421 protein-coding genes, 8 tRNA genes and 1 other RNA gene (1 of these 430 running past the window's edge) are annotated in these 456,931 nt (G+C 62.8%); 252 read left to right on the forward strand and 178 right to left on the reverse strand.

What is annotated here, in order from left to right; genetic code table 11:
• The 5 genes from DKW65_RS03925 to DKW65_RS03950 form a co-directional block, all read left to right on the forward strand.
• Positions 1-277 carry the final stretch of an MFS transporter gene (locus tag DKW65_RS03925; RefSeq protein ID WP_111656035.1) on the forward strand. It extends 1,298 nt beyond the left edge of the window, so the window shows 277 of its 1,575 coding nt (coding positions 1,299-1,575); the start codon falls outside the window, past its left edge; it ends in the stop codon at positions 275-277.
• Between the two features lie 55 nt (positions 278-332).
• A complete protein-coding gene (locus tag DKW65_RS15800) occupies positions 333-1,367 on the forward strand; it encodes a hypothetical protein (protein ID WP_162925688.1) in 1,035 nt (344 codons plus the stop codon).
• A gap of 63 nt (positions 1,368-1,430) precedes the next feature.
• On the forward strand, positions 1,431-2,042 hold the full coding sequence (locus tag DKW65_RS03940; protein ID WP_111656038.1) for a hypothetical protein: 612 nt from the start codon (positions 1,431-1,433) through the stop codon (positions 2,040-2,042).
• Positions 2,043-2,068: 26 nt separating this feature from the next.
• Entirely contained in the window at positions 2,069-3,040 is a 972-nt protein-coding gene (locus DKW65_RS03945; protein ID WP_111656039.1) for a hypothetical protein, read from the forward strand.
• A gap of 12 nt (positions 3,041-3,052) precedes the next feature.
• Positions 3,053-3,469, forward strand: a complete 417-nt coding sequence (locus tag DKW65_RS03950; RefSeq protein ID WP_111656040.1) for a hypothetical protein — start codon at positions 3,053-3,055, stop codon at positions 3,467-3,469.
• 91 nt (positions 3,470-3,560) lie between these two features.
• Here DKW65_RS03950 and DKW65_RS03955 read toward each other — a convergent pair whose 3' ends face one another.
• Both DKW65_RS03955 and DKW65_RS03960 read right to left on the reverse strand, forming a co-directional pair.
• A complete protein-coding gene (locus tag DKW65_RS03955; RefSeq protein WP_111656041.1) occupies positions 3,561-4,001 on the reverse strand; it encodes a hypothetical protein in 441 nt (146 codons plus the stop codon).
• Positions 3,988-4,794 carry an SDR family NAD(P)-dependent oxidoreductase gene (locus tag DKW65_RS03960; RefSeq protein ID WP_111656042.1) on the reverse strand — a complete coding sequence of 269 codons (807 nt, stop codon included), beginning with the start codon at positions 4,792-4,794 and terminating at the stop codon, positions 3,988-3,990. Before DKW65_RS03960 ends, DKW65_RS03955 begins: the two co-directional genes overlap by 14 nt.
• A 165-nt stretch (positions 4,795-4,959) precedes the next feature.
• Between DKW65_RS03960 and DKW65_RS03965 the strand changes: the two genes are divergently transcribed.
• Complete coding sequence (locus DKW65_RS03965; RefSeq protein WP_111657507.1) at positions 4,960-5,877, forward strand: glutathione S-transferase family protein; 918 nt, start codon at positions 4,960-4,962, stop codon at positions 5,875-5,877.
• Here the strand turns inward: DKW65_RS03965 and DKW65_RS03970 are convergent.
• The 3 genes from DKW65_RS03970 to DKW65_RS03980 are packed head-to-tail and all read right to left on the reverse strand — an operon-like array spanning position 5,874 to position 7,314.
• Positions 5,874-6,257, reverse strand: coding sequence for a hypothetical protein (locus DKW65_RS03970; RefSeq protein WP_162925689.1), 384 nt, complete (start codon positions 6,255-6,257; stop codon positions 5,874-5,876). The genes DKW65_RS03965 and DKW65_RS03970 overlap by 4 nt on opposite strands.
• Before the next feature lie 57 nt (positions 6,258-6,314).
• A complete protein-coding gene (locus DKW65_RS03975; RefSeq protein WP_111656044.1) occupies positions 6,315-6,860 on the reverse strand; it encodes a DUF1415 domain-containing protein in 546 nt (181 codons plus the stop codon).
• Positions 6,853-7,314 (reverse strand): MOSC domain-containing protein, encoded by a 462-nt coding sequence (locus DKW65_RS03980; protein WP_111656045.1) that lies wholly within the window; start codon positions 7,312-7,314, stop codon positions 6,853-6,855. The genes DKW65_RS03975 and DKW65_RS03980 overlap by 8 nt, the downstream gene beginning before the upstream one ends.
• Before the next feature lie 105 nt (positions 7,315-7,419).
• On the opposite strand from DKW65_RS03980, the gene dbpA reads away from it, so the two are divergent.
• The 8 genes from dbpA to DKW65_RS04020 all read left to right on the forward strand — a co-directional run bounded on the left by dbpA (position 7,420) and on the right by DKW65_RS04020 (position 16,057).
• Positions 7,420-8,802: an ATP-dependent RNA helicase DbpA gene (gene dbpA, locus DKW65_RS03985; RefSeq protein WP_111656046.1), complete on the forward strand. Its 1,383-nt coding sequence runs from the start codon at positions 7,420-7,422 to the stop codon at positions 8,800-8,802.
• Between the two features lie 12 nt (positions 8,803-8,814).
• The gene (locus DKW65_RS03990; protein WP_111656047.1) at positions 8,815-9,510 is read left to right on the forward strand and encodes a class I SAM-dependent methyltransferase; all 696 of its coding nucleotides are present in this window, start codon (positions 8,815-8,817) and stop codon (positions 9,508-9,510) included.
• A gap of 96 nt (positions 9,511-9,606) precedes the next feature.
• A complete protein-coding gene (locus DKW65_RS03995) occupies positions 9,607-10,155 on the forward strand; it encodes a type 1 glutamine amidotransferase domain-containing protein (RefSeq protein WP_111656048.1) in 549 nt (182 codons plus the stop codon).
• Positions 10,156-10,236: 81 nt separating this feature from the next.
• On the forward strand, positions 10,237-11,361 hold the full coding sequence (locus tag DKW65_RS04000) for a hypothetical protein (protein WP_162925690.1): 1,125 nt from the start codon (positions 10,237-10,239) through the stop codon (positions 11,359-11,361).
• A gap of 61 nt (positions 11,362-11,422) precedes the next feature.
• Positions 11,423-12,457 (forward strand): helix-turn-helix domain-containing protein, encoded by a 1,035-nt coding sequence (locus tag DKW65_RS04005; RefSeq protein ID WP_162925691.1) that lies wholly within the window; start codon positions 11,423-11,425, stop codon positions 12,455-12,457.
• A 159-nt stretch (positions 12,458-12,616) separates the two neighbouring features.
• Complete coding sequence (locus DKW65_RS04010; protein ID WP_111656051.1) at positions 12,617-14,350, forward strand: DUF1566 domain-containing protein; 1,734 nt, start codon at positions 12,617-12,619, stop codon at positions 14,348-14,350.
• 399 nt (positions 14,351-14,749) lie between these two features.
• Positions 14,750-14,989: a CopG family ribbon-helix-helix protein gene (locus DKW65_RS04015; protein ID WP_111656052.1), complete on the forward strand. Its 240-nt coding sequence runs from the start codon at positions 14,750-14,752 to the stop codon at positions 14,987-14,989.
• A gap of 369 nt (positions 14,990-15,358) precedes the next feature.
• The gene (locus DKW65_RS04020) at positions 15,359-16,057 is read left to right on the forward strand and encodes an ImmA/IrrE family metallo-endopeptidase (RefSeq protein WP_111656053.1); all 699 of its coding nucleotides are present in this window, start codon (positions 15,359-15,361) and stop codon (positions 16,055-16,057) included.
• Positions 16,058-16,274: 217 nt separating this feature from the next.
• On the opposite strand, the gene DKW65_RS04025 is transcribed toward DKW65_RS04020, so the two are convergent.
• On the reverse strand, positions 16,275-16,565 hold the full coding sequence (locus DKW65_RS04025; RefSeq protein WP_211315735.1) for a nucleotidyltransferase family protein: 291 nt from the start codon (positions 16,563-16,565) through the stop codon (positions 16,275-16,277).
• Positions 16,566-16,788: 223 nt separating this feature from the next.
• On the opposite strand from DKW65_RS04025, the gene DKW65_RS04030 reads away from it, so the two are divergent.
• The 4 genes from DKW65_RS04030 (at position 16,789) to DKW65_RS15805 (ending at position 22,334) form a co-directional block, all read left to right on the forward strand.
• Positions 16,789-17,940 (forward strand): alkane 1-monooxygenase, encoded by a 1,152-nt coding sequence (locus tag DKW65_RS04030; protein ID WP_111656054.1) that lies wholly within the window; start codon positions 16,789-16,791, stop codon positions 17,938-17,940.
• Between the two features lie 352 nt (positions 17,941-18,292).
• Positions 18,293-19,657, forward strand: coding sequence for a hypothetical protein (locus tag DKW65_RS04035; protein ID WP_111656055.1), 1,365 nt, complete (start codon positions 18,293-18,295; stop codon positions 19,655-19,657).
• Between the two features lie 152 nt (positions 19,658-19,809).
• Positions 19,810-21,669: a 3'-5' exonuclease gene (locus DKW65_RS04040; protein ID WP_111656056.1), complete on the forward strand. Its 1,860-nt coding sequence runs from the start codon at positions 19,810-19,812 to the stop codon at positions 21,667-21,669.
• Between the two features lie 161 nt (positions 21,670-21,830).
• Positions 21,831-22,334, forward strand: a complete 504-nt coding sequence (locus tag DKW65_RS15805; protein WP_162925692.1) for a hypothetical protein — start codon at positions 21,831-21,833, stop codon at positions 22,332-22,334.
• 117 nt (positions 22,335-22,451) lie between these two features.
• Here the strand turns inward: DKW65_RS15805 and fadA are convergent, their stop codons facing one another.
• The 3 genes from fadA to DKW65_RS04055 all read right to left on the reverse strand — a co-directional run bounded on the left by fadA (position 22,452) and on the right by DKW65_RS04055 (position 26,936).
• The gene (gene fadA / locus DKW65_RS04045) at positions 22,452-23,627 is read right to left on the reverse strand and encodes an acetyl-CoA C-acyltransferase FadA (protein ID WP_111656057.1); all 1,176 of its coding nucleotides are present in this window, start codon (positions 23,625-23,627) and stop codon (positions 22,452-22,454) included.
• 23 nt (positions 23,628-23,650) lie between these two features.
• Positions 23,651-25,801: a fatty acid oxidation complex subunit alpha FadB gene (gene fadB / locus DKW65_RS04050; protein ID WP_111657509.1), complete on the reverse strand. Its 2,151-nt coding sequence runs from the start codon at positions 25,799-25,801 to the stop codon at positions 23,651-23,653.
• Between the two features lie 199 nt (positions 25,802-26,000).
• A complete protein-coding gene (locus DKW65_RS04055; RefSeq protein ID WP_111656058.1) occupies positions 26,001-26,936 on the reverse strand; it encodes an alpha/beta hydrolase in 936 nt (311 codons plus the stop codon).
• Positions 26,937-27,028: 92 nt separating this feature from the next.
• On the opposite strand from DKW65_RS04055, the gene DKW65_RS04060 reads away from it, so the two are divergent.
• On the forward strand, positions 27,029-27,652 hold the full coding sequence (locus DKW65_RS04060; RefSeq protein ID WP_111656059.1) for a TetR/AcrR family transcriptional regulator: 624 nt from the start codon (positions 27,029-27,031) through the stop codon (positions 27,650-27,652).
• Positions 27,653-27,664: 12 nt separating this feature from the next.
• Here DKW65_RS04060 and DKW65_RS16020 read toward each other — a convergent pair whose 3' ends face one another.
• From DKW65_RS16020 to DKW65_RS04075, 3 genes are read right to left on the reverse strand one after another with little or no spacing between them, the layout of a single operon-like run.
• Entirely contained in the window at positions 27,665-29,851 is a 2,187-nt protein-coding gene (locus DKW65_RS16020) for a hypothetical protein (protein WP_211315736.1), read from the reverse strand.
• On the reverse strand, positions 29,848-31,251 hold the full coding sequence (locus tag DKW65_RS04070) for a hypothetical protein (protein WP_111656060.1): 1,404 nt from the start codon (positions 31,249-31,251) through the stop codon (positions 29,848-29,850). Before DKW65_RS04070 ends, DKW65_RS16020 begins: the two co-directional genes overlap by 4 nt.
• A 55-nt stretch (positions 31,252-31,306) precedes the next feature.
• Positions 31,307-32,782 carry a hypothetical protein gene (locus DKW65_RS04075; RefSeq protein ID WP_111656061.1) on the reverse strand — a complete coding sequence of 492 codons (1,476 nt, stop codon included), beginning with the start codon at positions 32,780-32,782 and terminating at the stop codon, positions 31,307-31,309.
• A gap of 180 nt (positions 32,783-32,962) precedes the next feature.
• On the opposite strand from DKW65_RS04075, the gene DKW65_RS04080 reads away from it, so the two are divergent.
• The 4 genes from DKW65_RS04080 (at position 32,963) to recJ (ending at position 38,267) form a co-directional block, all read left to right on the forward strand.
• Positions 32,963-33,691, forward strand: coding sequence for a LuxR family transcriptional regulator (locus DKW65_RS04080; RefSeq protein ID WP_111656062.1), 729 nt, complete (start codon positions 32,963-32,965; stop codon positions 33,689-33,691).
• A 152-nt stretch (positions 33,692-33,843) separates the two neighbouring features.
• Positions 33,844-34,509 carry a response regulator gene (locus tag DKW65_RS04085; protein ID WP_211315737.1) on the forward strand — a complete coding sequence of 222 codons (666 nt, stop codon included), beginning with the start codon at positions 33,844-33,846 and terminating at the stop codon, positions 34,507-34,509.
• The gene (locus tag DKW65_RS04090) at positions 34,509-36,488 is read left to right on the forward strand and encodes a sensor histidine kinase (protein ID WP_162925693.1); all 1,980 of its coding nucleotides are present in this window, start codon (positions 34,509-34,511) and stop codon (positions 36,486-36,488) included. Before DKW65_RS04085 ends, DKW65_RS04090 begins: the two co-directional genes overlap by 1 nt.
• Before the next feature lie 51 nt (positions 36,489-36,539).
• Positions 36,540-38,267 carry a single-stranded-DNA-specific exonuclease RecJ gene (gene recJ, locus DKW65_RS04095; RefSeq protein ID WP_425451912.1) on the forward strand — a complete coding sequence of 576 codons (1,728 nt, stop codon included), beginning with the start codon at positions 36,540-36,542 and terminating at the stop codon, positions 38,265-38,267.
• On the opposite strand, the gene DKW65_RS04100 is transcribed toward recJ, so the two are convergent.
• Genes DKW65_RS04100 through DKW65_RS04155 form a run of 12 tightly spaced genes read right to left on the reverse strand, consistent with a single transcriptional unit; the run spans position 38,264 to position 49,255 of the window.
• On the reverse strand, positions 38,264-40,009 hold the full coding sequence (locus DKW65_RS04100) for a complex I subunit 5 family protein (RefSeq protein ID WP_111656065.1): 1,746 nt from the start codon (positions 40,007-40,009) through the stop codon (positions 38,264-38,266). The two genes, recJ and DKW65_RS04100, sit on opposite strands and share 4 nt — an antisense overlap.
• Positions 40,006-41,511, reverse strand: a complete 1,506-nt coding sequence (locus DKW65_RS04105; RefSeq protein ID WP_111656066.1) for a complex I subunit 5 family protein — start codon at positions 41,509-41,511, stop codon at positions 40,006-40,008. The genes DKW65_RS04100 and DKW65_RS04105 overlap by 4 nt, the downstream gene beginning before the upstream one ends.
• Positions 41,508-42,938 carry a complex I subunit 5 family protein gene (locus DKW65_RS04110; RefSeq protein WP_111656067.1) on the reverse strand — a complete coding sequence of 477 codons (1,431 nt, stop codon included), beginning with the start codon at positions 42,936-42,938 and terminating at the stop codon, positions 41,508-41,510. Before DKW65_RS04110 ends, DKW65_RS04105 begins: the two co-directional genes overlap by 4 nt.
• Entirely contained in the window at positions 42,935-43,243 is a 309-nt protein-coding gene (locus DKW65_RS04115) for an NADH-quinone oxidoreductase subunit K (RefSeq protein WP_111656068.1), read from the reverse strand. Before DKW65_RS04115 ends, DKW65_RS04110 begins: the two co-directional genes overlap by 4 nt.
• A complete protein-coding gene (locus DKW65_RS04120; RefSeq protein ID WP_111656069.1) occupies positions 43,240-43,482 on the reverse strand; it encodes a hydrogenase subunit MbhD domain-containing protein in 243 nt (80 codons plus the stop codon). Before DKW65_RS04120 ends, DKW65_RS04115 begins: the two co-directional genes overlap by 4 nt.
• Before the next feature lie 14 nt (positions 43,483-43,496).
• Positions 43,497-43,946, reverse strand: coding sequence for a monovalent cation/H(+) antiporter subunit G (mnhG, locus tag DKW65_RS04125; RefSeq protein ID WP_111656070.1), 450 nt, complete (start codon positions 43,944-43,946; stop codon positions 43,497-43,499).
• Complete coding sequence (locus tag DKW65_RS04130) at positions 43,936-44,211, reverse strand: monovalent cation/H+ antiporter complex subunit F (RefSeq protein WP_111656071.1); 276 nt, start codon at positions 44,209-44,211, stop codon at positions 43,936-43,938. Before DKW65_RS04130 ends, mnhG begins: the two co-directional genes overlap by 11 nt.
• The gene (locus DKW65_RS04135; RefSeq protein ID WP_111656072.1) at positions 44,208-44,681 is read right to left on the reverse strand and encodes a Na+/H+ antiporter subunit E; all 474 of its coding nucleotides are present in this window, start codon (positions 44,679-44,681) and stop codon (positions 44,208-44,210) included. Before DKW65_RS04135 ends, DKW65_RS04130 begins: the two co-directional genes overlap by 4 nt.
• Positions 44,678-46,183: a Na+/H+ antiporter subunit D gene (locus DKW65_RS04140; RefSeq protein WP_111656073.1), complete on the reverse strand. Its 1,506-nt coding sequence runs from the start codon at positions 46,181-46,183 to the stop codon at positions 44,678-44,680. Before DKW65_RS04140 ends, DKW65_RS04135 begins: the two co-directional genes overlap by 4 nt.
• The gene (locus tag DKW65_RS04145; protein WP_111656074.1) at positions 46,183-46,530 is read right to left on the reverse strand and encodes a Na+/H+ antiporter subunit C; all 348 of its coding nucleotides are present in this window, start codon (positions 46,528-46,530) and stop codon (positions 46,183-46,185) included. The genes DKW65_RS04140 and DKW65_RS04145 overlap by 1 nt, the downstream gene beginning before the upstream one ends.
• On the reverse strand, positions 46,527-46,952 hold the full coding sequence (locus DKW65_RS04150; RefSeq protein ID WP_111656075.1) for a Na+/H+ antiporter subunit B: 426 nt from the start codon (positions 46,950-46,952) through the stop codon (positions 46,527-46,529). The genes DKW65_RS04145 and DKW65_RS04150 overlap by 4 nt, the downstream gene beginning before the upstream one ends.
• Entirely contained in the window at positions 46,949-49,255 is a 2,307-nt protein-coding gene (locus DKW65_RS04155) for a putative monovalent cation/H+ antiporter subunit A (protein WP_111656076.1), read from the reverse strand. Before DKW65_RS04155 ends, DKW65_RS04150 begins: the two co-directional genes overlap by 4 nt.
• Before the next feature lie 236 nt (positions 49,256-49,491).
• Between DKW65_RS04155 and DKW65_RS04160 the strand changes: the two genes are divergently transcribed.
• The 7 genes from DKW65_RS04160 to DKW65_RS04190 all read left to right on the forward strand — a co-directional run bounded on the left by DKW65_RS04160 (position 49,492) and on the right by DKW65_RS04190 (position 56,006).
• Positions 49,492-52,281 (forward strand): monovalent cation/H+ antiporter subunit A, encoded by a 2,790-nt coding sequence (locus DKW65_RS04160; RefSeq protein WP_111656077.1) that lies wholly within the window; start codon positions 49,492-49,494, stop codon positions 52,279-52,281.
• The gene (locus DKW65_RS04165) at positions 52,281-52,649 is read left to right on the forward strand and encodes a Na+/H+ antiporter subunit C (RefSeq protein WP_111656078.1); all 369 of its coding nucleotides are present in this window, start codon (positions 52,281-52,283) and stop codon (positions 52,647-52,649) included. The genes DKW65_RS04160 and DKW65_RS04165 overlap by 1 nt, the downstream gene beginning before the upstream one ends.
• Positions 52,646-54,148: a monovalent cation/H+ antiporter subunit D gene (locus DKW65_RS04170; protein ID WP_111656079.1), complete on the forward strand. Its 1,503-nt coding sequence runs from the start codon at positions 52,646-52,648 to the stop codon at positions 54,146-54,148. The genes DKW65_RS04165 and DKW65_RS04170 overlap by 4 nt, the downstream gene beginning before the upstream one ends.
• A complete protein-coding gene (locus DKW65_RS04175) occupies positions 54,148-54,639 on the forward strand; it encodes a Na+/H+ antiporter subunit E (RefSeq protein WP_111656080.1) in 492 nt (163 codons plus the stop codon). The genes DKW65_RS04170 and DKW65_RS04175 overlap by 1 nt, the downstream gene beginning before the upstream one ends.
• A complete protein-coding gene (locus DKW65_RS04180; protein ID WP_111656081.1) occupies positions 54,636-54,905 on the forward strand; it encodes a K+/H+ antiporter subunit F in 270 nt (89 codons plus the stop codon). Before DKW65_RS04175 ends, DKW65_RS04180 begins: the two co-directional genes overlap by 4 nt.
• Positions 54,902-55,237 carry a Na+/H+ antiporter subunit G gene (locus DKW65_RS04185; RefSeq protein WP_342767588.1) on the forward strand — a complete coding sequence of 112 codons (336 nt, stop codon included), beginning with the start codon at positions 54,902-54,904 and terminating at the stop codon, positions 55,235-55,237. Before DKW65_RS04180 ends, DKW65_RS04185 begins: the two co-directional genes overlap by 4 nt.
• A 145-nt stretch (positions 55,238-55,382) precedes the next feature.
• Positions 55,383-56,006, forward strand: a complete 624-nt coding sequence (locus tag DKW65_RS04190) for an outer membrane beta-barrel protein (protein WP_111656082.1) — start codon at positions 55,383-55,385, stop codon at positions 56,004-56,006.
• A gap of 22 nt (positions 56,007-56,028) precedes the next feature.
• Here the strand turns inward: DKW65_RS04190 and DKW65_RS04195 are convergent, their stop codons facing one another.
• Genes DKW65_RS04195 through arsC form a run of 9 tightly spaced genes read right to left on the reverse strand, consistent with a single transcriptional unit; the run spans position 56,029 to position 64,159 of the window.
• Positions 56,029-57,372 carry a DUF58 domain-containing protein gene (locus DKW65_RS04195; RefSeq protein ID WP_111656083.1) on the reverse strand — a complete coding sequence of 448 codons (1,344 nt, stop codon included), beginning with the start codon at positions 57,370-57,372 and terminating at the stop codon, positions 56,029-56,031.
• On the reverse strand, positions 57,369-58,343 hold the full coding sequence (locus DKW65_RS04200; RefSeq protein ID WP_111656084.1) for an AAA family ATPase: 975 nt from the start codon (positions 58,341-58,343) through the stop codon (positions 57,369-57,371). The genes DKW65_RS04195 and DKW65_RS04200 overlap by 4 nt, the downstream gene beginning before the upstream one ends.
• Positions 58,340-59,644: a DUF4350 domain-containing protein gene (locus DKW65_RS04205; RefSeq protein WP_111656085.1), complete on the reverse strand. Its 1,305-nt coding sequence runs from the start codon at positions 59,642-59,644 to the stop codon at positions 58,340-58,342. The genes DKW65_RS04200 and DKW65_RS04205 overlap by 4 nt, the downstream gene beginning before the upstream one ends.
• Entirely contained in the window at positions 59,641-61,146 is a 1,506-nt protein-coding gene (locus DKW65_RS04210) for a DUF4129 domain-containing protein (RefSeq protein ID WP_111656086.1), read from the reverse strand. The genes DKW65_RS04205 and DKW65_RS04210 overlap by 4 nt, the downstream gene beginning before the upstream one ends.
• The gene (locus DKW65_RS04215; RefSeq protein WP_111656087.1) at positions 61,143-62,135 is read right to left on the reverse strand and encodes a stage II sporulation protein M; all 993 of its coding nucleotides are present in this window, start codon (positions 62,133-62,135) and stop codon (positions 61,143-61,145) included. Before DKW65_RS04215 ends, DKW65_RS04210 begins: the two co-directional genes overlap by 4 nt.
• Positions 62,135-62,824, reverse strand: coding sequence for an RDD family protein (locus tag DKW65_RS04220; protein ID WP_111656088.1), 690 nt, complete (start codon positions 62,822-62,824; stop codon positions 62,135-62,137). Before DKW65_RS04220 ends, DKW65_RS04215 begins: the two co-directional genes overlap by 1 nt.
• Positions 62,825-62,848: 24 nt before the next feature.
• Positions 62,849-63,196 carry a DUF2069 domain-containing protein gene (locus DKW65_RS04225; RefSeq protein ID WP_111656089.1) on the reverse strand — a complete coding sequence of 116 codons (348 nt, stop codon included), beginning with the start codon at positions 63,194-63,196 and terminating at the stop codon, positions 62,849-62,851.
• Position 63,197: 1 nt separating this feature from the next.
• Complete coding sequence (gene wrbA / locus DKW65_RS04230; protein ID WP_111656090.1) at positions 63,198-63,809, reverse strand: NAD(P)H:quinone oxidoreductase; 612 nt, start codon at positions 63,807-63,809, stop codon at positions 63,198-63,200.
• Positions 63,806-64,159: an arsenate reductase (glutaredoxin) gene (arsC, locus tag DKW65_RS04235; protein WP_111656091.1), complete on the reverse strand. Its 354-nt coding sequence runs from the start codon at positions 64,157-64,159 to the stop codon at positions 63,806-63,808. Before arsC ends, wrbA begins: the two co-directional genes overlap by 4 nt.
• 61 nt (positions 64,160-64,220) lie before the next feature.
• Between arsC and DKW65_RS04240 the strand changes: the two genes are divergently transcribed.
• The 5 genes from DKW65_RS04240 to DKW65_RS04260 all read left to right on the forward strand — a co-directional run bounded on the left by DKW65_RS04240 (position 64,221) and on the right by DKW65_RS04260 (position 69,248).
• Positions 64,221-65,543, forward strand: a complete 1,323-nt coding sequence (locus DKW65_RS04240; protein ID WP_111656092.1) for a YihY family inner membrane protein — start codon at positions 64,221-64,223, stop codon at positions 65,541-65,543.
• Positions 65,536-65,820 carry an acylphosphatase gene (locus DKW65_RS04245; RefSeq protein WP_111656093.1) on the forward strand — a complete coding sequence of 95 codons (285 nt, stop codon included), beginning with the start codon at positions 65,536-65,538 and terminating at the stop codon, positions 65,818-65,820. Before DKW65_RS04240 ends, DKW65_RS04245 begins: the two co-directional genes overlap by 8 nt.
• On the forward strand, positions 65,817-66,701 hold the full coding sequence (locus DKW65_RS04250) for an alpha/beta fold hydrolase (protein ID WP_111656094.1): 885 nt from the start codon (positions 65,817-65,819) through the stop codon (positions 66,699-66,701). The genes DKW65_RS04245 and DKW65_RS04250 overlap by 4 nt, the downstream gene beginning before the upstream one ends.
• Before the next feature lie 73 nt (positions 66,702-66,774).
• The gene (locus DKW65_RS04255; protein ID WP_111656095.1) at positions 66,775-68,295 is read left to right on the forward strand and encodes a fumarate hydratase; all 1,521 of its coding nucleotides are present in this window, start codon (positions 66,775-66,777) and stop codon (positions 68,293-68,295) included.
• 77 nt (positions 68,296-68,372) lie between these two features.
• Complete coding sequence (locus DKW65_RS04260) at positions 68,373-69,248, forward strand: hypothetical protein (RefSeq protein ID WP_111656096.1); 876 nt, start codon at positions 68,373-68,375, stop codon at positions 69,246-69,248.
• A gap of 6 nt (positions 69,249-69,254) precedes the next feature.
• Here the strand turns inward: DKW65_RS04260 and DKW65_RS04265 are convergent, their stop codons facing one another.
• From DKW65_RS04265 to DKW65_RS04285, 5 genes are all read right to left on the reverse strand, one after another.
• A complete protein-coding gene (locus DKW65_RS04265; RefSeq protein WP_111656097.1) occupies positions 69,255-69,968 on the reverse strand; it encodes a gamma-glutamyl-gamma-aminobutyrate hydrolase family protein in 714 nt (237 codons plus the stop codon).
• Positions 69,941-70,951: an amidoligase family protein gene (locus tag DKW65_RS04270; RefSeq protein ID WP_162925694.1), complete on the reverse strand. Its 1,011-nt coding sequence runs from the start codon at positions 70,949-70,951 to the stop codon at positions 69,941-69,943. The genes DKW65_RS04265 and DKW65_RS04270 overlap by 28 nt, the downstream gene beginning before the upstream one ends.
• Before the next feature lie 84 nt (positions 70,952-71,035).
• Complete coding sequence (gene recQ, locus DKW65_RS04275; protein ID WP_111656099.1) at positions 71,036-72,868, reverse strand: DNA helicase RecQ; 1,833 nt, start codon at positions 72,866-72,868, stop codon at positions 71,036-71,038.
• Positions 72,869-72,972: 104 nt separating this feature from the next.
• The gene (locus tag DKW65_RS04280) at positions 72,973-73,695 is read right to left on the reverse strand and encodes a hypothetical protein (protein WP_162925695.1); all 723 of its coding nucleotides are present in this window, start codon (positions 73,693-73,695) and stop codon (positions 72,973-72,975) included.
• Between the two features lie 18 nt (positions 73,696-73,713).
• Positions 73,714-74,595, reverse strand: a complete 882-nt coding sequence (locus DKW65_RS04285; protein WP_111656101.1) for a metal-dependent hydrolase — start codon at positions 74,593-74,595, stop codon at positions 73,714-73,716.
• A gap of 150 nt (positions 74,596-74,745) precedes the next feature.
• On the opposite strand from DKW65_RS04285, the gene DKW65_RS04290 reads away from it, so the two are divergent.
• Positions 74,746-75,780, forward strand: coding sequence for an AraC family transcriptional regulator (locus DKW65_RS04290; RefSeq protein WP_111656102.1), 1,035 nt, complete (start codon positions 74,746-74,748; stop codon positions 75,778-75,780).
• 52 nt (positions 75,781-75,832) lie between these two features.
• On the opposite strand, the gene DKW65_RS04295 is transcribed toward DKW65_RS04290, so the two are convergent.
• Together DKW65_RS04295 and DKW65_RS04300 are read right to left on the reverse strand one after the other, a co-directional pair.
• The gene (locus DKW65_RS04295) at positions 75,833-76,498 is read right to left on the reverse strand and encodes a hypothetical protein (protein WP_111656103.1); all 666 of its coding nucleotides are present in this window, start codon (positions 76,496-76,498) and stop codon (positions 75,833-75,835) included.
• Between the two features lie 95 nt (positions 76,499-76,593).
• Positions 76,594-78,630: a hypothetical protein gene (locus DKW65_RS04300; protein ID WP_111656104.1), complete on the reverse strand. Its 2,037-nt coding sequence runs from the start codon at positions 78,628-78,630 to the stop codon at positions 76,594-76,596.
• Positions 78,631-78,841: 211 nt separating this feature from the next.
• Between DKW65_RS04300 and DKW65_RS04305 the strand changes: the two genes are divergently transcribed.
• Together DKW65_RS04305 and DKW65_RS04310 are read left to right on the forward strand one after the other, a co-directional pair.
• On the forward strand, positions 78,842-79,015 hold the full coding sequence (locus DKW65_RS04305; protein ID WP_111656105.1) for a DUF6435 family protein: 174 nt from the start codon (positions 78,842-78,844) through the stop codon (positions 79,013-79,015).
• A 105-nt stretch (positions 79,016-79,120) separates the two neighbouring features.
• Positions 79,121-79,495 (forward strand): DUF6746 family protein, encoded by a 375-nt coding sequence (locus DKW65_RS04310; protein WP_211315738.1) that lies wholly within the window; start codon positions 79,121-79,123, stop codon positions 79,493-79,495.
• Positions 79,496-79,569: 74 nt separating this feature from the next.
• Here DKW65_RS04310 and mltF read toward each other — a convergent pair whose 3' ends face one another.
• Positions 79,570-80,925, reverse strand: a complete 1,356-nt coding sequence (mltF, locus tag DKW65_RS04315; RefSeq protein WP_111656106.1) for a membrane-bound lytic murein transglycosylase MltF — start codon at positions 80,923-80,925, stop codon at positions 79,570-79,572.
• A gap of 289 nt (positions 80,926-81,214) precedes the next feature.
• On the opposite strand from mltF, the gene DKW65_RS04320 reads away from it, so the two are divergent.
• From DKW65_RS04320 to DKW65_RS04330, 3 genes are read left to right on the forward strand one after another with little or no spacing between them, the layout of a single operon-like run.
• Entirely contained in the window at positions 81,215-82,276 is a 1,062-nt protein-coding gene (locus DKW65_RS04320) for a methyltransferase domain-containing protein (RefSeq protein ID WP_111656107.1), read from the forward strand.
• A gap of 36 nt (positions 82,277-82,312) precedes the next feature.
• Complete coding sequence (locus DKW65_RS04325; RefSeq protein ID WP_111656108.1) at positions 82,313-83,230, forward strand: radical SAM protein; 918 nt, start codon at positions 82,313-82,315, stop codon at positions 83,228-83,230.
• Complete coding sequence (locus tag DKW65_RS04330; protein WP_111656109.1) at positions 83,227-85,374, forward strand: FAD-dependent oxidoreductase; 2,148 nt, start codon at positions 83,227-83,229, stop codon at positions 85,372-85,374. The genes DKW65_RS04325 and DKW65_RS04330 overlap by 4 nt, the downstream gene beginning before the upstream one ends.
• An 18-nt stretch (positions 85,375-85,392) precedes the next feature.
• Here the strand turns inward: DKW65_RS04330 and DKW65_RS04335 are convergent, their stop codons facing one another.
• Together DKW65_RS04335 and DKW65_RS04340 are read right to left on the reverse strand one after the other, a co-directional pair.
• Positions 85,393-86,637 (reverse strand): NADH:flavin oxidoreductase/NADH oxidase family protein, encoded by a 1,245-nt coding sequence (locus DKW65_RS04335; RefSeq protein ID WP_111656110.1) that lies wholly within the window; start codon positions 86,635-86,637, stop codon positions 85,393-85,395.
• 96 nt (positions 86,638-86,733) lie between these two features.
• A complete protein-coding gene (locus DKW65_RS04340) occupies positions 86,734-87,096 on the reverse strand; it encodes a PA2779 family protein (protein WP_162925696.1) in 363 nt (120 codons plus the stop codon).
• Positions 87,097-87,261: 165 nt separating this feature from the next.
• Here DKW65_RS04340 and DKW65_RS04345 point away from each other — a divergent pair, with 165 nt between their 5' ends.
• From DKW65_RS04345 to DKW65_RS04360, 4 genes are all read left to right on the forward strand, one after another.
• Positions 87,262-87,903, forward strand: coding sequence for a TetR/AcrR family transcriptional regulator (locus tag DKW65_RS04345; protein WP_111656112.1), 642 nt, complete (start codon positions 87,262-87,264; stop codon positions 87,901-87,903).
• Positions 87,904-87,916: 13 nt separating this feature from the next.
• Positions 87,917-89,617: an acyl-CoA dehydrogenase family protein gene (locus DKW65_RS04350; RefSeq protein WP_111656113.1), complete on the forward strand. Its 1,701-nt coding sequence runs from the start codon at positions 87,917-87,919 to the stop codon at positions 89,615-89,617.
• 77 nt (positions 89,618-89,694) lie between these two features.
• Entirely contained in the window at positions 89,695-90,564 is an 870-nt protein-coding gene (locus tag DKW65_RS04355) for a Dyp-type peroxidase (protein WP_111656114.1), read from the forward strand.
• Positions 90,565-90,582: 18 nt separating this feature from the next.
• Positions 90,583-91,116, forward strand: coding sequence for a DUF2058 domain-containing protein (locus DKW65_RS04360; RefSeq protein ID WP_111656115.1), 534 nt, complete (start codon positions 90,583-90,585; stop codon positions 91,114-91,116).
• Between the two features lie 3 nt (positions 91,117-91,119).
• On the opposite strand, the gene DKW65_RS04365 is transcribed toward DKW65_RS04360, so the two are convergent.
• The 10 genes from DKW65_RS04365 to map all read right to left on the reverse strand — a co-directional run bounded on the left by DKW65_RS04365 (position 91,120) and on the right by map (position 104,195).
• On the reverse strand, positions 91,120-91,521 hold the full coding sequence (locus DKW65_RS04365) for a hypothetical protein (protein WP_111656116.1): 402 nt from the start codon (positions 91,519-91,521) through the stop codon (positions 91,120-91,122).
• 633 nt (positions 91,522-92,154) lie between these two features.
• Positions 92,155-93,861 (reverse strand): amidase, encoded by a 1,707-nt coding sequence (locus tag DKW65_RS04370; RefSeq protein ID WP_111656117.1) that lies wholly within the window; start codon positions 93,859-93,861, stop codon positions 92,155-92,157.
• Positions 93,862-94,281: 420 nt separating this feature from the next.
• Complete coding sequence (locus tag DKW65_RS04375) at positions 94,282-95,871, reverse strand: aldehyde dehydrogenase family protein (protein ID WP_111656118.1); 1,590 nt, start codon at positions 95,869-95,871, stop codon at positions 94,282-94,284.
• A gap of 89 nt (positions 95,872-95,960) precedes the next feature.
• On the reverse strand, positions 95,961-96,311 hold the full coding sequence (locus DKW65_RS04380; protein ID WP_111656119.1) for a hypothetical protein: 351 nt from the start codon (positions 96,309-96,311) through the stop codon (positions 95,961-95,963).
• A gap of 25 nt (positions 96,312-96,336) precedes the next feature.
• Positions 96,337-97,491, reverse strand: a complete 1,155-nt coding sequence (gene dapE / locus DKW65_RS04385; RefSeq protein ID WP_111656120.1) for a succinyl-diaminopimelate desuccinylase — start codon at positions 97,489-97,491, stop codon at positions 96,337-96,339.
• Between the two features lie 11 nt (positions 97,492-97,502).
• Positions 97,503-98,537, reverse strand: coding sequence for a 2,3,4,5-tetrahydropyridine-2,6-dicarboxylate N-succinyltransferase (gene dapD / locus DKW65_RS04390; RefSeq protein WP_211315739.1), 1,035 nt, complete (start codon positions 98,535-98,537; stop codon positions 97,503-97,505).
• Positions 98,538-99,067: 530 nt separating this feature from the next.
• Positions 99,068-99,415, reverse strand: a complete 348-nt coding sequence (locus tag DKW65_RS04395; protein WP_111656122.1) for a Spx/MgsR family RNA polymerase-binding regulatory protein — start codon at positions 99,413-99,415, stop codon at positions 99,068-99,070.
• A gap of 14 nt (positions 99,416-99,429) precedes the next feature.
• A complete protein-coding gene (gene dapC, locus DKW65_RS04400) occupies positions 99,430-100,614 on the reverse strand; it encodes a succinyldiaminopimelate transaminase (RefSeq protein ID WP_111656123.1) in 1,185 nt (394 codons plus the stop codon).
• Positions 100,615-100,625: 11 nt separating this feature from the next.
• Complete coding sequence (locus tag DKW65_RS04405) at positions 100,626-103,334, reverse strand: [protein-PII] uridylyltransferase (RefSeq protein ID WP_111656124.1); 2,709 nt, start codon at positions 103,332-103,334, stop codon at positions 100,626-100,628.
• 84 nt (positions 103,335-103,418) lie between these two features.
• Positions 103,419-104,195, reverse strand: coding sequence for a type I methionyl aminopeptidase (gene map / locus DKW65_RS04410; RefSeq protein ID WP_111656125.1), 777 nt, complete (start codon positions 104,193-104,195; stop codon positions 103,419-103,421).
• A 300-nt stretch (positions 104,196-104,495) separates the two neighbouring features.
• Here map and rpsB point away from each other — a divergent pair, with 300 nt between their 5' ends.
• The 29 genes from rpsB to DKW65_RS04555 all read left to right on the forward strand — a co-directional run bounded on the left by rpsB (position 104,496) and on the right by DKW65_RS04555 (position 134,964).
• On the forward strand, positions 104,496-105,254 hold the full coding sequence (gene rpsB, locus DKW65_RS04415) for a 30S ribosomal protein S2 (protein ID WP_111656126.1): 759 nt from the start codon (positions 104,496-104,498) through the stop codon (positions 105,252-105,254).
• Between the two features lie 93 nt (positions 105,255-105,347).
• A complete protein-coding gene (gene tsf, locus DKW65_RS04420) occupies positions 105,348-106,229 on the forward strand; it encodes a translation elongation factor Ts (protein WP_111656127.1) in 882 nt (293 codons plus the stop codon).
• A gap of 200 nt (positions 106,230-106,429) precedes the next feature.
• Entirely contained in the window at positions 106,430-107,182 is a 753-nt protein-coding gene (gene pyrH / locus DKW65_RS04425) for a UMP kinase (RefSeq protein ID WP_211315740.1), read from the forward strand.
• Between the two features lie 29 nt (positions 107,183-107,211).
• Entirely contained in the window at positions 107,212-107,769 is a 558-nt protein-coding gene (frr, locus tag DKW65_RS04430; protein WP_111656129.1) for a ribosome recycling factor, read from the forward strand.
• Between the two features lie 110 nt (positions 107,770-107,879).
• A complete protein-coding gene (gene uppS, locus DKW65_RS04435; protein ID WP_111656130.1) occupies positions 107,880-108,626 on the forward strand; it encodes a polyprenyl diphosphate synthase in 747 nt (248 codons plus the stop codon).
• Positions 108,620-109,441, forward strand: coding sequence for a phosphatidate cytidylyltransferase (locus tag DKW65_RS04440; protein WP_111656131.1), 822 nt, complete (start codon positions 108,620-108,622; stop codon positions 109,439-109,441). Before uppS ends, DKW65_RS04440 begins: the two co-directional genes overlap by 7 nt.
• A gap of 2 nt (positions 109,442-109,443) precedes the next feature.
• A complete protein-coding gene (gene ispC, locus DKW65_RS04445) occupies positions 109,444-110,631 on the forward strand; it encodes a 1-deoxy-D-xylulose-5-phosphate reductoisomerase (protein WP_111656132.1) in 1,188 nt (395 codons plus the stop codon).
• A complete protein-coding gene (gene rseP / locus DKW65_RS04450) occupies positions 110,625-111,947 on the forward strand; it encodes an RIP metalloprotease RseP (protein ID WP_211315741.1) in 1,323 nt (440 codons plus the stop codon). The genes ispC and rseP overlap by 7 nt, the downstream gene beginning before the upstream one ends.
• Entirely contained in the window at positions 111,944-114,292 is a 2,349-nt protein-coding gene (gene bamA / locus DKW65_RS04455; protein WP_111656133.1) for an outer membrane protein assembly factor BamA, read from the forward strand. Before rseP ends, bamA begins: the two co-directional genes overlap by 4 nt.
• Before the next feature lie 24 nt (positions 114,293-114,316).
• The gene (locus DKW65_RS04460; protein ID WP_162925697.1) at positions 114,317-114,817 is read left to right on the forward strand and encodes an OmpH/Skp family outer membrane protein; all 501 of its coding nucleotides are present in this window, start codon (positions 114,317-114,319) and stop codon (positions 114,815-114,817) included.
• Positions 114,818-114,821: 4 nt separating this feature from the next.
• Positions 114,822-115,832 (forward strand): UDP-3-O-(3-hydroxymyristoyl)glucosamine N-acyltransferase, encoded by a 1,011-nt coding sequence (gene lpxD / locus DKW65_RS04465; protein WP_111656135.1) that lies wholly within the window; start codon positions 114,822-114,824, stop codon positions 115,830-115,832.
• 109 nt (positions 115,833-115,941) lie between these two features.
• Positions 115,942-116,379: a 3-hydroxyacyl-ACP dehydratase FabZ gene (fabZ, locus tag DKW65_RS04470; protein WP_211315783.1), complete on the forward strand. Its 438-nt coding sequence runs from the start codon at positions 115,942-115,944 to the stop codon at positions 116,377-116,379.
• Between the two features lie 9 nt (positions 116,380-116,388).
• Positions 116,389-117,156 (forward strand): acyl-ACP--UDP-N-acetylglucosamine O-acyltransferase, encoded by a 768-nt coding sequence (gene lpxA / locus DKW65_RS04475; RefSeq protein ID WP_111656137.1) that lies wholly within the window; start codon positions 116,389-116,391, stop codon positions 117,154-117,156.
• The gene (lpxB, locus tag DKW65_RS04480) at positions 117,156-118,310 is read left to right on the forward strand and encodes a lipid-A-disaccharide synthase (RefSeq protein WP_111656138.1); all 1,155 of its coding nucleotides are present in this window, start codon (positions 117,156-117,158) and stop codon (positions 118,308-118,310) included. Before lpxA ends, lpxB begins: the two co-directional genes overlap by 1 nt.
• Entirely contained in the window at positions 118,307-118,957 is a 651-nt protein-coding gene (gene rnhB / locus DKW65_RS04485) for a ribonuclease HII (RefSeq protein ID WP_111656139.1), read from the forward strand. The genes lpxB and rnhB overlap by 4 nt, the downstream gene beginning before the upstream one ends.
• Positions 118,950-122,456, forward strand: coding sequence for a DNA polymerase III subunit alpha (gene dnaE, locus DKW65_RS04490; RefSeq protein ID WP_111656140.1), 3,507 nt, complete (start codon positions 118,950-118,952; stop codon positions 122,454-122,456). Before rnhB ends, dnaE begins: the two co-directional genes overlap by 8 nt.
• 112 nt (positions 122,457-122,568) lie before the next feature.
• On the forward strand, positions 122,569-123,540 hold the full coding sequence (locus DKW65_RS04495) for an acetyl-CoA carboxylase carboxyltransferase subunit alpha (RefSeq protein WP_111656141.1): 972 nt from the start codon (positions 122,569-122,571) through the stop codon (positions 123,538-123,540).
• 17 nt (positions 123,541-123,557) lie between these two features.
• Positions 123,558-124,895 carry a tRNA lysidine(34) synthetase TilS gene (gene tilS / locus DKW65_RS04500; RefSeq protein ID WP_111656142.1) on the forward strand — a complete coding sequence of 446 codons (1,338 nt, stop codon included), beginning with the start codon at positions 123,558-123,560 and terminating at the stop codon, positions 124,893-124,895.
• A gap of 255 nt (positions 124,896-125,150) precedes the next feature.
• Positions 125,151-126,794, forward strand: a complete 1,644-nt coding sequence (locus tag DKW65_RS04505) for a CTP synthase (RefSeq protein WP_111656143.1) — start codon at positions 125,151-125,153, stop codon at positions 126,792-126,794.
• A gap of 2 nt (positions 126,795-126,796) precedes the next feature.
• Positions 126,797-127,654 (forward strand): 3-deoxy-8-phosphooctulonate synthase, encoded by an 858-nt coding sequence (gene kdsA / locus DKW65_RS04510; RefSeq protein ID WP_111656144.1) that lies wholly within the window; start codon positions 126,797-126,799, stop codon positions 127,652-127,654.
• 17 nt (positions 127,655-127,671) lie between these two features.
• Entirely contained in the window at positions 127,672-128,964 is a 1,293-nt protein-coding gene (eno, locus tag DKW65_RS04515) for a phosphopyruvate hydratase (RefSeq protein ID WP_111656145.1), read from the forward strand.
• Positions 128,961-129,293 (forward strand): FtsB family cell division protein, encoded by a 333-nt coding sequence (locus tag DKW65_RS04520; protein WP_111656146.1) that lies wholly within the window; start codon positions 128,961-128,963, stop codon positions 129,291-129,293. The genes eno and DKW65_RS04520 overlap by 4 nt, the downstream gene beginning before the upstream one ends.
• Positions 129,280-129,984: a 2-C-methyl-D-erythritol 4-phosphate cytidylyltransferase gene (ispD, locus tag DKW65_RS04525; RefSeq protein ID WP_111656147.1), complete on the forward strand. Its 705-nt coding sequence runs from the start codon at positions 129,280-129,282 to the stop codon at positions 129,982-129,984. Before DKW65_RS04520 ends, ispD begins: the two co-directional genes overlap by 14 nt.
• Positions 129,981-130,475 carry a 2-C-methyl-D-erythritol 2,4-cyclodiphosphate synthase gene (gene ispF / locus DKW65_RS04530; protein WP_111656148.1) on the forward strand — a complete coding sequence of 165 codons (495 nt, stop codon included), beginning with the start codon at positions 129,981-129,983 and terminating at the stop codon, positions 130,473-130,475. The genes ispD and ispF overlap by 4 nt, the downstream gene beginning before the upstream one ends.
• Positions 130,472-131,500, forward strand: a complete 1,029-nt coding sequence (truD, locus tag DKW65_RS04535) for a tRNA pseudouridine(13) synthase TruD (RefSeq protein WP_245932390.1) — start codon at positions 130,472-130,474, stop codon at positions 131,498-131,500. The genes ispF and truD overlap by 4 nt, the downstream gene beginning before the upstream one ends.
• Positions 131,497-132,180 (forward strand): protein-L-isoaspartate(D-aspartate) O-methyltransferase, encoded by a 684-nt coding sequence (locus tag DKW65_RS04540; protein WP_111656149.1) that lies wholly within the window; start codon positions 131,497-131,499, stop codon positions 132,178-132,180. Before truD ends, DKW65_RS04540 begins: the two co-directional genes overlap by 4 nt.
• Before the next feature lie 18 nt (positions 132,181-132,198).
• Positions 132,199-133,128, forward strand: a complete 930-nt coding sequence (locus DKW65_RS04545; protein WP_245932391.1) for a DUF368 domain-containing protein — start codon at positions 132,199-132,201, stop codon at positions 133,126-133,128.
• 65 nt (positions 133,129-133,193) lie between these two features.
• The gene (locus DKW65_RS04550) at positions 133,194-134,042 is read left to right on the forward strand and encodes a peptidoglycan DD-metalloendopeptidase family protein (RefSeq protein WP_211315742.1); all 849 of its coding nucleotides are present in this window, start codon (positions 133,194-133,196) and stop codon (positions 134,040-134,042) included.
• Positions 134,043-134,046: 4 nt separating this feature from the next.
• Complete coding sequence (locus DKW65_RS04555; RefSeq protein WP_111656151.1) at positions 134,047-134,964, forward strand: cation diffusion facilitator family transporter; 918 nt, start codon at positions 134,047-134,049, stop codon at positions 134,962-134,964.
• 415 nt (positions 134,965-135,379) lie between these two features.
• On the opposite strand, the gene rnt is transcribed toward DKW65_RS04555, so the two are convergent.
• A complete protein-coding gene (gene rnt, locus DKW65_RS04560; RefSeq protein ID WP_111656152.1) occupies positions 135,380-136,054 on the reverse strand; it encodes a ribonuclease T in 675 nt (224 codons plus the stop codon).
• A 160-nt stretch (positions 136,055-136,214) separates the two neighbouring features.
• Between rnt and DKW65_RS04565 the strand changes: the two genes are divergently transcribed.
• The 4 genes from DKW65_RS04565 to DKW65_RS04580 all read left to right on the forward strand — a co-directional run bounded on the left by DKW65_RS04565 (position 136,215) and on the right by DKW65_RS04580 (position 139,974).
• A complete protein-coding gene (locus DKW65_RS04565; protein ID WP_111656153.1) occupies positions 136,215-137,435 on the forward strand; it encodes an argininosuccinate synthase in 1,221 nt (406 codons plus the stop codon).
• 108 nt (positions 137,436-137,543) lie between these two features.
• Positions 137,544-138,023, forward strand: a complete 480-nt coding sequence (locus tag DKW65_RS04570; protein WP_245932392.1) for an ATP-dependent zinc protease family protein — start codon at positions 137,544-137,546, stop codon at positions 138,021-138,023.
• Complete coding sequence (gene rimK, locus DKW65_RS04575) at positions 138,020-138,928, forward strand: 30S ribosomal protein S6--L-glutamate ligase (RefSeq protein ID WP_111656155.1); 909 nt, start codon at positions 138,020-138,022, stop codon at positions 138,926-138,928. The genes DKW65_RS04570 and rimK overlap by 4 nt, the downstream gene beginning before the upstream one ends.
• Positions 138,925-139,974: a succinylglutamate desuccinylase/aspartoacylase family protein gene (locus tag DKW65_RS04580; protein ID WP_111656156.1), complete on the forward strand. Its 1,050-nt coding sequence runs from the start codon at positions 138,925-138,927 to the stop codon at positions 139,972-139,974. The genes rimK and DKW65_RS04580 overlap by 4 nt, the downstream gene beginning before the upstream one ends.
• A gap of 14 nt (positions 139,975-139,988) precedes the next feature.
• Here the strand turns inward: DKW65_RS04580 and DKW65_RS16110 are convergent, their stop codons facing one another.
• The 3 genes from DKW65_RS16110 to DKW65_RS16025 all read right to left on the reverse strand — a co-directional run bounded on the left by DKW65_RS16110 (position 139,989) and on the right by DKW65_RS16025 (position 141,640).
• On the reverse strand, positions 139,989-140,111 hold the full coding sequence (locus DKW65_RS16110; RefSeq protein WP_281271650.1) for a hypothetical protein: 123 nt from the start codon (positions 140,109-140,111) through the stop codon (positions 139,989-139,991).
• A 94-nt stretch (positions 140,112-140,205) separates the two neighbouring features.
• On the reverse strand, positions 140,206-140,847 hold the full coding sequence (nth, locus tag DKW65_RS04585; protein ID WP_111656157.1) for an endonuclease III: 642 nt from the start codon (positions 140,845-140,847) through the stop codon (positions 140,206-140,208).
• 262 nt (positions 140,848-141,109) lie between these two features.
• Positions 141,110-141,640 carry a BrnT family toxin gene (locus DKW65_RS16025; protein WP_211315743.1) on the reverse strand — a complete coding sequence of 177 codons (531 nt, stop codon included), beginning with the start codon at positions 141,638-141,640 and terminating at the stop codon, positions 141,110-141,112.
• Positions 141,641-141,764: 124 nt separating this feature from the next.
• On the opposite strand from DKW65_RS16025, the gene DKW65_RS04600 reads away from it, so the two are divergent.
• Positions 141,765-142,622, forward strand: coding sequence for an HAD family hydrolase (locus tag DKW65_RS04600; RefSeq protein ID WP_111656158.1), 858 nt, complete (start codon positions 141,765-141,767; stop codon positions 142,620-142,622).
• Here the strand turns inward: DKW65_RS04600 and DKW65_RS04605 are convergent.
• Positions 142,612-143,241 (reverse strand): glycine zipper 2TM domain-containing protein, encoded by a 630-nt coding sequence (locus DKW65_RS04605; protein WP_111656159.1) that lies wholly within the window; start codon positions 143,239-143,241, stop codon positions 142,612-142,614. The two genes, DKW65_RS04600 and DKW65_RS04605, sit on opposite strands and share 11 nt — an antisense overlap.
• 222 nt (positions 143,242-143,463) lie before the next feature.
• On the opposite strand from DKW65_RS04605, the gene DKW65_RS04610 reads away from it, so the two are divergent.
• Positions 143,464-143,865 (forward strand): DUF1330 domain-containing protein, encoded by a 402-nt coding sequence (locus DKW65_RS04610; protein ID WP_111656160.1) that lies wholly within the window; start codon positions 143,464-143,466, stop codon positions 143,863-143,865.
• Positions 143,866-143,868: 3 nt separating this feature from the next.
• Here the strand turns inward: DKW65_RS04610 and DKW65_RS04615 are convergent, their stop codons facing one another.
• Genes DKW65_RS04615 through rsxA form a run of 6 tightly spaced genes read right to left on the reverse strand, consistent with a single transcriptional unit; the run spans position 143,869 to position 149,968 of the window.
• A complete protein-coding gene (locus DKW65_RS04615; RefSeq protein WP_111656161.1) occupies positions 143,869-144,594 on the reverse strand; it encodes an electron transport complex subunit E in 726 nt (241 codons plus the stop codon).
• Positions 144,591-145,268: an electron transport complex subunit RsxG gene (rsxG, locus tag DKW65_RS04620; RefSeq protein WP_245932393.1), complete on the reverse strand. Its 678-nt coding sequence runs from the start codon at positions 145,266-145,268 to the stop codon at positions 144,591-144,593. The genes DKW65_RS04615 and rsxG overlap by 4 nt, the downstream gene beginning before the upstream one ends.
• The gene (gene rsxD, locus DKW65_RS04625; protein WP_111656162.1) at positions 145,268-146,287 is read right to left on the reverse strand and encodes an electron transport complex subunit RsxD; all 1,020 of its coding nucleotides are present in this window, start codon (positions 146,285-146,287) and stop codon (positions 145,268-145,270) included. Before rsxD ends, rsxG begins: the two co-directional genes overlap by 1 nt.
• Complete coding sequence (gene rsxC, locus DKW65_RS04630) at positions 146,287-148,803, reverse strand: electron transport complex subunit RsxC (RefSeq protein ID WP_111656163.1); 2,517 nt, start codon at positions 148,801-148,803, stop codon at positions 146,287-146,289. Before rsxC ends, rsxD begins: the two co-directional genes overlap by 1 nt.
• Positions 148,800-149,387, reverse strand: coding sequence for an electron transport complex subunit RsxB (rsxB, locus tag DKW65_RS04635; RefSeq protein WP_111656164.1), 588 nt, complete (start codon positions 149,385-149,387; stop codon positions 148,800-148,802). Before rsxB ends, rsxC begins: the two co-directional genes overlap by 4 nt.
• Positions 149,384-149,968: an electron transport complex subunit RsxA gene (rsxA, locus tag DKW65_RS04640; RefSeq protein ID WP_111656165.1), complete on the reverse strand. Its 585-nt coding sequence runs from the start codon at positions 149,966-149,968 to the stop codon at positions 149,384-149,386. Before rsxA ends, rsxB begins: the two co-directional genes overlap by 4 nt.
• Positions 149,969-150,224: 256 nt before the next feature.
• Between rsxA and DKW65_RS04645 the strand changes: the two genes are divergently transcribed.
• The 4 genes from DKW65_RS04645 to nhaD all read left to right on the forward strand — a co-directional run bounded on the left by DKW65_RS04645 (position 150,225) and on the right by nhaD (position 157,153).
• The gene (locus tag DKW65_RS04645) at positions 150,225-151,718 is read left to right on the forward strand and encodes an amidase (RefSeq protein WP_111656166.1); all 1,494 of its coding nucleotides are present in this window, start codon (positions 150,225-150,227) and stop codon (positions 151,716-151,718) included.
• Positions 151,715-153,871: a molybdopterin oxidoreductase family protein gene (locus tag DKW65_RS04650; RefSeq protein WP_111656167.1), complete on the forward strand. Its 2,157-nt coding sequence runs from the start codon at positions 151,715-151,717 to the stop codon at positions 153,869-153,871. Before DKW65_RS04645 ends, DKW65_RS04650 begins: the two co-directional genes overlap by 4 nt.
• Before the next feature lie 61 nt (positions 153,872-153,932).
• Positions 153,933-155,555: a BCCT family transporter gene (locus DKW65_RS04655; RefSeq protein ID WP_111656168.1), complete on the forward strand. Its 1,623-nt coding sequence runs from the start codon at positions 153,933-153,935 to the stop codon at positions 155,553-155,555.
• A gap of 149 nt (positions 155,556-155,704) precedes the next feature.
• Positions 155,705-157,153 (forward strand): sodium:proton antiporter NhaD, encoded by a 1,449-nt coding sequence (gene nhaD / locus DKW65_RS04660; RefSeq protein WP_111656169.1) that lies wholly within the window; start codon positions 155,705-155,707, stop codon positions 157,151-157,153.
• Positions 157,154-157,161: 8 nt separating this feature from the next.
• Here the strand turns inward: nhaD and DKW65_RS04665 are convergent, their stop codons facing one another.
• The 3 genes from DKW65_RS04665 to DKW65_RS04675 form a co-directional block, all read right to left on the reverse strand.
• Complete coding sequence (locus DKW65_RS04665; RefSeq protein WP_162925698.1) at positions 157,162-157,905, reverse strand: hypothetical protein; 744 nt, start codon at positions 157,903-157,905, stop codon at positions 157,162-157,164.
• 94 nt (positions 157,906-157,999) lie between these two features.
• Complete coding sequence (locus DKW65_RS04670) at positions 158,000-158,296, reverse strand: sll1863 family stress response protein (RefSeq protein WP_111656171.1); 297 nt, start codon at positions 158,294-158,296, stop codon at positions 158,000-158,002.
• A gap of 68 nt (positions 158,297-158,364) precedes the next feature.
• A complete protein-coding gene (locus DKW65_RS04675) occupies positions 158,365-159,096 on the reverse strand; it encodes a glycerophosphodiester phosphodiesterase (protein WP_111656172.1) in 732 nt (243 codons plus the stop codon).
• Positions 159,097-159,180: 84 nt separating this feature from the next.
• Here DKW65_RS04675 and DKW65_RS04680 point away from each other — a divergent pair, with 84 nt between their 5' ends.
• The 3 genes from DKW65_RS04680 to DKW65_RS04690 all read left to right on the forward strand — a co-directional run bounded on the left by DKW65_RS04680 (position 159,181) and on the right by DKW65_RS04690 (position 160,699).
• Positions 159,181-159,477, forward strand: coding sequence for a hypothetical protein (locus DKW65_RS04680; RefSeq protein ID WP_111656173.1), 297 nt, complete (start codon positions 159,181-159,183; stop codon positions 159,475-159,477).
• A gap of 82 nt (positions 159,478-159,559) precedes the next feature.
• Positions 159,560-160,453, forward strand: coding sequence for a universal stress protein (locus tag DKW65_RS04685; RefSeq protein WP_162925699.1), 894 nt, complete (start codon positions 159,560-159,562; stop codon positions 160,451-160,453).
• Positions 160,454-160,549: 96 nt separating this feature from the next.
• Positions 160,550-160,699 carry a DUF3096 domain-containing protein gene (locus tag DKW65_RS04690; RefSeq protein WP_111656175.1) on the forward strand — a complete coding sequence of 50 codons (150 nt, stop codon included), beginning with the start codon at positions 160,550-160,552 and terminating at the stop codon, positions 160,697-160,699.
• Positions 160,700-160,720: 21 nt separating this feature from the next.
• Here DKW65_RS04690 and pyrC read toward each other — a convergent pair whose 3' ends face one another.
• Complete coding sequence (pyrC, locus tag DKW65_RS04695; RefSeq protein ID WP_111656176.1) at positions 160,721-161,758, reverse strand: dihydroorotase; 1,038 nt, start codon at positions 161,756-161,758, stop codon at positions 160,721-160,723.
• 136 nt (positions 161,759-161,894) lie between these two features.
• On the opposite strand from pyrC, the gene DKW65_RS04700 reads away from it, so the two are divergent.
• Complete coding sequence (locus DKW65_RS04700; protein WP_111656177.1) at positions 161,895-162,392, forward strand: hypothetical protein; 498 nt, start codon at positions 161,895-161,897, stop codon at positions 162,390-162,392.
• A gap of 10 nt (positions 162,393-162,402) precedes the next feature.
• Complete coding sequence (locus DKW65_RS04705) at positions 162,403-163,527, forward strand: PQQ-dependent sugar dehydrogenase (protein ID WP_211315744.1); 1,125 nt, start codon at positions 162,403-162,405, stop codon at positions 163,525-163,527.
• A gap of 29 nt (positions 163,528-163,556) precedes the next feature.
• On the opposite strand, the gene DKW65_RS04710 is transcribed toward DKW65_RS04705, so the two are convergent.
• Genes DKW65_RS04710 through coxB form a run of 4 tightly spaced genes read right to left on the reverse strand, consistent with a single transcriptional unit; the run spans position 163,557 to position 167,893 of the window.
• A complete protein-coding gene (locus tag DKW65_RS04710) occupies positions 163,557-164,360 on the reverse strand; it encodes a cytochrome c oxidase assembly protein (protein WP_245932394.1) in 804 nt (267 codons plus the stop codon).
• On the reverse strand, positions 164,353-164,700 hold the full coding sequence (locus DKW65_RS04715; RefSeq protein ID WP_111656179.1) for a hypothetical protein: 348 nt from the start codon (positions 164,698-164,700) through the stop codon (positions 164,353-164,355). Before DKW65_RS04715 ends, DKW65_RS04710 begins: the two co-directional genes overlap by 8 nt.
• Positions 164,700-167,180: a cytochrome c oxidase subunit I gene (ctaD, locus tag DKW65_RS04720; protein ID WP_111656180.1), complete on the reverse strand. Its 2,481-nt coding sequence runs from the start codon at positions 167,178-167,180 to the stop codon at positions 164,700-164,702. Before ctaD ends, DKW65_RS04715 begins: the two co-directional genes overlap by 1 nt.
• The gene (coxB, locus tag DKW65_RS04725; RefSeq protein WP_211315745.1) at positions 167,177-167,893 is read right to left on the reverse strand and encodes a cytochrome c oxidase subunit II; all 717 of its coding nucleotides are present in this window, start codon (positions 167,891-167,893) and stop codon (positions 167,177-167,179) included. The genes ctaD and coxB overlap by 4 nt, the downstream gene beginning before the upstream one ends.
• A gap of 45 nt (positions 167,894-167,938) precedes the next feature.
• On the opposite strand from coxB, the gene DKW65_RS04730 reads away from it, so the two are divergent.
• Positions 167,939-168,415: a DUF2231 domain-containing protein gene (locus DKW65_RS04730; RefSeq protein WP_111657519.1), complete on the forward strand. Its 477-nt coding sequence runs from the start codon at positions 167,939-167,941 to the stop codon at positions 168,413-168,415.
• A 5-nt stretch (positions 168,416-168,420) separates the two neighbouring features.
• Here DKW65_RS04730 and DKW65_RS04735 read toward each other — a convergent pair whose 3' ends face one another.
• Positions 168,421-168,864, reverse strand: coding sequence for a CopD family protein (locus tag DKW65_RS04735; protein WP_111656181.1), 444 nt, complete (start codon positions 168,862-168,864; stop codon positions 168,421-168,423).
• Positions 168,865-168,989: 125 nt separating this feature from the next.
• On the opposite strand from DKW65_RS04735, the gene DKW65_RS04740 reads away from it, so the two are divergent.
• On the forward strand, positions 168,990-170,207 hold the full coding sequence (locus DKW65_RS04740; protein ID WP_111656182.1) for a lytic murein transglycosylase: 1,218 nt from the start codon (positions 168,990-168,992) through the stop codon (positions 170,205-170,207).
• On the forward strand, positions 170,207-171,667 hold the full coding sequence (gene sbcB, locus DKW65_RS04745; protein WP_111656183.1) for an exodeoxyribonuclease I: 1,461 nt from the start codon (positions 170,207-170,209) through the stop codon (positions 171,665-171,667). The genes DKW65_RS04740 and sbcB overlap by 1 nt, the downstream gene beginning before the upstream one ends.
• Here sbcB and bamJ read toward each other — a convergent pair.
• Positions 171,655-172,365, reverse strand: coding sequence for a BamJ family beta-barrel-assembly machinery protein (bamJ, locus tag DKW65_RS04750; RefSeq protein WP_111656184.1), 711 nt, complete (start codon positions 172,363-172,365; stop codon positions 171,655-171,657). The genes sbcB and bamJ overlap by 13 nt on opposite strands.
• 145 nt (positions 172,366-172,510) lie before the next feature.
• Between bamJ and idi the strand changes: the two genes are divergently transcribed.
• A complete protein-coding gene (idi, locus tag DKW65_RS04755) occupies positions 172,511-173,041 on the forward strand; it encodes an isopentenyl-diphosphate Delta-isomerase (RefSeq protein ID WP_111656185.1) in 531 nt (176 codons plus the stop codon).
• Between the two features lie 15 nt (positions 173,042-173,056).
• Here the strand turns inward: idi and DKW65_RS04760 are convergent, their stop codons facing one another.
• The 7 genes from DKW65_RS04760 to DKW65_RS04785 all read right to left on the reverse strand — a co-directional run bounded on the left by DKW65_RS04760 (position 173,057) and on the right by DKW65_RS04785 (position 182,792).
• Entirely contained in the window at positions 173,057-173,692 is a 636-nt protein-coding gene (locus DKW65_RS04760; RefSeq protein WP_211315746.1) for an RpnC/YadD family protein, read from the reverse strand.
• Between the two features lie 507 nt (positions 173,693-174,199).
• Positions 174,200-175,750: an alkyl hydroperoxide reductase subunit F gene (gene ahpF / locus DKW65_RS04765; RefSeq protein ID WP_111657520.1), complete on the reverse strand. Its 1,551-nt coding sequence runs from the start codon at positions 175,748-175,750 to the stop codon at positions 174,200-174,202.
• A 17-nt stretch (positions 175,751-175,767) separates the two neighbouring features.
• Positions 175,768-175,953 carry a hypothetical protein gene (locus DKW65_RS15810; RefSeq protein WP_162925700.1) on the reverse strand — a complete coding sequence of 62 codons (186 nt, stop codon included), beginning with the start codon at positions 175,951-175,953 and terminating at the stop codon, positions 175,768-175,770.
• Positions 175,940-176,497, reverse strand: a complete 558-nt coding sequence (ahpC, locus tag DKW65_RS04770; protein WP_425451940.1) for an alkyl hydroperoxide reductase subunit C — start codon at positions 176,495-176,497, stop codon at positions 175,940-175,942. Before ahpC ends, DKW65_RS15810 begins: the two co-directional genes overlap by 14 nt.
• A gap of 255 nt (positions 176,498-176,752) precedes the next feature.
• Positions 176,753-177,811, reverse strand: coding sequence for a patatin-like phospholipase family protein (locus DKW65_RS04775; RefSeq protein WP_111656187.1), 1,059 nt, complete (start codon positions 177,809-177,811; stop codon positions 176,753-176,755).
• 4 nt (positions 177,812-177,815) lie between these two features.
• A complete protein-coding gene (metG, locus tag DKW65_RS04780) occupies positions 177,816-179,876 on the reverse strand; it encodes a methionine--tRNA ligase (RefSeq protein ID WP_111656188.1) in 2,061 nt (686 codons plus the stop codon).
• A gap of 75 nt (positions 179,877-179,951) precedes the next feature.
• A complete protein-coding gene (locus tag DKW65_RS04785; RefSeq protein ID WP_111656189.1) occupies positions 179,952-182,792 on the reverse strand; it encodes a hybrid sensor histidine kinase/response regulator in 2,841 nt (946 codons plus the stop codon).
• Between the two features lie 153 nt (positions 182,793-182,945).
• On the opposite strand from DKW65_RS04785, the gene DKW65_RS04790 reads away from it, so the two are divergent.
• On the forward strand, positions 182,946-184,382 hold the full coding sequence (locus tag DKW65_RS04790; RefSeq protein ID WP_111656190.1) for an alkaline phosphatase D family protein: 1,437 nt from the start codon (positions 182,946-182,948) through the stop codon (positions 184,380-184,382).
• 620 nt (positions 184,383-185,002) lie between these two features.
• Positions 185,003-185,290: a DUF2288 family protein gene (locus tag DKW65_RS04795; protein ID WP_111656191.1), complete on the forward strand. Its 288-nt coding sequence runs from the start codon at positions 185,003-185,005 to the stop codon at positions 185,288-185,290.
• Positions 185,291-185,312: 22 nt separating this feature from the next.
• On the opposite strand, the gene DKW65_RS04800 is transcribed toward DKW65_RS04795, so the two are convergent.
• Positions 185,313-185,972, reverse strand: coding sequence for a glutathione S-transferase family protein (locus DKW65_RS04800; protein WP_111656192.1), 660 nt, complete (start codon positions 185,970-185,972; stop codon positions 185,313-185,315).
• Positions 185,973-186,023: 51 nt separating this feature from the next.
• Between DKW65_RS04800 and DKW65_RS04805 the strand changes: the two genes are divergently transcribed.
• Complete coding sequence (locus tag DKW65_RS04805; RefSeq protein ID WP_111656193.1) at positions 186,024-186,683, forward strand: alpha/beta family hydrolase; 660 nt, start codon at positions 186,024-186,026, stop codon at positions 186,681-186,683.
• Here DKW65_RS04805 and rimI read toward each other — a convergent pair.
• From rimI to DKW65_RS04825, 4 genes are all read right to left on the reverse strand, one after another.
• Positions 186,670-187,782: a ribosomal protein S18-alanine N-acetyltransferase gene (rimI, locus tag DKW65_RS04810; RefSeq protein ID WP_111656194.1), complete on the reverse strand. Its 1,113-nt coding sequence runs from the start codon at positions 187,780-187,782 to the stop codon at positions 186,670-186,672. The genes DKW65_RS04805 and rimI overlap by 14 nt on opposite strands.
• Complete coding sequence (locus DKW65_RS04815) at positions 187,779-188,888, reverse strand: DUF2817 domain-containing protein (protein WP_111656195.1); 1,110 nt, start codon at positions 188,886-188,888, stop codon at positions 187,779-187,781. The genes rimI and DKW65_RS04815 overlap by 4 nt, the downstream gene beginning before the upstream one ends.
• Before the next feature lie 84 nt (positions 188,889-188,972).
• A complete protein-coding gene (locus tag DKW65_RS04820) occupies positions 188,973-189,509 on the reverse strand; it encodes a YaeQ family protein (protein WP_111656196.1) in 537 nt (178 codons plus the stop codon).
• Positions 189,510-189,512: 3 nt separating this feature from the next.
• The gene (locus DKW65_RS04825) at positions 189,513-189,998 is read right to left on the reverse strand and encodes a hotdog fold domain-containing protein (RefSeq protein WP_111657521.1); all 486 of its coding nucleotides are present in this window, start codon (positions 189,996-189,998) and stop codon (positions 189,513-189,515) included.
• 124 nt (positions 189,999-190,122) lie between these two features.
• Here DKW65_RS04825 and DKW65_RS04830 point away from each other — a divergent pair, with 124 nt between their 5' ends.
• Together DKW65_RS04830 and DKW65_RS04835 are read left to right on the forward strand one after the other, a co-directional pair.
• The gene (locus DKW65_RS04830) at positions 190,123-190,932 is read left to right on the forward strand and encodes an acyl-CoA thioesterase domain-containing protein (RefSeq protein ID WP_162925701.1); all 810 of its coding nucleotides are present in this window, start codon (positions 190,123-190,125) and stop codon (positions 190,930-190,932) included.
• A gap of 12 nt (positions 190,933-190,944) precedes the next feature.
• Positions 190,945-191,685 carry an O-methyltransferase gene (locus tag DKW65_RS04835; RefSeq protein ID WP_111656198.1) on the forward strand — a complete coding sequence of 247 codons (741 nt, stop codon included), beginning with the start codon at positions 190,945-190,947 and terminating at the stop codon, positions 191,683-191,685.
• 1 nt (position 191,686) lies between these two features.
• On the opposite strand, the gene DKW65_RS04840 is transcribed toward DKW65_RS04835, so the two are convergent.
• The 3 genes from DKW65_RS04840 to DKW65_RS04850 all read right to left on the reverse strand — a co-directional run bounded on the left by DKW65_RS04840 (position 191,687) and on the right by DKW65_RS04850 (position 195,778).
• Positions 191,687-193,666 (reverse strand): transglycosylase SLT domain-containing protein, encoded by a 1,980-nt coding sequence (locus DKW65_RS04840; RefSeq protein ID WP_162925702.1) that lies wholly within the window; start codon positions 193,664-193,666, stop codon positions 191,687-191,689.
• Positions 193,667-193,769: 103 nt separating this feature from the next.
• Entirely contained in the window at positions 193,770-194,756 is a 987-nt protein-coding gene (locus tag DKW65_RS04845) for a class I SAM-dependent methyltransferase (protein WP_111656200.1), read from the reverse strand.
• Positions 194,757-194,794: 38 nt separating this feature from the next.
• Positions 194,795-195,778 (reverse strand): NAD-dependent epimerase/dehydratase family protein, encoded by a 984-nt coding sequence (locus DKW65_RS04850; protein WP_111656201.1) that lies wholly within the window; start codon positions 195,776-195,778, stop codon positions 194,795-194,797.
• Positions 195,779-195,933: 155 nt separating this feature from the next.
• Between DKW65_RS04850 and DKW65_RS04855 the strand changes: the two genes are divergently transcribed.
• Both DKW65_RS04855 and DKW65_RS04860 read left to right on the forward strand, forming a co-directional pair.
• The gene (locus tag DKW65_RS04855) at positions 195,934-196,416 is read left to right on the forward strand and encodes an FKBP-type peptidyl-prolyl cis-trans isomerase (protein WP_111656202.1); all 483 of its coding nucleotides are present in this window, start codon (positions 195,934-195,936) and stop codon (positions 196,414-196,416) included.
• 64 nt (positions 196,417-196,480) lie between these two features.
• A tRNA-Gly gene (locus DKW65_RS04860) sits at positions 196,481-196,554 on the forward strand.
• 10 nt (positions 196,555-196,564) lie between these two features.
• On the opposite strand, the gene DKW65_RS04865 is transcribed toward DKW65_RS04860, so the two are convergent.
• From DKW65_RS04865 to DKW65_RS04885, 5 genes are all read right to left on the reverse strand, one after another.
• Complete coding sequence (locus DKW65_RS04865) at positions 196,565-198,859, reverse strand: hybrid sensor histidine kinase/response regulator (RefSeq protein ID WP_111656203.1); 2,295 nt, start codon at positions 198,857-198,859, stop codon at positions 196,565-196,567.
• Positions 198,860-199,016: 157 nt separating this feature from the next.
• The gene (locus DKW65_RS04870) at positions 199,017-200,489 is read right to left on the reverse strand and encodes a DUF3336 domain-containing protein (RefSeq protein ID WP_111656204.1); all 1,473 of its coding nucleotides are present in this window, start codon (positions 200,487-200,489) and stop codon (positions 199,017-199,019) included.
• A gap of 97 nt (positions 200,490-200,586) precedes the next feature.
• A complete protein-coding gene (locus DKW65_RS04875) occupies positions 200,587-201,618 on the reverse strand; it encodes a M14 family metallopeptidase (RefSeq protein ID WP_111656205.1) in 1,032 nt (343 codons plus the stop codon).
• The gene (locus tag DKW65_RS04880) at positions 201,611-203,071 is read right to left on the reverse strand and encodes a glutamate-cysteine ligase family protein (RefSeq protein WP_111656206.1); all 1,461 of its coding nucleotides are present in this window, start codon (positions 203,069-203,071) and stop codon (positions 201,611-201,613) included. The genes DKW65_RS04875 and DKW65_RS04880 overlap by 8 nt, the downstream gene beginning before the upstream one ends.
• Before the next feature lie 24 nt (positions 203,072-203,095).
• Complete coding sequence (locus DKW65_RS04885; RefSeq protein ID WP_111656207.1) at positions 203,096-203,815, reverse strand: SIMPL domain-containing protein; 720 nt, start codon at positions 203,813-203,815, stop codon at positions 203,096-203,098.
• A gap of 103 nt (positions 203,816-203,918) precedes the next feature.
• On the opposite strand from DKW65_RS04885, the gene apbC reads away from it, so the two are divergent.
• Together apbC and dcd are read left to right on the forward strand one after the other, a co-directional pair.
• Complete coding sequence (gene apbC, locus DKW65_RS04890; protein ID WP_111656208.1) at positions 203,919-205,013, forward strand: iron-sulfur cluster carrier protein ApbC; 1,095 nt, start codon at positions 203,919-203,921, stop codon at positions 205,011-205,013.
• Positions 205,014-205,360: 347 nt separating this feature from the next.
• Positions 205,361-205,930 carry a dCTP deaminase gene (gene dcd, locus DKW65_RS04895; protein WP_111656209.1) on the forward strand — a complete coding sequence of 190 codons (570 nt, stop codon included), beginning with the start codon at positions 205,361-205,363 and terminating at the stop codon, positions 205,928-205,930.
• 24 nt (positions 205,931-205,954) lie between these two features.
• Here dcd and DKW65_RS04900 read toward each other — a convergent pair whose 3' ends face one another.
• The 4 genes from DKW65_RS04900 to purM are packed head-to-tail and all read right to left on the reverse strand — an operon-like array spanning position 205,955 to position 209,129.
• Entirely contained in the window at positions 205,955-206,746 is a 792-nt protein-coding gene (locus DKW65_RS04900; RefSeq protein WP_245932395.1) for a DUF3108 domain-containing protein, read from the reverse strand.
• A 10-nt stretch (positions 206,747-206,756) separates the two neighbouring features.
• A complete protein-coding gene (locus DKW65_RS04905) occupies positions 206,757-207,485 on the reverse strand; it encodes a DUF3108 domain-containing protein (RefSeq protein ID WP_111656210.1) in 729 nt (242 codons plus the stop codon).
• Positions 207,400-208,086, reverse strand: a complete 687-nt coding sequence (purN, locus tag DKW65_RS04910; RefSeq protein WP_111656211.1) for a phosphoribosylglycinamide formyltransferase — start codon at positions 208,084-208,086, stop codon at positions 207,400-207,402. The genes DKW65_RS04905 and purN overlap by 86 nt, the downstream gene beginning before the upstream one ends.
• On the reverse strand, positions 208,083-209,129 hold the full coding sequence (gene purM, locus DKW65_RS04915) for a phosphoribosylformylglycinamidine cyclo-ligase (RefSeq protein ID WP_111656212.1): 1,047 nt from the start codon (positions 209,127-209,129) through the stop codon (positions 208,083-208,085). The genes purN and purM overlap by 4 nt, the downstream gene beginning before the upstream one ends.
• Positions 209,130-209,329: 200 nt before the next feature.
• On the opposite strand from purM, the gene DKW65_RS04920 reads away from it, so the two are divergent.
• The 4 genes from DKW65_RS04920 (at position 209,330) to sthA (ending at position 217,027) form a co-directional block, all read left to right on the forward strand.
• Positions 209,330-210,439 carry a DUF2066 domain-containing protein gene (locus DKW65_RS04920; protein ID WP_162925703.1) on the forward strand — a complete coding sequence of 370 codons (1,110 nt, stop codon included), beginning with the start codon at positions 209,330-209,332 and terminating at the stop codon, positions 210,437-210,439.
• A gap of 12 nt (positions 210,440-210,451) precedes the next feature.
• Positions 210,452-211,135 (forward strand): DnaA regulatory inactivator Hda, encoded by a 684-nt coding sequence (gene hda, locus DKW65_RS04925; RefSeq protein ID WP_111656214.1) that lies wholly within the window; start codon positions 210,452-210,454, stop codon positions 211,133-211,135.
• A gap of 120 nt (positions 211,136-211,255) precedes the next feature.
• On the forward strand, positions 211,256-215,545 hold the full coding sequence (locus DKW65_RS04930; RefSeq protein ID WP_162925704.1) for a CSLREA domain-containing protein: 4,290 nt from the start codon (positions 211,256-211,258) through the stop codon (positions 215,543-215,545).
• Between the two features lie 84 nt (positions 215,546-215,629).
• The gene (sthA, locus tag DKW65_RS04935) at positions 215,630-217,027 is read left to right on the forward strand and encodes a Si-specific NAD(P)(+) transhydrogenase (protein ID WP_111656216.1); all 1,398 of its coding nucleotides are present in this window, start codon (positions 215,630-215,632) and stop codon (positions 217,025-217,027) included.
• Between the two features lie 4 nt (positions 217,028-217,031).
• On the opposite strand, the gene smrA is transcribed toward sthA, so the two are convergent.
• Entirely contained in the window at positions 217,032-217,631 is a 600-nt protein-coding gene (smrA, locus tag DKW65_RS04940) for a DNA endonuclease SmrA (protein ID WP_111656217.1), read from the reverse strand.
• A 95-nt stretch (positions 217,632-217,726) separates the two neighbouring features.
• Here smrA and DKW65_RS04945 point away from each other — a divergent pair, with 95 nt between their 5' ends.
• Positions 217,727-218,053 (forward strand): PilZ domain-containing protein, encoded by a 327-nt coding sequence (locus DKW65_RS04945; RefSeq protein ID WP_162925705.1) that lies wholly within the window; start codon positions 217,727-217,729, stop codon positions 218,051-218,053.
• Between the two features lie 9 nt (positions 218,054-218,062).
• Here the strand turns inward: DKW65_RS04945 and DKW65_RS15815 are convergent, their stop codons facing one another.
• Positions 218,063-218,239, reverse strand: coding sequence for a hypothetical protein (locus DKW65_RS15815; protein WP_162925706.1), 177 nt, complete (start codon positions 218,237-218,239; stop codon positions 218,063-218,065).
• A 168-nt stretch (positions 218,240-218,407) separates the two neighbouring features.
• Between DKW65_RS15815 and DKW65_RS04950 the strand changes: the two genes are divergently transcribed.
• The 3 genes from DKW65_RS04950 to DKW65_RS04960 all read left to right on the forward strand — a co-directional run bounded on the left by DKW65_RS04950 (position 218,408) and on the right by DKW65_RS04960 (position 221,247).
• Entirely contained in the window at positions 218,408-219,856 is a 1,449-nt protein-coding gene (locus tag DKW65_RS04950) for a phospholipase D-like domain-containing protein (protein WP_111656219.1), read from the forward strand.
• 23 nt (positions 219,857-219,879) lie between these two features.
• Complete coding sequence (locus DKW65_RS04955; RefSeq protein ID WP_162925707.1) at positions 219,880-220,398, forward strand: hypothetical protein; 519 nt, start codon at positions 219,880-219,882, stop codon at positions 220,396-220,398.
• A gap of 135 nt (positions 220,399-220,533) precedes the next feature.
• A complete protein-coding gene (locus DKW65_RS04960) occupies positions 220,534-221,247 on the forward strand; it encodes an START domain-containing protein (protein ID WP_162925708.1) in 714 nt (237 codons plus the stop codon).
• 18 nt (positions 221,248-221,265) lie between these two features.
• Here DKW65_RS04960 and DKW65_RS04965 read toward each other — a convergent pair whose 3' ends face one another.
• Together DKW65_RS04965 and DKW65_RS04970 are read right to left on the reverse strand one after the other, a co-directional pair.
• Positions 221,266-221,445, reverse strand: coding sequence for a PLDc N-terminal domain-containing protein (locus DKW65_RS04965; protein ID WP_111656222.1), 180 nt, complete (start codon positions 221,443-221,445; stop codon positions 221,266-221,268).
• A gap of 118 nt (positions 221,446-221,563) precedes the next feature.
• A tRNA-Arg gene (locus tag DKW65_RS04970) sits at positions 221,564-221,640 on the reverse strand.
• A gap of 79 nt (positions 221,641-221,719) precedes the next feature.
• Between DKW65_RS04970 and DKW65_RS15820 the strand changes: the two genes are divergently transcribed.
• Together DKW65_RS15820 and DKW65_RS04980 are read left to right on the forward strand one after the other, a co-directional pair.
• Positions 221,720-223,063, forward strand: coding sequence for a TIGR04283 family arsenosugar biosynthesis glycosyltransferase (locus tag DKW65_RS15820; protein WP_162925709.1), 1,344 nt, complete (start codon positions 221,720-221,722; stop codon positions 223,061-223,063).
• Positions 223,064-223,083: 20 nt separating this feature from the next.
• On the forward strand, positions 223,084-223,458 hold the full coding sequence (locus DKW65_RS04980; protein ID WP_111656223.1) for an Hpt domain-containing protein: 375 nt from the start codon (positions 223,084-223,086) through the stop codon (positions 223,456-223,458).
• Positions 223,459-224,040: 582 nt separating this feature from the next.
• Here DKW65_RS04980 and fdxA read toward each other — a convergent pair.
• The 4 genes from fdxA to DKW65_RS05000 form a co-directional block, all read right to left on the reverse strand.
• Entirely contained in the window at positions 224,041-224,364 is a 324-nt protein-coding gene (fdxA, locus tag DKW65_RS04985; RefSeq protein WP_111656224.1) for a ferredoxin FdxA, read from the reverse strand.
• A gap of 156 nt (positions 224,365-224,520) precedes the next feature.
• Entirely contained in the window at positions 224,521-227,088 is a 2,568-nt protein-coding gene (gene mutS / locus DKW65_RS04990; RefSeq protein ID WP_111656225.1) for a DNA mismatch repair protein MutS, read from the reverse strand.
• Between the two features lie 138 nt (positions 227,089-227,226).
• Entirely contained in the window at positions 227,227-229,020 is a 1,794-nt protein-coding gene (locus DKW65_RS04995; RefSeq protein WP_111656226.1) for a sensor histidine kinase, read from the reverse strand.
• Complete coding sequence (locus tag DKW65_RS05000) at positions 229,020-229,670, reverse strand: response regulator (RefSeq protein WP_111657523.1); 651 nt, start codon at positions 229,668-229,670, stop codon at positions 229,020-229,022. The genes DKW65_RS04995 and DKW65_RS05000 overlap by 1 nt, the downstream gene beginning before the upstream one ends.
• A gap of 148 nt (positions 229,671-229,818) precedes the next feature.
• Between DKW65_RS05000 and DKW65_RS05005 the strand changes: the two genes are divergently transcribed.
• The gene (locus DKW65_RS05005) at positions 229,819-231,819 is read left to right on the forward strand and encodes a hypothetical protein (protein WP_111656227.1); all 2,001 of its coding nucleotides are present in this window, start codon (positions 229,819-229,821) and stop codon (positions 231,817-231,819) included.
• Positions 231,820-231,836: 17 nt separating this feature from the next.
• Positions 231,837-233,981, forward strand: a complete 2,145-nt coding sequence (locus tag DKW65_RS05010; RefSeq protein ID WP_162925710.1) for a hypothetical protein — start codon at positions 231,837-231,839, stop codon at positions 233,979-233,981.
• 55 nt (positions 233,982-234,036) lie between these two features.
• Here the strand turns inward: DKW65_RS05010 and DKW65_RS05015 are convergent, their stop codons facing one another.
• From DKW65_RS05015 to DKW65_RS05050, 8 genes are all read right to left on the reverse strand, one after another.
• Positions 234,037-234,561, reverse strand: a complete 525-nt coding sequence (locus tag DKW65_RS05015; protein ID WP_111656229.1) for a GNAT family N-acetyltransferase — start codon at positions 234,559-234,561, stop codon at positions 234,037-234,039.
• A 58-nt stretch (positions 234,562-234,619) separates the two neighbouring features.
• On the reverse strand, positions 234,620-234,889 hold the full coding sequence (locus tag DKW65_RS05020) for a type II toxin-antitoxin system TacA family antitoxin (protein WP_162925711.1): 270 nt from the start codon (positions 234,887-234,889) through the stop codon (positions 234,620-234,622).
• Between the two features lie 140 nt (positions 234,890-235,029).
• A complete protein-coding gene (locus DKW65_RS05025) occupies positions 235,030-236,064 on the reverse strand; it encodes an alcohol dehydrogenase catalytic domain-containing protein (RefSeq protein WP_111656231.1) in 1,035 nt (344 codons plus the stop codon).
• Positions 236,065-236,083: 19 nt separating this feature from the next.
• Positions 236,084-238,090 (reverse strand): acyl-CoA synthetase, encoded by a 2,007-nt coding sequence (locus DKW65_RS05030; RefSeq protein WP_211315748.1) that lies wholly within the window; start codon positions 238,088-238,090, stop codon positions 236,084-236,086.
• Positions 238,087-239,046 (reverse strand): fumarylacetoacetate hydrolase family protein, encoded by a 960-nt coding sequence (locus tag DKW65_RS05035; protein WP_111656232.1) that lies wholly within the window; start codon positions 239,044-239,046, stop codon positions 238,087-238,089. The genes DKW65_RS05030 and DKW65_RS05035 overlap by 4 nt, the downstream gene beginning before the upstream one ends.
• A gap of 15 nt (positions 239,047-239,061) precedes the next feature.
• Positions 239,062-240,135, reverse strand: coding sequence for a VOC family protein (locus tag DKW65_RS05040; RefSeq protein WP_111656233.1), 1,074 nt, complete (start codon positions 240,133-240,135; stop codon positions 239,062-239,064).
• Positions 240,135-241,112, reverse strand: coding sequence for a phytanoyl-CoA dioxygenase family protein (locus tag DKW65_RS05045; RefSeq protein WP_111656234.1), 978 nt, complete (start codon positions 241,110-241,112; stop codon positions 240,135-240,137). The genes DKW65_RS05040 and DKW65_RS05045 overlap by 1 nt, the downstream gene beginning before the upstream one ends.
• Positions 241,113-241,140: 28 nt before the next feature.
• Positions 241,141-241,995, reverse strand: a complete 855-nt coding sequence (locus tag DKW65_RS05050) for a lysophospholipid acyltransferase family protein (protein ID WP_245932396.1) — start codon at positions 241,993-241,995, stop codon at positions 241,141-241,143.
• Between the two features lie 146 nt (positions 241,996-242,141).
• Here DKW65_RS05050 and DKW65_RS05055 point away from each other — a divergent pair, with 146 nt between their 5' ends.
• The gene (locus DKW65_RS05055; RefSeq protein ID WP_162925712.1) at positions 242,142-243,722 is read left to right on the forward strand and encodes a bifunctional 3-(3-hydroxy-phenyl)propionate/3-hydroxycinnamic acid hydroxylase; all 1,581 of its coding nucleotides are present in this window, start codon (positions 242,142-242,144) and stop codon (positions 243,720-243,722) included.
• Positions 243,723-243,804: 82 nt separating this feature from the next.
• A complete protein-coding gene (locus DKW65_RS05060; protein ID WP_111656235.1) occupies positions 243,805-244,443 on the forward strand; it encodes a TetR/AcrR family transcriptional regulator in 639 nt (212 codons plus the stop codon).
• 20 nt (positions 244,444-244,463) lie between these two features.
• On the opposite strand, the gene DKW65_RS05065 is transcribed toward DKW65_RS05060, so the two are convergent.
• The 3 genes from DKW65_RS05065 to DKW65_RS05075 all read right to left on the reverse strand — a co-directional run bounded on the left by DKW65_RS05065 (position 244,464) and on the right by DKW65_RS05075 (position 245,655).
• Complete coding sequence (locus DKW65_RS05065; RefSeq protein ID WP_111656236.1) at positions 244,464-244,739, reverse strand: type II toxin-antitoxin system RelE/ParE family toxin; 276 nt, start codon at positions 244,737-244,739, stop codon at positions 244,464-244,466.
• A gap of 3 nt (positions 244,740-244,742) precedes the next feature.
• The gene (locus DKW65_RS05070) at positions 244,743-245,021 is read right to left on the reverse strand and encodes a type II toxin-antitoxin system RelB/DinJ family antitoxin (protein ID WP_111656237.1); all 279 of its coding nucleotides are present in this window, start codon (positions 245,019-245,021) and stop codon (positions 244,743-244,745) included.
• Between the two features lie 76 nt (positions 245,022-245,097).
• The gene (locus tag DKW65_RS05075) at positions 245,098-245,655 is read right to left on the reverse strand and encodes a TetR/AcrR family transcriptional regulator (protein WP_111656238.1); all 558 of its coding nucleotides are present in this window, start codon (positions 245,653-245,655) and stop codon (positions 245,098-245,100) included.
• Positions 245,656-245,774: 119 nt separating this feature from the next.
• Between DKW65_RS05075 and DKW65_RS05080 the strand changes: the two genes are divergently transcribed.
• Positions 245,775-246,692 carry an alpha/beta hydrolase gene (locus DKW65_RS05080; RefSeq protein ID WP_111656239.1) on the forward strand — a complete coding sequence of 306 codons (918 nt, stop codon included), beginning with the start codon at positions 245,775-245,777 and terminating at the stop codon, positions 246,690-246,692.
• 39 nt (positions 246,693-246,731) lie between these two features.
• Here the strand turns inward: DKW65_RS05080 and DKW65_RS05085 are convergent, their stop codons facing one another.
• Both DKW65_RS05085 and DKW65_RS05090 read right to left on the reverse strand, forming a co-directional pair.
• Positions 246,732-247,715, reverse strand: coding sequence for a lipase secretion chaperone (locus tag DKW65_RS05085; RefSeq protein ID WP_111656240.1), 984 nt, complete (start codon positions 247,713-247,715; stop codon positions 246,732-246,734).
• A 95-nt stretch (positions 247,716-247,810) separates the two neighbouring features.
• Positions 247,811-248,770 (reverse strand): helix-turn-helix transcriptional regulator, encoded by a 960-nt coding sequence (locus DKW65_RS05090; RefSeq protein ID WP_111656241.1) that lies wholly within the window; start codon positions 248,768-248,770, stop codon positions 247,811-247,813.
• A 128-nt stretch (positions 248,771-248,898) separates the two neighbouring features.
• Here DKW65_RS05090 and DKW65_RS05095 point away from each other — a divergent pair, with 128 nt between their 5' ends.
• Positions 248,899-249,525 (forward strand): glutathione S-transferase family protein, encoded by a 627-nt coding sequence (locus DKW65_RS05095; protein ID WP_111656242.1) that lies wholly within the window; start codon positions 248,899-248,901, stop codon positions 249,523-249,525.
• 51 nt (positions 249,526-249,576) lie between these two features.
• On the opposite strand, the gene DKW65_RS05100 is transcribed toward DKW65_RS05095, so the two are convergent.
• Positions 249,577-250,911 carry a sphingomyelin phosphodiesterase gene (locus tag DKW65_RS05100; RefSeq protein ID WP_111656243.1) on the reverse strand — a complete coding sequence of 445 codons (1,335 nt, stop codon included), beginning with the start codon at positions 250,909-250,911 and terminating at the stop codon, positions 249,577-249,579.
• Between the two features lie 296 nt (positions 250,912-251,207).
• On the opposite strand from DKW65_RS05100, the gene DKW65_RS05105 reads away from it, so the two are divergent.
• Entirely contained in the window at positions 251,208-252,452 is a 1,245-nt protein-coding gene (locus tag DKW65_RS05105) for an oxygenase MpaB family protein (protein ID WP_111656244.1), read from the forward strand.
• A gap of 7 nt (positions 252,453-252,459) precedes the next feature.
• Here the strand turns inward: DKW65_RS05105 and DKW65_RS05110 are convergent, their stop codons facing one another.
• From DKW65_RS05110 to DKW65_RS05125, 4 genes are all read right to left on the reverse strand, one after another.
• Entirely contained in the window at positions 252,460-253,353 is an 894-nt protein-coding gene (locus DKW65_RS05110; protein WP_111656245.1) for a bestrophin family protein, read from the reverse strand.
• A complete protein-coding gene (locus tag DKW65_RS05115; protein ID WP_111656246.1) occupies positions 253,350-254,969 on the reverse strand; it encodes a glutamate synthase-related protein in 1,620 nt (539 codons plus the stop codon). Before DKW65_RS05115 ends, DKW65_RS05110 begins: the two co-directional genes overlap by 4 nt.
• Positions 254,970-255,052: 83 nt before the next feature.
• Positions 255,053-255,673: an isochorismate family cysteine hydrolase YcaC gene (gene ycaC, locus DKW65_RS05120; RefSeq protein WP_111656247.1), complete on the reverse strand. Its 621-nt coding sequence runs from the start codon at positions 255,671-255,673 to the stop codon at positions 255,053-255,055.
• 39 nt (positions 255,674-255,712) lie between these two features.
• Positions 255,713-256,573: a pirin family protein gene (locus DKW65_RS05125; RefSeq protein ID WP_111657527.1), complete on the reverse strand. Its 861-nt coding sequence runs from the start codon at positions 256,571-256,573 to the stop codon at positions 255,713-255,715.
• Positions 256,574-256,699: 126 nt separating this feature from the next.
• On the opposite strand from DKW65_RS05125, the gene DKW65_RS05130 reads away from it, so the two are divergent.
• Positions 256,700-257,614 (forward strand): LysR family transcriptional regulator, encoded by a 915-nt coding sequence (locus DKW65_RS05130; protein ID WP_111656248.1) that lies wholly within the window; start codon positions 256,700-256,702, stop codon positions 257,612-257,614.
• Positions 257,615-257,631: 17 nt separating this feature from the next.
• Here the strand turns inward: DKW65_RS05130 and DKW65_RS05135 are convergent, their stop codons facing one another.
• The 3 genes from DKW65_RS05135 to DKW65_RS05145 are packed head-to-tail and all read right to left on the reverse strand — an operon-like array spanning position 257,632 to position 259,561.
• Positions 257,632-258,444: an SDR family NAD(P)-dependent oxidoreductase gene (locus DKW65_RS05135; RefSeq protein ID WP_111656249.1), complete on the reverse strand. Its 813-nt coding sequence runs from the start codon at positions 258,442-258,444 to the stop codon at positions 257,632-257,634.
• 48 nt (positions 258,445-258,492) lie between these two features.
• Complete coding sequence (locus DKW65_RS16135) at positions 258,493-258,657, reverse strand: helix-turn-helix domain-containing protein (protein ID WP_425451915.1); 165 nt, start codon at positions 258,655-258,657, stop codon at positions 258,493-258,495.
• Positions 258,605-259,561, reverse strand: coding sequence for an AraC family transcriptional regulator (locus DKW65_RS05145; RefSeq protein ID WP_162925714.1), 957 nt, complete (start codon positions 259,559-259,561; stop codon positions 258,605-258,607). Before DKW65_RS05145 ends, DKW65_RS16135 begins: the two co-directional genes overlap by 53 nt.
• Before the next feature lie 190 nt (positions 259,562-259,751).
• Here DKW65_RS05145 and DKW65_RS05150 point away from each other — a divergent pair, with 190 nt between their 5' ends.
• The 7 genes from DKW65_RS05150 (at position 259,752) to DKW65_RS05180 (ending at position 266,610) form a co-directional block, all read left to right on the forward strand.
• Positions 259,752-260,276, forward strand: a complete 525-nt coding sequence (locus DKW65_RS05150) for a CinA family protein (protein ID WP_245932397.1) — start codon at positions 259,752-259,754, stop codon at positions 260,274-260,276.
• A 145-nt stretch (positions 260,277-260,421) separates the two neighbouring features.
• Positions 260,422-261,465 (forward strand): recombinase RecA, encoded by a 1,044-nt coding sequence (gene recA / locus DKW65_RS05155; protein WP_111656251.1) that lies wholly within the window; start codon positions 260,422-260,424, stop codon positions 261,463-261,465.
• 32 nt (positions 261,466-261,497) lie between these two features.
• A complete protein-coding gene (locus tag DKW65_RS05160; protein ID WP_111656252.1) occupies positions 261,498-261,983 on the forward strand; it encodes a regulatory protein RecX in 486 nt (161 codons plus the stop codon).
• A 77-nt stretch (positions 261,984-262,060) separates the two neighbouring features.
• Complete coding sequence (gene alaS, locus DKW65_RS05165) at positions 262,061-264,667, forward strand: alanine--tRNA ligase (RefSeq protein ID WP_111656253.1); 2,607 nt, start codon at positions 262,061-262,063, stop codon at positions 264,665-264,667.
• 112 nt (positions 264,668-264,779) lie between these two features.
• The gene (locus tag DKW65_RS05170) at positions 264,780-266,012 is read left to right on the forward strand and encodes an aspartate kinase (protein ID WP_111656254.1); all 1,233 of its coding nucleotides are present in this window, start codon (positions 264,780-264,782) and stop codon (positions 266,010-266,012) included.
• A gap of 214 nt (positions 266,013-266,226) precedes the next feature.
• Complete coding sequence (gene csrA, locus DKW65_RS05175; RefSeq protein WP_111656255.1) at positions 266,227-266,415, forward strand: carbon storage regulator CsrA; 189 nt, start codon at positions 266,227-266,229, stop codon at positions 266,413-266,415.
• 105 nt (positions 266,416-266,520) lie between these two features.
• Positions 266,521-266,610: transfer RNA gene (locus DKW65_RS05180), tRNA-Ser, on the forward strand.
• Between the two features lie 182 nt (positions 266,611-266,792).
• Here DKW65_RS05180 and DKW65_RS05185 read toward each other — a convergent pair.
• The 8 genes from DKW65_RS05185 to DKW65_RS05220 form a co-directional block, all read right to left on the reverse strand.
• Positions 266,793-267,641: a glutathione S-transferase C-terminal domain-containing protein gene (locus DKW65_RS05185; RefSeq protein WP_162925715.1), complete on the reverse strand. Its 849-nt coding sequence runs from the start codon at positions 267,639-267,641 to the stop codon at positions 266,793-266,795.
• 182 nt (positions 267,642-267,823) lie between these two features.
• On the reverse strand, positions 267,824-268,159 hold the full coding sequence (locus tag DKW65_RS05190; protein ID WP_111656257.1) for a winged helix-turn-helix transcriptional regulator: 336 nt from the start codon (positions 268,157-268,159) through the stop codon (positions 267,824-267,826).
• 463 nt (positions 268,160-268,622) lie between these two features.
• Positions 268,623-269,546 carry an SDR family NAD(P)-dependent oxidoreductase gene (locus DKW65_RS05195; RefSeq protein WP_111656258.1) on the reverse strand — a complete coding sequence of 308 codons (924 nt, stop codon included), beginning with the start codon at positions 269,544-269,546 and terminating at the stop codon, positions 268,623-268,625.
• Positions 269,543-270,205: an SRPBCC family protein gene (locus tag DKW65_RS05200; protein WP_111656259.1), complete on the reverse strand. Its 663-nt coding sequence runs from the start codon at positions 270,203-270,205 to the stop codon at positions 269,543-269,545. Before DKW65_RS05200 ends, DKW65_RS05195 begins: the two co-directional genes overlap by 4 nt.
• Positions 270,206-270,295: 90 nt before the next feature.
• Complete coding sequence (locus DKW65_RS05205; protein ID WP_111656260.1) at positions 270,296-270,757, reverse strand: MarR family winged helix-turn-helix transcriptional regulator; 462 nt, start codon at positions 270,755-270,757, stop codon at positions 270,296-270,298.
• A 25-nt stretch (positions 270,758-270,782) separates the two neighbouring features.
• Positions 270,783-271,229, reverse strand: a complete 447-nt coding sequence (locus DKW65_RS05210; RefSeq protein WP_111656261.1) for an acyl-CoA thioesterase — start codon at positions 271,227-271,229, stop codon at positions 270,783-270,785.
• Between the two features lie 12 nt (positions 271,230-271,241).
• Complete coding sequence (locus DKW65_RS05215; protein ID WP_111656262.1) at positions 271,242-272,387, reverse strand: iron-containing alcohol dehydrogenase; 1,146 nt, start codon at positions 272,385-272,387, stop codon at positions 271,242-271,244.
• Positions 272,388-272,394: 7 nt separating this feature from the next.
• Entirely contained in the window at positions 272,395-272,736 is a 342-nt protein-coding gene (locus DKW65_RS05220; protein ID WP_111656263.1) for a hypothetical protein, read from the reverse strand.
• A 121-nt stretch (positions 272,737-272,857) separates the two neighbouring features.
• On the opposite strand from DKW65_RS05220, the gene DKW65_RS05225 reads away from it, so the two are divergent.
• From DKW65_RS05225 to DKW65_RS05235, 3 genes are all read left to right on the forward strand, one after another.
• Positions 272,858-273,502: a hypothetical protein gene (locus DKW65_RS05225; RefSeq protein ID WP_111656264.1), complete on the forward strand. Its 645-nt coding sequence runs from the start codon at positions 272,858-272,860 to the stop codon at positions 273,500-273,502.
• Positions 273,503-273,592: 90 nt separating this feature from the next.
• Positions 273,593-274,081, forward strand: a complete 489-nt coding sequence (locus tag DKW65_RS05230; RefSeq protein WP_162925716.1) for a hypothetical protein — start codon at positions 273,593-273,595, stop codon at positions 274,079-274,081.
• A complete protein-coding gene (locus DKW65_RS05235) occupies positions 274,078-274,590 on the forward strand; it encodes a hypothetical protein (protein WP_111656266.1) in 513 nt (170 codons plus the stop codon). The genes DKW65_RS05230 and DKW65_RS05235 overlap by 4 nt, the downstream gene beginning before the upstream one ends.
• Positions 274,591-274,594: 4 nt before the next feature.
• Here DKW65_RS05235 and DKW65_RS05240 read toward each other — a convergent pair whose 3' ends face one another.
• Both DKW65_RS05240 and DKW65_RS05245 read right to left on the reverse strand, forming a co-directional pair.
• On the reverse strand, positions 274,595-275,440 hold the full coding sequence (locus tag DKW65_RS05240; protein ID WP_111656267.1) for a hypothetical protein: 846 nt from the start codon (positions 275,438-275,440) through the stop codon (positions 274,595-274,597).
• Positions 275,440-276,783 (reverse strand): CHASE2 domain-containing protein, encoded by a 1,344-nt coding sequence (locus DKW65_RS05245; RefSeq protein WP_111656268.1) that lies wholly within the window; start codon positions 276,781-276,783, stop codon positions 275,440-275,442. The genes DKW65_RS05240 and DKW65_RS05245 overlap by 1 nt, the downstream gene beginning before the upstream one ends.
• 168 nt (positions 276,784-276,951) lie before the next feature.
• On the opposite strand from DKW65_RS05245, the gene DKW65_RS05250 reads away from it, so the two are divergent.
• The 20 genes from DKW65_RS05250 to DKW65_RS05320 all read left to right on the forward strand — a co-directional run bounded on the left by DKW65_RS05250 (position 276,952) and on the right by DKW65_RS05320 (position 293,523).
• On the forward strand, positions 276,952-279,066 hold the full coding sequence (locus tag DKW65_RS05250; RefSeq protein WP_162925717.1) for a caspase family protein: 2,115 nt from the start codon (positions 276,952-276,954) through the stop codon (positions 279,064-279,066).
• Between the two features lie 127 nt (positions 279,067-279,193).
• Entirely contained in the window at positions 279,194-280,249 is a 1,056-nt protein-coding gene (locus tag DKW65_RS05255; protein ID WP_111656270.1) for a hypothetical protein, read from the forward strand.
• Positions 280,250-280,733: 484 nt separating this feature from the next.
• The gene (locus DKW65_RS05260; protein ID WP_211315749.1) at positions 280,734-281,129 is read left to right on the forward strand and encodes an ankyrin repeat domain-containing protein; all 396 of its coding nucleotides are present in this window, start codon (positions 280,734-280,736) and stop codon (positions 281,127-281,129) included.
• Positions 281,130-281,190: 61 nt separating this feature from the next.
• Positions 281,191-281,577: a hypothetical protein gene (locus DKW65_RS05265; protein WP_111656271.1), complete on the forward strand. Its 387-nt coding sequence runs from the start codon at positions 281,191-281,193 to the stop codon at positions 281,575-281,577.
• A 78-nt stretch (positions 281,578-281,655) separates the two neighbouring features.
• Complete coding sequence (locus tag DKW65_RS15825) at positions 281,656-281,982, forward strand: hypothetical protein (protein ID WP_162925718.1); 327 nt, start codon at positions 281,656-281,658, stop codon at positions 281,980-281,982.
• An 82-nt stretch (positions 281,983-282,064) separates the two neighbouring features.
• Positions 282,065-282,343 (forward strand): hypothetical protein, encoded by a 279-nt coding sequence (locus DKW65_RS15830; protein WP_162925719.1) that lies wholly within the window; start codon positions 282,065-282,067, stop codon positions 282,341-282,343.
• A 160-nt stretch (positions 282,344-282,503) separates the two neighbouring features.
• On the forward strand, positions 282,504-282,995 hold the full coding sequence (locus tag DKW65_RS15835; RefSeq protein WP_162925720.1) for a DUF4401 domain-containing protein: 492 nt from the start codon (positions 282,504-282,506) through the stop codon (positions 282,993-282,995).
• Between the two features lie 52 nt (positions 282,996-283,047).
• Positions 283,048-284,193, forward strand: a complete 1,146-nt coding sequence (locus DKW65_RS15840; protein ID WP_162925721.1) for a hypothetical protein — start codon at positions 283,048-283,050, stop codon at positions 284,191-284,193.
• Between the two features lie 603 nt (positions 284,194-284,796).
• Positions 284,797-284,985 (forward strand): transposase, encoded by a 189-nt coding sequence (locus DKW65_RS16040; RefSeq protein WP_111656273.1) that lies wholly within the window; start codon positions 284,797-284,799, stop codon positions 284,983-284,985.
• A complete protein-coding gene (locus DKW65_RS16045; protein ID WP_111656274.1) occupies positions 284,982-285,164 on the forward strand; it encodes a hypothetical protein in 183 nt (60 codons plus the stop codon). The genes DKW65_RS16040 and DKW65_RS16045 overlap by 4 nt, the downstream gene beginning before the upstream one ends.
• A gap of 11 nt (positions 285,165-285,175) precedes the next feature.
• Positions 285,176-286,018 (forward strand): IS3 family transposase, encoded by an 843-nt coding sequence (locus DKW65_RS05285; protein WP_245932491.1) that lies wholly within the window; start codon positions 285,176-285,178, stop codon positions 286,016-286,018.
• A gap of 59 nt (positions 286,019-286,077) precedes the next feature.
• The gene (locus DKW65_RS15845; RefSeq protein WP_162925722.1) at positions 286,078-287,067 is read left to right on the forward strand and encodes an MlaD/PqiB family protein; all 990 of its coding nucleotides are present in this window, start codon (positions 286,078-286,080) and stop codon (positions 287,065-287,067) included.
• Between the two features lie 68 nt (positions 287,068-287,135).
• Positions 287,136-287,897 carry a glutathione S-transferase family protein gene (locus DKW65_RS05290; protein WP_111656276.1) on the forward strand — a complete coding sequence of 254 codons (762 nt, stop codon included), beginning with the start codon at positions 287,136-287,138 and terminating at the stop codon, positions 287,895-287,897.
• A gap of 211 nt (positions 287,898-288,108) precedes the next feature.
• Positions 288,109-288,480, forward strand: a complete 372-nt coding sequence (locus DKW65_RS05295; RefSeq protein WP_111656277.1) for a hypothetical protein — start codon at positions 288,109-288,111, stop codon at positions 288,478-288,480.
• Positions 288,481-288,619: 139 nt separating this feature from the next.
• On the forward strand, positions 288,620-289,459 hold the full coding sequence (locus tag DKW65_RS05300) for a CvfB family protein (protein ID WP_111656278.1): 840 nt from the start codon (positions 288,620-288,622) through the stop codon (positions 289,457-289,459).
• Positions 289,460-289,525: 66 nt separating this feature from the next.
• Positions 289,526-289,768: a hypothetical protein gene (locus tag DKW65_RS05305; protein ID WP_111656279.1), complete on the forward strand. Its 243-nt coding sequence runs from the start codon at positions 289,526-289,528 to the stop codon at positions 289,766-289,768.
• 74 nt (positions 289,769-289,842) lie between these two features.
• Entirely contained in the window at positions 289,843-290,760 is a 918-nt protein-coding gene (locus DKW65_RS05310; RefSeq protein ID WP_111656280.1) for a type II toxin-antitoxin system HipA family toxin, read from the forward strand.
• Between the two features lie 143 nt (positions 290,761-290,903).
• Positions 290,904-291,914 (forward strand): hypothetical protein, encoded by a 1,011-nt coding sequence (locus DKW65_RS05315; RefSeq protein WP_111656281.1) that lies wholly within the window; start codon positions 290,904-290,906, stop codon positions 291,912-291,914.
• 257 nt (positions 291,915-292,171) lie between these two features.
• On the forward strand, positions 292,172-292,633 hold the full coding sequence (locus DKW65_RS15850) for a hypothetical protein (RefSeq protein ID WP_162925723.1): 462 nt from the start codon (positions 292,172-292,174) through the stop codon (positions 292,631-292,633).
• Positions 292,634-292,746: 113 nt separating this feature from the next.
• Complete coding sequence (locus DKW65_RS05320; RefSeq protein WP_111656282.1) at positions 292,747-293,523, forward strand: hypothetical protein; 777 nt, start codon at positions 292,747-292,749, stop codon at positions 293,521-293,523.
• Positions 293,524-293,660: 137 nt separating this feature from the next.
• Here the strand turns inward: DKW65_RS05320 and DKW65_RS05325 are convergent, their stop codons facing one another.
• Positions 293,661-294,509 carry a hypothetical protein gene (locus DKW65_RS05325; RefSeq protein WP_162925724.1) on the reverse strand — a complete coding sequence of 283 codons (849 nt, stop codon included), beginning with the start codon at positions 294,507-294,509 and terminating at the stop codon, positions 293,661-293,663.
• 35 nt (positions 294,510-294,544) lie between these two features.
• Positions 294,545-295,450 carry a hypothetical protein gene (locus DKW65_RS05330; RefSeq protein ID WP_111656284.1) on the reverse strand — a complete coding sequence of 302 codons (906 nt, stop codon included), beginning with the start codon at positions 295,448-295,450 and terminating at the stop codon, positions 294,545-294,547.
• A gap of 180 nt (positions 295,451-295,630) precedes the next feature.
• On the opposite strand from DKW65_RS05330, the gene DKW65_RS05335 reads away from it, so the two are divergent.
• Together DKW65_RS05335 and DKW65_RS05340 are read left to right on the forward strand one after the other, a co-directional pair.
• Complete coding sequence (locus DKW65_RS05335; protein WP_111656285.1) at positions 295,631-302,797, forward strand: CHAT domain-containing protein; 7,167 nt, start codon at positions 295,631-295,633, stop codon at positions 302,795-302,797.
• A gap of 133 nt (positions 302,798-302,930) precedes the next feature.
• On the forward strand, positions 302,931-303,437 hold the full coding sequence (locus tag DKW65_RS05340) for a porin family protein (protein ID WP_162925725.1): 507 nt from the start codon (positions 302,931-302,933) through the stop codon (positions 303,435-303,437).
• A 71-nt stretch (positions 303,438-303,508) separates the two neighbouring features.
• Here the strand turns inward: DKW65_RS05340 and DKW65_RS05345 are convergent, their stop codons facing one another.
• Positions 303,509-305,968, reverse strand: a complete 2,460-nt coding sequence (locus DKW65_RS05345; RefSeq protein ID WP_111656287.1) for an acyl-CoA dehydrogenase — start codon at positions 305,966-305,968, stop codon at positions 303,509-303,511.
• Positions 305,969-306,107: 139 nt separating this feature from the next.
• Between DKW65_RS05345 and trxA the strand changes: the two genes are divergently transcribed.
• The 3 genes from trxA to DKW65_RS05360 all read left to right on the forward strand — a co-directional run bounded on the left by trxA (position 306,108) and on the right by DKW65_RS05360 (position 309,832).
• On the forward strand, positions 306,108-306,989 hold the full coding sequence (trxA, locus tag DKW65_RS05350; RefSeq protein ID WP_111656288.1) for a thioredoxin: 882 nt from the start codon (positions 306,108-306,110) through the stop codon (positions 306,987-306,989).
• Between the two features lie 155 nt (positions 306,990-307,144).
• On the forward strand, positions 307,145-307,528 hold the full coding sequence (locus DKW65_RS05355; RefSeq protein WP_111656289.1) for an SCP2 sterol-binding domain-containing protein: 384 nt from the start codon (positions 307,145-307,147) through the stop codon (positions 307,526-307,528).
• A 150-nt stretch (positions 307,529-307,678) separates the two neighbouring features.
• Positions 307,679-309,832 carry an acetyl-CoA hydrolase/transferase C-terminal domain-containing protein gene (locus tag DKW65_RS05360; protein ID WP_245932398.1) on the forward strand — a complete coding sequence of 718 codons (2,154 nt, stop codon included), beginning with the start codon at positions 307,679-307,681 and terminating at the stop codon, positions 309,830-309,832.
• A gap of 30 nt (positions 309,833-309,862) precedes the next feature.
• Here the strand turns inward: DKW65_RS05360 and DKW65_RS05365 are convergent, their stop codons facing one another.
• Both DKW65_RS05365 and DKW65_RS05370 read right to left on the reverse strand, forming a co-directional pair.
• A complete protein-coding gene (locus DKW65_RS05365) occupies positions 309,863-310,369 on the reverse strand; it encodes a DUF4282 domain-containing protein (RefSeq protein WP_111656290.1) in 507 nt (168 codons plus the stop codon).
• Positions 310,363-311,409, reverse strand: coding sequence for a DUF2804 domain-containing protein (locus DKW65_RS05370; RefSeq protein ID WP_111656291.1), 1,047 nt, complete (start codon positions 311,407-311,409; stop codon positions 310,363-310,365). Before DKW65_RS05370 ends, DKW65_RS05365 begins: the two co-directional genes overlap by 7 nt.
• A 271-nt stretch (positions 311,410-311,680) precedes the next feature.
• Between DKW65_RS05370 and DKW65_RS05375 the strand changes: the two genes are divergently transcribed.
• The gene (locus DKW65_RS05375) at positions 311,681-313,282 is read left to right on the forward strand and encodes a GMC family oxidoreductase (RefSeq protein WP_111656292.1); all 1,602 of its coding nucleotides are present in this window, start codon (positions 311,681-311,683) and stop codon (positions 313,280-313,282) included.
• 430 nt (positions 313,283-313,712) lie between these two features.
• Here the strand turns inward: DKW65_RS05375 and DKW65_RS05380 are convergent, their stop codons facing one another.
• Positions 313,713-314,408, reverse strand: coding sequence for a hypothetical protein (locus tag DKW65_RS05380; protein ID WP_111656293.1), 696 nt, complete (start codon positions 314,406-314,408; stop codon positions 313,713-313,715).
• 214 nt (positions 314,409-314,622) lie between these two features.
• Here DKW65_RS05380 and DKW65_RS05385 point away from each other — a divergent pair, with 214 nt between their 5' ends.
• The 4 genes from DKW65_RS05385 to DKW65_RS05400 all read left to right on the forward strand — a co-directional run bounded on the left by DKW65_RS05385 (position 314,623) and on the right by DKW65_RS05400 (position 317,501).
• Complete coding sequence (locus DKW65_RS05385; protein ID WP_111656294.1) at positions 314,623-315,102, forward strand: type III secretion system chaperone family protein; 480 nt, start codon at positions 314,623-314,625, stop codon at positions 315,100-315,102.
• Positions 315,103-315,115: 13 nt separating this feature from the next.
• Positions 315,116-315,775 carry a 2OG-Fe(II) oxygenase gene (locus DKW65_RS05390; RefSeq protein ID WP_111656295.1) on the forward strand — a complete coding sequence of 220 codons (660 nt, stop codon included), beginning with the start codon at positions 315,116-315,118 and terminating at the stop codon, positions 315,773-315,775.
• 157 nt (positions 315,776-315,932) lie between these two features.
• A complete protein-coding gene (locus tag DKW65_RS05395; RefSeq protein WP_111656296.1) occupies positions 315,933-316,388 on the forward strand; it encodes an Hsp20 family protein in 456 nt (151 codons plus the stop codon).
• Positions 316,389-316,982: 594 nt separating this feature from the next.
• Entirely contained in the window at positions 316,983-317,501 is a 519-nt protein-coding gene (locus DKW65_RS05400; RefSeq protein WP_111656297.1) for a hypothetical protein, read from the forward strand.
• On the opposite strand, the gene gap is transcribed toward DKW65_RS05400, so the two are convergent.
• Positions 317,483-318,505, reverse strand: a complete 1,023-nt coding sequence (gene gap / locus DKW65_RS05405) for a type I glyceraldehyde-3-phosphate dehydrogenase (protein WP_111656298.1) — start codon at positions 318,503-318,505, stop codon at positions 317,483-317,485. The genes DKW65_RS05400 and gap overlap by 19 nt on opposite strands.
• 136 nt (positions 318,506-318,641) lie before the next feature.
• Here gap and ffs point away from each other — a divergent pair.
• From ffs to DKW65_RS05430, 5 genes are all read left to right on the forward strand, one after another.
• An RNA gene (ffs, locus tag DKW65_RS05410) (signal recognition particle sRNA small type) lies at positions 318,642-318,738 on the forward strand.
• A 66-nt stretch (positions 318,739-318,804) separates the two neighbouring features.
• Positions 318,805-320,673 carry a DNA polymerase III subunit gamma/tau gene (dnaX, locus tag DKW65_RS05415; protein WP_111656299.1) on the forward strand — a complete coding sequence of 623 codons (1,869 nt, stop codon included), beginning with the start codon at positions 318,805-318,807 and terminating at the stop codon, positions 320,671-320,673.
• On the forward strand, positions 320,663-320,983 hold the full coding sequence (locus DKW65_RS05420) for a YbaB/EbfC family nucleoid-associated protein (RefSeq protein ID WP_111656300.1): 321 nt from the start codon (positions 320,663-320,665) through the stop codon (positions 320,981-320,983). The genes dnaX and DKW65_RS05420 overlap by 11 nt, the downstream gene beginning before the upstream one ends.
• A 10-nt stretch (positions 320,984-320,993) precedes the next feature.
• Positions 320,994-321,596, forward strand: a complete 603-nt coding sequence (gene recR, locus DKW65_RS05425; protein ID WP_111656301.1) for a recombination mediator RecR — start codon at positions 320,994-320,996, stop codon at positions 321,594-321,596.
• A 90-nt stretch (positions 321,597-321,686) separates the two neighbouring features.
• Entirely contained in the window at positions 321,687-322,835 is a 1,149-nt protein-coding gene (locus tag DKW65_RS05430; protein ID WP_111656302.1) for an acyl-CoA dehydrogenase family protein, read from the forward strand.
• Positions 322,836-322,905: 70 nt separating this feature from the next.
• On the opposite strand, the gene DKW65_RS05435 is transcribed toward DKW65_RS05430, so the two are convergent.
• On the reverse strand, positions 322,906-323,913 hold the full coding sequence (locus DKW65_RS05435; RefSeq protein WP_111656303.1) for a putative solute-binding protein: 1,008 nt from the start codon (positions 323,911-323,913) through the stop codon (positions 322,906-322,908).
• A 177-nt stretch (positions 323,914-324,090) separates the two neighbouring features.
• Positions 324,091-325,014 (reverse strand): esterase/lipase family protein, encoded by a 924-nt coding sequence (locus DKW65_RS05440; protein WP_111656304.1) that lies wholly within the window; start codon positions 325,012-325,014, stop codon positions 324,091-324,093.
• A gap of 139 nt (positions 325,015-325,153) precedes the next feature.
• Here DKW65_RS05440 and DKW65_RS05445 point away from each other — a divergent pair, with 139 nt between their 5' ends.
• On the forward strand, positions 325,154-326,209 hold the full coding sequence (locus tag DKW65_RS05445) for a lipase secretion chaperone (RefSeq protein WP_111656305.1): 1,056 nt from the start codon (positions 325,154-325,156) through the stop codon (positions 326,207-326,209).
• A 47-nt stretch (positions 326,210-326,256) separates the two neighbouring features.
• Here DKW65_RS05445 and DKW65_RS05450 read toward each other — a convergent pair whose 3' ends face one another.
• On the reverse strand, positions 326,257-327,213 hold the full coding sequence (locus DKW65_RS05450) for an esterase/lipase family protein (protein WP_111656306.1): 957 nt from the start codon (positions 327,211-327,213) through the stop codon (positions 326,257-326,259).
• 143 nt (positions 327,214-327,356) lie between these two features.
• A complete protein-coding gene (locus DKW65_RS05455) occupies positions 327,357-328,244 on the reverse strand; it encodes a helix-turn-helix transcriptional regulator (protein WP_162925726.1) in 888 nt (295 codons plus the stop codon).
• A gap of 360 nt (positions 328,245-328,604) precedes the next feature.
• On the opposite strand from DKW65_RS05455, the gene DKW65_RS05460 reads away from it, so the two are divergent.
• The 6 genes from DKW65_RS05460 to DKW65_RS05485 are packed head-to-tail and all read left to right on the forward strand — an operon-like array spanning position 328,605 to position 337,686.
• Positions 328,605-329,420 carry a hypothetical protein gene (locus tag DKW65_RS05460; RefSeq protein ID WP_162925727.1) on the forward strand — a complete coding sequence of 272 codons (816 nt, stop codon included), beginning with the start codon at positions 328,605-328,607 and terminating at the stop codon, positions 329,418-329,420.
• On the forward strand, positions 329,417-331,078 hold the full coding sequence (locus tag DKW65_RS05465; RefSeq protein WP_111656309.1) for a GH3 family acyl-acid amido synthetase: 1,662 nt from the start codon (positions 329,417-329,419) through the stop codon (positions 331,076-331,078). Before DKW65_RS05460 ends, DKW65_RS05465 begins: the two co-directional genes overlap by 4 nt.
• Positions 331,066-332,148, forward strand: coding sequence for a hypothetical protein (locus tag DKW65_RS05470; RefSeq protein ID WP_111656310.1), 1,083 nt, complete (start codon positions 331,066-331,068; stop codon positions 332,146-332,148). Before DKW65_RS05465 ends, DKW65_RS05470 begins: the two co-directional genes overlap by 13 nt.
• A complete protein-coding gene (locus tag DKW65_RS05475) occupies positions 332,145-333,239 on the forward strand; it encodes a hypothetical protein (RefSeq protein WP_111656311.1) in 1,095 nt (364 codons plus the stop codon). The genes DKW65_RS05470 and DKW65_RS05475 overlap by 4 nt, the downstream gene beginning before the upstream one ends.
• Positions 333,236-334,441 (forward strand): efflux RND transporter periplasmic adaptor subunit, encoded by a 1,206-nt coding sequence (locus tag DKW65_RS05480; RefSeq protein WP_162925728.1) that lies wholly within the window; start codon positions 333,236-333,238, stop codon positions 334,439-334,441. Before DKW65_RS05475 ends, DKW65_RS05480 begins: the two co-directional genes overlap by 4 nt.
• The gene (locus DKW65_RS05485; RefSeq protein ID WP_245932399.1) at positions 334,438-337,686 is read left to right on the forward strand and encodes an efflux RND transporter permease subunit; all 3,249 of its coding nucleotides are present in this window, start codon (positions 334,438-334,440) and stop codon (positions 337,684-337,686) included. Before DKW65_RS05480 ends, DKW65_RS05485 begins: the two co-directional genes overlap by 4 nt.
• A gap of 78 nt (positions 337,687-337,764) precedes the next feature.
• Here the strand turns inward: DKW65_RS05485 and gpmA are convergent, their stop codons facing one another.
• Both gpmA and DKW65_RS05495 read right to left on the reverse strand, forming a co-directional pair.
• Positions 337,765-338,517: a 2,3-diphosphoglycerate-dependent phosphoglycerate mutase gene (gene gpmA, locus DKW65_RS05490; RefSeq protein ID WP_111656313.1), complete on the reverse strand. Its 753-nt coding sequence runs from the start codon at positions 338,515-338,517 to the stop codon at positions 337,765-337,767.
• Between the two features lie 114 nt (positions 338,518-338,631).
• A complete protein-coding gene (locus DKW65_RS05495; RefSeq protein ID WP_211315750.1) occupies positions 338,632-339,708 on the reverse strand; it encodes an SMP-30/gluconolactonase/LRE family protein in 1,077 nt (358 codons plus the stop codon).
• Positions 339,709-339,815: 107 nt separating this feature from the next.
• Here DKW65_RS05495 and rnd point away from each other — a divergent pair, with 107 nt between their 5' ends.
• The 5 genes from rnd (at position 339,816) to DKW65_RS05520 (ending at position 342,479) form a co-directional block, all read left to right on the forward strand.
• Positions 339,816-340,901 (forward strand): ribonuclease D, encoded by a 1,086-nt coding sequence (gene rnd, locus DKW65_RS05500; RefSeq protein ID WP_111656314.1) that lies wholly within the window; start codon positions 339,816-339,818, stop codon positions 340,899-340,901.
• Positions 340,898-341,194: a YcgL domain-containing protein gene (locus tag DKW65_RS05505; protein WP_245932400.1), complete on the forward strand. Its 297-nt coding sequence runs from the start codon at positions 340,898-340,900 to the stop codon at positions 341,192-341,194. The genes rnd and DKW65_RS05505 overlap by 4 nt, the downstream gene beginning before the upstream one ends.
• Positions 341,187-341,624 carry a YcgN family cysteine cluster protein gene (locus tag DKW65_RS05510; protein ID WP_111656315.1) on the forward strand — a complete coding sequence of 146 codons (438 nt, stop codon included), beginning with the start codon at positions 341,187-341,189 and terminating at the stop codon, positions 341,622-341,624. The genes DKW65_RS05505 and DKW65_RS05510 overlap by 8 nt, the downstream gene beginning before the upstream one ends.
• A gap of 70 nt (positions 341,625-341,694) precedes the next feature.
• Complete coding sequence (locus tag DKW65_RS05515) at positions 341,695-342,018, forward strand: hypothetical protein (RefSeq protein WP_245932401.1); 324 nt, start codon at positions 341,695-341,697, stop codon at positions 342,016-342,018.
• The gene (locus DKW65_RS05520; RefSeq protein ID WP_111656316.1) at positions 342,015-342,479 is read left to right on the forward strand and encodes an HIT family protein; all 465 of its coding nucleotides are present in this window, start codon (positions 342,015-342,017) and stop codon (positions 342,477-342,479) included. The genes DKW65_RS05515 and DKW65_RS05520 overlap by 4 nt, the downstream gene beginning before the upstream one ends.
• Here DKW65_RS05520 and DKW65_RS05525 read toward each other — a convergent pair.
• The 4 genes from DKW65_RS05525 to DKW65_RS05540 form a co-directional block, all read right to left on the reverse strand.
• Positions 342,472-342,651, reverse strand: a complete 180-nt coding sequence (locus DKW65_RS05525) for a hypothetical protein (RefSeq protein ID WP_111656317.1) — start codon at positions 342,649-342,651, stop codon at positions 342,472-342,474. The two genes, DKW65_RS05520 and DKW65_RS05525, sit on opposite strands and share 8 nt — an antisense overlap.
• A 109-nt stretch (positions 342,652-342,760) precedes the next feature.
• Positions 342,761-344,908 carry a TRAP transporter large permease subunit gene (locus tag DKW65_RS05530; protein ID WP_111656318.1) on the reverse strand — a complete coding sequence of 716 codons (2,148 nt, stop codon included), beginning with the start codon at positions 344,906-344,908 and terminating at the stop codon, positions 342,761-342,763.
• Between the two features lie 232 nt (positions 344,909-345,140).
• Positions 345,141-346,157 carry a putative solute-binding protein gene (locus DKW65_RS05535; RefSeq protein WP_111656319.1) on the reverse strand — a complete coding sequence of 339 codons (1,017 nt, stop codon included), beginning with the start codon at positions 346,155-346,157 and terminating at the stop codon, positions 345,141-345,143.
• A gap of 60 nt (positions 346,158-346,217) precedes the next feature.
• Positions 346,218-347,249, reverse strand: coding sequence for a hypothetical protein (locus tag DKW65_RS05540; RefSeq protein ID WP_162925729.1), 1,032 nt, complete (start codon positions 347,247-347,249; stop codon positions 346,218-346,220).
• 225 nt (positions 347,250-347,474) lie between these two features.
• On the opposite strand from DKW65_RS05540, the gene DKW65_RS05545 reads away from it, so the two are divergent.
• Positions 347,475-348,842, forward strand: a complete 1,368-nt coding sequence (locus DKW65_RS05545) for an ABC1 kinase family protein (RefSeq protein ID WP_111656320.1) — start codon at positions 347,475-347,477, stop codon at positions 348,840-348,842.
• 179 nt (positions 348,843-349,021) lie between these two features.
• Here the strand turns inward: DKW65_RS05545 and DKW65_RS05550 are convergent, their stop codons facing one another.
• The gene (locus DKW65_RS05550) at positions 349,022-350,182 is read right to left on the reverse strand and encodes a putative solute-binding protein (protein ID WP_111656321.1); all 1,161 of its coding nucleotides are present in this window, start codon (positions 350,180-350,182) and stop codon (positions 349,022-349,024) included.
• A 257-nt stretch (positions 350,183-350,439) separates the two neighbouring features.
• On the opposite strand from DKW65_RS05550, the gene DKW65_RS05555 reads away from it, so the two are divergent.
• Positions 350,440-352,956, forward strand: a complete 2,517-nt coding sequence (locus DKW65_RS05555) for a penicillin acylase family protein (protein WP_111656322.1) — start codon at positions 350,440-350,442, stop codon at positions 352,954-352,956.
• Between the two features lies 1 nt (position 352,957).
• Here DKW65_RS05555 and DKW65_RS05560 read toward each other — a convergent pair whose 3' ends face one another.
• The 5 genes from DKW65_RS05560 to DKW65_RS05580 all read right to left on the reverse strand — a co-directional run bounded on the left by DKW65_RS05560 (position 352,958) and on the right by DKW65_RS05580 (position 357,866).
• On the reverse strand, positions 352,958-354,160 hold the full coding sequence (locus DKW65_RS05560) for a putative solute-binding protein (protein ID WP_111656323.1): 1,203 nt from the start codon (positions 354,158-354,160) through the stop codon (positions 352,958-352,960).
• A gap of 190 nt (positions 354,161-354,350) precedes the next feature.
• Positions 354,351-355,139: a YciK family oxidoreductase gene (locus tag DKW65_RS05565; protein ID WP_111656324.1), complete on the reverse strand. Its 789-nt coding sequence runs from the start codon at positions 355,137-355,139 to the stop codon at positions 354,351-354,353.
• A gap of 33 nt (positions 355,140-355,172) precedes the next feature.
• Positions 355,173-355,829, reverse strand: a complete 657-nt coding sequence (locus DKW65_RS05570) for an HAD-IA family hydrolase (protein WP_111656325.1) — start codon at positions 355,827-355,829, stop codon at positions 355,173-355,175.
• Positions 355,826-356,548, reverse strand: coding sequence for a bifunctional 2-polyprenyl-6-hydroxyphenol methylase/3-demethylubiquinol 3-O-methyltransferase UbiG (gene ubiG / locus DKW65_RS05575; protein ID WP_111656326.1), 723 nt, complete (start codon positions 356,546-356,548; stop codon positions 355,826-355,828). The genes DKW65_RS05570 and ubiG overlap by 4 nt, the downstream gene beginning before the upstream one ends.
• On the reverse strand, positions 356,541-357,866 hold the full coding sequence (locus tag DKW65_RS05580; RefSeq protein ID WP_111656327.1) for a TRZ/ATZ family hydrolase: 1,326 nt from the start codon (positions 357,864-357,866) through the stop codon (positions 356,541-356,543). The genes ubiG and DKW65_RS05580 overlap by 8 nt, the downstream gene beginning before the upstream one ends.
• Positions 357,867-358,008: 142 nt before the next feature.
• On the opposite strand from DKW65_RS05580, the gene gyrA reads away from it, so the two are divergent.
• The 21 genes from gyrA (at position 358,009) to DKW65_RS05685 (ending at position 381,450) form a co-directional block, all read left to right on the forward strand.
• Positions 358,009-360,732 (forward strand): DNA gyrase subunit A, encoded by a 2,724-nt coding sequence (gene gyrA / locus DKW65_RS05585; protein WP_111656328.1) that lies wholly within the window; start codon positions 358,009-358,011, stop codon positions 360,730-360,732.
• A gap of 4 nt (positions 360,733-360,736) precedes the next feature.
• Positions 360,737-361,816 (forward strand): 3-phosphoserine/phosphohydroxythreonine transaminase, encoded by a 1,080-nt coding sequence (gene serC / locus DKW65_RS05590; protein ID WP_111656329.1) that lies wholly within the window; start codon positions 360,737-360,739, stop codon positions 361,814-361,816.
• On the forward strand, positions 361,809-362,909 hold the full coding sequence (gene pheA, locus DKW65_RS05595; RefSeq protein WP_111656330.1) for a prephenate dehydratase: 1,101 nt from the start codon (positions 361,809-361,811) through the stop codon (positions 362,907-362,909). The genes serC and pheA overlap by 8 nt, the downstream gene beginning before the upstream one ends.
• A gap of 33 nt (positions 362,910-362,942) precedes the next feature.
• Entirely contained in the window at positions 362,943-364,043 is a 1,101-nt protein-coding gene (gene hisC / locus DKW65_RS05600; RefSeq protein ID WP_111656331.1) for a histidinol-phosphate transaminase, read from the forward strand.
• Positions 364,040-366,319, forward strand: a complete 2,280-nt coding sequence (locus tag DKW65_RS05605; protein WP_111656332.1) for a bifunctional prephenate dehydrogenase/3-phosphoshikimate 1-carboxyvinyltransferase — start codon at positions 364,040-364,042, stop codon at positions 366,317-366,319. The genes hisC and DKW65_RS05605 overlap by 4 nt, the downstream gene beginning before the upstream one ends.
• Positions 366,319-367,011, forward strand: coding sequence for a (d)CMP kinase (gene cmk / locus DKW65_RS05610; protein WP_111656333.1), 693 nt, complete (start codon positions 366,319-366,321; stop codon positions 367,009-367,011). The genes DKW65_RS05605 and cmk overlap by 1 nt, the downstream gene beginning before the upstream one ends.
• A gap of 123 nt (positions 367,012-367,134) precedes the next feature.
• A complete protein-coding gene (gene rpsA / locus DKW65_RS05615; RefSeq protein WP_111656334.1) occupies positions 367,135-368,814 on the forward strand; it encodes a 30S ribosomal protein S1 in 1,680 nt (559 codons plus the stop codon).
• Positions 368,815-368,883: 69 nt separating this feature from the next.
• Positions 368,884-369,252, forward strand: coding sequence for an integration host factor subunit beta (gene ihfB, locus DKW65_RS05620; RefSeq protein WP_111656335.1), 369 nt, complete (start codon positions 368,884-368,886; stop codon positions 369,250-369,252).
• Between the two features lie 11 nt (positions 369,253-369,263).
• Positions 369,264-369,503: a hypothetical protein gene (locus tag DKW65_RS05625; protein WP_111656336.1), complete on the forward strand. Its 240-nt coding sequence runs from the start codon at positions 369,264-369,266 to the stop codon at positions 369,501-369,503.
• Entirely contained in the window at positions 369,500-370,675 is a 1,176-nt protein-coding gene (locus tag DKW65_RS05630) for a lipopolysaccharide assembly protein LapB (RefSeq protein WP_111656337.1), read from the forward strand. Before DKW65_RS05625 ends, DKW65_RS05630 begins: the two co-directional genes overlap by 4 nt.
• Positions 370,676-370,734: 59 nt before the next feature.
• On the forward strand, positions 370,735-371,436 hold the full coding sequence (pyrF, locus tag DKW65_RS05635) for an orotidine-5'-phosphate decarboxylase (protein ID WP_111656338.1): 702 nt from the start codon (positions 370,735-370,737) through the stop codon (positions 371,434-371,436).
• 102 nt (positions 371,437-371,538) lie between these two features.
• Positions 371,539-371,829, forward strand: a complete 291-nt coding sequence (locus tag DKW65_RS05640) for a ComEA family DNA-binding protein (RefSeq protein ID WP_111656339.1) — start codon at positions 371,539-371,541, stop codon at positions 371,827-371,829.
• 282 nt (positions 371,830-372,111) lie between these two features.
• Complete coding sequence (locus tag DKW65_RS05645; RefSeq protein WP_162925730.1) at positions 372,112-373,605, forward strand: capsule assembly Wzi family protein; 1,494 nt, start codon at positions 372,112-372,114, stop codon at positions 373,603-373,605.
• A 22-nt stretch (positions 373,606-373,627) separates the two neighbouring features.
• Positions 373,628-374,746: a polysaccharide export protein gene (locus DKW65_RS05650; RefSeq protein ID WP_111657537.1), complete on the forward strand. Its 1,119-nt coding sequence runs from the start codon at positions 373,628-373,630 to the stop codon at positions 374,744-374,746.
• Positions 374,746-375,174, forward strand: a complete 429-nt coding sequence (locus DKW65_RS05655) for a low molecular weight protein-tyrosine-phosphatase (RefSeq protein WP_111656341.1) — start codon at positions 374,746-374,748, stop codon at positions 375,172-375,174. The genes DKW65_RS05650 and DKW65_RS05655 overlap by 1 nt, the downstream gene beginning before the upstream one ends.
• 12 nt (positions 375,175-375,186) lie before the next feature.
• Entirely contained in the window at positions 375,187-377,370 is a 2,184-nt protein-coding gene (locus DKW65_RS05660; RefSeq protein WP_111656342.1) for a polysaccharide biosynthesis tyrosine autokinase, read from the forward strand.
• A gap of 144 nt (positions 377,371-377,514) precedes the next feature.
• Positions 377,515-378,027 (forward strand): transcription/translation regulatory transformer protein RfaH, encoded by a 513-nt coding sequence (gene rfaH / locus DKW65_RS05665; protein ID WP_111656343.1) that lies wholly within the window; start codon positions 377,515-377,517, stop codon positions 378,025-378,027.
• A 14-nt stretch (positions 378,028-378,041) separates the two neighbouring features.
• Positions 378,042-379,070: a dTDP-glucose 4,6-dehydratase gene (rfbB, locus tag DKW65_RS05670; RefSeq protein WP_111656344.1), complete on the forward strand. Its 1,029-nt coding sequence runs from the start codon at positions 378,042-378,044 to the stop codon at positions 379,068-379,070.
• Positions 379,057-379,947 carry a glucose-1-phosphate thymidylyltransferase RfbA gene (gene rfbA, locus DKW65_RS05675; protein WP_111656345.1) on the forward strand — a complete coding sequence of 297 codons (891 nt, stop codon included), beginning with the start codon at positions 379,057-379,059 and terminating at the stop codon, positions 379,945-379,947. Before rfbB ends, rfbA begins: the two co-directional genes overlap by 14 nt.
• On the forward strand, positions 379,944-381,080 hold the full coding sequence (rffA, locus tag DKW65_RS05680) for a dTDP-4-amino-4,6-dideoxygalactose transaminase (RefSeq protein ID WP_111656346.1): 1,137 nt from the start codon (positions 379,944-379,946) through the stop codon (positions 381,078-381,080). Before rfbA ends, rffA begins: the two co-directional genes overlap by 4 nt.
• 22 nt (positions 381,081-381,102) lie before the next feature.
• Positions 381,103-381,450, forward strand: coding sequence for a MarR family EPS-associated transcriptional regulator (locus DKW65_RS05685; RefSeq protein WP_111656347.1), 348 nt, complete (start codon positions 381,103-381,105; stop codon positions 381,448-381,450).
• Between the two features lie 5 nt (positions 381,451-381,455).
• Here the strand turns inward: DKW65_RS05685 and DKW65_RS05690 are convergent, their stop codons facing one another.
• A complete protein-coding gene (locus DKW65_RS05690) occupies positions 381,456-382,238 on the reverse strand; it encodes a hypothetical protein (RefSeq protein ID WP_111656348.1) in 783 nt (260 codons plus the stop codon).
• 134 nt (positions 382,239-382,372) lie between these two features.
• Between DKW65_RS05690 and DKW65_RS05695 the strand changes: the two genes are divergently transcribed.
• From DKW65_RS05695 to DKW65_RS05825, 28 genes are all read left to right on the forward strand, one after another.
• Positions 382,373-383,761, forward strand: a complete 1,389-nt coding sequence (locus DKW65_RS05695) for an MBL fold metallo-hydrolase RNA specificity domain-containing protein (RefSeq protein WP_111656349.1) — start codon at positions 382,373-382,375, stop codon at positions 383,759-383,761.
• Between the two features lie 138 nt (positions 383,762-383,899).
• Positions 383,900-384,880, forward strand: a complete 981-nt coding sequence (locus tag DKW65_RS05700; RefSeq protein ID WP_111656350.1) for an HD domain-containing protein — start codon at positions 383,900-383,902, stop codon at positions 384,878-384,880.
• Positions 384,881-384,909: 29 nt separating this feature from the next.
• A complete protein-coding gene (locus DKW65_RS05705; protein ID WP_162925731.1) occupies positions 384,910-385,887 on the forward strand; it encodes a nucleotidyltransferase family protein in 978 nt (325 codons plus the stop codon).
• Positions 385,888-386,108: 221 nt separating this feature from the next.
• Positions 386,109-386,306 carry a helix-turn-helix transcriptional regulator gene (locus DKW65_RS05710; RefSeq protein WP_111656352.1) on the forward strand — a complete coding sequence of 66 codons (198 nt, stop codon included), beginning with the start codon at positions 386,109-386,111 and terminating at the stop codon, positions 386,304-386,306.
• The gene (locus DKW65_RS05715; protein WP_111656353.1) at positions 386,290-386,694 is read left to right on the forward strand and encodes a hypothetical protein; all 405 of its coding nucleotides are present in this window, start codon (positions 386,290-386,292) and stop codon (positions 386,692-386,694) included. The genes DKW65_RS05710 and DKW65_RS05715 overlap by 17 nt, the downstream gene beginning before the upstream one ends.
• A gap of 363 nt (positions 386,695-387,057) precedes the next feature.
• On the forward strand, positions 387,058-388,452 hold the full coding sequence (locus DKW65_RS05720) for a flippase (protein WP_111656354.1): 1,395 nt from the start codon (positions 387,058-387,060) through the stop codon (positions 388,450-388,452).
• The gene (locus tag DKW65_RS15855; RefSeq protein ID WP_162925732.1) at positions 388,445-389,584 is read left to right on the forward strand and encodes a hypothetical protein; all 1,140 of its coding nucleotides are present in this window, start codon (positions 388,445-388,447) and stop codon (positions 389,582-389,584) included. Before DKW65_RS05720 ends, DKW65_RS15855 begins: the two co-directional genes overlap by 8 nt.
• Before the next feature lie 17 nt (positions 389,585-389,601).
• Positions 389,602-390,759, forward strand: coding sequence for a polysaccharide pyruvyl transferase family protein (locus DKW65_RS05725; RefSeq protein WP_111656355.1), 1,158 nt, complete (start codon positions 389,602-389,604; stop codon positions 390,757-390,759).
• Between the two features lie 9 nt (positions 390,760-390,768).
• On the forward strand, positions 390,769-391,944 hold the full coding sequence (locus tag DKW65_RS05730) for a glycosyltransferase family 4 protein (protein WP_111656356.1): 1,176 nt from the start codon (positions 390,769-390,771) through the stop codon (positions 391,942-391,944).
• Positions 391,945-391,946: 2 nt separating this feature from the next.
• Positions 391,947-392,696: a hypothetical protein gene (locus DKW65_RS05735; RefSeq protein ID WP_111656357.1), complete on the forward strand. Its 750-nt coding sequence runs from the start codon at positions 391,947-391,949 to the stop codon at positions 392,694-392,696.
• A 37-nt stretch (positions 392,697-392,733) separates the two neighbouring features.
• Positions 392,734-393,411, forward strand: coding sequence for a sugar transferase (locus tag DKW65_RS05740; RefSeq protein ID WP_111656358.1), 678 nt, complete (start codon positions 392,734-392,736; stop codon positions 393,409-393,411).
• 14 nt (positions 393,412-393,425) lie between these two features.
• Positions 393,426-394,229, forward strand: coding sequence for an aldolase/citrate lyase family protein (locus DKW65_RS05745; RefSeq protein WP_111656359.1), 804 nt, complete (start codon positions 393,426-393,428; stop codon positions 394,227-394,229).
• Positions 394,216-395,202 (forward strand): D-2-hydroxyacid dehydrogenase, encoded by a 987-nt coding sequence (locus tag DKW65_RS05750; RefSeq protein ID WP_211315751.1) that lies wholly within the window; start codon positions 394,216-394,218, stop codon positions 395,200-395,202. The genes DKW65_RS05745 and DKW65_RS05750 overlap by 14 nt, the downstream gene beginning before the upstream one ends.
• A 131-nt stretch (positions 395,203-395,333) precedes the next feature.
• Positions 395,334-396,227: an alpha/beta hydrolase gene (locus DKW65_RS05755; protein ID WP_111656361.1), complete on the forward strand. Its 894-nt coding sequence runs from the start codon at positions 395,334-395,336 to the stop codon at positions 396,225-396,227.
• Positions 396,228-396,287: 60 nt separating this feature from the next.
• Complete coding sequence (locus DKW65_RS05760) at positions 396,288-396,932, forward strand: type IV toxin-antitoxin system AbiEi family antitoxin domain-containing protein (protein WP_111656362.1); 645 nt, start codon at positions 396,288-396,290, stop codon at positions 396,930-396,932.
• Entirely contained in the window at positions 396,929-397,756 is an 828-nt protein-coding gene (locus DKW65_RS05765; protein ID WP_245932403.1) for a nucleotidyl transferase AbiEii/AbiGii toxin family protein, read from the forward strand. Before DKW65_RS05760 ends, DKW65_RS05765 begins: the two co-directional genes overlap by 4 nt.
• The gene (locus DKW65_RS16115) at positions 397,740-398,492 is read left to right on the forward strand and encodes an ElyC/SanA/YdcF family protein (RefSeq protein ID WP_111656363.1); all 753 of its coding nucleotides are present in this window, start codon (positions 397,740-397,742) and stop codon (positions 398,490-398,492) included. Before DKW65_RS05765 ends, DKW65_RS16115 begins: the two co-directional genes overlap by 17 nt.
• 49 nt (positions 398,493-398,541) lie before the next feature.
• The gene (locus tag DKW65_RS05775; RefSeq protein WP_111656364.1) at positions 398,542-399,882 is read left to right on the forward strand and encodes a UDP-glucose dehydrogenase family protein; all 1,341 of its coding nucleotides are present in this window, start codon (positions 398,542-398,544) and stop codon (positions 399,880-399,882) included.
• Positions 399,879-400,892, forward strand: a complete 1,014-nt coding sequence (locus tag DKW65_RS05780; RefSeq protein WP_111656365.1) for an NAD-dependent epimerase — start codon at positions 399,879-399,881, stop codon at positions 400,890-400,892. Before DKW65_RS05775 ends, DKW65_RS05780 begins: the two co-directional genes overlap by 4 nt.
• Positions 400,852-402,009 carry a hypothetical protein gene (locus DKW65_RS05785; protein WP_162925733.1) on the forward strand — a complete coding sequence of 386 codons (1,158 nt, stop codon included), beginning with the start codon at positions 400,852-400,854 and terminating at the stop codon, positions 402,007-402,009. The genes DKW65_RS05780 and DKW65_RS05785 overlap by 41 nt, the downstream gene beginning before the upstream one ends.
• Positions 402,002-402,772, forward strand: a complete 771-nt coding sequence (locus DKW65_RS05790; protein WP_111656367.1) for a class I SAM-dependent methyltransferase — start codon at positions 402,002-402,004, stop codon at positions 402,770-402,772. The genes DKW65_RS05785 and DKW65_RS05790 overlap by 8 nt, the downstream gene beginning before the upstream one ends.
• A gap of 24 nt (positions 402,773-402,796) precedes the next feature.
• Complete coding sequence (galU, locus tag DKW65_RS05795) at positions 402,797-403,678, forward strand: UTP--glucose-1-phosphate uridylyltransferase GalU (protein ID WP_111656368.1); 882 nt, start codon at positions 402,797-402,799, stop codon at positions 403,676-403,678.
• 19 nt (positions 403,679-403,697) lie between these two features.
• Positions 403,698-404,984: a UDP-glucose dehydrogenase family protein gene (locus tag DKW65_RS05800; RefSeq protein WP_111656369.1), complete on the forward strand. Its 1,287-nt coding sequence runs from the start codon at positions 403,698-403,700 to the stop codon at positions 404,982-404,984.
• A complete protein-coding gene (gene pgi / locus DKW65_RS05805; RefSeq protein WP_111656370.1) occupies positions 404,981-406,594 on the forward strand; it encodes a glucose-6-phosphate isomerase in 1,614 nt (537 codons plus the stop codon). The genes DKW65_RS05800 and pgi overlap by 4 nt, the downstream gene beginning before the upstream one ends.
• Positions 406,595-406,638: 44 nt before the next feature.
• Complete coding sequence (locus DKW65_RS05810; protein ID WP_111656371.1) at positions 406,639-408,018, forward strand: phosphomannomutase/phosphoglucomutase; 1,380 nt, start codon at positions 406,639-406,641, stop codon at positions 408,016-408,018.
• Between the two features lie 92 nt (positions 408,019-408,110).
• Positions 408,111-409,025 carry a sulfate adenylyltransferase subunit CysD gene (cysD, locus tag DKW65_RS05815; protein WP_111656372.1) on the forward strand — a complete coding sequence of 305 codons (915 nt, stop codon included), beginning with the start codon at positions 408,111-408,113 and terminating at the stop codon, positions 409,023-409,025.
• Positions 409,025-410,683 (forward strand): sulfate adenylyltransferase subunit CysN, encoded by a 1,659-nt coding sequence (gene cysN, locus DKW65_RS05820; protein ID WP_111656373.1) that lies wholly within the window; start codon positions 409,025-409,027, stop codon positions 410,681-410,683. Before cysD ends, cysN begins: the two co-directional genes overlap by 1 nt.
• Before the next feature lie 303 nt (positions 410,684-410,986).
• Positions 410,987-412,861, forward strand: coding sequence for a polysaccharide biosynthesis protein (locus DKW65_RS05825; RefSeq protein WP_245932404.1), 1,875 nt, complete (start codon positions 410,987-410,989; stop codon positions 412,859-412,861).
• A gap of 6 nt (positions 412,862-412,867) precedes the next feature.
• On the opposite strand, the gene uvrB is transcribed toward DKW65_RS05825, so the two are convergent.
• On the reverse strand, positions 412,868-414,907 hold the full coding sequence (gene uvrB / locus DKW65_RS05830; protein ID WP_111656375.1) for an excinuclease ABC subunit UvrB: 2,040 nt from the start codon (positions 414,905-414,907) through the stop codon (positions 412,868-412,870).
• 79 nt (positions 414,908-414,986) lie between these two features.
• On the opposite strand from uvrB, the gene DKW65_RS05835 reads away from it, so the two are divergent.
• Together DKW65_RS05835 and DKW65_RS05840 are read left to right on the forward strand one after the other, a co-directional pair.
• A complete protein-coding gene (locus DKW65_RS05835; RefSeq protein ID WP_111657539.1) occupies positions 414,987-416,171 on the forward strand; it encodes a pyridoxal phosphate-dependent aminotransferase in 1,185 nt (394 codons plus the stop codon).
• Positions 416,172-416,239: 68 nt separating this feature from the next.
• Positions 416,240-416,315: transfer RNA gene (locus DKW65_RS05840), tRNA-Asn, on the forward strand.
• Positions 416,316-416,738: 423 nt separating this feature from the next.
• Here DKW65_RS05840 and DKW65_RS05845 read toward each other — a convergent pair.
• From DKW65_RS05845 to DKW65_RS05865, 5 genes are all read right to left on the reverse strand, one after another.
• The gene (locus DKW65_RS05845; RefSeq protein WP_111656376.1) at positions 416,739-418,448 is read right to left on the reverse strand and encodes an amino acid ABC transporter ATP-binding/permease protein; all 1,710 of its coding nucleotides are present in this window, start codon (positions 418,446-418,448) and stop codon (positions 416,739-416,741) included.
• Positions 418,445-420,169 carry a thiol reductant ABC exporter subunit CydD gene (cydD, locus tag DKW65_RS05850; protein WP_111656377.1) on the reverse strand — a complete coding sequence of 575 codons (1,725 nt, stop codon included), beginning with the start codon at positions 420,167-420,169 and terminating at the stop codon, positions 418,445-418,447. Before cydD ends, DKW65_RS05845 begins: the two co-directional genes overlap by 4 nt.
• 81 nt (positions 420,170-420,250) lie before the next feature.
• Positions 420,251-421,255, reverse strand: coding sequence for a cytochrome d ubiquinol oxidase subunit II (cydB, locus tag DKW65_RS05855; protein WP_111656378.1), 1,005 nt, complete (start codon positions 421,253-421,255; stop codon positions 420,251-420,253).
• A gap of 3 nt (positions 421,256-421,258) precedes the next feature.
• A complete protein-coding gene (locus DKW65_RS05860) occupies positions 421,259-422,680 on the reverse strand; it encodes a cytochrome ubiquinol oxidase subunit I (protein WP_111656379.1) in 1,422 nt (473 codons plus the stop codon).
• Positions 422,681-422,842: 162 nt separating this feature from the next.
• Positions 422,843-424,384, reverse strand: a complete 1,542-nt coding sequence (locus DKW65_RS05865) for an Ig-like domain-containing domain (protein WP_162925734.1) — start codon at positions 424,382-424,384, stop codon at positions 422,843-422,845.
• A gap of 200 nt (positions 424,385-424,584) precedes the next feature.
• Here DKW65_RS05865 and DKW65_RS05870 point away from each other — a divergent pair, with 200 nt between their 5' ends.
• From DKW65_RS05870 to cmoB, 13 genes are all read left to right on the forward strand, one after another.
• Complete coding sequence (locus tag DKW65_RS05870) at positions 424,585-426,051, forward strand: alkaline phosphatase PhoX (protein ID WP_111656381.1); 1,467 nt, start codon at positions 424,585-424,587, stop codon at positions 426,049-426,051.
• Between the two features lie 173 nt (positions 426,052-426,224).
• Complete coding sequence (locus DKW65_RS05875) at positions 426,225-427,775, forward strand: hypothetical protein (RefSeq protein ID WP_111656382.1); 1,551 nt, start codon at positions 426,225-426,227, stop codon at positions 427,773-427,775.
• A gap of 76 nt (positions 427,776-427,851) precedes the next feature.
• Positions 427,852-427,928, forward strand: a tRNA-Val gene (locus tag DKW65_RS05880).
• 254 nt (positions 427,929-428,182) lie between these two features.
• Positions 428,183-428,683, forward strand: coding sequence for a translation initiation factor IF-3 (gene infC, locus DKW65_RS05885; RefSeq protein WP_425451941.1), 501 nt, complete (start codon positions 428,183-428,185; stop codon positions 428,681-428,683).
• Positions 428,684-428,759: 76 nt separating this feature from the next.
• On the forward strand, positions 428,760-428,954 hold the full coding sequence (gene rpmI, locus DKW65_RS05890; RefSeq protein WP_008735164.1) for a 50S ribosomal protein L35: 195 nt from the start codon (positions 428,760-428,762) through the stop codon (positions 428,952-428,954).
• 50 nt (positions 428,955-429,004) lie between these two features.
• Positions 429,005-429,364, forward strand: a complete 360-nt coding sequence (gene rplT, locus DKW65_RS05895; protein ID WP_111656384.1) for a 50S ribosomal protein L20 — start codon at positions 429,005-429,007, stop codon at positions 429,362-429,364.
• Between the two features lie 108 nt (positions 429,365-429,472).
• On the forward strand, positions 429,473-430,492 hold the full coding sequence (gene pheS / locus DKW65_RS05900) for a phenylalanine--tRNA ligase subunit alpha (RefSeq protein WP_111656385.1): 1,020 nt from the start codon (positions 429,473-429,475) through the stop codon (positions 430,490-430,492).
• A gap of 27 nt (positions 430,493-430,519) precedes the next feature.
• The gene (gene pheT / locus DKW65_RS05905) at positions 430,520-432,898 is read left to right on the forward strand and encodes a phenylalanine--tRNA ligase subunit beta (RefSeq protein ID WP_111656386.1); all 2,379 of its coding nucleotides are present in this window, start codon (positions 430,520-430,522) and stop codon (positions 432,896-432,898) included.
• A gap of 28 nt (positions 432,899-432,926) precedes the next feature.
• On the forward strand, positions 432,927-433,229 hold the full coding sequence (ihfA, locus tag DKW65_RS05910; protein ID WP_111656387.1) for an integration host factor subunit alpha: 303 nt from the start codon (positions 432,927-432,929) through the stop codon (positions 433,227-433,229).
• Positions 433,210-433,566, forward strand: coding sequence for a MerR family transcriptional regulator (locus DKW65_RS05915; RefSeq protein ID WP_111656388.1), 357 nt, complete (start codon positions 433,210-433,212; stop codon positions 433,564-433,566). Before ihfA ends, DKW65_RS05915 begins: the two co-directional genes overlap by 20 nt.
• Before the next feature lie 75 nt (positions 433,567-433,641).
• Positions 433,642-433,718, forward strand: a tRNA-Pro gene (locus DKW65_RS05920).
• 100 nt (positions 433,719-433,818) lie between these two features.
• Positions 433,819-434,544, forward strand: coding sequence for a carboxy-S-adenosyl-L-methionine synthase CmoA (cmoA, locus tag DKW65_RS05925; RefSeq protein ID WP_111656389.1), 726 nt, complete (start codon positions 433,819-433,821; stop codon positions 434,542-434,544).
• Positions 434,541-435,533 carry a tRNA 5-methoxyuridine(34)/uridine 5-oxyacetic acid(34) synthase CmoB gene (gene cmoB, locus DKW65_RS05930; RefSeq protein ID WP_111656390.1) on the forward strand — a complete coding sequence of 331 codons (993 nt, stop codon included), beginning with the start codon at positions 434,541-434,543 and terminating at the stop codon, positions 435,531-435,533. Before cmoA ends, cmoB begins: the two co-directional genes overlap by 4 nt.
• A 17-nt stretch (positions 435,534-435,550) precedes the next feature.
• On the opposite strand, the gene DKW65_RS05935 is transcribed toward cmoB, so the two are convergent.
• Positions 435,551-436,210 carry a diguanylate cyclase domain-containing protein gene (locus DKW65_RS05935; protein ID WP_162925735.1) on the reverse strand — a complete coding sequence of 220 codons (660 nt, stop codon included), beginning with the start codon at positions 436,208-436,210 and terminating at the stop codon, positions 435,551-435,553.
• A 243-nt stretch (positions 436,211-436,453) separates the two neighbouring features.
• On the opposite strand from DKW65_RS05935, the gene DKW65_RS05940 reads away from it, so the two are divergent.
• The gene (locus DKW65_RS05940; protein WP_111656392.1) at positions 436,454-436,771 is read left to right on the forward strand and encodes a hypothetical protein; all 318 of its coding nucleotides are present in this window, start codon (positions 436,454-436,456) and stop codon (positions 436,769-436,771) included.
• A gap of 15 nt (positions 436,772-436,786) precedes the next feature.
• On the opposite strand, the gene DKW65_RS05945 is transcribed toward DKW65_RS05940, so the two are convergent.
• Positions 436,787-437,575 carry a hypothetical protein gene (locus tag DKW65_RS05945; RefSeq protein WP_245932405.1) on the reverse strand — a complete coding sequence of 263 codons (789 nt, stop codon included), beginning with the start codon at positions 437,573-437,575 and terminating at the stop codon, positions 436,787-436,789.
• Between the two features lie 240 nt (positions 437,576-437,815).
• Between DKW65_RS05945 and DKW65_RS05950 the strand changes: the two genes are divergently transcribed.
• Together DKW65_RS05950 and DKW65_RS05955 are read left to right on the forward strand one after the other, a co-directional pair.
• The gene (locus DKW65_RS05950) at positions 437,816-439,036 is read left to right on the forward strand and encodes a DUF445 domain-containing protein (protein WP_111656394.1); all 1,221 of its coding nucleotides are present in this window, start codon (positions 437,816-437,818) and stop codon (positions 439,034-439,036) included.
• Between the two features lie 185 nt (positions 439,037-439,221).
• On the forward strand, positions 439,222-439,668 hold the full coding sequence (locus DKW65_RS05955) for a phasin family protein (protein ID WP_111656395.1): 447 nt from the start codon (positions 439,222-439,224) through the stop codon (positions 439,666-439,668).
• 583 nt (positions 439,669-440,251) lie between these two features.
• On the opposite strand, the gene DKW65_RS05960 is transcribed toward DKW65_RS05955, so the two are convergent.
• The 9 genes from DKW65_RS05960 to DKW65_RS06000 all read right to left on the reverse strand — a co-directional run bounded on the left by DKW65_RS05960 (position 440,252) and on the right by DKW65_RS06000 (position 452,550).
• A complete protein-coding gene (locus DKW65_RS05960) occupies positions 440,252-441,118 on the reverse strand; it encodes a fatty acid desaturase family protein (RefSeq protein ID WP_111656396.1) in 867 nt (288 codons plus the stop codon).
• A 120-nt stretch (positions 441,119-441,238) separates the two neighbouring features.
• A complete protein-coding gene (locus DKW65_RS05965) occupies positions 441,239-442,249 on the reverse strand; it encodes an AraC family transcriptional regulator (RefSeq protein WP_111656397.1) in 1,011 nt (336 codons plus the stop codon).
• Positions 442,250-442,305: 56 nt separating this feature from the next.
• Positions 442,306-444,141, reverse strand: a complete 1,836-nt coding sequence (locus DKW65_RS05970) for a long-chain-acyl-CoA synthetase (RefSeq protein WP_111656398.1) — start codon at positions 444,139-444,141, stop codon at positions 442,306-442,308.
• A gap of 170 nt (positions 444,142-444,311) precedes the next feature.
• Positions 444,312-446,270 (reverse strand): acetyl/propionyl/methylcrotonyl-CoA carboxylase subunit alpha, encoded by a 1,959-nt coding sequence (locus tag DKW65_RS05975; protein WP_111656399.1) that lies wholly within the window; start codon positions 446,268-446,270, stop codon positions 444,312-444,314.
• A 13-nt stretch (positions 446,271-446,283) separates the two neighbouring features.
• Positions 446,284-447,087 carry an enoyl-CoA hydratase/isomerase family protein gene (locus tag DKW65_RS05980; protein ID WP_211315753.1) on the reverse strand — a complete coding sequence of 268 codons (804 nt, stop codon included), beginning with the start codon at positions 447,085-447,087 and terminating at the stop codon, positions 446,284-446,286.
• Between the two features lie 10 nt (positions 447,088-447,097).
• The gene (locus tag DKW65_RS05985; RefSeq protein WP_111656400.1) at positions 447,098-448,258 is read right to left on the reverse strand and encodes an acyl-CoA dehydrogenase family protein; all 1,161 of its coding nucleotides are present in this window, start codon (positions 448,256-448,258) and stop codon (positions 447,098-447,100) included.
• Between the two features lie 14 nt (positions 448,259-448,272).
• On the reverse strand, positions 448,273-449,889 hold the full coding sequence (locus DKW65_RS05990; RefSeq protein ID WP_111656401.1) for an acyl-CoA carboxylase subunit beta: 1,617 nt from the start codon (positions 449,887-449,889) through the stop codon (positions 448,273-448,275).
• Entirely contained in the window at positions 449,876-450,760 is an 885-nt protein-coding gene (locus tag DKW65_RS05995; RefSeq protein WP_111656402.1) for an SDR family oxidoreductase, read from the reverse strand. Before DKW65_RS05995 ends, DKW65_RS05990 begins: the two co-directional genes overlap by 14 nt.
• The gene (locus tag DKW65_RS06000; protein ID WP_111656403.1) at positions 450,760-452,550 is read right to left on the reverse strand and encodes an acyclic terpene utilization AtuA family protein; all 1,791 of its coding nucleotides are present in this window, start codon (positions 452,548-452,550) and stop codon (positions 450,760-450,762) included. The genes DKW65_RS05995 and DKW65_RS06000 overlap by 1 nt, the downstream gene beginning before the upstream one ends.
• Before the next feature lie 148 nt (positions 452,551-452,698).
• Between DKW65_RS06000 and DKW65_RS06005 the strand changes: the two genes are divergently transcribed.
• The 6 genes from DKW65_RS06005 (at position 452,699) to DKW65_RS06030 (ending at position 456,849) form a co-directional block, all read left to right on the forward strand.
• The gene (locus DKW65_RS06005) at positions 452,699-453,331 is read left to right on the forward strand and encodes a TetR/AcrR family transcriptional regulator (RefSeq protein ID WP_111656404.1); all 633 of its coding nucleotides are present in this window, start codon (positions 452,699-452,701) and stop codon (positions 453,329-453,331) included.
• Positions 453,328-453,522, forward strand: coding sequence for a hypothetical protein (locus DKW65_RS06010; protein ID WP_111656405.1), 195 nt, complete (start codon positions 453,328-453,330; stop codon positions 453,520-453,522). The genes DKW65_RS06005 and DKW65_RS06010 overlap by 4 nt, the downstream gene beginning before the upstream one ends.
• Positions 453,523-453,623: 101 nt before the next feature.
• Positions 453,624-453,699, forward strand: a tRNA-Val gene (locus DKW65_RS06015).
• Positions 453,700-453,782: 83 nt separating this feature from the next.
• Positions 453,783-453,859 (forward strand) — tRNA-Asp (locus DKW65_RS06020).
• 442 nt (positions 453,860-454,301) lie between these two features.
• Entirely contained in the window at positions 454,302-455,678 is a 1,377-nt protein-coding gene (locus tag DKW65_RS06025; protein ID WP_111656406.1) for a hypothetical protein, read from the forward strand.
• A 100-nt stretch (positions 455,679-455,778) separates the two neighbouring features.
• Entirely contained in the window at positions 455,779-456,849 is a 1,071-nt protein-coding gene (locus tag DKW65_RS06030) for a cyclic nucleotide-binding domain-containing protein (RefSeq protein ID WP_111657541.1), read from the forward strand.
• Positions 456,850-456,931 lie beyond the last annotated feature (82 nt).

Consider the following 456,931-nt stretch of genomic DNA (forward strand, 5'->3'; position numbering starts at 1 on the left):
CCTGCCTGCTGATCTGAGCATGATCGCGCTGGACACCCTGGGCGGTGCCCTGAATATTGCCGAAGAGCTGGGTGGTGCCCAGGGCGAAGCGGTTCTGCTGGCCGCGCGCGATGCCTTCAGCCTGGCGCTGCACACCAACGCCTGGATCGGCGCTGCGATTGTGACGGGGACGGCGGTGTTTACGGCGTTGTTTCTGAAACACTTGCCTGCGCAGAAGCCGGAAGAGCAGGAGGAACAAGAGGCCAAGCATCTATCCTTGCATGACAACTTGCCCTGAAGCCATAGCGAGGGCATGATCACTGCATAAAAGCCCGGATTGGGGGAAATACTGGGTGCAGATAAAACGGATTATTCAGGCCGGATGCCTTGCCATTCTCGGTTCGACGAACACCTACGCCGATACCACTCCCCACAGCAGTACTGAACGGGAACATATCGAAGCCACCTGCCAGAATCTGACCGCTGTAGAGCAGGGCATATCCAGTTCCACCGACAGTGAGTTTGAAAGGTACCTCGCTTTCAGGCGCTTACGCGAAACGATCGAAGCGAATAGGGATGTTTATCCCGATTATCGACATCGTGCCTACCTGTGTGTGGGAGGCATGCTGTTTCGCGAGTCCCGTCTTCTTCGCAGCTACGTTGGAAATGTAGTGTTTCTTGAGCAGCACGGCTATCACGGCGGGCCGGACTATGAGTATTCGGATTATCAGCAGGACAACTACCTTAAGGTGGGAGAATACTTCCTTGAAGCTCTCCGGCTGGAAAGCCAGCGACCTAGAGAAGACTGGTTTGAGCCGCGCGAAATCCTGCATGTTGGGAGGGGCCCTTATTCACAGCCAGAACATGCGGAGATAGTGATGAGGCGTAACATGGCCGTTGTGGAGGGGCTGGATATTATCGGGGAATGGACGGAGCACCCGATCATGCGAGAGGAATACGAAGCAGGTCTCTATTTTGATGCCGCGACCTCGTACGCCTATCATGGACGCTTCCCGGACGCTGAACGATTGCTGAATGAACTTGCCTTGCGGTCTGCTTACGGCGCCTATGCTGCGGTTGAAAAGAAGACGGAACTGGCGCGCATGCGGGAAGGCTGGGAAGTCGCCAGCCAGGAAAGAGCCCTGATACGTCAGGAAGTTCAGGAGCGAACGCAGCATCTGCAACCCGCCATATGGGCCATTGCCCAGTCAGACGATGGAAAGATACCCGCGCGCTTACGTTCCCGGATAGAGGCCAGAGAGCGTGCCTCGCTGGCGCCGGAAGTCAAAGAACCGGAGAAGAAATCAAGCATCGCCGGATATCTGGCCCTTTTGCTGGGGCTGGGCTTTTTCCTCCAGATAATGTTCATATGGGAACGGCGTATGTAGGTCAGAGATTGGGTAGAGTAAATGTATGGAATCATTATTCGAACGGTGTAGAGAGATCTAATAGTGAAGGCTGTGACTGCGGGGGGCTTGCTTTTAGGAATTGCAGGGGCAGCCCTTGCTATCATCGTTGGGATTATTCTTGGTGAAAACGAGTATGTGACACCTTTCCTGTTTTCTTGTGGATTGCTTTTCGTCTTTTTACTTGTTTTTAAAGCAAGTGCCAAGTCTAACGGCGGTGCGAGGATTCTGTATGATACCGTTTATACGGTTCTATACATATTGAGCGCTTCATTCTCCATATTAATAATCTCTTTAGAGGTGGTGTCGTTCTTCTCGCTGCTGTTGCTGGTATGCTTTCTTGGTTCGCACGGAAGCCAAAGCAGAAGGTACGGCATTTTTATATCTTTATGGCTGATATTTGCTTTTATATTTAATTTATATATGTTGACGATTGTTGATCTGGAGACTCACAATGAGACCGGATTCTCGCCAATGATGTCATATGAGCAGATAAGGAACTCATTTGCCTGCTGTTTTATTATGTGGGGCCTTCTTCAGCCGCTGCTGTATCTATACAGGAAGCACGGTGGCGAACAATGGTCGGGGATTATTATTAATATATTCCTTCTTTATCCCGCATACTATGCGAGCATAAGCCTTCTGCCTGGGAAATAATTAAGCTTTGAATAAGGAAATCGATAATGATGCATCCAGATACCAGTGATCCTGCCTGGCGCAAGGCCAGAGAAAAAGCCTGGAAGCGTGTTTGGAAGCTTAACAAGATGGATAATTCCACCCGGGAAGCCAGGGACTGGCTCTTCGGGGTGTTCATGGGCGACCGCGAGTATGAGTTTGAGTCAGCGCCCTGGGATTATACCAAGCATTATGGACCCGCAGATCATTATAGGGCTTTTCATTTTTCACCTTTCCAGTCTTTGGAATTGTGGAAAAGGTATATTGAAGTTGAAGGTCCATGCTATTTGTGCGAAAGGCCTCTTTCGGAGATAGATAGGGTGGGCGCGGATGCGATGGGGCGCGGCGCGAGAAGGCTTTCCCGATACCTGTTTTGGCCGTCGCTGGACATGGTCAATCACTACGACTGGGAGCGCGAGGCAGCGATATCAGCAGTTCGTTGGATGCATGGTGATATCTTCGATCCTGAATACTCGGGGCACGGCTTAAGTATTGCCTACCCCGTGAAACCGGAGGAGTTCGTGGCTAGGTATTGCGGTGCGCTGTCATGTTGGGGGGTGCTATTTAGCTATCCGGAGGATTCGATAATATTAAATTTTGTTGACCTATTTATTTCGGCGATACCCTATGTGAGTCCAGCTATTTTCTATAACGGCCGATCTCGCGTTTTGTATTCACAGCAGGAGACTATTTGCAACTTTGTGAGAAATGCAACGGGAAAGGGTCGGGCCTCAATGGAGCGTTGCCGCAAAGGTGGAGTGGCGAGCAAGGAAGATCTGGATTCTTTTTTGAAGCGTGAGAAAATTATGTCGGAAATAGTAGATAAGATGCGAGCCTTGAATATTGACTATGTTAATAATTTTATTGATCGTCAGCAAGGTCAGGGAGAGATGAATCAGCCGCAGTATGACGAGTACCTTCGTAAAGTTGGTTATGTTCCTGAAGAAATTGATGTTCCGGCGGATTACTTGAAATTCTGAAGGGAAGGTGTGATGGATGACTTTGTAGAGTTCTTTATAAAGCCAGGCGGGTCAACCAGGATCAACGAGGCGCTGGAGATTCTTTCCGAGCCTGACATTGACGATTTTGCGCTTGAGGAAGCGCTTGAGCCTTCTGATCCCTCTCAAAAGGAAAGCTGGGCACGGCTCTTCGATGCGTTTGGAGACACGCTGTGCCGTGTCGAGGGTGAGGTGGTTGAGTCGGAGGGTGCCACGATCATCGAGTATGCTATTGAGGGGACTGATGATGTAGAAGAACTGCTCTACTTGTTTATGACGGTTTTTTCTGATGCCGGCGCAGAGGATATCTACGCGCATTACAAAAGCCTTTCAGATGAACAGCCGGGATATCAAGTGGCGCGCATCGAGAACGGGAATCTGGTGTTTGTCCGCGTCGAAGATGACGGTTGATTTTTTCAAAACGCACACTCTGGATCGCCTAATCTCGGTCCCCGGCGGGCATCTGAGTGGCATGGCCGTATTGGCGTTGTCGTCTCATGCATTACAGCCCCAGAATCACCCCATAAAACAACACCAGAAATCCACCAATCTCCCCGGCAATCAGTGCCCACATAAACACCACCATCAGCCCGCCAGGCAGCGTACCTTTGCCCAACTGGTGGGGACGTTGCAGCTGGTTGTCGGTATCGGCCAGCCAGCCGTGCAGCACATAAGACAGCACTGCCGCCGCAAAGAAGGCAACCTGCACGGCCACGGCGATAGTGTTGACGGTATCCGACAGCACGCTCAGTTGCGCGAATTTAGCCAGCAGCAAACACGCAAAGGCATACAGCAGTGCGGTGCGGTGGGCGATGCTCACATAAGGATGGGCTTCGGCTGATTCGCGGGTATGAATCTGCTGATATTTCCAGACGCCGGTAAGCAGCCCGACCAGAAAAAAACTGCCCGCAGACAGTATAGCGAGGGTCTCAGCGGCTTGCATCGGGGCGGGCCTCCACGCTGACCAGCATACTGCGCTCCAGCAACCAGCCGCGCAGGCGGCGGGGGAGCAGGTTGGTATAAACAGCGAACTTGTTCAGGAGGCCGGGTACATACACCACTTTGCCCCGGTACATGGCGTTCACGCAGAGTCTGGCGACTTCCGGTGAGGTCATGATGCCAGTCTGTTTCTTGACGTTCTGGCCAGCACTGTCGAGGAAGGGCGTGAGCACGCCACCCGGGCAGGCGGCGGTGACGCTGATGGCGCTGTCGCGCAGTTCGTAATCGAGCACTTCGGAGAAAAAGCGCACATAGCCCTTGGTGCCGGAATAGGCCGCGTAGCGCGGGGTCGGCAGAATGCCCGCCAGTGAGGCGACGTTCATCAGATAGCTGCGCTGCCCGTGGGCGCGGGCACGGCGCAGGAAGCCGTGGCTCAAGGTGGTCAGTGCGGTGACATTCAGGTCGATGTCGCGTTGTACGCCCGCCAGGTCCTGGTCGGCGAAGGGCGCCCAGAAGCCGGTGCCCGCATTATTCACCAGCACGGTCAGGGTGCTGCCGGTGCTGGCCAGGGCGGCATCCACCTGATCGAACAGGCCGTTCAGCGCGTCGCGGTCAGACAGGTCGCAGGCGATGGAGGTGGCGGTGACGCCGTGCTCGCGGTGCAGGGCACTGGCCAGGGCATCCAGCCGGTCCTGGCGCCGGGCTACCAGAATCAGGTTCAGGCCGCGGGCGGCCAGTTCTCTGGCAATGTCTTCGCCGATGCCGCTGGAGGCGCCGGTAATCAGTGCTGTGCTCATGGGCAGGCCCCGTTGCAAAAAAGACCACTATACGCAAGCCACGCCCGAGGTTAAGAGGGGGCGGGCCGATTGGCGCATCCTGCGCCTTGTGTGGCCGCCTTCACGGTGCGCTTTCACAGGCGGGCGCGTATGATGCGGATTCATCTGTTATCGCCGGAGCCCTCCATGCCAGACCTGATCCTGCATCATTACGCCATGTCCCCCTTTGCGGAAAAAGTGCGTGCCATGATGGGTTATACCGGCTTGTCCTGGAGCGGCGTACTGCACCCGCCGCAGCCGCCGCGCAAGAAGCTGATGCCGTTGGCGGGGGAGTATCGCAAGATTCCGGTGGCGCAGATCGGGGCGGATGTGTTTTGCGATACGCGCCTGATTACCCGGGAAATCGCGCGGCTTTCCGGTCAGCCGAGGCTGGCGCTGGCGGGCTGCGATGAAGAGGTCCGGGCGTTCGTGGCCAAGACAGATCTGGAGATTTTCCTCGCCTGTGTCATGTCAGCAGGCAGCCCGAAGCTGCTGTTCCGTTTCTGGCGCAGCACGTCCACGCTCACGGTGATCCGCTTCCTGCGAGACCGGATCCAGATGGGCCGCACAGCCACGGTGCGCGCAGCGTCGCCGAAACGGGCACCGGGGGTGGTGAAGGCGCACCTTGAAGACCTCGAGTCTCGTCTGGCGAATCAGCCGTTCCTGTTTGGCGACACGCCCTGCATTGCGGATTTCAGTGCCTGGCACGGCCTGTGGTTTATCCGCGAGGCGGCGGGCAGCAACGCGATAGCGCCCTATGCGCAGGTGAATGCCTGGATGGATCGCATGAAGGCGTTCGGCCATGGCCCCAATCAGCCGATGAAGGGCAAGGCCGCCTGGGCCGTGGCGCGTGACGCCGCGCCGCGCGAGCTGCCGCAAAGCGAGGACTCCCCCCTGCTGGGCAAGCCGGTCACTGTGACGCCCTCGGATTACGGCCAGGTGCCGGTGAGCGGCACCCTGGTGGCGCAGCTGGCCGACAGCTGGGTGCTGGCCCGCGAGCATGCCGCCACCGGCACGGTGCATGTGCACCTGCCCCGTGACGGCTTTACGCTGGCGGCCGGTTAGTTCAGCCGCTGGCCCTCGCAATCCCAACCCCAGCCATAGTGGTCCGAGCGCGCCTGCTGCAGCTCGATCTTGCCATAGGGCGGTAACCGCCGCTGGTAGCGAGTGTCGCTGAAAGTGATTTCGCACTGGTAATCATAATCGCTCAGGTTGGTGACAGTGAGGTATTCAGTGTTACAGATGCCCTCGTAGAAGATGCTGACGCCTTCTTTGCTGGCTGAATCGGTGACGTCATACCAGTTGCACACCTGCTGGTAGCCGGGTGAGCCTCTGTTCGATTCATCCAGCGCCGAGGCGAAATAGGCCCAGTCTTGCGACGTGCATCCGCTCAGTCCTGCCAGCACCCATACGACCCCCGCCGTCATGCCCATTGATCTCTTCATGTGCTTCCCCGTGTCTCCGTTGTCCTTTCACGGGGGCTGAGAGGGACAGCAGCGGGGTTATCGACAACTTTCCAGCAACGCCTCCAGCGCAGGCTGGCCAAGCTCGTTCATGGCCGCGATATTGCGCTCGGGGATCTGTTCCGGGTCGGGGTGGCTGGCGATGGCCTGCTCCAGGCGGTCTTCGCGCAGCAGGTGCAGGGCGGGCCACGGTGAGCGGTTGGTGTAGTTCTCGGCATCCTCCGGCTCGGTGCCCTCGAACTGGTAGTGCGGATGGAAGCTGGCGATCTGGAATTCGCCTTCCCAGCCGAAGCGCTCCACCAGCGCTTCCGCCAGATCCAGAAAATCATTGTAGTCGGCGAAATCACTGAGCATATGCGGGATGGCGATGACCGTGGTCTCCACCTCGGTGGCCGGGCATTGCGCCAGCCGTTCCAGTTCGGCGTGCAGGTCACCCAGCAGTGCGGGCACATCGTCGGCCTGGCTGACGGCGATGCGGATCAGGTTGTTCTCCAGCGGCTTGCGTGCGAAGGGGCACAGGTTCAGGCCCACGACCACGCGGCGGATCCACTGGTCCATCTGGGTAATGATGGCGTCGTCATGCATGGGGTATCACCGGGTCGCCGACGCGAATCACGCCGGTATCAAGAATTTCCGCGCGCAGGCCACCCCGGCCCATCAGCGCCTGAATGACCTGCGTCGGGCTCAGGTCAGGCTGTTGCAGCAGCTTGCCGATTACCGCGCAGGGCTCGCACAGCTCAATGCCGCGCAGGCGCAGGGTGCCCACCGTGAACTCGCGGCCCTCCAGCGCGTTGAGGTCCACGCCCCGGGTGAGCAGGTTGCGCCGCAGCGCGCTGGCGGGCACGGCCAATCGGTGCGCCTGATTGAAGGCATCAATGGCTTCCTGCTCGATCAGGGTGATCTGGTTGGCGGGTTGGTTGTTGCGCCGGTAGTTGCGATCCCCCACGATGCCGCCGCCCGCGCGCACCTGCACGGCGGGTTGCTCACTCACGGGGGCGCGCGAGACCGCCGCCGTAAAGATGGCTGTTACCACAGACACCTGAAGTCCTCCGGATGGATAACGGCGCGCCCAGTGTATGCCAGGCCGCGCGCTGGCGCGACGCTTCCGCTAGACTGGCGTTCTTTCCTTACCGCAGGCCCTGTTGTGACTGATACTGCCTTTTCCTCCCTGCCGCTTTCTGCCCCCATGCTGGAGACCATTGCGGCACTGGGCTTTACCGAAATGACGCCGGTTCAGGCGCGTACCCTGCCGCTGATCCTCAAGGGCCAGGACGTGATCGCCCAGGCCCGGACCGGCAGCGGCAAAACCGCCGCCTTTGGCCTTGGCCTGCTGCATCCGCTCAACCCCCGGTACTTCGGCTGCCAGGCGCTGGTGCTGTGCCCCACGCGCGAGCTGGCCGACCAGGTAGCCAAGGATTTGCGCCGTCTGGCGCGCGGCGAAGACAACATCAAGATCCTGACCCTGTGCGGCGGCGTGCCCATGGGGCCGCAGGTGGGTTCGCTGGAGCATGGCGCCCAGGTGATCGTCGGCACCCCCGGCCGGGTGCAGAAACACCTGCTCAAGGGCAGCCTGTCGCTGGATGGCCTGAACACCCTGGTGCTGGATGAAGCCGACCGCATGCTGGACATGGGTTTCTACGACAGCATTGCCGAGATCATCAACCAGACCCCGGCCCGGCGGCAGACGCTGCTGTTTTCCGCCACCTATCCGGCGGGCATCAAGCAGCTGGGCAGCAGCTTTATGCGCGACCCGGTACAGGTGAAGGTGGAAGGTCAGCATGATGCCCGGCAGATCGAGCAGCGCTTCTACGAAGTCGAGCCGGAAGGGCGGCTGGATGCGGTAGTGAAGGTGCTCTACAGCCTGCGCCCTGTGTCCTGCGTGGCGTTCTGCTTTACCCGCCAGCAATGCCAGGAGGTGGCCGACCACCTGAACGCCAAGGGCATCTCCGCCATGGCCATCAACGGTGATCTGGAGCAGCGCGATCGCGATCAGGTGCTGGGCATGTTCGCCAACCGCAGCCTGTCTGTGCTGGTGGCCACCGACGTCGCCGCGCGCGGGCTGGATATCGAAGCGCTGGATCTGGTGATCAATGTCGAACTGGGCCGCGACCCGGAAACCCATATTCACCGTATCGGTCGCACCGGCCGCGCAGGAGAAAGCGGCATTGCCGTCAGCCTGGTGGCGCCACCGGAAGCCCGTCGCGCTCTGGCCATCGAAGCGCAGCAGGGCACACCGCTGAACTGGCAACCGCTGGACAGCATCACGCCCCACCCGGACCGCAGCCCGCTGATCGCCCCCATGGTGACCCTGTGCATCGGCGCGGGCCGCAAGCAGAAGCTGCGCCCCGGCGATATTCTGGGCGCCCTGACCGGCGAGGCCGGCATTCCCGGCGCCCAGGTGGGCAAGATCGCCATCTTCGATCACCAGGCCTACGTGGCCGTGGCCCGCGAGGTGGCCGACCAGGCACTGGCGCGGCTGACGACAGGTCGGATCAAGGGCAAGTCGCTGCGGGTGCGGGCGCTGTAATGGAGGCATACCGTGCATCAAGATGACATAAAAGCGCTTTTTGACCAGCAGGCCGCCGGGTACGACGCCCAGTGGGCCAAAACCGCTCCGATCAGGCATTGCTTGCATCTGCTTCTGGGCTCCCTGTTTTCCGAATTACCGGCCGACGCACGAATACTGTGTGTTGGCGTGGGCACAGGAGACGAGCTTTTTTATCTCGCATCGAAGTATCCCGGATGGCGCTTTACTGCGGTGGAACCTTCTGGCGCCATGCTGGATATCTGCCGCCGAAGAGCAGAAAGCGAGGGCGTGGCGTCCCGCTGCCTGTTCCATGAAGGGTACCTCGACTCGCTTCCCGAGGTTGAGCCGCATCAGGCGGCCACATGTTTTCTGGTATCCCAATTCATTCTGGATCACCGCGAGCGAGCACGCTTTTTCCAGGGCATTGCTGAACGTCTTGAACCGGGCGCGTTGCTGGCCAGCTCTGATCTCGCCTCGGATGTTGAATCGCCTGAATATGAGGTGTTGCTTCGTGCCTGGATGAACATGATGTCCGCTGCCGATATTTCCGAAGACGCGATAGCGCGGATGCGGAAGGCTTACGCCAATGATGTCGCTGTCCTGCCTCCGGGCAGGATTGCATCGATTATAGAAGCTGGAGGCTTTACGCTGCCGGTGCAGTGCTATCAGGCCGGGTTGATACATGCCTGGCTGTCGCGGAGGGTCTGAGCGGCGTGCTCCGGTCGAGGTTTTACAGTAACAGCGGGAACTCCGGCGATATGAGGGAGCCAACCTGAAGAGATACCTCAGGTAAAGGAGATTCCCATGAGCACTTCACAGCCGACCCTGAAAGACAAGCGCATCGCCGTTCTGGTCACCGACGGTTTCGAGCAGATTGAACTGACCAGCCCCCGAGACGCCGCCGAGGAACTGGGCGCGAAGGTGGACATCATCGCGGACAAGCCCGGCGAGGTGCGCGGCTGGCACCATACCGACCCCGGCGACGCCTTCCCCGTCGCCAACACCTTCGAAAAGATCCAGCTGGACGACTACGACGCCGTGGTGCTGCCAGGCGGTGTCATCAACGCAGATCAGATTCGCATGAATGATGCCGCCGTTTCCTTCGTGCAGGGTGCGGCGGGAGCGGGCAAGCCGATGGCGGTGATCTGCCATGGTGCCTGGCTGCTGATATCCGCAGGTCTGGTCGACGGCAAGGACATCACCAGCTACCCCTCACTCAAGGACGACCTGGAAAACGCCGGGGCGCACTGGCTGGATCAAGAGGTGGTGCGCGCGGGCAACCTCATCAGCAGCCGCAAACCGGGTGATCTGCCTGCGTTCAACGACGCGTTGATCGGCGCGCTGGCGGCCTGACCTGCCCGGCCCGGTGACCCCGTTTGGGTGATACTTGCCTCATCCTTCCGCCCGGTAGACTGCCGTCGGGAGGAACACGTTATGAGACGAGTCAATTGCAAACGGGTGAGTGTGCCAGTGGCCATGCTGGTCGCGCTGGCAGGGTGTGGTGGGTCATCGGGCGGCGGTGGCGGCGCCAGCGTCGAAACGCTGGGCCTGGTAACCGACGACAATGCGACAGAGATCGCGCTGGCGGCCTATCGCAATTTGCTGGTGATGCCCCTGTTGCCACAGCAGATGGATCAGGTCGCCGAGACGGTTGTCCTGAGTGAAACCGGTATGGAGACCGGCTCTTTTCCTTGCGAAATCAGCGGCCAGGTAGAGCGCCGCGGGGTGACGTCTGATCGCTATGATGAGCGTCTGAGCGCTGACGCCTGCCGGTTCGAGACTGACGACTTCGACATCAGGGCGCAGTTCATACTGGAGCGTGGCTTTGATCGTGACTGGCCGGAGTTCGCGCTGGCGTTCCCGCCGGGCCCGGGGATGGAGGCCGAAGGGGTGCAGGACTATCACGCGCTGCGTACGCCGATGACGCTCAATGAAGTGCGGTTTACGGACGATCTGGCGTTCGACTCAGAGCTGAGGGGCAGCATTACGCGCCGCTTTGGCATGTTGGCGCCGGACACCTATCCCGCCGAGGGCGAAGATTACCGCTTCCGCTGGGAGTATGAGGCGCGCGACACACGCATCTCGCAGGCCACCACTGCGGCCGGTGAGGATGAGCCAAGCCAGCAAGTTGGCATTGATCTGGGGCGCCATGCCCGCATGGTGGCGAACCAGGTGTTCGATATCCAGGATAACGGCAGCCCGACACTGACGACCCGGGCAGCACAGATCGGTATTGAAGGGCGCATTCGTATCGACGATGCCGGGTTGTTCGATATCAACGGCCCGGAGCTTGTTTTCGATCTGTCGCCAGGCACGCCGCCCTCCTTTGATACGGTACGCCTGCAGCCGGATTTCCTCGGGCTGGGGAGTATATTCGGCGTGCGTTGCCCGAGTATCGGCGTGATTGACGTGACCGGTGCCGATAACACCGGGATGCGCATCGTGTTCACCGCGGGCGCATCGCAAGCCGTGTTTGCGCAAGTGTTCACTACCGAGGCCACACGCACGCTGCGGTTTGCCTCCTGCAGCGACTTTCTGGATATGGACCCCATGGATTGAACGGTCCATGCGGGGGCCCATTCGGCGGGCGCCCATTCGGGGAATCGGGTACCCTGCGGACATGTTCCCGTTGATTGACACGGCGAGCCTGTCCCCGGGGGACCAGTTCGCTTTTTATGAAGCTGCCCTACAGGCGCGCCTCGCGCCGTTCCGGCTGGACCGCCGCGGTGCGGCGAACGCGCCCTTTGTGGCGCGCTTGCGGGCGCGATCCCTGGCCGGCATGGATCTGGTGCACGGGCAGGGCGGCGCCCACGCCATCGGCCAGAACCGGGCCTGTGGCGCCGCCAACCCCTATCGCTACGGCCTGGTGATGGCCTTGCACGGCTGCGTTGCTGTGCAAACACTGGCGGGGCGTACCGATGTCATCGCCCCCGGCACACTGATTCTCACCGACAACCATCATTTGCCCGGCGCCTTGTCTTTCCCGCGCCGCATGAACGTGCTGACCCTGCAGGTGCCCGCCGGGCGTTTACCGCCGCAAGCGACAGCGCGCCTCGCGGCCGGGCCGGTGTTGTTCAATCCTGCACAGCGTCACCCTGCGGCGCCCCATGCTCGCCTGTTGGCCTGCTTCATGGCGGGCTTGCCGCGTCTGTCTATCCAGAAGCGCTCTCAACAGCACTCTCGGCCGCCGCACTCTGTGCAGAGTCAGACCGAAGAGGCCGCGCACGCTGATCAACTCAGCGGCCTGCTGACCCTCGCCTTGCGCGAACAGGGCATTGTCGGCGAGGCGCCGCTGACCCACGGCGATATGGATCAGGTCTACGCCCGCGCCGCCGACATGCTCATGGCCCGGCGCCTGCACTGCGCCAGCCTGACCCCCGCGCGGCTGGCCGCCGAACTGGGCATCTCCGAACGCCACCTGTTCCGCGTGCTGGCGGATACCGGGCAACGCTTTGGCCCCAGGCTGCGTCAGCAGCGCCTGGCTGCAGCGGCAGCCGACCTGGCTGATCCGTTGCAGGCACACCGCAGTGTGCTCGATATCGCCGTGGCACAAGGCTTCGTCAACCAGAGTCACTTCTCCCGCGCCTTCCGCGACACCTATGGCTGCGCCCCCGGTGTCTGGCGCACACGCCGCCACCCCACCATGTCAGTCTGAGCACAATCCCCCCTTATCCCATCCATTAGAGTGTTTGCGTCGGCGCCCACCGCAGCGGCCTTGTCAGGCCCGTGGGGAAAGCCCTCCTTGGGGAAGGAGCGAGGCGCCGACACCTTTTCGGTTGTGAATAAATCAGAGTGAAAAAACAAGGTGGGGTCCATGACAACAAGACGTTTTGCCGTAACGTGGCTGCTTGCTGCGCTGTTTCTTGCTGCCGGCTGCGGAGGCAGTAGCAGCGCCACGCCCAGCTACACACTGCTCTACCTGGCTGCCGACGACGGCGAAGTACAAGGCCCCGCCGAGCAGACCGTACGACGCGGTGATGATGGCGCGCCCGTCACTGCGGTGGCGGACCCGGGCTACCGCTTTACCGAATGGTCCGACGGCAACACCGACGCCACGCGCCAGGACATGGCCGTTGAGACCGACATCGAGGTGACCGCCCACTTCGCTGCAATGACGGTGCCCACCGATCTTGAGGCCGACGCCCTGGGCTACGACGGGCAGGTACACCTTGACTGGGCCCCCGTGCCGCAGGGCGCCAGTTATCACATCTATGTGGCCAGCGAGCCCATTCACGACATCGCCGACATTGGCACACTCGCCGATCACAACCGCCACACCGTGGACGCACCGCCCGCCCATGTGCGCGGCTTGCAGAACGGCCGCGAATATTATTTTGTGGTCACCCACGTGGACGGCGACAACGAAAGCCTGCCCGGCAACCAAGCCAGCGCCACGCCTTTCTTTGCCCCGGTGGGCGGATTGCCCGGCACCGGCGTGCCGGCCTGCACCGCCGACGGCGAACGCGACCTGCCATGCCCGGTGGCCGACTTCCCCGGCCAGGACGCTGAATTCGGCCGCATGGCCGCAGCACTGGACGGCACCCTGCTAAAAAGCGGCGACGGCCCGGACGCCTTCGACTTCAGCCGCATCTGCCACAACGGCGATGCCGCCGGGCAGGGCGATTGCCCACCCGAACCCGCCCTGGGCCCCGCCGCTGATCAATGGGGTTGCACCCGCGACAACGTCACCGGCCTGCTCTGGGAAGCGAAAATCAACCACAGCGGCGCCCTGCGTCACCAGGGCAACACCTACACCTGGCATGACCCCGACACTGCCACCAACGGCGGCGATGCCGGCGCGATCGATGGCGGCGACTGCAGCGGCAGCGCCTGCGACACCCACGCCTTCGCTGCCGCGGTCAATCAGGACGGCCTGTGCGGCCAACAGAACTGGCGCCTGCCGTCCATGCACGAACTGCACGCCATTCAGGCGCGCACACCGCAACCTGCAGGCGGCAGCCCACTGCCCGGCGAGCACTTCCCCAATGTGCCCCGCAGCGCCCTGTGGAGCGCCACCTCATCCGCCGCCACGCCGTCCCGCGCCTGGCTCTTGTCGTTCCTGTCCAGCACCACCTATGACCGAGACAAAGACGGCGCACGCGCCGTGATGCTGGTCAGCGGCCAGGCCGTGGACGGCCCCCTGGACGAAGCCGGGTTTACCGTCTCCGACGACACCGCGCTGCACCAACGCACCGGGCAACACTGGCGCCGCTGCGCCGCCGGGCAAACCTTCGACAACGGCGACTGCCTCGGCACCGCAGAGCGCTTCACCTGGCAGGCCGCACTGGCCTATGCCGACAGCGTCGACGGCTGGCGCCTGCCGAACATCCAGGAACTGTTCTCCATCATCGACAAACAACGCGCCACCCCGGCCCTGGACACCAGCGTCTTCCGCAGCGGCCTGAGCAACGGCGCATTCTGGAGCGCGACCCCCGACCTCGGCAGCAGCAACTCCGCCTGGGTAGTGGGTATTCGCAGCGGGCAGACCAACCGCTACAGCACGACCAGTGATACGCAGCGTTATGTGGTGTTGGTGAGGGAGGATTGACTGAACCAATTGAGTCTGGAGCGGAAGCCAGCTAGTCTTGCTCAGACGATCTTCACCGTTTGGATGCTGGGGCGCCAGGGCAAACAGCGGTGGCAGGGAGTGTCTGAGGCAGTTTTGGGTCTCGGGCGGAATTATTGCGAAACAGGTTGATAGTGGGCGTGTTTCGCAATAATTCCGTGCGAGGAACAGGATATGCTAAGGATAAAAATTGAACTCAGGATTGACTTGAAAGCGGCTTGGTTAATCATTGCAACGCTTTGATTAACGGGTTTGCAGGCAGTCTTTTAACAGTTCGCAGAGAGGCCCGCCCAGAAAGCGGGCCTCTCTGTATTTACCGACAAAGAATAGCGGACCCCCGAAAGAAGACGAGCACACGCTAGAGCCTATCGAGGCAATCCCATGCCTGAAACGACCACCATCACCATCCGACTGCCGCTCGAACTCAAGACGCAGCTGGATCACCTTGCCGGCGCCACTAACCGAAGCAAGTCGTTGCTGGCTGCCGAGGCCATCCGCAATTTCATCGAACTGAACGAATGGCGGGTGCGAGAACTGCAAGATGCTGTGCAGGAGGCCGCTGCTGGTGACTTCGCGGCCCCGGAAGAGGTGAGCACGGTGCTGGCCAAATGGGGTGAATAAAAATTAAGGGCTGAGGAAGGGTCGGCTAGTCTGCATCAGTCGCTGAATATTCAAGTGACGCCCATCCACCAAAGCGTGTCCCTTTTGGCCTTCGATCCTGCCCTTGCCTCTTGCCCCCTTGGCCCACTAATCAGGCACCCGTGGATTGGTGGTGCCGGGTAATCCTCATAGCGTGTCCTACCGGTTTGGCGGTTATCCGGAGCGGGGGGGGCAATTCTATGGAGTGGGAGGGCCGCCGCAACCGTGATAGGCGCCCCGGCGGCTGGATTGGCGGCTGCTACAGACGCTATGCCTGATTTTTGTGATACAGTTGACACAATCAATATGTTGTGCTTATTTTAGTATGTGGCACAACATGTGGTGTTTGAGATGACTGAAAACGCAGAAAGGCCCTACAGCGAAGCAAGGCGGCTTCATAAAGAACTCTGGTCCAGGCGCTTTGAGCTTCTGGGGAGCGAGCCCTCATCTCCGATTGAGCTTCTGGAGCCTGAACTTGTGTGTCAGGTGCTAGGCGTTCGTTATCTTGAACTGCCGGACATCCCGAACCACTTCCCGGGAAGTAACCCCAAGTTCCAGATAGCGGGCTTGCTGGATCGGCAAGCCGGGAAGATAGCGGTTTCGGCGGAGTTTCCCCTAAAGACCATGCGTTTTACCGCGATGCATGAAGTGGGGCATTGGTGCATGCATGAACAAAATGTCATGCATCGAGACCGGGCTGTAGATGGTGATGTCTTAGTGAGGCCACAGCGTAACCACATGGAGCGTGAAGCGGACAAATTTGCCGCTTTCTTCTTGATTCCAGAGAACCTACTTCGCAATGCCTTTCAGCATACATTTGGCGTCGTTGCTCCAATAAGATTCTGCAATAACCTGGCGTATGCGCTAAAGCCAGAGGATCCAGAGGCGTTGCTTTATTGTGACGCCGATTCGCTACAACGAGAGCTTGCAATTGCGAGGTGTGAATCACTCGGTAATCGACGGTTTGTATCATTGGCTGATCAGTTCAAGGTATCAGTTAACGCAATGGCGATCAGGCTCAAGGAAACGGGTTTAGTAGCTTGGCCTTAATCTGGAGGAATCAGAATGGCTAAAAAAACGGTCCCGGTAAAACCCTACAAGCGGTCCCCACCATCATCACCTGCAAAGACATCTCCAAAGCCAGGGCCCAAGACTGTGCCGGTCGGTCCCCATAAGAGATCGCCGCCGAGCTAAGAGCCCATTGGTCCGCGTCTACTGACACAGCCCAAAGTTGCTTCAAGTTCGCTTGCGGAGATGGTTGTGGGGCTCAGATACGCAGCGCATCTCGCTCGATATAGGGCTTGAGTTCAGGGCGGAGTGCTTTCTCCGTGACCAGATCCACGGGATGACCCAGCAGGTCCTCCAGATAAAACTGGACCCCGAAATAGCGAGCCGATGTGGCCGGGCCGTCAAAGCTGACAAGGATGTCTATATCGCTACCCTCGCGGGCTTCATCACGAGACATTGAGCCAAACAGCGCCAGAGAGCGAACATCATATTCGCCAGCCAGGGTTGGCATATGGTCCCGCAGTAGTCGCAGGGTCTGAGCTCTGTTCATCTGGTTCACCTCGTCTCTTGCAATGAGTCTACCGCACGCGCTCAGGCTCTCAAATGTCTGACCCCACCAGCTCTTTAGTCTGCTGCCCGGTCTGAGGGCCCACCTCGCCAGCTTGCGGGAGGATTGGCGTGAAACAGGTCGTTGATGTAGATCAATACATCAACAACCGTGACATTGTTCAATGGCATCGAACTGATCCCATTGACCGGTCCGGAGACAGACCATGCTTGAGAATATCGACCCCAACACCATGATGCGCATCAAGAAGTGGGGCTTCCTGCTGTTCTGGCTGGCAGTCCTGCCCGTACTGCCGCTGGCGGCCTATATGGGCCGCGAGTCCGGCACTCAGGACTACTGGGCCTGGCTGATCTACTTCACCGTGTTTGGCATTGTCCCGGTGCTGGACTACATCGTTGGCAAAGACCCGAGCAACCCGGACGAACACACCGATGTGCCTGCCATGACCCGGGAACGCCTCTACCGCGTGTTCCCGTTTATTCTGGGGGCGGTCTGGCTGGCGGTGCTGTATTTCGCCGGGCATATCTTTGCCACCAACGACTACTCCCTGCTGGGCCAGGCCGGCTGGATTCTCTCGATCGGCACCGTGGGTGGCGCCATCGGCATCGTGCTGGCCCATGAGCTGGTCCACAAAGACGCGAAAATCGAGAGCGGCTTCGGCGGCCTGCTGCTCGCCAGCGTCTGCTATGCCGGTTTCAAGGTGGAGCATATTCGTGGCCACCATGTGTTTGTGGCCACCCCGAACGACGGCGCCTCCGCCAAATTCAACCAGAGTGTCTGGCACTTTCTGCCGCGCGCCCTGGCGCACAACTTCCTGACCGCCTGGCAACTGGAAGCCCAGCGCCTCAAGCGCCAAGGCAAGCATCCCGTGAGCGTGCACAACGAACTGATCTGGTGGTACGCCATCAGCGGCCTGTTCGCACTGTCCTTCTTCCTGCTCTGGGGCTGGCAGGGCGCCGTCTTCTTCCTGCTGGTGGGCCTGGTGGCCGGCAGCACCCTGGAAGTGATCAACTACGTCGAACACTACGGCCTGCACCGCCGCATACTGGACAACGGCAAATACGAACGCGTTACCCCGGCACACAGCTGGAACTCCAACTACTTCCTCACCAACCTGGCCCTGTTCCAGCTGCAACGCCACAGCGACCACCACGCCTACGGCAAACGCCGCTATCAGGTACTGCGCCACTACGAAGACAGCCCACAACTGCCCGGCGGCTACGCCGCCATGTATGTGCTGGCCCTGATCCCACCCCTGTGGAAGAAGGTGATGAACCCCCGCGTAGAGGCCTACTACCAGGGCGAAATGGACCAACTGTTCCGCGAACGGCCGAGAATCAACAATATTGTTGCCTGAACGCCGGCAACCCCATACCGCTGTATGGGGTTGCCATCACATTTCCGGCGGGGCAGTATCAGGACAGGGTTACTGGCATGCCGGACAAGCGCCCGATAGAGGTGCTGCCGCAACGCTATCAATACGCTGGAAAATAGTGATGCTCGCTACGCATGGGATGATGCGTGGGATGTCGGGTAGGGCGGTAGCGTATCTGGGAGCGCCTGAGAACGAAGGCTGGATCAATCATTCCCCCATAAATAGGAATTATATCTCTATGGAGGGTTTTAACTGATTTGAGTGAAAAACTAAAAATTATTGGAAATGGTATGAATCCTGAGGCAGGGGAGCTTATTAAAAAAGGGCATGATGTATGTCGGAAGATACCGCGACGATTAAGGCGACTTTCAAAGATAATAAAATGGCTGCCGCAGTGTGCGACATATTCAAGAATATGGAACAGCCGCGAAACGGCAAGCGCATTGGAACGGATCAATTTCTGGCACTGATTGGTAATCTTAGCGAAGAGGCGAGAGCGCTATTCGAGCGACCCATAAGGGCCAACCAGACTGATTACAAATGGCTCCTGAGGTACGTGCGGGATGAAAATCGCCCGCACTTCAAACACTTTTTCTCCTTTGCTTGCCAGGTTAGGCCGCAAGCTGATCGCATATGGATGGAACAGGAAGATCTGGCTAGTAATATGGCTCCCGATTTTGTTGAAAGGGAGGGGCGACAAGTCGAGATTTCCTGGATGTGGGGATTGCATGCAAATTTGGGCCTGCCGTTGCTCACGGCGGTGTTTATGGCGCTGGGGGCAGAGGTGAATGATTCATGGGTTTCATATGAAGACGGAGATCCACTGGAATGTGAGGAGGATAGTTTCGAATATGATGAGCCAGGATCCCATGACACCGAGACCCAGAATATAGAGGACGATAAGAATGAAATTGAAGTTGACCTTTGCTGCTATTTTTATCCTTATGTTGAAGAGGAAATATTAAGGGGTATTTTCTCAAAGCAGTATAAAAACTTTCATTATTATGAAGATAAAAATGGAAGTAATATTTCTTGGATACCTCTATCACGAAAGAATCGGGACGCGTCGAGCAAGGCACTCAATAAGATTGTGGGGATTGAAGGCTTGGTGACGTATGCCAACGAGTTTTACGAAGGGTCTTCATTCCCCTACAAATGGTACAAGATTGAGGATGGGGACATTGAAGTTATTCTTGATAGTGATGACTATCCCGAAGAATTAATATCATTTATGACCGAATCAATTGATGATCGAGTCGGGAAGAAAGTGAACTGGTATTCACCTCGCATCGAAGATATAGTAAAAATTCATCAGGATTTCTCGTTAAAAGATTATTTTGACTCTGCCTTGATTGATCTTGAAAGGCACAAGAGTGATGAATTTCTGCGTCATGAGAAGATATGGCGGGATAATGGTGATAATGTAATATCGATTCTCAAGGATAAGAGGTTCCGCATACACTATTATAGTGATGCGTCATTGGAAATGGCCGAGAATTTAACGAACAGTATGATAAAGGTGGGAATGTTCAGAAATGGAATCCTGCGAGAGATAGGTTTTGTAGAGAATAATTGCATCTGTGGTCCTGAGAGTTTGATGGCTGAAATGGAGTGCTTGCAGAGCAATATTCCAGAGCTTTCAAGCTATAGGATTTATACAGAGAATAATCTGAATGAAATTGAGTTGCACTTCAGGTGATCTGATCGCTGAATTCCTGGTTTTTCGTTCAGGGCAGCTGTGAACTTCGCGTCTGGAGGTCAAGGGTGAGGAAGAAACACGGTAACAATTTTGCGGTAGAGTGGGTGATGGCGTGGAGCGCCCACTATATTGAACGCGAGGGGCAGTAAGGCATGGCCAAGGTCATCCCGCAACTCAACACGCTCCGCAACATGACTTCAGGCGAACGCCGCTTGGGGCAGCGCTTGGAGTTGCTGTTGGAGGATGACTACACTATCTGGTACGACATCCCGGTTGGCCGTCGGCGGCGCTATCCGGATTTCATCATCCTGCACCCCGCCCGGGGCCTGCTGTTCCTGGAAGTGAAAGACTGGAAGCTCGACGCCCTCAAGCGCATTACCCCGCAAGACGCCGAAATACATACCTCTCAAGGCCTGAAGATCGTCAGCAACCCTCTGGAGCAGGTACGTCAGTGCGCCCATGTGGCAGTGAACCAGCTTCAGCGTGACGAGCAGCTTAGGCAACAGGGCGGGCGCTTCCATGGTCGGCTGTGCTTCCCCTACGGCTACGGTGTGGTGTTCCCGAATATCACCCGCAAGCAATGGGATGAGGCGATCAGCGAGCAAGACCAAGAGCTGGTGCTGCCGCCTCATCGCCTGATCTGCCGTGATGAAATGATCGCCACCGTCGATCCTGAGGTCTTTCAGTCCCGGCTGTGGGGCATGTTCGAGTATGCCTTTGGCGACAAGCTGTCCTTGCCGCAGATTGATCGCATCCGCTGGAACCTGTTTCCGGAGGTGCGCATCAACGCGCCGCAGCAGGACTTGTTTGCCATTAATACGGAAGATGACACCCCGATAGCCAGCTATAGCATTCCGGATATCGTCCGCGTGATGGATCTGCAACAGGAGCAGCTGGCCCGCAGCATGGGCGACGGCCACCGCGTGGTGCATGGCGTGGCCGGGTCCGGCAAGACCCTGATTCTGGGCTACCGCTGTCTGCATCTGGCCCAGGCCGTCAACAAACCTATTCTGGTGCTGTGCTTCAACATCACCCTGGCGGCCAAGCTGCGCAGCTTTATTGCTGAAAAGGGTGTTGGCGATAAAGTACAGGTGCATCACTTCCACGAATGGTGCGGCCTGCAACTCCAAACCTACAACGTGAACCTGCGGCCAGGGAACGGCGAAGAATACTGGGAACGGCAGGTGAGCACCGTCATACAAGCAGTGGATAAAGGCCATATCCCCCGCGCCCAGTACAGCGCCGTGATGATCGATGAAGGCCACGACTTCGAGCAGGAATGGCTCAAGCTCATCGTGCAGATGATTGACCCGGACACCAATTCCTTGCTGCTGCTCTATGATGACGCCCAATCCATCTATAAAAAGCGGAGCAACCTGAAGTTCCCGCTCTCCAGCGCGGGCATCCAGGCCCGAGGCCGCACCACCATCCTCAAGCTGAACTACCGCAACACGCGCGAAATCCTCAGCTTCGCCTACGACTTTGCCAAAGACTTCCTGCAAGCCCAGGATGCGGATGAAGACCACATCCCCCTGATCGCCCCGGAGGTGGCCGGCAGCAGCGGCCCGGCACCCCAATTCCGCAAGTTCGACAACTTCAACGACGAAGCCCACTACATCGCCCGCTGCATCCGCAAATGGCACCTGCAAGGCCACTCACTGGACGATATCGCCGTGATCTACGGCCACCACCGACAGGCCGAGATCCTGCAGCGCGCGCTGATGAACAATGATATCCCCTGCGCCTGGCTGAGAAGCACCGCTGACAAGAAGCGTTATAACACCAATGCCGACAGGGTGACCCTGCTAACGCGACAAAGCAGCAAAGGACTGGAATTCGATACTGTGGTGTTGGCAGGCCTGGGCGGCTTGAAAGATGACGAAGAGAATCTGGAGTGGGAGGTGCGCCTGTTGTATGTGGGCATGACGCGGGCGAGGCAGCAGCTTTTACTGACAGGGAGTGGTGAGAACTGGTTTGTGGGGCGCCTGGATATGACCTATAACGAGATATGAATACTGGTGTTGATAAGGGGGCTTCATGAGGCAGATTGCGAGCGGGTGGAGGCCCTCGTGATTGGGGTAAGTCCACACTATGTCTAAAGTGTCCGCTAAAGTGGTAGCAGGTTAATCAGCTTAAGCGAGTGCTATGCTTGGGATTAATTGGGGGGGTTAATATGAAATGCAAAGTTATTATTTTGGTGCTGTTCGTATATCTAGGCGGTTGCTCAGTAAATCCAATTGTCCATAATCCAGACATGTTGCCGGAGTCTGAGCTGGCGAGGGTGTCGACTGAAGACATAGGTCGCTGGTTATCTGGCGATCAGTTGTTTACCAACTTTATGAATGTAAGGGATGCGGAGGGTAAAGAAATTGCCGCTGTGTCTTTCATGACTTCTCTTCCATCGACCTTTGTTTTAAGTGAAGGTGAGTACCTGTTTAATGTGAAATGTTCCAATACAAATGGTATTGGAGACGGCGTCTATAGTTTTAGCCAAATATATGTAGGTATAGAAGCAGGAGAAGAGTATATAGTTTACTGTTTAAGCAGATCGGAGAAAAATTTTCTGGGTATTTCAATGATCAGGCAGATGGTTGCATTTATCTCAAAAAGTGAGAACTATGAAAAGGAGAGGGCGGATAATGTTGTACACCTTAAAGAATTGAAAACTGAAGATTAAGTGTAAGAAGCCCCCGCGCCAGTTTGTACCATGGTTGGCCGAACATATTCTTGCTCGTCCATAAAAAAAGCCCGGCATAGCCGGGCTTTTCCGTTCTGATCTTACAGGCTCAAACCATCAAACCCGCTCAATCACCGTAGCAATCCCCTGACCCAGACCAATACACATGGTCGCCAGGCCCAGGGTGCCACCTTTCCACTCCATCACGTTCAGCAGCGTGCCGGTGATGCGCGCGCCGGAGCAGCCCAGCGGGTGGCCCAGGGCGATAGCGCCGCCGTTCAGGTTCACCTTCTGGTCCACTTTGTCGAGCAGCTTCAGGTCCTTGGCGACCGGCAGGGACTGGGCGGCAAAGGCTTCGTTCAGTTCAACGTAGTCGATGTCGTCCATGGTCAGGCCTGCGCGCTTCAGGGCTTTCTGCGTCGCCGGTACCGGGCCGTAGCCCATGATGGCGGCGTCGCAGCCTGCTACGGCCATGGCGCGGATCTTGGCACGCGGTTTCAGGCCCAGGGCCTGGGCGCGTTCGGCGCTCATCACCAGCAGGGCCGAGGCGCCGTCCGACAGGGCGGAGGAGGTGCCGGCGGTCACGGTGCCGCTGCGCGGGTCGAACACGGGCTTCAGGCTCTGCATGCCTTCCAGCGAGGCGTCCTTGCGGATCACTTCGTCGATTTCACACAGCACTTTGAAGCCGTTGGCGTCGTGGCCTTCGATCGGCACGATCTCGTTCTTCCAGCGGCCTTCCACGGTCGCTTCCCAGGCCAGCTTGTGGGAGCGCACGCCGAACTCGTCCTGCATTTCACGGCTGATGCCGTGCATGCGGCCGAGCATTTCGGCGGTCAGGCCCATCATGTTGGAGGCCTTGGCCACGTACTTGGAGGCTTCGGGGTTCAGGTCGATGCCGTGCATCATGCCCACGTGGCCCATGTGCTCCACGCCGCCGACCACAAATACGTCGCCGTTGCCGGTCATGATGGACTGCGCCGCCATGTGCAGGGCCTGCATGGAGGAACCACACAGACGGTTCACGGTTTGCGCGGCGGTGGTGCGCGGCAGGTCTGCCAGAATGGCGATGTTACGGGCGATGTTCATGCCCTGTTCCAGGGTCTGGTTAACGCAGCCCCAGATCACATCTTCAGTTTCGGCGGTGTTCCAGTTCGGGTTGCGCTGCTTCAGGGCTTCGATCAGCAGGGCTGACAGCTTCTCGGCGCGCACGTTGCGGTACTGGCCATTTTTCGACTTGCCCATCGGGGTGCGGACAGCATCTACGATGACAACGTCTCTCGGGTTCAGACTCATGTTCAAATCTCCTCTGTCCGGGCTCAGGCGAAGAAGCTCTCGCCCTTGGCGGCCATATCTTTGAGCATCTGCGGTGCTTCGTAGATGCCGCCCAGGTGTGCGTACTTGTCGCACAGTTCGACGAATGCCTTGGCGCCAATGGAATCAATGTGGCGCAGCGGCCCACCGCGGAACGGGGGGAAACCAATGCCATAGATCATGGCCATGTCTGCTTCGGCGGCGGAGCCAACGATGTTGTCTTCCAGGCAGCGCACGGTCTCGGTGCACAGGGGAATCATCATGCGGGCAATGATCTCCTCGGCATCGAATTCCTGGCGCTCGGCCACGTGCGGCTTGATCAGCTCGTAAGTGCTCTCGTCGACCACTTTCTTCGGCTTGCCCTTCTTGTCTTCTTCGTACTTGTAGAAGCCCACGCCGTTCTTCTGGCCGTAGCGCTTGTTCTCGTACATCACGGTGGAGACATCCTTGAAGTCGTACTGCATACGCTCCGGGAAGCCTTCGGCCATCACTTGCGCAGCGTGCACGCCGGTGTCGATGCCGACCACGTCCATCAGGTAGGCCGGGCCCATGGGCCAGCCGAATTTCTCCATCACTTTGTCCACGGCCTGGAAGTCGGCGCCGTCGCGCATCAGCATGCCGAAGCCGCCGAAGTAGGGGAACAGCACGCGGTTCACCAGGAAGCCGGGGCAGTCGTTGACCACGATGGGATTCTTGCCCATCTTCTGCGCGTACTTCACCAGGGTAGCGATGGTGGCGTCAGAGGTTTTTTCGCCGCGGATGATTTCCACCAGGGGCATCATGCTCACCGGGTTGAAGAAGTGCATGCCGGCAAAGTTTTCCGGCTTCTTCAGGGCGGTGGCCAGGCGGGTGATGGAAATGGTGGAGGTGTTGGAGGCCAGCACCGCGTCATCTTTCAGGTGGCCTTCGGTTTCGGCCAGCACGGACTGCTTGATCTTTTCGTTTTCAACAACCGCTTCCACCACAACGTCCACGTTGCCGAAGTCGCCGTAGTTCAGGGTCGGGCGAATGGCAGACAGGGTCTTGGCCATCTTTGCTGCGTCCATCTTCTTGCGCTCAACGCGCTTGGTCAGCAGCTTGGAGGCTTCGCTCATGCCCAGGTCCAGTGCCTTGTCGGCAATGTCCTTCATGATGATCGGGGTGCCTTTCAGGGCGCTCTGGTAGGCGATGCCGCCACCCATGATGCCCGCGCCGAGTACGGCGGCCTGGTTGATGTCAGCGGCGCCTTTCTTGATGTGCGCGCCGTTGGCTTTCTTCACGGCCTGGTCGGCCAGGAACAGGCCGACCAGTGCTGTCGCCTGGGAGGTCTTGGCGACTTTACCGAAGCCTTTGGCTTCGGCTTCCAGGGCCTTGTCGCGGGTCATGCCAGCGTGCTGCTGCATCACGTTCACGGCGGCCATCGGCGCGGGGTAGTTCTTGCCCGCTTGCTGGGCCACAAAGGCGCTGGAGGTCTGGAAGGCCATCATGCTTTCCAGCGGCGGCAGTTTCAGTGCGACCAGCTTTTCGTTGCGCTTGGCCTGATGATCGATCTTGCCGGCCAGGCATTCCTTCACCAGCGCGATGGCGGCATCACGCAGGGCGTCGGGGGCTACTACGGCGTCAACTACGCCGTCTTTCAGGGCTTTTTCCGGTTTGTGCTGGCCGCCAGCGGCAATCCACTCCACGGCGTTGTCCACACCGATCAGGCGCGGCAGGCGCACGGTGCCGCCGAAGCCCGGGTACAGGCCCAGCTTCACTTCCGGCAGGCCGACTTGGGCGTCGGTGCTCATCACGCGGAAGTCGCAGGTCAGCGCCATTTCCAGGCCGCCGCCCAGGGCGATGCCGTTGATGGCGCACACGGTGGGCACGGGCAGGTCTTCAAAGGCAGTGAAGACTTCGTTGGCCTTCAGGCACCAGCCAGCGATTTCCTCTTCGGTCTGTTTGAACATGTCGGTGAATTCGGTGATGTCGGCGCCGACGATAAATACGCCTTTGGCGGACGTCACGACCACACCCTTGATGCTGCTGTCGCCTTTCAGGGCCTCGACGGCCTTGCCGAGATCTTCGATGGTCTCGCGATTGAACTTGTTGACGGACTCGCCCTGAAGATCGAACTTCAGCTCGGCGATACCGTCATCCAGAAGCTGGGCGCTGACGGCCTTGCCTGAATAGATCATGTTGGTGCTCTCCCAATGAAAAAGCGCATGGTCCCGTGAATTCATGTGAGTGTTTGCTCACGTTTTGGCGGGCATTACCACCATCCGATACAAACCGGGTCGCCAAGTATAGGCAACCCCGGGGGGACTTTGACCCCCCCGGGGTTGGTTTTTGTGACTGTGGGGTTCTGCAGGGTCACACGCGGTCGGGCGGGGAGCTTCAGGCGTACCGGTGATAGAGCTGCTGCAGGGTGTCATGCATCTGTGTAACGCCCGGTTCCTCCACCGGGAAATGCCCGGCGCCCTCCAGCACCACATAGGCTTTTTCGGCGGCGATGCGATCGAAGAAGGGCAGGCTCATGCCGGCGGGGGTCCAGTGGTCGTCGCCGGGATGGATCAGGGTGACCGGCACGGCATGAAAAGCCTCGGGTGCGACTTCAGGTTGCGAGAACAGAAAGCTGCTGAGAAACCCCAGCGCTACGCGCCCGCCGCCGCCCCGGGCATCGGTGCTGCACAGCCGGGACAGGCGCGGGTGGTTGGCGATGCGGGTCATGGGCACCAGCCAGCGCAGCGGTACGCGCAAACGGCGCAGGCGCGGGCCGAGCCGCCGCATCAGCGGGCGCAACAGCCGCAGGCTGGTGGCGCCACCCCAGCGGGACAGCGCGGGCCAGGTCACGGGGTCAGCCGGATTCAGCAGGCAGGTGGCCACCAGATGCGTGACAGACGGGGCGCCCGCCCGGGCAATGGCGGAATAGCCCAGCAGGCCGCCCATGCTGGCGCCCACAACGATCAGGGGCCGGGGATCAGTGGCGGTTTCGGCGCGCAGCAGGTCGGCCACGCAATCCACCCAGTCCGGATAGCGCACGGCGGCGGGATCAGGCACGCGGGTCTGGCCGTAGCCGGGCAGATCCGGCGCCAGCACGTCGTAGCCGATGTCGGCGGCCAGCGCGGCGGCGGGCCACAGGGCACCGGAGTGACCGCCGCCACCATGCAGGATCAGCATCCTCACCGGGGCCTCCGGGTTGGGCGCTCGGGCGATGTGCAGCGTCATGTCTCGCCACGGCCACCAGGTCGCCTGGGGTTTGGCGCTGGCGCGCGCTTGCCAGTGTGGCGGCAGGCAGGCGGTGTAGTCGCTGTGATTATAAGGCTGGGGCATCGGTCGCTCCGGATTGACGGGGGTGGCGGTGTTCGTGATTATGTGAGTAATCCTCACATTTATCCGGGGCCACCACTACTCGCATTCCGCCTATGTCATCCCATGCCAGCCACTCGCGGGCAACGCCGCGCAAAAAGCCCCGCCAGCGCCGTTCTCAGGCCACCTGGGAGGCCATCCTCGATGCTGCAGCTCAGGTTTTCGGGCAGCAGGGCTATGCGGCCACCACCAACACGGTGGCGGAACGCGCCGGGGTGTCCATCGGTTCGCTGTATCAGTATTTCCCCAACAAGGATGCGTTGCTGATGGCGCTGGCGGAGCGTCATATCAGCGAGGCGGGGCTGGTATTGCAGGAGACCTTTGCCGGTTTGCTGCGCGATGAACCTGATTTGCCAGAGACCCTGCAGCGCCTCATCCACACCACGGTGGCCCTGCACGAGCAGGACCCGGCCATGCATCGGCTGCTGTTTGATCAGACGCCACGCACGCCCGATGCGGTAGCACGGTTCCGGCAACTCGAGAGCCTGTTGGCAGCGGCGGTGGCGCAGCAGTTGGTGCGCCTCGGGGTTGGTGGCCCGCATCCGCAAGCGCGGGCCTTGTTGCTGGTGCAAGGATTGGAGGCGCAGATTCACGGCGCCGTACTCGCGCCGCCCCAGGGCATCAGCCGCCAGGCGTTGGTAGACGAAGTACAGTCCCTCTGGTTAAGGGCACTGGCATAGACCTCACCGAAATCACCGCGCCGTCACTTCCAGTGAAAACCCCGCCGCTGCCGGATCGGGACCAGGCGGAATCTGCTCGACGGGCAACGTATCGCGGAAGCTGGCGACCAACCGGATGCGATAGCTGCGGCCCGGTTCCATCGGCAGTGGCAAGGCGATGCCGTCATGGATGGCATAGACGTGATCGAAAACCAGATAAAGGGTGCTGGTGGTTTCGTCGATCAGTTGCACGCGCACGGTGTCCATGTCCGGGTTGATGGCCGTCAGCACATAATCGCTGTTGAGCGCCGTGATGTCGGTGTAGGCATAGAACAGGTTGTCGGTGGGGCGGTCGGTCCAGACGACGCGTTCCGGTGGCAGGGGCGTGCCGCCCAGGCGCACGGTGTAGTCATAGGTCAGATTCTCGTGGCCCGGGATGTCGGCGAAGGCTTGCCGGGGCTGGAATGCCAGGCGGCGAATTTCCAGTTGGTAGCGGCTGTCGGGTTGCAGGCCGGTCAGGTCGATGGCGGCGTTGCGATCCTCAAGCGTGGTGGTGAGGGTCTGTATCAGGGTGCGGTTATCCACGTCGGGGCGGCTGAAGATGTTGATTTCAATCTCGTCGCGGGTGAATTCGGAATCCAGCACCAGTTGATGGCGGGTGGCGTTATAGCGGGTGATAAAGCTGTAGTAGGCCACGTCTGAGCCGGCGCCGCCGTTCTGGCCGGGCAGGGTCCAGATGAAAGTGCCGTCTTCGATCAGTTGCGGTGGTTCATTTTCGCGTACCAGCCTGACGGGCTCGTGGGACACCAGTGGGGTGACGCCGATGGCGTGGATCACGGCGGGGTTGTTGGCGCAGTCGCGCTGCACAAACACGGTGTACTCCTCCTGGGGGACCAGTGCGACATCCACGCTGATGGTGTTATTGCCCAGCCGGGCGCCGAGGACGTCGTTGCCCCGGGCGACGCTCAGCGAACTTTCGGTGAAGGTGCACAGCGGGGATTCCAGCGACGTCTGCTGGCCGGAGGAGACGCGATAGCTGCCCGACTGGCTGACGCGCAGGGGCACAGCGATTTCGCGGCGTGCGGAGTCGGGTGACTGCAGCAGGAACAGGCCGCTGTCGGAGAAGCGATTGGTGGCGCACAGGCTGGATGCGCCGCACTGGTTTATTTCGCGCACACGGCCCCAGGCGCCGGGCCCTTCGAACAGGGCGCCGGCGGGCGCCCGTTCAAAGTTATCGAGCAGAAACTGCCGTGCCTTGGTGAAGTTGACTTCGGTCATCTTGCGGCTGACATCGCGCAGCAGTTCGCCGTCGGTGTTGGCGGTGGTGATGTCGCCGCGATTGCCGAAGCCGTTGACCATGGTGGTGTATTGGCCGCCGGTGATACCGGCTTCCATAAAGGCGACGGAATACAGCAGCAGCAATTGGTTGTCGTAGGTTTCGGCGGTCAGGATTTCGCCGGCGGGTTGTTCGTTAAGCAGGGCCAGCGGGCACGGCAGGGCCGAGCAGGAGGCCAGCATGTTGAGCCGTTCCGGTGGGCGGGCGATGCCGAAAGTGCTTTCCATTTCCTGCAGGGCGGCGGCGCGGGCGGCAGCGAAGCTGAGGTTTGGCTGATTGTCCAGCAAGGTGCGCACCCGTTGATGCAGGAAGCGGGTCAGCACATTCAGATTGCCTTCGATACGGCCGTTGATGATCGGCGCCATCATGCGCAGGGCATAGCCGTTGTTGGCGACATATTGCCCGGTGCTTTCGTTGAAGTAGTCGCCGCTGACCAGTACTTCGGTCCAGCCGGTGGTGCCGAATTCGCCTTCCGGTGGCGCCACGAGGAAGCGGCCAAGATCATCCACTTCGCCGGTCAAGACGGGCACGTCGAAGTCGACGCGACCACGCTCGTTGAGGGCGCGCACGGTAACCTGGGTGCCTTGTTGCAGCGGGCCTTTCTGGGCGTAGCCGAACAGGAAAGAACGCTGCCAGGACAGGCCGGTATCGGGCTCGGGCGGGTCTTCCGGGTCGACCGGATCTTCGGGATCAACGGGATCTTCCGGGTCCACAGGGTCAACGGGATCAACCGGGTCTTCAGGATCAATCGGATCTTCCGGGTCGACAGGGTTTTCGATATCCGGGTCGGTGTCGGGCGGCGGTGGAGTATTGCTGTCACCCCCGCAGCCGTGCAGCAAACTGGCAGCCATCAGCAGCAGGAGCAGTGCGGTATAGCGCTTCATGGTGCGCACCCCGCGATGATGGCAGCCGGGCAAAGCTCTGCCAGGCTGATGCTGTTCAGTGTGGTCGTGACGTCACGCAGGGAGACGATGGCGCGGCCGTTGGCGTTGCCCGCCAGGCCATTGACCTGAAGCACCTGCGCCGGGTCGTCACTGACGGTGCCGCGCTGGCTCCAGCCGGATGACGGCGTAAAGCGGCTGGCGCGCAGGGTGGTGCTGCCCACACCGCCGTCCTCGGGGGCATCGCCCCACAGGGCCAGCGCGCTCCGGGCGCCGACGGCGGTGAGCCGGAAACCGATATTGCCCGGGTTGTTGGCACCGGGAATGCTGACCATGGGACGCCAGTTACTGCTGCCCGGCGGCAGGCGGCGGCTGACCAGATAGCGGGGTGCCTCGTTGGACAGGCTGTGGTCCCAGACAAGAAGGGCACTGCCGTCGGCGGACATCACCAGTTCACTTTGCACCAGGGCGCCGTAGTAGGGCAGGGGGTCACCGTCGACCGTGGACATCGGGACAGGCGCTTGCCAGGCTCCGGTGGCATTACGCTGTTGCCCATAGAGGAATTGCGGTTGCTCAAAGAGGGTGTCGGCTAAGCGGAGATAGTTCAGTACGCTACCCTGGCCAGCGCGATGAGCCAGTCCTTGCAGGCGCAGCGTGTCACCGGCAGCCAGTGGTGTGTCGAGTTCCACGGGTGATGTGCTGCCCTGTATGTCATGCAGGGTGGTGCTGTACAGCCGGGTGATATCCGTGCCGCCCTCATTGGCGATGCTGGTCCATACCAGCAGCCAGTTGTCATCCTCTTCAGCCACAATGCGTGTGCCTTGCGGCTGGCCTGCGGGGTTGCTGATGTCCTCGCGATCCACATCGGTGCCGCTGTTGCCAGCCAGGGTATAGACGTACAGCGACAGGTCGCCAGAGCTGGCGTCCGCGCAGAGGAAGCCGGCGTCGCCGGCGCTGTTCAGCGCCATCTCGCAGGAGGCATTGTTGGCAATGGTGATGCGCGGTCCCCAGGTGCCGGTGCCCGTGTTGAAACGGCGCAGATAGTTGATGTGGGTGCCGCTGGTGCTGAAGGAAACGCTGACATTGCCGTCGGTATCATGCTGCACCTGATTGAGGAAGGCGTCGGCGTCGTTGAACAGCACAGTGGTGTTGTCGGTGACCGGGCCGACACGTCGCGCCAGGATATCCCGATTATTGCTGGCATTGCGCTGGCTGAACGCGACGGTGGCAATGTCGTTGTCGTCCATGACAATGCGCGAGTTGGTCTGGGCCAACCCACTGACGCTGGCCGGGGTGGTGGGGCTCCATTGCGGTGCGGGGGCGGTGCTGCTGCCGCCACCACCACCGCCGCAGGCGGCGAGACAGGCGGAGGTCAGCACGGCGGTGGCAAGATGTCGTTTCATGATGGTATGTCCATGGCAAAGCCCGGCGGTGCCGGGCTGATTCTGAAAGAGGGTGTTAATCGCATACTGCCGCGCTACCGCCGGGGCAGCGCTCGGCGAATAGCACGCTGCTGGCGCCGCCGGCGCCGCCCAGCCAGGTCACCAGCAGGTTGCTGTTGCCGCGTTTGACGAGTGCGGGCTCGCTGGAAACCCGGGCATCCCGCTCTACGCGTTCGGGCGCGTTCCAGCCTGATCCGTCAAGAAAATACGAGGCCCACAGGTTCAGTTCGTTGTCGGGCTGGGCGTCTTCGATTTCCTGCCACACCACATAGACTCTTGAGTTCTGGGTGATGGCATCGAAGTCCACACTGCTGGCGGCGCGTTCTGCGTTGTACGCAAAGGTGGGGGCCGCCAGGCTGGGTGAGGCCGCGGCGGTAAAGCGGCGCAGGACCAGCCCTTCGCGTGCATCCAGATCATTGAAATTGATGCGATACCAGATGGCGTTGAACTGGCTGTCCGGTGTGGTCACCAGGCGGGTGCGCACATTGGGCAGGGGGCCGAGGTGGTTGTCTTCCAGGGGGACGATGCTGGACAGGGTGCCATTGTTCAGTCGCACGCGTGCCTTGAGCGTGGTGGTCAGGGTATTCAGTGCGTAGCTGTTGTAGGCGACGGCGGCATCACCGTTGGCCAGCACGGCCAGCGACGGCAGGGTATTGAGGAGGGTGCTTGCCGTGCCGGGGGCGATATCGATGATGCTGGAGGTGGCCGGCGTCGTGGCCGCGTTGATACGCGCCAGCTGGATGCTGGAATTGAGCGGGCTCTGGGTGGCGTCGCTGTAGGCGAGCAGCCAGGTATTGTTGCCGGCGTGCGCGAGATCGGCCTGTGTCAGGGTACGCGTGACGGGAGCGCTGATCAGCTGCAGCGGGGTGGACCAGGTGTTATTGCCCGCGTTGTAGTTGAGAAAATGCAGGCTGCGCTCGTCGATGCTGAAGGTCACGGCGATCTGCCCGGCATCGTTGATGGCAATCAGTGGGGCGCTGGCGCTGCCGCTGAGACCTTCCAGGACCACGGGGCCCAGCCAGACGCCAGTGCCGGCATCGAAGCGGTTGGCATAGATGCTCAACTCGCTGTTATGCACGTCGCGCCAGGTGACGGTGACATTGCCCAGGCTGTCGACCACGGCACTGGGGTTGCTGGCGGCATTGGCGCTGCTGCTGACTTTTTCCGTGCTATCGATGGGGTTGTCGCTGTCCAGGCTGACGCGACGGGCGAAGATCTCATTTTCACCGCCGTTGTTCTGTACCCAGAAAAAGGTGGTGGCGTCCGGGCCGATCACGGCGGTGGCATCGCGCTGTGAATTGACCGACGCGCTGATCAGGGCGGCGGGCGTCCAGTTCAGGGTGCCGTCCGGGGGCGGGTTGCCGCCGCCGCCGCTGCCACCGCCACCGCCACCGCAGGCGGTGAGCAGCAGCGCACAGAGCAGGCTGAGGGTGAACGGCCGTGCAAGCCGCCGGGTACAAGAAGCAGGATGAGAAAGCCGCAATTCATTCATGCCGTAGGTCCGCGATACGTTCAGGAAGGTGCAGGGAAGTGTAGGCGTGCGGCCGCGACAGGCTTGTACCGCATTTCCGGGACACCGCGGCACAGGGAGCATGCTTTGTCTTGCCATTCACGCCAAAGCGCTGGTTAATAGCCCTATGGATTTCCACAGGCCTGCATAGAAGACCTCGCCATGGAACGCATGCTGGAACGGCTGAGCGAAGCATTACCCGAATGTGCGGATGCCGATGCGGTCTGGGCATTGAGTACGCGCGTGTTCGCGGCGCTCGGTTTTGATCGGGTGTTGTATCTGGATAGCCAGGTCAGTCACGCGGAGCCTTCCGCCGTCACCGTGTTGTCGGGGTTTTCGTTTGCCTGGGTCACGCATTATCAGGACAGCGGCTACGCGCTGGATGATCCGTTTCCCCGATATTGCGCCACCACCTACGCGCCGCAGCGTACGGGCGTCGATCATCTGGCGCAGCATCAGTATCTGGAAGTGCGCGAGCGGCGCATCATCGAAGAAAGCGCCGAAGATGGCTTTCGCTCCGGCGTATCCTGTACCACACGTCTGATGGGCCCAGCCGGTTTCAGTGCCTGGAACCTGGGTTCAACCCTGCCGGGCAGCGAGGTGGACAAACTGCTGCTGCGCTACGGCGACGCGCTGCGTTTGCTGGCGTTCTGCGTGCATGACCGGTTGTGTCAGTTTCCGGTGGTGGGCGCGCCATCGCTGAGTGGTCGCGAACGCCAGTGCCTGGAGCGCTTGTGTGCGGGCCAGCGCGTCAAGCAGATTGCCTGGGCGCTGTCGCTGGCGGAGGTGACGGTGGAACTGCACATTGCCAATGCGCGCCGCAAGCTTGGTGCGCGCACTCGGGAAGAAGCCCTGGCGCGCGCCTTGCGCTGGCGTTTGATCGAGCCCTGAAGTGGCCCGGTAGGGCAACTATGGATTTCCACAGGTGCCGCGACAGGCGGTTCGGGATTCAATGAGTGATCAGCGGTTGTCCCGTGAATTGGGGACACGGGTGCGTATCCGCGCATCCCCGTCGCGCCTACCATGTGGGGATGGACACTTCATTGGGTATTATTGTCGTCGAAGACGACCCGCAGATGCGTGCGCGTTTCGACGCCGCGCTGACCTCGCCCGAAGCGGAGCGCGCCGGTGTACGGGTGCTCGCCTGGGCAGCCACCGCCGCCGATGCGTTGGCAGCGCTTGCCCGCCATCGTCCCGAGGTGGTGCTGGTGGACCTCGGCTTGCCGGATGCCAGCGGCATCACGGTGATTCGTGAGGCGCGTCGGCGTCATCCTGAATGCGACATCATGGTCATCAGTATCTTCGGCGATCAGCGCAATGTGCTGGCCAGCATCGAAGCGGGCGCGACCGGGTACCTGCTCAAGGACGATACCGATGAAGATTACGTCGCGCGTATTCAGGAGCTTCGTGCGGGCGGGTCGCCCATCACGCCCATTATTGCCCGGCAATTGTTGCGCAAGCTGCAGCCGGCTCCGTCATCGGCTGTCGGGGTGACCGACCCCGCCGCGCCGTCGTTGTTGTCACCGCGCGAGTCCGAAGTGCTGAACCTGCTGGCGCGCGGCTTTGCCTACCAGGAGATTGCCCTGTTGCTGGGGGTGTCGCCGCATACCATCGGCACCTACGTGAAGCGTCTGTACGAAAAGCTGCAAGTGCGCTCGCGCGGGGAAGCCATTTATGAGGCCCAGTGCATGGGGCTGCTGGCGCCCTGATGCACACGCCCGCAGAGGCCCCCGCGAGTACAACGGTCTGGTGGCGACGCCTTGGCCATGCGGCCGCCTGGAGCCTGACTGGTCTCGCGCTGGTGGCAGTGGTGTTTCTCATGGTGTCGCTGCTGTATCCGGTGTTGCTCAGTGAACCGCCGGATGATCCGCGTATTGCAGCCTATGACACGGCCACCTGGCAGATGACCTCTGAGCCGGGGCCACCTGCTGCGAACACGGCCTGGCAAGCCGTGTCACTACCGGACTATCAAGCCGCCGAGCGTGTCCAGAGCACGCGTTTCGGGCTGCATCGGGGAACCCGGCCCACGCATTATCACTGGTACCGATTTACCGTAGAACGGCCTGATGACCTGCAGGGCTGGGCGTTGTACATGCCGCGCTTTGAAGATCGGGCGCTGGTGCTGGTGAACGGGGTCGAAGTCCACCGGACCTTTTTACCGGACATTATCCAGCACGGCTGGAATGTGCCGCTGTGGGTGGTGACACCGCCGATGGTCTGGCAGGAGGGCGAGAACGAAATCCTCATCCGTCTGGATTCTCCTTACATCGGGGTGGTGCTGGTCTCGCGGCTGTTTGTCGGCCCCCCTGAACTGCTGCAACCGGTATATCGCCGTGCCTATGCGCTGCGTATTGATACAGCGCAGATCAGTGCCTGGATGCTGGCGGGGCTGGGCGTGTTTGCGCTGGGTATCTGGGCCATGCACCGTACGGATAATGCCCTGCACCTGCTGCTCGGCCTGTGCGCGCTGGCCTTCGCTGCACGACAGCTGCATTACTTTGTCGATCAACCGGTGATGTCGCTGGCGTTCCACTGGTGGCTGGCGGTGTGCTCGCTGGCCTGGGCCATTCTGTTTCTGTTCCTGTTCGCCTGTCGCTTTTACGCCTTTACCTATAACTGGTTCCAGAAGTTGCTGGTGTTTGGCACCGTGCTGGTGTCGTTGCTGATCTTGCCCGGCGTCGGCTTTGATGCCTACAGCACGGCAGGGTTGGTCTATACGATGCTGGCGCCGTTGGGTATCGGTATCGGTGTGGTGCTGATCCAGCGCGCCTGGCAGCAGCCGGGTATCGCGCCACTGCTGATGGCGATCGGTTTTACTCTGGTGGTGGCGTTGGGCGTGTATGACTTTGCGCTGATGATGCGCCTGATTTCCATTGAAATGCCATATCTGTTGCCCATTGGCGCGGCGCTGTTGCTGTTGTGTTTTTCCATGGCACTGGCGTCGCGTTATGTGGAGTCCCTGCGCGAAGTGGGAACGCTGAATATGTCACTGGAGGCGCGCGTGTTGGAGCGTCAGGCGGCGCTTGAACAGACTTATGAGCAGTTGCGCCAGTTGAACGAAGAGCAGGCGTTGGCCGATGAACGTCAGCGCCTGATGCGTGAAATTCACGATGGCATCGGCGCCAACCTGGTGGCGACATTGGCCTCGGTGGATGGAGGTAGCGCAGGGGGTGGCCCCGCAGCGCGCGCGTTACGGCAGGCGATTGCCGACCTGAAACTGACCATTGATTCACTGGAGCCAGTGGATGGCGACCTGCTCAGTTTGCTGGGTAATCTGCGCTATCGGTTGGCGCCGCAATTGCGTCAGGCCGGGATCGAGATCGACTGGCGGGTGGAGCCGGTGCCTGCGCTGCAATGGCTGCGCGCACCGCAGGCCTTGCACGTGCTGCGCATCCTGCAGGAGGCGTTCAGCAATGTCTTGCAGCATGCCGATGCCCGGCGCGTGACAGTCTGCACTGGCGCGGGCAACGATGAACGCAGCGGTCAGGCCGGTGTGTGGATCAGCATCGTTGACGATGGCGCCGGGTTCGCGCCGGTGCAGCCGGACAAGCGACCCGGCAAGGGTATGGCCAACATGACTTACCGCGCCCGCGCGCTGGGCGGCCACCTCACCGTGCAGCCGCAGCCGGGCGGCGGCACCCGGGTGCGGCTGTGGCTGCCCGGTGAGGCGGCCACCCCGGCAGCCTGATCGAGCGCGCGATCCGGGGTATACTGCCGCCTTTGCCAAGGTCCCCGCTGTATGCTGCCCCAGATTCGCCGTCGCACTGTGACCTCCTCTACCGCCTGGCCTGACCTGCCGTCAGAGATGCCCGCCGTGCTGGCCCGTGTGCTGGCCGGGCGTGGGGTCACCGCAGCGGATGAGCTGGATCTGAGCCTCAAACAATTACCTGCCCCCGAGAGTCTGCCCGGCATCGCCGAGGCGGTGCCGCTGCTGCTGGCGCAGCGCGCCCGGGGCGGGCGGGTGCTGATTGTCGGTGACTACGATGCCGATGGTGCCACCGCCACCGCGCTGATGCTGCGCGGCTTGCCGTTGCTGGGGTTTGCCCAGCCGGGCTTTCTGGTGCCGGATCGCTTTGTGTTCGGTTATGGGCTGTCGCCAGCGATTGTCGAGTTGGCCCAGGCCGAGGCGGCGCCGGATCTGATCATTACGGTGGACAACGGCATCGCCAGTGTTGAGGGCGTGGCAGCGGCGCGGGCGGCGGGGATTCAGGTGGTGATTACCGATCATCATTTGCCGGGCGCCGAACTGCCGCAGGCGGACGCCATCGTTAATCCGCGCCTGGCACCGGAAGGTCCGGGCCAGAATCTGGCCGGGGTCGGGGTGGCGTTCTATCTGTTGCTGGCGTTGCGTGCGGCGCTGCGCGAGCAGGGCGATGCCGCCGGGCAGGCGCCGCTGGCTGATTTGCTGGATCTGGTGGCGCTGGGGACGGTGGCTGATGTGGTGCCGCTGGATCAGGTCAACCGGGCGCTGGTGGAGCAGGGCTTGCGCCGCATCCGGGCCGGGCAATGTGTGCCGGGCATCACGGCGTTGCTGGAAGTGGGGCGGCGTGAACCGTCCCGGGTGGTGGCGGCGGATCTTGGCTTTGCTGTGGGGCCACGCCTGAATGCCGCCGGGCGGCTGGACGACATGACGCTGGGCATCAATTGCCTGCTGACGGACGACCGCGAGATGGCGCTGGGGTTGGCCACCGAGCTGGACACCATCAACCGCGAGCGGCGCGGCATTGAACAGGGCATGCGCGACGCCGCCATGGAGACGGTGCAACGGCTGCGGCAGCAACACACGACGCTGCCTTGTGCGCTGTGCCTGCACGATGACCAATGGCACGAGGGCGTGGTGGGCATTCTGGCGTCGCGAGTCAAGGACGCGACGCATCGTCCGGTGGTGGCGTTTGCACCGGCGCAGGAGCGCGGTCTGCTGAAAGGCTCGGGGCGTTCCATTCCCGGCCTGCATCTGCGTGATGTGCTGGACCGGGTGGCTACGGCCAATCCCGGTTTGCTGCATCGTTTCGGCGGCCATGCCATGGCCGCAGGCATGACGCTGGCGGCCCGCGACCTGCCCGCGTTCGAGGTGGCATTACGGGCGGCGGTGGAGGAACTGTCGTCCCCGGCGTTGTTTGAGGAAGTGGTGGAAACCGACGGCCCGCTGGCGGACGAGGAGCTGCATTTGCAGCACGCGGAGTTGCTCAGTCATGCCTTTCCCTGGGGGCAGGGTTTTCCGGCGCCGACCTTCGATGGTGAGTTCGAGGTGATCGAGCATCGCGTGCTCGGCGAGCGGCATCTGAAGCTGACGCTGGGGTTGCCGGGTACTGGCGGCATTATCGACGGGATTCATTTCAATATGGCGGTCGAGGTATTACCGCAACGGCTCCGGCGCGTACGCGGGGTGTACCGGCTGGAAGTGAATGTCTGGCAGGGACGGCGTAATCCGCAACTGGTGTTTCAGTATCTGGAGGTGGTGGGTTAGCGCGCCATGAGCAGCAGGCCACTGAGTATCAGGGCCAGCAGCACGAACAGCATGACCGGCCAGCGTTGCAGATGCCGCTCTGCGCGCAGGGCCAGATCGCCGATCTGATGCAGGTGTTGGTCTTCCCATTGCACCACCTTCTCCCAGCGCCAGTCCTTGCCGGGCCGCCGTTGCCACAGCCGTATCACACCGCGCACGGCTGCTTCGATCAGTACCACAATATCGCCCGCCGGTACGCCCGGGCCGCGCGTTGTGGTTCTGGCGCTGCGAAGCCAGACTGCGCGGCAGGCTCCGCCCACCAGTACCCCGACCCCCACCGGCCACACCAGCCCCCAGAGATCGCCCGCTCCGGCCCAACGCTGGCCCCAGTCTGCCGCCATTCCGGGCACGGCCCATACCACGCCGGTCACGCTGGCCAGCACGGCGGCCAGGGTCGCGCCCTGCATCAGCCCGGCGGGCGCCGTGTCCCCGGCCTCCCGTTGCAGGCAGAACATGAACCGCACCATCAGCAAGGTCGTGCCCACCGCTGCCAGACTCAGCCACAGCATCAGCCCCGGAAAGGCGAGCTCATAAAGCCCGGCTTTCATGGTCAGTTTGGCGGCGGCGCCGGTGGTCAGGGGCAGGCCCGCCAGACTCAGGGCGGGCAGCCACAGCAAGGGGCGCCAGCGTGGCGCCAGGCCGTTCACGCCGAGGAACAGGGCGCCCTTGGCCAGGGCGTGGTGCAGGGCATACAGCAGTGTGGCCGGTCCCAGCACCGGCCATAGCCCCGGGGCCATCAGCCCGGCGGCCATCATGACCGTGATCAGCCCCATCTGGCTGATGCTGGAATAGGCCAGCACGGCCTTGGCCTGCTGCTGGGTCACGCCGATCAGGGCACCGCCCAGTGCGGCCACCAGGGCAGCGATCACGGCGATCTCGGCCCAGGGCAGGGCGCTCAGTCCCAGCGGCAGGGTCAGCCACCAGCCGAGCAACCCGGCCTTGATCATGGCGCCGCTGAGCACGGCGCTGGCCGGTGTGGGGGCCACAGGATGGGCCAGGGGCAGCCACATATGCAGCCCGGCCAGCCCGGCCTTGACGCCAAAACCGAGCCACAGCAGCGCGGCCAGCCAGGCGCTGTGGCGGTGCCCGGCAATGGCCTCGGGCAGGCTCTGCAGGGCCGGGGCGCCGGCCCCGCTGGCGGCCAGGATCAGACCGGACAGAATCAGCATCTCGCCGATCACGGCCATCACCAGATAAAGGCGCCCGGCGCGGCGGGCGGCGGCGCGGCCGGTGTGCACCACCAGGCCGTAACCGGCAAAGGTCATCAGCGCGAAGCAGGTATAGAAACCGGCAATGTCGCGGCTCACCAGCAGGCCCAGATTGCCCGCCAGGGTCAGCAGCCAGAACACCTGGAAACGGCGCGCTGAACCGCCGGGCTGGCCGCCCTCGTCTGTGGGTTTTTTCTCTGCGGCGAGCGGGTAGCGCAGGGCATAAAGCCCGGCCAGCAGCCACAGCAGGGCGGTGGCGGTGAGCAGCGCGCGGGCCAGATCGTCCAGCAGCCAGAAGCCGCCCAACAGCACGTCGGGCAGCAGCAGGGTCAGGTCGGTCGGGGCCAGCAACGCCAGCAGCAAGGCGGGCAGCGGCGCCAGCGCGGTCAGACGATGAAGGAGGCCATGCCAGCGCGCGGGCAGCGCCCAGGCGCATGCCAGCAGCAGGGGCAGCGCCAGTGTCAGCGCCGGCATCCACAGGGCGAACGGGCTCATTGCAGATACTCCCGCGACGACACCAGTTGCGCCCACGACAGCGGGCTGAACGGCAAGCCGGCAAACAGCCCTGCGCCGATGATGCACAGCGCCGTGGCCACCGCAGGCCAGAGCAGCCAGCCGCTGGTTTCAAAGCGCGTGCTGAGTAGCTGCTCGGCGGGCCAGTCTTCTCGCTGGGGCCGGAACCACAGGCGATGCACGATGGGCAGGAAATAGCAGGCATTGAGCATCGAGGAGCCGATCAGCACCCACAGGGCCCAGTGCATGTCGGCGGCAATGGCGCCGGTGCCGAGAAACCACTTGCTGATAAACCCTGCCAGCGGCGGTACGCCGATCATGCCGAAAGCGCCCAGAGTAAAGGCGGCGCTGGTCAGGGGCATGCGCCGTCCGGCGCCATCGAGTTCGTCGATACGGTGAACGCCCAGCGTCTCGGCATAGTTGCCCGCGCAGAAAAACAGCGTGATTTTCATGAAGCCCTGATGCAGCAGATGCACCAGCGCGCCGATGGTGCCCACCGGGCCAAACAGGCTGATGCCCAGGACGATATAGGACACCTGGCTGATGGTGGAATAGGCCAGCCGCCGTTTCAGTTCGCTTTGTGCCAGGGCACGCAGTGAGCCGTACAGCACCGTGATGGCCGCTGCGATCCCCAGCGGCAGCAGCAGGTCCAGGCTGGCGGCAAACTCGATGCCGTAGAGGTCATAGACCACGCGGATAATGCCGAAGGCGCCCGCCTTGACCACCGCCACGGCATGCAGCAGTGCACTCACTGGCGCGGGCGCCACCATGGCCACCGGCAGCCAGCCGTGCACCGGCACCATGGCGGCCTTGACCGCCAGCCCGCCGATCAGCACGGCGAACACCAGCGACAATTGGCCGTGCAGTGCTTCCGGAGTGTGCCGCAGCAGGCCGCCTTCCTGGAATTCCACGTCGCCCACCAGGCCATACAACCAGAGCACGCCGCCGAGCAGCACGGCGCCGCCGGTGAGGGTGTAGATCAGGTAGGTGCGGCCGGCCTTGAGCGCTTTTTCCGTGCCGCGATGCGTGACCAGCGGCCAGGTGGACAGCGTCAGCAGTTCATAGAACAGCAGGAAGGTGAACAGGTTGCCCGCCAGAGCAATGCCCATGGTGGCGGTCACGCAGAGGCTGAAGAAACCGAAAAAGCGGCTGCGGTTGGGGGAGTTTTCCAGATAGCCGATGGCATACAGGGTGGTGAACAGCCACAGCACCGATGACAGCCCGGCGAAGAACATGGCCATGCCGTCAGCGCGCAGAATGAAATCCACCCCCGGCAGAATCGTATAGCGCAGTTCGAATTCCACGCCGCGCTCGACGCCGATGACCATCACCATGACCAGCAGCACCTTGACGACGGCGCCGGTCAGGTTGAGCAGGCCACGAGTGATGTGCCGGTTCTCGGGCAGGGTAAAGATGACCAGCGCCGTGACCAGCGACGAGGCCAGCACCAGCAGCGGCATCCAGCTGGTCCAGGCGCCACTCATACGGCACCCCCGACGAACAGTGACAACACGGGCAGGGTACTCAGGCCCAGCAGCAGGGTGAACAGCGCCAGCAGGAAGGCCGACATTTTCTGTACCCGTGGCGGATGCTCGAACACGTCCTGCTCCGGCCCTTCGCGGAACGCCTGGCGCAGCAGCTTGAGAATATAGGCGGCGCTGAGCAGGCCGCCGCCTATCAACACCACCAGCCACAGGATCGCGCCGCTGCCCAGCGCGCTGCTGGCCATCAACCACTTGGCGGCAAACCCGGCGCTGGGCGGCATGCCCATCAGGCTGATGCCCGCCAGCCCCAGGGTCAGCAGGGTCAGCGGCAGATGGCGGCCAGTGCCGACAAGCTGGCTGATCCGGTCACTGCCGGTGGCGGTGATCAGGTGCCCGGCGACCATGAACAGGGCGGCCTTGGCCAGGCCATGGGCGAGCATCTGGTAGATCAGGCCCTGGTAGGCCAGTTGCCGCAGCAGCGGGTCGTCGGCCAGTAGCAGCGGAAACGCCAGCAGCAGGTAGCCGGTCTGGGCCACGGTGGACCAGGCCACCAGCAATTTCAGGCGGGTCTGGCGCAGGGCCAGCACACTGCCCCAGAGAATGGCCAGGGTGCCCAGCGTGGCCATCACCAGCGGCAGCGCCGAATCGGCAAAGGGCGGCGCCAGGGTCAGCCAGTGGCGCATCATCACGAACACCGAGGCCTTCACCACCAGCGCCGAGTGCAACACGCTCACCGGCAGCAGGGCATTGGCGTGGGCGGCGGGCAGCCAGCCGTGCAGGGGGAATACGGCCGCCTTCAGGGCCAGCCCGGCCAGCATCAGGGCAAAGCCGGTGCCGGTGGCCGCATTGGCGTCCGCGACCTCGGCCAGCGCGGGCAGGCTCAGGGTGCCGTACTCGGCAAACAGCAGCCCGGCGCCCACCAGATAGGCCATGGAGCCGAGCAGGGTGGCAAACAGGTAGCGCAGGGCGGCGGCCAGGGCGTCCGGTTTGCCGGACAGCGTCATCATGGCCACGGCCACCAGGCCCAGGGCCTCCACGCCGATATACAGCGTCAGCAGGTCGGCCCCCAGCCAGACCAGATTGAGCACAGCCAGCAGTAACCAGGCCAGCGGCCAGAACGGATCCGGCAGGTCGGGGCTGCGGCGCAGGCCGCTGTGCACCAGCGTGGCGGTGCCGACCCAGCAGGTCAGCAGGGCCAGGGTCAGGGCGGCGCCGTCGGCCTGCAACACCCAGTGCCGGTGAGCGCCCAGAGGCACCTCGATCAGGGTATCCCCCTGTGCGCCCACCTGGCGCCACAGCACCAGCGTCAGCAGGTTCAGGGCCAGCAGCATCACGGCCTGCATCACCGGCCAGAGCGGATGTTGCCGTGGCAGCACGCTGAGCAGGGCAGCCAGCAGGGGCAGGGCGATCAGTCCCGTCACCATCATGGGTCCGATTCCAGGTCCGGTGGCGGGGGCAGGTCAGTGCGGCCACTCTGCTGTTGCCACAGGCGCAGCAGATACAGGCCCAGGGCGGTGGCGCCCAGGGCCACCAGCATGCCGGTCAGCACCAGCAGGGCCGGGGCCAGCCCGCGCTCGTCGCCCGACAGCGCCAGTACCATCAACAGGGCGCCGCTGCCGGTGATGTTGAAGGCCAGCAGGCGGCGCAGCAGATGGCGAGCAAACAGGAAACCGGCCAGGCCGATCAGGACCAGGCCAGCCCCGGCGATGATCCAGACGTCAGCCTCTGTCATGCGTCCGGCTCCCGTTGCAGGCGGCGCAATCCACGATGGCAGATCAGGCCGATCAATCCGGTGCCGAGCAGCACTTCAGCCAGTGCGAGCCACGGCCAGCCGAGCAGCGCCCAGCTGAGCGCCAGCAACAGGAAAAAGCCTTGCAGCAAGACAATGGCGTGGCTCAGGCGCGGGTACAGCAGACAAGCCAGGGCGGTGAGCCACAGGCCCGCGGTCAGCACTCCGGCCAGCAGGGTCATCCGTGTGCCCCGCCTCAGCCTGCGCCGTCGTCGGGCGTCTTGCCATCGTCCGTTACCGGCTTCTGCCGATAGCGTTGCGGCGAGGCCAGGGTGTGGGTGTCTTCGTCGTATTTGCCCTTGAGTTCATCGCGGACGATTTTTGACCACATGGGCACGCCGGTGAAGTAACCGGCGCGGGCCAGTACATGGGCTGCCACGGGCGAGGTCAGCATGATGAACAGGGTGGCCGCGAGGGCGCGGGCGGTGACGCCGGTTTCGCCAAAGTGCACGGCCACGGCAATCATGATCAGGCCGGAGCCCAGTGCGCCCGCCTTGGTGGTGGCATGCATGCGCATCAGCAGGTCGGGCATGCGCAGGGCACCCAGCCCGGCCAGCAGCATGAACAGAGCGCCGGTCAGCAGCAGGCCGGCGGCGATCCAGGCCGGGGCTGCGGCCAGCCAGGTGTCCAGCGTTTCAATCGTCATCGCGGTGGCCCCCTTTTTCCAGATAGCGGGCAAAGCCCACGGCCGCCAGGAAGGCGGTCAGCGCCAGCACCAGCGCCACATCCAGAAAGGCGCTGTGCCCCGACTTGATGGTATAGACGCCGATAAACGCCATGGTCAGCAGGGCCATCAGTTCCAGCATCACCACGCGATCGGGCAGGGTCGGGCCGAGCACCAGACGGATAAAGGTCACCACCAGCGCCAGACACAGAATGATGAAGCTGATCCATACCACCACTTCCATCATCGCAGCAGCTCCAGAACCCGTTTTTCGAAATACTTGATTTCCTCTCGCGCGGCTTCCGGGTCATCCAGGTACATCATGTGCACATACAGCACGCGGCGATCCGTGGAGACGTCCAGGCTCAAGGTGCCCGGGGTCAGGGAAATCAGGTTGGCCAGCAGGGTGATTTCGCCGTCGGTGTGTGCCTCAAGGGGCATGGCAATCACGCCGGGGCGCATGTAATCCGTGGGCGTCAGCACATCATAGGCCACGCGGAAATTCGAGCGGATCAGTTCGCGAATGAAGAAGAACACAAAGCGAATGACACGCGGCACCTTGCGGATATAGCCGGAAAAATGCGGCACGTCGCGCAGGGTGACGCCCAGCAGCAGATAACCGAGCAGAAAGCCCACCGCCAGGCCCGAGCCGGTAAAGTTGCCGGTCATGGCCACCCAGATCAGGGCCAGCATGATGTTCCAGGTCAGGCCATTCATGGCGTTACCCCCAGCACGGCTTCAATGTAGCCGTTGCGGTCCAGCAGCTGCTCGGCCGCCATCATCGACATGCGGAACAGCGGCTCCATGGCCAGCCCCATGAAAATGGTCAGGCCCGCCAGCATCACCACCGTGGCATACATGACACGGGTGCCGCCACGGAATTTGCGGGGTGGTTTGATGTGGCAGACTTCCTGCTCTTTCCAGAACACTTCGGCCCAGATCTTGACCATGGAATAGAGGGTCATGAAGCCCACCGCCAGCGCGGTGGCCACCAGCCACCAGGCGTACTCTTCGACACCCGCGCGAATCACCATGAATTTGGCGAAAAAGCCGGACAGTGGCGGCAGGCCCGCCAGGGAAAAGGCGCAGATCAGGAACAGCAGCGCGAGCATCGGATACTGGCGGTAGACGCCGCCCAGCTCTTTCAACTCGTAACTGCCCTTGAAGCGGAACACCAGACCGCTGATCAGGAACAGCCCGGACTTGGCGACGATATTGTGGGCAATGAAATAGATGCCTCCGGCCAGGGCCAGCGGGGTGAACAGGGCCAGCCCCATCAGCATGTAGCCGATCTGGCTGACGATATGAAACGACAGGATACGCCGGAACTCGAACTGCGCCGCTGCGCCCAGCACCCCGGTGACCATGGTCAGCCCGGCAATCCACACCATCAGCGACTGCGACAGGGTGCCCTCGAAGGGGAAAATCAGGGTAAAGAAACGGAACAGCGCATAGACCCCGACCTTGGTCAGCAGCCCGGCAAACAGCGCCGACACCGCCACCCTGGGGGTGTGATACGACGCCGGTAGCCAGAAGAACAAGGGGAATGCCGCGGCCTTGATGCCGAACGCCATGAGGAACAGCATCGACACCACGGTGATCATGGCGGTGTCTTCCAGCTCGCCAATCTTCATGGCGATGTCCGCCATGTTCAGCGTGCCCATCAGGCCGTAGAGCAGACCGATGGCCGACAGGAACATGGCCGAGGACACCAGGTTCAGGGTCACGTACTTGATGGCCCCTTCCATCTGCGCCCGTTCGCCGCCCAGGATCAGCAGGGCGAAGGAGGCCACCAGCATGACTTCAAACCAGACATACAGATTGAAGACATCGCCGGTGAGAAAGGCGCCATTGACCCCGGCCAGCAGCAGGTGCATCAGTGGATAAAAACCGAAATGCTCGTGCTGCTTGCTCACCGAGCCGAGCGCATAAAAAGCGGTGGTCACGGCGCTGACACCGGTCATGACCACCATGAAGGCGGCCAGCATGTCGCCCACCAGCACGATGCCGAAGGGGGCATGCCAGTTGCCCATGTGCATCACCAGGGTGCCTTCACGCCAGATCTTTTCCAGCAGGAAACCGGAAGCGATCAGCAGCCCGGTGGAGCCGAGCACACCGATGATGCGTTGCGCCTTGCGCGAGCGCCAGTAGATCAGTGACAGGGCACCTGCCAGCAGCGGAATGACAATCGGCAGGGCCAGAAGTGTGGGGGACTGCATCAGGTGTCGGTGTCCTTCATCTGGTCCATATCATCCGCCTGCACGATCTCGTAGGCGCGGTGGATCAGTACCACGGCAAAGGCCAGCACGCCGAAGCCGATCACGATGGCGGTCAGGATCAATGCCTGGGCCAGCGGGTCGGCCACCACGCCCTCCGGTGCCATGGCGCCCACCGGAATCAGCGGTGGCGCCTCACGGGTCATGCCGGCCGAGGTGAAGATCAGCAGGTTGGCCGCATTCGACAGCAGCACCAGCCCGATCACCAGCTTGACGATGGAGCGGCGCATGATCATGTAGATGGCGGCGGCATACAGGCCGCCCACCAGAAATGACATCAGGGTAATCATTCTTCGGCCTCCGCCAGGGACAGCACGATGGTGAGCACGGTGCCGATGACCACGGCATAGACGCCGATGTCGAACAGCAGCGGCGTGCCGAGCTTGGTTTCACCCAGAATCGGCAGGGTCAGCTCGACCCATTGCGAGGTAAAGAAGGCGTCGCCCATGAACACGCCCGGGACACCGGACAGGGTCGCCAGGAACAGCCCCCAGCCGAGCAGATCGCGCGGGTCGATGTGAATCAGACGGCGGGTGGCCGGGACATCGGTAAAGAACAGATGCAGACACACGGCCGCTGCCGCCACCAGCCCGGCAATAAAACCGCCGCCCGGTTCGTCGTGGCCACGCAGCAGCAGGAACACGGAAAAGATCAGCAGGAGCGGCAGCAGGAAGTAGCCGGTGGTGCGCAGTACCAGAGACAGGCTGTTCATACGTCCTTGTCCTCCGCACGGAAGCGAATCATCGCCAGTACACCGATGGCGGCCAGCGCCAGCACAAAGATTTCACCCAGCGTATCCAGGGTACGGAAATCCACCAGGATGACGTTGACGATATTGCGGCCGTAGGCGGCCGGAGCACTTTCCGCAATGTGGTATTCGGAAATGCTCGGGAAGTAGTAAGTGCTGTTCACGCTCAGCATCAGCAAGGTCATGGTGGCACCCACCGCAATGGCCAGGCCGGCATCACGCAGGCGCAGGTGCGTGGGCGACAGCTTGACGAAGCGCGGCAGACGGAACAGCACCAGTACCAGCAGGATGACCGTCAGGGTTTCGATCAGCACCTGGGTAATGCCCAGATCCGGCGCACTGAAGAGCACATACACCAGTGCCACGGTGAAACCGATCGCGCCCAGCGAGGCCACCGCGCTGAGTCGCGACGAGGTCAGCACCGCCATCAGCACGGCACTGGCCAGCACACCGGCGACCACGATTTCATACAGGCGCAGGTCGCTGAAATCGAACAGCAGCGTGATGTGTTCGCGGAAGGCGAACAGCTGGCTGCCCACCAGCACCACGGTGCTGCCCAGAATGATCATCAGGTAGTAACGCAGGTAGCCGTTCTGCAGCATGCGGGTCTGCCAGGCGGACAGACGGGTGATGGCATCGATGCTGCGCTCGTAAATCTGCTCCGGGCCGACTTTTGCCAGCAGGTCGACGAAGCCGGTGCCGCGCCGGAACAGGGACCAGCCGGCGTACAGGAGCAGGCCCAGCGCCAGGCTGGCGGCGCTGAGCATCAGTGGCAGGTTGATGCCGTGCCACAGGCTGATGGATGTTGCCGCCGGGGCGCCGTTGACGGCGGTAACGGCCGCGCCCAGCAACCAGCTCTGGGTCAGCGGCGCGGCCAGGCCCAGCAGCAGGCTCAGGGTGGCCAGCACCACCGGCCCGGCGAGCAGGGCCGGTGGTGCTTCATGGGGGGACTTCTTCGTTTCCACCCGCTGCCCGTACCACGGCTTGAGGCCGACAATGGCTGCCACGGTCACGCCCATCACCGCCGAGGCGATGGCCAGGGTCGCCAGAATGCCGCTGAACAGGGGCGCGTCCAGCACGGCTTCGAACATCAGTTCCTTGGCGACAAACCCGAACAGCGGAATGATGCCGCCGAGCGACAGTGCCGCCACCCCGGCAAACAGGGCTGTCACCGGCATGGCCCGGCGCAGCCCGCCGGTGTTGAGAAAATCCTTGCTGCCGGTTTCATGGTCGATGATGCCCGCCACCAGAAACAGCGCGCCCTTGTACAGCGAGTGCGCCAGCAGGAACGCCATGGCGGCGGTCAGGGCGAGCTCGGTGCCGATGCCGATGAGCATGGTCAGGGTGCCCAGGGCCATCACGGTGGAGTAGGCCAGCACGCGCTTGATGCCGGTGCTGCGCACCGCCAGGAAAACACCGAGGAACATGGTGAAAGCGCCCGCCAGACCGAGCACGGCGGTCCACAGCTCGGTGCCACCCAGTGCCGGTTGCAGCCGTGCCAGCAGGTAGACGCCCGCTTTCACCATGGTGGCGGAATGCAGGTAGGCCGACACCGGGGTCGGCGCCGCCATCGCATTGGGCAACCAGAAGTGGAACGGGAACTGGGCCGATTTGGTGAAGGCGCCAATCACGATCAGCAGCAGGATCGGCGCATAGAGCGCATGGCTGGTCAGGGCCTCGCGCTCGGTGAGCAGTTCGGACAGCTCGTAGCTGCCGCCGACCATGCCCAGCATTACCAGGCCGGTCATCAGGGCCAGGCCGCCGGCCATGGTGACGAACAGCCCCTGGCGGGCCGACAGGCGGGCCGGTTTGTCAGCGTGGTTGAAACCGACCAGCAGATAGGAGGTAATGCTGGTGAGTTCCCAGAACACGAACAGGCTGATCAGGTTATCCGAGAGCACCAGGCCGAGCATCGAGGCCATGAAGCAGAGCAGCAGCACATACAGCCGCGCCTGGTCACGGTGGCCTTCCAGATAACGGCCGGCGTAGGCAACGATGAAGAAACCGATGCCGGAGATCAGCAGGGCAAACAGCAGCGACAGGCCATCCAGGCGGAACGCCAGGCTGACGCCCAGGCTGGGAATCCATTGCCAGGCATGCAGCAGCACCTCGCCGTCATGACCGACAGCGCGCAAGTGGCTGGCAAACCAGACAAACAGGGCAGCCGGCAACAGGGCCAGCAACCAGCCGCCGAAGCGGGGTTGCAGGCGGTGCACCAGAGGGGCCAGTGCGGCCACCAGAAAACCGGATAGTACGGCAAGCAACATAAGGTCAGCTCAAGGCCCGAATCAATCAGCGCGCCGTTATCCTATCCAAAAGTCTAATGCCTTGGCAAACCGGAGGGGGCGCGCTAAGTGCGCGAAATTACTTGTTTTTTCATAGCTGTTATGGCGCGGGCTTGTCACAGGTCAAGGTGCGGCGTTTCGTCCCTTGCACATATATATAAGCATGGCATACTGCGCCGCGCTGAGGGGGCGCAAACCCTGATATCCGGGCGATTTCCGTGAATAGTCTGCTGATTGTCCTGTTACCGCTGTGCGGCGCTTGCCTGCCACGACTGACGCAGGGCCTGGGGCGTGCCTGGTGCGCGCGCCTTACGGTGTTGCCGGTGCTGGTGGCTCTGGCGCTGTTGCTGCTGGCGGTACCGGATGTCTTCGGCGGTGGCGACGGCCTGCGCTTCAGCCTGCCCTGGCTGACCCAACTTGGCATGGCGCTGGCCTTTCGTCTGGACGGCCTGTCCTGGCTGTTTGCCCTGCTGATTCTGGGCATCGGTGTACTGGTCATTCTCTACGCCCATTACTACCTGGAAAAAAGTGATCCAGGGGGCCGCTTCTATACCCTGCTGCTGTTGTTCATGGGCGCCATGCTCGGTCTGGTGCTGGCGGACAACCTGCTGCTCATGGTGCTGTTCTGGGAGTTGACCAGCATCAGCTCCTTCCTGCTGATCGGTTACAACTATCAGGATTCCGGAGCCCGCAAGGGTGCGCGCATGGCGCTGGCGGTCACCGGCGCGGGCGGGCTGGCGCTGTTGGCCGGGGTGCTGCTGATCGGCCAGATCGTCGGCAGCTATGCGCTGGATGACGTGCTGGCGGCGGGCGATCTGATCCGCGGCCACAGCCTGTATCCGCTGGTGCTGGTGCTGGTGTTGCTCGGTGCCTTCACCAAGTCGGCGCAGTTCCCGTTCCACTTCTGGTTGCCGCATGCCATGTCGGCACCGACGCCGGTGTCGGCCTACCTGCATTCCGCCACCATGGTGAAAGCGGGTGTCTTTCTGCTGGCACGGTTTTACCCGGTGCTGTCCGGCACCGAGCTGTGGGGCCTGCTGGTCACCGGGGCCGGGCTGGCCACACTGCTGCTGGGCGCGGTCACGGCGCTGTTCCGGCATGATCTGAAGGGCTTGCTGGCGTTTTCCACCATCAGCCATCTGGGCCTGGTGACGCTGCTGTTCGGGCTGAACACGCCCATGGCGACGGTGGCGGCGCTGTTTCATATCGTCAACCACGCCACCTTCAAGGCGTCGCTGTTCATGGCGGCGGGCATCATCGATCACGAAACCGGCACCCGGGACATGCGTCTTCTGGGCGGCTTGCGCCGCTATCTGCCGCACACGGCGTTACTGGCCACGGTGGCGGCGGGCGCCATGGCCGGGGTGCCGTTGCTGAACGGCTTCCTGAGCAAGGAAATGTTCTTCGCCGAAACCGTGCAAGCGCGGGTGTTCGGCACCTGGCATCTGCTGGTGCCGGTGATCGCCACGGTGGCAGGCAGCTTCTCGATTGCCTATTCGCTGCGCTTTATCCGCGACGTTTTTTTCCGCACCACACCGGCCTGGTTGCAGGAAAAAGCCCCGCACGAACCGGCCCGCTACATGCGTCTGCCGGTGGAGATTCTGGTCATCCTGTGTCTGGCCGTGGGCATGATTCCCATGTTCATGGTGGGCGCGTTGCTGGCCACGGCGGCAGCGGCCACGCTCAACACCGAGGCGCCGGCGTTCAGTCTGGTGCTCTGGCATGGTTTTGATACGGCGCTGAAGATGAGTCTGCTGGCGCTGGTGGCCGGGGTGGCGATCTACCACTACCGCAAGGTGTTGTGGCGCTGGCATGCGCGCCTGCCGTTGCAGGATGCCCGGCATGTGTTCGAGGGCGCCCTGCAGGCGCTGGGCAAAGCCGGTGAGCGTGTGGCCTCCAGCGTGGTCAACGGTTCGTTGCAGCGCTATATGCTGATTCTGTTGCTGGCGGTACTGGCCTTGCCGGTATGGGCTCTGTGGGGCTGGCCGCACTGGTCGGGGCAGGCGGGGCTGACGCCTGCCGATCCGGTGACCGCTGTCGGCGCCTTCATTCTGTGTGCGGCGGCCATCGGCACGGTGGTCAGCCACCATTACCGTCTGGCGGCGCTGGTGCAGTTGTCCGCCGTGGGCTTGATGGTGGCGCTGGCGTTTGCCCGCTTCTCGGCACCGGATCTGGCGCTGACACAGATTTCCGTGGAAATCGTCACGGTGGTGTTCCTGATGCTGGCGCTGTATTTCCTGCCGCAGTATGCCGGGAATCGTTCGAGCCGTGCGCAACTGGTGCGCGACGGCGGCATTGCGGCGCTGATCGGTGGTGGTGTGGCGGCGCTGGCCTGGGCGGTCATGACCCGGCCGCTGGAGAGCATTTCCGGTTTCTTCATCGAGCAGGCGGTGCCCGGCGGTGGCGGCACCAATGTGGTCAACGTGATCCTGGTGGATTTCCGTGGCTTCGATACGCTCGGCGAAATTTCCGTGCTGGTGATTGCGGCCATCGGTATCTATTCACTGCTCGATGGCCTGCGCATTGATGCGCCGGGGCGGCCCAGAGGTGAGTTGATCAACCCGCACCCGATGATCATGACGATTGTCTCCCGGCCGATGCTGCCCATCGCGCTGGCGGTGGCGCTGTATATTTTCCTGCGCGGCCATAACCTGCCGGGCGGCGGCTTTATTGCCGGGCTGATCACGGCGGTGGCGCTGATCCTGCAGTTTGTCGGTAACGGCGTCGACTGGACCCAGGAACGGCTCAGGTTCCGTTATCACCCGGTGCTGGCCACAGGCCTGCTGATTGCGCTGGCCACCGGCGCGGGCAGCTGGCTGTTCGGCTATCCGTTTCTGACCTCGTCGCACACCCATGTGCATGTGCCGGGGGTCGGTGAGATCGAACTCGCTACGGCCATGCTGTTTGATCTGGGCGTTTACCTGGTGGTGGTGTCCAGCACCCTGTTGATCATCGGCAAACTCGGCAGCATCAGCGCCGTGCCCAAGACCACGGAGGCGAGTCACTGATGGAAGCGTTGATGGCGGTGTGCATTGGTGTGTTGACGGCGTGCGGTGTCTACCTGATGTTGCGCGCGCGCACCTTTCCGGTGGTGATGGGGCTGATGTTGCTCGGCTATGCGGTCAACCTGTTCCTGTTTTCCATGGGGCGTCTGGCCACGGATGCCCCGGCGGTCATCGGCCGTGCCGAGAGTCATGCAGACCCGTTGCCGCAGGCGCTGGTGCTGACCGCCATCGTGATCGGTTTTGCCATGACGGCCTATGTGGTGATTCTGGTTATTCGTGCCCGCAAGACGCTGAACCATGATTACGTGGACGACCGGGTCAACGAACGCGCCCACGGTGCGCCCGAGAAAAGCCGGGAGGGCCATTCGTGAGTTCACACCTGCTTGTCCTGCCGGTGTTGTTGCCGTTGTTGGCGGGCACCATTCTGCTGTTGTTCAGCGGTGCGCGGCTGGCCTGGAAGCGGCCCATCAATCTGCTGGCCTGTGTGCTGTTGCTCGGTGTCGCGCTGGCATTGCTGGTGCGCGCAGCGGGCGGCGACACCCAGGTGTACGTGCTGGGGGACTGGGCGCCGCCGTTCGGGATTGTGCTGGTGCTGGATCGCCTCAGTGCGCTGTTGCTGGTGGTTACCGCCGTGCTGGCCATTCCGGTGACGCTGGCGATGAGTGCGGGCACAGACCGCAGCGGGCAGAATTTTCATGGGTTGTTGCAGTTCCAGTTGATGGGGCTTAACGGGGCCTTTCTGACCGGCGACCTGTTCAACCTGTTCGTGTTTTTCGAAATCCTGCTGATCGCGTCCTACGCGTTGCTGGTGTTTGGCGGTGGCCGGGCGCGGGTGGCCGCGTCGCTGCATTACGTGTTTCTCAATCTGGCCGGGTCGGCAGTTTTTATCATCGCGGTGGGGCTGCTGTACGGCATCACCGGCACGCTGAACATGGCCGACATGGCGCAGCGCCTGGCGACGTTGCCGGTGGACGATGTGCCGCTGGCGCGGGCCGCCGGGCTGTTGCTGTTGCTGGTCTTTGCCATGAAGGCGGCGCTGTTGCCGCTGGGCATGTGGCTGCCTGCCGCATACGCCTCGGCAGCGGCGCCCATTGCGGCGTTGTTTGCGATCATGTCCAAGGTGGGCATCTATGCGATTTTCCGGGTGCATGGTCTGTTGTTCGGCGAGCACGCCGGGGCGCTGGCGGGCCTTGGCCAGACCCTGGTCTGGTGGCTGGCGCTGGGCACCCTGGTGCTCGGTGTGTGCGGCATGCTGGGCGCTCGTTCGCTGCGCAGTTTACTGGCGTGGCAGGTCATGGTGTCGGTGGGCACCCTGTTGGCGGGCTGGGCGCTGGGCACGGTAGCCGCCTGGCAGGGGGCGCTGTTCTATCTGATTCACAGCACCTGGCTGACGGCGGCCATGTTCCTGTTGGCGGGCGTGGTGGTGGCGCGCCGTGGCGTGGCGGAAGACGGCTTCATGATCGGTCAGCGCATCGTATCACCGGTGGTGGGGCTGGCGTTTCTGGCCGGTGCGGTGGCGCTGGTGGGTCTGCCACCGCTGTCCGGGTTTGTCGGCAAGGCATTGCTGTTGCAGGCGGCAGGTCCTGCAGACGCGTTGTTCTGGGTGCTGTTGCTTGTCGCCGGTCTGGCTGCGTTGCTCAGCTTTGCCCGAGCGGGGTCTACCCTGTTCTGGCGCGGTGACCCGGCCACGCCCTTGTCCTCGGCCCAGCCGATGCCGCTGGCGCCGGTCTGGCTGTTGCTGCCCTTGTCGTTGCTGCTGGTGGCGGCGGGCGATGTGATACTGGCGTATCTTGAAGCGACGGCTGTGGCGCTGAAGTCGCCACAGGATCTGATTGATGCCGTGCTGGGCGCACGCACTGGAGGTGAGTGATGCAACCGCGTAGCGGGTTGCCGCATCCGAACCTGACGGTATTCCTGTTCATCGTCTGGTTGTTGCTGATGAATACCCTGTCGGTGGGGGTGGTGCTGCTCGGGTTGCTGTTTGCCTGGTGGCTGCCGAGCATGACGCGGGCCTTCTGGCCGGAGGTGCCGCACGTCAACAGTGCCTGGAAACTGTTCCGTTTCGTGCTGCTGGTGCTGGGCGATATCGTGCACGCCAACATGGTGGCGTTCCGCCTGATTCTGGGGCCGACGCGCAAGTTGCATCCCGCCTGGATTGAAATGCCCATTGATCTGGATGATCCGTTTGCGGTGACGATACTGGCCAGCACCATTTCCCTGACCCCCGGCACCGTGACCGTGGAGGTCGGGCGCGGGCATCACAGCCTGTTGATCCATGCGCTCAATGCGGAAGACCCCGAGGCACTGGTGGCGCATCTGAAGGCGCGTTACGAGACACGCATCAAGGAGATCTTCGAATGATCGCGGCGGTGATTCCCGTGGCCCTGGCGATGATGTCCCTGGCCCTGTTGCTGAATCTGTTTCGCCTGTTGCGTGGCCCGGAGATCACCGACCGCATCCTGGCGCTGGATACCATGTACATCAATTCGATTGCGTTGATCGTGCTGTACGGTATCCAGCAGGGCTCGGATCTGGTGTTTGAAGCTGCCATGCTGATTGCCGTAATGGGCTTTCTGGGCACGGTGGCGGTGGCCAAGTATCTGCTGCGGGGGGATATCATCGAATGATGGCGATCCTGATCGAATTGATTGTCGCGGCCCTGCTGCTGGCCGGTGCAGCGTTCGCGCTGGTGGGTTCCATTGGCCTGGCGCGGTTGCCGGACTTTTTCCAGCGTCTGCATGGACCCACCAAGGCCACCACCCTGGGGGTCGGTTGCACGGTGCTGGCGTCGGCCTTCTATTTTTCCTGGCAGGATGGCGGCATCAGCCTGCATGAGTTGCTGATCGTCATGTTCCTGTTCATCACCGCTCCGGTGAGTGCGCATACGGTGGCCCGTGCCGCACTGCATCGTCATGTGAAGACCTCGCCACGGACCCGTGGTGAGCCCTGGCAACACTGATTTCAGGTAAACGGGACCGGGTAAAATTTATTTAAACTCTGACCGGAGTGGTTTCCCCCTTGCCCCGTGTGCAGTACAACCTTGAAGCATCCACCGGCAATAAAGGGCTGCGTCGTGCGACGCAGGCCAATCAGGGGAGACAACGATGAACAAGGGACGGCTGATACGGGCGGGGTGTGCTGCACTGATGATCGGTGGCCTGGTGCCCCTGGCGCAGGCCGACGAGGCTGGTGTGCACCAGACACGTTTCTACGTGGGCCTGGGTGCCCAGGACCTGCGTGGCTTTCGCGACGACGGCCTGTATGACGGGCTGACCCTCACGCGTGAAGACAACAGTGGCGGGATGCTCTATGCCGGGGTTGAGGTGTTGCCCTGGCTGTCACTGGAAACCACCTTCCGTGATCTGGGCGAGTACCGTGCCGACGGTGAGCGGCAGACCTTTGGTGCCATGACCGTGGATGCCCTGTTCCTGACGCCGCCGCTGGCGGGCCTGAGTGCCTACGGCACCCTGGGGCTTGCCGGGGTGGCCAGTGATATTCGCTTGCCGGATACCCGCCGCGACAGCAGCGATGCCGGGGTGCATGTGGGCGTGGGGGCGCAATGGCAGGTGCCGAACACGCCGATCGGCCTGCGCGCCTCCGTGTCCCGTATTTATGCCGATGCCGAGATCTATCGTGGCATTGATGTGGGCGGGCAGCCGTTTGCCGACAGTCAGGATTACCGCTTCCGCTTCACCACCGCCCAGGTGGGTGTGCATTACCGCTTCTGAGTCGGCTGTTGCCGGGCCTGGCCTACAGTCGGCCACCCCGGCGCAGGGCCAGGTAAGCATGATTCAATCGCCGGGGCATCTGCTCCGGCGTGCCCGCCGCCACCACCACTCCCGCATGACGCAGCCGTGCATGCAGCGCCTCGCGCGCCGCATCGAAGCGTGCGGCGGCGGCAATCTTCAGTGCGGTGTCGTGGTCCTCGGCATGGGCGCGTGCCAGATCCACCTGGGCGGGTAACAACATATCCCCGATCAGGATGCGGCAGCGGCCGCGCAGCAATGATATCGCTTGCAGCAGATCGTCGCTGTCGTCCGGCTGCAGGCGGGTAATCAGCACCACCAGTGCCTGACGCCGCCAGTGATGCAGCAGCAGTCGGGCGGCATCGGCGTAGTCGCTGGTCTGGCCGCCGGGGTGCAGCGGATAAACCTGATTCAGCAAGCGGTTCAGTGCACCCCGGTGCGCCATCGGCGGTTGCCACAAGGGCTGCTCGCCGGAGAACAGCAACAGCCCCGGGCGATCACCCTGGTCGAGACTGCTGGCACACAGCAACAGGGCGCTGTCGAGGCCGTGGTCGAACAGGGTGCGCGTGCCCACCGGCAAGGCCATACGGCTGCCGCCGTCCAGCAGCAGCACCAGATGGCGATGCTGCTCGTCACGATACTCGCGGCTGATCAGGGCGCCACGCCGGGCGGTGGCGGGCCAGTCGATCTGGCGCAACGAATCGCCGCTGCGGTATTCACGCAATTGATGGAATTCCTGGCCGTCGCCGCTGCGCCGTTGCTGGTGGCGGCCCTGCTGGCGGCTGCTGCTGGGGGTGGCCGTCAGGCCAGCGTCCCGCAGCCAGGAAAAATCCGGGTACACCGGGATGCTGGCGGGCTCACCCAGACGATGTCGGTACTGCCACAGGCCCCAGGGACTGGGGCACCACAGTTCCACCGGGCCGAAGTCGGCCTGGCCGCGTCGTGCCGGGCGGTAGCTGTAGCGCACCTCGGTGATCGCTTCGCTGGCGGGCTGCACCATGACCGGCAGGCCGGTATGGGGATCATCGCCGGGGTGGTTGTCGCTGAGCAGGCTTTCTCTGCGCTCAGCGCGGCCAGGCAGGCTGGCGCTGTCCAGGCGAATACGCACGCTGCCGGGCTGGCCGGCGGCGAAGGCTGCGGGCAGGCGTCGCTGCAACTGCGGGCGCTGGCGGCGGGCGCGCAGGGCGTCGGCCACCGCGGTCAGCAGCAAGGCCAGCGCCAGTAGCCCCCACAGCAGGGTGGCTGGCGGCTTGACGGCGGGCAGCCACACACCGGCCAGCAGGGGCACCAGTGCCAGCAGGAGCAGCATACAGGCCGCGATAAACAGACGCCGGGCCGGGATCATCATTGGCGCGGTGCCGCCACCTGTTCCAGCAGGCGGTCGAGCAGGGCTTCCATGTGCAGGCCCTCGATCTCGGCGTCGGCGCTCAGGGCCAGCCGGTGGCGCAGCACCGGCCGGGCCACGGCCTTGATGTCGTCCGGGATCACGAAGTCGCGGTCTTCCAGCAGGGCATGGGCGCGGGCGGCGCGGGTCAGGGCGATACTGGCGCGCGGGCTGGCGCCCCGGCTCAGGCCGGCAAAGTCACGGGTTTCGCGCACCAGGCGCACGGCATAGTCGAGCACGGCATCATCCAGTTGCACCGTGGTGGCCGCCTGTTGCAGGGCGAGCACACCGTCGCGGTCGGTGAGCGGGCTCAGCGCGGCCACGTCCAGGCCATCGCCAATGGTGCCGTCCAGCATCATGCGCACCAGGCGCTGTTCGTGGGCGGCGTCCGGGTAATCGATCAGCACCTTGAACAGGAAGCGGTCCAGTTCTGCTTCCGGCAGCGGGTAGGTGCCTTCCTGGTCCACCGGGTTCTGCGTGGCCAGCACCATGAATGGGGCGGGCAGGTGGAAGGCCTTGCCTTCGATGGTGATCTGCTTTTCCTGCATCACTTCCAGCAGGGCGGCCTGGGTCTTGGCCGGGGCGCGGTTGATTTCGTCGGCCAGCAGCAACTGGGTAAAGGCCGGCCCCTTGCGCATCCGGAAGCTTTCGCTTTTCGGGTCGTAGATGGCATGGCCGGTGATGTCCGAAGGCATCAGGTCCGGGGTGAACTGGATGCGCGCGGCGGGCAGGTCCAGGCAGCGTGACAGGCTGCGTACCAGCAGGGTCTTGCCCAGGCCGGGGACGCCCTCGATCAGGACATGGCCGCCGGTAACCAGTGCCAGCAATATCTCGCGCACGACCTCATCCTGGCCCACCAGGACCTGGTTCAGCCGGGCTTCGATGCGCCGGGCGATCTCGCCGGCGGCGGTGACGGAGGCGTTGATCTCACTCATAGGCTGCGTCTCAGGGTTTGCAGTGTGTTGACGTAGTCGCGGAAGGTGCTGGCATCGTCCGCGTCGTGCCGGTCTGTCGTAGGGTTGACGGGATGGTTGAGGGCGGCCTCGATGGCCTCCTCCGGCAGGCCGCTCAGGCGTGCCGCGGCGGCGCGCTGTTGCGCAGCCGTGGCGCCGTGTCTTGGCATGCGCGCCTTCACGGCGTCGCGCAGGCCGTTCAGCAGTACCGTGCGGCGCTGTTCGCGCCACAGCAGGCGGCCGCTGGCCAGCAGATGGTCAATGAAGTCGCCGGGGCGCTCGCTGGCGTCCTCCAGCGCCGGGCCGCGACGGGGCAGATACCGCCAGATGAACAGCACCAGCAACAGCAGCAGCGCCAGGATCAGCGGTGCCGCCTGTTGCCAGGCCCACACATGCAGGCGCGGCAGCGTGACGCCCTGGATGAACCAGATGCGCGGATGGTCTGCGGCGATATCGGCCAGCAGCCAGGCATGATCCAGATAATGCAGTTGATCGTTGTACCAGGGCGCCAGTTCGGTCATCACCGTGACCTGGCCATCACCCCAGCCCACCTGCAGCAGTTGCCGGCCCGCCTCGTTGTCACCGATGGCCAGCACCGGGGAGCCTTCGTACCAGACGTCGGTGTCATCAGAAAAGTCAGATGCCAAGGGCAGGGCCACCAGGGTGGCCCGGCTGTCCAGAGCGATGCGGCGTGTGCCGTTATCGGTGTTCAGTCGGGTGTCGTAGAGTGTGCGCCGGCGGCCACACATGACGCGCTCGCAGGCGTCGCTCATGCCGTCGCTGGTGGCACCGATGCAGTGCCGTTGCATCAGCCCTTCCAGCCCCAGCCACAGGTCGTCGAAGGGCGTCTCCGTGAGCACATGGGCCACGGCCACCTCGCTGCGCTCCACGGTGATGTTCAGGGCGTCCAGCAGTGGATGCTCGCGAGCAGGCTGGTCCATGTCCGGAGCCCGCGGCGCGGCGATGATCAGGTGGCCGCCCCGGGCTACCCAGTCGAGCAGATCCCAGCTCTGCTCGATACTGGCGCTGCCCCGGGTGCGGTCCAGTATCAGCAGGGTGTCTTCCGCGGGCAGCGGGAACAGGCTGTCGGCGCCGTGCAGGGTGCGGGTGCGGTGGCCGCGTTGTTGCAGCAGGGTTTCGGCAGCATGGAAAGGGTTCCGCTGTACCGACGTCGCCAGAGCGTCGTGGCTGATATAGCGATAGCGCTCGACCTGGGTCACCAGCCAGCCGACGAGCACCAGCACCACCATGCTGGCCAGCAGCACAAGCAGACGGCGGTTCATGCGTGGCCCTCCTGGTGCTGGCACCAGTCATCCAGCAGCGCAGTGATGGCGGCGGGGTCCACCGGCCGATGGGCCCAGGCGCTGGCCTGCCACAGGGGGGTGATGCGGCCCAGCAGGCGCACCTCGGTATCGGTGGCATGGTGCTGGCGCAACTGGCGCAGCACTTCGCTTTCCGTGGCGCCACGGGGCAGCGTGACGGCCAGGCGCTGGTGCAGACTGTGCAGGCAGCAGCGGTAGAGCAGGCTCAGGGCGTCGCGCTGGTGACCGGCATCCAGGGCGGCGCGGATGGCGGCGGCGGGGTTGTCGGGCAATGGCTGACGGTGGCTGGCGAGGGCGCGGATATCCACTGGCATGGCGGTATCGCCGCCCTCTGTGGAGGCGAGATCGCGGCGCACCAGATGGCGCCCGGACCACAGCAGCCAGCCCAGCGCGGCCAGCATCAGCGCCCAGAGCAACAGGCGCAGCACATCGGCAACGCCAGCGAAATCCCAGCTGCTGTCGCGGCGCTCGCGCTCGGTGTTGCGGTTGAACAGCCAGTCCAGCACACGTTGCAGCAGGGACTCGCTGCGGTCGTTCCGGTCTTGCTGTGCATCCGGGCGCAGGCGCCAGCTGGTGCGTTCAGTCATGGGCATCAGGTCGTCACCGGCCAGGATCTCGATGGCCTGCTGGCGCACCGCGTCGCGGTCCTCAGCGGCCTCCACCGGGCTGGCCCACCAGAGCCAGGGCAGCAGGGCGCAGCACAGCAGTGTCGGGCCCAGGGTGTGGCGCCGGGCAGCGCGGCGCTGGCCGACGCTGCGCAGGCCCTGTTCCAGATCCCAGCCCTCGAGCCAGGTGCGCTTGTTCAGATACAGCGCGAAGCCGCAGCAGACGTAAAGTGGCTCGGTGATGCACAGGGCCAGGTACCAGCAGGCCAGCATGAGCCGGTGTTCCACCGCCACATTGTCGTTCATCCAGTCGTACAGGCTGAGGTTGAATTCCCAGGGAAACAACAGCACCAGCAAGGCCAGAATGCCAAAGGCAATGAACTGCTCGACATGCACCAGGGTTACGGTCAGCGCCCCGGCGCGCTGGCCCGGCTCGGCGTGCATCACCGCCAGCCGCGGCCCGGCACTGCCGCGCGGGCGCTCCAGCTGAAACACCGGCGCATTGAAACTGCGCGAGGGACTCAGTCGGCGCCAGGTCAGGGCGCTGAACAGGCCCGGGCGCACGTAGTTCGGCCAGCTGCGCAGCAGGGCACGCAGCGTCGGTGGCTCGCCGAACAGGGCGCGGGCGCAGTATTCCAGCAGTGGCCTTTCCCACAGGGGTTTGAGCCACCAGAACAGCATCGAGGTCCAGAACAGGTCGCCGCCGGTCAGCCACAGCAGAAGCAGTAGCCCGGGCAGTGAGGTGACCAGCCAGATGCTCAGCAGGGGGCGCCACCAGGTGCGCAGCATGCGCGTGCCCAGGTCCATCGCCTGCCAGGGGCTGCGGGGCGCAATGCGGGCGGCGTGCGGCGTGCTCATTCGGACGGCTCCCGGGCCACGGCAGGCGGGCGACCGGCCAGACCCAGATACAGGGCCAGCAAGGCCCAGCAGGCGGCGCCGACGCTGTACTTGATCCCGGCGGGCAGCACGCGCGGCGACCAGAAGGCCTCGATGAAGGCGGCCAGAATCAGCAGCAGGATGACGCCATAGATCACCGGCATGCCGCTGCGCGCGGCCTCGCGCAGTGCGGCCAGACGGGTCAGTTGACCCGGCGCGAGTACCGCCGCGCCGAGACGCAGCCCGGCGCCCCCGGCCAGAATGATGGCCGTGATTTCCGGCGCCCCGTGGGCGATGACGAACGTGAACAGCGCTTCGCCCGCATCGATATTGACCAGATGCCCGGCCACCGCGCCGAAGAAGCCGCCGTTGAAGATCATGATGAACAGGGCGCCGACACCGAAAAAGAGGCCGCCAGCGAAACTGCGGAACGCCACGCTGATATTGTTGTAGATGTAATAGCCGAACATCAGCATGTCGTCGCCGCTGTCGCGGGCGCCCAGGCCGCGTTCATTGGCGTACATGCTTTCTATGCTGGCCAGGGTGTCGCCGCCGAGCACGCTGTGAATGCGGTCCGGCTGCCAGGCCACCAGCAGCCAGATCATGGCCATGGCGATGACAAAACTGAGGCCGCTGGCCAGATGCCAGGGCCATTGCTGGCGCACGGTGCGGGGGAAGTCCGTTCGCACAAAGGCACGCAGTTTCGGCAGCAGCGGCGGGCGGTACTGATACAACTGGCGGTGGCCGCGCAGTACCAGGGCGTTGAGCCGCCGTACCAGGGCCGGGCCATAGCCGCGCTGGCGTGCCAGGGCCAGGTGGTGACACAGACGCCGGTAGTCATCGGCAAACTGATCAATGCCTTCGGTGCCGTCTTCATGCTTCTTGCGCTTGCCCTGCTCCAGTTGCGTCAGGGTAGTGGCCAGCCGTTCCCAGAAGATATTGTGGGCCTGCTCGAATTGCTGCTGGCGCATCAGTTGGCCCCCTGTGTATGCCGGGCTGCGGCGTCCAGACGCTCGGCAGCTGCGTCGCCCAGTTCGGGGAAGGCGAGTTGGGCCAGTTCGTTGCGCCGCGCCGGGGTCAGGCGCGGGCCGCGCTCGTAGTAGTCCAGCAGCAGGTGACGATCAGCGAGGGTGAGCGGCCAGTCGGGTGCCTGGCTGTCGCCGCTGTCCGGGATGGCCTGCGGCGTTTCCTTGTGTTGCGGGTGCAGGGGGTGGAGATGCACCACCAGGGTGCCGGCAGCCAGATCGCCAAGACGCCGGAAGCGGCTGTCGATCAGCATGCACAGGAAGCCCGCCAGGTAGAACATCGGGAACAGGTCGGCGGTGCGCAGCAGGTTGCGAATCAGGCTGGCATTCAGATCCACCGGGGTGGCGTCTTCGCGCACCACGGCCAGGCCCAGGCTTTTCTTGCCCGGTGTTTGCCCCCGGCGCATCACTTCGAACCAGACCGGATAGAACCATTCCAGCAGGAAGACCAGAATCAGCAGCAGGCCCCAGCCGACACCACCGAAAGGCGACAGCAGCATGGCCCCCACGGTGTACACCAGAATGCGAATGCAGGCATCGATCAGATAGGCCACGGCGCGCGGCACTGGCCCGGCCAGCGCCAGCGTCAGGGGCACCCCTTCCGGCGTGGTGATGTGGCGCTGTTCGTCGATCATGTCGATCCCCCCGGATCGTCGCGGTCAGCGGTCCTGGCTGGCCTGGCCTGCGCGGATCAGCAGCATCGCGGTGATAAACAACCCGACCAGTGCCAGCACGCGGAAGATGGCCAGCACCCCCATCGGTGGCGGATAGAACAGCTGTATCACAAAGCCGCAAAAATAAAACATCAGCACGAAACACATCCAGGTGAGCAGGCGCGGACTGCCCTGAATGGCTGCATGGGTAAAGATGAGCAGAGGACCGTACAGGATCAGGGTCATGAACAGTTTGGCGATGAGGGGCGTATCCGGCGGTGCCAGCCACCAGAGACCACCAATACCGGTGAGCAGCAGCAGGGCAAAGAAAAGGCGGTTCAGATTCAGGATCACATCATGCTCCGGGATGGCGTGCTGACAGCGCGCTGGCCAATCGGCCCAGGCGTTCGCCCAGGGCGCGGGCCAGGCGGCGTTCATGGTCGTCGGGCGCGGTCACATTGTCGGTGCCGGCCATGTGGCTGGCGCCGTAGGGCGTGCCGCCAGCGCGGGTATCCAGCAGGGATTTTTCGCTGTAGGGGATGCCGGTAATCAGCATGCCGTGATGCAGCAACGGCAACATCATCGACAGCAAGGTGCTTTCCTGGCCACCGTGCAGGCTGCTGGTGGAGGTAAAGACTCCCGCAGGCTTGCCGATCAGGCTGCCCTGCATCCACTGCTCACTGCTCTGGTCGATGAAATATTTCAGCGGGGCGGCCATATTGCCGAAACGCGTGGGCGAGCCCAATGCCAGGGCGCTGCAATCCGCCAGTTCTTCAAGCGTGCAATAGGGGGCGCCTTCATCAGGCACCGCCGGGGCGGTGGCCTCAGTGACGGTGGAGACCGGTGCCACGGTGCGCAAGCGTGCGGCCATACCGGTTTTCTCCACACCCCAGGCAATTTCGCGCGCCAGTTGGGCAATGCTGCCGGTGCGGCTGTAGTACAGCACCAGCACATAGGGAGGACTCATGACATCAGATCCAGCACGTTTTCCGGCGGTCGGCCGAGCACGGCGCGCTGGCCATGCACGACGATGGGTCGCTCGATCAGCTTCGGGTAACGCACCATGGCATTGAGCACGGTGTCCGCCGGGCTGTCCGGGCTCAGTCCGGCTTCGCGGTATTCGGCCTCGCCCTTGCGCAGCAGTTCATGGGGGTGCGCCATGCCCAGCTGTTTGACAAGACGCTTCAGGGTGGCGGCATCCGGCGGCGTTTGCAGATACAGTATCACCTGAGGGCTGATGCCCTGTTCTTCAAGCAACGCCAGGGTCTGGCGGGATTTGGAGCAGCGTGGATTATGGTAGATGCGGTAATCGGCCATGATCTCTCTGTGCGTGATGTCGAGTAAGCGGACATTCTAGTCCGCTGGAAGGATGTATGTCATGAACGACGATGCAATGCCCCGCTGGCGAGCGGAACTCAAGCGATTGCAGGTGCGTACCGAGGGTCTGGTGACCTTCGTGCGCTTGCTGGCGCACCAGTTCCGCAAGGATGGCCTGCCGCAAAGTGCCGCCGCGCTGACCTACACCACACTGTTTGCCATCGTGCCGGTGCTGACCGTGACCTATTCGATCCTGGCGGCCATTCCTGCCCTGCGCGAGCGCGGTGAGTTTATCCAGAGCTGGGCGCTGGATTATTTCGTGCCCGATGCGGGTGTGCAGGTGCAGGAGTACCTGGGCGAGTTTACCCGACAGGCCGCCAACCTGACCGTGATCGGTGCGGTATTTCTGTTCGTGACCTCGGTGCTGCTGTTGCGCACCATCGAGAACGCCATGAACCGTATCTGGATGGTCACCCAGCCGCGCCGTGGCGTGACCAGCCTGTTGATGTACTGGGCGGTGCTGACGCTGGGCCCGCTGCTGCTGGGCGCTGGTCTGGGGATCAGTTCCTATGTCACCTCCATGACACTGGTGACCGACACCGTGGCCTGGTTTGGCGGGGCGCGCCTCTGGCTGGTGATTCTGCCGGTGTTTCTGACCACGGTGATGCTGACCCTGTTGTATGTGGTGGTACCGAATTGTCATGTGCCGTTGCGGCAGGGGCTGCTGGGCGGTTTCGTCGCGGCGATCCTGTTCGAGCTGGCCAAGAGTGGCTTTGCCCTGTTCATCCGTTTTGCGCCGAGCTACGAGGTGGTGTACGGCGCCTTTGCCGCCGTGCCGTTGTTCCTGCTCTGGGTGTACGTATCCTGGGTGATCGTGCTGGCCGGGGCCGAGCTGGTGCGCACCCAGACGGTGTACTCGGAGTACCGGCGCGACGTGCCGCGTTTGCAGGCGCTGCTGCGTGTGCTGGAAGTGCTCTGGCACAAGCAGCAGCGTGGCCGCGTATTGCGACCGGCGATCCTGCGTCGCACGCTGCAGGCGGCCGGGGCCACGCGCTGGGATGAGTTTCGCAATCTGCTGATTGATCTGGGGCTGGTGCGGCGTACCGACGAGGGCGGTTATGTGCTGACCCGCGATCTGCGCACCCTGACGGTGGCCGAACTGATTGACCTGACGCCCTGGCCTGCGGTGGCGCAGTTGCGCACCAGCGGTGAGCATACGCGGCCCTGGGAGGCGGCCTTGACTGAGCGCTGCGCGGCGGCGCGTGAGGGCATGCAGGCGCCGCTGTCGTTGTCGCTGGAAGCCTTGTTCACCAGTGCAACACAGGGGGATGCGTCCTCGGATACGACCCCGGTGACGGCGGTGAAGGGGAAAGCCCATGCGTGAGGCCACGCCGAAAGCCCTGCATGTTCGGGTGCAAGGCCGGGTGCAGGGCGTGTTCTATCGCGCCAGCACACAACAGCAGGCGCAACGGCTGGGCCTGCGCGGCTGGGTGCGGAACTGCGATGACGGTAGTGTGGAGGCCGTCCTGTGTGGCGATGACGCCGCCCTGGAGGCCATGTTGGCATGGATGGCGCAAGGACCAGACAAGGCGCGGGTGGATGCGCTGGATAAAACACCGGCCGAGGTGCCGGATAACAACGATTTCGAGGTTCGACAGTGAAACAGGTGGAACTGGTCAACGGGGATCTGCGCTTTCCGGCGCTGATGGCGGGGGACGGCGAGCCGGTGATTCTGTTGCACGGCTTTCCGGACAGTTTTCGCAACTGGCGGCATCAGGTGCAGGCATTGGCCGATGCCGGGTATCTGGCCGTGGCGCCTGCACTGCGCGGTTATGCGCCGGGCTGCCAGCCGCGCAACGGTGACTATTCCCTGCGCGCGGCGGTGGAGGATGTCTGCGCCTTTGCCAGCCAGCTCGGCGGCTGCGCGCACCTGGTGGGCCATGACTGGGGTGCTGTGGTGGGCTATCTGGCGGCCGCCCGGTCACCGGAGCAGTTCAGCTCGCTGACGACGCTGGCCATTCCGCCGTTGAAGCGTTTACCCGCTGCCGTATTGAAGGTGCCTGAGCAACTGCTGCTCAGCGCCTACATGGAATTCTTCCAGTTGCCGCTGGTGCCGGAATGGACCCTGCGCCGCAACGACCTGGCCGGGGTCGAATGGCTCTGGCGGCGCTGGTCGCCGGACTGGGAGCCGGGCGAGTACCTGATCGAAGCCCAGACCGTGCTCAGCGAACCGGGCGTGATGCGTGCCGCCCTGAACTGGTACCGGCACCTGCCACGGGTCTGGAGCAGCGCCCACCGCGAGGCACGTCGCTGGATGGCGCGCCCGATCGACGTGCCTGCCATGGTCATGGTGGGGCGCAAGGACGGCTGCATGAGCCCGCGCCTGCTGGACCACACCATCCACCAGCGCGACTTCCCGGCAGGCCTCCGTGTGGAGCAGGTGTCCGGTGCCGGGCACTTCCTGCATCTGGAGCGCCCGCAGCGCATCAACGACCTGCTGCTCCAGCATCTGGCCGCCAGCCCCAGCGCCTGCGCGGTCTGAGTGGTAACGGGATGTCGGCGGGCGCTTCTCTGCTATAATGCGCGCCCCCGAGAACCCGAGTCTGGAGTACCCCATGACGGTGATCCGCCAGGACGACGTGATCCAGAGCGTCGCTGATGCCCTGCAGTACATCTCTTACTACCATCCCGCTGACTTCATCCAGGCCGTGCACGAGGCCTATGAGCGTGAAGAGAACCCGGCGGCGAAAGACGCCATGGCGCAGATTCTGGTGAATTCCCGCATGTCGGCCACCGGCCACCGGCCGATCTGCCAGGACACCGGCATCGTGACCGTGTTCTGCAAGGTGGGCATGCAGGTGACCTTTGAGGGCGACCTGAGCCTCACCGACATGATCAACGAAGGTGTGCGCCGGGCCTACAACCACCCGGACAATGTGCTGCGTGCGTCGGTGCTGGCCGACCCGGATGGCAAGCGGGCCAACACCAAAGACAACACCCCGGCGGTGATCCATTACGACATCGTGCCGGGCAATACGGTGGACATCCAGGTGGCGGCCAAGGGCGGCGGCAGCGAGGCCAAATCCAAGTTCGCCATGCTCAATCCGTCCGACTCGATTGTCGACTGGGTGCTGGAGCAGGTGCCGAAGATGGGCGCGGGTTGGTGCCCACCGGGCATGCTCGGTATCGGGATCGGCGGCACCGCCGAGAAGGCCATGGTGCTGGCGAAAGAATCCCTGATGGACCCGATCGACATCCACGAACTGAAAGCCCGTGGCCCGCAGAACCGTGCCGAGGAACTGCGCCTGGAGCTGTTCGAGAAGGTCAACGCGCTGGGCATCGGCGCGCAGGGTCTGGGCGGCCTGACCACGGTGCTGGATGTGAAGGTGGTGGATTACCCGACCCATGCCGCCAACAAGCCCGTGGCGATCATTCCCAACTGTGCGGCGACCCGCCATGCGCACTTCGTGCTGGATGGCAGTGGCCCGGCCGACCTGAAGGCGCCGGACATCAATCTCTGGCCGGACATCGCCTGGGGCGACGGCGGCCAGTCGAAGCGCGTCAATCTGGACACCATCACCCCGGAAGAGGTGCAGACCTGGAAATCCGGCGACACGCTGCTGTTGTCGGGCAAGTTGCTGACCGGGCGCGATGCGGCGCACAAGCGCATGGTGGACATGCTGGCCAAGGGCGACACGCTGCCGGTGGACTTCACCAACCGCTTTATCTACTACGTGGGCCCGGTGGACCCGGTGGGCGATGAGGTGGTGGGCCCGGCCGGCCCGACCACGGCGACGCGCATGGACAAGTTCACCCGTACCATGCTCGAGCAGACCGGCCTGATCGGCATGGTCGGCAAGGCCGAGCGCGGGCAGACGGCCATTGACGCGATTCGCGACAACAAGGCGGTATATCTGATGGCGGTGGGCGGCGCTGCCTACCTGGTATCGAAGGCGATCCGTGCCTCACGTGTGGTGGCGTTCGAAGATCTGGGCATGGAAGCGATCTACGAATTTGAAGTGGAAGACATGCCTGTGACGGTTGCCGTGGACAGTGACGGCACTTCCGTGCACCGTACGGGTCCGAAGATCTGGCAGGCGAAAATCGGCAAGATTCCGGTGGCCGAGGAAGCCTGACCCCGGTAGCGGGTGTCAGGTCGGCTCGCCCCTGCCAGATCTGACACTCTTGTTTCCTGACGGTCTGACATCAGCTTATGCGCCAGCGTACTTGTTATCCCGCCCTTCTGCGTCGTGCTGCGTTGTCCTGCATGGCGCTGCTTGGCCTGGCGGGTTGTGCCAGCCTGCCGTTTGACGCGCCGGGGGTGTCCACTGCTGTGGCGCCGGAGCGGGTGGCCGGTCTGCGTTACGCGCAGATGGAAGAACTGGGCGCGCTGCGTGGCGCCTGTGCCCATCTTCAGGACATGCGCAAGCAGGGGCGGCGGGTGCGCCAGCAAGAGCTGGACGAGCAGCTGTTGCCCGCCTGTGAACGCCAGATTCAAGCGGCGCAGGACAGGCTGGCACGCCAGCGGCAGGAAGCCGAAGAACAGGCCATTGCCGAGATGATGGCGCGTGAATGGGCCTGGGTGCAGGAACAGGCGGCCCTGCGCCGCAGCCGCGAGGCAGAATGGCGCGAGGCGGAGCGCCAGCGGCAGGAGGCGGAGTTGCTGCGGGCGCAACTGGCGGTGGCGGAGCAGGCGCAGGCCGAGCGCCGTGCCGCCCTGGCACAGCGCATCATGAGCACCCAGGTACAGCAAGCGCTGGCGGACTATGAAGACAAGCCCATTGCCCACAGCATGGGTCAGCCCTCCGCGACCACCCTGAAGACCTTTCTGGCCTGCATCGAGCTGGCTTATCCCAACAAGGGCTATCGGGTCTCCCAGTCCGGTCGCACCCTGACGGTCATTGCACGCCAGGCGCAACTGCCGCGCGGCGATCTGCCTATCGAGGCACGCTTTGTGGAAAATGCCAACTACTGGCGCATGACCTATCTGATGGTCGCCGATATCGAGGCGCGCTCGGACGCAGATCGTTTTGTGCTGTCGCAGAATCTGGTGGCAGAGGCCTGCCCGCAGGAAGGCGGGCTGTTCTGATACGGGTCAGTGCCGGCGCAAGTCGACCTTGCCGAACGTGCGTCGCCGCTGTGCGGCGTTGACCAGTGCCGAGAACAGGCGCCGGTGGGCCGGGTGGTAAAGCAGATACTCCGGATGCCACTGCACTCCCACCTGCCACTGTCCCGGCCCGGTCGTTTCAATCGCCTGAACAAAATTGTCCGCATCGCGGGCGGCCACACGCAGGCGCGTGCCCAGTGCGTGGATGGCCTGGCTATGCAGTCGATTGGCGCCCAGGCGATCACGGCGCAGGATGCGTGACAGGCGCGAGCGTGGTGTCAGGCGTACGCGCTGCATGGCCGTGATCAACCGCCGTGGCCGGGTATGGCGCCGCATCGGAGTAATGTTCTGATGCAGGTTGCCGCCGCGATGCACATTCAGCAGCTGGGCGCCGCGGCAGATGCCCAGGACCGGCAAGCTGCGTTCCCGGGCTTCGTCCAGTAGCGCCATTTCCACGCGGTCACGCTCAGGGTTGAAGCGCGCCTCGATCTGCGGCAACTGCTGGTAGTGGCGCGGATGAATATGATCGCCGCCGGCGATGACCAGACCGTCGATGGGGCGCGGCGGAGTTTCCTGGCCGGGGCACAGATAACAGGTGCGTGCCCCGCTGGCGCGCAATGCCAGCCGGATCAGGTGGATGTCGAACAGATACCGGCGTGGGCCGGCGACAGCGATCAGGATCCGGTCGGAGGATTCAGCCATGAGGCGGTTTCCTGTTCCCAGCGAGTGACCAGTTTGGCCAGGCGGCCCTCGTGATGCGAGCGCCAGCCGTCCGCCATGGCGGCCAGACGTTCGCGGTCGGCGGCGAGGTCATCCACCCTGACCCAGTCGTTCCAGACATGGCTGAAAGACCAGCCCGGGTTATCGATATCGCAATCGGGCAAACGGTAATGCAACGTGGGGCGCGGCTTGATACGTGGATCGTCCACCACCTGCCGCACCCGGTCTTCATCCAGATGGGCAAACAGCGGCATCATGTCCAGCGCCCGGTTGCGGGTCGGATTGTGTTTCAGGTAATCGTCGATCAACTGGTCGAGGTCCGGCTGGTAATCTGCCGCGTTGATCAGGCGCACGTATTCGTCCGGCCAGGGGCCGATATAGGTGGTGAACTTGCGGCTGATATCCAGTTGCTGACGCGTCTTGAGCCAGTCGTAGCAGAGAGAGAAGGCGCGCAGGTAGCCGAGCAGGGTGTCGGCCTCGAGATTCGGCAGCTCCGGGTTGAGTTGCAGGCCGAACGCATAATGCAGTGCGTGGCGGCTGCCCTTGGCGCCGCGTTCACGCAGGCGATTGCACAGGGCTTCGATCTCCGGCAGGGCATCCAGGGCCAGCGGCGGCCCGACGATTTCCAGGGGCACGACACGTTCAGCGGCCGCGTCCACCAGATCAAGCGCTACATTGGCGACATCACTGAGCATGTCCGGGAGTTCGCCGGTATCGAATTCCAGATCCTTGATCGGGTCGGAGTCCAGTTCTACCTTGAACGGGCCTTGTTCGGCATCGACGACATGCACATAGCGGCTTTCTTCACGGGCATCGGCGTTGAAAAAATCACTGACATGACCGACCAGCTCATCGAAGGTCATGCCGGACAGTTCGATCTCGACGCCAACGCGTCGTGTCTTGCCGTCGGCAGTTTGTGTGCGGGCCGGGGTCAACAGCGGGGTCGACGTAGAGGCTCTGGACAAGTGCGATACTCCTTCGTCGCGATTTCGCATCAAAGCATCACGCTAGCAGAGCCTCGCCGTGGTCACCAGTGAAAGGATGTGAAATCAGTACTCGTGCTCGCGGATCACCTCAAGGAAGGCGTCACCGAAACGTTCCAGTTTCGTCTCGCCGACCCCGGTCACACTGAGCATTTCATTTTCTTTCAGCGGCCGACGCTCCACCATTTCCAGCAGGGTTCGATCGTTGAAAATCACATAGGGTGGCACGCCATGTTCGTCGGCCAGTTCGCGGCGCAGGCGGCGCAGGGCTTCCCACAGCGGTTTGTCGTCGTCGGGCAGGGCGACCTGCGGGCGACCACGGGGACGTTTTTCGGTGACGTCACGCACATCCCGGCGCAAGGCAATGGTCGCTTCGCCGCGCAGGATCGGGCGGCATTCGTCGGTCAGGTGCAGCGCCCCGAAACCGTCCACATCCACGCGCAGCAGGCCGCGTGCTACCAGTTGCCGGAAGATGCTGCGCCAGGTGCCGTTGTCGAGGTCTGCGCCGATGCCATAAGTGGACAGGTGCTGATGACCGAACTGACGGATCTTTTCGGTATCGCCGCCGCGTAACACATCAATCAGATGATTGACGCCGAAGCGCTGGCCGGTGCGATACACGCAGGACATGGCCTTGCGCACCGGGTCGCTGGCATCCCAGGTGGTGGGCGGGTTCAGGCAGGCATCGCAGTTGCCGCAGTGCTCGGTGGAATCTTCACCGAAATATTTCAGCAGGGCATGGCGCCGGCAGCTGGTGATTTCGCACAGGCCGAGCATGGCATCAAGTTTGTGCCGCTCGCTGCGCTTGTGTTCTTCCGAGCCGCTGGACCCCTCCAGCATTTGCCGAAGCTTGATGACATCCTCGATGCCGTAGGCCAACCAGGCGGTGGCGGGTTCGCCGTCGCGGCCTGCGCGGCCGGTTTCCTGGTAATAGCCTTCCACGCTCTTGGGCAGATCAAGGTGCGCCACGAAGCGCACATCCGGTTTGTCGATGCCCATGCCAAAGGCAATGGTGGCGACCATGATGATGCCGTCTTCGCGCAAGAACCGTTGCTGGTGCCGACGGCGCGTATCGGCGGGCAGGCCGGCATGGTAGGGCAGGGCATTGAAGCCTTGCTGTTGCAGCCAGGCCGCGGTGGCATCGACCTTGTTGCGTGACAGGCAGTAGACGATCCCGGCATCGCCGGGATGCTCCTCGCGCAGAAAGCGCAGCAGCTGCTGGCGTGCGTTCTGCTTCTGGGTAATCCGGTACTGGATATTGGGGCGATCAAAGCTGCTGACAAAATGCTGTGCCTGGGCAAGCCCGAGACGGTCAGCAATCTCGCGCCGGGTGCGCGGGTCTGCGGTGGCAGTCAGCGCGATGCGCGGCACCTGCGGAAACTGTTCGCGCAACAGCCCCAGTTGCAAATAGTCGGCGCGGAAATCGTGGCCCCACTGGGACACACAGTGGGCCTCGTCAATGGCGAACAGCGCGATCGGACAGCGATGCAGCAGATCAAGGGTGCGTGCCTGGGTAAGCCGTTCCGGGGCCACGTAGAGCAGGTCGATGGTGCCGTCCAGCAGCGCCTGTTCCGTGGCCGCGACCTCGGCACCGGAGAGGGTCGAATTGAGGAAGCCGGCCCGGACACCCAGCTCATGCAGGGCATCGACCTGATCCTGCATCAGGGCGATCAGGGGGGAAATCACGATACCCGCGCCAGGACGCAACAGGGCGGGTAACTGATAGCACAGGGATTTGCCGCCGCCGGTGGGCATCAGTACCAGCGCGTCGTCGCCGGCCACCAGGGCATCGATGACGGCCTGCTGGTGGCCCCGGAAGCTGTGATAGCCGAAGACGCGTTCGAGTACAGCCAGTGGCGTGTCTGAGAGCGGCGTGCTTGTGAGTCGCGTGTCTGTCATGGGGCGCAAGTATACAGCCTTGGCTGCGGCTTGCCTGTAGGAGATGCGCCGGCTGCCATGTCAGCCGGCGCTTACACCGGCGCCGAAGTTGCGGGAGACGGGCGTCAGCGCTGGAGGCGGTGACTGATCAGGAAGCTGCTGAGGTGGTTGCCGACAAGCGGGTAGAGCGGCGGGGTGATCTGTTGCCCGAAGCGCACCAGCATGCGCTGGATCAGCGCGCGGATCATGGCGATGGCGCCATCCAGCGGCTTGCTGATGACAACGTTGAAGTTCAGCAGGTTCTTGGGCTCTGTTGCCAGCGGCACCATCAGTTCCTCGACAATGCGGTTGAGCAGGGCAATGCCCTCGTCGAGATTCGTCGCGGTGCCGTGCTGCAGGGTCAGGATGATCTCTTCACCCCGGTGCGCCAGCGCTGGCGAGATCGGTAACTGCAACTGGTGGCTGTGCGCGGCGTCGGCCGGGGCCGGATGCACCAGGGCGTGAAAATGGCGAATCACCGGCGGCAGGCGGCGGCTGGCAATGCGGCCACCGGCCCAGCCGACGTAGTGGCGTGCCTTGTCTTTCACATCATCGGCAATGCGCCGGGCGTCCCGCAGGGCTTTCACGTCGTACTGTGTGCCGATGTCATCCAGCAGCGTGATCAGGGTGGTATCAATGATGTCGCAGTAGGCGTCCACCAGCAGATCAATGCCCTGCGCCTTGTCCTGATCCGTCAGCCGGCCATTGGCACGCAGCACCAGCGCATCCAGTTGTGCCGGGATGTGCGCGGCCAGCGGGGTGCGCACCGACGCGGTCATGGCGGCAGGGGGGAGGGTTTGGGGTGTCATATCAGCGCTCGTCTTGAGTTAATGCCTGGCCTTGAGCATGTGCTGCATGCTGCCGTCATTGCCGAACAGCTTCTGTTGCCATTCGGCTTCCAGTGCCCGGGTGTCATGTTTTGCGGGATGGAAATCCCGGCGGGCAAATAACGGCATCTTGCGCAGGATGCGGGTCACAAACCCGCGTCGTCCGAACAGGATGCCGGCGCCTCGTGCCAGATCACCCGGACGGCGCCAGGCGCGCTCCTTGATAATCAGATATCCCCAGCTGAAGGCGATTGCCGGAATCATGACAGTGGCCACCAGCGGGAACGCCAGGATACGTTCCCGGCGACGGTTACCGATCAGTTCATACACGTCGTAAGCGACGGATTTGTGTTCCAGTTCTTCCATGGCGTGCCAGAGCCACATTTGCAGCATGCGGGGTTCGGCACGGCTGCGAAAGCGGTCGTCGGTCAGCAACTGCTCGCCGAGCAGGGCCGTGAAGTGCTCCATAAAAGTGGTGCAAGCCAGTTGCTGACTGGGTGGCAGTTTTTCCAGCAGGCGCAGGGCCGTGGCCACGGCCAGTTCCGGGACCCGGGTGTTGATGCCCTGGGTTTGCAGCAGGTCATTCAGGCGCTCGTGTTCGCGGGCGTGGATCGCTTCCTGGCCGATAAAGCCGGCCACCTGGGCCTTCAGTACCGGGTCGGTAACCTGGTCACGGTAATGCCGCACCGACTCCACAAAAAAGCGTTCGCCGGGCGGGAAGAAGCCGGACAGCACGGCCAGAAACAGGGTCATGGTGGCGTTGTCATCGTAGACGTAGCGGGGCGCGTCATCGGGCAGCGCAAAGTGCACCGGGCGCGGGGGGATGCCGACGCTGGCGCCGCCCTTTGGCGGTTTTGGTGTGCTGGCGGATGTTCCGGTCATGTTACCTCCTCGCAAACCGTGACAGTCTGTGATGTCTGTGTTGATGCTTTTCTGATGGTACTTGTGTGGCAGAACGGCGGAAGGTTATCTTTCTCCATAAATCGGTCATTAGGGGCCGTCTATTAGGGGCCGTCTATTAAGGGACATGTGTTGAACGAACGCGCATCGGAACCCGCAGCAGGCGTACTGCTGGGCGAATATGCCGAGATGCTCTGTCAGTTCATGGGGCAGGCGCACCCCGTGTCGGCATTACTGGCGGGCACCGGCCTCAGTCGTGACCTGTTCAGCGAGCCGGGTTACCGCCTCAGCATGACCGCCACCCGGCGCCTGCTGCGCAATGCCCGGCAGCTGGACCCCGCCCCGGATCTGGGCATGCGGCTGGGTCAGCCACTGAATTTCGGCAGCCATGGTTTTCTGGGTTATGCGGCGATTTCCAGCAGCACACTGGGGCAGGCGTTTGAGCTGGCCGTGCGCTATATCCGTACCCGCGCCGGACTGTTCGATATCCAGATGCTGCAGGACGGCGACATGACCGTGGTGCGCTTTGATGCGCGCCATGCGCTGGATGATTTGCTGCCGCTGGTGTGTGATGCGCTGGTGACCTCGATACTGAGCATCGGCGAGCAGATGTTCCGGGTGATACCGGCGCACCGGGTGCACCTGCTGTTGCCTTACGGCGAAGCACCGCATCATCAGCGCTGGCGAGAGCACAGTGACTTTCAATTGCACTTCGGGCAGCTGCATTTGGGTGCCAGCGCGCTGGTGATCCGCTTCCCGGCGCAATGGCTGGCGGCGCCGCTGGATACGGCGGACCCGCAGCTGGCCATGCTCGCCGCCGCTCGCTGTGAGGAAGAGTTACGCCTGGCCGGTGGCGCAGATGACGTGATTATTCAGGTGCGGCAGCTCGCCCGCCGTTTTCTGCGAGAGGACAACGCGCAGCAGTGTGTGGCAGATGCCATGCATATCAGCGTGCGTACGTTGCGCCGTCATCTGGCGCGCGCCAATACCACCTACAAGGCGTTGTCTGATGTGCTGCGCCATGAGCTGGCGGTGGACCTTCTGCGCGACAGGACGCGCTCGATCGAGGATATTGCCAGCGAGTTGGGCTACAGCGATCCCTCCAATTTCGGCCGCGCTTTCCGGCGCTGGGCGGGTATGTCCCCGCGGCAGTTTCGTCAGCAGTAAGGCGAGGCGCCAGCCGAGGTGTCAGCTGGCGCATTTCTGGCGTGGTATCGCGTCAGAAGCTCCAGCGCACCCCGAGGCGGATCTCGTCCGTGTCCAGGTCATCGTCATCGGCTTCCAGACGTTCAAAACGGAAATCCAGCGCCACGGCGAGGTGCGGGGTGGCGTGGTACAGACCGCGCAGGGCATAGCGTAACCCGTCAATATCCAGTTTATTGCCACCACCAAAATCAAAGCTGCCGTAATCCACGTACCCGATGGAAGGGTTGATCTCCAGTTGGGGTAATGGCAACCAGCGCAGCCCGGCGGTAATGCCGAAGCCACCAGAGGTTTTGAACTCAGCGAGGATGAATTCTTCATAGGTCAGGGTGCCATAGGCGTCCAGACGGCTACCGTTATTCTGCATCAGCGGCAGATAGCCGCCGCCGCCGAAGGAGAAGGCGCCAAGGGTGGGGTCCGTCCCCCCTGAGACGTCGACCTCGGCGCTGGTGGCGCGGGCAGTGACAAAGAACTGCGGTGCGACCTCTGCCATGGCTTCCAGGCTGAAGCCGCGGTAATCAAGGTCGTCCGAGCCGCCACTGATCTCACCGTCAACGAGATAGTCCAGCTGGACAAAGTCATAGCGGAGATCCGCATGGGCGGTGCCGATATGCAGCAGGCCGGCGGTGGCCAGGGCCAGGGTGATGGGGCGCCATGTGTGGGCGTGGGCAAGCTTTGTCATGGTGAAATCCTTGTCAGAATGGGCGTCGTAACCTCCTTGTTATTGAAAGCGTTGAGGCGGCCACGCGACAGGCCAGATTCCGGCCATTTCTGGTACTAGAGTTTCTGTTCTTGCTGCCACAGGATGTGGCTCAGGCGGGTCAGCGCCTGGGCCAGATGGCGACGATAGCTGCGTTCGGACATCGACAGTGCCTCGGCGGCCAGTTGCTGGTTGGCGGCGGGGTGCAGATAGGTGCGCTGGAGAATCTTTTCGTGATGGCCGTTGCCGCCTTCCCGCGTGAGTTGTGTGCAGGTCTGTGCCAGCAGATTGCGCAAGGCTTCTGCCCGGCATGCCGGGTCGCAGCTCTGCTCGGCCGCGTGCGTGACCAGGCGGCTGCCCAGCAGGGGATTGCTGCGCAGCTTGTCCGGGGCATGATAGGCGCGCAACGCCTGCCTGACCGCTTCCTGAAATCCGTTCTGATCCAGCAGCGGCGGCGTATCCAGCTGGGCGGGTAGTGCGCGCAACCGTTCGTGCAGGCTGTGTATCCAGACCAGCGGCGGGATGGCCAGGCAATCATGCACGTACAGCTGGCGCTGGTGGCCGGCAATGTCCAGGCGCCCACCGGGCAGGGGTTGATGCCGCCCCTGTTCGGAAATTTTTTCCCAGGCGGGGTGCGCCGGTTGCAGGTGGAACATGTAGGCCAGGTTGCGGGTCGTCAGGGTGCGGAACAACAGGTAGGCACAGATGCGCGTCTGTACGGGGGAGATGGCCTGATATTCCTGTGCCGACATCCAGAAGCGGGTCAACAGCGCCGCATGGTGTGGCGGCAGCTCCGGTTGCGCCGCGAGAAAGTCCAGCACCGGCTGCAACACCGGATCAGTGCGCGCCGCGTCGGGATCGACGCGCGTCACATCCAGGCTGAACAGAAAGCCCACCAGTGACAGATTGCGATCGCGCACGGCCACCAGCCCCTCGGGCTGCTGGGCATGCCAGTGCTCCAGATGCTGGCGTGCCTCAATGCCTTCATGGCGCTCCACCATGGCGCAGATCAGTGGCCAGTCCGCCTCGGTGGCGCGGTCGCAGTAGCACACCTGTTCCTGATCCAGGCGATAGGCCTGGCTGACCAGAAAGGTATCTCGCTGGATATAGAACAGATCCAGCGCGCACTGTTCGTGGTCGGTGAGCAGACCGCTGGCAATCTGGCGAATGGTTTCACCGTAGGCGCGGGCAATCAGGGTCTCGTAACGTTGCGGATTGCGTTGCCGCAGATCGCTGATGATCGCATTGCGCACCAGATCGTGGGGCATCAGCCCACGCTCGCCCTGGCGAATAAACGATTGCCGTCGGAGCCAGTCGAACAGGGCGGGCGCGTCTTCGCGCTCGGTCATGGCGGCCAGCATGGGTTCGTTGAGCGCACGCACCAGCGCGGTGGCCTGTATCGCCAGACGCTGTGCGGGCACATCGATGTCGCGCAGCAGCCGTGAAATCAGTTGGGCTTGCAGGGGCTCCCGGGCGTCGTCCGTGAGTTGCAGATGCGGGTCCCGCAGCAGCAGATCGGCGGTCAGCGCCAGTGCCAGGGGATTACCATGGGCCAGTTCGCGGGCACGATCATGCAGTGCCACGGGCAGCTGCCGCCGCAGCAGAAAATGCCGGCTTTCTTCGTCGTCAAAATCCGGCAGCGCTTCCGTGCGCATCAATTGTGCCCAGCCACAGTCGGCACACCATTCCGGCGAAGGCGGGTTGCGGCTGGCGATGACGGTACGGACATGGGTGGGCAAGGACGGCAGAAACTGATCACGCAACCAGCCTTCCAGCATGGCAATGCGCTCGAAGGTATCCAGTAGCAACACCGTTGGCTTGTCTTCATCGCCAGTGTCGAGGGGGCGCCGCAATGCCCGGTCCAGGTCGTCGGGTGTGCCGGGCAGGTTCTGCGCGTCGAAATAGCAGGCCTGCACGCCCTGTTGCTGTGCCTGGCGCTGGTATTCGGCCAGCAGCTGGCTTTTGCCCGTGCCGCCGGGCGCATAGATATACAACACGCGCAGTGCGCTGTCAGGCGCGATCAGCGTGTTGAAATGGTGCAGTTGTTTTTCGCGGCCCACAAACATGTGGGCGCGGGCGAGCTCCAGCTCTTCCCTGATCGTGCGTGGCACCATGGTCCTTGATCCCGTTCACCCTGAGGTACGTGGATATTCTTGCATGAATGCAGGTGGCCTGAGCAGTACCAGCGCACGTTGCCGAGCCTGCTACCGGCCATCCGCTGCGGCGGGATTTCACGGCGGTGGCACGCACTATCTGTTCCTATGGTGTGGTTTCCATTGAGTCCATCAATGGAATGCTCAGACGTCACCGCATCAGGAGCCGACAATGTTGGGATTTCTTCGTACTGATCCGAAAAAGAAGCTGCAGAAAGCCTATGAGGCAAAACTCCAGCAGGCGATGACGTTGCAGCGCAACGGCGACATTCGCGGTTATTCCCTGATGACCGAGGAAGCAGAGGCGATCTATGCCCGACTGAAAGCGCTGGAACAGACCGACTGAGCTGCGTCGTCTTGCCTTGCCTGGTGCGGCACCTTTCTAAACGGTAGTGATATGCATTATCATTATCGGAAGTGCCCATTCCGGGCCCGTTTGTGTGGAGGCACGATGAACAAGGTATGGGGTATGCGTGTGGTCGGTCTGGTGCTGTTGGTAGCCAGCCCGGCAGTGTTGGCAGACAGAGCCGATCACTTTGAAGGCAAGCCAGCGGATACGCTGGCGGACGCGGTGGCCAACATGTCCGAGTACAACAAGCAGCTGGCGGCGATTCTGGCGCAGGGTGCGCTCAGCCCGCAGGACATGCACAACGTACATCAGCTGACATACACGCTGGAAAATGCGTTGGCGAAAATACGCGCTGAAGTGGTCGAGTTGGCTGATGTGCTCGAGGCGGTGCATGTGGCCTCGGAGACGGCGGACACCGACGCCGTATTGGAGTCTGGTGCTGTCTATCTGGATACTGCCCGGATTCTTGTGCCCTGACAGGGGGCCATTCTTTGTTGGCGTGGTGGTTGTGGCCCTCGCCCCCCGAGGGCCGTCACGCTAAGCCTGGTTAACTATTCAAAGCCGGTCGCAATCACATCCTGGTAGTTGCGAATACGTTGCACGTAATGCACGGGCTCGTAGCCCCGGGCGTAGCCGTAGCGAGTTTGCGGGTAGTAGCGCGGGTCGGCTTTCAGCGGCAGGACTTCGCGCATGTCTTCCCAGGAATCCGGGTTCTTGCCCAGGTTGCGGGCCAGCTGGCGGGCGTCCAGCAGGTGGCCGCGACCGATGTTGTAGCTGGCCAGGGCCAGGTAGGTGCGATCGGGTTCCGGGATGGTGTCGGGCAGGCGCGCGTGCAGGTCTGCAAGGTAGCGGGCGCCGCCGTCGATGGCCTGGGGTGGGTCAAGGCGGTCAACGCCGAGGGATTCTGCGGTGCGTTGGGTCAGCATCATCAGCCCGCGTACGCCGGTGGCGGAGCGGGCTTCCGGGTCCCAGTGTGATTCCTGGTAGGCCAGGGCGGCGAGCAGTTCGGCGGGCATGCCGGTGTTGGCTTCGGCGCGGGTGAAGTAGCGGCGGAAGTCAGGCAGCCGGTCACTCAAGCGGCGATTCAGGGCGCGCAGGTCAACGAAATCGAAATCGCTGATGTAGGCGTAATAACGACTCTCCATGGCGCCGATGGCCGCATTGCCGGCACCGCTGTTCATCCAGCCCTTGGCGGTGGCAGCCAGCGCCTCGTTACCCTGAGGCAGATACCAGCCCAGATTCTGGCCGTCCGACAGATCGGCAATGATCTCCAGTGCGGGCCAGTAGCGCCGACTGACCTGGACAATATTGGAATCGGCGACGGTGCAGTCGATGCGACCGTTGGCCACATGGGAGAGCAGGATTTCCGTGCTGTGGCGGCTGCTCTCCGTGAAGGTGATGGTGCTGTCTGCCTCGCGCAGGGTGTTCAGTGTTTCCGCGTAGCTGGAGCCGGCGGTGACATGGGTGTTGAGTCTTGGCAGGTCGGCGGCGCTGCGGGGAATGGGGCGCAGCTCGCGGTTACAGACCAGCTGCTGGGTGATTTCCGTATGGGCCGGGCCTTTGGCAAAACGCTGGTCGCGGCCGGGTCGATGGGTCAGGCCGGCGGCGGCCAGGTGAACCGTGCCTTGCTCCAGGGCCTGGAGCACGTCGGCGGTGGAATCCAGCATCAGCCACTCCACGTCCCAGTCGTGATCGCGGGCAAAGGCCGAGACCAGATCATACTCGGGGCCGATAGCCCGTTCGTGGCGATCCAGGTAGTAAGTGGTGGAGCCATTGCGCGTGGCGACCTTGAGGATGCCGTCTTCCTCCAGCGATGACAGTGTTGCCGCTTCCCGGGGGGCATCGCCGCAGGCGACCATCAGCAAGGCTGCCGCAGGCAGTGCGGCTGTTTTCAGAAAGTCTTTCATTTTTTTCGCCCGATCAGTGTGTCTGAAAAAGCCTACAGGCTTTTCTGCAAAAATTGAAATTTCCCTATGAATAACAATAAGTAACCGTTATTTGACGTGTTCTTGACGGCGCAGCGGGGCGTGCTGGTGCGGCACGCACTTTGGCGCCGCCTTCACACCCGCGCTTCGGCCCTCGTTGCAGACTGATATTCAGGGTCAGTTGTAACCATCCTGTCATTCGTGCATCACTGTGCGACCGGGTGATGGATAATGGCGGTATCTGGTGGTCATGAAGAGGAGCGATCCGGCAATGCGGGACGAGACACAAGCGCACGTCAGTGTGCGTGAGTATTACGGTCAGACACTGACCTCCAGCGGCGATCTGCAAACCAATGCTTGCTGTGATCAGCTGCCGCCCGAGTGGCTCAAGCCACTGCTGGCGCAGTTGCATGACGAGGTGGTCACGCGCTATTACGGTTGCGGTCTGGTGGCGCCGCAGCTGCTACAGGGCATGCGTATCCTGGACCTGGGGTGTGGCAGCGGGCGCGATGTCTATGTGCTGTCGGCGCTGGTGGGCGAGCAGGGCGAAGTGGTCGGGGTGGACATGACGGCCGAGCAGCTGGCGGTGGCCGAGCGTCACCGGGACTATCATCGCCAGCAGTTTGGTCATGCCAGCAGCAATGTGTCGTTTCGGCAGGGCTATATCGAACAGCTTGATGCGCTGGGTTTGCCGGATGACTACTTCGATATCGTGGTGTCCAATTGTGTGATCAATCTGAGCCCTGACAAGGAGCGGGTGCTGCGGGAGGTACATCGAGTACTCAAGCCCGGCGGTGAAATGTATTTTTCCGACGTTTACGCTGATCGGCGCATCCCCGAGGTGTTGATGCAGGATCCGGTGCTTTATGGTGAGTGCCTGTCCGGCGCGCTGTACTGGAACGATTTTCTCCATCTTGCCCGGACGGCAGGCTTCGGTGATCCGCGCCGGGTGGAAGACCGTCCGATCACCATCGAGAATCCGGCCATTGCCGACCGGTTGGCGCCGGCGCGTTTTTATTCCGCGACGTACCGGCTGTTCAAGCTCGACGGCCTGGAGCCCGCCTGTGAAGACTATGGCCAGGCGGTCATCTACAAAGGCACGGTGCCGCACGCGCCGCAGGTGTTTCGCCTGGATGGCCATCATCTGATCGAGCGGGGCAAAGTGTTCCCGGTGTGCGGCAATACCTGGCGCATGCTGCACGATACGCGGTTCGCGCCGCACTTCGACTTTATTGGCCACTTCGACACCCACTACGGCATATTCGAAGGGTGTGGTGTCAGTGTGCCGTTTGGTCAGGATCAGGGCGAGGCAGGTGCCGCGCCCTGTTGTTGAAATCAGGTTGAAATCTGTACGGGTTCCGGAGACAGCATGCAGTTGATCAAGACACAGGACTGGTACCGCACGGCGCAGGATGAGCCGCGGGGGTATATTGAATCCAGCGCCCTGCGTGAGGTGTGGTTCCATACCGGAACGGCCTGCAATCTGGCCTGCCCCTTTTGCCTGGAGGGCTCGAAACCGGGCGATGATCGGCTGGGCCTGATGACCCTGGCGGATGTTCGCCCGCTGATTGATGAAGCCTGCGAGCTGGGTGTCGAGCAGTTTTCCTTTACCGGCGGCGAACCGTTCGTGGCACGGCAGTTTCCTGACATCCTGGCGTACGCCGCTGCTCGTCGCCCTTGTCTGGTGCTCACCAATGGCACCCGGCCGCTGTTGCAGCGGCTGGCGCAGATTGAGCCGTTGGCGACGGCGGCGCACCCCGTGGCTTTCCGCATCAGCATCGATTACCCGGACCTGGCGCGGCATGAGGCCGGGCGCGGTGCGGGGACGTTTGATGAGTCGTTTCGCGCCCTGAAGGCCTTGCATGATCTGGGCTTTCAGGTGTCGCTGGCACGCCAGTGGGCGCCGGATGAAAACACCGCCGAGGTCGAGGGAGCGTATCGGGCATGGTTCAGGCAGTATGGTCTGCCGGAGACGCTGCATCTGGTGTCGTTCCCCGATTTCGCTCCGCCGGGTGCGGCGCGTGAGACGCCGGAAATCACGGAGCACTGCATGACCACCTATCAGAATGCCGAGAGTCGCGCGCGCTTCATGTGTGCCTTCAGCCGCATGGTGGTCAAGGATAAAGGGCGCATGCGGGTCTATGCCTGCACGCTGGTGGACGATGACTCGCGCTATGATCTGGGCAGCACGCTGCGCGAGAGCCTGGGGCAGCGCATCATGATGCGTCACCACCGTTGTTTCAGTTGTTTCAGTCTGGGTTCCTCTTGCAGTGAGTTGGGTGCATGAATACGCGCAAGTTTGTGGTGCTGGCGTTGATGGCAAGTGCCGTCGCCGCTTTTTTTGTGTTTGATCTGGGGCAGTACCTGACACTGGAATACCTGCGCGGCAGCCTCGAGCGCTTCCAGGCGCTGTATGCGGAACATCGTTTGCTGACGCTGGCGGGTTTTTTCCTGGTCTATGTGGCGGTAACAGGACTGTCGCTGCCCGGGGCCGCCATCATGACTCTGGCCGCCGGCGCTTTCTTCGGATTGGCGGTGGGCGTGGTGCTGGTCTCGTTTGCCTCGACGCTGGGCGCCACCATTGCTTTTCTGGTGTCCCGTGTGTTGCTCAAGGATACAGTGCAGGGGCGATTCGGTGAGCGTCTCAAGGCCATCAACGAGGGGGTGCGCAAGGACGGTGCCTTCTATCTTTTCACCCTGCGCCTGGTACCGATCTTTCCCTTCTTCGTGATCAATCTGGCCATGGGCCTGACGCCGATCCGCACCTGGACCTTCTTCTGGGTCAGCCAGCTCGGCATGCTCGCCGGCACGGTGGTGTACGTCAACGCGGGTACCCAGCTTGCGCTGATCGAATCGCCCGGGGATCTGTTGTCACCGCCGTTGATCGGTGCCTTCGTGTTGCTGGGGCTGTTCCCCTGGCTGGCGCGTGCCGTGCTGGGTCGGGTGCAGGCGCTGCGTGTCTACCGGGGCTGGAAAAAGCCGAAGCGGTTTGACGCCAATATCGCTGTGATTGGTGCGGGGTCTGCCGGGCTGGTGACCGCCTACATCGCGGCGGCGGTCAAGGCGAAGGCGATCCTGGTCGAACGGGATCGCATGGGCGGGGATTGCCTGAATACCGGGTGCGTGCCGTCGAAAACACTGATCAAGAGTGCACGCGTGCGTCACCTGCAGGGGCTGGCGCCTGATTTTGGTATTGCCGGTGTGCCCGGTGACGTGGATTTTCCTGCCGTCATGGCCCGCGTCCAGTCGGTGATTGGCAAGATTGAACCGCACGACTCTGTCGAGCGTTATACGGAGCTGGGCGTGGACTGCCGCCAGGGGCAGGCGCGGCTGGTGTCACCCTGGGAAATCGAGATCAGCAATGAACAGGGCAGTGAACGTATCAGCGCGCGGCATATCGTGATTGCGTCCGGTGGCGAGCCGTGGGTGCCGCCCATTCCCGGCCTGATGGAGATGTCGTTCCTGACCTCTGACAGCCTTTGGTCGCTTCAGGTCTTGCCGCCGAGGCTGCTGGTGCTGGGTGGCGGGCCCATCGGCTGTGAGCTGGCTCAGAGTTTTGCCCGTCTTGGCTCCCGGGTAACGGTGGTGGAAATGGCCCCTCGGCTGTTGCCTCGGGAAGATGAAGAGGCTTCCGCGCTGGTGGCGGCGTCACTGGCGGCCGATGGGGTTACCGTGCTGACCGGCTTCCGTGCCAGCCGTTTCGAGCGTATCGATGGCCAGCAGTGGTTGCTGGCAGCGGGCGCCGACGGGGAGCAGCGGGTGGCCTTTGATCAGGTGCTGGTGGCACTGGGGCGCCGCGCGCGCACCGAAGGTCTGGGGCTGGAGGAACTGGGTATCGAGCGCACGGACAGTGGCACCCTGGCGGTGGACGATTACCTGCGCACGCGGGTGCCGAATATTCTGGCCTGTGGCGATGTGGTGGGGCCTTACCAGTTTACCCATGTGGCCTCGCACCAGGCCTGGTACGCCGCCGTGAACGCGCTGTTTGGTCGCCTGAAGCGATTCCGGGTCGATTACCGTGTGATTCCCTGGTGTACTTTTACCTCGCCGGAAGTGGCGCGCGTGGGCCTGAGCGAGGCCGAGGCCCGGGAGCGGGGTGTGGCCTTCGAGGTGACCCGCTACGGCATTGATGATCTGGATCGTGCCATCGCTGACGGCACCGATTATGGCTTCGTCAAGGTGCTGACGCCGCCGGGCAGCGATCGCATTCTGGGTGTGACCATTGTTGGCGAGCACGCCGGTGATCTGATTGCCGAGTATGTCCTGGCCATGAAACACGGCCTGGGCCTGAACAAGATCCTGGGCACCATTCATATCTACCCGACGCTGGCCGAGGCCAACAAGTTTGCGGCGGGCGCCTGGAAAAAGGCGCACGCGCCGCAGCGCGTGCTGGCATGGCTGGGCCGCTATCACCGCTGGATGCGCGGGTGAGCGGGGAGGTCGTGGTGTTCAGGCGCGCAGGCGTGTACTGACACCACGGCTGGTCATGACCGCGAGCACTTCCAGCAACGAGAGAAAGCCCCTGTCATGCTGCCGGGGTGCCTTGCCCTGACCCATGCGCGCCAGTTGGCGTGCATACCAGCTGACTTCCATCAGGGCCATTTTGTCGATGGCCTTGATGCCCACCTTGATTGGCCGTACCTGGCTGACCACGTCTTCACCATCGAAAATGCGTTGCGGCAGATCGGGTTCAATGGCCAGGGGTCTGGCCAGACCGACAAGGTCCGTGGCGCCTGAGGCCAGGGCAGCCTGCATCCCCGAGGCACTGCGGAAACCGCCGGTGACCATCAGCGGCGTGCTGACGCGCTCGCGCACTTTTTCCGCAAAGGTGAGGAAGTAGGCTTCGCGCTCCAGCGTGCTCTGTTTGACACTGGCGCCGGTGGCCATGGCCGGGCTTTCGTAGTTGCCACCGGAAATCTCCACCAGGTCGATGCCCAGATCGGCCAGGGTTTCAATCACGGCCAGGGACTCTTCTTCGGTAAAGCCGCCGCGCTGGAAATCCGCCGAGTTGAGCTTGATGCCGATGCTGAAGTCGGGCGCCGTGGCGGCGCGCATGGCCTTGTAGATTTCAACCACAAACCGCATGCGATTCTCTGCGTTGCCACCCCACTGATCGTCGCGCTGGTTGTGATGCGGCGACAGGAACTGGCTGACCAGATAGCCGTGCGCGCCGTGAATCTGCACGCCATCAAAGCCAGCCTCACGGGCCAGCGCGGCGCTGCGTGCAAAGCGGGCGATGATGTCGCGGATTTCGTGGTCGGTCAGGGCGCGCGGTGTGGCGAACATCCGGTTCAGCGGCGCACGGAAGGGAATGGCGCTGGGCGATACCGTATTCGGATTGATCATCTTCGGGCTCTGCTTGCCCGGATGATTCAGCTGCATCCAGTGCTGATTGCCGCGCACCTTGCCGGCAGCGGCCCATTCGCGCAGCAGCGCCATGTCACGATCGTCTTCCAGTGCCACATTGCCGGGCTCGCCGATCTGCTGCCGGTCCACCATGACGTTGCCGGTAATCAGCAGCCCGGTGCCGCCCTCGGCCCAGGTGCGGTACAGGCGGGCCAGAGCCCGTGTCGGACGGCGGTCGTGGGTGCCCAGGGCTTCGCTCATGGCGGATTTGGCAAAGCGGTTGGGAATGACACTGCCGTTGGGTAACGTCAGGGGTTGATCCAGTGCGGGGCGTACAGGTTCGGACATGAGGGAACTCGTCGGGCTGCCGTAGTGAGCGCCACCATAGCAGCCCGCCCGTGACGAACAAGCGCCGTTCGGGCCAAAGGTCTCAGCCCGGACCGATCAACGCAGTATCAGCAGCAGAATGATGACCACCAGCAGCACGGTGGTGGCGCCGGCGCCTGCCGGTAACTCGTCCATCTGTTCGGACAACAGGGCAAGTTCCTGCTCAGACAGCCGCTCGATGCGCTCGGCCGCTTGCTCCGGGTTCACGCCACGGGCGACCAGTGCATCGCGCATGGCGTCCCGCTCCAGTGCTGTGAGCAGCTGGGCGCGGTGATCCGCCACGCGTGCCTCCGCCAATGCGGTATCGGTGCCCAGCATGCCTGCGTCCAGTTCAGCGCGGGCGAAGGCCGAGGTGCTGGCCAGCAGGGCGGCAATCAGGCCCAGGTGCAAGGCGCGGCGGCCAGGCATGTGTCGGATCATGGTGTCCTCCATCCCATCACGGTGCGGGTAGTGTCCTCCAGCCTAGAAGGTTGTCATGGGGGCGGGAACCACTAACAGATTGTTTTTACGCAATTTTGCGGCGAGTGTTGCGCGAAGGCCGGAATTGGGGTTCACTTGTTTAAGATATGAATACGGATTCAGGTTATGGCCTATCGAGAGACAGCCAGGGTCAGGGAGCGCAAGGCGGCGCAACGCGAGCGCCTGCTGGCCGCCGCAGAGCAACTGGTCCGCGAGGGCGGCTTTGCCGGTCTGACCATTCAGGCGCTGGCGGAGCGTGCCGGTGTGGGGGTGGGCACGGTGTACCGCTACTTTCGCGCCAAGGAGGTGCTGGCGGCGGAGGTCTTCCGTCTGGCCACCGAGCGGGAAGTGGCGGCGGTGCGCAAGGCGCTGGCCGGTGATGCCCCGGTGGCGGTGCGTCTGCCCCGTGCCAGCCGCGTCTTCTGCCTGCGGGCATTGCGGGCGCCGCGCCTTGCCTGGGCCTTGATTGCCGAGCCTGTGGACCCGGCGGTGGACGAAGCGCGGCTGATCTACCGTGACACCTACAGTGACGTTTTCGCCGGGCTGATTGATGCCGGGGTGGTGAGCGGCGAACTGCCTCCCCAGCCGGCCCGGCTGGTGGCGGCTGCCCTGGTGGGCGCCATGGCAGAAGCCCTGATCGGCCCGTTGGCCGCCGACAGCGGCGATCACGCCACCATCGATGCCATTACCGACTTCTGCCTGCGTGCCGTCGGCGCCACGGCAGCGGACAAGACAACCTGGTCCCGCGCCCCCGATGGTGTGGCCTGAGAGGAGAGATGACATGAACCGACCGATCGACGCCATCAATACCGGACCCCTCAATGCCGAGACGCTGGCCTCCACCCATGAGGTGTTCAATCAGGCCCCCGCACTGGAAGATTACAACGCCTACGAGACCGACACGGCGCTGCGCGAGGGCGTGCGGCGTCATGGTGCGGCCTGGGCCGAACCCATGCTGCTGGCCCATGGCGCGCGCACCGGCAGTGCCGAGGTGATTCGCTGGGGTTTCGAGGCCAATGAATTCAAACCGCAGTTCCACCCGCATGACCGTCAGGGCTACCGGGTGGACGAGGTGCGTTACCACGAGTCCTACCACAAGCTGATGGCGCTGGGGCTGGAAGCGGGCCTGCATTCCCGCGCCTGGGCCGAGCCGAAGCCCGGGGCCCATGTGGCGCGCGCAGCCATGGGCTACCTGCAGGCTCAGGCCGAAGCCGGTCATGGTTGCCCGCTGACCATGACCTTTGCGTCGGTGCCGTCGCTGCGCCTGACCCCGTCCCTTGCCAGGGAATGGCTGCCCAAGGTGCTGGCCAACGCCTATGACCCGCGCAATGTGCCACACACCGAAAAGCAGGCGCTGACCATCGGCATGGGCATGACCGAAAAACAGGGCGGTTCCGATGTACGCGCCAACACCACCCGCGCCACCCCGGTGGGTGCCAGCGGTTCTGGCGAAGCCTACGAACTGATCGGCCACAAGTGGTTTACCTCGGCGCCGATGTGTGACGCCTTCCTGATGCTGGCCCAGTCAGCGGGTGGCCTGAGCTGCTTCCTGGTGCCACGCTGGCGCCCGGATGGCAGCAAGAATCCGATTCAGGTGCAGCGCCTGAAAAACAAGGTCGGCAACGTCGCCAATGCGTCATCGGAAATCGAGATGCGTGGCGCGCTGGGCTGGATGGTCGGTGAAGAAGGCCGTGGTGTGCCAGCGATTATCGAGATGGTCGCCATGACCCGCTTCGATTGCATGATGGGCTCCTCGGCGGGCCAGCGTCAGGCGGTGGCCCAGGCCATCAACCACGCCGCCGGGCGAGTGGCGTTCGGCAAGACGCTGATCGATCAGCCACTGATGCGCAACGTGCTGGCTGATCTGCAACTGGAAGTCGAAGGCTCACTGGCCATCACCCTGCGGATGGCGGAAGCGCTCGACAAGAGCCTCGCCGATGCTGGCAATGAACATGAAAAACTGCTGCTGCGTCTGGGCCTGCCCGCAGGCAAGTACTGGATCTGCAAGCGCACCCCCTTCCACGCCTATGAAGCCATGGAGTGCCTGGGCGGCAACGGCGTGACGGAAGACTTCATCATGGCGCGGCTATACCGCGAAGCGCCGATCAATGCCATCTGGGAAGGCTCGGGCAACGTCCAGGCGCTGGACATGCTGCGTGCCCTGGGCAAGACCCCGGCGGTGCTGGAGGTCTGGTTTGCTGAACTGGCCCGAAGCGCCGGCGCCGACGCCGTCCTGGACCGCGCAGTGGCGAACCTCAAGGGTGAGTTCAGCGACTTGTCCAATGCCGAGTACCGCGCCCGCCACGTGGTCGATCAACTGGCGCTGACCCTGCAGGCGAGCCTGCTGGTGCAAGCGGGCAACACGGCGGTAGCCGAAGCCTTCATTGCGTCACGTCTTGGCGAGCACGGCGATCGTAACTACGGCACCCTGCCGCAGGGGCTGGATGTCGATACGATCATTGCCCGCGGGCGGGCACGCTGAATAACCGTTTGCTGCTGGTAGAGTCCCGGGCACATTGGTAAGGTTCATGTCCTTACGAGCCAGGGGAGTCGACCAGGGTGAGCAGCTTTCAGCCGGGTATTTTTGACAAGCGTTTTCGCGAGCAGGTATTTCTGGAATACGGGCTGGCGCGCGGCACCTCCGAGCGCGCCGTGCGTGAAGCGTTGCGGGCCGTTCTGGCCCTGAACAACGAAGAGCACACCGTCATTACCGTGGCCTTCGGGCCGCATCTGTGGTCCATGCTGGATGGCCATTTCGATTTCCCGCCTTTCTCCCTGGAAGGGCAGGTGGCCGCGACCCAGGGCGACCTGCTGGTCTGGGTACAATCGCCGGATCGCAGCCATGCCTTCGACGGCGCCCTGGCCGTGCATCGCGCCCTGGGTGACCGCTTCAGCACGCAACTGGAAGTGAACGCCTTCGTCTACCACGACCTGCGCGACCTGACCGGCTTTGTTGACGGCATTGGCAATCCGCAGGGCGACAAGGCGAAACAGGCCGCACTGATTGGTGAAGGCCACCCGGGTGTGGGCGGGAGTTTTGTGCTGACCCAGAAATGGGTGCATGACCTGGACGCCTTCGAAGCCCTGTCCGTGGCAGAACAGGAGCGCGTGATCGGTCGCACCAAGGCCGACGCGGTGGAATTTTCCGACGACGAGATGCCGGTGGATGCCCACGTCGGCCGCACCGACGTGGACCGTGACGGCGTACCACAGAAAATCTGGCGCCGCAGCGTGCCCTATGGCACCACCACCGAGCACGGCAGCTACTTTGTGGCGTTCAGCTGCGAGCTGGATCGCTTCGATTATCTGCTGCGGCGCATGTACGGTATGGTGGATGACGGCGTGCGGGATCGTCTGACGACCTTCTCCACACCCTTGATGAGTTCGTGGTGGTATGCCCCCACCCGCGACTTTCTCCAGGCGATTTAGCTGAAGGCGCGATAAACCATGGCATCCCTCAAGGATCAGTTGCTCAAGGCCGGTCTGGCGGACAAGAAACAGGCGCGTCGGGCCGAACATGAAAAACGCCAGGCGCAGCAGCGCAAGGCGAAAGGCCAGGCCGTGGACGATCAGGTCGATGTGCGCGCCGCGCGCGAAGCCCAGGCGGAACGCTCCCGGGCCTTGAACGCCGAACGCGAGGCCCAGACCAGGGCGCGCGCCCTGGCGGCAGAAGTAGCGCAGATTATTGCGACCAACAAGTTGCCCCGTGAAGGCGGCGAAGCCCCCTATCAGTTTGCCGACCAGCGCAAGGTGCAGAAAATCTACGTGCCCCAGGCCATGATCGAACCGCTGGCCCGAGGCCAGTTGGGCGTGGTGCGCCAGGACGATCGCTACGAAGTCGTGCCACGGGAAACGGCCTTGCGTCTGCGCGAGCGCTCACCGGAAGTCGTCGTGGCTCTGCACGAGAAAACGGCATCGTCCGCAGACGGCGACGATGATCCTTATGCCGATTTCCCGATCCCCGACGACCTGATGTGGTAAGACTCAGCTGCTGATGACACGTCCGCGATAGACGCGGGTATGACGCTTGTCAGTGACCACGGGCGGCGGTTCCTCCCGGGGCAGCGGCGGCAGGCCGTCTTCCTCGTCGGCATCCTCTCGCATCACTTGTCCCCGATAGCGTTTCAACTGTGGTGTCGGGGGCGGCGTGACCAGCAAGGCATCCGGTCCTTCAAAATCGATCAGGGCCAGACGCAGTTCGGCATAGACCCGTTGCAAGGATTGGGAACGGGTGCGCCCGGCATGTTCGGCCAGACGTTCGCGCAGGTCGGTGTCGGTGAGGTGCAGCTTTACTCCGAACTCGGACTGGATCAGCCGGCGGCACTGGTTTACCAGGCGCAGCAGGCGATACTGCATCAGCCAGTTGGTGTCTTTGGCGGTCTCCATGGTCTTACCCCGTCTGCGTGGGAGCCCATACTACACAGGCTCCTGTGAACAGGCAGAGGCAGAAACCGTGCCAGTTTCACATTTTTCCCGGGAAAACGCCGTAGTGGCCCCTCGTGCGAAAATCTCATGGGTGAAGGTGTTGGCCCATGCGGCGTTATTGCGCAATTTTGGTGCGCTCTAATGATGCCGCTGCACCAACATGGGAGCGGGCTGCGGTCACCCTCCAGCAGAGAGGCGTTGAGGCGGGGTGCGCCCTTCCGGGACCGCTCAAGCCGTCCCTGGGCGCTCTTTCTTTGGCCATCCCTGGCCAAAGATGTCCCTCCAGGGCGCACCCCGCCTCAACGCCGGTGGATGATTCAGAGTCAGGCGGCTATCGGATTTTCTGGAGGAACAAAACCGTCAGTTGGCTGAACGTTTTTAGCCAGGCTGTGCGTGACGGCCCTCGGGGGGTGGGTAAGGGTTTTCTGGACCTTCGAGAGGCATGGATGCCGAACGAGAGCCTACATGGATGTACTTGCGGCGTGTCCAGAAAACCCTTACCCACCCCCCGAGGGCCATAACCACCTCACCAGACAGAATGAAAAAAAACGCCGACGCTCCCACGTCGACGTTCTTCATGTTGCGATGGTGTTATTACTGGTCTTCTTCCTCAGCAACCAGCTCCGGGTAGTGCACCGGGGCCTGGCGCGGTTTCGCCGTTTCCTGGAAGGCGTAGGCGATACGGATCAGCGTGGCTTCGTCGAATTCGCGGGCCAGCATTTCCATGCCCACCGGCAGTGCCGGATCAACACCATGGTCCGCACCGGCCATGCCAGCTGGCAGGGTGAGTGTCGGAAAGCCCGAGAAGGGTGAAAGACGGTTGGCGCTGCCCGCACTCGGGTTGCCGCCCAGGCTGCCCGCCAGGTTCTGCAAGGTTGGATAGAGCAGCACATCGTAGGGTTCGCCCGCAGGACGACCGGCATTGTCGATGTTGTCCAGCGTCTGCATCAGACGTGGGCGTACATAGGCCGGGCGCTCGACCGTGTTGCGAAGGTAGGTCGCGTTCTCTGACAGATCCTCGCCGATGTTGTTGCGGTTGCGAATCGTGTTGGTGTTGTTGCTCAGGTAGCCGCCGCTGTCCTGGAATGCCTGGTAAGTGCGCAGGTGGCCATCCATATCGCTGGTCCAGGATTGCAGATACTCCTGCAGATCGCGGGCGAACTCCAGGCCGGACAGGCTGGCATAGCGACTGAGGATGGTGCTCTGATCCGGAATCACCACGTCTTCCACGACCGCGCCTGCTTCACGCATCTTGTCGAGCGCCTCGTTCAGGACGGCCTGCATGATGCCGTTGTCGCCATTGCCGTTGCCGAACAGACTGCGCACCACGCCGATGCGTGCGCCCTTCAGGCCGTCCTTGTCAAGGAAAGCGGTGTAGGTGGCGGGGATGCCGGTCACGGCCTGATATTCGCCGCCGGTGCTGATCAGTGGCGCGTCGATATCAAAGCGGCTGCGCTGGTTGGAGTAGGCGCCCGGATCAAAGCCGACCATGGCGTCCATGGCCAGCGCGCAGTCTTCCACGGTACGGCACATGGGACCGGCGGTATCCTGGAAGGTAGCCAGTGGCATGACACCGTCCAGGCTCAGCAGGCGCAGGCTGGGGCGGATGCCGACCAGGCCGCCGAGGGACGAGGGGACGCGGATCGAGCCGCCGGTGTCGGTGCCCAGACCGAACACCGCCAGGCTGGCGCCGATGGCGGCACCCGTGCCAGAGGACGAGCCCCCGGCGCCTTTGCTGTGATCGTAGGCGTTTTTCACCAGACCGCGTACTGAGCTGCGACCGACGAAGCCGAAAGCCAGCTCATCCTGGTTGGCCTTGCCGATGACGATGGCGCCCGCATTGCGCAGGCCGTTGATGATGTAGGCATCGCTGGTGGGCTGGTTGAACTCGAAAGCGGTCGCGCCGCCGGTGGTGGGCATTTCTGCAGTGTTGATGTTGTCTTTCGGCAGTATCGGAATGCAGGACAGGGGCTTGTCGATACCGGTGACCGGGAAGTTGAGATCGAATTCGATGGCCTGGTTGATGGCGTCGGGGTTGATGGCGACCACGGAGGTCAGTTCCGGGCCTTCGATGCTGAAGTCATAGGCTTCAATACGGTCGATATACCCCTGCACGATGTCTTCGCAGGTTTTCTCTCCGGACAGGATGGCGGCGTGAACGCTGGCCACTGTGGCTTCAGAAAACGAGAAGGGTTGAGGGGTGGGTTCGGAGGGTGAGGAACTGCTGGATGATGAGCCCCCACATCCGGTCAGCGCCGTGGCAAGCATGGCGGTGCTGACGATCAGCTTCATGTTGAACATAACTGCGGTCCTGATACGACGTCGTGCGGCGGTCAGCGCAAAAGTGCCGAGCACGACAGAGGTGGTTGCCTCCCTACGTTCGATGGATTGACCAGGGGCCTTCCCGGTCACGGGCAGGTGAAAGCAGGGGACGTGCCAGAGCTGGCATGTCGCCATCATGCGAAGGTATGTGTATGTTTTATAAGAATGTATACCTAGTGTTTATAGGGGATTGTCGGGAGTATCTGATGGGGAATGGCAGGATGATGGTGCAGGATCACAGTGCACGGAGTGCCAGAATGGTGCACTAAGTTATTGTTTTAAATGATATTTATTGATGGGTGTCCAATTAATAATGGACGTCCATGTTATGACTGGCTGGTCATTTTTGCTGTGCATCATCCCGAAAGCCCGGCGTATGCCGGGCTGTACCAGGACGATTTACTGGTCGGTTTTCCAGCCGGTGAACATCTTCTTCAGCAGGAAGGGAGTGAGCTTGAGGCTGCTGCCGAGCCACTCGCCGGCAGAGCGGGGGAACACGAAGCGCAGCGCGTTGAGCAGCCCCTGCCAGGTGGTCTCGTCAAACGGATACCACCAGAGATTGCGCTTGGCGGGGAGCAGATCCCAGTTGATGACTTTCGGTTGCGTCATTTCCAGCAGGCCTTCGGGGCCGTGGGTGCGGCCGATACCGGATTGCTTCCAGCCGCCCCAGGGCGTTTCCGACAGCCCGTGGGTATAGAGGTGGTCGTTGATGGTGGTGACGCCGGATTCCAGCCGTGAGGCAATGGCCCGACCGCGCCGGTTGTTGCGGGTCCAGACGGAAGAGGTGAGGGCCAGGTAGGAATCGTTGGCGCGGCGGATGGCTTCTTCCTCGTCGGCCACGCGAACGACCGCCAGCACCGGGCCGAAGGTTTCGTCACGCAGGGTGATCATGTCGTCGGTGACATCGGTCAGCAATGTGGCCGGGTGGAACAGGCCCCCCTCGGTGCCGCTGGACTGGGCGGCGATTTTCGCGCCCTTGCCCAGGGCGTCCTCCACATGGTGCTGCACCGTGCGCAACTGGCCGGCGGTGGTGAGGCAGCCGATGTCCACGTCAAAGCGCTGGTGGCCGGGTCCATGCCGGAGGGCGCGGGTCTTGCTGGCCAGCAGGCGGACGAAGTCGTCGTACACGCTGGCGACGACATAAATGCGTTCGACCCCGCCACAGGATTGCCCGGCATTCTGGTAACCCGCCCAGGCGGCGCCGTTGGTGGCACGTTCCAGGTCGGCATCCTCCAGCACGATCATCGGATCATTGCCGCCCAGCTCCAGGGAGACGGGGGTCAGGGTTTCCGCCGCCTGGGCCATCAGCACCTTGCCGGCATTTACCGAGCCGGTGAAGAACAGCTTGTTGATGCCATGCTCGAAAAAGCCGGTGGCCACCTTGCTGCCCGAGCCGACGATATGCTGGAACAGCCCGGGCGGCAGATCGCCAGCGGCGACGATATCCTCGATCACCTTGCCCACGGCGGGGGTGGCAGCAGCCACTTTCAGCAATACGGCGTTGCCCGCCATCAGGGCCATGACGATTTCCCCGAACGGGATCGACAGGGGGTAGTTCCACGGGCTGATGATGCCCACCACGCCCAGCGGCACATGCTCCATGCGGCTGCGCTTGTTGAAGAACAGGATGCTGCCGCTGGGGCGGCTGCGCGGCTTGAGTACCTTGCCAGCATTGCCAGCGTACCACTTGCACGCCAGGGCGCAGGGCAGCACTTCGGTAGCCAGTGCATCGACACGGGTCTTGCCGTTGCTCTGGCTGACCACGCCGGCAATGTGCTCGGCGTTATCCACGATATAGCGGCGCATCAGGGTGATGTGACGGGCGCGTTCGGCGAATGACCGGGCGGCCCACTGCGCCTGGGCCTGGCGGGCGCGGACCATGAGGTCCGGCAGGGTGGAGAGATCGGTTTCCGAGAGCTGGAAAAAGGCGTCGCCGGTGGCCGGATTGACATCCTCCACCTGCGGCAAGCCGGGCGCGGCGATGTTCATGCGCGGTTCCTCGTTATTGTGTCGGGCGTGTTGTCTGGCACGGTTTCAGTGCATGGGTGTGAACAGGAGTGATGTGAACACAAGTAGGTCTATTCGTCGACCCACTGCCAGCGCAGCGGCTCACCGAAATCGTCGTACAGCAGCTTGCGGCGTGGCTGGCGGCGCTGCAGTCGCACCCGGTTCTTGCGGCGTTGCTGCTGCTTGCGCGCATCGATGGTGGCCATGACCCGCGTCAGCGGTGTGCGGTCGACCTCCGGCTTGCGCGGGCTGCCCGGTGTGAAACCGGCACGGCGTGCCGGGCGCTGCCAGTCACCGCCGGTGGGCGCGCCGGAAACCCCCGGCGGCACCGTCTCGATGCGCCCCCCCTTGGCCAGGTAGGCGTCGATCTTGCGCTGCAGGGCTTCACGTTGCTGGGCTTTGAACGACAAATCCTTGCTCATGACAGAAAGTCTAGGGGAGCAGGCGTCAAGGTGCCAGCAAGCCCTCCAGGGTACCCCGGTAGGCGGCTGCCAGCGGGCCGAGCTCGGCCACCGGCGTGCACTCATTGATCTTGTGAATGCTGGCATTGACCGGCCCCAGTTCCACCACCTGTGCCCCGGTGGGCGCGATAAAGCGACCGTCCGAGGTGCCGCCCGCCGTGGACAGCGTGGTCTCGCGGCCTGTGGCCGCGCGGATCGCCGCACGCATGGCATCCACCAGCGCCCCCGGTTCGGTCAGGAACGGCTGCCCGGACAAGGTCCAGGCCAGGTCATACTCCAGGGCGTGACGGTCCAGGATGGCGGTGGTGCGCGCTTTCAGGTCATCGGCGGTCAGCTCGGTGGAGAAGCGGAAATTGAACACGACCTCACACTCGCCCGGCACCACATTGGTGGCCCCGGTGCCTGCGTTGATATTGGAGATCTGGAAGCTGGTGGCGGGGAAGAACGCATTGCCCTGATCCCATTCCTGCGCCGCCAGCTCGGCCAGCGCCGGCGCCACCTGATGCACCGGGTTGCGCGCCAGGTGCGGATAGGCCACATGCCCTTGAATGCCCTTCACCTTCAGTCGGGCGCCCAGCGACCCGCGCCGGCCATTCTTGATGATGTCGCCGAAGGTGTCGGTGGAGGACGGCTCCCCCACCAGGCACCAGGTGATCTTCTCGCCGCGCGCCTCCAGCGTCTCCACCACCTTCACGGTCCCGTTTACCGCCGGGCCTTCTTCGTCGGCGGTAATCAGGAAGGCAATGCTGCCTTGATGGTCCGGATGGGCTCCGACAAAATCCTCCACCGCCACCAGCATGGCTGCGATCGACGATTTCATGTCCGCCGCCCCGCGCCCATACAGCAGCCCGTCACGCACCGTCGGCGCGAACGGATCCGTATCCCAGGCGTCCAGGTCGCCCGTGGGCACCACATCGGTATGCCCGGCAAAGGCAAACACCGGCCCGGCTTCACCGCGCCGCGCCCACAGATTGTCCACCTCACCAAAGCGCAGGTGCTCGCACTGGAAACCCAGTGCCGCCAGCTTCTCGGCCAGCCACTGCTGACACCCTGCATCGTCAGGTGTCACCGAGGCGCGGCGGATCAGTTCGCTGGCATAGGCCAGCACCCGGTTTTCCAGTGATACCGACTGCTCGGACATACCGTCTGGCCTCAGTTGTGCTTGTGCAGGGCGTCGTTCAGGGAGATGGCGCTCTTGTTGGCCAGGCACTCGACCACACCGGATTCCGAATTGCGCCGGAACAGCAGATCGCTCTGGCCTGCCAGATCACGGGCTTTTACGGTATCCACCAACTGGCCGTTCTCGTCCAGCAGCTTCACCTTGGTGCCTGCGGTGATGTAGAGGCCGGATTCAATGGTGCAACGATCGCCCAGCGGAATCCCGGTGCCGGCATTGGCGCCGAGCAGGCAGCCTTCGCCCAGCGAGATGATGATGTTGCCGCCACCGGACAGCGTACCCATGGTGGAGGCCCCGCCGCCGATATCGGAACCCTTGCCGACAAACACACCTGCCGAAATCCGGCCTTCGATCATGCCTGGGCCTTCGGTGCCGGCATTGAAGTTGACGAAGCCTTCGTGCATGACCGTGGTGCCTTCACCGATGTAGGCGCCCAGACGGATACGCGCGGTGTCAGCGATACGCACGCCCTTGGGCACGACGTAGTCGGTCATTTTCGGAAACTTGTCCACCGAATCCACGCTCAGTACGCGGCCATCCAGACGTGCCATCAGCTGCCGCTCGGGCAGTTCGTTCAGGTCCACGGCCCCTTCACTGGTCCAGGCGACGTTCGGCAGCAGCGGGAAGATGCCGCTGAGGTTGACGCCGTGGGGTTTCACCAGCCGGTGCGAGAGCAGGTGCAGTTTCAGATAGGCTTCCGGCGTCGAGGCGGGCTCGGCGTCAGTTTCCAGAATGGTCAGAACGACCGGATTGTCGGATTCCTGGAAGGCCACGGCGTAGCTGGCCTGGTCTTCGTGGTCGGCTTCGCGCCAGGCGCGGGCCAGGTGGCCGACTTGCCGGTGGCTGAGCTCGATGGCGACGTTGCCGCCGTCGTAATCGAGGGTGTCGCGCACGGCCTCGATCAGGGCGTTGTCCGGGTGCAGGACCGGGGCCGGGTAATAGACTTCGAGCCACTGCTCGTCACGATTCTGGGTGCCGCAGCCCAGTGCCAGGGCGAAAACCTTGCTCATGATAATCCTTTGTCGGTCTGTCGATAGCAGAGGCCGTTATTATGCCCGAGCGTGGGCGGGATTTCAGTGTTTGGCGGAGTGGGTCACCCTCCAGCAGAGAGGCGTTGAGGCGGGGTACGCCCTTCCGGGACCGCTCAAGCCATCCCTGGGCGCTCTTTCTTTGGCCCTCCGGGTCCGGCCCGCCATCACAGATGGCGTGCGTTCGGCGGCGCGCAAAGCATGCTTTGCAAAACGCTTGCCTCACCCATGGCCAAAGATGTCCCTACAGGGCGTACCCCGCCTCAACGCCGCAGCGAGATTTGAAGTCTGGTGGTTATAGAACGGTCTGGAGGAACAAAACCAACGGCCTCCTGCCAGCTTGAAGATCGGGCTGCGCGTGACGGCCCTCGGGGGGCGGGTAAAGGGTTTCTGGACCTTCGAGAGGCATGGATGCCGAACGAGAGCCCCCATGGACGGGTTCACGGCGTGTCCAGAAACCCTTTACCCGCCCCCCGAGGGCCATGCCTCCCAATCAGCAAAAAAGCACAGAGTTACTTCAGCGCCTCAGCCCAGTCGTCAGGAGAAAAACCGACCAGCAACCCGCCGGGATACTCCACCACGGGCCGCTTGATAAGCGAGGGATTCTCGACGGCAGCGTCCACGGCAGAGGCCGCATCCATGTCAGCGCGCACGTCCTCGGGCAGCTTGCGCCAGGTGGTGCCACGCCGGTTGATGATGACTTCCCAGCCTTCGCGCTTGATCCACGCCGCGACCTTTGATTTCGGCGCGCCCGCTTTCTTGTAATCGTGGAAGGTGTAGTCGATACCGGCTTCGTCCAGCCAGGTAAACGCCTTCTTCATGGTGTCACACGCTTTGATGCCGTAGATCGTGACCGTCATCAGTTGCTGTTCCCTCAATAAGTATGTTCGATAAAGCGGCGGATGCGGCGTGCGCCTTCCTCGCATTCCTCCAGCGTGGCCACGAGTGCCATGCGCACGCGGCCGGCGCCGGGATTCAGGCCGCCCACGTCGCGGGACAGGTAGCGGCCCGGCAGCACCGTGACGTTTTCAGTGCGCTTGAGCTCGCGGGCAAAGTGTTCGTCATCACCAGCGGGGACTTCCGGCCACAGGTAAAAACCGGCTTCGGGAGCACTGACGTTCATGAGCGGCTGGAGAATCTCCAGTACGGCGCGGAATTTTTCCCGGTACAGTCGCCGGTTTTCCCGCACATGCGCCTCGTCGTTCCAGGCAGCCATGCTGGCCAGTTGATGGTGCGGGGGCATGGCGCAGCCGTGGTAGGTACGGTAGCGCAGGAACTGCTTCAGCACGGCGGCGTCGCCTGCGGCGAAGCCCGAGCGCAGGCCGGGCAGGTTCGAGCGTTTTGACAGGGAGTGGAAGACGACGCAGCGGGCGTAGTCGTGGCGGCCCATGTCGGCGCAGGCTTGCAGCAGCCCCGGGGGAGGCGTCTGGTCGTAAATCTCTGAGTAGCATTCGTCCGAGGCGATGATGAAGTCGTGCTCGTCGGCCAGGCGAATCAGTGACTGGAGTTGTTCGAGGCTCATCACGGCGCCGGTGGGGTTGCCCGGTGAGCAGATATACAGCAGCTGGCAGCGCTGCCAGGTGTCGACGCTGACGGCGTCGTAATCCGGCTGCAGGCCGTGTTCGGGGGTGCAGGGCAGGTATTCCGGTTCGCCGCCGGCCAGCAGGGTGGCGCCTTCATAGATCTGGTAGAACGGGTTCGGCATCAGCACCTTCGGTCGGGTGCTGCGGTCCAGCACGGCCTGGGCGAAGGCGAACAGGGCTTCGCGGGTGCCGGTGACGGGCAGCACCTGTTCCACCGCCAGGCGATTCAGGTCGAAGCGCCGTTTCAGCCAGCCAGCGATGGTCTCGCGCAGGGCGGGCAGGCCGAGGGTGGTGGGGTAGCGGGCCAGTTCGGCGCTGTGGGCGCGCAGGGCGTCCTGCACCAGGGCCGGGGCCGGGTGCTGGGGTTCGCCGATGGACAGGGCGATCGGCGGTTTGCTGGCCGGGCTCAGGCCGTCGAACAGCTGTGCCAGTTTTTCAAAGGGGTAGGGATGCAACAGGTCCAGATCAGGATTCATGGGTCTCGTGCTCAGATGGACAGGCCGTTGGCAGGCAGGGTGGCGTCGCTGGTGGTGTCGTCCAGTTCTTCGATCAGGCGCTGCTGCAGGCGTTCGCACAGGGCCGGGTCGGAGATCGGGGTGCCGTCTTTCTGGGTCACGAAGAACACGTCTTCGGCGCGCTCACCCAGGGTGGCGATGCGGGCATTCTGCAACAGCAGGCCGAACTCCATGAACAGGCGGCCGACGCGGGCCAGAAGGCCGGGGCGGTCCAGGGTGAGGATATCCACCACCGTGTGATCGTTGACGATGTCGTTGCTGATGATGACCCGTGTCGGCACCTTGAAGTGGCGGTGGCGACGGGGCATGCGGCGCTGGACGATATCGCCGAAGTTGCCCGGGTCCGAGAGGGCCTCGGTCAGGGTTTCGCGGATGGCATCCAGGCGCGGGCGGTCGTTGCCGATGGGGGTGCCGTGTTCATCCAGCACGATATAGCTGTCCAGGCTGAAGCCATCGGCCGAGGTGATGATGCGTGCGTCCATGATGGTCAGGTTGAGCTGGTCCAGCGCGTTTACCGTGGCGGCGAACAGGTTCTCGGTGTCCGGGGTATAGACAAAAATCTGGGTGCCGCCTTCATGCTGGCTGCTGCTGGTTTCGCGAATCAGTACCAGGGGCGCACCGGGATTGTCCCGGGCCAGCATGGCTTCGGTATGCCAGGCGATGTCCACGGCGTTTTCGCGCAGGAAATATTCATCGCCGATGCCGGCCCACAGCTGTTCGACTTGCTGCACGGGCAGCTGTCGCTGTTGCAGGATGCGCAGGGCTTCGTCGCGGGTTTCGTCGATCCAGTCCTGCTTGTCCACCGGGTTGTTCAGGCCGCGGCGCAGGGCGCGTTTGGTTTCCAGATACAGCTGGCGCAGCAATGAATCGCGCCAGGTGTTCCACAGGGCCGGGTTGGTGGCGTTGATGTCCGAGACGGTCAGCACATAGAGGTAATCCAGATGCACCAGGTCGCCCACCTGGCGGGCGAAATCGTACACCACTTCCGGGTCGGCGATGTCCTTGCGCTGGGCGGTCACCGACATGACCAGATGGCTGCGCACCAGCCAGGCCACCAGTTTGGCATCCCAGCTGCTCAGGCCATGGCGCTGGCAGAAGGCGATGGCGTCGTCGGCGCCGAGTTCGGAGTGGTCGCCGCCGCGCCCTTTGGCGATGTCGTGATAGAGCCCGGCGACATACAAGAGCTCCGGTTTCGGCAGGCGGTAGAACACATCGCAGGCGAGGGGGAATTTTTCCCGGGTTTCCTCGTGCCGCAGGCGGCGCATGTTCTTCACCACCAGCAGGGTGTGTGCATCCACGGTGTAGATATGAAACAGGTCGTACTGCATCAGGCCGATGATGTTGCCGAATTCCGGCAGGTACTGGCCCAGAATGCCGTAGCGTTTCATGCGCCGCAGTTGCGTGAACAGGGCATGGGGTGAGCGCAGCAACTGCATGAACAGGGCCGTGTTGCGCGGGTCGGCCCGGAAGGCATCGTCGATCAGCTTGCGATGTGCGATCACTTCCCGGATGGTGCTGGCGCGCACGCCTTTCAGGTCCGGGTGCTGGGCCATCACCACGAACAGTTCCAGCAGTGTCGAGGGTTGTTCCTCGAACACCTTCGGGCCGGTCACTTCCAGGTAATCGTTGTGGATGCGGAAGCGCCGGTTCAGTGGCAGCACGCGCTGCGGCTGATCGTGCTGGACAATGGCTTCATCGAACAGCTGCAGCAGCATTTCATTGAGCACCGACAGGGCCAGCGACACGCGGTAGAAACGTTTCATGAACACTTCCACCGCCAGGTTGGAGCTGGAGTCTTCATGGCCGAGCAGGGCGGCGACCTGGCGCTGGTGATCGAACAACAGGCGGTTTTCGTTGCGGCCGCTGACCTGGTGCAGGGCCCAGCGGATTTCGAACAGCACTTCCTGGCAGCGTTCCAGCATGGAGAATTCGCGGGCCGTGAGAAAACCCAGGTCCACCAGCTGGTCGAGCCGGTCCACGTCGAAATGGCGCTTCGCCACCCAGCCGACCATCTGCAGGTCGCGCAGGCCGCCGGGGGCGTTCTTCATGTCCGGTTCAAGGTTGTATTCAGTGTCGTTGTGCTTGCGGTGACGGGCCACCTGCTCGGCGCACTTGGCGGCATAGAAGTCGGCGGTGGGCCAGATATGCGTGGGGCCGGTGCGTTCGGCCAGCCGGGCGCGCAGGGTGTCGTCGCCAGCCAGGGTACGCGCTTCCATGATATTGGTGGCCACGGTGATGTCTTCGCGGGCCAGGTCCACACATTCGTCCAGCGTGCGCACGCTGTGGCCGATTTCCAGGCCAGTGTCCCAGAGGAAGGCAACGAACTGTTCCAGTTTGCCGCACAGGGCATCGCCCGGCGCGCTGGCCAGCAGGATCAGCACATCGACATCCGAGTGCGGGTGCAGTTCGCCACGGCCATAGCCGCCCACGGCCACCAGGGCGATGTCGGGGAAGCCGTCGCAACCGCCCTCCAGGGCGAACAGGTCCCAGCCCGCTTGCAGGATGCGGTCCACCAGCAGGGCGCGGCCACCGACGAGGTCGCGGATGGGGGTGTCCATGAAGGCGGCGTCGAGACGGGCCTGGCCCTCGCTCAGCAGGGTGCGGGCCGCCTTGCCCGGGCTGCGGTGCTCGCCCAGGGCGGCGGTGATCTGTTCGCGTGTCAGGGCCGGTTCAAATGTCATGCAGGTCGGGCTCGGCAATGTGTGAGCAGGGCGGTGTGAGCAGGGCGGCGCACGGTGCGCCGGGCTACCAGTGCCCGGCAAGCATCATGCCAGGTCGGTTTCTTCCTGCCGCCGGGTCAGCACCTCGAAGCCATCGCGGGTCACGGCGATGGTGTGCTCCCACTGGGCAGAGAGCTTGTGATCCTTGGTGACCACCGTCCAGCCGTCGGGCAGCAGTTTGGTGTGCTGTTTGCCCGCGTTGATCATCGGCTCGATGGTGAACACCATACCTTCTTCCAGCACCAGACCGGTGCCGGGCTTGCCATAGTGCAGCACCTGCGGCTCTTCATGGAAGACCTTGCCGATGCCGTGGCCGCAGTATTCACGCACCACCGAGAAGCGGTGTGACTCGGCATGCTGCTGGATGGCGTGGCCGATATCGCCGAGCCGGGTGCCCGGGCGGACCAGTTCGATGCCCTTCATCATGCATTCCCGGGTCACTTCCACCAGGCGTTTCGCCAGCACCGAGGGTTCGCCGACAAAGAACATCTTGCTGGTGTCGCCATGCCAGCCATCGCGGATGACGGTCACGTCGATATTGATGATGTCGCCTTTCTTGAGCACCTTGCGGTCGCTGGGGATGCCATGGCAGATGACATGGTTGACCGAGGTGCACACGGATTTGGGGAAGCCCCGGTAGCCCAGGCAGGCGGGGATGACTTGCTGGGTGTTGACCATATAGTCGTGGCAGAGGCGGTCCAGTTCCTCGGTGGTGACGCCGGGCTGGACGTGTTCACCGATCATGTCCAGGACCTCGCCGGCCAGGCGGCCGGCCTCGCGCATGGCTGCGATGTCCTCGGGGCTCTTCAGGCTGATGCTCATGGGGCGATTTTTCACCTTGATTCAGTGGCTTATCCAGGGGCTTACCCAATGGTCTGGCTGGCCGACAGCCGCTTGGCGATTGTTGTCAGGGGGCGATCGTGGTATAAAGCGCGCCCCTGTCCGGCCCGCAGGGGTACGCATTGTACCTGTCGGGACCGGGACAAGGGAAATCCACACATGCTCCGTCACATGGCCCTGGGTGCCCCCCTGGCGCGGATTGCCTTCACAGATTACAGGCGCCGTCCGGAGGGTTGGGTAATGCGGGAGCATGGAGGCCCAACCCAAACTGGAGATTCACCAATGCCTAGCGTAACCATGCGCGACATGCTCAAAGCGGGCGTTCACTTTGGCCACCAGACCCGTTTCTGGAACCCGAAGATGAAGCCGTTCATTTTTGGCGCGCGCAACAAGATCCACATCGTCAATCTGGAAAAGACCCTGCCGCTGTTCAACGATGCCCTGAGCTTCGTCAACAAGCTGGCGTCCAGCAACAACAAGATTCTGTTCGTGGGCACCAAGCGTGCGGCGCAGAAAGCGGTAGCTGAAGAAGCGACCCGCTGCGGCATGCCGTACGTCGACCACCGCTGGCTCGGCGGCATGCTCACCAACTGGAAGACCATTCGTCAGTCGATCAAACGGTTCCGTGACCTGGAAGCCCAGGCCAACGACGGCACCTTCGACAAGCTGACCAAGAAAGAAGCGCTGATGCGCCGTCGCGAGATGGAGAAGCTGGAACGCTCCATCGGCGGTATCAAGGACATGGGCGGCCTGCCGGATGCCCTGTTCGTGATCGACGTGGACCACGAAGACATCGCTGTCCAGGAAGCCCGCAAGCTGGGTATTCCGGTGATTGCCGTGGTGGACACCAACAGCAACCCGGACGGTGTCGACTACATCATCCCGGGCAACGATGACGCCATTCGCGCCATCCAGCTGTATGTCAGCGCCGTGGCCGACGCCATCATCGAAGGCCGTCAGTACGCTGCGACCCAGGCACCGGGTGGCGACAGCGACGGTTTCGTCGAGGTCGAGGAAGCTGCTGGCGAAGCCCAGGGCTGATCGGCGACCTGCCGCAAGATATGCCGTACGTCATGCGGGGGCCAGGCCCCCGCATGCACAACTGACAACCGGATTCCGCAAGAGAGGTGAATCATGGCTGCTGTAACTGCTGCTCTGGTGAAAGAACTGCGTGAACGCACCGGCCTGGGCATGATGGAGTGCAAGAAAGCACTCGTTGAAGCCGAGGGCGATATCGAACGGGCCATCGACGACCTGCGCAAGTCAGGTCAGGCCAAGGCGGCCAAGAAAGCTGGCCGTACCGCTGCTGAAGGCGCCATTGCCGTGGCCGTGAGCGACGACGGCAAGACCGCCATCATGGTGGAAATCAACTCCGAGACCGATTTCGTTGCTCGCGACGAGAACTTCCTGGGCTTTGCCAACAAGGTGGCCGCTGCAGCACTGGCCGCTGGCAAGACCGAGGCGGCTGATATCGCTGCTGTCACGCTGGCCGATGGCAGCACCGTGGAGCAGGCGCGTGAAGCCCTGATCCAGAAGATCGGTGAAAACATCCAGGTGCGCCGCGCTGCCATCCTGAGCGCTGAAACCGCACTGGGGGCTTACGTGCACGGCGGCAAGATCGGTGTGCTGGTGGCCCTGAAAGGGGGCGACGAGGCACTGGGCAAAGACGTGGCCATGCACGTGGCGGCCGTGGCGCCGCAGGTGGTCAACCCGTCTGAAGTGCCGGAAGCCGAACTGGAGCGCGAGAAGGAAATCATCCGTGCCCAGCCGGATATGGCAGGCAAGCCGGAAGAAATCGTTGAGAAGATGCTGGGTGGTCGTATCCAGAAGTTCCTCAAGGAAATCAGCCTGGTCGAGCAGCCGTTCGTGAAAGACCCGAACACCACCGTCGGCAAGCTGGTGAAGGATGCCGGTGCTGAAATCCTGGCGTTCAACCGCCTGGTGGTTGGCGAGGGTATCGAGAAAGAAGAAACCGATTTTGCCGCCGAGGTGATGGCCCAGGTCAACAAGGGTTGATCCATCGCCACGCGGTAATGTCATGCAGACGCCTTGTCGGGTTTCCCGGCAAGGCGTTTTTGCAGGTGGGGTCCCGCCAGGGCGTGGCACTCTGCCAGTGAATGGCGCATCATCACAGGCGCTGAACCTGTCGCGACATGCGACGTCTTATCAGGCAATCGGTAACTGGCTGGTATCTTATGAGCGGTGGAGAGTTGGATATGCCCAGTGCAAGCAAGGACCGGTCGCCGCGCTATAACCGCATTCTGCTGAAGTTGAGCGGTGAAGCGCTGGCGGGAGAGGAAGGCTTCGGTATCGACCCCAAGGTACTGGACGCCATGGCCCTGGAGATAGGGCAACTGGTCGGTATCGGGGTGCAGGTGGGCCTGGTGATTGGTGGTGGCAACCTGTTCCGGGGCGCAGCCTTGCAGGCCGCCGGGCTGGACCGGGTCGCCGGTGATCATATGGGCATGCTGGCCACGGTGATGAATGCACTGGCCCTGCGTGACGCGCTCGAGCGCTCGAATATCCGCACCCGGCTCATGTCGGCCATCCCCATGAGCGGGGTGGTGGAGCACTATGATCATCGTCATGCGATCCGTTATCTGAAGAACGGGGAAGTGGTGATCTTCTGTGCCGGCACCGGCAATCCGTTCTTCACCACGGATTCGGCCGCCTGTCTGCGCGGTATCGAGATCAACGCCGACGTGGTGCTCAAGGCAACCAAGGTCGATGGCGTGTATGATTCAGATCCGGTCAAGAACCCGGAAGCGGTAAAATATGAACGTCTGACCTACGATGATGTGCTGGCCAACAAGCTGGGCGTGATGGACCTGACCGCCATCTGCCTGTGCCAGGATCACAGCATGCCGTTGCGGGTGTTCAACATGAACAAGAAGGGTGCCTTGCTGAACCTGATGCTGGGTGGCAGTGAAGGCACGCTGGTGGAAGCGGGCCGCCCGCCCGCCGAGTGACAAGAGCACGTGAAGAAGGGGATCTGCAGGTGATCGACGATATCAGGAAAGATGCCGAAACACGCATGAAGAAAAGCCTGGAGGCACTGGAGACGGCACTCAAGCGGGTGCGTACCGGCCGGGCTCATCCAAGCCTGCTGGACACCATCTCGGTGTCCTACTACGGCGCAGACACGCCGCTGTCGCAGCTGGCCAATATTGGCGTCGAGGAAGGCCGCACGCTGATCGTGTCGCCGTTCGACAAGCAGCTGGTGCCGGACATCGAGCGTGCCATCATGAAATCCGATCTGGGGCTGAACCCGTCCACGGCGGGTACCGTCATCCGTCTGCCCCTGCCGCCGCTGACCGAGGAAACCCGCCGTGATCTGGTCAAGGTGGTGCGCGGTGAGGCCGAGCAGGCGCGGGTGTCGATCCGTAACATTCGCCGTGATGCCAACAGTGATTTGAAAGAGCTGCTCAAGGAGAAGGAAATCTCCGAAGACGAGGAGCGCCGGGGCGAAGAACAGATCCAGCAACTGACCGACCGCATGGTGGGTGAGGTGGAAAAGCGCCTCAAGGGTAAAGAAGACGAACTCATGTCGATCTGAGCCGGATCGGGCGGCACGCCGCCCGGCACCGACAAGAGCCGGGCTGCCTGTCAGCCCGGTTTTGTTATACAGGTTTGTTATAAAGGTTGTTATGCAGCTACGGGTTCGTCATGCAGGACAGTGAGGCCACCAGGGGCGGCGACGCACTGCCCCGACATGTCGCTATTATCATGGACGGCAACAACCGCTGGGCCAAGGCCCGCGGCCTGCCTGGCGCGGAAGGCCACCGGGCCGGAGAGCAGGCCGTTCAGGTCGTGATACGCGGCTGTGCCGCGCGCGGTATCGAGGCGTTGACCCTGTTTGCCTTCAGTTCCGAGAACTGGACGCGTCCGGAGGACGAGGTGCAGCATCTTATGCAGCTGTTCCTGCGGGCCCTGGCGGAGCGGGTGGCCGAGCTGCACGATAACGGTATTCGCCTGTGTTTCATCGGCGAACGGGAAGCATTCAGCGAGGACCTGCAGCGCGGCATGGCCGAGGCCGAGGCGCTGACGGCCGCCAATCAGGCCATGACGGTCGCCGTGGCGGTCAACTATGGCGGACAATGGGACATGGCCCGCGCCGCACGCCGATTGGCACAGCGGGTGGCGGCGGGTGAACTGGCCCCGGCGCAGATCGACGAGCAGGCCGTGGCCGCGCAGTTGTGTCTGGCCGAGCTGCCGCCCCCGGATCTGCTGATCCGCACCGGCGGTGAACACCGTATCAGCAATTTCCTGCTTTGGCAGGCGGCCTATAGCGAACTGTATTTTTCGCCGGTGCTGTGGCCGGACTTCGATGACCGGGCCCTGGCGATGGCCTTGCAGGATTACGCCGGGCGTCAGCGCCGCTTTGGCGGCCGGGTGGAGGACTCCTCATGCTGAAACAGCGCGTCATTACGGCGCTTGTACTGTTGCCGATCGTGCTCGGCGCTCTGTTCTTTCTGGAGCGCACGGGCTTTGCCTGGGTCGCTGGCGCCTTCTTTCTGGTGGCGGGCTGGGAATGGTCGGCCCTGATGGGGCGCCTGGCGCTGCCCACGCGTCTGCTCTGGGTGGCCAGCCTGGCCGTGCTGATGTGTCTGGCGGAGTGGGCCACCCCGGGCTGGCTCTACACCCTGCTGCCGCTGTGGTGGCTGCTTGCGCTGGTGCTGGTGATGACCTACCCGGCCACGGCGGCCAAATGGGCTCGCCTGCCGATCATGGTGCTGCTGGGCTGGCTGCTGCTGGTGCCCTCCTGGGCCGCCGTGGTGCATATCCAGAGCAGTGGCGCGCTGGGCCTGGCCGGGCCCTGGGCGCTGCTGTTCATCCTGGTCTGGGTATGGGCGGCGGACACCGGTGCCTATTTCGCCGGACGTGCCTTTGGCCGTCGCAAGCTGGCACCGGCGGTGAGCCCGGGCAAGACCCTGGAAGGCCTGTTCGGCGGTATCGCCCTGGCCCTGGCCGTGGCGGCGCTGGTGCCCTTTGTTGCCCCGGTAACCGGGGCGCTGCCGCTGATTCTGGTGGTGGCGGTGCTGACGGTGCTGGCCTCGGTGCTGGGCGATCTGTTTGAAAGCATGGTCAAGCGCCAGCGTGGTGTGAAGGACAGCGGCACCATCCTGCCCGGCCATGGCGGCATGCTGGACCGCATCGACAGCGTCACGGCGGCATTGCCGGTGGCACTGGCCGGTCTGAGCTGGTTCGGCCTGCCGGGAGGCATCTGAGCATGGCGGCGGTGCAGCAGGTCACGGTCCTCGGGTCCACCGGCAGCATCGGCACCCAGACCCTGGATGTGTTGGCGCTGCACCCGGAACGCTACCGCGTCTTCGCCCTGACGGCAGGCAGCCAGTGGACCTTGCTGGCCGAACAGTGTCTGCGCTGGCAACCGCGCTATGCGGTGCTGGCGGACGAGCAGGCTGCCGAGAGCCTGCGCGGCCATCTGCGCGCCGCCGGATCACAGACCGAGGTGCTGGCCGGGCCGCAGGCCCAGTGCCAGGTGGCGGCCGCTGACGCCGTGGATACCGTGGTGGCGGCCATTGTCGGGGCGGCAGGCGTCAGACCGACGCTGGCGGCCGTCGATGCCGGCAAGCGCATACTGCTGGCCAACAAGGAGGCGCTGGTGGTCACCGGCGCCCTGTTCATGGACGCGGTGAAAGCCAGCGGGGCCGAGCTGATTCCGGTGGACTCCGAACACAGTGCCATCTTCCAGTGCCTGCCCATCGGCGCGCAGCGCATGCAGGGGGTCAGTCGTCTGCTGTTGACCGCCTCGGGCGGGCCTTTCCGCACCCTGGATGCCGACGCACTGGCCCGGGTGACCCCCGAGCAGGCCGTGCAGCACCCCAACTGGTGCATGGGGCCGAAGATTTCCGTGGATTCCGCCACCCTGATGAACAAGGGGCTGGAGCTGATCGAGGCCTGCTGGCTGTTTGACGTCACGCCCGCTCAGGTGGAAGTGGTGGTGCACCCACAGAGCGTGCTGCATTCCATGGTCGAGTATGACGATGGCTCCGTGCTGGCGCAGCTGGGTACGCCCGACATGAGAACCCCGATTGCCTGTGCGCTGGCCTGGCCGGAACGGATCCGCTCCGGCGCCGAGCGGCTGGATTTCACCCGATTGACAGGGCTGCATTTCGAGGCGCCGGATGAGGCCCGTTTCCCCTGTTTGCGCCTTGCCCGTGAAGCCATGCAGGCCGGTGGGGTGGCGACGGCGGTGCTGAACGCCGCCAATGAAGAGGCGGTCGCGGCATTTCTCGACCGGCGACTGGATTTCAATGGTATTCCGGCGGTTGTCGAGGCGGTGCTGGAACAAACCGCCACACCGCGCTGTCCGGATGTGGAGGCTGTCATGGCCGTAGATGCGTTGGCCCGGGATGTGGCCCGCACACTGATAGGCGAGAGGGTCGGGGCATGTTGAGTACGCTGTTGGCGTTTGCGGTCACTATCCTGATCATCGTGGCCATCCACGAGTACGGGCATTACCTGGCCATGCGCGCCTTTGGCGTGCGGGTGCTCACCTTTTCCATCGGCTTCGGCCCGCGCCTGTTGTCCTGGCGCAGCAAGCGCACCGGCACCGATTTCGTGATCAGCGCCATTCCTCTGGGGGGCTACGTCAAGCCGCTGGATCGCCGTGATTGCGAGATTGCACCCGGTGAGGAGCGCGAGGAATTCTCCGCCAAGCCGCCCTGGCAACGCATCGTCACCTATGCCGCCGGGCCGGCGGCCAACCTGATTCTGGCGGTGTTCCTGTACTGGATCATCCTGATGGGTGGGCAGACCGGCATGGCGCCGGTGGTGGGTGAGGTGGCCCCGGACTCCGCGGCCGCCAGCGCGGGCCTGCGCGCCGATGACGAGCTGCTGCGGGTCGGCAGCCGGGATATCCAGACCTGGGAGCAGTTCGGCATGGCCATGCTGCACCATGTCGGCGAGCGCGGCACCGTGGACATCGGTGTGCGTGGCGAGGACGGTGTGGAGCGCGCCGTGGCGCTGCCCGTAGCGGACTGGTCCCGGGACCCGGAACGGCCGTTGCTGGAGGCGCTGGGTGTCACGCCGCGCTCCCTGCAGGCGCGCGTCGGTGACGTGTTGCCTGGCGGGGCGGCCGAGCGGGCCGGGTTGCAGGCCGGTGACCGGGTGCTGAGTGTCAATGGCGAGCCGGTCGCTGACTGGAGTGCCTGGGTGGCGATGGTCAGCGCGGCGCCGGAACAGACGCTGGAACTTGAAGTGCGTCGTGGCACTCGAACCCTGGGTCTGACGCTGGTGCCGGAATCCGTTGAGGTGGATGGCCGGACACTGGGTCGCGCGGGCGTCATGCTGGGCGGTTTGCGCGAGATTCGCTATGGGCCGGTGGAAGCGATTCCGGCCGCTGTCTCGCGTCTGGGCCAGCAGACCAGTATGATCCTCGGCGCGATAGGCAAAATGATAACGGGTGATCTGTCGGTGAAAACCCTCGGTGGACCGATCACCATTGCCCAGGCAGCGGGGGAGACCGCCGCTATCGGGATATTGACCTTCCTGATGTTTCTGGCCTTTTTCAGCGTCAGCCTCGGCATTATCAATCTGCTTCCGATTCCGATGCTGGACGGTGGCTGGATTGTGTTTTCGCTGGTTGAAATGATTCGCGGCAAGGCCCTGTCGGAGCGCTTTCTGGCGACCGCACAGGGACTGGGCATGATGGTCGTCTTCGGCCTCATGAGCCTCGCCATCTACAACGACCTGATGCGGCAGTTTGCATGAGATTTGTGTTAGTAATTCTGGCTTGCGCCTGGTTGGCGGGGACAGCGATTTTTCAGGCGGCGGTAGCCAGCGAACGGTTCCGTGTCAGTGATGTCCGCATCGAGGGGCTGCAACGCCTGCCGGTGGATCGCGTGTTCTCGGCGTTGCCTATCCAGTCCGGCGACATGGTCGGCACGGCCGAAGTGGCCGAGGCTGTCCGCCGTTTGTACGCTTCCGGCGATTTCGAGGATGTGCAGATCGGTCGCGACGGCGATCAGCTGGTGGTTTTGGTGTCGGAACGGCCCTCTGTGGCGCGCCTCGAGATCAAGGGCAATCGCTCGATTGACGAGAATGCCCTGCGCCAGGGTCTGCGTGACGCGGGCCTGGCAGAGGGGGAAGTGTTCCGCCGGGCGACGCTGGAAATGATTTCCGGCGAGTTGCAGCGTCAGTACGTGGCTCAGGGCCGGTACGACGCCCAGATTGAAACCGAAGCCGTGCCGTTGCCGCGTAACCGGGTGGCACTGAATATCGATATTTACGAAGGCAGCCCGGCGCGTATTCGCGATATCAATATTGTCGGCAATGAAGTCTTCAGCGACCGCGAGCTGCGCGGCATTTTCGAGTTGCGTCCTCGCCGCCCGTTCTGGCCGTTTGGCAGCCGTCACCGCTATTCCCGCGAGCGCCTGTCCGGTGATCTGGAGCGGTTGCGCTCCTATTACCTCGACCGGGGCTATATCAACTTTTCCATGGAATCCACCCAGGTGGGCGTGACCCCGGATCGCAGCGAGGTGTACATCACCATCAATGTGGACGAGGGCAAGCGCTATCGTGTCGGCAATGTGGAGCTGGCCGGTGATATTCCCATTGATGAAGATCAATTGACGCCATTGCTGGTGATCCAGGAAGGCCAGGTGTTCTCCCAGCAACTGGCGACCTATACCGCAGACCTGCTGACGCGGCGGCTGGGCAATGAGGGGTATTCCTTCGCCCAGGTTAATGATTTCCCTGAAGTGAACGAAGACGACGAGACGGTGAACATCACCTTCTACGTGGATCCGGGTCGCAAGGTGTATGTGCGCCGCGTGAACTTCAGTGGCAACGTCAAGACCCAGGACGAAGTGCTGCGCCGCGAGCTGCGTCAGTTCGAGGGGGCGCCCGCCAATACGGCGCTGATCGACCTGTCACGCCAGCGACTGCAACGGCTCGGTTACTTCGGCCTGGTGGATGCCGACACGCCGCGGGTGGTGGGTGCCGAGGATCTGGTGGATGTGGACTTTACGGTGGAAGAGCAGCCGTCCGGCTCCATTGGCGCCAATATCGGTTATTCCGAGGCCAGCGGGGCCATCTTCGGTGCCAGCGTCAGCCAGAACAACTTCATGGGTACCGGTAACCGGGTCTCTTTCGCCATCAGCCGCAGTGATATTCGTGAGAGTTACAGCTTCTCGCACTTCAACCCCTACTACACACTGGACGGGGTCAGTCGCGGCTTCAATCTCTACTATTCGAAGATCGACTTCGGCCGTGCGGTGGTGGCGTCGTATGCCGCAGACCGACTGGGCGGCGCGGTCAATTTCGGCTATCCGATTTCGGAAACATCACGGCTTGATTTCGGTGTGGGCGTCGACAATATCGATATCACGGTGGGTGATTTCGTTGCCATCGATATCCTGCGTTTCCTCGAGGCAAAGGGCTATGAGTTCAACTTCCTGAAGGCCAATGCCTCCTGGCAGAAGAGCACGCTGAACCGGGGTATTCTGCCGGATCGCGGCTGGTCACAGCGCGCCGGTATCGAGGCCTCGGTGCCGGGCAGTGACTATCTGTTCTACAAGCTGACCTGGTCTGGCCAGCGCTACTTCCCGATGGCCCGTAACTGGACACTGCGCGCGCGCAGCGATATCGGGTATGGTGACGGTTATGGCGACGAGCGGGTGCTGCCGTTCTTCGAGAACTTCTATGCCGGTGGCATCGGCTCGGTGCGCGGTTATCGGTCGCGCAGTCTCGGGGTCAGATCTCCGGCGGCGATCTTCGAGTTCCAGAATCCGCCGGTTCAGGATCCGGATCCGGATCCCCTGGGCGGTAACTTCCTGGTGGAAGGAAGCCTGGAGCTGATCTTCCCGACGCCGTTTGCGCCGGACAGTCGCAATGTGCGCACCTTCCTGTTCCTTGATGGTGGGCAGGTATTTGAAACCGAGGTGCAAAACGCACGCTTTGACTTTGATGCCGATGAAATCCGCTATGCTGCGGGTGTCGGCCTCACCTGGCTGACGGCCATCGGGCCGCTCAGCTTCAACTTTGCCCGGCCGCTGAACAAGCAGTCCGGTGATGACACCGAGTTCTTCCAGTTCTCGCTGGGGCAGGTGTTCTGAGGCAGGCTATTGCAGGAGACGATGATGAAAACAATGAAGGCACTTATTTTTCTGGCACTGATGTTGCCACTGGCGGGGATGGCACAGGACAAGATTGCGGTCATCGACCCGATGCAGGCCCTGATCGAAACGGATGAAGTGAAGGCGCGCAATGCGCGACTGGAATCTTCTCTGGAAACCGAGAGCCGTCGCCTGCGTACGCTGCGCGAGGATATTGGCAAGATCGAGGAACGTCTGCAGCGCGATGGCATGACCATGTCGCGTCAGGAGCGTGAGAACCTGACCGATCAGCGCGAGGCCAAGGGCCTGGAGTTCCAGACATTGCAGCAGAGCCTGCAGCGCCGCGTGAACAATGACCGTCAGGAGCTGCTGGAAAGCATGGAGCCGAAACTGCTCCAGGCCATTGAAGCGGTGGCCAAGGACAAGGGGCTGGATATGGTCATCAGTGCTCAGGCCATGGTCTACGTGAAACCGGAGCTGGATATCACCCGTGAGGTGACCCAGCGCCTGAACCGGATGAAGTGACACCGTGATCACGCTTGCACAGCTTGCCGACGAGCTGGGCGCTACGCTGCACGGAGACGGGGCCACGCCAGTGCGTGGCCTCGGTACGTTGAAGTCAGCGGGCCCTGATCAGCTCACGTTTCTCGCCAATCCCCGTTACCGCGCTCAACTGGGCGCCACCCGCGCTGCAGCGGTGCTGTGCACCGAGGCCGCTGTGGAGGCGTGTCCGGTGGCAGCACTGGTGGTGAAGGATCCGTATTTCGCCTTTGCGCGGGTCAGTCACCATTTCGATCCCACGCCGGTGATGGCACCCGGTGTACATCCGTCCTCTGTAATCGCGTCCGATGCGCAGCTGGAAGACAATGTGTCCGTGGGGCCGAATGTGGTGGTGGAAGCGGGCGCTGTTATCCGCGCAGGCGCGACCTTGATGGCCAACGTGGTGATCGGGGCAGGCAGCGAGATCGGCGAGCAGGCGCGTCTTTACCCTAATGTTACAATCTACCATGGCGTGACAGTGGGTCCGCGCACTATCATACACGCGGGTTCGGTAATCGGGGCTGATGGCTTTGGCTACGCCTTCGCCGAGGGCCGCTGGCACAGCGTTGCCCAGGTCGGCGGCGTGCGCATTGGCGCCGATGTCGAAATCGGGGCCAATGTGACGATTGATCGGGGTGCCATTGAGGACACCGCGATCGGCAATGGCGTCATCCTCGACGATCAGGTTCATCTCGGCCACAACGTGGTGATCGGCGAGCACACGGCGCTGGCCGGCAAGGTCGGTGTGTCCGGCAGTACACGGATCGGACGTTACTGCATGATCGGTGGGGCCGCGGGCCTCGCAGGGCATCTCGAGATCGGTGATCAGGTGGTCATACTGGGTATGACACTGGTATCCCGGTCCATCAGCGAGCCCGGCACTTATGGTTCCAGCCTGGCGGTCGATCGTCAGGATCGCTGGCGCAAGAATGCGGCCAGATTCCGGCAACTTGATGATCTGTTCCGGCGTGTGAAACGCCTGGAAAAGGGCGACGGTTGACCGGGTGTTTTCACGAAGCGGCGCATTGGCGCCGCTTCTTCCGTTTGCCCATGAAGACGGTTCCGCAGTGGTTCGGCCTGCCGCCACACCACCGGTATAGATGCTTATGATGACGATCAATGAAATCAAGGAATACCTCCCGCAACGTTACCCTTTCCTGCTGGTGGATCGGGTCATCGAGCTGGTGCCAGGAGAGCGTGTGGTGGCGATCAAGAACGTCACCTGCAATGAGCCCCATTTCAATGGCCATTTTCCGCACGAGCCGGTGATGCCGGGTGTGCTGATCATTGAAGCCATGACCCAGGCTGCGGGCGTGCTGGGCTTCATCACTGCGGGCAAGCGTCCGGCGGACGGCTACAACTACTTGCTGGTGGGTACTGACAAGGCGCGCTTCAAACGCCCTGTGGTGCCGGGGGATCAGCTCGAGTTACGTGCTACCCTGTTGGCAGTGCGTCGTAATATTCTCAAATTCGGCTGTGAAGCGTGGGTGGACGGCAAGCTGGTCGCCAGCGCTGAAACGCTGGTGGCAGAGCAGAAAATCGGGTAGCCCATAACAATGATACATCAGACCGCGATAATTGATTCCGGCGCCGAGTTGGCGGCCGATGTCCAGGTAGGCCCTTACAGCGTTATCGGCCCGGACGTGAAGATTGGTGCCGGCACGGTGATCGGTCCCCATGTGGTGGTACAGGGGCCGACGACCATTGGCCGGGACAATCGTATTTTCCAGTTTGCTTCGGTGGGGGAAGCCTGCCAGGACAAGAAGTACCGGGGCGAACCCACGGCGCTGGAGATTGGCGACAACAACGTGATTCGCGAGCACGTCACGATTCATCGCGGGACCATTCAGGATCAGGGTCTGACCCGCATCGGCAACAATAACCTGCTGATGGTCGGTGTGCATGTGGCGCACGATTGCATGATCGGCAACGACAATATCTTTGCCAATACCTGCGGCATTGCCGGGCACGCGCATATCGGTGATGGCGTCATCCTTGGCGGTATGACCGGCATTCACCAGTTCTGCCGTATCGGCTCCTATGCCATGACAGCGGGTTGCAGCCTGGTACTCAAGGACATCCCGGCCTATGTGATGGTGGGTGGCAACCCGGCCGCTGCGCGCAGCATGAACTTCGAAGGCATGCGTCGCCGGGGCTGGTCTGCCGAGGTGATCGCGCTGCTGCGCAAGGCCTACAAGATCGTCTATCGCCAGGGTAATACCCTGGAACAGGCGCTGGCTGAGCTGGACACCTTGCCGGAAGGCCCCGAGTTGCGTCTGTTTGTCGACTCGCTGCGCCATTCAGAGCGCGGCATTACCCGCTGATGGCCGCCGGGCCACTGTTTGCCATCATCGCCGGCGAGATGTCCGGCGATATTCTTGGTGCAGGCCTGATCCGGGCGCTGCGCGAGCGCTACCCCGGGGCGCGCTTCATCGGTGTCTGTGGCCCCGAGATGCAGGCGGCCGGGGGCGAATCCCTGTTTCCCATGGAGCGCCTGTCGGTGATGGGGCTGACCGAGGTGCTGCCGCGCCTGCGTGAGCTGTTTCGCCTGCGCCGTTTGCTGGTGGATACGCTGCTGCGTGAGCGACCTGCGGTGGTCATCACCATCGACTCTCCCGATTTTACCCTGCGCGTGGCGCGGCCTCTGCACGATCAGGGGCTGCGCACGGTGCATTACGTCAGCCCCTCCGTGTGGGCCTGGCGCAAGGGGCGCATCAAGGGCATCAAGGCAGCGATCGATCATATGCTGACCCTGCTGCCGTTCGAGGCACGCTTCTACGAAGAGCATGACCTGCCGGTGACCTTTGTCGGTCATCCGCTGGCGGACATGATCCCGATGCATCCGGATATCGCTGGTGCGCGGGCCAGCCTGGGGCTGCCCGAAACCGGCCGGGTACTGGCCGTCCTGCCGGGCAGTCGCGGCGGCGAAGTGCGCAAGCTGTTGCCGGACTTTCTGGCGGCGGTGTCCCTGTTGCGTGCCGACGACCCGGCCCTGACGGTCGTGATTCCGGCAGCGACAGCGGAGCGCGAGGCGGAGATCAGCGCGGCCTTGCAGCAGGCCGGGCTGAGCGATCAGGTGCGACTGGTGGCCGGCCAGAGCCGCACCGTGATGGCCGCAGCCGATGCGGTGTTGATGGCCTCCGGCACGGCGACCCTGGAAGGCACCCTGCTGAAGAAACCCATGGTGGTGGGCTATCGGGTCGGGGGCATCACCTACGCCATTGCCCGCCGTCTGGTGTCGCTGGAAAACATCGCGCTGCCTAACCTGTTGTCCTCCACGCCCCTGATTCCCGAGTTGCTGCAGAACGACATGACGCCGCAGGCGCTGGCGGACGCGGTGCGTGGCTGGTTCGATGCGCCGCAACGCATCGCGGCGCTGGAAGCCGAATTCACCCGTATTCATGAGCAGTTGCGGCAGAACGCCAGCCAGCGTGCGGCGGCAGCGGTGGCGGCGCTGGTGAACGAGGAGTCGGCATGACGCACCCGTTTGCCGAATACGTGCTGGCCGAGGTCTGGCAGCCGACCCGGTTCGCCTGGCACCCGCAGATGCGACTGGCCGGTGTGGATGAGGTGGGGCGTGGCCCCTTGGTGGGCGCCGTGGTGACGGCGGCCGTCATCCTTGACCCGGCCCGGCCGATTGCCGGTCTGGCGGACAGCAAACGGTTGACCGCAAAGCGCCGCACCGTGCTGGCGGCCGAGATCCGGGCACAGGCGCTGGCCTGGAGCCTGGGTCGGGCGGAAGCGGCAGAGATTGATGACCTGAATATCTTCCAGGCCACGCTGGTGGCCATGCAGCGTGCCGTGGCCGGGCTTGGCCTGAGACCCGATGCCGTGCTGGTGGACGGCAATCGGGCGCCGGAATTCGGCCTGCCTGCCGAGCCGGTGGTCAAGGGGGATGGTCGTATTCCGGCCATCAGCGCGGCGTCCATTCTTGCCAAGGTGGCCCGTGACGACGAGATGGCCGTATTGCATACCCGGCATCCGGAATACGGCTTTGATCGTCACAAGGGTTACCCCACAGCGGTGCATCTGGCAGCATTGAAACGATTCGGGCCGCTGCCGGAACACCGGCGTTCCTTTGGCCCGGTAAGCCGCTGTCTGAGCGAGGATCGCACTCTTGTCTGAACCGGCATTCATCCATCTGCGTCTGCACACTGACTATTCCCTGGTGGACGGCGTGGTGCGGGTCAAACCGCTGATCAGGCAGTGCGTCGCGGACGGGATGCCCGCCGTGGCCGTGACGGACGACTCCAATCTGTTCGGCCTGATCAAGTTCTACAAGGCGGCCCAGGGCGCTGGCATCAAACCCATTGCCGGTGCCGACCTGTGGCTGGAGAGCCGATATCTGGAGGAGCCGGCGCGTATCAGCGTGCTGGTGATGAACAGCGAGGGCTACCACCATCTGCGCCTGCTGATTTCCCGCGCCTGGCAACACAATCAGTCGCGCGGCCGCGCCATCGTCAAGCGTGAGTGGCTGGAGGAACTGCACCCGGGCCTGATCCTGTTGTCCTGTGCCCGTCATGGTGAGCTGGGGCAGTTATTGCTGGGCGGCAAGCAGGAGGAGGCGCGTGCGCTGGCCCGGGACTACCAGCAGCGCTGCGGTGATCGCTTTTACGTGGAAGTGCAGCGCACCAGCCGCCCCGGTGATGAAGATTGCCTGCATGAAAGTGTGGCGCTGGCGGCCGAGCTGGGTCTGCCGGTGGTGGCCACCAATGACGTGCGTTTTCTCAAGGCCTCGGACTTCGAAGCGCATGAAGCGCGCGTCTGTATTCACGACGGGGATGCCCTGGATGATCCGCGTCGCGGACGCAAGTACAGCGACCAGCAGTATCTGAAAACGGCAGCGGAAATGGCCGAGCTGTTCAGTGACCTGCCTGAGGCGCTGGAGAATACCGTTGAAATCGCGCGCCGTTGTTCGCTGGATATCGAGCTGGGCAAGAATTACCTGCCGGACTTTCCGATTCCCGATGGCCAGACCATCGAGCAGTACATCGAACAGGTGTCGCGCGAAGGGCTGGAAAAACGACTGGCCAGCATTCTGGATGCGCAGGCGCCGGACTATGCCGAGCGCCGTCGCGAGTATGATGAACGTTTGCAGTTCGAGCTCGACATCATCAATCAGATGGGGTTTCCCGGTTACTTCCTGATCGTTTCGGACTTTATCCGCTGGGCCAAGGAGAACGAAGTGCCGGTGGGGCCGGGTCGGGGTTCCGGTGCCGGCTCGCTGGTGGCGTACGCGCTGGAAATTACCGATCTCGATCCGATTGAATACGATCTGCTGTTCGAACGCTTCCTGAATCCCGAACGGGTTTCCATGCCCGACTTCGATGTCGATTTCTGCATGGACAAGCGCGATCGCGTGATCGCCTATGTGGCCGACAAGTATGGCCGCGAGGCCGTCGGGCAGATCATTACCTTCGGCACCATGGCCGCCAAGGCGGTGGTGCGTGACGTCGCCCGGGTGCAGGGCAAGCCCTATGGTCTGGCTGACCGTCTGTCGAAGATGATTCCGCCCACACCGGGCATGACGCTGGAAAAGGCGCTGGAACAGGAAGACGTGCTGCGTGACTTCCTGCAGGACAGTGGCAACAGCGATCAGGAATCGGCCAACGAAATCTGGGAGATGGCCCTCAAGCTGGAAGGCCTGACCCGGAACGTGGGCAAGCATGCGGGCGGCGTGGTTATCGCCCCCGGCAAGCTGACGGATTTTGCGCCGCTGCATTGCGATGATGAAGGCGAGAGCCTGGTCACCCAGTACGACAAGGACGATGTCGAATCCGCGGGCCTGGTGAAGTTCGACTTCCTCGGGCTGAAGACGCTGACCATCATCGACTGGGCAGTGAAAGCCGCCAACGTCAAGCGTGCCCGCAGCGGTGAAGGGCCGCTGCGCATTGAAGATATTCCGCTGGAAGACCCGCCTTCCTTCGAGCTGTTGAAGAAAGGGGAAACCACCGCCGTCTTCCAGCTTGAATCCCAGGGCATGAAAGAGCTGATCAAGAAGCTCAGGCCCGATGTCTTCGAAGACATCATCGCTCTGGTGGCCTTGTACCGCCCCGGCCCGCTGGAATCGGGCATGGTGGACAACTTCATCAACCGGAAGCATGGCCGTGAGCCGATGGCCTACCCGGACCCGCAATACCAGCATGAGTGGCTCAAGCCGATCCTGGAACCTACCTACGGGGTCATCCTGTACCAGGAACAGGTGATGCAGATTGCCCAGGTGCTGGCGGGCTATTCGCTCGGCGGCGCTGACCTGCTGCGCCGCGCTATGGGCAAGAAAAAGCCCGAGGAGATGGCCAAGCAGCGCGAGATTTTCGAGTCTGGCGCGCGCGACAAGGGCGTGGATGGCGATCTGGCCATCAAGATTTTCGATCTGGTGGAAAAGTTTGCCGGGTACGGCTTCAACAAGTCGCACTCGGCGGCCTATGCGCTGGTGGCCTACCAGACCGCCTGGCTGAAAGCGCATTACCCGGCCGAGTTCATGGCCGCCGTGATTTCGGCGGAAATGCACAACACCGACAAAGTGGTGACCTTCATCGATGAATGTCATGCCATGGGGTTGAAGGTGTTGCCGCCGGATGTGAACAGTTGCGGCTACCGGTTTACCGTCAATGAGGCGGGCGACATCGTTTACGGGCTGGGTGCCATCAAGGGACTGGGTGAAGGGCCGATCGAGGCCATCGTCAGTGCCCGCGAGCAAGGCGTGATCTTCGACGACCTGTTCGACTTCTGTCGCCGCGTGGACATGAAACGCATGAACCGGCGTTCCATGGAGGCGCTGGTGCGCGCCGGGGCGCTGGACAAGCTGGGGCCGACGGGCGACTTCCGTGACCGGGCCATACTGATGGCGTCGCTGGCAGATGCCAGCCAGGCAGCGGAGCAGGTGGCGCGCAATGCCGAAGCTGGCATGGGGGATCTGTTCGGAGGGGGCGGTGATCCGGCGGAGAGTGCGCCGCCGGTGGCCTGGAAGCAGGCACGCCCGTGGAATGACGACCTGCGGCTGAACGGCGAAAAAGACACGCTGGGCCTGTTTCTGACCGGGCACCCGATTGATCAGTTTGAAGGCGAGGTGAACCGTTTTGTCACGGCGCGCCTGAACGCCCTGACCCCCACCGGCAAGGGCGAGGCGGCCACGGTGGCCGGTCTGGTGGTGGCCATGCGCATTACCCGCAGCAAGAAGAGCGGCGACCGCATGGCTTTCCTGACGCTGGATGACAAGACCGGCCGGGTCGAAGTGTCGGTGTTCGGCCGCACCTTTGCCGAATTCGGTGACATGGTGCAGAAGGATGTACTGCTGGTGATCAAGGGCGCGGTGCGCAACGATGACTACACCGGCGGTTTCAGCGTGGTGGCCGATGAGATCATGGATATTGCCCAGGCCCGGGCGGCCTATGCCCGCCGCCTGACCCTGGATGCCGAGGTGCAGGCGCGCTTGCCGGAGTTGCTGCGTGGCGCCCTGTCGCCGTTCCGGGGCGGGGGTTGCCCGGTGGCGGTGCGCCTCAAGCACCCGCGTGGCAGCGGCCTGCTGTGGCTGGGCGAAGAGTGGAAAATCCGGCCCGAACAGGCCTTGCTGGAAGACCTGCGCAACCGTTTCGGTGAGCAGGCGGTACGCATAGAGTACTGATGGCCACAGGGCTGTCAGAAACAAGTTGAAACCAGCCGCTGCGACCCGGCGGTCGACGTTTGCCGGGTGTTCCCGCTAAACTCCGGGGTCTGCGCTGACAAGAGGTCCAGGAATGAACCCCAGTTTCCTCGAATTCGAACAACCTATCGCCGATCTTGAGGCGAAAATCGAGGATCTCCGCCTCGTGGGCAATGGTGCCGAGGTCAATATCTCCGAGGAGATCAGCAAGCTCCAGGAAAAGAGCATCGCTCTGACCGAGAGCATCTTCAAGAATCTCAGCTCGTGGCAGATTTCCCAGCTGTCGCGGCACCCGCGTCGCCCCTACACGCTGGACTACGTCAAACGCATCTTCGATGAGTTCGATGAGCTGCATGGTGATCGGACCTTTGCCGACGACGCCGCCATTGTCGGTGGCATCGGTCGTCTGGAAGGGCGCCCGGTGATGATCATCGGCCACCAGAAAGGCCGCGATGTGAAGGAAAAGGTGCGCCGCAATTTCGGTATGCCGAAACCGGAAGGTTACCGCAAGGCGTTGCGGCTGATGGAGATGGCCGAGCGTTTCCGCATGCCGATCCTGACGTTTATTGATACGCCCGGAGCGTTCCCCGGCATTGATGCCGAAGAGCGCGGCCAGAGCGAGGCTATCGCCCGCAACCTGCTGGTGATGTCCAGCCTCAAGGTGCCGATCATTGCCACGGTGGTGGGCGAGGGCGGTTCCGGCGGCGCGCTGGCCATTGGCGTCTGCGACCACTTGCAGATGATGCAGTACAGCACCTATTCCGTGATTTCCCCCGAAGGCTGTGCCTCGATCCTGTGGCGCAGCGCCGACAAGGCGCCGGAAGCCGCCGAGGCCATGGGTCTGACGGCGGAGCGTCTGCACGAACTGGGCATCGTGGATGAAGTCATCCCGGAACCCCTGGGTGGCGCCCACCGCGACCATGATCTGGCCGCAGACCGGTTGCGCCGCAGCCTGTTGACGCAGCTGGAAGCCCTGAGTGCCTACGATGCCGACAGCCTGATCAGTCGCCGCTACGAGCGGCTGGTGTCCTACGGCAACTTCAGCACCTCGCCGGCGGACGAATAAGCCGCCGGCCCCCTCCCATGACGGTTGACCTCGCCGAACTGCTGCGCCGTCACCTGGCTGACGTGCCGGGCAAGCTGGTGCTTGGCTTCAGCGGCGGTCTCGATTCCACGGTGCTGTTACATGGCCTGGTGCGTGCCGGTTTCGGTGCACGCCTGCGGGCCGTGCATGTGGCGCATGGTCTGCAGGCTGCGGCGCAGGACTGGCCGGCACACTGTGCCCGCGAATGTACTGCCCTGGGCGTACGCTTCGAGCTGGTCATGCTGGCGGTGGCGTCCGGCTCGAATCTGGAAGACCGGGCCCGTGAGGTGCGCCGGGACGTCTTGATCAGGAACACCCCGGAAGACGGTGCCCTGCTGCTGGCACATCACGCTGACGATCAGGCAGAAACCCTGTTGCTGCGTCTGTTGCGCGGCGCTGGTCCGGCGGGGCTGGCGGCCATGTCGGCGGACAGTCAGTTTGCCGGGCGCCGCCTGCTGCGCCCCCTGCTGGAGGTCAGTCGGGCCGAACTGGCCGCTGTGGCCGCCGACTGGGAGCTGAACTGGGTGGAGGATCCCACCAATGCCGAGCAGATCGCTGATCGCAACTTCCTGCGCCACACGGTGATGCCCGTATTGCACCAGCGCTGGCCCGCGCTGGTGGAGACCCTGTGTCGCAATGCCCGTCGGCAGGGCGACGCTGCGGTGATGCTGGATCACCTGGCCAGTACCGACCGGGCGGCGCTGAGGCGCCCGGATGGCAGCCTGGACCTGTCCGGCTTCGCCCGGCTGCCCGCAGAGCGTCAACGTAACCTGCTGCACGGCTGGCTGCGCGCGGAGGGCCTGCAGGTGCCCGCAGAGCGTTTCCTGCAGCGGGTGATCGATGAACTGCCGGGGGCGGCAGAAGACCGCATGCCGGAAGTCGTCTGGCCGCAGGCGGCGTTCCTGCGTTTCCGGGACGGGCTTTACCTGTTGCCCACGGCAGCGCGTGTGCCGATCTGCGGGCCGTTACCCCTGGTGCTGGCGGACGCCTCGGCGGCCTCGCTGGGTCCGGTGACGGTGCGGGTCAGCGCGGGCACGGCTGCGGCAGCCGAGACCGCGGGCCGTCCTGACTCGAAGACCCTGTACCTGCCGCGCCATCTGAGGCGGGTGCTGGTGGGCCCGGCACCCCGTGGCGCTCGCCTGTATCAGGGCGGCATGCACCGTGATCTGCGCGAGCTCTGGCGGGTCGCTGGCATTCCTCCGTGGGAACGCTGTCGTCTGCCGGTGGTATTGGCCGATGCGGCGGGCCCGCCGGAAGTGCTGGCGGCGCCCGGCGCCGGACTGGCTGATGGTCTGTCACTGGCCCCCGGCGAGCCCGCCTGGTGTCTCTCCTGGTAGGGCGCCCGGCTGCCCCCGGAGCCGCCCGAGCGGCGCATTCCTGATTGTGACCGTCGGGGTGTTCTGTTAGCATTTACTCCCGTCCTGACCCAGTGCAATCCTCTGACATAATCCGGTGAAAAGGCCGCAGTTTTCCGCCGCCCGGTCGTATTTCAGTGGATGGCGCCGGGTTTTTAATTTTTTGCCCGGAACACGTCACCGCCTGCACGCCCTGCGGGTCGGACATGGCATTCCGGGACTGGCAGCGGTGAGCGCATGACGCGATTTATTTTTGTCACAGGCGGGGTAGTGTCATCACTGGGCAAGGGGATCACCTCTGCGTCCCTGGCCTCACTGCTGGAAGCCCGCGGGCTGACGGTAACCCTTCTCAAGATGGATCCCTACATCAACGTGGATCCGGGCACCATGAGTCCCTACCAGCACGGCGAAGTGTTCGTGACCGAGGACGGCGCCGAAACCGATCTGGATCTGGGCCACTACGAGCGTTTCATCCGCACCCGCCTGTCGCGCCGCAACAGCTTCACCACCGGCCGCGTCTATCAGGACGTGCTGGACAAGGAGCGTCGTGGTGAGTACCTGGGGGCCACCGTTCAGGTGATTCCGCATATCACCGACGAGATCAAGCTGAAAATCCATCAGGGCGCCGGTGAGGCCGATATCGCCATCGTCGAGATCGGCGGGACGGCCGGTGACATCGAGTCGCTGCCCTTCCTGGAAGCCGTGCGTCAGATGCGCATCGAGCTGGGCTCCAGCAAGTCCCTGCTGGTACACCTGACCCTGGTGCCCTGGATCGCCTCGGCCGGCGAGATCAAGACCAAGCCGACCCAGCACTCGGTGAAAGAGCTGCGCTCCATCGGCCTGCAACCGGACATGCTGGTATGCCGTTCCGATCACGAGATTCCCAGCGGGGCACGGGAAAAGATTTCCCTGTTCACCAATGTGGAAGCGCGGGCCGTCATTTCTGCACCGGACTGCAAGACCATCTACCAGGTGCCACGCGTACTGCATGAGCAGGGCATGGATGATTTCGTGGTCGAGAAATTCGCTCTCGACTCCCCGGCGCCGGATCTGGCCGAGTGGGATCGTGTGGTGGAAGCGCAGCTGAACCCGATCCAGGATGTGACCATCGGCATGGTCGGCAAGTACATCGAGCTGGCCGATGCCTACAAATCATTGAACGAAGCGCTGACCCATGCCGGTATCGCCACCCGTTCGCGGGTCAACATCGAATACATCGATGCCGAGGACGTGGAGCGCAAGGGCACCGGTATCCTGGCGCATCTGGATGCGGTGCTGGTGCCGGGCGGTTTTGGCGACCGCGGCACCGAAGGCAAGATCATGGCGATCCGCTATGCGCGCGAGAACAAGGTGCCATACCTGGGCATCTGCCTGGGGATGCAGCTGGCGGTGATCGAGTTTGCCCGCCATGTGGCCGGGATCAGCGGTGCCCATTCCACCGAGTTGAAGCCGGATACCACCGAACCGGTGGTGGGCCTGATCACGGAATGGATCGCCGGTGACGGCCATGTCGAACAGCGCACCGCAGAGTCTGACCTGGGCGGCACCATGCGTCTGGGTGGCCAGGAATGTGTGCTTGAGCCCGCGTCATTGTCGGCCCGGTGTTACGGTGCCACACGCATCATCGAACGCCATCGGCACCGCTACGAGGTGAACAACAACTACCTCGACCGGCTGACAGAAGCGGGCCTGCGTATCGCCGGCCGCTCGACCAATGGCGAACTGGTGGAAGTCGTGGAAGTGCCAGACCATCCCTGGTTCGTGGCCTGCCAGTTCCACCCGGAATTCACCTCCACGCCGCGCGATGGCCACGGCCTGTTCCGGGGTTATGTGGAAGCGGCGCTGGCCCAGCGTGAGCGTACCAGCGCCCACACGGAGTAATCATGTCGCAGACTGCTTCGCAAAAAACCTTGCACATCGGTGATATTCCGGTGAGCAACCAGCATCCGTTCGTGCTGTTTGGCGGCATGAACGTGCTGGAGTCCCGCGACATGGCGTTGCGTGTGGCCGAGCATTATGCCCGCGTGACTGAAAAGCTCGGTATACCCTGGGTATTCAAGGCGTCTTTTGACAAGGCCAACCGGTCGTCGCTGGATTCATACCGTGGTCCGGGAATGGAAGAAGGGCTCCGGATCTTTGCCGAGATCAAGCAGACTTTTGGCTGCGCAGTGCTGACCGATGTGCACGAACCCTTTCAGGCCGCTCCGGTGGCCGAGGTGGTGGATGTACTGCAACTGCCCGCTTTTCTGGCGCGGCAGACCGATCTGGTGGTGGCCATGGCGAAAACCGGCCGCCTGATCAATATCAAGAAGCCGCAGTTTCTGGCGCCGCGTGAGATGGGACATATCCTGCACAAGTGCCAGCAGGCCGGGAATGACCAGTTGATTCTGTGTGAGCGCGGCAGCAGCTTCGGATACAACAACCTGGTGGTGGACATGCTCGGCTTCGGCATCATGAAGCAGTTCGGCTACCCGGTGTTCTTCGACGTGACCCATGCCTTGCAGATGCCCGGTGGCCGCGCCGATTCCGCCGACGGGCGGCGCCAGCAAGTGGCCGATCTCGGCCGCGCCGGCCTCAGCCAGGGGCTGGCCGGCCTGTTTCTCGAAGCGCATCCTGACCCGGATGCGGCCCTGTGTGATGGCCCCTGCGCACTGCGTCTGGACCGTCTCGAACCTTTCCTTGAACAGATGAAAGCAGTGGACGATCTGGTGAAGAACCTGCCTGCTTTCGATAACCGCTGAAAACCGGAGACACTGACATGTCCAGGATTGTTGACGTCAAGGCCCGCGAGATTCTCGATTCCCGTGGCAACCCCACCATCGAAGCCGATGTGGTGCTGGAATCCGGTGCCATGGGCTCGGCCTGTGCGCCCAGCGGTGCGTCCACCGGCTCGCGCGAAGCGCTGGAACTGCGTGATGGCGACAAGGCCCGTTATCTGGGCAAGGGCGTGACCAAAGCCGTGGGCAACGTCAACTCGGAAATCCGTGAGTTGTTGCTGGGCCGTGATGTGACCGAGCAGGCCGCGCTGGATCAGTCGATGATCGAGCTGGACGGCACCGAGAACAAGGGCCGCCTGGGCGCCAACGCCATCCTCGCGGTATCCCTGGCCGCCGCCAAGGCCGCGGCGGCGGTACAGAAAAAGCCCTTGTACGAATACATCTCTGATTTGCAGGATGACGACAACGCCTACAGCTTGCCGGTGCCGATGATGAACATCATCAATGGCGGCGAGCATGCCGACAACAATGTCGATATCCAGGAGTTCATGATTCAGCCGGTGGGTGCGCCGACCATGGCGGAAGCCATCCGTTGTGGCGCGGAAGTGTTCCATGCCCTCAAGAGCGTGCTCAAGAAGCGCGGCCTGAATACCGCGGTGGGCGACGAAGGCGGCTTCGCGCCGGACCTGCCGTCCAACGAAGCGGCGCTGGAAGCCATCGTCGAAGCCATTGGCATGACCGGCTACAAACTCGGTGACGACATCACCCTGGCGCTGGACTGTGCCGCGAGCGAATTCTACAAGGACGGCCAATACGTGCTGGCCGGTGAGAACCGCAGCCTGTCTGCCGAGCAGTTTGTCGATTATCTGGAGGAGCTGTGCGGCCGTTACCCGATCATCTCCATCGAAGACGGTCTGCACGAGAGTGACTGGGCAGGCTGGAAGGTGCTGACCGATCGCCTGGGCAAGAAGGTGCAGCTGGTCGGTGACGACCTGTTCGTGACCAACACCGAAATTCTCAAGCGCGGCATTGATGAAGGCATCGCCAACTCGATCCTGATCAAGTTCAACCAGATCGGTTCGCTGACCGAAACCCTGGCGGCCATCAAGATGGCGAGAGACGCAGGCTACACGGCGGTGATTTCACACCGCAGTGGCGAAACCGCCGACACCACCATCGCTGACCTGGCCGTGGCGACGGCCGCCGGGCAGATCAAGACCGGCTCGCTGTGCCGCAGCGACCGTGTGGCCAAGTACAACCGCCTGATCCGTATCGAGGAAGAGCTGGGTCGTGCGGCCTACCATGGCCGCAAGGAATTCCGGTTCCTGGCGTGAACCGGCGTGTCGTGACCTTGCTGACCGGCCTGCTGTTGCTGGCCGTGCTTGGCTTGCAGGCACGGCTGTGGTTCGGCGAAGGCAGCCTGCGGCACGCCGCCAGCCTGCGCAAGCAGGTGCAGGCGATGGAACAGGACAACGCGAAGCTGGCCGACCGTAACCGCCTGATGGCGGCAGATGTGGCCGATCTGAAATCGGGCCTCGACAAGATCGAGGAAATTGCCCGTCGCGATCTTGGCATGATCCGCGACGGTGAAACCTTCTATCTGGTGCTGGACGGCCAACGTGGCGGCACCGACGCCGAGGATGACGCCGATGCTGCCCGCTGATGCTCGGGTCTTTGCACTGGTGCCTGCCGCCGGCAGCGGCACGCGCATGGCCGCTGCCCTGCCGAAACAGTACCTGTCCCTGGATGGCCGCACCCTGGCTGAGCACACTGTCAATCGATTGCTGGCCTGCGCCCGTATCGAGCGCGTCATGGTAGCCGTGGCGGCGGATGACCCCTGGTGGTCGGCGCTGCCAGTGGCGCGCCAGCGGCGCGTCAGCACCACCATCGGCGGCGCCGAACGGGCCGACTCCGTGCTGCGTGGCGTGCAGGCCCTGGCCGACTGGGCGCGGGATGACGACTGGGTGCTGGTGCATGACATGGCGCGACCGTGCCTGCGGGTCTCCGATATTCACCGGCTGCTGGACGCCTGCGGCGAGCAGGGGGCCATACTGGCGTCGCCGGTCACCGACACCGTCAAGCAGGCGGACGCCGAGGGCCGCATCAGCGCCACCTTGCCGCGCAGCTGCATCTGGCGTGCCCTGACCCCGCAACTGTTCCCGCTGGGCGCCCTGCGTGAGGCGCTGCAGGCTGCCCTGGCAAACGGCTTGCAGGTCACCGACGAGGCCTCGGCCATGGAGGCCCGGGGCTGGCAGCCTGTGCTGGTGCTGGGACGGGCTGACAATATCAAGGTGACGGTGCCGGAAGATCTGGCGCTGGCCGCTTTCTATCTGGCGCAACAGGAGGACGCATGAGCCTGCGTATCGGCCAGGGCTTTGATGTGCATGCCTTCGGCCCGGGCGATCATGTGATGCTCGGTGGCGTGCGTATCCCCCACGATCATGGCCTCAAGGCGCATTCCGATGGCGACGTGGCGCTGCACGCGCTGGCGGATGCCTTGCTGGGTGCGCTGGCCCTGGGCGATATCGGCCATTTCTTTCCGGACACGGATGACCGCTGGGCGGGCGCGGATTCCGGCGTGTTGCTGCGCGAGGTGTACCGGCAGATCCAGGCCCGTGGCTACCGCCTCGGCAATGCCGACATCACCATCATTGCCCAGCGTCCGAAGATGGCGCCGCATATCCAGCCCATGCGCGAGCGTATTGCCGGGCTGCTGCACTGTGCCCCGGGTGCCGTATCGGTGAAGGCCACGACCAGCGAAAAGCTCGGGTTTACCGGCCGCGAGGAGGGCATTGCCGTGATGGCGGTGGTGCTGTTGCAGGCGACGACGGCGGCCGCACCGTGAGCACCTTGCCGCGTGCCCATGGCGGCCCGGTGGGGCAGGGCCGGTTGCGGGCCAGCCCCGAGGATTTCCATGTCAGCGAAGTGATGGCGGTGGCGCCGGACGGGCAGGGCGAGCACCTGTGGCTGCATCTGCGCAAACGTGGCCTGAATACGGCGGATCTGGCGCTGTCCCTGGCGCGCCTGGCGGGCCTGCCCCTGCGCGCCGTGGGTTACAGCGGCCTCAAGGACCGTGTGGCGGTGACCGAACAGTGGTTCAGCCTGCACCTGCCGGGCAAGCCCGACCCCGCCCTGGATGCCTTGCCCGAGGGCGTGACATTGCTGGGCGCCGCACGGCACAGCCGCAAACTCAATCGCGGTACCCACCGGGCCAACCGCTTCGAACTCGTGATCCGCGATCTGGAAGCCGACCCCGCGACTCTGCTGCAACGCCTTGAGGCGGTGGCCGCCCAGGGCGTGCCCAACTATTTCGGCGAGCAACGCTTCGGCCGTCATGGCGACAACTTCAGCCGCGCCCGGGACTGGCTCCTGGGCGACGGCGAGGCCCCGCGCAAACCCGCCCTGCGCAGCCTGTGGCTGTCGGCGGTGCGTAGCGAGCTGTTCAATCAGGTGCTGGCGGAACGGGTGCGTCAGGGCTGCTGGAACCAGTTGCTGACGGGCGATATCCTGCAGCCCGACGGGCGACGTGGCCTGTTCCTGGCGGATGAGGACAGCGATGCCGCCGCGCGCCTGACCGCTGGTGAAGTGCATCCGACAGCGCCTATGCCCGGTGCCGACGGCATGGCATCATCAGGCGCCTGTGCCGCACTGGAGGCCGCCGTGCTGGCAGAGCACGCCCCCCTGATCGATGCCCTGGCCGCGCATCGGGTGGAAGGCGCGCGCCGCGCCACACGTCTGCCGGTGCAGGATTTCAGCTGGCAACTGCCAGAGGAGGCCGTGGCGGGCATACTGCGTCTGGGGATGACGCTGCCCGCCGGTGCCTTTGCGACCACGGTGCTGGCGGAGCTGCTGACGTTCGGGAATACATGAGGGTGGGGAACAACGTGACGGAAGTGAATCGTTCCGGAATTGGTATGACTTCAGCACGCACACGCGAGCGACTGGTCAGCCGCTTGCGCGAAAAGGGCATCAGCGACGTGCGGGTGCTGGACCTGATCCGCAGCACCCCCCGTCATCTGTTCATCGAAGAGGCCCTGGCACACCAGGCCTATGACGATACCGCCTTGCCCATCGGCCACGGGCAGACCATCTCCCAGCCCTGGGTGGTGGCGCGCATGACGGAACTCCTGATTGAACCCGGCGTGCCGCGCAAGGTCCTTGAAGTGGGCACCGGCAGTGGCTACCAGACCGCTATCCTGGCCGCGCTGTGCACGGACGTCTATTCCGTAGAGCGGATTCGCCCGCTGCAGGAGCAGGCACGTCGACGTTTGCTGTCGCTGGGGCTGGCCCGCGTCCAGTTGCGCCACGCGGACGGTGGTCTGGGCTGGACCTCCGAAGCGCCGTTCGACGGCATTCTGGCGGCCTGTGGCCGGGCGGATATCCCCGATGACCTGCTGGCGCAGCTGGCCGATGGCGGGCGACTGGTGATGCCGGTGGGAGAACAGGACCAGCAGTGGCTGACCGTGGTGGACCGCCACGGCGATGATTTTCGTGTCACGCGCCTGGATGCGGTGCGATTTGTGCCCTTCCAGCGTGGCATTCTGCGCTGACCGTCGGGAGACAAGGCAGTGAAACGATATTCAGGGGTCTGGCTGCGCGGCATGGCCATGGGCGCCGCCGATATAGTGCCTGGCGTGTCCGGCGGCACCATGGCGCTGATCACCGGGATCTACGCCGAACTGATCAACACCCTGGCCGGTATCCGGCCGCGCCTGCTGGGCATCTGGCGCCGTGAAGGTCTGGCCGCCGCCTGGCGCGCCGGTAACCTGACCTTCCTGTTTACGCTGCTGGGCGGCATGCTCACCAGCATCCTGCTGCTGGCACGGCTGATCATCTGGGTCATGGCCCATTACCCCGTGCCCCTGTGGGCCTTTTTCTGCGGCCTGATTGTGGCCAGCATCATCATCGTTCTGCGGCCGCTCAAGCAGTTTGGTTTCGGCACCTGGCTGGCCCTGGTGGTGGGCGTGCTGTTTGCCGGCTGGGTGGCGACCCGCCCCGGGCTGGATGCCTTCGGCCTGTCGCCGATGGTGTTCTTCGTCTCCGGCGCGATCGCCATCTGCGCCATGATCCTTCCGGGCATTTCCGGCAGCTTCATCCTGTTGCTGCTGGGCATGTACGCCCCGGTGCTGGCCGCCGTGAATGACAGCCATCTGCTGCTGCTTGCCGCCTTCGCCGGGGGCTGTGCCTGTGGTCTGCTGACGTTTGTGCATTTTTTACGATGGGCCCTGGTCCGCTTCCACGACCTGGTCATGGCGCTGCTGGCGGGCTTCATGGCCGGGTCGCTGGTGCGCCTGTGGCCCTGGCGCATCGCCGCAGAGCCGGGCGCTGTGCTGGAACGCACAGTGTTGCCCGCCCGCTACACGGCGGAGACCGGCCTGCCCGCGATGGTCGTTCCCGCGCTGCTGGCGCTGCTGGGCGGCCTGCTGCTGGTCTGGCTACTGTCGCGCCCCGGCAGGCATAATGAGGCGAACCCGGCAGCAGAGAACAGGACGCCTTGAGGCCCGATCGCCGCACTCTGATTCATTGGCCCCGCGAGTGGCACAGACTCCGCCAGGGCCGTGTGTTGCGCCGCCTGGCGGGGCTGGCCTTGCTGGTGCTGTGCTCGGCGGGCTGTGCCGCCAATCAGGCGCCCGTGGTCGAGTATGATGCCTCCGGCGCCCGCAGCGGCACCGGCACCCTGAGCAGTCGCCCCTCCCAGGTCACCCAGGGCAGCCATACGGTGGTACGCGGCGATACGCTGTTTTCCATCGCCTGGCGATACGGGTGGGATTACCGCGAACTGGCGGCCGCCAACAACATCAGCGCCCCCTTCACGATTCGCCCGGGCCAGGAAATCCGCCTGGACCGCCGAGCACCGGCCACCGCAGGACGTCCGGCATCGCCGCCTGCCAGCACAGCGCAGCGCCCGCCGCAACCGCAGACACCGGCACCCACCCCGCAACAGCCGCCCCGGCAAACCCCGGCGTCACCACCGCAGGCCTCCTCCCCACCGGCAGCCTCCACACCCTCGACGCCACCGCGCGTGGCCGGCACCGGGGACGTGCAATGGCGCTGGCCCGCCAGCGGCGACCTGCTGTCCCGCTTCTCGGCCCAGCAGGCCGGGCAGACCGGCATCCGCATCGCTGGCCGCGACGGTGATCCTGTGGTCGCGGCGGCGGCGGGCGTGGTGGTCTATCGCGGCAACGGTCTCACCGGCTACGGCAACCTGCTGATCGTCAAGCACAATGATCGCTGGCTCTCGGCCTATGCCCACAACGACAGCATGCTGGTCCGTGAAGGCGATAGCGTGGATGCGGGCCAGCGTATTGCGACCATGGGCGCGACGGGCACTTTCCGCACCCAGCTGCACTTCGAGATTCGCCGCGACGGCCAGCCGGTCGACCCGCTGACCCTGTTGCCGCGCCGGTCCTGAGCCGATGCCTGCGCACAAGGCGTCCTCCCTGACTGTGGCCCAACAGGCCCGTTTGCTGCGCCGCGTCACGCTGGCCTCGGTATGCGTGGCCCTGATCCTGATTGTGGCCAAGGCGGTGGCCTGGTGGCTGAGTGGCTCGGTGGCCCTGCTGGCGTCACTGCTGGATTCGCTCATGGATGCCGCCGCCTCACTGGTCACGCTGGTGGCGGTGCGCTACTCCCTGGTGCCCGCTGATGCCGAGCATCGTTTCGGCCACGGCAAGGCAGAAGCCCTGGCCGGACTGGGCCAGGCGGCCTTCATTACCCTGTCGGCACTGTTCCTGCTCAGCGAAGGCGTGCGCCGCCTGATCGACCCGGCACCGGTGGCGGCCACGGGTCTGGCTCTGGGGGTCATGGTGCTGTCCATCGTGCTGACGGTGCTGCTGGTGCAGTTTCAGCATCGGGTGGTGCGCCACACCGGCTCGACCGCTGTGGCGGGTGATGCGCTGCATTACGCGTCGGACCTGGCCATGAACATCGCCATCATCGGTGCCATTGTGGCGGCGCATTACGGTTATCTGCGGGTGGACAGTCTGGTGGCGTTGGCGGTGGGGGCTTATATCCTGGTGGCCGCCTGGCGCATCGGCAACCAGGCGGTGCAATTGCTGCTGGATCGCGAATTACCGGACGAGGAGCGCCAGCATATCGCGGCGGTGATCGGCGCCCAGCCGGGCGTGCTGGGCTTCCATGACCTGCGCACGCGTCAGTCCGGCCGCACGCGCTTTGTCCAGGTGCATGTGGAGCTGGACGAAACCCTGTCCCTGCGCGAGGCCCATGCGCGCATTGTCGAGATTGGCGCGGCGATAGGTGCTGCGGTGCCGGGCGCCGAGGTGATCATTCATGCGGACCCAGTGACGCCCGGGGCGGCTGACGGTGTGCGCTGACTTTCTGTTTTGGCTTGGGTCCATTCTGTTGGGTTGTGGTGGTTATGGCCCTCGGGGGGCGGGTACAGGGTTTCTGGACACGCCGTGAATACATCCATGTAGGCTCTCGTTCGGCATCCATGCCTCTCGAAGGTCCAGAAACCCTGTACCCGCCCCCCGAGGGCCGTCACGCGCAGCCTGGTTAACAACTTCCAGCCTACAGCTGCAACTGAGCAAGCGGTTGGCGCAGAGTGTGTGATGGCCTCTGAACGTGACGGCCAGCGGGGGTGGGGGACTGCTTTTCAGGACTGTCGAGAGGCATGGATGCCGAACGCAAGCCTACAGGGACGTATTCACGGCGTGTCCTGAAAAGCAGTCCCCCACCCCCGCTGGCCACAACCACCGAGCCAACCAGAATGGACCCCAGCCAGAAGAATCAGAAGTCGCCGCTTTTGCTGGCCAGGGTCGGGGGCATTTCGCCCGCAGGCGGGGGCGGCCAGCCGCCCAGGTCGCGCCAGCGGTTGACCATGGTGCAGAACAGCTCGGCGGTGCGGGTGGCATCGTAGAGGGCGGAATGCGCCTGGCTCTGGCTGAACGGGATGCCGGCCATCTCGCAGGCTTTGGCCAGTACCGTCTGGCCGAACACCAGCCCGGCCAGGCTGGCCGTGTCGAAGCAGGAAAACGGATGGAACGGATCGCGCTTCAGGTCCGTGCGGCTGACCGCCGCCTTGACGAAGTCATGATCGAAGAACGCATTGTGACCGACCAGAATGGCCCGCTTGCAATGATTCGCCTTGACCGCCTTGCGGACCGCCTCGAAGACACCGCGCAGCGCCATTTCCTCAGGCACCGCACCGCGCAACGGATTGGACGGATCAATTCCGGTGAAATCCAGCGCCGCCTGCTCGATGTTGGCGCCCTCGAACGGGTCCACATGGTAGTGCACCCGCTGGGCAGGACGCAGCTTGCCCTCGTGGTCCATGTCCAGGGTGACGGCAGCGATTTCCAGCAAGGCGTCCGTATGGGCGTTGAAACCGCCGGTTTCCACATCCACGACCACCGGCAGGAAGCCGCGGAAGCGCAAGGCCAGCGAAGGGTGCTGCTCAGACATGAAATCTCCTCTCAGGGTCGGCAATGCTACCGGAAAGCCATGCCGAGCAACAGGCGCCCGCCGTGCTGGCGTTTTCGTGGCGCCCCGGGGCAGGTACAATGACGCCCCCGGCAGCGGCAGTCGCCGCCCGGCCTACTCAAACTGAACGCGCGGAGTACCCATGTCGGACATCAAGAAGGTTGTGCTGGCCTATTCCGGAGGCCTGGACACTTCCGTCATCGCCAAGTGGCTGCAGCAGACCTATGACTGCGAGGTTGTCACCTTCACTGCTGATATCGGCCAGGGTGAAGAGGTGGAACCGGCGCGGGCCAAGGCCAAGGCCATGGGCATCCAGGAAATCTATATCGAGGACCTGCGTGAAGAGTTCGTCCGCGATTACGTGTTCCCGATGTTCCGCGCCAACACCATCTATGAAGGCGAGTACCTGCTGGGGACCTCCATTGCGCGACCGTTGATTGCCAAGCGGCTGATCGAGATTGCCAATGAAACCGGTGCCGATGCGATCTCCCATGGCGCTACGGGCAAGGGCAATGACCAGGTGCGTTTCGAGCTGGGCGCCTACGCACTCAAGCCCGGTGTGAAAGTGATTGCGCCCTGGCGTGAGTGGGATCTGAATTCCCGCGAGAAGCTGATGGCCTATTGCGAGCAGCACGAGATCCCGGTGGATTTTTCCAGCAAGAAGAAAAAATCACCGTATTCCATGGACGCCAACCTGCTGCACATTTCCTATGAAGGTGGCGTGCTGGAAGACCCCTGGGCAGAAGCCGAAGATGACATGTGGCGCTGGTCGGTCAGCCCGGAAGCGGCACCGGACAAGCCCGAATATGTCGATGTGACCTATGCGGGCGGCGACATCGTGGCCATCAACGGCAAGACCCTGAGCCCCGCCGAGGTGCTGGCGGAGCTGAACCGTCTGGGCGGTCAGCACGGCATCGGCCGCCTGGATATCGTCGAGAACCGCTATGTCGGCATGAAATCCCGTGGCTGCTACGAGACCCCGGGCGGCACCATCATGCTGCGTGCGCATCGCGCCATCGAGTCGATCACACTGGATCGTGAATCCGCGCACCTCAAAGACAGCATCATGCCGAAGTATGCCGAGCTGATTTACAACGGCTACTGGTGGTCGCCGGAGCGTCTGGCGCTGCAGAAGCTGATTGACGCCACCCAGGAGTGCGTCAACGGCGAGGTGCGGCTGAAGCTGTACAAGGGCAATGTCATCGTGGTGGGCCGTCGTTCCGAGGACAGCCTGTTCGATGCCAGCATTGCTACCTTTGACGACGATGCCGGCGCCTATGACCAGAAGGATGCCGAGGGCTTCATCAAGCTCAATGCCCTGCGTCTGCGCATCGCAGCCCGGGCGGGGCGCAAGCTCTCCTGAGGCCTGGCATCAGGCGGTAGACAGAAAAATGCCCGGCACAGTGTGCCGGGCATTTTTGTTTCTGCGTCTGTCTGCGATACTGCGGGCAGGCAACAGGGACACAGGTCGATGACCCGAGCGATGCACGAGAAACGGATACTGGGCTGGCGTGAATGGGCCAGCCTGCCAGAGCTGGGCATTGAGGCCATCAAGGTCAAGGTGGATACCGGTGCACGCACCTCGGCGTTGCACGCGTTCGAGGTGAAGGCTTTCGAGCGTGACGGGGAGGAATGGGTGCGCTTTCGTCTGCACCCGCGCCAGGGCGATAGCGACTACGAGATCACCTGTGAAAGCCGGGTGCTGGATCGGCGTCATGTGTCGGATTCCGGTGGCCATCGGGAAGAGCGAATCGTCATCGTTACGCCCATCGTCATGGGCGGCGAGCGCTGGCCTATCGAGATTACCCTGACAGACAGGGATACCATGAAATTCAGGATGCTGCTGGGTCGCACGGCAATGAAAGCATTGCAGGTGGACCCGTCGGCTTCGTTTTTGCTGGGCGGCACGGTGGCCGCGCCAGCCGATGCAGAGAGCGGAGAGACTGCATGAAAATCGCGATTCTGTCGCGTAACGCCCGGTTGTACTCGACGCGGCGCCTGGTTGAGGCGGGCGAGGCGGCGGGCCATGAAATGCATGTGATCGATACCTTGCGTTGCTACATGAGCATGGCGTCGCACAAGCCGGAAATTCATTACAAGGGCCGCACGCTGGAGGGCTTCGATGCCGTGATCCCGCGTATCGGTGCATCGATTACCTTCTACGGTACGGCGGTACTGCGGCAGTTCGAGATGCTGGGCGTGTTTCCGGTGAACGAGTCTGTCGCCATTACCCGAGCCCGCGACAAGCTGCGTTCGCTGCAGCTGCTGTCGCGGCGGGGCGTGGGGTTGCCGGTCACCGGCTTTGCCAGCGCGCCGGATGACATTCCCGATCTGATCAACATGGTGGGCGGTGCGCCGCTGGTCATCAAGCTGCTGGAAGGCACCCAGGGTATCGGTGTGGTGCTGGCGGAAACGCGCAAGGCGGCGGAGTCCGTGATCGAGGCCTTCATGGGCCTGCGCGCGGATATCATGGTGCAGGAATACATCAAGGAAGCCGGTGGCGCCGATATTCGTTGCTTTGTGGTGGATGGCAAGGTGGTGGCGGCGATGAAGCGTCAGGCAAAAGAAGGCGAGTTCCGCTCGAACCTGCATCGCGGTGGCAGTGCCTCGCTGATCCGTATCACGCCGGAAGAGCGGGCTACCGCCGTGCGGGCTGCGCGTATCATGGGGCTGAACGTGGCGGGCGTGGACATTCTCCGTTCCCATCACGGGCCGCTGGTGATGGAGGTCAATTCGTCGCCGGGTCTGGAAGGCATCGAGGCCGCAACCAGCAAGGATGTGGCGGCGCTGATCATCCGTTTCGTGGAAAAATCGGCGCGCCCGAACCGTACGGCCACCAAGGGGACCAAGGGATGAGTGCGTCGACCTTTGAATTCGGCGGTGTCAGTGTCGCGCCGGGGCAGCGGACCATTGTCGAGATGCCGGCGGCGCAGCTGTACACCCAGACTCAGCTGAATATTCCTGTGCATGTGGTACACGGTCGTCAGGCGGGGCCGGTATTGCTGGTCTGTGCCGCGATTCATGGCGACGAGCTCAACGGTGTGGAAATCATTCGTCGTGTGCTGCGCCTGGCGGCGCTGAAGCGGATGCGCGGGACGCTGATCGCGGTGCCGGTGGTGAATGTCTTCGGGTTCATTCACAAGTCACGTTATCTGCCAGACCGGCGTGACCTGAACCGCTGCTTTCCGGGTTCGGAAACCGGCAGTCTGGGGGCGCGCATGGCCTGGTTGTTCAAGACCCAGATCATGGATCGGGCCACGCATGCCGTGGATCTGCACACGGGGGCGATCTACCGTTCCAACCTGCCACAGATCCGGGCCAATCTGGCCAGTCCCGACACCGCCGCGATGGCGGAGGCGTTCGGGGTGCCGGTGGTGCTGAATTCGGTCTTGCGAGATGGGACCTTGCGCGAGGTGGCCGAGGCGCAGGATATTCCCGTAATCACCTATGAAGCGGGAGAGGCGCTGCGCTTCGAGGAGGCGTCTATTCGCGCCGGGGTGCGTGGGGTCACCAATGTCATGCGTCATCTGGGCATGCTGACTGAGCGGCGGACGTCTCCGGTGCCGGTGAAGCCGGCGGTATCCAGCAGTTCGACCTGGGTGCGCGCCGAGGTGGACGGTGTCTTCCGGACGCTGGTGGGCCTGGGGGATCGGGTACGCAAGGATCAGGTGCTGGGGCGTATCAGCAGTCCGTTTACGGCAGATGAAGTGGATATTCTGTCACCCTGTGCGGGCATTCTGGTGGGGCGTAACAATCTGCCTTTGGTCAACGAGGGCGAGGCGCTGTTTCATATTGCGCGCTTTGACGAGGTCAAGCAGGTGGCGCAGCAACTGGAAGCGTTCAACAACAATCTGCTGGATGAAGTGCCTGCGGCGGACCATGATGCGCCGATCGCGCCCTGACGCAGGTCGATGCGTCAGTCTTCGAGCAGTTCGTGGCTGCTGACGCCACCGTCCGCAAATTCCGCAAAGCAGTCTTCAAAGACCTCCGTCAATGAGGCGGGAATCCAGTCGAATTCCTGTCGGTCAGCATCGCTCATGGTGTCCTCCACAATACGGGATCAGTCTCTTGATCGAGTCTGCCGCGTGACGGGGGAGGCGTCCGTTACTGCTGCGTAGCGATTTGTATGCGCTTCAGTAATCCGGTCGTTGGCGCAGCGGCATTTCGCACAGGTCTTCGATGATGCAACTGCCGCATTTCGGCTTGCGGGCGATGCAGGTGTAGCGGCCATGCAGGATCAGCCAGTGGTGGGCGTCGCGTTTGAATTCCTCCGGCACAACGCGCTCCAGGCGCTTTTCCACTTCCACGACATTCTTGCCGGGGGCAATCCGGGTACGGTTGCTGACGCGGAAGATATGGGTGTCGACGGCAATGGTGGGTTCGCCAAAGGCGGTATTGAGGACGACGTTGGCGGTCTTGCGGCCGACGCCAGGCAGGGCTTCGAGGGCTTCGCGGTCGCGCGGCACTTCGCCGCCGTGCTGTTCGACCAGGATGCGGCAGGTCTTTATCGTGTTCTCGGCCTTGCTGTTGAACAGGCCGATGGTCTTGATGTGTTCTTTCAGGCCATCGACGCCAAGGGCGAGCATGGCTTCGGGGGTATTGGCGACGGGGAACAGGCGGGCGGTGGCCTTGTTGACGCCGACGTCGGTGGCCTGGGCGGACAGCAAGACGGCAATCAGCAGTTCGAAGGGGCTGCTGTAATGGAGTTCGGTGGTCGGGTTGGGCCGTTGGGCGCGCAGGCGGGCAAAGATTTCGGTGCGTTTTGCGTTATTCATGCTTCGGTGTGTTCTGCAAGGGGCCCGGCGGGGGTGGGGCCGAGCGAGATTTGGAGTTTGCTGCATTCTAGCGGTCCTGCCGGATGCCCGCATCCTTCTGTGCCTGCGGTGGTATACCCTGATTCTGGCGGGGCTTTTTACTCCGGCGACGATTCCGGTGAGCCCCCATCGTTCTGCCCAGCATCGGGCAGAATCTGCCACCAGCAAGACGGAAAGCGTGCCGGGCTGGTGCGCCAGTCCGATTCGCTGCGCTCAACCCAGCCTACTCGCCTGGTGGGGGCTCGTCGTCCTGCCAGTGCAGGGCCAGTTTCCGCTGCTTTTCCGCGCAATCACGCAAGTACAGGTTGATCAGGCTCTGGTAGGGCATACCCATTTCGTCGGCCATGGCCCTGAAGTACTCGATGGTCGCGGCTTCCAGGCGGATGGTGATCTGCTTGCGCTCGCGCTTGCTGTAAGGGCTGGGCCGGGCCTTGCTGAAGTCGTATTCGCTACGCATATCCATTACCCCTGTGGGCTTCCGCTGACTGAAATACTGATTTCCCTCGCCGGGGCTGGCTCGGCGGGCGGAAATCAGCCGGATGACATCGTCGCTGCGCCAAGTGTGGCATACCACCAGCAGGTTCATACGCCGGCTCAGGCCGAGCAAGACGAAACGGTCCTCGTGAGGGTGATCCGGGTCGCAGATCACAAGCCCCGTGTCATCATCAAACACCGTGGCGGCTTCCTTGAAGCTGACGCGGTGCTTGCGCTGGTTGGTGCTGGCTTTGCTGTCATCCCACTCGAACGTGATCATAATGTAATTACTTTGTAGTTTCTCAGGGCGGAGGTGCGCCGTCAAGTATGGACCGTTGGTTGACTGGCTGTTGTCAGCGGTTGCTGATAGAAGAGGTAGGAGATCCGCCATTCGGGAGAGATGGATGAGCATACTGGCACTGCCGCATGCGCAGCCGGACGTCATACTGATTGATTGGCATGCGACGCTGGTGAATACCCACGATGCCATGTATCACGCGGTGGACGATGTGTTGCCGCGTTTACGCGAGTTGGGGTTGCTGGAGCGGTTGTTGACGGCGGAGCAGTCGAAGACGGTAGAGGATGCGAAGCTGGTGAAGTACGTGCGAGACCATCAGCGTTTGCATCCGAAGGTGGTGGCGGCGCGCAAGATTTCGCGTACGGATATCTTCGAGGTGCTGTTTGGTGATGACGAGGACGCCAAGCGGCGCGCGCATCAGGCGTTCGACAGCGCCTATCGCCAGCATGTCGGGGAGGTGGAACCACTGGAGGCGGATGCGCGGGTGCAGTTGATGAAGCTGCGGGAACTGGGCGTTGCGCTGGGGCTGATCTCCAATCGCAGCCGCGAGTTCATGGAACAGGAAGTCGCGCGCGTGGAGGAAGGCGGTTGGGCGGATCTGTTCGATGTCATGGTGTGCGGCAATGATGTGCCGCGCCGCAAGCCGGCGCCGGATATGTTGCTGGAGGCGCTGTCACGGCTCGGCCGGTCGCCGTCGGAGGCGTGCTGGTATCTGGGCGACAGCACCACGGATGTGATTGCGGCCAAGGCAGCGGGGGTCACGTCGATTTTCTATAACGGTGCGCACTGGGATCAGGCGTGGCTGGACAAGATCTTTCCCGGTACCCAGCGTCATCCGTCACGGCCCGACGCGGTGGTTACGGATTTGCCGGCGCTGGTGGCGATGGCCCGGCATCTGCGGGCGCAGAATATCCGGGTCACGCGCCACCGGGAGGGTGGGCCACTGGGAGGGTTCAGCGAGTGACGACCTGGCCATCGCGCACCGGCAGGGTGTCGCCGGGGCGGTGGTCCATGCGCACGCTGCCGCGTTCATCGCCCAGCAGGTAGGTCACGGTATAACCGGTGGTCTCGCTGCGGGTGTCGTAGACGGTGCTGCATTGCAGTTCGGTGGTGGTGTAGGTGCGGCTGCGCTGCTGGTTGTCCTGGATGCGGTTGCCGGCATAGCCGCCTGCCAGGATCCCTGCGGCGGTGGCCACTTTCTTGCCATTGCCGCCACCCACCTGGTTACCCAGCACCCCGCCGACCACGGCGCCGAGCAGTGTGCCGGTGGTGTTGTGTTCGCTGGTGATCGGCGCCTGGCGCTGCACTTCCACCACATGACAGTCCTCACGGGGTACCTGCCAGCTGCGGGTAATAGGCTCGACCTTGAGGACATGGGCCAGCGTTGGCGCCGGGGGCGCTACCGGTTCGATGACGATATCGTCGACAAAGACGTCGTCGTTCAGGCCGTCGTAGTGGGCATCATCAACAGTCGCGACGGGACGGTCGGCCTGGCGTGCGCCGGCCTGGTAGGCGCCGAAACCGACGCCGGAAAGGCCGATGATGCCGGCGGCAGACAGAGCGATCAGGCTGGTCTTGTCCATGTCATGTCTCCTTCAATGGACCGGTAGGTCGTGCAGGCTCATTAGGGCAGCAAATCGTGGTGCAAATGGGGCAGGAAATGTGGAAAAAGCGGGGAAGCACGCTGGCCGTGCAGCGGGCGGCCATCCAGGTCAGGGGCGGTCAGTTCCTGTCATTGTGTAGTCCGGCGGCGCTGGCGAGACTGGGGGGCGCTATTCAGAACCCCATTCACAGGAGAGACGGCCATGCCGACGATTGATCCGGACCCGAAGCGCCTTCCCGAACTGCTGGCGAGCCTGCCGCAGGACACCCCTGTCGTGATGCTCAACCTGCTGCGCTTTCGTGATCAGGCACGCTATGGGGAGGGCGCCTCCGAGCCAGCGCGCAGCGGCCGGCAGGCCTACGGGGAATATTCGAAGACCGCGCTGCGCAAGGTGCAGGGCGTTGGCGGTGAACTGGTGTGGATGGGGCGCACGCGGGCGTCGCTGATTGCGCCGGAAGGGGAGCAGTGGGACGAGGTGTTGCTGGTGCGCTACCCCTCGGCCGCCGCCTTTGCCAGTATGCTGGCCGACCCCGAGTACCAGGCGGCGACGCGCCACCGCACCGCTGCGCTGGAGGAGGCGCGGTTGATAGCTAATGTGGAGTAGCGGTTAGCTGACACTGCCGGTAGTGCGCACGCGGCGGCTGCCTTTTTCCAGCGGCGCCTTGAGGCGTTTTGCCCGCTCGCTGGCCCAGCGGTCGATCACGTTCTTGCCGGCGATGATCAATCCGAGCCCGATAAAGGCCCCCGGCGGCAGGATGGCGACCAGGAAGCCGCGGTAGTCGCTCACCAGCGTCAGGGTCCAGTCGCGGGCCACGTCGCCGAACAGCAGGTGCATATTGGCAAACAGGGTGCCTTCGCCCAGCGCTTCGCGCATCCCGCCCAGCAGTACCAGCACCAGCAGGAAACCCAGGCCCATGACAAAGCCGTCGTAGGCGGCGGGCGCCGGCGCATTCTTCGAGGCGAAGGCGTCTGCGCGGCCGAGAATGGCGCAGTTGGTCACGATCAACGGGATGAAGATGCCGAGGATTTCGTACAGCTCGAAGGTAAAGGCCTGCATGACCATCTCGATGACCGTGACCACGGCGGCAATGATCATCACGAAGGCGGGCAGGCGCACCGCCGGGGTGACGACGTTGCGGATCACCGAGACGGTCATGTTCGAGGCCATCAGCACGGCCATGGTGGCCAGCCCCAGCCCCAGGGCATTGACCACGGTGCCGGTGACCGCCAGCAACGGGCACAACCCCAGCAGTTGCACTGTGGCGGCATTGTTCTTCCACAACCCGTTCCGGGTCAGGGTGCTGTAATCAACGGTGCTGGCGGTATCGCTCATGCCTCCCTCCCGTGGTCGGCCGCGCAGTGGCTGACCGTGTCGGCGTCGCTGTCCGCGCTGAACAGCGCCTCGCGCTGGTCTTCGTAGAAGGTCAGTGCCCGGTAGACCGCCGAGACAACGGCGCGCGGGGTGATGGTGGCGCCGGTAAAGCTGTCGAAGTCGCCACCGTCCTTGCGCACCGCCCAGCCTGAAGCCGGCGTGCTGTCCAGTGAGTGGCCGTCAAAGCTCAGTATCCAGTCCGACTTGCGGGTTTCAATATCATCGCCCAGGCCCGGGGTTTCATTATGGGGCGGCACGACCCGTACGCCAGTGACTTCGCCGTCGTAGGTGACCCCTACCAGCAGGGCGATGGCACCGCCGTAGCCGTCGGGGGCTTCGGCCTCCAGCACTGCGCCCACCGGCTCGCCATCGCGGCGGGCGCGGTACACCGTGTAGCTGTGGCGGCCCAGGCGGCGGTCAGTGACCCGGAGGCGGTCTTCGAGCAGATTGTTGTCGGCCAGTCCGGCGGGCATCACCTCGGCCAGTGAGTGTTGCAGGGCCATTTCACGGTTGCAGGCGACGCGTTCGCGGGTCTGGTCGTTGGTCCAGGCCAGCAGGGCCGCCGTGGCCATGGCAAACAGGCCGAGGATCACGGCATTGCGGCTGATGGCTTTGCCCATGGGTGCTGGTTGCATCAGCCGGTCCCCCGCTTCGGTTTGTCATGGCCGTAAGTGCGCGGCTGGGTGTAGTAGTCGATGGTCGGCGCCGCCAGATTGAGCAGCAGTACGGCGAAGGCCACCGCATCCGGGTAGCCGCCGAGGCTGCGGATCACCCAGATCAGCACGCCGATCAGGGCGGCGTAGATCAGTCGGCCCCAGCGGCTGGTCGCGGCGGATACCGGGTCGGTGGCAATGAAGAAGGCCCCGAACATGGCGGCGCCGCTGAACAGGTGGAACAGCGGGCTGGCGAAGCGCACCGGGTCATACAGCCAGAAGGGCAGGGCGCAGAGGCCCAGCCCGGCCAGGAAAGCCACGGGAATATGCCAGGTGATGATGCGCCGCCCGAGCAGGTAAAGACCGCCAGCCAGGAACGCCACATTGACCCATTCCCAGCCCAGGCCGGCAAAGTGGCCTTGCAGGATCGGTTCCGCCGCCAGGGCGCTGGCGTCACCGGCCCAGGTGCGGAAGCTGTCCAGCGGCGTGGCCCCGGTCAGTGCATCGGCGCCCGGGTGGCGGTCCAGGAACAGCTGCCAGGACGTGGCCAGATCGGGGGCGGCGCCGGGGGCCAGCCAGCGGGTCATTTCCACCGGGAAGGAGATCAGCAGCAGCACATAGCCGACCATGGCCGGGTTGAACGGGTTCATGCCCAGGCCGCCGTACAACTGCTTGGCGATGATGATGGCGCTGCCGACGCCGATCAGCGTCAGCCACCAGGGGGCGGTGGGTGGGATCGCCAGCGCCAGCAGCACGGCGGTGACCAGTGCGCTGTTGTCGCGCAGATACAGCCCCACCGGCTTGCCGCGCGCTTTCAGTACGGCGGCTTCCGCGGCCAGAGCGATCAGCATGGCCCAGAGGACATTGATGACCGTGCCCCAGCCGAACAGCCAGGTGAGCACCGCCAGGCCGGGCAGGGTGGCCAGCATGACCTGGCGCATCAGGGCGCCGGTGCGCTGGCTGCTGGTGGCATGGGGTGAGGTGACGTGCAGCAAGGCCATCAGGCGTCGTCTCCATCGCTCAGGCCCTGGTCGGCCACCGCCTGCTTCAGGGTGCGGGCCGTTTCCAGCGCCTCGTGTTCGGCGGCGGCCAGTTCCTCTTGCAGTACATTGATGCGCTCTTCGTCACCGGCCTCGCGGGCGGTGGCCAGGGCGGCGGTTTTCTCGCGCACCGTGCTTTCCGCGCGCGCGGCCCGCAGCTTCAGCGTCTTGAGATCGCTGCCGGTGCTGGCTTTCATGTCAGCCTTGGCGGCTTCCACCAGTTCATTGAGCTGGGTTTTCGCCAGATCCGCTTTTTTCTTCAGCTTGTCCACGCGGGCGCGATGCGTGTCGATATCCGGCAAGCCGTCACGCTCGGCGCGCTCCAGTGCGGCGCCCGCTTCTTTCCATTGCTTGTGGGCCATGTTGAAGGCGGTCTTCAGTGCCTTCATGCGTTGCGCACGCTTGGCCCGTTCGGCCTCGGCGCGGGCGTCATCGTCGGCGCTGACCTGCGCGGTCGGGCTTTCCGGCGCTGTGCTCAGGGCCACCGCCGGGGATGCCGCCGGCGCCGGGCGGGTTTCGGGGGGCGTAGCCCGTGCGGCCGGGGCGGGTGCATTGGTCTTGGCGTCGCGCAGGGCAATCTTGAGTTCATCGGCGCGGGCCTTGAGCTGGTCGGCCTCGGCGCGCAGGTCGGCGGCGTTGTCCGCGCCTTGCTCTTCGGCCTCCTTCGCGGCCTTGACGGCGGCCTTGTAGGCCGATGACGCCTCGCCCACGGCTTTCTTCAGATCGGCCACCGGATCCGCGGCGGCCGGAGTGGCCTCGGCGCCGCTGGCCTTGCCATCGCGGACCGCCGCCTTGGCGGCATCGGCGGCAGCCTTGAGGCGATCAACGTCGGCGCGCAGGGTGTCCACGTCGTCACGCTCGGCCGCTTCCGCTTCGCGCAGGGCTTTTACGGCGCTCTTGTAGGCCGACGAGGCGGCCAGGGAGGCCTGCTTCAGGGCGGCCATGTCTACAGCGGGCGCGGCGGCGTTGCCCGGTGCGCTCTTCTGGCGATTGGCTTCCAGGCGGGCCTGGCGCTTGGCGTCCTTCTCTGCCTTCTCGCGTTCCATGCGTGCTGTGCGTGCCTCGAAGCGCTCCCGTGCGCGGTCGGCTTTCTGATGTTCTGCCGCCTGCTGGCGGATGGCGCCCTTGGCATAGCGGTAATACTGGACCAGCGGAATATGGCTGGGGCACACATAGGCGCAGGCGCCGCACTCGATGCAGTCCATCAGGTTGTAGTGCTGGGCACGGTCGAATTCGCTGGCCTTGCTGTACCAGTAGAGTTGCTGCGGCAGCAGATCGGCCGGGCAGACCTCGGCACAGGCACCGCAGCGAATGCAGGGCTGTTCCGGCTCGGGTTCCGGCAACTCGGAAAAGGGGGCGGCAATGATGCAGTTGGTGGTTTTCACCACCGGGGCCCGCGGGTTGTCGATGCTGAAACCCATCATCGGGCCGCCCATGATCAGCCGTCCGGTGTGGGGCAGGGCGACGCCGCCGAAGGCGAGCAGGTCGGTCACCGGGGTGCCGATCAGTACGTCCACGTTGCCGGGCTCGGCAAAGGCGGTGCCGGTCAGGGTGGTCACGCGGCTGATCAGGGGTTCGCCGGCGCTGACCAGACGATGCAGAGCCCAGGCGGTGCCGGTGTTGTGGCAGACCACGCCGACGTCGACGGGCAGGCCGCCGCTGCGTACTTCCTTGCCGGTCAGTACCCGGATCAGCTGTTTTTCGCCGCCGGAGGGATACTTGGTCGGCACGGTGACGATCTCGATACCGGTGCCTGCCGCTGCCGCTCGCATGGCGGCAATCGCCTCGGGTTTGTTGTCCTCGATGCCGACCAGGGTTTCCATCGGCTGCACCAGGTGTTGCAGCACCTGGATGCCAGCGATGACACCGTCAGCGCGTTCACGCATCAGTCGATCATCGGCGGTGATGTAAGGCTCGCACTCCACGGCATTGATGATCAGCTGTTCGATGCGCTGGCTGTCGCGCACATTCACTTTCACGGCGGTGGGGAAGCCTGCGCCACCCAGCCCGGCAATGCCGGCGTCGCGAATCAGCGCTACCAGTTCGGCGCGTGGCAGGTCGCGGTAATCCGGGTGCGGGGTCAGGGTAGTCCAGCGGTCCTCGCCGTCGCTGTCGAGGACGATACACAGGGCATCCAGACCCGAGGGATGCTGGATCGGGCGTGCCTCGATGGCACGGATGATGCCGGACGTGGGGGCGTGCACCGGGGCGCTCACCGGGCCGCCGGGGTCGGCCAGTGTCTGGCCTTTCAGTACGCGATCGCCCACCTGTACGCAGGGAATGGCGGGGGCCCCCAGGTGCATGCTCAGCGGCAGTATCAGGGTCTGTGGCAGCGGGCCCGGGCGAATGGGCGTTTCGCTGGACAGCGTCTTGCGCTGCGGCGGGTGAATGCCGCCGTGGAAATCATGCAGGCGACGGCCCTTGTTATCTCCGGGGGTGGCGGTGCGTGCGGGACGAAACAGTGAAAGCAGGCTCATGGCAGGTTCACCACCGGAATGGTGCGTGCGGGCACGTTGCCGATGCCCGGCGGCCGTGACCAGCCCCAGGTTTGCAAGGTCGGTGTCACCTCTATCATGTCGATACAGTCCACCGGGCAGGGTTCGACACACAGGTCGCAGCCGGTGCATTCATCCACAATCACCGTATGCATGAGGCGGGCGGCACCCACAATGGCGTCCACCGGGCAGGCCTGGATGCACTTGGTGCAGCCGATGCACTCGTCCTCGCGGATGTAGGCCACTTTCTTGATGTCCGAGACGTCGCCGTGCTCGTCATCCAGCGGCAGGACCTCTCGGCCGAGCAGATCCGACAGCTCCTGGATGGTCTGCTCGCCGCCGGGCGGGCACTTGTTGTGTTCTTCGCCGTCGGCGATGGCTTCGGCGTAGGGACGACAGCCGGGATGGCCGCACTGGCCGCACTGGGTCTGCGGCAGGATGGCATCGATCTGGTCGACGATGGGGTCGCCTTCCACCCGGAATTTCTCCGAGGCGAAGCCGAGGATGGCACCGAACAGGGCCGCCATGGCCAGCAGGGCCGCGACCGCAATCAGGATCGTGGTCATAGCCGGATCAGCCCGCTGAAGCCCATGAACGCCAGTGACATCAGACCGGCGGTGATCAGGCCGATGCTCGGGCCGCGAAAGGCGACCGGCACATCCGCCACGGCGATGCGTTCGCGCATGGCGGCAAACAGCACCAGTACCAGGGAAAAGCCGAGGGCCGCGCCCAGGCCATACGTCAGCGACGAGAGAAAGGTGGTCTCGTCACTGCGCACGTTCAGCAGGGCCACGCCCAGCACCGCGCAGTTGGAGGTAATCAGCGGCAGGAACACGCCCAGAACGCGATACAGCAGCGGGCTGGCTTTCTTGACGAACATTTCGGTGAACTGCACGGCGGCAGCAATCACCAGAATGAAAGAAATGGTACGCAGGTATTCGAGGCCGAAGGGCACCAGCACGTAAGCCCAGACGAGATAGGCCAGCACCGAAGACAGGGTCAGCACGAAGGTGGTGGCCAGGGACATGCCCATGGCGGTCTCCACCTTGTTGGAGACGCCCATGAAGGGGCACAGCCCGAGGAACTGGACCAGCACGAAATTGTTCACCAGCACAGCGCTGACGAGGATCAGCAGATACTCAGTCATGGTCCGGGGGCTCAATGCTATACATGTCGTCTACCCTCGTGCGAGGGGCATAGTATGCGGCAGCACCGCACCCTGCTCAAGGTCGCTAGTGTCGCGCGTCCCGCGTCATGATGCCATGACGGGTAAACACCTCGTTTATTGATTGCGGGTGACAGATGCCGATCGGGCAACCCGCACCGGTGGGTGTGGCACCGGGGTACGATAAAGGTATGATCGGTGAGCGCTATAAACAAAAAACACTGCTCGGGATACCTGTATGAACTTTGAAGAATACCGCCGCCACGACGGACTGGCGCTGGCGGCGCTGGTGGCCAGGGGAGAGGTGACCGCCACAGAATTGCTGGAGATCGCCATAGCCCGTGTGGAAGCCGTCAATCCGCGCCTCAATGGCCTTATCCATCCGCTGTTTGATGCGGCACGCCGTCGCGCCGCGGGGGCGCTGGGCGGGCCCTTCGCCGGGGTACCGATGCTGGCCAAGGATCTGTTTCAGGAGATGGCCGGAGCGCCGCACCACAAGGGCTGTGCCGGACTGCGTCGCGCCGGCGTGCTGGCAGAGCAGGATTCGGAGCTGGTACGCCGCTGGCAGGCCGCCGGGCTGGTGATCTTCGGTCGCACCAATACGCCGGAGTTTGGCGCCAAGGGGATTACCGAACCGCTGGCCTGGGGCCCGGCCCGCAACCCCTGGGATACGGATCGCACACCCGGCGGGTCCTCTGGCGGCTCTGCGGCCCTGGTGGCTGCCGGGGTGGTGCCGTTTGCCGGTGCCAATGACGGCGGCGGCTCTATTCGTATTCCGGCCGCCTGTTGTGGCCTGTTCGGGCTCAAGCCGGGCCGTGGTCGCACGCCATGGGGGCCTGAATTTACCGAGGCCATGCATGGCATGGCGATCAATCATGTGGTGACCCGCAGTGTGCGTGACAGTGCGGCGCTGCTGGATGCCGTGGCCGGGAATGAACCGGGCGCCCTGTACAATATTGCACCGCCGGAGCGCGCCTTCAGCGAGGACGTCGGCCGTGACCCGGGGCGGCTGCGTGTTGCCTTCTCCACCCGCTCGCCCATCGGCACCCCGGTCGACCCGGAAGCCATCGCCGCGGTGGAAGCGACCGCGCGCCTGCTGGAATCCCTGGGCCATGACGTGGTGGAAGCTGAGCCGCAGCTGGACATGGAACAGATGACCATGGACTGGCTGAAAATGTGGTTCGCCCACTGCGCGGCCACCGTCGACGAGGTGCGTGCGAAGACGGGCTGCGGTGATGAGGGCTTCGAACCGGACACACTGGTGATGGCCGCGTTTGGTCGCCAGATTCGTGCCAATGAATATGTGGAGGTGTATCAGCGTGGCCAGCACTGTATGCGTCAACTGGCGGCTTTCCTCGGCAATCATGATCTCTGGCTGACGCCGACACTGGCCATGCCGCCTGCGCGCATCGGTGCATTGAACACCCCCGCCTGGCAGCAGCAGGTCTCGAAAATCACCATGAAACTGGGGGCCTCAGGGCTGGTCCTCAGATCCGGTATGGTCGAGACGATGGCAAAGGAAAATCTGAAGTACACGCCGTTTACCCAACTTGCCAATGTCACCGGCGTCCCGGCGATGTCCGTGCCGTTGCACTGGTGCGCCAACGGCCTGCCGTTGGGCGTCCAGTTTGTCGGCAATCATGGTGACGAAGGCAAACTGTTGCGGCTGGCGGCACAACTGGAACAGGCTCAACCCTGGTTTGATCGCGTACCGGCGGAGGTGAACGCATGAGCACGCAGACCCATCATCGTACCTGTAATCTGTGCGAAGCCATGTGCGGCATCGTGGTGACCCATGAGGCCGGGCAGATTGTCAGCATCAAGGGGGATCGCGACGATCCGTTCAGTCGCGGTCATATCTGCCCCAAGGCGGTGGCGCTGAAAGACATCCATGAAGACCCTGACCGTCTGCGCAAGCCGCTGGCGCGCACAGCGGACGGCTGGCAGGAAATCAGCTGGAAAGAAGCGCTGGATCGCGCCGCCGAAGGCATAGCCCGGGTGCAGCGCGAACATGGTCGCAATGCGGTGGGCACCTATCTGGGTAATCCCAATGTGCACAACACCGGTGCCATGTTGCTGGGCCGCCTGCTGCATGACAGTCTGAAAACGCGCAGCCGTTTTTCCGCTACCTCGGTGGACCAGCTGCCGCATCACATCGTGGCCCATCATCTGTTCGGGCATCAGTTGAAGATTCCCGTACCGGATATCGACCGCACCGATTTCATGCTCATCATCGGTGCCAACCCGGTGGCCTCAAACGGCAGCATCATGACGGTGCCGGACGTGAAAAAACGCCTGCAGTCCATCGGCGAACGGGGCGGCAGGGTGGTGGTGATCGACCCTCGGCGCACGGAAACGGCGGCGCTGGCCAGTGAGCATCACTTTATTCGCCCCGGCAGCGATGTACTGCTGCTGCTGGCGATGCTCCAGGTGCTCTATGCAGAGGGCCGGGTGCAACGGGATCACCGCACGCTGGCACTGTGTGACGGGCTGGAAGCGTTGCCGGATGCGGTCGCGCCCTGGACGCCAGAGCGGGTAGCGCCACATACCGGCATTGCGGCGGACAGCATTCGCCAGCTGGTGGCGGATTTCTGTGCCGCCGAGCGGGCCGTCTGTTACGGCCGTATGGGCGTTTCGGTGCAGGCATTCGGTCTGCTGTCGCAGTATCTGGTCATGCTGCTGAATCTGTTGACCGGCCGTCTGGATGAACCCGGTGGCCTGATGTTTACCCAGCCGGCCGTTGATGTGCTCAATCACACCGGCCCCGGGCGTCTGGGTCGCAATCATACACGCGTGCGCGGCTTGCCGGATTTTGGCGGCGAGTTTCCGGTGGCGGCAATGGCCGAGGAAATTCTCACCCCCGGTGACGGGCAGATTCGTGCCATGGTGACGGTGGCGGGTAACCCGGTGCTGTCCACCCCCAATGGTGGGCAGCTGGATGAGGCGCTGGCGTCGCTGGATTTCATGGTGGCCATCGATTTCTACCTCAACGAAACCACGCGTCATGCGGATCTGATCCTGCCGCCGGTGAGTCCGCTGGAACGCGAACACTATGATGTGATCTTTCATATGCTGGCGGTGCGCAATACCGCCCGCTATGCGGATGCGCTGTTTGCACCGCCGAAAGACGCATTGCATGACTGGCAGATCTATCTGGAACTGGCCGACCGTCTGGCGCCACCGCGCTCGTTGCGCGAACGGGCGACGCGTGCGCTGATCCGTCGGCGCGGTCCGAAGGGGCTGTTGGCAATGATGCTGCGGTTTGGCGCCTGGGGCCGGGGCCTGCGGCCCGGTGGTCTGACGCTGGGCAAACTGCGCCGCAACCCCCATGGCATTGATCTGGGGCCTCTGATGCCGACGCTGCCAGGCGGTTTGCGCCATCGCGACAAGCGCATACACCTGCATCCTGACTTCTACCTGGCCGATCTGCCGCGCGTCGAGGCTGGTTTTCCGGAGGTGCCCGAGGCGGATAACGCCGCGCTGCTGATTGGCCGGCGTCATGTACGCAGCAACAATTCCTGGCTGCATAACAGTCATCGTCTGGTGAAGGGGAAGTCGCGGTGTACGGTGATGCTGCATCCGCAGCAAGCTGCCGCGCTGGGTATCGAAGATGGCGCGCAGATGCGTGTCACCTCCCGCGTGGGCAGCATCGAGCTGCCGGCGGAAGTGACCACCGATATCATGCCGGGTGTTGTCAGTGTGCCGCATGGCTGGGGACATCAGCGTGCCGGTATTCGTCAGCAGGTGGCGCAGCAGCATGCCGGTGCCAGTGTCAATGATCTGACCGACGATCAACGGGTCGATGTGCTTTCCGGTAATGCGGCGCTGAACGGCGTGCCGGTTACCCTGGAGGCGGTGGATCTGGTGAAGGCGCCCGCGGCCTGAGCGCTGGCAAGCATGCCCCCCCTCCGCTATGGTTGGGACAACGCAATCCGCAGGGGGTGTCATGTTTGCCAGAGAACGCGTCTATTTCTTTTCAGCAGGGCTGATTTTTCTTCTGGTGCTGCTGGGCGCGGGATGGTCTGATCAGTTTCGTCATGTGGCGGGGCTGGCGCTGGACGTACTGGGTCACTACTTCGGCTGGTTCTATTTGCTGGCCGTTTTCCTGTTCGTGGTGTTCCTGCTCTATCTGGCGATGGGCCGTTACGGCAAGATTCGTCTCGGCCCCCAGGACAGTGCGCCGGATTTCAGTTTTTTTTCCTGGATCAACATGCTGCTGTCCGCCGGGTTTGGCGTCGGGCTGGTGTTCTATGGCATGGCCGAGCCCATGCTGCATTACCTGACGCCGCCGCACGGCATGGCGGAGGCCGGTACCGAGCAGGCGGCAGAGCTGGCGTTCCAGTACAGCTTCTTTCACTGGGGTATCAATCAGTGGGCGGCGTTTACGCTGGTGGGGCTGATTATCGCTTTCTTCCAGTTTCGCAAAGAGCGCCCCGGGTTGGTGTCCAACATGGTCGAACCCTTGCTGCGTGGCATGAAAAAGCCGGCGCCGGTGCTGGATGCCCTCAATGTGCTGGCGGTGATCGCCACGGTGATGGGCGTGGCGACATCCCTGGGGCTGGGGGTGTTGCAAATGAACGGCGGGCTGCATTCAGTATTCGGCTGGCCGGAGAATTTCTGGACCAAGGCCGGTATTCTCGGCGCCATGTTCCTGGTCTACACCGCCTCGTCCTATTCCGGGCTGGAGCGTGGCATCAAGGTGTTGAGTAATATCAACATGACCATGGTATTTGCCTTTCTGGCGTACCTGCTGTTCACCGGCCCGACGATTTACATCCTCGAAAACTTCGTCAACGGCATGGCCGGGTATCTGGGTAATTTCGTGCAGATGAGCCTGACCCTGCCGCCGCGTGACGGCAGCGGCTGGATGAACGAGTACACGGTGTTCTACTGGGCCTGGGTGATCGCCTGGTCGCCCTTTGTCGGGACCTTTATCGCGCGCATTTCCCGGGGGCGTACCATTCAGGAATTCGTCTTTGGTGTGTTGCTGGTGCCGCCCTTGCTGGCCTGCGTGTGGATCGCCGTCTTTGGCGGCACCGCCATGTACATGGAGCTTGAGGGTGCGGCACCGCTGGCCGCAGCGGTGGACGACAATATCACCACCGGCCTGTTCCGCATGTACGAGACGATGCCGTTCAGCACCCTGCTGTCGGCCCTGACCATGCTGGTGATCTTTATCTTTCTGGTGACGTCTGCCGATTCGGCCTCCTATATCGTGGCGCAGATGACCGATAACGGTTCGTTGAATCCGCCCCTGTACAAGCGCCTCAGCTGGGGGGTGCTGATCTCGGCGATCTGCTTCACGCTGATTGTGGCCGGCGGCCTGCGGGGGTTGCAGTCGGCCTCGCTGGTGGCGGCCCTGCCGTTCTCCATCGTGCTGTTCATGATCATGATCGTGCTGTTGCGCGAACTGGCGGCGGACCGTCGGGACATGCTGATCAATCTGTATCACCGCAACGACGCCACGCCGGTGGGTGGGGATATCTTCGAAACCGATGAGTTCAGTGGGCTGGATGTCGAGGAGCGCATCAAGCGGCGCATGGTGGTCCGCAATCCGAGGTTGAAATGACCTCCGGCCAGGCCTGCTGCCAAGGCCTCTTGCCGGTAGCGCGCTGAAGCGCTATTGCAGCCTTACAGGCTGTGCTAGCATGCGCGCGACCGCCGGGCGCGCGCGTCCGGTTTTCCTCCTCCTGTACCCGTTCGGGTGAGAAACTGGCCATGCCCAAGCATGTCGGGTTGTGTCTTTCAGCAGTTCTGTTGTTCTGTCTCTCCCTGCCCGCTGCGGCGTCGTCGGGGATGCTTGATCTGACCCGGTCCGGGCCGGGTTACTTCGCCCTGATCATCTTCATCCTCGCCTACATGCTGGTGATGGGTGAAGAGAAGCTGCATCTGCGCAAGTCCAAGCCGGTGCTGGTGGCTGCCGGTATCATCTGGGTGACCATCGGTATCGTTTATGCCCGCGCCGGCATTGCTGATGTGACCGAGAGCGCCTTCCGCCATACGTTGCTGGAATTTGCCGAGCTGATGCTGTTTCTGCTGGTGGCGATGACCTATATCAACGCCCTGGAAGAACGTCGTCTGTTCGATGCCTTGCGTGCCTGGATGGTGCGCAAGGGATTCAGTTACCGGACCCTGTTCTGGCTGACCGGCCTGCTGTCATTCGTGATCTCACCCATTGCCGATAACCTGACGACAGCGCTGCTGATGTGCGCGGTGGTGGTCAAGGTGGCAGAAGGCGACAGCCGCTTCATCAATCTGTGCTGCGTCAATATCGTGGTGGCGGCCAATGCTGGCGGCGCCTTCAGTCCGTTCGGTGACATCACTACGCTGATGGTGTGGCAGGCGGGCATGGTGAAGTTCTACGAGTTCTTTGCTCTGCTGGTGCCGGCCCTGGTGAACTACCTGATACCGGCCATCGTGATGAGCCTGTTCGTGGCCAACCGCAAGCCGGATACGGTCTACGAAGCGGTTGAACTCAAGCGTGGCGCTTTCCGTATTCTGGCGCTGTTCCTGCTGACCGTGGCCACGGCGGTGGCCTGCCACAGCCTGCTGCACCTGCCGCCGGTGCTGGGCATGATGACCGGACTCGGCTATCTGCAGTTCTTTGGCTACTTCCTGCGTCGTACCTTGCCGGGCTCGCTGGCGCGCAAGCGCTCGCTGGCGGAGCAGCGCGGCGACGAAGAGGCCCTCAAGCGGCTGGGGGGTGTGGTGCCGTTCGATGTGTTCAACCGGGTGGCACGCGCCGAGTGGGATACGTTGCTGTTTTTCTATGGCGTCGTGATGTGTGTTGGCGGGCTGGGTTACATGGGCTATCTGGCGCTGCTGTCTGACACGCTTTACAGCAACTGGGATGCGACCTACGCCAATATTCTTCTGGGTGTCCTGTCTGCGGTCATTGATAACATTCCGGTGATGTTTGCCGTGCTCACCATGGCGCCGGACATGTCCCACGGGCACTGGTTGCTCATCACGCTGACGGCCGGGGTGGGCGGCAGCCTGCTGTCCATCGGTTCCGCTGCCGGTGTGGCGCTGATGGGGCAGGCCCGTGGCCACTATACCTTCATGGGGCACCTGCGCTGGACGCCGGTGATCTTCCTCGGCTACGTCGCCAGTGTGCTCGCCCATCTCTGGCTCAACGCCGGGAGTTTCGCCCTGTTCGGAGGCTGACAGGGGGCTCAGCGGATGCTGAGCCCCATTTCATCGCCCAGCTGCGCGAGGATCTGCCGCGACTGATAGCTGACGATAAAGGGCAGGGATTCCTCTGTGGCACGCAGAATGCTGGAGCGGATGAACTGCCATTTGGTGTGTGCGCTGCGCACGGTGGGCACGGTTTCCTGTCGCAGCAGGCGTTCCCAATGGGCATCCATTTCGGTCACCAGCCTGGCCAGGTCGGTGTCCTTGTCTTCAAAGCTCAGGGCAAAGCCGCCGAAGGGGTTGGCGGCGACGTTCATGTAGCTGGCCAGTATGCGCATCATCTGCACGCAGGTTTCGCTCAGGTCGCCCTCGGCCTCTTCGTCGGCGGCCTGCAGCAATGCGCGGCGCAGACTGTCCCGGTGCAGGGTGTAGACGGATTGCAGGTAGCCGTCATAGCCGTGCACAAGTCCGGCGCCATCGTTGTCGCCCAGCATCGCCTTGCGCAGGCCACGCCAGTCGTCACCCAGTCGGGTGCGCTCTGCCGCAGGCAGGGTTGCCAGCCACTGTTGCATCTCCGGATCCAGTGATTCGAGCCGGTCACGCACCTGATCGGCCCGGCTGTCGTTGTCGACATCGTAATTCATCATCGAGGCTTCGGTGATCAGCAGGGTGTACTGGCCCGCCAGATATATCGGCGAGTCGGCCCAGGCAGGCAGGGTAAACAGGCACAAAAAAATGCACAGCAGGCGGCGCCCGCTGCGGTGAGAGCCCACAGTCGTTGTCATCAGCGTATCTCCGACGCTTTGGTTTTTATAGTTGGTCGTCGGCGTTGGCGCCGACGAATCCCCCATTTCAGTTCAATGTCTGGCCAATGCCCAGTCAGTTCCCGGGAAACAGGCGCTCGGTCACGACTTTCAGCTCCTGTGACAGGCGCTGCCAGCCTTGCTCCAGCTTCTGCCGGGTGTCTTCCCAGTTTTCTTCCACGCTCTCGTGTGCCTGACGCACACGATGTTCAAGGTCACGCAGGACCTGTTCGAGCTCCGGGCGGCGTTCTGCCCACTTGCGCTGGACGTCGTCTCGCGCCCCGCGCGCTTTTTCCTCCAGCTGGTCCAGCTCTCGGTCCCACTCATCCAGTTTCGCATGCAGGCGCTGGATATACTCTTTCCGGTGTGGCATGTCGACCTCCCGTGCTACGGCTTCCGTGTCCAGGGCACCTCTACCATCCTACCGTTTGGGGCATGTGGTCAAGGGGGTAACGGTGGGCGCGTGTTGATCAGGATTTCCTGGGCGCCACTTTCCAGGGCGCGGTGTATATCCGCATCCGTTTCCGGCAGGAACGCCAGTACACGGGCGCCGTGTCGCTGATAGGCTCTGATAATCGCACGCCGGAACAGGTTGCGGCCCAGGTAGCGTGGCGGCACCGAGTAGGTGCGTTGGCGCCGGATGTTGCCGAACTGGCTCATGCCGCACAGTACGGACAGCCCGGCGCGCCGGCATTCGCTGCGGTCTGCCATGGTCACGGCCTCGGGGAAGTATTCACGCAGCAGGGGGTAGTGCCGGTCCCGCCATAACAGGAAACGTGCCTTGCGAGGCAGCCATTGCAGGGCATGGTTGCGGCGCGCCCAGTCATGTAGCAGGGTAAGGGTACGCTCGCCGGTTTCCGGTTTGATATCCAGAATCCAGTTCTGCCGGTCAAAGCGTTCGGCGAACTCGTCGAACAGGGGCAGAGGCTGACCATCCACCAGGCGTGCCTGGCGGATCTGATCTATCGAGAGATCATGGACATTGGCCTCGACGCCGCAAGTGCGCCGCAAGTGCGGGTCGTGATGCAGTACCAGCTGACCATCGGACGTGCAGCGCAGGTCGGTTTCCAGGTGCGTGAAACCGGCATCAACGGCGGCGCGGAAGGCCAGCATCGAGTTTTCAGCGTGGCGGTCGTGCAGGCCACGATGGCTGATCCAGATGATCTCGCTCATGGTCCTGATCCTTTAGTCTGCATCATCATTATTGCGCTGTCAGCATGACCCTGCAAAGGGCGCCACAGGACCCCGGAGGACGCTGTGCATACCATCATCCTGCTTGTCTTCATTGCCGCGACCGGGTTTGCGGTGGTCTATGTGCACCGGATGCTGCCGCGACTGGTGCCCCGCCAGGGGCCGGTATGGCTGGCCCGGGGGGTGTTGACCCTTGTCGGAATCCTGTTCGGCGCCGCGATGGTGTGGCGCTTCGCCCAGCTCGAGGTAACAGGGGGTGCCGTGCCCGCAGTGCTGGTATTTGCCAGTGCTTTTGGCGTGACCCACGTGCCGGCAGCTTTTATCCTGTTCCTGAAACAGTTGGCGCGGCGTCAGGCATCTTGACGTGTATCAAGGTTGGCGCACGCCCCGGATGTCATGATGGCCACTCATCATGGCAAGAACAGATACAGGCAGGAGGCACCTCATGAGCAAGACCTATTCGCTGCGCACTATCCGTGTGGCCACTGACTTTTCCGACTACGCCGATCGTGCCGCGCTACGCGGCGCCCGGCTGGCCGCCCTGCATGGTGTGCCAGGGGAGTTGGTGCACGTACTGGATGGCCCCGGGGTGCGCCGGGTCCGGGCCTTGCTGCCGGTGATCGCTACCCTGGAGAAGAACCTGGGCGAAGCCGCCGAGAAAGCGCTTGCCGCCAGTGTTGAGCAGGTCGAGGCGGCCACAGGGCAGGCCCTGACGCCGAAGCTGATGGAAGGCAACGTGATGGATGCCATGCTCAAGGGGGCCGATGCAGGCACGCTGGTGGTGGTCGGTGGCCAGGGCGAGCATGCCTGGCAGGACAAGATGCTGGGGACTACCGCCGAGCGCATTGTGCGCCAGAATACGGCGCCGACACTGGCCGTACACCGGGTGCCCGAGGGGGATTACCAGCGTGTTCTGGTGCCGGTGGATCTGTCGCGGGCCTCGGCGCCGGCCTTGCGCATGGCCGCTGCCATCGCGCCCGGGGCGCACATCAGCCTGTTGTTTGCCTACACGCCGATTCCGGCAGCGTTCGGCAGCTATCCTGTGATTACCGAACACGATCTGAGTCGCGCCAAGGGGGAGCTGGACGCGCGCACCACCGCAGCGCTGGAAAAATTGCGTGATGAGTGTGGGCTGAGCGCCGACCAGGTGGACATCATCAGTGCGCACGATTACCCGGCACGCATGATCCTGGACCGTATCAAGCGCGACAACGCCGATCTGGTCGTGATGGGCAAGCATGGTGACAACCGTGTGGCCGAGTGGCTGATCGGCAGCGTCACGGCGCGGGTGTTGAGCCATGCCGATTGTGATGTGCTGGTGGTGCCCGGTAGCGACTGAGCGGTTTTTTCACACTTTTGCATCGCCATCAGCGGTTTGCGGGCATGCTTGAACTCGAACGGCAGGAAACGCTGCCGCCGATAAAGGAGTTCAGGCATGAACGTGAATATCGACCCCGCACTGCTGACGGCGTTGCTGTCCCTGGTGGCCGGTGTACTGATACTGGTAATGCCGCGCCTGCTCAATTACATCGTCGCGCTGTACCTGATCATCATTGGTGTGGCCGGTATCCTGACTTACCTGTAGCGAGGCCCCTCTGTAGCGAGTTCAGTGGGCCAGCCGCCATGGCAGGATGACGCCAGCCTGCCACGGGACCAATGTGGTGCCGTCGGCTTCGATATGCTGCGGCACCGTCCACTCACTGCGTTCCAGTGTCAGGGTATCGGCATTGCGCGGCAGGCCATAGAAGTCCGGCCCGTAGTGGCTGGCGAACCCTTCCAGCTTGTCCAGCTTGCCGTGCTCCTCGAAGAAGGTGGCGTACAGCGGCAGGGCGGCGGGCGCTGAGTAGCAGCCGGCGCAGCCGCAGGCGGCTTCCTTTTTGTTGCGCGCATGGGGCGCTGAATCAGTGCCCAGGAAAAAGCGCGGGTCGCCACTGAGAACGGCAGCCTGAATGCTTTCCTGATGTTCGCGCCGCTTCAGTACCGGCAGGCAATAATTGTGCGGGCGTATCCCGCCTGCCAGCAGATCATTGCGATTCATCATCAGATGTTGCGGTGTGACCGTAGCGGCCGTCAGGGTGTCGTGATCCTGCACGAACTGCACGCCTTCGCGGGTGGTGACATGCTCGAAGATGATCTTCAGCGCCGGGAACCGGCGCCGGATATCCAGCAGGTAGCGGTCGATAAACAGCTTTTCCCGGTCGAAGATATCGATATGCGATTCGGTGACCTCGCCATGCACCTGCAGGGGCAGGCCGTATTTTTCCATGGCCTCATACAGGTGCATGATCTGTGACGGATCGCGCACGCCGCTATCGGAATTGGTGGTGGCCCCCGCCGGATACAGCTTGCAGCCATGGACGATGCCGCTGGCGGCTGCCTCGGCAATGTCTTCGGCTGTGGTCGCCCCGGTCAGGTACAGCACCATCAGGGGTTCGAAATCCACGCCTGCGGGCACGGCGGCAAGAATGCGCTCCCGGTAGGCGCGGGCGTCCGCCGTGCGCACCACGGGCGGGGTCAGATTGGGCATGACGATGGCGCGGCGGAAGGTCATGGCCGTGGCCGGAACCGTCTCGTGGAGCATGCCGCCATCACGGAAATGCAGATGCCAGTCGTCCGGGCGAGTCAGTGTCAGGGTATCGGTCATGGCGGGGTCCTCTCGGCAATGCGGGGCAGGCGGGCAAGGATAGCAGAGCCGCTTCCCCGGGTGTACGTTGGCGGCATGACATTCACCCCGGTTCGTGGCAGGCTCCCTGTATCGCAGCTTGCCGGAAATGTTGCTCATGTCATGGCGCCTGATGTGTCGTTCCCTGCTTTATTTTGTCCTCGCCGTGCTGGCCGCCAGCCTGCTCGGCAGCATCATCCAGACCCAGTTCAACCTCGCCAGTATTGCGGCGCTTGGCGGTGAAGTGCCGCTGGCGTTATGGCTGGCGACGACGCTTGAAGACGTGGTCGGTTTCGGCCCCTTGTATGCGGGCATGATGGCGGTGGCGCTGTTGCCGGCACTGCTGGTGGCGGCGCTGGTGTGGCGGCTCATGCCCGGCACGGCGCCGGGACGCCGTGAGGGCCTGCGCCTGACACTCTACGCGCTGGCCGGGGCGGTGGGCATTTTCGCTGCCTTTCAGCTTGCCAACATGGCGGCCCCCATGCCAACGCTGATTGCGGCCACCCGTGGGGTTGGCGGCACCCTGGCCATGATGCTCAGTGGCGCCCTGGGTGGCTGGGTCTTTGCCCGCCTGCACAGCCTTGACCAGCCTCGTCTTGACCCACCCCCGGCCTGAAGGAGTGACCATGATTGCCCGTATTCATCAGAGTATTCGCCATCTGGCCTGGCTGGGTGGCGTGCTGTTGCTGAGCGCCCCGGCTCAGGCCGCTGACTATCATGTCGAGACAGTGGCCGACGGCCTGGCACATCCCTGGTCGCTGGCGTTCCTGCCGGATGGCCGCCTCCTGGTGACGGAGCGGGCTGGCCATCTGCGTCTGATCGAGGCTGACGGCAGCTTGCGCGAGGCGCCGGTGAGCGGTGTGCCCGAGGCCTTTGTCAGTGGCCAGGCCGGGTTGAAAGATGTCGTGCTGGCGCCCGACTTCGAGGACAGCCGCGAGCTGTTCATCAGTTACGCCTGTGGTACCCGGCGGGCCAATGGCACCTGTCTGGCCCGTGGTCGCTGGCAGGACGACAGCTTCGCAGAGGTCGAGGTGATTTTCCGTGCCTCGCCGAACAAGACTGGCGACGCGCATTATGGCGCCCGGCTGGCGTTCCTGCCGGACGATACGCTGGTGCTGACCCTGGGCGACGGCTTTGACTACCGCGAGGCGGCTCAGGAGCCCGGCAGTCATATCGGCAAGACCGTGCGCCTGCACCGCGATGGCAGCGTGCCGGACGATAACCCCTTCGTCGGCCATGAAGGCGTGCTGCCGGAGATCTACACCCTGGGCCACCGGAACCCCCAGGCGATTGTCTACGATGCCGAGGGCGATCGTTTGCTGGCCCACGAGCATGGCCCGCGGGGTGGTGACGAAATCAACCTGCTGGAGCCGGGCAAGAACTACGGCTGGCCGCTGGTCACCCATGGCAAGGATTACACCGGGGCACGCATCACGCCGTTCGAGAGCTTGCCGGGTTTCGAGCCGCCGCTGCTGGACTGGACGCCGTCCATTGCGCCTGCGGGCATGACGCTGTATCGCGGTGAGCTGTTCCCGGATTGGGACGGCCAACTGCTGGTCGCCGCCCTGGCCGGCAAGCGCGTGCACCGGGTGGTGCTGGAGAACGGTGCCGCCCGGGATGTCGAGCAACTGTTTGGTGAGCTGAACGAGCGTTTCCGTGATGTGCGTACTGGCCCGGACGGGGCTGTGTATTTGCTGACGGACAGCCCGCAGGGGCGTGTGTTGCGGGTGGTGCCGGCAGCGGAGCGCTAGACGGGCTGCGCTATGCTCAGCCCGGCACGTCAGGTATGCCGTCGCAACCAGGCATACCCGAGCCAGCTGATCGCCAGAATATAGGCAAGGCCACCCGGCACCCACATGATCAGCCCCGCCAGTTGCTGATCTGCCAGACTGCGTGCCTCGTCATAGATCGGGGCCTTGGCAAACGTCAGCAGCGCTCCCAGCAAACCGGTATGCATCAGTGTCAGCAGCAGCGCCACCATCGCCTTGCCGGTATTGATGGCGCTGCCTCGCAGTACCGACCACCAGAACAGCCAGCCGCTGAGCAGGAAACATAAATGCTCCAGCAGGTGCCACCAGACATGCTCCACGGCAATCATGTAGGGCCCGGGCGCATGCCACACCCAGATCATGGTGCCGTGAATCAGCGCCGTCAGCAGGGGATAACGCGCCAGCCGCAACAGGGGTTGCCACAGGGGGCGCGCCAGATCACCGCTGGCGGCGCGCCACTGCGGTAGCGGCCGCCCCAGTACCCACAGAGGCGGGATGACCACCATCAGCAGCATGTGCTGGGTCATGTGCATGGCAGAACTGGTCTTGGCCCAGTCATCAAACGGGCCAAACAGGGCCAGTGCTGCGATCAGCATGCCAGCATGCAGATACCAGGCTTCGCCACGTTTGGGCGGCAGGCGTCGCGCGCCGATGATATATGCCCCCCAGAGGATCGCCAGTGCCACGGCGCTGAGCAGCGCCGGGATACCCTCTGTGCCGCCCAGGATATCCAGCGGGCTGTGGGCGAGCGCCGCGTGCGGCAGAAGCCCGCCGGCGGCACCGAGCAACAGCGCACCGCGGGGTAGCCTAGACACAGGGCGGCAACACCAGAATCGGCAGGCCGGTGGCCAGGGTGCTGATGGCGGCAATGATGTGTCCGGCCCCGGCCAGCCGGGCAATGAAGGCATGCTCCCCGGCCTCGGGCGCACTGGCCCCGCGCCAGCAATAGCGGGCCATGGCCAGCAGGAACAGGGTCACCACCAGGGTCAGCAGCCCTAGCACGCCATTGATCGGCGTCAGCGGCCCGGCTTCGGGAGACGGCGCGCCGAGTGCGCAGCTCACGGACAACCCGCCGTAGACAGCGACAAACCAGATCGCCCAGATGACCAGACCCAGCGGCAGTTGTATCGGATGGTGGGGCGGTATGCGCAGCATCAATAGACACCCCAGCTCAGAGGAAAGGCAATCAGTACCAGCAGCAGCGCCCAGGCGACCAGCTGCGCGTAGCGCCACAACTGGCGCACGATCGGCAGTTCATAGGGGACGGCTGCACTGACCAGGCCCAGGGCTGCCCGGCGGGCCTGTAACAGGGTGGCCAACAGCGCAACGCCCACATGCATCAGCAAGTACAGTAGCATGACCAGCAATACGGCATCGTGGGCCTGCTCGCGCACCGCAAGTGGGGCCAGCAGCAACTGGCTGATCAGCAGGGCCAACGCCAGCACGCCCGCACCGGCGATCAACAGAAGCTGTCGTGTCAGCCCGTGGGCGGGCGGCGTCATCAGGTGCCGGTAGCGCCATGAGGCCGCGGAACACAGCAGGGCGACGCCCAGCAGCAGGGGCCAGTGCAGCGGCGTCTGCGCCGGAAATTGCCACAGGGGGGCCACCGTCCACAGATAAAACCAGCCAAACAACATCGACATGAACAGCGAGCCGCTGGCCAGCAGGCTGCTGTTCACCCCCCACAGGCCGGGGCTGTCGAGCCCGCGAAAATGCAGCGGTGGCTGATCGGGATCGGTGTTGCCCAGGGCATGTGCTTTGCTCGGGCCGTTGTACCAGGACCAGGCGCTGAGCAAGGTCACGCTGACCACCGCGCTGATGGCCGCCAGCGGATAGGCGCGCACCAGCAGCAAGACACATAGCGCGGCCAGGCTCAGGGCACAGACAAAGGGCCACCAGGAATTGCTCGGCAAATGTACGGTGTAGAGGGGCTTGCCGGATACCGGATCGCAACCCAGTGTTTCGCGACGTCCATGGGTCATGTCCGGCAGCCATATCTTGCCGTTATCGACCGGGGCGGGTTCCGCTGACGAGAATACCGGCAGCGGGTGGCGGCTGGTGACGGTGGGCAGGGTATCGAAATTCCAGTTTGGTGGCGGCAACGGCAGGGACCACTCCAGCGTGTCGCCCCGCCAGGGGTTGGCAGGCGCCTTGCGCCCGAAGCGGCCGTGCAGCACCAGGTCCAGCAGGACCATGGCGACCCCGGCAGTCATGATGAAGCCGCCGATGGACGAGATCAGGTTGGGCAGATCCCAGCCCAGGCCTGCTTCATAGGTATAGACGCGACGCGGCATCCCCATCAGGCCGGTGAAATGCATCACCAGGAAGGTGACATTGAAACCGATAAAGGTGAGCCAGAACCCCCAGCGCCCGAGCTGCATGGAAGGCATGCGGCCGGTGAACAGCGGCAGGTAGTAATAGATGCCGGCGATCAACGGAAACAGCATGCCGCCGATCAGCACATAGTGCATGTGGGCCACCACGAAATGGGTGTCATGCACCTGCCAGTTGAAGGGTACCAGAGCCAGCATGACGCCGGTGAGGCCGCCGAAAACGAAGATCACCAGAAAACCGAACACCCATAGCATCGGCAGACTGAACCGGGGCTGACCGGCCCACAGGGTGGCCAGCCAGGCAAAGATCTGCACGGCCGTGGGCACCGCCACCAGCATGCTGGCGACGGAAAAGAATGCCTGCGCCAGCTTCGGAATGCCAACGGTGAACATGTGGTGCACCCACAGACCGAAACTGATGAAGCCGGTGGTGATGACCGCCAGCACCAAAGCCCGATAGCCGATGATGGGGCGTCGCGCAAACACGGGTATCAGTGTGGAAATGAGCCCTGCAGCGGGCAGGAAGATGATATACACCTCCGGATGCCCGAACAGCCAGAACAGGTGCTGCCAGAGCAGCGGGTCGCCACCGCGGGCCACATCGAAAAACGCCAGCCCGCCAGCGCGCTCGAGTTCCAGAAGGATGCTGCCGAGAATCAGTGGCGGAAAGCCGAACACCACCATCACCGAGGTGACCAGCAGATACCAGGCCATCAAGGGCATGCGCGACAGCGACATGCCTGCGGTGCGGGTTTTCAGAATCGAGACCATCAGTTCGATGCCGGCGGTGACCGCCGCGATCTCGACAAAGGTCACGCCCAGCAACCAGAAGTCTGAATTCAGCCCCGGGGAATAGACATCGCTGCTCAGCGGCGTGTACATGAACCAGCCGCTGGCCGGTGCCATGGCCAGCACCACACTGGACAGCAATATCAGGCCACCGAACAGGTAGCAGAAATAGCCGAACGCGCCCAGGCGCGGAAACGCCAGATCGCGCGCGCCGATCAGCTTCGGCACCAGATACATGCCCAGCCCCTCCAGCATCGGCAGGGCGAACAGGAACATCATGATGGTGCCGTGCATGGTGAACAGCTGGTTATAAATGTCTGCCGACATGAAATCCTGGTCGGGGAAGGCAAGCTGCGCGCGCATGAGCATGGCCATCAGGCCACCCACCAGGAAAAAGAACAGCCCGGTGAACATGAAACGCTTGCCGATGTTGGTATGGCTGACCACGGTGAGCGCACGCCAGCCACGCGGGTTGTGCCACACCTTTTCGCGGGTTTGTGCGGTTGTCGTCATTCCCCGGCCTCCTGCTGATCGGCCAGCCAGGCCTGCCAGTCGTCTTCTGCCAGCGCCTCCACGGTCAGTACCATATGGGCGTGGCGCAGGCCGCAGAACTCGGCGCACTGGCCACGAAAGCGCCCGGGGGCATCGGCCTGCAGGCGCAACACATTGGTGCGCCCGGGAATCATGTCGATCTTGCCGCCAAGGCGTGGCACCCAGAACGAATGGATGACGTCAGCGCTTTCCAGATGAAAGTCCACCGGCCGCCCGGCGGGCATGATGATATGGTCTTCCAGCGTGATGCCGGTGTCCGGGTAATGCACTTCCCACCACCATTGGTGGCCAGTGACCTCGATCTTCATTGGCGCTTCGGTCAGCGGCAGGGGCAGCATGCGATGGCCGATGGGAATGCCGAAGGCCAGTAGCACGGTGATGGCGACAAGGGGCAACGCCAGGCCGCCGCCGATCAGCCAGCGACGGGCAATGCGCTGCTCGGTATCCTGATCCGTTGGTGGCGGCGTGCGGAACTGCGCCCACAGCCACAGGCCGCATACCGCCAGCAGCACCACAGCGGACACGCCCAGCATCCACCACCACAGCAGCGCGACATCGCGGGCGGCGCTGCCCGCCGGTGCCAGGGCGGACTGATCGCCGCCGCAGGCCGTCAAGCTGCCTGCCAACACCAGCAAGCACGGCAGGCGGGCCTGCCTTGATGCCGACGGTGTCATGGTGCAGGCTGATGCCTTCCGTTGCTGCCGGATGTCCCTGACGCCATGCCTGCCTCGCCTGCCGACGATACCCCGAAAACCATTCCCAGCCGGGCGGCCATCGCCGGGCACCCGCTGCATCCGATGATGGTGCATTTTCCCGTCGCCGCCCTGATCGGCGTGCTCGGCGCCGACATCGGCTGGTTTCTGACCGGCGACCTGTTCTGGGCGCGAATGGGGCTGTGGCTGGCGGGCGTCGGCGCCGTGGGGGGCTGGCTGGCCAGCATCGCGGGTCTGGTGGATCTGCTGACCGTGGGCGCCATTCGTCGCCTGATTACCGGCTGGCAGCACGCCATCCTGGCTGTGATGATGTTGTCGGTGGCCTCCCTGAACTGGCTGTTGCGTCTGGCCTGGGGCGAGGTGGTGATCTTGCCCTGGGGCATGCTTCTGGGCTGGCTCACCGCAGGTCTGATTGCCATGGCGGCCTTCCTGGGCGGGCGCCTGGTGTACGAGAAAGCCGTGGGGGTTGAGGTGGATTCCTGAGGTCGTCATAGCGGCGTCGCCAGGACCAGCCACAGAACGCCGACAATGAGCAGTGCGCTGACGGCCATGAGGGCATGGCAGAGCAGGGCCATGGCGCGAAGGTCACCTGCTTCATGGCGCTGGATCAGCCAACCGTTGAGCGCATGGCAGACGACCATGCCCGCCACCAGTAGCAACTTGGCCAGCAACCACAGCGGCAGCGCAGGAGAGTCGGCTTGCGGATCGACCACACCGGTAAACAGCAGCGAGCCGGAGATGATGGCCAGCAGGGCCACGGGCGTGGCAAACAGGGTATAAACGCTGCGCGGCAGGGCGCGGGGCAGCACCGGGGAGGTGGCGTCACCGGTCTGGCAAACCCGCCCGCAACTGTGAATGAGCGCAGGCAGGTACAGCAGCGCGCCGCACCAGAGTGACAGGGTGGCGATGTGCAGGATCTTGATCCAGGGCATCCTTCCTCCGCATCCAGCGGTCATCATACGGAGCGCATATCACCGGGTCCACCCGGTTACAGTTTTTACATTTGTGCCGCGCAGGTTTGACCGATACTGTATCTCGCAATCGCGATGGAGTTGTCATGTCCGCAGTATCCCTGTTTCGTTTTCCCGTTGTGGCCGCCGTGCTGGCGTTCCTGTTTGCGTCCTCGCCAGCCTGGGCCATTCCCGATGCGGAGACCTTTGCTGCCTGTGTCAGTGATCTGGGCCATCAGGCACGGCAGGCGGGCGTTTCCGCGCCGGTGGTGGCACGCAGCCTGGACACGATCAGCCTGAACGAGCGCGTGATCGAGCTGGATCGCGCGCAGCCCGAGTTTACCGCCAGTTTTGCCGGCTATTTCAATACCCGCATGAGCGAGCAGCGCATTCAGCGCGGGCGAGAGATGTACCGCGAGCATCGCACGCTGCTGGAACGCGTTGCTCGTGAGTACGGTGTGCCCGCGCAATACCTGGTGGCGTTCTGGGGCATGGAAACCAACTACGGCAGTTTCTTTGGCCGCATGTCCATTCTTGATTCGCTGGCGACCCTGGCCTGTGAGGGGCGGCGCGGTGCCTATTTTTCCACCGAGTTCGTCAACGCGTTACGCATTATCGATGAAGGCGCGATCACCGCAGAGCGCATGCAGGGCTCCTGGGCAGGCGCCATGGGGCATGTGCAGTTCATGCCGTCGGTATTCCTGCAGCATGCGGTGGACTATGACGGCGATGGTCGCCGCGACCTGTGGGGCAGTATTCCCGATGCCATGGCTTCCGCAGCGAATTTTCTCAGCGCGATTGGCTGGCAGACCGGCGAGCGCTGGGGCCGCGAGGTGCGGTTGCCGTCGTCGTTTCCGTTCGAACATGCCGGGCTCAATCAGCGCAAGACACTGACCGAGTGGCGGCAACTCGGTGTGCGCATGGCCGATGGCAGCGCCTTGCCGAACGCCGACATGCAGGCCTCGTTGCTGCTGCCCTCGGGTCACCGTGGCCCCGCTTTTCTGGTGTATGACAATTTCCGTGTGATCATGCGCTGGAACCGTTCGGAATTTTATGCGCTGTCGGTGGGCCATCTTGCTGATCGCATTGCTGGCGGTGGTGCCCTCTATAGAGCGCCCGTAGAGGCGCCGCGCCTGCATCGTGACCAGGTCAAGCAATTGCAGACGCTCCTCAACGACAAGGGCCATGATGCCGGAGAAGTGGATGGCATTCTTGGTCCTGGCACGCGCACAGCGATCAGTCGTTATCAGCAAGCGCAGGGCATGGTGGCTGACGGTTTTCCTGATCGTGCCGTGCTGACACGGATTGGCCTGGAACTGGATTGATGACCGAACAGACTTTCTACTGGCACGATTACGAAACCTGGGGCGCCAATCCCGCCGTGGATCGGCCGTCGCAGTTTGCCGGTGTGCGCACGGACGCCGACCTGAACATCATTGGCGAACCGCTGATGCTGTACAGCCGCCCCTCGCCGGATTACCTGCCGCATCCCGAGGCATGCCTGATTACCGGGATTACGCCGCAACAGGCGCTGGAAGAGGGCGTGCCGGAAGCCGAGTTCATCGCCCGGATTCATGCTGAACTGGCTAAACCCGGCACCTGTGCTGTGGGCTACAACAGCATTCGTTTCGATGACGAAGTGACCCGCCACACCCTGTACCGCAATTTCTTCGATCCCTATGCCCGCGAATGGCAAAACGGCAATTCCCGCTGGGATCTGATCGACGTCGTGCGCCTGTGTCATGCGGTGCGCCCGGACGGTATCCGGTGGCCGCAACGGGAGGACGGCACGCCCTCGTTCAAGCTGGAGCGGCTGACAGCGGAAAATGGGCTGGCCCATGAAGCGGCCCATGATGCGCTCTCGGATGTCACGGCTACGATTGCGCTGGCGCGCCTGATTCGCGAGCGGCAGCCGAAGTTGTTCGAGTATGCGCTGTCCATGCGTTTCAAACATGAAGTCTCGAAGCAACTCAATGTGATCAGTCAGCTGCCGGTACTGTATGTGGCCGGGCACATACCGGCTGCACGCTTCTGTGCCGCCATTATGATGCCGCTGGCCCTGCACCCCACGAATCGCAACAGCGTGCTGTGTTACGACCTGAGTGAAGACCCGGCGGATCTGATCAGCCTCGATGCCGACGCGATCCGTGCGCGTGTCTTTGCTTCGGCCCGTGAACTGGGCGATACACCACGCATCCCGCTGCGCGAAATCCAGGTCAATCGCTCGCCCATGGTCGCCACCGTCAAACTGGTGGATGAGTCCGTGGCGGCACGCCTGGATATCGATATGGCCACCTGTCGTCGACACTGGCAGCAACTGCGTGATGCGGGAGACCTGACCCCCAAACTTCACCAGATCTATGCTCAGCGGGAATTCGCCGAAAGCGCCGACGACCCGGATCTGCAACTCTACAGCGGTGGTTTTTTCAACGACAGCGATCGCCGCATGATGGATCAGGTTCGGGAAACATCGCCGGAGCAACTGGCAAGCTTGCGACTACCGTTCCAGGATGGCCGCCTGGCCGAAATGCTGTGGCGTTATCGTGCCCGCAATTACCCGGCGACGCTGTCACCGGGTGAGGTGACTGAATGGATGCGGTTTTGCCTTGAACGGCTGCAGCAGGGCAGCCACGGCGCGCTGGGGCTGGCCGACCTGCGCGCCCGGCTGGACGCGCTGCGCACCGAGGTCGGCGATGACCGCAGCCAGCATATTCTGGACGAGCTGGCTGATTACGCCGATCAGCTGGAGCAGTATCTGGGTGCGGGCGCCGATCAGCTGTCCTGATGTACTTCCAGCAATTCCAGTTCAAAGATCAGTGCGGCATGGGGGCCGATGTGGGCGGGCGCGCGCTCGCCATAGGCCAGTTCTGGCGGAATGGCTACGCGCCATTTGTCGCCTTCTGACATCTGCAGCAATGCTTCGCGAAATCCCGGGATGACGCGGCTGAGCGGGAAGGTGGCTGGCTCGCCCCGCTCTACTGAGCTGTCAAAAACGGTACCGTCGGCCAGGGTGCCATGGTAGTGCACGGTCACGCGGTGTTCCGGCGCGGGCGGCCGGCTGCCGTTTCCCGAAGCCAGCACCTCGTATTGCACACCACTGTCGAGCGTGACCACGCCGGGACGGTTGGCGTTCTCTGACAGAAAGGCCTCGCTGCGGCGACGATTTTCTTCCGCCTGGGCCCGGGCGGCGGCTTCCCGTTCGGCACCCTGCTCTTGCTGATATTCGGCAACCAGCTGTTCCATGGTGTCGTGATCGAGCAGCGCCCCTTCGCCGGACTGTTGCGCCCGGATGCCTGCCAGAAAAGCGTCGGTGTCAATGCCTGTCATCTGCGACAGCATTTGTTCGGAGAGCTGGTAGCCCACCGCATAGGACTGCTGCTGTGCACGGGATTCCAGCGCAGTGGTGTTGCCCCCCGGCGTGCTGCATGCCGATACAGTAAGGCCCAGCAGGGCCAGGCCCAGGATGATGGTTGTGCTTTTCATGTGGAGGATCTCCCGGATCGTTGTATTGATGGTGAACGTCCGGATAGTACGGGCATCGTTGTTCCGGATAGAACCGGCAAAACAGGAAAACTGAGATTTCCTGAAATGATATGATGGCGCTGTGATATGACGTACCGGAGCAGACATGGCTGATCGCGAATCCGGCGGCCCGGAGGTGGTGCTGGTGGATGCACAGGATCGTCCGCTGGGAACACTGGAGAAGCTGGCCGCCCATCAGCAGGGCGCGCTGCACCGTGCCCTGTCTGTGTACCTGTTCAACAGCGCGGGTGAATTACTGATGCAGCGGCGGGCGGCGGATAAATATCATTGCGGCGGCCTGTGGGGTAACAGCTGTTGCAGTCACCCCCTGCCCGGTGAGCCGGTGGCGCAGGCTGCCGTGCGTCGGGTGCGAGAAGAATTGGGTCTGGACTGTGTCCTGACGCCGCTGTGCGAGTTGTCCTATCGTGCGCCGGTGACCAACGGCCTGATCGAGCACGAATACCTGCATGTGTTTGTTGGCTACACCGACGAACATCCGCAACTGGCACCCGAGGAAGCAGACGCCTGGCGCTACGAGTCCTTGCCTGATCTGACCAGGGCGCTGGTGGAGACGCCAGAAGTCTACGTGCCCTGGCTGGCGCCGGTACTGCCGGCGGTGCGGCAGGCGCTGTCCTAAGGCCAGGCCCTGATGTCAGGCACGGTGTTGAGAAGCTGTTTCGCTTTCGCTGCGTAATGCCTGGACTTCGGCTTCCGGTAACTCGGTGACGTCGGCAATGCTGGCATTGTCCAGGCGAGTCTTCTGAATCAGCTTTCGGGCGGTGGCCACTCTGGCTTCTCGCAAGCCGCGTTCGAGGCCCTGTTCGAGACCTCGTTCCAGGCCCTGTTCCCTGAACCGTTCTGCAAACCCTGTCATGGTGGTTGCCTCCTGCTGGTAGTGCTGTTCAAAAATCATACGCTCATTATTGTCGAGGCAGGTGTAGATGTCGACAAAGGTGGTGTACTTGGCGCGCTTGTCCGGGTTGTGCTCAAGAGCGTCCAGCCCTCGGATGGCGCTGGCATAGATGGCCAGTTTCAATTCGGGCGGCCAGCGCATGGTGGGTAAGGTCAGCCGGGCCACGATGTTGGGGCTCTCCAGGTAGTGCTCGGCAGGCATATCCGGCAGTACACAGCGAATATACCGAAAGCGCAGATAGTCGAAGAACTCGTTGCCCAGCACGATGCTCTCTGGTGCCCGGCGAGGCCGGTTGAGAAACACCACCACGGGCACCACCCGATCCGTGCCGAACAGCTCGGCCAGAGACAGGCTGTAGCGGGCCAGTTTATGCACCGAGAAACTGCCGGGGCGGTATGTTGCTCGATCACAAACAGCAGCGCTTCACAGCGCCCGTCGGGCCATTCCAGCAGGAGGGGAATATCCAGTTCCAGAAAGCGGTCGCTGAGGCGGTCCTTGAGCTGTTCCTCGCGGATGGGGGTAATAACCACCGCATCATCCAGATGGGTGGCTTCTTCCGGTGCAAACAGTTCAAGCGCCTGGCGAGGGTAGTCGAGTATCAGGTTCTTGAAATTCTGGTCATGGCTGTCCGGCATCGGGTTGTCATCCTTGATCGTCGCCGTGATGTGTTGGCAGCGATGATCATGCCGAGCAGGAAGGAAACTGTCTGTCAGCCTCAGCGGGTGATTCTTGTAGGCAGGTTGCCAATACGCCCTGGCCTGCACCGGCATATGGGGCAGCCGACAGCGGAAAGAAGTTGCCAGCCGCGAGCCAGAGGGGAAGTATGCTGGGCTGGTGCGCCAGTCCGATTCGCTGTGCTCAGCCCAGCCTACGTGTGTGTTGTTAGCTGCGAATCAGGTGGTCGAAGGCGCTGAGGGCGGCCTTGGCCCCTTCACCCACAGCAATCACGATCTGCTTGTAGGGCACGGTGGTCACGTCACCGGCAGCAAAGATGCCGGGGATCGAGGTGGCACCACGGTCGTCGATGATGATCTCGCCGAAGCGGCTCATCTCCACGGTGCCGGTCAGCCATTCGGTGTTCGGCACCAGGCCGATCTGGACAAACACTCCGGCCAGCTCAACGCGATGTTCTTCGCCGCTGTTCCGGTCCTTGTACACCAGGCCGTTGACCTTGCCGCCGTCGCCGGTGATTTCGGTGGTCTGGGCGCTCACCTGCACGGTCACGTTGGGCAGACTGTTCAGCTTCTTCTGCAACACCGCATCGGCACGCAGCTTGCCATCGAATTCCAGCAGGGTGACGTGCTCCACCAGGCCTGCCAGGTCAATGGCGGCTTCCACGCCGGAGTTGCCGCCGCCGATCACGGCGACTTTCTTGCCCTTGAACAGCGGGCCGTCGCAGTGCGGGCAGTAGGCCACGCCCTTGCCGCGGTATTCCTTTTCCCCGGGCACATTCACTTCGCGCCAACGGGCGCCGGTGGCCAGAATCAGGGTTTTCGCTTTCAGCTTCGCGCCCGAGGCAAACTCCACTTCATGGAGGGCGCCATCGGTACCCGGAATCAGCTTCTGCGCGCGCTGCATATTCATGATGTCCACGTCGTAGCTCTGCACATGCTGTTCCAGCTGCGCGGCCAGATGCGGGCCATCGGTTTCCTTCACCGAGATGAAATTCTCGATAGCGTTGGTGTCCAGCACCTGGCCACCGAAACGTTCGGCGGCCACGCCGGTGTTGATACCTTTGCGGGCGGCGTAGATGGCCGCCGCTGCGCCGGCCGGACCACCGCCGACCACCAGCACGTCGAAGGCGTCCTTGGCGTTCAGCTTCTCGGCGTCGCGGGCGGCGGCGCTGGTGTCGATCTTGCCGAGGACTTCCTCGACGCTCATGCGGCCCTGACCGAAGTGCTCGCCATTGAGAAAGACGGTCGGTACGGCCATCACCTGACGCTGCTCCACTTCGTCCTGGAACAGGGCGCCGTCGATGGCCACATGCCGGATGTTCGGGTTGAGCACGGCCATCAGGTTCAGGGCCTGTACGACATCCGGGCAGTTCTGGCACGACAGCGAGAAATAGGTCTCGAAGCTGAAGCGGCCTTCAATGCCCTTGATCTGGGCGATGACGTCATCGCTGACTTTGGGCGGGTAGCCGCCGACTTGCAGCAGGGCCAGCACCAGCGACGTGAATTCGTGCCCCATGGGAATGCCGGCAAACACGATGCCCGTGTCTTCCCCCGGGCGATTGATGGCGAAAGACGGCTTGCGCGCATCGTTGCCCGCCGTATTCAGGGTGATCTTGTCGGACATGCCTTCTATTTCACGCAGCAGGTCCAGCAGTTCCTGTGATTTGCTGCCGTCATCCACGGACGCGACCAGCTCCAGCGGCTGTTCGATGCGGTCCATGTAGGCTTGCATTTGCGCTTTCAGATTCGCGTCCAGCATGTACGGGGTCTCCACCATCAGATCAGTTCAGTTTTTCGGAATTGCAGATACAGCAACGCCCGGGAAAGCCGTCGCAGCCCATGCCAGGCCGCTTGTGGCAGCGAGGCGGGTTTGCGCAGGATAAGGCCAGCCCGGGCGAATTCAGTGCCGGCCAGCGCCGTCAGGCGCTGGCCTTGCCGGATGACCGACTCAGATCTTGCCAACCAGGTCCAGAGACGGTGCCAGGGTGGACTCGCCTTCCTTCCACTTGGCCGGGCAGACTTCACCCGGGTGGGCGGCCACGTACTGGGCTGCCTTGACCTTGCGCAGCAGGTCGGAGGCGTCACGGCCGATACCTTCGGCGGTCACTTCCACAGCCTGGATGACACCCTGCGGATCGACGATGAAGGTGCCACGGTTGGCCAGGCCCTGATCTTCGCGCAGCACGTCAAAGTTGCGGCTGATCTGCATGGTCGGGTCGCCGATCATGGTGTACTTGATCTTGCGGATGGTGTCGGAAGCGTCGTGCCATGCCTTGTGGGTGAAGTGGGTATCGGTGGATACGGAGTAGATTTCCACGCCCATCTTCTGGAATTCGTCGTAGTAATCAGCCACGTCGCCCAGTTCGGTCGGGCAGACGAAGGTGAAGTCGGCCGGGTAGAAGAAGAACACAGCCCATTTGCCTTTTACATCGGTGTCGCTGACTTCGATGAATTCGCCGTTCTTGAATGCTTGTGCCTTGAACGGTTTGATTTCGGTGTTGATCACTGACATGTCATTAAGCTCCTTCGAAGGTGTTGTCGATCAGACGGGGTGTAGCATACGGCCTGTTGGCCGATATTCATAATGGATAGCTGATATGGCTGCTATCGGTTTTGCCAATACATGTGCCGCAGCCCGCGCGCTGTCCGCGCAGCCCTGCACCAGCTTCGTGAGGGGTGGGGGCGGTGTGACTGATTTCAATGGGTTGCGCGGGCTGAGTGGTTGTTTTTTGAGCATTTCCCTGCGCCGACCTGGTGCGCCTCAGGCGCGCAGGGCCGACAGATCGCCCTGTTGCAGGCGTTGCAGGTCTTCCACCAGCGCTTCGGAGCGCTTCATGGCCTCGCCCCAGTCGCGGATACGCTGCTCGTCCGGCATGCGATTGAAGTCGCGCCGGTCGGGAATGCGCCCGTTGGGTAATCCGGCGACCCAGTCATCGCTGGGGCAGAGAATGACCACGTTATCGTAGTGACGCGGGTTGGCGCGGCGCCATTTCAGGGCCTTGTCAAACCAGCCCGGCGTGACACGCGGGTAGAAATGCGGATAGAGCACCAGGCCGTCCTGGCTGAACGGAATGTCGAAGTGGTAGTCGGTGATGCCGCCATCGTAGTAGATGCCGGGGCCGGCACCGGGAATGTCCGGGATGCCGCTGAGCACCAGTGGAATGGCCCCTGAAGCCAGAATGGCGGGGCGCAGATTATCGGCGGCCAGGGCCACCTGGCGGGTGGGCAGATCCTTCAGGTGATAGAAGGGCGGCTGGTCGTCGGCGGCGTGGAACAGCACCCGCTCGAAGAAACCGCCCAGGGTGCGGCGGTGCACGGCATTGGCCAGGGCGGTCAGGCCCAGGCCGGCGGCTTGCAGCGCGCGTTGCCGGGCCGCGTTGAGGCCGCGCGCGCGGGCGGCGATCAGGTTCAGTTTGATGACCGGGTTGTTGAGCACCTGCTGCACGGCCGCGTCGCCGGGCAGCACTGCATCAAGCAGGCGATGAGTGTGCCGGGTGATTTCGTCGAAACCCATGCCGGGGGCATAACAGATATGTTGATAGGCCTCGGCGAAGCGGCGCGAGGCGGCGGCCGGATCGGCCTGGGCAAAGCAGGCAAAGCGCCAGGCCCCGGCGGACGACCCGATCAGATGCAGAGGCGTGTCACGTCCGGCAAAGAAGTCGCCGAACAGATATTCGTCCAGCTTCGCCAGGGCCAGCCACTTGGGCCCGCCGCTGGCGCCCACCATGACGCGGATGTCCTCCTGACGCAGGCCATCCTTCTCGATATGGGCGCGGGCGCGGGCACCCGCGATAACGCGCAGCGCAGGCTGTCTGTTCATCAGTTCAGCGTACTTCCATGCCAGGCTCGGCGCCGCTGTCCGGGCTGAGCAGGAAAATTTCACTGCCACCGGGACCGGCAGCCAGCACCATGCCTTCGGACAGCCCGAACTTCATCTTGCGCGGCGCCAGGTTGGCCACCATCACCGTCAGACGGCCTTCGATATCCTCTGGCGCATACTTCGCCTTGATGCCTGCGAAGACGTTGCGGGTGTCGCCGTGGCCAATATCCAGCGTCAGTTGCAGCAGCTTGTCGGCTCCCTCGACATGGGCGGCTTTGACGATTCGCGCTACGCGCAGCTTCACTTTGCTGAAGTCGTCGATGCTGATCGGCTCGTCATTCCCGGCAGGCGCTGCCTGTTTTTTCTTTGGCTTGCTCTGCTTTGTCGGGGCGGTTTCGGTGGCCGTCTGCGCTTCGCCGCTGGTGTCTTTCGAGTCAGCCAGCATGGCGTCCACCTGTGCCATGTCCACGCGGTTGAGCAGGGCGCTGAAACGGTCGATGGCGTGCTCGCCCAGCAGCCGATCGGCATCCTGCCAGCGCAGTGGCTCAACCTTCAGAAACGCCTCGGCTTTTTCTGCCAGCGTGGGCAGCACCGGCTTCAGGTACAGCGCCAGCAGGCGGAACACGTTCAGGGCCGTGGCGCAGACGGCCAGCACCTCGGCCTCGCGGCCGTCCTCTTTTGCCAGCTTCCAGGGGGCACGTGCCTGAATATATTCATTGGCCTGGTCGGCCAGCAACATGATTTCGCGCATGGCCTTGCCAAATTCGCGGGTTTCGTACAGCGCGGCGATCCCCGTGGCGGCTTGCTGCACGCTCTGCACCAGCTCGGCATTGTCCAGCGTGGCGGGCAGGGTGCCGCCGAACTTGTGCACGAAGTTGCCGGTGCGGCTGGCGATGTTCACTACCTTGCCGACCAGATCGGCATTGACCCGCTGCACGAAGTCTTCCAGGTTCAGGTCGAAATCATCCACGCCCTTGCCCAGCTTGGCAGCAAAGTAATAGCGCAGATATTGCGGGTCCAGATGTTTGAGGTAGGTGCTGGCCTTGATAAAGGTGCCACGCGATTTCGACATCTTGGCGCCGTTGACGGTGACGAACCCGTGCACGTGCAGGGCCGTGGGCTTGCGCAGCCCGGCGCCTTCCAGCATGGCGGGCCAGAACAGGCCGTGGAAATTGACGATGTCCTTGCCGATGAAGTGGTGCAATTCGGCATCGGAATCGGCTTTCCAGTAATCGTCGAAGTTTTCGCCGGTCCTGTCGCAATAGTGGCGGAAGCTGGCCATGTAGCCCACCGGTGCGTCCATCCACACATAGAAATACTTGCCCGGCCAGCCGGGAATCTCGAAACCGAAGTAGGGGGCTTCGCGGCTGATGTCCCAGGGCTGCAGCCCGGCGTCCACCCACTCACGCAGCTTGTTGGCTACGCTCGGTTGCAGGGCGTCGCTGGCGAGCCAGTCACGCAGCATGGCTTCGAACTTCGGCAGATCGAAAAACAGTTGCGTGGTGGGCTTTTCCACCGGGGTGGCGCGGGTCAGGGTGGAGTAGGGGTCCACCAGTTCGCCGGGCGTATAGGTGGCACCGCAGACTTCACAATTGTCGCCGTACTGATCGGCCGCGCCGCATTTCGGGCAGGTGCCGCGCACGAAGCGGTCGGCCAGGAACATGCCCTTGACCGGGTCATACAGCTGGGTGATTTCCTTTTCCAGGATATGGCCCGCGTCGCGGTTGGCCAGATAGATCTGCTCCGACAGCGCGCGATTTTCCGGGCTGTGGGTGCTGTGGTAGTGATCGTAGCGGATCAGGAAGGCAGCAAAGTCCTGCTCATGCTCGGCCTGTACCCGGGCGATCTGCTCTTCCGGGGTCAGACCCTGTTCCTCGGCCTTGAGCATGATGGCGGTGCCATGAGCATCATCCGCGCACACGTAGATACAGTGCTCGCCACGCATCTTCTGGAAGCGCACCCAGATATCCGTCTGGATATGCTCCAGCATATGGCCCAGGTGAATCGAGCCGTTGGCGTAGGGCAGGGCACTGGTCACCAGAATCTTGCGTGGTGCGTCGGTCATGGCGCGGGAAGTCCGTCAGCAGGTCAGGGCGCCCAATGATAAGGGCCGGGGGGCGTTGGTGCCACCCGTCCGGATTCAGGCATCCACCTGGCGGCGCAGGGAGCGGCGAATGGCATCGATGACCTGATCGCGGGACACCGGTTTGCTCAGGTAATCATCCACCCCCGCATCGCGGGCGTGCTGGACATGCTCGGCGGAGGCATGGGCACTCAGCGCGATGATCCAGCTGCGGATGCCGGTGTCCTGCTCCCCAGCCCGGATCTGCCGGGTGGCCTCATAGCCGTCGATGGTGGGCAGCTCCGAATCCATGAAAATCACGTGCCATGGCTGCCGTGCCCGCTGAACCTGAAGCAGAGCTTCATCGCCATCACTGACCAGCGTCGCGCGAATGCCTGCTGTACGCAGTATCGAGTCGATGACCAACTGGTTGACAGCATTGTCCTCCACCACCAGCACGCGCAGACCACTGAGTTCATCCTGTTCGCTGGGCGTCTCGCCACGGCGCGGCAGGGGAGACGCGGCGGCGGGCTTGCGAACCGGTGTCAGGCGGCCGATCAGCAAGCCCCGCAGCGCACGGGCGCGAACTGGCGTTTCCAGCAGTGGCGCCGCAAGACTCAGGTCGGTGGCGGCGTCGGTCGTACTGGGCTGCTCCCCGGTGGCACCGGCGAGCAGCAGGGCAGCAGGGCGCAGCGTATCCGGCATGGCGGCCAGATCATCACGGAAGCGCCGGTTGACCAGCAGCGCATCGAACGGCTGCCATGATGCCGCTCGCTCCAGTCGTTCACGGGCCTCTTTCATGGTGCGGCAGTCATCGACCTCCATGCCCCAACGGGCAGCCATCTGCGAGACGCTCAGGCAGAACGACGGATCCGGATCGACCACCAGCAGGCGTTTGCGTTGCAGGGCGGGGACCAGCGCTGGCGCGCTGCTGCTGCGGCTCTTCACCGTGAACCAGAAGGTTGCACCACGCCCCGGGGAGCTGTTGACGCCGATGTCGCCGCCGAGCATCTCGCACAGGCGCTTGCTGATCGCCAGGCCCAGCCCGGCACCGCGTCGCTGCCGTGGCCCGCTGCCTTCGGCATGGCCGAACTCGCGGAACAGGTTGCGCTGCTGGGTATCGTCGAGGCCACAACCGGTATCGGACACCTCGAACTGGAGAATACAGTTGCCCTGCGCATCAGGCGGCTGCCGCAATGCCACATGCAGGGCGATTTGCCCATGGTCGGTAAACTTGAAGGCGTTGCTGATCAGGTTGGTGATGACCTGTTTGAGGCGCACCGGATCGGTATGGATCACTTCCGGCACGCGGCTGTCCAGATAGGTATGGATAGGCAGGTTGCGCTCGCTGGCCAGCAGGGCAAACAGTGATACGCAATCATCCACCAGATCCTCCACCCGGACCTCTGTGCTCTCCAGTTCCAGTTTGCCGGCCTCGATGCGCGAATAATCGAGAATGTCGTTGATCACCGTGAGCAGCGACTGGGTAGACTGGAAAATGGTGTCCACATATTGCGACTGCTGGTGCGACAGCGGCGTGCGCCGCAGCAGGTCGGTCATGCCCAGCACGCCATTCATGGGCGTGCGGATCTCGTGACTCATGGTGGCGAGGAACTCACTCTTGGCCTGATTGCGGGCGCCGGCCTTGAAGGCTTCCATTTCTGCCAGGGCACGTTCCTGTACCGAAGACGAGTACTCCCCCTTGAGCCGGTTGATGCGCCAGGCCAGCGCAAACGACAACAGCACCACTTCGATGAAGACGCCCACCTGGACGAGGTACTCGGTGAACGCATTGCGCGGTATCCAGCCGAACTTGCTCATCGCCATGGCAGCGGTACCGACGATGAAGCACACCCAGGCGATGGTGAAGAGGCGCGCCTCCGGGTCGCCCTGCCGTGTGCGCAGCAGCCCCACCGCCAGGATGCTCAGGTCCATCAGCAGGATGGCGAACACCTGAATCGGCAGGATCAGGAACCGGTCGACGAAGGGCGTGATGGCCAGCAGGCCGACACCGATGCCGACATGAAAGCGCAGCAGGCTCGCCAGGTGCGGTGCGCGCTGCTTCAGATCAAGGAAGTGGATGGTGAACAGGGGCGGCAACAGGACGATGAGCGGCAGCAGATACATGGTGCCGTAGGCGCTGATCAGCGCACTGCCTGGCCAGACGTAACGCTGGGCGAAGCCATGCAGGATCGCCAGGAACAGCGTGATGGTGAAGGACCAGGCCACATACAGCAGGTAGACCCGCTCGCGGATCGAGAAGTACAGGCACAGGTTGTAGAGAATCATTACCAGCATGGCGCCGAAGAACAGACCCTGCAGGAGCAGGGTGTTCTGCGCCCCCCGTTCCATGGCGCCGCGCTCCAGGACCGCCAGCGGGACCTGAAGGCTGTACACGGAACTGATGCGCAGGAAGGCGTCGGCGCTGTCGCCGGGCGTCAGGGCCAGCGGGAACGTCGGAAGCTGGTAGGGATAGGGACGCAAGTCATAGCGCAGGTCATTGCCGGCGCGCGCCACATCGATGACGGTGCCGTCCTCCTGCCGTAACCAGAAATCGATTTCCGCAAGCAGGGAATAACCCACCTGCAACAGCCACTGCTGGCCCGGGTCGGCCTGATTGTCCAGCCTCAGACGCAGCCAGCACTGGTCCCGGGTGAAACCGCGATTGGGAATCCTGTGGCCCACCGGCTGCCAGTCCAGTATCTCCGGATCAGCGAGTACCGCATCGGCGCGGGGCGCCTCGTCCGGTGACACGCAATGGATCAGGGCGTGACGATGCGCATCACGGTGGGTCAGCGGCTGGTCCTGCAGCGTCAGAACGGCTGCGGCGCCGACACCCGGGCACAGCCCGAGCAGCAGTGCAAGGCACCCCGCCAGCCACGCCAGAGGTCGCCCATTCGCCCGGCGCGCACTCGTCATTGATTGCATCCTGCCCCCCGCTGTCAGCGGTACATCTTACGTCCTGTTGGTTACGTCCTGCTGGGGTTGGTACTTTATTCCTATCCGTTTATGGTAGCGGTCGGTCATGTCGCAGAGCAAGGGACAATGCGGGTCAACAATGCGGGGTAAGCAATGCGGGTAGAACCTTTTTCGGTCGGCCCCATCATCGGCGCCTGTGAGCCTGACAGCGCGCGCCTGTTCGGGCGCGCTGCCATGACGGCCTTCAATCTGTCCGGCAAGGCCATGCTGGGGCGCGTCCGCTGGCGTCAAGCGGGGCAGGCAGACTGGCAGCCCGCGCAGGCGTTTCGGCTGAACACCAACTTTGACGGCAGCGGCGTTGCCGTGCTCCACGGGCTGACCCCCCGGACGGTGCATGAATATCAGGCCGGCTGGGTTCTGGACGCCGATGCCCCGGCGTCGCTGCTCGACTGGCGAGCCCTGCCGATCTACCGCTTCCGCACAGCCCCGGCCGAGCGCGATGCCCCCGCCAGCCTGCTGCTCGGCTCTTGCAGCTACCGCTTCTTCGACCTCGGCGGCCTGATCTCGGACGACCGCGCCGACAAGACCTTCAAGGCCATGCATGCCCATCAGCAGCAACACGGGCCGGTGGACTTCACCATGCTGTGCGGCGACCAGGTCTACGCCGACCCACTGAACCGCCTCGGTGCCCTGAGCGACGAGGCCTGTTACCTGCAGCTTTACCGTCGCGTCTTCGGCCAGCCTGGCATGCGCGAGCTGATGGCCAACACGCCGACCTACATGATCCTTGATGACCACGAGATCGAGGACAACTGGCCCGCCCACGCCTCCCCGGCAGACCGCATCGGCAAGTTTCCGGCCGCCATCAAGGCCTACCAGATCTATCAGGCTTCGCATGGCCCGGCCATGCCACTGGACCCCACCGGCTGCTGGCCCGACCGCGACCCCGACCACCTGTGGTACACCTTCAGCCACGGCTGCGCCGATGTGTTCGTGATGGATGTGCGTACCGAGCGGCAATTGCAGGGCGGCAAGCGCGACGTGCGCATGATCTCGGCGGAGCAGGAGCAGGCGCTGCTTGACTGGCTGGCGACCTCAACCGAGCGGGTCAAGCTGATCGTGTCTCCGGTGGTGGTGTTCCCGGACAACCGGCGGCTGTTCCGCCGAAGCGATGCCTGGGAGGGCTTTGTCCATCAGCGACGCCGCATTCTTGACGCTGTTCGCCGACTGAACCTGCGCCGCGTGGCGTTTCTGTCCGGCGATGTACACGCTTCGCTGGTGGCGTCGCTGCATACGCGAGGCCACGATGGCAAGCCGCTGACGATTCATAACGTGGTCAGTTCGGGGTTGTTCTGGCCCAGCGCGCTGATGGCATTCCGCTGGTACAGCCCGATGATCCAGTCTTCCGGGCGCCTGGCCACGGGAGGACTCTGGTCCTGGAATCGCTATCGGGTCGCCCTGTGCAATCGGGTTTACAGCCGCGATGCCTTTGCGCGCATCGAGGTATCGCCGGCGCAACTGAGGTTCCGGTTGTTCGACCGGAGGGGGGATGCCTTGCCGACGCACGATGTGGATGTCGACTGGGGCTGACGTGACGTGTAGGCAATGGCTTACAGAAAGTGTCGGCAATCTCCTGCATCCACGGGGCGGCTTCACAGCTAATCTGTACGCGGACTCAAGGACTGAGTAGTGCAACACGGATGTTGATCCTCTATACAGCCTGTTTCGATCGCCCGCCCCCAGCGGGCGTTTTTTTTGGCGTTGTGCTCCATGCTGTGTTGGTTTGGTGGTTGTGGCCCTCGGGGGGCGGGTAAAGGGTTTCTGGACACGCTGCAAGTACATCCCTGTAAGCTCTCGTTCGGCATCCATGCCTCTCGAAGGTCCAGAAACCCTTTACCCGCCCCCCGAGGGCCGTCACGCGCAGCCCGGTTAACGACTTCCAGCCAACTGAAAGCCTGGTTCTGGCGACAAGCTACGACGTGCCAGCGGTGAAGTGACCTCTGAACTGAGGCCTCGGGGAGGGGTAAGCCCTTCCAGAAGTGTGTGAGGCAGGAAGCCGAACGCAAGCCTACAGGGACGTATTTACGGCGGCTTCTGGAAGGGCTTACCCCTCCCCGAGGCCGCGCTACGAAGCACATGACAGCCCACTGAAATCCCCCAGCCCCTGACGTATACTGCGCCGCCGGAAACCGGCCATCATCGGAGATTGCATGTCCGAGCTTATCGATACCCTGAATCGGGAAACCGCGCGCATCAGCTGGAGTGAGTTGCAGCCGTTCTTCGCGCGTGGCCAGACCGTGGCCGTGGACCCGGCGCTGGATCTCGTGGCCGTCGCCGCCGCCTTCGCCCGGGACGACAAGCCCACCGTGCAAGGCTGGATGGAGGGCGCCCGCGTGGCCGTCGTTACGGACGCCCAGAGCGCCGCCTGGCTGGACGCCGATGCCGACATGTGGGCCGTGGTGGTGGCGCCGTTTGTGCTGGTGCAGCCGGTCGCCTGATAACCGGGGGGCGGCAGGGAGGTCAGCGCTGGACCATTGTTTTTGCCGCAGCCAGTACCGAGGCCGGATCGAGATCACCCGGGACCTTGACGCCGCGGTCGACAGCGGGCCGAGCGCGTAACTGCTTCAGCCAGCGTTGCAGGTGAGGCAAGTCACTGATATCCACGCCGGACCACTCATGAGTGCGTGCCCAGCACCAGTTGGCAATGTCCGCGATCGAATAGTCCCCGGCCAGGTATTCGTGCTCCTTCAGGCGCCCGTCGAGCACCGAGAGCAGGCGCTTCGACTCGTTCTGGTAGCGGTCGATGGCCACCTGTATCTTTTCCGGCATATAGCGGAAAAAGACATTGGCCTGGCCCATCATCGGGCCCACGCCGCCCATCTGGAACATCAGCCACTGGATGACCTGCGAACGCCCGCGCGCATCGGTGGGACACAGCCGGCCTGTCTTCTCGGCCAGATACAGCATGATGGCGCCGGATTCGAACACCGCAAAGCCCTCTTCGTCGTGATCGACGATGGCGGGGATGCGGCCGTTCGGGTTGATGGCCAGGAAGTCGGGGGTTTTCTGTTCGCCTTTCATCAGGTCCAGGGCGATGACCTGGTAAGGCAGGCCCATTTCTTCGAGGGTGACCGAGGCCTTCCAGCCGTTCGGCGTGGCGGCGGTATAGAGATCGATCATGACAACTCCACAATGCCATCATAGGGATGGTGATCATAACAGGTGTAATGCATGACAGAACTGACATGGCAGCCTGCCGCGTCACCGCGGGCGACGTTGCTGCTGGCCCATGGCGCCGGGGCCGGGCAAGACAGTGAGGCAATGATCGCGTTGACGGACGCGTTGACGGCGGCAGGCATCACCGTGGTGCGGTTCGAGTTTCCCTACATGGTGCGTCGTCGGCAGGACGGTCGCCGTCGGCCGCCGGATCGCCAGCCGGTGTTGCTGGCCGCGTTTGCGGCGGCGCTGGCGCAGGTCGCGGCGGACCCGCGTTGCACGCGGCCATTGCTGGTGGGTGGCAAGTCCATGGGCGGGCGCATGGCGACGCTGCTGATGGCGGGTGACGAGGCGCCCGCCGACGTGGCGGGGGTGGTGTGCTTCGGGTATCCGTTTCACCCGCCGGGCAAACCGGAGCGGTTGCGTCTGGATCACTGGCCCGCGCTGACGGTGCCGTTGCTGGTCTGCCAGGGGGAGCGGGACACCTTTGGCAGCCGTGCGGAGGTCGAAGGCTATGCCCGTGAAGGATTGCTGCCGGACGCGGTGCGGCTGCTGTGGCTGGCGGACGCCAACCATGATCTGACGCCACGCAAGGCAAGTGGTCTGACCCGGGCCGACCATCTGCAGGCGTGCGGCCGGGCCCTGCAAGCCTGGGGGCCGGTCAAGGCTTTCTGATCAGTACTGCGGTGCGCAAGCGGTTGCGCCCGAAGCGCGCCATGCGACCAAAATCGGCGCGCGCGATGGGCAGGTACTGGCAATCCAGATCGGTCTGCACGCCGTCTTCCGGGTCCGGGTCGTGCAAATAGAGAAAGTCCTCGTCGAACGCCGACAACAGGACCCAGTGTGGTGTGCGCTTGCCGTCCATCTGCCAGGTGGAAATCAGGATCAGCGGCATGGCGCCCTGTTCCAGCCCTCGGGTCAGGGCCTGTTGGGTAATCTCCCGATAATGCACGGTAATCCCGGCCTGTTTGCTGCGACGTACGAAATCCTTGTGCACCATTTCGATGATGTGTTTTTTTTCTTCGTTGCGCACGCTGTCGACGAACAAGGGGCCTTTCTGGCTGATCCAGACGTCGGCACGGAAGCCCCGTTCGACGGCGGCCAGCGCCAGGCCCAGCGGGTGGCAGCCGCCGTGTCCGGCGGTCATGAAGATGGTGGTCGCCTCGCGCCAGATCTGCACTTCATCGCGTTGTTTCAGTTTCAGGTCGTTATCCAGCGCTTTCATGGCCATCATCAGTGAGGCCGGGCCACAGGTGAAGTCGGTGGTCTGCCGGTACCAGGGCACGGGTTTCTGCCACAGGGTGGCATCGAAATGGCGGATACGTTTCTGGTAGCGCAGGGCGTCCTGGTGATCTTCGTAGTAATCGCGGTATTCGCCGAAGCGCAGGTAGCCCATGCTCTCGTACAGGGCGATGGCGGCATGGTTGTCCTTGCGTACTTCCAGGCGCAGGGAAATGCGCTGGGCGTCCAGGGCGGCTTTCTCGGCCGCCTGCACCAGCTTGCGGCCCAGGCCCTGGCCACGGCACTGGTCGCTCACGGCGATGGAGTACAGACGCGCCAGCGAGGTGCCGCGATGCAGGATGACCAGCACATAGCCGACCAGTTGCCGGTGCTGCTCGGCGACGATCAGTGCGCCGTGTTCGGTGGTCAGCCAGCGGCGCAGGCTGCGTCGGCTCAGACGGTCGGTGTCGAAGGTGCGTTTTTCCAGGGCCTCCAGCGCATCCAGATCGTCCAGATGCCCTTGGCGCAGGGTAATGGGCGATGTCCGCGTCATGATTGTTCCTTGTCGCGATGTCTGTCGCGATGCATCCCGGTCAGTGCCAGATCGATCACCTGGCGGGCCCGGAACAATACCAGTTGCTGCCACTGTGCGGCATCAGGACAGAAGTGCGCGCGCATGGCGTGCTTGACGGCCCGGGTCGTGTCGGCATGCCAGTCCGGCATGCCCTGCTGATGCAGGCGATGATCCTGCAGCAGGACGTCGAACAGGGCGTCGGTGCTGAAGGTACCGAATTCCAGAGTCACGAAACAGCTGCGGGCGTCCATGATGGCGTGCCAGGCATAGTCCAGCAGGCCGGTTTTCGGCACCGACGATGAGGTCCCCGCCAGCGGCAGCGTGACGGCGTCGCCATACCAGCGTTGCGCGGTACGGGTGCCGTCGCTGTCCGGATCATGGTCGCAGATGATCTCGCCATAGCCATAGGGTCCCAGGCCGGTGTGCAGATCGATCACTGCCAGCTGGCGGCCAGCCAGCGCGTGGTCGTGGATCAGGGTTTCTACCAGTTGCCGTCCGTGGGCGGGCCCGGTGCCGCCGAAGAAGGGTCCGGCCGGGTCCTGGTACTGGCCGCCGCTGACGGCGATCTCGAGCGCGGCGCGGCCGTGGGCATCGGCGTAGGCCGCCAACGCGGATTGCCGGGCGGCGGCATCCTCGCCCAGCAACAGGTCGCGCAATTGCGCGTAACCGGGGTTGAGGGGGCGTGGTGCGTTGAAATCAATGAAGTTGCGATTCAGGTCGATCCCTTCGGCGTCGCAGCGACGTAACCAGGCGCAGCCCCAGGGGTTGAGCAGATGCACCAGCAGCAGCGCGCAGTCGGGCGGCAGGGTCAGGTGCTGTGCGGCCAGGCGACGTACCAGGTCCTGCTGGATGGCGCTGCCTGCCAGCCCTTCGACACCGTGCGTGCCGGACAGCACCACCAGCACCTGTGCCGCCTCCTTCGGCCCCTGCCAGAGGCTGTGGCTGGCCAGTGCTTCGCCCAGCGGGCCACGTTGTGCCAGGGGGTGTTCGCGCAGGGTGCCCAGCGCGGCAGCATGGGTGGCGAAGTGTTGTGTGCCAGCGTATTCGTGCGGAAAGGGCATGGCAGGGGGCAGGGCTGACAGCATGGTGTAACCAGCAACGATGGATGACAGGGACGATTCTGTATCAAGCCTAGCCTGACCAGCCCCGCGCCGCCAGCAACACCGGTGTCAGTCGGTGCTGGCGGGCGTTACGGTGACCATTTCGCCGCGATGGTCGGCAATGTACAGGCTGCCGTCGCTGACGTTGACCTGCCAGGCGAAGGTGCGTGGCAGGTCACGAGCCAGTGTATCCACAGCGTCCCAGGGCAGTACGCAGACACTGGCGCGGGACTGCTTGCGCACGTCCTTTTCCACCCGCTTCCACCATTGCGGCCACTGCCGCCCGTAGGGGATGACCGTGACCCGGGCGGCACGCAGGCATGCCTTGCGCACCCGGTCGGCATCCGGCTCGCCCACATCGACCCAATGGCTGATGTTGTCGTGCAGGTCCCTGGCCAGCAGATCGGCCTCGTCGCGCGTGGACAGGCCGCTGCCGAAAGTCAGTGCCGGTTCGGGGAACAGGCACCAGGCCAGCAGGCGCGCCACCATCCGTTGCGGTGTCTCCGAGGGGTGCAGGGCCAGCGTCAGCCGTTCATGGCCGAAATGGTTGCGGTCCGTATCGGCGATATCGATATCGGCGTGAAAGACCGTTGCGCTCAGTGCCATGGCTCAGCTGCTTTTTTTCGCGGGTTTTTCAGTCACCCACAGATGAATGGTGCCCTCGACGACCACGGTGTCGTCATCACGCAGGGCGCGTACGGCGACAGCCACTTCCGGGCCATTTTCCCAGGCGCCGGGAGCGACTTCGGCAATGACACGAATATCGGTTTCTGCCTTGGCGGTGTAGCGCACGTCCATGCCTTTGGGAATCCAGCGCAAGTGCGCAGGAATCGAGGCTTCTGCCACCACCCCCATGGCAAATTCCAGGCCGTTGCAGATGGCGATCACGTGCACGGTGCCAATATGGTTTTCCACGGCGCGGCGTTTTTTCAGCAAGGCTTCGCAATAGTTGGGGCGCAGCGTCTGCAAACGCGGCCGCACGGTGCCGAAGTAGGGAGCCTTGCGGCAGATGGCCATGGAAAACAGGGTTTTCCCGGCGGGCAGTTTTTCCATTTTCTGGTACAGGGCCATGACCGGATTGGGTTTCTGGCTCATCGGGCGTCTCCTGCAGGTCATGCGCGATATCGTCGTGCGCGGTGGTCGGCCATTGTCCATGTCTGTCAAGCCGGAGGGAAGCCGCATCTGCTACACTTCTGCGCTTTGTTCTCCGGGGATCCCTATGACTGAAGTGCTGTTTGACCGTGATGGTGAGGTCTATCTGCCGACGCCCGCCAGCGGCAGCCCCTGGCATCCGAACATGCTGCACGGGGGTGCCGTATCCGGATTGTTCGGTTTCGGTGTCGAGCAGCAGGCCACGGCCTGGCCCGATTTCCGCCTTGGTCGCTTGACCATGGACCTGCTGCGGCCGGTGCCACGCGCGGCGCTTAAGCTGAGCAGCCGGTTGCGCCGTGACGGGGGGCGTCTGAAGGCACTGGATCTGGCGCTGCACCATGACGGCAAGCTGGTGGCCAGCGCCAGTGCGGTGTTGCAGAAGGCGCATGCGATCACCTTGCCCGCGCACGCACCCACCCCCGCTGTGCCCCCGCCTGGCCCTGACGGGCTGGCGGAAACCGGCATCCAGGCGATGCTGGACGCCAAGGGTCTGAAGATCCCCCGGGGGCTCCACTCTCGTGTGCAGCTGCGTCCGGTGACGCCCTGGAACGAGAGCGGGCAGGGCACCAGTTGGTTGAACCTGCCGGTGACCATCGTTGCCGGGACGCCGCTGACGCCGCTGGTACGGGCGACCTTGCTGAGTGATCTGAGCAACGGCGTGGCGCAGCTCAATCTGGGCAATGCCACCGGTACCATCAATGCGGATATCAACCTGAACCTGTTTCGGTATCCCGACAGCGAGTGGCTGGCGATCCAGGCACAGACGCAGCTGCAGCCAACGGGCCTCGGGCTGGTGCAGGGCACACTGTTCGATACCCGCGGGGCCATCGGCTATGTGACCCAGGTGGTGCAAAGCTACGGCGAATTTACCGGCTGAGGCGGGCTATTCATGGCAGTGATCTGGCAGGCCGGGCGCAACGGTGTCGAGTATGAGGTGCGCCGCCATGGCCGCACCCTGCGGCTGTATGCCAACGGGGTACAACATTCCGAATTCCATCCGCGCCGTCTGGTTACAGGCAGTGTCTGGGATCTGTTGTGGCTCCCGGCGTTGCTCACCGAGCCCACGAGTCTGCGTCGGGTGCTGGTGCTGGGATTGGGGGGCGGCAGTCTGGTGCCGCCCGTGCGCAAGCTGGTGGACCCGGACCTGTTTTTTGCCGTCGAGCTGGACCCGTTGCATCTGGAGGTGGCGCGTGAGCATTTTGGCGTCGGTGATTTCGGGGTCGAGACGTTTTGCGCCAACGCGGTGGACTGGGTGGCGGCTTACGATGGCCCGCCCTTCGATCTGGTGATCGAGGACCTGTTCGCTCCCGCCAATCGTGAGGTGACCCGGGCGGTGGCTGCCGACCGGCGCTGGTTGAAGGCGCTGGACCGGCTGGTGAGCGATGACGGGGTGCTGGTGATGAATTTCGGCGACTGGCGTGAGTACCGCGACAGTGATGCCGCCAGCAAACCGCGTGGCTGGGCCAACGGTTATCGACTGGCCACACCGGACTGCCACAATGCCGTGATTGCCTGGACCCGTCGCAGTAGCAGTAGCAATGGCCTGCGTCGCCGGGTGCAGGCCGAGCCCGAACTGGCCCGCGCCCTGGCGCTTGATGATTTGCGTTACACGGTGCGTCGGCTGTTCTGAATCACTCGGTGGCCTGCTGCAACAGCGCCATGTGATAGCCCGGGTGGCGCTCATGGGCCTCGATCAGTGCGACCCGCTGCCCGCCTTCACCGTCCAGTCTCTGCAACAGCACCCGATAGGCCAGCACGGCCTGCACGTATTCCCGTGTTTCACGGAAGGGAATGGACTCCACCCACACATCGAACGGCAGGGTGGTGTCACCAAGCCAGTCATCCACACGGTGCCGCCCGGCGTTGTAGGCGGCCAGCGCCAGCAGCCGGTTGCCCTGGTAGCGGCTGATCAGGTCGGCCAGGTAGGTGGCGCCGAAGCGGATGCTCAGTTCCGGCACCATCAGGGCATCGTTGTCCGGTGCCTCTTCCTTCAGCCAGCCGGCAATCTGCGCCGCCGTGCCGGGCATGATCTGCATCAGACCGCGCGCCCCCACGGGCGACACGGCATGGCTGTGGAACGCGCTTTCGCGCCGCGCCACAGCCATCAGCAGATAAGGGTCCATGTCGCGTTCCCGGGCAACGGCCATGAAGGCGTCACGGTAGGCGCGCGGGAAGCGCCAGGTCAGCACATTGTGGGCGCCCGCATGGATGGCGGCATCGACCACCAGGGCATCCCACTGTCGTGACAGCGCGTAGTTGGCCAGCGCGTGGGCGGTGGCGTTGTCCCCCTGGCGCAGCAGTCGCAGCCATTCGTCGCGCGCCAGCGAGGGTTCATCAATGGCCAGCAGCAGGGCGATGCGGGTCAGTGCGGCATCATCCTTCGGCAGCGCGGTTTCCGGTGCGCTGGTCTGGTGCAACGCATACGGGACGTTGATCTGGTCTGCCGCTGCAAAGGCCCAGAAGTTGCGTCGCTGGGCGGCCTGCTGCCAGGCGTGCCTGGCCAGTTCCGGTTCGCCCACGGCCTGGTAGGCGCGCCCCAGCCAGTACTGCCAGCGGGACTCCTGCTGCTCGCTGGCAGGCAGCCGCGCGATCCAGGCGATCACGTGGTACCACTGCTGCTCGGCAATGGCCCGGCGCGCCCGTTGTTCGATCAGGGCATCGCTGCCATGAGCCAGCAGCCAGCGGTCCAGCCAGGCCCGGTTCTCCGGCAGATCACGAATGGTGGAGAAGAAGGCGATCCGGCGCTCGGCGTTGGCGCGTGCCGTTTCCGAGAGCGCCGGTTCGTGCTCGATCAGGGTGTTCAGCGCCTGCAGGGCCGCCACGGTGTCGGTGCTGGCCATGCGATGCAGCCCGGCATCAACAAGCTGGGTGCGCTGCACCCGGGTCAGGCCATCCGGCAGATCGAGAATGCGCTCGGGCTGGTTGAACACCTGCCGCAGCAGCAGACCGGCATCGGCCATGTCGTCGCTGAGCAGCTCACCGAGATGACGCATCAGGGCCGGATCGCCAGCGCGAAAGGCGAGCAGCTTGCGTTGCCAGATCAGGCTATCGTCGATGACCCCGGCGCGACGGGCCGCATCGAAGAGCGGGTCGCAGGCGGCGGGACGCGAGTTGCCATGCAGCCACAGGCTTGGTATTTCGGCCCAGGCCTTCTTCGGGTCCTGGTCATGGATGGCGCGCCAGTAGTAGCACACCAGTTCATCGGTGACCGGCGGTGTGGTGCGGAAGGTACGCAGCTTGCGCCATTCGCCGGCGCGCCCGTACTGACTGATGGCCACGCGCTCCATGCTGGCGGCCAGCGGCAGATCGGCATAGCGCTCGCGATAGCGATTGACCTCGGCGGGTGAAGCGCCGGGCAGCGCAGCGCGCAGGCGATGGAAATCCAGGTACCCCTGCAAGGGATGGTTCGGGCCCAGCGCCGCTTCCAGTGTGTCCAGGCGTTCGAAATCGCGGTCGCGGGCAGCGTCCAGCGCGGCACGGAACAGCGCCGGATCAAGCGCAGCCTCCCGTTCGGTCGCGGCGGAGCCGGGTTGCACCAGCAGAAGTCCGGCCACCAGCAGGGCCCACAGGCCCTGGCGCGGAGAACGTGACAGGGGGGCGAGCAGCGTCATAAGGGTACAGCCTGATCCGTATGCGGTGGGGGGCATCATTGCCCCGGTTCACAGCAGTGTAGGAAAAGTAAGTGAACACCAACAGTAGGGAATTTGTAAAAACTCAATTCTGCAGTCGAGCGTGCCAGACCCGGAAGCGACGGTTCTCCTGCGCTACCGTCACCTGGGCAAAGTGCTGTGCCAGCCAGTCGCCATAGGGGAGCCCCTGATTGGCCACCAGCCACAGGCTGCCGCCGCGCTGCAGGTGGCGCGGCGCCTCGCTGATCAGGCGCTGGGTGATGCCGGTGTGGTGCGCCAGCCCGTCGTGAAAGGGCGGGTTACTGATCACGGTGCGAAAACGAGGCGCCCCGGCGCCGCCGGGCAGGCCGCTATACAGATCGCTGTGATACACCCGGGCTGTCAGGTCATTGGCCGCCAGACTGCGCTCGGTCGCGGCGACGGCGCTGGTGCTGACATCCACGGCGCTCACCTCCAGCCCCCGGCGAGCCAACTGGGCGGTGAGGATGCCTGCGCCGCAGCCGATATCCAGTACCGGGCCGTGCAGTGTGATGTCGGCGAGCGTATCGAGCAGCAGAGCGGTGCCGTCATCCAGGCGCCCGTGGCTGAACACCCCGGGCAGGCTGCACAGCGTCAGGCCATCGCAGTGCCAGCGGCGCTCGAACTGATCGAGGGTCACGGGGGGGTGCGGCGACAGGGTGCCGCGGAACAGCTTGCAGTGCCGTGCACTGTCGAGTGATTCCGGCTCGCCACACAAGGCGGCGAACTGCTTCAGGGCGCCGCGAATGCCGCCCTTGCCCGGGCCCACCAGCCAGCATTCGGTGGGCCGGGTGATGCTGCCCGCCAGGGCGGCCAGCAGCAGATCAAGGCGCTCGCGTGATTTCGGCAGGATGATGATCAGCAGATCGGTGTCGGCGGGGACGTCGGGCAGCACTTGCGCCTGATCCAGAGGCAGGCTGGCGAGTTCGCCGTGCAGGGTGATCCGGGCCGCGGGCAAGTGGGCCAGTGCGGCATCGTCAGCGTCGACGATCAGCGCATGGCGACCGGCGAGCAGTGCCTGCTGGCGTTCGAGCAGGCGCGTGGTGTTTTCCATCAGGGCTTTCCATTACAACATGCCATCACAACACGCCATTACAGCATGGCTTCCGCACGCATCCAGTCGATGCATTCCCTGAGCATGGTTTCCAGAGATACCTTGCTGTTGAAGCCCAGTTCCTTTTCGGCTCTGGCGCTGCTGGCGACAACGCGGTTGGTGACCAGCGCCACCTTTTCCGGCGTCAGTCGGGGCTCGTCGCCGGTGATCAGGGCGGCGAGCGGATAAAGATGCCCGGCCAGACGTAACAGCAAGGGTGGCACCGTGCGTCTGGGCGGCTTGCGGTCCAGCAGTTTACAGACGACGCGCACAACGTCCAGCAGGCTGGCATCAATGCCTGACAAAATGTAGTTGGCGCCGGTGCGGCCCTTTTCCCAGGCACTCAGATGGGCACGGGCGACCTCGCCGACATGGCAGAAGCTGCCGCTGCCGGGCGGTACGCCGGGCAACTTGCCCGCATTGATCAGCGAAATCAGCTGCGACCAGTTATGGGTATCGCCCGCGCCAATGATGCCGCAGGGATTCAGGATGACGGCGTCGAGGCCTTCGGCGATGCCTTTTCGTACCTCCTGTTCGGCAAGGTATTTGGTGCGGTTGTAGCTGATCCAGTCATGCTCGGCGGTCGACGGCGTATCTTCATCGATAGGTTGCTTCTGGATGCCGTAGGCGGAGATGGACGAGGTATGCACCAGTCGTTTTGCACCACGCGCCAGGGCGGCGGCGACCACCGCGCGGGTGCCGACCACATTGTCGCGGTACTGGCTCTGATCCTGGCGCCGCCACAGCGAGGTGTTGCCGGCGATATGGAATACGGCATCGGCACGCTCGGGCAGCACCTCGGTGAGCTGGGCGACATCATGCATCTGGGCGGCCACCGGGCGCGCGCCGAGCGCTTCGAGGCGCTCGCGATTACCGCGCGGGCGGTGCAATGCGGTCACCTGCCACCCCTGCGCCTTGAGCAGGGTGATGACGTGGCCGCCGACAAAGCCGGCGCCTCCGGTGACGAAGGCATGTTGCGTCATTCTGGGGCCTCCGGCTGATGCAGCGTGCGAACAGGGTGCTCCGCAGCATAACCAAGCCCGGCGCCCGGCGCCAAGTCGGATCCGCACGGGCATGACTGGACCGACCGGCACAGCAGACAGATAATGGCGCCCCATCACTCGCACAGAGGCACATCATGAAGGTTGAAGCAGGCAAGGTCGTCAGTTTCCACTATGCGTTGTACGACAGCGAGGGCACCCTGATCGAGCAGTCCTCCCCGGAGACGCCGACGCTTTGCCTCATGGGTGCGGGTAATATCATCCGTGGTGTGGAAGCCGCCTTGACGGGTCGTGAAGCCGGTGACCATATTGATGTGCAGATCAGCCCGGAAGACGGCTACGGTCACCGCGACGAGAACATGACCCAGCGCCTGAGCGCCAAGTATCTGCGCCATGCGGGCAAGCTGCGCCCGGGTATGCGGGTACCGGTACAGACCGATGACGGACAGCGCTGGGTGACGGTACTGAAAGTCGGCCTGAAGACCGTGGATGTGGACGCCAATCACCCGCTGGCCGGACAGACATTGCGATTCGTGATGGATATCCATGAGGTGCGCGACGCCTCGGCGGAAGAAAAGTCCCACGGCCATGCCCATGGCCCGGGCGGTCATCAACACTGATGGCGTAGCCGTATTGCGCAGTAGCAAAGTGACGGTGATTTGACTATATTGCGCGTTCTGGTTTGCGGGTGTAGTTCAATGGTAGAACGGCAGCTTCCCAAGCTGCATACGAGGGTTCGATTCCCTTCACCCGCTCCACCTTTCCGTGTCAGGGTTTGTCCTGATTGCGCTGCTCGAAAGACATCACCTGCAGCGTGCGCTCCAGCCCCAGTTCCGACAGCAGTTTCTGCACGGCGTCCTTGCGCACCGGCTTGCTGAGAAAGTGATTCATGCCGGCGTCGCGCATGCGTTGCCGCTGCTCTTCCATGACATGCGCCGTCAGGGCCACGACGGGCACCGCAGGCAGTCCGGCGTCGGTTTCCAGCTGGCGTATCGCCCGGGTGGCGGCAAATCCGTCCAGTACCGGCATTTCGCAATCCATCAGCACCAGATCGAAGGCGCCGCCTGCAGCGCGGTAGGCGGCCACCGCTTCTTCGCCATTGACGCAGACCACCGGGTGAATCCGCAGGGCGGCAAGGATGGCCAGAATGACATCGCGGTTGACGTCGTTGTCTTCCGCAATCAGCACGCTCAGGTGGTCGAACCGGTTATGTTCGCTGATGCGAGGCTGTTCGGTGGCGCGCATGCCGTGCCGGTCCAGCAATTGTGACAGGCTGCTGGCGGTGACCGGTTTGGGCAGGGAGCGATAGGGCAGGGTGTCCGTATCCAGCGGTGCCACCAGGCAGACACGGTCGTGGTAGCGGGCCAGTTGCTCGCGTCGCTCGTTATCCAGCTTCTCGAACAGCGCATGATCCACCAGCATGTGCCGATAGCGTGCGCCAAGGTCCAGATGCGAGGGGTCGCTGGCCGCGGTCACGCTGACGCCCAGGAAGCGCAGCATGCCCTGCATGGCCTGTTGTGCAGGGCCAGCCGGGCAGAGCAGTAACACGGGCCCCGGGTCGAGGTGGGGGTGGCCGTCTTGCTGCGTGTCGTGTGGCAAGGGCAGCGTGACGCTAAAGCAGGAACCCGCCCCGGGACGGCTGTTTGCGGTGATGTCGCCGCCCATCTCCCGCGCCAGCTTCTGGCACAGCGCCAGGCCCAGGCCGCTGCCGCCGAAGCGTCGGGAGGTGCTGTCATCAGCCTGGGTGAAGGCATCGAAGATGACCTGCATCTGATCCGGCTGGATGCCGATGCCGGAGTCTTCGACGTCAATACGTACCTGCCCGCTGTCGTTGTGTTCCTTCACCCGGACAAGCACATGCCCGGCGCGGGTGAACTTCAGGGCGTTGTTGATCAGGTTCAGCAGTATCTGCCGGATACGGAGCGGATCCCCCTGTACCTGCCGGGCATGGCGCAGCTGCACATCCAGCACCAGCTCCAGACCTTGCTGGCGGGCGATGCCGGCAAAGGCGGTCACGGCGTCCTCCACCAGCAGCTGCAGGTCCAGGGGAATATGCTCCAGAGTCAACTGGCCTGCTTCGATCTTCGAGTAATCAAGGATGTCATTGAGAATGGCCAGCAGGTTTTCGCTGGAATGCTGCATCAGATGCAGATAATGCCTCTGGCGCTCGTCCAGCTGCGTGCTGGTGAGCAGGTCCAGAATCCCGATGATGCCGTTCATCGGGGTACGGATCTCATGGCTCATGGTGGCCAGAAAATGACTCTTGGCACGGCTGGCGCTTTCTGCCCGGATGCTTTTTTCCTGCTCCGCCAGGCGCTGCTGCTGTTCGTGGCGCAGTGCGATTTCCGTTTCTTCACGGCGCGCGATATCCATGCGCAGGCTGTCGCGCATGTGGTTGAGTGCATCGGCGATGTCCTGCAATTCATCCCGTTCGTTCTGGTCGCGCTCCAGTGTGAGCGGCGTGTCCAGCGTCTGCAGGCTGAGGCCCCGTGCATAGGTGGCGATACGGCGCAGGTGGCGGGTCAGCATGAAGCGCATCAGGGCGATGATGATGAACGCAATGAGCAGGGTTTTCAGTGTCTGGAACAGGGCGATGAACACGGCGTGTTCCGCTACCCGCTGATGGATCGGGGCATGGGTCAGTGACAGCACCAGATCGCCAAGGTATTCGACGCTGCCGTCATCGCGGGTATAGCGTAAGGGCAGGGTTTCCTGGTGCAGCCCCTCCCAGCGGTCACCGGCGGCCAACGAGCGGCTGGCGCCGTCCCAGTGCTGCCATGCCACCTGGGCGATGTCGATTTCAGGGAGCCGGGCAAGCGCATCAAGCTGGGCCTGCAACTGGGCTTCGTCGAAATTCCACAGGGCGAGACTGATGGCGGGGAGGGTGCTGGTTTCCAGCTGCTCCAGCTGGCGTTCCAGGGAGGAAACGCCGGTGCGGTATTCGCGGCCCAGCAGCAGCAATACCGCCACCAGCGTGATCACGGAACTGATCAGCACGATGGCGCCCATCAGCCGGAAGGCCAACGGGTTCTGTTGACGATAAGCGCGCCAGTGCTGGCCCATGATGACCTGTGCTCCCTGCGTTATGAATCTGACAACGCCCTCTCTGGCGTTGCGGTGTTATTTCCTGCAATCCATGTTACGTGGGCCGTCAAGCCGCTGGCAATGTGCTGAGGCGGCATTCTGTCGGCTTTTGCGGCGCGCCCGGCGGCGCGCGGCGTCAGGATACCTGGGGGCTGCTGACCAGGCGCAGGCGGCGCAGCTTTTCTGCCTCCATGCGGTCCAGGCGTGTCAGGCAGTCATGGAAGGTGCGGCTGATCCGGGTGGTGTTGCGGATCATGTCCATGCGCGGCCAGGTGGTGCGTTCTCCCAGACGAATGTAACGGCGCACGTCCTCGACGCTGGGGTTTGCCAGCACCCGGAGCAGGCCAAGCGGGCGTCTGGGGGGGACCAGATTGATATCACCGATGTATTTCTGTTGTACCACCGAACGGGCCTTGTCGATGATCAGGCCGATGTCGTTGGATTCCACCCGCGTCTGCACCAGCTCCAGGCCAAAGCGCAGGTTCATGGCGACATTGCGGATGGCCCAGTTGGTCATCACCGGCACCACGCCACGGTTGTTTTCCGAGCGCGAAATGAAAGGCACCACGTGAGGGTTGGTCTGGCTGACGATGGCGTGGTTGACGCCATACAGGCGGGCCAGTCGACGGATCGGCAGGTCGTCCTTGATCGAACCGTCGACAAACTTCCGGCCCGGAATATAGGGCACCTTGTCCCCTTCCAGATTCTTTGCCCACAGGCTGACCGGCGGATAGATCCCGGGAATGGCACAGGAGGCCAGCGACGCCTTGCGGATCAGCACGTTGGGTGAGGTACGCCAGTTGAGCAGCCGCGCATGCTGGTGACGGTCATAGGGGCTGACCGGAATATTGATTTCGCGGCCAGTCTTGCGATACGCCTCTTCAAAGGTCATGTCCGGAATGTTTTCTTCCAGGCAGGCTTCCAGGTGGTCGCCATCGAGCACCGGCGTACCGCGCAGCATGCCCTTCCAGCCGATATAGCGGAACGCCTGCAAGTACAGGTTTTCCGGTTCGAGCCTGGTCTGCAGTTCGCTGTCGGCGTGACTGCCCACTACCGCAGCGATAATGGAGCCAGCGCTGGAGCCGGAGATCACCGAGGGCAGCAGGTCCTCTTCCCACAGCGCTTTGCAGACACCGATATGGAACAGCCCCAGCGCAGCACCGCCGGAGAGCATCAGACAGCTCTGGCCGAAGGCCTGACCGGTGGTCTGGAAGAAATCCAGTTTTTCCTTGAAGGGAAATTCCTCGAAATCGTTGTCGCACAGGTAATCCAGCGCGGTGCTGACCTCGTTCAGATAGGTCTCGATCAGGCGCTTGGTGCCAGTGCGGGTGTAGCGGTACAGCTGCGGGTTGGAGATATTGCCCAGATTGCCGTGCAGCCCCTCGTGCAGATGGAATACCAGCTTGTTGACGTCGCCACGCTCGCGCGCCTGGCGGATCTGTGCCAGCCGGTTGCGAATCAGTTCATAGTCATAGTGACGGGAACGATCAATGTCCTTCCAGTCGTCTGCACCGGACCGGCGGTCGTGTTCGGCGCTGGCTTCGTGCCACTCCTGATAGGTGGCGGCATGTTCAATGGCCCGTTCGAGCTGGCGCAGGGCACGTTTCATGCGGGGGTCTCCGTTTAGGGCAGTGCACAATGACACAGTTGTTATTGTGAATGAGGCATGCCCCGAGTATAGCGATGGCACCGTGCCATGTCGGTAATTAACTGGTCTTATTGTCGGACACGGGCGCGACGTAAAACAGACAATCGCTGGCTGCGATGTCCGCCCTCCCGGTGGCCATGAACAGATGCAGGGGCTGGCGCGGCGTCAGGGCGCCATCGTGGCTGGTGAAGAGTTCGCCGAGCACCGGGCGCCCCCGGTGGTCACGGGCCACCAGGGCGGCCAGGCCGCTGGTTCCCAGTGCCGCCAGCGTGTCGCCGGGGCGGCACAGGTCGAAGTTGTGCCGGGTAATATCGGCCGCCAGGGTGACATCGGCCTGGTCGGCCGGATCAAAACTCAGCCGTGCGCCCTGGGCCAGCTCGACCCGCACGGGATTATGGAACACCTTGAGCGTGTCGGAGGCGGGGAGGGCGCCAAACAGGTTGTCGCTGGCCGCATAGCGATGGATGACCTGGGCTGCATGGGCATCCGCCTGCGGGTCACCGCTGCCGCCGCACTCCACGGTCAGGGTCGGAAACAGGTGCTCGGCGGCGTCCATCAGTGCGCCCAGGCGTAAATCAGTCACGATCAGATGGTCGCAGAACAGGCTGGCAAAGGCGCGATGACGGGCGTCATCGAGCACGGAAACGGCAAATGGCGGACTGCGGCCTGAGGTGTTATGCAGATCCAGCACCGCCTCCGGCCCCAGCGCCACCAGTTCCGCCATGATCGCCTGGGCCAGGCGGCCCGGGGCATCCTGCCAGGGCGCCCGGAAACAGCGGTTCAGATCCCGCTCGCCGGGCAGATGCCGGTGACTGAAACGCGGCGGGGTGCGCGCTGCCTCGACACTGGCAATGATCACCAGCAGGTCTGTGGCCGGTGTTGCCAGTCCTGCGCGCCACCAGGTATGCAGCCCCCTTAGGCCCGAGGGCTCGTTGCCGTGCAGCAGTGTCACCAGCGCCCGCGACCGACTGCGGTCAGCGCCCGGCACCTGCAGCATGGCCGGTCCCGGCAGTGCCTCCAGCCAGGCCTCCAGGGAGGCCGGCGGGGGGCGGGCGGGGTCCAGCCGATGCAGTACCAGCGGGTCAGTCATGACGGCCAGCCCTGGGCCAGGTGTGCACGGGGGCGCCGTCGGCCTGATGCTGCGCGTACTGCGCCAGCAGGGCACTGGCGGCATGCTCATCGCCGCCCAGTGCATGAAAACCGGCGCGCAGCCAGCGACTGCCGGTCTGCCCGCTTTCCAGCCGTGCCTGAATCAGGGCCAGCTGCTGATCGGCTTCATCGGCATGGACCCCCAGCGCCAACAGACCCTCACGGCTGGCGGGCAGCAGCTCGCGCACGATGTCATCCAGGCGCCGGTCAAACAGCTCGATCTGCGTCTTGCAGGGCCACACCAGGCGGGCCGACAGTCCCTCCCGCGCCGCCGCCACCAGATTGTATTCGGCGTAGCGGAACGGCAGTGCGGCGGTCAATTCACGCATGCGCGGCCGCAGGCTGTTGGCCGCACCGATCAGGAACGCCGTGGTGGCGGCCATATCGGCCCCGGTAGGCCCGGCGGGCAGGGCGCGCATCTCGATGCGCAGGTGGCCGCCCTCCACCGGATCGAAGACCGGGCGATTCCACAGCCACACGGTGCCCTGATGCAGACGCAGTTCCTGCAAGGCATCGTCTGGCGCGTCACTGCATTCCGGCAGGATCGGTGGGTACAGCGCCACACTGCTGGCAAACAGCTCCCAGGCACTGTCCCGCACCCAGCCCTCACCAAAGGCGACCCGGGCGGGCGGACGCCAGCGCGGGTGACGACTGCCACGACTGTCGATGGACTGCCGGAACAGCGCAATGCGGGTTTCTTCCCACAGGCTCTGGCCGAACAGCAGCGGGCTGTTGCCCGCCATGCCCAGGGCCAGGGGCGTCACCATCTGGATGGCGTTGTACCAGTCCGCGAAATCCCGTGCCGGGACACGCAGATGTACCTGCCAGGAGGTATTGGCGCCCTCCAGCGACACATCGTCGCTGCACAGCTCCACCACGCCCTCGGGGGCCTCGATATGAATCCTGAAGGGCTCACCGCGGATGTCCCGCAGACCCCGGGCCAGCGCGTGGTACCGCGCTTCGTCAGTCATGCAGCCATCAAAATCGGCGCGCTGCAATGTCGGCAGGATGCCGACCGCCAGCACCCGCCCGTTCAGCTGCCGGGCATGCTCATTCAGCATGGCCAGTGCCTGTTGCACAGTGGTGGCCATATGACGGAACGGCGCCCCGGCCGCTGGCAGCGGGTCCAGGTTGTATTCGAGGTTGAAACGGTTGAGTTCCAGCTGCAGATGCGGGTCGTTGATCAGCGCCAGCAGGGCCTTGTTCTGGCCCATCGGGCAGAAGGTGTCATCGGTCAGGTAGAGCTCCAGTTCGGCCCCCAGAGTGCAGGGGCCATGGTCGAGCTGACCGCTTTTCAGCTTGCCGGCCAGAAGCGCCAGTTGAGTGCGCACGCGGTGCGCAAAGCGCAGGTAGTCCTCATCCGTGTAGTCCTGCCGTTGCGTGCTGCCACCCATGGGCGCTCCTGATCTGTCGTGGCTTTACTTCAGTTCGAAACGCACCTGCACCTGACGGGTCAGCGTGATTTCCCCCGCACTGTAGGCGCTGCTGGTGTCCGCGCTTTCGCGCGCCATGGCCAGCATCGGCTGAGGGCCCTGGTGGCCACTCTGCTCACGAATGATGACGGCTTCACCCAGTTCGCGACCCGCGGCTTGCGCCAGGGTTTCGGCCTTGTCGCGGGCATTGGCTACCGCCTTCTGCAAGACCTCACGCTCATGGGCCTGCGGGTCAGCCAACTCGGCGCTGGCCTGGTGCAATTCAGTAAAGCCCAGTTGGGTCAGGCCTTCGAGCAGATCGGCATAGGCCTCAATCCCGTCCACGGCCAACTCGATATCCCGGGCGACACGATGCCCGATCAGTTTGCGCTCCGGCTGCCACTGCCATTCTGGCTGGATGGTGATGCCGGTGGCACGCACTTGACGCTCCGGCAGACCCAACGCCTCGGCCAGGCTCAGCGCGGCGCGGATTTCACTGTCCACCTCCTGCTTCATGCCCGGAATATCATCCCCGGACCGGCTTGATACAGCGCGCACGCGGAAGCGATCCGGCGTGGTCTTGATTTCCCCGTATCCAGCGACTTCGACAGTATCCCGTTCGGTGGTGTGGCCGCCGCAGCCCACGATCAGACTCGCGCTGGCCAGCAGCAGCAGGGGCAGGAGGGGCAAGCGCAGTAGCGGCAAATGCAGGCGACGTGGCGCCATAATGTGTTCCTCATTCTGGTTTGTTTCGTGTGCTGCGGTGTTGGCGCAGCCTTGTCTCCGGTATCATGTCGGCCTGGCAAATCACCGGCCCGGCAGAAACCCCATGAGCAATCCGGATTACGCTATCAGACAGGCATTGGCGCAGGTAGTGCCCGATGCGCTTGGTTGTGACCTCGTCAGCGCCGGTGTCATCCGTCAGCTTGAGGTGAGCGATGACACGGTCACGCTGGCCGTACAGTTCGGTTTCTCCCTGGCAGCGCTGGAGCATACCTACCGCCACCTGATCACGGCGGCCGTCAGCCCGTTGCTTGACGGTCGCACACTGGCCCTGACACTGGAAGGGCGCATCCAGACCCATCGGGCCCAGAACCAGATGTCGTCCTTGCCGGGCGTGCGCAATGTCATCGCCGTGGCGTCGGGCAAGGGCGGCGTCGGCAAATCCACCACCGCGGTCAATCTGGCCCTGGCGCTGGCGAGCGAGGGTGCCCGCGTGGGCATGCTCGACGCCGATGTGTTCGGCCCCAGCCTGCCTTTGATGCTGGGTCTGCCTGCGGGCACCCGTCCTGGCGTGCGCGAGCAGAAGTATTTCATTCCCCCACGTGCCCACGGTATCCAGGTGATGTCCATGGGCTTCCTGGTCACGGAAGACACCCCGGTGGTCTGGCGTGGCCCCAAGGCCAGCGGTGCGTTGCAGCAGCTGATCGGCCAGACCGACTGGGATGATCTGGACTACCTGATTGTCGATCTGCCCCCCGGCACGGGGGATATCCAGCTGACGCTGGCGCAACGCGTGCCGGTCACTGGCGCGGTGATCGTGACCACGCCGCAGGATGTGGCCTTGCTGGATGCGCGCAAGGGCATCGAGATGTTCCGCAAGGTGGGCATCAGTGTGCTGGGCGTGGTCGAAAACATGGCCGTCCACCTCTGCAGCCAGTGCGGGCACGCCGATCATGTCTTTGGCGAGGGTGGCGGCGCCCGTCTGGCAGAACAGTACCAGACGACCTTGCTGGGCAGCCTGCCGTTACTGGCGGGCATCCGCGCGCAGGCCGACAGCGGCACCCCCTGGGTCGCCGCCCGGCCCGACAGCCCGGAGGCGGCGCTCTATATCAATGCGGCCCGACGGCTGGCGGGGCGCTTGTCTCTTCAGGGGCGCGGGCAACAGGCCATAGTGCGTATGGCGATGCAGACTACTCACTGATGGTTGGTGTGTTTGGACGGTTGGGTGCTTCGTAGCACGGCCCCGGGGGAGAGGGACACCCTTCCAGAAGCCGCCGTAAATACGTCCCTGTAGGCTTGCGTTCGGCTTCCTGCCTCACACACTTCTGGAAGGGTGTCCCTCTCCCCCGGGGCCTCAGTCAGAGGTTGCCGGACGTGCGTACTCCGTAGCCTTCCGGTTGCATGCTGGTGATGTTTCCCTCGCTACAGCGCCGGTGGCGTCAGTGAACCCGGAAACAAGGCCGAAGTGCCAGCAGGGTGCACAACGTGATCCGGCTGACGTACCATTCGCCGCTACGTCGCGACAAACCATCTGCCGAGGGAAGGTACATGAGCATCAAGTCAGACCGCTGGATTCGCCGCATGGCCGAAGAGCAGGGCATGATCGAGCCGTTTGCGCCGGAGCTGATCCGGCAGAACAGCGAAGGCGGCAAGATCATTTCCTATGGCACGTCCAGCTATGGTTACGACGTGCGCTGCGCCGATGAATTCAAGGTGTTCACCAATATTCATTCGGCCACGGTCGACCCCAAGAACTTCGACGAAAAGAGTTTTGTCGACGTGCGCGGTGACTACTGCATTATTCCGCCCAACTCCTTCGCCCTGGCCCGCACCGTCGAATACTTCCGTATTCCGCGCAGTGTTCTGACCATCTGCCTGGGCAAGTCCACCTATGCCCGTTGCGGCATCATCGTCAATGTGACGCCGCTGGAACCGGAATGGGAAGGGCATGTGACGCTGGAGTTTTCCAATACCACCACCCTGCCCGCCAAGATCTACGCCAACGAAGGTGTGGCGCAGATGCTGTTCCTGGAATCCGATGAAGTGTGCGAGACCTCTTACAAGGATCGCGGCGGCAAGTACATGGGCCAGCGCGGCGTGACCCTGCCGCGCGCCTGATGATCGAATACCACAGCGTCGCCGCTATTCGGCGGCGCTGCGGAAAGGCCCCTCATAGTCGGTCAGTCGCAACTCGCCATACAGGCCACGGCTTTCTACATGGCGACCGCGAATCAGCATGTAGTCCATGCTCGGCGCCAGCCAGAAAACCGTGTAGCGGCTGCTGTCGGCATCGCGACGCTTTTCGATGCGTACGGTCTCCAGCTCACCCAGCGGGGTGCGCAGGGTTTCGTGCCCCACCACCTGGATATGATGCTGGCGTACCCGTGTGCCGTAGGCGGTGGTGACAGAATACTCGGTTTGTTCATCGCTCATCAGGCAGGGCGCGGTGAGCAGCATGGTGAGTTCATCCACGGTGCCCGGTTCGATGTCGTATTCGGAGATTTCTTCCTCGCCATTGCTGGAGCTGGCGTTGATCACGCGCGGTGTCCCGTCGTCCCAGACGAAATCCATGAAATGGTCGCGCTCGCGACGAAAGCCGCGGAAGTGATGCATGTAGTGCTGGGTGTACGGCTGGCAATCCTGCCACCGGAAGATGCTGAGTTCGGTGTTCTGCATCAGCCGTGAGTCAACGCTCATCTGCATGCGATAGACGCCCTCGGTATCCCCGGCCTCCAGCACCAGTTCGGCGCGGATGGGGGTGGGGATGCGGCTGACGCTGACCCGGTATTCCGCGCGGAAGGGTTGCAGGGTGCGTGTACCGGCAGGGTCTGCCTGCGGGAGGTCTTGCGCTGCTGCGGGGATCACCGCAGCGAGGGCGAGCAGGGCGAGGCCGGACCAGGCGTAGCCCGACCCGCCAGACAGGAACATGCGCATGCAGTGAGGCCTATGGGTTGCGAAGCACCAGTTCGTATTGCCCGTCGCCCTCGTCCTGCACCATGCGGATCAGGGCGTAGCCGAGCTCCGGGGCGAACCATAGCAGGGTCTGGCGATCACTGTCATCGTCACGCACGCGTTCCACTTTGAGTGTATTGAAGCGGCCTGCAGGGACGCGCACGCTTTCTTCGCCGATAACCTGATACACCATGTCCTCGCGGCGGCGTTCGCTGGCCACGTCGAGGCTGATGTTGTCGCGTTGGCCGCGCATCAGGGCGCATTGCAGGCCCAGGGTCTGCGACAGGATGTCGGTGGTGTGGTCGCCGATCTCGTAGGTGCGGTCGTCGGCGCCGTCGCGCCGGGCCAGGGCGGTGCCAGCGTCGCGGTCCAGTTCCAGACGGGCCTCGCGGGTGCGGCCCAGACCGCGGCGGCGGTATTCATACGCGGTGCTTTGCGGCACGCAGTCTTGCCAGGTGAAGAACGTGGTTTCGCGGATGGAGCCGAGCCAGTTACGGGCGCGGATTTCCATTTTCCAGCTGCCGTCGTTGCGACGTTCAAGGGTGCGTTCGGCGGCAATCGAGAAGGGAACACCGGAACCGCTCAGGCCGTAAGTCATGCTGAACGGCTGGATCACGGGGGGTGCCTTGTCGGTGTCAGCGTTGGCGCTGAGTGCCAGCAGGCCGGTCAGCGAGATCAGGGTGATGCCACTGGTAACCCTGTTCAGGAAGTGTTTGCCCATCCAGTTCCACTCCGTGGTCAGTCAGCCGCAAGCGGCCATCGGCGCGCCAGGCGAGCACCTGCGGATAGAGCAGGTGTTCGCTGGCCTGTACCCGCTTTGACAGGGTGGCGGGTGTATCGTTCGCGTGCACCGGTACCCGTGCCTGGGCAACGAGCGGGCCGCCGTCCAGTTCGTCAGTGACGAAGTGGATCGAGCAGCCATGCTCCGTGTCGCCGGCGTCCAGTGCGCGTTGATGTGTGTTCAGGCCCGGGTAGCGCGGCAGCAGGGACGGGTGAATGTTAAGCAGGCGTCCGGCGTAGTGTTGCACGAAGGTCGTTGTCAGGATACGCATGAAGCCAGCCAGCACCAGCGTCTCGGGGGCAAAGGGGTCCAGGGCGTCGATCATGGACTGATCGAAGGCCTCGCGGCTGGCGTAGTCGCGGTGGTTGATCTCCAGGGTCGCCAGGCCGTGTTCGCGGGCACGCGCCAGGCCACCGGCATCCGGACGATTGCTGAGAACGCAGACGATCTGCGCCGGCAGGGTGCCGGCCTGGATGGCGTCGATCAGCGCCTGGAGATTGGTGCCGCTGCCACTGATCAGCACGGCAAGACGGTGTGTCACGCCTTGCTGCCCTCGATCACCACATCCGGGTCGCCGTCGTGGCTGACGATGTCACCCAGCAGCCAGGCGTCTTCGCCGCAGGAGGTCATCAGGGCCAGGGTCTGGTCGACGCTGCCGTCGGGCACCACGATGACCATCCCCACGCCGCAGTTGAAGGTGCGGTACATTTCGGCGGTCTCGACCTGGCCCTGTTCCTGCAGCCACTGGAATACCGGTGGCCAGGTCCAGCTGCCGCTGTCGATGCGGGCGCGGGTCCCCTCGGGCAGGACGCGCGGCAGGTTTTCGGGCAGGCCGCCGCCGGTGATATGGGCGAGTGCATGGACATCGCCCTGGCCCAGCAGCTTGAGCAGGGATTTCACATAGATGCGGGTGGGTGCCATCAGGGCGTCGATCAGGTGGACGCCGCCAACGCGGGTATCCTGGTCATAGTCGGCCTGCTCGAGAATGCGGCGGATCAGGGAGTAGCCGTTCGAATGGGGGCCGCTGGCGCCCAGGGCGATCAGTTTGTCGCCAGCGCGGACCTTGCTGCCGTCAAGAATGCTGTCGCGTTCCACCACGCCGACGCAGAAACCGGCCAGGTCGTAGTCTTCGCCTTCATACATGCCCGGCATTTCTGCCGTTTCGCCGCCCACCAGAGCGCAGCCGGCCAGCTCGCAGCCTGCACCGATACCGCTGACCACGCGGGTGGCGGTCTCGACATCCAGTTTGCCGGTGGCGTAGTAGTCCAGGAACATCAGCGGCTCGGCGCCGCCGACAATCAGATCGTTGACGCACATGGCCACCAGGTCGATGCCCACGGTGTCGTGGCGGTCGTGCTGCATGGCCAGGCGCAGCTTGGTGCCGACGCCGTCAGTACCGGCCACCAGAACCGGTTCGCGGTAACCGGCCGGCAGGGCACACAGGGCGCCGAAACCGCCCAGCCCGCCGAGCACTTCCGGACGCCGGGTGCGCTTGGCGATCGGTCCGATTTTCTTGACCAGAGCATTGCCGGCGTCGATATCGACACCTGCGTCACGGTAGCTGAGGGGTTTTTTTTCAGTCATGGCGCGCTCCTGGTGGCGAGGGCGCACATTCTAGGGCCTGTGCCCCCGCTTGTCATCGACGCTGATCAAGGCTTCGGCGGGCCAGGGGCACTTGTGCGGAGCTGGCGGGTCTGATCTGCCGTCTCCCTGTATACGGGGCGGTCGCTCCGTCCGTGGGAAATATGGATAATGAGCCTCGCCGCAAACCGGACGGATACGTCATGACGCACACTGTTTTCCTGCCAAGCGCCTCCTTTTTTTCCCCGCGCATGTCTCTGCGCCGCCAGCCGGTGTGGCTGGTCCTGCTGGGCTGTCTGCTGCTGGCCATGGGGACTCCCGCGACCGCCCAGACCGTGAACCTCAACACCGTGCAGGTGCCGGTGGCCGACCGCAGCGCCGGGGCGCGCAACGAGGCGCTGCGTGAGGCGCTGACCGTGATGCTGGTGCGTATCAGCGGGCAGACGGCGGTGTCCGACCTGCCGGGGGGCGCCGGATTGCTGGAGCGTCCGGCCAGTTGGGTGGAGCAGTTCAGCTACAGCGGTCGTGACGGTGATCTGACCCTGGAAGCACGGTTTGATGTGCGCGGTATCAGTGAACAACTGGCGCGGGCCGGAGCGCCGGTGTGGGGCCGTTCTCGTCCCCAGGTGCTGGTGTGGGCGGCGCCGGATCGGGGTGACATCGTTTCGGCGCAGAGCGACAGCGATTTTGCCCGTGGGTTGCGCGAGCGCGCCGCCTGGCGTGGGCTGCCGTTGCAGTGGCCGGCGATGGACAGTGAAGATCATGCCCGCATCAGCGCGGCGGATATCCGTGGTCGTTTCGACCGTCAGATCCAGAACGCGTCGCAGCGTTATCAGGCACCGCTGGTGGTGTCCGTGGTGTACTACACCAGTGGCCGCCCCGGCGCCCGCTGGCGGCTGTTGCAGGAAGGCAACACCCTGCGCAGTGGCGAAGTCGGCGGTGACGGCGATGCGGCCCTGGGTGCGGCGTTGGCGGACGCCGTCAGTGATTACCTGGCGGAGGTCTATGCCGTGCGGGGCGGGGCGGAGGCCAGCGCCCTGACGGTGCGTATCGAAGGCATCGAGCGTCTCGAGACCTGGCATACCGTGCAGCAGTTTGTGGGCCAGCAGGCGGGAGTACGGGCGGTGCGTCTGGCCAAGCTGGACGGCGACGCCATGAACCTGCAGGTGGATTTTTCCGGCGATACGGCCCAGCTGGAGCGTCTGCTGCAGCTGCACCGCCATCTGGGCGCTTGCCGTGAGGCGCCGACCCTGTTGCCTGAGCCCGGTGCGGTGAGTGATGTGCTGCGCCTGTGCTGGCAGGGTGCGAGCTGAGGCGCCCGCGCGATGACCGCACAATTACCGCTGGCCCTGCGCCTGCGCGAGGGATTCGATCTGGACAGCTATGCCGGGGCGCCGGGGCTGGCGGCAGCGGTACAGGCGCTGGTGGCCGGGGAGTGGGGGCAGCTGTACCTGCATGGTCCTTCCGGCACCGGCCGTACCCATCTGCTCAGTGCGGCGGTGCGGCGGGCTGAAGAGCAGGGTGTGGCGGCCTGCCTGCTGCCGGGGGAAGAGATGGCCCATCTGACCCCGGACGTCCTGGAAGCCTTCGATCAGTATGGCCTGCTGGCCATCGACAATGTGGACGCCCTGGCCGGATTGCCGGTGTGGGAAGAGGCGCTGTTTCACCTCTATAACCGCTGCCGCGAGGCGGGCGCCGGCCTGCTGTTCGCGGCCCTCGCGCCGCCGGTTGCCGCTGGCTTTGTCCTGCCGGATCTGGCCAGTCGCCTGGCCGCCGGGCCGGTGTACCGGCTGGCCGTACCGGATGACGCGGCGCTGGCCGACCTGCTGCAACGTCGCGCCGGGCGCCGGGGTCTGGTGCTGGGGGATGAGGTGGCGGCTTACGTCGTACAACGCGGTGAACGCACGCCGGCGGCCCTGATGGCGCTGCTGGAGACGCTGGACGAGCATGCTCTGGCTCGCCAGCGCCGTCTGACCATTCCCTTTGTAAAGGAGGTGCTGGGGTGGTAATTTACAAAACTACAACAGTGACCGCAGGAGTCGCTGGCTAGAATTTGATCGCTTTACATAACAACTACAAACCTAACAAGAACAATAGAGCGCGGCGGCCCACCGCTGCGGGAGAACAGTATGACTTATCGCAGGTTGCGGCCCCTCATGGCGGGGTTGCTGCTTTGCTTGGGTACCGGGGCGCACGCAGCAACGTTCCTGATCTCCATTTCCGATGATGTCTCGCAGGAGGACGAATGCTCCCTGCGCGATGCGTTTATAGCAATCACCCAACAGGAAGAACGCAATGCCTGCCCGGCGGGCACCGGCAATGATGTGATTCGCCTGCAGGCCGGTGAGGTCTATCAGCTGGACAGCCAACTGGTGTTGGGTGGATTCATCAAGGGCGTGCCGCAGGTGGATGCAGAGGGCGATCCCGTGCCTGAGGATGGCTGTGATCCCGATGATCCGCCTCCGGGAGAAACTGAATGCCCGCAGAAGGTGGTGAAGCGCGCCATCAATCCCTCCGTGCGGATCGAGACCCTGCTGCGTAATGAAGACAACGAGGATGCCCCGAACCCGGTGATTCGTGCTGCCAGCGGTGCGCGTGTGCTGTGGCTGCGCCGCAATGCTGCCCTGACGCTGGACAGCGTCGAGCTGCACGGGTGTGCCCCGGCTGATCCGGCAGACGTCACCTGCGACGTTCCTGTGGACGAGTTGATTGTCGCGGGCGAGTATGAAGACGAAGACGAAACCATTCCGAAAATCCTGCCGCCTGATGGTGGCCTGCTGTTGCTGGACGGCCGTCTGACGGCGCGCAACGCGGTGACCTTCCGGGGTGGCCATGCGCGCCACGGCGGCGCGTTGTTCGTGCGCGAGAACGTCACTGTGACGCTGCAGAACAGCCGATTGACCCACAACGTGGCGGCAGGCCAGGGCGGGGCTATCGCGGTGTACGAGGATTTCGGCAATATTCTCGCCCTGAGCCGTTTCTACATGGCGGAAAATCATGCTGCCACCGAGGGTGGCGGCGTAGCCCTGCCGGGTGGTATTCGCAGCCCGCGTTTGTTGATGGCCAACGGCACCCTGCTGCGCAACACCGCCGGGTCCGGTGGCGCCGCTGTCCATGTGGGCATGGCGGAGGATGATGATCCCGATGAGCCGACGGCCCGTGCTCCGGTTCTGGACCTGGCCAACCTGACGCTGGTGGAGAACAGCAGTGCCGACGTGGATGGCAGCGGCCTGTTCATCGACAGCATTGGTGAGAGCGATGTGGTCAGCAACACCGTGCTGGTGGCGAATCTGCCGCGCGACTGCGCGGGCGCCGGGCTCGAGCCCAGTGTCACGGAGGGCATACTGTTTGCGTATACGGCAACCAGTGATACCGGCTGCCCCGATCCCGGCATCTTCCAGTTTCCGGGCAACAGCGGTTATGCCAACGCGGCGGATATCAGCGTGTTGCGTAATCTGGACGGCCCGTGTGGGGCAGGGTGTGAGCCGATCGCGGATGAAGACGCGCGGTTCGATCTGCCCGGTTTTCTGCCCAACTTTGAAGCAGACCCGGTATTGAATGGTCTGCCCCGTCTGGTGGATGGCGGCAGCCCGGAAACCAGCGCCGAATTTGTGTGTGAGTCGGATGACCAGCGCGGTTTCCGTCGCGAGGACCGCTGCGATATCGGTGCGTTCGAGTTCCGTCGGGCACAGGGCGAGCCGGATAGCATCAACCTGGTGATTGGCCGCACGGAACTGCTTGATGTGGTGGCCAATGACCTGCGTGACAGTACGATCGACTGCGGTCTGCTGGCGCCGGGCACGCCCTGCCTGTGGGTGGTACAGCGTTCCACCCGCGATGCGGTGATGACCCCCGTCATCGATGATGATGGTTATCCGCGTCTGGAATACCAGTTTACCCGCCATTACGACGGCTACGATTTCTTTGCCTATCAGGTCAACCGCGACGCCATCGTGGGTGAGACCTTCGGCGACAACAACATCGGCGCCCGGGTGGCCGTGCTGGCTCGCCCCGAAACCGGCATGACCCGCAGCCGCAATATCGATGACTTTGGTGGCGTACAGCCGTTCTGGTTGCTGGGTCTGGTGCTGGCAGGGTTGCTGCGGTGTGGGCGCGCCCACCGTCGTATACCGGTCGGGCTGCTGGCCTGTGTGGCGCTGTTCGGCTTGCCGACGTTGGTCAATGCGGCGGAAATTCGCGTCAATCAGTTGACCGACGAGACGGACCCCGAGCCGGTGGCAGGGCAGTGCAGCCTGCGTGAGGCGATTCTCAGCGCCATCGACAAGCTGCCCAACAGTACCGGCTGCGCCAATGGCATGACCGGGGAAGACCGGATTGTGTTGCCGGCGGGCACCGTTACGCTGGTGGCGCCGCTTGAGGTAGGACAGAACAACCGCGTCATCATCGAGGGCGAGGGACCGGACAAGACGTTTATCGAGGCGGGTGGCGCTTTCCGGTTGCTGGAACATCGCAGTCGCGTGACGCTGCGCAACCTGACGCTGCGTGGCGGCGACGCCCAGTCGGGTAACGGCGGTGCCATCCAGGCCTTCACCAGTCTGATGCTGGACAACGTCCGGCTGGAGGACAACAGTGCCGTCAATGGCGGGGCTGTCTATCTGAATTTCAGCGCTGATGAGCGGCGCCAGGTGGTCATCCGGCGATCCTTCTTTGTGGACAACCAGGCCAGTGGTCACGGCGGCGCCCTCGCCATGGTGGCGCAGCGCGAGGATCATGACCTGGAGATCAGCAACAGTACCTTTGCGGACAACAGTGCCGGCGACATGGGGGGCGCGCTGGATATTCGCGGTGGCGAGCGTATGCGCACGCGGCTGATCAACAACACCTTTGTCGGCAACAGCGCCGTGCAGGGTGGCGCGGCCATCGATTTCAACGGCTATGCCGGTAACGCCAACATCATCAGCGCCACGATGGTGGACAACAGTGGTCCGGCGCAGATGGATCTGGGCAACCTGCCGGCAGATCCGAACGTGGAAGCGGGCAACATTACCCTGTCGAATTCGATACTCGCCGCGACGAGTCAGGCCTGCAGCCTGGGCGACCGGCGTCTGACGCGCAGTGTGTACAACCTGTTTGCCGATGCCATCGATCCCTCCTGTGAACCCACTGCGGCCAATGGCAACACCGGCAACGAGACCGGCGCGCGTGCCGGCATCGTGACGTCGCTGAATAACGGTGTGCTGGTGGTGGCGGACGAGGTTGCCGAAGAAGACTGGTTGCAACCGCATTTGCCGATCACGGATACCGACGACGATCTGATCGTTGATGCCGCCAACCCGGCGGACCTGTCCAGTGGTACGGGCAGTGTTGATGCCTGCCGCAGCACCGATCTGCGCGGCCGGTCCCGCGCGGCGGGGGACCGCTGTGACCGGGGTGCCTTTGAATTCCAGCAGGCGACGGCGCGTGATGATCAGGGCAACAACGCCAACCGCCGGACCCGCACCGTGCGCCTGGACGTGCTCGGCAACGATATTGCCGGCGAAGACGGCATTGCTCTGCGCCGCGGTACCCTGACGCTGATCACGGGTGACGGCGATGAGCTGGCGGAAACGGTTGGCGAGGCGTTCGTACGCCAGCGTCGTGCTGACCCCGAAGACGACGAAAGCGTGCAGCTGCAATACGATGATGTGATACAGGTGCTCTCCAGCGGTGACGAATACGAGCACTACGCCGCCGATATTGATGACCCGATCCGCGAATGCGGCATGGGGCTCAATCTGGATGGTTCGCAGAACAATGCAGATGATGACCCGGACACGCGACGCGATGATGATTGCGTGGTGGTGTATCGCTTCCGCCAGCCGACGCCCCTCGTGACCTGTGGCGATCTGCCGTTCAAGGATCGTTTCCGTTACGCGGTGGATGTGGACCGTTATACCCTGGTGACCGATCCGGATACCGGCGAGGAAACGCGGGTCTGGGACGATACTCCGGAAACCGTGTCGGCGATGGTCGAGGTCTCCATCAGCAATGTGCCGCCTATTGTGCCGCGTACGGTAATCACCCGTCATATCGAGCCGGGCGGGGATGTCACCATCCACCTGCTGGATGAAGGGGTGCGCGAGTCGGATTTCAGTATCGTCGGCATGCGCCTGCGTGAAAATGCCTCACCGCTGTTTGCGCGCCGGGCGCTGGACAACACCATTGAAGGCACGGGGGTCATTTTTGACGATGTGAATTTCACGGTGACCTATCGCCACGGCGATAACAGCAAGCGCTTCACCGACACCTTCACCGTGCAGCTGCGTGATGAATGCGGCGATACGTCCGACGTGCGTTTCAAGATCACCTTCCCGCAGCAGAATGCGGCCGGCGGTGAGCTGGTGGGGCCGGCCGGGTTGCTGATGCTGTGGCTGGTGCTTCTTGGCGGTTGGCGCCGACGCTTGCGGACGCCATGTTGACCTGCCTGCCCAAGGTCGAATGCAGGTAAGGTGACAAGCTGCGTATAATGTCGCCATCGTTGAATGATGGCACAGGAGCGCAGTATGAATACCTCTTCCGGTTGGGACCTGGTTGTCATTGGCAGTGGTCCGGCAGGGGAGGCCGCCGCCATGCGTGCCGCCAAAGACGGCATGAAGGTGGCCATGATCGAAGACCAGGCCCAGGTGGGCGGCAGCTGCACCCACCTGGGTACCATCCCCTCCAAGGCGCTTCGCCATCAGGTGCGTCAGGTCATTCGCCATCAACGCAACCCGCTGCTGCAAGGCGTGGCAGACATGCCGGACGTTGGCTGGCCGCAACTGGTCAACAAGATCCGTGATGTCATTGGTGCCCAGGTCCGGGTGCGCTCCGGGTTCTATTTTCGCAACCGGGTTCAGGTGTTTCAGGGCCGGGGGCGTATTGCCGGAGAGGGGCGTGTCCAGGTGCAGGATCATCAGGACCGCGAGTGGCTGCTGGAAACCCGCTACATCATCCTGGCCACGGGTTCGCGCCCGTATCACCCGGAGGACGTGGATTTCAATCATCCGCGCGTCTACGACAGTGACACCATCCTCGACATGGACCATACCCCACGCAACATCATCATTTATGGTGCGGGCGTCATCGGTTGCGAATACGCCAGCCTGTTCACCGGCATGGGCATGCGAGTGGACCTGGTCAACAGCCGCGAGCATCTGCTCGATTTCCTGGATGCCGAAATTTCCGATGCGCTGAGTTATCACCTGCGCGAGCAGGGCTGTACCATCCGGCACGGTGAAGAGTACGAGGCGGTCAAGGCCGATGACGATGGGGTCACGCTGCTGCTGAAATCGGGCAAGCGTCTGCGGGCCGATGCGCTGTTGTGGTCGAACGGCCGCAGTGGCAACAGCCGTGACCTGGGGCTGGAGACCGTCGGCCTCGAAGCCAATGGCCGGGGCCAGCTGCAGGTGGATGAGGCCTACCAGACCGCTGCACCGGGCATTTATGCGGTGGGCGACCTGATCGGCTGGCCATCGCTGGCCAGTGCGTCCTACGACCAGGGGCGTTTTTGCGCGGCCAGCCTGTGCGGCGAGACACCGCGTCAGGTAAGCAATGTGCCCACCGGCATCTACACCATTCCCGGTATCAGCTCAGTGGGCCGTACCGAGCACGAACTGACGGAGGCGAAGGTGCCGTACGAAGTAGGGCAGGCCTTCTTCAAGAATCTGGCCCGTGCACAGATTACCGGGGAAAAGGCGGGCATGCTCAAGCTGCTGTTTCACCGCGATACGCTGGAGCTGCTCGGCATTCACTGCTTCGGCTATCAGGCGACGGAAATTGTCCACGTCGGTCAGGCCATCATGGCGCAACCGGCACCGCACAATACCCTGCGTTACTTCGTGGAAACGACCTTCAACTATCCGACCATGGCAGAAGCCTATCGGGTGGCTGCGATCAATGGCATGAACCGGCTGCGCCGCTGAGGCTTCAGCCGCCGCGTTGTCGGCGGCTGCGTTCGGCGTAGGTTTCCCGGGTGCGCAGGCTGGCCTCGGTGGACTTGCGCACCAGCACATAGGTGGACCCGGCGCCGCCATGTTCCGGTCGCGCCGAATGCCACGCCAGCACCAGATCCGATTCAGCCAGCCAGTGCATCACATAGCTTTTCATGCGCGCGGGCTGCGGGCTGTGCAGCCCCTTGCCATGGGTAATCAGCAGGGTGCGCAAGCCTCGCTGGTGGGCCTGGGTGAGCAGATCGTGCACCAGCTTGCGGCCATCGCTGAGGGTAATGCGGTGCAGGTCGAGCTTCGCCTGAATGTCATACTTGCCCAGTCGCAGCTTTCGGTACACGCCTTCCTGCACGCCGTTCTTGCGGTGGCCGACGATGTCGTGCGGGCCGATTTCGGCGACATGGTCGGGCACTGTCAGGGGGTTGGGGTCACGGAGCTGGTCACGGATGGCGGCGTCCCGACGCGCCAACTGGGCGGGTGAGGGCGCGCGCCGGGCGCTGCCGACGACCCGGTCATCCGGGCCCAGCGGTTTGACATCGCCCATCTCCGAGCGGAACAGGTCCAGGTCATGATCTGCCATGGCAATCACCTGCGCACATGATGGCGGGAACGTATACCTTGAATGGTACCGCAAGCAGGCGGAAACTGGGATGCAAAGATGGAGGAGGGTGTGCCATGCACCAGCGACTGCATCGGGATCATCTGAAGGTCAATGTGCGCGTGCTTGAGCGGGACAGCGGCCGTGTTCTGGGCCACCTGGTGGACTTGTCACTGGGAGGGCTCTGCGTATCCGGCGAGTCGCCGGCCTGTGAAGGTGATCCGGTCTGGCTCACCCTGAACCTGCCCTGGCCTATCGACGGCCAACGGCAGGTCAGCGTGGCGGCCAGCCTGCGCTGGCAACGCGACGCCGGGCGGCGCAGACACGCTGGCTACCGATTGCACGCTGCCGATGCGCCGGCGCTGGCCGTGCTGGATGCTCTGGCGGCGCGTTTTGCGGATTGATGATCCGTATCAGTAATCGGCGTCGTCGCGGCGGCCGCGCCGCTCGGAGCCGGGAGACACTGCGGGTGTCTCGTCCTGATGGCGCTTGCGCTGTGCATCACGGCGTTGCTTCTGCCGTGCCTCGCGCTCGTGGTGTTCCTGCCATTCGTCCTGATCGTAATCGTCGAAGTGCTGGTGGCGTCCCATAACCTTGCTGGCTCGTGTGCTTTATAACGCCCCTATTTTTAATCTGTTTTCTGGCGCTTGTCATCGCTTTTCACCGGTAAACGGACGGATATGACACAATAGGCGGCTGCAAGCCCCCGGCAGGGGAGCAGCGGGAGAGCATCAGGAGACCATCAGGAGAGTAGCAGGGTGGAACAGACCGAGCGTGTCTGGGGGTTCTTGACGCCCATTGGCAAACAACTTTATGAGTACTGGCCCGGGTTGGTGGCAGGGTTCAGCCTGCTGGCGGCGGTGCTGGCCGTGTCTCATGCGGTACTCAACAAACGTGACGCCCGTGCCGCAGCAGCGTGGACCGGGCTGATTTTCCTGTTGCCGCTGATTGGTGCGGCCCTCTATCTGCTGCTGGGCGTTAATCGCATCCAGCGTCGTGCCCGGCAGTTATCCCCGGATGTGACGGGCACGTCGGTGGATCTGGTGCCGGTGATCCAGCCGCGCCCTCGCCCCGGCCATCTGCATACCCTTGCCGAACTGTCTGGCCGTCTGACGGGCCTGCCGTTGCTGAACGGCAATGCCGTGACCACTCTCGAGGCTCCCGCCGCACTGGATGACATGGTGGCCGCCATTGAGGCAGCGGAGGATTCGGTCTACCTGGCCACCTACATTTTCGGCAATGATGCCGCTGGCCGGCCCTTGGTGGACGCCCTGGCCGCCGCTGCCCGGCGTGGCGTGCAGGTACGGGTCCTGATCGACGGGATGGGAGCGCTCTATACCTTTCCGTCTATTGTCCGTCGGCTGCGCCGTCGCGGGGTGCTGGTGGAGCGTTTCCTGTACTCGCTCGCCCCCTGGCGGATGCCTTACATGAACCTGCGCAATCACCGCAAGGTGATGATCGTGGATCGCCAGATCGGCTTTACCGGGGGCATGAACCTGCGTGCGGGCTACATCAGCCAGCCCGCCACCATTCGCGACCTGCATGCGCGCATCGACGGCCCGGTGGTGGAGCATCTGCTGCGCAGTTTCGCGGCGGACTGGTACTTCACCTGTCGTGAACACCTGAATACGGATTATGCCGGGGCACTGGACTGCGGCCCGGTGCTGGCACGCGGGATCAGCGCCGGCCCCGATGCGGATCTGGGCAAACGGCGCCTGACCCTGCTGGCGGCCATCGGTAGCGCCCAGCACGAGGTGCGTATCGTGACGCCTTATTTCGTGCCGGACCAGACGTTGCTGACCGCGTTGCAACTGGCCTGCATGCGCGGGGTGCGGGTGGAACTGATTCTGCCTGGGCGCAACAACATGCGCCTGGTGCACTGGGCTTCATTGCACATGCTGCCCTGGTTGGTGAGCGACGGCTGCGAGCTGTATTTCTCCGCCGAGCCGTTCGATCACACCAAGGTTATGACCGTGGATGGTAACTGGAGTCTGCTGGGTTCAGGCAACTGGGATGCGCGCAGCTTGCGGTTGAACTTCGAGTTCGATCTGGAATGTTACGACGAAGCCCTGGCGGAAACCCTGAACCGGCAGATGGATATCCGTCGCGCCAATGCCCGCCGGGTCAGCCTGGAAGACATGCAGTCCCAAGGCTATCTGCGGCGCCTGCGCAACGGGTTTGCCTACGTGCTCGAGCCTTATTTGTAACCGCCAGACGGGAGATCACAGACGTGCGACTTGAACAGGGGCAGGTATTGCCGCCGCGTGCGGCGACACTGCTGAAGGTCTGTTACAGCCTGGTGCTGCTGATCGTGGTGCTGGGTATCTGCGCCTGGTTGCCGGAAGGGGATGGCCGTTTGTGGCTTGGTCAGGGCGTTAATCTGCTGGTGGCGTTGTATCTGTGGCTGCTGGCGGGGCTGTATCTGGCGCCGCTGTTTGCCGAGGATACGGCCGATGGGAAGGTGCAGGCGCAGGGACAGGCACAGGGACAGACACAGGCGCCGGGCCTGGGGCTGGCCCTGATGTTGCCGCTGCTTCCTGCAGCCGCAGCGCCGCTGATGCCCGTGGCGGCTGGCGGCATCACGCTGCTGGTGGCGGTGTTGCTATTGGCGTTGATCGAAGCCTTGCCCTCACAGAAAGCATTGTGGCCCGCAAGCTGGTACCAGGCGCGCAAGCAGCAGACGCAACTGCTGGTGGTGGCGCTGGTGAGCGCCGCCGTGGCGGCCTGGTCGGTGGGTATGCGCTACTGAGGCAATCATAATGTCAATATGCCATCATGGATAAACCAATAAGAACGGCTGCATCGTCTGACACGCCGAACGGGCGCGGGACCATTGCAGTGACAATGCATCGGATAAACGGTGCGCTATGGGGTTGGAGGTGGAGTGAAGCGGCTGAGCTGGCTGCCAGCAGGCGCCGTATTGCACGCCCTGGCATGCATCATAATGATCAGCCCCGGCACAGCGGGTGCCCGGGCGGGGGGCCTGGCCGAAACGGTCGACTGGCGGCTGATTACCGATCGTGAGGGTATCCGTGTGTTCGCGGCCAGCAGCGAGGCGTCGCGGGTCAGTGCGTTTCGTGGCGAGATGCAGATGCGCATTGACGACTTTCGCGGTATTGCCCTGCGACTGGACAACTATGAGGCGGTGGCGGCCTGGATGCATATGGTATCGGCCATCACGGAGCTGGACCGGCGTCACGACCACGACCGCGATCTGTACCTGACCACCCATCTTCCGTGGCCGGTGCGTAATCGCGATGTTGTGCTGCAGATCGGTCTGCATCAGGACCCGGACGATTACACCCTGACCTTGCAGTACGACGATATCGATCGGCCCGGGCCCGTGTCGCCGGGCTATGTGCGCATGCCGCAAATGGTCGGCACCTTGCGCTTCACGCCGCTCGAGGCGCCGCTGGTGGCGGTGACCTTTGAAGTGACCGCTGACCCCGGCGGCGCGATCCCCGGGTGGCTGTCCAACATGCTGTTGCGCGATATTCCGTATTTTTCCCTGTATCGCCTCAATCGCATGATCAATCAGACACCCTTGCCCGAGCGGCCTTATCACCCGGATATCAAGGCGCCCCCGGGATGGCCCTGAGGGGCACCGTTTCCGACGTCATCGTTTCAGCGGGCTGCCCGGGCCAAGCAGTGCCCAGATAATCAGGCCGAGCACGGGCAGCAGGACGACAAGCAGCGCCCACAGCACTTTCTCCGCTGTGCCTGCACGAGACTGGATGATCATCACGATCGCGTAAATCACCAGCGCCAGCACGATCAGACCGAAGACATTGGTCATCTGTGGTTCTCCCTGTGTTTGCCCGGAATGGATGGTTTCAGCGTACGCCGTGGCCTGGCCGCTGTCTGTGGTCGGTCTGAAAAAAAGCGTCAAAGGCGCCGTATGGCGAAGGGGAAAATGGTGCCCCGGAGAGGATTTGAACCTCCGACCTAGCGCTTAGGAGGCGCTTGCTCTATCCAACTGAGCTACCAGGGCACTGGAACGGGATTGTAGCGGGGTGGCGAAATAGTGCCACCCCGACTATTGTGAGGCCCCCGAGGTGTTGATGCCCGTCATGACCCGATCCGTGATAACGCCGCCCTGGCTTTCCGTCATTATTCCTGTGCGCAATGAAGCGTCCCGTCTGGCGGCCACACTGGCGCCGCTGCAGGCGTGGCGAGCGCGGGGCGTAGAGGTACTGGTGGTGGACGGCGGCAGCAGTGATGGCAGCCCTGCCGTTGCCGCGCCGCTGGCCGATGAGGTGCTGTACAGCGAGCCGGGGCGGGCGCGGCAGATGAACCGGGGCGCGGCGCATGCGCGGGCGAACTGGTTGTGGTTCCTGCATGCAGATACGCAATTCGGTGACGCGCATATCCACGCCCTGGAGGCCTGCTGCCGGGCCCGCCGCAGTGGCTGGGCCTTTTTCCGGGTGCAGCTGAGCGGGCCTGGCCTGTTGCTGTCCATCGTCGGCAGGATGATGACCTGGCGGGCGCGGTTGACGGCGGTCGCCACCGGAGATCAGGGGTTACTGGTATCACGGGACAGTTTCCAGGTCTGTGACGGTTATCCGGACATACCGTTGATGGAGGATGTCGCCCTGTGCAAGCAACTGCGCGCCCGCAGCCGTCCGGTGGTGCTGGGCCCTGCGTTGGGCGTCGACAGCCGGCGCTGGGAAACGCACGGGCGCTGGCGCACCATCGTCCTGATGTGGCGCCTGCGCTGGGCTTACTGGCGCGGCGTGGCACCGGCGCAACTGCACGCGCGTTATTATCCCGGTTCAGATCCTTCCGGTGACCAGGGCGCCGCCGATCAGGCAGCGCTGGTGATGCTGACCCGGGACATCAGCAGCGGCCAGGCGAAGACGCGATTGCGGCCCGCGCTGGGCGCTGCGGGGGCCGCTGCCGTGCATCAGGCGCTGGTGGCGCGAACCCTGAAGACCTGCACGGCGGGCCCCTGGCCGTTGCGATGCCACGTACAGGGCGATAGCGGCCCCTTGCAGGCGATGGTGCCAGGGGCGAACGTGACCTGGTTACCCCAGGTGCCCGGCGATCTGGGATGGCGGATGCAACACGCGCTGGCCAGTGCTCATGCGGCGGGTTACCGGCGGGTAGTGCTGGTGGGCAGTGATTGTGCGGTGCTGGACAGTGACTACCTGAGCATGGCGTTTGCGGCGCTGGCCATGCATGATTTCGTGCTGGGCCCGGCAGAAGATGGCGGTTATGTGCTGATCGGCAGTGCCAGGCCGTCAGCCTGGCACGGGGCGCCCTGCCTGTCGGGCACGCGGTTTGGCGGCGCCCATGCGCTGGCCGACACACTGACAGGCCTGCGTGCACTGGGCTCCGTGGCCTTGCTGCCTGCACGCTGGGACGTGGATGACATGGACGCAGTACGCCGGGCGCGTGAGGCGGGATACCTGTAAGGCCTGGTGAGGGAGGGGAGATGGAGGATGCCGGCGTGCTGGATCGGCAACTGATTGCGGAATTGCGCGACATCATGGGGGCGGAGTTCCCCGTGCTCGTGCAGGCGTACCTGCGCGACGCCGCTGTGCGGCTCGAGGAGCTGCGGGACCTGACGCAGGCCCAGTCTGCGCCTCACGGGGCCACTGATGCGGCCGAGGGCGTGCGGCGCGCGGCGCATACGCTCAAGGGAAGCAGCAGCAATCTGGGGGCCGTGGAGGTCGCCCGCTTGTGTGCTGAACTGGAAGACAGGGCCCGGCGCCAGGTGGTGGTGGCGGACCGGCTGCTCAGCGATCTGGAGGCGGCGATGCGGGTGGCAGCGGCTGCCTTGACCGCATTGCTTACGGAACAGGATTGAGGGGCAAAAAAAACCCCTCTCCAAAGTGGGGGGAGAGGGGGGGTTGTGAGCGCTATCTTTCATAGCGCCTTGGGGGGATCATGCACTGCCGTGGTGCGCTGGAGCAGTGACTTGCTATGGAATAATGCTAACCGGGCCTCGCGCGGCGCGCTGTTAAATCAGGCTGGCATAATGTAAAGACATGCATACCGGGTGCGGCGAATTGTAAGCACGGCTGCGCGGTGGCTACGGGAGGCGTGGGTCAGGGCATTCGGGCAGGCTTCGTGTAAGAGATTTCTTACATGAAGTGTAGGAAATAGCTGTTTTTTCTTGTGCGAAAGCGGCTCTCAGATCGAGAGAATACACTGTAAATTGTTGATATTTAAAGTTTTCAGCGAGAATTGTAATTGCAAGGTACTGTTAAATCTTCTGCAGAAGCGTCCACACCGCTTGCGAGCTTGCTATGATGCTCCTGTGTCGCACGGAGTGCAGTGCACAAGGATCTGCAACGGATGGCGGACACGGATGTCGAGGTGAGCGCAAACGGGTAGGGAACACTCGAAAAAAAGGGCGGCAGGATGCCGCCCTTTCCTTTTCCGGCTTTCAGCGAATCAGTTTCTCGAGCTTGTTGGGCACACCGTCCCACTCTTCCGCATCCGGCAGGGCATCCTTCATCTCGGTGATGTTCGGCCACTTTTCTGCCAGATCGGCATTGATCTCCAGAAACTCCTTCTGGTCTTCCGGCAACTCATCTTCCGAGAAGATGGCATTCACCGGGCATTCCGGCTCACACAGCGCACAGTCGATGCACTCGTCCGGGTGAATGACGAGAAAGTTCGGGCCTTCATAAAAGCAATCCACCGGGCACACTTCCACGCAGTCCGTGTGTTTGCAGTTGATGCAGTTCTCGCCTACTACGAATGTCATAGCCAGTCCTCGTGGTGTGCTTTCTCGGGGCGGCGCTAGTCTAGCCAGTCAGGCCGCGTCTGAACAGGCCCTGTTGCCCCATCAATGATCCCAGTTTACCCCATTCGCCCTGTGGCGGGATTGACATCCCGGTAATGGCGTGGCGGGCCGGGCGTGTCAGAGCAGATCCCTCAGCCGGTAAAGCAGGTCCAGCGCCTGGCGTGGCGTCAGGCTGTCCGGGTCCGCCTCGCGCAGGGCCACTTCGGCAGGGGAAGGCCCACTGCTGAACAGATCATTCTGTTGCGGCGAAACGGTAACAGGCGCTGGCCCGGCCCCGGGGGGCAGCCGGGCGCCACTTTCCAGAGCGGCCAGTTTGTCCCGCGCGGCATGGATGACGGTCGGCGGCACGCCCGCGAGCTGCGCCACCTGCAACCCGTAACTGCGGCTGGCGGGCCCTTCCTGCACCCGGTGCAGGAAAACGATGTTGTCGCCGTGCTCGCTGGCCGACAGATGGGCATTGAAGACACCAGGCAGTTCTGCCGCCAGTTGTGTCAGCTCGAAATAGTGCGTGGCGAACAGCGTAAAGGCGCCCAGCGACGTGGCCAGATGCTGCGCCGCCGCCCAGGCCAGCGCCAGGCCATCGAACGTGCTGGTGCCACGGCCGATCTCGTCCATCAGCACCAGCGACTCGCGGGTGGCGTGGTTGAGGATATTGGCGGTCTCGGCCATTTCCACCATGAAGGTGGAGCGGCCCCCGGCCAGATCATCGGACGAGCCGATACGGGTAAAGATGCGATCCAGCGGCCCGATGCGCGCACTGGCGGCGGGCACGCCACAGCCGATATGCGCCATCAGGCTGATCAGCGCCGTCTGCCGCATGTAGGTGGATTTACCGCCCATGTTCGGCCCGGTGATGATCAGCATGCGCCGCTCGCGGTCCAGGTGCAGGCTGTTGGGCACAAAGGCCTCGTCCAGCACCCGCTCGACCACCGGATGGCGACCGTCGGTGATCTCGATCACCGGCTCGTCCACCAGTTGTGGCGTCACATAGCCCTGCACTTCACCGCGCTCGGCAAAGCAACACAGCACATCCAGCTCGGCCAGCAGCATGGCGCTGTCCTGCAAGGCGCCGAGCTTGTCGGCCAGGGTTTCCAGCAGGGCCTCGTACAGCCCCTTCTCCACCGCCAGCGCGCGGCTGTTGGCCGACAGCGCCTTGTCTTCGAAGGTCTTCAGCTCCGGCGTGATAAAGCGCTCGGTGTTCTTCATGGTCTGCCGGCGGACATAATCCACCGGTGCCTGCTCGGCATCGCGGCGCGACAGCTCGATGAAGTAACCATGCACCCGGTTGTACTTGACCCGCAGGGTGGCCAGCCCGGTGCGTTCGCGCTCGCGGCGCTCGATATCCATCAGCACGTCACCGGCGTTATGGCTGATGGCGCGCAGCTCGTCCAGCTCCGGGCTGTAACCCGCTGCGATAACACCGCCATCGCGGATCAGCATGGGCGGATTTTCGATGATTGCCCGGCTGAGCAGGTCGGCTTCTTCCGGGAACAGGGTCAGCGCCTGTTTCAGGGGGCCCAGCACCGGATCGCTGTCGTCCAGCTGGGCATGCAGTTGCGGCAGCGCGTGCAGGCTCCGGCACAGGCGCGTGAGATCGCGCGGCCGGGCCGAGCGCAGGGCCACGCGGCCGAGGATCCGTTCCATGTCGCCCACGTCTTCGAGCACCTGGCGCAGCGACTCGAACAGCCAGCCCTGTTGCAGGCGCGCGACCCGACCCTGGCGCTCGACCAGCCGCTCCCGGTCGCGCAGGGGCTGGTTGATCCAGCGTCGCAGCAGGCGCCCGCCCATGGCGGTGACAGTACTGTCCAGTACCCAGGCCAGGGTGTGGGTGTCGCGGCCATCCAGCGTCTGCACCAGCTCCAGATTACGCCGCGTGGCCGCATCCATCTGGATGCCCGCGCTGGCGGATTCACGGCGCAGGCCGCGAATGTGGGGCAGGGCGGTGCGCTGGGTGTCCCGGGCGTACTGCATCAGGCAACCGGCGGCAGCGATCTCCAACGCGGAGGGATCACCGAAACCGGACAGGTCGTGGGTGCCGAACTGCTGGCACAATTGCCGCTTCGCGGTCTCCGCGTCGAATTCCCACACCGGCCGCGACTGGTAGCCGGGGCGCTCGCGCAGGGGCTGGGGCAGCAGCGCGTCTTCGCTGTACAGCAACTCCACCGGCTGCCAGCGTTCCAGCTGGGCCAGCAGCGCTTCGTCGCCCTGCACGGTGGTGACCAGCAGGCGCCCGGCGGCCAGATCCAGGCTGGCCACGGCGCAGGCATCATCATGCCGCGCCAAGGCACAGAGCAGGTTGTCGCGGCGCTCATCCAGCAGTGCTTCGTCACTGACTGTGCCTGGCGTGACAATGCGCACCACACGCCGCTCCACCGGGCCCTTGCTGGTGGCCGGATCACCGAACTGTTCGCAGATCACCACCGACTCACCCAGCCGCACCAGCCGCGCCAGATAACCCTCGGCAGCGTGGTAGGGCACCCCGGCCATGGGGATCGGTTTGCCACTGGACTGGCCCCGGGCGGTCAGCGTGATATCCAGCAGCCGCGCGGCCTTCTCGGCATCGCCGAAGAACAGCTCATAGAAGTCGCCCATGCGGTAGAAAATCAGCTGTTTCGGGTGCTCGGCCTTGATGCGCAGGTATTGCTGCATCATCGGGGTGTGCGCGCTGAGATCGTCCTTTGACATGGTTGCGAGGTCTGCCTTGTGTGCGGAAACGGGAAACATGGTCCATCGGGCGCTGGCCGCCAGGGCGGCGCCGTGAAGAGGGGGAGCATAGCAAAGGCGGTGGCGATGCTCTATGCCGTGCAGGCCGCACGGCAGCTCTCAGGCGGGGGACTCCGGTAATTGCAGCGGCAGCAGCAGTGTCAGGCGCGTGCCGGTGGCCAACGGCGCGATGTCTATGTGGCCGCCAAGCTGCCGTATCCGGCGACGCATGTTGATCAGGCCGGTGCCGTGGCGGCCCGGGTCATGGGGGAAGGGCGTGCCGTCGTTGATCACATCAATGCGCGCCTGGTGCTCGCCGTTCTCGCTGCCGGACACCTGGATGCGGGTGGCCTGGCCGTGCTTGAGGGCATTGGTAATGGCTTCCTGAAGAATGCGCAGCACGTTCAGCGCCTGTGAGGGGGTGACCCCGGTAATTTCGGGCAAGCGCGCCATCGACCAGTCGAGCGTGACCCCCATGCGCTTGAGCTGCCGTTCCAGGCGTTCGCGCAGGCCCGCCAGCGCCACCGGCAGTTCGCGGTCCTGGATATCCAGTGAGTGGATCACCAGCCGTAGATCTTCCAGCGCCTCACGGGCTGCGCGCTCCACCTGGTCGGATTTCTCCCGTTCGGACAGGGCAATGATCGAAGCGAGGTGGCCGGACAGGCCGTCGTGCAGATCGGCGGTCAGGCGTCGGCGTTCATTGCCCAGCGCCCGGCGTGCCGTTTCCCGGCGCTCTTCTTCGTGCAGGCGTTCCAGTTCGCGCTCTTGTTCGGTGAGGCGCTGGGTGAGCCAGGCGTTGACGTCATCCAGCCGGTTCAGGCTGACGCCCAGCCGCCGCATCAGAATCATGGCGATACCGATCATCAGCGCCGGGCGATAATACACCGACAGGAAAATCGGGCCGTCCAGGCGGGCGCTGATCACGGCATAGTCGTGCAAGGCGGCCAGTACCGCCAGCAGCAGCGGCAGCAGCAGTAACCAGGCTTCACTGCTACGCCGCGCCAGTGCGGCCCACGCCGTGATGCCCAGGCTGATCAGCGAGCCGAGAATATTCAGGGGCGCATTAACGAACATGACCAGCTGTGGTGCGGGCACAAGGTTTGACAGCCCGAGTGCAATGCAGACCAGCGGGACGATCAATGCTGTCAGCTTCAGCCAGCGGGGCGGCGGTATGCCCGCAATCAGCAACACAATAATCACCAGTATCGCGCTGGCCGCCGAGCCGATCATGTGCAGATAAGGCATCAGATCCAGCAGGCGCGGCAGCAGGTCCCGCATCATGCCCAGATAAATGAACATGGACGTCACCAGCAGCAGGGACAGCCAGCCGAACAGGGCGTCCTGCGGGCGGTACAGCCACAGCACCAGGACGACGAGCGCCATCAGGAGCTGACCGGCGGGCACCATCAGACGCAGGTATTCCAGCAGAAATACCCGGCTGCGGTAATAGGGCGTCAGCTGCTCGGCGCTGCCCACATACATCGGTGACAGGTAAGCGGGCACCAGCCCGATGGATTGCAGCTGAATATCGATGACGTTATCGCCAGGCGTCAGCAAGCGGGCGGGCAGAGGCACCAGGGCTGTGATGCCGGAGGCCAGACCGATCATGGTGGTGCGGTGCTCGGTGTCGGCGATTTCTTCGCCCGCGAGGGTGACGATGGCGCGTTGGCTGATGGTGGGGATAAACAGGTAGCGGTCGTTGATCTCGTCCAGCGGCACGGTGATGCGGTAATGCTCCCAGTGCCCGGCTTGCCGTCTGGCGCGTGGCAGCGACACCGCCTGCCAGGTCGTGTCGTCCTTGTATAGCGCCTGGGTGATCGCGGGGATATCCGGCTCGGATTGTTCCAGCCACAGCGGCATGCTGGCCAGCCAGGCCAGTAGCCCCCACAACACCCCCAGCCCCAGTTTGCGCATCACAATCGTATCAGGCCCCGCCGAGACGCTTCGTAGACCGCTTCGGAACGGTTGTTGGCGGCCAGCTTGCGATAGATATTCTTGATATGCACCGGCACCGTCTGGCGCGAGATGTTCAGCCATTCCGCCAGTTCGGCATAGGTAAAGCCCTTGGCGATGCCACGCAGGATTTCTGTCTCACGGGGCGTCAGCTGTGGGCCCTCGGGATTGACCACCGGCGTCCCCATGCGCCGCACCAGAATACGGGCAATCGAGGAGGAAATCGGCGAGTGGCCGGCGCGCAGTGACTTGATGGCCTCCACCAGTTCGATGGAATCAGCATCCTTGAGCAGATAACCCACCGCACCGGCCTCGATGGCAGAGAGCACCGTCTCGTCGTCGGCCAGCACGGAAATGACCATGGCATCCGCATCCGGGTGGCGCTGGCGCAGCAGACGGATGGCCTCGATGCCGTGGCCATCCGGCAGGTTCAGATCGGTCATCAGCAGATCCACCGGCTGCTGTGCCAGTACCGTCAGGGCGTCCTTCAAGGTGGCACAGGCCGCCACCAGCTCCCCGTCCGGCCAGGCGTCAAGAATGCGGGCGAAGCGCTCGCGCAGCGGCGTATCGTCCTCCAGCAGGAGAATGCGGGGGATGGCAGCGTCAGTCATCGAGGTCTCGCCCTTGTTGGTCGTCACACACTGCCCGATCAGTGTGCGAATCAGTATACCCCCTTCATGGTATGCCCCTGCAGCACGCACGCGCCGATACTCCCTGCAAACCGATAAACCGATATTTCAATATGTGGGGGGAAGAGGCATGGCCATTCATCGATACGCCGCCTTGCTGTGGGTGGGGCTGCTGCTCAGCGCCTGTGGGGGCGGTGGCAGCAACGGAACGGCGGAGACAGACGAGGGCGAGGCGCCCTGGCAGGCGGGCCTGGTGTTGCAGGTGGGGCTGCGCGAGGACAACAGCCTGCTGGCCGAACAGGCGGCGGATGCCCTGGTCGGCTTGCTCGCCGAGCACTCGATTCATGCCGGTCATCGCGTCGTGCGTACGCACTGCCCGCGCGGTACCGGGCTGGGCGGCACCCGGGCCTGTTTCGATATCTGGGTGCGCATTGCCATGTCGGCACCCTTCCAGGCGTACCGGCTGGCGACATTGCGCGAGGTGGTGGCCTCAGAGCAGTTGGCGGCGCGGCTCGCGGATCACGAAGCACTGCAGGAGATTACCTTCGTAGACCAGAAAGGCACCCTGGCCCCGCAATACGCCATGTTGTTTGCGCTGCGCGGTATGTCGGCGATTACCGAAGAGGAATGGCTGGCGATGTCGGCGATGCCACGCATGGCCACCAGCAGCAGCGACGAGGGGGCGGCGCTGCAGCGCGTGCCCGAACTGATCTGGAAGAACCCGATCACGACGACGACCAAGAACGAAGGCTATCAGCAGCGCGTGCTGGCCCCCGGTTACCACGAGGGCAGTGGTGTGGGCACCAAGGTGCTCACCGGCCTCAGCGCACGGGTATCGAAAGGTGGCCTGACGTGCCTGCGGGGCGTCTTCCACGACCTGGCCACCTTCAATGGCGACAGCGGCCATTTCGGCAACGTCATGGACGTGGTCACCTCGGGTGATTGCTCCTCGACCGAACGTGAGGTGCAGCTGGACACCAGCCAGGTCGCGGTCGGCATGAACATGAAAGTCAGCGACAACAACGTCAAGGCGCTGGGCCTGGCCTGGGGCAACCCGACGGTGTGGATCCGGGATGACAAGGACCACTTTCCCGACTTTCTGCTGAATGTCGACGGCAAGAAAAACGTCGCCCAGAACGGCACCTCCTCGGGTACCTGGGCCCCGGATGCATTTTATCTGGATGAAAGCTGGCCCTACGTGATTGTCGGGGTCGAGGCGCGCACCACCAACAGCAAGGTGTCTGGCCTGACCCTGCATCTGGGCTACCTGAGCTCGCCCGCACCGGACAAGAGCGATTTCTGGTACGGGCACACGATTGAGACGATCGAACAGGCGGCCACCGACATTCTGAACCAGGTCTATCCCGTGCTGGCGACGGAGATGAACTTTGAACTCTATCCGGATTGTGCCTCGACGATTGATCACATTCGCTTCTGCGGGAATCTGGGGGCAAAAGATTCCTACTCCGAAAATATCCTGGCGGGTTGGGCTGACGTCGCAATCTGTGAAACCGAATACGGGCTGTGTATGGGAACGGTGGGTATTTTCGATCCGGGGACCTGCAAGAAAGAACGCAATAAATGCTATGACAGCATGACCCTCAACGTGACCGGCTCTGCCGAAGTGGATATCCGCAACGTCAAGGGCCTGGCAGGCACGCACTTTGCCGGCACCGAGATTCCCTACCTTTCAAGCGGTCCGAGTCTCAGCATCGAGACCAGGGCCATCGTGGAGGACGGTCTGGCGTCCGATGTCTACTGGCGGCTGCAGCAGGACCCCGGCATCGTCGTTTCCGATACCACCACCATCAGGACCGACAAGCTCAAGTTCCGGATTCGCGCCAAGGTGGACGGCACGCAATGTGTGCCCGGCGAGTCTGGTGCCTTGTTCCTCACGGTGTCCGCCATCGACGTGATTGATCTGGGCGTCTGGGACATCGACGGCTTTATCGGCGACGTGCTCGGGGTGGTGGATGATTCGCTGGCCTGGCTGGGTGAGAGCCTGGATGACCTGTTCCAGGTGCCGAGCCTGCAGAACGAATATGAAAAGCTGCTGGACGACATGACCGATATGTTGACCGGTGAGCTGAACGTCATGCTCGCCGACATACCCATACTGTCGTGCGAATGATTTTGGGGGGAATGAAAATGAAAAATCAAAAAGGCATGACGCTGCTGGTGGCGAGTCTGGCGATGCTGCTGTCCGCGTGCGGTGGCAGTTCCGGCAACAGCACCGGCGACGCGACAGAAGAACACCCGACGCAGGCCGGTATGGTCCTGACGGTCGGTTTGAGTGAGGATGACGCCGCACTGCTGGCCCAGGTGGAAGATGAAATCGTGGACCGGCTGGGGCGTGCCCTGATTCCTGCCACGGTGCGCTCCCAGCGCATTCATTGCCCCGCCGGCTTCGATGAGGACGAACACACCCGCGTGTGCCACGACCTGAAAGTGAGCGTGCCGGTGGTGGTCGATGCCTTGCGCGCGCAACGCTTGAGGATGCTGGTGGACGGGCAGCAATTGTTGCGTGATCTGGAGGCCAGCGAAACCTTCCCGGACGTCGTCTGGTCCGAGACCGACGCGCTGCCGCTGTCACCGGGCGTGACGTTTGTCGACACCAGCGCGCTGGTCTGGGGGGAGCAGGTTGGCTTGCTGTTTGCGCTCCGCAATGGCCTGGCCTGGCACGAACCGGCACCGGCACTGTTTTCGAAGCATGCCGTCCAGAGCCTGTCCACAACGAGTCTGGCCACCACCAGCGTCGCCTCGGATCGCGCGGTACTGGACGAGCCGTTGATGTGGCGCCATCCCAGGACCATCCAGGTCAAGAACGCGGGCTATCAGCAGCGTGTGCTGGCGCCGGGCTACAGTGCCGGGGAGAACGCTGGCGACGACACCGGCTACTGGGTGCTGGACGGCCTGTCCGCCCGCGTCGGCAACGACAAGTTGCGTTGCCTGCGCGCACGCTTTGTCGATCTGCGTGATCTGGCCAATACCCGTATCGTGGAATCGCCGCAGGATTGTGGTTCCGTGACACGACAGGTGTCACTGGATGCCGCAAGCACCAACCGCGTCGCGGCAGGTGTGCAGATGAAAGTGAGCAGTAACGATGTGGTGGGGCTGGGGCTGGCCTGGGGTGAGCTGGCCACAGAGGTGGATGTGCTCGCGCCCGAGTTTCTGCTGGACACCGCCAAAAGCCACGTCAAGCACGACGGCAAGAAAGACGGCACCTTCAACCCGGACCCGTTCAAGCAGCTCAACGGCCACTGGCCCTACGTCATCATCGGCGTTGAGGCCCGGACGACGGACAGCAAGGTCTCAGGGCTGACGTTGCATGTGGCGGAACTGACGTCTACGCCACCCGCCCCTGATGCACTCTGGCCCATGCCGCAGACCGCCTGGTCCGGCTACCGGGTGGACGAGCTCGAAGCGGCGGTGACAGCGGCCATGGCGGAGGCGTTCGGCCAGTTGGCAGACCCGGATACCGGCCTGTATTTCGAGAGCTTCCCGCCCCCCGTGTGCGCACCGGGCTCGTCGCAGATGGCGCATATCGACCCCTGCGACCAGTTCTATGCGATGTACAGCGAATCCAGCAACGAGACGCGCCAGGAATGTGAAGACGGGTGTTCGCTGGCCAAAGGTTACTGTGATGCCCTGGTGCTGGACTGCGAGACACAAAACCTGCTGACGCCCGGCGTGTCCTGCGCGCACCCCTGTGAGGACGACGTGGACATGTGCTACGAATCCTGTGCCTGGCCGCAACCCTCTCACACGGCAAAGCTCAATATCGTCTCCCTGCACGGGCTTGAGCGCATGCAGATGACGCGCTCGAGCATGCCGTTCATGACCCAGGATATGGTGACGGGCATGGATACCCTGGGCGACCTGCACCAGGGCCTCACCGCCATGGTGGTGTGGGAACTCTGCCGCACCAGCGGCGGCCAGGCCTACTGCGAATCCGGCATGTCGCCACTGTCGTCGCAAGCCACCACCGTGAGAATGCGCAGCCGCCTGACAGCCGACGGCGCCGAATGCACTGCCGGGGCGAGACCGGCCGTGCGGCTGGACCTGTCACTGGACTTCGGCCATTGGGGTGCCTGGGATGTCGAGGCGTTCGCGGAAGACGTGGCGCAGCAGGCCGGCATGTCGTTCGACTGGGCTGTGGAGACACTGGAGGAGTTGATCCGCGTTAACTGGCAGGACGAACTGGTCCTCGCAGGGCAGCACATTTCGCAGGCGCTCAGCGCCGGCATGCAGGAACAGTTTGATGTCGAGCCATTGCTGCCTTGCAATGGTTGAGCGGGCAAACGCTTCAGACCAAGGGGCGTTCCTGGAGCGCCCCTTGGCAGCGGTGTCAGCCGCGAACCGCCGCCTTCGCCACGGCGGCCATCGCCGTTTTCATCGGCAAATACAAAAAACCGGCGTCGGCCTCTTCGAAACCGAACCGTTCATAGAACGCCACCACATCCTCGCCCAGCGGGTCGACGATGATCAGCGAGACACCCAGCGATTCCCGCAGTGTCACCAGCCGTTTGATGGCGTCTGCCACCAGTGCTTTGCCCAAACCTTGTCCCCGGAACGATTGGCAGGTGGCCAGGCGCCCGATCAGGGCGGCGGGGATGCTGGGGTAGGGCGGGTTGGCTTGGTCGTGGGGCAGGTCGGTGGGTTCGACACTGTGGGAGGAGAGCGTGTAGTAGCCGGACAACCGGCCGGGGTGGTCGATGTGGGTGGCGGCGTAGCAGCGGTTCAGGTTGCGGCGGGCATCCTGGGACACCTGCCTTTGGATAAAGTGGTTGAGGCTGTGTACGCCGCAGTCGAAGTGACGGCGGTCGTGCCTGGTCTTGTCGAAAGTGACAATCTCAAAGGGTGAAGGGGGCATTGCTGTGTTCTCCGTCACGGTCCTTGTGGCTGGAGGTCCGGTTGGCTGTCGCAGCTACCTATCGCAGCGCGTCGACCAGATAGTCGGTGGGCGCGGGCGGATTGTCGATGGCGTCCAGCACCCGATAGAACTCGTCATCACTCACGCGGGTGACGGTGGTCCGGCTGAGCAGACGCTGGGCCCGAGTCACTGCTGTGGTCAGCAGAAACTCCGTCAAGCGCGAGCCGTTGATTTCGGCGGCTTGCTGCAATAGCGCCTTGGTTTTGGCGTCAATGCGCAAGTTTACCCGTTCGTCTTTACGAGAGGGGCTTACAGAAGGCGCGTTCATGGTTCGCATCCCGGGCCCTTTTGGGTCCCATTGCGTCAAGGTGAGTACAATGTACTCACGGGTGGCTCTCCTGTCAAATCGCCATGTGCGCCACTCGCTAACCGCGCCTGCCGGAAGACGGGTTTCCATGATGCGGGCAGTCAGGCCTGGGTGTTCATAAAGACGGTCTTCCCCGGTGCGCGCAGCGCCGCCGGATCATTGAACACCTCCGGCAATGCGCTGAGGGCATAACAGGCACCGACGATGTCGGGCGCGCCATCCGCGAACAACCGTCCCAGGTACTCAAGCTGCCGGGGGTTTTCCTTGAACAACACCCAACGGTAACGAATGCCATGCTGACGCGCGGCGAGGCGTTTCTTCAGGTAGGTCTTGCCGCTGCCCGCCAGGCCGCGAACCACCCCGTTGTCACTGACAGAGCCAAGTAAGGGATTGCTGGTGGTGACATAGGCCCGGCCCGGTGAGTTGCGGCGCTGTAATACGTCCATCAAGGGGTCATTTGCGCGGTTGTCACCGGCCGGGGTGGCGCAGTTGATAATGATGTCCGCGTTGATCGCCGACATCGCGGACGGATCACGGTAATCGACGATGTCATGCGCGCCGAGGCGTTGCAGCCATTCCCGGTTCTGGCGCGAGGCCACGGCGGTCACCGTGGCACCCCAGCGCAACGCCAGGATCACCGCAATGGAGCCGACGCCGCCGCTGGCGCCGTTGATGCAAACCTGTTTTCCGCGCGCGGTGTCCGCCGACAGATTCACCGCAGCCAGTGCTTGCAGGGCGGTCAGCCCGGCATAGCCCAGGCCAGCGGCGGCGGTGTCACTGAGCTCGGGGCCGATGGGCGCTACGCAGTTGCGGGGCAGATTGAACATGTCTGCATAGGTGCCACCGATCCGGGGTGAGGAGGCAACGAGCACGCGCTGGCCCGCCTGCAAATCCGTAACGCCCGGACCGGTCGCGACAATGCGGGCGACGGCATCTCTGCCGAGCATCAAGGGAAAATGCCCTTTGGGATTGAGCAGCGGCGCGCCGTAGCCCCGGGCCACCAGAGTGTCAATTGGATTGATGGAGGTGCCGATCAATGCGAGCTGCACCTGGTGCTTGCCGGGTGCAGCGGGCGCAGGCACCGTCTCGGCAACCAGCGTGCCGGGGTCGTAGCCTTTGATGATGTAAGCGTTCATTGCCTTCTCCCCGGGTGCATCAGGTGCCCGTTGCCGCAGTGGTACCCGTTGTCGTAGTGGTACCCGTTGCCGCAGTGGCAAAAGTACAGAAGAACGGAAACTGTCCAAGTATCTGCTCTGCCTGTTCGGTCGCGGTGCGCAGGGGCAGGGTAATGTGGATCGCTGTGCCATGCACCTTGTGGTTTTCCACGGTGAGCGCATTCACGGTGATGCCTGCATCCTCCAGGGCTGCCTGCAGGGTTTCCGCAATCTCGCGGTGCTTGAGTTCAGGTTTGAAGATCTTGCCGACGCCGGTGAGCGGCATTTCATCGATAATGCGAATCTCTTTGGGCTGTGCGGCACGTTCGTTGATCTCCTTGCGGGCGAACGTCATCAGTGCTTCGGCGGTGGCGGTGGCCCCGGCACGCAGTTGCACATAGGCCACCGGCACCTCGCCCGCGTGCAGGTCAGGGCGCCCCACCGCTGCGGCCACTTCCACCGCCGGGTGGCGATGCAGCGGCTCTTCGATGCTGGCCGGATCAATATTGTGACCGCCGCGAATGATCAGTTCTTTCTTGCGACCCGTCAGCCAGAAATAACCTTCGGCATCCTCGCGCCCCAGGTCGCCGGTATTCAGCCAGCGTTCGCCATCACCACAGTCGATCCATAGCCCCTTGTTGTGCTCCGCTACCTTGTAGCCGGCAAAGACGTTGGGGCCGCTGACAGCAATGATGCCGACCTCGTTCACCTGGCAGTCGCGCTGATACCGGCCGTCATCATCCAGAACAACGGCTTTCATTTTTTGCCCTGGAATGCGTAGTCCGATGGAGCCCAGACGTTGCTCCCCCAGTGGCGGGTTAACGCTGCTGACGCAGGTGCCTTCCGTGAGACCGTAACCTTCCAGGATTTTCAGCCCCGTGCGCTCCTGAAAGGACTTGAATACTTCCACCGGCATGGGCGCTGCGCCGCACAGGCCATACTCCAGTGAATCAATCCGGTGTGTGCCGATGGGTACCTGCAACAATGCCGAGTAGAGCGTGGGCACACCACTGAAGAAATGAATCTGGTGGTGTTCAACGATCTCCCAGAAGTGTTTAACCACGCCATCACCGCGATATCCCTGTGGCGTGCCAAGCACCACGTGGGCTCCCAATGAAAAGGGCAGCAGGCCGGTCACCAGTACCGCGTTCACATGGAACAGCGGCAGCCCGCAAAACAGGTTCTTGCCCGTGCCGACGCCGTCACCGAGGAATTGTGCCGCGCTCCAGACGTTGGCGACTTCGTTGCGGTGTCGGCGCATGGCCAGTTTGGGGGTGCCTGTGGTGCCACCCGTGCAGAAATAAGAGGCGATGTCGTCGGGCTGAATGCTGCGGCGGCTGCGCAGACGGCGGCCGGTTTGGCGGCGGCGGCCACGATTGAAGTCATGCAGTGTGACGCGGCGCGGTAGGGCCCGCCGCACGCCACCGAGACCATGCAGACCGATGGCTTCGCGCTTTTGCAGCAGTCTTGCCACCTTGCCTTTCAATCCCTGCACATGATCCGCGATGTTGACCAGTGCCAGGTGCCGCAGGCTGGGCACATCCTGAATGGCACGCTGCACCTTGGGCCAGAGATCGGTGCCGGGGAAGGGCGCCAGCGTCACCAGGATGGTGGCACCGGCCGCGTTCAGCAGTTCGGCAATGGCCGGGGCTTCGAGCAGCGGATTGATGGCACAGACAATGCCTGTGGCTTCGCCCCCCCAGATGGTGAGATGGGTCTCGGGCAGGTTGGGCAGCACATAGGCAATGACGGTGTTTTTATCTGCGCCCAGCGAGTGGAAGAAGTTGGCGGTCTGATTGATCCGATGCAGTAGCTCCCGATAGGTCCAGGTTTGCGGACGACGGTGCGTCGCGGTCTGCAGGAAAAAAGACAGCGCTGGTGCATCCGGGGCCAGATCATGCCCCTGCCGGATCATCGCATAAGTGCTGTCCGGTAACGCTGACGGGTCCCCGGCCTGTTCGCTGGCGGCCACATCGGCCAGTGTGCTGATCCCGGACACAGCGCTCATGCCTCATCCTCAACGGTATGCCGTTGCGTGCCCAGATTGAGGTAGCCATCGCGGCTGGTGATCGTGGATTCCACTACATCCCCGGCCTGAAGATAGTGCTCGCGGCGTTTCTGCGACTTGACGAACAGCTGCCATTTTTTTGCCTCTGGCAGCAAGCCGACCATCTTCACTAGCGCGGGCTTGGGCAACCCCAGGGCGCAGCCTGACGGCGTGCCCGTCATCAGCACATCCCCCGGTGCAAAATCCTGGACCTGGGAGTATTCCGTCAGGGTTTCTGCGGGCTTGAAGACCAGATTGTCGGTGCTGTCCTGTTGTCGCGTGTCACCGTTGACGGTGAGGCGCAACTGCATCTCACGCAGGTAATGCATCTCGCTTTTATCAAGCAGACACAGCACCGGGCCCAGTGGGCAGAAGGTGCGATAGCTCTTGCCCTTGTGAAACTGCATTTGCGGAATCTGCACATCCCGTGCCGACAGATCATTGCCGATACAGATACCGGCCACATATTCATGCAGGTTGTCGTCGGTGACCTGCACGGGCGCCTGGGTGCGTTTGCCCAGCACCAGCGTCATTTCGATTTCGTAGTCCAGCAGTTCAACATGGCGCGGCTTGACGATGCGGCCGGTGGGCCCCGTGATGGACGCCGATGATTTGGTAAAGAACATGTTGAAGCTTTTGTCATCCGGGTTCATGCCGGAATCGATCATGTGCTGGCGATAGTTGGCGCCCTGGCACAGCACCTTGGCGTCGGTGGTGATGGGGGACAGCAGCACGACGCTGCCAAGGTCCACCGCGGGCTGATCGCTGGCAAGACGGCTTTGTATCCCGGCATAGCCCAGCTCGATCAATGCGGACGTGGTGGTGCAGGGGGCATCGATGGGTTGAATCTGCATACCATCGAACAAGCCCCAGCGGGTCTGGTCCTGATGGCGGAAACGGACGATATGAAGTGCCATGATAATTCTCTCCAGTCAGCCAAACAGTTTGGCGAGTGTGATCAGTTTTTTCAGCGACAGGTCGGGGCTGTGGCGCAGGTTGTGCGCCATGCCCTTGAGGGCCGCAGGCGTGAGTTTGGGTTTGGTGAAACTGGCCGGCATGTCCTGGCCCCACTGGGCCATGGCCTCCCGGCTTACCGGATGTACGCCCATGGGGAGATCGGCAGTAAACACGTCGCCATCACAATAGTGTTCGTGCTTGGCCTCCCAGGGGTCTTGCCAGTAATCAAAGATCTGGCTGCCGAGGACGTGGCGCCCGATGCCCCACGCATGCTTCCAGCCGCGCTCCTTCAATATGCGCTGCCCCATGCCCACCGCATCAGCGTCGATCACCTCATAGGCGCTGTGGCTGTACAGCGGCATGAAGCCCTGGGCCATGGCGAGGGTGTGGTGATCCGCCGGGGTGTCACCGAGATCCAGGCGCAAAAACACCACGGCCGGTGAACCGTCTGGCAGGACTTGCACATCGCTGGGGATCAAACCGAAGTGCCGGGTATACCAGCCGCAGGTCGCCTGGAAATCCGCGACCTCAAGCACCAGATGGCCGAGCCGCAGCACTTCCGGCGGGCTCACCGGCGGGCGCTGGGTGTCATTGATGCGGGGCTGTTGCGCCGCGGCGTTAAACGGCAGCGCGTCGCGATGTGGCAGCGCCTCAGCCGGGGTCTGCCCGCAAATCGCTTCAACGGTGAACCCGGACGGGTCGGTCAGGCGCACCAGCTCGCCGCCGCCGGGATACGCCGCAGGCTGTATCGTCGAGGCGCCGGGAAGCTGGCTCAGCCGGATCAGATCTTCGCGCGAGAATACCGTGAACCCGAAGCCGATAAAGCGCGGTTTTTCTGCACGCCGCACGCGATAGCAGAACGGCTCCGGGCCGGTGCCGCGCAAATAAAGGGCTTGCGGTGAAGACGAAGAGGTCTGCAAACCAAAGTCGTTGAGAAACTGCTCGGCTTTGTCCAGATCCGGGCGTTCGAACAACAGATACGCCAGCGATTGTGCCCTGACGGTCGGGTCAGGATGCCGCGCGGGTTGGGGTGTTGTGAGCTTGGTCATTATTTTTCGCCTCGTGTCGTCCAGGTTTGTTTTGGCTGTCCGGTGCGTTGGCGCTTGAGGATCTGGCGCGCGGCGGCCCTGGCGTTACCTATGGCGGAGGCCGCCAGCTTCGCGGGCCGGACGCGTTCCGGTTGCAACCGCGCGGCGCGCTCCGCCGGGTCGGGGGTGGGCAGAATGCGCGGGAACGCGGCGCCGCGCAGCGGCCCACCGGGGACTGAGGCATGCGTGTAGTGGATCGGCATGCGTTTGCTGGAGGGCGTATAGACCACATCATCGCCGGTCCAGCGCAGCGCCAGCGCACGCCGGCGCCGTTCGCGCGAGGCGTTGCCATAGGAACCATGCAGGGTCAGGGGATGGAAGGCCAGAATGTCACCCGGCTCCATGTCCCAGTCGATCAGATCATACTGATCCGGGTTGGCATTGATATCGGGAATGTCTTCCATGTCATCGTCAATGATGCTGGCCACATAATCCGGCGAGATGGCCTTGAAGCGCTGCGGCCACCGGTGCGAGCCCTTGACGTAAAGCAGCCCGCTGTTCTCCCGGTTCACCGGGTCGCAGGGGATCCAGAAGGAGCAGATCTGCTCACCGCGAATCGGCCAGAAGCTCAAATCCTGATGCCAGGGGGTCGGCGCATCGGTGCCGGGTTCCTTGACGAACATCTGATCGTAAAAGAAGCGCACTTCTTCCGACTCCATCAGTTGCCGGGCCAATTCTGCACAGGGGCTGTAGTAAATCAGGTCGCGCAGGATGTCGATGCGTTTCCAGAGAAAGATATCCATCTGGTAGCCGTCGACCTTGCGCGACATAAACCTGCCGAGCAGGGAGCTCTTGCGCCGGGCTTCCTCAATACCGGCTTCGACCATGGCCATCCAGTTGGGGTCCAGAGCCTGCTTCAGCATGATGACGCCGTCTTCCTGATACGTCCTGATCTCTTCTGCCGTGAGTGCACGGCGTGGCGGGGCTACGAACGTCATGGGTGGGTTCTCCTGTTGAGTCGGGTCGTCATGGCTGCTCCGTGACGGGCGCGAGGTGGCGACGAAGCCAGCTCCAGTTTCTGCGGCGATCACCCTGCCGAAAGGCCTTGAGGTCGACGATCTGCTGTTCGACCGCTGCAGCAACCTGATGGCGTATGTCCCACAGTGTCTGTTCATCCCCTTGCAGCCCGGCGAGGTGGCGGGTGGGAATGCGTTCGCCAAAGCCGAAGTAGAAGCGCTGGGGGCGGGGTAGCAGTGTCGGGCCCATGCCGCGACTCAAGGGCGGGATCATGTCGCCGCCGCGCAGGCTTCCAAGTAATCCGGTCTGCTCGAGCAGCCAGCGGAGTGTCGGGTTGTCGGTCACGTCATTGGCATCCGCAAGGATGGTGTAGCACTCATCGGGGCCCAGCGAGCCGAACGGGATGATGTCATAGCCATGCTTGATGGCCTGCCGCACGAAGCCCAGACGCTTTTTCCAGATCAGTTGGTATTGCTCACCCTTGCGCCGCCACACCTCGCGGGCGCCGCCGGGGAACACCAGTATGGATTCGCCCGCATCCATCAACGCATCACAGTTTGCCGGCGTACCCAGGACCATGCCGTTTCTGCGCAGCAGATCCCGCCACAGCGGCAGCATGAAGTGACTGCGATCACCCAAGGCGCGCGGCAGCAGCCCGTGCCGGGTGTACAGGTGCTGGACCATCAGTGGGAGATCCAGCATGCCGTACAGCGTGTGGTTGCCCACGAAAAGCGCCGGTTTGCCCAGGTCAAGCTGCTCAAGGCCCACAAACGTCGGCCGGAAGTAAAGACGGCCAAGCGTCATGATCCTTCTGGCCGTGGCAGGGCTGAAAGGGCGGATATCGTCCATGGTGCTTTCTTGCATGACGCTTTCCTGCATGACGCCTTCCTGGTGACTCAGCGGCTGGGTTAACTGCATACTGAGATTTAATTCAATATTGAAACAAATGTCAATAAAGAGTAAAAAGGTCATCGCTTCCCCCTCTCACGAGAACTGCTGGCGAGACTGTGATGACGAATGAATCTGATGTGCTGCCCCGGGCGACGGATGTACTGGTGATTGGCTTTGGGCCCGTGGGCGCGGCGCTCTGTGCTTTGCTGGGGCGCTACGGCGTGTCCGCCCTGGCCGTGGACAAGGTGGCGGAGGTGATGCTGGCGCCACGCGCCATCGCCCTGGACAACGAAGCACTGCGTATCCTGCAGATGGCCGGGCTCGGGGAGGGGGCGTTCGAGCGACTCGCTATTCCCGAGGTGCGGATGCACTGCCCCTATCTCGGTCAATTCGGCCAGGCCAATACCAGCGGCACGATAGACGGGCACCCCAAGCTGGTAACCTTTTATCAGCCGGATCTGGAACATGCCCTGCGGCGACAGGTGGCAGCCTACCCCTGCGTGGCCTTTCACAGCGGCTATGAGCTGGTGAGTTTTACCCAGTCGGAGGCGGGGGTGACGGCGCAGTTGAAGGACGGCGCTGGCGAGACGCACGAGGTGGTGGCGCGCTATCTGGTGGGGGCCGACGGCGCCAGCTCAACCGTGCGCGGTTTGATCGGCCAGGGCTTTGAGGGGCAGACCTACCCGGAAGACTGGCTGATCGTGGATGCGATACGCCGGGAGGAGAAGGCGATCGACCATGTGGAGTTTATCTGCCACCCCGATCGGCCGATACCGCACATGCCCGCACCGGGCGGCCGCGAGCGTTGGGAGTTCATGCTCAAGCCCGGCGAGACAAAGGAAGAGATGGAGCGGCCGGAAAAAGTCGCCGAACTGCTCGCCCCCTGGATTGCACCGGAAGACCTCGTGATCGAGCGCAAGGCGGTGTATCGCTTCCATGCCCGCTGCTGCGAATCGTTCCAGCAGGGGCGGGTGTTCCTGGTGGGCGACGCGGCCCATATCACACCGCCCTTCGTCGGCCAGGGGCTGGTGGCCGGGCTGCGGGACGTGGCCAACCTGGGCTGGAAGCTGGCCTGGGTGACCCGGGGGCAGGCATCGCCCGCGCTGCTGGACAGCTATGACGCCGAGCGCCGCCCGCATGCCAGGAAGATGATCGGCCTGGCCAAGCTCATGGGGCATCTGGTGATGCCCCGCAATACCTTCAAGGCCCTGACGGTACACGGTGCCATGCGCCTGTGCCGGTTCATACCGCTGTTGCGCCGGCAGCTTGAGGAACTGGAAATCAAACCCCCCAATCGTTTCCGCGAGGGCTGCCTGATCAAGGGTCGGGCACGCAAGGGTGTCAACCGTGGCGGGCTGCTGCCCCAGGGGCTTGTGCGGCATCAGGGCCAGATCCGCCCCAGCGACGATGTGTTCGGCGATCATCTGACGTTGACCGGCTTCGGTGTTGATCCGCGCCAGTGCCTGGACGAGGCCACCCGGGCCCGCTGGGAAGCCCGTGGCGGTGCTTTCCTGCAGGTCGGCTTGCACGGGCAACGCCCTGGTGCCGGCACTGCCTTTGCCGAGGACCTGTCGGACGTGCTGGCGAATAACCGGTCCCGCGGCACCGTGATGGTCAGCCGCCCCGATCGCGTCATCATGCACGATGGCCCGGCGCAGGCGGCGCAGCGTGTTGTGGATGAATGCCTGAGAGCGCTTTAATGAAGCGCTCTCAATATTGATATTTCCCCAGTATGATGAGGCCGGTGCGAGGAGATCCACAATCCGTTTGACAGGGCAGTTCATGGCAAAGAAAGCAGCGGCAAACACACAGACGCGGGGTTACAAGAAGAAGGCGCGCACCCGGCAGCAACTTCTGGACGCTGCCCTGCGCATCTATGCCCGCACCGGCGTGGCGGGCCTGGCGCTTAACACGCTGGCGGAAGAGGCGGGGGTGTCCAATGGCACCGTCTACAACTACTTCCGCACGCGGGAGGAAGTGCTGGAAGCGGTGGGCCTGGAACTGGCGGTTCAGCTTTCGCAACAGGTGCTGGTCTTCAGCGAGGGCGTCAGCAACGGCGCCGAGCGCCTGTGCATCGGCGTGCGCACCTTCATGGGCAAGGCGCTGGATGACCCCGAATGGACCCGCGCCCTCATCACCGTGGTGCGTTACGCCGAGGGTATGCGGTCTGCCCTGGCCGCCTACTTGCGCGCCGATCTGCAGGCCGGGCGCGAGCAGGGCGATTTCGTCTATGCCAACGAAGAAATGGCCATGGCCATGGTGGTGTCCGCCACCATGGGCGCCATGAACCTTGTCGTGGAAGGCTTTGACGTCGAGCACCCGGATCGCATCGCCGCTGAAATGATCCTGCAGTCGCTGGGGGTGAGTGCCAGCAAGGCCAGGAAGATTGCAAGCCTGCCGCTGCCCAGAGCGGCGGACTAGCGGCGCGGGATGCCACAGCCTCAGTCAGGAAAAGTCTGTTTCTGATGAAGTACCCGCATCACCCGGATCCCCCCATCCTCGATATAGTAGGAGACGATCATAGAAACGTCCGGGATGATCAGTAACCGGCCCGGAATGCCAGCGCGTTGCACGCCGATCAGTGGCTGGTCGAGCAAGTTCTCCACCTTTTCCACGATAATCCTGTCGGTTTGATCAGCGGCCAACGGATTGTGTTGGTAGAGAAACGCAAAGATCCTTTCGCGGTCGTTCAGGGCTTCCTCTTCCCAGTAGATCATGCATTACCCGCCGTTACGTATTCTGGCTTTGCGCTCGTCCATGCGCTTGCTGGCTTCATCATGCGTAACGAAGACCGCCTTGCCCCTGTCGAGCTTCTCAAAAGCCTGATTGACCTGCTCGGTAAGCCAGGCGTTATGGGAGGTCGCCTGGCGTTGCTGTGCCGCGAGTTGCTCGGCCAGCTCCCTGCAGGCGTCGCTCAGGGTGCGACCCTGGCTCTCGGCCATAAGCTGGGCGAGACGCTTGGTTTCCTCGTCAATACGAAACTGGATTCTGGTATCCATGTTTATCTCCCAGGATGTCAGTACAAACGTTAGCACATGGTCGATAGCAGTGGAAGCGCCGGTCAGCCACGCGGATTCAGACAGGCCGGTTTGCAGAGCCGGTACTGGCCGCAAACCATTCCAGAATATCGTTACGCTGATCCGCGCTGTGCGGGTGCGCCAGCAGCCCCTCCACCAGAAAGGTGGCCACCGTCGCCAGGGTCGCGCAGCGTGATGCCTCGACGCCTGCTGTTTTCAGCGTCCAGATGACGGTGCTTTCAACGAATTGATGGAACTGGTCATGCCAGGCGCGAATGACCGGTGACTGATCCAGGCGGCCATGGACCGTGGCCACCATCTCGCGGCTCTGTTCGAGTTCGTCCAGTATCCAGGCCATCTGCGCTGTCAACGGCAAGCCGCCCATCGCAGGCAGGCGTTGCAGGGTCTGCGACAGCAAACGGTTGAGCACCCCGACCAGCAGCTCATCCTTGCTGGCGTAGTACCAGTAGAGCGTATTGGGGGCGACATCCAGTGCGCGGGCGATTTGCTGCATGGAGGTGGCGTCGAAACCCTGTTCCATGAACAGGCGCGCCGCGGTCTCTTCCAGCGCAGCTTTCTTTACCTTTGCCTCCACATCCCGCTTGTTCTTGGCCATAGCGCCAGCTCCAGGAGTAATTCGGGTCATCTTGTATGGCATTCAAGAATGCTAATCTCGCGCCTTGAATAGCATACAAGACAACTCATGCAAGACAACCCCGTCTGGAGAAATGATCCATGGAATCATTGCGATACAGCCCTGCGGATATGACCTGCCACAGCGAACGCACTGGCTTTTATTATCAGGGGACCTGGTGCGCCGTAACGCTGTACCGGCCCGCCGATGCAGGCGACGCCGTGTTGCCTGCGATCCTCATGGTGCATGGCTGGGGCGGCACCCAGGATACGCTGACGCTGCCGTTCTATGAGGAATTTACCCGGGCAGGGTTTGCGGTGATGACCTTCGACTATATCGGTTGGGGCGACAGCGCCGGGCTGCCTCGGCATACCATCTCGGCCCGTGGACGCGTCAGGGAGGCTGATGCCGCGCTGGCGTTTCTGAAATCCCGGCCGGGCGTCAACAAGAACCAGATCGTGGTGTGGGGCTCCTCATTCGGTGGCGGCCACGCAGTGGAGCTGGCGGCCGAGCACCCGGAGCTGCTCGGTGCCATTGCCCAGGTGCCGATGCTGGACGGGCTGGCAGCGGTGCGGGCGGTGCCGCTGGCACGGCTGCTGCGCTTCGGCCTCTACTGTCTGGTCGATCTGATCAAGCCGGGCCAGCCTGTTTATATTCCGGTGGTTAGCGCGCCGGGCGCTTTTTCCAGTATGGATCGCGATGATGCCGGCAAGGCGCTGGCCCTGGGTGAGCAGAGCGCCGGGCGCGTCTACGACAACCGTGTGGCCGCCCGCTCCTTGATGACAATGGGGCCGTATCGTCCCTTCAAGCGCCTCAAGGATATCCGCATTCCCACGCTGCTGCTGGGGGCCACCGGCGATACCGTGGCGCCCTTTGTCGCGGATAAAATCCGCCGTGTGGACAATCCGCATCTGACGCTGGATACCGTGGACGCCAATCATTTCGAGCCCTACTTCGAACCGGTGTTCAGCCGTGTCATCAGCAAGCAGTTGGCGTTTCTGAAAAGCCTCGCGCTCTGAGGCTGCGAGGCGTGCGGGGCAGGTTCAGGATAAAAAAGTTTACGGGAAGTACTGCACCCGCAGTTGGCTCAATGCCTGCTCGTACTGCTGCTGCCATGCCTGATCCGACAACGTCTCCCGCACGGCAGCCATATCCTGCTGCAAGGCCGCCACGGCCTGCTGATAGTCCAGCACACGCTGGTCGTTCAGTTGCTGCTGGCGGTCGCGCTGTTCCAGTTGTGCCACCACATCCGCGGGATAATAGTGTTGCCGCAGATCGCGGGTGATCTGCGCGCGCGTCGATGCATCGTCGATGCCCGCCAACAGCAAGGCCAGTTCGCGCTGGTAGCGGCCATCAATCCCTTCCACCTGCTGCAGCGCGTCGGCGTAGTCACCGAAGCTGCTGTCACGCAACGCGTTCAGCGCAGCAATGCGATCGGCCGCCGATAACGCGTCGGCGGCCTCCATCAGATCGCCATAGCGAAACTGGTACTCCGCCCAAGCGGCTTCCTGGCCGAACAGGGCTTCCGTGACATCCCGGCCAAGTGTCTGTTCGCGCAGGGCATGAATCGCATCGTAGCGCTCGCGCGGCGGCGTGCTCATCGACATCACCACGTCTTGCATGGCGAGCTCATACAACGGCAGGCGTGTCAGCGCCTGCTCGGCCAGCGCGGCGAATTCGGCGTCCGGATAGCCGGCCAGGGCCAGGCGGATCAGCGCATCGCAATCTTCATCCGGCAGACAATGCTGGCGCAGCTGCTGCAAGGTCATGGCGAGATTGCCCGGCTGGGCTTGCGCTGCCGCCAGCAGGTACTGCATCGCTTCAACACGGGCTGTGCGGCGCGCCAGAATACCCATGGCCGCTTCATCGGGCAGGGCCTCGTCGGCCAGCTCGAGGGGCGAGTTGGCTCTCGCGGTATCGCTGGTCAAGGTACTGGACGAGAGCGTTTTCGGATTGACATTGCCGACAGGGGAAGCCATGAAAATCAGCGCTGCCACGGCAACCGTGAGCAGTAATGCAGTGCGAATACCCGGGCGGTACATGATGTGGCTCCCCTGATTTTATTCTTGCCCCGCCACAGCGGGTTAACCCGATTATGGGTGTGCGGCCATGGCTTTGGAAGAGACTGTCTCAGTGGCTATATTGCCGACGCCAACCGCTGGATGTGCTCTTTCAGTGCCGCCTTCAGTTCGTCGGGTGATTCAATGGTGAAACCAAACGGCAACTGCGCCAGCCACCAGGCAAACCAGTAGTAGCTGTCTGTGCTGGTGCTCAGCAGTACACCGTTGTCCCGCTGCTGGAACAGACCCTCGTTGTCGATGGTGCTGTGCGTCATGCTGCTCAGACAGGCCGTCACGGTATCCATATCGGTATGCAGCAAGGCGCTGACACGGTAGCAGCGTTCCGAGTTCTGCATGCTCTCTTGCAAGTGGCGGGCCGCATCGAAATCTGCCGGGCGCACAAACGTTTCATCGGTCAAGACGATCCCTGATAACCGGTCGAGCCGGAAAGAACGCAGGCTCTGGCGCAGATGGCAGAACCCGCCTGCGTACCAGTAGCCTGTCCGGAAGACCAGGCCGTAGGGGTCGAAGCGGCGCGGCATGGTTTCACCCTGGGGCGAGTGGTACATCATGCTGACCCCTCGGCACGCCTGAATGGCCTGGCTCACTGCCAGCATCTGTTCGTGGCCGACTGGGCTGTGTGAGCGAATCAGCTGGATAGTGTTACCCATCGCTTGTGCCTGAGCCTTGAGGTGGGTCGGCATCACGCGCTCCAGCTTTGCCTGCACACTGGCCAGCGCGACCTCGTCCTCGAGAAGGTTGTGTTCGCGCACCGCCAGCAGTGCCAGCGTGATCACGCGGACCTCCGGTTCGGAAAACATCAAGGGCGGCAGTTTGAAACCAGGCACCAGTTTATAGCCGCCATAGCGCCCTTGCTCGGTGGTGACGGGGATGCCCAGTTCTTCCAGTACGGAGATGTAGCGCCTGACGGTACGCCGGTCGACCCCCAGGTGCTCAGCGATCTGTGCACCGGACAACTGGCCGCGGGCCTGCAGCAACTCCAGCAGTGCCAGCACGCGGGTGGTCGGTCCGGACATGGGCGGGCTTCCTGTGCAATAAAAATCCAATCATCGTTCATTAATAGGGCGGATTATAGCCTATTAGGGTAATAGCATCTGTCCGTAGCCCGGAACAGAGCAACTGAACCCAACTCAAGGAGCACCTCATGACAACGATGACCTTTTACACCAACCCGCAGTCCCGAGGCCGGATCGTGCGCTGGATGCTGGAAGAGGTGGGCCAGCCTTATGACGTGCACGTCATGACGTTCGGTGGCGATATCAAATCGCCGGAATATCTGGCCCTCAACCCCATGGGCAAAGTGCCGGCGCTGGTCCACAACGGCACGGTGATTACCGAGGTGGCAGCCATTTGCACGTATCTGGCTGAGCAATTCCCGCAAGCAGGCCTGGCGCCGGCGATGGATAGCCCGGCGCGCGGCGGTTACTACCGCTGGTTGTTCTTTGTGGCGGGGCCTTTCGAGATGGCCAACACTGCCAGGGCTTTTGGCTGGGAAATCACCGACGACGGCGCGGTCTCAGCCGGGTGCGGGCATGTTGAAGATCCGTTGAATACCGTCAGGCAGACGTTGGCCAAACAGCCATATCTGTGCGGGGACCAGTTCACCACTGCGGACCTGTTGATGGCGAGCTATATCGGTTGGGAGACCATGACGGGATTGCTGCAGCCCGATCCGCTATTCGCGGAGTATGTCGAGCGCTGCCACAACAGAGAGGCGGCCCGACGGGCCGACGATCTGGACAATGCCTTGATAGAAAAGAGTGCCGGATGACCACGGCTGCCACGCAGGCAGCCGTGGTCGAGTGTGCGTCGGCAGTGCCCCTCAGGGCGCGAACTCGAACTCACCCATGACCGGGAAGTGATCCGACAGATCCCGGGTGTGGAACAACGGCGCGGTGGCGGCGCGCTTGATGCGCACATCGTTGCGCGATTGCACTGGCTGGCGGTGGTCGTTGGCATAGACCACGTAATCCAGATATTCCACCGTGTCGCCGCCGGACCCGGCCGCCCCTGCCAGCACGTTGATGCGCGGGTCGAAGGTGGATGCGGTATAGCCGGTGCTCACCGGATCGGTGGCGTCCAGGTTGGTCAGCATGTCGGCGTAATCCTGCGGCCAGATCAGCTTGTTGACGTTGAAGTCACCGCCCATCAGCACCGCGTCGAACGCCGGAATATTCTGGCTGTCCACCAGCGCGCGAATCTGCTGGAACTGCACCTGACGCAGGGCGCGTGCCGCTGCGGTATCAAACGATGCCGTGTGCGTGGAGGTCAGGTGGTACGCCTTGCCGTCCTTGATCACCTCGGCATAGATCACGCCTTTATCGGCGAAGCAGTCGGTGCCGGTGCAGTCGGGGAAAATAAAATCAGCCGTACTGACGATGGGGTAACGGCTGATGATCAGCACGCCGCTGTCGAACACGTTGATGCCACTGTAAGGAATTTTCGGCACATGCGTCTGGTACGGGTATTCCGACGCCAGCGCCAGCAGCATGCTGTCGCGGGTGGACGAGAAGGCCTCCTGGAACAGGATGACGTCATAGCCGCTCAGGTGATTCGGCAGTTCGGCCAGACGCTCGCTGATCTTGCTGGCCACCAGGGGCAGAGCGTAGATGTTGTAGCTGAGCACTTTCAATGCGTCAGCGCCGGACAATGGTTCCACTGGCGTGTCGTTGGTGATGATGTAGTAGAAATCGTCATAGCCGCCGGTGAACTCGGCCTTGAAGGCCGTGCTCGACGGCCGCGTGGCGTAATCGTGCTGATAGGTATGCACATTGCGATCGCTGAACCACGGCGAGGCAAAACCCGGCCCGCTGGCACCATGCTGGATATTGCTGCCGGTCCAGGTGCCCACCATGGTCTGGCGCAGCACCACCGAAGAGGTGCCGGAACTGATGGTGGTGTCGAAATTGAAGGTGCGGTTACGCGTCACACCCCAGAAGCGGTTGTAGCGCAGCACGCGCTTGGTTTCGTAGGGACCGATGCTGGTCGCTTCCTGCTCCCACTGGCTGCCTTGCGTCAGCGTGGCAGTGCCGTGGTGGTTGACGGAGACCGTGACGGTGTCCGGCGTGCTGTTGGTGACAAAGATATAAGTGTCTGCCACCGCCTGGCTGCCAAGCAGCGCCAGGCACAGCGCCAGCAGAATGCGTAGGTTGCGCATAATAGAGAGTCCCCCTGAATGTTGTTTTTTTAAGCTGCCGTTTGTTTACATGAACGACCGTGCCAGATAAAGCGCTATCGGATGACCGGCGGGCCAGTGGACTGTTGTTCACTCGGTGACGGTTGATCGGGGTGAAGAGTAAACGGGGATCGGATAGTTGTGGATTTTCCCGATCGGGTGTGGGCGTGGCCAGAACGAAAGTGCTAGGTTTGCCGCATAATCTCAAGATCCGGTCGGCGACACTGTTCCTGTCAGGCCTTTCCTGTCAGGCCTTTCTGTCAGATCAGGGAGGAATCATGCAAGCACCACCCACCCGAGCCATGCCCTGGAAGGCCGTGCAGCGACCGCGTCTGTTGACGCTGGCGGGCAGGTTATTGATGGGCCGCGCCCTGACTCCGTCCCCGGACGAGTGGCAAGCCGTGCTGGCTGCGCTGCAACGCGGCGATCCCGCCATGGATGCCGTGGTCGAGTGGTTGTGCCGCGGCGCCACGGCAGAGAAACGACGCCAGTTCGAGCAGGCCCTCACACAGGGTATCGAGACACTGACCGACCCGCCTGTGGTGTTGCGGGATTTTTTTGCTTGCGTGGAGCAGCCGCCTGCCTGGCTGGATCGAGCCCTGCTGGCGCAGGGCGCCCAGGCGGCGCATATAGGTGGACAGGTGGGTTTTTACGTGTTGCGAGACATGGCGCTGATGGGTGGCTATGTCTACTTCAACAGCATGAATCAGGTGCTGGCGCCCGCGGGGGAGCTCAGTCGGCATACCTCCCGTCGCCTGGGGGAAACCGGAACCTGGCTTTATGATGTCACCGAACCGGACGGGATGTCGCGCTTCGGCCAGGGCTTTATCACCACCCTGCGTGTACGTCTGGTACACGCGCTGATACGTCGCCATCTCAGCGCCCGCGATGACTGGGATCAGCAGCGCTGGGGCGTGCCGATCAATCAGGTGGACATGCAATCGACTTATCTGGCGTTCGGGCCTGTCGCGCTCAGCGGCGGTCGCCTGTTCGGGGTGTTGCCCAGCCGCCAGGCGTCGGCCGCGTCCATGCACCTGTGGCGCTATATTGGCTGGCTCATGGGGGTGGATGAAGCGCGTCTTGCCGTCACCGAGCGCGACGGCCTGCGCAAGCTGTACCACACCTTCCTGACGCATCGGTGTCCCGATGACAAGATTCATCTGCTCGGCAGTGCCTTGCGGGATGAGCCGTTAGAGCGCCTTCCACCGCCCGCCAGCCGCTGGCCGCGTTTGCTGGCCTGGTGGCGCTACCAGGTGCATCTGAGCAATGCGTCGTTGATTCTGGGCCTGCGCGAGCGGCGCCTGCTGGGCCTGCCCTGGTGGATACTGCCCTGGTTCCCGGCGATCACGGCGCCGTGGCGTTTCCTGCGCGTGCTGATCTGCCGTGTGCGCGGCGCCAAAGCCATCGAGGCGTTGGCTCAGCGGGATCGCTTGCGGCAGCGGCAGCAGTTGCAGGAATACTTCGGCGACCGGCAGGCGACCATCATTCAGCCGTCGCCGGAGCATCCTGCGCATATCAAATGAAGGGGCGTCAGTAGAGATAACCCAGGCCGCGCGGTTTGACCGGTGGCGGCAATTCGGTTTCGCCGAGCAGTTCACGCAGGTCGATTTCCACCGTGCGCGAGAGATAGTCCATGGGCACATCGTTGACCTGGTTTTCAAACGGTGTCTCGATATAGCGGCCCACGTATTCCAGCATGATGTAGGCGCAGCCGATGATCAGCGAAAATGGCAGGCTCCAGTAGCCCAGATGCCCCGCCAGACTGATCGGCAGCAGGAACAGGAACACCACCAGCGTGTAGCGCATGAACCAGGTGTACTGCATCGGGAAAGGTGTTTTTTTCAGTCGCTCGCAACTGCCGAGCGCTTCATTGAAGCGGGTCAGCCGTTCGGTCAACTGCACCAGCCGGTAACTGTCCAGCTGGCCGTCGGCGGCCAGTTGTCGCAGGGTCTGGTTTTGCAGGTCGAGAATCGCCAGCGGCGGGTTCTGCCGGGTTTCGATCTGTGTCGCTTCCTCCTTACCCAGCAGGCCCGCTTCCTCGGCGCCAGCGGGCAGCCGACGCAGGAAGCGGTTCAGGCGCCAGGCGAAGGCCGCCTGGCGGTGCAGCAGTTGCCGCTGGGTGGTCACATCGGCCTGGCTCAGGCTCTGCACCAACAGACCGAAGTTGCGCGTTTCATATTTCAATGCTGACCATACCTTGTGCGCTTCCCACCAGCGGCCATAGGCGGTGTTGTTGCGAAAGCCGATCAGAAACGCCAGCGCCGTACCCAGAAAGCCGGTGGCAAACGACAGTGCCTTGAGCAGCTCCTGCGGCACCAGCCGGATAGCGCTGCACGCCAGCACGGTAAACACCAGCAGGATCAGCAGTTGCGGCCAAGTAAAGCCGACCAGCTTGCGCAGCGAGATACGGTTGGTGACGATCATGCGGCGCCCACTCCACCAAAGGCCACCCCGGCGAGGTCAGCCATGTCCCGCTTCCAGGTGGTCAGGTCCTCGGCATTGAAGTCGGCCACATGGCGATGACCGCAGGCGCGGGCCATCACCTGCATCAGCTCCGTCGAGGCGTGCAGGAAATTGGCCAGCCGACGGGCGGAGCGTTCCACTTCCAGACGCTGACGCAGGTCGGTTTTCTGGGTGGCGATGCCCACCGGGCAGTTGTTGCTGTTGCAGGCGCGCATGCCCAGGCAGCCGATGGCTTGCAGGGCCGAGTTGGACAGCGCCACCACATCAGCGCCCAGTGCCAGCGCCTTGATGAAGTCTGCGGGCAGGCGCAGGCCGCCGGTGATAATCAGTGTGACGTCCGGGCGCTGGCAGCGATCCAGATGGCGCCGGGCACGGGCCAGGGCAGGAATGGTGGGCACGGAAATATTGTCGCGGAACAGTGTCGGCGCCGCACCGGTGCCGCCGCCACGGCCGTCGAGAATAATGTAGTCGGCCGTGGCCTCCAGGGCCGCGTCGATATCGCGCTCGATATGCTGGGCCGAGAGCTTGAAGCCGATGGGAATGCCGCCGGTGGCCTCGCGCACCTGGTCGGCGAAGTCGCGGTAATCCGCCGGTGTCGTCCAGTCCGGAAAACGCGCCGGTGACACGGCGGCTTCGCCGGGTTGCAGGCCGCGCACCTCAGCGATGCGATCCACCACCTTGTTGCCGGGCAGGTGCCCGCCGGTGCCGGTCTTGGCCGCCTGGCCGCCCTTGAAGTGAAACGCCTGGCAACGCTGCACCTTGTCCATGCTGAAGCCGAAGCGGGCCGAGGCCAGTTCATAAAAGTAACGGCTGTTGGCGGCCTGTTCGCCGTCCAGCATGCCGCCTTCGCCGGAACAGATGCCGGTGCCGGCCAACTCGGCGCCCATGGACAGGGCCAGCTTGGCTTCCTCTGACAGCGCACCAAAGCTCATGTCGGACACCATCAGCGGTGTCGCCAGGCGCAGGGGCTTGCGACTGTTCGGCCCGATCACCACGTCGGTGCCCACCGGTTCGTCGTCCAGCAACGGAGGCCGTTGCAACTGGGCGGTGAGCAGTTGCAGGTCGTCCCAGCGGGGCAGGGTGTGGGCGGGTACGCCCATGGCCGCCATGGGGCCATGGTGGCCCACTTTTTCCAGGCCGTGCTCGGCCAGGCTCTGAATCATCTTGACGTGGGGTTCGTCTTCGGTGCCCTTGAAGTCGGCGTAGTCGCCCAGGTAGGCATTGCGATCATATTTTTGCGGGTTCTTTTGCTCCCAGGCTGCAATTTCCTCTTCATCTACCCAGACCGCGCCGCCCTCGATCCAGGCCTGGAAGCGTTGCAGATCAACGCCTGGATAATGCACATTGCGGCCGCTGCGATAGCGGTAAGTGGAGCCGTGCAAGGTGCATTGCACGGTGTCGCCGCTCACCGCGCCATCCGCCATCAGGGCGCCGCGATGGCGGCAGCGGCCAAACAGCACGGAGACCTCTTCGGCGTCCGGCCAGCGAATCACGATCAGGTCGACATTGGCGACACGGGCACGAAACGGGACTTCCGGTTGCAGTTGCGCCCAGTCGGCGACTTTGACGTTGTTCATGAGAGCGATCCTTCCCGGGGTTGGGCTCAAGCCAATGCAGCCGGCCGCATACGCGGCCGGTGCAGTGAAGTGCTTAAAGCTTATCAGCCTTTGGCGGCGGTGTAGCTCTGGATCAGGTTGGCATAAGCGGGCAGGTGACCGGCCAGCAGGCCGCCGAAGCCCTCGATGTCGTTGCGCCAGTCGCGGTGCAACTCGCAACCCACCGCAAACCAGGTCATCAGCTGGGCACCGGCCTGTTCCATGCGGCTCCAGGCGGCTTCACGGGTGGTCGGGTTGAAGGTGCCGGAAGCGTCGGTGACCACAAACACCTCAAAGCCTTCTTCCAGTGCCGACAACACCGGGAACGACACGCACACTTCGGTGACCACACCTGCGACCAGCAGCTGCTTCTTGCCGGTGGCTTTTACGGCCTTGACGAAATCTTCGTTGTCCCAGGCATTGATCTGGCCGGGGCGGGCGAAGTAGGGCGCCTGCGGAAACATTTCCTTCAGTTCCGGCACCATCGGGCCGTTGGGGCCATCTTCAAAGCTGGTGGTGAGAATGGTGGGGATGTCAAAGAAGCTGGCGATGTCACCCAGGGCCAGCACGTTGTTCTTGAAGTCGTCCGGGCTGAAGTCACGCACCAGCGACAGCAGGCCAGCCTGGTGGTCTACCATCAGCAGGGCAACATCGTCCTTGTTCAGGCGGTTGTATTTGAAAGACATCATGCTTCTCCTTGGTCGTTGATAAAAAGGGTGGGTGTTTCAGTCGATACGACCGAAGGCGCCTTGCTGGTAATCACGGATGGCCTGGTTGATTTCCTCAACGCTGTTCATGACGAAGGGGCCGTGGCCCACCACCGGCTCGTCCAGCGGTTCGCCGGTCATCACCAGCAGCTTCGCGTCGTTGTTGGCTTGCAGTTGCACGGCATCGCCGTCGCGGCTGAGTTCGATCAGCGACACCTCGCGTGCCAGGTCGCCGTTTACCTGCACGGTGCCTTTCAAGAGGGCGATGAGGCTGGTGTGACCGGCGGGCATTGTCAGATTCAGCTCGGTACCGGCTTTCAGCGACAGATCCCACAGATTCACCGGCGTAAAGGTGCGCGCCGGACCGCGCTGGTTGCCGTATTCGCCGGCAATAATGCGCAGCTCGGCGGCACCCTCGGCGAGCGAAACACGCGGGATATCGGCATCCAGCAGGCCCTGGTACCCGGGCGCCGTCAGCTTGTCTCTGGCGGGCAGGTTGACCCACAGCTGTACCATTTCCAGATCACCGCCCGAACGGGTGAAGGCCGGGGAGTGAAACTCCTCGTGGATAATGCCGTGGCCCGCCGTCATCCACTGCACATCGCCCGGGCCGATAAGGCCGCCTTCGCCCGTGGAGTCGCGGTGCGCCACTTCGCCGGCATAGACCACCGTCACCGTTTCAAAGCCCCGGTGCGGGTGCTGGCCGACACCGCGCGGGCGCTCGGCAGCCGGAAACTGGGCCGGGCCCGCGTAATCCAGCAGCAGGAACGGGCTTCTGCTCTCGGCGCGCCCCTGATAATCAAACAGCGAACGCACCGGGAAGCCGTTGCCAACCCAGTGGCGGCCGGGAGCGGAGTAGATACCTTGCACGCGTTTCATGGCGTCCTCCTGGTGATCAGGTGTGTTGATGGTCATCCTATTGATGTTGGTAAAGTCCGTGTAGTATTCGATTTCGGGTATCAGCGTTTCATTCATAGAACAGTGAGTGCGAAATGGTGGAAGGCCATGCAGGACCTTAACGACCTCTATTACTACGTACAGGTGGTGGACCACGGCGGCTTTGCGCCCGCCTCAAGGGCGATCTGCGTGCCCAAGTCGAAGTTGAGCCGCCGTATTGCTGCGCTGGAAGAGCGCCTTGGCGTGCGCCTGATCAGACGCTCCACGCGGCACTTTTCCATGACCGATGTTGGGCAAACCTACTACGCCCACTGCCGGGCGATGCTGGTGGAGGCCGAGGCCGCCCAGGAGTCCATCGAAGCGGTGCGGGCCGAGCCGCGCGGCGTCATCCGGGTTACCTGTCCGACCACGCTGTTGCATGTGCACGTCAGCACCCTGCTGGCGGAATTCATGCACCAGTACCCGCAGGTGACCGTGCATCTGGACGCCACCAACCGGCGCGTGGATGTGCTGGCCGAAGGCGTGGACGTGGCCCTGCGGGCGCGCCCTGAACTCGAGGACAGCGAGCTGGTGACCCGCGTGTTGTCCGACCGGGGGCGTTGCCTGGTGGCCAGTCCGGCCCTGGTGTCGCAGCAGATGTCGCAACATGGCCCCCTGACCTCGCCGCAGGATCTGGAGCACTGGCCGACCCTCGGCTGGGGGCCGCCGCAGCCGGAGCATGTCTGGGTGCTTGAGGGCCCGCACGGCGAGCGGGTCGAGGTGCCGCACCGGCCCCGCCTGGTCACCACCGATATGATGGCCCTGCGTCATGCTGCGGAGGCTGGGCTGGGCCTGATTCACCTGCCCGCGCTGATGGTGCAGGAGCCGTTGCAGCGCGGCAGTCTGGTACGGGTCATGCCCGGCTGGGTGCCGCAGCGCGATATCATCCATGCGGTCTATCCCTCGCGACGCGGCCTGCTGCCTTCGGTGCGTGCCTTTATCGATCATCTGGTTGCGTTCTATGCCTCATTTGATGAGGACTGACGTCGTCTGGTCCCGGCTCAGCGAAGATCCCGGCCTTGCACCAGGCGATGCATGAACCAGGACGTCAGCCGGTCCGGCAGCAGGCTGGCCAGGGGCACGGCCCGGTTGAAGCCGGGCAGGGTGACGCGGCGCTTTTTCTCAATCGCCGCCAGGGCGCTGTCCGCGACCTGCTCCGCCGACATGGCAAAATGGTCGATAAGCTGGCTGATGGAGCCCTCGCTCTGCTGCTCGCTGGCCAGTCCCATGGCGTCGTAAATCCGGGTGCGGGTAATGCCGGGGCAGAGCACGCCCACATGGATGTCATGCGGCGCCAGTTCCTGCGCCAGCGCGTGGGAAAACGCCAGCACATAGTGTTTGCTGGCACTGTAGGCGGCCAGTCTGGGCACCGGCACAAAGGCGCCGATGGAGGCCACATTGAGAATCTGACCTGGCTGGCCCCATTCGATCATGCGTTGTGCCACCGCACCCGCAAGCTCGGTCAGCACCTGCACATTCAATGTCAGGGCGCGCTGCACCTTTATCGGGTCCAGCTCGACATGGTCACCCAGCAAGCCGGTACCGGCGTTATTGATCAGCAGATCAATGGTGATGCCCGCCTGATCCAGTTCAGCCATCAGCCGTGGCACAGCCTGATCCGCCGTCAGGTCTGTCTGTATCAGCAGCAACTCGCCCGGTCCGTCGCGCAATTCCGCCGCCAGGGCATCCAGTTCCTCCTGATGCAGCGTGGCCACCGCAACGCGTGCGCCGCGCTGGTACAGACGGGTTACGATCGCGCGGCCAATACCACTGCCACCTCCGGTGACCAGCGCATGGGTCATCTGCCATTCCATTACGGTGCTCCTGTCTGGTGCGGTGTGGGTGTCTGGTGCGGTGTCGGATCAGGTCAGCCGGTGCCGGCTTCGATAACGGCTCGGGGTGTCGCCGGTTTGCCGTCGGAACCAGCGAATGAATGACTGGCTCTCGCTGTAACCCAGGCGGCGCCCTGCGTCTTCAACGCGCAGGCCCGGTTCCATGAGCAGTTCGATGGCCACTTCCAGTTGCACGCGGTTGAGCAACGTCCGGTAATTCTCGCCCCGCGCTGCAAGGTGCCGATGCAGATGTCGGCATGCTGATGCCCAGCGTGTCAGCCAGGGCCTCACGGCTGGCACGCCCCTCCAGCACCAGGGTATGCAGCGACAGGCGGGCACGCTCCACCAGATTGCTCGTAGGCTCGTTGTCCGCCAGATGCAGGGCGTGGCGCTCAAGCGCTTGCAGCAGTGCCACATCGGCGCTGGAAAAGCGGTACTGCAACGCCTCTCTTGGCAACACCAGTGCCGATTGCGGCTGATCAAAACGTATCGGGCACTGGAACAACTGCCGGTACATGTCCAGGTCTGCACCGGTGGCGGGCGGCCCGTGGTGGAAGTGCACGGCAAGCAGACATTGCCGTTGTTCGGGCGGCAGCAACTGCCGGGTGGAGGCCAGCGCCGCAAGCATGTATTCGGTAGCATGGCGACGGAACGCAGGGTGCTCGGTGACAACCTCCCAGCACAGCAAGACCCGGCCGGGCTGGTGCAGCAGGCTGGTTTTGCCGATCGAACTGATCAGGTGCTCGTAGCGCATGCACATCTCGATGAATTCACCGAAGGTGCCGCAGGCCTGGCGGATATACCCGACCACACCGAATGCCTCCGGCGTGGCGGCTTCGGCGATGCGCAAGCCGAGTTGCTGCTCACCGCTGGTATGAAGGAGATGGTCCAGCAACGCTTCCAGCTGCCGGACGGCCACGGTATGACGTGGATCATCCCAGTTCGCGGTACCCAGGCCTGCTGCCTTCAGGGCGGCGCCTGTGTCGATGCCGAGTTCGGTCGCGCGGTCGGTGAGGTGACGCACCAGACGGGCCATCAGAATGCGCTGGTCTGCGGCCGCCGTCGTGTCGCCGCGGCTGCGCGGGCTGTAAGGTGTCATGGCGCTGCAGGTTCCCGGTTGAAGCGACGCTCTGCTCAAAAGATAGCCACTCGGGGAGGGCAATGCACTACGCCGAAGCGGCCAGTGAATAAACATTTCGTGCCAGAAAAGGCTGACATCAGGACGAGCTGATTTCCTGCATACGCGTCTGGCGGCACGGGTTATGCTTCTTCCGGTCTGGAGTATCGAGATGCGAGGCACCATGTACAACAACCCGGCGCACGACGAGCTGACCTGCGACGACCTGGCCCGGCGAACCGGGCTTGCACTGAAAGCAGCAGGCTGGACAATGGCCACGGCGGAGTCCTGCACCGGTGGCGGCATTGCCGCAGCGGTCACCGATATCGCCGGGAGCTCCGGCTGGCTGGATTCCGGCTTCGTGACCTATTCCAACGAGGCCAAGATGCGGCTGCTCGGCGTGCCCGAGACGGTGCTGGCGACCCACGGCGCGGTCAGCGAAGCGACGGTGCGGGCCATGGCCGAGGGCGTGCTGGCCCGTAGCCCGGTGAATATCGCCGTGGCGGTCAGCGGCATCGCCGGGCCGGATGGCGGCAGTGCCGACAAGCCGGTGGGCACGGTCTGGTTCGCCTGGGCGCGGCGCGGGCAGGGCACCGAGGTCGCGTGCCAGGTATTTGACGGCGACCGTGCCGCGGTTCGCGCGGCCACCGTGATTACAGCGCTGGAAGGCATCATCGCCCGCGTCCCTGCCGCCTGAATACCCGTGTTGGGCGGGTGTTTGGCCAAGGGGTTGCAGGGTTGGCAGGACACAGGCAGAATACTGTTCATTAAGTCAGTGCTGGCGTTACGGTCAGTCTTTCGCAGCACGGCTCATCCCACACAGATCAGACGAGGATTCGGCAATGGATGACAACAAGACGAAGGCCCTGGGGGCCGCCCTGGCCCAGATCGAGCGTCAGTTCGGCAAGGGTTCCGTCATGCGCATGGGCGATCAGAAGCGCGAGCGCATGCCGTCCATTTCCACGGGCTCCCTGGGGCTGGATGTGGCACTGGGCATTGGCGGCCTGCCGAAAGGCCGGATTGTCGAGATCTACGGCCCTGAGTCCTCCGGTAAAACCACACTGACGCTGTCCACCATTGCCCAGGCCCAGAAGCAGGGGGCCACCTGTGCCTTTATTGATGCCGAGCACGCCCTGGACCCGGATTACGCCGAGAAGCTGGGCGTCAACGTGGCCGATCTGATCGTGTCCCAGCCGGATACCGGTGAGCAGGCCCTGGAAATCACCGACATGCTGGTGCGCTCCGGCGCCGTGGACATGGTGGTGGTGGATTCCGTAGCGGCCCTGGTGCCGAAAGCAGAAATCGAAGGCGAGATGGGCGACCATCACGTCGGCGTGCAGGCTCGTCTGATGAGCCAGGCGCTGCGCAAGATCACTGGCTCGGTGAAGAACGCCAACTGTCTGGTGATCTTTATCAACCAGATCCGCATGAAGATCGGCGTCATGTTCGGCAACCCCGAAACCACCACCGGCGGTAACGCCCTCAAGTTCTACTCCTCTGTGCGCCTGGACATCCGTCGCATCGGCGCGGTCAAGCAAGGCGACGAAGTGGTGGGCAACGAGACCCGGGTCAAAGTGGTCAAGAACAAGGTCTCGCCGCCGTTCAAGCAAGCCGAATTCCAGATCCTCTACGGCAGCGGCATCAACAATCTGGGTGAAATCCTGGATATGGGCGTGCAGCTCGGTCTGGTGGACAAGTCCGGCGCCTGGTACGCCTACAAGGGCGACAAGATCGGTCAGGGCAAGCAGAACGCCTGTGATTTCCTGCGCGACAATCAGGAGATCACCAAAGAGATCGAAGCGCAGATTCGGACCCAGTTGCTGCCACCCCTCGCCTCCAAAGGTGAGGCGGCTGTGGAGGTCGAAGCTGCTGAGTCGGAAGACTGAGCTCCAGCAAGACGCCAGCCAGCAGGGCAACCATGAAACAGCAGGATGCCAACCCCGCAGAGCCGCCCACCGAGGCGGCTCTGCGCAGTAGCGCGCTGAACATGCTGGCCCGACGCGAGTTTGCCCGGGCCGAACTGGCCCGCCGGCTGTATCGGAAGTTCGGTGATGACGCCCCGGTGGAGCCGGTGCTGGCGTGGCTGGAGGAGATGAACTTCCTCAATGAAGCCCGCTATGCAGGCATGCTGGTGCGCAGTCATATCGAACGGGGGCATGGCCTGCTGCGTATTCGCCAGACGCTGCAGCAGAACGGCATTGCCCCGGCGCTGGCGGAACAGGCCCTGGCCGAGGCCGATTGCGACTGGTTTGCCCTGGCCGCCGAGACGCGGCAGCGACGGTTTGGCCAGGGGGCGCCCGCCGATATCAAGGACAAGGCCCGCCAACTGCGCTTCCTGCAATACCGTGGCTTTACCGGCGAGCAGTGCTTTGCTGCCCTCGATGAGGCCCACGACCCGGATTGATCCGAGACAATCGAATCGGAGCCCGGTCCCCGTTATACTGCACGCCTTCGACCCCAAGCCACTGTGCAGCGAGACCTATGAAGAGCGCCGACATCCGCCAGGCCTTCCTTGACTACTTTGCCCGTCAGGGCCATGCCGTGGTGCCCTCCAGTTCCCTGGTGCCCGCCGACGATCCGACCCTGCTGTTCACCAATGCCGGGATGAACCAGTTCAAGGATGTGTTCCTGGGCCGCGACAAGCGCGACTATACCCGCGCCACCAGCAGCCAGCGCTGCGTGCGCGCTGGCGGCAAGCACAACGACCTGGAAAACGTGGGCTACACCGCTCGCCATCACACCTTCTTCGAGATGCTGGGCAACTTCAGCTTCGGCGACTACTTCAAGCGCGAAGCGATCAAGTTTGCCTGGGAATTCCTGACCGTCGACATGAAGCTGCCGCCGGAGCGCCTCTGGGTGACGGTGCATGTGTCCGACGATGAAGCCGCCGATATCTGGCTCAAGGAAATGGGCGTCAGCGCCGAGCGTTTTTCGCGCCTGGACGAAGACAACTTCTGGCAGATGGGCGACACCGGCCCCTGCGGTCCCTGCTCCGAAATATTCTATGACCACGGAGCGGACGTGCCCGGTGGCCCGCCGGGCTCCGAGGGCGATGACCTGGATCGCTACATCGAGATCTGGAACCTGGTATTCATGCAATACGATCGCCAGCCCGACGGCGAATTGCAGCCGCTGCCGAAACCGTCGGTGGACACCGGCATGGGTCTGGAGCGCATTGCCGCCGTGATGCAGGGCGTGCATTCCAACTACGAAATCGATCTGTTCCAGGCGCTGCTCAAGGCCGCCGCCAAGGCAACCGGTACCACCGATCTTGAAGAAAAGTCCCTGCGCGTGATCGCGGATCATATCCGCTCATCGAGCTTCCTGATCGGCGATGGCGTCATTCCGTCCAACGAGGGCCGTGGCTATGTCCTGCGCCGCATCATCCGCCGCGCCCTGCGTCATGGCCACAAGCTGGGCTGCGACAAGCCGTTCTTCCACACATTGGTGGCGGCCCTGGTCGAGCAGATGGGCGATGCCTATCCGGCCCTGCGCACGGAGCAGGCCCGGATAGAAAAAGCGCTGCTGGCGGAAGAAGAGCAGTTCGGCCGTACGCTGGCCCAAGGGATGAAAGTGCTGGAGCAGGCGGTGGCGGGTCTGTCGGGCACAGTCATCCCCGGTGATGTCGTCTTCACTCTTTATGATACCCACGGTTTTCCGCCGGATCTGACGGCGGACGTGGCGCGGGAAAAAGGCCTGACCATCGATCAGGCAGGCTTTGATGCCGCCATGGCTGCCCAGCGCGAACGGGCTCGCGGTGCGGATGCCTTTGCCAGCGATTACAGCGACCGTCTGCAAATCGAAGGCAACACTGAATTTTCCGGCTATCAACTGCTGGATGATCAGGCTGCGGTGGTGGGCCTGTACCGTGAGGGTCAGGCGGTGGACACGCTGACAGCGGGCGAGGAGGGGATGGTGGTGCTGGAGCGCACGCCCTTCTACGCCGAGTCCGGCGGCCAGGTGGGCGACACCGGCCTGCTGACGGTGGGGAATGAAGCGCGCTTCAAAGTCGCTGACACCCGCAAGCGTCAGGCCGCCCATGTGCATCTCGGCACGCTGGAAAGCGGCAGCCTGAAGGTCGGTGACAAGGTCGCCGCGCGGGTGAATATCCAGCGCCGCAAGGCGATCATGCGTAATCATTCTGCCACTCACCTGATGCATGCCGCGCTGCGCAAGGTGCTGGGTGAGCACGTGACGCAGAAGGGCTCGCTGGTGGGCCCAGACTATCTGCGTTTCGATTTTTCCCATGGCGAGGCGGTAACGGCAGCGCAGATCGCTGAGATCGAAGACATCGTTAACGCGCACATTCTGGCCAATGTGCCGGTGAGCACCGAGTTGATGGATATCGACGCTGCGCGTGCGGCGGGCGCCATGGCCCTGTTTGGCGAAAAATACGATGACCAGGTGCGCGTGCTGACCATGGGCGAAGCGGCGTTCTCGAAAGAACTGTGCGGCGGCACCCATGTCGAACGCACCGGCGATATCGGGCTGTTCCGCATTACCCTGGAAGGCGCCTCGTCAGCGGGCATCCGCCGGATCGAGGCGGTCACCGGCGAAAACGCCCTGGCTGATGTACGCCGTCTGGCCGACACCGTGTCGCGCATCGCGGGCACGGTCAAGGTGGCGCCGGAGCAGACCCCGGAACGCGTGGCGCAACTGGTCAGCCGCACCCGCGAGCTGGAAAAGGATATCGAACGCCTGAAACAGAAACTGGCCTCCGGCACCGGCAACGACCTGACCAGCGCGGTGCAGGAGATCAACGGTGTCAAGATACTGGCCAGTCAGCTCGACGGGGCCGATGCCAAGGCCCTGCGCCTGGCCATCGACAAGCTCAAGGACAAGCTCGGCTCGGCGGTGGTGCTGCTGGCGGGTACCGAAGGCGACAAGATCAGCCTGGTGGCCGGGGTGACCAAAGACCTGGCCGAGCAGTATCCGGCGGGTGATCTGGTACGTCATGTGGCCAGTCAGATCGGTGGCAAAGGTGGCGGCCGTGCAGACATGGCGCAAGGTGGTGGCTCCGATCTGGCGGCGTTGCCCGGCGCGCTGGAAAGCGTGCGTGACTGGGCGGCCTCCCGCGCAGGTAACTGAGATTTAACGGTTTTTTCAAGGCAGACCCAGGCCCCGCCCGGACCGGCTTCATGCAATGTTCGCGCGGGAATGATAGAGTAGCGCGTTCTTTTTTTGCGGATTGGCTCAATATATGGCCCTCATAGTGCAGAAATACGGCGGCACCTCGGTAGGTACCGTCGAGCGTATTCAGGCCGTTGCCGAGAAGGTAGCGGGCTTCAGAAAACGGGGTGATGACGTTGTCGTCGTGGTGTCCGCCATGAGCGGGGAAACCAACCGGCTGCTCGACCTCGCGAAGAACATTACCGAGAACCCCATCCCGCGCGAGCTGGATGTGCTGGTGTCCACTGGCGAGCAGGTCACCATCGCCCTGCTGTCGATGGCCCTCAAGGAGATCGGCCAGGACGCCCGCTCCTACACCGGCGGCCAGGTGCGCATTCTCACCGACAGCAGCCACACCAAGGCGCGGATCGAAGACATCGACGCGCACAACATGCGTGCCGACCTCGACGCCGGGCGCGTGGTGGTCGTGGCGGGCTTCCAGGGCGTGGACGGCAACGGCAACATCACCACCCTGGGACGCGGCGGCTCCGACACCACCGCCGTGGCCCTGGCCGCGGCCCTGAAGGCCGACGAATGCCAGATTTACACCGACGTGGACGGCGTCTATACCACTGACCCGCGTGTGGTCGACAATGCCCGCCGTCTCAACAGCATTACCTTCGAGGAAATGCTCGAGATGGCCAGCCAGGGCTCCAAGGTCCTGCAGATCCGTTCCGTCGAGTTCGCCGGCAAATACAATGTGCCGCTGCGCGTACTGTCCAGCTTCCAGGATGGCCCTGGTACCCTGATTACCGTCGAAGACGAGGTTGATATGGAAAAGCCGGTCATTTCCGGAATTGCCTTTACCCGTGATGAAGCCAAGATCATCGTGCGTGGCGCCCCGGATACCCCGGGTATCGCCTACAAGATCCTCGGCCCGGTGAGTGCTGCCAACATCGAAGTGGACATGATCGTGCAGAACGTCGGCAAGGACGGCGCCGCCGACTTCACCTTCACCGTGCACCGCAACGATTTCAAACGTGCCCAGGAAGCGCTGCGCAAGGCCTCCGAAGAGCTCGGCAACCCCGAGATCATCGGTGACGACAAGATCGCCAAGGTGTCGCTGGTGGGCGTCGGCATGCGCTCCCACGCCGGGGTGGCCAGCAAGATGTTCGAAGCGCTGGCCCACGAAGGCATCAACATCGAGATGATCTCGACCTCTGAAATCAAGGTGTCCGTGGTCATCGCCGAGAAGTATCTGGAGCTGGCCGTGCGCGCCCTGCACTCCGCGTTCGAGCTGGACAAGGAGCCGGGCAGCGCCTGAGCGGACGACGGCGGCCGGGGTCTTCACTCGAAGCCCCGGCACCGGGGTGCCATACTGGCAGCGAGACATCAGTGCTGGCATATTGCATACTATGCGGCCCGCATCAGAGGCAAGCGCGCGGTCCCGGGCCAAGGATCACGCACGGAGGCGCTGGACCCCTGAGTAGCGGACATTTGCGCTCATTCAAGACCGAAAGGACCCAGGAGGGATCACCATGCTTATTCTTACCCGGCGAGTAGGCGAAACCCTGATGATTGGCGACGAAGTCACGGTCACCGTGCTCGGCGTCAAGGGCAATCAGGTTCGCATCGGCGTCAACGCCCCGAAAGAAGTTGCGGTACACCGCGAAGAGATCTACATGCGCATCCAGCACGAGAAGACCACAGACGGCGACGGCGCCTGATCTGGCCCTGTCAGTTGATGGTTTTCTGTGCGTTTGATGCACGGGCGCGCAATTCAGGCTGGGATTTCACGCTGAAGATGGTATGATGCGCGCCTTGACGAATACGGTGAGGTGGCCGAGTGGCTGAAGGCGCTCCCCTGCTAAGGGAGTATACGTTAACCCGTATCGAGGGTTCGAATCCCTCCCTCACCGCCAGACACAAAATAGCCCGCGAAAGCGGGCTTTTTTGTGTCCTCCGTTCGACAAGCCGCGCCAGCGGCGCAGGACGCGCAAAGCGCCCCCGACGGCGGCACCGAACCTCAGTTCTCGGTAAGTCCACGGCCCGCCACCTTCGACCCCGCCTCACCGCGTCAGCCTAGTCTCCCCTGCCTCCACCACTACCCCAAAAACCCCAAACACCCCGCCGCCTCCAGCTCCGGCGCCACCTTCTCACGGTCCGCGTCGCTCAGCGCACTCCAGCGGCGCCGTATCTCGGCATAGCACTTGGCCTGATAGGGGAAGGGCTGCTGCGCGTACCGTTGCCCCCGGATGAGCACCTCCACCTCGGTCTGGTCACCGTTGGCTGCCTTCGCGTTGGCTTCCAAAAAAGGCAGATACTCAGCGCCAATCATTTCCAGCACCCCGCGACGCGCCTGGAGCGCAGAGGGCGCCGAGGCCTGCCACTCACCCTCGACCCCGGAAGCATCATCAAGCAGGGCCAGCCAGCTTTCCAGCAAGGGTGCCAGCTCACGCATGAGATCGCGCGGCCATATGTCAGTGGCGAGCTGCACAAGCTGACCGTACAGGGCGAAATCCGCCAGCGAAGGCCTACTGCCGAACAGGTACTGCCTGCCGCTCAATGACTCACCCAGGGCGGCCAGAATGCGTCGATAACTCTGTTCGATGATGGGCGCTGTTTCCGGACTGGAGCCCACCAGAGCCATTCGGCTTCGCTGTCTGGCCTGGAACTGTTCGGCAAAGGCCTGAACCTGCGTTACCGTCAGATCGGCAAGCATCTCCTGCGCGATCCAGATCGCGGCACGCTCGGCGGTGGCATCGTGCTTCCAGCGATGGTGGAACATCCACTTGGTGCCCCATTCATCGGCGAAATCCTCAATCAGATGGCAAAGGAAGGCTTCGGCCGGGCAGGGCGGAACGATCGAACGCTCGCGGCTGTGCGCCTCCAGCGCATAGGCCAGCGGCGTCGAGTCCACCCGCCACTGCGCCTCACCGGGCATTCGCATCATGGGTATCAATGCCGGTCTGACGGACTCGACGTCTACCCCCATGCCGGGTTGTCGCCATCGCCAGATATGAGGGATCCGACGGTAGCGCAGGATGGCGCGTAACTTGCGTGAGTACGGGGATGGGTTTAGCCCTATGATTTCCACCATTTTATTCATTAATGACCACTTGTTGATAATGTTTGCTATTGAAGAGGGGCAAGTTTGGCCCAGCGATCTGCCAAGCTGGTAAGGCTCAGCAGCTTACGGCCCAACTCCTCGCCTAGCTCGGTAAGCGCGTAGCCGCCAAGCGCCAGTTCGATGATTCCGGACTTGCGAAGTGTTTGTAGCCGTGAATTCAGAACGCTCGGAGAGATGTTTTCGCACTTGTTCTGCAGGGCGCGAAAGGTCTGGGGGCCATCGCGCAGCTCCCAAAGGATACGCAGTGTCCAGCGTTGCCCGACCAACTCCAGCAGCTTGATGATCGGGCGAGATGCCTTTGAGCGGTCAGGATGGACGTGAGTGTTCTCTTCCGATTCCATGCAGGCTCCTACTAAATTAGTAGCAACGCTATCAATTTAGTAGCGCCATGGCAATCAAAATCGTCCGTGGAGCTTCCCGGCAGCGCGGTGTTGAAGCGCGAGACAAGCACAGCGCTATCTGGTGATGGACCGTCGGAATGCTATCAGGGTCTCGGCAAGTTCTTCTCCGGCGTCTTCCTGACTGAAGTGACCCGTGCCAGGTATGATCCGGTGCGGCTGATTTCGAGCGCCAGGGATAAGTTCATAAAACATTTCTTCCCAGCGTCGTGTAACGGCGTCACTGTCGCCAAACAATGTGAGGAAAGGTTTGCCGAAGCGTTCCAAGCTCGGTATCGAAGATGTCGAGGTAGTGCGGCGGCCAGGGGTAGCCATCGAGATTGTTGAACCGCCTCTCCGGCGTTCGCAGAACAGATGGACGTTTCATCTCGCTCTCCTGCACTGTCCAGTTTGCTTCGAGGCTTGATCAAAGATGATTGTCTTCTAATACCCTTAGGCAATGTTCATGGAGCTTCGCTCCCAGAGTACTATCGTTGGCTTTTGACGATGCGGGTGCAGGTTTGCCCGTATATGCCAGATAGCTCCCAGAGGGAGCCGACGCCTTGTTCAGTAGAATAAAGTTATTCAGGGCATTTGCGGACCGCTCCGGACCACTGACGCCGGGTACCAGAAAGCGTAACAGCGGCAGGAAGAAGTGCCAGCCGAATCTCTCCGGCCAGCTGCGCTCTCTTGCTAGGCTGGTGCCTGGCATTAGGCCGGGATCGAAAGAAAACCATTGCACGGCATTATCCTTGTGCGCCATATACCTCGCATACGCAATAGCGCACAATTTCGCTGTGGCATAGCGGTCCATCCCTTTCTGAATGTCTGTTCCGTCGCCATGTGCCGTGCCGGCTGCCAAGGCCTCCGTGTTGGAGAAAAAGTCCCCGCGGAAACCGAAGAGCGCCGCCAGACGATCTTCGGCATTATGAGTGCCGCTGCCCACCATAACTACCTTGGCCCCATTCATAAGGCGTGGGCGGAGCATCTCAACCAGAAGTGCATGGCCGAGAAAGTTGGTGGCAAATGTTTCATCGATTCCGTCATCGGTGAGGCGAGCTGGTCCTAGAAGCTGGATACCTGCATTGCAAATAACCCCTTTTATAAGGCTTTCACCCACTAGTTCGTCAATCACGGCATGGGAAAAATGGCGAATGGAATCAAGGCGGAGCAGATCGAGTGGGAATACGTTTAAGCGACTTTCAGGGAAAGACGATAGTTGTTTGCGGATTAATGCGGGATCCCGAGCTCCGATGATCAGGTGGCTGCTGCCGTCCTTTAATAGCATGCGAGCCAGATGAAAGCCCATGCCGGAAGATGCACCTGTCAAAATATAGGTGGTTGCTTTCACAGGTTTTCCTCCTTGCGTGCGAGACCATCATCGTTTTGGCGAGTGTTTTGAGCCGCTGCGGCAAAATGTGAATCTGCTTCGGCACCCAGCCGTTCCAAAGCGGCGGACATGTATCCGCGCCAGTTGGTTCTTACAAAGAGCGAAAGCGGGATGCGCCGAACCGGGCCCTTTGGCGTAAAGCTGTAGGTCCAGGTGACACGCGTCAGCTCACCGCCGGGACGTGATTCAAGCTCGAAGCGGCCGATGGCGTATTCAGCGAGGAGGCCTGCCTCATTGGTGAACCCCCAAAGCTGATAGGAAAAGTGCTCGCCAGGTACAACGCTCAGCAGCTGCTCCACCACCTGGTGCCCATCTTCCAATCGGACTCTACGGCGTGTTCCGGGCGTGCCCCACGTGTCGGTAAGCACCTCACTCGTCGCCACGCCAGGCAAACTGCGATAGGCGAGAAATACATCCTCCAGGGGCACAGTGATGATCCAGTCCAGTAACGCGTCAGCAGGGGCCTGGATATCAACCTCGACGGTATGGATGATGGACGAGCGATCGACCTGTCTTGGCGGCTCCGTACTGAATGACGGGTCGGTTGCCGGTACAGACACGCAGGCGGAAAGGGACAGCAAGGCAATCGGCAGAACCAGGCAAGAGATCGCAGAACGCATGATGCTCTCCAGAATATGCGCGACGGGCGCAGTGTCCGAGCATCATAATATACGTAGTTCGTAATATGCAATGGGCGATGTTTCTTTGTGCTATGGTTCTGGCTCTTGTCTGGCCATCGCGAGAGCAATCTTGCCGAACATGCTGATAAAGTGCTGGCGCTCTGAATCGGAGAGCGCCTCCAGCATAAGCCGACAGTCAGCCTCCTGCCCCGCGATAACCTGCTCGGCGATACGCAGGCCCGCTGCCGTCGGCTGGAGCTGCACAATGCGCCGGTTCGTCTCAGTGCGGCTGCGTGCCAACAGGCCGCTGCGAACCAGCCGGTCTACGATCGCTGATACGGTAGTGGGGACCATCCCCAGGTGCTGCCCCAGATCTGCGCCGATGCAAAGAGGGTGCGCAACCACATAAAGCAGTGCCTGCACATCGGTCTGGCTCAGGGGTTTGCTGAGGTCCGGGTGCTGCACGCCCTCACTGACCTTGAATGCGCGTATGAGCGCATCAATGGCGTGCCGGAATGCAGTGATCTGACTCTGCGGAATGGTGTTATTCATCCGTCGGACTATACGTTCTTCGCACTCATAAACCAATGGTCAGGCGCTCCAGTGCCATCCGCAAGGCCCCTGGCATTGCCACTGGCCGCCGTGTTTGGCGGTCCACAAACACATGGGTAAAGTATCCCTCGGCCACCGCGTCATCGTCGCCCTCACGAAACACCGCCACCCCATACTCCACCGAGGAATTCCCCAGCCGGTTCACCCGCAGCGCGCCTTCCAGCTTCTCCGGATACGCCACCGCCGCGTGATAGCGGCAGCCGGACGACACCACCAGGCCGATCACCTGGCCGTCATGAATATCCAGCCCGCCCTCGTGAATCAGGAAGTGATTGGCCACCGAATCGAAGTAGCCGTAGTAGGTCACGTTGTTCACATGGCCATACAGGTCGTTGTCATGCCAGCGCGTGGTGATCGGCGTGAAATAGCCGTAGTCGCCGCGCACACCACGGCTGCGGTCCGGGTTGGTCATGCGAGCGGCTCCTTACCAGGCGGCCTGATAGATGGCGACAGCGTCAGCTTCGCTGACCTCGCGCGGATTGTTCACCAGCAGGCGCTGCTGCAGCATGGCGTCGGCGGCCAGGCGGGCGATGGCGGATTCCGGGATGTCCATGTCGCGCAGGCGCACCGGCAGGTTCACCTTCTCCGCCAGGGCGGCCAGATAGTCGATCAACTGCTCGGCGGGATGGTCCCCCAGAGGGGCGCCCGCAGGCAGGATGATCGGCGCCAGTTCGGCATAGGCCTCGCGGGCCGCGGGCAGGTTGAAGCGCATGACATGGGGCAGCACCAGGCTGTTACTCAGGCCATGGGGAATGTGGTAAATGCCGCCCAGCGGGTAGGCCAGGGCATGCACGGCCGCCACCGGGGCGTTGGCAAACGCCTGCCCGGCGAGCATGGCGCCGAGCAGCATGTCCGAGCGGGCCTGCACCTGCTGGCCGTCATGCACGGCGGTTTCCAGATTGGCCGACAGCAGACGCAGTGCCTCGCGCGCCAGCATGTCCGAGTAGGGGTTCTTGCGCACCTTGCTGGTGTAGGCCTCGATGGCATGCACCATGGCGTCGATACCCGTGGCTGCCGTGACCGCCGGTGGCAGGCCCAGGGTCAGATGCGCGTCCAGGATCGCCAGGTCGGGCAGCAACTGCGGCGCCACCACACCCTGTTTGGTGGTCTCGCCGGTGGTGACAATGGCAATCGGTGTGACTTCCGAGCCGGTGCCCGCCGTGGTCGGCACCTGAATCAGCGGCAGCCGCTGGCCGCGCGCGTTGCCCACCCCGTACACCTGTTGCAGGGTCTGTTCGCCGGTACGCAGCAGCGCCACCAGCTTGGCGGTGTCCATGGCGCTGCCGCCACCGAAGCCGATCACGCCATCACAGTCGCCTGCCGCAGCCAGGGCTTGCTCTACCACTGATTCCGGTGGGTCAGCCACCACATCGCTGAAAATGCTCAGGGGCATGCCTGCAGCCTCGAAGGCCTCGCGGACCGGGCCGAGCAGGCCGCTGTTGACGATACCGCCGTCGGTGACCAGGCAGGGGCGCTGCATGCCCAGTTCGGCCGCCAGGGCGGGCAGGCGCGCGCTGGCGCCGGGTTCACAGATCAGGCTGCGGGTGGTGGTAAAGCTGAAGGCTGTCATAGCGTTGTTATTCCTCGCGCGTGCGTTCGCGTTCGATTTCGTATTCGCCCTCAATGATAGAGCCCCGACGGGGCGCTTGTCCGCCCGGTGGGGGCCGGCGTGTAAACGGCGGGGCGTCGTCGGCAGGCTGGCCTTGCTGTTGTGCCTGCCAGGCGCGCATCAAACGGCGGCGAATCCACCAGACACGCAGCATGAACAGCGCCGACATGATGATCGCCAGGCCCAGAATCACCAGAAACATGATGGCCCCGACAAACAGGGACGCAGCCAGCATGATGATCCCGCCGACCAGCATCAGCAGGCGCATGATCGGGTTCGCGGGTGGGCCTTGCAGGGGCGGACGATGCATGGCTATCGCTCCTGAGCGGAAGTAAGTGGCATCGCGCAGGGCGCGGTGTTCAGGCCGGTGTGCCTGTACCTCTCACTCCACAACAGCAAGTGAGAGCCTGCACAGCATACCGGAGGACAATATGGGGGCAAAAAAAAGCCTGACAAGGTACGGGCGCGGTGCCCTGGTGGCACTGGGGCTGGGGGTTGCGCTGTCAGCGGCGGCCACGCCGCACAGTCTCGGGATCTGCGAGGAAGACGACGGCATGTTCCTGGACGGCATGCGCCTGCCGGGGCTGACCGGCCGCAGCGTGCGTGATGACCAGCAGCCGCTGGTCCGTCACCTGGTGGAGCAGGGCATCCTGCGCGGTGGTGAGCCCTTCTCTGAGCGGGTGATGCAGGCGCACCTTCAGGTGGTCAGCGTCAGCCGCCAGCAGGTGGTGGTGCAACAGTGGGCCGGTGATGACGACGCCGCCCTCGCCATCGCCAGTCACTGGCGTCTGCTGCCGTATGAAGCGCCGGAACTGATGCATCTGGAGATCGAGTTGCAGGGCATGGTGCGTACCTATTCCGATATCTGGTTCGGCAATATGCCCTTGTCACACACCCGCTACACCGAGCGCGCCCATGGCCGCATGCTGCCGCAGTTGCAGGCGCAGCTGGATCTGGGGCGCCCGCTGATGGTGCGCAATCTGGCCCATGGTCATGAGCGCATCCTGTATCCACAGGACCTGCCGGAGATCATCGCCCGCAGCGTGGCGGCCTGTGCCACCCCGCCGATCTTCTGAGCATGATCCCGGAAGCATGGTGTGCGGATTGCGCAGCCGGGCAGGGCGGCTCAGAATCGGTGGCACAGGGTATCGGTGGAGGATTGAGGGATGATCGCAAGAAGCGTAATGATCGGGCTGGCCTGCCTGGGTTTGCAGATGGCCCATGCCTATGACGAACCGCATGATGCACCGGAAAAACTGGTCTATGTGGATGCCGACGTGTTCCTGATGCAACTGGACTCGCAGTTGCAACGGGGCGGCGATTACGAAGTGGTCTTTGTGGGCGGCGCGGTGAATGCCAATAACCTGCCTTCGCGCATCAATGAGCTGTTCACCCGAGTGCGTGACGCTGGCGGGGATATCCGCATTCGTGTGGCCAGCACGCCCGAGGTGCGTGATCGCGGGGTGGACAGTATTACCGGCGGTGTCAGCGACCTGTCGCGCGCCGTGGATGGCCTGGAACAGCTGCTGACCACCCGCGATCGGGTCAGCCGCATGATGCGCGGCAATCCCTACAAGGGGTATCACATCGAGCTGGATGTGGATGCCGCGGATGCATCGGTGGTGCGTCTGCTGCTGGTGCGGGACGAAGAATGATGCGGCGCGGGTGGGGGCCTGCCTGTGCCGTGCTGCTGCTGGCCCTGCTGGGCAGTGTGAGCGGTTGCAGTAGCCGCCCGGACGCCCCGGGTGCCGCTGCAGGCGAGGCCGTTCGACTGACCTACGTGCGCGAGCAGCAGTTCGATCACGACATGATCGCCCTGGTGCGGGAGCAGCCGGAAAGGGTGGTGGTGGAATTCCCCGGGCAGCCGGTCAACCTCAGCACCTTGCCGCCGGATCTGGCGCGGCTGCTGGATCTGTCGGCGCAACACGGCAGCGGCATTCGCCTGGTGGCCTGGGACGAATCGGTGCGCGAGCGTTCCCTGGGCATGCTGGAGATCAAGGCGGCGGTGGAAGGCGCGCGTTACCTGCGCTCGCTCTATGCCATGTCACAGCAGGAAATGCAGCGGCGCCGTGAGCGTCGCCTGGGCGACTACGATGTCGACCTGTTGTTTGATCCGCACAGCGGCAATCTGGTGTATCTGCGCTTCGAACGCAGCGCGCCCTGAGCGCTCAACGCCCGGCAAGATTGGCCAGCACCTGCGCCGCCAGCGGCACCTCATGCTGATGACGCGCCAGCGCCTGCACGGCGCCAAACCAGGTTTCCGGGCCGCCGCGCTGTAGCGCCTCAAGCGCCCCGTAAACCGCGTCCACCGCATCCCCCGCGTGATCCGCTGGCGCGGACAGGTTCAGCACCTGACGGTGGCAGCCGCTGTCAAAACAGATCTCCAGCCGATAATCGCCCGGAGAAAGCGCCTGCACCGGCAGTATCGCCTGTTGCAGCGCCGGCAACTGAAAGCGCTCGGCCACCAGGGTTTCCGTATTGTCCCCGGCCAGCGCATACAAACGCACGGTTTCCGGCATGGTGTGGCCGCGCCAGACCACAAACAACGGATTGCCGAGGTGCGCTTCGCCAGTGATACCCGGCATCAGCCACGGCACAGGATGATCAGCGGTGCTGCGCGATACGGCACCCACCGCACGCAGCAGGTCATCGTCCCGCCGCACCAGAGTGATGGCCCAGTTGACCAGATTGCTGACCACGCCATCGCCCTGCGGGGCGCTCGCCACGGTATAGGGGCTGTCGGCGGCACTCAGGTCAACACGCTGGCCATTCAGATCCAGGGTTGCACGGGCATTCCCGGTCAGTATCAGGCGCATGCCTGTGTCCACGGCATCCAGCGGCAGCAGAGGCTGCCGGGTGCCGTCGTCCCGTTCGGCCAGTAGCGCACCGTCGCCGGGAGACAGCGTCAGCACGTGTCCGGCCTGGGTCTGGGCGTTGGCATAAGCCGGTACAGCAAGGCTCAGGCCGCACAGCAGCGTGGCCAGCACACGCAGGGAAAAGCGCGCCATCAACATCAGGGTCTCCTGTACTGCCGGAAGCGGTGAATCCAGCGATACACCTCAACCGCCAGCAACGGCAGCAGAAAATTCAGCCACACCCCCGAGCGGAAATACAGCAGGCTCAAGGGGATGACCAGTAACACAATGCCCGCCAGCGTGCCCAGATTGGCCCACAGCGGCGGCAGGCGCACAAAGCAGAACGACAATACCAGGACCAGCAGGCTGGTGATCAGCGCCGTGGTCCAGAACGACGGCGGCCTGATCTGGCCAAAACGTTCGAGGGAGTGCAGAGCATTTATCAACACCATGGGCCCGGCCATGCTGCCCAGCGGTGTGGCATGCACATCGCCGGATTCCACATGACTGGCGCCGATAATCACAGTGCGCTTGTACACCAGGTGATCCGGCAGGCGCTCCGTTTGCGCAAGGAGCGCCGACACCGGCAGACGAATGACCAGCGGCCGACTGCCGCCGGACGCCAGGGGCTGATGCGCCCAGCCGCTGGCCGGGGCATCCGGCAAGGTGAACAGTATCCGCTCCCCCAGGCCGCGCGTGCCGGACTGGCCGGGCAGATACAGCTGCACCGACTGCTCGCCCAGTTGCAGCCGGGGCAGGGCGGGCAGCGTCTCGCCCTCGCAATCGCCCCCCGGCCAGCGGTCCAGCTGCGCCTGCAGCGAGGCCAACGCGTCCTGTTGGCGCGCCAGGGCCACCAGCTGCACCGAGGGCAACAGTTGCGCCTGCCCGCCCTGACACACCGGCTCCACCAGACGCCAGCGGCGCACGCGCCGATCCGGGTCCAGAGTGAAGAAGGGCGCCGCCCAGGCCGCGCCTGCGCTGACATCCTCCAGCACCGTGGCGCGCGGCGTGCCCAGCCCGGCGGGCGTCGGCGCGGGCGTCAGAGTGCGCATCAGCGTCAGCGGTGGCGCGTCGCCACTGGCTTGCCAGCGCGCCATGACGGCGGCCAGCGGTGCCAGGTCACGCAGGCTGCGGCGGCTCAGGTCGATATCCAGAATGACCTCGTTGGCCCGGGTCTCCACCAACTGCTCCAGCAACCGCGCCAGCACCTCGGCCGGCACCAGATGCGGCTCACCAAGCGCCACCCAGGAGGGCGTGTCCAGATCGATGAACAGGTACGGGGTGGCGTCCGCCGGGGCGGGGGTATTGGCGGTCATGCGCATCAGCCAGTCGAGACCGGCGGACTGCTGCCGCGCCAGCAGCGGCTGATGCTGGAACAGTTGCAGGGTGACCAGCACCACCAGGGCGATCAGCAGATTGACAATAAACTGGCGGGGCAGGGGCGCCAGGGTACGCCAGCGATGGCGACTGGATATCAGGACGCGTTGCGCCAGCGTTGTCATGAGATTCCCGTTTGCGATTACACTTTGCGCTTGAACAGCAAGACAGAGCGTGCCGGTTTGCGCGCGCCGACACAAGAAACAGATACCACGGGCCAGGGTTCAAGGGCGGGGTGGCGTCCCTCTCACCCGCAGGGCGTCAACACGGGCATCATGATCGGGAGCATCGATATGCACAGGTTTCTGCGAGGCAGCACGGCAGCGCTGGTCTTTGTCCTGGCCGGGTTCGGGCTGACGCCTGCGCTCGCCGCCCAGCAGCACGCCCTGCTGGTGGGGGTGTCGGAATACCCGGAACTGGCCGCCTCCCTGTCGCTGGACGGCCCGCGCCAGGATATCCCGCGCCTGCGCAGCATGCTGTTGCAGCAGGGCTTCGACGACAAGCGCGTGCGCGTGCTGGCAGATGGCGTGGAAGGGGCACATGGCCTGCCCACCCTGGCCGCTATCACCGAGGCGGTAGAAGCACTGATCAAGACGGTGGACGCGGGCGATCTGGTGTTCCTGCATTTTTCCGGCCATGGCACCCAATCCCCCACGGATGACCTGGAACGTGAGCCCGATGGCCTCGACGAGCTGTTTTTGCCCCGCGATGTCAGCAACTGGAATTTCGAACAGAAATCGGTGCCCAACGCCCTGTATGACTATCAGGTGGGCGAGTGGCTGGACGCGCTGCGCGGCAAAGGCGCCCACGTCTGGATCGTCTTCGACAGCTGCCACGCCGGCACCATGACCCGCAGTGTCAGCGACCAGAGCGTGCGCATGCGCCAACTGACACCGGAAGCCCTGGGCATTCCCGTCACCCGCACCCGCAGCGTGACACAGGCCGATGCCACACCCAGCTTTATGCGCCCCGCCGACGCCCCCGGCGATCTGATCGCGTTCTTTGCCTCGCAAAGCCACGAAACCACCCCGGAAATGCGCCTGCCACTGGGCGACCCGAACGGCGAATTCAACGGCCTGTTCAGCCACACCCTGGTGCGCATGCTCGGCCAGAACCCGAACGTCAGCTACCGCCAGCTCGCGCAATTGATTATGGCCGAGTACAACGCCCTGCCATGGCGCGCCAGCACGCCCCTGATCGTGGGCACCCAGATGGACCGCCGCGTGTTCCACCGCGACGGCGAACTGCCCGCCCGTTACACCGTGCGCCGGGACGGCGGCGACCTGATTATCGACGCCGGTCAACTGAACGGCTTCGACACCGACGCCGTGGTCGGCCTCTACACCAGCCCCACCGCCGACACGCCCGTGGCGCGCACCACAGTGCGCAGCAGCTCCCTGGTCTCCAGCCGCGCCCCCCTGCCCGAAGATCTGGGCCGCGCCAGCGTCTGGGCCGCCCTTGAACGCCCCGCCCTGAATGTCAGCCACCGCGTGCGCTGGGCCACGCCGCCCCCCGACGTGTGGCGCAAGGCGCAGGAGGCGGCGGCGCAGTCCGATCTGCTCAAGCGCACCCTGAACTGGGTGGCACCGGGCGACGATGCCGACCTGCTCCTGCATGTCAGCGGCGGCCGCCTGTTCTTCATCAATCGCGACGACCGCCTGTCCTGCGACCTGCTCAAGGCGCTGTCCTTGCCCGCAGAAGCCGGCTGCGAGCAGGCGGACGACACGCGCCTGCGCAGCGTCGCTTTCGAGGGCAACCCGGAAGCGGCCCTGGCCGCCAACCTGCTTAATAACGGCCTGCAACGCTGGGTGCGCGCCGCCAACCTGCTACGCACCGCATCGGTACTGCAAGGTGGCAGTGGCGCCGCCACCGCACTGGAAACCCGCTTCGAATATCGCCGTGATGGCCGTGGCGACTGGCGCGCCTATGACCCCGCCGCGCCACTGGCCCTGTACGCCGGTGATGAAGTCCGCCTGAGCGTCACCAACACCGGCCGCACCGATGCCGACATCAGCGTGCTGTTTGTCGATAACGCCCACGGCATCTATCAACTGTGGCCCGAGCCCGGCCAGGCCGGCCGCCTTGGCCCCGGCCAGCGCGCCCAGGCCCTGGCCCCCACCGAAGTCACCAGCGACACCGTTGGCGCCGAACAACTGCTGGTGCTGAACAACCCCACCAGCCGCGGCGGCCCGCCGGTCAACTACGCCTGGCTGGAACAATCGCCGATGGAATACAGCAGCCTGCGCCACGCCGACGCCGCCATCGCCACCCGCAGCGTCGGCGGCGCCGCCAGCCTGCTCGCCGAAGGCGTCGGCGACATGCCCCTGACCCGCGGCCTCGGTGCCTCACGCAATAGCACCCCCGAAGCCGGCGCCCACGTCATCCGCTGGGAAACCCGCGCGCGCTAACCGCGTGGGGAAACCACAATATTTGCGCAATTGCGCCCATGCGCTGCGCCATCCCTGTCCCTCTCAACGCGTAACCGGGGCCTGCCAAGGCCCCACAGCAAGTGTTTACGCACCGGGAGGATCACCCATGCACCGTTTAATCCAGCGCGCCGGCATACTGCTCACCGTGCTCTTCACCGCAGTCGGCCTCACCGCCTGCGGCGGCAGCAGCGACAGCGGCAACAAGGCCCTACCGAGAGCCACCGATCTGCCCGTGATGCAAAGCAACGCCCAGGGCAACATGACCGTGCTCAACACCACCCAGGACACCCTGATCGTCAGCACCACCCCCAGCTTCCGCCGCGACAACGGCCGCGTCTGGCGCCTGGCCGGCACCTCCGCCACCGTCGACCTGCGCAGCCTCACCGGCCCCAATGACGTGATCCGCCTGCACGTGACCACCGCCAGCGCCTACCAGCAACTGCGCGACGGCACCCCCACCGCAGAACTGGAGATCATCAGCTCCCCGGTCTTTATTGCCCGCGAAGGCGGCACCTGGAACCCCTACGGCGCCCTGCGTGACAGCCCCCACGCCAAGACCGGCACGCTGGTGGTGTGCAACTACACCGACGACGTGATCGGCATCACCATCGGCAGCTCAATGAACGCGCTGGAAGGCCTGGTTAACCGTGGCGCCTGCAACGTGCCCCTGCGCTTGCCCGCAGACGGCCTGATGACCGTGTATGCCCTGGAAATGCCTTCCCTCGCCGTGGTACGCCAGGCTGAAGTCGCCATCTTCGAAGGGCAGCGCAGCGAACTGATTATCGGCGAACAACAACTGCCGCCCGCACAAGCCACCCTGACGCTGACCTCCAACACCCCCTGGCACGTCAACGTGCGCAACGCCCTGACCGGCCAGCCCTTGTACAACAGCGCCTGCAACAATTGCAGCACCGTGATGGCAGGCGGCAGCGGCAACTTCATCATCCCCGCCAATATCGAAGTGCAAATCGAAGTGACCACCACCGACGGCGTACACCGCGTGCTGTCCCCCATCGTCGCCGTAGCCACCGACGGCCGCGTGGACCTGGTGCTGCGCCGCAACGAGCAGGGCGAGCCGGAAATCATCGAAGCCCCGGCCCTCAACTACGGCATGTGTATGCCCGGTGACAGTTACTGGATCAATTACTACTACTGCGGATAGCACACGAACCCGCATGCCGAAGGCAGGCAGGGGCGGTCAGCCAGGCTGACCGCCACTGCTGCGTGGTACGGGGTTGCCATCATATTTCCGGCGGGGCAGTATCAGGGCAGGGTTACTGGCATGCCGGACAAGCGCCCACCAACAGAGGTGCCGCCGCCACGCTATCAATATGCTGAAAATCATGATGCTCGCCACGCAGGGGATGATGTGTGGGATGTCGGGTAGGGCGGTAGCGTGTTTGGGTGTCTGGTTTTGCCTATCAGTCTGAGACGCCAGCATGTCTCAAGGCCATCGCGGTTTGGACAATGTTATTGGATTGGGAAAAGAAGAAGTCACGCGAACAGGTTGTGCTCGATTGGCGCACCCTCTAACAAACTGATTTGTAAGAACTATTTTTTATTATATGAATAAATATATTGTGATAGGCCGCGTGCGTCGTTATTGGATATAGACGCCGGCGTCTTAATACCTGTTAGGTGGCCCTATGGCTAAGCGGTCCAAGCAGAGAATGACCCTTGAGGAAATTCTTCAGGCTACATCGGATTCTTTATTTCCGGCTGAACGTGGGAAGAGACTGGTTGCGGTTAATTCCACGGATGTGGATGGCGATACTCCCCTCCATGTCATGGCTGTGCGAGGCGATAGCTTCGCGTGCCAGGCTCTCGTTGACGCCGGGGCCGACGTCAACGCTATCGGAGACATGGGGCAAACCCCGCTTCACGTGGCCATCTCTCGGGGTTACATTGAAATCGTTGAGTTGCTGCTGAGGGCGGGCGCTAGAACTGACATTCAGTCCGAGTTTGGCGAAACCCAGCTTGAGAAAGCAAAGAAGAAAGGTGGGGAAATTGCGCGGCTTGTAGCACGGGCCGAAGCCACCTAACCAGAAAAGGCGCCCGGACGCCTTCGGCGCCGGTGCTTACGGACGTTAGACGACGAGAAAAATGGAAAATGACTCCGATCAAAATGTGAGACTTGTGAATGCACTCCTTTTGCTTACCGAGAAAGGTGAAGCTGTGTGGGTGAGGGATGCCGAAGAAGGGTTTATTGTTTGCTCTTTGAAAGAGGATATATTGCATTTCAGGATCCAATCCGGAGAGGATGAGTTTGTAAGTCCAGAGCACGAAGAAGTGCTTGCGATCTCAAGCAGTTTCAGAGGGGTTGAGTATCTTTGGCTGCGAGAAACTGGGGGCTGGGATGGCTTGCTAAGCTTGCTATGCGGCGCGAAGCTAGATGCCGAGCGCTATTATAAGCTGGGTAAGTTGGCGCAGAATGCAAGCCGTGTTGCGATAGAGAGAATGGCAAGTGGTGCAAGATCGTCTAACAAGTAGCTCAATCATGTTCCGGCCCTCTCGGGCCTCCACCGGACACGCTTACGCGTGCCGCTTAGCTGGTCGTTAGGAGCGAGCGTGTTGAAGCATCCACTTTTTAGTGAGGCCATGGATGACAGGTTTAGCGCCTTCTTCCTGAGAGCTTCTAGATCTCCAGTATGGTTGGCCCTTGGAATTCTGGCTTTAGTTGCTATTTTGTGTTTTCTCTTTGTGCCACTTGAAAATGGTAGCTTTTTTGAAAAAGCACTAATGGGTTTTGGCGTAACAGGGATTCTATTTACTTGGCTGGCTGCCCAGGCGAGCGCATACCAAAGGAAGCGAACGCAATGGCTGGTTGCAGTCTTTTTGTTGTGGCCACTTTCTTACTGGTATCTATTGAGTGAAAAATATCGTGAAATCACCTAACAAGCAGCGCCAGTACGCGCCCACTGGGCGCCGGACGCACTTCGTGCGCCACTGCGCAGGTCGTTATGTGGGTGAATACTGAATGGTGCGGCGAATCATTATAGGGATATTTCTGGCTTCGTTATTGGCGGCCTTGCCGACCATGATTATGGGCTACGAATCTCAGGCCAAGTATATTGCTGCACCGGCTTTACTCTTGTCAGGTTGGGCCGCAGTTGGCCATTTGATTACTCTGGATGATGACGCATCCGGGGGATGGTCTAACCCAAAAGGTGCTAAATCAATTTGGCGAAGCTCTATGGTGGAGCTGAGCTTAAAGGTAATAGTTTTTGTGGTGGTCGGCATCATGTTTTATGCGTAACCACATAACCAATTGCTTAAGTACACTCCGGGCCTGTCGGCCCTCCGTGGGACGCCAAAATCTTGCGCTTTTGTCGCCCCTTAGCAAAGGCGTTAGGCATAAGAGGTGAGCATTGAGGAATTTTGGGGTTGGCGCTGCGTGCTTCATCGCGTTCCATATCATGGGGGCGCTATTGTATGCGGCGTTGCTGGCTAGTGGCTTCTGGCTTGTTCAGGATCACATCGATCCTGTAGAGAAGGCAGACTATCTTTCTGATCTCTTGTCCAATAACAATCTGTGGCTCCTATGCTTTGGGTTCAGTGCTGTAGTTAGTGCCGCTATATATGGAGCAAAAGTCAACTCAGCAAGTCGATATGTGCCAACCGCTATATATGCTCTTATTGTAGGGCTTCGAATGGCGCTTGCAGTGGTAGATGAATTTTCCCATGCTATTCTCGTTTTCATTTTAGTGGCATTGCTTTGTTTCTTCGCTTCCCAGATGGTCTGGGGGGCGAAAAGAAGAAGCGAGAAACACCCTTATGAAGAAGAGAATGCGCCTGCGGTATCTTTCCAGGAAAAAGTTAATCAGTTGCGAGCTAGGCAGCGAGAGGCTCGCCAGAAGGTGCCTAACAATTCGCTGAAGTCGGGGACGCCAGAAAACGGCGCCCCTTAGCTCTGCGTTAGCCCGCGATCATTAAATAATTTGATATGCAAAGAGAGTGAGAATGGAAAGTGAATCGCTAACTGACGCACTGGAAAAAATTGACCATATTGCAAAGCAAGCTGATAAATACGTAAGTGATCTGAAAGAGTCTCTTAAAGGAAAAAGGGTCACTGCTAAAGTTCAAGACCACATAAATACATTTGATGCTCGATATAATGATTATATAAAGGCGTTGGAGTCTGGGTCTGACTACGATCGAGTTACGAAGTCAGCTTCTCAGCTGGCCACGTATTTAACTGCAATAAGTAATGGCTTAAAGAATGGCTCATCTACGGATGAAAATCTAAAAAATCTTATAGGCAGTCTATCTAGCCTATCTAAATCACTAAAGGAGTGCATTGAGGATCGGGAAGTAATATTTGCAGAGTCTGACCGTAAAGAGAGTGAGATAACGTCGAAGCGCAGCCCCGCAGATACTCAGGCCTTACGCAAAAATATAGAAATTCTGCAGGGTCAACTCCAAGATTCTGAAGATCGCCACGAGAAAAGACAATTAACTATATCTAAAAGGTTGGGTGACATTGAATCTTCACTGGACACGATTGAAGAAAATATTCAGTCTCGACTAGAGGCTGTAGATTCACTCTATTCTAGTGCTAAAGAAGAGTTAGAGAAGAAGCAAAAAGGGGTAGACGACCTACTGGGAACTATTTCGGCGAGCGTTATTGCTGGAGACTATGACACCAGTGCAACATCAGAAAAGAAAATGGCAGATTGGCTCCGGGCGGGTTCTCTAGGTTGTATGGTTGTTATTGCGGTAGTCGTTGGCTTTTCTTTATATGAAACAACAACTGAAGGATTTAAATGGGAGAATTCACTCTTCCGATTGATTTTTACAATTCTTCTATCTGTTCCGGCCGCTTATTTGGCGCGTGAATCTGCAAAGCATCGGCAGCAACAGTATGCGCACTTACAAACATCGCTAGACTTGAAGGCTATCACTCCCTACCTGGCCTCATTACCAATGGAGGAACAGCATAGACTTAAATCAGAAATCGCTAATAGATTGTTTGCTCCCAAAAGCTATTCATCAAACGCTAGTGATGCGTACCCAGTGAATACCCAAGAAATACTTATGAGGTTGCTAGATAAATTGGAATTCAAATCCAGTAATGAGAGAGAAGTAAATGCCAGAAAAGATGGCTAACAAGGCAATTAACTTCGCGCCTGTGGCGCCGGACGCTCGTACCTCGCGCCGGTTATTGCAGGCGTTAGGGTTCTGAATTGAGGAGATACCATGAGTGTTTACTGCGTTTCTTATGACTTGAATACCCCTGGCCAAAAATATAACGATCTACATGAGGAGCTTAAAAGCTCTCCAAGCTGGTGGCACTACTTGACGTCTACATGGCTCATATACACAAATGAGTCCTCTCAGCAGCTCTCTGACCGACTACGAGCTCATCTTGACGATAACGATAACTTGATGGTTATACGAGTCACAGCTGACTATGCTGGCTTGTTGCCTGAGGAAGCATGGAAATGGATGAGAGAGCATATTCGCTGACGATCAACCCTAACAATGCCATTAAATTCGCTCCCTGCGGTCGCCGGACGCTCGTTCCTCGCGCTGATCTGTAACCACTTTCTTGGACAAATATTTCTGTTCATGAGAGAGGTGCAGCATGGGACACACCCGGAAGAGAAATTACGATCGCTATACCCTGGCCTACAAACTCCAGGCCGTTAAGCTGGCTGATCTGTAACCACTTTCTTGGACAGATATTTCTGTTCATGAGAGAGGTGCAGAATGGGACATACCCGGAAGAGAAACTACGACCGCTATACCCTGGCCTACAAACTCCAGGCCGTTAAGCTGGCCAATCATCCTGACGTTAGATCGAAGGATGTGGCCGAGTCCCTTGGCATCCACCCGGTGATGCTATACCGGTGGCAGATGGAGTATCGTCGAGGGGAGCTGAAGGAGAACAAGCAATGAAGCCTGTTGCCCCGTCTCCCAAGCGGCGCCCTGATCGCGCAGATCCTGTGCGTGAGGCCGAGGACAAGCTCGCCGCTGCGGAGAAGAAGATCAAGAAGCTGGAACGAGAGCTGGCCAGCCGCAACGAGGAGATCGATTTGCTAAAAAAGGCCGAGCGGTTCTTCCAGCGAAAAAAGTAGCGCTCTACGAGCTGGTTGAGAAGAACCGCGAGCATCGAGATGTACGCAAGCTTTGTGAGTTGCTGGGTATATCACGCAGTGGCTTTTACGCCTGGCGCTCAAGGGTGGCCAGTGCCAGGCAGAAGCATGACGAGGTGCTGAAGCAGGCCATTCTCGAGATGCACCAGGGCTTCCGTCGCGCCTATGGGGCTCGCCGCGTTCATCAAGTGCTGCGCCAAAAGGGCTTGCCCTGCAGTGTCCGCCGGGTATCCAGGCTGATGAAAGAGGTCGGCATTTCAGCATCGACAAAGGGACTTTACGTCTGGAACCCTGGGCGGCATGAGTTCTACACGTCCGCAGGTAATATCCTGGCCCACGAGGAAGCGCCATCCAAAGAAGGCAGGCATTGGGCGGGCGACTTCACCTACATCAAGACCGGCACGGGGTGGCTGTACCACGCAGTGGTAGTCGACCTGTTCAGCCGCCGTGTGGTGGGCTGGTCGTTCAGCCGTAAGCGCAACAGCGAACTGACCAAGAGCGCCTTGCGCATGGCGCTGCTGCGCGAGAATCCACCACGGGGTTGTCTGTTCCATTCCGATCAGGGTATTGAGTATGCTGCACATGACTACAGGGATGTACTCAGCACGGTGGAAATGCGTCGTAGCATGAGCCGGAAGGGCAACCCACTGGATAATGCGATGGTGGAGTCCTTCTTCCACACGCTGAAAGCGGAACTTGTTCATCAGCAACATTTCGATAGTGACATCGAAGCCGTTGCAAGAATCGTGGAGTACATCGAGTTCTATAATCGCGATAGACTCCATTCAGGAATCGGGTATCAGAATCCGCATGAGCATGTGCTGGCCTGTGCCTGAAGTGTCCAATAAAGTGGTAGCAGTTCACGCCGTTTATGGCGGCGTTATAAGTAAAGATTATGGATTCGTATATTTATATTGATCAAAATACCTTAAGTGATTTAAGAGAGCGAAAGCTTAAGGAATCAGAGGATGGAGGCCTTAGAAAAATAAGAGAATTTTGCTGCAAAGATGGTATTCGCCTCGTTTACTCCGAAACCCATCTGCAAGAGATAGCTCAAATTCCTAAGGAGGAATATCGGCAGGAGCATATTGAGTTGCTGTCTGAGTTGAGGGGGGTATATATAACTCCAATCACGACAGAGTTAAACGGAAAAGATCCCAATCTAGTTTGGTTGGATTTTTTAAATAATGAGAATGAAAACGAAGCTAGTGGTATCAATAAGGTTGTTACGACATTCGATAGATTTAGCAGAAAGTTTTCTGGCCTTCCAATAGAAGAGAGTTTTGAAGAGCTAAACTCTCAACTCAAGGCGGCCCTTAAAGAAATGCTAGAGAATGCCGAGCGGGAGCTTAACAATTTAGATCCATCTGAACTCCTTGATGGTGGAGCTGAAGCAATAAAAGAAGCACAATCCCAGATAGCGGGTCAGTTAGAGGCTGTATCAAAAATTTCCGCTATTGATTTAGGGGGTGAGCAGGAGCTAGGCCCAAAGCCGCTAAGAGATCTTGAAAAGTTAAAAGCACTCCAGCTCGAGAGTCTCCCTGAGGGGCTAGTTATTAGTACAATTGACGAGTTATTTACCTCCGAAAATAGTGATTTTAATTGGTCAGACTATTTTGACGAAACTGTCCATAATCAAATTGCCAGGTGTTATTCGTTAATGAACTGGGCCGGTTATTATGCAGACGATTTTACAAGCACTAAAAAGAGAAAAGACAGATTTAGGGCATCGAACAACGATTTAATGCATGTAAGAAATGCAGCGGGAGCTGCTCTGCTGATATCGAAAGATATTGCATTCATCAAGAAGGCTAAAGCTTGCTATTCTCATTTAGGCGTAAACACAGTAGTGGTAAATGCTAATGAAGTGGCTAATTACTTATAACAAAGCGCTGCTGACGGACAATGCAGTTCTCCCGTTGTTGGCAGTGTTAGGCTTTTGAGAGCGAAGCTATGAGTTATCCAGAACTCTGGCAGATGCACTTTTCTCTGTACCCAGAGAAAGTGCGTTGGGCGTTGGACTACAAGCGAGTGCCGCACATCCGGCACTCGCTGCTTCCTGGTCCGCATGCTGTGCGATTGATCGCCCGCTTTGGCCAGAAAGCAATGCCGATATTGCGTCATGAGGGCAACGTACTGAAGACTTCGGCTGCCGTGCTCGACTATGTGGAGCAGACTTGGCCCGAGTTGCCACTGTACCCGAAAGATCCCGACTCGCGTGCACAAGCGTTGGCGCTGCAGAAATGGTTTGATGACAAGATCGGCCCTGCCGTACGACGGGCCGGGTTCTATGAAATGTTGCCGCATACCGAATATAGCGCGCGTCGTATCGCCACAGGCTTGCCTGAATGGCAGCAGAAACTGTATGTGTCTGCATTTCCGGCTATCCGAGCGATCATGATGCTTGATATGCAGATCAATGCGGCTGGCGCTGAAGCCGGCTGTACGTTGACCCAGGAAGCATTGGATTTTGTTGCGCGAAATTCTGAGCGGACGGGTTACCTGGTCGGTGATCGCTTCAGCGTTGCAGACCTCACCGCCGCCACCATTTTGTTCCCCACCTGCTTGCCGTCAGAGTACCCGGTTGATATTCCAAGGCCACTACCGTCCGGGTGGGAGCACTGGCTGGAACGTTGGCGGAATCACCCAGGCTGCGAATACGTAAGGCGCATCTACCGTGAGCATCGTGGAGTAAGCGCGGCGGTCGGCGGGTAAGTGTTGGACTTGCCTCATTGCAGTGGCCACTTCCAGGTCAGGGCATGGCTGAAGTATTCACGGAAGTGATAGCAGATAAAATAGTATATTCTCGGTGCTCGACTATCTGAGGCCGGTGGAATGCCAGAAAATGGCAGGGTGAAATGAAGCATGCTCATTTGATTTAGGCGAACCAGCGCTGGTCAGCCAGCGGGCGGAGAGGTAGTAAACTATGATGGCTCTATATATTGCTGCGGTGTTGATCTTCATGCTCGGTTTGGCGCATTCGGTGCTGGGCGAGCGCTTTATCCTTACTCGCTTGTTCCGCCGGGACGCGTTGCCCAAGCTCTTCGGTGGCACCGAGTTCACGGCTCGTACCCTTCGCTTTGCGTGGCACATTACCACCGTCGCCTGGTGGGGTATTGCGTTGCTGCTCTGGTTGGCGGCGTCCGGCGATCTGACGACGGAGTCAGTCCTGGTCGTCCTGGGTTACACGGTGGTTATTTCAGGAATCCTCCCGTTAGTGATTACCCGTGGCCGGCACCTGTCCTGGGTTGTCCTGTTTTTGGCGGGAGGTTTAGTGCTGTGGTACGCAGGCGCCTGACACATCACTCAGGTTCGCTCAGGCCTTTCCGCGCCGCCCCCTATGCGCCGCTGGCGCCCTCACGGGCGACCCAGTGCGTCAGTGCCTGGCAGCAATGCTAGAATGCCGCCCATCATCCACTGATCCACAGGCCCCCTCAATGGTACACATCGGTCAATTCAACCGGCTGCCGGTCCTGCGCCATTCCGATTTCGGTCTCTTTCTGGATGCCGGTGATGGCCAGAGCATTCTGTTGCCCCGGCGTGATATTCCGACGGATCAGCCCTGCGAGCCGGGTGACCGGCTGGAGGTCTTTGTCTATCACGACAGTGAAGACCGCCCGGTGGCGACCACGCGCATGCCGAAGGTGCAGGTGGGGGAGTTCGCCAGCCTGAAGGTCGTGGATATCAACCCCGTGGGCCTGTTTCTCGACTGGGGTTTGCCCAAGGATCTGTTGCTGCCGCATTCGGAAGAAAAGCGCCCGTTGCAGGTGGGCGATTATTGCGTGGTGTATGTGTTCCTTGATGATCGCTCCGGGCGCATTGCCGCGAGCGCCCGCCTGGATCGCTATCTGGACAAGACCCCGGCGCGCTACCAGGTGGGGGAGCAGGTGGATCTGTTACTGGCGTCATCCACCGAAATGGGCTTCAAGGCGATCATCAACCACCGCCATTGGGGCCTGCTGCACCGCAACGAACTGTTCCGCCATGTGCGCAATGGCATGCGCCTGAAGGGCTATATCAGCGAGCTGCGTACCGATGGCAAGATCAGCCTGAGCCTGCAACCCCCGGGGGACCAGGGGCGCGATGAACTCTCAGAACAGATTCTCGCCCGCCTGCGGCAGAACGGCGGCCAGTTGCCGCTGAGTGACAAAAGCGCGCCGTCGGCCATCACCGCAGCGTTTGGCGTCAGCAAGAACAATTTCAAGAAGGCCATTGGCGGCTTGTACAAGCAGGGGCTGATTGTGATCCATGCCGATCGTATTGAGCTTCTGGAGTAACTCGTCCCGGCGGCTGCCAAGCAGGGTATACAAAGCACGGTACATTATTCCGGTCATGAGGTGCTTATGACACAGCTTCCATCCCTTGGCCAACGCCTGCGCGCAGCCCGCAAGCGCCGCTTTCCCGGTGATGATCTGCACGCCTTCGCGGTGCGCGTCGGCGTCGCGCGCTCGACCCCGCAGAAGGTGGAGCAGGGCGATCTGAGCGTTGCCCTGGGCAAGCACCACGAGGCTGCCCGGATTCCGGGCCTTGAGGGAGGCTTCGAGCACCTGTTTGAGGTGGAGGAGAGTCTGTTTGACGACGCGTAAGCGCTACGACCTTCACATCAACACGGCTCATACCGGCAGGGTCTTGGCAGCTGAATGCCAACAGTGCTATCGACATGCTGGCCCTGGCGGGCCATAGCCGTATCGGCGCGCTTAGCATGGTGCCGGCGGGCGATGCGCCGGCCTGGGAGCCAGGTCTATCGCTGGATCTGCTCGACCGGATTGAGGGCGCCGCCCAGCATATCGACGATGCCGATCTCAGCGAGATGGACACCGAGGCGATCAGCCTGCTCTATCTGGCTGACGCCGGGGCCGGTGTTGGCGGCGCCCGGCCCAAAGCCCTGGTGCATGATGGCAGCCAAGCCTGGCTGGCCAAGTTCAACCGCCTCGGCGCAGACGCCTACAATAACGCCCGGGTAGAGCTGGCCTGCCTGAATATGGCGCGTGATGTCGGTATCCGCGTGGCGGAAGGGCATATCCGCAGCGGCATCAATGGCCGTGAAGTCCTGTTGCTGGAACGCTTTGATATGGCCCCCAATGACGCGCGCCATCACCTGATCAGCGTCAATGCCCTGGTGAAGTCCCAGAGCACCCAGGCCGATCAGGGTGGCGCCTTCAGCTATGACGACATTGCCGAGCTGCTGAGGCGCCATTCACCGGACATCATTGCTGATCTCGATCAACTGATCCGCCTGATGCTGTTCAACCGTGCGATCAACAACCTTGATGACCATGAGCGCAACTTCAGCCTAGTCTGGTCGGGCGAAGGTTATCGGTTTGCGCCCGCCTATGATCTGGTGCCAAGCCTGGTGCAGGGCGGGTATCCGGTGGCTGGTTTCGGATACTCACCGTTTCCGCCGCGTCCTTCTGAGTTGTTGGCGGGCAGGAAGACGCTGGGATTGTCGGCGCCAAAGGTGCGTGCGGCAGCGGAGGAGGTTATGGGTGTGGTGAACCGCTGGCCAGAATACGCGGCCGCAGCAGGCTTGGAGGAGCAGGAGGCGGAGATTGTCGCTGGCTTTTTTTGCGCGCTGTAGGAATTTTGGCTTATTGGGCGCTGGCTAACAACAGTACGATATAATTTCGATATCACCAAATTGGGGATTAGGCCCTAATTGTGCGAACTCTTGGGCCAGTTCGACTCTGCGTATAGGTTTTACACTTGTATTAAGGTTGTACGATGGAATGGGAGTCATCAGTTACCTGTGAGTTTTCGAGCACTGCCCATGCGAGGCATGCGAAGGAGACTCTGATCAGGGGGACGTCCGAGGACAGAGCGAGCGATTCTCGGAAAGACGTGGTCCTCAGCTCTGATTCATTCGAGATGCTCTTGCGATCAATGGATGGAATTTTGCTTAAGGTTTGTCTTAAGGGAAAGAGACTTATATTGACGCTGTCAAGCCCTGAGGAACCCGAGTGGTTTCATGAAAAGATATGTAGTTCATTGGGGCGCTTGGGCGCAGAACGGATTAAGGCAAATGTGAGCTGGGAAAGCGGCACTTCGGCGTATGTCTTCTCGGAAGGAAAGTTTTCCGTCGTTAACTTTCACGATTCCGAGGATTCGCCCCACTCTGTTATAGAGAATCAACTGAATCATAGTTATGGTGTTGGGGAGGAAGGCTGGAGTTTCGAGGTTGCCAGAGCATCGGACTTCCTCCGTTCGATAAAGCGTGATGCCGTTGGCGATATAAACCTTGATCAGGTTTATGCTGCTTTTGAGAAGATAGCCTTGAAAGGCGAGTACCTTTATCAAGGTGAAGACCCAGTGAGTAAGATCTGGACCTCTATATCGATAACTCGTGATACGCTGTTTGTTAATCGAGTTGTCGCCCTGAAAGCGCCGGGTTACCCCGCTAGGTCTGATGTGGGCGTTTTTGATATCACTTTGGATGATGTGACCTCATATATGGATCAGGCAGGCTTTCACGCGAGAAAGGAGCATCTGGAGAAGAGCCTCGATCCGGAGATATACAGATGGTGGTGGCGCTATAAAGAATTTGACTGTTGTGTTAGTTGGAGGCCGGGTGAGCTGGACCAGGAGTTCGGTTTGTCTCGGTTTCTCTCTTATGATGCCACGCTGACAGAAGGGAAAGCGGAAGATATCAGAACCAGAGAGGAGAAGGTGGCAGATATACTTCGGGAAATTAAAGAAGAGTCCGCCCGGCGAGCCCGGATTTCAGATGCCGATTAGCGGCAGATGGCCGTTAATTAATGGTCTGTCTGCCTCTTGGAAAAAGGAGGGCGGCTGTAGCTGACTTCTTTTTTCCTGCTGTGGGAGTTTTTGGTGGGGTTGGTTATTTCTAGGGCTATAAAGACATCTATAAGGAATGCTTTGCCCGGTTCAGCATGGTATCGCGTTAGCTGAGAATTTCGATATTACTAGTATCGATTGTTAGGTTATGATCCTGTTAGTTCCTGGAGATGATTTCGTTAATTAAATGATGGATCATGAGTAATATGGCTATTGGGCATGCTCCTTTCTGTCGTCAGACCCTCTCTTCTGAAGCGGGTTGCAATAGAAAGTTTGGTGCAGTAAATCGAGTGCTGGCTATTTTCGTATTGCCACTCCTGTTCTTTCCCTGCATATCGAGAGCTTCATGGATAGAGTTTTGTGATTTTGTTGGCGAAATTGCTCAAGTCGTGTCCTTGTCAGAGGCGGGACAATACACTTTGAATTTGATCATCGTTGAAGCTGCTCACAGTGCAGACCGAGGCGAAGGTGGCTATACGGATTGCGCTGCCTATGTCGGCGAGTCCATGCAGGTGGTTCTTAAAATTCCCGCCCCTGCTGGATTACCTGTTGCGGGTGATTATGTAGAGTTTTCTCGCTCCGCAGTGGAGTTTTTCGGCCCAGATGGCCCTGTGGATCTAGGTGTTGAGGTGCAGTTCATATTGCTGCGAGCAGGCTAGGAACGGCCTGCCGCGATCAGGTTATGCAAGACAACGGCATCGAAGTCCGGCAACAGCCGCGCGTCAGATGTTCAGGCTCCGTAACGGCAACGTTTTAGCAGGTGAACTGTTATATGGATACAGACATTCTCGTGGCTCTTATTGGCTTGATTGGCGTCGGCTTGGGGGCATTTCTGTCGGGGGTCGCTTACTTTCTTAAAGTTCGATCTGAAAGGATGAAAACAAAGAATAATATCGTCTATCATCTTCTCATGATACGGAAATTGCTTAGATTGCAGTACGTGGATCCGCGGGAGCTATCAAAGCAGTATTTTTCCTGTTGTGAAGTTTACTTTGAGAAGAAAGGAATAGATTTCAAGAGTGGATTTAGCCCTGAGCTGGAAAGAATTATTCTTGCGCACTTTAAGAGTCTTGTCGATGCCATCAGGCCTCCGCTGGCGGAGGGCTTTGTAAGCGCACTTAATAATGCGGTGTCTGCACTCGCCTCTGATGACCCGGTTCTTGCTTTTCAGCTAAGCGGTAGAGAGAGGGTGGGTAACTTGCTGGAGGCTCAAAGTGAGTATCTGAAAGCCCTAAATGCTTTTATGCTTTCAGATGAAGCCTTTCGTGAAACTAGAGACCCATTTTCACACCATGTGACGAGGCTTAACTTCGATGCTATATCAATTTTAATGGAAGACATAGATTCTGATATAATGCTCGTTTGTAGAAAAACAGGGTTGTTAAACTTATTTTCGATAAGAAAAATAATGAAGGATTCTGGAAGGATTGAAGTGAATATTGATCCAAAAGAAGTTTGCCGAGTAATGGATGGTGTTTTCGCTGCCATAAAGGATGGCACTAACGAATCAAGCGAGCCGAGCGCCTCGGAAGCGCAAACTTCTGTTTAACGCTGTAGGTCTACAAAGCTGCCTGCCTGTTACATTTGATTTTCATCGGTGATTTTCCTTTTAACACGGTGGCTAGAAGTACAATCATCCCCGACTGCCGACTTAAGCCATGGAGCGCATGTTAGTTCGTGGCCCCGTCACCGCAACGCCTGCAACGCCCACTCCCCCGCCATACACGCACTCTCCAACGCCTCCGCCGGATCCAGCTCCGGCGCGGCCACCGGGGAGCCCGCCGAGACCGCAGACCAGCGCGGTGTTAACTCTCGCATCACACTCTGCGCCGCTGCATCGTCCTGTTGCGCACAAATCAGCACACCAAGAAGCGCCAGGCGCCCTGTGTCGGCCACGTCGTCCAGTTCGGCGCTGCGCTGGCCGCGATAGCGGTCGCCGGCCTCGTGCAGGCGTTGGCGGTCGATGTCATACAGGTTGCGTTCGTGGTTCAGGGCATCCAGGCCGTCGTCCAGGCCGCTGGCCAGGGCCAGTTGCCAGGTGTTCCAGGGCTGGGAAGGGGAGCGGCTGACCACGTCCGGCAGGGTGCCCAGGGCCTGGTGCAGCGCGGCGGTGTGCTGGGCATACAGCTGGTCGATGGGGTCCTGGGTGGCGTCACGGTTCAGGGTGATCACCAGGGCGGTGGCGGCCACGGCGCCCACCAGCACGGCCGGGCGCCAGCCGGTCAGGCGTTGCCACCAGGTCAGGGTGTCCAGGTCGGTCGTTTCGTCGCCGGTCGCTACGGGTGCGGGGGCGGGGGCGGGCAGCAGGTCGGCGTGTTCGCTGAGCAGCAGCCACTCTTCATAAAGATCATCGTCTACCAGCAAATAACTGATGACTTGCGCACGGCGGGTCGCGTCCAGGCTGCCGTCCAGCAGGGCAGCCAGATCCTCACTGTCTGGCGCTGGGCCAGCAGGGTCCCGTTCTGGCAGCACCAGGTCCAGCCCAAGCAGGGCGCGGAGCTGATCCAGGCGTTGCTGCATGTCGTGTTCAGTCATGTTGGTATCCACGCCATGTTGGAGGGACAGCCGGTTCATATTGCATCGTCGCTCTCCCCGTCGTGTGCGCCGGGCAGCAGGCTGCCCAGGTCGATGCCCGCTGAGCGCAGCGCTTCGCCGATGTCGCGGCAGGCACGCTGGGCGATGCGCGCGGGCTGATGGCCGGGCAGGTTCAGGGTGCGGGCAATCTGTTGCCAGGTCTGGCCGTCGACAAAATGCAGCCGCAGCACCAGCAGGGCGTCGTCGCCCAGGTCCAGTTGCTGGCGGGCCTGCTCCATGGCGTCGGCGTCCAGGGCGGCGAGGGTGGTGTCGCCGCGTCCGGTGCCGCCCAGCCATTGGTCCAGCCACAGCAGCAACTCTTCATAGCCGCGGCTGCGCCAGTCGTCTTCGTGGTCGTCGGCCAGTTGTTCCAGTGACAGCTCGCTCGCTTCGCTGGCGCCGGCATACAGCAACTGTACCCGTTCGGTGGAGCTGACTTCACGGCCCCGGCGGCGCAGGCTGTTCTGGTACTGGCGCTGCTGGATCACGCGAATGACTTCGCGCACTTCGGCTTCGCTGTGGGCGTCGCCGGTGGTCAGTTCGTGGATGATTTCCACCGGGCGCTGGCGTGCCACATTGAGCAGGCGCCAGACGCGCTCCCAGATGGGCGCGCTCTGCTGCTGAACCCACACCGGCGGTCGCTTCTTGCCGCTGATATGCTTCTGCTTGTATTCGCGGATGATGTTGACGGTGAGGGAATAAAGCCAGGTTTCCGGGCGTGACTTGCCCTGGAATTTGCGGCACTTCTCCCAATCGTTGTGGGCCAGCGCCTCGATCACATAAAGAATCGCCCCTTCGATTTCGTCGGAGTCAGCGCCCAGCATGCGTTCGCACAGGGTGCGAACACGGGACTGGTGCAATTCCCCCAGCGCCAGCGGCGCCCAGTCGATCTCACTGGACATGAACGGGGCTTCCATCAACAAGGGTGGGCGTGGTCTATTATTGACGCTAACGGTAAGGGGTTTTGGCGTCTGCTGCAATTGTATGGGCCGTTTGCCCGTGCACTGCTGTCCCTCTCAAGGCAGACAGGCGGGGCAGGTTGCCCGCGACCGGCATGGATCGTAACGGACGGGGCAGGGCAAATGAACGGGGTGAACAGGTTCGTGGTCGGGTTGGCGTTGCTGGCTGGCATGAGTACGGCAGCGCTGGCCGGGGAAGTCGATACTGCGTCCGCATTGCTGTTCCGTGCCTGGGATCAGGATGATGAGGCGCAGGCCCGTGTGTTGCTCGATCGTGGCGCGCGGGCGGATGCCGACAATGTGCATGGCCGCAGCGTCTATCACCTGCTGTTGGCGGCCGGGGAAGATGAGCGCCTGCTTGATTGGCTGGCACGCAGTGGCCAGGCCGATGTGCTGGATGCACACGGTCATACCCTGCTGCACACCGCGTTGGCGGCGGAGGCCTGGTCGTTGGTGCCGCGCCTGCTGGAGCAGGGTGTGCCGATGGACGCCGGTGCCCTGATTGATCGCGCGCCGGTAAAGGACGTTATCACTCTGCTGCCCACGGCAGATCTGTTGCCAGCGGATGCACTGCACCGTGCAGCTGCGCGTGGCGACGCTACGCTGGTCAGCCATCTGCTGGCCCTGGGTACAGACCCCTTTGCTGAAGACGCCGCCGGTTACTGGCCTGCCTGGCATGCCATTCTGTATGGCCACGATGCGGCCCTGCAGGCGTTGGTGGCGGCCATGCCTGCACCCGGCTTTGCACAGGCCAGGGACGGTGCGGTGCACCTGGATATGGGTGCGCCGCGTGTGCGCTGGTGGAGTCTGCTGTTGTGGGCCGGGCGGCATGAGGCGCTGCTGGATGATCTGCGCGGCCATCTGGCTGAAGACACGGTGCACCCGCTGGCGGCCTATACCTGGGCGCGCACGCATTTTTTGCGCGGCACGCTGGCGGCGGCGCTGGAGGATGATCGGGTGCCGGAGCAGCCCCGGCGGCTTGCTCGTTTGGAGCAGGCCTACCGCGACGGTGATACGCGCGCGGTACTCGACATGATGCCGCCCGGCAGTGACGCGCTGGCGCAGTCGGACCCCTTTACGCTGGATGCCCTGATGCGCAGCGCGCTGCAGCAGGGCGATGACGCGGCCCTGTGGCACTACACCGCCGCGGCCTTGCAGCGCTGGCCGGACAGCTGGCAAATGCTCTGGTCTCTGGAGGATCGCCTGCTTCAGGCGCCGGCATGGCGAGACCGGGTGGTGGCGCTGGCAGCGGATAACGCCCTGGCTGGCACCCCCATGGCCCAGGGGTTGGACCGGCGCCTGAACGGGGCCGCCTGGGAAAGCGAAGACACCCTGCAGGCCGCCCGCGACTGGCTGCAACAGGCGCCCAATGATGTGCGCGCGCTGCACGCTGCGGGCAGTCTGTTACTGACCGCCGGACATGAACAGCAGGCCGCAGACCCGCTGGCGCGAGCGGTGCTGCTTTATCCGTTTTTCAGCAATCGCGACAGTCTGCCTCGGGTGTTTGTGGACGACCGGGAGCGGGTGGCACGGGTGACCGCATTGATGGCCCGCTGGTACCAGCACCCGGACGACAGCGCGGTGCTGATCGCGCTGCGCGCGCATCGCTATCACGCGGATGCCTGCCGGGCCGGGGGCGACCACGGCTGCGCCATGGCCCAGTTGGCGCAGCTCCAGAATGTGCTCGACGCCCAGCGTGATGCCCTGGTGGCGAGCCCCGGCGGGGCCGCAGAAATGCGCCTTGCCTATGGCGCGCTCAGTCGCGAGGCCGCGCGGCGTCACGACACGGCGCACAGCCGCGAGCTGGCCCGCGAGGCCTTTGCGCTCTCCGATGGCGGCCCGGCAGCGCGCGCTACCCTGGCTCGGGCGCTGGACCCGGCGGTGCAGCCCGCTGCGGTTCGCGCCCTGCTGGACGAGGTGGCTGAGGCGGTGCGGCTGGAACACCGTGAGCTGGCCGAGCTGTGGCTTGAGGTGTTGCTGGCGGAACAGGCGCCAGCAGCACAAGGCTGGCTGACCCAACTGCGCCAGCGCTATCCGGACGATGTGGCGCTGCAACGCCGTGAAGCCACGCTCGCGATCCAGCGCGGTGACCGCAGCGCCACGGCGCCCGCCATGTTGCGCCTGCATCGGCGCCGTCAGTTGACCGATACCCTGTTGCAGGCCTGGCTCGACAGCAGCGACGGGGCTGCGGCCCGTGATGCCCTGCGCGGTTACCTGATCGATACGCCGACACAGTCGTTCTACTGGCGGCAGGGGGCGGCCATCTTTGGCGATCAGGTACTGACCCAGGCGCAGCAGGCTTTCCCGCACCAGGTGTGGCCCTGGGCAGATCAGTTCGAGGCGCTGATGAATGCCGGTGATCTGGAGGCTGCCCGGACCTTGCTGGATAACACCAAGACGCCGGTGCTGAGCCATGCCGATCTGAGCCCGTCGACGCACAAGTCATGGCACGACAACCATTACTGGTGGCTGGCCGAAACCGTGCGCCGGGGGCGTGCCGACCCGGATCAACTGCGCGAGGGGCTGGCCGGGCTGGATCTTTATCTGCAGGCGGGCTGGTGGCGCGGTACCTGGAACCATTACCGGGATATCCTGCTGGAAGGCCTGGGCGACAACGACGCCCGCGCCCACAACCTGCGGGACTGGGCCGGCTGGCAACGGGACAGCACCGATATCCTCTGGCGTCTGGTGCGCCTGGGCGACACCCGGCATGACGCCGCCTTGTATGGCGGCCGCATGGTGGCGCGTCAGCCGGACAACAACAGCGCCTGGCGCGAGCATGTGCAGTCGCTGATCTACTGGCTGGGGCGGCCGGTGTTCGGTCTTTATCGTGCCGAGCAGGCCCGCGCGCTGGGGCATGATATTCCTGACGACTTTGTTGCCCGTGCCCGCGCCCAGGTGGGCGACAACCTGTCCGATTTTCTCGGTTACCGGCATAACACCGCCGTGTCACCGTCGCAGCGTTACGTGGACTGGTTCAATAGCGCGCGCCGCAACGCGCTCTCCGGGGATGCCCGGCGTGTTTATACGCGCTTTGATGGCGACATACCGGCAGTGGAAATCCTGCTGCCCAACGGCGAAGTCCAGACCCAGCAGGTCGATCCCCGCCATGGCATGGTGATTCGTGCCACCCACGGTTCGGCCACGGCGGAAGCGGATTACGATGCGCTCGGGCAGTTGCTGGCTGTTCGGCTGGGTGGCGTCGAAACCCTGCGCCTGGAATACAACAGCGCGCGTCAGATCGTGGCGGCGAAAACCGGGGAACAACAGCTGGCCATCGCTTACAACGATGCGGGCAAGCCTGCGCGCATTCATGTGCGCGGCCTGGGCGAGATCAGTGTGGAATATGACGAGCAGGGCGACATCCTGCGAGTCGTCTCCGATGCGGGCCAGGCCATGGCCTTGCAGGTGACGCAAATATTCCAGCAACTGCTGGCCAGTGTGCGCACGGTGAGTCGGTTCAGCGATCCGCGCGAACTGCGTGTGCTGGCGGAGGACGATCCTGTGCCCGGGCGCTGGCGCGCTTACGTGTATGCCCAGGCTCCGGGTAGCCTGGCGCAGCAGGCCGCGCGCCTGGCCGAGGCCGGGTATCTGGCCGGGGCGCGCACCCGGCGCAGCGAGTACGGTGAGCAGGCGGCGCAACGGCTGCTGCAGCTGTTCGACGACACGGCGCACCATGACGCCCCCGCTGACCGCGCCACCGCGTTGCTGGCGGTGCAGGCCTGGGCGCAGTTGCACCAGAGCATGCGCCCGCGTGGCCTCAATGATGACGAGTATGCCACCTGGTCGCAGATGCGCCTGTGGCTGGCGAACACACCGCACCTGCCTGCGCAGCGCCGTGCGGCCTTGCGTGATACGCCACTGGCGCGGCTGGAGGATCGTCACGCGCTGCAACGCACGGCGCTGGCCAATGATGGCTACTGGCACCGCTACAGTCGCCGGGAGATTCACGGCAACCGCCACGAGGCCCCGCGCCATCAGGCGCTGCTGGTGCGTGACAACGGCGAAGTGCTGCTGGGCACCAGCCATGGCCTGTTTGTGCTGCGCCAGGGCTACTGGCAGCGTTACGGCTACGATGCCGCGAGTGACCGCCTGGTGCGTGGCAGCGATGCGCTGGATCCCGCGCCAGAGCGGGATATCCTGGCGCTGGCGGAGACGCCCGAGGGCCTGTGGCTTGGCACGGCATCAGGGCTGATGCTGTGGCACGCGGACGGCCGGGTGCAGCACTGGCGCAGCACCCGGGACGGCTTGCCGTCGCCCCGTGTCACCGCCCTGCTGGCTGCTGACGACGGCAGCCTCTGGGTGGGGACTGCCGCCGGGCTCACGCTCTGGGCCGAGGGGCGCCTGGCGGTGCCCGCCTCGGCACCTACTCGGCCCGTTCACCATCTGGTATGGCATGGCGGGCAGCCGGTGGTGAACACCGACACCGGGCTGCGGGTGCTGACGGCGGCGGGGGGCTGGGCCGCTGTGCCGGGCGCCCCGGGCAGGGCCGTGGAGGCCGTGCTGGCCGACCCGGCCCGGGGCCGTCTGTTGTGGCTGGATGCCGACGGTCTGCATGCCCAGGCGGGTGAGGCGCGTGCCCAACGCCTTCTGCCCCGGGACGATATTCCCCACAGTCGCCGTATCCATGGGCTGACCTTGTGGCCCCTTCCCCTGGCGGCGCAGACGACGGGCGAGGTGCACCCGGTGATCCTGACCGACACCGGGCTGGCGCTGCTGCGTAACCATTATCTGGAAACCCTGCCGTTGCCGCTGGCAGGCCAGCGCGGTGGCCGGGTGCTCGGCCCGCAGCAGGCCGCAGGGAATGGCCGCGACATCTGGCTGGTAGCCGCCGACGGTGTCTACGGCTGGCAGGCCGGGCAGGTCAGCCACCATGCCCTGGGCGTGGTGCGTGACATGACCACCGACCCTGACGGCGCGATGGCCTGGATTGCTGCCGACAGCGGCATTCATCTGCTTACCGAGCAAGCGGGTGTGCCGCACCTGAGCCGCTTCTCCCGCGACCGGGCCCAGGTGGTACGCAGTGACGGGGCAGGCGGGCTCTACACCCATGATGACTGGGATATCCTGCATTACCCGGCGGGCGCCACGCGCCCGCATATCCTGTTTTCCGCTGAGGGCGGCCATGCCCGCGCGCACTGGAATGGCCCGGTGCGTGACATGCTGGCGGCCAGCGACGGCAGCCTCTGGGTGGTCTCGGGGGCCACGCTGTTCCGGTGGCAGCAGGACACGCTGACGCGCTTCGATTATCTGGATGACCCCGAGCGCTTTCCGTCGCGCAGCCTCATGCTGTTCCGTGTTTACGAGACGCTGGACGGCGAGATTCATGTGGTCGCCTCCAACGAAGGGCATCTGGCTGAAGCGGGGGTGTACCTGCGCGGCGGGCTGCTGCGTCTGGAGGGGGATCGCTTCGTCAATCTGGGCCAGCCGCCGCACTGGTTCGTCAAGGCCTACACGCCAGTCAGCGAGCGGTTGGCGATTCTTGGCACCGCAGGCGCCTTTGTGCGCGAGCGGTGGGGCAGCCATGGCAGTGATCGAGACAGCTATGTGCGCCTTGAAGACCCGGGCTACCTGGCCATGGGCGAGCGCGCCAGCATGCTGTTTCTCGGCGGGCGCGGGGCGCGGCTGGGCCACAGCGACACCTGGCTGTTCCCCAGTGCGGGGGGCGTGACCGCCTGGCAGGACGGCGAATGGTTCTACCCCGACCGACTCAACCAGTTGCTGCCCGACGATCAGGCGCTGGGGCAATATGGCGCCCGCACCGTGCATGCTGTGGCGGTGGTGGGCGAGGGCCTGGTCCTGGCTGGCACCGACCTCGGGTTGCTGGTCTATCCTGCGGGCAGTGCGGCGGGGTTGCTCAGCGATCATCAGCGCGGTGCCCGGGCTTTTGTCAGCCAGCAACAGTCACAGCAGCAGGCGGTGGCCGACACCTTTCTGGAGGCGCTGGCCGGTCAGCGTCACGCTCAGCGCCACCCGGCGGCCCGGCAGGTGAACGCCATTCGTCGTCTGGGGCAGGACATCGATCAACTGGACGCGGCGCTGATTACCCCGTTGTTGCCCGCCCGCTCAGGGCAAGCCGACGGACCCGCTGTGGATCACGAGGCGCTGCGCCGTGAACTGCGTGAACGGGAACGCCAGCGCGAGCAACTGCTGGCCGAGCTGGAACGGGAACACCGTGGTCTGTTCCAGATGCTGCGCCTGGACCCCCGTGAGGCCAGCGTGCTCGGCAGCGATCTGGCGCCGGGGCAGGTGCTGGTGCAGTACCTGCCGACCCCGGATCGTCTGCTGATCCATGTGGTCAGTCGTGACGGTGCCGTGTTGCGGGAGGTGCAGGTGCCCGCCGATCAACTGACGCAACGCAGCCTGCGTGTGGCAGCGGGATTGCGCGACGCGGTGTACCGTCTGCCGGGGGAAGTCCAGCCGCTGCGCTCCCTGGCGCATCGGCGCACCCGGAGCGTTGCTGACCCGGCCATGGCCGATGCGCTGTTGCAGGAGGACCTGGCCTGGCTTTACGAGCAGCTGCTGCGGCCGGTGGAGCAGGAGCTGGCGGAGGCGTCGCAGGTCTTTGTCACCCCGGTGGGGGCACTGACCTATCTGCCTTTCCCGGCGCTGCGCCGGGTGCAGCCTGATGGTCGGGGGGAGTATGCCGTGCAGCGTTTCAATCTGGGTGTGCTGCCCTCGCTGTACCATCTGAATCTGGTGCTGCGCGAAGACCGCTCTGCCAGTCAGGCGGCGTTGTTTATCGCCGACCCGGACGGCAGCCTGCCGGGTGCCCGGGCAGAAGTGGAGGCGGTGTCGGCGCTGCTGCCGGGCCGTGTGCTGCGCGGTAACGAGGCCCTGCCTGCCGCCCTGGATGAGGCCGCCCGGGGCGCCCGCATCCTGCATTTCGCCACCCACGGTGTACTCGATCCGCAGGCGCCGGCAGAGAGCTATCTGGTCATGGGCCATGGCGAGCGCCTGACCACGATCGACATCTCCCTGCTGGACCTGACCGACACCGATCTGGTGGTGCTGTCGGCCTGTGAGTCCGGGGTCGGCATCAATGGGCTGGAGTACGCCACCCTGGCGCGGGCCTTTGCCCATGCCCGGGTGCCCTCGGTCATCGCCTCATACTGGCAGGTCAGTGATACGGCCACACGGGCCCTGATGGAGCGGCTGTACCCGCGCCTGCGGGATCAGGGGGATGTCTACACGGCGCTGGCGGCTGCCCAGCGCGACATGCTGGCGGCGGGCGAGGGCCACGCGCACCCCGCCGCCTGGTCCGGCTTCGCGGCCTTTGGCCGTCCATGACCTTGTCACATAACAACATGACCTGAGCGTTGAGCGTGGTCGTGCGCGGCCCGCGATGTGAGGTATGCTCAAGGGGATCGCTTGGAGTAAGCGATCCCTTGCTCCTGAGGAGCCCGACACACGGAGAGCGACCATGAAAAAAATACTATACGGTCTGATGATCGGCAGCGCCTGTACCGTGGCCGCTGCAGACATGAGCGACATTACCCCCTACGGTGGGCTGCAATACGCCTGGACCGACTTCAAACGCGGCGACATCAATACATCACTCGACAGCATGGTGGTACGCGGTGGCGCCCGTTTCGGGCAGGTGCTGGGTGCCGAGGCGCGCCTCAGTACCGGCATCGGCAGTGGCAGTCATCTGGGTGAGAAGGTCAAGAATCGCTACAACTATGGCGCCTATGGCCTCGTCAATCTGCCCACCGGTGAGGCCTATACGCCGTACGCGTTGGCCGGGTACACCTACGCGCGCACGGAGATCGGCGACAGCCGTCAGCGCGATGATGGGCTGTCCTACGGGGCAGGGGTCGACTGGGCGCTGGATGACATCATGAGCGTGAACGTTGAAGTGCTGCGGTCTGTGCGCAACGACTTCACCAAACAGACGGTGGTGGGGCTGGGCATCGCTTACCGCTTCTGACGTTCAGTAAAACGCTGCGCTTCCCTGCCTGAGCAGCGAAGCGCAGCGTGCAGACCGAACGGCGTGCCGTATCAGGCCGCTTCCTCATCACGTCCTACTGCCGCCCGGCGGAAGAACTCCGGTTCGAAGGCATCCGTCAGCAGGCAGTCATAGCGCATCTCGTCGTACTCGCGCAGCGGCGTGATGTCCGCTTCGCCAATAATGCCCTGTGCGGCGGCCGAGGCGACCTGATCGGCAAAGGTCTCACCGGCCAGTTGCCCCTTGCTGGCGGCACGCAGCACCTTCTGCCAGGCATCATCCACTTCCAGCAGCTTGCGGTAGGTGGTTTCCACCCGACCCATGGCATCTTCCCGTTCCAGGGAGATATAGGTGTAGCTGCCCAGGCCCTCGCGCACGCTGGTGGGCTCCATGATCAAGTCGCCCAACTCCCGGATCAGATCATCCGAGGGTGCCTGCACGGCCCGGCCACCGGGGAAGGCGATGACCTGGATCAGGCGAGCGACCGCGCGCGCCGGGAAGTTGCGATAGAACTCGAACAGCGCTTCCTGGGCCTTGTAGAAGGCACGCGTCAGGGCATATTCCGCGTGCGCATCCTGCGCCCGGTCAGACGGCTGTGTGCCGTGGTACTTGATGATGCTGGAGGCCAGCATCAACTGGCTGTGGCAGTCACCCAGCCGCGCCGAGAGCAGTTCGCGGCGCTTCAGGTCGCCGCCGAGAATGGCCAGCGTGACATCGGCGGTGACCGACAGGATGGCGCTGAAGCGGTTCAGTTGCTGGTACCAGCGACGGTTGAAGTCGGTGGCGTTGTCGGGCACGGCCGAGAAGCGCGCCCCGGTCAGGCCGAGCAGCGCCATGCGTACCCCGCGGCTGAGGGTGTAACCCGCATGCTTCATGAACAGCGGATCAAACTGTTGCAGGGCCTTGTCCTTGTCCTCATGGGTCAGGGTCTGCACCTCGTCATACAGATACGGGTGGCAGCGCATGGCGCCCTGACCAAAGATCATCAGTGACCGGGTCAGGATGTTGGCCCCTTCCACCGTGATGGCAATCGGAATCGACTGGTAGGGCAGGGCCATGAAGTTGCGCGGCCCCAGCTGGATGGCACGGCCACCGCCCACATCCATGCCGTGATTGATCAGGGTGCGCATCATTTCGGTCGCATGGTATTTCGCCATCGACGTCATGACGGCGGGAATGCCGTCTTCCAGCCCCTTGGTCACCAGATGACGCTGCGATTCCAGGGTATAGGCCAGCGCGGCGATCTCGGCGGTGGCCTCCTGCACGCCCTCGAACTTGCCGACCTCGATATTGAACTGGCGGCGAATCCGGGCAAAGGCACCGACCATGCGGTATCCCACCTCGCCGCTGGCCGTGGCCAGCGCGGGCAGGGAAATGCCGCGCCCGGCGCCCAGGCACTCGATCAGCATGCGCCAGCCCTTGCCGGCCATGTCCTGACCGCCAATGATCCAGTCCAGCGGAATGAACACGTCCTTGCCCATGATCGGCCCGTTCATGAACGGCGAACCGGGGTAATGACGGCGCCCGATCTCGACACCGGGGTGATCGGCGGGGATCAGCGCGCAGGTAATGCCGTATTCGTTCTTGTCCGCATCACCGAGCAAACCGTCGGGGTCATACAGCTTGAACGCCAGCCCGACGACGGTGGCGACCGGCGCCAGCGTGATCCAGCGTTTGGAAAAATTGAGTCGCAGACCGATGACCTCTTGCCCTTCGTGCTGGCCCTTGCAGACAACGCCCGAATCCGGAATCGACCCGGCATCGGAACCGGCCTCCGGCCCGGTCAGGCCGAAGCAGGGCAGCTCTGTCCCGTCGGCCAGCCCTGGCAGCCAGCGCTGCTTCTGCTCATCGGTGCCGTATTTCATCAGCAACTCACCCGGGCCGAGGGAGTTGGGCACCATGGCGGTGACGGCGGTGGTAATCGAGCGGGTGGCAATCTTGCTCATCACCCGGCTTTGCGCGTAGGGGCTGAACTCCAGACCGCCGTATTCTTTCGGGATGATCAGACTGAAAAAGCGCTTGTCGCGCAGGTATTGCCAGACCGGCTCGGGCAGATCCTTCAGTTCATGATGGATTTCCCATTCGTCCAGCATGCCGCAGAGTTCTTCGACTTCGTTGTCGATAAACGCCTGTTCTTCATCCGTCAGTCGAGGCGCCTGAATGTCGGAGAACATCTTCCAGTCCGGCTTGCCGCAGAACAGTTCTTTCTCCCACCAGGTGGAGCCGGCTTCCATGGCTTCCTGCTCGGTGGAACTCAACGGCGGCATGACCTTGGCCAACGCCGCAAACACCGGCTTGGTAATCACCAGTTGCCGCAGGGGTGTGATATTGAGTAATGCGAGTACCAGCAGGAAGGGAATGACGGCCAGCGGATGAATAATGGCAGGGCTGACAAAGCCCAGGGCAAACCAGGCGACAGCCATGGCGATGGAGCCGGTGCGCAGCGATACCTCGCGATACAGCAGCGCAGCCAGCAGGGCGAGCAGAATCAGTACCGAGACGAGCAGACTCATGGCGGACTCCTGAACTGTGTGAACCATCATGGTAGCGCACTGTTACGCGCTGTGTATGAAAATGCCGTAAAAGCTGCCCCTGCTGTGCTGGCTGGCGTGATGTCGTACAATCGCCGCCATTGTTGAAAGGAGAAAGACTGTGCAGTCACCGCAAACCGAGAACTGGATTGTCGATATCACCGAACACAACCTGACCGAGGTGCTGGAACGCTCCCGCCAGGTGCCGGTGATCGTCGACTTCTGGGCCGACTGGTGCCAGCCCTGCAAGCAGATGGCGCCGATCCTGGAAAAGCTGGTGCGCGAATACCAGGGCGCCGTGATCCTGGCGAAAGTGAACGCCGACGAACAGCAGATCATCGCCGGGCAGTTTGGCGTGCGCAGCCTGCCCACACTGAAGCTGGTGTTTCAGGGGCAACTGGTGGCCGAACTCTCCGGCCTGCAGACCGAGGCCGCTCTGCGCGAGTGGCTGGCACCGGTGCTGGGCGGCGAAGAAGACGAAGCGGCCCAGCAGGAGGCCTTTGTCGAACGCGTTCGCGAAGCCATTGCCGCTGGCCATGGCCAGCAGGCGGAACAGGCCCTGCGCCAGGCCCTGGGCCAGCAACCCGAGCTGCACGCCTTGCGCGCCCTGCTGGTGGAATACCTGCTGGGTGAGGGCCGTGTCGACGAAGCCCAGTCCACCCTCGCCGAGATGGCCGAAGACGTGGAACCCCTGCGCCCGTTTCGCGCCCGCTTTGCCCTGCTGGAGGAGTTCGGCGACAACGCCCCCATCAGCCTGGGCGAGCTGGCCCAGCGCATCGCCACCGCGCCCACCCCGGAAGATCTGTATACCTACGGCCTGCAGGCCGCCGCCGCCGGGCAGTTCCGCGACGGCCTGGAAGCGCTGCTGACCTTGCTGCGCGACCACGGCAGCTACCGCGATGGCGTCGCCCGGCAAGCCCTGCTGCGGGTCTTCGAATGCCTGCCGAAGGGCGATCCGCTGGCCAGTGAATACCGCCGCAGAATGTTCAATTACCTCTATTGACCTTGGGCCCGACGGGGCGGCTTTGCGGCTATTGCCACTCCCCGGGGGATTCTATAAGGTACAGGAACGTTTCGAACGAGCGTTTGAAAGGGCGCTCGGAAATCCGGATACAGGCTGGGTGTCGAAGCTCCCACATATTTCGAGGAGAACAGGTAATGAGCGTCGAATTTCTGTCTGACGAATGGTTTGCCAAGGTTGACGAGCTGCGCGCGGAAGCGGGCGAGATTGAAGCCCCGGCGGCCCTGGCTGATCTGGTCATCAACATCACCATCAGCGGTGACAGCGAGCAGCACATGTCGCTGGTCGGCGGCATGATCGAGAAGGGTCACAAGGACGGCGCGCCGACCACCATGATCCTGCCGGCTGATCTGGCCAAGCGCATTTTCATCGAAGGCGACCAGTCTGCCGGTATGCAGGGCTTCATGAGCGGCCAGATCCGCATCGAAGGCGACATGAGCAAACTGATGGCACTGCAAACTGCCCAGCCGACCGCTTCCCAGGTCGAGCTGATGAAAAAGATCGCGGCCATTACTGCCTGATCTCTTTTCATCCCGAAAAAAGGCTCCCTTGTGGAGCCTTTTTTTTGCGCAGGCTTTGCGGGCTTTTACAATGGCGCGCTTGCCCAGCCCTTGCCAAGATAGGGTCCATGCGGCAGTGTCGATAACATCGTCACAAGCAGGGAGCAGATCATGATGCGTGCCGGTCAACCGCTGGATGCCGTGGAGGCCGCTGTCGACGAGGTCATTCGTCGTGTCGGCAAGGATATTCGCCTCGGTATGCCCCTGGGGTTGGGCAAACCGAATCAGTTCGTCAATGCGTTATACCAGCGCGCCTGCAAGGACAGCAGCCTGCAGCTTACCCTCTACACCGCGCTGTCACTGGGCCGCCCCGTCGCAGGCAGCGACCTGGAAGCCCGGTTTCTGAAGCCGTTTGCCGAGCGCGTTTTTGGCGACTACGCTGATCTGGATTATCTCACCGATTTGCGCAAGAACCGTCTGCCGGCCAACGTTCGCGTCTGCGAGTTCTTTTTCCAGCCCGGCAGCCAACTGGGCAATGCCCACGCACAGCGCCATTACATCAGCAGCAACTACACCCACGTGGCCCGCGACCTGAATGCGGCGGGTGTCAATGTGGCCGCGCAGCTGGTGGCCCGCCGTGACGACCAGCCCGGCAAGCTCAGCCTGGCCTGCAACCCCGAGGTCACCCTCGATCTGATGCCGTTGCTGGAAGCGCGTCGTGCGGCAGGCGAGGTGATCGTTGCGGTGGCTCAGGTGCATGACGACTTGCCCTTCATGGGCGGCGACGCCGTGGTCGACAGCAGCACCTTCGACCTGGTGATCAACGACGCGAGCACGCACACCCGCCTGTTCAGTACCCCGAACATGCCGGTGACCCTGCAGGATCACCTGGTCGGCCTGCATGCCAGCACCCTGGTGCGTGATGGCGGGTTGTTGCAGATCGGCATCGGCGCCCTCGGCGATGCCCTGGTGCACCACGCCCTGATGCGCGAGCACGATAATGCCCGTTACCGCGATGTGACGCGCGCGTTTGGCAGCGAGCGTTTCGCTCGCCTGGTCGAGGCCGAGGGCGGGATGGACCGCTTTGCCGAGGGGCTGTACGGGTGCAGTGAGATGTTTACCCACGGCTTGATGTCGCTGGTGGATGGCGGTGTGATCCGGCGCCCGGTGTTTGCCGATGAGAATCTCCAGTTACTGCTGAACCAGGGCGCGCTGCGCCCTGAAGCCTCCCTTGAGAGCCTGGATGCCCTGATCGCGGCAGGGGTGATTGATGCCTGTCTGGAGGATGCCACCCTGGCGTGGCTGCAGCGTTTCGGGTTTGTGCCGCAGGCGCTGCAGTTGCAGGACGATGCCTTGCGTCTGGGCAGCCAGCAATGGGCCAACAACCTGCACGATGAGGAAACGCGCAAGGCGCTGGCCCCGCATCTGGGCAAGCCGTTGCGGGGCGGCACCATTATGCATGGCGGTTTTTTCCTGGGACCAGCGGCGTTCTACGAGCGGCTGCGCAGTTTGCCCGCCGAGCTGGCGGCAGCCATCAACATGACCCGCATCAGCTTTATCAATCAGTTGTACGGTGAAGAAGATCTGAAGCGTTTGCAGCGTCAGGATGCGCGCTTTGTGAACACCGCCTTTACCGCGACCCTGCTGGGGGCGGCGGTGTCGGACCAGCTTGATGATGGCCGTGTCCTGTCCGGGGTCGGGGGTCAGTACAACTTCGTGTGCCAGGCCCATGAACTTGAAGGCGCGCGCAGTATCCTGATGCTCCGCGCCTGGCGTGAGCGGGGCGGGGAGGCGGTCTCGAACATCGTCTTCAGCTATGCCCACAACACCATCCCGCGCCATCTGCGCGATATCTTCGTCACGGAATACGGTATCGCGGATCTGCGTGGCAAAACGGATGCCGAGGTGGTGGCGGCCATGGTCAATATCAGCGACAGCCGCTTCCAGAGCGACCTGCTGGCGCAGGCGGCCAAGGCGGGCAAGATCAGCGCGGATTATCGTGTGCCGGAGCCGTTCCGTTACAACACGCCTGAAAAGCTGGCGGAAAAGGCCGACGCCTTTGATCGCCAGAAGGTGTTTCCGTTATTCCCGCTGGGGGCCGATTTCGATGACACCGAGCGGGGGCTGGTCAAGGCGCTTGCCTGGCTCAAGGAAAAGGCGGGCAGCAAGGATTATCTGGAACTGGGCCGCCGGGCGATACAGCAGGACAGTGATGATGCCCGGCTGCGCCCCTATCTGGAGCGCATGGGCCTGTGGAAGGCGGGCAGTGTGCGGGAGCGCCTGCAGCGGCGGCTGGTCAGTGCCGCCCTGTCGCAGACGCTTTGAGAGGCGCAGAGGCTGTGAGGCCGACCTGCTTCAGCTGTCCTCGTCCTTGCGTCGTCGCGCGGCGTCCGGGACCCGGGCGCGGCTGCGCTGGGTGCCCGTGAGTGCTTTCCAGAACGGGATGCGCCGGGTCAGGGCCGCCATCTCGTCCACCGAGTCACTGATGCCGGACAAGCGGTCCACGGTATCGCGGATGCCCACCAGCTCGTCCACATGTTCGGAGATACGGAACACCACCATGTAGAATTCCAGCAGCGCCCGGAGCACCGAGGCCAGCACCAGAAACGTCAGCGGCGCGGCAAAAAACAGATAGAAGATACCGCGCCAGGTGGACTGGAAAAACGCCTCGAAACACAGGTACAAGAGACCAAAGCCGATGGCCACCAGGGCCAGACCGTACACCCCCGGTATCACCTGGATGATCATGTACTTGTCGAAACGGAAGTTGAACAGCTCCTTCCAGTATTGCACTATCCAGATCACGCCCAGACGGAATTTTTCGCGCAGGTTCTGAGGCTGAAAATCGCTTTTTTCTACCATTTGGCGTACTGCTCCTCGACAAACCCGTACAGGTTTCGAACGCTCAGGGTGCGGCCGTCGTGGAGCCTCAGCGTGCCCTCGAAGCGACCGAACAGTTGATTGAAGTTGCTCGCGAACAGACCCAGATTCATCCGCTCCCGATGATTCCCCAGCGGGGTAAAACGCAGGTCCACCTGGCCGTCGTTGCTGGTGACATGCCAGGGCGTCAGCAGATGGTCACGGTCGTACTCGAACACCGTGGTGTCGACCTTGATCAGAGCGCCGTCCAGCCACAGGCAGTTCTCCGTATGGCTGGTCTCGTTGACCCCGCAGGACAGGTTCAGGCCCAGATGCTGGCCATTCACCGTGCCGCTCAGGCAGGCCCAGTTCCAGAAGGTTTCCCGGCGCATGTAACCGGCCGAGAAGTCATGGTGCCCGCAGGCGCCCAGTGATGGCAGGTCCTGCACGGTGTCGTCGCTGCGCAGGCTGCCCTGCACCGGCACACCGGCGACCTTGTTGGCATAGACCCAGCCATTGACCCCGGTGCGGGTGCACAGCGACATGGGCCTGTAGTCGGCCTCCTCGACCATGCGCGCTTCCAGCGTCAGCCCGGGAATATCAACCTGCAGGGTCTTCACCAGGGTCTCGCCTTCACGGGCGTAACCCATGCGCAGGTCCACCTTGCCTTGCCGGAAACGGCTCTCACCGGACACAGGGGACGCGGACATCTGCAAGGCCCGACCCAGCGGCGACCGCCAGGTAAATTCCCGCAGACGCCCCGTGGCCGGTTCGAAGGTGTAGAAGAAAGCGATGCCGATATAGCCGGTATGGGCAAAGGCGCACCCCGCCAGCAGCGCGTCGCTGATGATGCCGAAATACTGGAACTGCTTGTAATGGAAGTGCCGCGCCCAGCGCGAGGCCGGAGCCCCCATGGGCGTACGGTGGTCACTGTCTCTGCCGTTGATGCGTGGCAGCGTACCGGGAAAAAGGCCGAAACGGACCTGCCCCTGATCGTCCACCAGCTGTGCGGGCAGGTCTTCCGGATGATGCGAATCTGGCATGGCGGGTTCCCTGGCCCGTGGCGGCGTACCGCGTCGCGAACGAAAAACGCCCGCTCAGGGTGGCCTGGTGGCACACCGTGACCGGGCGGTTCACTCACGTGAACATAGACAAAGCCCGCAGTGCAGGCAAGTTGCCATCATCGATTGTCCGACATCGGACGGTATACGTTTGTTGTGTCCATGTTGCCCGGGCTGGGCAAGGGCCAGAGCAGCCGCTAGATTGAAGTGGCTGCAACGTGCCAATGCGCGCAAACAACAAGATGAGGCCCGGATGACCGATTATCTGATCGTGGGCGGCGGCTCAGCCGGCGCCGTACTCGCCAATCGCCTGTCCACCAATCCCCGCAACCAGGTGATACTCCTGGAAGCCGGTCCGCGTGACTGGAACCCGTTTATCCACATGCCAGCCGGCGTCGGTGAACTGCTCAAACGCCGCTGGACCAACTGGTACTTCGATACCGCCCCGGAACCACACATGAACGAACGCCGCCTGTACTGGCCCCGCGGGCGCGTGCTGGGCGGCTCCAGTGCCATGAACGGCATGATCTATATTCGCGGCCACCGCAGTGATTACGACCGCTGGGCCAACCTGCCCGGCTGCGAAGGCTGGGATTACGACAGCGTACTGCCCTGGTTCCGCAAATCCGAGGGCTATGCTGGCCCCCTCAACGCCGACACCCACCAGTACCACGGCACCGAAGGCGAGCTTGGCGTGTCACCGCCCACCTCCGGCATGTCCCTGTTCGACGTCTTCCTCAACGCCTGCGACCAGGCCGGCCTGCCGCGCACCGACGACTTCAACGGCGCCCGGCAGGAGGGCGCCGGCTGGTACCAGGTGACCATCCGCGACGGCATCCGCCAGAGCACCGGCCGCTGCTTCCTGCCCCCGCCGGTGCGCGAACGCCCGAACCTGACCCTCATCACCGGCGCCCACGTCACGCAGCTGGTGCTGGACGGCAAACGCGTCACCGGCGTGCGCGCCCGTGTCGGTCGCCGCGAACGGGTATTCAGTGCCGATGAAGTGCTGCTCTGCGCCGGGGCCGTCCAGTCGCCCCAGGTCCTGATGCTGTCCGGCATCGGTGACCCCGAACGCCTCGCCGCCCACGGTATCCCGGTGCAACATGCCTTGCCTGGCGTCGGCAAGAACCTGCAGGACCACCTGGACGTCACCGTGCAGCACCACTGCACCCAGCCCATCACCCTGTTCGAGCAGACCCGCTTCAGCGCCCGCCTGCGCACCCTGTTCCAGTACCTGCGCACCCACACCGGCCTGGGCACCACCAACGGGCTGGAAGCCGGGGCGTTCCTGCGCACCCCCCTGGCGAGCGAGATCCCGGATGTACAGCTGCATTTCATCCCGGCTTTCATGCTCGACCACGCCCGCGAAATGGGCCCGGGCCACGGCTTCATGCTGCACGCCTGCCAGTTGCGCCCGCACAGCCGTGGCGAAATCGACCTGTGGTCCGCCGACCCCATGGCGGCCCCGAAAATTGCACCGCGCTACCTGAGTGACCCGCGCGATGTGGCCGTGATGGTGGAAGCGGTCAAACTGTGCCGCCAGATCTTTGCCCAGCCCGCCTTCGATGACTTCCGCGGCGAGGAACACCTTCCCGGCCCCGCCGTGCAGACCGACGACGAGATCGCCGAGTCCGTGCGCCGCCACGGCGAGACCATCTACCACCCGGTGGGCACCTGCAAGATGGGCGCCGCCAGCGACGACCTCGCCGTGGTGGACCAGCACTGCCGCGTCCACGGCCTCGACGGCCTGCACGTCATCGACGCCTCCGTCTTCCCCCTCCTGCCGGGCGGCAACACCAACGCCCCCACCATCATGGTGGCCGAGCGTATGGCGGCTCATCTTGAGGCTGGCTGACGGGTTTTTGGGGCCATTCTGTTGGGTTGGGTGGTTGTGGCCCTCGGGGGGCGGGTAAAGGGTTTCAGGACACGCCGTAAATACGTCCGTGTAGGCTTGCGTTCGGCATCCATGCCTCTCGACAGTCCTGAAACCCTTTACCCGCCCCCCGAGGGCCGTCACGCGCAGCCTGATCTTCAAGCTGGCAGGTGGCCGATGGTTTTGTTCCTCCTGCAGACTCTATAGCCACCAGGCTTGAAATCTCGCTCCGGCGTTGAGGCGGGGTGCGCCCTGTAGGGACATCTTTGGCCAGGGATGGCCAAAGAAAGAGCGCCCATGGACGGCTTGAGCGGTCCCGGAAGGGCGTACCCCGCCTCAACGCCTCTCTGCTGGAGGGTGACCCAGTGGGCTACGGCGAAACTTGCTTTGTCGAACGCAATGGAGGTGGCCCTCACGCCTCGGGCCGCAACACCATGGCCGCCATGTAGCGCGTGCTGAGTACGACTTGCTCGCCCTCCATATCGGCAAACACCCGCCGGATCACCCCATGCGTCGCCTTGCGCGTCGTCTCCATCGCCACATGCGCCATCTTCTTCATGATGGGCCCGAAACGCAGCAACCGCACCGGCTCCGCCAGATACCAGTGCAACGCAATATCCGTGATCTCGTGCAACGCCGCCGCCAACGTCGCCGCCGCCCTCACCGTGTCGCCACCCTCCGCCTGATCCCGCGCCCGCTCCAGCTGCCCGGCCAACGCCTCCGGTACCGGAAAAGCCACATACCAGCGCTCCTCACCCTCGCTGCCCGGCACCATGACACGCATCTGCTCCATGTAATCCGCCGCATCCTTGTGCTGCGGCAACGCCAGCTTGCGCGCCGCCCGCTTGACCACCATGCCCGTGGCCTTGCTGATGGTGTCCGCCGCCACCCGAATGACCCGCTGCATGCGCGGACTCAGGCCCACAAGCTCCGTCGGTTGCAGAAAGAACGCCGACAGCGATTCATCGACGAACACCTCCATGATGGTTTCCAGCGTGTCCGGCTCCGGCCGTGCGTCCGCACGGGCCATACGCCGGATATAGCCATCGGTGGTCTGGTGCAGGTGATCGCTGGAGCGGAATGCGATCTGTGGTTGTGGCTGGCTCATGCGGAGCGTCTCCAGATTGTTATTAGCGGGCAATCGTCGCAGAGTAGGGGGCCAGGACGTTGGCGCCAATGATCGTAACCGACGGTTTCGGCACAGTTCCGGTCAGGGGGTGACCGTAGCGCTTTTCTTCCCCGGCGGAATGCCGGATGATGCGGCCCCCGGAGAACGGGAAGCGCACCACAGGAAAGAGAGCCACAGGAATAAGGAGCCGCCCATGCAATCCCTGACCGTGCCCGACAGCGAACAGCTGCAGCGCTGGCTGCGCCAGGCGGATGTGCCCTTTTACCTGTGCAATGACTGCCATGGTCTGCACCTGAGCGAATTGCAGGAGCGAGAAGGCCTGATCGACGCCCGCCTGTTTGTGGAAGAGCAGGGTGTCATGTTCACCGCCGAGCTGGAAATCCGCCCCTCCAGCCTGCTGATGGTGCATGCGGACCTCAGCCGCCTGAACATGATGTTCCCGGGCCTCAAGCTGTTTCTCGATATCAACGATGACACCCTGCCGCGTCTGATCGCCTGCGACCTGCTGTTGTGCGGGCAGGGTATCAACGCCGACCAGTTCGTCCACTTTGTCCAGTTCAGCGTTCAGGAATGCGGCCAGTTGCTGGATGAGTGCAGCCAGGTGGGCTGCCTGCTGTGGCCCGGCGAGGACGACACCCCGTCCAGCGCCCCTGCAGGAAACGCCCTCCACTGAACCGATACCGCCAATGATCCCGGTCACCCCCGCCGACCCGCACGCCAGTCCGGTGGAACAGCTCGTGGCCGGCCTGGCCGGCAACGGCTACGCCGCGATCCCCGCTTTCCTGCCCCCGGTACTGGTGCGTGCCCTGCGCCGCGAAGCGCTGCTGCGCGACCGGCGCGGGGAGTTCGTCGAGGCCGCCATTGGTGGCCCGGGCGAGCGGCAGCGTGATGCCAGCATCCGTGGCGATCGCACCTGCTGGCTGAACGGGACGACGGGGCCACAGCAGCGACTGCTGTCGCTGCTGGAGGACCTGCGGGTGCAGATCAATCGCGAACTGTTTCTGGGGCTGTTCGATCTGGAAGCCCATTTCGCGCTCTATCCGCCAGGCGGTTTCTACCGCCGCCACCTGGATGCTTTCAAGGGCAACAATGCCCGGGTGGTGTCCATGGTCCTGTATCTGAATACCGGCTGGACGCCGGAAGACGGCGGCCAGCTGCGCCTCTGGCCAGACCCCGAGACACGCCTGCATGTTCTCGACGTGGCGCCGCGCGCCGGCACCCTGGTCTGTTTTCTCAGTGAACGCATTCCCCACGAAGTCTTGCCCGCCCGCCATGACCGCCTGAGCATCGCCTGCTGGTTCCGCCGCAACCAGCCGGACCTGCCGCTGGCTGTACTGGCCCCTTGAACTCTTGAAAAAAAACCGGCCGCCACCATCTTCCTCCCTGTGACCAGAACAGCCGGCTGAAATGTCACACGACAGCTTTGATGACACAGGTTTAATGACAAATGTTGCTTGCGCCATGGGTGCCTGACGGGCCTGTGCGCGTAGAGGAGGATGGATCATGAATACCGAGTTTTCTCTGGCGCCGCTGTTTCGCCATACCGTAGGCTTTGACCGTTTCAATGAACTTCTGGACAGCGCGTTGCGCGCCGACCAGAGCAGCACGTTTCCGCCGTATGACATCATCCGCGAGGGTGAGGATCGCTACCGTATCGTGATGGCGGTGGCGGGCTATCGCCGCGAGGATCTGGAAATCGTGACGCGCGAAAATCAGTTGACCGTGCGTGCGCAGCAGGTCAAGGACGATGAGGCAGACGTGACGTGGCTGCATCGCGGTATTGCGCGGCGCAATTTCGAGCGTAATTTCCGCTTGGCTGATCATGTCTTTGTGGAGGGCGCGGACTTGCGTGACGGGTTGCTGGAGATTCGCCTGAAGCGCGAAATTCCTGAGGCGCGTCGGGCGCGGGTTATTCCCATTGATGGTGACGTGTCTGCTGGGCAGGATATCGAGCACTAAGTTTTTTCCATCCTGATTGTTCGGTGGTGGCCCGCAGGGTCGGGCAAGGGCTTTCTGGACACCCCGTAAACCCGTCCCTGGGGGCTCTCGTTCGGCATCCATGCCTCTCGAAGGTCCAGAAAGCCCTTGCCCGACCCTGCGGGCCGTCACGTTCAGTGAGATTAACGAATTGCTTGCCAGCTGCTGGTTTGGTTCTTGCTCAACCCAGCCTACGAGGCGAACAAAACTTTCGGTTGGCTGAACGTTGTTAACCAGGCTGCGCGTGACGGTCCTCGGGGGGCGGGTATGGGTTTTCTGGACCTTCGAGAGGCATGGATGCCGAACGAGAGCCTACATGGATGTATTCACGGCGTGTCCAGAAAACCCATACCCGCCCCCCGAGGACCACAACCACCACACCCCGAAAGAATGGACCACAACCACCGGGCTAATAACCCCCAGCTATGACCAAAATCTGATTATTCCAAACTGATCTAAAGCCACGCAGGCGTTTCACCCCACCTTGCCCCTACACTGGATCATGCTGAAGCAGTAAGCCTGCTGGCAGCCGTGCAGTCGCCCCCAGGCCAGAACCACACCAAGGAGGCGCTACCCATGAAACGGTTTTATTACATGACCAAATCGCTTTCCAGCGTGCTCGGTATTCATCGGGATCTTGAGGAAGTGGGCATCGGCTACAACCGCATGTACGTGCTCGGCAAGAACCACACCGTGCTGGAAGAAGCGCACGTGCACACCACCACCCCCTGGGAAGAGACCGACATCATGCACAGCGGTTTTGTCGGGGCTATCGGCGGCCTCGTATGCGGTCTGCTGCTCGGGCTGATTCTGGTGGCGGTCGCACCGTTCGGTGTGCCGCTGGGCACGGTGGCGCTGATTGCCAGTACCGCCTTTTTTACCTGTCTGGGCGCCTGGTTCGGCGGCCTGATCGGTATTTCACGGCGCAACCACCACCTGGAACGTTTCCTGCCCGATGTCGAGCGCGGCGAATATCTGGTGATGGTGGATACCGATGACGGCAATCAGGAGCGCAGCGTCCGCCGCATCATGACCGAGCGGCATCGGGAAGCGCGCATGGCGGCCGAAGAAGACGGTTACAGTCCGTTCTTCTGATCCAGCTGTGCCAGATGCAGGGCGACATCCAGCATGCGCTGGGTGAAGCCCCATTCGTTGTCGTACCAGGCGATCACCTTGACCTGATCGCCGATCACCCGGGTCTGGGTCAGATCGGCGATGCTGGAGTGCGGGTCCTGGTTGAAATCCGAGGACACCAGCGGCTCGTCGTTGACGGCGAGAATGCCTTTCAGCGCACCCTCGGCGGCGTGTCGCAACGTGGCGTTGATGGCGTCGCGGTCGGCAGGCTTTTGCAGCACACAGTGCAGATCTACCAGGGAGACATTGAGCAGCGGGACGCGCACGGCCATGCCGTCCAGACGGCCATCCAGGTGGGGCAGGACCTTGCCGACGGCACCGGCGGCGCCGGTGCGGGTGGGGATCATGTTCACGGCGGCAGCGCGGGCGCGGTACAGGTCGCCGTGGGCCTTGTCGATCAGGTTCTGGTCGTTGGTGTAGGCGTGGATGGTGGTCATCTGCCCGGACACCAGGCCGAAGGCGTCGTCCAGAACCTTGACCAGGGGCGCCAGGCAGTTGGTGGTGCAGCTGGCATTGGAAATCAGGGTGTGGTCGCTGTGCAGCGTGTCGTGGTTGACGCCGTAAACGACCATGGCATCGGCATCGCTGACCGGGTAGGCGGCCAGTACGCGGCGGGCACCGGCCTGGCGATGCCCGGCGAGTTTGGCGGCGCTCTTCAGGCGGCCGGAGCATTCCAGCACCAGGTCCACCTGCATGGCCTGCCAGGGCAGGGCGGCGGGGTCGGTCTCGGCCAGGCAGCGTACCGGGGCGCTGTCGCCGATCTGCAGCATGTCGTCCTGTTGCGTCACCGGCACGCGGAAGCGGCCATGGGTGGTGTCATGGCGCAGCAGATGGGCCAGCATCTCGGGGGATACCGGGTCGTTGATGGCCACCAGCTGCAGTGAATCCTGCAGGCCGCGCTCATGGATGGCCCGCACCAGGCAGCGTCCGATCCGTCCGAATCCATTGATGGCTATACGTGTCATGCGGGTCTCCTCCAGTGACCTCCATCCTGCGACGCGCCCCCGGCGCTTGCAACCTGCGCGTCCATTCGCCACAATGCCGCCCGCTTGTCCCAGGGTCGCAAGACCGCAGTCGGTGGCAGGCGTTTAATGGTGGCCCCGTCGGTCCCCCCGCAACGATCAGCTGTGAACCCCGCCAGGCCCGGAAGGGAGCAACGGTAGCAGTCATATCGTGTGCCGGGGTGTGGCTGTCGGGGCCACCTCCATTTCAGGGCCCTGCCCGTGGTAGCATTGGCGTTTGCTATTCGACACGGCCGCTGTTCATGACCTATCAGGTACTTGCCCGTAAATACCGCCCCCGGACCTTCGACGAGTTGATCGGTCAGGAGCATGTCTCGCGTGCGCTGTCCCATGCGCTCGATCAGGACCGCCTGCATCATGCCTATCTGTTCACCGGCACCCGTGGCTGCGGCAAGACCACCATTGCCCGCATCCTGGCCAAATGCCTGAACTGCGAGCAGGGCGTCAGTGCCCAGCCCTGCGGTGTCTGCGACAGTTGCCGGGAAATTGCCGAGAATCGCTTTGTCGATCTGATCGAGGTGGATGCCGCCAGCCGGACCAAGGTGGAGGACACCCGCGAGTTGCTCGATAACGTCCAGTACGCGCCGACGCGCGGCCGCTACAAGGTCTACCTGATCGATGAAGTGCACATGCTCTCGGCGCACAGCTTCAATGCACTGCTGAAGACGCTGGAAGAGCCGCCGCCGCATGTGAAGTTCCTGCTCGCCACCACTGATCCGCAGAAGCTGCCGGTGACCATCCTGTCGCGTTGCCTGCAGTTCAACCTCAAGGCGCTGCCCGCCGAACGCATTGCCACGCACCTGCAGGCGTTGCTGGAACGGGAGATGATTCCGTTCGAGGCGCCGGCCCTGAGCCAGATCGGTCGTGCGGCGCGCGGTTCCATGCGCGACGCCCTGAGCCTGACGGACCAGGCCATTGCCTTCAGTGGTGAGCAGCTCAGTGAGACCGCCGTCAGCCAGATGCTGGGTACCGTGGACCGCGCCCATGTGCTGACACTGCTGCGGGCGCTCGCCGCCGGGGAGGCAGCGGGGCTGCTGGAGGCGCTGGATACCGTGGCCGAGCAGAGCCCGGACGAATTGTCGTTGCTGGATGAACTGATCAGCACCCTGCACCGGCTGGCGGTGGCGCAGGTGGTGCCCGGCCGCGAGACCGAGGCCGCCGTGAGCGAGCTGGCCAGCCAGTTTCAGGCGGAGCCATTGCAATTGTTCTACGATGTGGCGGTGCGTGGCCGCCGTGATTTGCCCGAGGTGCCGGACGCCCGTGCCGGGCTGGAAATGATCCTGTTGCGTATGCTGCTGTTCAGCCCGCAGGGGGTCATCGGTGACGGGCCAGCCGAGGCGGTGCCTGCGGCAAAAAAGCCCACTGAGCCGGCGCTGAGCGCCGCCGCCCCGGCTCAGGCGTCACCGCAGGCTCAGGCGCCCTCGGCGCCCGCACAGACGGCGTCTGCCATGCCTGCCACGGCGGCGATGCAGCAGGCGCCCGTACACGGCGCGGCGCAGGCGGACGTCCAGGTTGCCCCCCGGGAGCACGACGCCGATACCCGTCCTGTGGCCCGCGCCCAGGCTGACGGCCGCGCTGACAACCGTGCCGAGACCCGGACAGCGCCTGCGGCAGCGGCGCTGTCCGTGGCGGAGGCCTCACCGCATGAGGCCCCAGCGGCCCAGGCGCTGGAGAATGCCAGCGGCGGTGCGGCGCGCAAGGATCCGGCCGCCTGGTGGGCGCAGTTGGTGGAACGTCTGGATATCGAGGGCGTGGTGCGCAATCTGGCCCGCAACTGCGTGCTGGTGGGGCGTACCGAGAATCGCTGGCATATGGCGCTGCGCTCCGGGCATCAGGTGCTGGCCAGCCGTGAACGCATTGCCTCACTGGAGGCGAGCCTGACGGATTACCTGGGCCGCCCGGTCAGCCTGGATATCCAGGTGGACGACGGCGCCAGCGATACGCCCGACGAGCTGGCCGCCCGGCGCCAGCGCAAGCGCCTGGAAGACGCTCGCGAGGCGCTGCATAACGACGCCATTGTGCGTGAACTGATGACAACCTTTGCCGCGCGGCTCGATGATGATTCCATCGAGCCCGCCGCCCCGGCCCAGGAGAGCCCCCATGGACTTTGACATGAACAACCTGATGAAACAGGCGCAGGCCATGCAGGAACGCATGAAGCAGATGCAGGAAGAGGTGGCGCGCGCCGAAGTCACCGGTGAAGCCGGTGCTGGCATGGTCAAGGTGACCATGAATGGGCGCCATGATGTGCGCAAGGTCGAGATCGACCCGTCGCTGATGACGGAAGACAAGGACATGCTGGAAGACCTGCTCGCCGCCGCCGTCAACGACGCCGTGCGCCGGGTGGAATCGCAGCAGCAGGAAAAGATGTCCAGCCTGACCGCCGGGATGCCGATTCCGCCCGGTTTCAAACTGTTCTGAGCCGCTCCCCATGAAGCACGCGCCGCTGGTCCAGCAACTCATCACCGCCTTCACCTGCCTGCCGGGTGTGGGGCCGCGTTCGGCCCAGCGGATGGCCTACAGTCTGCTGGAGCGCAATCGCGAGGGCGGCCTGCAACTGGCCGAGGCGCTCACCGGCGCCATGGAAGGCGTGCAACAGTGCCGTCGCTGTCGCAATTTTGCGGAAGACGACCTGTGCCCGGTATGCACCGACGAGCGCCGTGATCAGGCGCTGGTGTGTGTGGTCGCGTCGCCCGCGGACGTGCTGGCCATCGAGCAGGCCGGGGAATATCGCGGCCGCTATTTCGTCCTGATGGGGCACCTGTCGCCCATCGACGGCATCGGCCCGCGCCAGATCGGTCTGGACCTGCTGGAACAGCAGATCCAGAGCGGTGAGATCAGCGAAATCATCCTTGCCACGGGCACCACGGTGGAGGGTGAAGCTACCGCCCATTACATTCTCGACATGGTCGAAGGCACCCCCATCGTTGTCACCCGCATCGCCCAGGGCGTACCCATGGGCGGCGATCTGGAGTTTGTCGACGGCGCCACTCTGGCCCACGCCCTGCGTGGCCGCCGCCAACTCGAACGTTGAGTCCTCCCTGAAAACAACCGTGGCTGTACTCTCGGGTCTTGCTTACCAAGCGCTTGCTTGGTAGCGTTCCCTCATTCTTTGGGAGGACCCATGACAACAGCACTCGACTACTTCAACGATACCCACCGCATGGTGCGGGAAACCGTGCGCCGCTTTGTAGAGCGCGAAATACTGCCGTTCATTGACGAGTGGGAAGAGGCGGGCAGCTTCCCCCGCGAGCTGTATGGCAAGGCGGCTGAGGCCGGTCTGCTGGGCATCGGCCACCCGGAAGCGCTGGGCGGTGCCGGCGAGCAGGATGTGTTCATGAAAGTGGCCGCCTCGGAAGAGCTGATGCGCTGCACCTCCGGGGGGCTGGTGGCCAGCCTGGGCTCACTGGACATCGGCCTGCCGCCGGTGTGGAAGTGGGGCAGCGAGGAAATGAAGCAGCGCGTGGTGCCGGAGGTGCTGGCCGGGCGCAAGATTGCCGCGCTGGCGATTACCGAGCCGGGCGGTGGCTCGGATGTGGCCAACCTGCGTACGCGCGCCGTGCGTGACGGCGACCATTATGTCGTCAATGGCAGCAAGACCTTTATCACCTCCGGCGTGCGTGCCGATTACTACACGGTCGCCGTGCGCACCGGCGAGCCCGGCTTCGGCGGCGTCAGCCTGCTGCTGATCGAAAAGGACACCCCGGGGTTCACGGTGGGCCGCAACCTGAAGAAGATGGGCTGGTGGGCCAGTGATACGGCCGAGCTGTTTTTCGAGGATTGCCGTGTACCGGAGGCCAATCTGATCGGCCCGGAGAACGGCGGCTTTTTCTGCATCATGACCAACTTCCAGATGGAGCGATTGATGCTGTGCGTGATGGCCAACACCACCGCCCAGCTGGCGCTGGACGAAGCCATGGCCTGGGCCAAGGACCGCAAGGCGTTCGGTCGCAGCCTGAGTGGCTTCCAGGTGACCCGCCACAAGCTGGCGGAGATGGCCACCCAGGTGGAAATCAGCCGTGAGTACACATACCGCATTGCTGCCCGTATCCAGAACGGGGAAAACGTGATCCGGGAAATTTCCATGGCCAAGAACTTTGCCACCAATGTCTCTGACAAGGTGACCTATGATGCCGTGCAATTGTTCGGCGGTATGGGCTTCATGCGCGAGAGCAAGGTGGAGCGGCTGTATCGCGACAACCGCATTCTGTCCATTGGCGGCGGCACCTATGAAATCATGAATGAGGTGATTGCCAAGCAGATTGGCCTGTAACGCGCCAGCCAGGCATAAAAAAACGCCGGCATTCCTGCCGGCGTTTTTTCGGGTCTTGTCGGAACGGACTTTATTCGACGGGGTTGGTGCACTCCCCGCGGGTATTATCAAAACGACAGCGAATACGGCGCTGCAAGGTCAGCATTTCCGGGCTGTAGTGGCCTTTTTCCCGCAGATCAATGCGCGCTTCCTGCATCATGTCCTCGTACTCGGCCTTGTCTTCCTCCGGAATTTCCACAAACCATTTCGGGTCGATGGCTGAGGCCTCGGCATTCAGCACGTCAAGAATGGCATCGAAGTTATCGAAAAAATACTCGCGGGATTTCTGCGCAATGTCTGCCGGGATACGGCTGCTGCGGGCCACCAACTGCACGGTGATCTGTGCCAGCGGGTAGTTGATGATGCCGCCATCGGGTGACAGGCCGCGATACAGCTCCAGAGCGCTGTAGGTGGCCAGGGGCGCGGCGATGACATCCACCACACCGTTGTTGAAACGGTTGGAGAAGTTGGTCAGGTCCGACAGGACCGGCGTAGCGCCGATCTGGCTGACCAGCTCGGCCTGGGTGGGGTCGAACTCCAGCACCGCGACCCGTTTGCCAGCGGCTCGCGACAGCGTGTTGATCTCGCGATCATTGACGAACACATAGGCCGCCCCGGCCGGAGCGACACCCATGACGGTGTAGCTGCCCGTTGCCATTCTTTCGGCACTGCTCGGGTGCGCCAGCACCTGCATGACCATGCGCATATGCTCGAAATCGGGGATGCCGCCAATGGAGTCCACGGTGCCGGCGAAGCGGTTGAAGTTGCGTGTGCGGATGCCGGTAATCAGGCCGGCATCACAGATTCCGGCCTGGAGGTCCTCGGACACGATGGCTTCGTTGGTGTAGGGCACCAGTTCGGCACGCAGGCCCCAGCTCAGGGCGTCGGTGCGCCAGTCGCGCATGGCCTGCATGATGGGGCCGGCATTACCGGCGATATCGAAAACGCAGATTTTCCGGGTGATGGGCTCGTTGGCGGCCGCCGTCATGGTCGTGCTCACCAGAAGCAGGCCCGCCAGGGCACTGAATACCTTTTTCATGGGGCTGTTGTCCTTATAGGGTGTTCAATTCAGCATAGCGCCTGATGTGCGGGCGGGCGAGGGCTGTACTGACACAAAGCGCCGGCGCAATGGGCAGTCGCGGTCAATGAGTGGGGCGGGCATCGGGAAGGGGGCAGGCCGCCCCGGGGGGGCGCGGCCTGCCGTCAGGCGAAAGGATCAGAGGCCGGCGTTACGCAGGCGGTTGGCCTGCTGGCGGAACACGGCCACAGGGCTGGTTTCAAAGATATGCCGCAGCCCCAGCAGGTGATTGACCTCGTCCAGGTGGTTCATGCGGTAGTCGTCACGAATCACATGGCCGATGCGGCTGGAGCAGCTGGCCACCAGGCCGTCATTCTTCTCACCCAGGAACACCACGGACAGCGCCGCCATGAAGGGGTCGGTCACGTCCAGCACGTTGGTCAGTGTGCGGCCGCCGCTCCAGGAGTAGTAGCGCACGCCATTGGGGCCAACGGCCGCGCCGTTGCCGCAGTAGCTGGACGGCATGCCCTCCGGATAGTCGTTATTGAAGCGTATCGTTTCGGCGGTGGTCAGTGAGCGCAGGGCCGCGTTGATGTTCTGCGGCTGGCCGCCACCGGAAATCAGGTTGATCAGGCCGGAAAAGCTGTTGCCCAGGCCAGCGATCACGCTGCTGCTGAGCGGGATATGGTCGGACACGCCCTGGAGGATATCGGCCATGGGGGCCCCCCAGTTGACGCCCGCGACAGAGGAGACAGACGCGACCATATTGGGGTAGACCGAGGCCACGTAACGAATGGTCGGGCCGCCATGGCTGTGGCCCATCAGGTTCACACGGCTGGCGCCGGTGGCCGCCAGAATGTCTTCCACCTGACGTGCCAGTTGCTCGCCGCGCACTTCGGTGCTGTTGGCGGCAGAGACCTGGGCGACGAAGACGGTGGCGCCGTCGCGGCGCAGTTCTTCGGGGATGCGATAGAAATAATCGACCCCGGCAATGCTGTCGAAACCGAACAGCCCGTGGACCAGTACGATGGGGTATTGTGTCTGCGTATAGCTGGCCTGCGTGGCAAAAGGCAGTAATGCCAGCAATGTCGTTAATAACAATTTTCGAAAGACTCCGAACATAGTGATGCTCTCCCTGGAGTTATTATTCGGTTTTTGCTTTAGTGTTGTAGCCACCAAATAAGAACAGTGCCCGCAACGTGAATACAACGGGTCATTTGGCATTTTCAGACAAAAGGCCTTTCTGGCCGGGAGAATAATAATGCGCAGGGTATGGATAGCCGGTTTTTCGGCGCTCGTTGTCGCCATTCTGGCATTTGTTTTTATCGGTTTACCTGAAAAACCGGGCAGGGAAAGCAATGACCTTTCAGTCAGTACTTATCAGTCAGAGACGGGTCGTTCACCCACCGGGCGTGATGTTACAGGCGGTAACGCTGAGGGTAACGATTTCGGTAACGAAGAGCGGTTTGCCTACTACCTGAACCTGGCGGATGACCTGCCGCCGATGCCACGTTCACTGGACGGCACACAGGTGGACGGTGAATTACGCGCTGATGCCCATGGCAACCTGATTATCGAGCCGGACATACGGCGCGTCTTTGATTACTTCCTTTCCACCGTGGGTGAAGACGATATCGAGCAGGTGAAGGCGCGTATCGCGCTGCACCTTGCGGAGACCCTCCCCGACAGTGCCGCGCGCCAGGCCTGGGAACTGTTCGAACGCTACGAAGCCTATGGCGCTGCCCTGGAGGCGCTGCCACAACATGATGGCACCGTGGCTGGTATGGGCGAGTCCCTCAAGCAGCGCCAGCAGCTGAGGCAGGAGTGGCTGGGTCAGAACGTGGCCGAGGCCTTCTACAGCTTCGACGATGCCTTCGATAACTACACCCTGGCGCGCATGGCGGTGCTGGAGAACGACAGCCTGGATGCCGACGAGAAGGCGGCACGCCTGCAGGCGCTGGAGGATGATCTGCCCGCGCCCCTGCGGGAGGTGCGTGAGCGCGCCAACCAGCCGGTGCGCGTGAGCCAGGATGTCGCGGCATTACGGGAGGCGGGTGCTTCCGAATATGAGATCCGTGCGGTGCGTGAGGCGGCGCTGGGGCGGGAAGCCGCTGAACGTCTTGAAGCGCTGGACCGCCAGCGTGAGCAATGGGACCGGCGTTACGCGGATTACCGTCGGGCGGTGGCCGAGATTGCCGCCAGTGGCCTGGCGCAGGAGGATCAGGAAAGGGAGGTGGCGCGCCTGCGTGAGGCGACGTTTGACGAGCAGGAACAGCGGCGCGTACAGGCGCTGGATCGAATGCAGGACGGACAGTAATCAGATGGCGGGAACGTTCCCCGAGACGCTCCCGCCGCATGCGGCCCTTACAGGCCGGCGTTCTTCAGGCGGTTGGCCTGCTGACGGTACACGGTCAGCGGGTCAGTGCTGAACCAGGCCGTCAGGCCCAATGCCTGGTTGACCTCATCGAAGTGATTCTGGTTGTAGTCCGTGCGCAGCACGCGCCCCAGGTGTGCCGAGCAGGCTGCCACCAGGCCGTCATTCGGTTCATCGAAAGCGGTGGCGGTGGCCAGTACCAGATAATCGAACGGGTCGAACGGGTTGGTGTAGATACCCGTGCCGCTCCAGGAGTAATAACGCACGCCGTTTGCGCCCACTTCCTGCCCTTCACCGCAATACTCGGTCGGCATGCCTTCCGGGTACTGGGCGTTGAACGCCAGTGAACCGTCGGTGCTCAGATCATGGATGCTGGCGTCCAGGTCCTGAGGCAGGTCGCTGCCGCCGGCTGCCCAGCTGATCATGGTGGCAAAGGCTTCACCGATCCCCTTCACGAATGGATCGGCTGCGCCGCCCTGAATGTATTCGATGTAATTGTCGGCCACCGGGGTGCCCCAGTTGACGCCGGCAACACTGCTCACCGAAGCGACCATTTGCGGATACACGGACGCCACATAACGCGCGGTGGGGCCACCGTGACTGTGGCCGATGATGTTGACACGTTGTGCGCCGGAGGCAGCCAGAATGTCCTCGATCTGACGTGCCGCCTGTTCACCACGAATCTCGGTGCTGTTCAGCGCCGACACCTGCAGCGTATAAACCTCGGCACCACTGCTGGCCAGTTCCTCGGCAACCTTGTAGAAATAATCGACGCCGAGAATATTGTCGAAACCGAACATGCCATGCACCAGCACGATCGGATACTGCGTCTGGGTGTAGGTGTCGCGGCCGAACAGGCGATCCCAGAAACTCGCATGGGCCGACAGACTTGTCATGGCCACTACCAGCGCAATCATGCTGGCGATCAAACGTGATGTCATTTTCATATCAGAATGTCCTCGTTATTCCTGTTATGGGGTGTCTTTCGACTACACCATGCTAGAAACAGAGGCGTCGAAAAGCATTCGGGATAATGTCTTAAAAATTCGGCATTTCTGAACAATAAAATGAACTGAAATAACAAGGATTATTACTTTCTGGCCTCTTGTCGTCTTATCCGGCCAGGTGAGGTGCCTGTCCAGGTGCGAAAGGCCTTGGTGAAGCTCGCCTGGTCGCTGTAGCCAAGTCGTTCGGCAATATCGGCGATGCTCATTTTCCCGTCACTGAGATACTGGCGCGCCAGTCGCGTGCGTACTTCATTGCGCAATTCGCTGAACTGCAGGCCGGCGTCCTTGAGGTGCCGGCTGATGGTGCGATTGGTGCTGCCCAGACTTTCGGCCACCCGGTCCAGTGTGCATTCCCGCCCGGGCGCCTGTTCGATGCGCTGGCGAATCCGGGCGACGATGCGCAGTGCCGCCTCTGATTGCGGCCGATGTTCGCAGTGTTCATGGTGGCGCGCTCCGGCACGGCGCGGCGGTCTGCTCACCAGCAGGCCGTCATGGGCTTCGCCCAGCCTGACTTCGCAACCAAACAGTTTTTCGTACAAGGGCAGCAGATGAGTGTGGCGTTGCCGCATGTGCACCTGATGGCAACGTGTCATCGACGAGGCGACGCGGCACATGCTGCCCAGATAGGCCTGGGCAATGAAATCCCGCCAGCGCCCCAATGGCCAGATATCCTGCAGCCGTATCATGGCGTTTTCGCCCTGGCTGGCCAGGCGCAGCCCCATCAGTGGCGTGCGCGCGTTCAGGAACTGCACGGCTTTCCAGGTCAACTCGCCCCGGTTATGGGTGTTCAGCAGGGAGAATGCCTGCAAACCATGTACTGATAGATCAAGCTCCAGACCGTACCGCACGCCCAGGGCATCCTGTTGTGCCCAGCGTTCGCTGGAGGTCACCAGCCGGAAGAAATCGCGCACCGAAATGTAGGCTTCGGGATTGTCCAGAAGCGCCTCTTCGAGATGGCACTCTGCCAGCATCCGACGCCGTTCCTGAGCATTCTGGCACGCCAGTCTTGAAAGTACACGAGCGTACACAACCGGAACGAGGGGGGCGTCCGCCAGAAGGGAGGTTTCGAACTTCATCGCTGTTAACCTCTTTATTTTAGCTGTTATTGTTTTATGTGATGTTCCTCACACTCTTCCTGTGAGCAGTGGTTCAGTTATTTTTCATGTGAATATTTGTACACAAAATATGGCGCAAATGGCAATCGGTATTAGGTATTAGGTTTGTCGGGAAATAACAACAAAGTGGCGCCGACTATCCTTCTGTGCGGAGGGTGGCTTGCATAATGTGGCACCTCCGTTGTGTTCCTGCTGCACGTTAGGAAGGTTTTTGTGATGAGTGATACGAGACGGGCGGTAATTTCGCACTATCGCCCCATAAAAAAAATAACGCCCCTGGATATCCAGCAGATGTACGAGATATTCAGGAAATACTACGCCAATACCACCCTGGAGATATTCCTGCGCGACCTGGGCAAGAAACAGGGGCTGTTTCTGATCCGTGATCGCGACACCCGCCGCATCGTCGGCTTTTCCACCGTCACCAACATGCCGCTGCAATACGGCAAACGAACGGTGCGCGGTGTGTTCAGTGGCGACACCATTATTGAAAAGGAGTACTGGGGCTGTCGGGCCCTGAACAAGCTGTTCTTCCTGTATATGCTGCGCACCCGGCTGCGCTACCCGATGACGCCGCTGTTCTGGTTGCTCATTTCCAAGGGCTACAAGACCTATCTGTTGCTGGCGAATAACTTCCCGCGCTATTACCCCCATCCGGAAGGCCGCTATGACCGGTATGCGCCGATGGTCCGGCAATACTGCGATACGCTGTTTCCCGGCACCTTCGATCCGCAGCGCCAGCTGCTGGATTTCGGCGACAGCTATCAGCACCTGGAGGGTGACGTCGCTGAAATCACCCCCGAGATGCGTCGCAAGTCAGCGAAGATCGATTTCTTCGAGCGCAGTAACCCCTCCTGGCGGCAGGGCACCGAGCTGCCCTGCATCGGTCAGGCCGGGTACCTCGATTTCGTGCTGTATGTCTGGCAGCGGCTGTTTCGCCGTGGCAGCGCCCCCGGGCCTGCCGTGACGGCGCGGCCGCAGGACCACGACACCGAGGTCAATGGCGCGGCGACACAGCAGGGCACCTCATGAGTGTATCCCACCGCATCGGGCACGGTTTGCTGCGTGCCCTGGTGAACCCGGCGGGGCGGCGTTTCCGGGCTGGCTTGCAGGATGTCGAGGCGGTACAGCGGGCGGCGTTGTCCCGGTTGTTATCCCGGGTGGCTGGCGCCCCGCGCGATCAGGTGCTGCCGCCGGTGGACGCCGACTGGCGCTGGGAGCAGTTTGCCGAGGCGTTGCCGGTGACGGGCTACCAGGACTGGCAACAGGTCATCGAACGGCAACGCAGTTTCGGTGAAGGCGCGCTGATCCGTTCCCCGGTGGCCCGCTACCAGCCGACCAGTGGCTCGACCTCCGGGGTCAAGTGGCTGCCCTATACCGACCTGTTCCTGCATCAGTTGAACAGCGCCATCGGCGCCTGGCTGTATGACCTGTACCGGCAATACCCGCGCATGGCGGGCGGCTCGCATTACTGGTCGGTGTCCTGGCTGCCCAACGACATGCGGCGGCTGGCGGATGCGCATATCAACGATGACATGAAGCTGTTGTCTTCCGGGCGACGCCTGCTGGCCTCACTGACCCAGGCGGCGCCCGAGTCGATTTCACTGGCGGGCACCTCGGAAGATGCCCAGTTTGCGACGCTGGTCTATCTGGTGGCCGATTCCCAGTTGTCGGTGCTGTCCGTATGGAGCCCCAGCTTTGCACTGACCCTGTTCGACCGACTGTTTGACTGGCGCGATGAGCTGGTAGAGGTCTTGCGCCAGGGACAGTGGGGCCGCCGCGGGGATTCCTTGCGCCATCTGCCCTGTCCACGCAGCGTCCGTGCCGCGGCCATTCTGCACGAGTGGCAGGGCGTGCCCGACTCGACTCTGTTTGCCGCGCTGTGGCCGAAACTCGCGTTGATCAGTGCCTGGGACACGGCGGCCTCGGCCACCTGGGCGGAGGCGCTGAAGGCGCTGCTTCCGCATGCCGCGTTTCAGGGCAAGGGCCTGTGGGCCACCGAAGGCGTGGTGACCTTTCCCTGGCAGGGCGAGACGCCACTGGCCTATCAAAGTCATGTGTACGAATTCGAGGATCTGGACAGCGGTCGCATCCTGCCGCCCTGGGCCCTGCGCACCGGCCAGGAGGTGCAGCCGCTGCTGAGTACCGGCACCGGCCTGCTGCGGTACCGCATGCAGGATCGTGTGCGGGTGAGCGGTCATCTGGGCAGTGTGCCGTGCCTGACCTTTCTCGGTCGTGATGACGGCGTCGACATGGTCGGTGAAAAGCTCAGCGCCGTGTTCGTCCAGCAGGTGCTGGACGGGCTGCCCCTGGATGAAGGCCAGCGGGTGGTGACGCTGCTGGCCGCGCAGGACAGTGACGGCCAGGGCAGGGCGGGTTACCTGTTGCTGCTCGACAGTGACCAGCCCCGGACGCCGGACAATACGGTGCGGCTGGCCGAGGCGCTGGATGCTGCCCTGGGCAAACAGTTCCACTACACCCTGGCCCGCAATCTGGGTCAGCTGGCCCCCGCCAGAGTGCTGTGCCGCATGCACATGCGCGAACGTTATCTTGGCCTGTGCCGCGACCTGGGCATGATCGAAGGCAATATCAAGATAGAGCCCCTGCGCCTCTGGCCCGGCACATTGCCGGTGGCATTGCGTGACGTGATGGCGGCAGCGCCGGGGGAGGCCGACCGATGCGCTGTGTAATTCGTCCGGCCACGGCCGAGGACGACGGCGCGATCCTGTCGCTGGTGCGGCAGACGCCGCAGCCCGGTCGTGTGTTGCTCAATTTCGAGCGTGAGCCCAGCTATTTCCACGGCAGCAGTATCAGTTGCCAGCAGGATGATGTCTGGATAGCCCGCGCGCCCGATCATGACAACCAGGTGCTGGCGGTGGTCAATATCGGCCGTCGGCAGGTGTACCTGAATGGCACGCCCACCGCAGTGCGCTACGCCCACGATCTGCGTCTGGCGCCACAGGCGCGCGGCTCGCGTCTGCTGCTGCGTCTGTTTCGCGAACTGGAAAAGGTACTGGCGCCGGGCGAGTGGATGTCCACCGTGATCCTGCGTGACAACGATATTTCTCTCGCCACCGTGGGCAGTGGCCGCGCCGGGTTGCCAACCTATTACCCGCACGGCGATATCACCACGCACCTGTTGTTTGCGCCGCCGCGCGGTCGTCAGCATGGCCCGCGTGTCAGCCGTGCCCGCGATGCCGATGTGCCGGCGTTGCGGGAATGGCTGCGGGAGCAGGCGCCCCGGCGTCAGTTTTTCCCGGTCTATCGTTTCAACGCACTGCTCGCCGGATCGCCCTATTACCGTGGCCTGTCGCTGTCGGATTTCTTTCTGGCCTGGCGCGGCCAACGCCTGGTCGGCGTGGCAGGCCTGTGGAACCAGAAGGGCTTCAAGCAGACCCGGGTGCTGTCCTATCCCGCCGGGCTGGGCTGGCTGCGCCATGCCTGGAACCTGAACAGCCGTTTGCGCGGTGGCCTGCGTCTGCCGCCCGCCGGGGGCACCCTGGATTATCTGATGTTGCACACGCTGCTGGTGGAGGATGACGACCCGGCGATTGTCGACGCCCTGCTGCGACGCATGCTCGAGTGGCGTGAGGTGCCCGCCATCAGCACCGGCTTTTTCGATTGCGACCCGGCGGGGGAGGCGGTGCAGGGATACCGCCGCCAGAGCCTGGGCAGTTGTCACTATCTGGTCAGCTACGACGAGGACCCCCGCAGCCAGCTGGATGGCCGCCTGCCCTATGTGGAGGTCGCCCGGCTATGATCCGCTCCCCTTTGCGCCCTGATAACGCCGCTGCGCCGAAGGCGCTGGCGCCTCTGCGTATGCACCGGGATGGTACGGCCCCCTGGTTCCGGGCTCGCGATCCGCTGGGCATTTCCAGTGAAATCCGCGTCGCCTGGGTGGCCCCAGGTACCGGCAACATCCAGTGGGAACTGCTTTCGCACAAAGAGGTGGATGGTCTTGGGGCCATCGCGCGGCTGGCCCGTTGTCACGGCATCCGCATCCTGGAGCAGCCGCAGGCGGTGGCCCAGCCGATTCCCTCCTTCAGCCGTCTGGCCTGGTCGCGCTGGCGCGGCCAGACCCCGGCCACGCCCGTGCCGTTCAGCCGCTGGGCAACCCCGGCCAACGGCGGCAGCAATGAGGTGTCGGTGGGCTGGTTCAGTGTCGCCGAAACCCTGGCGCTGAAGCAGGCCGCGCGCCAGCGTGGCGTACCGCTGAGTGCCCTGTTGCTGGCGGCCCTGCATGACATGGTCATGACCCGGCTCGCGGCTCCCGGCAGCACAGCGGGCGCCTGGCTGTTCCCGGTCAGCCTGCGCGGCAGTGTGGCGCTGACCGACCCGGAGGCCAATCACCTGAGCGGTTTTTACCTGCCGCTGCCTGCCGCCGCCGATGCGGCCACGGTGCAGCAGGCAGTGCGTGCGCGATTGCGCGCCGGGGATCACTGGTGGCTGTGGCACCAGGGTCGCTGGGCCAGCCTGTTGCCGCAGGCGTGCATCAATCTCCTGTACCGCGCTCTGCTCGGCCGCAGCAGCTACCTGGGTTCGTTCAGTTATCTGGGTGAATGGTGGCTGGATTACCGCGACAGTGACCTGCCGGCGCGGACACTGCTGGCGTTGTGTGGCCCCGGCAGTCCCAACCATCCGGTGGCCAACGGCATTCTGATCTGCAATGGCGCCCTGACACTGAGTCTGCGCCTGGACCCGGCGCTGGGCTGCGACGACCGCGCCCGCGAGGCCTGTCTGGGGGCCTGGCAGGACAACCTGCTGGCCCTGTTGCCGGCCTCTGCCCGGGGGCCGGGAGGTGAGCAGCGTCGCCAGTTGGCCCCGGACACGCTTCTGGAGACCCGTCTGTGACAAGACCCCTCATGCGCTGGCAGCTTGTGGCGGCTCTGACCGTGCTGGCGGCGTTGATCGTGGCGTTGTGGCTGTTGCAGCAACGCCCTGTACCCGAGGCGCGCGAGCCGGCGCGCGAGCGAACGGTTGCGGTGGATGTGATCACGGTGCAACCGGGTGTGCGGGCTGTGCCCGTGACCAGTCACGGTGTCGTGCAATCGGCCCGGCAGGTGGTGCTGGTGGCGCGCGTCAGCGGCGCTGTGGTGGAGGCCAACCCGGCCTTCCGCGATGGCGGCATGGTGACCGAAGGTGAGTTGCTGCTGAGCCAGGACCCGGAACCCTACGAACTGGCGTTGGCGCGACAGCGTCACGAGGCCAGCGCGGCACGCTTGCATCTGGCAGATACCCGGGCCCGCGCCCAGGTGGCCCGCCGGACCAATGGCGAACAGGCTTCCGAGTATGCGCGGCTGGTGCCGCACATGGATGAGGCGCAAGGCCGCCTGGCCGCCGCCGAGGCCGGAGTGCGCGATGCCCGGCGGAAGTTGGCGGAAACGCAACTCAAGGCGCCGTTCGCCGGGCGCCTCCGTGATGTCCAGGTGCAGCCCGGCCAGCAGGTGGCCGCAGGGGAGCGGTTGGCCACCCTGTACAGCACCCACAGTCTGGAGGTGCGTCTGCCGGTGCGAGACGATTGGCTGGCGCTGCTCGACATGCCGTTGCACGGCAGCCCCGGGGAGCATGGGCCAGAGGTGGTTCTGGTGGGCCGTTTTGGCGGTCAGACCGGTCGCTGGTCAGGGCGCATTGTGCGCCGGGAGGGCGGCCTCAACGACAATCGCATGATCTATCTGGTGGCCCAGGTGGAACTGGACGAGAACAGCAGCGTGCCGCTGGAGCCGGGCATGCTGGTCGAGGCCACCCTGCGCGGGCGTCAGGCCCCGGACCTGGTGCGCCTGCCCCGTTCTGTACTCGCCGGGGCTGGGCATATCTGGCGCGTGGACGACGACGAACGTCTGCGGCGTTTGCCGGTGACGCCGGTATATCAGGATGCCGACGCCATCTATCTGCGTACCAGCAGCCTGGCCAGCGGCGATCGCATTGCTCTGAGCGGCGGGCTGCGCTGGCCCGAGGGCACCCGGGTGCAGGCGCGGCCGTTTGGCCGCACGCTCGATATCAGCGCCGGGGACATCCATCCCGGGGACATCCACGCCGGGGAGGCCGCGCAGTGAACAGTATTCGCTGGTTCACCGCGCGGCCTGCGGTGGCCAACCTGTTGATGCTGGTGCTGGTGATTGGCGGGGTCCTGGCCATGGGCAAGACGCGCCAGGAAACCCTGCCCAATGTGCCGCTGGACCGGCTCGGTATTATGGTCCAGTTCCCCCAGGCCGCACCGGATCGTGTCGAGGCACTGGTCTGCATGCCGCTGGAAAACGCCCTCTACGGCATCGAGGGGCTGGCCGAGATGATCACCGAGGCCCGCGAGGGCCTGTGCAGCATTACGGTGGATATCGAGCAGGGCTACCAGACCCGGGTGGTGCTGGAACAGGTGCGCACCGCGCTGGACGCGCTGGATACCTTGCCCGCCCGGGCCGGGCGTCCCCGGGTACAGGAACTGGTGGTGCGCAATCGCGTGGCGCGGCTGGTGCTGTCGGGCGAACTGGCGCCCTGGGCGCTGTATCAATTGGCCCGTGAGGTCAGAGCCGGTCTGCTGGCCAGTGATGTCATCTCCGTGGTGGATATCGAGAATCTCCCTGCCCGCGAACTGGCACTGGAAGTGGCGGCCCATGACCTGCGTCGCCACGACCTGTCCCTGGCGGAAATGGCCGCCGGGGTGCGTACCTCCCTGGACAGTATTGCTGGCGGCATCCTGCACAGCGGCGATGGGCCACTGTTGCTGGAAACCGGGCGCCGTGCCGACAATGCGGGCGCCTACCTGGCGCGCCCGCTGCGCCAGTACGGGCACGGCGACGTGTTGCGCCTGGGCGATGTGGCCCGTGCCGGCGACGGTTTCGCCCGCGACACCATGCGAGCGTGGTTGGACGGCGAACCGGCGGTGGCGCTGGATATCTACCGCATCGGTCGGCAGCAGGTACTGGATGTCGCGGACGCTGTGGATGCCTATCGCACCTCGCTGGTGTTGCCGCCGGGGGTCAACCTGACGCTGTGGCAGGATGATGCCGAGGCGTTTCGCAGTCGCTCTGGCATGCTCTGGCGCAACGCGCTGGTGGCGTTGTCGATCCTGGCGGTGGTGCTGACCCTGGCATTGGGTGTCGGGCTGGCACGCTGGATCGCGCTGGGTATTCCGGTGGCGATGCTCGGCGCTTGCCTGGTGATGCCGATCCTCGGTGAATCGTTCAATACCATTTCCCTGTTCGCCTTCATTCTGGTGCTCGGCATCGTGGTGGATGACGCCATCATTGTGGGTGAAAGCGTGCACCACCAGCGGCGTCTCGGATATCGAGGCCAGGAGGCCGCCCTGCGCGGTGCGGCAGCCGTGGCCCGGCCGGTGACCTTTGCCGTGCTGACCACCGCGCTGGCGTTTGCCCCACTGCTGTTTCTGCCGGGCGCGGAAGGCGCGCTGATGCGGGTTGTGCCGGTGGTGGCGATTGCCATCCTGCTCCTGTCGCTGGTGGAGTCGCTGTGGATTCTGCCGGCGCATCTGGCGAGTGTCAGCGACCGGCCGGGTCGTTTTACCGCGGCGTCCGATCGCCTCAGCGAGCGCGTCAATACCGGGCTGGATACGCTGCTGATGCGCGTCTACCGGCCGCTGATCGAGCGCCTGCTGCTGTGGCGTTATCCGGTGATCGTGAGTTTCGCCGGGCTGCTGGCCTTGTGTGCGTCGTTGCTGGCCAATGGCTGGGTGAACACGGTGCTGTTTTCAGATGTGGCCGCCGACCATGTGGTGGCAGAAGTGGTGTTCCCGCAGGGCACCAGCGACACGCGCACCGGCAGCGCCCTGCAGCAACTGGAGGCGTCGGCCATCGAACTGGCGGCGCAACTGGAGGCGTCGCATGGCCAGGCGGTGATTGCCCACCGGTTTGCCGAGCAGGGCTTCCACGAAAAGATTTCCAACGCCGCCGATCCCGACGCCGCCCAGCGCGTGCGCGTGGGCCTGAAGCTGAGCGCCGACAGCCCGCTGTCGCCGAGCGAGGTGGCCCGTCGCTGGCGTGCATTGCATGGCCCGGTCAGTGAAGCCCTGTCGACCCGCTTTGATGCCAGTCTGATCCAGACGCGCCCGGATGTTCATATCAACCTGTTCCATGATGACCCGCAGGTGCTGGACCGCCTGGCGGCCGAACTCGAAGGTCTGCTGCGCAGCCTCGCCGGGGTGCATGAAGTCAGCAACAGTCTGCACGCGCGCCGCAGCCAGGTGGATATCCAGCTCACCGATGCGGCGCGCCATGCGGGCCTGAACGAGGACAGTCTCGGCGGCCAGGTGCGCGATGCGGTGCACGGTATCGAAATCGACCGCATGCCCGAGCAGGACACCGAAGTGCCGGTGATGTTGCGCCTGCGCGCCGAGGATACGGATTCGCTCTGGGCGCTGGCGCAGATGCCGGTGCGCCTGCCCGGCGGTGACTGGGCGCCGTTATCGGTGATGGCGACCCTGGCAGAGCGTGATGCGCCAGCCCTGATGAGTCGCTTCGACCGGCGCCGCAATGCCACCGTGTCCGGGTTCGTGGACAGCCGCATCAGTTCGCCCGGTGTGGTCATGCGTCAGGTGCGTAGCGGCATGCTGGACAGCCTGCACGAGACGGCGCCCGAGGCAGACTGGGGTATTGCGGGCAAACCGAAAGCCATCGAGGCGTTTCTGGACCACCTGAGCTATACCTATCTGCTGGCGCTGATCGGCATGTTTTTTGTGCTGACGGTGCTGTTCGGCACCTGGTCCCAGCCTTTCCTGGTCATGAGCGTGATTCCCTTCGGTCTGGTGGGCGCGGTGCTCGGGCACCTGCTGCTGGGGCTGGACATGACACTCTGGTCGGTGATTGGTGTGATCGCCGTGAGTGGTGTGGTGGTCAATGACAACCTGGTGCTGATTGATGAAGTGAATCGGCTGCGGCGGGCTCAGGTGCCGTTGCAGGAGGCGGTGGTGTCGGCGGGCGCGGCGCGTTTCCGGCCTATCATGCTGACCACGATCACCACGTTTCTGGGGGTGGGGCCGCTGTTGTTGGAAGGCAGCGCGGAAGCGGCCTTCCTGGTGCCGATGGCGGTGTCGCTGGCATTCGGTGTGCTGTTTGCCACCCTGGTCAGCCTGGTGCTGGTACCGCTGCTGATGTGTGCGGGGGCGGACCTTCGCCAGTGGTGGCAGCGGCAGCGCGGTGAGCCGCTGGCGGATGTCGACGGGGCCTATCGGCAGGGCAAGGACGCGGCCGGGTGGGCGCGCAATCCCTATACGGATCCGGTGTTGCAAGCAGCCTGGGAGGCCGGTCGTCATGACCGGCTGACGCCCGAGGGGGCCGTTGACCCGTAGGGGCGCGTGCCGGAGGGGGGCTGGGCTGGTGCGCCGGTCGGATTCGTTGCGCTCAGCCCAGCCTGTGACACCGAGATATCAGTGCTCGCCCTTGCCCTGGTTGGCCACCGCCGCCGCGGCTTTTTCAGCGGCTTCAGCGTCACCCAGATAACCGCTGCGAATCGGCTTCAGGTCATCATCCAGCTCATACACCAGCGGAATGCCGGTGGGGATATTGAGTTTCAGGATCTCTTCGTCGGACACATTGTCCAGATGCTTCACCAGCGCCCGCAGGCTGTTGCCGTGGGCCACGATCAGCACCTGCTTGCCCGCGCGGATCTGCGGTGCGATTTCCGCATCGAAGTAGGGCACGAAGCGGTCCACCGTGTCCTTCAGGCTTTCGCTCAACGGGATCTGCGCTTCGGTCAGGTCCTTGTAGACGCGTTGACGACCAGCGTAACGCTCATCATCGCGCTCCATCTTCGGCGGTGGCGTGTCATAGCTGCGGCGCCAGATCAGCACCTGTTCGTCGCCATACTTCTGCGCCGTCTCGGCCTTGTTCAGGCCCTGCAGGGCGCCATAGTGGCGCTCGTTGAGGCGCCAGTTGCGGATCACCGGAATCCACATCTGGTCCATACCGTCGAGGATGGTCCACAGGGTGCGGATGGCACGCTTGAGCACCGACGTGTAGGCGACATCGAATTCGAACCCGGCTTCTTTCAGCAACTCGCCAGCGCGAGCCGCCTCGGCGCGACCCTGCTCGGTCAGGTCGACATCTTTCCAGCCGGTAAAGCGGTTTTCCTGGTTCCAGACGCTCTGGCCATGGCGGACCAGCACGAGTTTCGTCGTCATCGGGCAATCCCTGTTGCTACTGATGTATGGGTGAATGTGTGGTGAGGGGGCGAAGGATAGCAGGGCAATCCGCCCGGTGCAGCCCCGTGATGCGGGGCTGCACCGGCAGTGAGGTCAATCCACCGGGATGGCCCAGCGGCCGATCCGGTCGCCGCCCAGGGTGCCCAGATACAGGAAGCCGTCATGTTCGACCGCTGAGGTCAGCTCATAGAGGATTTCCCCGCCGGGGTCGCGCGGCGCCATGCGAATGGCGCCGTCCTTGTCCAGCAACAGCACCATGCCGTAATGCTCCGGGGCCGGTTGCAGCCAGGCGGGCAGGCGAGCGGTCAGGTTGCGCAGGCGTGGCGAGTGGCTGATGGCATCCAGTTGCGGGTTGCGGCGGCTGGGCAGGGCCACCCAGTAGCCACTGCCATCCGGGCGGGCAGAAATATTGTCGGGGAAGCCGGGCAGGTTCTCCGCAAACAGGTCGCGGGTGCCCGCGCGGGGGCCATCCAGCCAGTAGCGGGTGATGCGGTAGCGGCCGGTTTCCGTAATCAGCAGGTACTGGCCGTCGGCGGACAGGGTCACACCGTTGGCGAAGTAGAGGTCTTCCAGCATCACGCGGGTTTCGCCGCTGTCCGGGTCGAAGGCCAGCAGCCGACCATTCGGGCGCCCCTCGATCAGATCAAGCTGGTAGTCTTCCAGGCCAAACCGCGTGGAGGCATCGCTGAAGTAGATAGTGCCCTCCTGGCCGATGGCCACGTCGTCGGCAAACAGGATCGGTTCGCCATTGACGCTGCTGGTCAGCACCTCCACGTCGCCATCGGCGCGCACCCGCAACAGGCCGCGGTGGGCGTCAGCCACCAGCAGGCTGCCGTCCTCGTCGAATTCCATGCCCAGGGGGCGACCGCCGGTGTTGGCCAGCAGCGTAATCTGCCCGTCATTGCGGTTCACGCGGACAATGCGACCGTCCACAGTGCCGGTGTAGATGTGGCCGTCGCGGTCGACGGCAATGTCCTCCGGCCCGTCCAGCACGCCCAGCCCCATCAGGCTGGCCTGCCGCAGGTCGGTGTTTTCGGCCAGCACGCCGTCATCGGGCGGCGGCGCGGGCGCCTCCCAGCCCACCGCATCCACGGCGCCGGGGCGGGTCAGCAAGGCGGTCAGCATCAGAACCGCTACAACGAGGACGATCAGTATCTTCAGTGCGCGCACACCATCTCTCCCTGGTCTTCGATAGGGTTATGCATCAGGAGTATAGGGTATCAGGGGGCGCCTGCGGCCCCTATAATGTGCCGCCAGACCCGTACTCAAGGCGCCCCATGACCTACCACTGGATAGACCAGCCCGCCCGGCTGGCCGAGATGGCCAGCACATTGCCCGCCGACAGGCCGCTGTTCCTGGATACCGAATTCATGCGCGAGCGCACCTTCTGGCCGAAGCTGGCGCTGGTGCAGGTCAACGCGGGCGAGCAGGGCGTCTGGCTGATTGATCCGACCACCATGGTGGACGATCCGGGGCCGCTGACCCGGCTGTTGTCCGGCCGCACCCTGGTGATGCATGCCTGCTCCGAGGATATCGAAGCGCTGCGCATGCATACCGGTGAAGCCCCGGCGGCGATCCGCGATACCCAGATTGCGGCGGCGCTGTGCGGGCATGATCTGCAATGCAGCTACCAGCGCCTGGTGCGCGAGCTGACCGGCACTGAACTGCCCAAGGACGCCACCCGCACCGACTGGTTGCGCCGCCCGCTGAGCGCGCAGCAATTGGCCTATGCCCGCGATGATGTGGTCTGGCTGCCGGAACTGCTGGCGTTGCTGGAAGCCCGGCTCACTGAACTGGGTCGCCTGGCCTGGTGGCATGAGGAGTGCGACCGGCAACTGGCCCAGGCCACGGTGGTGGGCGACCCCGAGGACGCCTGGCGTCAGGTCAAGGGGGCGGGCAACCTCAGCGGTGTGGCCCTGGCGCGACTGGTGGCGCTGGCCCGCTGGCGCGATATCCAGGCCCGGGAGCGCGATATGCCGCGCGGGTTTCTGGTGCGTGATCCGGCCATGCTGGCGTTGGCTCTGGAAGGCCCCCAACGGCGCGAGCAACTGGCGGCGCTGGACCTGCATCCCTCTACCATTCGCCGTGATGGCGATACCCTGCTGGCGCTGCTGCGCGAGGGCGAGACGCAGACCCCGCCCGACGCGTTGCCGGGCCCGCCCACCCCGGAAGAACGTCAACTGATCAAGGCGCTGCGCAGCCGCGTGGCCGAGATTGCCGAGAGCATGCAACTGGGCACCGAGGTGCTGATGCGACGGCGCTGGCTGGAAGCCCTGGCCCGAGCCCCCGAGCAGTTGCCCGAACCCTTGCTGGGCTGGCGCCATGACGTGGTGACTCGCCCGTTGCTGGAGATGCTGCCGTGACCGGCCAACACCTGTTCTGTTCGATTTACCATAGCAGTCGCCAGGAAGGCATGTACCTGTACGTGAACAAGGCGCGCGGCCTGGATGCCGTGCCGGAAGCGCTGCGTGAGCGCTTCGGCACGCCGCGTCACGTGGTCGACATGCTGATGAAACCTGGCCGCCCGCTGGCCCGTGTGGATGCGGAAAAAGTCCGCGAGGCGCTGTTGTCCCAGGGCTGGTTCCTGCAGATGCCGCCGCCGCCCGATGAGGACCTGTATCTGGCACCCGGGCGCCGCCCGTCCCGGGATGCGTGAGCGGTTCTGGGAGCGCTTCCCGCTGGAGGCGCTGACCGCCGACGAGTGGGAAGCCCTGTGCGATGGCTGCGGGCGTTGCTGTCTGGTGCGTCTGGAAGACGAGGATACCGGCGAGGTCCACGCTACCCGTCTGGCCTGTCGCTTGCTGGACACGGACACCTGCCGCTGTACCGACTATGCGCAGCGTCTGGCCAGGGTGCCGGGTTGTGTGCAGGTGACGCCGGAGGTGGCAGGCTGGGACTGGTTGCCGCGCACCTGTGCCTACCGCCGCCTGGCGCGCGGTGAGGCGCTGGCGGCCTGGCACCCGCTGATCAGCGGCGATCCTGGCAGCGTGCAGCGTGCGGGAGTGTCCATGCGCGGGCGGGTCATCAGCGAGACCGGCGTGGACGAAGAGGATTACCAGGACCATATCGTGCAGTGGCGCGATTGACCCGGTTCACATGACGGCAATCTGCTATCATGCGGGCCCTGATGCCGGTGACAGACAGGAGAAGAAACGCGTGTCCGAAGACAGTTACATGATGGCCTGGCTGGCCTATCTGGGCGCGGCTGCGGTGATCGTTGCCGTGATCTGGTGGCTGACAGTGCGCTGGACAGTGTGGTTGAAACTGCCCTTGCGCGCGCTGTCCATCGCGGTGCTGTTCACGCCCTGGCTGGTGTCTGAAGACACCGACACCCTGGCGCCGGCCTGGATCATTACCCTCTTCGATGCCCTGATTCAGGCAGAAGGGCAGGCGCTGCGCGCCGGGTTGCCGTTACTGGCGGCCTGTGTGCTGGCGTTGCTGCTCGGTGGCCTGGTACTGCTGCTGCGACGCCGCCTATGAACGACGCCAACGATTGCATCTTCTGCGCCATCGCCGCCGGGACCCTGCCGGCGAGCGTGATCTACGAGGATGAACTGGCGCTGGTCATCCTCGATCTGTTTCCTGTTCGTGAAGGGCATGCCCTGGTGATTCCGCGCCAGCACGCCCCCCTGGTGGAGCAGCTGGAGCCGCAGCTCATCAACCATATGATGGACCTGGCGCGGCGCACCATCGCCGCGCAGAAAGCCGCCGGTCTGGCGGTGAAGGGGCACAATCTGGTCATCAACGATGGCAAGGCCGCCAATCAGCATGTGCCGCATGTGCACCTGCATGTGATCCCGCGCCGTGGCGGCGACACCCTGGCCATGATGTTCGGCTGGGCGACCCGGATGATGAATATCTTTGGCCTGGCGGCACGCCGTGACCGGCTGGATCGCCTGGCCGGGCTGCTGCGCGAGCGCTTCGAACCGCCGTCTATGTAAGGACGAAGTAGTCCACCACGATGGCCGCAACGGCCACCATCGCCACCATGCTTGCCAGTAACAACAGCAACCGCCATACCGGGCGAAAGGACGATGGCGCGGCTTCATAGTCGCGGCCATGAATACGCTCGTGCTGGCTGCGGGGGCGCTGGGGAGGGGTTTGTTCGGTCATGGCTGACAGGATCTCCAGAGTGGGTCTTTCAGGGTGGCATCCCGGCCGCCAAGGGTACATGAACAGGCCAAAAAAAACGCCCCTTTCGGGGCGTTTTCATGCCTGGCGATCAGCCTCGGCCGACCTTCTGGAACAGCCACTCGTGCAGTCCGTCGAACCAGAGCGGCAGGAAGGTCACGGTAATCAGCGCCGTGAGCATCACCGCAATGGGCAACAGGAACTTCTCGTAGCGATCCCAGAAGGACCCGGTGGTGAGCTTGGCTTTCTCCACCTCGTCGTCGCCCACCACCTGTCGTGTCAACAGGTGGTTCAGCGCAACGGGCGGTGTCAGGTACCCCAGCTCGAAGGCCACCAGCGTCATCATCCAGAAGTGCAGCGGGTCAATGCCGGCGGCAAAGGCCACCTGGGCAATGGTCGCGTTCACCAGGATCACCGCGCCGTAGGGGTCCATGATCATGCCGATGCCTACCAGCACCAGCATCAGCAGGGCAGCCGCCACCCAGACCGAAGCGAAGTCGGTCGGCATGGCTTCCATCAGGCCGGTGCGCTCGATGATGCCGCCCACGCTCACGGACAGGGCCATCAGCATCAGCAGGGCACCGATATGGCCGGTGGTTTCGTTGGTGGCGCGGCGCAGGGCCGGTTCGAAGCCGGTCGGGCGCGGATCGCCGCCCGCGGTATCTTCGAGTTCCAGACCCAGTTGATCGGCGCTCTTCTTCGAGAACACATACTCGTAGATCAGGATCGACAGCAGCACCACCGGCAGGATGATCGGCGCGGAGAACTCGTCCAGGCGGCGATCCAGCACATGGTTGAAGAACATGATGACGGCGGCCATCAGTACCACATAGGGGATCAGCGGACGCAGACGGCGAATGCTCTCCGGCAGCGCCTCACGGAACGGCGCGATGCGGGCCGGCTCCTTGCGGGCGAACTGCGAATAGATGAAGAACAGGAACGCGGTCAGGAAGAAGATCTTGATCCCTGAGCCAAACAGCTCGGCGGTGGTCACCTGGTTGTTCAGCGCGGCGATGATCACCACCAGCAGACAGGGCCGCAATACCACACCCATGGAGCCGGACATGGCGGTGGTGGCCAGAGCCATCTGCGGGCGAGCGCCAGCGCGCATCAGTTCGCTGTAGATCACGGCACCGGCCGCGATCACGAAGATCCCGGAGGCCCCGGTGTAGGCGGTGGGCACCGCAGTGACCAGCAGCACCACGAAGCACAGCAGCTCCGGCGACATCTTCCACGGCCGCAGCACGTTGAACACCAGCTGCGCCATGCGGGTCTGCTTGAGCATCATCCCGATCCAGATGTACAGGGCCAGGTTCAGGAACATGGTGGAGTGTTCCATCATCATGCCCAGGTAAACACTCATGCCGTGGTAGTACCCATCCAGCATGAAGCGCGAACCGGCAGACAGCGACATGAAGCCGTACAGCGGGATGGTGAGCAGGGCCTTGCCGTAGTTGCCGCCCTGCTCAAGATCCTTCGGTGGCTTCACCAGATGATAGATGTTGATCGCAGCGAGCACCCCGAACCCGGTAATCCAGATCAGGTTGAGCCCGTAGTGACTGACCGATATGCCCTCCGCGATGCTCATCAACTGGCGCTCGCGGTACTGCACGGCGGAGACGAACAGCAGGGTGTTGGCGGACAGCAGGGCAATGGTCGACACATAGTGGTCGCGCACCGTACGCACCGGGCGAATGGCGATGTGGTGGCGACTCATGGTGGCGGTGGCGGCACAGATCAGCACCAGCAGCGTCAGCAGGGTGCGCCGACTCTCACCGATGGTGGTGATCATGCGGGATACGCCGACCTCCACGGTACGGAAGGCTTTCACTCCCGGCGTGACCCGTTCTTCTATGCGCTCGAAGCGTTGCCATCGCTCGTTACAGACCTGCACGGACCGCTCGATGGAGCGCCGGATGGCGTCCTCGTCGATATCGGTGCCGAACATGTCCGCCAGCGGATCATCGGCCATGTCGGCCTCGCGCTGGATGACCGTACGGCGGACCTGCTCATCGATATCAGGGTTGCGGTCACAGGTGGGTTCCCCCACCACGCCAGCGCCACGGAGCAGGAAGTACTCTTCCCAGGTGGCTTCGCCCACGCGCAGGAGCTGCGAATGGATGATCTCGCCGGAGGCCACGAAGATGGTGATCAGCAGGATAATGAGGGTAGGGAGAGACGATATCCACTCGCCGACAGAGCGATTGGCTATCTTGAATGAAGACGACGCTGTAGTCATTGTTCACCCGGTTGTTGTTATCAGCACCCGGGCAGGCGCCGGGGCATGATGGATTGTAAAAGCCGGACGCCAAACTCGGCATCCCGGAGCATCGCCCGATTCTATGTGACCTGAGTCGCTATGCCTACTGCACAAGCGGCATTCAAAGCAGCTTTTCAGTAATTGCATGTCAGGGGAATGTAAAAACGGGGCCTGTATGGCCCCGTTCCGGTTTCGGGCGGTGCGGGTCAGCTTACTCGAGGTTCTCGCTGCATTCGCCGCGCGAGCTGTCCAGGCGGCAACGGATATTGCGCAGCAGGGACATCATTTCCTTGCTGTAGACGCCTTGCTCGGTCAGATCGATCCGGGCTTCGCGCATCATCTCGTCGTAACGCAGGGTGTCGTCTTCGCTGACGCGGATCCAGCGATCGTCGCTGACATCGTTGTAGGCGTTGTCCACCACGGCCTGGGCCCGGTCATAGAGGTTCTCGAACATGTACTTGCGCGACCAGGCGGCAAAGCCTTCCGGCAGCTTGTCGTGGCGTGCAATCAGCTGCATGGTCAGCTGGCCCAGGGTGTAGTCGACGATGCCGCCGTCCGGGCCCATGCCACGATACAGTTCCAGCGCGCTGTAGGCCGCCATCGGGGCAAAGCAGATGTCCACACTGTGGTTGTTGAAGCGGCCGGAGAAGTTGGTGATATCGGACATCACCGGCGACATGCCGACGCGCGAGGCCATGCGGCCCTGGGCCACGTCATACTCCATCACCGCGATGGACTTGCCGGCCAGTGCGTTGACGTTGTTGATGCTCTGGTCCTTGACGAACAGATAGGCGGCCCCCATGGGCGCGATGCCGATCACCTCGTAAGGCCCGTGGCGCAGGTTTGGCGTGATACGCGGGTTCTCGCTGGAGAGCACCTGAACCACCATGCGCAGGGCGTCATAGTTGGGAATGGCGCCGATGGAGTCCAGGCTGCCGGTGTAGCTGTTCAACTGACGGCCGCGGATGCCGGTGATGGCGGCCACGTCGCACTGGCCACCGGTCAGTTCTTCGTAGGCGATGTTTTCATCGGTAAAGGCGCGCATGCGGAAATCGACGCCCTCGCCAAGCGCGGCAGTACGGTAGTCGCGCATCAGGTTAAAGATGTCACCGGAGCTGCCGATGATGTCGAACACACACAGGCGAAGTTGAGTGTTGGCACTGGCCTGGGACGTAAAGCCCAGCGCCAGCGCGGCCACTGCCACGGAGAGAAAACGGGAAATGCGCATGGTTACTGCCTCCTGATCCGGTAGCGACCGCACCCCCGGTCGCTACCAAGCACGGTTAAGTTAGAGCAAATCGTCAATGTCAAAAGCGGGCTGGGAAGAGCGCTGATCGTCCCAGAAAGTCCCGAGGCCGCCAAACGGCGTACGTTTGCCTGTAGCTTCCGTCCACAAGCGATCTGAAACCCCCGTGATCAGGAATTCGGCCAGTGCGTCCAGCATGGCGTAGTTCTGATCGATATGTTGGTCGTTCTTGGCGAACTCGCGCACGGCGCGGCGAACCCGCTGTTCGTCACCGACGCTGTGCGCGGCGATGGCGAAGAGGGCGCTGGGCAGACGAACCCCCTGCTCGAAGCCCATGCGTACGGAGCGGTCCATCTCGCGCCACGGATCAGCGCCTTCCGGCGCGAACATGGGCAGGATGCTCCACAGGGCGGCGCGGGTGCCGTTGGGCACGCCCCACCACTTTTCGTTGTCCACACAGGCGGCGCCGCGTTCGACCTTGGCGGCGATATCACGCGGGATGCCCAGTGAGGCGTCAGAGGCGCCGTCATTCAGCACCGCCTGGACACCGGCAATCTGGCCTACCAGCCAGACCAGCTCGTCGAAGTCAGTGCGCAGGCGCGGGCACTGGCCATTGTCGGCCTCGCCATATTGAGCCGTGGTGCGCTGGTAAGCCTTGTGATAACGCTGGGCGGTGACCCGCAGGTAGCGCTTCTGCATCGTCCGGGCATCCTGGGCCTCGGCCACACGGCCGTCCTTCAGCGCGCGGCTGTAACGCAGTTCCTGCTCCAGCGCGAGGGCTTCGGTACAGGTGGCGGCCACGGTGTAGACCAGGGGGGCCAGGCGATCCGGGTTGGAGCCCACGGCTTCGAAGGAGAGCAGCAGCGGGGTCAGGGCTTCACCGGTGGCGCAGCCCATGGCGACGTCATCGTCCATCAGGAGGTAGGGCACCATCTCGGCGCGACCATAGTTGATGAGCACGTCACCGGTGGTCTTGTAGATGATGCCGCAGCCCTGCAGCACAACCAGGAGTGAAGCCAGGAGAGCCAGCCGCAGACGGCTGAAGGAACCCAGCAATGTGGGGGACACGTTCATGTAGCGATCTCCGTATTATTGTTCTGACTGTTGTCGTCACAGACAGTTGTAGTCACTGAGAGTAGTCCTGATACGACGGCAACAGTACCGAACGGTCATTATTGGCACAAGCGCCAATTACAAAAAACAAAGCATGCAATTACAAACGCTTATACTACCGGTGTAAGCTATCACTCGGCCCGGAACGGCCGCTCCACACATTGGAATTTAAGGTGATGACTCCGGATGAGTAAAAAGACTGAGGTTGAATTGATGCGCGAACGCATGGCCGCCCGCCGGGCCGGCCTCGTGCTGGCCCGGGATACGGCCCGGGGCGGGCTGCGTCTGCTGCAGACCGGCGCCGTACTGGCGCGTACCGGGGCAGGCTGGTTACTGGGTCAGCGGCCACCGCTGCCACGCCTGCTGCGTGAAACCTTCGAGTCACTGGGCACCACCTACATCAAACTGGGCCAATTTATCGCCAGCTCGCCCTCACTGTTCCCCGACGCCTATGTCGAGGAGTTTCAACAATGTCTTGACCGCACACCGGCGCTGCCGTTCCACTTTATTCGCGATACCATCGAACGCGAGCTGGGCAAGCCACTGGAAACCCTGTACCGCCGCGTTGATCCCAAACCCCTGGCCTCGGCCTCCATCGCCCAGGTGCATGCCGCCACCCTGCATTCCGGCGAAGACGTGGTCATCAAGGTCCAGAAGCCCGGCGTCAGCACCGTGCTGCTGACCGACTTCAATTTTCTCTACTTTGCTGCTCGCGTGGTCGAAATGCTGACCCCGGGCCTGTCCCGCTCCGCCGTCTCGGGCGTGATCGAGGAACTGCAGGGCTCCATGCTCGAAGAGTGCGACTTCCTCAAGGAAGCCGGGCACCTGGAACAGTTCAACGCCTTCCTCGAACTGACCGGCAACGAACGCGCCGTGGCGCCGAAACCCTACCGCGAACTCACCACCACCCGTGTACTGACCATGGAGCGTTTTTATGGCGTGCCCCTGACCGACCTTGAGGTGCTGCGCCAGCACGTGGATGACCCTGCCGAAACCCTGGTCAGCGCCCTCAATACCTGGTTCTCCAGCCTGATGCTGTGTGATTTCTTTCATGCCGACGTGCACGCCGGCAACCTCATGCTGCTCAAGGACGGCCGCGTCGGCTTTATCGACTTCGGCATGGTCGGCCGTATCCGCAAGAACACCTGGGAAGCCATGTCGCAATTTCTCGACGGCATCAGCAACGGCGATCACCGCACCGTGGCCGAAGCCATGATCACTATCGGCATGACCCGCGAGACCGTCAGCGTCGACGCCCTGACCCGCGACCTGCAACGCTTCCAGTCACGCCTTGAAAACGTCGATCCCGCCAGTCTGCTGGAAGGCAATCGCAACGAACGCGAAGTCAACCGCCTGCTCATGGATATCGTCAAGATTGGCGAACAACACGGCATCCGCTTTCCGCGCGAATTTGCCTTGTTGCTCAAACAGTTCCTCTACTTCGACCGCTACATCCAGGCCCTGGCCCCGGAACTCGACATGTTCTCCGACACCCGCGTCGACATGTTCAGCGGCCTGGATGGTTTTCCTGCACCACCAGAACGTTTGCACTGATCTGCCAGCCATACGCTCCGAGGTAGGTCGACGGATGGCGATAAAGCTCTCCGGGACTGTGTGAGGCATGGATGCCGAACGCAAGCCCCCAGGGAAGGGTTCACGGCGTGTCCCGGAGAGCTTTATCGCCATCCGGCGACCGGGCTACGAAGCACCCGTCTACCAGCGTGACAGCACCATCACTCAACCGGATTGGTACACTCGCCCCGCTGATTATCAAACCGGCACCGAATCCGCCGCTGCAACGTCAACATGTCCGCGTCGTAATACCCTTCCTCGCGTAACTGCAACCGCGCATCCTGCATCATCGTTTCGTATTCCTGCTTGTCTTCCTCGGGAATCTTGATCCACCACCGATCCGGCACCTTCGCCGCTTCGGCATTCAATTGTTCCATGATTTCCCCATAGCCCTCGAAGAACGCCTCACGCACCAGCTGCGCCACCTCATTGGGAAACTTGTCCACCCGACCAATCAACTGCATCGTGATCTGCGCCAGCGGGTAATCGATGATCCCGCCCGTATCACCCATGCCCCGATACAATTCCAGAATCTCGTAAGCAATCAACGGCGCCGGCAGCACATCCACCACCCCGTTGTTGAACATGTTGGGCGCACTCACCAGATCCGCTGCCACCGGCGTCGCACCGATCTGCGACACCATCCGTGCCTGGGTCGGGTCATATTCCAGCACCGGAATCCGTTTGCCCGCCGCCCGCGCCAGCGAATTGATGCTCTTGTCGTTCACGAACACATAGGCGCCGCCGCCCGGCGCAATGCCCATCACCACATAATTATTGCTGACCATCTTGTCGGCCATGCGCGGGCTTGCCAGCACCTGCAACAGCATGTGCATGTGATCATCCGTCGGCAGGCCGCCCACCGAATCAATGGTGCCGGTAAATTTGTTGAACATGCGTGCCCGCAGCCCGGTCATCAGGGCCGCATCGCAACGTCCGGCGCGTAACTCTTCCACCAGTACCCCTTCGTTGGTGTAGGGCACCAGCTCGACATCCACACCGAACTCCATCACCCGTAGACGCTGGTCCCGCGCCGCCTGATAAATGGGGCCGTTGCGCCCGGCGATATCCCAGACACACAAACGGCGCTTCACCAGCGCATCGTCGGGAAAGCCCGACGCCCGGCGCATCGCCGCCACACGCTCTTCAATGGGCAGGCTGGTATCAAAGGCAATGGCGCGCAATTGTTCGGCCATCTCGGCGGTGATCTCCACGCCCGGGGCGAGTTGCGCCAGTTCCTCGCGTTGTGCCGGCGTGATCTCGACCGCCCAGGCGGGCAGGGCGATGCCGGTCAGCAGCGCCAGCAGGGCTATTGTTCTCATTCTCACACTCACACTCACACTCACACTCACACTCGCTCTCCGCAGCGGTACCGCCGCAATGTCCCGACGTTCCAAGGTTGTAGCAGCCACCGACCATGACGGCCTATGACCCGGCGGACCCGTTGCGTGACTTTTGAGTCAATTTAGGAGTTTTGTAATTCCATGAGGTTTATCGTAGCCGAGGCCTCCCGGTGGCGGGCGCGACGGGATACAACTCGAAGAACAACAACATATCGCGCTACGACTCGGGAACGACCATGACCAGATTACGACCTTGCCCGCCCCGCATTGCGGGTCTGATTGCGACCCTGACCGCTGGCCTGTTGCTCACCGCCTGTGGCGGCAGCAGCTCTGTCGGCAACGGCACCCCCGGCGGTGAAGGCCCCCGGGTCGAGGGCTACGACGCCACCCTGCGCCGCACCAGTGAGGGCATCCCGCATATCACCGCCGCTGACTTTGGCAGCATGGGCTATGCCTACGGTTACGCCCAGGCCGAGGACAACCTGTGTCTGCTGGCCGAGGACACCCTCACGGTTCGTGGCCTGCGGGCCCGTTACCTCGGTGGTGACGGGACCTACACGATCCCTGCCAATGGTGCCGTGGCCAGCAATATCGACGCCGATTTCTTCTGGCGCCATGTGGCCACTGACGACGCCATTGCGCCACTGCGCGAGAACAGCGACCAGGAAGTGCTGGAGGCCTCGAAGGGGTTTGTCGACGGCTTCAACCGCTATCGCCAGGAGATCCTGGACGGCCAGCACCCCGGCCGGCACGAGGCCTGCCGCGACGCCGACTGGCTGCTGGCACTGACTGAAGACGACATGTACCGGCGCTATTTCCGTCTGGCTGTGCTGGCCAGTTCATCGGTATTCGTGGAAGGCATTGCCGGGGCCCAGCCGCCAGCGCTGCTGGATCCTCTGGAGGCTCTGCCGATCAATCCCGCCGATATCATCAGTGACCTGCTGGAGGCGGTGGGCGGTGCGGTCAACGGCATCAGTAACCTGTTGCCGTTCCCGTTTTCCCGTGAACTGCCGTTCGGCAGCAATATGTACGGCCTGACCGGCGAGACCACCAGCGACGGCCAGTCCATGCTGTTCGGCAACCCGCACTTTCCCTGGGAAAAGACCGAGCGCCTGTATATGGCCCACCTGCAAGTGGGTGATGTGGAGATCATGGGGGCCGCCCTGATCGGCCTGCCCGCCGTGCTGATCGGCTTCAACGAGCATTTCGCCTGGAGTCACACCGTGTCCACGGCGTTCCGGTTCAGCTTCTATGAGCTGAGCCTGAATCCGGTCAACCCGCGCCAGTACTTCGTTGATGGCGAACTGCGCGACATGGAAGCACACCCGATCACCATCGAGATTCTCGAGCCGGACGGCAGCATCCGACCGGAAACCCGTACCCTGTACCGCTCACACTATGGCCCCATGCTTGAGTTCGAGGTGTCCGGCGTGCCGATCCTCAGCTGGAATCCGGTGACGGCCTACACGCTGCGCGATGCCAACGCCGAGAATGACCGCCTGCTGAACCAGTTCTTCCGCTGGAACCGGGCGCAAAGCTTCGAGGAATTTGTCGAGCTGCACAGCAGCGTGCTGGGCACGCCCTGGGTCAACACGGTGGCCACCGGCCCGGGCAAGCCGGTCTATTACGGTGATGTCACGGTGGTGCCCAATGTGCCCGATGATCTGGTGCTCAGTTGCGCCACCGCGCTGACCCCGGTGTTTGCCCTGCTGCAGCCGGGCGTGCCGATCCTGCGTGGCAACAGCAGCAGTTGCGACTGGCGCACGGACGATGACGCACCCGCACCCGGCATCTTCGGCCCCGCCAACCTGCCGACGCTGACCCGTGACGACTGGGTGCATAACTGCAACGACAGCTACTGGCTGACCAACCCGGCAGAGCCGCTGACCGGCTTTGCCGCCATCATCGGTGACGAGGAAAGCGCCCGCTCGCTGCGCACCCGGCAGTGCATCCGGCACGTCACCGACCGGCTGGACGGCAGCGACGGCCGCCCGGGCCATACCTTCGATCTGGAGACCCTGCAGGAGGTGGTGCTGGAAAGCCGTCTGATGACGGTGGAGCTGGCCCGCGACACGATTCTGAATACCTACTGCGCCATTCCGTTACCGCTGCCGTTGCTGGGCACCAGTGGCCCGGTGGATGTCAGCGAGGCCTGCGACGTGCTGGCCGAATGGGACGGCACCCATAACCTGGATGCCCGGGGCGGGCATATCTGGCGCGAGTTCTGGCGCGGCATCAACCCGCTGCCGCTGGAGTTGCCCGGCATGTGGTTGCAACCGTTCAACGTCAACGACCCGGTCAATACCCCGGCGCAACTGAACCCGCTCAGCCCGCTGGTGGAAACGGCGTTTGCCGACGCCGTGAGCACGGCGGTGGCGTCCGGCTTCCCGCTGGACACCCCGATGGGCGAGCTGCAGTTCTCCGCCATTCATGACGAGCGCATTCCGGTCTTCGGCGGGGAGGGGTTCGAAGGCGCCTTCACCATCGCCAGCTCGCGGGGCGGCCTGACCAGTGAGGGTTACCCCATTGTGTTCGGCAACAGCTACATCCAGACGGTGACCTGGGACGGGCAGGGCAACCCGGTGGCGGAAGGGTTCGTCACCTATTCCCAGTCCACCGACCCGGCGTCACCGTACTTCAGCAACATGACGAAGGCCTACCAGGACAAGGCCTGGATCCGCTTTCCGTTCCGGGACGCCGAGATCAATGCCGATCCCGGCCTGATCACCCGCCAGCTGCGCGGGCCGCGTTGACCTACTCTCTCGGGTCGGTGCATTCGCTGCGGTCGCTCTCGAAGCGGCAGCGGATGCGCCGCTGCAACTGCAGCATGTCGCCGTCGTAATAGCCCAGCCCGCGTAACTCCACGCGGGCATCCTCCATCATGGTTTCGTATTCCTGCTTGTCGCCTTCCGGGATATTGATCCACCAGTCGTCCGGCACCCGCTCGGCCTCGCGGCGCAGGAACGCCATGATGTCTTCATAGGCTTCAAAGCTGGCCTCACGAATGAGCTGCGCGACCTCGTTGGGAAACTTCGCCCGGCGGCCTACCAACTGCATGCTCAACTGGGTCAGCGGGTAGTCGATGATGCCGCCGTCCGGGTCCAGCCCGCGATACAGCTCCAGGGCCTCGTAGGCCACCAGCGGCGCGGCCAGCACGTCGACCACACCATTGTTGAACATGCCCGGCGCCCGGGTGATGTCCGCCTGCACCGGCGTGGCCCCCAGCCCGGCGACCATTTGTGCCTGCATCGGGTCGTAATCCAGCACCACCACGCGTTTGCCCGCCGCCTTGCCCAGGGTATTGATCTCGCGGTCGTTGACGAAGATGTGCGCCGCCCCGGCGGGGAAGATGCCCAGGATCACGTATTCGCCGTGCACCATACGCCCGGCGTTGCGCGGGTGTGCCAGCACCTGCAACAGGGTGCGCATGTGGTCATCCGTGGGCACCGCGCCGATGGCATCCACCGTGCCGGTGAACTTGTTGAACTGCCGGGCCCGCAGGCCGGTCATCAGCGCCGCGTCGCAGCGGCCGCTGAGCAGTTCTTCCACCATCACGCCCTCGTTGGTGTAGGGCACCATGTTGATATTCAGGCCGTACTGCGCGGCCCGCACCCGCTGTTGCTCGGCGATGGTGAACACCGGCCCAGCGCGCCCGGCGATATCCCAGATGCAGATGGTCACGGCCATGCGCTGGTCTTCCGGCAGCTGGTCCAGCCCGGCCAGGCGGCTGATGGCGCGCAAGCGCTGGTCCACGCTCATGTCCGGGTTGTAGGTGATTTCCTGCATCAGTTCGATCAGCTCCGGGGTGATTTCCACACCCGGGGCCAGGCGCTGGAAGGCCTCGCGCTGTTCATCGCTGATCGACGGGCCGCGCTGGCGCTCGCTGGCGGGCAGGGCGGCGGTGGTGAGCACCAGGCAGACGCCCAGCAGTAGCGTGATTATTCTTGGCATGGCCATACGTCCCGTGTAGTGCCCGTGGTTGTGGTGCCTGTCGTTGTCATGTCAGGCACCATCGTCCCTCGCCGGGGAAAGGGCATCTATGACCATAAAGGCATGGGGCAGGGCGCAAGGGTCAACGTGGCGTGAAGACACAAAAGCTGGCGGGCTGGTGCCGGACTGGCGCACCAGAGCGCCAGCCCGGAAGCACTCAGTCGGGCTGAGCGTTCAGTGCCTGCCCGGTGACGCCGATGGACGCCGGGCCGAGCAGATACAGGTAGGCCGGCACCAGCGCTTCCGGCGGGGTCACTGACATAGCGTCCTCCCCAGGGTAGGCCATGGCCCGCATGCGCGTGCGGGTGGCACCGGGGTTGATGCTGTTGACGCGGATTTTCGTGGTGTTCTCCAGTTCATCGGCCAGCACCTGCACCAGCCCCTCGGTGGCAAACTTGCTCACCGCGTAGGCGCCCCAGAAGGCACGCCCCTTGCGGCCCACGCTGGACGAGGTAAACAGTACCGACGCCTCCGGCGCGGCCCGCAGCAGCGGCAGCATGGCGCGGGTCAGGTAAAAGGCGCTGTTCAGGTTCACCTGCATCACGCTGTCCCAGGTGCTGTAGCCGTAGTTATCCAGCGGCGTGATATCGCCCAGGATCGAGGCATTGTGCAGCAGGCCGTCCAGGCGCCCGAATTCCTTGTCCAGCATGGCTGCCAGTTCTTCGACATTGGCCGGGGTCGCCACTTCCAGGTTGACCGGCACCAGGGCCGGTTGCGCCCCGCCCGCGGCCAGAATCTCGTCATAGACCTTTTCCAGCTTGTCCTGGGTGCGCCCCAGCAGTACCACCGTGGCGCCCGCCTTGCCCAGGGCCAGCGCCACGGCGCGGCCGATCCCTTCGCCCGCGCCGGTGACCAGGATGACCCGGTCTTTCAGGGCATCGGCGGGGCACTCATAGGCCAGGGCAGCGGCCTGCACGGCATTCGGGTCCAGTGTGGTCTTGCTCATGGAATACACAATCCTGTCGATACGTTTTCAGGGTCAGAGGCGCAGCAGCGGCAACAGATCGCTGGCCTCATCGATATAGTGGTCGGCGTGCCAGGCACGCGGGTCTTCATTCGGGTCCAGGTAGCCGAACAGGGCCGCTACCGTGGTCATGCCGGCGTTGCGGCCCGCTTCGATGTCGCGCAGATGATCGCCGACGTACAGGCAGCGGGCCGGGTCGGCTTCGACTTGCCGGGCGGCGATCAGCAGGCCTTCGGGGTCTGGCTTGCGCAGGGCAACATGGTCCGGGCAGATGATCGGGCCGACCCGCTCGATCAGGTCCAGCCCCACCAGCACCGGCAGCGTGAAGCGTTCCGGCTTGTTGGTGACAATGCCCCACGGGACACCGGCGTTATCCAGGGTGTCCAGCACCGCATCCATGCCGGCAAACAGGCACGAATCCACCGCCACGCGCTGTTCGTAGGCGTCGAGCAGGGTGTTCAGGGCCGCATCAAAGCCTGCGTCGCCGGGGGCCAGGCCGAAACCCAGCGTCACCAGCGCCCGGGCGCCGTTGGACACCTGGCTGCGCACAGCGGCCAGCGTCTGTTCGGGCCGGCCAGCTGTTGCCAGTACCTGATTCAGCACCACGTAAAAGTCGGGAGCGGTGTCGATCAGGGTGCCATCGAGGTCGAAAAAGACGGCTTCTGGCTTCATTTGGTCGCGTACATCAGATAATTCACAGACACATCCCGGTTCAGTTTATACACCTGCGTCAGCGGGTTATAGACCATGCCGGTGGTGTCCTTGACCTCCAGCCCGGCGGCCCGGCACCAGGTGGCCAGTTCTGACGGGCGGATCAGTTTGGCGTACTCGTGGGTGCCACGTGGCAGCAGGCGCAGCACATACTCGGCGCCGACGATGGCGAACAGGAACGACTTGGGATTGCGGTTGATGGTGGAGAAGAACAGCTTGCCGCCCGGTTTGGCGAGTTTCGCGCAGGCGGCCACCACCGAGGCCGGGTCGGGCACATGCTCCAGCATCTCCAGGCACGTCACCACGTCATACTGCCCGGCGCGCTCGTCGGCGATTTCTTCTGCGGACACCGCCAGGTATTCCACCTCCACACCGGATTTCTGCGCGTGCAGGCGGGCCACCGCCAGTGGCGCTTCGCCCAGGTCGATGCCGGTGACCGTGGCGCCGCGCAGGGCCATGCCCTCGGACACCAGGCCGCCGCCGCAGCCGATATCGATGGCGCGCTGGCCCGGCAGGCCGACCCGTTCATCTATATAGTTCAAGCGCAACGGGTTGATGTCGTGCAGCGGGCGGAATTCACTGTTCGGGTCCCACCAGCGCTCGGCCAGTGCCTCGAACTTGGCGATCTCACCGGCGTCCACATTGCGCGGGGGTGTCTGCCCCGAGGGTGACTCATGCATTGATATTCTCCTGCCAGGTCTGCGTATCGCGCAGGATACGGCCAGTATTCAGGGTCAGCAGCTGGCGCTCGGCCATCAGGCAGCGGCCCGCCACCCAGGTATGCGTGACCTGCTCGCGCCCGGCGGCATAGACCACCTGGGCAATCGGGTCATAGACCGGGCGGGTTTCCAGGGCTGACAGGTCGATGGCGATGATGTCCGCCTGTTTGCCGGCCACCAGTGAGCCGGTCAGTTGATCCAGCCCCAGTGCCCGGGCGCCGTTCAGGGTGGCCATGGCCAGTGCCGCGTCGGCGGGCAGGGCGTCGGCGGCCCCGGCCACGCCCTTGGCCAGCAGGGCGGCGGTGCGCAGCTCGCCGAGCATGTCCATGTCATTGTTGCTGGCAGCGCCGTCGGTGCCCAGGGCGACATTGACGCCCGCCGTGCGCAGCGCCTCCACCGGGGCGAAGCCGCTGGCCAGCTTCAGGTTGGATTCCGGGCAATGCACCACATGGGTGCCGGTATCCGCCACCTGACGAATCTCGTCGTCGGTCAGTTGCGTCATATGCACCGCCAGCAGGCGCGGGGACAGCAGCCCCAGCCGCGCCAGCCGGGCGAGCGGCCGCTCGCCGCCTGCGTCCACGGCGCCCTGCACCTCACCGGCCGTCTCGTGCACGTGCATCATGATCTGGCAGTCCAGTTCTTCCGCCAGGGTCAGGATGCGCTGCAAGGGCTCATCGGACACGGTATAGGGCGCGTGCGGGCCGAAGCCGACGCTGATCAGCGGGTCGTGGCGCCAGTTGTCCGCCGCCGCCGTGGCCAGGCGCAGGTAGTCGTCCGGCCCCTGCCCCATGGGCGTGGGGAAATCCAGCACCGGGCAGAACAGGCTGGCGCGCAGCCCGGCCTCCGTGGCGACCCGGGCAATCGCCTCGGGGAAGAAATACATGTCGGCAAAACAGGTGGTGCCGCTGCGAATCATCTCGGCGGCGGCCAGCCGGGTGCCGTCGCCCACGAACTGCTCACTGACCCATTTGCCCTCGGCCGGCCAGATATGCTGCTCCAGCCAGGTCATCAGCGGCAGGTCGTCCGCCAGCCCCCGGAACAGGTTCATGGCGGCATGGGTATGGGCGTTGATCAGCCCCGGCATCAGCAGGTGGTTGTCCAGGCGCAGCGTCTCGGTGGCCTGCCAGCGGCGGCCGACTTCGGCGGCGGGCAAAATATCCACAATGCGGGTGCCGCTGATGACCACGGCGTGGTCATTGAGCAGGCGCGCGGGGCCCTCCACCGGGGCGATCCAGCGGGCCTGGATGATCTGATCGGCGTGGGCGGGAGCTTGCGCCATGGAACCTCCTTTCAAATTTGACGGCGAGTATAGCGTAACAGCCTGACCCTGTGTGCAGCCGTCACGGCCATGCTATGATTGCCGGCTTGCGGCGGCCCGGGTTGGCTGCAGCGTATGGTGCCAGGCTATAAGAAGGATCAGCATGACGGACCTCGCCAGAGAAGTTACTCCGGTCAACATTGAAGACGAGCTCAAGCAGTCCTACCTCGACTACGCCATGAGTGTGATTGTCGGGCGTGCCCTGCCAGATGTGCGTGATGGCCTCAAGCCCGTGCACCGCCGGGTGCTGTTTGCGATGCACGAGCTGAGCAACGACTGGAACAAGCCCTACAAGAAATCCGCCCGTGTCGTCGGTGACGTCATCGGTAAGTACCACCCGCACGGTGATTCCGCGGTGTACGACACCATCGTGCGCATGGCCCAGCCGTTCTCCCTGCGCTATATGCTGGTAGACGGGCAGGGCAACTTCGGTTCCGTGGACGGCGATTCCGCCGCGGCCATGCGATATACCGAAGTACGCATGTCCAAGATCGCCCATGATCTGCTGGCTGACCTGGACAAGGAAACCGTCAACTTCGTCGATAACTACGACGGCACCGAACGTATTCCCGAAGTCATGCCTACCCGGGTCCCGAACCTGCTGGTGAACGGCTCCTCCGGTATTGCCGTGGGCATGGCCACCAATATTCCGCCGCACAACCTCGGTGAAGTGATCGATGGCTGCCTGGCGCTGATCGACGACGACAGCCTGACGGTCGATGACCTGATGGACTACATCAAGGGTCCGGACTTCCCCACCGCAGGCATCATCAACGGTCGCGCCGGGATCATTCAGGCGTACCGCACCGGCCGTGGCCGTATTTATGTGCGCGCCCGCGCCGATATCGAGGATTCAGCAAAGAAGGACAAGCAGGCGATCATCATCACCGAGCTGCCCTACATGCTGAACAAGGCGCGGCTGATCGAGAAGATTGCCGAGCTGGTCAAGGACAAGAAAATCGAGGGTATCACCGAGCTGCGTGATGAGTCCGACAAGGATGGCATGCGGGTAGTGATCGAGCTGCGCCGTGGCGAAAACGCCGAGGTGGTGCTCAACAACCTGTATTCCCAGACGCAGCTGGAGTCGGTGTTCGGTATCAACATGGTCGCCCTGATGGACGGCCAGCCGCGCCTGCTGAACCTGAAGGAAATGCTGGAAGCCTTTATTCGCCACCGGCGCGAAGTGGTCACCCGGCGTACCGTGTATGAACTGCGCAAGGCGCGTGAAAAAGGCCATGTGCTGGAAGGGCTGGCTGTGGCGCTGGCGAATATCGATCCGGTGATCGAACTGATCAAGAAATCGCCTTCCGGTGCTGAAGCCAAAGAGGCGCTGATTGCCCGTGGCTGGGCACCGGGTCAGGTGCTGGACATGCTGGACCGCGCTGGTGGTGCCGACGCCTGCCGCCCGGACGGGCTGGACGAGCAGTATGGCCTGCGCGACAACCTCTACTGGCTGTCGCCGGACCAGGCTCAGGCGATCCTCGACCTGCGCCTGCAGAAGCTGACCGGCCTGGAACAGGACAAGCTGGTTCAGGACTACCAGGGTCTGCTGGAAACCATCCGTGAGCTGGGTCTGATCCTGGCCGATCCGGAGCGTCTGCTGGAAGTGATCCGCGAAGAACTGCGCGCGATCCGCGAGGAATACAACGACGACCGCCGCAGTGAAATCCAGACCTCGCGTCTGGACCTGTCGATGGAAGACCTGATTGCCGAAGAAACCGTGGTGGTCACGCTGTCCAACGGCGGCTATGCCAAGATGCAGCCCATCGACACCTATCGCGCACAGAAGCGTGGCGGGCGCGGCAAGGCGGCCACGGCCGTCAAGGACGAGGATTATGTGGAGCACCTGCTGGTGGCAGGTACCCACGACACCCTGTTGTGCTTCACCAACAAGGGCAAGGTGTTCTGGCTGCGTGTGTATGAATTGCCACAGGGTGGCCGCGGCTCGCGCGGCAAGCCGATCGTCAACCTGATTCCGGCCCTGCAAACGGATGAGCGGATTACCGCCATCCTGCGCCTGGACCGTGAAATGGTGGCCCAGCAGGGCAACACGGATGACGATGCCGACGCCGAAGACGCTGATGTAGACGTGGCCGACGAGGCCGAACTGGCCGAGGACACGGTGGTTGATACCGTGCCGGGGCCGTTTATTTTCATGGCCACTTCAAACGGCATGGTCAAGCGGACCCAACTGGCCAAGTTTGCTCGCCCGCGCAGTAACGGCCTGATCGCGGTACGGCTGCAGGAAGGTCAGAGCCTGGTGAACGTGGCTGTGACCCAGGGCGACGAAGACGTGATGCTGGTGGCCAGCAACGGCAAGGTGGTGCGTTTCCGCCAGGCCGCTGTGCGCGTTATGGGCCGTACGGCTCGCGGTGTGCGTGGCATGAAAGTGGCGGAAGGCGAAGAGATCATTACCCTGATCGTGCCGCAGCCGGAAGGCCAGTTGCTCACCGCCTCGGAAAACGGCTACGGCAAGCGCACCAACGTGGACGAATTCCCGACCAAGGGCCGTGGCACCCAGGGCGTGATCGGCATGGTGGTCAACGAGCGCAACGGCAATCTGGTCGGCGCCACCCAGGTGTTCGGTGGCGAAGACCTGATGCTGATTTCCAACCAGGGCACGCTGGTGCGCACCCGGGTGGACGAGGTCAGCATACTGAGCCGCAATACCCAGGGTGTGACCCTGATCCGTCTGGGCGAGAACGAGCGCCTGGTCGGTGTGGAACGCATTCCTGAACTGGAGGGCGTTGACGAGGACGAGGTGGACAGCGATGACACCGCGCCCGAGACGACGGCCCAGACCGATACCGACGACGAGAACAGCTGACATCATGACGCGTGTTCATAACTTCTGCGCCGGTCCGGCGGCGCTGCCGGAAGCCGTGTTGAAACAGGCCGCCAGCGAAATGCTGGACTATCAGGGCCGCGGTCTGTCGGTCATGGAAATGAGCCACCGCTCGGATGAGTTCGTGGCCATTGCCGAGACCGCCGAGCGTGACTTGCGTGAGTTGCTGAATATCAGCGACGACTACGCCGTGCTGTTTCTGCAAGGTGGTGCCAGCCAGCAATTCGCCATGGTGCCCATGAACCTGATGGGCGAGAAGCGCAAGGCGGACTACATCAACACCGGGCAATGGTCCATCAAGGCGATCAAGGAAGCGCGCCGCTACGGCCAGGTGAATGTGGCGGCCAGTAGCGAAGACACCGGCTTTACCACGGTGCCGGGCCAGAGCAGCTGGGCGCTGTCCGATGATGCCGCTTATGTGCATTACACGCCGAACGAAACCATCGGTGGGCTGGAATATTCCTTTGTGCCGGAAACCGACAAGCCGCTGGTGGCGGATTTTTCCTCCACCATTCTGTCGCGGCCCCTGGACGTGTCCCGTTACGGCCTCATCTATGCCGGTGCCCAGAAGAATATCGGCCCGGCCGGTATCACCGTGGTGATCGTGCGCCGTGACCTGCTGGGTCGTGCCAGCGAGCAGGTGCCCGCGATGCTGGATTACCGCATCCACGCTGAAAACGATTCCATGTACAACACACCGCCCACCTATGCCTGGTATCTGGCGGGCCTGGTGTTCAAGTGGCTCAAGGCCCAGGGCGGCCTGACCCACATGGCCACACTGAACCGGCGCAAGGCGGAAAAGCTGTATCACTATATTGATGACAGTGGTTTCTACAGCAACCCGGTGGAGCGCCACAGCCGTAGCTGGATGAACATTCCCTTCGTGCTGGCCGATGACAGCCTGGACAAGACCTTCCTGAAAGGCGCGGAAGGGGCCGGGCTGCTCAACCTGAAGGGCCATCGCAGCGTCGGCGGCATGCGTGCCAGCGTGTACAACGCGGTGCCGGAAGCGGCGGTGGATGCACTGATTGACTACATGAAGGACTTCGCGCAACGACATGGCTGAACAGAAGCACGCCGAGCAAACGCTGGAGGCCTTGCGCCAGCAGATCGACGCCCTGGACAACCAGCTGCAGGGGTTGCTGAACCAGCGCGCGCGTCTGGCCCAGCAGGTGGCCGAGGTCAAGCTCAGTGAAGACAGTCAGGCGATCTTCTATCGGCCGGAACGTGAGGCGCAAATTCTGCGTCGGGTCAAGGACAGCAATGAAGGCCCGCTGGACGGCGAAACGGTTGCGCGGTTGTTTCGCGAAATCATGTCTGCTTGCCTGGCGCTGGAGCAGCGCCTGAAGGTGGCGTTTCTCGGTCCGGAAGGCACCTTTACCCAGCAGGCAGCGCTCAAGCATTTTGGCCACAGCGTCGATACCGTACCCATGGGCGCCATCGACGATGTGTTCCGCGAAGTGGAGTCCGGCGCCGCCCATTACGGCGTGGTGCCGGTGGAGAATTCCACCGAAGGCGTGGTCAATCACACCCTCGACAGTTTCATGGATTCATCGCTGCAGATTTGCGGCGAAGTGGAGTTGCGTATCCATCACCATTTGCTGGTGGGGGAGAGCACGCAGGAAAAAAGCATCACGCGCATCTACTCGCACCAGCAAACGCTGGCCCAGTGCCGCAAATGGCTGGACGCGCATATGCCGCACGCCGAGCGTATTGCTGTCAGTTCCAACGCCCAGGCCGCGAGACGCCTGAAGGACGAATGGAACGCGGCAGCCATTGCCGGTGAAACGGCGGCCGAGATCTACGGCCTCAAGATACTGCGCCGCAATGTCGAGGATCACCCCGACAACACCACGCGGTTCATTATCATCGGTCGTCAGGGCACCCCGGCCTCCGGGCAGGACAAGACCAGCATGCTGGTGCGTATGAAGAATCGCCCCGGCGCACTGTACCGGGTGCTCAAGCCCTTCAGCGATGAAGGCGTGGACCTGACCCGGGTCGAGTCGCGGCCCTCGCGCAGCGGCAACTGGAGCTACGTCTTCTTTATCGACTTTGAAGGGCATCGTGATGACGACGCTGTCCGGCGGGTGCTCGCCGCCCTCGAACAGGATGCGCTCGATATCCGGATGCTCGGCTCTTATCCTAAAGCGGTTATCTAGAGAAATAGCTTACACATCGCGGAGCTGTGTCCCATGCCAGTCGATTTCATTGCCCTGTCCAATGCAGGCGTTCAACAGCTCAAGCCCTATGAGCCCGGCAAGCCGATCGAGGAACTCGAACGCGAACTGGGTATTACCGATGTCGTCAAACTGGCCAGCAACGAAAGCCCGTTCGGGCCCAGTCCACGAGTGCTGACGGCAGTGCGTAACGCCGCCGAAAGCATGCACCGTTATCCCGACGGTTCCGGCTATCGGCTGAAAGCCGCGCTGGCCGAGCGCCTGGGTGTGCGGGCCGCCCAGATCAGTCTGGGGAACGGTTCCAACGATATTCTGGAGCTGGTTGCCCGTGCCTGGTTGTGCCCCGGCGACGAGACCGTGTTCAGCCAGCATGCCTTTGCCGTGTATCCCCTGGTGACCATGGCCTGCTCGGCCAAGGCCGTGGCAGTGCCTGCGAAGGAATACGGTCATGACCTGGAGGCCATGCTGGCGGCCATTACCGAGCGCACCAAGATCGTTTTCATCGCCAACCCGAACAACCCGACCGGGACCTGGGTCAGTGCGTCGAGCCTGGACCGTTTTCTGGCGCGCGTGCCGGAACATATTCTGGTGGTGCTCGACGAAGCCTATTTCGAGTATGTCGAGGAAACCGCCTACCCGAACGGCCTGAGCCGCCTGCCGGCTTACCCGAATCTGATCGTGACCCGGACCTTCTCCAAGATCTACGGCCTGTCCGGTCTGCGCGTGGGCTATAGCGTGTCCAGCCTGGATATCGCCGAGGTGCTGAACCGGGTGCGCCAACCCTTCAACTGCAACAGCCTGGCACTGATTGCCGCCGAGGCCGCGCTGGATGATCCGGATCACCTGGAGTATTGCCGTGACCTGAACACCTCCGGCCTGGCCCAGGTGGCTGAAGGGCTGGAGCAACTCGGGCTGTCCTACATTCCCTCGGTAGGCAATTTCATTGCCTTTGATTGCGGCCGCGAAGCCATGCCGATTTACGAAGCGTTGCTGCGCGAGGGGGTGATCGTACGTCCCATTGCGGCCTATGGCATGCCTCACCATCTGCGCGTGACCATTGGCCTGCCGGAAGAGAATGAACGCTTTATCGATGCGCTGCGCGAGGTGCTCGGGTGAACAGCCCGCTGTTTCACCGTGTCTGCATTATCGGCCTGGGATTGATCGGCGGCTCACTGGCGGCGGCGCTGCGTGAGCAGAAGCTGGCCACCGAGATCGTTGCGGGCGGGCGCTCGGCGCGCACCCTGGAGCGGGGCCAGGCCCTGGGTCTGATTGATGCCGGATATCAGGATCTGGCGGCGGCGGTGGACGGCGCAGATCTGGTCTTCGTGGCCACGCCGGTGTCGGCCATGGCGGCGACCTTCGCCAGCATCGCCCCGGCCCTCAAGCGCGGCGCCATTGTGACGGACGGTGGCAGCGTCAAGGGAGCAGTGATTCGTGCAGCGCGCCAGCACCTGGGGGCTCGCGTATCGCGCTTTGTGCCCGGCCACCCGATAGCGGGCAAGGAAAAAAGCGGCGTCGAGGCCGCTGACGCCAGCCTGTATCGCCAGCACCGGGTCATCCTCACGCCCACGGACGAGACCGACCCGGCCGCCACCTTGGCCGTGCGCCGCATGTGGACCGCCGTGGGCGCGGAAGTGTTGAGCATGCGCGCCGACCAGCATGACCAGGTGCTGGCGGAAACCAGCCACCTGCCGCACCTGCTGGCCTTCTCGCTGGTGGACACCCTGGCACGACAGGGCGACTCCACCGACATCTTCCGGTATGCTGCCGGCGGTTTTCGCGACTTCACCCGCATCGCCTCCAGCGATCCGGTGATGTGGCACGACATCTTTATGGAAAACCGGGACGCCGTGCTCAGCGCCGCCGACCTGTTTGCCGAGGGGCTGGCCCGTTTCCGCGAGGCCGTGGCCAGCGGCAACAGTGATGCCCTGCTGGGCGTCATGACCCGCGCCAACAGCGCCCGGGCCCGGTTTCTGGCGATGAACGCCCGAACCTCCTACACCCATGCCATTGATGCAGCAGACGAGCAGTCCATGAACGCAGAATCCCGGCGCGAAGGCGCCAGCGTGTCCTTTACCGTGCAACCCGGTGGCCAGCTCAGCGGCCAGGTCCGGGTGCCCGGTGACAAGTCCATTTCCCACCGCAGCATCATGCTCGGCGCGCTGGCCGAAGGTATCACCGAGGTGGAAGGCTTTCTGGAAGGCGAGGACGCCCTGGCCACGTTGCAGGCGTTCCGCGACATGGGCGTGGTCATCGAAGGCCCGCACGCCGGTCGCGTCCGCGTGCATGGCGTGGGCCTGCATGGCCTGCAGGCCCCGGCACGCAGCCTCTACATGGGCAACTCCGGCACCTCCATGCGCCTGCTCATGGGGCTGCTGGCGGGCCAGGCGTTCGATACCGAACTGACCGGTGATGCCTCGCTGTCGAAGCGGCCCATGGAGCGCGTCGCCCGGCCCCTGCGGGACATGGGTGCCAGCATCAGTACCACCGACGCGGGCGGCAAGGGCACACCGCCTGTGCTGGTGCGCGGCGGCAAGCCGCTCAAGGGCATTCATTACGACCTGCCGGTGGCCTCTGCCCAGGTAAAATCCGCCATCCTGCTGGCGGGCCTGTATGCCGACGGCGACACCTCGGTGACCGAACCGGCGCCCACCCGCGACCACACCGAACGCATGCTGACGGGCTTCGGTTATCCGGTACAGCGCGACGGCGCCACGGCACGCCTGAGCGGCGGCGGCCGCCTGACCGCCTGCCAACTGGAAGTGCCCGCCGATATTTCCTCGTCCGCCTTCTTCCTGGTGGGCGCCAGCATCGCCGAAGGCGGCGAACTGCTGCTGCCCCATGTGGGCATCAACCCCACCCGCACCGGGGTGATCGACATCCTGCGCCTGATGGGCGCCGACATCACGCTGGAGAACGAGCGCGATGCCGGTGGTGAGCCGGTGGCCGATATCCGTGTGAAAAGCGCGCCGCTCAAGGGCATCACCATTCCTGAAGCGCTGGTGCCGCTGGCCATCGACGAGTTCCCGGCGCTGTTCGTGGCGGCGGCCTGCGCCGAGGGCGATACCGTGCTGCATGGTGCCGAAGAGCTGCGGGTCAAGGAGTCCGACCGGATTCAGGTGATGGCTGATGGCCTGGCGGCACTGGGCGTGCCCCACGAGGTCTATGATGACGGCATTCGTATCCAGGGGGCAGGGCAGGGCAAGCCCGCCTTTACCGGCGGCGAGATCGAAAGCCACGGTGACCACCGTATTGCCATGAGCTTCGCCATGGCCGCCCTGCGTGCCACGGGCCCCATTCATATCCGCGACTGCGCCAATGTGGCCACCTCCTTCCCCGGCTTTGCCGAACTGGCCGCCCGGGCCGGTCTGCAACTGGCGGTGGAAGACTGATGGCGCCGGTGAACAGCCCCGTTCTGGCCATCGACGGCCCCTCATCGTCCGGCAAGGGCACCGTGGCCCGCATTGTCGCCAGCCGTCTGGGCTGGCACCTGCTGGACTCTGGCGCCCTGTACCGGGTGCTGGGCCTGCATGCCGAGCAGCAGGGCGTCGCCCTGGACGACGAACCCGCCGTGGAAGCCCTGGCCCGGCGCCTGCCGGTGCAGTTCCGCGAGGAAGGCGATGACACCCGGGTCCTGTTGCAAGGCACGGATATCAGCCATGTGATCCGCGATGAGCGGGTCGGGGAGCTGGCCTCCCGTGTGGCGGTGATGCAGCCGGTGCGCGACGCGCTGCTGGCCCGCCAGCAGGCCTTTGCCGAGGCCCCGGGCCTGGTGGCGGACGGCCGCGACATGGGTACGGTGGTATTCCGTGACGCACCGCTCAAGATCTTCCTGACGGCGAGCGCGGAAGAGCGCGCCCGGCGGCGCTATAACCAGTTGAAGGAAAAGGGGTTTGATGCTAACCTCCCCGCCCTTGTTGAGGACATCCGCGCCCGGGATGACCGTGATATGCAGCGCGAGGTGGCGCCCCTGAAGCCCGCCGACGATGCAATCGTCATTGACAGCACCTCGCTGAGCATTGATGACGTGGTCAACCGGATCCTCGATGAAGCCGCCCGTCGTTCCCTCGTTCAGTCGGCTTGAAGTACAGCGGGTGGTTACCCGTGGGCCGCAAATGTAAACCAGCAAGGTCCCCGGATAACCCGACATGAGCTGCCCATGCCTGCTGGTTGGTATGGCCGAAAATCCATGACAGGTATCCACATTATGACCGAAAGTTTTGCTGAACTTTTTGAAGCCAGCTTGCAGGACCTCGACGTTGCCCGCGGTTCCATTATTCGCGGCACCGTAGTCGCTATCGACAGCGACTGGGTTACTGTAAACGCAGGCCTCAAATCCGAGGGCATCATTGCCCGCGAAGAATTCCTCAATGAAGCCGGTGAACTGGAAATCGCCGAAGGCGATGAAGTCGAAGTGGCGGTAGACGCCATCGACGACGGTCTCGGTTTCACCCGTCTGTCCCGCGAAAAAGCGAAGCGCGCCGAAATCTGGACTGATCTCGAAGCCGCCTTCGACAAAGACGAAATCATCAAGGGTCAGATCAGCGGCAAGGTCAAAGGCGGTTTCACCGTCGATATCGGCCTGATCCGCGCCTTCCTGCCAGGCTCTCTGGTCGACATCCGCCCGGTGCGCGATGTGGCCCACCTGGAAGGCAAGGACCTGGACTTCAAGGTCATCAAACTGGATCCCAAGCGCAACAACGTGGTGGTATCACGTCGCGCTGTCATGGAAGCCGAACACTCCGCAGAGCGCGAGCAGCTGCTCGAATCCCTGCAGGAAGGCATGGTCGTCAAGGGTATCGTCAAGAACCTCACCGACTACGGTGCGTTCGTCGACCTGGGCGGCATCGATGGTCTGCTGCACATCACCGACATGGCCTGGAAGCGCATCAAGCATCCGAGCGAAATCGTTGAAGTGGGCCAGGAAATCGAAGTCAAGGTACTCAAGTTCGACCGCGAAAAAATGCGCGTGTCTCTCGGCCTGAAACAGCTGGGCGAAGATCCGTGGCACGATATCGTTGGCAAGTACCCGGAAGGTGCGCGCGTCAAGGCCAAGGTGACCAACCTGACCGATTACGGCTGCTTTGCCGAGATCGAAGAAGGTGTGGAAGGCCTGGTGCACGTGTCCGAAATGGACTGGACCAACAAGAACATCCACCCGTCCAAGGTTGTCAGCATTGGCGACGAAGTCGAGGTGATGATTCTGGATATCGACCAGGAACGTCGTCGTATCTCCCTGGGTATCAAACAGTGCATGTCCAACCCGTGGCAGGCCTTTGAAACCAACTACAACAAGGGCGACCGCATTTCCGGCAAGATCAAGTCGATCACCGACTTCGGTATCTTCATTGGTCTGGAAGGCGGCATCGACGGCCTGGTGCACCTGTCCGACATCTCCTGGGAAGAGCCGGGCGAAGAAGCGGTGCGCAAATTTGCCAAGGGCGACGAGCTGGACACCGTGATTCTGTCGGTGGATGCAGAGCGTGAAAGAATTTCCTTGGGTATCAAGCAGTTGACAGACGATCCGTTTGCTCAGTATGTTGCGACTAACGACAAGAACAGCATCGTTAACGGCAAGGTCACCGCGTCTGATGCCAAGACCGTCACCGTTGAGTTGGCTGAGAACGTCGAAGGCGTGATCAAGGCGAGCGAAATCAGCCGTGATCGTGTTGAAGACGCCAGCGCACTGTTCAAGGCCGGTGACGATGTGGAAGCCAAGATCATTGCGATCGACCGCAAGAACCGCATCATCAGCCTGTCGATTCGTGCCAAGGATATGGCCGATGAGCGCGAGGCACTGGACGACCTGAGCAGCAAGCAGGACGCCCAGGCGCCGAAGACCATCGGTGACCTGATCAAGGCACAAATGGAAGGTAGCGACCAGTAAGGCTGTCCTCCTCGAACCGCACACGCGCAGTGTGCGGTTCGCGGGCAGGAGGCCCAGGGGATAAGAAACATGGCGTTAACCAAGTCTGAACTGATTGAACGGATTGCCGCCCGTCAAACGCAACTCTCTCCCAAAGACGTGGAGCTGGCAGTCAAATCCCTGATTGAAGAAATGGCGGATACGCTGGCCAATGGTGGCCGGATCGAGATTCGCGGTTTCGGCAGTTTTTCCCTGCATTTCCGTGCACCGCGTGTGGGCCGTAACCCGAAAACGGGCGCCTCCGTGGAACTGCATGGCAAGTATGTCCCGCACTTCAAACCTGGCAAGGAATTGCGCGAGCGCGTCAACGTGGCGATGCACGACAATCCCGGCGAACAAGCTGGGGAGGGCGACATCCAGTCCCTGTCCGCACATCCCCGCCAGATTGCGGCATCCTGAGAGCGGATGCCATGCGCTGGCTGCTGAACCTTCTGCTGGTCGCCGTTACCCTGGTGGTATTTCTGGCGGCCATCCTGTTTCTGCTGGGTAACGCCCAGCCCACCGGCGTCGAGCTGCTGCTGACCGACTGGCAACCCGTTGCCCCGCTGGGGCAGTGGCTGCTCGGCTTCCTGCTGGCGGGTCTGCTGCTGGGCCTGATTGCCGGTGCCATCCTGGCCACGGGCTGGCGCCGCCGCTACCCCCGCACATGAACACCTCCCCCTGGCTGCTGCTGGTCCTGTTTGTGGCCATTGCTGCAGGCTTCTTTCTTGGCCGTATGGAAACCCGACGGCGGCGACGCATCCGTCGTCATGGCCCCGGACTGCCGTCGTTCATGTCCCGTGACACGGCTGGCAGCCCCCGCGACCACGCCCTGGAAGCGCTGTTGAGCAGCACCGACACCGACCCCGATACGGTGGACACCCACCTGGCCATGGGCCGCCTGTTCCGCAAACGCGGCGAACTGGAGCGCGCCACCCGCCTGCACCAGCGTATGGCCGACAACCCCGAGCTGCCGGAAACGGTGCGCGAGGACGCGGCGCTGGAGCTGGCCCGCGACTACCTGTCGGCGGGCCTGCTGGATCGTGCCGAGGCGCTGCTGCAACACATGGTCGATCACGGCAGTCGCCATGCGCCGCTGGCCATGCGTCAGTTGATGATGCTGTTCGAGCAGGAGCGCGACTGGCACAGTGCCCTGAGCACTGGCGAGCGCCTGCTGCGCCGTGATGCCAGCGTGGCGCCGGTGCTGGCGCAGTACTGCTGTGAACTGGCCACGCGGCTGGGCGCCCGCGAAGAAAATGCCCGCCGCCGCCTGCTGCATCGTGCCCTGACGTTTGATCCGGGCTGTGCCCGCGCCAGCATCCTTCAGGGCCAGCTCGAGCGGGCTGCAGGCCACCCTGAGCGCGCCTTGCGGGCCTACCGCCGTGTGCGGCGTCAGGCACCGCATCATCTGCCGCTGGTGCTGGATGATCTGGCCGCCTGCTATAGCGACCTGGAACGCGAGGATGAGCTGTTCGATATGCTGCTGGACCTCAGCCTGGCGCATCCGTCCAGTGCACTGCTGCGGCGGCTGGTGCCGTTATTGGTGGCCCGTGGCGGGGAAGGGGAGGCGACTCGCTTTCTGACCAGTTATCTGCAGCAGCACCCGTCACTGGAAGGGCTGGGCGAGTTAGCCACTCTGGCGCTGGGCAGCGAGGGTGCTGCCGAAACGGCGCCCGAGAGCCCCAATGCACAAGCACAGTCACTGCGTTTGCTGCGCGCCCTGACCGAGCGCACAGCGAGCACCGGCTACCAGTGCAGCCAATGCGGCTACCGCGCCACAAAAATGCACTGGCACTGCCCGAGCTGCAAGCATTGGAATACCCTGGCGCCCCGTAGCGCCTGAACGCCCCAACAGATTTCCGGTACACTCCCCCGACTCGAAAACCAGCACAGGATCACCCCATGGCCGCGCCTGACACCCCCCTTATCGTCGCTCTGGATTTCCCCACCGCCGACGCCGCCCTGGCCATGGCGGATCGCCTGGACCCGAGCCGGGTGCGTGCCAAGGTGGGCAAGGAACTGTTTACCCGCAGTGGCCCCGCGATTGTCGAAGCCCTGCACCAGCGCGGTTTCGAGGTGTTCCTGGATCTCAAATTCCACGACATCCCGAACACCGTTGCCGGCGCCCTGAAAAGCGCCGCCGAACTGGGCGTCTGGATGACCAACGTGCATGCCAGCGGTGGCCGCCGCATGCTGGACGCGGCCGCCAACGCCGTGGCCAACAGCCGCCATCGCCCCCTGCTGACCGCCGTGACCGTGCTGACCAGCATGGGCGCCGACGACCTGGCCGATATCGGCGTTACCGACAGCCCGGAACAGCAGGTGCTGCGCCTGGCGCGCCTGGCCCGGGACAGCGGCCTGGATGGCGTGGTCTGTTCCGCCCGCGAGGCGGCCATGCTGCGCGAGGCCTGCGGGCCGACCTTCCGTCTCGTGACACCCGGTATTCGCCCGGCGGGTGCCGATGCGGGTGACCAGACCCGTGTGGTGACGCCGCCAGATGCCATGGCACTGGGCGTCAACGACATGGTGATTGGCCGCCCGATCACCCAGGCGGCCGATCCGGCAGCCGTGGTGGACAGCATCCTGGCGAGCCTGTCTGCCTGAAGGGATGGCAAATCGCTGACACGATGTCACTGCGATCGCCCACAGACAGCCCCGTCACGGCGACCTAACCTTGTTGACACCACATACAACAAGGAGAGTCATATGAGCGGTTCAAAACTCAAGGCACTGTGTCTGGCGCTGCTGATTTCGCTGGCGGCCCCCGGTCTTCAGGCCGAGCCGGCGATCGACGCCCGGCCCATGGTGAATATCAACCAGGCCAGCGCCGACGAGTTGGCCGAAGCCCTGCAGGGTGTCGGCCTGACCCGTGCTGAAGCCATCGTTGCAGATCGCGAGCAGCATGGCAGCTTCGGCAGCGCCGCCGAACTGGCCAGGGTGCCGGGTATCGGTCCGGCCACGGTGGAGCGCAACCGGGCCTGGATTCAGACCGAGTAACGCCATGGATCAGCCCGGGTCTGTACGACAAGTGTAAAAAAGTACGTGAAAACAAGCGCTTTCAGGCCCGGGCTGGCAAACTGCCACTTGACGACCAGTTCACATTTCGGCACCCTTTTCGCGCCATTGACGGTAAGATAACCGGTAAGTTTACAGAGCCCATGGATGCGCCGTGCCCACCACCTTGACGCAAGTCGCAAATCTCGTCCGTTGTTCCGGCGGCCGGGGAACACCGTCTGCACGCCGCCCTCAAAGCCCCCGGCAAACATGGCGGCCTGTGATTTGAACATCCTGTACCACAATATCTTGCTGAAATGGCTTGGCGCGCTGCTGCTGGTGAGCGCTGTGGTGCTTCCCGCCCACGCGGCCCCCTGGCTGGAGCCCGGCGATATCCGGGCGCGCCACAGCGTGCAATGGCTGGCCGACCGTGGCTGCCTGAACATTCCGGCCAACACCTGGCCCATCATGTGGGCCGACATCAGCCCGGCTCTGGCCAATGACGCGCCCGAACACTGCCGCGACAGCCTGGCCTGGCGTTATCTGCGCTTCGAACGCGACTACCACATGACCGATCAACCGCGGATCGCCCTGCGCGCCGCCGGCGCCAGCCGCGAGCCGTGGTTGCGGGATTTCGATGAGGCGCCCCGGGAAAAGGCCGAGATCGGCGTCCGGCTGGAACTGATGACCGACCAACTCGCCTTCGGCCTGGCCCCCGCCTATGTTCGCGATCCCCGTGATGGTGATCGGCTGCGGCTGGACGGTTCCTATCTGGCAGGCACTGCGGGCAACTGGGTGGTGGGTGCCGGGGCCATCGACCGCTGGTGGGGGCCGGGTTGGCACAGCGCCGCCCTGCTGTCCAGCAATGCCCGTCCGGTGCCCGGGGTGTGGCTGAACCGGCGCCGCAGCGACGCGCCGGACTGGATCGGCCTGCGCTGGCTCGGGCCCTGGAACTTTGTTGCCTTTGCCGGGCAACTGGAGTCTGATCGATTTATCAGTGAAGCGAAGCTGGTTGGCGCCCGCTTCAGCTTCCGGCCCTGGCAGTATCTGGAAATCGGCCTGATGCGGACGTTCCTGTGGGGCGGGGAAGGGCAGAGCGAATCCTGGAGTTCATTGCGCAACTGCACCGTCGGACGATCCAATGTTTATGGTGATACGGAAAACCCCTGCGACCAGCTCGCTGGCGGCGATTTCCGTTTGTCGTTGCCGGTGGGCCGTCACACCGTGGGTGTTTATGGCGAGGTCATTGGTGAAGATGAAGCCGGGTTTCTGCCCTCGCAACTGTTCGGTACCTTTGGCCTGGATGCGGCCTCACGTCTGGCGGGCGGCGAGCAGCGCTTCTTTCTGGAATTCACCGACACGGTGGCGGGTGTCTTCTCCAGCGAAGAGCGGCTGTCGGCCTACGAGCACGGCACTTTTCGTACCGGCAATCGCTACAAGGGACGCACGACGGGCTCCACCTGGGAGTCGAATTCGCGCGTACTTTCCCTGGGGGCAAACCAGTTTTTCCGGAACGGGAGTGACATTTCCGTGACCTACAGCAGGGCAGAGCTGAACAGAGTTGATACACTCCGCAGCCGTCCTCCTGAAGCCGGTGTTCCGGTGTTTGATGTGTCCTACGCACAGGATGTGGACATTTATGCCCTGCGTTACCGGCGCCCGTTACTGGGGGGGCGCCTGACGCTGTCGGGGTATCACACCAGCAAAGAGATCGAGACAGAGGCCAGAATCTGGTCGAAAGGGACAGCCATGGCGGCCTGGGAGTTTCGTTTTGACTGACAACCTGATCATCAAGACAGCAGTGATCAAGACAGGGCGTGCCCTGGTGGTGGTGCTGGCACTGGCGGCACTGGGCGCCTGCACCGTGATTCCGGGGTCGCATATTTCCACGTCGGGCAGCAGCCGCTGGTTTGACGACCGCGATCGCGAAACCGTAGAGCCGGACGAAGTCAGGATATTCCCGATTCGCCCCGGACTGGAGGCACTGAGCCCGCGTGAGGTCGAGCCGACCTTGCCGGAAGCGCTGGAACATGCGGATCACTACGATTATGTGGTGGGCCCCGGTGACGTCCTCAATATCACCGTGTGGGATCACCCCGAGCTGACCATTCCTGCCGGGTCCATGCGCAGCCCGTCGGAAGCCGGTAACTGGGTGCATAACGACGGCACCATCTTTTATCCCTATGTCGGGGTGATCGAAGTCGCCGGGCTGCGGGTGACCGAGATCCGTGAAGTGATTACCCGGCGCATTTCTCGCTATATCGAAGACCCCCAGGTGGACGTGACGGTGGCCGCGTTTCGCTCGCAGCGCGTCTATGTGGCGGGCAGCGTGCGTGAACCCGGCGCCTACCCGGTGACCAATGTGCCCATGCGCCTGCTGGATGCCGTGAACGCTGCAGGCGGCGTGACCGAAGAGGCCGACTGGCGCAACGTGATGTTGACCCGCGACGGCCGTGAGTACCGGCTGTCGCTGCGTGAAGTCTATGAGCGCGGTGATGCGCGCTATAACGTGCTGCTGAAAGCGGGCGACGTGGTGCATGTGGCGCGCGCCGATGACAACAAGGTGTTCCTGCTGGGCGAAGTGCGCAACCCGAAATCCCTGATGATGGGGCGTAACGGCCTGACCCTGGCCGAGGCCTTGTCGGAGGCAGGCGGTATCAACGAACTGCAGGCCGATGCCACCGGGGTTTTCGTGATGCGCCGCTCGCCGGATGAAGCAGGGGTGATCGACCTGTTCCAACTGAACGCGAAGGACGCCACCGCGCTGGTGCTGGCCGATGAGTTCGTACTGAATCCGCGCGATATTATCTATGTGACCGCCGCACCGATCGCGCGCTGGAACCGGATCATTTCGCAGATCATGCCGACCATTCAGGGCGTCTATTTTACCGCCCGGGCAGAACGGGAGCTTGATCGCTGATGTTTGAGCGCATCCTCGTGGTTTGCGACGGCAATATCTGCCGCAGCCCCACCGCCGCCGCGATGCTGGCCCGGGATACCGGCAAGCAGGTGTCGTCGGCCGGGCTGGTGGCACTGGTGGACCACGATATGGATGCCACGGCGCGGGCGGTCGCAGAAGAAAACGGCCTGGTCTGCCCGCCGCACCAGGCGCGCAAACTGACCCGCGAGATGTGCCGCGACGCCGACCTGATACTGGTGATGGAAACCCGCCACTGGGATCGCATTGCCGCCATGGCCCCCGAGGTCAGCGGCAAGACCTTCCTGTTGGGCAAGTGGGCGAACGATCAGGACATTCCCGACCCCTACAAGCGCAGTCGGGAAGTCTATGAGCAGGCTTACGAAATGATGGTCGGGGCCGCTGCGGCCTGGGCCCGAAGAATTGTGTGATCGGAGCAAGGCATGACCCAGGACAACAGCTCGCGCAGTGCGGGTGATGACGAAATCGACCTGACCCGGCTCTGGGCTTTGCTGGTGGATCACCGCTGGCAGATTGGCCTGATTGCGGGTATTGCCTGCTTTATGGGGGTGGCCTATGCCTTTATGGCTACGCCGATCTATCGTGCGGACGCCCTGTTGCAGGTGGAAGCGAGGCAGACAGGCATGCCCGTGTTTGGCGAGCTGTCCGAGCTGTTTGCCAACGAGTCGTCGGCGCAGGCGGAAATCGAGATACTGCGTTCGCGCATGGTGCTTGGCGACACGGTACAGGAATTGAAGCTGGACATTCAGGTGGAGCCGGTCATCAATGGCCTGTTTTCGCGTCTGCGCGCGCCGTCACCACAGGACAACCGCCTGTTGTTCGCAGGCTGGGCCGATGCGCAGCGGCAGCTCTGGATTGATCAACTTGTCGTGCCGCAGTGGCTCCTGGGCGAGCCGCTGGTGCTGACCAATCAAGGCGACGGTCGTTTCGAACTGCACCATGAAGGCCGACTTCTGGCCAGCGGCGCCGTGGGAGAAGACGTGCGCGGTGGCGACGACGTGGGCGTGATGGTTCGCCTGAACCAGTTAAACGGTGACGCCGGCGATCAGTATCAGGTGATCAAGCATCGCCCGCTGGCTGCCATCCGTGCCTTGCAGACCAATATCGAAGTGTCCGAGCGCGGCCGCAACACCGGCATTCTGACGGTGGGCATGAGCGGCCCCATACCGGAACGGGTGCAGAAGACCCTGGATGCCGTAGCGCGCAACTACCTGATGCAGAATATTCGCCGCCGGTCCGCTCAGGCGGAGCAGAGCCTGTCGTTCATCGAGGACCAGCTGCCGGACATTCGCGAGACCCTGGATCAGGCTGAGCAGGAGTTGAACAGCTACCGGCTGGAATCCGAGTCGGTGGATATTTCCCTGGAAACTCAATCGCTGCTGGGCCGTGTGGTGGAACTCGAAGCCAGGCTGAACGACCTGCGCTTCAAGGAAAGCGAGGTGTCGCGCCTGTATACCCGTGAACACCCGGCCTACCGCACCCTGGTAGAACAGCGCCAGAGTCTGGAGGAAGAAAAAGAGCGCCTGAACCGCGAAATCCAGAACCTGCCGGAAACCCAGCAGCAGATATTGCGCCTGATGCGCGATGTCGAGCTGAACCAGGAAATCTACGTACAGCTGCTTAATCGCGCTCAGGAACTGCGCATTCTGAAAGCAGGCACCGTTGGCAATGTGCGCATTATCGATGCTGCCGAAGTGCAGCCCTTGCCGATTCGCCCGAAAAAGGGCCTGATCATTGCCCTGTCGACCCTGCTTGGCCTGATGGGCGGCGTGGGCATGGTGCTGGTGCGCGCTGTGTTCAATCGCACTATTGAAAGCCCGGAACAACTGGAGCAGGAAGGCATCGCCGTGTACGCCACCTTGCCGTTGTCCGAAGACCAGCAGAAGAACGAACGCCTGCTGCAGCGTGTCAGCCGCCGCAAGGGCGCGCCGCCGCGTCGGCATCACCTGCTGGCGGAAACCAATCCCGGCGACTTGACCATCGAGGCCCTGCGTAGCCTGCGCACCAGCCTGCATTTCGCCATGATGGAAGCCAGCAACAATGTACTGATGATCTCTGGCCCCAGCCCGGCAGTGGGCAAGTCGTTCATCTCCGCCAATCTGGCCATGGTGCTGGCCCAGATCGGCCAGAAAGTGGTGCTGGTGGATGGCGACCTGCGCAAGGGACATATGCACAAGTACTTCACCGGCGGTGCCGAGAGGGGGCTGTCCAACTATCTGTCGGGCAGTAACACTGAGGAAGAGGTGTTGCGCCACACCGATGTCGAGGGCCTGGATTTCATTTCCCGTGGTGAAGTGCCGCCCAACCCGGCGGAACTGCTGATGCACCCGCGCTTCCGCGCCCTGATGGACAGCCTGAGCAGCCGCTACGACCTGGTGGTGATTGATACCCCGCCTGTGCTGGCGGTGACGGATGCGGCCATCATCGGCCAGGTGGCCGGCACCAGTATGGTGGTGGCCCGTTACGGCCATAACTCGGTGAAGGAAGTGGACCTGACCCTGCGCCGCTTCCAGCAGAACGGTGTGACGGTGAAGGGCTGCATCCTCAACGCCGTGGAGCGCAAGGCCAGCAACGCCTACAGCTACTACGCCTACGAGTATAAGTAGGGCCCGGCGGGTCCCCCAACCACTACCCCTGCAGTACGGACTCTGCTAGATTGAGACGGGTGTCACATAAGGGCCGGGGAACACCCGGCACGAGAGAGCGTCTCAAAAGGCGCCACCCACACCGGGGAATCAAGGAGCGAACCCATGCAGGCCGACACGCGTAGCCGCTGGTTTCTGATACAGAGCAAGCCCAGGCAGGGCTCCCGCGCTGAAGCGCATCTCAACCATCAGGGCTACCAGACCTACTTGCCCCAGATCGCCACGCAAACGCTGCGCAACGGTCGCCGCGAGTACATCACCGAACCGCTGTTCCCCGGCTACCTCTTCATCCGCCTGCGCCCCGGCGCCGACAACTGGCAGCCGATCCGCTCCACCCGCGGCGTGCAGCGTCTGGTGTCCTTCAGCAACACCCCGACCCCCGTGGCCGATGCCATCGTGGACGGCATCCGTGAACGTCTTGCCACACAGGCCGACGCCGACGGCGATCCGCTGTTTCGGCCCGGTCAGACCTTGCGCCTGCAGGGGGGTGGATTCGAAGATGTCGAAGCCATCTTCGAGCGCTTCGACGGCGAGCAGCGCGTGATGGTGCTGATGAACATCATGAACCGCCGCCAGCGCGTACGTGTACCCCTGAGTCATGTTGCCTGCCTGGCCTGACGCTATAATGAATAATGAAAAAAATACTGATTACCGGCGGCTGTGGCTTTGTCGGCAGCGCCCTGATTCGCTGGTTGCTGGCCCACACCGAAGCCCGGATCACCAATCTCGATGCCCTGACCTATGCGGCCCAACCGGCAGCCCTGGCGGACCACGACGGGTCAGACCGCTACCGCTTTGTGCAGGGCGACCTCACTGACGCACCGCTGCTTGGCCGCCTGCTGGCCGAGACGCAGCCGGAGGCGCTGATCCACCTGGCCGCAGAAACCCACGTCGACCGCTCCATCGATGGCCCTGCTGCCTTCATGCACAGCAACCTGCAGGGCACCTTCACCTTGCTGGAGGCCACACGGCAGTGGCTGGCGTCGCAGAGCCGGGCGGCCCGGGCAGGCTTCCGTTTGCTGCAGGTGTCCACCGATGAAGTGTACGGCGATCGCGGCGAGCACGGCGCCCCTGCCCACGAAGAAGCCCCCTGGCGCACCAGTTCCCCCTATGCCGCCAGCAAGGCCGGGGCTGACCACCTGGCCGACGCCTGGTACCGCACCTGGGGCCTGCCGGTGATGGTGTCCCACAGCAGCAACAACTACGGTCCCTGGCAATACCCGGAAAAACTCATCCCGGTGGTGATTCGCCAGGCCCTGGCCGGCCAGCCCATCCCGCTGTATGGCGATGGCCAGCAGGTGCGCGACTGGCTGCATGTGGACGACCATGCCCGTGCCCTCTGGTGCCTGTTGCAACAGGGCGAACCCGGCCAGCACTACAACATCAGCGCGCAGGCCCCCCTGGCCAATGCTGACCTGGTGCAGCGCCTGTGTGCGCTGCTCGACCAGGCCAGCCCGCAGACCGCCCCGCCCGGCGGCCATGCCAGCCTGATACTGCCCGTGGCAGATCGGCCCGGCCACGACCGACGCTATGCCATCACCAGCGACCGCATCCAGGCCCTGGGCTGGCAGCCGCACGTGCCGCTACAGCAGGGGCTGAAGGACACGGTGGCGTTCTATCTCGCCTACTTCCGGGGAGTGCCATCGCATGCCCGCTCCTGACAGAAGGCCCGCGCGCAAAGGCTTGTTGCTGGCGGGCGGCGCGGGCACGCGCCTGCACCCGATCACCCGCGGCGTGTCCAAGCAACTGCTGCCGATTTATGACAAGCCCATGGTCTATTACCCGTTGTCGGTGCTGATGCTGGCAGGGATTCGCGAGGTGCTGGTGGTGACCACACCGGATGATCTGCCGGCGTACCAGCGGCTGCTGGGGGAGGGCGAGGATTTCGGTATCCGTATCGCGTATCAGGTGCAGGCCTCGCCCGGCGGGTTGGCGGAAGCCATTGTGCTGGGTGCCGACTTTATCGGTGATGCCAGCGTGTGCCTGGTGTTGGGCGACAACATCTTTTACGGCCAGGGCTTTACCCCGGTGCTGCAGGCTGCCGATGCCTGCCGTGATGGCGCCACGGTCTTTGCGTATCCGGTAAAAGACCCGCAGCGCTTCGGCGTGGTGGCCTTTGATGCAGAGGGCAAAGTGATCTCACTGGCGGAAAAACCCGCCCGTCCCAGCTCACCCTATGCCGTGACCGGACTGTATTTTTTTGACAATGAGGTGGTGTCCATCGCCGCGGGCGTGCAGCCCTCTGCCCGCGGCGAAAAGGAAATCATCGACGTGCTGGAAATCTACCGCCAGCGAGGGCGCTTGCGCACCGAACTGCTCGGCCGCGGCTTCGCCTGGCTGGACACCGGCACCCCGGAAAGCCTGCTGGAAGCCGGTATGTTCGTGCAGACCCTGGAACGGCGTCAGGGCCTGAAAATTGCCTGCCTGGAAGAAATCGCCTGGCACGCCGGCTGGCTCAGTGACGACGCTCTGCGCCAGCGCGGCGAAGCGCTGGCCAACACCACTTATGGCGATTACCTGCTGGGGCTGCTGCCATGACGATCCCCTTCAACCGCCCGCTGTGCCTGGGCACCGAGGCCGCTGCGGTGGCTGACACGCTGGCCAGCGGCGAACTGGCTGGCGGCGGCCTGCGCACACGCGCCTGCGAGGCCTGGTTTCGTGCTCATACCGGCGCCCCGTTGGCTTTGATGACGCCCTCCTGCACCCAGGCGCTGGAACTGGCGGCACTGGTGGCCGATATCCGCCCCGGCGACGAAGTGATTCTGCCCAGCTGGACTTTTGTCAGCACGGCCAGTGCCTTCGTGTTGCGTGGCGCCATCCCGGTGTTCGTGGACATTTGCCCGCGCACGGGCAACATTGATCCGTTGCAGATCGAGGCCGCCATCACCGACCGCACCCGTGCCATCGTGCCCGTGCACTATGCCGGTGTGTCCTGCGACATGGACATGATCATGGCGATCGCCAACCGCCACGAGCTGCTGGTGATCGAAGACGCCGCTCAGGGCGTCATGGCGCGCTGGCGCGAGCGCCCCCTCGGCAGTATCGGTCACCTGGGCGCCTACAGCTTTCATGCCACCAAGAACTACACCAGCGGCGGCGAAGGCGGCTTGCTGCTGGTCAATGACGAACGTTTTGCCGCCCGCGCCGAAATCCTGCGCGAGAAAGGCACCGACCGGCGCGCCTTCCAGCGCGGTGACGTGCAGCGCTACACCTGGCAGGCCACCGGCAGCAGCTACCTGCCCAGCGAAGTGCAGGCCGCCTGCCTGTGGGCCCAACTGCAACAGGCCGAACCCGTGAACCGCCGCCGCCGTGCCCTGTGGGAGGCCTACACTGCGGCGCTGACCGGCGTGCCTGGCCTCACCCTGTTGAAGCCACCTGCAGAGGCCGAGCACAACGGTCACCTGTTTGCTGTGCGCCTGCCGGATGCCACGATCCGCGAACAGGTCAGGCAAAGCCTGGCCGACGCAGGCGTGGCCGCCCACACCCACTACGTGCCCCTGCACAGCGCCCCGGCAGGGCAAAAGTTCGGGCGTAGCGCGGGTGAGCTGGCGCATACGCAAGCCGTGGCGGAAACGTTATTGCGTCTGCCGCTGCATTACGCCCTGAGCGATGCGGAACAAGCGCAAGTGATTGAAGCCACTTGCCGCGCGGTTAAAGTTGCCTTGAACTGACACCACGGGCAGAATCCGTTCAATGACTGAACATAATGATGCCCGTATCAGCGAAGAGGCCCACCTCCGGTTGCTCCGACTGATTGAAGACGAACCCGAACTGTCGCAGCGTGAGCTGGCGGAGCGGTTGGGCGTGAGCCTGGGTAAAGTGAATTACTGCATGCGTGCGCTGCTGGAGAAGGGCTGGGTAAAAGCCGAGAACTTCCGCCGCAGCAACAACAAGAAAGCGTATCTGTACAAACTCACCCCCGGTGGCCTTCGCGAAAAAGCCGCGCTGACGCTGCGCTTCCTGCGCCGCAAGGAAGCCGAGCACGACGCCCTGGTGCGCGAAATCGCCGAACTGCGCGCCGAAGTCACCCGCGACAACTAGGCGGTCTATCCAGCCCAGGCACGCAAATACGCCGTTACCCCCTCGGCGACGCCCTGGCTCGCCACTAACTTGTCGTCCCCGGCTTCCAGCAACCGCTTCGGCACCGGCACCCCGGCCTCAGTGAGCAGCAGCGTCACCACCTCGCGCACCTCCGGCGAACCCTGTTTGCCCGAGAAAGAAAACACGGCACAGCGCTGGCCATCTTCCACCCGCCAGACCAACCGCAACAACGCCGTAAAATAGATCTGTCCGTGGAACAGCACGGCCTCTTTCTGCCTTACCTCTTCAACATCAAACAACTCCACATGTGCGCCTTTCCAGTCACGCAACGGGATGTCCGCCAGTACCTTGTCCAGATCATTCCAGGGCACCTCGCCCGCAGGTTTGCGCCCCGGCGCATCGGCCGCCCGGCACAGTATCAGGCGCTGCGGCGCCAGCAACGCCACACTGAAGCCGTCGCGACGCTTGATCGGCGGCTTGTGCACCAGCACCGGCGTGCCCTGCCCGGTGAGCAGGGGATGCCCCTCCGCATCCCACTGTTCCGTGCCCTCGTGGTACATCAGCGGCAGGCTCAACCCACTCAGGCCATAGTCGCGCCAGCGCCAGCGCCGAATGGCCGTGCGCACACCGCCCCATAACACCATCAGCGGCCCCAGCACCCCGAACAACAGCAGCCCCGTGAGCCACCACCCATTGTCGAACCCGATAAAGATCCCGACCACGAACAGCACCGCCCAGGTCAGCAAGATACCCCCCAGCAACCCCCCGAAATGACTCAGATAACGCATGGCACCTCCTCAGCATGATGCCGGGTAGGAGGGACATCAGTGCCGAGATGGACAATCACCTACACCAGCCGGGGCAGCGGGGTACAATGGGCGCGTAAGGACACACGCATTATCACGACCAGGGAGGTCACCCCATGCGCATTCTGCATCATGGCGCCGTGCGCGGCGTTACCGGCTCCGCCCATGAACTGCAATTCAATCCCACACACAGCCTGCTGATCGACTGCGGCCTGTTCCAGGGCGGCGACCGCAGCCCCCATGGCGCCGACGCCAACGATCTGTCACTGGATTTTGATATCAGCGCCATTCAGGCCCTGGTGGTGACCCATGTGCATATTGACCATGTCGGGCGCATTCCCTGGCTGTTGGCCGCCGGGTTCAACGGGCCGATTCTGTGCAGCGAGCCCAGCGCCCACCTGCTGCCCATCGTGCTGGAAGATGCCTTTCGGCTCAGCTTCAGCCGCCGCCCGGCGGATCTGGAGCGCTACCTGGCGGTGATTCGCCAGCGCCTGGTGCCGTTGCCTTACAACACCTGGCACACGGCGCTGACCGCAAAAGACAGCAGCGCAGACGGGGCAGGGCAGGTGCGCGTGCGCTTGCAGCGCGCCGGGCACATCCTCGGCTCCGCCTATGTGGAATGCGATGTGCGCCGCCCCGGCGCGCGTCCCCACCGTGTGGTCTTCTCCGGTGACCTGGGCGCCCCGCACGCCCCCATGCTGCCCGCCCCCAAGCCCCCGCACGGCTGCGACACCCTGGTGATCGAAAGCACCTACGGTGACCGCCAGCATGACAACCGCCGCCAGCGCACCCATCGCCTGCGCGCCGTGCTGGAACAGGCTCTGGCCGACGACGGCACCGTGCTGATACCCGCCTTCAGCATCGGCCGCACCCAGGAACTGCTGTATGAACTGGAAACCCTGGTCAGCCGCCTGCCGGGCCTGCCCGTGATCCTGGATTCGCCCCTGGCCAGCCGCTTTACCCAGGCCTACCGCGAACTCAAACCCTACTGGTCACAGGAAGCCCTCAAGCGTGTGGCCAACGGCCACCGCCCCCTGAGCTTTGAACAACTGCTCACCGTGGATGAGCACGACGCCCACGAACGCATGGTGGCGCATCTGCGCGACAGCGCCCGCCCGGCCATCGTGATTTCCGGCAGCGGTATGTGTACCGGCGGCCGCATCGTTAATTACCTGAAGGCCATGCTCGGCGACCCCCGCCACAATGTGCTGTTTGTGGGCTACCAGGGCGCCGGCACCCCGGGGCGCGCCCTGCAACAGGCGGGGCAGGGCGGCCACCTGACCCTGGACGGCGAACGCCTCTCCATCCGCGCTGGCGTGCACACCATCAGCGGCTATTCTGCCCACGCTGACCAGCGCGGTCTGGTGCGCTTTGTGACCGGCATGCGCCGCCGCCCCGGCACCGTTCGTATCGTCCATGGCGACCGCACTGCCCGCGAGGGTTTGCGTGAGGCGCTACACCAGGTCCTGAACCCGGGTACCTGCTTAGAGATTCCGGAGCGATAAGTTGAAGTTCGTCACATTTTCGACCAAAATTTATCATCGACAAGACCTCAATCTGGCCTTTCAGGCCGCGCCATCAGGGATAGGCGACCAATCCTGTGGCGGTAGCGTGCCCGCGACGGGCATGGCAGACTCTTTCTTATGAACTCACCGATGTTTTTAACCGTGGACCACGATCTTGCGGCAAGCCGTCATGCGCTTGGCGAAGACGAGGTATTGGTTGAAATCACTCACAGCAAACCGTTTCGCCGGTTGCAGGAAATTTCGTTCCTGGGCGCGATTGATTACCTTGATCGACCGTCCAGTGACGTTGATTCCCTGCGCACCCGTGCGTGTCACTCGCTGGATGTGGCAGCGCTGGCGGACTTTGTTGCCAGAGGTCGCCGCTATTCCTCGGAGATGCGTCGACACGTGACAGCGGCGGCTTTGCTGCATGATATCGGGCACTCACCGCTATCACACAGTGTGGAGCCGTATTTCAAGGAACAACTGGGTTGGGGACACCACGAACTGGGCATGAGCGTGCTGGACGGAATCTCCGGCACCAGCGGCAAGTTGGCAACGAAACTGCGAAAGCATTTCGATGTAGAGCTTCTGAAAGCATTAATTGCCGGTGAAGCGCCGCCAGAGCAGGGCGGAGACCTGTTTGCCAGCCCCATCAACATAGACACGATTGAAGGCATCTGGCGCAGCGTTCTGACAGTGAAAGGCAGTGCGCCCGCGCTGAAACGATCCAGTGTGGCCCGTGCAGCGTTTCTGCAAGAGCCCGGCACGCGCGAGAGCACTAGCGTGCTGGATAAATTCTGGAAGCTCAAGCATCACGCCTACAACGATCTTATTCATAGTGATTCGGGCATCGCTGCCGACAGCTACGCCCTTTCTTATTTCCGATTCCGGAATGAAACGCCGAAAGAATCCTGGCTGATGGCCACGGAAAAAGACTGGCAAAGCAACTTCCCTGAGCTATTTTCCAACCTCCTCAGCCTGGACGCCTCAAGCCCGGCTGAACTCGCTCCCGTTCAGGACTACACGGCCAGGGCATATTGGATTGATGACCGCCAGGAAGGCATGCAGCGCTACCAGGTCACCAAGGCGCCTGCCAGTATTAAAATAAGACATTAGAAAAACGCATCCATGGAAGGGGGAAGCCTGTGTCTGAAAATGCGACATGCTCGAATATTATTACACAGCAAGAATTCAGTAATAGGAAAGTAGAAACGCTACGAGAAAGACTGGGTGCGGCTCTTTCCGAAAGTGAATATGCGGATCGGCTGACGGTGGTCGTCACCGGTTCCTATGGTCGGCGCGAGGCTTCGCGGCATTCTGATCTTGATTACTACATGTTTTTTGATGCCGATATGCCACCCCGGGAAGAAATACCGGAGCAACTAGAGGCCATCGAAAAGATAGTGAGCGATGAGGTGCCTGCTTTAACGGGCGATACCAACACTTTTGGCAGTGACGCTGTCATTCATTTCAGCAATATGCTGGAACCCATTGGGGGCCAGGAAGACACCAACCAATCCATGACCCGGCGCATGCTTTTCCTGCTGGAAGGGGATTGGCTCTACAACGGGCCAAAATTTTCCGGTTACCGAAAGCGACTGCTGCGACGATATATTCGTGAAGATGCGCGGCCGGAGGCCGTCCCCCTTTTCCTATTGAACGATATTATCCGCTATTACAGAACCATAACCACGGATCTGGAGCAGAAAGTTGCAGAGCAGCAAAAGCCGTGGGGGCTTAGAGATATCAAGCTGCGCTTCTCTCGTAAGCTGCTTTATTTTGGCGGCATCATTGTAGCGGCTGAGCTGGTCAACAAGACTCATCAGGAGCGCCTTGATGAAGCCGACCGTTTATTTTTAATGCCAGTGATCAGTCGTATTCAGGCATTGAGTGACTCACATCACACAAACCAGATTCTGCGCATCTATGACCTGTTTCTTGCCGAAATTGCGCAAGAGAGTGTCAGAGACGCGTTGAAGACAGTCAAACGTGAAGATCGCCGGGATTCTCAGGAGTACAACAGGCTGAGGGATCTGAGCTTTGATTTCGCACGCGCCCTTTCTGACTGGCTGAGTGAACGCTACCCCAAGGAACACCCGATCCACCTTGCCCTGGTATTTTAACGTACCCGCCCCAGCTACCGAGCGCCCCACCAATACGCTCCGTGCCTACATAGAGGCACTGGGCGGTTCTCTCGACATCGTCGCGCATTTCCCCGATCAACCGCCCATATCCCTGAACGCGCTGCAACCCACGCCCACCCGCAAGGCCCGCTGACCTGATCAGATCGAGGTGATGCCAAGCAGGCTTTGCATTATCTCGCCATGCCAAGTAAGCTTGGCATATGATCAATCACATACGCGCCCTGCGCAAAGCACGCCAACTGACCCAGGCTGAACTGGCCGAGCAGATGGGGGTGTCCCGCAATACGATCAACTCCATCGAGATGGGGCGCTATATCCCGTCGCTGCCGCTGGCCCTGGCCCTGGCGCGCTTCTTTGGCAGGCCCGTAGAGGAGGTGTTCGATGATCAGAGCCGCTGAATCCCGCCATGCCAGCAAACCCCTGCTGGTGCCCGTAACCGCCCTGGTGCTGGGCGCGGTGATGTTTCTGACCGCCTGGCTGGGCGCAGGTGAACCCGTGATGGGACTGGTGATGCTGGGCATCATGCTGACCTATGCCGCCGTGATGCGCTTTGGCCAGCGCTTCGAGACCGTGCAGATACTCGGCAACGACCCGCCCCTGGACGAGCGCCATGCGCAGATCCAGCTGCGTGCCGTGGCCATGGCCTATTACATGGTGCTGGTGGGGGCCCTGGCTGGCGCACTGTGGGAAGTGTCCCAGAGCCGACCTGGTGCCTTCACCCTGGTCTGCACCGTGGGTGGTCTGACACACATGATCTCTGCCATGGTGTTGCGCCGCAGGGTATAGCCCTGAAAAGGCATCACCCAGACCGTAAAATTCCTGCACTAGCCCACCTGACGCACATCAGCGGCCCGTCCGGGCCGCTAGACTCCCCGCGCACTTACAGGCCGCCCGCTTCACGGCAGCCCGATTGAAGTCCGTCACATTTTCATCCAGACTTCACATTCGTGTTCAACCATTGAACAGATCAGCGGTCTATCCCTTGCCCCGTGTCCATCACAGGGCAGGGCAGACAGCCCGAAGACCCGGCCTCCAGGCCACGCCATCAGGGAAAGGCGACTAATCCTGTGGCGGTAGCGTACCCGCGACTAGCTGCATCAATTTCGCGCGTTTCTTGCTCATTTAGGCGGCTAGGCGGGATTATGGAACTTGACGGATACGAACACGGATGAGACTGCAATTCAGCCCCATCATACGCGTGTCAGGCTGTTTCTTTTTAGATCTTTCCTCGCGAGAATCGACATGTCTGAAAAAATAGTGAGGGGCGGTTTGTATGTGGCGTTCCTACGTCTCATCTACATTCTTCTTGAGCTTGGAGCTGTAATCTTATTGGCTAGAGTGCTGGGGGCTTCAAGTTACGGCGTATTTGCGTTCATGTATGCACTCGTGAAGATTGCCACGATTCCAGCACAAGCAGGTATACCAACGCTTCTGACTAGAGAGATCCCCAAGTACATATTCCATGAAGCTTGGGGTAAAATAAAAGGGATAATTATAAGATCTACCCAAATGGCGTTTTTGGCGTCCGCCGCTGGCGGCGCCATAATCCTTTATGCAGTATATTTTTACCTAGATAAAGGCATCGCTGATCCGAAAATATACTTTTTTGCTTTTCTTTTAGTCCCGGTTTTCGCAATGTCAAATGTTAGAGGGGGGGCTATTAGAGGGCTTGGTCGAGTCGCGCTTTCGCAGCTACCAGAGAGTATTATAAGGCCTGGAGTTTTCCTTTTAGGTGTCTGTCTGATTTTATTTTGGCCAGGGCTTGATGTCTCCATTAATAATACAATGATCATGCTTCTCGCTGCCTCAATAATATCGGCCGTCATGGGGGGGCTGATGCTAGTAAGATATTTACCCAAGAAAATAAAAATATCAGATAAGGAGTATGAGGATAGAAAATGGATTGCGTCGCTCCTCCCTTTATCGATTCTTAGCGGGATTCAGATACTAAACGGACAAATAGGCATCGTGTATCTTGGTATTTACTCTAGTAATGAGGATGTTGGGATATATCGAGTCCTGTTCCAGGTTGGTCAGATGGTGATGTTTGCGCTGACAGTGATAACAATGACAATATCACCAACCATTTCGAAATTGCATACCAGCGGACAGCGCCAGGACCTTGAGGCTCTTATAAGGAAGTCATCACTTGCCACTACGGTATTCTCCATTTTTTGTTGTTTGGCTTTTATACTGATTGGTGAGTGGATGCTTGGTGCAGTTTTCGGCGCGCAGTTTTCTGCAGGGTATCTGGCGGGTGTTATAATTTGTTCTGGACAGGTGATCAATGCGCTAACAGGCCCTGCGGCGGCGCTTCTTAATATGAGCGGAAAGGAGAGAAAAACCATAAAAGCTCTTTCTTTCTCATTATTTTCCTCTGTGGTGTTGCATGCTGTGCTCGTTCCTTCCTGCGGGATAATGGGGGCAGCTATAGCATTTTCGGTATCTTTGTTTGTGCTAAACTTTTTTCTTTGCGTATACGCAAAAAAAGAGCTTTCCATAAATCCACTTCCCTACACGGCGATAGTACGAAAACATGGATGATACAAGAGCGAATAGAAGGGGGCGTTATTCCGGCCTCCCGTTGATGGTTTTTCTGGGCCTTTACTTCGGGCTTTCGCCTATATATTTGTTCGATAGCGGGCTGCCGCAGCTAGCTGACTTTGTGATGGTATGTTTTATTTTCCTGGCCGCCATATCCGGAATCAGAATAGATCGGGGAGGCTACGACTTAGTAATCCCGGGCTTAGTTTTTGTGTTTTATGTTTTTGTTGTTTCAGTGTCTTGGTCAATTATTCTTTCTTCTTATAGCACCATGATGGCCCCGGTATTTTACTTGTATAATTTTCTGGCTATGATTCTGGTGTATTCGTCATACAAGAAGAACAGTGATTTAACCTTAAAGGCTATACTATATGGTATTTCTGCGGGGCTTACAGTTTCGGTTTTATACCAAGTTTTGAATTTTGATGCGCATGCGTCAAGGCAAGCGGCTTTGTTCAACAACCCAAATCAAATGGGCTATTTTGGTCTTCTATGTGCAGGAATATCGTTGCTGATATTTGAGAATGGCCGAGTTTCTCATAAATACTTTGCATACAATTTCATTTTGTCATTGTTGCTTGTGTTTCTTTCATTTTCTTTAACTGCTATTGCCGGTTTGTTCTTTATTGTTCTAGCCTCGGTTGTCGTTTTATATAGAAAGGGGGCGAAGACGATTGTAATTGCTCCTTTTGTTTTTGTCTTCTCTGTTTCATTTCTGGCGGTTGCTTTTGACGATAAGCTATACTATGTGTCGGAGAGTGTTGAGCGGCGAATATCTCTGATCGAGACAAAAACAGAAAATGTTGGTGATAGTCGCGGATATTCTAGAATTTTAGATTATCCTGAGTACCTTATATTTGGCGCCGCTGAAGGCGAGCGCTCCAGATTTGGTTTATACCATCGACATGAAATACATTCCTCTCTTGGAACAGTTCTTTTCTCCTATGGAGTTGTTGGGTTTTTCATTTTTTGTGCTTTTCTTTTTTCGGCTATAAGGAGGTCAGATGTCGTTGGCTTTCTTATTTTTCTAGGCCCAATGGTCTACTCTTTGACGCATCAAGGATTAAGGAACACCATTTTTTGGATTTTTATCCTTTTGATTTACTTATTGAAAGGAAGTTTAAAGAAATAATTTGAGGAGCGAAGAACGTGGAAAAGGTAGTGTTTTGTGGTGCAAGCTCAATTTATGGAATCGACAATTTTGGAGATCAGTTGCTGAGAGATCTCTATATGAGTTGGGTGAAAGAGGTGTGCCCTAAAGCTGAAATGGAATTCTTGATGCATAAAGGCCTCTACTCAAGAAAGGGCGATTGGGTTAAATCAATCTCCTCAGCTGATCTCCTTGTTTTCAATGGCGGCGGATACTTTGGAGAGAAGCCCTTTCTTAACGATGGCTGGATAAAGAAGATAATAAAAAAAATGGCATGGGGGTTAAGAAACGATGACGTTTATGGTTCTGCCTTCAGAATTGCTGAGGCGCAGTCTGTTCCAGTCGTTATATCTGGTGTTGAGGTAGGTCCAATATCTAACCCTATTTTCCGTAGAGTTGTCGCAAGAGCTATAAACTATAGTAGCTACTGTTGTGTTAGAAATGGAGAATCTCATTCCAATGCCATCTCTATGGCTATAAAAGGCAAGAAAGTTAACCTTGCTGTAGATAGTGCAATGTCAATAGATAGAGACAGAATTAATGACCTTTATCCGGAATCCTTGCCTTCAAGGGTCGATCGCGCTGATAGATTTTTCATGCTCGGGCTTCATGTTCATGAGCTCACGGATTGTGCAGATGTAAACTATTTTAAAGGTTTGGTATCGAAGGTGCGCGATGAAATTCCCAATGGTTACGAGCTAAAGATAGTGGTCATTCATGACCAGAAGAAAGCTGGTCAGCATCCCGCTCGCTCCGCAGACGCTGAACGTCTACTCGTTAATGCCATCGACATAGATCATGTGCTCTCTTACCAAGAGCCGGGCCAACTACTTAAGGAGGTTTCGGAGTTGGACTTAGTAATAACAACAAAGCTTCATCTCGGAATAGTTGCGCGGTCTCTATCGGTTCCTGTTATATCCTGCCCTTCGCATGTTATTAAAACAAAGCGATTCTATGACTATATCGAGGAATTGGACTTCTGCGATTATAATAAAGAAGGGTTTAAGGATGGTCTGCCGGAAAAACTTATGATGTACCTGCGCTCAGGTCAATATGACGGGATGTGCGTAAAAGAAGCTGTCAAGAAATCTGCGAAGACTTCTGAGTTAAATTTCAAAGATGCTGTATCGTCTCTTTTAGCTGACGGCAGGCCCTGAGAAGAGGCTATGAAGATTAAAGTTAACTCTTCGATATTTATTTTTTCAGCTCATCCACGGTCGCTGATGAACTTCAGAGAGAATCTCATTAAAGAGTTCATTGATAATGGGCTGATTGTTCATGCTATGGCTCCAAAGATCAAAGAAAGCGAAGCGGTGAGGGAGCGACTTACTGATTTGGGCGTGCGCCTTCATGATCTTCCCCTTGATCGATCTGGAGCGAACCCAGTTTATGATTTTTTTGCTATATTGGTTATTTTCTTTACTTTATTAAGATATCGGCCAGCTGCTGTATTTTCTTACAACATAAAGCCTGTTGTTTTCGGTATGATGGCCGCATGGCTTGCGAGGGTAAAGGTTAGGGCGGCATTGATTACAGGTTTGGGGCATGCTTTTTCTTCTCCCGCCTCCTCACGTAGGTCTCTAGTTTCTCGTTTCGCATCGATGCTTTATTGGCTGGGTATGCGATCCGCTTCACTCGTTATTTTCCAAAATCCCGATGACAAGGCCGATTTGCTGTCTGCCGGCATTCTTCCAAAACACAAACACTCGATAGTCGTGGGTGGTTCAGGCATTGATCTGGATCGCTTTTCAGGATTGCCTCTTGAGGTTAATCACAAGCCCGCAACCTTTTTGATGTTGGCGCGGCTCCTGTCGGAGAAGGGCGTTCGTGACTATGCTGCCGCAGCAGCAATCGTCAAGAAGAAGCTCCCGTCGGCTCGATTCGTCCTGGCCGGTGACTTTGATGAAAACCCGGATGCCATCAGCCCTGCTGAAGTCGATGATTGGGTTGAGCGTGGTTACATCGAATACCTTGGCCGTATCCCCGATGTTCGGCCGGCCTTGTCCGAGTGCACAGCTTTTGTGCTGCCAAGCTACTATCGTGAGGGTATCCCTCGGTCGATTCTTGAGGCGATGGCCATGAGCCGCGCCGTGGTCACCACTGATTCTGTGGGCTGTCGAGAGCCTGTGATTCACGGCGAGACAGGTTATCTGGTTGAGCCCAGGAACCCGGAGCAGTTGGCTGTCAGGCTTATTGAGCTTGCTGAGAATCCAGAGCTTGCCGGAGCATTTGGGCTGGCAGGTCGAAAGCGTGCGGAAGAGGTTTATGATGTACATAAAGTTAACGCTGATATGTTAGAAGCAATGGGTCTGATAGAGCCAAATAGCAGCTCAGGAGCCTAGGTATGAGCCTCGTAAAGCTTTTCTTCCGTCTGATCTATGCTGTGCTGCTCTCGCCGTTTCTGGCTTGGGCTGCAAGCAAGGATCGTGTGTTGCATCGCAAGCTGATTCGTCCGCTGCTTCAAGGTCCTTTCGAGGGCGGCTTGCTTGATGATATCTGGCAACTTGTGTATCGCCTGGAAGATGGTGAGTTGGACAATGAAGCTTTTATCACACAGGTTGCTGAGGTGATGAAGGCAGCAGTGTCTAACGGCCAACTTGATGCGTGGCTAAACCAACCCATAGCGGATGATGAAAACGTAGATATCACGCTTAAAAGGGCACTGTTCTATGTGCCGTTCAAGCGCTGGTACTTGAAGCTGCATTTCATGGCGCCCGGCAACATACATAAGCCGCATGGCCATCGTGATGTCTTGTCTACCCAGGTCATTGCACGCGGTCAGATGGCTGTTCAGGAGTTTGATCTGGTGGGTGATTTGCACACCAACCCAACGACACTTCGCGTATGCCGCGATGAAGTTGTGGGGCCGCTGGCAAGCATCACCACCACGGACAAGCTGCGCAACGTTCATGGCTTCCAGCCCCATAATGGTTCTGTGGTCCGCTTTCAGTTCTATCTGCGCGGCCAGGCGGGCATCATGGCGGCGCTCTTTCCCAAGCGCGGCAGGCTGTATGTGGAACCTTTGTGGGAAACTCGCAGTGCCGATACCGTGCAAGCTAACCTTGGCCGGGCCGGTCGCCCGGGTGAGTCCTGATTTTTCATTCTGTGTTGTTTTGATTAAAGGGTAGTTAATGAGCGATCACGTCAAGCGAGCTTTCGATATCCTGTCGTGTGGTGCCGCGTTGCTCTTGTTGTCTCTGCCTCTGCTTGCCATCGCGCTATGGATCAGGCTCGATAGCAAGGGGCCTGCACTGTTTCTTCAGAACCGAGTTGGCAAAGATGCCCAGCTGTTCCGCATCTACAAGTTCCGCACCATGGTGGATCGCGCTCCTGATCAGATCGACCAACACGCCGAAAAGGTGATCAGCGAAGGCGATGATCCTCGCATTACCCGTGCCGGCCGCTTCCTGCGCGCCACCAGCCTGGATGAACTGCCGCAGCTGATCAACATGCTCAAGGGCGATATGAGCATCGTCGGGCCACGCCCCATCATCCCTGAGCAGCTCGAAGTCGTGCCGCCGGAGCATATGGACCGTTTCAACGTTCGCCCTGGCCTCACCGGCCTGGCGCAGGTGCGCGGCCGCCGTAGCCTGGGCTGGCTGGAACAGCTTCAGGCCGATTCGGAGTATGTGCAGAATTACGGTTTCTGGTACGACATCGGCATCATCCTCAAGACAGTGGTGGTGGTGCTGAAAGGGTCCGGCGTTTATGGTGGCGAAGGTCAGAACTGGCGTGCTTATCGCGACAGTCTGCGCGCCCAGCAAGCCCGCGATGCGGCAAGCAAGGATGCATCCCCCAACAAGGAGTAGTTCAAGGAGCGTTTATGAAGTACATGTTTATTACGGGTGACCCCGCCATGGCACGCCATGCTGAGTCCTGTGGTGTGCAACGTATCTTTGCCGACATGGAGATATTGGGTAAGGCGGAGCGTCAGGGCCACCTGGACACCCATAAGGCAGCTCACACGCTGGATGACGTGGCTCGCCTTCGTGACAGCCTCTCCGATGCCGAGTTGATGGTACGTATCAACCCGCTGCATGAGGGTACGCAAGGCGAAGTAGACGCCTTGGCCCAGCGCGGTGTCGATCGGCTGATGCTGCCGATGTTCTTCTCTGCAGAAGAGGTTGCCCGGTTCAAGCAGATCGTCGCCGGGCGCATGCCTGTCACGCTGCTGGCTGAAACGCCCGCTTCATTGGTGCGCTTGCAAACCCTGCTCCCGCATCTGGAAAGTGGTGATCAGATTCACTTTGGGCTGAACGATCTGTCACTGGGCATGGCATTGGATTTCCTCTTTGAGCCCCTGGCGGCCAGCCTGCTTGATCTGCCTGCATCAATACTTAGTGCGCACGATATCCCCTTCGGTATTGGCGGCATTGCCCGGGTGGGGCAGGGCGACCTGCCTGCTGATTATGTGATGGGTGAGCATGTGCGCCTGCGGTCGCAGCATGTCATCTTGTCCCGCGCCTTCCGCGATGGGGATATCGACTTGGCTGCTGAGCTGGACAAGCTGCGCGATCTGGAAGCGCGATGGCTCGCTGCCGATGACGAGGCGCTGTTTGCCAATCATGAGCGCCTGGCCACACGGGTTTTCGAGATTGCAGGGAGAATCCGCCGTGAGCGAGGTTGAGCGACCCACTATCGAGCGTGTGCTGTTCGTGCAAAAGAGCGGTGTGCTTGAGCAGCAGCGTGAGCAGGTCAAGGCGGCGATGGCCACGTACTTGCCACAGGCAGCCCTGGGGTTCGCTTCCTGTACTGAAGACCTGATGGCGTGCGCATCGTTCGACGTTGTGATTGCACCCACGTTACCGGAGTTGCCGGACATCCTTGCACGGGTGTCAGGGGTGAAGTGGATTCACTTCCTGTCTGCCGGGGTAGAGAAGATCTGGGACATGCCCTTCGACAAGGAAGGGGTGCTGCTCACCAAGAGCAGTGGCGTGCACGGCGCGCCCATGAGCGAGTTCGCCATCGGTGCCATGTTGTTCTTCGCCAAGCAGTTCAATCGCTTTGTGGCGCAGTCCCGGGAGCATCGTTGGGAACGCACCTGGCTTCAGGAGCTCACCGGCCAACGGTTGGTGGTGCTCGGGTTGGGGCATATTGGCCAGGCGCTGGCGCAACGCGCCCGTGCCTTTGGCATGACTGTCACCGGCACGCTGCGGCATCCGCGCCCGATGGAGGGTGTGGTGGATGTGCGCCCGCAATCCCAAGCGGGTGAGTTGCTGGCCGAGGCAGATTATGTGGCCGTTTGCTTACCACTGACCGACGAGACCCGTGGCTTTGTGAATCAGGGCCTGCTTGCGCAACTCAAGCCCGGGGCGGTACTGGTGGATATTTCCCGTGGCGGCGTGGTGCGTGGTGATGCGGTGCTGAACGCGCTGGACAGCGGCCAGTTGCGCGGTGCGGCGCTGGATGTCTTCGAGCAGCAGCCCCTGCCTGCTCATTCTCCGCTCTGGAACCGCCAGGACCTGTTGCTGACTCCCCATGTGTCAGGCACCACGCCTTATTATCTGGAACGTGCTCTGGATATCTTTGCCCGCAATGCCGAGGCTTATCAGGCGGGGGAGAGCTTGGTAACACCTGTGGATGTATCAGCGGGTTATTGAAGGCATTACCGGGTCGATATCGGCCTGATCAAGAACTTCACCACCGCCACCGACGACCTGGACGCCTGCGTCCGCAAGGTGCTGGCGTTGTTGTAAACCTGGCACAGCCATGCGGCAATCAAGGATACCCCATGACCCCACAAGACCTCACTTTCGACAGCCACGGCATCACCTGCCGAGGTTACTTCTATAGCGGCCAGGGCAAGGGCCCGCGCCCCTGCATCATCATGGGCCACGGTTTTGCGGCCACCCGCGACTGCGGTCTGGCGCCGTTTGCCGAGGCGTTTGTGGCGGCGGGTTACAGCGTCTTTATCTTCGACTACCGGCATTTTGGTGCCAGCGGCGGCGAGCCGCGCCAGTTGCTGGTGCCGGAGCAGGAGGTGGAAGACTGGCTGTCGGCGCTGGCCTTTGTGCGCGGGCTGGAGGGCGTGCGTGCCGACGCGATTTGCCTGTGGGGCACGTCGTTTGGCGGTGGCCTGGTCACCGTGGCGGCGGCGCGGGATGGCGGGGTGCGGGCCATTATTGCCCAGTGCCCGATGATGGATGGCCTGGCGTCGGTGCGGGCGGTGCTGGGCTATGCCGGGCCGTGGCACCTGCTCAAGCTGAGCGCCCATGGCGCGGTGGATATGGCCCGGGGCCTGGTGGGCGCGGCGCCGCATTACATCGCTTCGGCGGGCAAGCCCGGCGAGGTGGCGGCCATGACAGCCCATGACTGTTACGACGGCTACACGGCGCTGTTACCTGCTGGCGTGCCCAACAAGGTCGCGGCCCGGGTCTCCAGCCGGCTGATGCTGTTCCGCCCGGTGCGCTATGCGGCGCGGGTGCCATGCCCGGCGCTGTTGCTGTTGTGCGAGCAAGACACCGTGGCCCCGATGGCCGCTGCGGAGAAAGCCGCCGCCCTGATGCCGCAGTCCGAGGTCCGCCGCTACCCGGTGGGCCACTTCGACATCTACCAGGGCGAGGCCCGCCAGATCAGCCTGCGCGATCAACTCGACTTCCTGAACCGGCATCTGCCTGCTGCCTGACCTATTGATATTGTATGCTTAATCGGATATTTTCCGATTATGTATGCAAAAAATGATGCGATGTTGGAAGCTCAACTTGCCCGTTTCGGGGCGGTGCCCTTCGGCCATGGGGCGTTGTTGCCGCTCCTGGCCAGCTATCGACGCCCCAACGACAAGATAGCGGAGTGGCTGCGCCAGGGGGTGCTGGTGCCCCTCAAGCGGGGGCTGTATGTTGTGGGGCCGACCTGGCGGCAGGCGCCGCTGTCGTTGCCCCTGATCGCCAACCATTTGTATGGCCCTTCATGCGTGTCTCTGGATTACGCGTTGTCCTGGTACGGCCTGATTCCGGAGAGAGTGCACGAATTGACGTCAGTCTGCATGCGGCGCAGCCGGGTGTTTGATAATCCTCTGGGTCGGTTTTCGTATACCACACTGCCGGAGCGCCTTTTCCCGGTGGGGATAGAGCAACACATGGATGCTGAAAATCAGTGCTTCTTGATGGCAGGGCCCACCAAGGCATTGTGCGACAAGGTCATCTTGACCCGTAATCTCACCGCAACCAGCTTTGCGGCCATGCAACGCTTCCTGTTCGAGGACTTGCGACTGGACGAAGCTACGCTTGCCGACATGGTGCCTGATGACACTGTTGTGGCGCATTACGTCAACGCAGACTACAAGCGCCGACAGCTGGAGCTGCTGGGGAAAATCCTGGGGGGCATGCAGTGAAAGTCATCGAGCAGATGTTGGCCCGCTACCCTGCAGATGAGCGGCGTCATGCCCTTCGAGAGGTGATGCAGGAGATCGCTTTGGCGGGCCTTCAGCGTGCCGGGTTCTTTGACCGGGCCGCGTTTTATGGTGGCACCTGTCTGCGAATATTCCATGGTCTGCCGCGTTTTTCCGAGGATCTGGATTTCTCCTTGCTGGCCGCTGATCCGGATTTTTCGCTTGAGCCCTACTTTCGCGCCCTTACCGCCGAATTCAAGGCATTTGGTTTCGAGATCGATATTTCACAACGAAAAAAAGTCAGTGCCTCGGCGGTGGTTTCGGCATTTCTGAAAGAAAACACCAGCATTTACGATGTCAGGGTAGCCGGACAGCGCGTTCTGAAAATCAAGTTTGAGGTCGACACTGATCCGCCAGGCGGGTTTGTCACGGAGGAAAAGCTGCTCGTGCAGCCTTATTCGTTCTACGTGAAGTGTTATGCGTTGCCGGATCTTTACGCAGGGAAGATGCATGCACTGCTATTTCGGCGCTGGAAGAACAGGGTGAAGGGGCGAGACTGGTATGACTTCGAGTGGTATGTGCGCAACGCAGTGCCGTTGAATCTGGAGCATTTGGCGATAAGGGCCAGGCAGAGCGGGGACTGGGGCGACGATGTGCTGGATGAAGCAGCATTTCAACAGTTGCTGAGTGCGCGCATAGGATCCCTCGATATTGAATCGGCACGCCGTGATGTGCAGCCGTTTATCCGCACCCCTGACCAGCTGAATATCTGGTCACGCGATTACTTTACTGACCTGTCGCGCAAGATCCATGTACACCACCCTTAAAGCCATCACCGGCCAGCTGTTGATGCCCGGGCCGGTCCTGCTGGGCCTGTTGTTGCTGGGGCTGGTGCTGCTGACCACGCGCCGCAAGGCAGCCGGCTGGGCGCTGGCCTTTGGGGCCGGGTTGGCGCTCTGTGTGGCCAGTTGGGCCCCCGTGGCTGATCGCTGGCTGGGGCCGCTGGAGGCGCAGTATCCGGTGCTGGAGGCATTGCCGGAGGAGGTGCAGGCGGTGGTGGTGCTGGGTGGTGGTTGGCAGCCGGGCCGGGATTGGGGCGTGGTGGGGCGGTTGAATGACAGCTCGCGGGCGCGGCTGATGGAGGGCATTCGGGTGTGGCGGTTGGGGGACTTCCCCTTAATCGTCACCGGCACCAGCCCCCGCAGCGACCAGGGCCCCATTGCCGTGGGCTACGCCGAAGCCGCCGTGGCCCTGGGCGTGCCCCCACAGGCGCTGATTACCCTCACATTCCCCACAGACACTGGTCAGGAAGCCCGCGCTGTGGCGGCGCAACTGGGCGAGGGCGCACGGGTGGTGCTGGTCACCTCGGCCTCGCACATGCCCCGGGCCATGGCGCATTTCCGGGCGGCGGGGCTGGTGCCGGAGGCTGCGCCCACCCAATTCCTGGCGGGCCGCGACAGCCGCCACACCCTCGGTTACTGGCTGCCTGCCAGTCGCCATCTGGAAAAATCCGAACGGGCCTGGTACGAGCTGCTGGGCCGCCTTGCGCTGCGCTGGGAGTAATGGCGCAGCAGTGGCATCATACCCACCTTGAAATCAGACGGAGTCTTTGATGAACATCACCATTTTCGGCACAGGTTATGTGGGCCTGGTCACGGGAACCTGCCTGGCGGATGCGGGCCATAACGTGCTGTGTGTGGATGTGGACGAGGCCAAGGTCACGGCCCTCAAGCAGGGGCAGATCCCCATTTACGAGCCGGGCTTGGCGCCCATGGTCAGCCGCAACGTGAAGGAAGGCCGACTGGGCTTTACCACCGATGCGGCGGAGGGGGTCAACTTCGGCACCCTGCAGTTCATTGCCGTGGGCACGCCGCCGGACGAAGACGGCTCGGCGGACATGAAGTATGTGCTGGCGGTGGCCAACACCATCGGCGAGCACATGCAGGACTATAAACTGGTGGTGAACAAGTCCACGGTGCCCGTGGGCACGGCAGACCGGGTGCGCGAGGCGGTGGCCGGGGCGCTGGCGGCGCGTGGCGCCACGCTGGACTTTGATGTCTGCTCGAACCCGGAATTCCTGAAGGAAGGGGCGGCGATCGAGGACTTCACCAAGGGCGCCCGGATTGTGGTCGGCACCGATTCAGAGAAGGTCGAGGGGCTGATGCGTGAGTGCTACGCGCCCTATAACCGCCATCATGAGAAGCTGATCTTCATGGATATCCGTTCGGCGGAGCTGACCAAGTATGCGGCCAACGCCATGCTGGCCACCAAGATCAGCTTCATGAACGAGATGGCCAATCTGGCTGAGCGGCTGGGGGCGGACATCGAGCATGTGCGCCATGGCATCGGGTCTGATCCGCGCATTGGCTATCACTTCATTTATCCCGGTTGTGGCTACGGTGGTTCCTGTTTCCCGAAGGATGTGCAGGCGCTGGAGCGTATCGCGCGCGGTGTCGGCTATGAGGCGAAGATTCTGGCCGCTGTGGAAGCGGTGAACGACCGCCAGAAAGAGACGCTGTTTACCAAGTTGTCGGCGGCGTTTGATGGCGACCTGAAGGGTCGTAACATCGCTGTGTGGGGGCTGTCGTTCAAACCCAATACGGATGACATGCGTGAGGCGCCGAGCCGCACGCTGATGGAAGCGGTATGGGCGGCCGGGGGCCGGATTACGGCCTACGACCCGGAAGCCATGAAGGAAACCCGCCGTATTTACGGGGAACGGGAAGACCTGACCCTGGTGGAGGACCGCAAGGCAGCGCTGGAAGGGGCCGACGCGCTGGTGATCTGTACCGAGTGGAAGGAGTTCCGGGTGATGGATTTCGCGACGTTGAAGAAGACCCTGAAAACTCCGGTGCTGGTGGATGGTCGTAATTTGTTTGATCCGGAGACGGTGAAGGCGGCCGGGTTGATGTATTACGCCGTGGGTCGCGGGGACAGTGTGAGCCGCTCATGAAAATTCTCGTCACCGGCGCCGCCGGCTTTATCGGATTCCATGTGGCCCGCACCTTGCTCGCTGATGAGCATGAGGTGGTGGGCCTGGATAACCTCAATGACTACTACGAGGTGTCGCTGAAACAGGCGCGCCTCGACGGCCTGGCGCCGTACCCGAACTTCCGCTTTGTGCAGCAGGACCTGGCCGACCGCGACGCCATGGCGGCGCTGTTTGCAGAAGAGGGCTTTGACCGGGTGGTGCATCTGGCGGCGCAGGCCGGGGTCCGTTATTCGCTGGAAAACCCGATGGCCTATGCCGACAGCAACCTGACGGGTTTTCTGACCATTCTGGAAGGCTGCCGCCACCACAAGGTGGAGCATCTGGTTTATGCGTCGTCCAGCTCGGTGTATGGCGCCAACGAAACCATGCCGTTTTCTGAACACGACAACGTGGACCATCCGGTGTCGCTGTATGCTGCCACCAAGAAAGCCAACGAGCTGATGGCGCATACCTACAGCCACATTTACGGGCTGCCCACCACCGGCTTGCGCTTCTTTACCGTGTACGGTCCCTGGGGCCGGCCGGACATGTCGCCGATCCTGTTTGCTCACGCGATCAGCCAGGGCAAACCGCTGAAGGTGTTCAACTATGGCCAGCACAAGCGCGATTTCACCTATATCGACGATATCGTCGATGGCGTGCTGCGGGCCCTGAACCGTATTCCGGAGGGCAATCCGGACTGGAGCGGTCTCAAGCCAGACCCGTCCTCCAGCCGTGCGCCCTGGAAGGTCTACAACATCGGCAACAGCCAGCCGGTCGAGCTGCTGCGCTACATCGAGCTGATGGAAACCGCCCTGGGCAAGACCACAGAAAAAGAGCTGCTGCCCTTGCAGCCGGGCGACGTGGAGCACACCTATGCCGACGTGACGGCGTTGCAGCGGGATACCGGCTATGCTCCACAAACAAGTATCGAAGAGGGGGTCCGCCGTTTTGTCGAATGGTATCGAAGCTACTACCGCGTTACTGATTGAACCGCTGGCGCCGGTTCGCCGGGATGACTGTCTGCATTGTGCCGCGCGTATCTGCTTTCCGGACGGAAGAGAGGACACGCTCTGGTTCGAGGTGGCACCGGACACGCCGGTGACCTCGCTCGCCGACCCGTTCCTGGTGGCGATGCTGTTCGAGGGCATGGCCCGGAATGTGCCGGTGCGGGTCAAGGGGTCTGTCTCGGCAGGCCTGCTGTATCGCCTGGAGGAGTTCATGGCGGTGTGGGCGCAGTTTGTGCCCGCTCGTTACCATCGCGTGGCGCTGGAGGTGGATCAGGTGGTTGCCGATCCGCCCCCTGCCCGGGCGGCGTTGTCCACCTTTTCCGGCGGTGCGGACAGTTGCTTTACCGCATTTCGTCATGCGCAGGGTGACCCGCGCTACCCGCGGATTGATGCGGGACTCATGGTACATGGGCTGGATATCCCCCTGGATGATCCTGCTTTCGCGTCGGCGATGGCGTCGTCCGCGCAGATGCTGGCCTCGCTGGATATGTCGCTGGTGTGGGTTCGTACCAATATCCGGTCGGTGAACCGGCAGCGCTGGGGCTATATTTTTGCTACGGCACTGGCAGCCTGCGGACATCTGCTGTCGCCCGCTTTCGGCCGATTGTATATCCCGTCATCGTTTGCGCTGTCTGCGGGGGAGCTGGTGAACGGGTCCAACCCGCTGTCAGATCCGATGCTTGCGTCAGAAGCGCTGCAAATTGTGCATGACGGCGCCACCCATACGCGTGCCGTGAAGTTGCGGACTATCAGCGAGTGGCCAGCAGCCATGCAGGGGTTGCGTGTTTGCTGGGAAGGGGCGCAGCGTGACGCTAACTGCTGCCGCTGCGAAAAGTGTATTCGCAATATGCTCAACTTCCAGCTCGAAGGGTTGCCAGTGCCGCCCGCGTTCCCCTTGCCGCTGACGCCGGAGGCCATCCGCTCTCTGAAGCTGGGTCCTACCGAAGTGATTATCTGGAAGTTGCTCAACCGGAGCGCTCGGGGCGATGAGCGCCTGCCTGCGCCAATCCGGGCGGCGATCTCGGATGTGACACGGCGGATGAGTTGGCGTAACGCGACCAAGCGTTGGAGCCGCCGCTTGCGGGGCCGCCATGTTTGACCAGTATGCCGACATCTTTGAGCGCCGGGGCGCGCAGTACACAGCCGCTATGGCCCAGTGCCCGCAGGCGCGCCGCGTCGAGTTCGAGCAGGCGCTGATCACCGCAAGGGTAGGCAACGCTGCCTGCCATTTGCTGGACGTGCCTGCCGGCGGTGCCTGGCTGAGGGACATGATCCCCGGGGGACCGGTTGGACACGAAGTGCGCTACACCGCTGTGGAAAGCACGGATGGGTTTATTCAGCGATTGGCACCTGATGCCCGCCCGGCGCTGGTGCTGGCGGAGGATTTGACCCGAATCCCCTTGCCGGACGCGTGCGCTGACCGGCTGGTGTCGCTGGCCGGGTTGCATCATATCGAGCAGCGTGGCCCGGTATATTCGGAAATGCGGCGGCTTATGAAACCGGGTGCGGTAGCCTGCATTGCGGATGTGCAGGCGGGCACGCCCACGGCACTTTTCCTGAATGGCCCGGTGGACCAGTTTTGCCCTATGGGCCATCACGGGTTGTTCCTGGATGATGCCGATACCGGGCTGTTGCGGCAGGCCGGATGGCACATTCAGGAGGATCAGCTTCTGGATGTGGCCTGGCGCTTTGCCTCGCTCGCCGAAATGGGTTCATTTTGCCGGCTGTTGTTCGGTCTGGATAATGCGCCCGATGATGAGGCAGTGATTGAGGCTGTTGTCGCTGGCCCGGGTGTCAGCACAGAAGGTGATCAGGTACTGATGCATTGGCCGTTGCGCTTTATCTGCGTAACGGTGGACTGACAGAGCGATGTGACAGGAGCAGTGATGATTCGAAAGGCTGTATTGCCCGTAGCGGGCCTGGGCACCCGTTTCCTTCCGGCGAGCAAGTCGATCCCGAAGGAAATGATTACCGTGGTGGACATGCCGGTGATCCAGTATGTGGTCAACGAAGCCGTAGCCGCCGGGGTGCGGGAGATCGTGCTGGTGAACCACTCGGCCAAGGCGGCGATCGAAAACTACTTCGATGTGCACTATGAGCTGGAAACCGAGCTGGAGAAGAAGGGCAAGCAGAAGCTGCTGGAGGTGCTGCGCTCGATTGTGCCGCCAGACGTGCGGGTGATCAGCGTGCGCCAGGGCAAGCCGCTGGGCCTGGGCCATGCGGTGCTGTGCGCCCGCGAAGTGATCGGTGATGCCCCCTTTGCGGTGCTGCTGCCGGATGTACTGGTGGACAACCATGCGACGCCGGGGCAGACGGATCTGGGTCACATGATCAAGGCGTTCGAGACAAGCGGGGCGTCGCAGATCATGGTGGAGCAGGTGCCCCGTGAGCGGGTGGACCAGTACGGCATCGTGTCGCTGGACGGCGCGGCACCGGGGGCGGGTGAAAGCACGGCCATGACCGGGGTGGTGGAGAAGCCGGCACCGGATGAAGCGCCGTCGGATCTTTCGGTGGTGGGGCGTTACGTCTTGCCCGCGCGGATTTTCGAGTTGCTGGCGGAAACAAAGCCCGGTGCCGGCAACGAGATCCAGTTGACCGATGCGATTGCGGCGCTGATTCAGGAGCAGCCGGTGCAGGCCTATCGGATGACGGGCAAGACTTATGATTGTGGTAGCAAGGCAGGGTATTTGCAGGCGACCCTGGCGTACGCGGCGCGGCATCCCGAAGTGGGTGATGCTTTCAGGGCGCTGGTGCGGGAATATTGCTGAAACACTTTGAGGAGACCCCATGCACCTGGACGTTTACGGCGACACGCTCTGCGCGCTGGTGACCGCCACCGCCATGGCTTCCAGTGGCCATCATGTGGTGCTGCGCTCGCCCGGCGGCGGGCGCTTCGCGGAAGCGGTGGAGGCGGGGCAGTCGCTGTATCGTGAGCCTGGCCTTGAGCGCCTGCTACAGGAGCAACTGGCCGAAGGGCGGCTGCGCTGGGGGGCACTGGATGAAGCGCCGGGTCCGGAAGTGCGCGCCATTTTTCTGGCCTTTGAGCCGGAACATGAACCGCAAGCGCGTGACGTGCTGGTGCAACTGGCGCAATCCGTAGCCCCGGGCCTGGTGGTCATCAACCAATCCGCCTTTCCGGTCGGCACCACGGAAGAATTGCAGATGCTGTTTCCGGTGGGCGCGGTGGTATGCCTGCCGGAATTCCTGCAGGAGGGCGCTGCGGTACAGAGCTTTGTGCGCCCGGCGCGCCTCTTGCTCGGTTGTGATGATGCCAAGGTGGAGTTGCTGGTGCGCGAGGTGTTCCGGCCCTTCAACCGGTTGAGTGATCACTTTCTGGTGATGCGCCCGCGCGAGGCCGAGTTCTCGAAACTCGCGATTACGGGCATGCTGGCCACCCGCGTCAGCTTCATGAACGACATGGCCAATCTGGCGGACACCCTGAATGTGGATATCGAACAGGTGCGCAAGGGCGTGGGGTCAGACCCGCGCATCGGCGAGGCGTACCTGTATCCGGGTTGTGGCTTCGGTGGGCCGGGATTGTCGCGGGATGTGTTGAGCCTGGCGAATACGTTGCAGGCCCGTGGTATCGATTCGGAGCTGCTTGGCCAGGTGATGGCGATCAACGAGCGCCAGAAGGAAGTGATGTTTCGCAAGCTGTGGGTGCATTACGGCCGTGATCTGGCGGGCAAGGTGGTGGCGGTCTGGGGGGCGGCGTTCAAGCCGGGCTCGGGCCGCATCGACAATGCGCCGATACTGCGTTTGCTGGAGGCGCTGTGGGCGCAGGGTGTGGTGGTGCGTGTGCACGACCCGGAAGCCTTGCCGGCGTTGACGGCGTTGTATGGTGAGCGGGACGACCTGATCCTGTGTTCTCAGCCTTATCGCGCGGCGGAAGGGGCTGACGCCCTGATGCTGGTGACGGAGTGGAAGGCGTACTGGAGCCCGGATTTCGCCCGTCTGGCACAACTGATGCGGGCGCCGGTGTTGCTGGACGGCCGTAATATCTATGATCCTGAATTTGTGCACGCCAACGGGTTTGCCTACTACGGCGTGGGGCGCCAGGGACCAAGTAAATGAAGTGGAATGATCTGAAGGCCCATGCCGATGATCTGTCGCAGCGGCATCTGGCTGACCTGTTTCAGGACGATCCGCGGCGTTTCGAGCGGCTGCATCGGCGTGTCGGGCCACTGCTGCTCGATCTGAGCAAGCAGCGCCTCAACGGTGACACCCTGGACCGGCTGACCACGCTGGCGGATGCCAGTGACCTGCGCGGCTGGATCCATCGCATGTTTGCCGGTGAGGCGATCAATTGCACAGAGAACCGGGCGGCCATGCACTGGGCGCTGCGGGCCCCGGAAGACAGCGACATGGCGGCGCCGGAGATCCGCGCTGCCGTGCACACTGAATTGGCCCGCATGGCGCGCATTGTCGACAAGCTGCATGCCGGGCAGTGGCGTGGCTACACCGGCGAAGTGATTACCGATGTGGTCAATATCGGGGTCGGCGGGTCTGACCTGGGGCCGCTCATGGTCAGCCGGGCGCTGGAAGATTTTACGGCGCCGACGCCGCAGGGGTTGCAGGTGCATTTTGTGTCGTCCATGGACGGCAGTCAGGTGGCGCACCTGCTGCGCCAGCTGCGCCCGCAGACCACGCTGTTCATCATTTCGTCCAAGTCGTTCACGACCGTGGATACCTTGTACAACGCCGAGACTGCGCGTACCTGGATGCAACGCGCGTTGGGTGAAGATGAAGCGGTGGTGCGGTGTCATTTTCTGGCGGTGTCCAGCGCACAGGAAAAAGTCGCGGCCTGGGGCATTGCCGAAGAAAACCGCCTGCAATTATGGGACTGGGTGGGCGGTCGTTATTCGCTCTGGTCGGCCATCGGTCTGCCCGCCGCGCTGCGCATCGGCATGGATCGCTTCCGTGAGTTGCTGGCCGGGGCGCATTTCATGGATGAGCATTTCCGCACCACGCCGTGGCAGGACAATCTGCCCGTGCTGATGGCGCTGGTGGGGGTCTGGAATACCAATCTGCTGAATATCCATGGCCATGCCATCTTGCCCTATGACGGTCGGCTGAAGTATCTGCCGTCTTATCTGGAACAGCTGGAAATGGAATCCAACGGCAAGTCGGTGACCCGTGACGGGAATCCGGTGACCACGCGGACCTGTCCGATTCTGTGGGGCGATGTGGGGCCCAATGCCCAGCATGCGTTCTACCAGCTGCTGCATCAGGGTACCGAGCCGGTGACCTGTGACTTTATTGCCCCGGCACTGCGTTATCACGAAGACGTGCATACTGATGCCGCGCGTGAGCTGGTGCGTCAGCACGAGCTGGCGCTGGCCAATTGCCTGGCCCAGTCGCGCTTGCTGGCGCTGGGTGAGGCGGCGTTGCCGGAAGGCGAGCAGATGCCGTTCTACAAGCGTTATCGTGGCAATCAGCCGAGCACCACGCTGATGATGGATGAATTGACGCCGTACAGTCTGGGCGCCATGTTGGCGGCTTATGAGCACAAGGTGTTCGCGCAGGCGGTCATGTGGCAGATCAATCCGTTTGACCAGTGGGGGGTGGAGATGGGCAAGAAGATTGCCACCGATACCCTGGCCGCGTTGCGTGATGGCGAGGCCGTCAGTATGGATGCCTCGACCGAAGGGCTGCTCGCTTTTATTCGCAAACCGGGTGGGTGAATCGGCCTCCACCACACTACCCCCAAAAACAGGTACCTGGATTTATGAGCAATGTCCCCCTGACCCCCGGCATCTTCCGGGCCTACGATATTCGCGGCATCGTCGGTGAAACGCTGAGCGAAGAGATTGCCCGCCAGATCGGCCGGGCCGTGGCAGCGGAAACCCGGGCAGCGGGTGAGACCGCTGTTGCGGTGGCTCGCGATGGCCGCCTGTCGGGGCCATCAATCAGCGCGGCGCTGATCGACGGCCTGCGTGCGGGCGGCTGCGATGTGGTGGATGTGGGCATGGTGCCCACGCCGGTGCTGTACTACGCCACCTTCGAGATTGAAGGCGTGCGCTCGGGGGTGATGGTCACCGGCAGTCACAATCCGCCGGACTACAACGGCTTCAAGATCGTCATTGCCGGGCAGACGCTGTCCGGCGAGCGTATACAGGGCCTCTACAACCGCCTGGTCAACCAGGACCTGAGTGAAGGGCAGGGCACGCTGGGCCATGTGGATCTGCGTGAGCAGTATCTGGAGCGCATCACCTCGGATGTGCATCTGAAGCGCCCCCTCAAGGTGGTGGTGGATACCGGCAACGGCGTGGCGGGGGAACTGGCACCGGAACTGATGAGGCGGCTGGGCTGTGAGGTGGTGTCGCTGTTTACCGAGATCGACGGCACCTTCCCGAACCATCACCCGGATCCGGGCGAGCCGGAGAACATGGTTGACCTGATCCGTACCGTGAAAGAGACCGGCGCTGATCTGGGGCTGGGCTTCGACGGCGACGGCGACCGGGTGGGGGTTATTACCCCGTCCGGTGAGCTGATCTACCCGGATCGGTTGATGATGGCTTTTGCCGAGGACGTGCTGTCGCGGGTACCGGGCGGGCGTATTATCTATGACGTCAAGTGCACCGGCAGCCTGGCCACGGTGGTCAGCGAGTTGGGCGGTGAGCCGGAGATGTGGCGCACCGGCCACTCGATCATCAAGGCGCGCATGAAGGAAACCGGGGCGCCGCTGGCCGGGGAAATGAGTGGCCACATCTTCTTTTCCGAGCGCTGGTACGGCTTTGATGACGGGCTCTATGCCGCGGCGCGCATGCTCGAGATTCTGGCCGGGCAGGGCGCCGACGCCGACGGCTTCTTCAAGCGCTATCCGCAGAACCCCAGTACCCCGGAGATCACCATCAAGGTGGCCGAAGAGAACAAGTTTGCCATTGTCGAGCGCCTGATTGCCGACGGCGACTTCGGCGACGGCGAGCGCAATACCATCGACGGTATCCGGGTGGATTACGCCGATGGCTGGGGGCTCTGCCGGGTGTCCAATACCTCGCCCAAGCTGGTGACCCGCTACGAGGGGCACACCGAGGCGGCCCTGAAGCGCATTCAGGGGGTGTTCGAGGCCAATATCAGGGCGGCCATGGATGCGGTGGGGGGCTGACCCACCCCCTGCTTCCACCCCGGAATTCCTGTATCATCCTGCTCCTGCCGCCACGCAGGGGCCTTCACGTTCGACTGTAGAGACCAGTAACCATGGTACTTCCAGAGCACCGCATGACCCATCTCCAGGCACTGGAGGCGGAGTCTATTCACATCATTCGCGAAGTGGCCGCCGAGTTCGATAACCCGGTGATGCTGTATTCCATCGGCAAGGACTCGTCGGTGATGCTGCACCTGGCGCGCAAGGCGTTTGCCCCGGGCAAGCCGCCGTTCCCGCTGATGCACATCGACACCACCTGGAAGTTCCGCGAGATGATCGCCTTCCGTAACCGCATGGCGGAGGAAGCGGGTATGGAACTGCTGGTGCATACCAACCAGGAAGGCGTGGCGGCCGGGATCAACCCGTTCGATTACGGCAGCGCCAAATACACCGACATCATGAAGACCCAGGCGCTGAAGCAGGCGCTGTCGATGCATGGTTTCGATGCCGCTTTCGGCGGCGCGCGCCGCGATGAAGAGAAGTCCCGCGCCAAGGAGCGGGTCTATTCGTTCCGCGACCGTCATCACCGCTGGGACCCGAAGAACCAGCGCCCGGAGCTGTGGAACCTGTACAACGGCCGCATCAACAAGGGCGAGTCGATCCGTGTGTTCCCGCTGTCCAACTGGACCGAACTGGATATCTGGCAGTACATCTATCTGGAGAATATCGAGATCGTGCCGCTGTATTTTGCCGATACCCGCCCGGTGGTGGAGCACGACGGCATGCTGGTGATGGTCGACGACGACCGCATGCCGCTGGCGGAAGGCCAGGTGCCGAAGCAGATGGACGTGCGCTTCCGCACGCTGGGCTGCTACCCGCTGACCGGCGCCGTGCCGTCCAGCGCTCGTACCCTGCCGGAAATCATTCAGGAAATGCTGGTGGCGCGTACTTCTGAGCGTTCCGGCCGTGCCATCGACCATGATGAAGCGGGTTCCATGGAGAAGAAAAAGCGGGAGGGCTACTTCTGATGTCTTACGAAGCCCCCAAGATCGACAATATCGAAGATTACCTGCGTCAGCACGAGCAGAAGGACATGCTGCGCTTCATTACCTGCGGCAGCGTGGACGATGGCAAATCGACCCTGATCGGTCGTCTGCTGCACGACAGCAAGATGATCTTCGAAGATCAGCTGGCTGCGATTACCCGCGACAGCACCCGCCATGGCACCACCGGCGAGCAGGTGGATCTGGCGCTGCTGGTGGACGGCCTGCAATCCGAGCGTGAGCAGGGCATCACCATTGATGTGGCCTACCGTTTCTTTGCCACCGATCACCGCAAATACATCATTGCGGATACGCCGGGGCACGAGCAGTACACCCGCAATATGGCCACGGGGGCTTCCACTGCCCAGGTGGCCGTGCTGCTGATCGACGCGCGCTATGGCGTACAGGTGCAGACCCGTCGTCACAGCTTTATCTGCTCGCTGCTGGGCATCCGTCATTTCGTCATCGCCATCAACAAGATGGACCTGGTGGACTTCAGCCAGGCGCGCTATGACGAGATCAAGCAGGAATACGAGGCCTTTGTGGCCCAGTTGAATGTACCGGACGTGCGTTACGTGCCGATGTCGGCGCTGACTGGCGACAACGTGGTGCATGCCAGCGAGAAGATGCCCTGGTTCCAGGGTGAGCCGTTGCTGGCGTTGCTGGATCACCTGCCCGTGGATCGCGATGAGCCGCTGGGCCGCTTGCGTTTGCCGGTGCAGTACGTCAACCGCCCGAACCTGAACTTCCGCGGCTACTGCGGCACGCTGGCGGCCGGCCTGCTCAAGCCTGGCCAGGCGGTACGTGCACTGCCTTCGGGCAAGACTTCCACGGTCAAAGCCATCGTGGCCTGGGAAGGGGAACTGCCGGAAGCCCATCCGGGCCAGGCCGTCACCGTGACCCTGAACGACGAGATCGACATCTCCCGGGGCGACATGCTGGTGGCCGCCGACGACGACATGGACATGGGCCATGCCTTCATGGCGCATCTGGTGTGGATGCACGAGCAGCCGCTGCAGGTCGGCAAGACCTACGACTTCAAGATGGGCACCACCTTCACCAGCGGTACCATCACCGAGATCCGTCACCAGATCGACGTGAATACGCTGGAAAAAGGCCCGGCCGACGGCCTGACGCTGAACAGCATTGCCCTGTGCCGTTTGCAGCTGACCCGCCCGGTGGCGTTTGATCGCTATCGCGATTGCCGGGCAACTGGCAGCCTGATCGTGATCGACCGGCTGACCAACGTGACGGTGGGTGCCGGCATGGTGGACGACATTGCCGAGCCGCTGAGCGCCCAGGCCCAGTTGCCAGAGATCACCGCTGAAGCCCGCGCCCGGCGTCTGGGCCAGCAAGCTGTCAGGGTTGCCCTGAGCGGGCCGGATGCCGGGGCGCTGGCCGCATTGGTGGAGCGTGTGCTGTTTGCCGCAGGGGCGTTGCCGGCAGTGGCCGCGGAGCATGATGCGGCGCCGTTGCTGGCTGCGGGCCTGATCGTGATCGTGCCCACGGAGGCCGGGGCGGAGCGTCGCCTGCAACTGCGTTGCGGTGAGCGTGACATCATGGTGTCGTCACTGCCGTTGTCGCTGGACGAGGCTGCCGAGCAGGTGTTGACGGTGTTCCGGGAGCACCGGCTGCTGGGTTGAGGCCGGATCACGGGTTCTGGCGCGGCCTGGGTCACAGGTTCTGCCAGAACCCGGTCATGATTCCGTAAAATGCCCTCTGTACCGTGCAACGGTCGGGGCGGATGCTTGTCCAGAAGGGGGGCAGAGGATCTGGGGTGTGAAGGTTGTGTGATTGACTTCTCAGTCACACAGTGACACTCTTCTCGGTTGTGGCGATCTGGTCGCGACAACGTGTATGCACGGAGGCATCTGCTATCCATGGAGCAGTTCGAGCGTTATCACCACTGGCTAATCAGCCTGCCCAGGTACATCAAACAGCTTCTTATGGTGCTCGCAGACCTGGTGGCCTTGCCGCTGGTGTTTGTGGTCGCTTACGCCGTGCGTGTTGGCGATGTCTTGCCCACCGTGGCCCAACCCTGGCTTATCCTCCTGGCACCGCTGATCACGGTGCCGTTTTTGTATGTGTCGGGGCTGTATCGCGCCGTAGTGCGCTATCTGGGAGGTGAAGCGGCGATCGCCATTTTCACCGGCATGGCCATGGCGGCCGTGGTGCTGGCCGCATCCGGCAGCCTGCTGGGTCTGGAGGGCACGCCGCGTTCCGTCTTCATCATCTATGCCGTCTTCGGCATGCTCTGGCTGGGGGCCAGCCGTTTTCTGGTGCGGCGCTATCTGTTCTGGGCGCTGCATGTGCGCGAGCGGCCCGAGCGTGTGGCGATCTTCGGTGCCGGAACGTCCGGTATCCAGCTGGCCATGGCGCTGGCCAATGGCCGTCAGTACTCCCCCACGGCGTTTGTCGATGATCAGCGCGAGGCGCAGGGCAGCCTGATTCAGGGTTTGCCGGTGCTCAATCGGCAGGGCCTCCATAATTACGTGAAGCAAGGCAAGGTCGAAACGGTGCTGCTGGCGATGCCATCAGCGACTCGCGCCCAGCGCCTGCGAGTCATCACCTTCCTGGAAAAGCTGCCGGTGAAAGTGAAGTCGGTGCCGTCCATGTGCGACATCGTGTCCGGCAAGGCGAGCATCGAGCAGATCCGGGATGTGGCCATCGAGGATCTGCTGGGCCGTGACCCGGTGCCGCCGCAGGGTAATCTGCTCGGCGCCTGTATCGCTGGCCGCAACGTACTGGTGACCGGGGCAGGGGGCTCCATTGGCAGTGAACTGTGTCGGCAGATCATCCAGTTGAACCCGCGTCGGCTGGTGCTGGTGGAACATAATGAGTTCGGCCTTTACAGCATGGAGCGCGAACTGACGGAGCTGGCGGCGCAGCAGGATATCGAAATCGTTGCCGTGCTGGGTTCTGTGGTGGCGCGTGGATTGCTGGAAAGCGTGTGCCGTCGTTATGGCATCCAGACCCTGTACCACGCGGCGGCCTACAAGCATGTGCCGATTGTCGAGATGAACCCGTCGGCTGGCGTGCGTAACAACATCATCGGGACCTTTTCGGCTGCGGAAGCCGCAGAAAATGCCGGGGTCGAGCGCTTTATCCTGGTGTCCACCGACAAGGCGGTGCGCCCCACCAATGTTATGGGGGCGACCAAGCGTTTTGCTGAACTGATCCTGCAAGGTATGGCGTTGCGCGGCAGCAATACGGTCTTTTCCATGGTGCGTTTCGGCAATGTGCTGGGTTCATCCGGTTCCGTGGTGCCGCTGTTCCGCGAACAGATTCGCCAGGGTGGGCCGGTCACGGTTACACACCCGGAAGTCACCCGCTATTTCATGACCATTCCGGAGGCTTCGCAACTGGTGATCCAGGCCGGGTCCATGGCGGAAGGCGGTGAGGTGTTCGTGCTGGACATGGGCGAGCCGGTGCGCATTTTTGATCTGGCCACCGCGATGATTCACCTGATGGGCTATTCAGTGCGTGATGAGCAGAATCCCCTCGGTGATATCGAGATCCACTTCAGCGGCTTGCGGCCCGGCGAGAAGCTGTACGAAGAACTGTTATTCGGCGATGACGGCGTCGGCACACGCCATCCGATGATCATGCAGGCCCGCGAGGAGGCGCATCCCTGGGCGGTGATCGAGAAGGCGCTGGATCAGTTCCGCATCGCCCTGGAAGTGGGGGATGAAGCCGCCATGCGTCAGTTGCTGCGCCGCTATGTCATGGGCTATGCCCCGGCAGCTCACGACCAGCCTGAGCTGCCCGCAGCCCCCTCCCGCCGTGATGAGGTTGATGCGCCGCGCGCTGCCTTGCATTAATGCGCGTCACGCACTCATAAATCCCGCCTCGCGAATCTTCTCGATCTGGTCGCGCAATTGCGCGGCCTGCTCGAACTCCAGATTGCGCGCATGCTCCAGCATTTTCGCTTCCAGTGCGGCAATATCTTTGGCCGCCTGGGCCGGGTCTGTGGGCATGGCGTAGGCGGCGGCCTCTTCGGCCACGGCTTGCTTGCGGCCTCTGCCGCGCTTGCCGCCCGTGCCGGTGCTGTAGGTGTCCTCGATGATATCCCGCACGCGCTTGTTCAGCGCGGTCGGTGTGATGCCGTGTTCCTCGTTGAACGCGATCTGCTTTGCCCGGCGCCGCTCGGTTTCGTCCATGGCCTTGGCCATCGACTGGGTGATCTTGTCGGCATACAGGATGGCGCGACCGTTCAGGTTCCGGGCCGCCCGACCCATGGTCTGGATCAGCGAGCGCTCGGCTCGCAGGAAGCCCTCCTTGTCGGCGTCAAAAATCGCCACCACGGCCACCTCGGGCATGTCCAGCCCTTCGCGCAGCAGGTTGATCCCCACCAGCACGTCGAACTTGCCCAGACGCAGATCGCGGATCAGCTCGACTCGCTCCACGGTGTCCACATCGGAATGCAGATAACGCACGCGCACACCGTGCTCCTGCAGAAATTCCGTCAGATCCTCGGCCATGCGCTTGGTCAGTACGGTAATCAGCACCCGCTCGTCGCGGGCGACGCATTCGCGGATTTCACCGAGCACGTCATCCACCTGGGTGGTGGCCGGACGCACCTCGATCTGCGGGTCCACCAGGCCGGTGGGGCGCACCACCTGTTCCACCACCTGGCCGGCATGTTTCTCTTCATAGGGGCCGGGCGTGGCCGAGACAAAAATCATCTGCGGCGCCAGCGCTTCCCATTCCTCGAATTTCAGCGGCCGGTTGTCCAGTGCCGAAGGCAGGCGGAAACCGTATTCGACCAGGGTTTCCTTGCGCGAGCGGTCGCCTTTGTACATGGCGCCGATCTGCGGCACGCTGACGTGGGATTCGTCCATCACCAGCAGCGCATCGTCGGGCAGGTAATCGAACAGCGTCGGTGGTGCCTCGCCCGGTGCGCGCCCGGAAAACAGCCGTGAGTAGTTTTCCACCCCGTTGCAGTACCCGAGCTCCTGCAACATCTCGATATCGAAACGGGTGCGTTGCTCCAGCCGCTGGGCTTCCACCAGCTTGTTATTATTGCGCAGCACCTCCAGGCGTTCGCGCAACTCCTCCTTGATCATCTCGATGGCCTGCAACACCGTTTCGCGCGGTGTCACATAGTGGCTCTTCGGATACACCGTGATGCGCGATACCTTGCGCAGGATTTCGCCGGTCAGGGGGTCGAAGATGCTGATCGATTCGACTTCATCATCAAACAGCTCCAGGCGCACGGCTTCGCGCTCTTCGTCTGCCGGAAAGATGTCGATGACATCACCGCGCACGCGGTAGGTGGCACGGCGAAAATCCATTTCGTTGCGGGTATATTGCAGCTCGGCCAGACGGCGCAGCAGCGCACGCTGATCGATGTGATCGCCACGTACCACGTGCAGCACCATGCTCATGTAGCTGTTCGGATCACCCAGACCATAGATGGCGGATACCGAGGCCACGATGATGGTGTCACGCCGCTCCAGCAGCGCCTTGGTGGCCGACAGCCGCATCTGCTCGATATGCTCATTGATCGCCGAATCCTTCTCGATAAAGGTATCCGACGAGGGCACATAGGCTTCCGGCTGGTAGTAATCGTAATAAGAGACAAAATATTCCACCGAATTCTCGGGGAAGAATTCACGGAATTCACTGTACAGCTGTGCCGCCAGTGTCTTGTTGGGCGCCATCACAATGGTCGGCCGCTGCAGCGTCTGGATGACGTTGGCGATGGTGTAGGTCTTGCCCGAGCCGGTCACCCCCAACAGGGTCTGGTGCGCCAGGCCGTCATTGAGCCCTTCCACCAGGGCGGCAATGGCCGTGGGCTGGTCCCCGGCGGGGCTGTACTCGGCGTGTAGCCTGAAGCCCGCCGCTGTTGCTGAATCCTCTGCCATTCCGCACAGACCTCTGTTCAGGTAAGATTACGCGCGCTTGTCCTTGACTCAACCCATGACTCAACATATCGAGGAGTCCATGTCCGAACTGAAGCTGTCCGACCGCGTACAACGCATCAAGCCCTCACCGACCCTGGCTGTTACCAACCGCGCCGCCGAACTGCGGGCGGAAGGGAAGGACATCATTGGCCTGGGGGCTGGCGAGCCTGATTTCGACACGCCGGATCATATCAAAGAAGCCGCTATCGCGGCGATCAAGGCCGGCAAGACCCGTTACACCGCCGTTGACGGTACCCCGGGCCTGAAGAAGGCCATTATCGCCAAGTTCAAGCGCGAGAACGGCCTTGAGTACGCCGCCAACCAGATCCTGGTGTCCAGCGGCGGCAAGCAGAGCTTCTTCAACATGGCGCTGGCGTTCCTGAACGACGGCGACGAGGCGGTGATTCCGGCGCCGTACTGGGTGTCCTACCCGGACATGGTCCTGGTGGCCGGCGGCGAGCCGGTGATCATTGAGACCCGCATCGAGAACCGCTTCAAGATCACCCCGGAGCAGCTGGAAGCGGCGATCACGCCGAAGACCCGCCTGTTCGTCATCAACAGCCCCTCGAACCCGTCCGGCGTGGCCTACACGGAAGAGGAGCTGAAGGCGATCGGCGATGTGCTGCGCAAGCACCCGGACATCCTGATTGCCACGGATGACATGTACGAGCACATCCTGTGGACCGGCAAGCCGTTCGTGAACATCGTCAATGCCAACCCGGACCTGTGCGACCGCACCATCGTGCTCAACGGTGTGTCCAAGGCCTATAGCATGACCGGCTGGCGGATCGGCTATGCGGGTGGCCCGGCCAAGCTGATCGGCGCCATGAAAAAGGTGCAGAGCCAGAGCACGTCGAACCCGGCGTCCGTCAGCCAGGAAGCGGCTCAGGCGGCACTGGAAGGCGATCAGGGCTTCATCGCCGAAATGGGCAAGGCCTTCAAGGAGCGCCATGATTATCTGGTGGCGGCGCTGAACGATTTGCCTGGTGTGACCTGCCTGCCCGGCGACGGTACCTTCTATGCGTTCCCGGACTTCAGTGAAGCCATCAAGGCAGGCGGCTACGAGAACGATCTGGCGCTGGCGGATGCGCTGCTGGAAGCGGGTGTGGCGCTGGTGCCGGGTTCCGCTTTTGGTTCTCCGGGCTGCATGCGGCTGTCGTTCGCTGTGAGCCTGGACACGCTGAAAGCAGCCATGGCGCGCATTGAGGCGGCACTGACCAAATAAGCAGCAAACGATCTCCCCGGGTGTTGACCCGCCCGGGGTGGATCACTACTATACGCGCCTCAAGACATTCCGCCTTAGCTCAGTCGGTAGAGCAACTGACTGTTAATCAGTGGGTCGCTGGTTCGAGCCCAGCAGGCGGAGCCAAAAACGGAAAAGCCCGGCATGCCCGGGCTTTTTTGTGCCTGTCTGTTTTTGGGTGTTTTCCATTTTTTATTGGTGTGGGGGTTGTGGCCCTCGGGGGGCGGGTATGGGGTTTCAGGACACGCCGTAAATCCCCTGCGGGCCCGGCCCGCCATCACAGATGACGTGCGTTCGACTGCGCGCGACGCATGCGTCGCAAGACGCTTGTCTCACCCCTGTAGGCTTGCGTTCGGCATCCATGCCTCTCGACAGTCCTGAAACCCCATACCCGCCCCCCGAGGGCCATCACGCGCAGCCCGGTTAATAACTTCCAGCCAACTGAGGGTCTGGTTCCTCCATCCTGTTGCTACCTGCTACCAGGTGGCGTCCTGGCCGTTGGCACCGAACTGAGGCCTTGGGAAGGGAGTCCCCCTCCCCAAGGCCGGGCTACGAAGCACCACCCAGCCAGCCGCTGAGCCCCAACTCCCGATCCCCATCCCGCCGCTCCCGAACCTCATGATCAAGAATAATCAGCGTACGGCCACGCTGCTGCTGGCGGACCCAGGCAGCGGCGCGGGCGCGGGTAGTGGCGTCCAGGCCGCGCCAGGGTTCGTCGAGGATGACGGCGTCGCTGCGTTGCAGCAGGGTGCGGATCAGGGCGATGCGGCGGGTTTCGCCGCCGGACAGGGCGCGGCCGTTCAGGCCGACCCAGGTGTCGAGGCCGGTTTCGGGGTCGGTATCCGGCAGCAGGTCGTCGAGTCCCACGGCGCTTAGCGCCGCGCACAAGGTGCGATCATCCACCTCCGGATTGGCCAGGGTCAGGTTGTCGCGCAGGGTGGCCGACAACAGCGGCGCGTCCTGTGGCATCAGGGCGATGCGGGCCAGACGTTCGGTTTCCGGCAGTGTCTCCAGCGGCGCCCCCATGAAGGTGATCTCGCCGGACTCGGCAGGCAGCAGGCCGCAGAGCAGGCTGGCGATGCTGCTTTTGCCCTGGCCGCTGGCCCCGGTCAGGTGGAGGACGTCGCCGGGGTGCAGGGTGAGGTCCTGGTTGCGGAGCAGGGGACGGGTGGCGATGCCTCGGCGCAGGGTGATCTGGTGGAGCGTCCAGGTGGTGGAGGACTGACCTGCATGCGAACCCTCCCGTCGGCCGGGTTGAGCGCCGCCTGCGGGGGTGGCCCCGCCCGGGGGAAGCAGGCGGCGGATGGCGGCGTGGGTGAAGGGGAGTTGTTGCCAGGCGCGGGCCAGGCCGGCCCAGAGGCCGCCGAGGGCAAGCAGGCCGATCAGTAGCAGGGCCAGTTGCGGGGCGCTGGGGTGGCCGCTGAGCAGCAGGCGGCTGGCGAGCCAGAGGGCGGTGATCAGGGCGCCGCTGAGCAGCAGTTGCAACAGGGCTTCGCCGTTGGCAGCGCGGCGGTGCAAACGATGCTCGGCCAGGGCGTTGTCAGCTTCGCGGCGCAGCCAGCGTTGCAGTTGCTGGTCGTTGTTGTCGGCGAAGTAGAGTTCGCGGTGGCTGTCGAGCAGGTGCAGCAGGTCGCGGCGGTTGCGCTGGCGGTGCAGGGCATAGCGCAGGTGGCGCTGCTGATGCAACTGGGCCCAGGCGGTGCAGGCCAGGGCCAGGCTGGCCAGTAACAGGCTCACCAGCAGGGCAAAGCCGGGCCCGGCCAGCAGTCCGGCCACCAGGGCGAGGCCCAGCGTGGCGATCACGGCGGACAAGGTGGGCAGCAGCAAGCCGGCATGCACGTTTTCCAGCGCCTGGACATCCTGCATCAGGCGCGTCTGGGTGCTGGCCCGGCGTTGTGTCAGCAACTGGGCAAAGGGCAGGCGTGCGGCCCGGGCAAACAGGGTCTGCCGCAGGCGCGCCATGATGCGGAAGATGGCCTCGTGGGCCAGCAGGCGTTCGCCGTAACGGCTGACGGTACGCAGCACGGCAAAGGCGCGAATGGCGGCGCCCGGGGCAAAGATTTCCAGGGTGATGGCCGCCCCGGCTGCGGCCGCGAGTCCGGCCAGGGCGCTGGCGGTAATCAGCCAGCCCGCACTGGCCACCAGGGCGATGGCGGCGCCTGCGGCCAGCAGTGCCAGGGCGACGGCGGCCAGGCTCCAGCGCCGTCGTCCTTTGTCCAGACTGAGCAGGAAACCCCAGTGGCGGGTGGCGCGACTCATGATGACGCTCCCGGTACCGTGCCCAGATCATCCAGGGCCAGGTGCCTGTCGGCGGCGTCGGCGGCCCGTTGGCTGTGCGAGAACAGGATGATGGTGGTGTCGCCTGCGCGGGCGCGGAGGGCGCGCAGGATGGCGGCCTCTGACTCGCTGTCCAGACTGGCGGTGGGCTCGTCCAGAATCAGCAGGCGCGGTGCCGGAAACAGGGCGCGGGCCAGGGCGACGCGCTGGCGTTCGCCGCCGGACAGGCCGGCGCCGTCTTCCCCCAGCCGGGTATCCAGGCCGTCGGGCAGGGCCTGCACCACGGCCTCGAGGGCGCAGTCGCTCAGCAGCGTGTCCAGCCGGACGGCGGTAGGCCCGGCAGGGGCGATATTACTGCGCAGGCTGCCGGCGGACAGGCGCGGTGACTGATCCAGCCAGGCGAGATTGGCGCGCAGCGTGTGCACGGGAATGTCGCGCAGGGGAATGCCATCAATACGCAGGGCTTCGCCGGCATCCTGAAAGCCCGCCAGCAGGCTGGCCAGGCTGCTCTTGCCGATGCCGGAAGGGCCGGTAACGGTGAGCCATTCGCCGGGGGCGACGTGCAGGTCGATACCCTCGCGCAGCACCGGGTGACCGCCGGGGGCACGCAATGTCAGGTGCTGGAGGTGTACGGATGGCGGGCGCTCCCAGTGTGGCGCCCGGGGGGCGGCGCCGGTATGCGGTTCGACACGGGTGTCATCCAGGAGCGGTGTCAGGTCGGCCATGGCCGCGAGGGCGGCGGCACGATCATGGTAGTGCTGGCCGAGGTTGCGCAGGGGGGCGAAATATTCCGGTGCCAGCAACAGGATCACCAGGGCCGCACTGGCGGTAAGGTTGGCGGCCGGGCCCCAGGTGAGAAAACCGAGCAATGCCATACCGATATAAATGGCGACGCTGGCGATGGCGATCGAGGCGAAAAATTCGAGCACAGCGGAGGACAGGAAGGCGACGCGCAGCACGCGCATTGCGGCCTGGCGCCACTGGTCTGTGACGTCGCCGACGTCATCGACCGCACGCTCCAGTGCGCCGCTCAGACGCAGCAGCGGCAGGGCGCGCAGCCGGTCCAGGAAGTGGTCACCGAGACGTGCCAGTTGCCGTTGCTGCTGCTCTGCCAGATTGGCCACGCCCATGCCGATGATGGCCATGAACAGAGGGATCATCGGCGCGGCAAACAGCAGCAGGGCACCGGCCAGCCAGTTCTGGCTGAACACCAGGACCAGGATCAGCAGAGGTTGCAGCGCGGCGGCGTAGAGGGCGGGCAGGTAATTGGCGTAGTAGGGCTGCAGCAGGTCCAGTTGTTCGCCCAGCCGGGTGGCCAGTTGGCCGCTGCCTTCGGCGCGCCGTTGTCGCCAGGCCGGGTCCATGGCGCGACGCATCAGGGTCTGGCGCAGTTGGTGACTCAGCCGCAAGCCGAGCTGGCTGGCCAGTTGTTCTCGCAGACGCAGCAGGGTCGCGCGGGCCAGCGCCAGCAGGGCCAGCGCAATAAAGACGCTGGCCGCGGGCATGGCGGGCTGCACCACCAGCGCCGCCAGGGTCACTGCCAGCAGCCACAGGAAACCGACCAGCGCGCTGGCTTCGGCCGCGACACAGGCGGCCAGTAACAGATGCCAGTGACGTGGCATCAGGGCACGCAGTCGCTGCCCGGCAGCGCGCCAGCGTGAGGCCTCCTGGTTGTGGCGCGCAGCAAGCAGCGCAGGCTCCATGGCGGGGCTCGTGGTGGTCAATGGGTCATGGGAACAAGGCGCCACCGGGTGGGTGGCGCCAACCGTGCAATCACAAACCGGTCAGTGGCCGTAGCCTGTCTTGCCGGACACCTTGCCGCGGAAGACCCAGTAGGTCCAGGCGGTGTAGCCCAGCACGATGGGAATCACGAACAGGAAACCCAGCAACAGGAACAGTTGCGAACCGGGGTCGGATGCCGCCTCGTGGAAGGTGTAGGTCGGCGGCACGGCGTAGGGCCATTTACTGATGGCCATGCCGAGCAGGAACAGGGCAAAGATCAGCAGCGTGCACAGGAAGGGCACTACTTCCTTGCGTTGCATCAGCGCTCGCAGGGCTGTCGCGGCCACGATCAGCGTCAGGACCGGGAAAATCCACAGCACGCCGAGGTTATCCAGCCAGCGCGCCATGACGCGCTCGTGGGCCAGCGGGGTCCAGATGCTGACGATCAGGAAGAACAGCATCAATGTGGCCAACAGCTTAGGCGCCAGGCGGTAAGCCCAGGCCTGCACCTCGCCTTCGGTCTTGATGATGGTCCAGGTCACGCCGAGCAGGGCATAGCCCACTACCACGCCAAGCCCGGTCATGACGGTAAAGGGGGTCAGCCAGTCGAAGGCGCCACCGACATATTGCATGTTCTCGGTGTTGAAGCCCTGGATATAGGCGCCCACCACGGCACCCTGTGCAAACGCCGCGACGGTGGAGCCAAGGTTGAAGGAGTAATCCCACAGGTGCCGGTTGCCCCGTGCCTTGAAGCGGAATTCGAACGCCACGCCGCGGAAGATCAGCCCGGCCAGCATCAGGAAGACGCCGATATACAGGGCGGGCAACATCACGGCATACATCAGCGGGAACGCGGCCAGCAGGCCGGCGCCGCCAAGAATCAGCCAGGTTTCATTGCCGTCCCATACCGGGGCCACGGAGTTCATCATGTCATCGCGGGCCTGGTCGCCGGGGGCGAAGGGAAACAGGATGCCCACCCCCAGATCGAAGCCGTCCATGATGACGTACATGAAGATGGCGAAGGAGACGATGCCCACCCAGATCAATGTCAGATCGATCAATTCCATGGCTCAGCTCCTGTGGGGTGCTTTCTTGTCGAGGTCGTCGTCGATGGCGGTGTCGACTGCGGACATGGGCCGCTTGGGTCGTCCGGTGCCGTCGTCGGCCTTGATCGGGTAGGCGTGCGGGCCAGCGCGCATGATGCGGCTGAGGTAATAGAGCCCGGCGGCAAAAATCGCTGCATAAACGAGGATGTAGCCGATCAGGGTCAGCAGCACCATCCAGCCGGTCAGGGACGGGGTGACGCCATCCTCGACGCGCAGCATGCCGTACACCAGCCAGGGCTGGCGTCCGGCTTCGGTGACGAACCAGCCTGCCAGCACCGCAATAAACGGGAAGGGGGCCATCATCGAGCAAACGCGCAGGTACCAGCGCGTATCGAACAGCCGACCGCGCCAGTAGAGGAAAGCGCCTGTCAGGGCGACGGCGATCATCAATATGCCGATACCCACCATGACGCGGAAACTCCAGAACACGGTGAAGACGTGCGGCCGATCCTCCGGTGCCCATTCCTTCAGGCCTTTCACCTCGCCATCCAGATCGTGAGTCAGGATCAGGCTGGCCAGTTTCGGGATGCCGATTTCCAGATAGTTGCGCTCGGCAGACTGGCTGGGGATGGCAAACAGCAACAGCGGCAGGCCCTGGCGGGTTTCCCAGGCGCCTTCCATCGCGGCCACTTTGACCGGCTGATGCTCCAGTGTGTCCAGGCCATGCATGTCACCGACGAACATTTGCAGCGGCGCGAGCACGGCCAGCAACAACACGGTGCTGGCCAGGGCTTTGCGGCTGCTTTCCACCGCCGTGCCCTTGAGCAGGTACCAGGCGGACATGGCCAGTACCACGAAGCCGCCGGTGAGGAAGGCCGCCAGGGCGAAGTGGGCAAAGCGCCAGCCGAACGAGGGATTGAAGATGGCTTCACCCCACGACGTCATGTGGAAGTGCCCGTTGACCAGCTCCACACCGGCCGGGGTCTGCATCCAGCTGTTCGCCGAGAGAATCCAGAACGACGAAATGAAGGTGCCGATGGCCACCATGAAAGCCGAGAACAGGTGCATGCCCGGGGGCACCCGGTGGCGCCCGAACAGCAGGATGCCCAGGAAGGCGGCTTCCAGGAAAAAGGCCGTGACCACCTCGTAGCTCAATACGGGCCCGAGGAAGTTTGACGCCGCATAGGAAAAGACACTCCAGTTGGTGCCAAACTGGAAAGCCATAACGATGCCGGACACCACACCCATGCCGAACACGACGGCGAAGATCTTGGTCCAGAAGTGCGCCAGCTCTTCATAGACTTTCTTGCCGGTGACGAACAATCGGGTTTCAAGAAAGGCGATGTAGGAGGCCAGGCCGATGGTGAAAACGGGGAAAATGGCGTGGAAAGACACCACAAAGGCAAATTGGATACGTGACAGCAGGACCGGATCAAGCTCAGTCACTTCACTCTCCCAGTAGCTATACCGACTGGTTTATATCTGTTCATGCTTCAGCGGGGTGTGAACCCGTCGCGTGAACACCGGGAGAAGTATCACACATGAGCATGCCTGACCCAAGGTGGCAAAGTGCCACATGGGGCAGGCGACTGGGTGTCAGGCCGTTGTTCAGAAAGGGAGCAGGTCGCCCATCGGTCCCAGTGGCAGACCGTCCAGGCTGAAGCCCTGGGAAAAATCGCCCGCGAGGCCGACGACCAGAGCTGCGATGAGGCCCGCCGGCGCGTTGCTCAGACCATCGGCACTGCCCAGTGACAGCAGTGAGCCGTTCAGCAGGCCGATACGCAGCAGTGGCTCAGTGCCCTGGCCGAGCAATTCGGACAGCAGGCTCAAGGGAATGGCGGCGAGGCCGTTCTGCAATTGCGCCAGCCCTTCGCCTACGGCCGTGCCCAGCGGGCCGGGCAGCAGGGCCTCGAAACCCGGTTCCAGCAAGGCCAGTTCCAGACCGAGCAGGCCGTCGGCGGTGATCAGGGCATTGGCGATCTGTTGCAGGGCCTCGGCGGGATTGCCATCGGCCAGCGCCATGGCGAAGCCGGTGAGGGCGAGCGGGTTGACGTTCAGTTCCAGCGACAGCACGCAACGCTCGCCCGGTGTGCCGGGACTGCAGATCGCCACCAGCGTGCTGGTGCCATCGGGGATGGCTGCGGGATCGAGTTGGCTCAACGGGGTGATGATCGGCAGCGTCAGCACCAGCAGATTATCAAGGCCGCCGAGGCCATCGTCACTGGCGCTGAGGCCGAGTGCGCTGAACAGTTGCCCGGCCAGCAGATCGAAGCCATCGCCGAGCCCGGGCACCTGGCGGAGCACCTCGCTGTTCAACTGCACCAGCAGGCCGCCGGTACGGAAGCGCGCCTGCACCGGGGCGTCCAGAGCATTACCTGACAGGTCGCGCAGATTGGTGGTGACGTTCAGACGGAACCAGGTTTGTTGGGGCAAGGGGTGCTCGGGCACGAAGCGCACCGTATCGCCGTCGATGTCCAGCGTACCGGCGACTGGCCGGTTGTCGCCTTCCTGGATCAGCATGATGTTGCCCGGGGCGCTGCCAGGCGCCATGGGCTTGGAAAACGTCAGGGTGATGGGCTCACTGCCCGGCGCCAGGAATTCGCCGTTAGCGGGGTTGAGCGCAGCAAGACGTGGCTGCTCCTGATCCAGGTGGCCACCAGTGGTGAAACGGCTGGCAATGGCGTCGGCAGCGCGTAGCGCGCGCGGTGTGTTGCACTGGTCGCGCAGGGCCGTGGTCAGGGTCAGGGTGTATTCGGTGTCCGGCTGCAAGGGTGTCGTCGGCGTGGCGGTCACGTTGTTGCCCTGGACATCGAAATCCAGCATGCCAGCGCCGGGGCCGGTCAGCATGACGCTGTCCTGGGTGACGCTGGCCGGGTCTACCGCAGTATTGAAGCGCAGCAGCAGGCTGCTGTTGAGGGGCACGTCGGTGGCGCCATCGGCGGGCAGGCGGCCGTCGCCTGCTTGCAGCATGAAGTCTTCATCTGCGCAGGTATTCGGCCCGGGGTGTTCGATATCCGGATCGTCGTCGCGAGGCACTTCCGGAGTGGAAGGCATGCTGCTGCCGCCACAGGCGCTGAGCGATAACGCCAGCAGCGCGATGGCCAATGGCAGGAGCAATGAGGGTAATAGCCGGGAACGACGAGGGTACATAGTGGTTGTCCTGAAAAAAGCCCTGAAGGAAGCATCACGATGGCAGGCAGTCTCACGGCCGAACTTTTCAGGAAAAAGACAAACGAGCGCAGATATGTAACAGCACGATGAGCGTTTTGTTGCGCTTGTGTAGACGATCATGAATCCGTAACACCCGTGGCAGAGTATCGCGCCGAACTGAATTTTTCGGGGTTGATGTCATGCAATCGATTTCTCTGACGCGTCGTAAACTGATTCAGGCCATGTTCTACGGTGCCGGGGCTTCTGTGCTGGGGGCCTGTGGCGGTGGCTCTTCATCTTCGCCGGTGACCGGCGAGCCGGGCTTCCCGCCACTGGACCCGAACCTGCCTGAGCCGTTGGCCGCAGAACTGCCTCTGAATCCGGGGCCGCTGGCGGATATCGGGCCGCTGGTGGAAAGCAATGTGGACGGCATTCTGATTCCCGAGGGTTTCAGCATTCGCCGTGTGGCGCGCCATCTGGAAAACCCGGTGACCGGGTTGGTCGATCCACTCGGGCTCACCGGCTATAACTGGCATACCTTCCCCGACGGCGGTGCGGTATTTCCGGTCGAGGAGGATGGCGGCTGGGTGTATGTCTCCAACAGCGAAACGCCGATCAATGGTGGTGTGGGCGCCTTGCGCTTCGATGCGGAAGGGCGCCTGACGAGGGCCTACAGCATCCTGCGTAATACGCGCACCAACTGCGCGGGAGGGTCGACCCCCTGGGGCACCTGGCTGTCGTGCGAGGAGGTCTCTGACGGCCTGGTATACGAGTGCCATCCTCTCGGCACGCCCTCCCAGGCACAGGTGCGCCCGGCGCTGGGGGTGTTTCGCCACGAGGCGGCGGCGGTGGACTGGCAGACGCGCACGGTCTACCTCACCGAGGACCGCGGCGATGGTCGCTTTTATCGCTTCCGGTCTTTTGCCACCGTGACCTCCATGACCGGCAAGCCGTCGCTGGATCTGGATAACGGCGTGCTTGAAGTGCTGGAAGTGGAAGGTTTCGAGAACGGCGGCTATCAGGACGATGCGGCGCAGGCGCGTCGGGTCAACCGGGTGCGCTGGGTGCCGGTGATTGATCCGCACCGGCCGCAGGAAAGGGTGCGCCCGGAGGTCGAGGCCGCCACAGGTATCGGTGCGCCCGGCACGCGTTTTCGCGGTGGCGAAGGGTTGTGGATTCAGGAGCTGCCGGAGGGGTTGCGCCCGCCGGTCATGGGCGCAGCGCATCCGCTGCGTGCTGTGGTGTTTTTTGCCTGCAAGGGCGATAACCGGGTGCTGGCGCTGGACGTCGACAATGATCTGCTGGAAGTGGTGTTTGATAACGATCAGTTGATCGGCGTCGGGGAACCCTTCGACGACGTGGACAATCTGGTGGTCAGTCCGGCGGGGGATGTGGTGGTTGCCGAAGATGGCGACCTGATGCGCCTGATGGTGATGATTCCCAACCAGCCCGCGAAAATCCTGTTGCAGGTGCCGGGTGGGGGCAGCGAGTTGACGGGGCCGGCGTTTACCCCGGATGGTTCGCGGCTGTATTTCAGCAGCCAGCGCGGCCGTGCCGCCCTGCTGAGCCCCAGCGGCGTCACCTATGAACTGACCATTCCGGAGGCGTTCCGCCGCCCGCGGGCCCCGGCGCCGTCGGTGATGGGCCAGATTCATCGCCGGGCCTGACCGGGCAGGCACCCGCCACCGTTACACAGCGTTACAGGCGTTGACCGATTGGCCGCACTTCGTGGCCGATCGGTCATGGTTGCCCGTTCACGCGTCGCCGCACAATGGTCCCTGCGCTGCACAAGGAGCTGCACAGGGAATCATAACAATATCGTGCGAACGGGAGAGACGACATGTCGCGCGCTCAGATGCTGTTACCGGCCACGCTGGCCGGTGTTATGTTTGCTGCCACATCGCTGGCTGCACCTCAGGTCGATAACGAGATCATTGATCGTGGCTGGCAACCGCCGGTGTCGTTGGCCGGCGAGGGTGACCCCCTGACGGCGGTGACGCGCATGCGCGCCTATGCCGACTTGCGGGACACCCTGATTCACCATACCCACTACCACGCGGAGACCCGCGACTTCATGGATGCCCTGCGCCGCTCCCTGGAGCGCTTCGACCTGCGTGGCTTTTACGGCATGTTGCCGGAAGAGCAGGGCGAAGACCGGCTGATTCGTGTTGAGGGTGTCATGGAGCATGGCCGTTACCGGGTGCGACCCATGCCGGGCCAGGGGCGCGGCGCACTGACCGCGCATGGCAACCGGCCGTTGCCCATGGGAGACATGGAAGCACGGGTGCAGGCGCGCGAGATCGACGCGCGCCGGGGCCGACATTACCTGCTCAGCGGCGATCTGCGCGTAGGCGTGGGCGAGATGCGCTGGCCTGCAGTGGTGGAAGCCTCGCGCAACCTGTTGCGCCTGATGGTCGAGGGTGAGCCGGAATTCGACACCGGGCCGAATGCGGGCTACTACCGCGAGCGGGTGCGCGCGACGAATCCGCAACTGGCAGAGCACGAAATTGATGTGCTGGCGCCGTTGTGGGCGGCGTACCCGGCCATTGCCGAAGTCCTGTCCGGTATCGGCCAGATCGAGTCACTGCTGGTGCGGGGTGCGCCCGGCGACCGTGATCGCCCGGTGGAGGCGGCCGCACATATTGACCCCGAGCGTCTGGCGGCCAACTACCCGGCCTTGCGCCGTTATCTGGACCGGCTGGGCCCGATCATGTCGCTGGATGCTGTGGTGCACGACGAGTACGGCCAGGTGGTGGCGGTGACGGTGGACAGCCGCACCCAGCGCGCGACCCTGTCGATGCTGGTGCGCGACGGCCAGCCGGTGGCCACCCTGAATGGCAAGGCGGTGCCCGAGGCGCGGCCGTTGCTGGACGACACCGAGCGGCGGCTGAATGCCGATGTGGCCGTGCGGGTCGAGCTGCTGGGGATCGTGGCCGACGTGACCGGCATGCAGGGCTATATCCATTACCGCCCCGACGGGGATAACGCACGGGTGACCGGGCAGATGGTGCACACGCCGACGGTGCGCACCAGTGGCCGGGCCCTGGGCGTGATGCCAGCCGGGATGATCAACTTCGTGCTGCCGCGCTCGATCGACCAGTTGGCCACCGATTTCATGTCGGTGGCGACACAGGGCAACAGTGGCCGCGGCATCACCGGCGAGGTGAACTTCCGCCAGAACCCGAAGGGCGAGGCGGAGGTGAATGCTGCCGGGGCCTTTGAAGCGCTGGACAACTTCATGGTGCGGCTGGGTATGCGTATGGTCAGCGACCGGGTCATTCCGGATCCGGATACGGCAGACGATCTGGGCCGCCTGATTGGTGATATTCAGGCGGCTTTTGTCGAGGATCTGGACCTGTTCGAGGCGCGGGTGGTGGCACAGCACCCCTGAGCGCGTCGCCAGCCGGGCGGTGCCGGGAAAAAGGTTTTGACAGGGGGGCGGCAGTGGGTAGAATACCGCGCTCTACAGGCACGTAGCTCAGTTGGTTAGAGCACCACCTTGACATGGTGGGGGTCGGTGGTTCGAATCCACTCGTGCCTACCAGATAGCCGGAAAGCCACCGCAGCCGATGCTCCGGTGGCTTTTTCGTTGTGGAACAATCGATTAGACCTTTCCCCGGGGCTTGTGTCGCCCGGGGCCGGTCTATACAATGCGCGGTCAGCCAAACAGGCTGGGGGTTGAAGCCACAGACCGCACGCGGACTGACGCGTTATGCGGCCTGAGTAGTTTCAGCAGACAGGAACAGACCGGAGGTAGCCAACATTAAAAGTGGTGGCAAGGGCGACAAACGCGCCCGCATAAACGACCAGATTCAGGTAAGCCAGGTTCGCCTTATCGATGACGAAGGTGAGCAGGTGGGTATCGTCAGTCTGGAGGACGCCCTGGCGGCGGCCCAGGCAAAAGACCTCGATCTGGTGGAGATATCTCCGGATGCGGAGCCACCGGTCTGCCGCATGATGGACTACGGCAAGCATCTGTTCGACCTGAAGCAGAAGCTGAAAGAAGGGCGCAAGAAGCAGCGCCAGACGCAGGTCAAGGAAATGAAATTCCGGCCGGGCACGGACGATGGCGATTACCAGGTAAAACTGCGTAATCTGATTCGCTTCCTGGAGTCCGGCGACAAGGCCAAGGTAACCGTACGGTTCCGTGGCCGGGAGATGGCGCACCAGAACCTGGGGCTTGAATTGCTCCAGCGTGTGGAAGCCGATCTCGCGGAAGTGGGGCAGGTCGAACAGCGACCGAATATGGAAGGCCGTCAGATGATCATGGTCCTTTCGCCCCTGAAGAAGAACAAGTGATCGGCTATCCGGGCACTTGAGTCAGACGTAACGCACCAGATGTAACGTAAACCCAAACAAGGTATCGAGAGCAATCATGCCAAAGATCAAATCAAATCGCGGGGCCGCCAAGCGTTTCAAGAAAACCGCCTCCGGTTTCAAGCGCAAGCAGGCATTCAAAAACCACATCCTGACGAAGAAATCCGCCAAGCGGATTCGTCAGCTCCGGCCGAAGACTGAGGTGCATGCCTCTGATATCGCGCTGGTGAAGCGCATGCTGCCGGGCGTCTGACGCCCTGCCCTCTAACGCTGGATAATTGAAACGGTTTTTGGAGAACTGAAATGGCTCGAGTAAAGCGTGGTGTGCAGGCCCGTCGCCGGCACAAGAAAATTCTGAAACTGGCCAAGGGTTACTACGGTGCCCGTAGTCGTGTGTACCGCGTTGCGGTGCAGGCGGTGACCAAGGCTGGCCAGTATGCCTACCGTGACCGCAAGGCGCGCAAGCGTCAGTTCCGTCGTCTGTGGATCGTGCGTATCAACGCCGGTGCCCGGGCCAACGGCCTGAGCTACAGCCGCATGATCAACGGTCTGAAGAAAGCATCCGTAGACATCGACCGTAAAGTGCTGGCTGATCTGGCCGTGCGTGATGCGGTGGCGTTTGGCGCGCTGGCTGAAAAGGCCAAAGCGAGCCTCGCCGCCTGAGCGTCTGCACACGCTGACAGCGACTGCATGACAGCCTGAGGGTTTTGTCCCGCAGGTGCCAACGGGGGAAGAGCTCGCGCTCTTCCCCCGTTTTGTTTTGGAGAGAACATGGAAAACCTTGATGCATTGACCCGACAGGCGCTGGATGCCGTAGCCGGGGCTGCCGATCTGCGGGCACTGGACGAGGTGCGGGTGCAGTACCTGGGCAAGAAGGGCGAGATCAGTGCGCTGCTGAAAAGCCTGGGCAAGCTGTCTGCCGAGGAGCGGCCGAAGGCGGGTGCCCTGATCAATGAGGCACGCGACCAGGTGCAGGCTGCACTGGAGGCGCGCAAGGCGGCGATGAATGACGCCGCCCTGGCCGAGAAGCTGGCCGGTGAGCGTATCGATGTGACCCTGCCGGGCCGGGGTGAACTGCCGGGCGGGTTGCATCCGGTGACGCGCACGCGCCGCCGTATCGAGGATTTCTTCGCCGGTCTCGGTTACACCGTATCCGAAGGCCCGGAAGTGGAAGATGATTTCCATAACTTCGAGGCGCTCAATATTCCCGGCCATCACCCGGCTCGGGCGATGCACGATACGTTCTATTTTCCTGACGGCCATCTGCTGCGCACGCATACCTCCCCGGTACAGATCCGGGTGATGGAGCAGGGGCAGCCGCCGTTTCGCATCATTGCACCGGGGCGGGTATACCGTTGCGATTCCGATCTGACCCACACACCCATGTTCCATCAGGTGGAAGGGCTGCTGGTGGACGAGGGCATCACCTTCGCGGACCTGCGTGGCACGGTGGCGGCGTTCCTGCGTGCCTTCTTTGAGGTGGATGATCTGGCGGTGCGGTTCCGGCCGTCCTACTTCCCGTTCACCGAGCCGTCGGCGGAGGTGGACATCGGCTGTACCCACTGCGGCGGCAAGGGATGCCGGGTGTGCAAGCAGACCGGCTGGCTGGAAGTCATGGGCTGCGGCATGGTGCATCCGAAGGTGTTGGCGCACGGTGGCGTGGATGCCAGCCGTTACAGCGGCTTTGCCTTCGGTATGGGGGTGGAGCGACTGGCGATGCTGCGTTATGGCGTCAAGGATCTGCGCATGTTCTTCGAGAACGATGCGCGTTTTCTGGCCCAGTTCCGTTGACCAACCGCCGCTAGGGGATAAACGAAGATGCTGATTATCGAAAGCTGGCTGCGCGAATGGGCCAACCCGAATCTGGATACCGAGGCACTGGCCCATCAACTGAGCATGGCTGGCCTGGAAGTGGACGGCGTGACGCCAGCGGCGGCGCCGTTTTCCGGCGTGGTGGTGGGTGAAGTGCTGAGCACGCGCGCGCACCCGGATGCCGAGAAGCTGACGTTGTGCGAAGTGAGTGACGGCACCGAGACTTTTCCGGTGGTCTGCGGTGCGCCCAATGTCCGCGCGGGCCTGAAAGTGCCCTTTGCCCGTGTCGGCGCCGAGCTGCCCGGTGATTTCCGTATCAAGAAGGCCAAGCTGCGTGGCGAGCCGTCGCTGGGCATGCTTTGCGGTGCCTCGGAGCTGGGCCTGGAAGACCTGATCGACGGGCTGCTGGAGTTGCCCGCGGACGCGCCCGTGGGCGAGGACATTCGCCGTTATCTGCAACTGGATGACACCATCATTGAAGTAGACCTGACGCCGAACCGGGCCGATTGCCTGAGCGTGCGGGGGATCGCCCGCGAAGTCAGCGTGCTCAACAAGGTGCCCTTTACGCCGCCTGCCATCGCGCCGGTGGCGCCTGTGATCGACGACACCTTCCCGGTGACCGTGGTGGCCGCAGAGGCCTGCCCGCGTTATCTGGGCCGGGTGATTCGTGGTATTGATCCGACCGCGACCACGCCGTTGTGGATGGTGGAGCGCTTGCGCCGCGCCGGGCTGCGGCCGATCGATCCGGTGGTGGACGTCACCAATTACGTGCTGCTTGAGTTGGGGCAGCCGCTGCATGCGTTTGACCTGGGTCGGTTGCAGCAGGGTATCGAAGTGCGCATGGCGCGCCCGGGCGAAACCCTGACGCTGCTGGACGAGCAGACGGTGACGTTGCGTGACGATACGCTGGTGATTGCGGACGCCAGCGGCCCGCTGGCCATGGCCGGGATCATGGGCGGTGCCGGGTCCGGCGTGACCGACGCAACGGTGGATATCTTTCTGGAGTGTGCTTTTTTTGCGCCGCTGTCGGTGGCGGGCAAGGCACGCAGCTACGGGCTGCACACGGATTCCTCGCACCGCTTTGAACGGGGTGTGGACCCGGCCTTGCAGGCTGAGGCGATGGCGCGGGCCACGGCCCTGATTATCGAGATTGCTGGCGGCCAGCCGGGCCCGGTGACCGAGGCGCTGGCAGAGCAGGCGTTGCCGCAGCCGGTGGCGATCGAGCTGACGGCGGCACGGGTCGAAGGGCTGCTGGGTCTGGCGCTGGCGGATGACGAGATCAGCGATATCCTCACGCGCCTGGGCATGCAGGTGACGCCCACCGGTGCAGGCGCCTGGCGTGTGCTGCCGCCGAGCTGGCGCTTCGACATGGCCATCGAACAGGACCTGATTGAAGAGCTGGCCCGGGTGCATGGCTATGACCGCTTGCCGAGCCGTTTGCCTGCCACGCAGGGGGCGACGGCCAGCGAGCCGGAAACCCTGTTGCCCGCCCGGCGCCTGTCCGATCTGCTCTGCGGACGGGGCTATCTGGAGGCGATCACCTATACCTTCGTGGACCCGGCGATGCAGGCCGCCCTGGACCCGCAGGTTGCGCCGCTGGCGTTGGCCAATCCGATTTCCAGCGAGCTGGCGGTGATGCGCACGACCCTGTGGGCCGGGCTGTTGACCGCTGCGCAGCGCAACCTGAACCGGCAGACGGCGCGCCTGCGCCTGTTCGAACAGGGCCTCCGTTTTGTGCCGGGTAACGAGGGCCTGCAGCAGGAGCCGATGCTGGCCGGGCTGGTCTTTGGCAGTGCGCGGCCACTGCACTTCGACGAGACGGGGCGCAAGGTCGACTTCCTGGACCTCAAGGGGGATGTCGAGGCACTGCTGAGTGTGGCGGGCGGCCTGGGCGAATACCGCTTTGAGGCGGCGACGCATCAGGTGCTTCATCCGGGCCAGAGTGCGCGCATCCTGCGCGGCGATGCTGAGGCTGGCTGGTTGGGCAAACTGCATCCGGCACTGGCGGCCACACTGGACCTGCCGGCGGACATCTACCTCTTCGAGCTGAGAAAATCAGTGATCGAGGGGTTATCCGTGCCGAAATTCAACGATCTTTCCGAGTATCCGTCAGTGCGTCGCGATCTGGCCCTGGCCATGCCTGCGGAGGTGCCCGCCGGGGCCGTGCTGGCGGCCGTGCGCGCAGCCTGTGACGCGCGTCTGCGCGAGGTCGCACTTTTCGATGTATATCAGGGAGATAAGATCGAAAAAGGTCACAAGAGTCTGGCCTTGGGCTTGACCTTCCAGGACCGTTCACGCACGCTAGGGGAGGCTGAAATCAGCGACCTGATTTCGGGGGTGCTATCTCAGCTAAAACAAGAATTTAATGCTACTTTGCGAGAATGATTCGAGGGCATCTGATGAGGGCTTGTGGATGGCGGCGCTGACCAAGGCGGACATGGCGGAACGCCTGTTTACTGAACTCGGCCTGAACAAGCGTGAAGCCAAGGAAATGGTGGAGATGTTCTTTGAGGAAATCCGCCATGCCCTGGAGAACAATGTTCAGGTAAAATTATCGGGTTTCGGCAACTTCGATCTGCGTGACAAGAGCGAGCGGCCGGGCCGCAACCCGAAGACGGGCGAAGAGATTCCCATTACGGCGCGTCGGGTCGTGACCTTTCGCCCGGGGCAAAAACTAAAACAACGAGTTGAAGCATATGCTGGAACCAAGCAATAACGACCAGCTCCCGGCGATTCCAGGGAAGCGCTACTTCACCATTGGTGAAGTGAGCGATCTCTGTGATGTGAAGCCGCATGTGCTGCGTTACTGGGAACAGGAATTCCCGCAACTCAAGCCGGTGAAGCGGCGTGGCAACCGGCGCTACTACCAGCGCCAGGATGTGCTGATGATCCGCCAGATCCGCAGCCTTCTGTATGACCAGGGCTACACCATCGGTGGTGCGCGCCAGCAGCTTACCGATGGCAGCAATGGCGAGCAGGCCACGCACTACCACCAGCTGATCCGGCAGATGATCGTCGAGCTGGAAGACGTGCTCGACGTGCTGCGGGCCTGATTTTCCAGTCGTTTCTGTTTGCACTGCGGCGCTGATCAGTTATGATTGCCGCCGCTTTGATATCACCTGTTTTCTCGGGGCGTAGCGCAGCCTGGTAGCGCACTTGCATGGGGTGCAAGGGGTCGTAGGTTCAAATCCTACCGTCCCGACCAATCATCGGCCCAGGGTATCCCCACCCTGGTGCCAGCCCGAAGAGGCCGCTGAATAGCGGCCTTTTTGCGTTGCGGCACGGGCGAAACAGGGAGCCGGATCATGAAAGACGACATTTACGCGCAGCCTCGGGATGCCGTGGCGCGTTTCAGCTTCGATGAGCAGGTGGCGGCGGTGTTTCCCGACATGATCCGCCGCTCGGTACCGGGTTACGGCACCATGATCGACATGATTGGTGTGCTGTCGGCCCGCTATGCCCGTCCGGGTACGCGCCTTTATGACCTCGGTGCCTCGCTCGGTGCGGCGACCCTGGCCATGGCCCGGCTGCTGCCGCATCGGGATTGCGAGCTGGTGGCGGTGGACAACTCCGATGCCATGATCGCGCGCGCGCGGACGCTGCTGCAGGCCGAGGCGCCGCAGGTGCCGGTCACCCTGCGCTGCGAAGACATCCGTGAGACCGCCCTGGAGCGTGCTTCCGTGGCGGTGCTGAATTTTACCCTGCAGTTCGTGCCGCTGGAGGACCGTGATGCCCTGATCCAGCGGATCGGCGCTGCCCAGCAGGCGGGGGACATCCTGATCCTGTCGGAAAAGATCCGCTTTGCCGATGCCGAAGAGGACGCTCTGCAACAGGCCCTGCACCACGCCTTCAAGCGCAACAACGGCTACAGCGATCTGGAAATCAGCCAGAAGCGCACGGCCCTGGAAAACGTGCTGGTGCCCGAGACGCTGGCCGACCATGAAGCGCGTCTGCAGGCCGCCGGGTATACCCGCGTGCATGTCTGGTTCCGGTGCTTCAACTTTATGTCGCTGGTGGCGGTGCGCGGATGAGCTGGAGCCAGCAGGCGGCGAATGCTGTCGATCTCGAGTCCTATTGTGCTGCGCTGGAGCAGGCGACGGCAGACCTTCCGGTCTGGCAGGCGGCGCTGTCGTCGTTGAGTCGCGAGCGGCTGTTACAGGCGCCGCACGGCGACCTGCCGCGCTGGCGGGCCGGCGTGCAGCAGTTGCCGCCGGGGCCGGCGGTGTGTGACGTTGCCAGTGACACCTTGCGTATTGGCGTGTCGCCGCCGGATGGGGCAACGCTGACGCAGGGGCTGCGTGCCCTGATGCCGTGGCGCAAGGGGCCTTTCTCGTTTTTCGGTACGCCTGTCGATACCGAGTGGCGCTCGGACTGGAAATGGCAGCGTTTGCTGCCGGGGATCAGCCCGCTGGCCGGTCGTCGGGTGCTGGATGTGGGCTGCGGCTCCGGTTACCACTGCTGGCGCATGTGGGGCGCGGGGGCGCAGTCAGTACTGGGCATTGATCCGGGCATCCTGTTCCTGATGCAGTTTCTGGCGGTGAAACGCTTTATGCCGGAGGCGCCGGTCTGGTTGGCGCCGGTGCGGATGGAAGAGTTGCCGGGGGAGGCGGCTGCCTTCGACACGGTGTTTTCCATGGGCGTGCTGTACCACAGAAGGTCGCCGCTGGATCATCTGCTGGAGTTGCGCGCGGCGCTGCGGCCCGGTGGTGAGCTGGTGCTCGAAACCCTGGTGGTGGACGGTGACGCCAGCACGGTGCTGATGCCGGAAGACCGCTACGCGATGATGCGCAATGTGTTTTTTTTGCCGAGTACGGACATGCTGGCGTTGTGGCTGCGCCGCTGCGGTTTCGAGGCGGTGCGGGTGGTGGATGTGTGTCCCACGACTACCGATGAGCAACGCGCGACGGACTGGATGCCGTTTCAGTCATTGCCGGATTTTCTGGATCCTGATGATGCGACCCGCACGCGTGAGGGTTATCCGGCGCCGGTGCGCGCTGTGCTGGTGGCGCGGCGGGGCTAGGGGCGGCAACACGGCCGTCAGCGCGACGACGCCAGCAGTAACTCGTCCACCAGTGCCATGCGCTCTTCTTCATTCAGCTCACGAAACATCTGTCTCAGTTTCTGCGGTGTGCTGGTGTCGTTGGGCAGGATATCCGGGGTCGGACTGTCCTGGTGGCGGTCGTGGCTGAAAGCGGGGGCGGGTGCCTGCAGGGCCAGAATCATCTGACGGCTGGCGCTGATGGTCTCGGCGCCGTGGGAGGCGGTGTGCAGGGTGCGCATGATCAGTTTGCGCGGGTCCTGGCGCGGTTCATCATCGACCGTGTGCAGGCCGATACGCACATCGAAGCGCAGCAACCGGCCCTGAAGGCGGAAGCCGTGATGGCCGATTTGCTGGACCAGACGCATGGCCAACCGACGTGCGCCGCGCGGTGGTGTATCGGGCAGAGCGAAGACCAGCCGGCCGTCGCCCCAGGCGCACAACCAGTCCTCGGCGCGCTTGATCTTTTCGATTTCGGCGGTCAGCAGGGTCTGCATGCGCCGGGTGATGACATGCCCTTCTTCACCGGCGATATCGGTAAAATTGGCCAGGTACAGACTGAGCAGGTTGAGGGGCAGGTCGCGGCGTTCACAGAAGGCAATCTGTCTCGCCAGCGCCTGATCCAGCATGCGCAAACGGGGGCTGAGTGGAGCGCTCATGGGCATTACTGCGACCTTGTCAATGTCCTGTTGGGCGGCTGCCCCGGCAGGGCCGGGCCATGGTGATGGCACGACTCTGGCGCCAGTATGCGCGGGCGTCATGGGAGCATAGGCCAGCTTGGGCGCGGGCGACCATAGGCGTTTTCAGATCGTGACAAAGCAACAGCAGGCGGTAACGCAGCGCGACAGTGGCGGTGTGACCGGCGAAGACTATAATGATGGTATCAGGACCGGAGGAAACGCATGGACTGGATGATGATTCTCGCAACGGCAGTGGCCGCCTCGCTGATGACGCTGGGGGTGCTGGCGGCGTGGATGAAGTTCTTTGTCAGTCCCAGCCTGGCCCGCGATCTGGAAACGTTGCTCAAGGAGCAGGCCGAACAGGCTGCCGACCTGATGGCGGTGAAGGTGGAGGAAGCGGTGCGCCGGGGGATCGTTGACGGTGTGACCTCGCTGCCGACCCGTGAAGTGCTGCAGGGCACTACGCGCAATATCGCCCGCACCAGCGTGGAAATCGTCGAGGAACGTCTGGGCTCACTGTTCGGCAAGCGCCGCAAGTAACGCCCCGCCGCAGGATCAGTAGCGGTGGCCGAACAGCAATCGTGACAGCAGGAAGGTGAGGCCAGCGCTGCCCAGCAGTATGGCCTGACCGGTCATGGACACCGCGGCCGCCACCGGCAGCATGTCGGCCAGCGTGGCCAGGGCGCCCATCAGCAAGAGCAGGCCAAGCATCAGGCAGGCGGCATCCAGCCGGCGTTCACGCCGCAGGCCCTGTTTCAGGCCGCGCAATTCGTCCAGTATTTCCTCCTGCATCAGACGCTGACGGCCCAGTTCGTTGGCCATTTCACCGACCTGTTCCGGTAACCCCTGCAAGCGAGCCAGCCAGCTCGGGTCTTCACGCCGCAGGATCGAGAGCAGATCGTTGAGGCGCACATGGTCGTCGAGCCAGTTGCGCAGCACAGACCAGAGACTGAATTCGCTGATGGCCTCGTTGACCAGGGCGATCCGGTCTTCCGGGCCGAGAATGCGCACCTGATCTTCCTGGGGCAGCTCCGCATTGGGTGCCAGCAGCCACTGAAGGATCGCGCCCGTGCTGCCGCGGATACGAATATGCACGTAGCCTTCGAACTCGGGCAGGATTTCGATGCCGTCTTCATAGATGAGCAGGTAGAGGATGGCCATCGGCCGTTCGGTACGGATGCGGATCGCGGTGCCGTGAAGCGTGCGCAGGCGTTCACGGGCCCGGGGCTCGCGGGCCAGGGCCTGGTTTACCAGGGTTTCCAGGGTGCCTAGCACCAGGAAACGTGTCAGAGATGTCTGCGCCTGCTCCATCTGCCCTTTTCTTGTTTCCCCCAAGCCGGTCATTCTACACACAGCTCGTCGGATTGGCCCAGTGGCTACGGAAAATTACACGTCTGGTCATTACCCTTTGCGGGTAAGCCGGTATACTAGGCAATCTTTTCGGGCCAACCATTGGCCGGACAACGCACGGCGTCTGACACTCGGGTGGTCCCTGCAAGGGCGCCGGCGAGATGCCAGGGCACGCCACGCCGGGGGCCCGGGGTTAGCGGCTGAATTCCTCGGGATGGGGAGCTGATTGGATCTATGCTGGAATCGCTGTTTTCACACCCGGATTTCTGGAAGTACGTCAGTATTCCCTTCATTGCGGGCACCGTCGGTTGGATGACCAACTGGATGGCCGTGCAAATGACCTTCTATCCACTGGAGTTCCTGGGCATCCGGCCGTTTCTGGGTTGGCAGGGCATCATTCCGTCCAAGGCCGAGAAGATGTCCGGCATTCTGGTGGACCAGACCCTTAGCAAGATCGGCAGCATCGACGAATTCTTCCAGCAGATGGAGCCGGAGAAGATTTCCGCCCATCTGACCCGCAGTATCCAGGCCCGTATCGAGGAATACACCGACGAGGTGATGACCGAGCGCAACGCCGTGCTGTGGGAGAACCTGCCCATGCTGGTGCGCCGCCGGGTCTACAGCCGTGCCCGCCGGGCCATCCCGGAGGTCATGGACAATGTGGTCGACGACATCAGCAAGAATGTCGAGGACCTGGTCGACCTGAAGTACATGATCAGCAGCCAGATGCGCGAGGACAAGGCGCTGATGGTGAAGATGTTCCGTGAGGTGGGTGATCCGGAATTTCGTTTTGTGATCAATTCCGGCATCTACTTCGGTTTCCTGTTCGGGTTGCTGCAGATTCCCGTATTCATTTATTTCCCCGGCAACTGGGTGATGCCGTTCTTCGGTTTCATGGTGGGTGTGGCGACGAACTGGCTGGCACTGAATGTCATCTTCCGCCCGCTGAACCCGGTGCGCGTCGGCCCGTTCCGTATCCAGGGCCTGTTCCTGAAACGACAGAAAGATGTGGCGGAAAGCTTCGCCCGGCTGACCACCACCGAGGTGGTGACCCTGCGCAACATCATGTACCAGGTGGTCAACGGCCCGCGTGCGGACCGCACCAAGGCATTGATCAAGCGGCACATGCGGCCGTTGCTGGAAGGTGGCGTGGTGCGTACCGCCGCCCAGCTTACCGTCGGCCCCGGCGGCTACGCCGATCTGAAGAAGGCCGTAGAGGAAAAGGCCGTGGACCTGGCGGTACTGCCCTTCGAGGACCCACAGTTCAACCGCGAACGTGGCGCCATTGTCGAGCGCATCATGCGCGAGCGCATGGAAGAGCTGTCGTCCGAGGAGTTCCAGGCCCTTCTGCGGCCAGCCTTCCAGGAAGACGAGTGGATTCTGATTCTGGTGGGTGGCGTGCTCGGCATGATGGCAGGCTTCATTCAGCTATTCGTGATCTTTGGCCCGGTCTGATCCCCTTCCTGACGGATTGTCCTACAATATAAACCCTCTTGCGCGCTCGCCCGCGTATACTGGCTCCATATTGAATGGTTGATCTGATTGCGCTGATCACTGTTGTTGTTGATTCGTTTGAGCACCTGATTCATTTGATCTGCTTCCGCACTGCATTGGCTTGTGGAATGTGACGGAGAATCCCGATGTCTGACCGCAAGCAGGATGATGACGCACCGAAAGAGGACAAGCTGAAGTCGATTCGACTCAGCAGCGGTTCTCTGGACCTGCGCAAGTATACCCACCAGATCTGGTTGGCAGGTCTGGGTGCCTTCGCCAAGGCGGAGGAAGAGGGCGGCAAGTTTTTTGACGCTCTGGTCGATACTGGCCGTGACCTTGAAACGAAAACCCGGGACAAGTCCGAGTCGCGGGTGGAGGAGATCAAGGAACGCGTCCGTCACCGTACCGGTGAGACCATGGACAAGATGGAAAAGGCGTTTGACGAGCGGCTGAACAAGGCCCTGTCCCGCCTCGGTATTCCCAACAAGCGCGAGGTTGAAGCGCTTCAGCGGCGAGTTCAGGAACTCACCGCAGCACTGGATGATATGTCCAGGTCCGAGTCCGGCAACAAGCAGGACAAGGACAAAGGGTAACGATGTTGTAGCGCACACCGCTAACCCCTTAGTGGTGTATTTCCGGGCCTCAATCCCCTTGAGGCCCTTTTTTTTGTGCAAAAAAATACCGCCCCGAGGGACGGTATCTCATGTCCTGTTGTAGCGCACAGGCTCTGTTGGTGTATTTCCGGGCCCCTGATCTGAGGTCTCTCTTTGTGTGACACCGATATTACCCGGTTTACCGGTACGCGCAACCAGGGTGATATCACCGTGCGATCAAAAAAACGTCAAGGCGAGGGCAGTCCCCGGTTGATGGTAGTTCCACGGAATTGATCATGCGTTATCAACAAAGTTATCCACAGAATCTGTGGACAAACACAGGCCCCGAGACGGGGCCTGTCGGGCATTTTTGCACAGTCTCGGGGCGCTGGAAGGGGACCATGCAGTTAGCTGTCAGAGCTGAGGTTTGTTGTGCAAATCATGTACTAACTGTATGAATTTTATGTGGTTGTGTTTTGTGCAGATCATTGTGTCACCAAAAGTGACACCCGCTGGTGACAGTGTCAGTAACAATCGTGCCGAACTGTTCACAGAACTGTCCACAGGCTGCCGGTTGTCGCTTTTATTCACAGGATGTCCTTCGGGGCCCGAGATCGTAAGGACCGATGATCATGCTGCCGGAGGTACGAAAGTGCCAGTCATTGCGGGCTTTCCAGGCGCGGCCGTAGCGGTAGAAGGGGATGGTCGGGTAGAGGTGATGGACCAGATGGTAGTTCTGGTACATCAGCACCGGGGTAAGCCACCACTCCTGGCCCATGCGCATCAGCGCGGTGGTATGCGGGTTTTCGTCCTGGCGACCGGTGTGCGGGTAGTGTGGCAGGACCATGAACACCAGGCACATCAGAAAGTAGGACAGGTACGAAGGCAGTAGCCAGAGGGTCAGCATATAGAAGGGCTGCCAGGCGAACAGGGCGCCGAGGACGATCCCCGCGACCAGCAACTCGCGGCCGACTTCGCGGGGGGTAATCTGCGGTACCTCGGACGGGTTACGCAGGTAGCGGAACAGGTAGATGAACGGCCAGAAGCCCCACAAGGGCATGGTTTTCAGGCTGCTGGCCATCCAGTGGTCCGGGTCCTGCTCTTCATTGGCGAACCGGTGGTGGCGCATGTGGTACAGACGGAACAGGGTGCCCTTGCCGAACGGCACGGCCACGAAGGTGGCGGCTGCCAATATAAAGTCGTTCAGCTTCGGGTTGCGGGCTGCGCAGCGATGGATAGCCTCGTGGGCTGGTGTGAACAGGGCGTAGCCGGCCACGGCATTGACGAGGATTCCCGCCCATAACGGCCAGATCTCCTGAATCACCAGTGTCCAGCTCAGGGCCAGCACGCCCAGACCACCGATCAGGATCATCAAGGTGGGCCAGGCGATCACCGGGGTCAATCGCAGTGGGGCCAGGGCCTGCTTGGCGTCGGTGTCTTTTGTTGTCATGGCAGCGTACTCCCGCATAGTCATTGCAGGCAGTGTGGCGGGAGACGGTCAGTGCGGGTGAGCGCGCAAACTGCCAAGAGGGGGATAAAAAGTGACAGGTTGCCGTCCAGAAGGGAGGCGTCAGCTCAGGCGGCTGCCGCTGCGCCGGAACTGGTCGGGGCTGGTGCCGAACCAGCGGTGGAAGGCACGCCTGAAGCTGGCAGTGTCGGTGTAACCCAGATCGGCGGCCACTGCGGCCACCGTATAGTGAGGCAGACTCAGCAGTTGTGAGGCACGGCGGCTCTGGGTCTGGTCGCGCAGCTGGCGAAAGCGGGTGCCTTCGCTGCGCAAGCGCCGGATCAGCGTGCGTGGGCTGACATGCAGCAGCGCGGCAACACCGTCCAGATCGGCTCGCCCGGCGCTTCGATGCAGCAACGCCAGCACCTGGTCGCTGGTGCTGCCTTGCTGGCGCAGGCTCTCCTGGCGCGCTTCACACTGCTGCACCGCCAGCCAGAGCATGTCCTGGTCGTGGGTGGCGAGCGATTGTGCCGCGTAGCGGGCGGGTAATCTCAGCGCGACTTCGGCGGCATCGAAGACGAGGGTGCAGCCGGGAAAGGTGTCGTAATAAGCACTGACGTGGGGCGGAGCCGGGTAGTTGAAGCACAGGGTCGCGTCATCAATCGGGCGGTTGCACAGGGCCACGAGACAGGCATAGGCAGAAGCCAGCGCGGATTCGGTGAGAAATCGGGTGGCCAGATTGGCTGGCGGATGGAAAACCAAACGCAGCACCAGGGTGTCGCCACTGATGCGGTAGTCGCTGCTGAAGACGCGAGTGCGGGTGTTGTTGAAGCGCGCGAACATCTGCATGGCTTCGCCCAGATTGGGGCACGCCATGGCGGCCATGCCCATGGGGCCATGCACGGCGGGCAGGGCGCGCAGTCCGGTGCGCAGGGCGATATCCGCTGTGTCAGTCAGGCCATTCAGGTTATCGATGAGCCTGACGACACCGTGCCAGTCGAGGTATCCCTCGCTGTGCAGCAGGGTGTCCACATCGATGCCCGTGCCGTCCGTCAAGCGTGCCAGATCAGCCTGGTCAGGCCCGAGAGTCTGAACAATCATGCGGCAGTAGGCCAGGGCCAGGTCCGGGCTCATCGCGTCAGTATCCTCTGCAAAAAAAAAGCCTCCGAAGAGGCTTTTTCTTGCTGGCTTCAGAAGCGGTACTTGCCGCCGTCGATGCCCTGCTGGATTTCCGGGGTGAGGCGCTGGTAGCAGCTCTCGCCCGGCAGCAGCACGTAGACCGGATCGCTGTGGGCGTTCAGGTCATACTTCTCTTCCTTCAGCTTGTTTTTCTGGTGCTTGAAGGTGCCGGTGGTTTCCATCGGGTGGTTGGCAATGCGCAGGAATACCGGAATCGCGTAGGGAGGCAGTTCGCGTTGCAGGTAAGCGCACAGGCCCTTGTAGTCGAAGTTCTCGAAGTCTTCCGTATCCAGGCGGATTTCAGCCATGCCGGCACGGCCGTTGGTGTTCGGGATTTCCACGCCGTACACCACGGTCTCGACAACACCGTTAGCACCGTCAAGAATCTGCTCGACTTCGGTGGTGGACACGTTCTCGCCTTTCCAGCGGAAGGTGTCACCCAGGCGATCCACAAACTGGGCATGCTTGAAGCCGATGTCGCGCATCATGTCGCCGGTGTCGAAGTAGGCGTCGCCCTTGGCGAAGACATTGCGCAGGATAGACTTCTCGGTCTTCGCCTTGTCGGTGTAGCCGTCGAAGGGGGTCTTGTCCGTGATCTCGCCGATCAGCAGGCCGGGTTCGCCCTTGCCGACCTTGATCATGAAGCCGTCCTTGCCGCGTACCGGTTCTTCCTTCTCCTTGTCGTACTTGACGATGGCGTAGCTCACCGGGGAGAAGCCGACAGTATTGTCGAAGTTGAAGATGTTGGTGAAAGCGACGTTGCCTTCCGAGGAGGCATACAGCTCAACCACGCGCTCGATGCCGAAGCGGGCCTTGAACTCTTTCCAGATGCTCGGGCGCAGGCCGTTGCCGACAATGACGTGGACCTTGTTGTCCTTGTCGTTCGGTTTGGCCGGCTGCTCGTGCAGGTAGCGGCACAGCTCGCCCACGTAAGCAAAGGCGGTGCACTCGTACTTGCGCACGTCTTCCCAGAAACGGCTGGCGGAAAACTTGCGCGCCAGCACCAGACCGGCGCCCTGGGCAATACAGGAGGCCCAGCTGATGACCATGCCGGTGGCGTGATAGAACGGCAGGGTGGAGTACATGCGATCGTCCTTGGTCAGGCGGACTGCCGCGAAACCGAAGGCACCGTAGGCTTTTTCCCAGCGGCCGTTGTTGAAGACCACCGCCTTGGGCAGGCCGGTGGTGCCGGAGGTATAGATATAGAACAGCGGGTCGTTGAGGAAGATCTTGCTGGCCTGCTCGGGGTTTTCGGAGGAGCAGTCACGAATCACTTCAGCCAGGTTCTTGTAGCCGTCTGCTACCTGGCCAACGTCTTCCAGGGTGTCGCGGTCGGCAAAGCTGTAGAAGCGGTCGCTGGCCAGATCCAGCTGGTCACGTACTTCGTTGATGGCTTCCACCAGTTCTTCGCCGATCACTGCCGCTTTCGGCTTGACCAGGTTGAAGCTGTGGACCAGAACCTTGCCGCGCTGTGAGGTGTTGATCAGGGCAGAGCAGACGCCGATCTTGGCAGCACCGGTCACGGTGGCCAGCAGCTCCGGGCGGTTCTCGATATCCACGGCGATGGTGTCGCCTTTCTTGAGACCGATGGAGGACAGGTAGTCAGCGATACGGTTGGCCCAGGCGTTGAACTGACGGTAGGTCAGCTGGGTGTCCTGATACATCAGGGCGACGCCATTGGGGTTCATCTCTGTGGCGGTCTGAATAGCCAGGCCCAGGCCGAGCGGACGGGTGGTATCGGACAGCTTGCCGTACTTGGACCCCTTGACGATGCCGGGCAGGTTGGCGAATACCATCGGCAGCTTGCTCAGCAGCTTGGGCAACGTAATGACGTCGGCGTTGCTCATGTATCTCTCCGTTTGTTGTCTGGTATGAAAAGCGTTCACAAGACGGTGCCGAGTCGGACACCGCCGACCCGCAAGACCGCCGGGGATGGCGGCGCGGGCAATCAACAATCAGGCACTTACAGGCACAAGGCTGGTACCTTACCCGGCGTGTCAGCACAGGGCAAGCGGACTCAGCTTCCGGTGCCCTCAGGGATAATCGAAAGCAGTATCTGTTTACCCTTTACCTGATCTCCGTTACGCACCGTGACACGCTCCACAGTGCCGTCGACATCAGACTTCAGACTGTGCTCTATCTTCATGGCCTCAAGTAACACCAGCACCTGACCTTTGCTGACGCGCTCGCCCTCCTGGCAGCGTACCTCGAGCACGGCGCCATCCATGGGAGCGCGAATCTGCCCGCTGCCCGCCCCGGCGGCGGTTTCCGGTGCGGCATGGGTATCGTCGCGGAACACCAGGACTGTGCCCTGGTCGTCCAGCCAGAGTTGCTGATCGTGCCGGGTGCTGGTGAGGGAACGCTGGACGCCATCCACCACTGGCCGTTCGGGATCGCTCATAGCCAGCCGGTGTGATGTGTCGGCCACAGTGACCAGCAGGTCGCGACCGTCGGCGCGCAGTGCCACAAGCTGGCGGGTGTCCGCATGGCCAAGCAGAAGACGCTGCTCGGCAGGGCCGCTGTTGCGCCAGTGCTGTGTTGCCGTGCCGGCGCGCTGGCACAGCAAGGCGGCAGCCAAGGCCCACTGGGCACTGGTGGGGGTCGTGGCCGCCATGCTGCGGTCGTCGGCGAAGTCATCGCCAATGAAGGCCGTGGTGGCTTCGCCTGCGGCAAATACAGGGTGGGCGAGGATGGCCGCCAGGAAGCGGCGGTTATCGCGGACGCCGAACAGGCGCGTGTCCTGGACGGCGCGAATCAGCCGTCGGCGGGCGTCTTCGCGGGTGTCGCCCCAGGCAATGATCTTGGCCAGCATGGGGTCGTAATGACTGCCGATGTCGGCACCCGGGCGCAGGCCGTGGTCGATGCGGACACCGGCGCCTTCGGCGGGTTGCCAGTGCAGCACCGGACCCGTCTGGGGCAGGAAACCGGCGGCCGGATCTTCGGCATACAGACGCACCTCAATGGCGTGGCCGGTGAGGGTAACCTGCTCCTGCGTCAGCGGCAGCGGCTCGCCGCGGGCCACGCGGATCTGCCAGCTGACCAGATCCTGCCCGGTCACCAGTTCGGTCACCGGGTGCTCCACCTGCAAGCGGGTGTTCATTTCCAGAAAGTAGAAGTGGCCGTCGGCATCCAGCAGGAATTCCACCGTGCCGGCGCCAACATACTGGCAGGCCTTCGCAGCCTGCACGGCTGCTTCACCCATGCGGGCGCGCAGCGCGGCATCCACGGCAGGGGAAGGGGCTTCCTCTACCACCTTCTGGTGACGACGTTGCACCGAGCAATCGCGCTCACCGAGATGAATCACGTTCCCGTGGCGGTCGCCGAAGACCTGGATTTCCACATGCCGCGGGCGCATGACGGCCCGCTCCAGGATCAGTTCGTCGCTGCCGAAGGCATTTTTCGCTTCAGAGCGCGCGCTGCGCAGCTGCTCGGCAATCTCGCTGGCATCGGTGACCACGCGCATGCCGCGACCGCCACCTCCGGCAGAGGCCTTGATCATCAACGGCAGGCCGATACGCTCAGCCTCGGCCAGCAGGCGCGGGTCGTCCTGCGCCTCGCCTTCGTAGCCGGGGATGCAGGGCACCCCGGCGTCCTGCATGGCGATCTTGGACAGGCGTTTGGAGCCCATCAGATGAATGGCGTGCACCGGCGGGCCGATAAACACAATGCCTGCGGCCTCGCAGGCGCGGGCGAAGTCGGCATTTTCCGACAGGAAGCCGTAACCCGGATGCACGGCGTTGGCGCCCGTGCGTCGGGCGGCGTCGAGGATCGCGTCCACATTGAGGTAGGACTGGCTGACGGTGGCTTCACCGATGCACACGGCTTCGTCGGCCAGGCGCACATGCAGGGCGTCTCGGTCGGCCTCGGAATACACGGCCACGGTGCGGTAACCCATGTCGCGGGCGCTGCGCATCACCCGGCAGGCGATCTCGCCGCGATTGGCCACCAGAATCTTGTCGAACGAACAGGACGTCATGTCTATACCTGCCTTATTCCGCCCAGGAGGGCAGACGTTTCTGTACAAAGGCCATGGTGCCTTCGGCGCCTTCTTCGCTGGCCACAGCCGCGGCGAAGTCATCCGCAGCGGCGTCCAGCACCTGTTCCAGTGGCTGCGCCAGGGTGTTGAGCACCAGTGTCTTGGTGGCACGGTTGGCCTGCGGTGCGCAGCGGCGGATCTGGGTCAGCACCTCGGCCAGCCGCGCGTCCAGGTCGGTGGCGGGCAGACTTTCGTGGACGATACCCAGCCGTTGTGCCTCGTCTCCCTTGAAACGGGCGCCGGTCAGCGCCAGCCGCCGTGCCTGGGTCAGGCCGATGCGCTGCACCACGAAGGGCGCGATCTGGGCGGGGATGACGCCCAGGCCGGTCTCCGGCAGCCCGAACTGGGCGTCATGGGCGGCCAGAGCCACGTCAGAGACGCAGGCGAGGCCGAAGCCGCCGCCCAGCACGGCGCCTTCCAGCACGGCCACGATGACCTGTGGTTGCCGGTTGGCGAGGGAGATCATCTCGCCAAAGCGGCGGTTCAGATCGCGGAAGGCGTTGGCGTCGCCCGAGGCGGCGCGGGCGCGGGCGCCGGCCATGTCCTTGATGTCGCCGCCAGCACAGAAGTGCCCGTCTGCGCCGCGCAAGATCACCGCACGGATAGCGGTGTCGTCGGCGATGGCCTCGAACACCGCCATCAGTTCGTTGACCATGGTCAGGCTCATGGCGTTGCGCGAGGCGGGCCGGTTCAGCGTGATGTGCAGGAACGGGCCCTCGTGGCGCAGCACCAGTGTTTCCGTTGTCGGCAGGGACATGATGTGCTCCTTATTTCTTTTTCTTGCCCGGCAGGATATCCATGGTCTTGCAGATGATGCCGAGCATGACTTCGTCGGCGCCGCCGCCGATGGAGGCCAGGCGACCATCACGCCAGGCGCGCGATGCCGGGTTGTCCCACATGAAGCCGTTGCCGCCCCAGTACTGGATGCAGGCGTCGGCGACTTCTCGCGACAGACGGCCAGCCTTGAGTTTGGCCATGGAGGCGAGCTGCAGCACATCCTTGCCATGGATGTATTCTTCGCAGGCGCGCCAGATCAGGCTGCGCAGCAGTTCCACTTCGGTTTTCAGTTCCGCCAGGCGGAAGTGCACGCTCTGATTGTCGATCAGCGGCATACCGAACACCTGCCGGTCTTTCGCGTAGTCGATGGTCAGCTGGATCAGCTTGTCGTAACCCTTCAGACCGGACACGGCGCCCCACAGACGTTCCTCCTGGAACTGGATCATCTGCATCATGAAGCCCATGCCTTCGGCGCCGATCAGGTTACGCTGCGGTACCCGTACATTGTCGAAGAACACCTGGGCGGTTTGTGATGAACGCATGCCGAGCTTGTTCAGGGGTTTGTCCACGGTGATACCGCCCGCATCTTTCGGCACCACGATCAGTGACTTGTTCATGTGCGGCTTGCCATCGGAGGTGTTGGCCAGCAGGCAGAAGAAGTCGGCGGTGGGCGAGTTGGTGATCCACATCTTGGTGCCGTTGATCACGTAGTCGTCGCCGTCTTTCACGGCGGTGGTCTTGATGGCGGCGACGTCGGAACCGGCGTGGGGTTCACTCACGGCGATGCTGGCCACCATGTCACCGGCAATGGCCGGGGCCAGATAATTGCGGCGCAGTTCGTCGGAACCGAACCGGGCCAGGGCCGGGGTGGCCATATCGGTTTGTACGCCGATAGACAGCGGCACACCGCCGCAATCGCACAGGCCCAGCTCTTCGGCCACGGCCAGGTTGTAGGAATAATCCAGGCCCAGGCCGCCATACTCTTCCGGCTTGCTGATGCCGAGCAGACCCAGATTGCCCATTTTCTTGAAGATTTCGTGGGTCGGGAAGGCGCCTGCGGCTTCCCATTCCTCTACATGCGGGTTCAATTCGTTTTCAACGAAGTTCCGCATGGTGCGGCGCATTTCTTCATGTTCCTGGGTGAATTGCATGTCAGTTCTCCGGGTCAGAGGCGGGCAACGCCAAAGGTATTGGGGTTGAGGGGGCGACGGGCCGCTTCGCGGCAGATATCGAACACCATGGCGGCCACCTTGCGTGTGTCGCGTGGGTCAATGATGCCGTCGTCCCACATGTGGGCTGTGCCGTACAGGGCGGTGGACTGGCTGTCCAGTTTCATTGCGGTGGTTTGCTGGAGCATCTCCAGCACTTTTTCATCGGGCTCCATGCCCATGCTGCGCTGCTTCTGTTCGGCCACGATGCGCAGCACCATGCCGGCCTGCTGGCCACCCATCACCGCCACTTTGCTGTTCGGCCAGGCGAAGATGAAGCGCGGGTCCAGGCCGCGACCGCACATGGCATAGTTGCCCGCGCCGTAGGAGCCGCCGATGACGATGCTGACTTTGGGCACGCGGGCATTGGCTACAGCCTGAATCATCTTGGAGCCGTGCTTGATGATGCCGCCCTGTTCCGGTTCGGTGCCGACCAGGAAGCCGGTGGTGTTGTGCAGGAACAGCAGCGGGCGGTTGCTCTGGTCGCACAACTGGATGAACTGGGCGGCCTTGGCGGCGCCCTGGTGGGTGATCGGTCCGTTGTTGCCGATCACGCCGACGGGATAGCCTTCCAGCATGATCCAGCCGCACACGGTGGCGCTGTCCCAGTCATTCTTGAAATCGAGAAAGTCCGAGTCGTCGGCAATCCGGGCAATGACTTCACGCACGTCGTAGGGCTTGCGCGCGTCATGGGGGACGACGCCCAGCAACTCTTCGGCGTCGTAGCGTGGCGGGTTGAAGGTTTTTTCCGCCACCGGGGGCAGTTGGTCCTGCCAGCCGATGCGGGCCATCAGCTCGCGCGCCAGACGAATGCCATCGGCATCGTTCTCGGCCAGGTATTCGGCGGTGCCGGCAACTCCCGTGTGCATTTCGGCGCCGCCGAGCTCTTCATCTGTCGCCACTTCTCCGGTGGCGGCCTTGAGCAGGGGCGGGCCAGCCAGGAACATCTTTGCCTGCTTGCGCACCATGATGCAGTAGTCGGACAGACCCGGCTGATAGGCGCCGCCGGCGGTGGCGTTGCCGTGCACCACGGTGATCTGCGGAATGCCCATGGCGGACAGACGCGCCTGGTTGGCAAAGGTGCGGGCGCCTTCAACAAAGATATCGGCGGCGTAATTCAGATTGGCGCCGCCGGATTCCGACAGGGCGATGATCGGCAGCTTGTTCTCGCGGGCGATCTCTTGCAGACGCAGGCTCTTGCGCAACCCTGCGGGGGTCACGGTGCCGCCCTTGATGGCGGAATTGCTGGCGCTGACCAGCACCCGGTTGCCACTGACGTAGCCGATACCGGCGATGCTGCCACCTCCGGCTTCGGTGCCGTCCTTGTCGTCGTGCATCATGTAACCGGCGAGACCGAGCAGGGCCAGAAACGGCGAGCCGGGATCGAGCACCCGTGCCACCCGTTCGTGGGGCAGCAACTTGCCTTTCTTTTCGAATTTTTCGCGCTGGGTTTCTGCCTTGTCGACCACTTTCTGCTCAATGGCGCGGAACTCCGCCACGGCCTTGAGCATGGTGTCGCGGTTGGCGGCGAATTCGTCGCCATGTACGTCCAGTTCAGTCTCAATCACTGGCATCGTCGTGCTCCTGGAACAGGGCCGGGGCAACGGCCCGGTGGAAACCGTCGAAGGGTTTGCTGTTGTTGTGATCCGGCAGGGGCGAAATGGCGATATTGCCCTGGCTGGCGGCACCGTCGACACGCACCGTGTCGCCGCTGATAAAGCCCGCCGCGTCGGACAGCAGGAAAACGATCGCGGCCGAAATTTCCGATTCCTCGCCCAGTCGCTTGAGCGGCACGGCGGATTTCAGGGTGCGGATCACCTGCTTGAACGCTTCGGGATAGGTGTCCATGCCGCTGGAGGCCACCCAGCCGGGTGCCACGGCATTCACGCGCACGCCGGCACGGCCCCATTCATAGGCCGCCGTCTTGGTGAAGTTATCCATGCCGGCCCGGGCGGCGCCGGAATGCCCCATGCCGGGCATACCGCCCCACATGTCAGCGATGATATTGACGATGCTGCCGCCGTGTTTTTCCATGCTCTGGTTGAACACTTCGCGGGCCATCAGGAAGCCGCCGGTGAGGTTGGTGCGGATGACCGTCTCCCAGCCTTTCTGGTTGATCATGTTCAGCGGCGAGGGGAACTGGCCGCCGGCATTGTTGACCAGACCGTGAACGGGGCCCATGGCGGCGATGATCGCGGCCACCGTTTCCTTGACCTTGTCTTCTTCGCGAATGTCGCAGGTAAACCACAGGGCGTCGCCGCCGTCTTCGATGATCTCGGCCTGCACGGCCTTGAGCTTGTCTTCCTTGCGGCCCACCAGCGCCACGCGGGCGCCGAGGCTGGCCAGCTCATGGGCGGTGCAACGACCGATGCCACTGCCGCCGCCGGTGACGATGACGTTGCGGCCCTTGAACAGATCGGGACGAAATACGGAACGGTAGGACATCAGTGATTCACCTCGTTGGCGATGTCGTCAGAAACGGGGACGGGAAAATCAAGCAATTGCTGGGCGAACGCCTTGCCCTGCGGGTCGATACGCAGGGACGCAATGCCGCCGCCGCCCAGCGCGTTTTTCAGCAGGAAGTTGAAGGCGTTGAAGCCGGGCAGGGCCCAGCGTTGCACGCTGCCGTGCTGCGGGTCCAGGGTATGGCGCAGGTAGTCGGCCACGGCCTCGGCGGTCAGGGCACTGTTGATCCAGGGCAGGTAGTCGGCCCGGCGGGCGATAACGCCGATATTGGCGTGATTGCCCTTGTCGCCACTGCGTGCCCAGGCCAGCTTGACCAGGGGCACGGTGGTGCTGGCCTGGGCTGCGGCGCCGTAATCAGGGTCGGCGGGCAGGGCGGTCGGGTCGAACGGCACACCGGCGGGCACAGAGACGGGCACCTGCTGGCCATCAATATCCACCTGGCAGGGCACCTTGCCCTTGTGCACCAGGGTGGAGAACAGGCGAATACGCGGGAACGGCTTGGGGCGACCGCCGACGATGCCGGTGAGGCCGGGGGCCATGCCGGTGGCGGCCTGGGCGATCTCGCGGCCAAAGATGCCCAGCGCCTTCTTGTCGTTATGCAGGGCGCCGATCTTGACCACGACTTCGCGGGTATCCTGGCGACGCCCCTGGGCGCCATAGGTGGCTTCAGTGCCCAGCAGTTCCACCGAGGTGTCGCGGAAATCCTCCATGCCCAGTTGCCGGAACAGGCCGCTGACCTTTTTCAGGATGGCATCGGCCACGGCCTGGCCTTTGCGGGCGGCATCGATGCCGCCAATCATGAAGCTGGCCGTGATGCGGTGGCCGTCGGGGAAGGTGGCCGAGACCTTGTACTGGTCCGTGGGTGCGCGGCCTCTGGCGCCGGTGACTTTGACCTGGTTGTCGCCCACCTGCTCCAGTTTTACACCGGTGAAATCGCAGACCACATCCGGCAGCAGATAAGCGCGTGGGTCACCGATCTCATAGACAATCTGCTCGCCCACGGTGGCGGGAGTGATCAGGCCACCTGTGTTATCCGGTTTGCACACCACAAAGCTGCCATTGGCGTGGCACTCGGCCACGGGGAAGCCCATGTTGTGGTAATCGGGTACCTGCTCCCAGTCAGTGAAATTACCGCCGGTGCACTGGGCACCGCATTCGATCACGTGCCCGGCCAGTGAGCCCTGGGCCAGCTTGTCATAGTCGTCCTCGGCCCAGCCAAATTCGTGCATCAGCGGGCCCAGCACCAGGGCGGAGTCGGCGATGCGGCCGGTCAGCACGATGTCGGCGCCGGCATCCAGGGCCGCCTTGATCGGCAGGGCGCCCAGATAGGCGTTCATGGTCAGGGTCATGGGCGGCAGGGGCTGGCCGGTTTCCATCTCTACCGCGTCGGCGATATCGCCGCGTCGCGCGTTGATGTCGTCGCCTTCCACCAGGGCGATCTTCAGATCCACCCCGGCCGCTTCGAATGCGGCCTGAAGGGCCTTGCGACACGCATGGGGGTTTACGCCGCCAGCGTTGCTGATCACCTTGATACCCTTGTCGCGGATATCCCTGGCCAGCGGTGCCATGACCTGCGTAACAAAGTCGTGGGCGTAGCCCATCTGCGGGTCTTTCATGCGAGCGCCTGCCATGATCGACAGGGTCACCTCGGCAAGGTAGTCGAACACCAGATAGTCAAGGCGGGTCTGGCGCACCAGCTGGAAAGCGGCGCTGTTGGTATCGCCCCAGAATCCGGCGGCACAACCGATACGAATGGGTCCCTTGCTCATGAATGCTCCTGATGCGGCGGGGGAATGCGGAGACGTTACCAAGCAAGCGCTTGGTTTGTAAAGGGGGCGGGCTTGCACTATGCTCAGGGCTGCCGATAATTGCGCGGCGTTCGCACACAACCGCGTTCGCAGACAGACGAGGGTGGCAATGGCACAGGCAGAAAAGGCCGCCACAGCGGCCGGTACCGTACACGGGATGGACGACTCTCCACGCGGCAAGTTGCTCAGCGCGGCGGCACGGCTGTTTCGCGACAAGGGCTTTGATCGCACCACAGTGCGCGACATCGCCCGCGAAGTCGGCATCCAGAGTGGCAGTATCTTTCATCATTTCCCCACCAAGGACGATATCCTGTTTGCCGTGATGGTGGAGGTGATCCGCTTCAATACGTCGCGCCTGCAGGCCGCCTGTGACGCGTACCCGGAGCCGCTGGCCCAGCTGGAGGCCCTGATCCGGGCCGAACTGCAATCCATCATTGGCGATACCAGCGAGGCCATGAGCGTGCTGGTGTACGAATGGCGCTGCCTGTCACCAGAGCGGCAGCAGGAGGTTCTGGCCATGCGTGCTGTCTATGAGCAGCTCTGGGTCGATTGTCTGGAAGCGCTGCGCCAGCGTGGCCTGCTGGAAGATGACCCCTTTGTGATTCGGCGTCTGATCACCGGTATGGCCAGCTGGACCAATACCTGGTTTGACGAGCACGGCAGCCTGAGCCTGGAGGCGCTGGCGCACATCATCGTGCGCCGGGTGATTGGTGAGCCGCGTGATACTCAGGGGGCGGCGTGATCGGCAATGTGACGGCCTGGGGGCAGCGCGGCTACACCATCCTTGAGGAAGGCGAGCTTGATCCGGCAAGCCACAGGCTGCGCATCACGCATTATCTGGTGGCCGACCCGCACGGGGAGACCGTGGACCAGCGTTTCCCCGGCATGAATGAAGCGCGCGCTTATATTGATTATCTGGAATTGCCTAACTGATTGATTAATGAGCGCTTTGCCGCTTTTTTGAACGAACGGTACGATCTCTTGAAAAAGCCGTTGACAGGCTGACGGATTTCCCTAGAATGGCGGCCTCTTTCGGGTGGTTAGCTCAGCTGGGAGAGCACCTGCCTTACAAGCAGGGGGTCGGCGGTTCGATCCCGTCACCACCCACCAGTTTCACCTCAGGCGCCTTAGTCTGAGTGAAAACACTCCGCCGCAAGGCGAAGTGAGCAAGAGAAGCAGCAAGAGAAAGAGTTGGAGCGGTAGTTCAGTTGGTTAGAATACCGGCCTGTCACGCCGGGGGTCGCGGGTTCGAGTCCCGTCCGCTCCGCCACTCTTTTCCCTGTTTCGATATCCCTGTTTCACAAAACATCCTGATAGCCTCCCCCCGATAGCTGCTGTTGCCGGCGAACTTCCGTTTCATCGTCCTGTCACATCGTCTGGTGCATAGTTCACGTGGTGCATGTTGCACTGACTATCTATAGCCACAGGAGAACGGTATGGACGAAGTGATTGACGAGCGCCTGGACGCGCGCTCATGGCAGGCTTCCTGGGAGGAAGTTCTGGACGACGGCGAGGGCGACCTGGCCGATGCGGATGACGGCTTCGAGCTGTAATCCGCTTTCTCCCGGCCCGCTCCTGCTTTTCCCGCCCCGCAAAACTGCATCACAACTCCCTGACGCCCCTTCTTTTCTTTATCTGCAATCCGGGTCACACTTCGGAAAAAACGCGCGTCTATAATCGCCGGCTTGCGCGATAAGAAAGGGATTCTGGCTATGAGCATGTCGTCCGTCACGTCCGAAGCGGTGTTGTTCTTCGATGATCGAGGTATCGTCAAGAGCATGCTTTACTCGGATTTCGAAGCCATTCTGGATGGAATGGTCGGGGTGCCGGAGTTTGCCGACAGTGAGATGCGCGGCGCCTTCTGCATGGTGGATGGCCGTCTGCAGGTCGTGGCCATGGTGTTGTTCCTGATTGATTTCGGTGAGGACGGCATGGCGGATACCACCTGGAATGTCCCGCTGCGCCATCTGGCCGAGCACGGTGGCCCGGGGCCGGACATGGGCGCGGGTCCGATCCGTCTGGCCTGCCGCAGCCAGTGCCCGGTGGCCTGGCACCAGGAGCAGCTTTGGGACCCGGCGATGAAGCCCGGCGCCAACGATTTCGTCCACGTTCGGGATACCCTGCGAGAGCGTGGCCGCAAGATGGGTCTGTATGTCGATGAGTCGGCACCGCCGCCTGCGCCCACGCCGCCGGTGGTGGGGGGGGCTGCGGCTGGTGGGCAGGCGATCCCGACCGTCAAGCCGGCCCAGGAAGCACGCCAGATGGAGCAGGAGCGTGTGCGCCTTGCCCGGACCATCAAGGAGTTGCGCCTGCGCATCCAGACGCTGGAGAACGGCCACAAGGAGGAGGTGGGCCAGTTGCGCTATGCGCAGCAGCAGAAAGAAGAGATTCTCAGCACCCAGCTGGAAAAGGTCCTGATGCAGTTCAAGACCCTGAAATCCCAGAACGAGGCACTGAAAGAGCAGAACGTCTCGCTCAAGGAGCAGGTCGGCTCCCTCCATCACAGCCTGGAAGAACAGGCGCGCAAGCAGGATTCCCAGGGCAGCGAAATCGAGATCCTGACCGAGCAGTATCGTATGGCGCTGGCCCAGCGGCTCGAGGAGGAACGTGCCCGTCTGACCGAGCAGATGCACGCCAAGGAACTGGATGTGCTGGATCGGGAGGAGAAGATTTCAGCCCTGGAGCAGGAGCTCCGTGAGGCCCGTCGCGAGCAGATCAAGATGGCCAACTCCGGTGCCCAGAAGCTGCTGGAAAAGCTTCAGGCGCTGGGTCTCAACTTCATCGCCTTTCACCCCGGCGCCGGACATGTGTCCATCAGTGCCCAGGAAATTTCCGACTACATGCAGAACCCGCTGGCGTTCGCGGCGCGCAAGTGCCTGGTCACCGAGGAGCATTACCGGGCCTGGTTACGCCACTATGAGAACCCGGTGTGTCAGGTTGGCGACGCAAATGGTCAGATTTGTGGGAAACGTGTCATTCGGGTGGACGTGCCCAACCAGTTCAAGCCGGGGATGTCTGACCGCAATGCCAACCGTTGTCCCAACTGCCGCTCCGACGTGGCCATCGAAAATGTGCTGAAGTTCAAATAATGACACGCTGGTCGTGCACGAGCATGAGGTGTCCGACACTTTGGCACACTAACTGCTACCTCTGTGTGGTTCAGGCCTTATGAGTGAGGAGAAGATGCGCATGGCACAGGGTCCGTCCATCGACAAGCGTTTGCTGCAAACCTTTGTGCCCGTCAACGCGCTCAGCGGAGATCCGCTGGATCGCCTTCTGGATCAACAGGAAGTGCGCCAGTACCAGGCCGGTGAGTTGCTGTTCGATATCGGTGATCGGGATAACACAACGGTCTACCTGCTCAGTGGTGATGTGGAACTGGAAGCGGCGGATGGCCAGGTCCAGCGGATCAGCGCTGGCGGCATGGCGTCCTGGCACCCGCTGGATCATGCCCAGCCGCGCCGCAGTCGTGCGCGGGCGCTCAATGCGGTGTCTGTGGTCCGCTTTGACAGCTTCCGCCTGGACACCCTGCTGGCGTGGGACCAGTCGGTCGGTTATGTGGTGCTGGATATCAACGCCAATGCGGCCTACGAGGGGGATCGCGAGTGGATGATCCGCTTGCTCAAGTCGCCGCTGTTCTATCAGGTGCCGCCGGGCAATATCTTCGAGATCTTCCGTCGTCTGCGGCCGCGCAAGCTGAAATCGGGTGAAGCGATCATTCGTCAGGGTGAGGAGGCCGATTGCTGCTTCATCATCAAGGAAGGCATGTGTGAGGTGTCGGTGCTGGCGGCCGGTGCCGCAGAGCCGACCCCGGTGGCCATGCTTGAGGCCGGCCAGTGGTTCGGTGAAGAGGCACTGTTGTCCGGAGCGCCGCGTAACGCCACCATCACCATGGCCACCGACGGTGTGGTCATGCGTCTGGATCGGGCTGATTTCGACGAACTGCTGCGTGAGCCGGTGGTCGAGAGCATCCATGGCGGCGAGGCGCTGGAGCGGGTGGCCGCCGGAGCGCGCTGGCTGGATGTGCGCACGCCTGACGAGTATGAGCAGGGTCATCTGCCCGGGGCGCTGAACATGCCGCTCAATGTCCTGCGGCTCAAGAGCCGGCTGCTCGATCCGTCGCGCACCTACGTGGTGTGCTGCGACACGGGTCGACGGAGTGCGTCGGCGGCCTTTCTGCTGAAGAATGCGGGCATTCGCGTGCAGCTTGTGGAAGGCGGCATCAATGCCTGGCCCGATACGCTGCATCTGGAGGCATGATCGAGGGTCACGCTGACCGGCGAGTCTGCACGACGTAACTGGCGCCACCGCCCGGTGGTGCCTTATCCTGTGGCCTGTTCTG

It is taken from the genome of Isoalcanivorax indicus, assembly GCF_003259185.1.
GTDB classification, from domain to species: domain Bacteria; phylum Pseudomonadota; class Gammaproteobacteria; order Pseudomonadales; family Alcanivoracaceae; genus Isoalcanivorax; species Isoalcanivorax indicus.

Coding starts and splice junctions, on each gene's coding strand:
- DKW65_RS03945 (WP_111656039.1), top strand. CDS start 2,069: ATGATGCATCCAGATACCAGTGATCCTGCCTGGCGCAAGGCCAGAGAA.
- DKW65_RS03950 (WP_111656040.1), top strand. CDS start 3,053: ATGGATGACTTTGTAGAGTTCTTTATAAAGCCAGGCGGGTCAACCAGG.
- DKW65_RS03955 (WP_111656041.1), bottom strand. CDS start 4,001: ATGCAAGCCGCTGAGACCCTCGCTATACTGTCTGCGGGCAGTTTTTTT.
- DKW65_RS03960 (WP_111656042.1), bottom strand. CDS start 4,794: ATGAGCACAGCACTGATTACCGGCGCCTCCAGCGGCATCGGCGAAGAC.
- DKW65_RS03965 (WP_111657507.1), top strand. CDS start 4,960: ATGCCAGACCTGATCCTGCATCATTACGCCATGTCCCCCTTTGCGGAA.
- DKW65_RS03970 (WP_162925689.1), bottom strand. CDS start 6,257: ATGAAGAGATCAATGGGCATGACGGCGGGGGTCGTATGGGTGCTGGCA.
- DKW65_RS03975 (WP_111656044.1), bottom strand. CDS start 6,860: ATGCATGACGACGCCATCATTACCCAGATGGACCAGTGGATCCGCCGC.
- DKW65_RS03995 (WP_111656048.1), top strand. CDS start 9,607: ATGAGCACTTCACAGCCGACCCTGAAAGACAAGCGCATCGCCGTTCTG.
- DKW65_RS04000 (WP_162925690.1), top strand. CDS start 10,237: ATGAGACGAGTCAATTGCAAACGGGTGAGTGTGCCAGTGGCCATGCTG.
- DKW65_RS04005 (WP_162925691.1), top strand. CDS start 11,423: ATGTTCCCGTTGATTGACACGGCGAGCCTGTCCCCGGGGGACCAGTTC.
- DKW65_RS04010 (WP_111656051.1), top strand. CDS start 12,617: ATGACAACAAGACGTTTTGCCGTAACGTGGCTGCTTGCTGCGCTGTTT.
- DKW65_RS04015 (WP_111656052.1), top strand. CDS start 14,750: ATGCCTGAAACGACCACCATCACCATCCGACTGCCGCTCGAACTCAAG.
- DKW65_RS04020 (WP_111656053.1), top strand. CDS start 15,359: ATGACTGAAAACGCAGAAAGGCCCTACAGCGAAGCAAGGCGGCTTCAT.
- DKW65_RS04025 (WP_211315735.1), bottom strand. CDS start 16,565: ATGAACAGAGCTCAGACCCTGCGACTACTGCGGGACCATATGCCAACC.
- DKW65_RS04030 (WP_111656054.1), top strand. CDS start 16,789: ATGCTTGAGAATATCGACCCCAACACCATGATGCGCATCAAGAAGTGG.
- DKW65_RS04035 (WP_111656055.1), top strand. CDS start 18,293: ATGTCGGAAGATACCGCGACGATTAAGGCGACTTTCAAAGATAATAAA.
- DKW65_RS04040 (WP_111656056.1), top strand. CDS start 19,810: ATGGCCAAGGTCATCCCGCAACTCAACACGCTCCGCAACATGACTTCA.
- DKW65_RS15805 (WP_162925692.1), top strand. CDS start 21,831: ATGAAATGCAAAGTTATTATTTTGGTGCTGTTCGTATATCTAGGCGGT.
- fadA (WP_111656057.1), bottom strand. CDS start 23,627: ATGAGTCTGAACCCGAGAGACGTTGTCATCGTAGATGCTGTCCGCACC.
- fadB (WP_111657509.1), bottom strand. CDS start 25,801: ATGATCTATTCAGGCAAGGCCGTCAGCGCCCAGCTTCTGGATGACGGT.
- DKW65_RS04055 (WP_111656058.1), bottom strand. CDS start 26,936: ATGCCCCAGCCTTATAATCACAGCGACTACACCGCCTGCCTGCCGCCA.
- DKW65_RS04060 (WP_111656059.1), top strand. CDS start 27,029: ATGTCATCCCATGCCAGCCACTCGCGGGCAACGCCGCGCAAAAAGCCC.
- DKW65_RS16020 (WP_211315736.1), bottom strand. CDS start 29,851: ATGAAGCGCTATACCGCACTGCTCCTGCTGCTGATGGCTGCCAGTTTG.
- DKW65_RS04070 (WP_111656060.1), bottom strand. CDS start 31,251: ATGAAACGACATCTTGCCACCGCCGTGCTGACCTCCGCCTGTCTCGCC.
- DKW65_RS04075 (WP_111656061.1), bottom strand. CDS start 32,782: ATGAATGAATTGCGGCTTTCTCATCCTGCTTCTTGTACCCGGCGGCTT.
- DKW65_RS04080 (WP_111656062.1), top strand. CDS start 32,963: ATGGAACGCATGCTGGAACGGCTGAGCGAAGCATTACCCGAATGTGCG.
- DKW65_RS04090 (WP_162925693.1), top strand. CDS start 34,509: ATGCACACGCCCGCAGAGGCCCCCGCGAGTACAACGGTCTGGTGGCGA.
- recJ (WP_425451912.1), top strand. CDS start 36,540: ATGCTGCCCCAGATTCGCCGTCGCACTGTGACCTCCTCTACCGCCTGG.
- DKW65_RS04100 (WP_111656065.1), bottom strand. CDS start 40,009: ATGAGCCCGTTCGCCCTGTGGATGCCGGCGCTGACACTGGCGCTGCCC.
- DKW65_RS04105 (WP_111656066.1), bottom strand. CDS start 41,511: ATGAGTGGCGCCTGGACCAGCTGGATGCCGCTGCTGGTGCTGGCCTCG.
- DKW65_RS04110 (WP_111656067.1), bottom strand. CDS start 42,938: ATGATGGTGACGGGACTGATCGCCCTGCCCCTGCTGGCTGCCCTGCTC.
- DKW65_RS04115 (WP_111656068.1), bottom strand. CDS start 43,243: ATGACAGAGGCTGACGTCTGGATCATCGCCGGGGCTGGCCTGGTCCTG.
- DKW65_RS04120 (WP_111656069.1), bottom strand. CDS start 43,482: ATGACCCTGCTGGCCGGAGTGCTGACCGCGGGCCTGTGGCTCACCGCC.
- mnhG (WP_111656070.1), bottom strand. CDS start 43,946: ATGACGATTGAAACGCTGGACACCTGGCTGGCCGCAGCCCCGGCCTGG.
- DKW65_RS04130 (WP_111656071.1), bottom strand. CDS start 44,211: ATGATGGAAGTGGTGGTATGGATCAGCTTCATCATTCTGTGTCTGGCG.
- DKW65_RS04135 (WP_111656072.1), bottom strand. CDS start 44,681: ATGAATGGCCTGACCTGGAACATCATGCTGGCCCTGATCTGGGTGGCC.
- DKW65_RS04140 (WP_111656073.1), bottom strand. CDS start 46,183: ATGCAGTCCCCCACACTTCTGGCCCTGCCGATTGTCATTCCGCTGCTG.
- DKW65_RS04145 (WP_111656074.1), bottom strand. CDS start 46,530: ATGATTACCCTGATGTCATTTCTGGTGGGCGGCCTGTATGCCGCCGCC.
- DKW65_RS04150 (WP_111656075.1), bottom strand. CDS start 46,952: ATGAACAGCCTGTCTCTGGTACTGCGCACCACCGGCTACTTCCTGCTG.
- DKW65_RS04155 (WP_111656076.1), bottom strand. CDS start 49,255: ATGTTGCTTGCCGTACTATCCGGTTTTCTGGTGGCCGCACTGGCCCCT.
- DKW65_RS04165 (WP_111656078.1), top strand. CDS start 52,281: ATGGAAGCGTTGATGGCGGTGTGCATTGGTGTGTTGACGGCGTGCGGT.
- DKW65_RS04175 (WP_111656080.1), top strand. CDS start 54,148: ATGCAACCGCGTAGCGGGTTGCCGCATCCGAACCTGACGGTATTCCTG.
- DKW65_RS04180 (WP_111656081.1), top strand. CDS start 54,636: ATGATCGCGGCGGTGATTCCCGTGGCCCTGGCGATGATGTCCCTGGCC.
- DKW65_RS04185 (WP_342767588.1), top strand. CDS start 54,902: ATGATGGCGATCCTGATCGAATTGATTGTCGCGGCCCTGCTGCTGGCC.
- DKW65_RS04190 (WP_111656082.1), top strand. CDS start 55,383: ATGAACAAGGGACGGCTGATACGGGCGGGGTGTGCTGCACTGATGATC.
- DKW65_RS04195 (WP_111656083.1), bottom strand. CDS start 57,372: ATGATGATCCCGGCCCGGCGTCTGTTTATCGCGGCCTGTATGCTGCTC.
- DKW65_RS04200 (WP_111656084.1), bottom strand. CDS start 58,343: ATGAGTGAGATCAACGCCTCCGTCACCGCCGCCGGCGAGATCGCCCGG.
- DKW65_RS04205 (WP_111656085.1), bottom strand. CDS start 59,644: ATGAACCGCCGTCTGCTTGTGCTGCTGGCCAGCATGGTGGTGCTGGTG.
- DKW65_RS04210 (WP_111656086.1), bottom strand. CDS start 61,146: ATGAGCACGCCGCACGCCGCCCGCATTGCGCCCCGCAGCCCCTGGCAG.
- DKW65_RS04215 (WP_111656087.1), bottom strand. CDS start 62,135: ATGCGCCAGCAGCAATTCGAGCAGGCCCACAATATCTTCTGGGAACGG.
- DKW65_RS04220 (WP_111656088.1), bottom strand. CDS start 62,824: ATGATCGACGAACAGCGCCACATCACCACGCCGGAAGGGGTGCCCCTG.
- wrbA (WP_111656090.1), bottom strand. CDS start 63,809: ATGAGTCCTCCCTATGTGCTGGTGCTGTACTACAGCCGCACCGGCAGC.
- arsC (WP_111656091.1), bottom strand. CDS start 64,159: ATGGCCGATTACCGCATCTACCATAATCCACGCTGCTCCAAATCCCGC.
- DKW65_RS04240 (WP_111656092.1), top strand. CDS start 64,221: ATGAACGACGATGCAATGCCCCGCTGGCGAGCGGAACTCAAGCGATTG.
- DKW65_RS04245 (WP_111656093.1), top strand. CDS start 65,536: ATGCGTGAGGCCACGCCGAAAGCCCTGCATGTTCGGGTGCAAGGCCGG.
- DKW65_RS04255 (WP_111656095.1), top strand. CDS start 66,775: ATGACGGTGATCCGCCAGGACGACGTGATCCAGAGCGTCGCTGATGCC.
- DKW65_RS04260 (WP_111656096.1), top strand. CDS start 68,373: ATGCGCCAGCGTACTTGTTATCCCGCCCTTCTGCGTCGTGCTGCGTTG.
- DKW65_RS04265 (WP_111656097.1), bottom strand. CDS start 69,968: ATGGCTGAATCCTCCGACCGGATCCTGATCGCTGTCGCCGGCCCACGC.
- recQ (WP_111656099.1), bottom strand. CDS start 72,868: ATGACAGACACGCGACTCACAAGCACGCCGCTCTCAGACACGCCACTG.
- DKW65_RS04280 (WP_162925695.1), bottom strand. CDS start 73,695: ATGACACCCCAAACCCTCCCCCCTGCCGCCATGACCGCGTCGGTGCGC.
- DKW65_RS04285 (WP_111656101.1), bottom strand. CDS start 74,595: ATGACCGGAACATCCGCCAGCACACCAAAACCGCCAAAGGGCGGCGCC.
- DKW65_RS04295 (WP_111656103.1), bottom strand. CDS start 76,498: ATGACAAAGCTTGCCCACGCCCACACATGGCGCCCCATCACCCTGGCC.
- DKW65_RS04300 (WP_111656104.1), bottom strand. CDS start 78,630: ATGGTGCCACGCACGATCAGGGAAGAGCTGGAGCTCGCCCGCGCCCAC.
- DKW65_RS04305 (WP_111656105.1), top strand. CDS start 78,842: ATGTTGGGATTTCTTCGTACTGATCCGAAAAAGAAGCTGCAGAAAGCC.
- DKW65_RS04310 (WP_211315738.1), top strand. CDS start 79,121: ATGAACAAGGTATGGGGTATGCGTGTGGTCGGTCTGGTGCTGTTGGTA.
- mltF (WP_111656106.1), bottom strand. CDS start 80,925: ATGAAAGACTTTCTGAAAACAGCCGCACTGCCTGCGGCAGCCTTGCTG.
- DKW65_RS04320 (WP_111656107.1), top strand. CDS start 81,215: ATGCGGGACGAGACACAAGCGCACGTCAGTGTGCGTGAGTATTACGGT.
- DKW65_RS04325 (WP_111656108.1), top strand. CDS start 82,313: ATGCAGTTGATCAAGACACAGGACTGGTACCGCACGGCGCAGGATGAG.
- DKW65_RS04330 (WP_111656109.1), top strand. CDS start 83,227: ATGAATACGCGCAAGTTTGTGGTGCTGGCGTTGATGGCAAGTGCCGTC.
- DKW65_RS04335 (WP_111656110.1), bottom strand. CDS start 86,637: ATGTCCGAACCTGTACGCCCCGCACTGGATCAACCCCTGACGTTACCC.
- DKW65_RS04340 (WP_162925696.1), bottom strand. CDS start 87,096: ATGATCCGACACATGCCTGGCCGCCGCGCCTTGCACCTGGGCCTGATT.
- DKW65_RS04345 (WP_111656112.1), top strand. CDS start 87,262: ATGGCCTATCGAGAGACAGCCAGGGTCAGGGAGCGCAAGGCGGCGCAA.
- DKW65_RS04350 (WP_111656113.1), top strand. CDS start 87,917: ATGAACCGACCGATCGACGCCATCAATACCGGACCCCTCAATGCCGAG.
- DKW65_RS04360 (WP_111656115.1), top strand. CDS start 90,583: ATGGCATCCCTCAAGGATCAGTTGCTCAAGGCCGGTCTGGCGGACAAG.
- DKW65_RS04365 (WP_111656116.1), bottom strand. CDS start 91,521: ATGGAGACCGCCAAAGACACCAACTGGCTGATGCAGTATCGCCTGCTG.
- DKW65_RS04370 (WP_111656117.1), bottom strand. CDS start 93,861: ATGTTCAACATGAAGCTGATCGTCAGCACCGCCATGCTTGCCACGGCG.
- DKW65_RS04375 (WP_111656118.1), bottom strand. CDS start 95,871: ATGAACATCGCCGCGCCCGGCTTGCCGCAGGTGGAGGATGTCAATCCG.
- DKW65_RS04380 (WP_111656119.1), bottom strand. CDS start 96,311: ATGAGCAAGGATTTGTCGTTCAAAGCCCAGCAACGTGAAGCCCTGCAG.
- dapE (WP_111656120.1), bottom strand. CDS start 97,491: ATGTCCGAGCAGTCGGTATCACTGGAAAACCGGGTGCTGGCCTATGCC.
- dapD (WP_211315739.1), bottom strand. CDS start 98,537: ATGAGCAAGGTTTTCGCCCTGGCACTGGGCTGCGGCACCCAGAATCGT.
- DKW65_RS04395 (WP_111656122.1), bottom strand. CDS start 99,415: ATGACGGTCACGATCTACGGCATCAAAGCGTGTGACACCATGAAGAAG.
- dapC (WP_111656123.1), bottom strand. CDS start 100,614: ATGAATCCTGATCTGGACCTGTTGCATCCCTACCCCTTTGAAAAACTG.
- DKW65_RS04405 (WP_111656124.1), bottom strand. CDS start 103,334: ATGACATTTGAACCGGCCCTGACACGCGAACAGATCACCGCCGCCCTG.
- map (WP_111656125.1), bottom strand. CDS start 104,195: ATGAGCATCAGCCTGAAGAGCCCCGAGGACATCGCAGCCATGCGCGAG.
- rpsB (WP_111656126.1), top strand. CDS start 104,496: ATGCCTAGCGTAACCATGCGCGACATGCTCAAAGCGGGCGTTCACTTT.
- tsf (WP_111656127.1), top strand. CDS start 105,348: ATGGCTGCTGTAACTGCTGCTCTGGTGAAAGAACTGCGTGAACGCACC.
- pyrH (WP_211315740.1), top strand. CDS start 106,430: ATGCCCAGTGCAAGCAAGGACCGGTCGCCGCGCTATAACCGCATTCTG.
- uppS (WP_111656130.1), top strand. CDS start 107,880: ATGCAGGACAGTGAGGCCACCAGGGGCGGCGACGCACTGCCCCGACAT.
- DKW65_RS04440 (WP_111656131.1), top strand. CDS start 108,620: ATGCTGAAACAGCGCGTCATTACGGCGCTTGTACTGTTGCCGATCGTG.
- ispC (WP_111656132.1), top strand. CDS start 109,444: ATGGCGGCGGTGCAGCAGGTCACGGTCCTCGGGTCCACCGGCAGCATC.
- rseP (WP_211315741.1), top strand. CDS start 110,625: ATGTTGAGTACGCTGTTGGCGTTTGCGGTCACTATCCTGATCATCGTG.
- bamA (WP_111656133.1), top strand. CDS start 111,944: ATGAGATTTGTGTTAGTAATTCTGGCTTGCGCCTGGTTGGCGGGGACA.
- DKW65_RS04460 (WP_162925697.1), top strand. CDS start 114,317: ATGAAAACAATGAAGGCACTTATTTTTCTGGCACTGATGTTGCCACTG.
- fabZ (WP_211315783.1), top strand. CDS start 115,942: ATGACGATCAATGAAATCAAGGAATACCTCCCGCAACGTTACCCTTTC.
- lpxA (WP_111656137.1), top strand. CDS start 116,389: ATGATACATCAGACCGCGATAATTGATTCCGGCGCCGAGTTGGCGGCC.
- lpxB (WP_111656138.1), top strand. CDS start 117,156: ATGGCCGCCGGGCCACTGTTTGCCATCATCGCCGGCGAGATGTCCGGC.
- rnhB (WP_111656139.1), top strand. CDS start 118,307: ATGACGCACCCGTTTGCCGAATACGTGCTGGCCGAGGTCTGGCAGCCG.
- DKW65_RS04495 (WP_111656141.1), top strand. CDS start 122,569: ATGAACCCCAGTTTCCTCGAATTCGAACAACCTATCGCCGATCTTGAG.
- tilS (WP_111656142.1), top strand. CDS start 123,558: ATGACGGTTGACCTCGCCGAACTGCTGCGCCGTCACCTGGCTGACGTG.
- DKW65_RS04505 (WP_111656143.1), top strand. CDS start 125,151: ATGACGCGATTTATTTTTGTCACAGGCGGGGTAGTGTCATCACTGGGC.
- kdsA (WP_111656144.1), top strand. CDS start 126,797: ATGTCGCAGACTGCTTCGCAAAAAACCTTGCACATCGGTGATATTCCG.
- eno (WP_111656145.1), top strand. CDS start 127,672: ATGTCCAGGATTGTTGACGTCAAGGCCCGCGAGATTCTCGATTCCCGT.
- ispD (WP_111656147.1), top strand. CDS start 129,280: ATGCTGCCCGCTGATGCTCGGGTCTTTGCACTGGTGCCTGCCGCCGGC.
- ispF (WP_111656148.1), top strand. CDS start 129,981: ATGAGCCTGCGTATCGGCCAGGGCTTTGATGTGCATGCCTTCGGCCCG.
- DKW65_RS04540 (WP_111656149.1), top strand. CDS start 131,497: ATGAGGGTGGGGAACAACGTGACGGAAGTGAATCGTTCCGGAATTGGT.
- DKW65_RS04555 (WP_111656151.1), top strand. CDS start 134,047: ATGCCTGCGCACAAGGCGTCCTCCCTGACTGTGGCCCAACAGGCCCGT.
- rnt (WP_111656152.1), bottom strand. CDS start 136,054: ATGTCTGAGCAGCACCCTTCGCTGGCCTTGCGCTTCCGCGGCTTCCTG.
- DKW65_RS04565 (WP_111656153.1), top strand. CDS start 136,215: ATGTCGGACATCAAGAAGGTTGTGCTGGCCTATTCCGGAGGCCTGGAC.
- DKW65_RS04570 (WP_245932392.1), top strand. CDS start 137,544: ATGACCCGAGCGATGCACGAGAAACGGATACTGGGCTGGCGTGAATGG.
- rimK (WP_111656155.1), top strand. CDS start 138,020: ATGAAAATCGCGATTCTGTCGCGTAACGCCCGGTTGTACTCGACGCGG.
- DKW65_RS04580 (WP_111656156.1), top strand. CDS start 138,925: ATGAGTGCGTCGACCTTTGAATTCGGCGGTGTCAGTGTCGCGCCGGGG.
- DKW65_RS16110 (WP_281271650.1), bottom strand. CDS start 140,111: ATGAGCGATGCTGACCGACAGGAATTCGACTGGATTCCCGCCTCATTG.
- nth (WP_111656157.1), bottom strand. CDS start 140,847: ATGAATAACGCAAAACGCACCGAAATCTTTGCCCGCCTGCGCGCCCAA.
- DKW65_RS16025 (WP_211315743.1), bottom strand. CDS start 141,640: ATGATCACGTTCGAGTGGGATGACAGCAAAGCCAGCACCAACCAGCGC.
- DKW65_RS04600 (WP_111656158.1), top strand. CDS start 141,765: ATGAGCATACTGGCACTGCCGCATGCGCAGCCGGACGTCATACTGATT.
- DKW65_RS04605 (WP_111656159.1), bottom strand. CDS start 143,241: ATGGACAAGACCAGCCTGATCGCTCTGTCTGCCGCCGGCATCATCGGC.
- DKW65_RS04610 (WP_111656160.1), top strand. CDS start 143,464: ATGCCGACGATTGATCCGGACCCGAAGCGCCTTCCCGAACTGCTGGCG.
- DKW65_RS04615 (WP_111656161.1), bottom strand. CDS start 144,594: ATGAGCGATACCGCCAGCACCGTTGATTACAGCACCCTGACCCGGAAC.
- rsxG (WP_245932393.1), bottom strand. CDS start 145,268: ATGCAACCAGCACCCATGGGCAAAGCCATCAGCCGCAATGCCGTGATC.
- rsxD (WP_111656162.1), bottom strand. CDS start 146,287: ATGGCCTTGCTGCACGTCACCTCACCCCATGCCACCAGCAGCCAGCGC.
- rsxC (WP_111656163.1), bottom strand. CDS start 148,803: ATGAGCCTGCTTTCACTGTTTCGTCCCGCACGCACCGCCACCCCCGGA.
- rsxB (WP_111656164.1), bottom strand. CDS start 149,387: ATGACCACGATCCTGATTGCGGTCGCGGCCCTGCTGGCCATGGCGGCC.
- rsxA (WP_111656165.1), bottom strand. CDS start 149,968: ATGACTGAGTATCTGCTGATCCTCGTCAGCGCTGTGCTGGTGAACAAT.
- DKW65_RS04645 (WP_111656166.1), top strand. CDS start 150,225: ATGAACTTTGAAGAATACCGCCGCCACGACGGACTGGCGCTGGCGGCG.
- DKW65_RS04650 (WP_111656167.1), top strand. CDS start 151,715: ATGAGCACGCAGACCCATCATCGTACCTGTAATCTGTGCGAAGCCATG.
- DKW65_RS04655 (WP_111656168.1), top strand. CDS start 153,933: ATGTTTGCCAGAGAACGCGTCTATTTCTTTTCAGCAGGGCTGATTTTT.
- nhaD (WP_111656169.1), top strand. CDS start 155,705: ATGCCCAAGCATGTCGGGTTGTGTCTTTCAGCAGTTCTGTTGTTCTGT.
- DKW65_RS04665 (WP_162925698.1), bottom strand. CDS start 157,905: ATGACAACGACTGTGGGCTCTCACCGCAGCGGGCGCCGCCTGCTGTGC.
- DKW65_RS04670 (WP_111656171.1), bottom strand. CDS start 158,296: ATGCCACACCGGAAAGAGTATATCCAGCGCCTGCATGCGAAACTGGAT.
- DKW65_RS04675 (WP_111656172.1), bottom strand. CDS start 159,096: ATGAGCGAGATCATCTGGATCAGCCATCGTGGCCTGCACGACCGCCAC.
- DKW65_RS04685 (WP_162925699.1), top strand. CDS start 159,560: ATGAGCAAGACCTATTCGCTGCGCACTATCCGTGTGGCCACTGACTTT.
- DKW65_RS04690 (WP_111656175.1), top strand. CDS start 160,550: ATGAACGTGAATATCGACCCCGCACTGCTGACGGCGTTGCTGTCCCTG.
- pyrC (WP_111656176.1), bottom strand. CDS start 161,758: ATGACCGATACCCTGACACTGACTCGCCCGGACGACTGGCATCTGCAT.
- DKW65_RS04700 (WP_111656177.1), top strand. CDS start 161,895: ATGTCATGGCGCCTGATGTGTCGTTCCCTGCTTTATTTTGTCCTCGCC.
- DKW65_RS04705 (WP_211315744.1), top strand. CDS start 162,403: ATGATTGCCCGTATTCATCAGAGTATTCGCCATCTGGCCTGGCTGGGT.
- DKW65_RS04715 (WP_111656179.1), bottom strand. CDS start 164,700: ATGCTGCGCATACCGCCCCACCATCCGATACAACTGCCGCTGGGTCTG.
- ctaD (WP_111656180.1), bottom strand. CDS start 167,180: ATGACGACAACCGCACAAACCCGCGAAAAGGTGTGGCACAACCCGCGT.
- coxB (WP_211315745.1), bottom strand. CDS start 167,893: ATGACACCGTCGGCATCAAGGCAGGCCCGCCTGCCGTGCTTGCTGGTG.
- DKW65_RS04730 (WP_111657519.1), top strand. CDS start 167,939: ATGCCTGCCTCGCCTGCCGACGATACCCCGAAAACCATTCCCAGCCGG.
- DKW65_RS04735 (WP_111656181.1), bottom strand. CDS start 168,864: ATGCCCTGGATCAAGATCCTGCACATCGCCACCCTGTCACTCTGGTGC.
- DKW65_RS04740 (WP_111656182.1), top strand. CDS start 168,990: ATGTCCGCAGTATCCCTGTTTCGTTTTCCCGTTGTGGCCGCCGTGCTG.
- sbcB (WP_111656183.1), top strand. CDS start 170,207: ATGACCGAACAGACTTTCTACTGGCACGATTACGAAACCTGGGGCGCC.
- bamJ (WP_111656184.1), bottom strand. CDS start 172,365: ATGAAAAGCACAACCATCATCCTGGGCCTGGCCCTGCTGGGCCTTACT.
- idi (WP_111656185.1), top strand. CDS start 172,511: ATGGCTGATCGCGAATCCGGCGGCCCGGAGGTGGTGCTGGTGGATGCA.
- ahpF (WP_111657520.1), bottom strand. CDS start 175,750: ATGCTGGACGCGAATCTGAAAGCGCAAATGCAAGCCTACATGGACCGC.
- DKW65_RS04775 (WP_111656187.1), bottom strand. CDS start 177,811: ATGAACAGACAGCCTGCGCTGCGCGTTATCGCGGGTGCCCGCGCCCGC.
- metG (WP_111656188.1), bottom strand. CDS start 179,876: ATGACCGACGCACCACGCAAGATTCTGGTGACCAGTGCCCTGCCCTAC.
- DKW65_RS04785 (WP_111656189.1), bottom strand. CDS start 182,792: ATGACGAGTGCGCGCCGGGCGAATGGGCGACCTCTGGCGTGGCTGGCG.
- DKW65_RS04790 (WP_111656190.1), top strand. CDS start 182,946: ATGCGGGTAGAACCTTTTTCGGTCGGCCCCATCATCGGCGCCTGTGAG.
- DKW65_RS04795 (WP_111656191.1), top strand. CDS start 185,003: ATGTCCGAGCTTATCGATACCCTGAATCGGGAAACCGCGCGCATCAGC.
- DKW65_RS04800 (WP_111656192.1), bottom strand. CDS start 185,972: ATGATCGATCTCTATACCGCCGCCACGCCGAACGGCTGGAAGGCCTCG.
- DKW65_RS04805 (WP_111656193.1), top strand. CDS start 186,024: ATGACAGAACTGACATGGCAGCCTGCCGCGTCACCGCGGGCGACGTTG.
- rimI (WP_111656194.1), bottom strand. CDS start 187,782: ATGACGCGGACATCGCCCATTACCCTGCGCCAAGGGCATCTGGACGAT.
- DKW65_RS04815 (WP_111656195.1), bottom strand. CDS start 188,888: ATGCTGTCAGCCCTGCCCCCTGCCATGCCCTTTCCGCACGAATACGCT.
- DKW65_RS04820 (WP_111656196.1), bottom strand. CDS start 189,509: ATGGCACTGAGCGCAACGGTCTTTCACGCCGATATCGATATCGCCGAT.
- DKW65_RS04825 (WP_111657521.1), bottom strand. CDS start 189,998: ATGAGCCAGAAACCCAATCCGGTCATGGCCCTGTACCAGAAAATGGAA.
- DKW65_RS04830 (WP_162925701.1), top strand. CDS start 190,123: ATGACTGAAGTGCTGTTTGACCGTGATGGTGAGGTCTATCTGCCGACG.
- DKW65_RS04835 (WP_111656198.1), top strand. CDS start 190,945: ATGGCAGTGATCTGGCAGGCCGGGCGCAACGGTGTCGAGTATGAGGTG.
- DKW65_RS04840 (WP_162925702.1), bottom strand. CDS start 193,666: ATGACGCTGCTCGCCCCCCTGTCACGTTCTCCGCGCCAGGGCCTGTGG.
- DKW65_RS04845 (WP_111656200.1), bottom strand. CDS start 194,756: ATGGAAAACACCACGCGCCTGCTCGAACGCCAGCAGGCACTGCTCGCC.
- DKW65_RS04850 (WP_111656201.1), bottom strand. CDS start 195,778: ATGACGCAACATGCCTTCGTCACCGGAGGCGCCGGCTTTGTCGGCGGC.
- DKW65_RS04855 (WP_111656202.1), top strand. CDS start 195,934: ATGAAGGTTGAAGCAGGCAAGGTCGTCAGTTTCCACTATGCGTTGTAC.
- DKW65_RS04865 (WP_111656203.1), bottom strand. CDS start 198,859: ATGGGCCAGCACTGGCGCGCTTATCGTCAACAGAACCCGTTGGCCTTC.
- DKW65_RS04870 (WP_111656204.1), bottom strand. CDS start 200,489: ATGAAACGTGCCCTGCGCCAGCTCGAACGGGCCATTGAACATGCCGCC.
- DKW65_RS04875 (WP_111656205.1), bottom strand. CDS start 201,618: ATGACTGACCCGCTGGTACTGCATCGGCTGGACCCCGCCCGCCCCCCG.
- DKW65_RS04880 (WP_111656206.1), bottom strand. CDS start 203,071: ATGGGTGGCAGCACGCAACGGCAGGACTACACGGATGAGGACTACCTG.
- DKW65_RS04885 (WP_111656207.1), bottom strand. CDS start 203,815: ATGGCGCCACGTCGCCTGCATTTGCCGCTACTGCGCTTGCCCCTCCTG.
- apbC (WP_111656208.1), top strand. CDS start 203,919: ATGAGCAATCCGGATTACGCTATCAGACAGGCATTGGCGCAGGTAGTG.
- dcd (WP_111656209.1), top strand. CDS start 205,361: ATGAGCATCAAGTCAGACCGCTGGATTCGCCGCATGGCCGAAGAGCAG.
- DKW65_RS04900 (WP_245932395.1), bottom strand. CDS start 206,746: ATGCGCATGTTCCTGTCTGGCGGGTCGGGCTACGCCTGGTCCGGCCTC.
- DKW65_RS04905 (WP_111656210.1), bottom strand. CDS start 207,485: ATGGGCAAACACTTCCTGAACAGGGTTACCAGTGGCATCACCCTGATC.
- purM (WP_111656212.1), bottom strand. CDS start 209,129: ATGACTGAAAAAAAACCCCTCAGCTACCGTGACGCAGGTGTCGATATC.
- DKW65_RS04920 (WP_162925703.1), top strand. CDS start 209,330: ATGACGCACACTGTTTTCCTGCCAAGCGCCTCCTTTTTTTCCCCGCGC.
- hda (WP_111656214.1), top strand. CDS start 210,452: ATGACCGCACAATTACCGCTGGCCCTGCGCCTGCGCGAGGGATTCGAT.
- DKW65_RS04930 (WP_162925704.1), top strand. CDS start 211,256: ATGACTTATCGCAGGTTGCGGCCCCTCATGGCGGGGTTGCTGCTTTGC.
- sthA (WP_111656216.1), top strand. CDS start 215,630: ATGAATACCTCTTCCGGTTGGGACCTGGTTGTCATTGGCAGTGGTCCG.
- smrA (WP_111656217.1), bottom strand. CDS start 217,631: ATGGCAGATCATGACCTGGACCTGTTCCGCTCGGAGATGGGCGATGTC.
- DKW65_RS04945 (WP_162925705.1), top strand. CDS start 217,727: ATGCACCAGCGACTGCATCGGGATCATCTGAAGGTCAATGTGCGCGTG.
- DKW65_RS15815 (WP_162925706.1), bottom strand. CDS start 218,239: ATGGGACGCCACCAGCACTTCGACGATTACGATCAGGACGAATGGCAG.
- DKW65_RS04965 (WP_111656222.1), bottom strand. CDS start 221,445: ATGACCAATGTCTTCGGTCTGATCGTGCTGGCGCTGGTGATTTACGCG.
- DKW65_RS15820 (WP_162925709.1), top strand. CDS start 221,720: ATGACCCGATCCGTGATAACGCCGCCCTGGCTTTCCGTCATTATTCCT.
- DKW65_RS04980 (WP_111656223.1), top strand. CDS start 223,084: ATGGAGGATGCCGGCGTGCTGGATCGGCAACTGATTGCGGAATTGCGC.
- fdxA (WP_111656224.1), bottom strand. CDS start 224,364: ATGACATTCGTAGTAGGCGAGAACTGCATCAACTGCAAACACACGGAC.
- mutS (WP_111656225.1), bottom strand. CDS start 227,088: ATGTCAAAGGACGATCTCAGCGCGCACACCCCGATGATGCAGCAATAC.
- DKW65_RS04995 (WP_111656226.1), bottom strand. CDS start 229,020: ATGCGCAAACTGGGGCTGGGGGTGTTGTGGGGGCTACTGGCCTGGCTG.
- DKW65_RS05000 (WP_111657523.1), bottom strand. CDS start 229,670: ATGACTGACGCTGCCATCCCCCGCATTCTCCTGCTGGAGGACGATACG.
- DKW65_RS05005 (WP_111656227.1), top strand. CDS start 229,819: ATGGCCATTCATCGATACGCCGCCTTGCTGTGGGTGGGGCTGCTGCTC.
- DKW65_RS05010 (WP_162925710.1), top strand. CDS start 231,837: ATGAAAAATCAAAAAGGCATGACGCTGCTGGTGGCGAGTCTGGCGATG.
- DKW65_RS05015 (WP_111656229.1), bottom strand. CDS start 234,561: ATGCCCCCTTCACCCTTTGAGATTGTCACTTTCGACAAGACCAGGCAC.
- DKW65_RS05020 (WP_162925711.1), bottom strand. CDS start 234,889: ATGAACGCGCCTTCTGTAAGCCCCTCTCGTAAAGACGAACGGGTAAAC.
- DKW65_RS05025 (WP_111656231.1), bottom strand. CDS start 236,064: ATGAACGCTTACATCATCAAAGGCTACGACCCCGGCACGCTGGTTGCC.
- DKW65_RS05030 (WP_211315748.1), bottom strand. CDS start 238,090: ATGAGCGCTGTGTCCGGGATCAGCACACTGGCCGATGTGGCCGCCAGC.
- DKW65_RS05035 (WP_111656232.1), bottom strand. CDS start 239,046: ATGGCACTTCATATCGTCCGTTTCCGCCATCAGGACCAGACCCGCTGG.
- DKW65_RS05040 (WP_111656233.1), bottom strand. CDS start 240,135: ATGACCAAGCTCACAACACCCCAACCCGCGCGGCATCCTGACCCGACC.
- DKW65_RS05045 (WP_111656234.1), bottom strand. CDS start 241,112: ATGACGTTCGTAGCCCCGCCACGCCGTGCACTCACGGCAGAAGAGATC.
- DKW65_RS05050 (WP_245932396.1), bottom strand. CDS start 241,995: ATGCAAGAAAGCACCATGGACGATATCCGCCCTTTCAGCCCTGCCACG.
- DKW65_RS05055 (WP_162925712.1), top strand. CDS start 242,142: ATGACGAATGAATCTGATGTGCTGCCCCGGGCGACGGATGTACTGGTG.
- DKW65_RS05060 (WP_111656235.1), top strand. CDS start 243,805: ATGGCAAAGAAAGCAGCGGCAAACACACAGACGCGGGGTTACAAGAAG.
- DKW65_RS05065 (WP_111656236.1), bottom strand. CDS start 244,739: ATGATCTACTGGGAAGAGGAAGCCCTGAACGACCGCGAAAGGATCTTT.
- DKW65_RS05070 (WP_111656237.1), bottom strand. CDS start 245,021: ATGGATACCAGAATCCAGTTTCGTATTGACGAGGAAACCAAGCGTCTC.
- DKW65_RS05075 (WP_111656238.1), bottom strand. CDS start 245,655: ATGGCCAAGAACAAGCGGGATGTGGAGGCAAAGGTAAAGAAAGCTGCG.
- DKW65_RS05080 (WP_111656239.1), top strand. CDS start 245,775: ATGGAATCATTGCGATACAGCCCTGCGGATATGACCTGCCACAGCGAA.
- DKW65_RS05085 (WP_111656240.1), bottom strand. CDS start 247,715: ATGTACCGCCCGGGTATTCGCACTGCATTACTGCTCACGGTTGCCGTG.
- DKW65_RS05090 (WP_111656241.1), bottom strand. CDS start 248,770: ATGTCCGGACCGACCACCCGCGTGCTGGCACTGCTGGAGTTGCTGCAG.
- DKW65_RS05095 (WP_111656242.1), top strand. CDS start 248,899: ATGACAACGATGACCTTTTACACCAACCCGCAGTCCCGAGGCCGGATC.
- DKW65_RS05100 (WP_111656243.1), bottom strand. CDS start 250,911: ATGCGCAACCTACGCATTCTGCTGGCGCTGTGCCTGGCGCTGCTTGGC.
- DKW65_RS05105 (WP_111656244.1), top strand. CDS start 251,208: ATGCAAGCACCACCCACCCGAGCCATGCCCTGGAAGGCCGTGCAGCGA.
- DKW65_RS05110 (WP_111656245.1), bottom strand. CDS start 253,353: ATGATCGTCACCAACCGTATCTCGCTGCGCAAGCTGGTCGGCTTTACT.
- DKW65_RS05115 (WP_111656246.1), bottom strand. CDS start 254,969: ATGAACAACGTCAAAGTCGCCGACTGGGCGCAACTGCAACCGGAAGTC.
- ycaC (WP_111656247.1), bottom strand. CDS start 255,673: ATGTCTTTCAAATACAACCGCCTGAACAAGGACGATGTTGCCCTGCTG.
- DKW65_RS05125 (WP_111657527.1), bottom strand. CDS start 256,573: ATGAAACGCGTGCAAGGTATCTACTCCGCTCCCGGCCGCCACTGGGTT.
- DKW65_RS05130 (WP_111656248.1), top strand. CDS start 256,700: ATGCAGGACCTTAACGACCTCTATTACTACGTACAGGTGGTGGACCAC.
- DKW65_RS05135 (WP_111656249.1), bottom strand. CDS start 258,444: ATGGAATGGCAGATGACCCATGCGCTGGTCACCGGAGGTGGCAGTGGT.
- DKW65_RS05145 (WP_162925714.1), bottom strand. CDS start 259,561: ATGACACCTTACAGCCCGCGCAGCCGCGGCGACACGACGGCGGCCGCA.
- DKW65_RS05150 (WP_245932397.1), top strand. CDS start 259,752: ATGCGAGGCACCATGTACAACAACCCGGCGCACGACGAGCTGACCTGC.
- recA (WP_111656251.1), top strand. CDS start 260,422: ATGGATGACAACAAGACGAAGGCCCTGGGGGCCGCCCTGGCCCAGATC.
- DKW65_RS05160 (WP_111656252.1), top strand. CDS start 261,498: ATGAAACAGCAGGATGCCAACCCCGCAGAGCCGCCCACCGAGGCGGCT.
- alaS (WP_111656253.1), top strand. CDS start 262,061: ATGAAGAGCGCCGACATCCGCCAGGCCTTCCTTGACTACTTTGCCCGT.
- DKW65_RS05170 (WP_111656254.1), top strand. CDS start 264,780: ATGGCCCTCATAGTGCAGAAATACGGCGGCACCTCGGTAGGTACCGTC.
- csrA (WP_111656255.1), top strand. CDS start 266,227: ATGCTTATTCTTACCCGGCGAGTAGGCGAAACCCTGATGATTGGCGAC.
- DKW65_RS05185 (WP_162925715.1), bottom strand. CDS start 267,641: ATGATGCGAATGCCCGGTGAGGCGCAGTGGCGGGTGGACTCGACGCCG.
- DKW65_RS05190 (WP_111656257.1), bottom strand. CDS start 268,159: ATGGAATCGGAAGAGAACACTCACGTCCATCCTGACCGCTCAAAGGCA.
- DKW65_RS05200 (WP_111656259.1), bottom strand. CDS start 270,205: ATGCGTTCTGCGATCTCTTGCCTGGTTCTGCCGATTGCCTTGCTGTCC.
- DKW65_RS05205 (WP_111656260.1), bottom strand. CDS start 270,757: ATGAATAACACCATTCCGCAGAGTCAGATCACTGCATTCCGGCACGCC.
- DKW65_RS05210 (WP_111656261.1), bottom strand. CDS start 271,229: ATGACCAACCCGGACCGCAGCCGTGGTGTGCGCGGCGACTACGGCTAT.
- DKW65_RS05215 (WP_111656262.1), bottom strand. CDS start 272,387: ATGACAGCCTTCAGCTTTACCACCACCCGCAGCCTGATCTGTGAACCC.
- DKW65_RS05220 (WP_111656263.1), bottom strand. CDS start 272,736: ATGCATCGTCCGCCCCTGCAAGGCCCACCCGCGAACCCGATCATGCGC.
- DKW65_RS05225 (WP_111656264.1), top strand. CDS start 272,858: ATGGGGGCAAAAAAAAGCCTGACAAGGTACGGGCGCGGTGCCCTGGTG.
- DKW65_RS05230 (WP_162925716.1), top strand. CDS start 273,593: ATGATCGCAAGAAGCGTAATGATCGGGCTGGCCTGCCTGGGTTTGCAG.
- DKW65_RS05235 (WP_111656266.1), top strand. CDS start 274,078: ATGATGCGGCGCGGGTGGGGGCCTGCCTGTGCCGTGCTGCTGCTGGCC.
- DKW65_RS05240 (WP_111656267.1), bottom strand. CDS start 275,440: ATGTTGATGGCGCGCTTTTCCCTGCGTGTGCTGGCCACGCTGCTGTGC.
- DKW65_RS05245 (WP_111656268.1), bottom strand. CDS start 276,783: ATGACAACGCTGGCGCAACGCGTCCTGATATCCAGTCGCCATCGCTGG.
- DKW65_RS05250 (WP_162925717.1), top strand. CDS start 276,952: ATGCACAGGTTTCTGCGAGGCAGCACGGCAGCGCTGGTCTTTGTCCTG.
- DKW65_RS05255 (WP_111656270.1), top strand. CDS start 279,194: ATGCACCGTTTAATCCAGCGCGCCGGCATACTGCTCACCGTGCTCTTC.
- DKW65_RS05260 (WP_211315749.1), top strand. CDS start 280,734: ATGGCTAAGCGGTCCAAGCAGAGAATGACCCTTGAGGAAATTCTTCAG.
- DKW65_RS05265 (WP_111656271.1), top strand. CDS start 281,191: ATGGAAAATGACTCCGATCAAAATGTGAGACTTGTGAATGCACTCCTT.
- DKW65_RS15830 (WP_162925719.1), top strand. CDS start 282,065: ATGGTGCGGCGAATCATTATAGGGATATTTCTGGCTTCGTTATTGGCG.
- DKW65_RS15835 (WP_162925720.1), top strand. CDS start 282,504: ATGGGGGCGCTATTGTATGCGGCGTTGCTGGCTAGTGGCTTCTGGCTT.
- DKW65_RS15840 (WP_162925721.1), top strand. CDS start 283,048: ATGGAAAGTGAATCGCTAACTGACGCACTGGAAAAAATTGACCATATT.
- DKW65_RS16040 (WP_111656273.1), top strand. CDS start 284,797: ATGGGACATACCCGGAAGAGAAACTACGACCGCTATACCCTGGCCTAC.
- DKW65_RS16045 (WP_111656274.1), top strand. CDS start 284,982: ATGAAGCCTGTTGCCCCGTCTCCCAAGCGGCGCCCTGATCGCGCAGAT.
- DKW65_RS15845 (WP_162925722.1), top strand. CDS start 286,078: ATGGATTCGTATATTTATATTGATCAAAATACCTTAAGTGATTTAAGA.
- DKW65_RS05290 (WP_111656276.1), top strand. CDS start 287,136: ATGAGTTATCCAGAACTCTGGCAGATGCACTTTTCTCTGTACCCAGAG.
- DKW65_RS05295 (WP_111656277.1), top strand. CDS start 288,109: ATGATGGCTCTATATATTGCTGCGGTGTTGATCTTCATGCTCGGTTTG.
- DKW65_RS05300 (WP_111656278.1), top strand. CDS start 288,620: ATGGTACACATCGGTCAATTCAACCGGCTGCCGGTCCTGCGCCATTCC.
- DKW65_RS05305 (WP_111656279.1), top strand. CDS start 289,526: ATGACACAGCTTCCATCCCTTGGCCAACGCCTGCGCGCAGCCCGCAAG.
- DKW65_RS05310 (WP_111656280.1), top strand. CDS start 289,843: ATGCTGGCCCTGGCGGGCCATAGCCGTATCGGCGCGCTTAGCATGGTG.
- DKW65_RS05315 (WP_111656281.1), top strand. CDS start 290,904: ATGGAATGGGAGTCATCAGTTACCTGTGAGTTTTCGAGCACTGCCCAT.
- DKW65_RS15850 (WP_162925723.1), top strand. CDS start 292,172: ATGAGTAATATGGCTATTGGGCATGCTCCTTTCTGTCGTCAGACCCTC.
- DKW65_RS05320 (WP_111656282.1), top strand. CDS start 292,747: ATGGATACAGACATTCTCGTGGCTCTTATTGGCTTGATTGGCGTCGGC.
- DKW65_RS05325 (WP_162925724.1), bottom strand. CDS start 294,509: ATGACTGAACACGACATGCAGCAACGCCTGGATCAGCTCCGCGCCCTG.
- DKW65_RS05330 (WP_111656284.1), bottom strand. CDS start 295,450: ATGTCCAGTGAGATCGACTGGGCGCCGCTGGCGCTGGGGGAATTGCAC.
- DKW65_RS05335 (WP_111656285.1), top strand. CDS start 295,631: ATGAACGGGGTGAACAGGTTCGTGGTCGGGTTGGCGTTGCTGGCTGGC.
- DKW65_RS05340 (WP_162925725.1), top strand. CDS start 302,931: ATGAAAAAAATACTATACGGTCTGATGATCGGCAGCGCCTGTACCGTG.
- DKW65_RS05345 (WP_111656287.1), bottom strand. CDS start 305,968: ATGAGTCTGCTCGTCTCGGTACTGATTCTGCTCGCCCTGCTGGCTGCG.
- DKW65_RS05355 (WP_111656289.1), top strand. CDS start 307,145: ATGAGCGTCGAATTTCTGTCTGACGAATGGTTTGCCAAGGTTGACGAG.
- DKW65_RS05360 (WP_245932398.1), top strand. CDS start 307,679: ATGATGCGTGCCGGTCAACCGCTGGATGCCGTGGAGGCCGCTGTCGAC.
- DKW65_RS05365 (WP_111656290.1), bottom strand. CDS start 310,369: ATGGTAGAAAAAAGCGATTTTCAGCCTCAGAACCTGCGCGAAAAATTC.
- DKW65_RS05370 (WP_111656291.1), bottom strand. CDS start 311,409: ATGCCAGATTCGCATCATCCGGAAGACCTGCCCGCACAGCTGGTGGAC.
- DKW65_RS05375 (WP_111656292.1), top strand. CDS start 311,681: ATGACCGATTATCTGATCGTGGGCGGCGGCTCAGCCGGCGCCGTACTC.
- DKW65_RS05380 (WP_111656293.1), bottom strand. CDS start 314,408: ATGAGCCAGCCACAACCACAGATCGCATTCCGCTCCAGCGATCACCTG.
- DKW65_RS05385 (WP_111656294.1), top strand. CDS start 314,623: ATGCAATCCCTGACCGTGCCCGACAGCGAACAGCTGCAGCGCTGGCTG.
- DKW65_RS05390 (WP_111656295.1), top strand. CDS start 315,116: ATGATCCCGGTCACCCCCGCCGACCCGCACGCCAGTCCGGTGGAACAG.
- DKW65_RS05395 (WP_111656296.1), top strand. CDS start 315,933: ATGAATACCGAGTTTTCTCTGGCGCCGCTGTTTCGCCATACCGTAGGC.
- DKW65_RS05400 (WP_111656297.1), top strand. CDS start 316,983: ATGAAACGGTTTTATTACATGACCAAATCGCTTTCCAGCGTGCTCGGT.
- gap (WP_111656298.1), bottom strand. CDS start 318,505: ATGACACGTATAGCCATCAATGGATTCGGACGGATCGGACGCTGCCTG.
- dnaX (WP_111656299.1), top strand. CDS start 318,805: ATGACCTATCAGGTACTTGCCCGTAAATACCGCCCCCGGACCTTCGAC.
- DKW65_RS05420 (WP_111656300.1), top strand. CDS start 320,663: ATGGACTTTGACATGAACAACCTGATGAAACAGGCGCAGGCCATGCAG.
- recR (WP_111656301.1), top strand. CDS start 320,994: ATGAAGCACGCGCCGCTGGTCCAGCAACTCATCACCGCCTTCACCTGC.
- DKW65_RS05430 (WP_111656302.1), top strand. CDS start 321,687: ATGACAACAGCACTCGACTACTTCAACGATACCCACCGCATGGTGCGG.
- DKW65_RS05435 (WP_111656303.1), bottom strand. CDS start 323,913: ATGAAAAAGGTATTCAGTGCCCTGGCGGGCCTGCTTCTGGTGAGCACG.
- DKW65_RS05440 (WP_111656304.1), bottom strand. CDS start 325,014: ATGTTCGGAGTCTTTCGAAAATTGTTATTAACGACATTGCTGGCATTA.
- DKW65_RS05445 (WP_111656305.1), top strand. CDS start 325,154: ATGCGCAGGGTATGGATAGCCGGTTTTTCGGCGCTCGTTGTCGCCATT.
- DKW65_RS05450 (WP_111656306.1), bottom strand. CDS start 327,213: ATGAAAATGACATCACGTTTGATCGCCAGCATGATTGCGCTGGTAGTG.
- DKW65_RS05455 (WP_162925726.1), bottom strand. CDS start 328,244: ATGCTGGCAGAGTGCCATCTCGAAGAGGCGCTTCTGGACAATCCCGAA.
- DKW65_RS05460 (WP_162925727.1), top strand. CDS start 328,605: ATGAGTGATACGAGACGGGCGGTAATTTCGCACTATCGCCCCATAAAA.
- DKW65_RS05465 (WP_111656309.1), top strand. CDS start 329,417: ATGAGTGTATCCCACCGCATCGGGCACGGTTTGCTGCGTGCCCTGGTG.
- DKW65_RS05470 (WP_111656310.1), top strand. CDS start 331,066: ATGCGCTGTGTAATTCGTCCGGCCACGGCCGAGGACGACGGCGCGATC.
- DKW65_RS05475 (WP_111656311.1), top strand. CDS start 332,145: ATGATCCGCTCCCCTTTGCGCCCTGATAACGCCGCTGCGCCGAAGGCG.
- gpmA (WP_111656313.1), bottom strand. CDS start 338,517: ATGACGACGAAACTCGTGCTGGTCCGCCATGGCCAGAGCGTCTGGAAC.
- rnd (WP_111656314.1), top strand. CDS start 339,816: ATGACCTACCACTGGATAGACCAGCCCGCCCGGCTGGCCGAGATGGCC.
- DKW65_RS05510 (WP_111656315.1), top strand. CDS start 341,187: ATGCGTGAGCGGTTCTGGGAGCGCTTCCCGCTGGAGGCGCTGACCGCC.
- DKW65_RS05520 (WP_111656316.1), top strand. CDS start 342,015: ATGAACGACGCCAACGATTGCATCTTCTGCGCCATCGCCGCCGGGACC.
- DKW65_RS05525 (WP_111656317.1), bottom strand. CDS start 342,651: ATGACCGAACAAACCCCTCCCCAGCGCCCCCGCAGCCAGCACGAGCGT.
- DKW65_RS05530 (WP_111656318.1), bottom strand. CDS start 344,908: ATGACTACAGCGTCGTCTTCATTCAAGATAGCCAATCGCTCTGTCGGC.
- DKW65_RS05535 (WP_111656319.1), bottom strand. CDS start 346,157: ATGCGCATTTCCCGTTTTCTCTCCGTGGCAGTGGCCGCGCTGGCGCTG.
- DKW65_RS05540 (WP_162925729.1), bottom strand. CDS start 347,249: ATGAACGTGTCCCCCACATTGCTGGGTTCCTTCAGCCGTCTGCGGCTG.
- DKW65_RS05545 (WP_111656320.1), top strand. CDS start 347,475: ATGAGTAAAAAGACTGAGGTTGAATTGATGCGCGAACGCATGGCCGCC.
- DKW65_RS05550 (WP_111656321.1), bottom strand. CDS start 350,182: ATGAGAACAATAGCCCTGCTGGCGCTGCTGACCGGCATCGCCCTGCCC.
- DKW65_RS05555 (WP_111656322.1), top strand. CDS start 350,440: ATGACCAGATTACGACCTTGCCCGCCCCGCATTGCGGGTCTGATTGCG.
- DKW65_RS05560 (WP_111656323.1), bottom strand. CDS start 354,160: ATGGCCATGCCAAGAATAATCACGCTACTGCTGGGCGTCTGCCTGGTG.
- DKW65_RS05565 (WP_111656324.1), bottom strand. CDS start 355,139: ATGAGCAAGACCACACTGGACCCGAATGCCGTGCAGGCCGCTGCCCTG.
- DKW65_RS05570 (WP_111656325.1), bottom strand. CDS start 355,829: ATGAAGCCAGAAGCCGTCTTTTTCGACCTCGATGGCACCCTGATCGAC.
- ubiG (WP_111656326.1), bottom strand. CDS start 356,548: ATGCATGAGTCACCCTCGGGGCAGACACCCCCGCGCAATGTGGACGCC.
- DKW65_RS05580 (WP_111656327.1), bottom strand. CDS start 357,866: ATGGCGCAAGCTCCCGCCCACGCCGATCAGATCATCCAGGCCCGCTGG.
- gyrA (WP_111656328.1), top strand. CDS start 358,009: ATGACGGACCTCGCCAGAGAAGTTACTCCGGTCAACATTGAAGACGAG.
- serC (WP_111656329.1), top strand. CDS start 360,737: ATGACGCGTGTTCATAACTTCTGCGCCGGTCCGGCGGCGCTGCCGGAA.
- pheA (WP_111656330.1), top strand. CDS start 361,809: ATGGCTGAACAGAAGCACGCCGAGCAAACGCTGGAGGCCTTGCGCCAG.
- hisC (WP_111656331.1), top strand. CDS start 362,943: ATGCCAGTCGATTTCATTGCCCTGTCCAATGCAGGCGTTCAACAGCTC.
- cmk (WP_111656333.1), top strand. CDS start 366,319: ATGGCGCCGGTGAACAGCCCCGTTCTGGCCATCGACGGCCCCTCATCG.
- rpsA (WP_111656334.1), top strand. CDS start 367,135: ATGACCGAAAGTTTTGCTGAACTTTTTGAAGCCAGCTTGCAGGACCTC.
- ihfB (WP_111656335.1), top strand. CDS start 368,884: ATGGCGTTAACCAAGTCTGAACTGATTGAACGGATTGCCGCCCGTCAA.
- DKW65_RS05625 (WP_111656336.1), top strand. CDS start 369,264: ATGCGCTGGCTGCTGAACCTTCTGCTGGTCGCCGTTACCCTGGTGGTA.
- DKW65_RS05630 (WP_111656337.1), top strand. CDS start 369,500: ATGAACACCTCCCCCTGGCTGCTGCTGGTCCTGTTTGTGGCCATTGCT.
- pyrF (WP_111656338.1), top strand. CDS start 370,735: ATGGCCGCGCCTGACACCCCCCTTATCGTCGCTCTGGATTTCCCCACC.
- DKW65_RS05640 (WP_111656339.1), top strand. CDS start 371,539: ATGAGCGGTTCAAAACTCAAGGCACTGTGTCTGGCGCTGCTGATTTCG.
- DKW65_RS05655 (WP_111656341.1), top strand. CDS start 374,746: ATGTTTGAGCGCATCCTCGTGGTTTGCGACGGCAATATCTGCCGCAGC.
- DKW65_RS05660 (WP_111656342.1), top strand. CDS start 375,187: ATGACCCAGGACAACAGCTCGCGCAGTGCGGGTGATGACGAAATCGAC.
- rfaH (WP_111656343.1), top strand. CDS start 377,515: ATGCAGGCCGACACGCGTAGCCGCTGGTTTCTGATACAGAGCAAGCCC.
- rfbB (WP_111656344.1), top strand. CDS start 378,042: ATGAAAAAAATACTGATTACCGGCGGCTGTGGCTTTGTCGGCAGCGCC.
- rfbA (WP_111656345.1), top strand. CDS start 379,057: ATGCCCGCTCCTGACAGAAGGCCCGCGCGCAAAGGCTTGTTGCTGGCG.
- rffA (WP_111656346.1), top strand. CDS start 379,944: ATGACGATCCCCTTCAACCGCCCGCTGTGCCTGGGCACCGAGGCCGCT.
- DKW65_RS05685 (WP_111656347.1), top strand. CDS start 381,103: ATGACTGAACATAATGATGCCCGTATCAGCGAAGAGGCCCACCTCCGG.
- DKW65_RS05690 (WP_111656348.1), bottom strand. CDS start 382,238: ATGCGTTATCTGAGTCATTTCGGGGGGTTGCTGGGGGGTATCTTGCTG.
- DKW65_RS05695 (WP_111656349.1), top strand. CDS start 382,373: ATGCGCATTCTGCATCATGGCGCCGTGCGCGGCGTTACCGGCTCCGCC.
- DKW65_RS05700 (WP_111656350.1), top strand. CDS start 383,900: ATGAACTCACCGATGTTTTTAACCGTGGACCACGATCTTGCGGCAAGC.
- DKW65_RS05710 (WP_111656352.1), top strand. CDS start 386,109: ATGATCAATCACATACGCGCCCTGCGCAAAGCACGCCAACTGACCCAG.
- DKW65_RS05715 (WP_111656353.1), top strand. CDS start 386,290: ATGATCAGAGCCGCTGAATCCCGCCATGCCAGCAAACCCCTGCTGGTG.
- DKW65_RS15855 (WP_162925732.1), top strand. CDS start 388,445: ATGGATGATACAAGAGCGAATAGAAGGGGGCGTTATTCCGGCCTCCCG.
- DKW65_RS05730 (WP_111656356.1), top strand. CDS start 390,769: ATGAAGATTAAAGTTAACTCTTCGATATTTATTTTTTCAGCTCATCCA.
- DKW65_RS05735 (WP_111656357.1), top strand. CDS start 391,947: ATGAGCCTCGTAAAGCTTTTCTTCCGTCTGATCTATGCTGTGCTGCTC.
- DKW65_RS05740 (WP_111656358.1), top strand. CDS start 392,734: ATGAGCGATCACGTCAAGCGAGCTTTCGATATCCTGTCGTGTGGTGCC.
- DKW65_RS05745 (WP_111656359.1), top strand. CDS start 393,426: ATGAAGTACATGTTTATTACGGGTGACCCCGCCATGGCACGCCATGCT.
- DKW65_RS05755 (WP_111656361.1), top strand. CDS start 395,334: ATGACCCCACAAGACCTCACTTTCGACAGCCACGGCATCACCTGCCGA.
- DKW65_RS05760 (WP_111656362.1), top strand. CDS start 396,288: ATGTTGGAAGCTCAACTTGCCCGTTTCGGGGCGGTGCCCTTCGGCCAT.
- DKW65_RS16115 (WP_111656363.1), top strand. CDS start 397,740: ATGTACACCACCCTTAAAGCCATCACCGGCCAGCTGTTGATGCCCGGG.
- DKW65_RS05775 (WP_111656364.1), top strand. CDS start 398,542: ATGAACATCACCATTTTCGGCACAGGTTATGTGGGCCTGGTCACGGGA.
- DKW65_RS05780 (WP_111656365.1), top strand. CDS start 399,879: ATGAAAATTCTCGTCACCGGCGCCGCCGGCTTTATCGGATTCCATGTG.
- DKW65_RS05790 (WP_111656367.1), top strand. CDS start 402,002: ATGTTTGACCAGTATGCCGACATCTTTGAGCGCCGGGGCGCGCAGTAC.
- galU (WP_111656368.1), top strand. CDS start 402,797: ATGATTCGAAAGGCTGTATTGCCCGTAGCGGGCCTGGGCACCCGTTTC.
- DKW65_RS05800 (WP_111656369.1), top strand. CDS start 403,698: ATGCACCTGGACGTTTACGGCGACACGCTCTGCGCGCTGGTGACCGCC.
- pgi (WP_111656370.1), top strand. CDS start 404,981: ATGAAGTGGAATGATCTGAAGGCCCATGCCGATGATCTGTCGCAGCGG.
- DKW65_RS05810 (WP_111656371.1), top strand. CDS start 406,639: ATGAGCAATGTCCCCCTGACCCCCGGCATCTTCCGGGCCTACGATATT.
- cysD (WP_111656372.1), top strand. CDS start 408,111: ATGGTACTTCCAGAGCACCGCATGACCCATCTCCAGGCACTGGAGGCG.
- cysN (WP_111656373.1), top strand. CDS start 409,025: ATGTCTTACGAAGCCCCCAAGATCGACAATATCGAAGATTACCTGCGT.
- DKW65_RS05825 (WP_245932404.1), top strand. CDS start 410,987: ATGGTGCTCGCAGACCTGGTGGCCTTGCCGCTGGTGTTTGTGGTCGCT.
- uvrB (WP_111656375.1), bottom strand. CDS start 414,907: ATGGCAGAGGATTCAGCAACAGCGGCGGGCTTCAGGCTACACGCCGAG.
- DKW65_RS05835 (WP_111657539.1), top strand. CDS start 414,987: ATGTCCGAACTGAAGCTGTCCGACCGCGTACAACGCATCAAGCCCTCA.
- DKW65_RS05845 (WP_111656376.1), bottom strand. CDS start 418,448: ATGAGTCGCGCCACCCGCCACTGGGGTTTCCTGCTCAGTCTGGACAAA.
- cydD (WP_111656377.1), bottom strand. CDS start 420,169: ATGGAGCCTGCGCTGCTTGCTGCGCGCCACAACCAGGAGGCCTCACGC.
- cydB (WP_111656378.1), bottom strand. CDS start 421,255: ATGGAATTGATCGATCTGACATTGATCTGGGTGGGCATCGTCTCCTTC.
- DKW65_RS05865 (WP_162925734.1), bottom strand. CDS start 424,384: ATGTACCCTCGTCGTTCCCGGCTATTACCCTCATTGCTCCTGCCATTG.
- DKW65_RS05870 (WP_111656381.1), top strand. CDS start 424,585: ATGCAATCGATTTCTCTGACGCGTCGTAAACTGATTCAGGCCATGTTC.
- DKW65_RS05875 (WP_111656382.1), top strand. CDS start 426,225: ATGTCGCGCGCTCAGATGCTGTTACCGGCCACGCTGGCCGGTGTTATG.
- rpmI (WP_008735164.1), top strand. CDS start 428,760: ATGCCAAAGATCAAATCAAATCGCGGGGCCGCCAAGCGTTTCAAGAAA.
- rplT (WP_111656384.1), top strand. CDS start 429,005: ATGGCTCGAGTAAAGCGTGGTGTGCAGGCCCGTCGCCGGCACAAGAAA.
- pheS (WP_111656385.1), top strand. CDS start 429,473: ATGGAAAACCTTGATGCATTGACCCGACAGGCGCTGGATGCCGTAGCC.
- pheT (WP_111656386.1), top strand. CDS start 430,520: ATGCTGATTATCGAAAGCTGGCTGCGCGAATGGGCCAACCCGAATCTG.
- ihfA (WP_111656387.1), top strand. CDS start 432,927: ATGGCGGCGCTGACCAAGGCGGACATGGCGGAACGCCTGTTTACTGAA.
- DKW65_RS05915 (WP_111656388.1), top strand. CDS start 433,210: ATGCTGGAACCAAGCAATAACGACCAGCTCCCGGCGATTCCAGGGAAG.
- cmoA (WP_111656389.1), top strand. CDS start 433,819: ATGAAAGACGACATTTACGCGCAGCCTCGGGATGCCGTGGCGCGTTTC.
- cmoB (WP_111656390.1), top strand. CDS start 434,541: ATGAGCTGGAGCCAGCAGGCGGCGAATGCTGTCGATCTCGAGTCCTAT.
- DKW65_RS05935 (WP_162925735.1), bottom strand. CDS start 436,210: ATGAGCGCTCCACTCAGCCCCCGTTTGCGCATGCTGGATCAGGCGCTG.
- DKW65_RS05940 (WP_111656392.1), top strand. CDS start 436,454: ATGGACTGGATGATGATTCTCGCAACGGCAGTGGCCGCCTCGCTGATG.
- DKW65_RS05945 (WP_245932405.1), bottom strand. CDS start 437,575: ATGACCGGCTTGGGGGAAACAAGAAAAGGGCAGATGGAGCAGGCGCAG.
- DKW65_RS05950 (WP_111656394.1), top strand. CDS start 437,816: ATGCTGGAATCGCTGTTTTCACACCCGGATTTCTGGAAGTACGTCAGT.
- DKW65_RS05955 (WP_111656395.1), top strand. CDS start 439,222: ATGTCTGACCGCAAGCAGGATGATGACGCACCGAAAGAGGACAAGCTG.
- DKW65_RS05960 (WP_111656396.1), bottom strand. CDS start 441,118: ATGACAACAAAAGACACCGACGCCAAGCAGGCCCTGGCCCCACTGCGA.
- DKW65_RS05965 (WP_111656397.1), bottom strand. CDS start 442,249: ATGAGCCCGGACCTGGCCCTGGCCTACTGCCGCATGATTGTTCAGACT.
- DKW65_RS05970 (WP_111656398.1), bottom strand. CDS start 444,141: ATGAGCAACGCCGACGTCATTACGTTGCCCAAGCTGCTGAGCAAGCTG.
- DKW65_RS05975 (WP_111656399.1), bottom strand. CDS start 446,270: ATGACGTCCTGTTCGTTCGACAAGATTCTGGTGGCCAATCGCGGCGAG.
- DKW65_RS05980 (WP_211315753.1), bottom strand. CDS start 447,087: ATGTCCCTGCCGACAACGGAAACACTGGTGCTGCGCCACGAGGGCCCG.
- DKW65_RS05985 (WP_111656400.1), bottom strand. CDS start 448,258: ATGCAATTCACCCAGGAACATGAAGAAATGCGCCGCACCATGCGGAAC.
- DKW65_RS05990 (WP_111656401.1), bottom strand. CDS start 449,889: ATGCCAGTGATTGAGACTGAACTGGACGTACATGGCGACGAATTCGCC.
- DKW65_RS05995 (WP_111656402.1), bottom strand. CDS start 450,760: ATGTCCTACCGTTCCGTATTTCGTCCCGATCTGTTCAAGGGCCGCAAC.
- DKW65_RS06000 (WP_111656403.1), bottom strand. CDS start 452,550: ATGAGCAAGGGACCCATTCGTATCGGTTGTGCCGCCGGATTCTGGGGC.
- DKW65_RS06005 (WP_111656404.1), top strand. CDS start 452,699: ATGGCACAGGCAGAAAAGGCCGCCACAGCGGCCGGTACCGTACACGGG.
- DKW65_RS06025 (WP_111656406.1), top strand. CDS start 454,302: ATGAGCATGTCGTCCGTCACGTCCGAAGCGGTGTTGTTCTTCGATGAT.
- DKW65_RS06030 (WP_111657541.1), top strand. CDS start 455,779: ATGGCACAGGGTCCGTCCATCGACAAGCGTTTGCTGCAAACCTTTGTG.